The following is a 440,146-nucleotide window of genomic DNA, read 5'->3' as shown; positions in this document are numbered from 1 at the left end:
GTGGTGGGTGATGACGGGATCGAACCGCCGACCCCCTCCTTGTAAGGGAGGTGCTCTCCCAGCTGAGCTAATCACCCGATACTACGCTGGATATTACTGACTAACCGAAGTTAGTGGTGGGTCGTGCAGGATGACTCGGCTTCGCCTCGCCCTACGGGCCGTTGCTGACGCAACGTTATCCTTCACGTTTTATTCTCGTTTCCACCGAACGATTGGTGGGTCGTGCAGGATTCGAACCTGCGACCAATTGATTAAAAGTCAACTGCTCTACCAACTGAGCTAACGACCCACTTTTGCGTTGCTTTCGAGTTGTTTAATATCCCGTGGCAACGGCGGCATATATTACTGATTTCAGATTTGAGCGCAACAAAAATTTCGACGCAGGGGGCTCAACTGCTTAGGAATCGCACGACGCGACCAGAAAAAAGGCGTTTTCTGGTCGCATGGTACGCATTACATCGCGTTAAGACGCTTCTGCGCCTGTTTCGCGCCATCAGTGCCAGGATATTTGTTAATCACCTGCTGATAAACCGCTTTCGCTTTTGCCGTATCACCTTTGTCCTGCATGATAACGCCAACTTTGTACATCGCGTCCGCAGCCTTCGGCGACTTAGGATAGTTTTTTACTACCGAGGCGAAATAATAGGCGGCATCATCTTTTTTACCCTTGTTGTAATTCAACTGGCCCAGCCAATAATTGGCGTTCGGCTGATAAGTAGAATCAGGGTATTTCTTGATGAAGTTCTGAAACGCCACAATCGCATCATCCTGGCGAGACTTATCCTGCACCAGCGCAATTGCCGCATTGTAATCGGTATTCGCATCGCCACTTTGTACCGGCGCCCCTGAGGTTGCCGTACCGGCATCCGGAGCGGAGGTCGCAGCGGTTGCCGCCCCGCTCTGGTCACCAGCCGCTGGCTGCGCTGCGCCGCCATTATTTAAACTCCCCAGCTGCAGCATAATTTGCTTCTGGCGCTCCATCACCTGATTCAGTTGATACTGATTTTCCTGGATTTGGCCGCGCAAAGAATCGATATCAGACTGATTATCGGAGAGCTGCTGCTGAAGTTGGGTTAAAAGCTGGCTGTGAGCGTTAGAGATACGCTCAAGTTGAGTGACGCGGTCTTCGACCGAGCCTGAGCCGACACTACTGATTGGCGCCTGAGCAAAAGCGGCCCAGGGGGCCGCTATGCCAACCAGTAACGACAGACTCAACAGGTGATGTCTGAAGTTACTGCTCATGCAATTCTCTTAGTAAACCAGTACAGCGCGACGGTTCTTAGCGTAAGCCGCTTCGTCGTGGCCCAGTACGGCAGGTTTTTCTTTACCGTAAGAAACGATGGAGATCTGGTCAGCGGAAACGCCTTTACCCTGCAGGTACATTTTAACGGCGTTAGCACGACGTTCGCCCAGGGAGATGTTGTACTCAGGCGTACCACGTTCGTCCGCGTGACCTTCTACGGTGACTTTGTAAGACGGGTTGCTACGCAGGAAGTTAGCATGCGCATCCAGCATTGCCGCGAAGTCAGAACGGATATCGTACTTGTCGAGGTCGAAGTAAACGATGTTGTTCTGCTGCAGCTGCTGCATCTGCAGACGCGCTTGCTCTTCAGATGACATGTTGCCGTTGCCGTTAGCGTCCATACCAGTGCCGGCGCCGTTCAGCATGCCGCCTTCGCTACCGTCATTGCTGGCGTTCTTGTTGGAAGAACATGCCGCGATTGCCATAACAGGCAGGGCAATCATCAGGCCCTTCAGCACTTTGTTCAGTTGCATTTCTTTAATTCCTTTAGTAATCAATTAATTATTATCACAGATACGGCGACCAGGCAGGCGATTTCACCTGACCATCAGTTGCCGGAAGACGCGCTTTGAAACGCCCATCTGTAGAAACCAAATTCAGCACAGATCCCATCCCCTGAGAAGAGCTGTAGATTACCATCGTGCCGTTAGGTGCCAGACTTGGCGTTTCATCCAGGAACGTTGACGACAGAACCTGTACGCCACCCGTCACCAGATCTTGTTTGGCAATGTGCTGCTGCCCGTTATTTGAGCTTACCATTACCATAAATTTACCGTCGCTGCTGACATCCGCATCCTGGTTTTGCGAACCTTCCCAGGTAATACGCTGCGCCGCACCGCCGTTAATGTTCATTTTATACACTTGCGGACGTCCAGCCTGGTCAGAGGTAAAGGCCAGAGTCTGGCTGTCCGGGAACCAAGTCGGCTCCGTATTGTTGCTACGCCCGTCCGTTATCTGACGAATCTGGCCGGAGGCGAGATCCATAACGTATAGGTTCAGACTTCCGGTTTTCGATAACGCGAACGCCAGTTTCGTCCCATCAGGCGAGAAGGCCGGCGCGCCGTTGTGACGCGGGAAGGACGCAACCTGACGCACTGCGCCGTTTGCCAGCGTCTGGATAACCAGAGCGGAGCGACCGCTTTCAAATGTCACGTAAGCCAGTTTTGAGCCGTCCGGAGACCACGCCGGAGACATCAACGGCTGCGGAGAACGGTGCACCACAAACTGATTGTAACCATCGTAATCCGACACACGCAGTTCATACGGGAACTGACCGCCGTTAGTCTGTACCACATAGGCGATACGAGTACGGAACGCGCCCTTAATGCCCGTCAGTTTTTCAAAGACTTCGTCACTGGCGGTATGGCCTGCATAACGCAGCCACTGCTTGTTCACTTTATAAGAGTTTTGCGCCAGTACAGTCCCCGGCGCGCCTCCAGTGTCAACCAGCTGATAAGCAACATTGTAGGAACCGTCCGGATTCGGCGTGACCTGTCCAACGACGACGGCATCAATACCCAGCGCAGACCATGCGGTAGGCTGAACTTCCTGAGCGGTGGCTGGCTGCTGCGGCAGTCGGGACCGGTCTAACGGATTAAATTTACCGCTATTGCGTAAATCTGCCGCCACGATGCCGCCGATATCTTCAGGCGCAGCGCCCGGCCCGGCCCATTTAAAAGGCACAACGCCAATCGGTCGCGCCGAGTCCACCCCCTGGGTGATCTCGATACGGACTTCTGCGTGCAGCACCGCCGCCCACAGCATCAGAAAACCAAATGCTACTCGTAATGCCTGCTTCATCATATCTCCCATACCTGGGCCTGCGACCCACGATAATTTAGCAGAATGTTAACAAACTCAAATACACAAAACCACCAGGACCAGTAACAACTCAACTGCTCCAACTTCCATAAAGAAAAGTATCTACAGTTTAAAGTCTAGTTTGGCATCCTTTATTTTCTCATAAACAGCCTGGCTTGGCGGTTTAGGAATTTTCGCGGTTTTTGCCGCCATTAACGCCGCCTGACAAAGCGCCGGATCGCCGCCCTCAGACGTAATGCTTTTTAATGAGCCATCCGGCGCCAGGCTAATATGCAAGACACATTGTTTGCCCTGATACAGGCTCGCATCATACAGACGGCTCTGAATCGCGACCTGAATCTGTTTCGCGTAGGCGCTGATATCAGCGCCTGTCGCCCCACCGTTAGCGCCCGATGTACCGCTATCTTTCGATGGCTGACCATTCCCTTTCGCGCCACCGCCGGTTTTCGGCGCATTCTTACCCGAGCTGAGATCGCCAAGCAGATCGTCGACGCCTTCTGCGGCGGCCGCTTTTTCGGCAGCCGCTTTCTTCTTAGCGTCCGCCGCCGCTTTCGCCGCCGCGGCATCCGCTTTCTTCTTCGCCTCCGCCGCTGCTTTCGCCGCCTCGGCATCCGCTTTCTTCTTCGCGTCCGCCGCCGCTTTCGCCGCTTCGGCCTCCGCTTTCTTCTTCGCGTCCGCCGCTGCTTTCGCCGCTTCGGCCTCCGCTTTCTTCTTCGCCTCCGCCGCTGCTTTCGCCGCTTCGGCCTCTGCTTTCTTCTTCGCGTCCGCCGCCGCTTTCGCCGCTTCGGCTTCCGCTTTCTTCTTCGCGTCCGCTGCCGCTTTTACCGCCTCGGCCTCTGCTTTCTTCTTCGCGTCCGCCGCCGCTTTCGCCGCTTCGGCCTCCGCTTTTTTCTTCGCGTCCGCCGCCGCTTTCGCCGCCTCTTCGGCCTGTTGCTGCTGCTGTTGCGCCAGTTTTGCCGCTTCTTCAGCCTGCTTTTGCTGCTCCTGAGCCGCTAAACGTTCTTTCTCAAGTTGTTTCAACCGCTCCTGTTCGGCAGCCTGCTTCTGCTGCAGCTCCTCTGCTTGCTGCTGTTGCAGCTTTTTACGCTCTTCTTCCGCGCGTCTGGCGCTGGCCTGTTGATCCTGCTGACGGTTGTACTGCTGCACAACGGCGCCAGGATCGACCATCACCGCGTCGATAGCGGAACCACCGCCGCCGCCGGCAGAAGCCTCTATATGCTCATCAAACGAACTCCAGATCAGCACTGCAAATAAGATGATATGCAGCACGGCTGAAATAATTATCGCCCGTTTGAGCTTGTCGTTTTGTTCGGTTGCCTTTGACACTCTCGGTTCCCAAAAAACTGTTCGCCTGTTACTCGCCGTCTTTCAAGCCAACGGGACGCAGACTTCAGATTGGCTGCGTCATTAAGCCAACCGATTTTACGCCCGCGCTGTGTAACAAGTTCAGCGCTTTAATTATTTCATCGTACGGCACCTCTTTCGCGCCGCCGATTAAAAAGACTGTTTTCGGATTAGCCTGCAGATGACGCTTTACTTCTGCGATCACCTGTTCAGACGGCAGTTGATCCATTCGATCTTTATCAACCACTACGCTGTATTGCCCTACTCCGGAAACCTCAATAATGACCGGTGGATCGTCGTTACTACTGACCGCTTGCGACTGATTCGCCTCCGGCAAGTCGACCTCCACGCTCTGGGTAATGATCGGCGCGGTTGCCATAAAGATCAGCAGCAGCACCAACAGTACGTCGAGCAGCGGTACAATATTGATTTCGGACTTAAGTTCGCGACGACCTCGTCCACGCGTTCTGGCCATGGCTTACCCCTTGTTGCTTTCGCTTACGGTAAACGCCTGGCGGTGCAGAATCGCGGTGAACTCTTCCATAAAGTTGTCGTAATTCAGTTCCAGCTTGTTCACGCGCTGATTCAGTCGGTTGTAAGCCATAACCGCAGGGATGGCGGCAAACAGACCAATCGCCGTGGCAATCAATGCTTCGGCAATACCCGGCGCAACCATTTGCAGAGTCGCCTGTTTCACCGCGCCCAGGGCGATAAACGCATGCATAATCCCCCATACGGTGCCAAACAGACCGATATAAGGACTGATAGAGCCTACCGTGCCAAGAAACGGGATATGCGTTTCCAGCGTTTCCAGCTCTCGGTTCATGGAGATGCGCATCGCACGCGACGCCCCCTCTACCACGGCCTCCGGTGCATGGCTGTTGGCGCGATGGAGCCGGACAAACTCTTTGAACCCGCTATAAAAGATTTGTTCCGAGCCCGACAGACTATCGCGTCTCCCCTGGCTTTCCTGGTACAGACGCGATAGTTCGATTCCGGACCAGAATTTATCTTCAAACGCTTCCGCCTCACGCGCAGCGGCGTTCAGGATACGCGTTCGCTGGATAATGATGGCCCAGGATGCTATTGAAAAACCAATCAAAATCAACATGATAAGTTTAACCAGAAGGCTTGCCTTCAGGAACAAATCAAGGATATTCATGTCAGTCACTGCTTAAACTCCGCGACAATAGACTTAGGAAGCGCACGAGGCTTCATTTTGAGTGGATCAACGCAAACAATCAGAACCTCTGCTTCATTTAGCAGCGTGTTCTCTGCGTTGACAATGCGTTGCGTGAAAACCAAAGCGGTGCCACGCATTGACGTAATTTCTGTTTGAACTTCAAGCATATCGTCGAGCCGCGCAGGCGCATAGTATTCCAGCGTCATCTTGCGCACCACAAAGGCGACCCGCTCCGCCAGCAGCACCTGTTGGCTGAAGTGATGGTGACGCAGCATCTCCGTGCGCGCTCTTTCATAAAAAGCGACATAGCTGGCGTGATAAACCACACCGCCGGCGTCCGTGTCTTCGTAATAAACTCGAATTGGCCATCGAAACATATACTTATTCATCCCTGCAGCCTCTTTGTTGGCGTCATCCGCTTGCCGCCGTAATGCCTCAAGAATGCCGTTGTATATCGCCTTGTATTCACTTTACATCCCGGTAATGCAACAAAAGTAGAGCTTTTAAACGTTGCTACTATACGCGTGGGAATGAGGCTTGGGAATGGGGGGAAGTTAAGGGAGAGTAAAAATATATGGGCTTATGCAAGCCCCTATATTTTTAAGGAGGTTTCTTATTCACAAGAAGAAGAAAATCAGGCCGACGATAAGGACAATATCCGCAAGGAGCGGACAAAAAATCCCTTGCCAGTGTACGGATTCAAGGCGAAAACCCACGCCGTGGATTATGCCTGCGCAAACCGCCCACATCAGCAGTAATCCGTGCCAGATTTCAAGCGTGCTGGTCCTGGCGGCAAACCGTGACGGGTCCCAGAACATACATCCTGCCAGCACTATCGCCATCACGAAGGAAAGCGCCCTTAAGGGGCGCTTGTCCATTACCGCATAAATATACTTCATCCTCTAAGCTGCCTCTTTGTTGGCTGCGGCTGTTAGTCGGCCCATCCCTGGGCCTCCCCCTTACAGGGCCGCTGCAAGCAGCGTTCAAATCTGTTCCTGACAGATTTGTTACCCCAGTCACTTACTAATGTAAGCTCCTGGGGATTCGCAGCCTTGCCGCCGCGATGCAACTTAAATGATTTTGTATATTGCATAGCGACAATATGAATCATTAGCTTTCTTCTTGACCGGTTTTACCCGCTTCAACGTGCTCAAGCGCCAGGGCGGTAATGATCCCGAATGCACAGGCAAGAAGCGTTCCCAGAATCCATGCGAAATACCACATTTTAAGCTCCTTACTTAGTACAGAGAGTGGGTGTTGCTTTCAATATGTTCTTTAGTGATACGACCGAACATTTTCCAGTAACACCAGCTGGTGTAGATCAGAATGATCGGTACGAACACCGCCGCAACCCAGGTCATCAGGTTCAGCGTCATCTGGCTGGATGTCGCATCCCACATGGTCAGGCTGGCATTCATCATCGTGCTGGACGGCATCACAAACGGGAACATAGCGATACCCGCCGTCAGAATAATGCAGGCCAGGGTCAGCGAAGAGAACAGGAATGCCCACGCGCCTTTCTCCATACGGGAAGTCAGGATAGTCAGCAGCGGCAGAACCACGCCCAGAGCCGGAACCAACCACAGGATCGGAGCATTATTAAAGTTCACCAGCCAGGCGCCAGCTTCACGCGCCACTTCTTTAGTCAGCGGGTTAGAGGCGGCATGATGATCAATCGCGGATGTCACGACATAACCATCAATACCATACATTACCCAAACGCCCGCCAGCGCAAAGCACACTAATGTCACCAGCGCCGCAATCTGCGAGGTGGCGCGCGCGCGCAGGTGCAGTTCGCCAACGGTACGCATTTGCAGGTAAGTCGCCCCCTGCGTGATGATCATCCCTACGCTTACGATGCCCGCCAGCAAACCAAACGGGTTCAGCAACTGGAAGAAGTTACCGGTGTAGTACAGACGCAGATACTCATCCACGTGGAACGGTACGCCCTGCAACAGGTTGCCAAAGGCCACGCCAATCACCAGCGGCGGCACAAAGCTACCGATGAACACGCCCCAGTCCCACATGTTGCGCCAGCGCGGGTCTTCAATCTTAGAACGGTAATCAAAACCGACCGGACGGAAGAACAAAGACGCCAGCACCAGGATCATCGCCACATAGAAACCGGAGAACGCCGCAGCGTAAACCATCGGCCAGGCAGCAAACAACGCGCCGCCCGCGGTGATCAACCACACCTGGTTACCGTCCCAGTGCGGGGCGATAGAGTTAATCATAATTCGACGTTCGGTGTCGTTACGACCGAGGAAACGGGTGAGCATCCCCACCCCCATGTCGAACCCATCGGTGACAGCGAAACCAATTAGCAAAATGCCAACCAGCAGCCACCAGATAAAACGTAGTACTTCATAATCGATCATTTGACGACTCCTGTCTTAGCGTGCCGGCTGAGAAGTCACGGTGGACTGCTCAAAGTGATAGCGACCGGTTTTCAGGCTGCTTGGGCCAAGGCGTGCAAATTTGAACATCAAGAACAATTCTGCCACCAGGAACAGGGTATACAGGCCGCAAATCAGGAACATGGAGAACAGCAGATCGCCTACGGTCAGCGATGAGTTCGCCACGGCTGTCGGCAACACTTCGCCGATCGCCCACGGCTGACGACCATACTCGGCGACGAACCAACCTGCTTCAACCGCAATCCACGGCAGTGGAATACCGTACAGCGCCGCGCGCAACAGCCATTTTTTCTCACCGATGCGGTTACGAATCACGCTCCAGAAGGAAAGTGCGATGATCGCCAGCAGCAGGAAGCCGCACGCCACCATGATACGGAAAGCGAAGTACAGCGGCGCAACGCGAGGAATGGAATCTTTCGTCGCTTGCTGGATCTGCGCTTCGGTCGCGTCAGTCACATTAGGCGTATAGCGTTTCAGCAGCAGGCCGTAACCGAGATCTTTCTTCATGCTGTTGAACTGGTCGCGAACGGCCTGGTCGGTAGAACCGGCGCGCAGCTGTTCCAGCAGTTCATAGGCTTTCATCCCGTTACGGATACGCTCTTCATGCTGAACCATGAGATCTTTCAGGCCAATAACCGGCGTGTCCACGGAACGCGTAGCGATAATACCGAGCGCATAAGGGATCTGAATCGCCAGATGGTTTTCCTGTTTGTCCTGGTCAGGAATACCGAACAGGGTAAAGGAGGCCGGAGCAGGTTGCGTTTCCCATTCGGCTTCAATCGCAGCGAGCTTGGTTTTCTGCACGTCGCCCATTTCGTAACCGGATTCGTCGCCGAGTACGATAACGGACAGTACGGCAGCCATACCGAAGCTGGCGGCAATAGCAAAGGAGCGTTTAGCAAAGGCGAAGTCACGACCTTTCAGCATGTAGTAAGCGCTGATACCGAGGATGAACATCGCGCCGGTGACATAGCCGGACGCCACAGTGTGAACAAATTTCACCTGTGCTACCGGGTTCAGCACCAGTTCAGAGAAGCTCACCATTTCCATACGCATGGTTTCGAAATTGAAATCCGCAGCGATTGGGTTTTGCATCCAGCCGTTCGCTACCAGAATCCACAACGCGGAGAGGTTGGACCCCAGAGCCACCAGCCAGGTGACGCACATGTGCTGAACTTTACTCAGACGATCCCAGCCGAAGAAGAACAGACCTACAAAGGTGGATTCGAGGAAGAAGGCCATCAAACCTTCGATGGCCAGCGGCGCACCGAAGATGTCCCCAACATAGTGGGAGTAGTACGACCAGTTTGTCCCGAACTGGAACTCCATGGTCAAACCGGTAGCCACACCCAGAGCAAAGTTGATACCAAACAACTTGCCCCAGAACTTGGTCATATCTTTATAAATCTGTTTGCCGGAAAGGACGTATACCGTTTCCATAATGGCCAGCAGGAACGCCATACCGAGCGTTAGCGGCACAAACAGGAAGTGGTACATCGCGGTCAAGGCAAACTGTAAGCGCGACAGTTCGACTATATCTAACATCATGACTCCTTGCTCATCGCATGAAGACTCCGAGAGTGAACCCCGTTAGAAAGGGTCACACGCATGCCCCAATACAAATTTATTTGCGGCCTTCCATCGTACTATCCCCTCGGGAAGGAAACAGTAATGATGAAAAGTTACAAACATGTTAATAAAAAACCCAAATTGATCCCGCAAATATATTACGCCGTAAAACCCTTACAATAAACAGGTTTTTAGTGGGTCAGATTTGCTTTTTTCGACAGCGATCAATTTATGGCTAATCTATCGCTTTTCAGGGAATTTGATCACGGACAATTTAACCAGTTTTGATGCTCTTTTCCAACATTTAAATATTGATTAAAATCAATTTTTGAAGTTAATGTTAATAATGTTTATTCATTGAATGCATGGTGAATTTTTTGTTAACTTTTTGTTTTTGCAAAGAGTAATTTCAAACCCCTTGTAAAAAGAGGCTTATTCGATAAGGCTAAACATTTTGTGCGTTTTTTACTGCCCCGCATCCAGTAAAAAACATTCCACATTGATGTTCAATTATTGCTAAATAGCTCACAGATTTTTTCTGTAGGTTATCAACACTTATTATTTTATACATTTAGTCTATTTTTATTTTACTTATAATTAACACCGCAAAGAAACTATCTCATTGCACACGCGCCATCATCCCACCGGGATTACCCTGCCCCAACTTCCCTTTCCCGACGACTAACGGCCAGGATCATCTTGCCAGGTTATCGCCTTAATTATCGCTAATAAGCTTTCCAGATAGCCAGAAACAAACATTTTATTCGCTACTTTTTCTTTATTTCAATAACACCGTATTTGCCTCTCTATAATTATTATAGTGAAGATTCTGTTATCACCTTCACAGATTTACCCTCAATTTCTACGTCACTCATAGTGATAATTCTGTTTATTCGCAGCCATAAACACCCTTTAAACATGATTAATCACGAACGAATAGTGTCAATAAGTTCTTAATAATTTTTAAAGTTAACCTCTTTTAACCAGCAAAAGTTCATATAATTTATTAAACGATATCTTTAATACTTCAGGGAAATAATGCCGGTACTCTTATGATTAAAATAGCTGTTTTATTCTGCCATTAAACAAGCAGTCTGTGTAAGCGCGATACATCTGAGGAGACATGTAGTTCGCGCTCAGGCAAACATGCGCGGCCACAGAGTCAAGCATCAATTTACTATAGAGGTTAGCGTCAACATAGTGTAATGCTGCGATGCGTTTTTTTCATGGCGGAAAGCGCATAATCCGTCTCCAGTGAGGTCGGCAGGTCTTTCACTAAGACAGCATCTGTATTTGCTGCAAAAGAGTTAACCGGCAAACTGAGTAAATTTACTGCCGCTGCCAGACGGTTATTATCAATTATTTTTAGACTCCACCATGTTTTTTTAATGAGGCATCATTTTCCTATAGTTCAATATTTACAAAGCCAATAATTTTATATCCCGGATGCTTCACCCGTACTTTGCCACAAACAATAAAGCCATAAAAAAGGCCACCGTAAAGGTGGCCAACCATGTCGAAAACGGACATTTATCTGTTCCCGCAGGAACAGCGAGTTTTATTTTATAATTGCTTTCAGCGCTTCGCCGATATCGGCCAGGCTGCGAACGGTTTTCACGCCCGCGGCTTCCAGCGCGGCGAATTTTTCATCCGCAGTGCCTTTACCACCGGCAATGATGGCGCCAGCGTGGCCCATACGCTTGCCTTTCGGCGCGGTAACACCCGCGATATAGCCAACAACCGGCTTGGTCACGTGGTCTTTAATATAAGCCGCCGCTTCTTCTTCTGCGCTACCGCCGATCTCGCCGATCATCACGATCGCTTCAGTCTGCGGATCTTCCTGGAACAGCTTCAGGATGTCGATGAAGTTAGAGCCCGGAATCGGGTCGCCGCCGATACCCACGCAGGTGGACTGGCCGAAACCGTAGTCGGTGGTCTGCTTAACCGCTTCATAGGTCAGCGTGCCGGAACGGGAAACGATACCCACTTTACCCGGCTTATGAATGTGACCCGGCATGATGCCGATTTTGCATTCGCCCGGGGTGATCACACCTGGGCAGTTCGGGCCGATCATGCGTACGCCCGCTTCGTCCAGCTTCACTTTCACGGTCAGCATATCCAGCGTCGGAATACCTTCGGTGATGGTGATAATCAGTTTGATGCCTGCGTCGATCGCTTCCAGAATGGAGTCTTTGCAGAACGGCGCCGGGACGTAGATAACGGATGCGGTCGCACCGGTAGCTTCTACTGCTTCGCGCACGGTGTTGAACACCGGCAGACCCAGATGCGTGGTGCCGCCTTTGCCCGGCGTTACGCCGCCGACCATTTGCGTACCGTAAGCAATCGCCTGTTCGGAGTGGAAAGTCCCCTGGCTACCGGTGAAGCCCTGGCAGATAACCTTGGTATCTTTATTAATTAAAACGGACATTATTTCCCCTCCACTGCGGCAACAACCTGCTGAGCTGCATCCGTCAGACTTTTCGCTGCAATAATATTCAGGCCACTGTCAGCCAGTTTCTTCGCGCCGAGTTCGGCGTTGTTGCCTTCCAGACGCACCACCACCGGAACGTTCACGCCCACTTCTTCCACCGCGCCGATGATACCGTCGGCAATCAGGTCACAACGGACGATACCGCCGAAGATGTTAACCAGAACCGCTTTCACGTTGTCATCCGAGAGGATGATTTTAAACGCTTCGGTGACGCGCTCTTTGGTTGCGCCGCCGCCCACGTCAAGGAAGTTAGCCGGTTCGCCACCATGCAGCTTAACGATGTCCATGGTGCCCATCGCCAGGCCCGCGCCGTTCACCATGCAACCGATGTTGCCGTCCAGCGCGACGTAGTTCAGTTCCCACTGCGCCGCCTGCGCTTCACGCGGGTCTTCCTGAGACTGGTCACGCATTTCACGCAGATCCGGCTGGCGGAACAGCGCGTTGCCGTCAGCGCCCAGCTTGCCGTCGAGGCAAATCAGATCGCCCTGCTTAGTGATCACCAGCGGATTAATTTCGATTAGCGCCAGGTCGCGCTCAAGGAAAATGGTCGCCAGGCCCATAAAGATTTTGGTGAACTGCTGCACCAGTTTACCTTCCAGACCCAATTTGAACGCCAGTTCCCGTCCCTGATACGGCATCGGGCCGGTCAGCGGATCGAGCGCGACTTTATGGATCAGATGCGGGGTTTCCTCCGCAACTTTTTCGATCTCTACGCCACCTTCGGTAGACGCCATAAAGACCACGCGACGAGAACTACGGTCAACTACCGCGCCGAGGTACAGTTCTTTGCCGATGTCGGTCGCCGCTTCAACCAGAATCTGGTTTACCGGTTGGCCATTAGCGTCTGTTTGATAGGTCACCAGACGTTTGCCCAGCCAGTTTTCCGCGAAGGCGCGAATCTCTTCTTTGCTTTTTACTACCTTCACACCGCCCGCTTTGCCGCGGCCGCCAGCGTGAACCTGACATTTCACTACCCACGGGCCGGCACCGATTTTAGACGCGGCTTCTTCGGCTTCACGCGGAGTAGTACAGGCATAACCCACCGGCGCCGGTAAGCCATAGCGGGCAAAAAGTTGTTTTGCCTGATATTCATGTAAGTTCATGTGTTCTGTCCATCCTTCAGGTAATCGTTATCTTTAGACCTGTAGGCCTGAAAGCTGCGCGCCATCAGGCATTACACCATCGCCGGATGGCGGCGTGAACGCCTTGTCCGGCCTACAGGTAGCAGGTGATGCTCTTGCTGACTACACGTCCAACAGCAGACGGGTCGGATCTTCCAGCAACTCTTTGATGGTGACCAGGAAGCCCACGGATTCGCGACCATCGATCAGGCGATGATCGTAAGAGAGCGCCAGGTACATCATCGGCAGGATTTCTACCTTGCCATCCACCGCCATCGGCCTGTCTTTAATAGCATGCATTCCCAGAATCGCGCTCTGCGGCGGGTTGATGATCGGGGTAGACATCAGCGAACCGAATACGCCGCCGTTGGTAATGGTAAAGTTACCACCGGTCAGGTCCTCTACGGTCAGCTTGCCGTCGCGGCCTTTGACAGCCAGTTCTTTAATTTTTTTCTCAATGTCAGCCATGCCCAGCGTATCCACGTCACGCAGGACCGGCGTGACCAGGCCGCGCGGCGTAGACACCGCCATGCTCACATCAAAGTAGTTGTGATACACCACGTCATCGCCGTCGATAGAGGCGTTCACTTCCGGATAACGCTTCAGCGCTTCTACTACCGCTTTCACGTAGAAGGACATAAAGCCCAGGCGGATACCATGACGTTTTTCAAACACTTCGCCATACTGCTTACGCAAATCCATAATCGGCTTCATGTTGACTTCATTGAAGGTCGTCAGCATGGCGGTGGAATTTTTCGCTTCCAGCAGACGCTCGGCCACGCGCTTACGCAGGCGGGTCATTGGCACGCGTTTTTCGCCGCGCGCGCCCAGAGCGGGTTGTGCTGCAGGTTCAACAGCGGGTGCTTTAGACTCGCCTTTCGCCAGATGTTTTTCCACATCTTCACGGGTCAGACGCCCACCCACACCAGTGCCTTTAATGGCGCTGGCTTCCAGATTGTGTTCAGCCAGCAGGCGACGGATCGCCGGGCTGAGCGCATCGTTGTTTTGTTCTTCCAGCGACGCCTGCTGGCGCTGTGCCGGCGTAGACGCTTTCTCTTCAGATTTGGCGCTGGTCTCTTTACCCGCGCTGTTGCCTTCACGCAGGCGACCCAGGATCTGGCGAGAGATGACAGTCGTCCCCTCCTCTTCCAGAACCGCATCCAGAATGCCGTCCGCTGATGCCGGTACTTCCAGTACCACTTTGTCAGTTTCGATTTCTACCAGCACTTCGTCACGAACAACCGCATCGCCCGGTTTTTTATGCCAGGTGGCGACGGTCGCGTCCGCTACGGACTCAGGCAGGTCGGGAACAAGAATATCTACGCTACTCATTATTTATCCTTTATTTAATCGACGTTCAGCGCGTCATTAACCAGATCTTGTTGCTGTTTCTGGTGAACGGACATATACCCTACCGCCGGAGAGGCGGAGGCCGGGCGACCTGCATAACGCAGAGCGGCCCCAAACGGAATCACTTCACGGAAATGATGCTGACTGCAGTACCATGCGCCCTGGTTGAGCGGCTCTTCCTGGCACCAGACAAAATCATGGACGTGAGCGTATGGTTGCAGCGCTTCCTGCACCGCTTTATGCGGGAACGGATAGAGCTGTTCGATGCGCACGATAGCGACATCTTTCTGGTCGTTTTTACGCCGTTGTTCCAGCAGGTCGTAATAAACCTTACCAGAACACATTACCACGCGTTTTACGGCTTTAGGGTCCAGCTCGTCAATTTCGCCAATGGCCGGCTGGAAGGAACCGTTCGCCAGTTCATCAAGCGTGGAAACCGCCAGCGGGTGACGCAGCAGCGATTTCGGCGACATCACCACCAGCGGACGACGCATCCCGCGCAGCGCCTGACGGCGCAGCATATGGTAGACCTGCGCCGGGGTGGACGGCACGCAAACCTGCATATTCTGCTCGGCGCAAAGTTGCAGATAACGTTCCAGACGCGCGGAGGAGTGCTCCGGCCCCTGCCCTTCATAGCCGTGCGGCAACAGCATCACCAGACCGCACATCCGGCCCCATTTCTGCTCTCCGGAGGAGATGAACTGGTCAATCACCACCTGCGCGCCGTTGGCAAAATCGCCAAACTGCGCTTCCCAGATAGTCAGGGTACGTGGTTCCGCCGTGGCATAACCGTATTCAAAAGCCAGCACCGCTTCTTCAGACAGCACGGAGTCCCAGACTTTAAACTGTCCCTGACCGCTGTGAATATGCTGCAACGGCGTATACGTTGAGCCGTTCGTCTGGTTGTGGATCACCGCATGACGATGGAAGAAGGTGCCGCGACCAGAGTCTTCCCCGGACAGGCGCACCGGAATGCCTTCATCGACCAGCGTGGCGTAAGCCAGATTTTCCGCGCCGCCCCAGTCAAACAATTTCTCGCCTGCCGCCATTGCCTGACGGTCGCCATAAATTTTCGCCACGCGAGACTGCATTTCAATGGCTTCCGGCACGGTGCTGATACGTTTTGCCAGCTCCTGCAGGCGCTTCATTTCTACCTTGTTCGGGTATGCTTCATCCCATTCGTGGTTTAGATACGGCGACCAGGTGAACGAGTGCATATTCATCGGACGCCACTCTTTCACCACGCATTCGCCTGCATCCAGCGCATCGCGATAGAGGTTGACCATTTCGGTGGCATCTTCCAGCGTTGCGACCTTATCAGCTTCCAGTTTGTCGGCGTAGATTTTACGCGGCGTCGGATGCTTTTTGATTTTCTGGTACATCAGCGGCTGGGTTGCGCTTGGCTCGTCGGCTTCGTTGTGGCCGTGACGGCGGTAGCACACCAGATCGATGAACACATCGCGTTTAAAGGTATTACGGAAGTCCAGCGCCAGACGGGTCACAAAAGCGACGGCTTCCGGATCGTCCGCGTTGACGTGGAAAATCGGCGCCTGGACCATTTTACCGATATCGGTGCAGTAAGGCGTTGAACGCGCATCCAGTGGGTTAGAGGTGGTGAAGCCCACCTGGTTGTTGATAACGATACGTACCGTACCGCCCACTTCGTAACCGCGCGCTTTCGACATGTTCAGAGTTTCCTGAACCACGCCCTGGCCGGTCACCGCGGCGTCGCCGTGAATAGTGATCGGCAACACTTTGTTGCTGCTCGGTTCGTCCAGTCGGTCCAGACGGGCACGCACGGAGCCCATCACCACCGGGCTCACAATTTCCAGATGCGATGGGTTAAACGCCAGCGCCAGGTGAACCAGACCGCCTTCGGTTTCGATATCTGACGAGAAGCCCATGTGATACTTCACGTCGCCGGTACCCAGATGCTCTTTATGCTTACCGGCAAATTCGTCGAACAGATCCTGCGGTTTTTTACCCAGTACGTTGATCAGCACGTTCAGGCGACCGCGGTGCGCCATCCCCAGCACCACTTCGCGAGTGCCGCTGTTACCCGCATGGCGAACCATCTCTTTCAGCATGGGTATCAGCGCATCTCCCCCCTCGAGCGAGAAACGTTTCGCACCCGGGAATTTGGCGCCCAGATAACGTTCCAGCCCTTCAGCGGCGGTCAGTTCGTTCAGGAAGCGTTTTTTCTCGTCAGCGCTAAAGGCCGCACGACCGGATTCGATGCGCTGTTGGATCCAGCGTTTCTCTTCGGTGCTGGTGATGTGCATATACTCAGCGCCAATCGGGCCGCAGTAGGTCTGTTTGAGCGCGTCGAGCAGCTCGCCCAGCTTCATTGTCTCTTTGCCGCTGGCAAAGGAGCCGACATTGAAGGTTTCCTGGAAATCGGCCTCGGTCAAATCATGGAAAGAAGGATCCAGATCCGCCACGCGTTCTTGTTTCCACAGTCCCAGCGGATCGAGGTTTGCATGCTGATGGCCACGGAAACGATAAGCGTTGATAAGCTGCAGGACTTTAACCTGCTTCACATTGGTGTCAGGGTCGGAAATCGTAGAAGAGTGACGTGAGCCAGCCAACGCCTGCCGCCGGAAATATTCACGTGTTTTTGAATGGAGTTGATCCGGTTTGACTCCGGTACCAGGTAACTGCTGGAACGTCAAACGCCAGTTAGCGTCTACCGAGTCAGGATCGGTTAAGAAGTCTTCATAGAGCTGTTCTATCCAGCTCTGATTCGAACCAGAGAGGTAAGAAGAGTCCAACCAGGCTTTCAAAGCGCTGTTCTGCATCGTGATCCCTTAAGCATCTTTTCTGCTTATTTAATACTCTAAATAGGTCACGTTTCAGGAAGGCGGCAAGCTTGCGAATCCCTGGGAGCTTACATCCAGTAAGTGACCGGGGTGAGCAAGTGCAGCCAACGCACATGCAACGTGAACTATGACGAGTATTTCGCCGTGGATACTAACCACGCATACGCTGTATGCGTGCCGGGGTTCACTTGTTGCGGACTGTCGTGTCATCTGCGTCCGCTAAGGAACCTTTAAAAACTGTCTAATAATCTTCGCTGTTCAGGCTACGACTGCGTTGCGGCCTTCGCTCACTCCGGTCACATAGTTAACTATGCTCCCGAAGATTCGTTCAGACCGCGCCTTGTCTCGCTCTGAACATCTCGATTATTACTAATCATATGGCAGTTTTTAGAGGTTTCCTGCACTTCTATTGCCCGATGGCGCCTGGCTTATCAGGCCTACAGAATACGTAACCCGTAGGCCGGATAAGACGGTACGTCGCCATCCGGCAACCACTACAACTACTTACGCACTACGCTGCAACAGCATCGACTTAATATGGCCGATAGCGCGCGTCGGGTTCAGTCCCTTAGGACATACACTGACGCAGTTCATAATGCTGTGACAGCGGAATACGCTGAATGCATCGCTCATCCCTTCCAGACGACTATCGGTCTCGGTATCACGACTATCGATCAGGAATCGATACGCCGCGAGCAGACCCGCCGGACCGATAAACTTATCCGGGTTCCACCAGAATGACGGGCAGGATGTTGAGCAACAGGCGCAAAGAATACATTCATACAGCCCATCGAGTTTTTCACGCTGCTCTGGCATCTGCAGATGCTCACGAGCCGGTGGATTTTGCCCATTATTCAATAAGTAAGGCTTAATCTTCTCATATTGTGCGTAGAATTGCCCCATGTCTACCACCAAATCGCGGATCACCGGCAAACCGGGCAGCGGGCGAATCACAATCTTCTTACCCGGCTGAGTCAGCGCCGAAATAGGGGTAATACAGGCCAGACCATTCTTACCGTTCATATTCAAACCATCAGAACCACACACACCTTCGCGGCAGGAACGGCGGAAAGAAAGGCTGGGATCTTTTTCTTTAAGCTGGATTAACGCATCCAGCAGCATCATGTCACGCCCTTCTTCGCCTTCCAGGGTGTAGTCCTGCATACGCGGAGCGTTATCGACATCCGGGTTATAACGATAAATCGAAAATTCGAGTTTCATCATCCTGTCTCCGCAATTAATAAGTACGAATCTTCGGCGGGAACGCCGGACGCAGTTTCGGTTCCATATTGACGCTTCGGCGCGTCATGGATTCCGTTTGCGGTTGATACAGGGTATGACACAACCAGTTGGCATCATCTCGCTCCGGGAAATCGAAGCGGCTATGCGCGCCGCGGCTTTCCGTTCGGAAGTTGGCTGATACAGCAGTGGCGTAGGCAGTTTCCATCAGGTTATCCAGCTCCAGACACTCAACACGCTGGGTATTAAACTCGCTGGACGTGTCATCCAGACGGGCGTTTTTCAGACGCTCGCGGATCACTTTCAACTGCTCAAGCCCTTTCGCCATCGCGTCGCCTTCACGGAATACGGAGAAGTTATGCTGCATACACTCCTGCAACGCTTTGCGGATAGCCACCGGATCTTCGCCATTGCGGTTATTGTTCCAGCGATTCAGGCGCTCCAGAGAACCTTCAACGTCAGACTCGCTGGCGTCGCGCAACACGCCCTGCTCGGCGATGGATTCCTGTAAATGCAGCCCCGCCGCGCGGCCAAAGACCACCAGATCCAGCAGTGAGTTACCGCCCAGACGGTTGGCGCCGTGAACCGATACACAGGCGATTTCGCCTACCGCAAACAGCCCCGGAATCACCACGTCTTCGCCCTGCTCGTTCACGGTCAGCGCCTGACCGGTCACTTTAGTCGGAATACCGCCCATCATGTAGTGGCAGGTCGGGATAACCGGAATCGGCTCTTTCACCGGGTCAACGTGGGCGAAAGTGCGGGACAGCTCCAGGATACCCGGCAGGCGAGATTCCAGCACCTCTTTACCCAGGTGATCCAGTTTCAGTTTAGCGTGCGGCCCCCACGGACCGTCGCAGCCGCGGCCTTCACGGATTTCGATCATGATGGAACGCGCCACCACGTCACGACCCGCCAGGTCTTTGGCGTTCGGCGCATAACGCTCCATAAAGCGCTCGCCGTGTTTGTTCAGCAGGTAACCGCCTTCGCCGCGGCAGCCTTCTGTCACCAGCACGCCCGCCCCGGCGATACCGGTCGGGTGGAACTGCCACATTTCCATGTCCTGCACCGGGATACCGGCACGCAGCGCCATACCGACACCATCACCAGTATTGATATGAGCGTTGGTGGTGGACTGGTAGATACGGCCTGCGCCGCCGGTCGCCAGCACCGTCGCGCGGGCTTTGAAGTACACCACTTCACCGGTTTCGATGCACAGTGCGGTACACCCCACCACCGCGCCATCCTGGTTTTTCACCAGATCCAGCGCATACCATTCGGAGAAAATCGTGGTGTGGTTTTTCAAATTCTGTTGATACAGCGTGTGCAGCAAGGCGTGACCGGTACGGTCAGCCGCTGCCGCGGTACGTGCCGCCTGCTCGCCGCCAAAGTTTTTCGACTGGCCGCCGAACGGGCGCTGATAGATACGTCCATCATCAAGACGGGAGAACGGTAGCCCCATGTGCTCCAGTTCCAGAATCGCTTCCGGTCCGGTCTTACACATATATTCGATGGCATCCTGGTCACCAATGTAGTCCGACCCTTTTACGGTGTCGTACATGTGCCATTCCCAGTTATCTTCATGGGTATTGCCGAGCGCCACGGTGATACCGCCCTGCGCGGAAACGGTATGGGAACGGGTCGGGAAGACTTTCGAGAGCAGCGCACAGGTTTGGCCGCTTTGGGAAATTTGCAGCGCCGCGCGCATACCTGCGCCACCGGCACCAATCACAACAGCATCAAATTCTCTGACTGGCAGTTTCATTACACACCCCACACCACAACAAATCCATAGATGACGTAAACCACCAGCGCAACAACAATAACGAGTTGCAGTATCAGACGCACTGCCAGTGGTTTAACGTAGTCGGTTAACACCTGCCACATGCCGATCCAGGCATGAATCAAGATGGAAAAAAGCGCCAGCAGGGTGAAGACTTTGGTGAAGGCCGATGAGAAGAAACCGGTCCAGGCTTCAAAGGTCAGTTCGCCGCTCGTGGCGAAAAAACCCACCATGTAGATGATGTATAACGTCAGAACGATAGCGGTAGCACGGACCAGGATGAAGTCATGTACGCCATTGCGTCCTAATGCGGAGGCGTTGCTTACCATACGAGGACTCCTGCGAGAAGTGAAAGCACGACAGTGATAACAAAAGAGATTTTGGCAGAGCGTTGACCCGCTTCGAATGTTTCTTCCAGATAGCCAAAATCCATTAACATGTGACGAATTCCCACGATGACGTGATACGCCAGCGCGGTAAGGATGCCCCACATGATAAATTTAACGATGAAGCCGTCCATGATATCGGCGGCCTGCTGGAATCCTTCCGGAGAAGAGAGGCTGGTGCCCAGTAGCCACAGTAGTATGCCGACGGCGATGAAAGTAATCACACCGGATACGCGATGGAGAATGGACGCTATCGCTGTGATGGGGAACCGAATCGTTTGTAGATCCAGATTGACAGGTCTTTGTTTTTTCACATTTCTTATCATGAATAACGCCCACATGCTGTTCTTATTATTCCCTTAAGACTTCGGTTACAGAGGTGAATCTACCTGTAGCCAGAAAGACGACGGGATTTCCTTCCTCCGGTCTGCGTGCGGGTCAGACAGCGTCCTTTCTATAACTGCGCGTCATGTAAAACACTGCTTCCAGTAGCTAAAACGACACGTTACAACGCTGGGTGGCTCGGGATTGCAGGGTATTCCGGAGACCTGGCGGCAGTATAGGACGTTCACAAAATCATTACAATTAACCTACATATAGTTTGTCAGGTTTTATCCTGAACAGTGACACAGGTCACGATAACAACATTTTTTTAATTTTCAATCATCTGATTTGACAAACATTAAACAAAATTGTTACAAACAACACCAGAAAAAGCATATAATGCGTAAAAGTTATGGGGTCACTCTTTCACCTGTTAATAAGTTATGCAACAGTACAATGATATTGACCCATTCTTTCAGGACAGTTATTAGTGATAGACAGGTTACATTACTCGGATTGCTACGTTCCTGATTTGCTGCTAATTCGAAATTAATCAATCCGTTACCTGCAAGCGCCCATTGCTCTGTACCCAGGTCATCCCCTCTTTCACAGAGCGGCGAGCCAAATAACAAACTGGTAACGGTTGATTGATGCATACACAGAATCTTCCCTGCACTAACGACAGGGAAGGTGACGTGGAGAAGGCAAGTCTGAGTTCCGGCAGTCTTAAGCAATAAGGCGCTAAGGAGACCGTAAATGGCTGATACAAAGGCAAAAATCACCCTTACTGGTGACGCTGCTATTGAACTGGATGTGCTAAAAGGTACACTCGGTCAAGATGTTATTGATATTCGTAGTCTCGGTTCAAAAGGAGTTTTTACTTTTGACCCTGGTTTCACCTCTACCGCATCCTGCGAATCTAAAATCACCTTCATCGACGGCGACGAAGGCATTTTGTTGCATCGCGGTTTCCCGATTGACCAGCTTGCTACCGATTCCAACTATCTGGAAGTCTGTTACATCCTGCTGTACGGCGAAAAACCGACGCAGGAAGAGTATGACGAGTTCAGAACGACAGTCACCCGCCATACGATGATCCATGAGCAAATCACTCGCCTGTTCCATGCTTTCCGTCGCGACTCACATCCGATGGCGGTAATGTGCGGGATCACTGGCGCGCTGGCGGCGTTCTACCACGACTCGCTGGATGTGAACAATCCGCGCCACCGTGAAATCGCGGCGTTCCGCCTGCTGTCCAAAATGCCGACCATGGCGGCGATGTGTTACAAATACTCAATCGGTCAGCCGTTTGTTTATCCGCGCAACGACCTTTCCTACGCCGGTAACTTCCTGAACATGATGTTCTCCACGCCGTGTGAAACCTATGAAGTGAATCCGGTACTGGAGCGCGCGATGGATCGTATTCTGATCCTGCACGCTGACCATGAGCAGAACGCCTCTACGTCAACGGTACGTACCGCAGGTTCAAGCGGCGCCAACCCGTTCGCCTGCATTGCCGCCGGGATCGCCTCCCTGTGGGGACCCGCGCACGGCGGCGCAAACGAAGCCGCGCTGAAAATGCTGGAAGAAATCAGCTCTGTTAAACACATTCCGGAATTTGTTCGTCGTGCGAAAGACAAGAATGATTCTTTCCGCCTGATGGGCTTCGGTCACCGTGTTTACAAAAACTACGATCCGCGCGCCACCGTGATGCGTGAAACCTGCCACGAAGTGCTGAAAGAGCTGGGCACCAAAGACGATCTGCTGGAAGTGGCGATGGAGCTTGAGCACATTGCGCTCAACGACCCGTACTTCATCGAGAAGAAACTGTACCCGAACGTAGACTTCTACTCCGGCATCATTCTGAAAGCGATGGGCATTCCGTCCTCCATGTTCACCGTGATCTTCGCCATGGCGCGTACCGTTGGCTGGATTGCACACTGGAATGAAATGCACACTGACGGCATGAAAATCGCCCGTCCTCGTCAGCTGTATACCGGCTACGATAAACGCGATTTTAAATCGGCGCTGAAGCGTTAATTGACAACCGGATGGCGACGCAACCCTCGCCATCCGGTACATTTTCCCTTTTTCTTATCCTCATTATTTTATTCTTATCCCGTTACTCTCTATGATTAATTAAGGTTTCGCTAAATATCATTCAGGGAGCATGGAATGCCGATTCTGCAGTGGTTTTTGTTATTCCTGTTATCGCTGCTCATTTCCCTTATTTTTCTCTGGCTGCACCTTCCGGCGGCAATGCTGCTCGGTCCAATGATTGCGGGTATCGTGTTGAGTTTGCGAGGTAGTACGCTACAACTTCCGCGCGGTATTTTTCTCGCCGCGCAGGCGATTCTCGGCTGTATGATCGCCCAAAATCTAACCGGTTCGATATTGACCACCCTCGCCCTCTACTGGCCGGTCGTGCTTTTAGTGTTGCTGGTAACGCTGCTTTCCAGCGCGATAGTCGGCTGGCTGCTGGTACGTTACAGCTCGCTGCCCGGCAACACCGGCGCATGGGGGGCTTCGCCGGGCGGCGCGGCGGCAATGGTAGCGATGGCGCAAGATTACGGGGCGGATATCCGCCTGGTGGCGTTTATGCAGTATCTACGGGTACTGTTTGTGGCTGGCGCGGCGGTTCTGGTGACACGCCTGATACTCGGCGACAGCGCGGCAGCGGTCAGCCAACAGGTGGTCTGGTTTCCGCCGCTTAGCGGTAATGTATTGACGACGCTGCTATTAGCGATCGTGGCGGGCATTGCCGGTCGCCTGATGCGTATCCCTTCCGGCACGATGCTGCTCCCCATGTTGGCGGGCGCGCTTCTCCATTCGCAAGGCATCATTGAGATTGAAATACCCGAATGGCTGCTGGCCGTGGCGTATATGGCGATAGGCTGGCGTATTGGGCTGGGTTTTGACAGACAGGTGTTTTTTATGGCGCTGCGGCCATTGCCGCAAATCTTATTGTCAATTTTCGCGCTGATGGCGATTTGCGCCGCGATGGCGTGGGGAATGGCTTACTACATGCAGATTGATTTTATGACGGCTTATCTCGCCACCAGTCCCGGTGGTCTGGATACGGTTGCCGCGATCGCGGCAGGAAGCAGTGCCGATATGGCGCTCATCATGGCAATGCAAACCCTACGGCTGTTCAGCATTCTGTTAACTGGGCCAGCAGTGGCCCGTTTTATATCAACCTATGCGCCCAAACAACCTTTGTAGGGCTGATAAGCGTCGCGCCATCAGGCAATAACCGCTCGCCGATGGCGGTTCCGGCTATTTCTGGCAATGCGGGCACCAGTAAAACGGGCGTGAGGACAGTGTTGTCTTTTCAATAATGCCGCCACACCGCTCGCACGCTTCGCCGTCACGGTGGAAAACCTTAAAGCGAAACAGTGCGCCATGATGCTTGTTTTCATCCGCCTGACCGCGAGTAGTGTAGGACAGGCGCGGAATATCCAACAGCGTGTGAGAAAGCGCATTCAGTTGCGCCTCGTTGAGATCTTTCGCTTTATGCTGTCCGGTTAACCCTACCTGCCAGAGGATTTCAACGCGCAGATAATTCCCCAATCCCGCCAGAAAGGCCTGATCCAGCAACAGTCCGGAAAATTGTCGGTTGCGAAAACGCGGCGACAGCAATCGAGCTTTAACCTCTTCCGGAGTGAGACGCACGTCCAGCACATCCGGGCCGACTCGCTGTAAAAAAGGGTGCGTCGTGAGCTGGTCTGCTGTCAGCATTTCGATATCAGACGCGCTATAAAGCAGAATAGTTTTATCCGCCGTTTGTAGCCTGACGCGCAATATACGCGTGGTCTGCGGTATTTCACCAGTATCGATCACCCGCCATACGCCATAGAGTTGGTTGTGGCTGTAGAGCGTCAGGCCATTTGAAAAGTGGGTCAATAACGCTTTTCCCCGCGTCTCTATCCGGGTAACAATTTGACCGGTAAGCTGCGATTCATACGGTTTTAACTGTGCAAAGGCAAACCAGACATCGGTTAAGGGTTTGCCTTTGATTGCCGCCTCCAGATTATCCGCCGCACGACGAATTTCCGGGCCTTCAGGCATGATAATATCCTTTGTTAACAGTTGATTAATGGACTACACCGCCTCTGACTATCTGGAATGCACATCGAACGCCATAATGAACATCCACAGCGGATGGACAAACAGGCGGTGGTATCCAGTGATAATAACATTATCGCAGCACGAGACCACTTCCCCGTCAGGGTTAACGTGATCGCGCCAGGGCATAATCGACTCAGCCCTTGTCGGGCAAGCGCCCAATAATGATTGTCTGCCTACCGGAATTAAATGACGCTTAGTTATATTTTGCCCAAAATTTTTTTCTGTTGATCCTTTTAAAGCCTTCTTTCCAATAACTGGCATTCAACTCTTTGATATAATTTTCTCCGGGAAAAAGTTTATCCTTTAAAGGCAGTTTTTTGGCTAGCACGATTCTTTCTGCGTTAGATCCCGCGGACTCTGAATGTGTGAGGGAAGATAAGGCATCCAGTTGAGCGCTTGAGGGTCTGGCTATCAATTCAAAAAAAGGTTCTGACAATACAACACTACTAAGTGCTGCATAATTTCCTTTTTGTATGAGCGGTTTGACGTACTCAAAAAAAGAAATAATCCCTGATTGCAATCTTGCCGCTTTTTTTAAATACTCAATTTCAGAACCACTGCTATCTTCACGTACAGGAATTATTCCATTATCCGTTTTTTTATAGCCAATTGTTGACCCAGTATTATCAGCCATAGCGAACTCCATTATTTCCACCCCTCCTGATAAGAAAAGATCACACTTATCGTGGGGATGGCCATAGTTGGTTAGCCAACCAAACATCTTATTATAAATAGATCGGTTATCATTGGCGCCAGCAAAAGTTGCCAAATAAAACCCATGTATTTGTTTTTCTGCCCATTGCGCACCTAAAGAACGAGCAAATACTGATTGAATATTACCCATCCATCCTACATCGATAAGTGCTATATTTTTATAACCTTCACAGGCCGTTTTAAAGTAATCAGCGTAAACTTCCCTGTGCTGAGTATTTTTTAATAAAATATATGGAAATAATTTATTTATAAGCCAGTGAACCTTATGTTCCTCTCCTGAAACAGGAATATACTCCTCGTCAGGAAATCCAACATGATGTATATCTGAAATATGCTCACTCGCATCTAACCCCGCGATAGCAAGTATCTTTTTAATACTTTTCTTATTCTTACCACCAAAAAGATGCCAAATCCTGTGCATCGGCCAATCAGTCATCCCCACCATATAAGCTGATGCGCGGGATATATATAAATATTCACATTTTACATGTTCTTCTGAAAAATATTCATTATAAATTTTATAGATTAAGTGAGCATCGCGTGCTAAAAAAAGCGCTTTATCAATTTTATGAATCTTTAACTGATTCGCTAACCAGGATACATAACCTAATAATAACGGACCAAATACTTTAAATCCTATCTCATTTAAAGGATCATTTTGATGGAAAGCAGAAACTTGTTTAAGTAATAAAGTCTTACAAATAGATTCACCAATAATATCTTTAGTTTTCCAATGATTAGATACCCCATGATTATACTCTGACCAATCAGCATGGAGAGTATTTATGCCGAGTTTTTTAGCATTCAGAATATCAGCATGAACATTGTCGCCAACATGCATCCATGATGCAATATCTACATTTTCATTTTTCTTGACTATTGAAAATAATTTACCACTATTTTTAGAGTACCGCTCTTTGCCAGATGAATAAACTGGAATGTTACTGATATCATAGCCACATGATGTTAACAACTCCTTTAATATTGCTGATGGAAGGTACATATCACTAATTAAAATGACTTTGCAACCATCACTAATAGCCTTTTCAAACAAACAGCTTCCACGCGCATTTTTATATAAAACAATCTTCTCCATTTGTATTTCCAGATCGATTATCTTTTTTACTGTCGCTGGTGAAAGCTGCGGATGCTTTTTTAAAATTTCATCGTATATTTCAGATATGAGTATTTCCGGCTCGCCGCCAAAACGCCTGACCCTATTCTCTCTGGCACTTACTTCCGCCTGAACTCTTATCTCTGGGAAATTATCAATAATACCAATCTCGTACGCTGATATAAAAAAGTTCTCAGTTGCTAAAGTTGATTGCATTAATGAAAACAAATCTCTGGGACGATAAATCCTCCGGCTAACCAATGTATCAAAGATATCAAAGCTTACGGTCTTGTATTTTTTAAAGTTCATATCCATATTTTATTTAATCTTATTTTCAATATAAGAGATTTTATGAAAAAGACTATTGTTAGCAATATTTGAAAGTAACACATTGAGCAATGATGAGTCATCAACACTTCTCATCATTTTATTTTCTGCAATTTTGCATTCTATATCAAATAACTCATTGTTAATTACGGTATAATTTCCAAATTCAAAGTCATCATTTTCTCTGAAATGATAAAATGCCAGTGCTTCAGGTAAAATCCAAACATCATTTTCTGCCAGGTAATGAATAAAAAAAGGCCAGAAAAATGCAGGAGAGGATAATTTATGACTTTCAATCACATCGATAACAGAATTTTTATCGAATAAACACGAGGACAGTGGAATTGAATTCCTGTAATAAATAACATCAAAACTAACAGGGCCAGCATTTAAATAGTGGTTCCATGGTTGCGTTGAATTTATAATTATTCTATTATTTTCCGCAATCTCAGCAACTTTATTTGTATGGCATGCTATTGCATTTACAGATGAATACGTTGACTGTATATTCGCCAAAACACTGAGTAGCCTTGACACATATTCAGGGGCCCAGGAGTCGTCATCATCCATAAAGCATAAATAATTAGATTCAGACATCTTAATAGCATTAAAGATACAGCTTTCGTCGTAGATAACACTATATATATTTGACAGTTCTTTCAGATAAAAATCATCCACATTGTGACATTTCAATTCTTCCTCCATGCAGAAAATGATGATATTTATTTTTTTGAACGTCTGGTCATTAATGGATTGCAAGGCCCGCATTAATAGACGAGTACGCCCAGGTTTATGTCGGACAATAACTAAAAGACTCTTTTCCATATTCTGATTTCGCGTTTTACGGTATATATAAAATTAACACCCTATGAATGAATGCTGACATTGGGTAAGGATTATAATATTTTATTAGACTGACACCAGATAAGGTGTAGCAACAGAACCATACCTAAGATTATCATAGTCATATAATTAAAAAATCGGTATAATTCTCATCAACACCACTTACATCATGTTTAATATTTATCTTCAGATTTTTTTATTGAATTTTTTATACCAAAAGAGCTTTGAGGTAAGATAGGGCAAACTATTTTTCATCTCTTTTTTTGCAGATTTAAACCGATAAAAATTTTTGACTGCCGTAAACAAACCATTAATAATAACTTTAAAAAACTCCATTTTTGAGTGGGTAAGTTTTAATAATTTGCCATTTTCTATATTTAAATGATAGATAGTAATTCTCCGGAATGAAAACTTAGTAGGGTGATAATGACGATAATCAACCACGATTGGTTTTTTAATTAAAAAGAAAGCTGGAATTAAGTGTCCATTAAGGGTTATGCATCTAAAAAATTTGTAGATAGCTTTTTCTTTACCAGAACATGGGTAATCAACACAACCATTAACAATATCAATACCTTCTACATTGAATTTTTCATTATGAGTTATTGCATTAATTCTTTTTCTTATCTCCAGAAGATCTACATTATCTTCCCAAAACTTCCGCCCAGAAAGACAATCGTTATATGACATAATCATTGCTCTGGCAAGTTCATAACGGCATGAAAAACTCGCAAGAAAGACTTCCCGCACAAAGAAAACACTTAACAGTAGTGCAGCAAACTTTCTTTTACTAATTAATGCAGGTACAGCAACAGTCCTGAAGTTCAAATAGCTATTTAGAACCGATATTTTTCTTTCAAAATCCATTTGCCAAGAAGCCACACCATTAAGTGTGACAATATTATGTTTTTTATGCATATATCCAAATAGCAGGTCATCTCCACGAACAAAGAAAGGAAATGAGTAATATTCAATAGCGTTAATATTAAAGGCAAAAAACCACCATCCACCGTAGCCTATTTTTCTTTCATTATCAAAATTATCTAAAGAATCTATTTCCCGAGCATCCAGATAATGTTTATCCGGGTAATGTAAAAAATCTCTATGCCATATGGCACCAGATTCATGTATGATTGCCGGGTTATCCTCAAAAAGCATACAGCCAGTAACAACTGTATTTTTGTCTTTAGCCATCAGTAAAAAAGCATGAGTTCGACAAATCGATTCAATTTCACATGAGCCGTCGTCATCCATAAATATGACATGTTTGACATCGTTGATTTTCCCTGTCTCTATCAAACCTCTCATAAACCCGCCTGATCCACCGAGGTTTTCATTATTGATAACCATAATGCCGTTTCCTGACGGGTGATTAATCGCCTCGCCATTATTAACGACAATCAATTTAAAACGATCTTTAAATTCGCTCTGGGTTAAGAGTGTTTTATTAATTCTATTGATTGTTTTAGTAACAGCTTCTTTTCTATTATAAGTTGTTATAACTAAAGCCATAGATGATTTACTAACATGATCTTTAGTCAGAAATTCAAATCCATTTAAAACAGAGTCTTCGTCTGATTGCCACTCCACATAGACATATCCGAAATTTATTTTTGATATATCAATCTCAATCTCATCACTAATATTGCATGACGATTTAAAATCAATTTGCTTTAATACTCTAATGACACCATTCTCTTTGTGCCTTACGTTTATAGTTCCGCGACCAATTATATTAACCCGCAAAAAAAGTGATGTTAAGGTTGTATATTTTTTCCATTTCTTAACTGAGAATGCATTAAAAAAAGTATCAAAACATGCAACCTTATGACGCGGAACAAGTAAGTTACGTGAGGTATAGTTATACTTCCCGCCCTGAGTTCTGAAATAAAGCTGCTCTTCCGTGCATAGATCAATGTTTGGTAAAATTACTTTTTGAAGTAAAAAATACATAACGAACCTATAAATTTATATTATCCGGGGTAACGCTATTATAAAATAGTAAATTACTCACCGCGTAGTGATATAAATACTGCAATAAGAATATTAAAATCCGCCTTTGCTAACTATCTCACCGTGCTCAAGCCTGATGAACTTATTACATACAGATTTAGCCAGTTCATCATCGTGAGTGGCCATTACCATAATGCCCGCTTTAGAGATAAAGCTATTTAATCTCATCTCTGCTTTTCTTTTAAAATCACTATCACCCACGCTCATCCATTCATCCATCAGTAAAATTTCAGGATTGATTGCAGTGGAAATAGAAAAACCAAGCCTCAGAACCATACCACTAGAATACGTTCTAACGGGGACTTTAATAAAATCACCTAACTCGCTGAACTCGATGACATCTTCTGTAATATTTTTTATTTCATTTTTTGACAGACCGAGAAATAGTCCTCTCAGCTTTATATTTTCCAGGCCGGTAAGCTCACCATCCATTCCCATCATGGGATCAATGAGGCTGGTGACTCGACCGATACATTCATACTTCCCTGAAGTTGGTTTATAGGCCCCTGCAAGTACTCTCAGAAGAGTTGTTTTGCCCGAACCATTGTGTCCAATAAGCGCAAGACGGTTACCTTCGGTAAGCGTAAAATCAATTTTTTTTAATGCCTCTACTTCAATAATCCCGGTATTCGATGAACCAATTCGTCCACCTGAAGCAGCCTGTAGAAAAGTTTTTTTAAATGAACGGTGGCTGGAGTTAAATATGGGGAGTATTACGCCAACGTTTTTGCAAGAGATTTTCATTAATTATAACCAGTATACGATTCTTGAGCGATATTTAGTCAACACTAAGGTTGAGACCATCAACATAATAATAGAGGTTATTATTGTGTAAAACCATATAGTTACATCTGGTACAGTTCCCATTAATGGTTTCCTGAGCATCTCCATAAAGTAGTAAAAAATATTATAATCAACAAATTCCTTTCTTCCCTTTGGTAATTGTTCCGATGTCCAGATGATGGGAGTTATAAAAAAACACAACGTTACTACACTTTGAACAACCGGTCCCATATCACGATATCTTGTGCAAAAAACGGCGAGAATCATACCTGTAGAAATTAATGAGATGGATGTTATTATAATTGCAGGTATAAAAAGGAGAATATCAAGATTTACCGATGTATTGGTAAAAAAAATCACGAAAGGTATAATGATAAAATTATGCAACATAATCATAAACTGCCGATAGAAAACACGTAATATATATAAATATAGCGGAAGGTCAGATTGTTTAATAATTGATGCGGACTCATTAAATATTCCGCATGACTCATTAATAGTTGCTGATAGAAAGGCCCAAAAGATCATACCTAAAGTAAGATGCATGATAAAATTTTCGGAACCTGAACTGAACAGCGAACCGTAAAGAGGTCCCATCGCTGATATGGTGACCCCCATCGAAATCGTTATCCAAAAAGGCCCTAACACCGAACGCCGGTATCGCCCCAGGACATCATTCCAACCTAGCGAAATCCAAAGTTGGTGCCTGGCCAGAGCTTCTTTCAAATCATTCATTGTTTCCGTGTCACCTTTACCTGAAGAACTTATTCTTTAACGATATGAAAATATAACTTATTTATTTTCTATATATTTACATACTATTTATCTAAACACTGACCTACTTCATAAGCACTTTATGGTGTTAGCAACCAATAGTGTCTTTATAAATTTGCAATGTCTTATTAATGACTAATATGCTGGAAAACAATTCCTTTACACGTTTTCTTCCATTCGCCCCCATCTCTAAGCGAATCTGTGGATTTTTTAACAAATACTCTAATTCTACCGCTAACTCCTGAGCTGAATTACTTTTTACGATCAACCCATTATAGTTATGAATAATTAAGCTATCACATCCGCCGGTATCATAAGCAATACATGCGCGTCCTACAGATGATGCCTCTAATAAAAGCCGTGGTACTCCTTCCGGATAAACAGATGGTAATGCAACGATATTCGATTTCTGAATAAGCTCATATACATTCGAAGAGCGTCCCAGCCAGTTAATTAGTCCTTCATTATGCCAGTGATGAATGAGCTCCAAAGGGATAGCATCTTTATCATCCTCGGCCAATATACCTGCAACATTTAAAACAAAATGAATATTTTTTTGTCTGAGGATCTTTTTTGCTTCAATGAGATCGCCAAGACCTTTACTCCATAACATTCGGCTTGCAAAAAGGACTATCGGTATCTCATGTTTTTTCTCTATAGAGAATTTATAAATATCCGGGTTAATTCCAGCACCTTCGATAACGATAGTTTTATGATAATCAATACCTACTAAACGCGATATTTTTCGTCGATCTTTATCATGTTCAAAAATAAAAACACCACGCTTATTACCGGCAATATATTTGTAAACCAAAACGGTTAACGCACGCAATATTCTCATTGGCACGGTATTATATAAAAAGATTCGACCAAGTCCGACAAAGCTGATAACAACTGGACTATTACTTCTCCTGGCGCTAACCCCACCAATCAGGCAAGGTTTGAGCGTAATACAATGCAATAAGTCAGGATTAATCTCTTTAATAATTTTCCGAGCGTTAAGGAATGCTCTAAAAAAAACAAACATATTAAATGACTGAGCAACAAGAGACACATTGTGACAAATAAAACCAAGCGTTTTGAATTTTTTTATAATCTCTTCACCAATAAAATGACTTATGATATGAATTTCATAACCCGCATCCCTTGCCGCTATCGCACGTTCTGTCCAATGTAAATCAAAGTACCAGTCTGAATTTACAAAATAACATAACCTTTTCATCTCTTCGTCCTGCTAATGATATTTCCCACTAATACCTTTAAGTCCATGAAGTATTCCCTGCCAGATAAAATATAGATAACGAAATTTCTTACGCTGCCATGGTAAAATGGCGAGATATTTAGAGAGGCGTAATACTATAGAAAGAACACTGAATATCCTGGGAACGGGTAAAAGTTTTCTCAGCAGCAACAAATTTCTACAAAGATAATATACTTTCCATTCGGGGCAGATACACCTTCCATGAATAGAGATATCATGAATAAATTTAATTTCTGGGGAGTAACGAATTTTCTGCCCGGACAATACTAGCTTATAACCAAAGAAAAAATCATCATAATAAAGGAAAAGTTCATCATGGATATCGTTAAGATGGTTATTCAATACCTTTCGATCAATAATCATACCAACGAATGACACAGTTTGAACATCAGTAACCTGAGTTCTTACTGGAGAAAACCTCTCTGGGCGTATCACATAATAAATAGTCTCAAACACCGTAGATGGAACCCTGATGAAAGGCAAATTCATCCGACAAGACCGTCCATAGGTGTCCTGAACTCGCGACGCAAATATACGGTATATTGAGGTATCTAATAACGAGAAATGTTTTAAAATATTAATTTCCGGGTAAGCATCATCATCATAGAAAAATACCCAATCGGCATTACTATATGAGCATATATATTGACTACCTACTTTAAATCCGCCAGCACCACCAAGATTATCTTTAAGATTAAGTATCGTGATGCCAGGTTCACTTAATGAAGAAAGCCATTCCCTTGTACCGTCGCTTGAGCCATTATTAACGATAACAATAGAGGAAAAACCCGCCTTAACAGTCTCTCGCACACTTTTTTTTAATTTTTCAAGACGGTTAAAAGTTACGATTAGCGCTGTACACTTCATCAAACAGTAACTGTAAAAGCTGGCATTTCTTTTTGTTCATATAGCGACGTTAAGTATACGTCCGCCGTCTGTAATGCTTCAGCTATCGTGATGTCCATATCGAGATAACGATAAGTGCCAAGACGACCAATGAAAGTAATATTTTTTTCTTTTTTAGCCCGCGACAGATATTTATTCAGTAAATCCATTTTATCTGCCCTGCGAACAGGATAATAGGGTATATCACCAGCTTCACATTCCCGACTATATTCTTGATAACATATTGAAGCTTCATGTCTCTCCCACGGAGAAAAATATTTGTGTTCAGTAATCCGAGTATAAGGAGTATCTATTGAACAATAATTCATTACTGCACATCCTTGATAATCACTCTGGCAAATTATTTTTTTAAAGTCTAATGTACGATATTCCAGTCGGCCATATTGACAGGAGTAAAAGGCATCCAGCGCGCCACTGAAAAAAACATGATCATAATCTGTCCGCATTTCCTGAGTGAAGGAGCGGCATAGTTCAACAGCGATATTTTCGTGTTCGACAATGGACTTGACCATTTGTGTATAACCAAATTTTGGTATTCCCTGAAACTTATGATTGAAATAGTTATCATCATAATTAAAGCGAACAGGGATACGTTTCAATACAGAAGCGGGTAATGCGGAAGGATGAAGCCCCCATTGTTTAATGGTATAACCTTTAAAAAAGGCTTCATATAACTCTTCACCAATGAAACGCAAGGCCTGTTGCTCAAAATTTTGTGGTTCCAGAATGGTGCTATCACATTTTTGAAGCAGTAATTTCCTGGCGTCATCAGGTGAGCAGGCGACACCAAAAAATTGATTGATGGTATGAAGATTGATAGGTAGAGAAAATACCTGACCATTTACTGTGGCCTTAACCTTATTGATATAAGGCATCATCTCAGCGTATTTATTTACATAATTCCATACAGTTTCATTATCAGTATGAAAAATATGAGGACCATAAACGTGCACCATAATACCCGTGTGCTCATCTCGGGCATCATAAGCGTTACCACCGATATGCGAACGTTGATCAATAATATTGACTACATGTCCCTGTTCGGCTAACTGGCGTGCTATTACTGCGCCTGAAAGGCCCGCACCTACAATTAGTATCTTTTTACGTTGCATTATTTTTGTCACTCTGTTCGCAGACACAGATAATATTAGATAGTTTATCCAGAATCATTGTCATTTATATCAGTAGGGTAAAATGAAATTTACTCAACGCATTCAGATAATTCCACGCTACCGCCACAGCGCGTAAACCCTCGCACTGATTACAGATTCATTAATGTCACACGTTATGCGGTATTTCTGGACAACGATGATTGCCATATTTATTTTGCGAAGATAACTCATTCAGAACGCAACATAATGGGTCTGAATACCGCGCGGCATGATGTAAATATGCTGTCAGCATAAATCCGGTGCGTTATCGGCCCCAGTTTTTACCAACGCACTCTGTTGACTGATGTCCGGGCCGACGTCCGGTATCCTTATTCTTACCGCATCAGATAGCGGTACTCCTGTCGGGATATCCCAGCGTTGTTTCAGCGTCTGCTCCGCGAGCCAGACCTGCCTCACGCCGGTTCCCAGCATACGGGCCGTCATTTCCGGGCTACAGCCTGACAATAGTAATCCCAGCACCCGCCGTCCCTGTTTTGGCAGACGCTCTGACAGTAACCTGACCAGCGTGCGGCTATTTATCTCCATCACCAGCTCCGGTACGCTCAACGCGTTTTTCATCTCCTCCTCGTAAGGCGATGTCTGTAGTGATGACCATATGGCAAGCTCAGCCATTCTGGCCAGAACCCTTACCGACATGGCGCGTTTAATCAACCTCAGATGGCGGAAATAACCTTCCACGCTGACGTCAACCGGTAAAAACGCGTTACTGCTACAAAAAACCACTGTCCGCGGATAACGCTGAAAAACCTGTTGCCACAGCAGAAGCTGGGTTGATGGCCGTCCGGCGGATATCACCATCGCGCCGGGCCACCGACGCAACCGATCCAGCAGCCCTTCTGGTGTCCTGAGACGAACGCAGTCCTCCACGCAAAGGCCACCGGTATCCGGAAACTGCGCAGGATTTTCGCCTGACTGACAAAACATAATCAGCCGGAGAGGCGGCAGTACTCTGGTTAACGTCTGCATATCAGTACGTCAGAACCTGGTACAGGCTGAACAACGCTGCGACGGTGGAGACCGACAGCAGGAGCAAAAATATTTTCGCGCCCATACTGTACCGACACTTACTGGTGCCCCCCCTTCCGGTGGACATTTCCGCATATTCTTGCGTCATCAGATTGTTCTCCTCTGGCCATTGCCGACCCGGCACTGCGCCAGCAACGGCAGCTTCGTGTTGTGGAAACAACATGTCCGCACCCTTTCGTGGACCGGGAGCCATTCCATGTCTGTATGAAAAATGACGTCTGGCCCTATCTAAACACAGCACTCTGACACCCTGTCCGGTTCTGCTTTTCGGCTGCACAGGCCGTCAGTCCCCCTGGTAGTAAATGCTCCTGCCGCAGGGTAATTCTGCCCTGTGCGGAGTACAAAATGACAAATAAAAAACACAGTAATTCATTGATTTATATGTTGATTATGTAAATCAGCTTTCCCTGAACAGACTTCTCTGTGATTTAACAATATGATTCAAAAAGTAAAATAAAGGATTTAATTCTTTGACATGATAATTAATCAGCACTAAATATTATTTAATACGTTTTTTTAACACTTAAAATTAACATTTTGTGCAGGCAGGACAAAAATGGATACAGCATAGTGCTGGTTGGACCAGGTAAATTTTCCCTTAGTTTTTTTATTGTTATAGGGATAACTCCTTAATAAGCAACAGATTACGATTGCATGACTCTTGTGTGGAAGGGGTAAATCTGAGAGGATGATGAAAGCGCGAAGCGGACTTAACTTTTTGAATCAGAACGTACGGTTATACTCGACGTTTTTTTCGCCATATTCCATGAAAACGCCCGGCGTTACTTGCGGTGTATCTTACGGTGTGCTGGATATTCCTGTGCCCCAGATAGTCCTGTATGAGCCGTGTATCAATCCCTTTATCAGCAAGGGCGTAGCCGCAGGCATGTCGCAGCATATGAGGATGTGGTGCTATCGTTAATTCGGCCAACCGCCCTGCCTCTCGAAGTATGTAAAAAAATTGTTGCCTGCTGAGCGGATGCCGGCGCAGCGACAGGAACAGCCAGTCTCCGTCAGCCCCTTTCTCAAGATACTTCCTGGCCCTGAGCCAGCTTTTCAGTACGTTATACTCATCGGGAAGGAGGGGGTGACACGTTGAAAAGCCATTTTTGAGGCGCCGGATATAAAGCTGTCTTCCTGCAAGATCAATATCCGACAAGCGCAGCCCCAGCAGCTCACTGGCCCGGAAGCCGTGAATAAACGCCATCAGGATTAAGCAGCGGTTTCTTTCCGGGAAGGGCATTCTGTCGGTCGCTGACAGCAGTTTTTCAATCTCTTCTTGCGTAAGATATTTTCTTTTCACAAAACAAATCCATCATAACAAAATGAGTAATATACTAAAAAATCACTGATCAGATGAGTTTAATTTTCGCTAAAAAAGTTGCTATGCGTAAACAGCTTAAAATCCATATAGCTGACAATCTGGCACGCTATCCATGACGTGATAGTGAAACAGCGAATCAATCTGGCTTCAATCTCCTGATAAGTCGTCATGACGAGGAATATAAATGCTAAAAATGAGGCTATCGTGAGGTAAATCAATCAGAAAGGGGTAATAAAGAGTCAGGTAGTTTACCCGCCCCGGAGGTTTGATTAGATGGCGATAGCTAACAATATCATAGTGATTTTCAAAAATTCTGCTGCTAACAGCAATAAGCTCATCATACTGGCTATTACAGCATCACTTGGTTATTTTTAAAATAATATATTATAAGGGGATTTATATAGTATTGAATAAATCCCTCTTCCTGACATTAAGAGAACAGAACACGATAATTTTTAGCAGCCGTAATATAATAGCTTCAATCGTCGGGCTCTCAGGCAATAACGTGTATATTACGCGCATTAAACGCGGCGCGTAACCTGCGTGCGAATGCAAGCGCATACTCGCCGTCGCCATGAATGCACACCGTTTGCGCCGTGACAGTCGTCCACACACCAGTAACGCTTTTCACTCTCCCGGCTTGCACCATATCCAGCGTTTGCGCCAGCGCCTGCTCTTCGTCGTGAATCAGCGCGCCAGGTTGCGTGCGCGGCACCAGGCTACCGTCGGCCTGATAGCCGCGATCGGCAAACACCTCCTGCCGCGTCACCAGGCGATGGCGTTCACCGGCCCGGATCAGCTCACTTCCCGCCAGTCCAACCAGTATCAGTGACGGATCATAGTCGTGTACCGCTTTCGCAATCGCCTGTGCCAGATGGGGATCTTTCGCCGCCTGGTTATAGAGCATACCGTGCGGTTTGACATGGCGCATTACGCCGCCTTGCGCCTGAACAATCGCCCCCAGCGCGCCGATTTGGTACAGCGTCTGGGCGTATACCGTTTCCGGCGGCAAAACCATTGCCGTCCGCCCAAAATTATCCCGATCCGGAAAGCTGGGATGCGCGCCGATCGCCACGCCGTTTTTCAGCGCCTCGCGCACGCAGGTCAGCATGGTTTGCGCATCACCGGCGTGAAAACCACAGGCGATATTGGCGGAGGAGACCAGCGTTAATAATTCGCTGTCGCTGGCGCAACCTTCGCCCAAATCCGCATTTAAATCAATGTTCATGCTGAAGTCGCCAGGTAAGCTGCTCCAGATAGCGCTGACGCTCGCGGCGCGCGTTGAGCGCCTCTTCCAGCGAACATTGCACAAAATGGATCGGTTGCCCTAGCGGGATCTGCGCCAGATGGTACATATCTGCCTCGATGATGCAGGCAATACGCGGATAGCCGCCAGTTGTCTGGGCATCATTCATTAGCACAATAGGTTGACCGTTGTAAGGCACCTGTACGACACCGGGCAGCAAACCGTGCGACAGCAGTTCGCGATCCGTTGTCCGCGTTAACGATTGTCCCTGCAAACGATAGCCCATGCGATTACTTTGCGGACTGAGCTGCCACGGCGAACGCCAGAACGCTTCTTGCGAGGCGCGATCGAACTCACGGTATTCCGGCCCCGGTAGCGCACGGATGCGATTCCCCCACAGTAACTGCTTCACGCCCTGCGGCCCGCTAAACTGTCGCGATGGTTTACCCGTCGCCAGCCGATCGCCATCTTTTAGCAGCCGCCCTTCCAGCCCACCGATACCGGACTTCAGATCGGTACTACACGATCCCATCACCTCCGGCACAGCAATACCGCCCGCTACCGCCAGATAGCTACGCATCCCGTGAAGCGGTCGATGCAGCGTAAGACGCTGACCCGCTTTTACCGGCAATCGCCAGCCGGTCCAGACCGGTTGATCATCCAACTGCGCCTCGCAGCCTGCGCCGGTAAGAGCGAACCAGGTCTCATTTTCAAATTCGACAACCAGTTGACCGAGAGTGATTTCCAGCGCCGGGGCATTCGCATCGTTCCCGACCAGGAGATTAGCGGTCTGAAAGGCGGGTTTATCCAGCGCACCGCAGTGACTCAGCCCCGACTGACGAAAGCCGTGACGCCCGCTATCCTGCACGGAGGTATAAATCCCCGCGCGAATAATATTCAGCATATTCCCTCCTTTTGCGGCACAAAGCGTACGCTATCGCCAGGGCGTAGCAAAACCGGAGGCTCCCGCATCGGATCGAATAACTTCAACGGCGTGAGGCCGATCAGCTGCCAGCCGCCCGGCGTGGATAATGGATAAATACCCGTCTGCGCGCCGCCGATGCCGACAGAACCGGCCGGAACCTGCAGGCGCGGCTCCGCGCGTCTGGGCATATGGAGCGGTTCTGGTAAATTCCCAAGATAGGGAAAGCCAGGCTGAAAGCCTAAAAACCAGACGACATACTCAACGGAGGCATGTAGCTCCACGACCTGCTTTTCACTCAAACCGCTGTGCCGTGCCACCGCCGCCAGATCCGGCCCGCCTGCGCCGCCATAGATCACCGGGATCTCAACCGAACGCGAGTCCGGCTCCAGCGCCTCGCTCTCTTCCCACCAGCGCTGCAGACGCTCAATCGCATCCAGCGCCAGGGTTTGCGGTTCCCGCAAGATCACGGTGATATTGTTCATCCCGGGAATGGCTTCCACCACGTTCGGCATATCGACCAGACGCTGCGTCAGACGCCAGATGCGTTTCTGGCTCGCCAGCGTAATCGGCGGTTCAAGTTCCAGGACGACCGCCGTTTCGCCTAACAGATAACAACGCGCTCGCTGCACTTTATTACCTCTCAGTTATGCCGGGTTAGGGATATCAATAAACGTCACATCCAACGCCGTGTTTTCGTTCAACCATTCGCTCAGGGCGCGAATACCTCCGCGTTCAGTGGCATGGTGCCCGGCGGCATAAAAATGCAGCCCCTGTTCGCGCGCGGAATGAATGGTCTGTTCAGACACCTCGCCGGTAATAAAAGCATCCACGCCGAAGCGGGCGGCGCTATCAATAAAACTTTGTCCGCCGCCGGTACACCAGGCGACACGCTGCACATTCTCTGGCCCGGTATCGCCGCACCATAGCGGTTTACGCCCCAGACGCGCTTCAATCCATGAGGCCAGTTCCAGCCCCGGCACCGGCATTGAGAGCTCTCCCCACGGCACCAGCGGCTCAATTTCTCCTTTCACGGTAATGCCCAATAGCGCCGCCAACTGCGCATTGTTGCCCAGCTCAGGGTGCGCATCCAGCGGCAGATGCCAACCGTAAAGGTTAATATCATTTGCCAGTAACGTTTTTAAGCGACGGCGTTTCATGCCGCGAATAACCGGAGACTCGCCTTTCCAGAAGTAACCATGATGAACAATGACCGCATCGGCCTGCAAACGCACCGCCTCATCGAGCAGCGCCTGACTTGCGGTCACGCCGGTAACGATTTTCTGTACCGTCTCTTTTCCTTCGACCTGTAAACCATTCGGCGCATAATCGCTTATTGCCGCACTGTTCAGCTTGTCGTTAATCAGTTGTTCCAGCTCGGTGTTTTTCATCATCGCTCCCTTTAACCCACGTTCTACTTTCCCGTTACGGGTTCAGTCTCCGTTAACATAGCCTTCCGTTAGCCGTTCGTCGATAAACATTTGTTTGACACATCAAGAAACAATCACCCCCGGGTTTGGCGCAAATTACTTAGCAAAACACGATCGGTTTCATGTATATTTATGCAATCAGAACGCATATTGCAGAAAAAATCAGTTCTGTATCATGTTGGTAACTTTAAGGAAACACGGCGATACGGCAGGCTTAATAAGCCCACAAAGAAAGGCATTATCAAAGAATGCCGCTTTCTTGCCGCAGCGCCTCTATCCCGGAAATACGATGAATAAACAAGCATCTCAACCCCGCGCTATTTACTACGTTGTCGCCCTGCAAATTTGGGAGTACTTCAGCTTTTATGGTATGCGCGCCCTACTGATTCTTTATCTCACCAATCAGCTAAAATACGACGATAACCACGCCTATGAGTTATTCAGCGCTTATTGTTCGCTGGTCTACGTAACGCCAATTCTCGGCGGCTATCTGGCGGATAAGGTGCTTGGCAACCGAATGGCAGTCATGCTGGGCGCATTTTTAATGGCTATAGGTCATTTAGTGCTGGGCGCCAGTGAGATCGCGCCGACATTCCTTTATCTGTCGCTGGCGATCATTGTCTGCGGCTACGGCCTGTTTAAATCGAATATTAGCTGCCTGCTGGGCGAACTGTACCAGCCGGAAGATCCGCGCCGCGACGGCGGGTTCTCGCTGCTTTACGCAGCGGGTAATATTGGTTCGATCGTGGCGCCTATCGCCTGCGGCTATGTGCAAGAGGAGTACAGTTGGGCGATGGGCTTTGCGCTCGCCGCCATTGGTATGCTGGCGGGACTGGTGATCTTCTTGTGTGGAAATCGTCATTTCACCCACACCACCGGCGTTAATAAAGCCGTGTTGTGCGCCAGAAACTACCTGCTGCCGAACTGGGGCTGGCTGTTAATTCTGCTGGTAGCGGCGCCGTTGCTGATTACCGTTCTGTTCTGGAAAGAATGGTCTGTCTATGCCTTAATCGTGGCGACCGCGATCGGCCTGGTCGTGCTGGCAAAAATTTATCGTCAGGCGCAAACGGCCAAACAGCGCAAAGAACTGGGGCTGATTGTCACCCTGACCCTGTTCAGTATGCTGTTCTGGGCGTTTGCCCAGCAGGGCGGTAGCTCTATCAGCCTGTATATCGACCGCTTTGTGAACCGCGATATTCTGGGCTATTCCGTTCCTACCGCCATGTTCCAGTCGGTGAACGCCTTTGCCGTGATGCTGTGTGGGGTCGTCCTGGCCTGGCTGGTTAAAGAGAGCGTAAGCGGTAATCGCACCGTGCGTATCTGGGGCAAATTCGCGCTGGGTCTCGGTCTGATGAGCGCCGGATTCTGTATTTTGACCCTGAGCGCACGCTGGTCCGCCGCTTACGGACACTCTTCAATGCCGCTAATGGTGCTGGGACTGGCGGTGATGGGCTTTGCCGAGCTGTTTATCGACCCGGTCGCCATGTCGCAAATTACGCGCATTGATATCCCCGGCGTCACCGGCGTATTAACCGGAATTTATATGCTGCTGTCCGGCGCGATAGCTAACTATCTGGCAGGCGTCATCGCTGACCAGACCTCGCAAAGCGCCTTCGACGCCAGCGGCGCGGTTAATTACGCCATCAACGCCTATGTGGATGTTTTTGAACAGATCACCTGGGGCGCGTTAGCCTGCGTAGGGGTTGTCCTGCTGATTTGGCTGTATCAGTCCTTCAAATTCAAAAGCCGCGCGCTGGCCGTCGAATCCTGATAGCAGAATGCCCGGTAGTTTGCGCTATCGGGCCTGTATCACACCCCTTTTCTCGCCGCCTCATAGGCGGAAAGCGTCGCTATTCTCGCCTGTTTGTGCTCCACAATAGGCCGAGGATAATCAAGCACGACTCCCGCTTTTTCCGCCCACCGCCACGGCTCGTGAATCGCTTTTCCAGGGATATCGCGTAATGCCGGTAGCCACTGGCGGATAAATTCGCCGTCGCGATCGAACCTCTCTCCCTGAGTCGTGGGATTAAAAATACGAAAATAAGGCGCGGCGTCAGTACCGGTTGAGGCGGCCCACTGCCAGCCGCCATTATTGGCGGCAAGATCGCCGTCAATAAGCTGCGACATGAAATAGCGCTCCCCCAACCGCCAGTCAATCAACAGATCTTTTACCAGAAAGCTGGCGGTAATCATGCGTAAACGGTTATGCATCCAGCCCGTCGCGTTAAGCTGGCGCATCGCCGCATCGACAATGGGATAACCGGTTTCGCCTTTCTGCCATGCCTGAAAATAGTGCGGGTTCTCCTGCCACGCGACGCGTTTTGTCCAGCGGATAAACGGCTGGTGTTTGCATAATGCCGGATACCAGGTCATTAAATGACGGTAAAATTCCCGCCAGATGAGCTCATTCAACCAGACGCTTCCCGGTCCGCCGTCCAGCGCCTGCGGCTGCTCCGCCAGTAATCGGTGCAGGCACTGTCGCGGCGACAGGCCGCCCGTCGCCAGGCTGGCGGAAAGCCGACTGGTGCCTTCAACCGCAGGGAAATCCCGCTGTGACTCATACCCGTCTGCGCCCTGCGCGCAAAACTGACGTAGCTGCGCGATGACCGCGTTTTCTTCCACCGGGAAAAGCGCGGCGTCAAACGCCTGTTGCGGGTAGTTAAGCGAGACTGGCGTTAAGGGTGTAGAAAGCGCGCCGCTCACCCGGATCTTCGGGGCCGGAACGCACGGCGGGATATCCTCTTTTAACCGTTTCAACCAGGCGTTTTTAAACGGCGTAAAAACTTTATACATTTCATGATTGCCGGTCATCACCGCGCCGGGCGCCAGAATCACGCTATCGTCAAAGCCTTCGCAGATGACAGAGGGCAGCGTTTTTTCCACCGCCGCATCACGCTGACGCTCGTTAAACTCATACTGATAGTTATAAAACAGATGGCTGACGTCATGCTGTCGGCAAACGTTTTTGACCGTTTTAATACTGGCGTTAAAATCCGCCACTTCATGAAACAGCAGCGGAATGCCTTTCTCTGCAAGGGCCGTCTGTAGCGCATTGAGCTGCGCGCTGATGAATGCCGCCTGCCGCGGCGCCATATCATGGGCCTGCCACTGCGCGGGGGTGGAAATATAAAGCGCCAGCACCCGCGCGGATGCATCGCGGCAGGCGGCGGCCAGCGCAAGGTTATCCTGTAAACGCAGATCGCGCCTGAACCAGACTAAATGGGTGGGCATACAACTCCTGAAAGATGAAACGTCACGGCGAATAGCGTTAAACAGTGTAGACCCTGGCGCATAAAAAAACCGCCAGCGTGGCGGCTGACGGTTTTTCAGGCTGGTCGCGATTAATAAAAGTCGCAGGTGGCTTTTTCAGCCTGCGCCATCCATACCGGTTTATCACTGGTTTTCGACCAGACACGGTGCAGATAACTATAAAAACGCGCGCGGTCTTTCCAGAAGAGCATCACTGGCAGCGCCAGCACGCCTGCGATCACCGCGAAAGCACGACGGGCAAAAATGACATGCGCCGGATAGTCTTTATAGTGTTCCATACGTTTCCCCCCTTTATACCGAGGCTACCCGCCCCGGTATAGATTGAATCGGTGAATAGCACCGAAAAATTGAACCTCGTTACCTGATTAAAATAGTACCGCTTTCGGTGTAATTTTACTACTCATCCGACCACTTATTTTCACGCTTTTCCAGCAGATTTACATTCAAAGCGTAAATTAGTTACAAAAAGGTTAAATTAATACTAATCATTAGTTAAATAATGGTCTTTGCCATTTTTATACTTTTTTTACACTCCGCCCGCCAATTTTTGCGAAATCTTTGCAGCCAAAAAATTACCTTTCTCAGGAGTAAAACAATGCCACTGGAGGTGCTCTGTGAGTGCAGGCGTGATAACCGGCATCGTGCTGGTTTTCTTACTTTTAGGTTATCTGGTCTATGCCCTGATTAATGCGGAGGCGTTCTGATGGCCGCGCAAGGATTTTTACTGATCGCCAGTTTTTTACTGATTTTATTGGTACTGGCGAAACCGTTGGGTTCGGGCCTGGCAAGGCTCATCGCCGCCGTTCCGTTGCCGGGCGTGGCTGGCGTTGAGCGTATCCTCTGGCGGACTCTTGGCATTACCGACCACGAAATGAACTGGCGTCAGTATTTACTGGCGCTACTGACGCTCAATCTGCTGGGACTGGGCATCCTGTTTTGCCTGCTATTCTGGCAGGAGTGGTTGCCCTTAAATCCGCAGCGGCTACCGGGTCTGTCCTGGGATCTGGCGCTGAATACCGCCGTCAGCTTTGTCACCAATACCAACTGGCAAGCCTACAGCGGCGAAAGCACGCTGAGCTACTTTAGCCAGATGGCCGGGCTGACGGTGCAAAATTTCCTGTCGGCGGCGACCGGGATTGCGGTGGTTTTTGCACTTATCCGCGCCTTTACGCGCCAGAATGTGCACACGCTGGGTAATGCCTGGCAAGATCTGGTACGCATTACGCTATGGATATTATTTCCTGTCGCGTTAATTATCGCGCTGTTTTTTATCCAACAGGGCGTACCGCAAAACCTGTCGGCTTATCAGCCCATCACCACTCTTGAAGGCGCTAAACAACTCTTGCCGATGGGTCCGGTTGCTTCGCAGGAGGCGATCAAAATGCTTGGCACCAACGGCGGCGGTTTCTTTAACGCCAACTCTTCGCATCCGTTCGAAAACCCCACCGCGCTCACTAATCTGGCGCAGATGCTGGCGATATTTTTGATTCCAGCCGCGCTCTGTTTCGCCTTTGGCGAAGCGGCGGGCGATCGCCGTCAGGGACGCGCGCTACTGTGGGCAATGTCATTCATTTTTGTGGTCTGCGTAGCGGTAGTGATGTGGGCGGAAGTTCAGGGAAATCCACATCTGTTGGCGGCAGGCGCGGACAGTAGCGTCAACATGGAGGGTAAAGAGACACGCTTTGGCGTGCTGGCCAGCAGCCTGTTTGCCGTCGTCACGACCGCGGCGTCCTGCGGGGCGGTAAATGCCATGCACGACTCGTTTACCGCTCTGGGCGGTATGGTGCCGATGTGGCTGATGCAAATTGGCGAAGTGGTCTTTGGCGGCGTCGGTTCAGGCCTGTACGGCATGTTGCTGTTTGTCCTGCTGGCGGTGTTCATCGCGGGGCTGATGATCGGTCGCACGCCGGAGTATCTGGGGAAAAAAATCGACGTGCGCGAAATGAAAATGACCGCGCTGGCGATTCTGGTCACGCCGATGCTGGTCTTGTTGGGTTCGGCGCTGGCGATGATGACGGATGCCGGACGCAGCGCAATGCTAAACCCTGGCCCGCACGGTTTTAGCGAAGTGCTATATGCCGTCTCCTCTGCCGCCAACAATAACGGTAGCGCCTTTGCGGGTCTGAGCGCTAACTCGCCTTTCTGGAACTGTTTGCTGGCGTTCTGCATGTTCGTCGGACGTTTCGGCGTGATTATTCCTGTCATGGCCATCGCCGGATCGCTGGTCAGTAAAAAAGTACAGCCGGCCAGTCAGGGAACGCTGGCGACCCACGGCGCGCTATTTATTGGACTGCTCATCGGCACGGTACTGCTGGTCGGCGCGCTGACGTTTATTCCTGCCCTGGCGCTTGGCCCGGTAGCGGAACATTTCTCTTTACCTTGAGCGATGCGGAGTACATTGATATGAGTCGCAAGCAACTGGCGCTGTTTGAACCTGTTTTACTCGTACAGGCGCTAACGGATGCCGTAAAAAAATTAAGCCCACGCGCCCAGTGGCGTAACCCGGTGATGTTTGTGGTCTGGGCCGGCAGCGTGCTAACCACTCTGTTAACGCTCGCTATGGTAACAGGACAAATAACGGGAAGCGCCTTGTTTACAGGGGTGATCAGTCTGTGGTTATGGTTCACCGTACTGTTCGCCAATTTTGCCGAAGCGCTGGCGGAAGGCCGCAGTAAAGCCCAGGCAAACAGTCTGAAAGGGGTGAAAAAGACCGCGTTCGCTCGCCGTCTGCGCGCCCCGCGCCATGATGCGCAGGCCGATAACGTGCCCGCCGCTGAACTGCGGAAAGGCGACATTGTCCTGGTCAAAGCGGGCGATATTATTCCCTGCGACGGCGAGGTCATCGAAGGCGGCGCCTCGGTGGATGAAAGTGCGATTACCGGCGAATCCGCGCCCGTGATCCGCGAGTCCGGCGGCGATTTCGCCTCTGTCACCGGCGGCACGCGAATTCTTTCCGACTGGCTGGTGATTACCTGTAGCGTCAATCCTGGCGAAACCTTTCTTGACCGGATGATCGCGATGGTGGAAGGCGCGCAGCGGCGGAAAACGCCTAACGAGATTGCCCTGACGATTTTGCTCATCGCCCTGACCATTGTCTTTTTGCTGGCGACCGCCACCCTGTGGCCCTTCTCCGCCTGGGGCGGTAACGCGGTCAGCGTCACCGTGTTGGTGGCGTTGCTGGTGTGCCTGATCCCCACTACCATCGGCGGGCTACTCTCCGCCATTGGCGTAGCCGGAATGAGCCGAATGTTGGGCGCGAACGTCATCGCCACCAGCGGCCGCGCCGTAGAAGCCGCGGGCGATGTCGACGTGTTACTGCTGGATAAAACCGGCACTATCACGCTCGGCAATCGCCAGGCGTCCGATTTTATTCCCGCCCGAGGGGTGGACGAACGCACGCTGGCTGACGCCGCGCAGCTCGCTTCGCTGGCCGACGAAACGCCGGAAGGCCGCAGCATTGTGATCCTCGCCAAACAGCGCTTTAACCTGCGTGAACGCGATGTGCAGTCGCTTCATGCCACCTTTGTTCCGTTTACCGCGCAAAGCCGCATGAGCGGGATTAATATCGATAACCGGATGATCCGTAAAGGCTCGGTGGACGCGATTCGGCGTCATGTCGAGAGCAATGGCGGCCATTTTCCCGCCGATGTCGAGCAAAATGTCGAGAACGTAGCGCGTCTGGGCGCGACGCCGCTGGTGGTCGTGGAAGGCGCGCGCGTACTGGGTGTTATCGCCCTCAAGGATATCGTTAAAGGCGGCATTAAAGAACGTTTCGCCCAGCTACGAAAGATGGGTATTAAAACGGTGATGATCACTGGCGATAACCGCCTGACGGCGGCAGCGATTGCCGCCGAAGCCGGTGTGGACGATTTTCTTGCCGAAGCCACGCCGGAAGCCAAGCTGGCGCTGATCCGTCAATATCAGGCGGAAGGACGGCTGGTCGCCATGACCGGCGACGGCACTAACGATGCCCCGGCGCTGGCGCAGGCTGACGTCGCGGTGGCGATGAACTCCGGCACCCAGGCGGCAAAAGAAGCCGGTAATATGGTGGATCTGGACTCTAACCCGACCAAGTTGATTGAAGTGGTGCATATCGGTAAGCAGATGCTGATGACGCGCGGCTCGCTCACCACTTTCAGTATCGCGAATGATGTAGCGAAATATTTCGCCATTATTCCCGCCGCGTTTGCCGCTACCTATCCGCAGCTAAACGCGCTCAACGTGATGGGGCTGCATTCGCCGAACTCCGCCATTCTGAGCGCGGTGATCTTTAACGCCCTGATTATCATATTTCTGATCCCGCTGGCATTAAAAGGTGTGAGTTATAAGCCGCTTTCCGCATCGGCCATGCTGCGCCGTAATTTATGGATCTATGGTCTGGGTGGTCTGGTGGTGCCGTTTATTGGTATCAAAGTGATTGATGTGCTGCTGACCCTGCTGGGTCTGGCGTGAGGTGTATGATGATCGGTTTACGTCCTGCTTTTTCGACAATGTTATTTCTGCTGTTATTGACCGGTGGCGTGTATCCGCTTCTGACCACGGCGTTGGGGCAGTGGTGGTTTCCCTGGCAGGCTAATGGCTCGCTGATTCATAAAGACAATGTGATACGCGGCTCAGCGCTTATCGGACAATCGTTTACCGCCGCGGGTTATTTTCATGGCCGGCCCTCCGCCACCGCCGATACGCCTTATAATCCATTGGCGTCGGGCGGAAGCAACCTGGCCGCCAGCAATCCCGAACTGGATGCGCAAATACAGGCCCGCGTCGCCGCGCTACGCGCCGCTAACCCCCAGGCGAGTTCCGCGGTTCCGGTTGAGCTGGCGACGGCCTCGGCTAGCGGGCTGGATAATAATCTGACGCCCGGCGCCGCGGCATGGCAAATCCCCCGCGTGGCGGCGGCTCGCCAGCTTCCCGTTGAACAGGTCGCGCAACTGGTTGCAGAATATACGCACAGGCCGCTGGCGCGCTTTCTTGGGCAACCGGTGGTGAATATTGTTGAGCTTAATCTGGCGCTGGATGCGCTACAGGGACACAGAGCGAAATGAACGACGAACCCTTGCGTCCTGATCCGGATCGCTTGTTGGAACAAACGCCCCCGCCCCACCGGGGGAAGTTGAAAATTTTCTTCGGCGCCTGCGCAGGCGTCGGAAAAACCTGGGCGATGCTGGCGCAAGCGCAGCGGCTGCGAGCGCAGGGGCTGGATGTGGTGATCGGCGTGGTAGAGACGCATGGCCGTAAAGAGACCGCCGCGCTACTTGACGGGCTGACCATTCTGCCGCCAAAACGTCACTCGCACCGGGGGCGGCAAATCCGCGAATTTGACCTGGATGCCGCCCTCGCCCGACGTCCGGCGCTGATTTTAATGGATGAGCTGGCGCACAGTAACGCGCCTGGCTCACGCCATCCTAAGCGCTGGCAGGATATTGAAGAGCTGCTGGAAGCGGGAATCGACGTTTTCACCACCGTGAACGTACAACATCTGGAAAGTCTGAATGATGTGGTGAGCGGCGTCACGGGGATTCAGGTGCGCGAAACCGTCCCCGATCCCTTTTTTGATGCCGCTGATGAAGTCGTACTGGTCGATCTGCCGCCCGACGATCTGCGCCAACGGCTCAACGAAGGTAAAGTGTATATCGCCGGTCAGGCGGAACGCGCTATTGAACATTTTTTCCGCAAGGGCAATCTGATCGCCCTCCGCGAGCTGGCGCTACGCCGGACAGCCGATCGCGTGGACGATCAGATGCGCGCCTGGCGCGCGCATCCGGGCGAAGAAAAAGTATGGCATACCCGCGATGCGATTTTACTGTGTATCGGGCATAACACCGGCAGCGAAAAACTGGTGCGTACCGCGGCGCGTCTGGCCTCCCGGCTCGGCAGCGTCTGGCACGCCGTCTATGTCGAAACGCCAACGTTACACCGCTTACCGGAAAAACAACGGCGGGCTATTTTAAGCGCGCTGCGCCTGGCGCAGGAGCTTGGCGCGGAAACCGCCACCCTGTCCGATCCCGCCGAAGAGAAAGCGGTCGTGCGCTATGCCCGCGAACATAATCTGGGGAAAATCGTCATGGGCCGCCCGGCGTCGCGACGCTGGTGGCGACGTGACGCTTTCGCCGATCGTCTTGCCAGACTCGCGCCGGATCTCGATCAGGTGATCGTCGCGCTGGAAGAACCGCCTGCCCGCGCGTTGGCGCAAACGCCTGATAACCGACCTTTTAAAGAGAAATGGCGTGGGCAGATTCAGGGCTGTCTGGTCGCCGTGGCGCTTTGCGCCATCACCACGCTTATCGCTATGCAGTGGCTTGTCACCTTCGACGCCGCCAATCTGGTGATGCTCTATTTGCTGGGCGTAGTGGTGATTGCGCTGCTTTACGGACGCTGGCCGTCGGTGGTGGCGACGGTGATTAACGTGGCGAGTTTCGATCTCTTTTTTATCGCGCCACGCGGTACGCTCGCCGTTTCGGACGTGCAATATTTGCTGACCTTTGCCGTGATGCTGACGGTTGGTCTGGTGATTGGCAATCTTACTGCCGGGGTGCGCTATCAGGCGCGCGTCGCCCGTTATCGGGAACAGCGTACCCGCCATTTATATGAAATGTCTAAAGCGCTGGCCGTCGGGCGTAGCGAACATGATATCGCCGCGACCAGCGAGCGGTTTATCGCCTCGACGTTCCAGGCGCGCAGCCAAATTTTATTACCTGATGCTAACGGTAAGTTGCTGCCTCTCACCCACCAGCAAGGCATGACGCCGTGGGACGACGCGATTGCGCGCTGGAGTTTTGATAAAGGCCAGCCTGCCGGCGCAGGCACCGATACCCTCCCTGGCGTGCCTTATCAAATCCTGCCGCTGAAAAGCGCCGATAAAACGTACGGTCTGGCTATCGTCGAACCGGGTAATTTGCGTCAGTTAATGGTGCCGGAGCAGCAACGCCTGCTGGAAACATTCACTCTGCTTGTCGCCAACGCGCTGGAACGACTGACGCTGACCGCCAGCGAAGAACAGGCGCGTCTCGCCAGCGAGCGCGAAAGTATTCGCAACGCTCTGCTGGCGGCGCTGTCGCATGATTTACGCACGCCGCTGACGGTATTGTTCGGCCAGGCGGAAATTTTGACGCTGGATTTAGCCAGCGCAGGATCGCCCCACGCGCGTCAGGCCAGTGAAATCCGCCAGCATATTCTCAACACCACCCGGCTGGTGAATAATTTGCTGGATATGGCGCGTATTCAGTCCGGCGGGTTTAATCTTAAAAAAGAGTGGCTGACGCTGGAAGAGGTCGTCGGTAGCGCGTTACAGATGTTAGAGCCGGGTTTATTGCATCCGATTACATTGTCGCTGCCGCAACAGTTAACGCTTATCCATGTCGATGGCCCCTTATTTGAGCGTGTCCTGATCAACTTGCTGGAAAACGCCGTTAAGTACGCCGGGCCGCAGGCCAGTATCGGCATTGATGCTGCGGTTAAGGACGATCGTTTACAACTGGATGTCTGGGATAACGGGCCGGGTATTCCTGCGGGGCAAGAACAGAAGATTTTCGATAAGTTCGCCCGCGGCAACAAAGAGTCCGCCGTCCCCGGCGTGGGGCTGGGGCTGGCGATTTGCCATGCTATCGTAGAGGTACACGGCGGCACGCTTACCGCCTATAATCGACCGCAGGGCGGCGCCTGTTTCCGTGTGACGCTGCCGCAAGGAAAGCCACCTGAACTTGATGATTTTCATGAGGATATGTGACAAACGTTCTGATTGTTGAAGATGAACAGGCCATCCGCCGCTTTCTGCGCGCCGCGCTGGAAGGCGACGGTCTGCGCGTGTATGAAGCTGAAACATTACAACGTGGTTTACTGGAAGCCGCCACGCGAAAGCCCGATCTGATTATTCTCGATCTCGGCCTGCCGGACGGCGACGGAATCGATTTTATTCGCGACCTGCGTCAGTGGAGCGCAATACCGGTGATTGTCCTTTCCGCCCGCAGCGAAGAAAGCGATAAGATTGCCGCGCTTGACGCTGGAGCTGATGATTACCTGAGCAAGCCATTCGGCATTGGCGAGCTGCAGGCGCGTTTGCGCGTCGCGCTGCGACGGCACGCCGCCAGCCCTTGCGCCGATCCGATCGTCCGCTTTTCCGGCGTGACGGTCAATCTCGCCGCACGGTTGATCCACCGTGGCGACGAAGAAATCCATCTGACGCCGATTGAGTTCCGCCTGCTGGCGGTATTACTCAATAATGCCGGCAAGGTATTAACCCAACGGCAGTTATTAAACCAGGTCTGGGGCCCTAACGCCGTGGAGCATAGCCACTATTTGCGCATCTATATGGGACATTTACGCCAGAAACTGGAACAAGATCCCACCCGCCCACGCCATTTTATTACCGAAACCGGAATTGGCTATCGCTTTATGCCGTGAATAGCCATTCATTATTTTTAAATAACTTCTAATTTTTATGTCATTTATTTTCGGCGTCGCGAATAATTATTTTCGCGGCGATATTATATTTTATGAAGGATATAAAAAACATATAATTAACATTTAAGAAACAATCCGTTATTTCACAGCACGATATGCATAATCGCCGACTAATTATTTTTCAAATGATCGTTTTTTGTTGATCTGGTTCACAGATCGCTGGCGCTCCCTGGATAAAATATCCATGCTTTCAATAAATCAATGAAAGGACCTCAAAATGGAAAATAATAATCGTTTTATGCCCCATATAAGGCGGACAACGCATATTATGATGTTTGCCCACCGTAATAGTTTCGATTTTCATTTCTTTAATGCCCGGTAGTTTTTCTGCTACGGGTACTTCAGCATACAGGTCTTTCCGACCCTTATGTCATTCAGGTCTATTGCCTAAATAACTCGAATTGTTAAAAGCGACAGTACGGTAATTCCTTTACGTCCAGCCAGCTAACCATCTGGTTTGATAGAAGAAATTCCGACTCAGCGCAATTTTAGTTATCACGGTTTCTGCCTGTATATCGTAGTACTCAACTCCTTAAATCCTGAATTTCCTGCAACCGGACGGGTTGGGATTTATTACATCTAAAATAAAGCTAATTTACTGATTTTTTTATCAGCGGGATAGCTTTGATTTTTTCCGGAAGAATCAGTTTCTCATGCGAGAAATTGAGGGCCTGCTATTACCTGAAATAAAGAGATGAAAAAATGTCAGAATTAAAAATTGCCGTTAGCCGTCATTGCCCGGATTGTTTTTCTACACACCGTAATATTGTAAATGTTGATGAGAGTCGTTTCATCGACGTGGCTGCCATCGTGTTATCCATCGACGACATTGAACACGGAAAACTCGATGAAATCGACGCAACGGGTTACGGTATTCCCGTGTTTGTCGCGACTCATGACGAAGGGCGCGTACCGCCTGAGTATTTGCCGCGTATCTCTGGTGTATTCGAATATAATGAATCCCGTACTGCCTTCTATGGTCGCCAGTTGGAAACCGCAGCAAGCCACTACGAAACGCAGTTACGTCCGCCGTTTTTCCGCGCGCTGGTGGATTATGTCAACCAGGGCAACAGCGCATTTGACTGCCCGGGGCATCAGGGCGGCGAATTCTTCCGCCGTCATCCTGCCGGTAATCAGTTCGTGGAATACTTTGGCGAAACGCTCTTCCGCTCCGACCTATGCAACGCGGACGTGGCGATGGGCGATCTGCTGATTCACGAAGGCGCACCTTGCATTGCGCAGCAACATGCGGCGAAAGTCTTTAACGCCGATAAGACCTACTTTGTGCTGAACGGGACCTCCTCCTCTAACAAAGTCGTACTCAACGCGCTGTTAACGCCGGGCGATCTGGTACTGTTTGACCGTAACAACCACAAATCTAACCACCACGGCGCATTATTGCAGGCGGGCGCAACGCCAGTTTATCTGGAAACCGCGCGTAACCCGTATGGTTTTATCGGCGGGATCGACGCTCACTGCTTCGAAGAAGATTACCTGCGCGAGCTGATTAGCGAAGTCGCGCCGCAGCGTGCCCGCGAAGCACGTCCATTCCGTCTGGCCGTCATCCAGTTAGGCACCTACGACGGTACCATTTATAACGCCCGTCAGGTCGTCGATAAAATTGGTCATCTGTGCGACTACATCCTGTTTGACTCCGCCTGGGTCGGCTATGAACAATTTATTCCGATGATGGCCGATTGTTCACCGCTGCTGCTGGAACTGAACGAAAACGACCCGGGTATTCTGGTGACGCAGTCCGTTCACAAACAACAAGCCGGTTTCTCCCAGACCTCGCAGATCCATAAAAAAGATAGCCATATCAAAGGGCAATCGCGCTACGTTCCGCATAAGCGCATGAACAACGCCTTTATGATGCACGCCTCCACCAGCCCGTTCTATCCGCTGTTCGCCGCGCTGGACGTTAACGCCAAAATGCACGAAGGCGTCAGCGGTCGCAATATGTGGATGGATTGCGTAGTTAACGGCATCGATGCCCGTAAATTGATCCTCGAAAACTGTCATCACATCCGTCCGTTCGTACCGGAACTGATTGATGGTAAGCCGTGGCAATCATACCCGACGTCAGAGATCGCCAGCGATCTGCGCTTCTTCCACTTCGTTCCGGGAGAACACTGGCATGCGTTTGAAGGCTATGCCGAACATCAGTACTTTGTCGACCCTTGCAAACTGCTGCTCACCACACCGGGCATTAATGCAGCGAGCGGCGAATATGAAGACTTTGGCGTTCCTGCCACGATCCTCGCCAACTTCCTGCGCGAGAACGGCGTTGTGCCGGAAAAATGCGACCTCAACTCCATTCTGTTCCTGCTGACGCCGGCAGAAGACATGGCGAAGTTACAACAGCTTGTCGCCCTGCTGGCTCGTTTCGAAAAACTGCTGGAAGCTGATGCGCCGTTAGCGGAAGTATTACCGTCCATCTACAAACAGCATGAAGCGCGTTATGCCGGCTACACCCTGCGTCAGCTTTGCCAGGAGATGCACGATCTCTATGCGCGGCACAACGTGAAACAGCTGCAAAAAGAGATGTTCCGTAAATCGCATTTCCCGAAAGTCAGTATGAATCCGCAAGAGGCCAACTATGCCTATCTGCGCGGCGAGGTCGAACTGGTTCGCCTGCCGGAAGCGGAAGGTCGTATCGCGGCTGAAGGCGCTCTGCCTTACCCGCCGGGAGTGCTGTGTGTAGTTCCGGGTGAAATCTGGGGCGGTTCTGTCCTGCGTTACTTCAGCGCCCTGGAAGAAGGGATCAACCTGCTGCCGGGCTTTGCGCCTGAACTGCAGGGCGTTTATATCGAAGAACACGACGGCCGTAAGCAGGTCTGGTGCTACGTCATTAAACCTCGTGACGCGCAGCGCTCCCTGCTGAAGGAGGAAAAATTATGAGTAAACCTAAATCCAATAAAATGGGTGTCGTGCAGCTCACAATTCTGACTATGGTCAACATGATGGGCTCCGGGATCATCATGCTACCGACCAAACTGTCTGAAGTCGGCACGATATCCATTATCTCCTGGCTGGTCACCGCCGTCGGCTCGATGGCGCTGGCCTGGGCGTTTGCGAAATGCGGTATGTTTAGCCGTAAATCCGGCGGCATGGGCGGTTACGCCGAATATGCCTTCGGTAAATCCGGCAACTTTATGGCGAACTATACCTACGGCGTCTCGCTGCTGATCGCCAACGTGGCTATCGCCATTTCCGCTGTCGGCTATGGCACCGAGCTGTTCGGCGCCGCGCTGACGCCGCTCCAGATCGGCCTGGCGACTATCGCCGTATTGTGGGTTTGTACCATCGCAAACTTTGGCGGCGCGCGTATTACCGGACAGATCAGTAGCGTTACCGTTTGGGGCGTCATCATTCCGGTTGTCGGCCTGTGCATCATTGGCTGGTTCTGGTTTAGCCCCAGCATGTACGTAGCGTCATGGAACCCGCACCATGTTCCGTTCTTTAGCGCGGTCGGTTCTTCCATCGCCATGACGTTGTGGGCATTTCTTGGACTGGAATCCGCCTGCGCCAACGCAGACGTGGTCGAGAATCCGGAAAAGAACGTCCCCATTGCGGTACTGGGCGGTACGCTGGGCGCGGCGGTCATCTATATCGTTTCGACTAACGTGATTGCCGGGATTGTGCCGAACATGGATCTGGCGAACTCCACGGCACCGTTTGGTCTGGCGTTTGCACAGATGTTCACGCCTGCGGTAGGTAAAGTGATCATGGCGCTGATGGTAATGTCCTGCTGCGGCTCGCTGCTGGGCTGGCAGTTCACTATCGCCCAGGTCTTTAAATCCTCCGCTGACGAAGGTTATTTCCCGAAAGTCTTCTCTCGTGTAACGAAAGTCGACGCGCCGGTACAGGGGATGCTGATTATTGTGATTATTCAGACTGGCCTGTCGCTAATGACCATTAGCCCGTCGCTGAATAGTCAGTTTAACGTCCTGGTTAACCTGGCGGTGGTGACGAACATTATTCCGTATATTCTGTCGATGGCCGCGCTGGTTATCATTCAGAAAATGGCGAATGTGCCGTCATCAAAAGCGAAAGTCGCTAACTTCGTGGCCTTCGTTGGCGCCATGTATAGCTTCTACGCGCTATATTCCTCCGGTGAAGAAGCCATGCTGTACGGCTCAATTGTGACCTTCCTCGGCTGGACGTTATACGGCCTGGTCTCACCGCGTTTTGAATTGAAAAATAAACACGGCTGATGGCATGCCCGGGCTGCGGTAACGGTAGTCCGGGCATTTTCACTCTTTGAATAAGATAATAGAAATGAGTAATCCAGAACGGGAAGTCACTGATATAGCAGAAATACTGGCTATTCTCAGTAAACACGAAGTGTGTCGAATAGGGTTTAACGACAATCTCTGTCCGTATGTTGTCCCCGTAAATTTTGGCTACGAGTATCAGAACGGACGCTGGATATTTTATTTTCACGGCGCACGCACCGGGAAAAAGATGCGTCTGTTACGTAAGAACCCGGCAGTATGCATTGAAATGGACGGCGACCATGCATTACTACGTGCCGATGACCCCTGTGATTATAGCTACGCCTACACCAGCGTTTTCGCCACCGGGCTGGCATCGATATTGCAAACACGCGAGGAGATGCGCTACGGCCTGGACGTCATTATGCGCCAGACCGATCCGGGAAAAACCTTCAGTTATCGGGAAGATATGATGAAAGCGGTTTGCGTGGTGCGTATCGAATGCGACGCCCTCACCTGCCGCCGACATCTGGCGACTCAGAGCGAATAAGTCAGATATCACACGCGCCTTATCCGACCTGGAGGCGATTTACAGGCCTGATAAGCGCAGCGCCGTTAATACAAAAAAGGAGCCTTACGGCTCCTTTTTCTTCCATATCGCCCATCAGGCGTTTTTCAATACTTCGCTAACGATTTCAACGGCTTCTTTCTCAATCTGCTTGCGATGTTCTTCCCCCAGGAAGCTTTCGCAATAGATCTTGTAAGCGTCTTCCGTACCGGATGGACGCGCGGCGAACCAGCCGTTGTCGGTCATTACCTTCAGGCCGCCAATCGATGCGCCATTACCCGGCGCTGCGGTAAGACGCGCGGTGATCGGGTCGCCTGCCAGCGTGCTGGCGCTGACCATTTCCGGAGACAGTTTAGACAATGCCGCTTTCTGGGCCGAGGTCGCTGCCGCCTGCAGACGGTTATAGCTCGGCGCGCCAAAACGCGCTGCCAGTTCATTGTAATGCTCTTGCGGGTTTTTCCCGGTAACGGCGGTGATTTCCGCCGCCAGCAGGCACATGATGATACCGTCTTTATCGGTAGACCACGGCGTACCGTCGAAACGCAGGAACGAAGCGCCCGCGCTCTCTTCTCCACCGAAACCAAAGCTGCCGTCGAACAAACCGTCAACAAACCATTTGAAGCCAACCGGCACTTCTACCAGCTTGCGTCCCAAATCATTCACCACGCGGTCAATCATCGCGGAAGAGACCAGCGTTTTACCGACAGCCACGTCTTTGCCCCACAGCGGACGATGCTGGAACAGATAGTTAATGGCGACCGCCAGATAATGGTTCGGGTTCATCAGCCCTGCAGGCGTCACGATGCCATGACGGTCGTAGTCCGGGTCGTTGGCGAAGGCCAGGTCAAACTTGTCACGCAGCGCCAGCAAACCCGCCATCGCACATTCGGAGGAGCAATCCATACGGATCGCGCCATCTTTATCAAGGTGCATAAAGCGGAAGGTTTGATCAACCTGATCGTTGACTAACGTCAGGTTAAGTTTGTAATGCTCAGCGATACGTTTCCAGTATTCAATACCGGAGCCGCCCAGCGGATCGACACCCAGCGTCAGACCGGCTTTCTGAATCGCCGCCATATCAACGATATCCGCCAGCCCTTCGACAAATGGCTGTACCAGATCTACCGCTTTAACGTGGCCCGAGGCCATTGCCGCATCCAGAGAGATGCGCTTAACGCCTTGCAGGCCATCCGCCAGCAGCGCATTGGCGCGATCTTCTACCACTTTAGTGACGTTGGTGTCCGCCGGGCCACCATTGGGCGGATTATATTTAATACCGCCATCTTCCGGCGGGTTGTGCGACGGCGTAATGACAATACCATCAGCCAGCGGGCCGCCTTTTTTGTTATGGACCAGGATAGCATTTGACACGGCAGGCGTTGGCGTGAAGCCATTATTTTCCTGCACGATAACGTCTACGCCGTTTGCCGCCAGCACTTCCAGCACGGAAATGAAGGCCGGTTCCGAGAGCGCATGGGTGTCTTTCCCCACATAGCAGGGGCCGGTAATGCCATTCTTCGCCCGCTCTTCAGCAATCGCCTGGGCGATCGCCAGAATATGCGGTTCGTTGAAACTGTGACGACCTGCGCTGCCGCGATGGCCGGAAGTGCCAAATTTCACGGCATGTTCTGCATTCCCTGCCTCCGGTTTCAGTACATAATACTGCGCCGTCAGTTGGGCGACGTTAATCAAATCACTCTGTTGCGCGGGTTGTCCTGCGCGGTTGTGGATTGCCATTGCCTGGTCCTTCTAATGCAAGGATTAAATTGTTCCGCAAACCTTTTCAATCAATTCCGCCGGGAATTGCATTGACTGCATGATGTGTTCGATCATGCTGCATTTACGGCCGGTGTTGGTGTTGGTGATCACCCAGTACGGCGTGCCGGGAACGTGCTTAGGTTTAGTTTGATTCCCATTTTTCAGCAGCGTTTGTTCATCCGCCGCAAAATAGACGCGCGTGCGGCCATGCAACGACTCCGTCGCCTCCGCAAACGCGTGGTGATCCAGTGAATAGAGTGTAGTCAGAATCAGCATAAAGCGGTTGACCGCTTTTTTCTGCTCGGCATATTCGTCAGACAACAACAGCTCACGCATCGCGCGAACTTTGTCTTTTACCGGGTTAACCGGTTTCGCTTCGGCAACGGGTTGCGCCGCAGGCGTCCCCTTCACCGCTGAAGCCGTTGGCTGTGTCGTGGCGGAAAACTTCAACATACGCCGTAAAATGTCGGATGCGCTCTCGCCGATATGCTTGGTGTGGCTGGCAATATAGCTATAGAGTTCATCATCAACTTCAATCGTTTTCATCTTAATCCAGTGCGATGTCTTTGCTGAATACAAGTCATTGGGATTATAGGAACAAATCCCAACAGCGGATAGCGTTAAGCCCGGCTGACAAAAAAACTCGGAGTAAACCTTAGAGGTTGCAGCCCAGTGGCAGAATGGTCAACATAATACCCTAACCCGACAGAGCGAAAAAAAGAACTTTGCCATGAAATTAAACATCCGAGCGCAATCTGCACAAAACCTGCACAATAATTCCCCCATCGTTCTCGTTCATGGCCTGTTTGGCAGCCTGGACAACCTCGGCGTACTGGCGCGCGATCTGGTGACCGATCACGACATTATTCAGGTCGATATGCGCAATCATGGTTTATCGCCGCGCGATCCGGTCATGGATTATCCGGCAATGGCCCAGGATCTTCTGGATACGCTTGACGCGCAGCAGATTGAAAAAGCGACGTTTATTGGTCATTCCATGGGCGGAAAAGCGGTAATGGCGCTGACGGCGCTGGCGCCCGATCGCATCGATCGTCTGGTCGCGATTGATATCGCCCCCGTGGATTATCACGTTCGCCGCCACGATCGCATTTTCGCGGCCATTAACGCCGTCAGCGAATCCGATGCGACATCCCGCCAACAGGCGGCAGGGATTATGCGCCAGCACCTCAACGAAGAAGGCGTGATCCAGTTTCTGTTAAAATCCTGGGCTGAAGGCGAATGGCGTTTTAATGTTCCGGTATTATGGGAGCAGTATCCGCATATCGTCGGCTGGGAAACCATTCCGCCCTGGGAACATCCGGCGCTGTTTATTCCAGGCGGTAACTCGCCCTACGTGACCGAAGCGTACCGCGACGCGCTGCTGGCGCAATTCCCTTTGGCGCGCGCACATGTGATCGCCGGCGCGGGCCACTGGGTACATGCCGAAAAACCAGAGGCGGTTCTGCGCGCCATCCGCCGTTATCTGCACGATAAACGCTAACTGATTAAAAACTCATCGCCTGTGCGCGATTACGCGCGCGGGCGTTGGCGTCGCTTCCTCGCTGATGTATGATGGCGCGCTATCCATCCGGGCATAAGCCTGGCTGATTGTTTCCCCCGAAGTCACCAAAATCATGGCCAAAGAACAAACGGACCGTACGACATTAGATCTGTTCGCGCACGAGCGTCGCCCGGGACGACCTAAAACGAATCCGCTTTCGCGCGATGAACAGTTACGCATCAACAAGCGCAACCAGTTAAAACGCGACAAAGTTCGTGGCCTCAAGCGTGTCGAATTAAAACTCAACGCACAAGCGGTTGACGCGCTGAATGAGCTGGCCGAAGCGCGCAACATTAGCCGCAGCGAGCTCATTGAAGAAATATTAATGAAGCAGCTTATGGCGCTGCGCGGCCAGGGTTTAGTCTGAAAATAAGTTTTGTTTCATATTTCGTGTAGCAGAGCGTGCAGTCCCGCGTGATTGCTGTTTCCGCATATCTGCCTGTTCTGCTATGATTGCCCTTATCCGTGGGCAATTCGCCACCACCATTTCAATAAGTTTCAAGAGGTTATTTTACTCATGGCAATCACTGGCATCTTTTTCGGCAGCGACACCGGTAATACCGAAAATATCGCAAAAATGATTCAAAAACAGCTTGGTAAAGACGTTGCCGATGTGCATGACATTGCAAAAAGCAGTAAAGAAGACCTGGAAGGGTATGACATTCTGCTGCTGGGCATCCCAACCTGGTACTATGGCGAAGCGCAATGTGACTGGGATGACTTCTTCCCGACTCTCGAAGAGATTGACTTTAACGGTAAGCTGGTGGCGCTGTTTGGCTGTGGCGATCAGGAAGACTACGCGGAATACTTCTGTGATGCGCTGGGCACGATTCGCGACATTATTGAGCCGCGCGGCGCCACGATTGTGGGTCACTGGCCAACCGCAGGCTATCATTTTGAAGCCTCTAAAGGTCTGGCTGACGACGATCATTTTGTCGGCCTGGCGATTGACGAAGACCGTCAGCCTGAGCTGACCGCCGAGCGTGTTGAAAAATGGGTTAAGCAAGTTTCAGCTGAATTGCACCTCGACGACATCCTCAACGCCTAATCTTATGCGGCGCAGCGTTATATCTGCGCCGCATCAATAGACAAGACCAATCAAAATAATTGCTACAAATTTGTAACTTTCGCACCCATCCCTGTACAATGTCCGGGTGTAATCAGGTGGCGCCAAAATTTGCAGGCAAAACCACAGTTTTATTAACATCTGCGAGAGACTTGCGGTTTTCATTTCGGCATGGCAGTCCTATAATGATACGCATTATCTTGAGTGCAATTTCTGTCACTTCTCTAATGAAGTGAATCGTTTAGCAACAGGACAGATTCCGCATGACTGACAACAATACCGCATTAAAGAAGGCTGGCCTGAAAGTAACGCTTCCTCGTTTAAAAATTCTGGAAGTTCTTCAGGAACCAGATAACCATCACGTCAGTGCGGAAGATTTATACAAACGCCTGATCGACATGGGTGAAGAAATCGGTCTGGCAACCGTATACCGTGTGCTGAACCAGTTTGACGATGCCGGTATCGTGACCCGCCATAATTTTGAAGGCGGTAAATCCGTTTTTGAACTGACGCAACAGCATCATCACGACCATCTTATCTGCCTTGACTGCGGAAAAGTGATTGAATTTAGTGATGACTCTATTGAAGCGCGCCAGCGTGAAATTGCGGCGAAACACGGTATTCGTTTAACTAATCACAGCCTCTATCTTTACGGCCACTGCGCTGAAGGAGACTGCCGCGAAGACGAGCACGCGCACGATGACGCGACTAAATAAGTGTAAATCTTTCGAAGAGCCAACCGCCCGGTTGGCTTTTTTATATCCTCCTCTTTCCTGCCGCTTGATGTTGATTTAATGTAAAAAACGCTATCGCATCTCAGGAGAGCAGGAATGGAGCTTCGCCAGTTACGCTATTTCGTGCGTATTATTGAAACCGGCAGTATGGGCAGCGCCGCGCAGGATCTTGATATTGGCGTTTCAGCATTAAGTCAACAGATGTCCCGTCTGGAAAACGAGCTTGCCATCCGTCTGCTGCAGCGCACTTCGCGCGGCGTAACGCCAACCAACGCCGGGCTGGCCTTTTATTCGCAGGCGCAACTCGCCCTGCGTCATGCCGACGACGCGATTCTCGCCGCCAGAGAAGCGCGCCTTTCCGGTCATGTGAGCGTAGGAATGGCCCCCAGTACCGCCTCCATACTGGGTATACCGTTTATCCATGCCATGCAGGAAAACTATGCCGATGTCCGACTGCATGTGGTGGAAAGCTTGTCCGGTAATCTGGAAAGAATGATCAATACCCGCCAGATTGATTTAGCCGTTGTTTTTCAAAAAGATAAAATCCTGCGCTGGAGCGCCAGACCGATCCTTGAAGAACAGCTTTTTCTGATTGGCTCCCATGCCCTGCTGGCGGCGCTTCCTGATAACCCGATCACACCTGAACAACTGGCAGGCATTCCGCTCATTATGCCAAGCCAGGGACACGGGCTGCGCGGCAGGCTGGACGCTGTCTGCCAGGAACATGCGCTTAACGTTGAAATCGTCGCGGAAATTGACGGCCTGGCGTTGTTGATGCGCGCCGTGCGCGACGGTCTTGGCGCCACGTTGCAGCCCGGCGCGGCGATTTCTCATCTGGATAACGACGCGCTACGCGTGATCGGCGTCCATAATCCGGTACTCAGCCGCCCCAATTTTTTAGTCAGCCTGTCGGATGATGAACTGACGCCCGCCGGCCTTGCCGCCAGAGTAGTCCTTACCAAAGTTATGCGTCAGTTAGTCGACGCTGGTGAATGGCCAGGCGCAACCCTTTACGCTTACTAAACCCCTGTTTAGCGCTACCTGATAGCGCGCCGCTTATTTATCCGTATACATTTCAATTACAAATTTAACAAATAGTTAAATGGTACGGGAGTATAAGATGGTTGATGTACTGGTGATAGGCGGAGGCAATGCCGCATTATGCGCCGCCCTGACCGCACGGGAAGCGGGCGCATCGGTTCTGCTGCTGGAGGCTGCCCCGCGAGAATGGCGCGGCGGAAATTCTCAGCACACACGAAACCTGCGCTGTATGCATGATGCGCCGCAGGATGTGCTGGTAGAAAGCTATCCTGAAGAGGAATTCTGGCAGGATCTGTGGCGAGTCACCGACGGCAACACCAACGAGGCGCTGGCGCGGCTGGTCATTCGCACCTCTTCGCAATGCCGCGACTGGATGCGCAAACATGGCGTTAACTTTCAACCGCCGCTATCTGGGGCGCTCCACGTTGCGCGCACCAATGCGTTTTTTATGGGCGGAGGGAAAGCGCTCGTCAATGCCTATTACCGTAGCGCCGAACGGCTGGGCGTACAGATTCGCTATAACACGCCGGTTCACGCGCTTGAACTTCATGACGGCGAATTCGTGGCAGCGCTGGCGGGTAGCGAACGTATTACCGCCAAAGCCTGCGTATTAGCGGCTGGCGGTTTCGAATCAAACCGTGAATGGCTGCGGGAGGCCTGGGGAGAAAACGCCCGCGGCGAATGGCCCGCGGATAATTTCCTGATTCGCGGCACGCGTTTTAACCAGGGCGTATTACTCAAATTTATGATGGATGCCGGCGCGGATATCATTGGCGATCCGTCCCAGTCGCACTGCGTAGCGATTGATGCCAGGGCGCCGCTGTACGACGGCGGTATTTGTACTCGCGTGGATTGCGTATCGCTGGGTATTGTCGTGAATCGCGACGCCGAACGTTTTTATGATGAAGGCGAAGATTTCTGGCCGAAGCGTTACGCCATTTGGGGGCGGCTGGTGGCTCAACAGCCAGGACAAATTGGCTATTCGATTATCGACAGCAAAGCCATCGGCCACTTTATGCCGCCGGTTTTTCCTGGCGCGCAGGCCAATACGCTGGCTGAGCTGGCCTGCCAGTTGGGGCTGGACGCGGAAAAATTTACCCATACCGTCACGCAGTATAACCAGGCCTGCCAACCCGGTCATTTTGATCATACCTTGCTTGATGACTGCGCCACCAAAAACCTGACGCCGGCGAAAACCCACTGGGCGCGCCCGCTTGATACGCCGCCCTACTACGGTTATGCGCTGCGACCCGGCATCACGTTTACCTACCTGGGCCTGAAAGTTAACGAACGTGCCGCGGTGCATTTTGCCGGTCATCCAAGCCGCAACCTATTTGTTGCTGGCGAGATGATGGCAGGAAATGTTCTGGGCAAGGGGTATACCGCAGGCGTCGGCATGTCTATCGGCACAACCTTTGGCCGCATTGCGGGAATAGAAGCCGCTCGCGCGGCGCACAAGGAGGCGCAGCATGAAACAGCTTGAAAAATTAATCATTGAGGCCACCGTGCTTACCGAACCGGAAGCCGAGGTCGAACGCGTCATGCAAGTGTGTAACGCATGTCGCTACTGTGAAGGTTTTTGCGCGGTATTTCCGGCGATGACCCAGCGGCTCGAATTCGGTAAAGCCGATATTCATTATCTGGCAAATTTATGTCATAACTGCGGTGCCTGCCTGCACGCGTGCCAGTACGCGCCACCCCATGAATTTGCCATTAACGTGCCGAAAGCGATGGCGCAAGCCCGCCTGGAGACGTATCAACAGTATGCCCAGCCCGCCGCTTTTGGCGCGTTATACCGTCGGGCGGGGATCACCGTCGCGCTGGCGCTGATAGTCGGTCTGACGCTCTTTTTATTACTGACGATGGCGCTGAAAGGGTCGCTGATTCATCCGCCGCTGGCCGGTGACTTCTATCAAATTTTTCCGCATAGCCTGCTGGCATGGATGTTTGGCTCAGTTTTTGTGTTGGCAATCGGTTTGCTTATGGCGGGCGTAATCCGCTTCTGGCGTGAGATCTCGCCGGGGGTACCGCGTTCGGCGGAGATTGCGGAAGCGTCGCACAATGCGTTAACGCTGAAATATCTCGACGGCGGTCACGGCAAAGGCTGTAACGAAGCGGACGATGCGTTCACGCTGCTGCGCCGTCGTTTTCATCACTTTACCTTCTACGGTTTTATGCTCTGTTTTGCCGCCACGGTCGTGGCGACGGGCTATCACTACGTCGCCGGTTGGGAAGCGCCCTACCCGTTCTTTAGCCTGCCGGTCATGCTCGGCACGCTGGGCGGTATCGGTCTGCTTATCGGCCCGGCCGGGCTACTGTGGCTCAATCTGCGGCGGTCGCCGTTACATGGCGATGCGCGCCAGAAACCCATGGATCGCGGCTTTATTCTGCTGCTGTTCTTAACCAGTCTTACCGGGCTGGCGCTGCTGGCAGGCAGAGACACCAGCGGAATGGGCATACTGCTGGCGCTCCATTTAGGCGTGGTGATGGCGCTCTTTCTCACCCTTCCCTACGGAAAATTCGCCCACGGATTTTTCCGCTGCGCGGCCTTACTCAAATGGGCAGTTGAGAAGCGACGCGGAAAACATGCGGGGGATACAGGCAACTGACCCGCAACATCTTACCCATAAAACAATAAAGACAGTGGAGAGCAAACCCTATGGCACAACACACACCTGCAACATCGCGCGCCGGCACGTTCGGCGCAATACTGCGCGTGACAAGCGGCAATTTTCTTGAACAGTTTGATTTTTTCTTGTTCGGATTTTACGCCACCTATATCGCCAAAACGTTTTTTCCGGCGGAAAGCGAATTTGCCTCATTAATGTTGACCTTTGCCGTCTTTGGCTCCGGTTTTTTAATGCGCCCCGTCGGCGCGATTGTGCTTGGCGCCTATATTGATAGAATCGGACGTCGTAAAGGGCTGATGGTGACGCTGGCGATTATGGGCTGCGGTACGTTGCTCATCGCCCTCGTCCCCGGCTACCAAACGATCGGCCTGGCAGCGCCTGCGTTGGTGCTGTTGGGCCGGTTATTACAAGGATTTTCTGCGGGCGTTGAGTTAGGCGGCGTCTCAGTCTATCTGTCCGAAATCGCAACGCCAGGCAATAAAGGGTTTTATACCAGCTGGCAATCTGCCAGTCAGCAGGTCGCGATCGTTGTCGCCGCGTTGATTGGTTATAGCCTGAATATCACGCTGGGACACGACGCGATATCGGAGTGGGGCTGGCGAATTCCGTTCTTTATCGGCTGTATGATCATTCCGCTGATTTTTGTTTTACGTCGTTCATTACAAGAAACAGAAGCGTTTTTACAACGCAAGCATCGCCCCGACACCAGGGAAATTTTTGCAACTATCGCCAAAAACTGGCGCATTATTACGGCCGGAACGCTGCTGGTGGCGATGACCACCACAACGTTTTATTTTATCACCGTTTATACGCCGACCTATGGCAGAACCGTGCTTAATCTCAGCGCGCGGGACAGTTTGATCGTCACCATGTTAGTGGGGGTGTCCAATTTTATCTGGTTACCCATTGGCGGCGCGATTTCCGACCGGATTGGCCGTCGCGCCGTGTTAATGGGCATTACGTTGCTGGCGCTGATCACCACCTGGCCCGTCATGCAGTGGCTGACCGCCGCGCCCGACTTTACCCGCATGACGCTGGTACTGCTGTGGTTCTCTTTCTTTTTTGGCATGTATAACGGCGCAATGGTCGCGGCGTTAACCGAAGTGATGCCAGTCTATGTGCGTACCGTTGGTTTCTCGCTGGCCTTTAGCCTGGCGACGGCAATTTTTGGCGGCCTGACGCCGGCCATCTCTACCGCGCTGGTAAAGTTAACCGGCGATAAAAGCTCGCCCGGCTGGTGGCTGATGTGCGCAGCGTTATGTGGACTTGCCGCGACGGCGATGCTGTTTGTACGTCTGAGTCGCGGCTATATCGCGGCAGAAAATAAAGCCTGAAAAAACCACGGGCGGAAAACATTCGCCCGTGGGTGGCAAGGCAGGGTTTTATTGCACGTTATTATGACTGCGAATTTCCTGCCAGACCTTATCGCAGTCAGCCTTGACCGCCTGATCGTTACCCGTGCGCGTCGCCTGAATGCACTGCTGATAGTCCAGTACCCGCACGCTTTCTTCGTTAGCAAATTGCTGATGTTTGCGCTCTTTTTTAAGGACATTCAGCACGCTTTGGCAGGCCTCTATCTTCTCAGGCGAGCCCTGTGCGGTATTGATACAGGCGCTGTACGCCTCTTTCAGCCGACTATCTTCTTCCGGCGCGGGTGATGACGCGCAGGCCGTCAAACCGGCGGTCATGCTGGCGATGAGTAAAATTTTTTTCATAGGTCGTTCCTCAACAGCGCGGCAGACCGGCAGCCTGCCGCATCTGACATCAGAAAATAGTGAATGGCGCAATAACGATAAATTTCACGTCACGCTCATCCTGGAAGATGTTGCCGTAACCACCGCCCCAGCTTGGAATATTGGAGTGGTTGTCATATTCGGTGAAGTGCAGTTTGAACATGGTGCCTTTGGCACGCCCCTCCTGCAGGGTATAGACCGCATCCAGACTGTATGAGGACTCTTCGATAGTGCGGTTTTTGTCGTAGTAAGCATCCGGGTTACTTTGCCAGGTTGCCGGTTTAGCATCCCAGGCGTAAACATAAGACGCGCCCACAGCCCAGCCCGGCAGATTCCAGTTTTTCAGGTCATACATCGCGCCGAAGAAAACCGCCTTTTCACCGTTAGCGTTAAAGTCGGAGCGGTTATCCCACCAGATATCCAGACGACCGTTTGAAGAGGCGTAGGTTGGCGTCATACGTTGCAGAAAATAGCCCTGCTGACCGTCCGCTTTCACCCAGGTGCCTTCCAGACGCAGGTCAACCACTTCCGCGATTTTGTAGCCGAAGGTCAACGCCTGCAACCAGGCCGTACCGTCGTAAATATCATTCACGCTGCGATCGTCTACTTTGTCGCGCGCGCCGTAGAACTGGTAACTGGTGGTGAACGGATTGCCGCCTAAATCAAATTTATAGCTGGCCTTTGCGAAATATTGATCGACATAGCCTTCGGACTGACCAAACGCCGCTTCCAGTACCAGATCATTTTTAAAGTCGTACTTCGCGCCGATAGAGTGGAGATAATCCACATTGGTTTTTTTATCCGCCTGATAAAACTTATCCATTTCGGTATGCCACGGCGCTTTATATTCGTTAGTCCACATGTAGGAAAAACTTAACGCGCCCGCATCGCCATAGTCAAAACTGGCGCCGGCTTCCGCACCCTGATAGGTACCCGGCATAAAACTCCAGTGCGGCGCTAACAGCGTCTGACCGGTAGGCTGAATATAACCGGCGCGCGCCCAGACCGGGCCATATTTAAATTTCGCTGCGGCTTTATAAAGACTGATACCGCTCTTATCGCCGGAATAGTCTTCGTCGTAGCCTTTATTCTTTTTCGAGAAGGCAATTTCGTTTGGATGACCGCTGTCGCCGTTTTCTGCCATTTCAATCGCGGTAAACGCCGCGATATCCAGACCGAACATATCCGCGGCGTAACCAGACTGAAAATCCAGGTTAGCGTTCCAGGTCGCATGAGAAAGGTTAGTTTTATATTTGTCGCCGTCGGTCACATCTTTGCGATCGCGTTCACGCTGCCAATAATAGATGCCGCCCGTTAACGTGGAGTCGTCGAAAAAGCCGGAGGCTTGCGCCTGCGGAACAACGATCCACCCCGACATTGCTGTGATACCGGCGATAGCCAGAGCCAGCGTACTACGTTTGCCACTAAACGTACGCATAAGTTAATCCTCTTTGACGTATAAATTGCTGCCGACAAAAGCGAACAGCGAAAAAATAAAAATAAAAAGTAGCGCTGAGAAACCTCATTTACTACGTTAAATAGACTATTTTTCGCGATGCGAATTATCAATCTCTTTCTGTAACCAGTATGTAATAATATGAGCAACCGCACATATTTAATTGCTTTCTGTTACATTCGACTGCTGGTGGGGGAAGCAGACCGCCAGAAAGAAAATTGACTTGTTTTCCATAGGCATGAAAATAATTGTCTCCTGTTGACCTGACGCTTATAACATTTAGATTAATAATCATTTATCAGATCAATAATTTTCAGAGAATAATTAATTCGCCTCGCAAAAAAGAGAATCGACTTAGAGCCTATCCCACCAGGCGTTATTGGCGCAGCCAGTTTGGACACGGACAGCGCGCAAAAACCGGAGCGTACACGTAGTACGTGAGGATTTTGAGCACTGCCCAGGTCCAAAATGGCAAGTAAAATAGCCCTAATGGGATAGGCTCTTGGAAATGCAGAGAAAAAACGCCGCAAAACGCGGCGTTGACAAGGTATTTTTACAGCATTCGCCTGTTGGCGCAGTGCTTATTCGCCCGCTTTCGCCCAGGTATCACGCAGGCCCACAGTGCGGTTAAAGACCAGCTTATCGGCCGTTGCATAGCGGCTGTCGAGGCAGAAGTAGCCTTCACGTTCAAACTGGAAAGCTTTCCCTGCTACCGCCGCTTTCAGCGACGGCTCACCATAACCCTGCTTAATCACTAATGATTCGGGGTTGATAACGGACAGGAAGTCCTCCGCGGCGCCCGGGTTCGGCACGCTGAACAGACGGTCGTAGAGACGAATTTCAATCGGCAGCGCATGTGCTGCGCTAACCCAGTGGATTACGCCTTTCACTTTACGCCCGTCAGCCGGATCTTTACTCAGCGTATCGGCATCATAGGTACAGAAGATGGTGGTGATATTCCCTTCGGCATCCTTCTCTACGCGCTCCGCTTTAATGACGTAGGCATTACGCAGACGCACTTCTTTGCCCATCACCAGACGCTTGTACTGCTTGTTCGCTTCTTCGCGGAAATCTGCGCGATCGATCCAGATCTCACCGCTAAACGGCACTTCACGGCTGCCCATCTCCGGTTTATTCGGATGGTTAGGCATGGTAACCATTTCGCTCTCACCCTGCGGGTAGTTTTCGATAACCAGTTTTACCGGATCGATTACCGCCATCGCGCGCGGCGCGTTTTCGTTCAGATCTTCGCGAATGCAGGATTCCAGCGACGCCATCTCAATGGTGTTGTCCTGCTTGGTGACGCCGATGCGTTTGCAGAACTCACGAATAGAAGCCGCGGTATAGCCGCGACGGCGCAGACCGGAAATAGTCGGCATACGCGGATCATCCCAGCCTTCAACGTGTTTGTCGGTCACCAGCAGGTTCAGCTTACGCTTGGACATCACGGTATATTCCAGATTCAGCCGCGAGAATTCGTACTGGCGCGGGTGAACCGGAATGGTGATGTTGTCCAGTACCCAGTCGTACAGACGACGGTTGTCCTGGAACTCCAGCGTACACAGAGAATGAGTAATACCTTCCAGCGCATCGCTGATGCAGTGAGTAAAGTCGTACATCGGGTAGATGCACCACTTGTTGCCGGTCTGATGATGCTCGGCGAATTTAATGCGATACAGCACCGGATCGCGCATCACGATAAACGGCGACGCCATGTCGATTTTAGCGCGCAGACAGGCTTTACCCTCTTCAAAACCGCCGGTACGCATTTTTTCAAATAGCGCGAGGTTCTCTTCGACGCTGCGATCGCGGAACGGGCTGTTTTTACCCGGCGCGGTCAGCGTACCGCGGTATTCGCGGATCTGCTCCGGCGTCAGCTCATCAACGTAGGCCAGGCCTTTATTGATTAGCTCGACCGCATAGGCGTGCAGTTGGTCAAAGTAATCGGAGGAGTAGCGAATATCGCCAGACCAGTGAAAGCCTAACCACTCGACGTCGTTTTTAATCGAATCAACGTACTCGATATCTTCTTTTACCGGGTTGGTGTCATCGAAACGCAGGTTGCACTGGCCCTGATAATCTTGCGCGATGCCAAAGTTCAGGCAGATAGATTTCGCGTGGCCGATGTGCAGATAGCCATTCGGCTCCGGCGGAAAACGGGTATGGACAGTGGTATGTTTACCACTCGCCAGATCTTCATCAATAATCTGACGAATAAAGTTAGTCGGGCGGGCTTCAGCCTCACTCATCGTGGATTCCTCAAAGCGTAAACAACGTATAACGGCATATGATCTTATAAGCCGGACAGACTGACAACCTTTAGTTACTTAAAAAGTGGCTTTGCAGAAAATATTGGGGCTAATTGCGGTAAAAAAAAGCGGCGAAGGTTTCCCTCTGCCGCTTATGTTTTCTGTGATATCGCCGGATGACGTCTTACGCCTTATCCGGCCAGGAAGCGATTATTTGCTCTTGATCTCGTACAGCGGCGTTTGACCCGCTACCACGTGACCATCCGCTTTGATGACCAGAGCGCTGAAGTCATCGCTGTTGCTGCAAACAACCGGGCTTATCATGGAACGCGCATTGGCATTCAGGAAGTCCAGATCCAGTTCCAGAACCGGCTGACCCGCCGTGACTTCCGCACCCTCTTCTACCAGACGCTTGAAGCCCTGACCGTTCAGCGCGACAGTATCGATACCCATATGGACAACGATCTCCGCGCCTTTTTCGGTTTCCAGACAGAACGCGTGGTTAGTGTTGAAGATTTTCACAATAGTACCCGCCGCCGGAGAAACCACGGTTTTATCGGTGGGTTTCACCGCTACGCCGTCGCCGACCGCTTTGCTGGCGAAAGCTTCATCCGGTACCTGATCCAGCGCCACTACCTCACCGGTAATCGGAGAGACCAGTTCAGCGATAGTCACCGCATTCGGCACCGCCTGGGGTTTGGCCGCCGGAGCAGGTGTTGCAACGTGAGCCGCATCAGCAGACGCTGCCGCGACCGGTCCCCGCGCCACCACTTTCTTCATTTCATCGCCAATCGATTCCGCTTTCGCGCCGACAATAACCTGAATGGTCTGTTTGTTCAGTTTCACCACGCCGGAAGCGCCGAGGCGTTTGCAGGCCGCATCGTTGACACGAGCAGAGTCATTCACGGTCAGGCGCAGACGGGTAATACACGCATCGATCGCTTTCAGGTTGTCCGTACCGCCAACCGCAGCAATATAGCTGGTCGCCAGTTGCGTTAACCCTTCTTCGGTGTTGCTGTTGGCTTCTTCCGTTACCATCTCATCAACTTTATCTTCGCGGCCCGGCGTTTTCAGGTTAAACATACGAATAACCGCGCTGAACAGCAGGAAGTAGATGATAAAGAATACAACGCCCATCACCAGCAACATCCAGACGTTATTGCTGGCCGCTGGCAGGTTATACATCAGAACATAGTCGATCGCGCCTGCCGAGAAAGAGAAGCCTGCATGGATACCCAGCAGCGTCGCGACGAACAGGCTGATACCGGTCAAAATGGCGTGCAGGAGGTACAGCAGCGGCGCCAGGAACATAAACAGGAATTCCAGCGGCTCGGTTACGCCGGTCAGAAACGCGGTAATCGCGACAGACAGCAGCATACCGCCCACCATCGGACGACGTTCTTTCGGCGCGGCGAAATACATCGCCAGAGCGGCGCCCGGCAGACCAAACATCATGATCGGGAAGAAGCCGGACATAAACATCCCCGCCGTGCCGTCGCCAGCATAGAAGCGGTTGATGTCGCCGTGGAATACAGTGCCTGCGGCATTGGTGAATTCGCCAATCTGGAACCAGGCGATGGTGTTCAGTACCTGATGCAGACCGGTTGGGATCAGCAGACGGTTGATGAAGCCAAAGATACCGGAACCCAGCGCGCCTGCGGAAACGATCCATTCACCGCCCGCATGGATGCCATGCTGTACCGGCGGCCAGACGTAACCGAAAATAGCGGCCAGCACCAGACAGAAAAAGCCCGTTGCGATCGGCACAAAACGTTTTCCACCGAAGAAACTGAGAAAATCAGGCAGTTTGATACCAGACCAGCGATTATAAACCGCGCCGCCGACCAGACCGGTAATAATCCCCGCCAGCACGCCCATGTTGATTTCCGGGTTAATCGTCACCATCGCTTTGGTCATGACGAAGTAACCCACGGCTCCCGCCAGCGCTGCCGCGCCCGCGCTATCTTTAGACCAACTGGATGCCACGCCGATAGCGAAAACCAGCGCCAGGTTATCGAAAATAGACCCGCCCGCTTGCGCGATAAACGGCATATTCAGCAAATCTGGTTGGCCGAATCGCAGCAACAACGCTGCCACCGGCAACACGGCGATAGGGAGCTGCAACGCCCTACCCAGCCGCTGGAAAAAACCTAAAATATTCATCTTATTCCCCCTACGAGACGCCGATATGGCTTCTTTGAAGCCGTTTTTTATTGTGCTGCAAACGTTAAAAACGTGATGTTCTGTAATCGAACGGTGAGATCATCTTCTGCAGAGTGTGTGGAAAATTAATTCGCCTCGCAAATTAAACGGGTGTTTTTTGTGATTATAATCACTAAATATCGTAATTACCCCCACCATCCACTGGCTAACACGGAAAACTTATTTTATGATTCAAAAAATCAGGACGGATTGAACACGAACCCTGGATATCCAGGTTACGCTTAATACGATCCGCCAAATTTTGACATTGATTATTGAGGTGAAGAATGAGACTGATCCCCCTGAGTACCGCAGAACAGGTTGGCAAATGGGCCGCTCGCCATATCGTTAACCGTATTAATGCGTTCAAACCGACCGCCGATCGTCCGTTTGTCCTTGGACTGCCTACCGGCGGCACGCCGCTAACGGCGTACAAAGCGCTGGTTGAGATGCACAAAGCGGGCGAGGTCAGCTTTAAGCATGTAGTCACCTTTAATATGGACGAATATGTTGGCCTGCCGAAAGAGCACCCGGAAAGCTACCACAGCTTTATGCATCGTAACTTTTTCGATCACGTTGATATTCCAGCAGAAAACATCAATCTTCTCAACGGTAACGCACCAGATATCGATGCAGAATGCCGTCAATATGAAGAAAAAATTCGTTCTTACGGTAAAATCCATCTGTTTATGGGCGGCGTCGGCAACGACGGTCACATCGCCTTTAACGAACCGGCGTCTTCCCTGGCTTCCCGTACCCGTATCAAAACGTTAACCCATGATACTCGCGTAGCGAACTCCCGCTTCTTTGACGGCGACGTAAACCAGGTGCCGAAATACGCGCTGACGGTAGGCGTGGGCACGCTGCTGGATGCGGAAGAAGTGATGATTCTGGTGCTGGGCCATCAGAAAGCCCAGGCGCTGCAGGCGGCGGTTGAAGGCAACGTCAACCACATGTGGACTATTAGCTGCCTGCAGCTCCATCCGAAAGCGGTTGTGGTATGCGATGAGCCGTCCACAATGGAACTTAAAGTTAAAACATTGAAATATTTCAATGAATTAGAAGCAGAAAATATTAAAGGTCTGTAATGTTGTCTCCGCCCCGCCAGTCAATGCGGGGCGGTAAATTTTTGATATCGGGGGTCAGAATGTATGCTTTAACCCAGGGCCGGATCTTTACCGGTCACGAAATTCTTGATGACCATGCGCTTGTTGTCGCTAATGGCCTGATTGACCGCGTTTGTCCGATGGCCGAACTGCCGCCGGGAATAGAACAACGCTCATTGAATGGGGCCATTCTCTCCCCCGGTTTTATTGATGTGCAGCTAAACGGCTGCGGCGGCGTGCAGTTTAACGATACCGCAGAAGCCGTCAGCGTTGAAACGCTGGAAATTATGCAGAAAGCCAATGAAAAATCGGGCTGTACTAACTTTCTGCCAACGCTTATCACTACCAGCGATGAATTGATGAAACAGGGCATTCGCGTCATGCGCGAATACCTGGAAAAACATCCGCACCAGGCGCTGGGTCTCCACCTGGAAGGCCCCTGGCTTAATCTGGTAAAAAAAGGCACCCATAATCCTGATTTCGTGCGTAAACCAGACGCTGCGCTGGTCGATTTCTTGTGCGATAATGCCGACGTCATCACCAAAGTTACACTCGCGCCGGAAATGGTGCCTGCCGACGTAATCGCTAAACTGGCGAATGCGGGCATTGTGGTTTCCGCAGGCCACTCCAACGCGACGTTAAAAGAGGCAAAAGCGGGCTTCCGCGCCGGGATTACCTTTGCGACTCATCTGTTTAACGCGATGCCGTACATTACAGGGCGTGAGCCGGGCCTTGCTGGCGCTGTTCTGGACGAAGCGGATATTTATTGCGGCGTTATCGCCGATGGTCTGCATGTCGACTACGCCAACATTCGCAATGCCAAACGCCTTAAAGGCGACAAACTTTGTCTGGTGACAGACGCCACCGCACCGGCGGGGGCCAATATTGAGCAGTTCATTTTCGCAGGTAAAACAATATACTACCGCAATGGACTGTGTGTGGATGAAAACGGTACGTTGAGCGGTTCGTCCTTAACCATGATTGAAGGCGTACGCAACCTGGTCGCGCATTGCGGCATCGCGCTGGATGAAGTGCTGCGCATGGCAACGCTCTATCCGGCTCGCGCTATCGGCGTTGATAAGCATCTCGGTAGCATTGCGCCGGGTAAAGTCGCCAACCTGACCGCGTTCACCCACGATTTTAAAATTATCAAGACCATCGTTAATGGTGACGAGGTCGTTGACTTGAGTAAGTGAGAATATGACACCAGGCGGACAAGCTCAGATAGGTAACGTTGATCTCGTAAAACAGCTTAACAGCGCGGCCGTTTACCGCCTGATTGACCAGCATGGTCCTATCTCGCGCATACAAATTGCCGAGCAAAGCCAGCTTGCTCCCGCCAGCGTAACGAAAATTACGCGTCAACTCATTGAACGCGGGCTGATCAAAGAAGTCGATCAGCAGGCCTCTACCGGAGGCCGCCGCGCTATCTCTATCGTCACGGAAACCCGTAACTTCCATGCCATTGGCGTTCGCCTGGGCCGTCATGACACCACTTTAACGCTCTACGATCTGAGCAGTAAAGTGGTCGCTGAGGAGCATTATCCGCTACCGGAGCGCACCCAGGAGACGCTGGAACATGCGCTGCTCAACACCATCGCCGTCTTTATTGATAGCTGTCAGCGTAAAATTCGTGAATTGATCGCTATCTCGGTGATCCTGCCAGGGCTTGTCGATCCGGAAAGCGGCGTGATTCGTTACATGCCGCACATTCAGGTTGAAAACTGGGGACTGGTCGAAGCGCTGGAAAAACGGTTTCACGTTACCTGTTTCGTGGGACACGATATCCGTAGCCTGGCGCTGGCGGAACACTACTTCGGCGCCAGTCAGGATTGCGAGGACTCGATTCTGGTGCGCGTTCATCGTGGTACAGGCGCCGGGATTATCTCCAACGGACGCATCTTCATTGGCCGTAACGGCAACGTCGGCGAAATTGGGCATATTCAGGTGGAGCCGTTGGGCGAGCGCTGCCACTGCGGTAATTTCGGCTGTCTGGAAACCATTGCCGCCAATGTGGCGATTGAACAACGGGTGCTGAATTTGCTTAAACAAGGGTATCAAAGCCGTGTTCCGCTTGACGACTGCACGATTAAAACCATTTGTAAGGCGGCAAACCGGGGCGACAGCCTGGCCTCGGAAGTCATTGAGCATGTTGGTCGCCATTTGGGCAAAACGATCGCCATTGCTATCAACCTGTTTAATCCGCAAAAAATCGTCATTGCCGGCGAGATCATTGAAGCCGATAAAGTCCTGTTGCCCGCTATCGAAAGCTGTATCAATACGCAGGCGTTAAAGGCATTTCGCAAAAATTTGCCGGTGGTACGCTCCACGCTGGATCACCGTTCTGCCATCGGCGCTTTTGCCTTAGTTAAACGCGCCATGCTCAACGGAACATTGCTGCAACGTTTGCTGGAAAGTTGATGCGCTCTTATAGTATCGGATTATTCACAAATTCCCTGGGTAGTTCATGACCATCAAGAATGTAATCTGCGATATCGACGGCGTGCTGATGCACGACAACGTAGCCGTACCCGGTGCGGCGGAATTTCTGACGGGGATTCTGGAAAAAGGTCTGCCGCTGGTGCTGCTGACCAATTACCCGTCGCAAACCGGCCAGGATCTGGCGAACCGTTTTGCTACCGCTGGCGTTAACGTGCCGGACAGCGTGTTTTATACTTCAGCAATGGCGACAGCCGATTTTCTGCGCCGTCAGGAAGGTAAAAAAGCGTATGTCGTGGGCGAAGGCGCGCTTATTCACGAGCTCTATAAAGCAGGTTTTACCATTACCGATGTGAACCCTGATTTTGTCATCGTTGGAGAGACCCGCTCCTACAACTGGGACATGATGCATAAAGCAGCATTTTTCGTCGCCAATGGCGCGCGCTTTATCGCTACCAACCCGGATACTCACGGTCGCGGCTTTTATCCGGCCTGCGGCGCGCTGTGCGCAGGCATTGAAAAAATTTCCGGCCGGAAGCCGTTTTATGTCGGCAAACCCAGCCCGTGGATCATCCGCGCGGCGTTAAACAAAATGCAGGCGCACTCGGAAGAGACCGTTATTGTCGGCGACAACCTGCGCACCGACATTCTGGCGGGGTTCCAGGCCGGTCTGGAGACCATTCTGGTACTTTCTGGCGTATCAACGATCAATGATATTGACAGTATGCCGTTCCGCCCAAGCTGGATTTACCCTTCCGTCGCCGAGATCGACGTTATCTAAACCTGTCCCCTACCTGATGACGCATAGCTTTCAGGCCTACGGTTCGAACAGCATTGTAGGTCTGATAAGCGAAACGCCATCAGGAAAAACATAATTCAATTAAACCACGATAAAACTGAAGATCCATCAATAAATCCGCGCAATACGTAATCATTTTTCACTAATCAACAATGACGATTGCATTTTTCATTTTTCAGACCGTAATCCCCTTGCGCCTTCCACGCCTTTGCGGCATTTTTTAGTCAAGCAAACACAAAAAGTACGACGCAACAGATTAACGGAGAAGGCTATGTGTTCTATTTTCGGCATATTCGATATCAAAACAGATGCAGCGGAACTGCGTAAAAAAGCCCTTGAACTGTCACGCCTGATGCGCCATCGCGGCCCGGACTGGTCCGGCATCTACGCTTGCGATAACGCGATTCTCGCACATGAACGTTTATCGATTGTTGATGTTAACGCCGGCGCCCAGCCCCTGTATAACGCCAGAAAAACCCACGTGCTGGCGGTGAACGGTGAAATTTATAACCATCAGACATTACGCGCGGAGTATGGCGATCGTTACGCGTTCCAGACAGGCTCCGACTGCGAAGTTATCCTCGCGCTATATCAGGAAAAAGGGCCGGATTTCCTTGACGATTTACAGGGGATGTTCGCCTTCGCCCTGTATGACAGCGAAAAAGACGCTTATCTGATTGGTCGTGACCATATCGGTATTATTCCGCTCTATATGGGCTATGACGAATTCGGCAACTTCTACGTAGCGTCAGAAATGAAAGCGCTGACCCCGGTCTGCCGCACCATTAAAGAGTTCCCGGCGGGCAGCTACCTGTGGAGCAAAGACGGCGAAATTCGTCAGTACTATCAGCGCGACTGGTTCGATTACGATGCGGTAAAAGACAACGTTACCGACAAAAATGAGCTGCGCCAGGCGCTGGAAGAATCCGTGAAAAGCCACCTGATGTCCGACGTCCCTTACGGCGTGCTGCTCTCCGGCGGTCTGGACTCGTCGATTATCTCGGCTATCACCAAAAAATTCGCCGCCCGTCGCGTCGAAGATCAGGAGCGCTCCGAAGCCTGGTGGCCACAGCTGCACTCTTTTGCGGTCGGTCTGGAAGGTTCGCCTGACCTGAAGGCGGCCCAGGAAGTGGCTAACCACCTCGGCACCGTGCATCATGAAATTCACTTCACCGTGCAGGAAGGCCTTGATGCCATTCGTGATGTTATCTATCACATTGAAACCTATGACGTGACCACTATCCGCGCCTCAACGCCAATGTATCTGATGTCGCGTAAGATCAAAGCGATGGGCATCAAAATGGTGCTCTCCGGCGAAGGTTCCGATGAGGTGTTTGGCGGCTACCTGTACTTCCATAAAGCGCCGAACGCCAAAGAGTTACATGAAGAGACGGTCCGTAAGCTACAGGCGCTGCATATGTATGACTGCGCCCGCGCCAACAAAGCGATGTCCGCCTGGGGCGTGGAAGCGCGCGTACCGTTCCTGGATAAAAAATTCCTCGACGTGGCGATGCGTATCAACCCACAGGATAAGATGTGCGGTAACGGCAAGATGGAAAAACACGTGCTGCGCGAGTGCTTCGAGTCTTATCTGCCAGCAAGCGTCGCGTGGCGTCAGAAAGAGCAGTTCTCTGACGGCGTAGGCTACAGCTGGATCGATACGCTAAAAGAGGTGGCGGCGAAACAGATTTCCGATCAACAACTGGAAACCGCCCGCTTCCGCTTTCCATACAACACGCCGTCGTCTAAAGAGGCGTACTTGTACCGCGAAATTTTTGAAGAGCTGTTCCCGGTGCCGAGCGCCGCGGAATGCGTACCCGGCGGCCCGTCCGTGGCCTGTTCTTCCGCCAAAGCCATTGAGTGGGATGAAGCATTCAAAACGATGGATGACCCGTCAGGCCGCGCGGTCGGCGTGCATCAGTCGGCGTACCAGTAAATTAACGATGACGAAAGAGCCCTTAGGGGCTCTTTTTTTATAGCAAACCACTTTCGGAAAAACGATTAATAACCAATAATTGCCGAATATTGCGCCACGCTGTTCGCAACCTAACCAAACAGACACTTTCCGACGTTTTTCGATGAAAAAGAGGTTGACGCTTCAAGGCTCAATACGCATAATGCGCCCCGCAACGCCGATAAGGTAACGCGAAAAAAGATGGCTACGTAGCTCAGTTGGTTAGAGCACATCACTCATAATGATGGGGTCACAGGTTCGAATCCCGTCGTAGCCACCATCTTTTTTGCGGGAGTGGCGAAATTGGTAGACGCACCAGATTTAGGTTCTGGCGCCGCAAGGTGTGCGAGTTCAAGTCTCGCCTCCCGCACCATTCACCGATAAGCGTTGTACGGATGGGGTATCGCCAAGCGGTAAGGCACCGGTTTTTGATACCGGCATTCCCTGGTTCGAATCCAGGTACCCCAGCCATATTTCTTCGAGTTTGCGGTTCACCGCGACGGTATTGGGGTATCGCCAAGCGGTAAGGCACCGGTTTTTGATACCGGCATTCCCTGGTTCGAATCCAGGTACCCCAGCCATCGAAGAAATCATCTGGCTACGTAGCTCAGTTGGTTAGAGCACATCACTCATAATGATGGGGTCACAGGTTCGAATCCCGTCGTAGCCACCATATTCAGAACGCGTCGAGGTATTCGACCGGTTCGAAAATAATTTGTTGGGGTATCGCCAAGCGGTAAGGCACCGGATTCTGATTCCGGCATTCCGAGGTTCGAATCCTCGTACCCCAGCCAGTTTTAAAGACGCTCTGCTAATGAGCGCAAGAAGTACGACAATTGGGGTATCGCCAAGCGGTAAGGCACCGGATTCTGATTCCGGCATTCCGAGGTTCGAATCCTCGTACCCCAGCCACCTTTAAAAAGCTCGCTTCGGCGAGCTTTTTGCTTTTCTGCGTTTATAAATTCCGAAAGAGGTTTCCCCTTAATGCCCTGCTATCAGTAAAACGCTATGATAAAGCCTTACAGGGATCGTTCGGTAACCTCACAATGAATTACCAGTTTTGTTGGTATCTCTTTTTGCGGCCATTAACATTTTTTATGGTCGTCTTGCTCTGCGCTTTCACCTTCATTGATATCACGGCCAGCGCCGCCTGGTTGATTATTTTGGGTCTGGTTTACCCCGTGGCAGTGTCAATGAGGCTACATATACTGCACCAGAAAAAGGCCGTCATGTTGCGCCAGAATAGTGCGGAATGGATAGTGTATCTGCCAGGGATCCCTGTGCAAGAAAAACAAAGCGCGCTGATTAATGTCGCGTTTTCCTCGAAAACGGCGCTGCGTGGATTCTATATTCGCGCTCTGTCCAGCAAAGTCATTCTTCACATCATCACTTTTTATATTCTGTGGTTTGATGTCCAACATGCAACACTGACGTGGTATCGGATTCTCGCCGCATTAATCACTCTGGCGATTCTTGTAAAATCAATGAGTTCCACATTACTGATGCTACATAAAGTAGTACGTTGTCAATACAACGTATGCATAATTGAAATGGCATCACCTTGGTATGAAATTGATTTTAAAGGGAGATTAGGTTTATGTGCTTTATTTGCAGTAAAGTAAGATGTCAATACGCTTACCCGACCTGCAATTGAGCGTTTTTACAAACCGGGTAAGGCATTCAGCGGGTTACAACCCCAACGCATACTTCAGCGCCTGACGTTTTAGCACGCCTGCGCGCTGCGCCGCCATCAACCCCATATTGCGTAAAATACGCAGCGGCGGCAATTCATTGCTGAACCCGGCATAAAACAGATCCATTCCACTTTGCATCATAAAATTATCTGCCATGCGCCGCGTCTGATAGCGTTTCAACACCGAATGGCTGGCCCAGGACTCGCCATAGCTACGGGCACTCGCCAGCACATCAATCAACGCATCAACATCCCGATACCCCAGGTTGACGCCCTGCCCGGCCAGCGGATGAATGGTATGCGCCGCGTCGCCTACCAGCGCCAGCCCCGGTTGTACATACTGCAACGCGTGACGACGGGTTAGCGGAAACGCGCCCGCCGCGACAGGCATCACCGCCCCCAGACGCGCCGGAAAGTGCTGGTTAATTTCCACCTGCAATTGCGTCATCGATAAACTTTGTAGCTGGCGAATACGTGCCGGAGCGTCATACCACACCAGCGACGCCCAATCGTCGAACAGCGGCAAAAAGGCGCGCGGCCCCGTCGGCGTAAACTGCTGCCAGGTGCTGTCGCCTGACGCATTTTCACACTTGACGGTGATAAGCATACACGACTGCGCATATTGCCAGGCATGAATGCCAATTCCCGCCATTTGCCGAACCTGCGAATTCGCGCCGTCGGCGCCAATCACTAACTTCGGCGTTACCCATTCGCCGTCGGCCAGTTCCAGCGCATAACCATCGTGGCGGCGGTGCAATGCCGCCAGTGAAGCCGGAACGCGCAGCGTCACGCCGGGGTGCGCTTCCAGCGCCTGCCATAGCGCCTGTTGCAGGACGTTGTTCTCTACCATATAGCCTAACAGCGGCAGCTTGAGTTCAGCGGCGTCGAACACCACATGGGCGTTTTCCCACTCCCAGGTCTCCAGTCGCCGATAAGGATGGCTACGCATCCCCTGCACCGCCTCCCAAACGCCCAGCCCCTTAAGCAGCGCCACGGATGCCGCGCTAATGGCCGAAATCCGCACGTCAGGCTGGCTGTCAGCCACAAACGGCGCAGGCGCGGCATGTTCTATTACCATAACCGTAAATCCTTGCTGCGCCAGACCCAGCGCCAGCGCGCCGCCGACCATTCCCCCGCCGACAATGGCAATTTCCGTTGGTTGATTTGTCATGGTCATTCATCCTGTTACGTTTTAGACAAGTTTACAGGATTTTTTACCCATTAGGGCTGACGTCAGTCATACTGGTCACAACCGCGCCAAAGCATTACACTATGCGCCCTGCTTTTCAGCCACTATTTCGCAAGAGCAAGTCGATGACTAAAAAACTCCATATTAAAACCTGGGGCTGTCAGATGAACGAGTACGATTCATCGAAGATGGCCGATCTGCTGGACGCCACCCACGGCTATCAACTGACCGACGTGGCGGAAGAGGCGGATGTGCTGCTGTTGAATACCTGCTCAATCCGCGAGAAGGCTCAGGAAAAAGTCTTCCATCAATTAGGTCGCTGGAGACTGTTAAAAGAGAAAAATCCCGATCTGATTATCGGCGTCGGCGGCTGCGTGGCTTCCCAGGAAGGCGAGCACATTCGTCAACGCGCCCATTACGTCGACATTATTTTTGGCCCGCAAACCTTACACCGCCTGCCGGAGATGATTAACTCCGTGCGTGGCGACCGCAGCCCGGTGGTCGATATCAGCTTCCCGGAAATCGAGAAGTTCGACCGTTTGCCGGAACCGCGCGCAGAAGGCCCGACCGCGTTTGTTTCTATCATGGAAGGCTGCAATAAATATTGTACTTACTGCGTGGTACCGTATACCCGCGGTGAAGAAGTCAGCCGTCCCTCAGACGATATCCTGTTCGAAATCGCCCAGTTAGCGGCGCAGGGTGTGCGTGAGGTCAACCTGCTGGGCCAGAACGTTAACGCCTGGCGCGGAGAAAACTACGACGGCACCACTGGCACCTTTGCCGATCTGCTGCGTCTGGTTGCCGCCATCGACGGCATTGACCGTATTCGCTTTACCACCAGCCATCCGATTGAGTTCACCGACGATATTATCGAGGTGTACCGCGATACGCCGGAACTGGTCAGTTTCCTGCATCTGCCGGTACAGAGCGGGTCCGATCGCGTGTTGAATCTGATGGGGCGCACCCACACTGCGCTGGAATATAAAGCAATCATCCGTAAACTGCGCGCGGCGCGGCCGGACATTCAGATAAGCTCTGACTTTATCGTCGGTTTCCCTGGCGAAACTACCGATGATTTCGAAAAAACCATGAAGCTTATCGCTGACGTCAACTTTGATATGAGCTACAGCTTTATCTTCTCTGCGCGTCCGGGAACGCCGGCTGCCGATATGGTTGATGACGTACCGGAAGAAGAGAAAAAGCAGCGTCTGTATATTCTGCAAGAGCGTATCAATCAGCAGGCGATGGCATGGAGCCGCCGTATGCTCGGCACGACACAGCGCATTCTGGTGGAAGGCACGTCACGTAAAAACATTATGGAACTGTCTGGCCGTACCGAAAACAATCGGGTGGTGAACTTTGAAGGCACGCCGGAGATGATTGGTAAGTTTGTCGATGTGGAAATTACTGACGTCTATCCGAACTCCCTGCGCGGAAAAGTGGTGCGTACCGAAGATGAAATGGGTCTGCGCGTCGCCGAAACGCCGGAGTCCGTCATTGCCCGTACCCGTAAAGAAAATGAGCTGGGCGTAGGATTCTACCAGCCTTAATCCTGCAGGAAAGGCAATAATGCCCGATGGCGCTACGCCTGTCGGGCTTCCTGGTCATGGCCTGTCGCCCGACGGGCCTTGCAATTTTCTCTCTTCATCCCCATCTTCATTGCAATGCTTGCGCCTTTTCCCTATGGCGTGAATAATTTCCTTAGATGCCGGTAAATGTTCAGCGTCCGGCGATACAGACACAAGAGGAACAGTTTGAATATAGACACTCGCGAAATTACCCTTGAGCCCGCAGACAACGCCCGTCTGTTGAGCCTTTGCGGGCCGTTTGATGACAATATTAAACAGCTCGAACGTCGTCTCGGTATTGAAATCAACCGCCGTGACAATCACTTTAAACTGACCGGTCGTCCGATTTGCGTGACCGCGGCGACAGATATTTTGCGAAGTCTGTATGTCGATACCGCACCGATGCGCGGCCAGACTCAGGATATCGAACCTGAACAAATTCATCTGGCGATCAAAGAAGCGCGGGTGCTGGAACAGAGCGCGGAAAGCGTGCCTGACTATGGCAAAGCGATTAATATCAAAACTAAGCGCGGCGTGATTAAACCGCGTACCCCGAACCAGGCGCAGTACATCGCCAATATTCTCGATCACGATATTACCTTTGGCGTCGGCCCGGCGGGTACCGGTAAAACTTATCTTGCGGTCGCCGCTGCGGTAGACGCCCTGGAGCGCCAGGAGATTCGCCGTATTCTGCTGACCCGTCCGGCGGTGGAAGCGGGCGAAAAACTGGGCTTCCTGCCAGGCGATTTAAGTCAGAAAGTGGACCCGTACCTGCGTCCGCTGTATGACGCGCTGTTCGAAATGCTCGGCTTTGAAAAAGTCGAGAAGCTGATTGAACGCAATGTGATTGAAGTCGCGCCGCTGGCCTATATGCGCGGACGCACATTAAACGACGCCTTTATCATTCTGGATGAAAGCCAGAACACCACTATCGAACAGATGAAGATGTTCCTGACGCGTATCGGCTTTAACTCGAAAGCGGTGATCACCGGTGACGTGACGCAGATTGACCTGCCACGCAACACCAAATCCGGCTTGCGTCATGCCATTGAAGTGCTGGCGGAAGTCGATGAAATCAGCTTTAACTTCTTCCACAGCGAAGACGTGGTGCGCCATCCGGTCGTTGCCCGCATTGTTAACGCCTATGAAGCCTGGGAAGAGGCAGAACAAAAACGCAAAGCGGCGTTGGCGGCAGAGCGTAAGCGTGAAGCCCAGGAGCAGGAGCAGAAATGAGCCAGGTGATCCTCGATTTACAGTTGGCCTGTGAAAACCACGCGGGCCTACCGGATGAAGCTCAGTTTCAACGCTGGCTGGACGGCGTTATTCCGCAGTTTCAGGAAGAGGCGGAAGTCACAATCCGTCTGGTGGATGAGGCCGAAAGCCACGACCTTAATTTAACGTACCGCGGGAAAGATAAACCCACTAATGTTCTCTCCTTCCCGTTTGAAGCGCCCCCCGGCATTGAAATGCCGCTACTGGGCGATCTGATTATTTGCCGTCAGGTCGTGGAGCAGGAAGCGCAGGAACAGAGCAAGCCGCTGGAGGCACACTGGGCGCACATGGTCGTGCACGGTAGCCTGCATTTGCTGGGTTACGATCATATCGACGATGACGAAGCGGAAGAGATGGAGTCTCTCGAAACGGAGATTATGCTTGCTATGGGCTATGAGGATCCGTACATTGCCGAGAAGATTGCAGAATAGTAGCTTGCCGGATGGCGGCGCTTGCGCCTTATCCGGCCTACATTCATGCCTTTTGTAGGCCTGATAAGCGTAGCGCCATCAGGCAAAACATGCCGTCACAGCTGAGTATACGCATGACGAGCTTTGTATTAACTAACATGAGAACCCATACGACGCCATGAGCGACGACAATTCACACAGTAGTGACACAGTAAACAGTAAAAAGGGATTTTTTTCCCTGCTACTCAGCCAGCTTTTCCACGGTGAACCTAAAAACCGCGATGAGTTGCTGGCGCTGATCCGTGATTCCGGGCAGAACGAGCTTATCGATGAAGATACGCGCGATATGCTCGAAGGCGTAATGGACATCGCCGACCAGCGCGTTCGCGATATTATGATCCCGCGCTCCCAGATGATTACCCTGAAACGCAACCAGACGCTGGACGAATGTCTCGATGTTATCATCGAGTCCGCCCACTCGCGTTTTCCGGTGATCAGCGAAGATAAAGATCACATTGAAGGGATTCTGATGGCCAAAGATTTGCTGCCGTTTATGCGCAGCGATGCCGAAGCCTTCAGCATGGACAAAGTGTTACGCCCCGCGGTTGTCGTACCGGAGAGCAAACGGGTTGACCGTATGCTCAAGGAATTCCGCTCCCAGCGCTACCATATGGCCATCGTTATCGATGAGTTTGGCGGCGTTTCCGGCCTGGTGACTATCGAAGACATCCTCGAACTGATTGTCGGTGAAATTGAAGATGAGTATGACGAAGAAGACGATATCGACTTCCGTCAGCTTAGCCGCCATACCTGGACGATTCGCGCGCTGGCGTCGATTGAAGACTTCAATGACGCTTTCGGCACCCACTTCAGCGATGAAGAGGTCGATACCATCGGCGGGCTGGTGATGCAGGCGTTCGGCCATTTACCGGCCCGCGGCGAAACCATTGACATTGATGGTTACCAGTTCAAAGTGGCGATGGCCGATAGTCGTCGTATTATTCAGGTGCATGTCAGGATCCCGGATGACTCGCCCCAGCCAAAACTGGACGAATAACAGCAATAGTGGACTAAAAATGGCATTTGCCTCGTTAATTGAACGCCAGCGTATTCGCCTGCTGCTGGCGTTATTATTCGGCGCCTGCGGAACACTGGCTTTCTCTCCGTATGACGTCTGGCCCGCAGCGATAGTGTCGCTTATCGGGCTGCAGGCCTTAACGTTCAATCGCCGCCCGCTCCAGTCTGCCGCCATCGGCTATTGCTGGGGACTCGGACTTTTCGGTAGCGGGATTAACTGGGTTTATGTCAGTATCGCGCAGTTTGGCGGCATGCCGGGCCCGGTTAACGTTTTTCTGGTGGTGCTGCTTGCAGCTTATCTCTCGCTGTATACCGGACTGTTTGCCGGGATTTTGTCGCGCCTGTGGCCAAAAACCAACTGGCTGCGCGTCGCTATCGCCGCGCCTGCAATATGGCAAATCACCGAATTTTTACGCGGCTGGGTGCTGACCGGCTTCCCCTGGCTGCAATTTGGCTATAGTCAGGTCGACGGCCCGCTAAAAGGCCTGGCGCCGGTAATGGGCGTCGAAGCGATCAACTTCCTGCTGATGATGGTCAGCGGCCTGTTAGCGCTGGCACTGGCGACGCGGAACTGGCGTCCGCTGGCTGTCGCCGTGATTCTGTTTGCTTTGCCCTTTCCGCTACGTTATATCCAGTGGTTTACGCTGGAACCGACCAAAGCGACCCAAGTATCGCTGGTGCAGGGCGATATCCCGCAGTCGCTGAAGTGGGACGAAAACCAGCTACTGAATACGCTAAAAATTTATCTCAACGAAACCCGCCCAGAGTTAGGCAAATCACAGATTATTATCTGGCCTGAGTCGGCGATTCCGGATCTCGAAATCAATCAGCAGCCCTTCCTTCGTTCGCTGGACGAAATGTTACGCGAAAAAAATAGCACGCTGATCACCGGTATTGTCGATGCACGTCTCAATAAACAGAATCGATACGACACCTACAATACGATTATTACGTTGGGCAAAGATAATCCATACAGTTATGACTCGCCCAATCGCTACAATAAAAATCACCTTGTGCCCTTTGGCGAGTTCGTTCCGCTGGAGTCTATCCTGCGTCCGCTGGCGCCGTTCTTCGATCTGCCCATGTCCTCCTTTAGTCGCGGCCCTTATATCCAGCCGCAGTTACATGCGCACGACTATAAGCTGACGGCGGCAATCTGTTATGAAATTATTCTTGGCGAACAGGTGCGGGATAACTTCCGCCCGGACACCGACTATCTGCTGACGATTTCTAACGACGCCTGGTTTGGTAAGTCCATTGGCCCGTGGCAACATTTCCAGATGGCGCGGATGCGTTCGCTGGAGCTGGCGCGTCCGTTGCTGCGCAGTACTAATAACGGTATTACGGCGGTGATTGGCCCGCAGGGCGAAATTCAGGCGATGATCCCGCAGTTCACACGCCAGGTACTGACCACCCACGTCACGCCAACCACGGGGTTAACTCCCTATGCCCGTACCGGCAACTGGCCGCTATGGGTACTGACCGCGCTGTTTACTTTTGGCGCGGTAGTGATGAGTCTGCGACAACGACGGAAATAATCTCTCCCCAGGCCGGATAGCGCTTCATTTATCCGGCCTGAAAATCCTCCTTTTCCCCCATTCTGGCACGTCTATTGCTTTGTTAAACATGGCAAACCTGTTCTGGCTGCTTGTGCAACCTGGTCGCACCAAAATCGATCATCGGTAGCACCTGAACGGTGCAATGTAGGATTTTTGCCTCTGAACGGTGCGGCGCACTTCGCAAAAATAAACAATATCGCAGCAAAATATTTACAACAAGCCACACTAAATGTTAACAAACATACATAACACTGCACGCGCAAGTTGCAGGCAATAACAACATCACAATAGCTATCAATGCGTCGACGGCGCAGATGATAAAGGAGTTGGATATGCAATTACGTAAGCTAACCACAGCAATGCTGGTCATGGGACTGTCTGCGGGCCTTGCGCACGCAGAAGATGGCGCGCCTGCCGCTGGTAGCACCCTGGACAAGATCGCTAAAAATGGCGTGATCGTCGTCGGGCATCGCGAATCTTCTGTGCCCTTTTCTTATTACGACAACCAGCAGAAAGTGGTCGGCTATTCCCAGGACTACTCCAACGCCATTGTGGAAGCGGTAAAAAAGAAACTTAACAAGCCCGATCTGCAGGTGAAGCTGATCCCGATCACCTCGCAAAACCGTATTCCGCTGTTGCAAAACGGAACCTTCGATTTTGAATGTGGTTCAACGACTAACAATCTTGAGCGCCAGAAACAGGCCGCCTTCTCCGATACGATTTTCGTCGTCGGGACGCGACTGCTGACTAAAAAAGGCGGCGATATTAAAGATTTCCCGGATCTGAAAGGCAAAGCGGTCGTCGTCACCTCCGGGACGACCTCTGAAATTCTGCTGCATAAGCTTAACGAAGAGCAAAAGATGGGGATGCGTATTATTAGCGCGAAAGACCACGGTGACTCGTTCCGCACCCTGGAAAGCGGCCGCGCCGTCGCCTTTATGATGGATGACGCGCTGTTGGCCGGCGAGCGCGCCAAAGCCAAGAAACCGGATAACTGGGAGATTGTCGGTAAACCGCAGTCCCAGGAAGCCTACGGCTGTATGCTGCGTAAAAACGACCCTGAGTTTAAAAAGCTGATGGACGATACCATCGCCCAGGCGCAAACCTCCGGCGAAGCGGAAAAGTGGTTTGATAAGTGGTTTAAAAATCCGATCCCACCGAAAAACCTGAACATGAATTTCGAGTTGTCTGACGAGATGAAAGCCCTGTTCAAAGCACCGAATGATAAAGCGCTTAACTAACTAAAACTAAATGGGACGGGACTCCTGTCCTCTCGATTGTCGCTCAGCACGGACAGACTATAAGCCTGATGGTCGTTCCCCCTCGGGCCTGAAACCGCAAATCGCCGGGCAACAATCTTCGAGGGTAGCGCTGCTACCCTTTTTTTTCGGAGTAGATGTATGTCAATAGACTGGAACTGGGGTATTTTTTTACAGGAAGCCCCCTTCGGCAATACCACCTATCTCGGCTGGCTATGGAGTGGTTTTCAGGTCACCGTAGCCCTTTCGATTACCGCCTGGATTATCGCTTTCCTGGTAGGATCTATTTTCGGCATTTTACGTACCGTTCCCAACCGTTTCCTCTCCGGACTGGGCACATTGTACGTAGAACTGTTCCGTAACGTGCCGCTGATCGTGCAATTCTTCACCTGGTACCTGGTGGTGCCTGAACTGTTGCCGGAAGATCTTGGCATGTGGTTTAAGGCGGAACTCGATCCCAATATTCAGTTTTTCCTCTCCTCAATGATCTGTCTGGGACTGTTTACCGCCGCCCGCGTTTGCGAACAGGTGCGCGCCGCGATTCAGTCTCTGCCTCGCGGACAGAAGAACGCGGCGCTGGCGATGGGGCTAACGCTGCCGCAGGCTTATCGCTATGTCCTGCTGCCGAATGCCTATCGCGTTATCGTGCCGCCAATGACGTCAGAGATGATGAACCTGGTGAAAAACTCGGCTATTGCCTCAACCATCGGCCTGGTGGATATGGCGGCGCAGGCAGGCAAACTGTTGGATTACTCAGCGCACGCCTGGGAATCCTTCACCGCCATTACGCTGGCCTATGTGCTGATTAACGCCGTTATCATGCTGGTCATGAGCCTGGTTGAACGCAAAGTCCGCCTGCCGGGCAACGTGGGGAGCAAATAATGTACGAATTTGACTGGAGTTCGATTATCCCCTCACTGCCTTACCTGCTGGCCGGGCTGGTCATCACGCTGAAGATTACCGTCACCGCCGTTGTCGTGGGGATAGTCTGGGGAACCATTCTGGCCGTCATGCGCCTCTCAAGCTTTACCCCTATCGCCTGGTTTGCTAAAGCGTATGTTAACGTTTTCCGTTCCATCCCGTTGGTCATGGTCTTGCTGTGGTTTTATCTGATTGTACCCGGCTTTCTGCAAAACGTGCTGGGACTATCGCCGAAAACCGATATCCGCCTGATCTCCGCGATGGTGGCATTCTCTATGTTTGAAGCGGCCTACTATTCCGAGATTATTCGCGCCGGTATTCAAAGTATTTCCCGCGGGCAGTCCAGCGCCGCGCTGGCGCTGGGGATGACCCACTGGCAGTCGATGAAGCTCATTATTCTGCCGCAGGCGTTTCGGGCGATGGTGCCGCTGTTGCTTACACAGGGCATCGTGCTATTTCAGGACACCTCTTTAGTTTATGTACTCAGCCTGGCGGACTTCTTCCGCACCGCGTCGACTATCGGCGAGCGTGACGGTACTCAGGTCGAAATGATTCTGTTCGCCGGCGCCGTTTATTTTGTTATCAGCCTGAGCGCGTCGTTGCTGGTCAGCTATTTGAAGAAAAGGACAGTTTAATGATTACCCTGAAAAATGTTTCAAAATGGTATGGTCACTTTCAGGTGCTGACCGATTGTTCAACAGAAGTGAAAAAAGGTGAAGTGGTGGTAGTCTGCGGGCCATCGGGTTCCGGTAAATCCACGCTAATTAAGACCGTCAACGGTCTGGAACCGGTGCAAAAAGGCGAAATTACCGTTAACGGCATTATTGTGAACGACAAAAAAACCGATCTGGCGAAACTGCGTTCCCGCGTGGGCATGGTATTCCAGCACTTCGAGCTATTTCCCCACCTGTCGATCATCGAAAACCTGACGCTGGCGCAGGTGAAAGTACTGAAACGCGATAAGGCCGCCGCCCGCGATAAAGGCCTGAAGCTGCTGGAGCGCGTTGGCCTGTCTGCGCATGCCAACAAGTTCCCGGCGCAGCTTTCCGGCGGTCAGCAGCAGCGCGTCGCGATCGCCCGCGCGCTATGTATGGACCCCATTGCCATGTTATTCGATGAACCGACTTCCGCGCTCGATCCGGAAATGATCAACGAGGTGCTGGACGTGATGGTCGAACTGGCGAACGAAGGGATGACCATGATGGTGGTGACGCACGAAATGGGCTTTGCCCGTAAAGTGGCTAACCGGGTGATCTTTATGGATGAAGGTAAAATCGTCGAAGATTCGCCAAAAGAGGAGTTCTTCGCTAACCCCAGTTCCGATCGCGCAAAAGACTTCCTTGCAAAAATCCTGCACTAATCTTCCCGGCGCGCACGTCAGAGTGCGCGCTATCTCACGCTTTACCGCTTCGCTTCTCGAAACGTATCCAGCCGGGCGTTAACCTTGTCACAAAGTACCGCTTACAAGGAGCCACAATGGCACTGCCCATTATTATTGATTGCGATCCGGGTCATGATGACGCGATCGCCCTCGTTCTCGCCCTCGCCTCCCCTGAACTGGAAGTGAAAGCGATCACCTCTTCCGCCGGCAACCAGACGCCGGAGAAGACGCTGCGCAACGTGCTGCGGATGCTGACGCTGCTCAAACGCCCGAATATTCCGGTGGCGGGCGGCGCGGTGAAACCTCTCATGCGCGAACTGATTATCGCCGATAACGTTCACGGCGAAAGTGGCCTCGACGGCCCGGCGCTGCCCGAGCCGTCATTCGCCCCGCAAAGCGGCACTGCCGTTGAGCTGATGGCAAAAACACTGCGCGAGAGCTCACAGCCAGTCACCATCGTCTCCACTGGCCCACAGACTAACGTGGCGCTGCTGCTGAATAGCCATCCGGAACTGCATACGAAAATCGCCCGCATTGTGATCATGGGCGGCGCGATGGCGCTGGGTAACTGGACGCCCGCCGCGGAATTTAATATTTACGTCGACCCGGAAGCGGCAGAAATTGTCTTCCAGTCAGGCATTCCGGTGGTGATGGCCGGGCTGGACGTTACCCATAAGGCGCAGATTCACGCTGCCGATATCGAACGCTTTCGCGCCATTGGCAACCCGATTTCCACCATCGTCGCCGAACTGCTGGACTTCTTTATGGAGTACCACAAAGACGAAAAATGGGGATTTGTCGGCGCGCCGCTGCATGACCCATGTACCATCGCCTGGCTGCTGAAACCCGAGATTTTCACCACCGTTGAGCGTTGGGTTGGCGTGGAAACCCAGGGGAAATACACCCAGGGGATGACGGTGGTGGATTATTATTTCCTGACGGGGAATAAGCCGAATGCGACGGTGATGGTCGATGTAGACCGCCAGGGATTTGTCGATTTACTAGCGGAACGGCTGAAGTTTTACGCGTAATATTTGCCGGATGGCAGCTTCGCCATATCCGGCCTACGTGAACGATTTTTGGTAGGCCGGATAAGACGCACCAGCGCTCTTCCACTCACGGCTCAAACGGTCTTCTCTGAAACTGGTCATGACCACACTTCGGGCAGCGCGGCAACACATCCGGCGTGTAAACCGCCAGATGATAGTGGCACTTCTCGCACACCAGATTCCCCAATCCCACCACTTCGCCACTGTGATACACGCCGTGGTGATTCAAATCCTGGAAGACTTCACGCCATTCCAGCTGGGTTTTATCGGTAATGTCCGCCAGTTCCTGCCAGAGACTCTCTTTAATCACCCGCAAGAAGACGCTATCTTCCTGGCTCTCTTCGTAGCTCATGGCGAACTCTTCCAGATCGCGTCTGACAGCGCGCGTCAGTTCGTCCACCTCGGTTCGCGTTAACTCCCCTGTTTGCATCACGCGCTGGCGCGCCTGCTCCACCAGCGCATCAATGTCGCGCTCGCCATTGCGTAAACGCTCGCTTAATGAGGCCACCAGTTCACGGTAATATTGAGCAACCTTGTTCATCACTTCACCTCTTGGATCGTTAACTGCCTATAATAATAGACGTTATTTGCGTTACGCTTTGCAAGGCTGCCCACAGAGTCTGTAAATTCTTGTCAGGCCGACTCACGTATCCAGCGCGTCAGCGAGGTACGATCGACATTTAACCGTTTCGCCACTAACGATTTATTATCCCTTTCCGCCTCTAATAATTTTCTCAAAATACGCAGGCGAATCGTTTTATAATCGCCAGCCAGCATCTGGCAGTCGTGGCAGGTACTTGGCTCGCGTCGGTTCCCCTCTTCCAGATCGTCCAGCAAGAGGCGGCCCTCATCCAGCGTTGCCGGGGAGTGATCAATAGAGAGCACCAGCCGTTCGATAATATTGCTTAACTGCCTGACGTTTCCGGGCCAGGCGAAGCGCTGAAGCTCTTGCCACAGCGCCGGGGTTAACGTTAGTGCCGGGCGTTTATAATGCTGGCTGAAACTAGTAAGCAGCGACAGGCCGATGGCTTTGATATCCTCCGGACGTTTGCGTAGCGGGATGGTGGTCACTTTTAATACGTTAAGCCGATAGTAAAGATCTTCGCGAAATGTCCCATCCGCAATGAGCTTCGTTAACGTCTGATTGGTCGCCGCAATCACGCGAATATCAACAGGTATCATCTGGTCTGAGCCCAGCCGCATAATCTGCCGCTCCTGCAACACCCGTAATAAGCGCGTCTGTAGCGGTTTATCCAGCTCGCTAATCTCATCCAGAAAAATGGTACCGTGGTGCGCTAATTCAAACAGGCCTATTTTGCCTTTCGGCGACGCGCCGGTAAATGCGCCAGCGACATAGCCAAAGAGTTCGCTCTCCAGAATCTGAGGGGCCATCGCGCCGCAGTTAATGGCGACAAACGGGCCGTTGACGCGTTGGCTGGCATTATGAATACTTTGCGCCAGCACCTCTTTTCCCGTCCCGCTTTCGCCATTAATTAAGATAGTCGCGTCCGTACCGGCATAATTTTTAATGATCGCCAGACGACGCAGCATTTCCGGGTTTTCGGTAAGCAGATCGTCGAAATGATAGCGGGCGCTCAAGCCGCGGCGAGACAGTTCCTGGCGGCGAACATGATGTTCCGCCCCCTGTAAACTGGAGACGGTTTGCATCGTCAACACCACCCGGCTTAACTGTCTGGCCGCAAATACCGGATACAGATTAACCACCATCGCGCCTTGCGGCGTATCGACGACTTTCGCGCTGACGGTTTTTCCCTCACGTAATGTATGCCGCTCCTGGTGCAATACCTGTTTCAGGAAAGATGCGTCATAAATCTCACCGGAGGCGTTAATTTTAAAAAGTTGGCTCGCATATTTATTGTAATGCAGTAACGTGCCGGTATCATCAAGCGTGATAACAGCTTTATCAAACTGATCGAGAATCAGCTGCAGATGATGTCGCTCGAGTAATTGGCTGCGAAAAGCCAGATATAATGAGCGGGCTTCTTCCAGAGCTTCGGTTATTGAGGCGGGGCTGGAATCAAGTAAACGGAATTGCGAGCCCAGCGGTGAAAAATAATCCTGACAAACGGTATCGCCAACAATGCAATCTAATGGCGTGGACGCTAATTGCCGCTTCAGGCAAGAAATCGTTTCTTTATCATTTCCCTGTAAGGTAAAAATTTTATAGTTAATATTTAACTGTTCCGCTACGCGCGCGCATCCTTTGATCACACTGGAAAAGCCGACAATACCGACAGTGCCTTTTTGTCCTTTAAAAGGGATAAGCGCATCAAGAATGTCGTAGCCGGACATTTTAATTTCGACTACCGGTAATTTACTGTGCTTTTTTAATATTTCCGCACAGCCGCCACGACTAATCAGTACCTGGTGCCCACGGGACTCTAATAAAGGTAGCTCATCCAGGATACGATTAAGCGTCGTTTGATGAATAGTGACGGCGTAATCCAACTGCGCGACCAGCGCCTCGGCAGCCTTTGCCAGTTGAGGGTAAGGAGAGACAAAACAGAGAGGAGATGCGGCTATATCTTTCGTCTTATTCATCACTCACCATCCTGTTGGTTTATGAACGGGCGAGACCGCCCGTCGTGATTTATTTTCCGCCGAAACGCTAACCGCCTGCGGCGGCTGGGTTCAGTTTACGATCGTAGCGTTTTTTTATCCATACGGTCAGGAAGGGGGCGCACAGAGCGGTAATAATCGTCGAGGCCGCCACCTGCGCCGCCGCCGTCGACGCCAGGTCAGTAAAATGCGGATCGAGCAGCGCGATTGCCGCTGGCGTCGCGACGGCGTTGCCAGAGGTGGTGGATACCGCCGCGCCTGCCACGCCGCTGCCTCCCGTCACACGATCGGCGAAAATATTAAAAAATCCGCCAATCGCCACCGTCATGAGTCCCAGTAAAATGCCTGAAGAACCTGCCGTGATAAGTCTTGCGAAATCAATACCGTATCCTAACCCAAAGGCAAAAAAGGGAATAGTTACCACGCTGCCCTGTTTAAGAAACTTGCGCATGTCCTCATCCAGATTGCCCAAAATCATGCCAATGATAATGGGAATAATAACCGCCACCAGATTCATAAAGGGTATCGACACCATGCCTGCCGACCCTAACGCCAGCATGGTGAAAAAGGGACCATCGTTCAACGATATTACCGCAATCGCGCCGCCGTCAGTTTCATCGCCGTACTCCCCAACCAACGCGGCATATAACCCACTGTTCGAGTTGGTCATCGCCGAAATAATCGCTAAAGCCGACAGACCTAATAACCCATCCGGGCCGCAAAATTTTCCGACCAGAATGCCAATAATCACGCCGCTGGCAAATTTCGCAAAGGTGATCGCAGCGCCTTTTTTCAGCGCTTTCGGCGCGGCTTTAAACTGGATATCCGCGCCCATACAGACTAAAAACATGCCTAAAATCGCCATTGCGCCATGCGAAATAGAGGTGACAAAACCGCCTATTTCCAGCGCCTCCGGCGCAAAAGTTTTAAACAATGCGCCGATGATTAGCGGTACAACCATCATACCACCAGGAAAACGTTCCAGTGTTTTTTTAATTTTCATAGCTTATTCCCAAGAGATAACCGGACAGCTGGTGCTGCCCGATTTGGTATCAGAACGTCGGCGCGATCTTATAAATAGAGAATTCGTTATGACCTAAATCTTCTGATTTAGTCGTTTTCCCATTCGCGACGCGTAAAATTTCCTGATAAATTTCCTCGCCCATTTGCGTAATAGAAGCCTCGCCAGACATAATGGCGGACACATCAATATCAATATTGTCCTGCATCATTTCCCACGTTGCTTTATTACCCGTAATTTTTATTACCGGCGCTATTGGGTTACCGGCAGGCGTTCCGCGACCGGTAGTAAAAATAACGATCTGTGCTCCACCCGCCACCATGCCGGAAATAGATTCAATATCCTGCCCCGGGGTATCCATAATCCACAGGCCCGGATGCGTTGGTCTATCGGCATATTCCAGTACGCCCTGTAGCGGCGCATGACCCGCTTTATGCATACAGCCTAACGATTTTTCTTCAATGGTAGTCAACCCGCCTTTAATATTGCCCGGCGTCGGCTGTCCCCCGCGAATATCCTCGCCCAGCGCTTTTGCTCGCACCTCGCAGCCGACCACTAAATCAATGAGCTGTTGACCAACCTCCGGCGTCACCGCGCGTTTCGCCATCACATGCTCGGCGCCAATAAATTCCGTCGTTTCAGAAAGAATTGAGCTTCCGCCGCAGCGTATCAGCTTATCCGAGGCGACCCCACAGGAAGGGTTAGACGCCAGCCCCGATGTCGTATCTGACCCGCCGCACTCCATCGCCAGCAGCAGCTCGCTAACCGGTGCTTGCTGCGGTTTTTGCATGGAGAGTTGTTGCGCATAGTCGCGGGCCAGCGAAATCCCCCTGGCCTGACATTTAAGCGTGCCGCCCTCTTCCTGAATGGTGATGCAGGAGGTCGGTTTGCCAAATGCGGTAATCTCCTCTGCGATGCGTAGCGGCTCCGCGCCTTCACAGCCTAAGCCCACAACCACAATAGCGCCGACGTTGGGATTATTCGCCACATTAATCAATGTTTTTTCCGTCAGACGCGCATCGCCTGCCACCTGGCAGCAGCCAAAATCGTTATTCACCCATGTCGCGCCTTTTACCTGCCGGGCAATATCCTGGGCGACTTTATTCGCACAAACGCTGGTAGGTAAAATCAGTACATAATTACGGATGCCAAAACGGCCGTCAGGGCGGCGGAAACCCAAAAAAGTCTCATTGCTCATAATCATTTTCCCTTGTTTTATATTATTTCCAGTCACCACGTCCGCGTTCGCTTTCCACATTGTGGACGTGCACATAGTCGCCACTTTTTATTTCCTGAGTGGCGCGGCCAATGGATTCGCCATATTTATAAACTTCGCCATGAAAAGGCACATCGCAGATGGCGAATTTGTGGCCAAATGGCACATCCTGATGTAACACAACGCTTATCTCGCGTTCGCCAATGAACATTGTGGCGGTTTCGCCGGCCTTGAGCGCCGTAATAGCCGTCGCGACGCAATCCTGAGGGTGAATCACCACTGCATTTTTTTTCACGATTAACTCCTTTGCTTTAGTCCTGTCTTCCCTAATCAAAAGGCGTGCCATTTTTTAACTGCATGGTTTATATGACTTTATTTTTACAGGCCGATCTGGCGGTGACAGGAACTGCGGTAATTTGCCTCAGTCGTGTCGCATTTTGCGTCACCTCCTCACGGACGCCTGGCGCGACAAATGTTCTACCCCCTGTTTTGACGTGCGTGTTTGGGCTATGCTATGCGGATCTAAACACCACCTCTAAAGCTACATTTGTAGCTGTATCGAAAACAGGACTACTGGCTGCCATGCAAGAGCAATACCGCCCGGAAGAGATAGAATCCAAAGTACAGCTTCACTGGGATGAGAAGCGCACATTTGAAGTGACCGAAGACGAGAGCAAAGAGAAGTATTACTGCCTGTCGATGCTTCCCTATCCTTCTGGCCGACTACACATGGGCCACGTACGTAACTACACCATCGGCGACGTGGTTGCCCGCTACCAGCGTATGCTGGGCAAAAACGTGCTGCAGCCAATCGGCTGGGACGCCTTCGGCCTGCCGGCGGAAGGCGCGGCGGTGAAGAACAACACCGCGCCGGCGCCGTGGACGTACGACAACATCGCGTACATGAAAAACCAGCTCAAAACGCTGGGTTTTGGCTATGACTGGAGCCGTGAAATCGCGACCTGCACCCCGGAATACTACCGCTGGGAACAGAAATTCTTCACCGAGCTGTATAAAAAAGGCCTGGTGTACAAGAAGACTTCTGCCGTTAACTGGTGCCCGAACGATCAGACCGTTCTCGCCAACGAACAGGTGATCGACGGCTGCTGCTGGCGCTGCGACACCAAAGTTGAGCGTAAAGAGATCCCACAGTGGTTTATCAAAATCACCGCTTACGCAGACGAGCTGTTGCGCGATCTGGATAAGCTGGACCACTGGCCTGATACCGTAAAAACGATGCAGCGCAACTGGATTGGCCGCTCTGAAGGCGTGGAAATCACCTTCGATGTGAAGGGTTACGATAACACCCTGACCGTCTATACCACCCGTCCGGATACCTTTATGGGCGCCACCTACCTGGCAGTGGCCGCCGGTCATCCGCTGGCGCAAAAAGCGGCGGCGAACAACGCCGAGCTGGCGGCGTTCATCGACGAATGCCGTAACACCAAAGTGGCCGAAGCCGAAATGGCGACCATGGAGAAAAAAGGCGTCGACACCGGCTATAAAGCGATTCATCCGTTAACTGGCGAAGAGATCCCGGTCTGGGCGGCAAACTTTGTCCTGATGGAGTACGGCACTGGCGCGGTGATGGCCGTTCCGGGTCACGATCAGCGCGACTACGAATTTGCCTCCAAATACGGTTTGACCATCAAGCCGGTGATTCTGGCCGCCGACGGTTCCGAGCCGGATCTTTCCGAACAGGCGCTGACCGAAAAAGGCGTGCTGTTTAACTCCGGTGAGTTCGACGGCCTGGCCTTTGAAGCGGCGTTTAACGCCATTGCCGATAAACTGGCCGAAAAAGGCGTCGGCGAACGTAAAGTGAACTACCGTCTGCGTGACTGGGGCGTTTCCCGTCAGCGTTACTGGGGCGCGCCGATCCCGATGGTCACCCTGGAAGACGGCACCGTGCTGCCGACGCCGGAAGATCAACTGCCGGTTATTTTGCCGGAAGATGTCGTCATGGACGGCATCACCAGCCCGATCAAGGCCGATCCTGAGTGGGCGAAAACCACCGTTAACGGTATGCCGGCGCTGCGTGAAACCGACACCTTCGACACCTTTATGGAATCGTCATGGTACTACGCGCGTTACACCTGCCCGCAGTATCAGGAAGGAATGCTGGATTCGAAAGCGGCAAACTACTGGCTGCCAGTCGATATCTACATCGGCGGTATTGAACATGCCATCATGCACCTGCTCTACTTCCGCTTCTTTCATAAGCTGATGCGCGATGCGGGCATGGTCACCTCTGACGAGCCGGCTAAACAGTTGCTGTGCCAGGGCATGGTACTGGCGGATGCGTTCTATTATGTCGGCGAGAACGGCGAACGTAACTGGGTTTCGCCAGTTGACGCTATCGTCGAGCGCGATGAAAAAGGCCGCATCGTCAAAGCAAAAGACGCAGCGGGTCATGAGCTGGTCTACACTGGCATGAGTAAAATGTCCAAGTCGAAAAATAACGGTATCGACCCGCAGGTAATGGTTGAACGTTATGGCGCGGACACGGTACGCCTGTTTATGATGTTCGCTTCTCCGGCGGATATGACTCTGGAATGGCAGGAGTCCGGCGTAGAAGGCGCAAACCGCTTTATTAAACGCGTCTGGAAGCTGGTTTACGAACACACCGCTAAAGGTCCTGTCGCGGCGCTGAACGTCGATGCGCTGAGCGAAGATCAAAAAGCGCTGCGTCGCGATGTGCATAAAACCATTGCCAAAGTGACCGATGATATCGGCCGCCGTCAGACGTTCAACACCGCCATTGCGGCGATCATGGAGTTGATGAACAAACTGGCGAAAGCCCCGCAGGAAGGCGAACAAGACCGCGCACTGCTTCAGGAAGCGCTGCAGGCCGTCGTGCGTATGCTTAACCCGTTCACCCCGCACGTCTGCTTTACCTTGTGGCAGGAACTGGGCGGCGAAGGCGATATCGACAACGCGCCGTGGCCGGTTGCCGACGAGCAGGCAATGGTGGAAAACACCACGCTGGTTGTCGTGCAGGTTAACGGTAAAGTTCGCGGTAAGATCACCGTTGCGGTGGATGCCACCGAAGAACAGGTGCGTGAACGTGCAGGCCAGGAACATCTGGTGGCAAAATATCTTGATGGCGTTACCGTGCGTAAAGTGATTTACGTTCCGGGTAAACTCCTCAATCTGGTTGTTGGCTAAGCGCGGGAGGAAGCGTGCGATATCTGGTAACACTGTTGTTATCTCTGGCGGTGCTGGTCACCGCCGGATGCGGCTGGCATCTGCGTAGCACTACGCAGGTTCCGGCTTCAATGAAAACGATGATCCTCGATTCCGGCGATCCGAACGGTCCGCTAAGTCGTGCGGTACGTAATCAGTTACGGCTGAATAACGTAAACCTGCTTGATAAAGACACAACGCGCAAAGACGTTCCGTCTCTGCGGCTTGGAACGGTAACTATTTCGCAGGATACGGCGTCAGTGTTCCAGGACGGCCAGACGGCGGAATATCAGATGGTAATGACCGTCAATGCCTCGGTATTGATTCCGGGCCATGACATCTATCCTATCAGCACGAAAGTGTACCGTTCGTTCTTCGATAACCCGCAGATGGCGTTGGCGAAGGATAACGAGCAGGCCATGATCGTTCAGGAGATGTATGACAAAGCCGCTGAACAGCTGATTCGTAAGCTGACCAGCGTCCGCGCGGCGGATATTCAGGCGACGAAAGAGGAGGCTACCGCCGACAATGAGACGGCGGCGCCCGCCTCTACGCCAGCACGCGTCTCCACTACGCTGAGTAACTAATGATCAGGTTGTATCCTGAACAACTCCGCGCGCAGCTCAACGAAGGGCTGCGTGCGGCATATTTATTATTGGGCAACGATCCGCTGCTGCTGCAGGAAAGTCAGGACGCTATTCGTCTGGCGGCTGCGTCGCAAGGCTTCGAAGAGCACCACGCTTTTACTCTCGATCCCAGTACCGACTGGGGATCGCTTTTCTCACTCTGCCAGGCGATGAGTCTGTTCGCCAGTCGTCAAACGCTGGTGCTGCAACTGCCGGAAAACGGGCCTAACGCGGCAATGAATGAGCAACTCGCCACGCTGAGCGAGCTGCTGCATGACGACCTGTTATTAATAGTACGCGGAAACAAGCTCACCAAAGCGCAGGAAAACGCCGCCTGGTATACCGCGCTGGCAGACCGTAGCGTTCAGGTCAGTTGTCAGACGCCGGAGCAGGCGCAGCTTCCCCGCTGGGTGGCCGCCAGAGCGAAAGCACAGAATTTGCAACTGGATGACGCCGCGAACCAACTGCTGTGCTATTGCTATGAGGGCAATCTGTTGGCGCTGGCGCAGGCGCTGGAACGGCTGTCGCTGCTTTGGCCTGACGGTAAGTTAACGCTTCCTCGCGTGGAGCAGGCCGTCAATGACGCCGCCCACTTTACCCCTTTCCACTGGGTGGATGCGTTACTGATGGGGAAAAGCAAACGCGCGCTGCATATTCTGCAACAGCTACGCCTTGAAGGCAGCGAACCGGTCATTCTGCTGCGGACCCTCCAGCGAGAGCTGCTGCTACTGGTCAATCTCAAACGTCAGTCCGCGCATACGTCGTTACGCGCGCTGTTTGATAAACACCGGGTCTGGCAAAACCGTCGCCCCATGATCGGCGACGCGTTGCAGCGTCTCCATCCTGCACAGCTTCGCCAGGCCGTGCAGTTACTGACGCGTACAGAAATTACGCTCAAACAGGATTATGGTCAGTCGGTATGGGCAGATCTTGAAGGGCTGTCGCTCCTGCTCTGCCATAAGGCGCTGGCAGACGTATTTATTGATGGGTGATATGAAATCGTTACAGGCTTTATTCGGCGGCACCTTTGATCCGGTGCATTATGGACATCTTAAACCTGTTGAAACGCTGGCGAATCTGATCGGCTTATCGCGGGTGATTATTATGCCTAACAATGTGCCGCCGCATCGCCCCCAGCCGGAAGCCTCCAGCGCGCAGCGTAAATATATGCTGGAGCTGGCTATCGCCGATAAGCCGCTTTTTACGCTGGATGAACGCGAGCTACAGCGAAACGCGCCCTCTTACACTGCGCAAACGTTGAAAGCATGGCGCGAAGAACAGGGTCCCGAAGCGCCGCTGGCGTTTATTATCGGCCAGGACTCTCTGCTTAACTTCCCCACCTGGCATGATTACGACACCATCCTTGATAACACTCACCTGATCGTTTGTCGTCGTCCGGGCTATCCCCTTGAAATGACGCAGGCGCAACACCAGCAGTGGCTGGAACAGCATCTGACCCATACGCCGGACGATCTACACCAGTTGCCAGCCGGTAAAATTTACCTGGCGGAAACGCCCTGGCTTAATATCTCCGCAACCCTCATCCGCGAACGGCTGGAAAAAGGCGAGTCCTGCGACGATCTGTTGCCGGAAAACGTGCTGAACTACATCAATCAGCAGGGGTTATACCGGTAAGCACATTGCGCAGCGCCGACAGCAGACGCTCGTTTTGCGCAGCGCTGCGTATCGCCACACGATAATAGCGGCTGTCCAGCCCCGGGTAGTTAGCGCAGCTACGAATTAAAATCCGCTGCGTCAGCAACCGTCGCTGCAGGTCAATATCCTCTCGCTCACAGCGTAACAACAGATAGTTTGCCCGCCCGGGATAAACCGTCAGCAGGGGGAGCTGACAAAGCGCCTGATAAAACCGGGCGCCCTCCTCCCGTAACCAATGCCAGGTCGCCTGTTGCCAGGCGCTATCCTGTAACGCTACCTCACCGGCAAGCGCCGCCAGCGCGTTAACCGACCACGGCATTTGTTGGCGACGCATCCGCGCCACCGCCGCGTCATCGCTGTTGACGAGATATCCCAACCGCAGGCCGGGAATAGCATAAAATTTGGTCAGCGAACGCAGCACCCAGATATGCGGATTATCTTTAAGAGCAGGAATAAAGCCCGTCTCATGCGGAATAAAATCGATAAACGCTTCATCCAGGATCAGGTTAATGTTCAGCGATTTGCAGCGTACGGCAATGGCCTGTAATAACTGCCGCTCCGGCAGCAGGCCGGTAGGATTATTGGGCGTACACAGAAACAGGCAGTCCAGATCGGGCGTCAACGCCTCAAGAATGGCATCGGTAAGCTGCCAGCCATCCGCTTCGCGTAGAGACCAGCGACGAATTTCACAGCCACTTTGCGCCAGCGCCCGGCCATACTCCGCGAAACCTGGCGTGACAATCATTGCACGACGCGGTTTAAGACCGCTCGCCACGGTAAAGATTGACTCCGTCTCGCCATTTCCCGCCAGTATCCACGATGCCGGCACCTGATGATGACGCGCCAGCGCCTGGTGCAAATGAAAATAATCGGCGTCCGGGTAGCGCTCAATGCAGTCCAGATTGTCGATAAGCGCGCGTTTCACGCTGACAGGCATACCCAGCGGATTAATGTTTGCGCTAAAATCCAGTAACTGGTCAGGCGAGATGCCCAACACCGTCGCGGCTTCCCGAATATTACCGCCATGCGCGCTGTTGAATAACGCCATTATGCCTCCGGCCAAAAAACGCTATTTTAGTGAAAAAACGTTGCGCAATCAGGGGCATTATCATGTTTTGCGCATTTAACCTCATGAGGAATACCATGCGATTGTGGCTGGTGCGTCATGGCGAAACTGAGGCCAATGTCGCCGGGTTGTATAGCGGACATGCTCCCACGCCGTTAACGGAAAAAGGGATTGGCCAGGCGAAAACGCTACATACTTTATTGCGCCACGCGCCATTTGACCGGGTGTTATGCAGCGAGCTGGAGCGCGCGCGCCATACCGCCCGGCTCGTACTGGAGGGCCGGGATGTGCCGCAACACATCTTACCTGAGCTTAATGAGATGTACTTTGGCGACTGGGAAATGCGCCATCACCGCGACCTCACCCATGAAGATGCCGAAAGCTATGCCGCCTGGTGTACGGACTGGCAGAATGCGGTTCCGACCAATGGCGAGGGTTTTCAGGCTTTTACCCGGCGCGTAGAGCGCTTTATCTCGCGACTCGACGCGTTTAGCGATTGCCAGAACCTGCTGATCGTCAGCCATCAGGGCGTACTCAGCCTGTTGATTGCCCGTCTGCTCGCAATGCCCGCCGCCTCGCTATGGCATTTCCGGGTAGAACAGGGATGCTGGAGCGCAATCGACATATGCGAAGGGTTCGCCACCCTGAAAGTATTAAATAGTCGTGCCGTCTGGCGGCCTGAGTGATGAATTTTCCGTTTTTTCTCGCCGCAGCGGTTTCGCCCATTGACAGCCCCCGACAGGCTGTTATTCTCCGCAGCCAGGCTTTTTTCACCTTGCAGAGCTTTGCAGAAATTGTTTTACAAAAATGGCGATGCTTTCTGTGACGTGGGATGGGATGATAATCTGGTTTTAAACGCCGATCCGGCGACATAAGTCCCGGTATCGCCGCTGATTCAGGTATACTACACGGCGTCCCGCCGGAAGGTTAGCGTTAACTCGCAACGCCTTACCGGTCCAGCCTGTTGGCCTTTTTCTATCGTTATAACGCAATTATTCACCCAGGGGGAAAACTTGCAGGGTAAAGCACTCCAGGATTTTGTTATCGACAAAATTGATGACCTGAAAGGTCAGGACATCATCGCCTTAGATGTTCAGGGTAAATCCAGTATCACCGACTGTATGATTATTTGTACCGGCACCTCCAGCCGTCACGTTATGTCTATTGCCGACCACGTGGTGCAGTCGTCGCGCGCGGCCGGTATGCTGCCATTGGGCGTCGAAGGCGAAAATGCGGCTGACTGGATTGTCGTCGATCTGGGCGATGTGATTGTGCATGTCATGCAGGAAGAAAGTCGCCGCCTGTATGAACTGGAAAAACTCTGGAGTTAATGCGTGAAGCTGCAACTTGTCGCTGTCGGCACGAAGATGCCCGACTGGGTTCAAACGGGATTTACGGAATATCTGCGTCGTTTTCCGAAAGATATGCCCTTTGAGCTGATCGAAATCCCTGCGGGCAAACGCGGCAAGAACGCGGATATCAAACGCATTCTCGACAAAGAGGGCGAGCAGATGCTGGCCGCCGCCGGTAAGAATCGCATTGTTACCCTGGATATTCCAGGCAAGCCGTGGGATACGCCGCAGTTAGCCAATGAGCTGGAGCGCTGGAAACAGGACGGGCGCGACGTCAGTTTGCTGATTGGCGGCCCGGAAGGATTATCTCCCGCCTGCAAAGCGGCAGCGGAACAGAGCTGGTCGCTCTCGGCGTTAACGCTCCCTCACCCGCTGGTTCGGGTTCTGGTCGCGGAGAGTTTGTACCGGGCGTGGAGCATCACAACCAACCACCCTTATCACCGTGAGTGATCGTGAAGTCTTGAGAAGATTAAGCAGCGGATGAAACGACAAAATTCTTTTCGTGACTATACGGCTGAGTCCGCACTGTTTGTGCGTCGGGCGCTGGTCGCCTTTTTGGGTATTTTGCTGCTGACCGGCGTACTGATCGCCAATTTGTATAATCTGCAAATCCTTCGTTTTACCGATTACCAGACCCGCTCGAACGAAAACCGTATCAAGCTGGTGCCAATTGCGCCAAGCCGCGGGATAATCTACGACCGCAACGGCATTCCCCTTGCGCTGAACCGCACTATCTATCAGATTGAAATGATGCCGGAAAAGGTGGATAACGTTCAGCAAACGCTGGATGCGCTACGCAGTGTGGTCGATTTAAACGACGACGATATCGCCGCCTTTAAAAAAGAGCGCGCCCGATCCCATCGCTTTACTTCTATTCCGGTGAAAACAAACCTGACGGAAGTTCAGGTCGCGCGCTTTGCTGTCAACCAGTACCGTTTTCCGGGCGTCGAAGTCAAAGGCTATAAACGCCGCTATTATCCATACGGATCGGCGCTGACCCACGTTATCGGCTACGTATCGAAAATCAATGATAAAGACGTCGAGCGTCTCGACAGAGAAAACAAACTGGCGAACTACGCCGCCACCCATGACATCGGCAAGCTGGGCATTGAGCGCTACTATGAAGATATTCTGCATGGGCAAACCGGTTATGAAGAGGTTGAAGTCAACAACCGCGGTCGCGTTATTCGCCAGCTTAAAGAGGTGCCGCCGCAGGCCGGACACGATATCCACCTGACGCTGGATCTCAAGCTCCAGCAGTATATTGAAACGCTGCTGGCAGGCAGTCGCGCGGCGGTGATTGTCACCGATCCGCGTACCGGCGGCGTGCTATCGCTGGTCTCCATGCCAAGTTACGACCCTAACCTTTTCGTGGATGGCATCTCCAGCAAAGATTACTCCGGGCTGCTTAACGACCCGAACACGCCATTAGTGAACCGCGCGACTCAGGGTGTCTACCCACCCGCTTCTACCGTTAAGCCTTACGTCGCCGTATCGGCGTTAAGCGCTGGCGTCATCACCCGTAACACCAGTCTTTTCGACCCTGGCTGGTGGCAGTTGCCGGGGTCTGAGAAACGCTACCGCGACTGGAAAAAATGGGGCCACGGGCATCTGAATATCACCAAATCCCTTGAAGAGTCGGCAGATACCTTCTTCTATCAGGTGGCCTATGACATGGGGATCGATCGCCTGTCAGAATGGATGGGTAAGTTCGGCTATGGTCACTATACGGGAATTGATCTCGCAGAAGAGCGCTCTGGTAATATGCCGACCCGCGAGTGGAAACAGAAACGCTTTAAAAAACCGTGGTATCAGGGCGATACGATTCCGGTGGGCATCGGCCAGGGCTACTGGACGGCAACGCCGATTCAGATGAGTAAGGCGCTGATGATCCTTATTAACGACGGTGTAGTTAAAGTCCCGCATCTGTTAATGAGCACCGCGGAAAACGGTAAACAGGTGCCGTGGGTACAGCCGCATGAGCCGCCGGTGGGCGATATTCACTCCGGCTACTGGGAAATTGCGAAAGATGGCATGTATGGCGTCGCCAACCGCCCTAACGGCACGGCGCATAAATATTTTGCCAGCGCGCCCTATAAAATCGCGGCGAAGTCGGGCACCGCGCAGGTCTTTGGCCTGAAGGCCAACGAAACGTACAATGCGCATAAAATCGCCGAGCGCCTGCGCGACCATAAATTGATGACCGCCTTTGCGCCGTATAACAATCCCCAGGTCGCCGTCGCGATCATCCTTGAAAACGGCGGCGCAGGCCCGGCAGTAGGCACGATCATGCGCCAAATCCTTGATCACATCATGCTGGGCGACAACAACACCCATTTGCCTGCGGAAAACCCGGTGGTTGCAGCGGCGGAGGACCAATAATCATGACGGATAATCCGAACAAAAAAACCTTCTGGGATAAAATTCATATCGATCCCACGATGCTACTCATTCTGCTGGCGTTACTGGTTTACAGCGCATTGGTCATCTGGAGCGCCAGCGGCCAGGACATCGGCATGATGGAGCGTAAAATCGGTCAGATTGCGATGGGGCTGGTGGTTATGGTGGTGATGGCGCAGATCCCGCCGCGCGTATATGAAGGCTGGGCGCCCTATCTCTATATCATTTGTATCATTTTGCTGGTCGCCGTTGATGCCTTCGGCGCAATATCCAAAGGCGCGCAGCGCTGGCTCGATCTGGGAATCGTTCGCTTTCAGCCTTCGGAAATAGCCAAAATCGCCGTGCCGCTGATGGTCGCCCGCTTTATTAACCGTGACGTCTGTCCGCCCTCGCTGAAAAATACCGCCATCGCCCTGGTATTAATCTTTATGCCTACCCTGCTGGTTGCCGCCCAGCCGGACCTGGGGACGTCTATTCTGGTCGCCCTTTCCGGTCTCTTTGTCCTATTTTTGTCTGGTCTGAGCTGGCGCTTAATTGGGGTCGCCATTGTATTGATCGCTGCATTTATTCCTATTTTGTGGTTTTTCCTGATGCACGATTACCAACGCCAGCGCGTCATGATGCTCCTTGATCCGGAGACCGATCCGCTGGGCGCGGGCTATCATATTATTCAGTCTAAAATCGCCATTGGCTCAGGCGGCCTGCGCGGTAAAGGCTGGCTCCACGGCACCCAGTCGCAGCTGGAGTTTTTACCCGAACGCCATACCGACTTTATCTTCGCGGTACTGGCGGAAGAGCTCGGTCTGGTGGGCATCCTGATTCTACTCGCGCTCTATATTTTGCTAATAATGCGCGGCTTGTGGATTGCCGCCAGAGCGCAAACTACATTTGGTCGCGTGATGGCTGGCGGATTAATGTTAATATTATTCGTTTATGTCTTCGTAAATATTGGTATGGTGAGCGGTATTCTGCCTGTGGTTGGAGTACCTTTACCCCTGGTCAGCTACGGGGGCTCCGCACTGATTGTGCTGATGGCCGGGTTCGGGATTGTGATGTCGATCCACACCCACAGAAAAATGTTGTCGAAAAGCGTATAAGGGGTGCGCAATGCGTAAGCAGTTGCCTGTAATCTGCGTCGCGGCAGGGATAGTACTACTCGCGGCATGTACTAATGACGGCGGTCAGCAGCAAACCACCGTCGCGCCGCAACCTGCGGTATGTAATGGTCCGACTGTGGAAATCAGCGGAGCGGAACCGCGTTATGAACCTCTGAATCCGACCGCAAACCAGGATTATCAGCGTGACGGTAAAAGTTATAAAATCGTTCAGGACCCGTCCCGCTTTAGCCAGGCTGGCCTGGCCGCTATTTATGATGCGGAACCCGGCAGTAATTTAACCGCCTCCGGGGAGATGTTCGATCCGATGCAGCTTACCGCCGCCCATCCGACACTGCCTATCCCCAGCTATGCGCGAATCACCAACCTGGCCAACGGTCGCATGATCGTCGTGCGTATTAACGATCGCGGCCCCTATGGCACCGATCGGGTCATCTCCCTGTCCCGCGCGGCGGCGGATCGTCTGAATACCTCGAATAATACTAAAGTACGGATTGACCCCATTATCGTGGCGCCGGATGGTTCGCTCTCCGGCCCGGGGATGGCCTGTACGACGGTGGCGAAACAGACCTACGCTCTGCCCCCTCGCCCTGATTTAAGCGGCGGCATGGGAAGCGCCTCTTCAGCGCCTGCGCAACCGCAAGGCGACGTTCTTCCGGTCAGTAATTCCACGTTGAAAAGTGATGATACCACCGGCGCGCCGGTGAGCAGCAGCGGCTTCCTCGGCGCGCCGACCACGCTAGCGCCTGGCGTGCTGGAGAGTAATGAACCGACGCCGGCGCCACAGCCAGCGCCGGTTTCCGCACCGGTGGCGGCTCCAGCGACTGCGACGCCGGTGAGCGCGCCTGCCGCCGCAGCCCCGGTGAGCGCGCCAGCCGCCGCGGCGAGCGGTCGTTTCGTCGTCCAGGTCGGCGCCGTCAGCGATCAAACGCGTGCGCAGCAGTACCAACAGCGTTTAAGCCAGCAGTTCAGCGTACCAGGACGCGTAATACAAAACGGCGCGGTCTGGCGTATTCAACTGGGGCCTTTTGCCAGTAAAGCCGAAGCCAGCGCGTTACAGCAACGTTTGCAAACAGAAGCACAATTACAGTCCTTTATCGCCAGCGCGCAGTAACCGATCGCAGGTATCTGTACTGTCAATTTCTGTAAATGACATTAACAAAGTCACGCGGAAAGTCAGATGCCTGCCAGTTATGCTTTTGCTATAGTAGGGCTCTTTTTTTAATTTCATCACGGACGTCGTAGTTCAGACCATGAAGACCACTTTTTCCGCTCGTTTTATGCAGCGCATGGCGCTCACCACGGCGCTTTGTGCCGCGTTTATCTCAACCGCACATGCCGATGACCTGAATATCAAAACTATGATCCCGGGTGTTCCGCAGATCGATGCGGAATCCTACATCCTGATCGACTACAACTCCGGTAAAGTTCTGGCGGAACAAAACGCCGACGAACGTCGCGACCCGGCGAGTCTGACGAAGATGATGACCAGTTACGTCATCGGACAGGCAATGAAAGCGGGTAAATTTAAAGAAACCGACCTGGTTACCGTCGGTAATGACGCCTGGGCCACCGGCAATCCGGTATTTAAAGGCTCCTCGCTGATGTTCCTCAAGCCGGGAATGCAGGTACCGGTCTCTCAGTTGATACGCGGCATCAATCTGCAATCCGGCAATGACGCCTGTGTGGCAATGGCTGATTTCGCCGCCGGTAGCCAGGATGCTTTCGTCGGGCTGATGAATAGCTATGTGAACGCGTTGGGGCTGAAAAATACCCACTTCCAGACCGTACACGGCCTGGACGCCGACGGACAATACAGTTCAGCTCGCGATATGGCGCTGATTGGTCAGGCGTTAATTCGCGATGTGCCTAACGAATATGCCGTTTATAAAGAAAAAGAGTTCACCTTTAACGGCATTCGCCAGTTAAACCGTAACGGTCTGCTGTGGGATAACAGCCTGAATGTGGACGGCATCAAAACCGGCCATACCAGCAAAGCGGGCTATAATCTGGTCGCTTCCGCAACCGAAGGCCAGATGCGATTGATTTCCGCCGTGATGGGCGGACGGACCTATAAAGGCCGTGAAACAGAAAGCAAAAAACTGCTGACGTGGGGCTTCCGTTTCTTTGAAACCGTTAATCCGCTGAAGGCTGGTAAAGAGTTCGCCTCTGAACCCGCCTGGTTTGGTAATACCGATCGCGCCTCGCTGGGCGTCGATAAAGACGTTTACCTGACGATCCCTCGCGGCCGCATGAAAGATTTGAAAGCGAGCTATGTACTGAATACCGCAGAACTGCACGCGCCGCTGCAGAAAAACCAGGTGGTCGGCACCATCAACTTCCAGCTGGACGGTAAAACCATCGAGCAGCGTCCGCTGGTCGTACTGCAAGAGATCCCGGAAGGGAACTTCTTCGGTAAAATCATTGATTACATTAAATTAATGTTCCATCACTGGTTTGGATAAAAATTGAACGCTTGAAAGTGTGATTTTCGTCCCCATATACTATGCATCAGTAAAACTCCCGCCCTGTGGCGGGAGTTGTTATTTTTTTACGTAATGCCGGAGCTGACATGAAAACCAAACTTAACGAACTGCTTGAATTCCCTACGCCATTTACTTACAAAGTAATGGGGCAGGCGTTACCTGAGCTGGTTGATCAGGTGGTTGAAGTGGTACAGCGCCATGCGCCTGGTGATTACTCTCCGACGGTAAAACCGAGCAGCAAAGGCAACTACCACTCGGTCTCTATCACCATTAATGCCACCCATATTGAACAGGTTGAAACGCTGTACGAAGAACTGGGCAATATTGATATCGTGCGAATGGTATTGTAATACATCCAGACGGTTACCCGGTCTTATCCGGGTAACTCCCCGCCTCCCCCGCTGTGATATACTTTCCTCTCTTTTTTCATTCTCTACGGAGATGCCGTTTTGTATCAGGATAAAATCCTTGTCCGCCAGCTCGGCCTTCAGCCCTATGAAGCTATCTCTCAGGCCATGCATAACTTTACCGATATGCGCGATGAAAACAGCCATGATGAAATCTGGTTGGTTGAGCATTACCCGGTGTTTACCCAGGGCCAGGCCGGTAAAGCGGAACATATATTGATGCCTGGCGATATTCCCGTTGTGCAGAGCGATCGTGGAGGACAGGTGACCTATCATGGTCCGGGCCAACAGGTAATGTACGTTTTACTTAACCTGAAACGACGTAAACTGGGCGTGCGTGATTTAGTCACCCTACTTGAACAGACCGTGGTGAATACGCTGGCTGAAATTGGTATTGAGGCGCATCCGCGCGCCGATGCGCCGGGCGTCTATGTGGGTGAAAAGAAAATCTGCTCGCTGGGTTTACGTATCCGTCGCGGCTGCTCATTCCACGGTTTAGCGCTAAACGTTAACATGGATCTTTCTCCTTTCCTACGTATCAACCCGTGTGGTTATGCCGGCATGGAAATGGCTAAAATAACGCAGTGGAAGAAAGACGCTACCACAGATAATATTGCGCCCCGCTTGCTGGCGAATATTTTAGCTCTGCTAAATAATCCACCGTATGAATATATTGCTGCTTAATGCGTAAAATATAATGGCCCAAGAAATTTATGGGTCATTAATCATATATGATTTGAATGCTTTACTTCTCCCCCCGCTTTCTATATTTTCGTTATATCCCTGCTGTAGCCGCCAGGCGGCATGGCCTCTTCAGTCCTCATGATGAGGAATTTTCCGTGAACAAAATCCCGGCCTTGCTGTTACTTATCTTATTGAAATGACTTAAAATACATTCATAAGAGTAATTTTAAAACCAACTCATAAATGCAAAATATACTATTTCATCTATTATTCATAATACGAATGAATTCGGAGCCAGAGCGTGAGTGATAATAATCAGGCAGAAAGACAACCGGCCGATCAACATCTACAAGACAAACCGCAAATTTTCAGAACACTGAGAAATATTGACCTCAATCTGTTGACGATTTTCGAGGCCGTATATGTCCATAAAGGGATCGTCAATGCCGCGAAAATTCTTAACCTGACGCCGTCAGCCATCAGCCAGTCCATTCAAAAATTACGGACTATATTTCCCGATCCGCTGTTTATTCGCAAAGGCCAGGGCGTAACGCCCACGACGTATGCTACGCATCTGCACGAATACATCAGCCAGGGGCTGGAATCTATTCTTGGCGCCCTGGATCTTACGGGCAGCTATGATAAGCAGCGTACCATTACAATTGGCACGACGCCTTCGGTCGGCGCGCTAGTGATGCCGATTATTTACCAGGCCATCAGGCCGCGTTATCCTCAGCTTTTGCTGCGCAATATTCCGGTAGACGATGCCGAAAGCCAGCTTAGTCAGTTTCAGACCGATCTCATTATCAATACCCATAGCTATAACAACCGGAGCATCCAGCATCACGTCCTGTTTAGCGATACGCTTGAGATTGTCTGCCGCCAGCATCACCCGTGTCTGGCGAACGCCATTACTGAAGAGAGACTGAACAGCGCGGATCACACCTTTCTGATGCTGGAGGGACAACATCTTTCCCTACTGCGCCAGCGACTGCAGGAGACATTTCCCGATCAGCAAATCAGTTTTAGCAGCTACAATATTTTTACCATTGCCTCGCTGATCGCCAGCAGCGATCTGCTGGGACTGATGCCCACCCGCTTCTACGACTTATTTAGCCGCTGCTGGCCGCTTGAACGCCTTCCCTACGCGCCGGTGAATAGTGAACAGGTCGAGTTCTCGCTGCATTACAATAAACTGAGTCTGCGCGATCCGGTGCTGGAGAACGTCATTGATATCATTCGTGAGGCGTTCTGACAAAAATGTTGCATTCAGGTCACGGAAGATATGGGCAAACAGCACAAAACAACAACTATTTTACATTTTGCCGGGCTGTCAGGCTGCTTTATGGCCCTTATCAATGATATACTGCGTGTCACAAATTCAAAAATAGTTGATAAATACAACTTTCCCTTGAATTGAAACGCTTTCCTTCGTTATTCGCAACTGGAACACGCACGCTATGAGTAAACCCATTGTGATGGAACGCGGTGTAAAATACCGCGATGCCGATAAGATGGCTCTTATCCCGGTTAAAAATGTGGTCACAGAGCGCGACGCTCTACTACGTAAACCGGAATGGATGAAAATAAAACTTCCGGCGGATTCTACCCGTATCCAGGGCATCAAAGCCGCAATGCGCAAAAATGGCCTGCATTCTGTCTGCGAGGAAGCGTCTTGCCCAAACCTGGCTGAATGTTTCAACCACGGTACCGCTACGTTTATGATCCTTGGCGCCATTTGCACTCGCCGCTGTCCGTTCTGTGATGTCGCCCATGGCCGCCCCGTTGCGCCGGATGCGGAAGAGCCGCAGAAACTGGCGCAAACGATCGCCGACATGGCGCTACGCTATGTGGTCATCACCTCTGTCGACCGTGACGATCTGCGTGACGGCGGCGCCCAGCATTTTGCTGACTGCATCACCGCTATCCGTGCCAAAAGCCCGGAGATAAAAATAGAAACCCTGGTGCCAGACTTCCGTGGACGTATGGATCGCGCGCTGGATATTCTTAACGCGACGCCGCCGGATGTGTTTAACCACAACCTGGAAAACGTGCCGCGTATTTACCGCCAGGTTCGTCCGGGCGCCGATTACAACTGGTCGCTGAAATTACTGGAACGCTTCAAAGAAGCGCACCCGGAAATTCCGACAAAATCGGGTCTGATGGTGGGCTTAGGCGAAACCAATGCGGAAATCATTGAGGTTATGCGCGACTTACGCCGTCATGGCGTCACCATGCTGACGCTTGGTCAGTATCTACAGCCAAGCCGCCATCACCTGCCGGTACAGCGTTATGTCAGCCCGGAAGAGTTTGACGAGATGAAAGCGGAAGCCCTGGCGATGGGCTTTACCCATGCCGCCTGTGGCCCCTTTGTACGTTCTTCGTACCATGCTGATCTCCAGGCCAAAGGCATGGAAGTGAAATGATCGTGTAATAGACGCTTACATTTCAGGCAAAAAAAACCGGCAAGTTGCCGGTTTTTTTACTCTGCGGAGCAAGCGCATCGCGCTATTACTCTTTGTGCGAGAGTTTTTCAGCCTGAACGCTACCGTCGACGTCTTTCTTAACGCCCGCGTCTTCATCGTTCATTGCTTTCTTGAATCCTTTAATCGCCGTGCCCAGGTCTCCGCCCAGCGTACGTAACTTCTTGGTACCAAACAGCAGAACAACCAGTGCGGCAACCACCAGCAGTTTGGTAATACTAATCTCACCCATAGATACCTTCTTCACTAAAAACAGGCTGCGTAACGCGCCGGATTAACCTGAGAATATTAACGGTCTTTCGACGCGCGCACACAATAGCAATCTGTAACAAGGTGAATCAAGCTTTGCGTAAAAAAACATCATAATAATTGCGGTGGCGCAAATCGTCGTTGCTGCAAAAGAGGAAGTTGCTCCCGCACCTGGTCTATTCGTTCTCTGAATATTTCCGCGACGATCAGCGCCGGACGATCGGCTGCCGCGGCTATCGTTACCCCCAACGGATCGATAATACGACTTTGACCAATATTACGATTACCACACTCCCCGGCCGCAATCATATAGCAGGTGGTATCCAGCGCTCTCGCCGCCAGCAGCGTCGACCACTGCTGCTCTTTCAACGGGCCGCGAACCCAGCCCGTCGGCAGCGCCAATACGTCAGCCCCCTGTAAAGCCAGCGCTAACGCCATGTCAGGAAAGCGCAGGTCATAACAGGTCATAAGCCCCACCTTAACCCCCTCCACGTCCAGCACAGGCGCGATAACGGTTCCGGCATCAATACTTTGGGATTCTTGCATCGAAAACGCATCATAGAGATGCAGCTTCGCGTAACGCGCGACAATGTGACCTGCCCGTAGTGCCACCAGCATATTAACCGCCCGTCCAGGCGTTGACGGGACAAGGATAGTGAATATCGTCGTCATATTATTATGAGCGCTTTCTTCCTGAAGCCGCGTCATAAACGCGCCATCCAGCGGCTGCGCGGCGCGAATCGGCAGGTCAAGGTCGATGTCATCTCGCGCTAATATCCCCTCAGGCAGCACCAGAAGCGATACGCCGCGGTCCGCCGCCTGAGCCATTAACGAAACGCAAACTTGCGCATTCTTTTCCCATACAGAACTCACCACAAACTGCCCGGCTGCAACGAACATATCCCCTCCCACACCTCTGTCAGGACTCGCCAATTATGCGTGTTCGGCGTTACACTCCTCCTGTATAGCAATTAAATAAAGGATTCGGCAGTGTTACAGCTTCTTTTAGCAGTTTTTATTGGCGGTGGAACGGGGAGCGTAGCCCGGTGGATGCTAAGTATGCGTTTTAATCCGCTTCATCAGGCGATTCCCATCGGTACGCTAACAGCAAATTTGCTTGGCGCGTTTATTATCGGCATGGGGTTCGCCTGGTTTAACCGCATGACACATATCGATCCGATGTGGAAAGTGCTCATCACAACCGGCTTTTGCGGCGGCCTGACGACCTTTTCTACTTTTTCTGCTGAAGTGGTATTCTTGCTGCAAGAGGGGCGCTTTGGCTGGGCGCTGCTGAATGTGCTGATTAACCTGTTGGGTTCGTTTGCCATGACGGCGCTGGCATTCTGGCTATTTTCCGCCGCAGCGGCGCGTTAAGCGCAAAAAAAAACCCGCCGAAAGGGCGGGTTTTGAAATCTTGCTGTCAGACGTATGCTTACAGAGCAGTTACGTTTGCAGCGGAAGGGCCTTTGGCACCGTTAGTGATTTCGAACTCTACGCGCTGACCTTCAGCCAGAGTTTTAAAACCATTGGTCTGGATTGCAGAGAAGTGTACGAACACGTCTTTGCTGCCATCTTCCGGAGTAATGAAACCGAATCCTTTGGATTCATTAAACCACTTAACGTTACCTTTAATCTTAGACATCAAAATTACCTTTACATGAAAAATAGACACAAATGCTGTGTCGGATACCAGTACAACAATTGTGATGCATTTTGTCCAGTCGAACTTTGCGAAAAAGTGATAAATATCGCGTTAATTTTTAGCTAACCCTGTCTACTTATTGTTTTTTAAGACTTTTTAATTCACAACAGAACAATGCCCTTCCCCGTCAAAACTGGAAACGCATCCAGGCGAAATAGACGTTTCCGTTGTTATACGAACCCGGAATGTAGGTCATCTGAAAGGTAGCGGGACCATAGCCTATAGACGCTAAAGGCAACAGCACAGGGATGGGAATATAATTCCAGTTGTCGCGCGCGGTAACGCCCGCGGTAAAGCCCAGTCCCAGACGAAAATTATCGTCTTCCAGCGGTCGCCAGGTTTTTTCCCAGCCATAACCGCCTATGGGTTCCCATTTGTTAAATGAATCTTTAAAGGCCATCATATAGAGGCCATGCCAGTTGCCTTTGTCGTCCCAGCGCGACTGGCCAAAACCAACGCCCCACGGCCGCTCGTTATAGCGATCCGTTTTCTCTTTATCGTAGGCAAAGCGCGCATGCCAGGTAATGGCGGGGACATACAAATCATAATGCTCAGGCTGTCGCCACGTTTCTGCGACGTTATCGGTAAACGTGTTGAACCACCCTTTATCCGCAGCAGAGACCGGAGGAATAGCCAACCATGGCATAACAAGGAGAGCGATAATAAAAAAATGCTTTCTGATGATCATCACAACATACATACCGTTCAAAAATTCGACCGTGATAATAACAACATTAACCTGAATAAAATCTTAACAAAGTGCGAGCAAAATAACCTGAGAGATTATCGGGTTAACGGCGTTTGATTTAACACTCAGAACCGTCGCGCGCTCCTTACTAAGTTTTCACAAAAAACACAAAACAAAGCACAACAAACAAAACAATAAAATAACAATAAATTAATACTTATAGCGCTACAGAAAATTCGTATAAGCATATTTCATCTTTAGTGATGACATAAAAAAATAACCGCGCCGTGATTTTAATCAGTAAGGCGCCATCCTTTATTCGGTACATTTTTATACCACTTTTGTGGCTCTTATTTTTACTCTGGGTGTCGATAAGACAGGGGAAACAATGCTAACAGTTATAGAGCTCCTTATCGGAGTCGTCGTTATTGTGGGTGTAGCGCGCTACATCATTAAGGGATATTCCGCCACTGGCGTTTTATTTGTCGGCGGTCTGGTTCTGCTTATTATCAGCGCACTGATGGGGCATAAGGTATTACCTGCCAGCGAAACCAGTACCGGCTATACCGCAACAGATATTGTTGAATACATCAAAATTTTGCTCATGAGTCGCGGCGGCGATCTTGGCATGATGATCATGATGCTGTGCGGCTTTGCCGCTTATATGACGCATATCGGCGCGAATGATATGGTCGTGAAGCTGGCGTCGAAACCTTTACAGTATATAAACTCGCCCTACCTGTTGATGATTGCCGCCTATTTTGTCGCCTGCCTGATGTCGCTGGCCGTCTCTTCCGCGACGGGGCTTGGCGTACTGCTCATGGCTACTCTCTTCCCTGTGATGGTCAACGTCGGCATTAGCCGCGGCGCGGCGGCGGCTATTTGCGCCTCTCCGGCCGCCATCATCCTCTCGCCAACATCTGGCGATGTGGTTTTAGCCGCAAAAGCGGCGGAGATGCCGTTAATCGATTTCGCGTTCAAAACCACGCTGCCGATTTCCATCGCCGCAATTATCGGTATGGCGATTGCGCACTTTTTCTGGCAACGCTATCTGGATAAAAAAGAGAACATTTCACATGAGATGCTGGACGTGGCGGAGATTACCACCACGGCCCCGGCGTTTTATGCCCTTTTGCCGTTCACGCCCATTATCGGCGTACTGATTTTTGACGGTAAATGGGGGCCGCAGTTGCACATTATTACCATCCTGGTGATCTGTATGCTGCTGGCCGCCGTGCTGGAATTCGTGCGCGGCTTCAACACGCAAAATGTGTTTTCCGGCCTGGAAGTGGCTTATCGCGGCATGGCGGATGCGTTTGCCGGCGTCGTGATGCTGCTGGTCGCGGCGGGCGTTTTCGCCCAGGGGCTGAGCACCATTGGCTTTATCCAAAGCCTGATCTCGATTGCCACTTCTTTTGGCTCCGCCAGCATTATTCTGATGCTGGTCTTAGTGATTTTAACCATGCTGGCTGCGATGACCACCGGTTCAGGCAATGCGCCTTTTTACGCCTTTGTTGAGATGATCCCTAAACTGGCGCACTCCTCCGGCATCAACCCAGCCTATTTATCCATCCCAATGCTGCAAGCCTCAAACCTGGGGCGCACGATTTCGCCGGTCTCCGGCGTCGTGGTCGCTGTCGCCGGGATGGCTAAAATATCACCGTTTGAAGTGGTGAAGCGCACGTCCGTTCCGGTCATCGTCGGTCTGTTGATCGTCATTATCGCCACGGAAATTATGGTGCCAGGCGCCTCTTCCGCCGTTACCGGCGGCTGATAGCCGGTAAGCCGGGGCGAGGGAAAACATCGCCCCGGCATCTTAAACCAGGCTTAGCCGCCGTGGTAAATACGCTGCGGCCTGCCCACTTTGCCATGAATAATCTCTGCGACAATCAGGTGCTGACTCGCGCAATATTCCAGGTAGCGTCGGGATGTGGTGCGGCTTATTGTTAAGGCCTGCGCGACCGTTTCAGCCGTGTGGCGTACGGTTGGATCGGCAAACAGCTTCATCACCGCATTAAGGGTTAAGGCATCAATACCGGTCGGCAAATCCCCTTTCGGTTCGCCGCGCGCATAGGCGTTGAACATTTCATCTATCTGCTTCTGGCTTGCGCTATCCGCGCTCGCCAGCATACGTCTGCGCTGTTGATAGCGGGTCAGCGTCTGTCCCAAACGTTCATAAGCAATAGGTTTGACCAGATAATCAAACGCGCCGCTACGTACCGCTTCCGCTACCGTCTCCATGTCACTGGCGGCGGTCGTAAACACGACGCCGCCGGGATAGCGCGACTGCATTAATTCATGCAGCAGCGTAATCCCCTTCCCATCCGGCAGATAATTATCCAACAGAATTAATCCAGGTTTGAACCGGTCAATCATCATTCTCGCCTGCGCCAGATTGCCCGCCAGCCATATCTGCTTAAAGCCAGGAATATGGCGGATATATTCTGCGTGCATCTCCGCCAGCAGCGTTTCATCCTCAACGATCAATAGGGTTAATGGTTCTGTCATCGTTTTTTTTCACTTTCGGAAGGAATAAAGAAAATAAGGTGCCACAAGGATCATTGTCTTCCAGCGTAATGACCCCGCCACAGCGCCCCACATAACTTGCAATCAGATATAACCCGATACCATGCTCACCGGGTTCGTCGGTTCGGGTACTTACGCCCTGCTCAAAAATTTTTTCCCGCAGCGCTTCAGGAACGCCGCAGCCCTGGTCGGCGACCTCTATCACCACCTCGTCGCCCTCGTCGCTCAGGAAAAGTTCGATGGTATTGTCGCCTTCCTGTGTACGCAAACTCGCTTCAAACGCGTTATCCAGCAGATTCCCGACGATGGCGGCGAACTCCGTGCTATCCAGCCCCTCCGGCAGTTGATGTAGCTGGCTTCCGGGAACAATCACCATCTTGAGCCCCAGTTCACGCGCGCGCTGAACTTTGCCAAACAGCAAACCGGCCACCTGACGATCGGCGAAGGCGCCGCGTAAACTATCAATAAGTTGCTGCTGCGCCTGCGACTCACCCTGCACCATCTCTCTGACCCGATCATACTCCTTCATTTGCAGCAGGCCGTTCAGAGTCGACATCCAGTTCAGGTGCTCATGGCGTAGCGTGCGCAGGCTCTCAACATACTGTTTAATCTGGGTTAGCTGCGCGTTCAACGTCGCGATTTCATCTTTGCTGCGAAAACTAATAATAGCGCCCAGCAACTCCTCGCCGGAACGGATAGCTTCACGATTGGCGATGACGCTCAGGCCATTGAAGTTGGCCATCACGTCCTGGCGTCTTTCTGCGATCTGGCAGGTAAAAAAGTCTGCCGGATTGACGACTTCCGCTATCAGCTTGCCCAGCCACTGACGCCCCGGCGACGGCAGCCCCAACATTTTTCTCGCATTGCGATTAATCGCGGTGATATGTCCCTCCGGATCAACGGCGATCAGCCCTTCATAAACCGAGCTAAACAACGCCTCCTGCTGGCGTACCACGCGCGCAATCTGTTTCGGCTCCATGCCCAGCATTTGTCGGCGGATATGCGCGGCGAAAAACCAGGAAAGCAGCATTAATACCAACAGCAACAGGACAAAAACCCCCGCCATCGGTAATAAGAAGTCCAGCCGCCAGGAGTCGATTTTACTGACCAGATAGCCAATTGAAACAACGCCGATCACGTTGCCTTCGTTGTCAAAGATAGGCGTTTTGGCGCGCATCGCCATCCCTATTGAGCCCTTACCGGTAATGAAATAACTTTCTCCTCTTTCCAGCGCGCCGGGTTTCGTAAACTGCATGGGATAGCCGATTTTTTCCGGATTCGGATGGTAAAGCCGGATCGAGTGGCGATCGCCTATCACCACATAGTCAAAATCCGTCCCGCGCTGCAGTTTATTCGCAATTATCGCCAGGCGTTTATAGTCCCGGTTTTTTACGGCGGCGATAATGCTGTCGTTAGAAGCAATAATTTTTGCCTGATTCATCGCCATATCACGAACATGGGACGCCAGATAATCTTCGAAACTGGCAGACAAATATTGTGCTAACGCTGCCACGATGAAAACAGAAACCACCAGAATGAGCAGAAAAATACGTAACGGAAACGCGAGTTGCCGAAAAAAAGGAAACAGCTTTTTATTTTTCTGATAGGACATTAAGGTTCCTTATGGGTATTTCTCTGCAGATTTATCGCAAATGTAATAAAAATGTTTTGAGCATCTTGAAGCCTATAAAAACCAATCGTTACAGATTCCCCACATTAAATCAATTAAACAACTAAAACCCATCGCCGGAATGGCGATTAAATTAATTAAAAAACTTAAAACCATAAAACACTTAAAAACCATCTAACGCTTTGTGAAATAAATCAAAATTTACCACCAAAATACTCCTTACGATGTATACGTCAGTGAGAAAAATAAATAACTCGTCATAAAAATACTCCTACTCTGACTGAAAAGAAAAAGTTATCAAGTTGCAACACAGCGCAACATATACAGAAAAGTGGCAACAAGCATATCACCAGGATATTTCTTACTATGTTTGGCAATAATGTATTCACTCGGGTAAAACGCTCTGAAAATAAAAAAATGGCGGAGATCGCTCACTTTCTCAAAGAGAATGATTTAAGCGTCGATACCACTGTAGAGGTGTTTATTACCGTCAGCCGTGATGACCGTCTTATTGCCTGCGGCGGTATTGCCGGAAATATCATTAAATGCGTGGCCATTAGCGAATCAGTACGCGGCGAAGGCTTAGCGTTAACGCTGGCGACGGAATTGATTAATCTCGCCTGGGAACGGCACTGCACCCATCTTTTTATTTATACCAAAACGGAATACGAAGCGCTGTTTAAACAGTGCAGCTTTTCGACGATAGCCAGCGTCCCCGGCGTGATGGTCTTAATGGAAAATAGCGCGACCCGGTTGAAACGGTATGCGGAATCGCTGGCGACATTGCGTCATGAGGGAAAGAAAATTGGCTGTATTGTGATGAACGCCAATCCTTTCACGAACGGCCATCGCTATCTGATCCAACAGGCGGCGGCACAGTGCGACTGGCTGCATCTGTTCCTGGTCAAAGAAGATACATCACGCTTTCCCTATGAAGACCGACTCGATCTGGTCCTTAAAGGGACCACCGATATCCCGCGCTTAACCGTTCACCGCGGCTCCGAATACATTATCTCTCGGGCGACGTTCCCCTGCTATTTCATTAAAGAGCAGAGCGTCATTAATCACTGTTATACCGAAATCGACCTGAAGATTTTCCGCCAGTATCTGGCGCCCGCGCTTGGCATCACACACCGCTTTGTCGGTACGGAGCCGTTTTGCACCGTTACCGCCCAGTACAACCTTGATATGCGTTTCTGGCTGGAGACGCCAACGCTTCCCGCCCCACCCATTACGCTGGTGGAAATAGAGCGGCTTTGCTTCCAGGAGACGCCGATATCCGCCTCCTGGGTTCGCAAGCTGCTGGTTAAACACGATCTCACGGCTATCGCGCCGCTGGTTCCCGACGCCACCCTGCGCTATTTGCAGGGCATGGTCGAACGCCATCCGGGCAGCGCGGCAGCCCGTCAAAAGTCCCCCGTATTAGCAACAGGTGAAAAATGAAAATAAACCAGCTAGCCGTCGCAGGCACGCTTGAGTCCGGCGATGTGATGATACGCATTGCGCCGCTCGATACGCAGGATATTGACCTGCAAATCAGCAGTAGCGTTGAAAAACAGTTTGGCGAGGCCATTCGCGCCACCATCCTGGAGGTGCTTTCTCGCTACGACGTGCGCGGCGTACAACTGAACGTTGATGATAAAGGCGCTCTGGACTGCATTTTGCGCGCCCGACTGGAAACGCTATTGGCGCGCGCCAGCGGTATTGCCGCTCTGCCCTGGGAGGATCGCCAATGATTTCCGCCTCTCTGCAACAACGTAAAACCCGCACCCGCCGCAGTATGTTATTCGTACCGGGCGCCAACGCGGCGATGGTGAGCAATTCGTTTATCTACCCGGCCGACGCGCTGATGTTCGATCTGGAAGACTCCGTTGCATTACGCGAAAAAGACGCGGCGCGCCGTCTGGTATATCACGCGCTGCAACACCCGCTTTACCGTGACGTCGAAACCATCGTCCGCGTGAATGCGCTGGATTCCGAATGGGGCGTCAACGATCTGGAAGCGGTCGTGCGCGGCGGCGCGGACGTGGTGCGTTTACCGAAAACCGACACCGCGCAGGACGTCATTGATATCGAAAACGAAATTCTGCGCATTGAAAACGCCTGCGGTCGCGAACCGGGCAGTACCGGCCTGTTAGCCGCCGTGGAATCGCCGCTGGGTATTACCCGCGCGGTAGAAATCGCCCACGCCTCTGAACGGTTGATCGGGATTGCGCTGGGCGCGGAAGACTATGTTCGCAACCTGCGCACCGAACGCTCTCCGGAAGGCACCGAACTGCTGTTCGCCCGCTGCGCCATTTTGCAGGCTGCGCGTTCCGCCGGCATTCAGGCCTTCGATACCGTCTATTCCGACGCCAACAACGAAGCCGGTTTCCTGCAAGAAGCCGCCCACATTAAACAGTTGGGCTTTGACGGTAAGTCCCTGATCAACCCCCGCCAGATCGAACTGCTGCACAACCTTTATGCGCCAACGCGTAAAGAGGTCGCCCATGCGCGTCTGGTCGTTGAAGCCGCAGAAGCCGCCGCCCGCGAAGGACTCGGCGTCGTTTCCCTTAACGGCAAGATGGTCGACAGCCCGGTGATTGAACGCGCCCGTCTGGTGCTCTCCCGTGCAGAACTTTCCGGTATTCGCGAAGAATAAGGCAAAAAAATGACGCAGAAAAATGAATCTCAACGCCAGGATCGCGTAGCAGCCTGGAGCCGTCACGCTGAAAGCGAACTAAGCGCTTACCAAAGTGCGGCAAAATTGGATCTACAAGCGCAAAAACCGCGCGACCACAAACTGTGCGCCAGCCTGGAAGAGGCCATCCGCCGTTCCGGTTTACGCGACGGCATGACACTCTCTTTTCACCACGCGTTTCGCGGCGGCGATCTGACGATTAACCTGGTGATGGAAACCATCGCGAAGATGGGCTTCAAAAACCTGACCCTGGCCTCCAGCTCGCTGAGCGACTGCCACGCGCCGCTGGTTGAACACATTCGTAACGGGGTGGTCAGCCGCATCTACACGTCAGGCCTGCGCGGCCCGCTGGCGGAAGAAATTTCTCGCGGCCTGCTGGCTGAGCCGGTTCAGATTCACTCCCACGGCGGTCGTGTGCATCTGGTACAAAGCGGCGAACTCAATATTGATGTTGCGTTTCTTGGCGTGCCCTCCTGCGATGAATTCGGTAATGCTAACGGTTATACCGGCAAAGCCTGTTGCGGTTCACTGGGCTACGCGATGGTGGATGCCGACAGCGCGAAGCAGGTCGTGATGCTGACGGAGCAACTGCTGCCGTATCCGCATAACCCAGCAAGCATCGCTCAGGATCAGGTTGATCTGATCGTGCAAATCGAAGAAGTCGGTGATGCAAACAAAATCGGCGCTGGCGCGACCCGCATGACCACTAATCCGCGTGAACTGCTGATCGCCCGCAGCGCGGCGGAAGTCATTGCTCACTCCGGCTACTTCAACGAAGGTTTCTCCCTGCAAACCGGCACTGGCGGCGCATCGCTGGCGGTCACCCGCTTCCTGGAAGACAAAATGCGTAGCCGCAACATTGTGGCTAATTTCGCGCTGGGCGGTATCACCGCCACCATGGTCGACCTGCATGAAAAGGGCTTAATCCGCAAACTGCTTGACGTGCAGAGCTTCGATCGTAACGCTGCGCAATCTTTGGCCCGCAACCCGAACCATATCGAAATCAGCGCTAACCAGTACGCCAACTGGGGCTCTAAAGGCGCTTCCGTCGACCGTCTGGACGTGGTGGTGCTGAGCGCGCTGGAAGTAGACACCCACTTCAATGTTAACGTGCTGACCGGCTCCGACGGCGTTCTACGCGGCGCGTCCGGCGGCCACTGCGATACCGCCGTCGCGGCGGCGCTGTCCATCATCGTCGCGCCGCTGGTGCGCGGTCGCATCCCAACGCTGGTTGATAACGTCACCACCTGCGTCACACCGGGCTCCAGCGTTGACATTCTGGTCACCGATCACGGTATCGCCGTCAATCCGGCGCGTCCGGAGCTGGCTGAACGCCTGAAAGCAGCGGGAATGAAAGTGGTATCGATTGAGTGGCTGCGCGAACGCGCGCAACTGCTTACCGGTCAGCCCCGCCCTATCGAATTCACCGACCGCGTGATTGCTGTCGTGCGTTATCGCGACGGTTCAGTGATCGATGTGGTGCATCAGGTGAAGGAATAAGCCATGCGCCTGTTTCCTGAACTCGCCACCTGTCACGACGTTTCTATTCCTGAGCTGCTCGCCAGCCGGGATGAGAGACAAGCAAGACAGCGCGCCTGGCTAACGCGCCACGCCACTCCGCTGGTCTCCTTTACCGTGGTGGCGCCAGGCCCGATAAAAGACAGCGCGTTAACCCGCCGGATCTTTAATCACGGCGTGACTGCCCTGCACACGCTGGCAGAAGAGTATGGCTGGACCATCCGGGAGCAGGCTGCACTGGCTTCCGCCAGCGGGCCGGAAGGGCTGCTGGCGATTGACGCGCCCGCTCAGGCGCTCAAACAGGCGACCATCGCGCTGGAACAGCGTTATCCACTGGGGCGCCTGTGGGATATCGATGTCCTGACGGCGGAAGGCGAAATACTCTCCCGCCGCCATTTCGCGCTTCCCGCTCGCCGCTGTCTGCTGTGCGGGCAAAGCGCGGCTGAATGCGCGCGGGGTAAAACCCACGCGCTGACTGATTTACTGATTCATATGGAGGCGCTGCTGCATGATGCCGATTCCCGCCAACCCGACTAACGCCTCCATTCAGCCTCAGTCGCTGTACGACGCCTGGGCCGATTTGGCCTGGCGCGCCATGCTGACCGAGGTAAATTTATCGCCAAAACCCGGTCTGGTAGACCGACTAAACTGCGGCGCGCACAAAGATATGGCGCTGGCGGATTTTCACCGCAGCGCGGAGGCGATTCGACACTGGCTGCCGCGCTTTATGGAATATGGCGCCAGCTGCACGCGCCTGCCGCCAGAGTCGGTTCTGGCGGGCCTGCGTCCATTGGGGATGGCCTGTGAAGCAGCGATGTTTCGCGCAACGGCGGGCGTCAATACCCATAAAGGCAGCATTTTCTCGCTGGGGTTACTGTGCGCCGCCATTGGCCGCCTGTATCAGCTACGCCAGCCGATCGCCGCAGAAACACTCTGCGCTACCGCCGCCGATTTTTGCCGCGGCCTGACAACGCGCGAACTGCGCCAGAACAACCTACAGCTTACCGCAGGTCAGCGGCTGTATCAGCAACTGGGATTAACCGGCGCGCGCGGTGAAGCGGAAGCGGGCTATCCGCTGGTCATCCGCCACGCGTTGCCGCACTACCGCGCATTGCTGGCGCAGGGGCGCGATCCGGAACTGGCGCTGCTTGATACCTTACTGCTGCTGATGTCGCTTAACGGCGATACCAACGTCGCGTCGCGCGGCGGGGCGGACGGTCTGCGCTGGTTACAGCAGCAGGCAGCGTTCTTATTACAGCAGGGCGGCATACGGACGCCTGACGATCTCGTTTATCTCCACCGGTTCGATCAGCAATGCATTGAACGCAATCTCAGCCCAGGCGGTAGCGCCGATCTGCTGATCGTGACCTGGTTTTTAGCGCAAATTTCGCAAGTTAATCATTAACACAATTATAGAAAATATCCTTTCCGGAGAGTCATTTATGTCTTTATCCAAAGATAATATATGGAAGTTGTTGGCCCCATTAGTGGTGATGGGCGTCATGTTGCTAATTCCTGTTCCAGATGGTATGCCGCCACAGGCCTGGCACTATTTTGCGGTTTTTGTCGCGATGATTGTCGGTATGATCCTGGAGCCGATCCCGGCGACAGCGATCAGTTTTATCGCCGTAACCATTTGCGTTATCGGCAGCAATTACCTGCTATTTGACGCTTCGGAACTGGCCGATCCGGCGTTTAACGCCAGTAAACAGGCACTGAAATGGGGGCTTGCCGGTTTCTCCAGCACCACGGTCTGGCTGGTTTTCGGCGCGTTTATTTTCGCGCTGGGCTATGAAGTGACCGGGCTGGGGCGCCGCATTGCGCTGTTTTTGGTAAAATTCATGGGTAAACGCACGCTGACGCTCGGCTATGCGATTGTCATTATCGATATTTTGCTGGCGCCGTTTACTCCCTCCAATACGGCTCGTACCGGCGGTACTGTCTTCCCGGTCATCAAGAACCTGCCGCCGCTGTTTAAATCGTTTCCAAACGATCCTTCCGCACGCCGCATCGGCGGTTATTTGATGTGGATGATGGTGATCAGTACCAGCCTGAGCTCTTCGATGTTTGTCACTGGCGCGGCGCCAAACGTGTTAGGTCTGGAGTTCGTCAGCAAGATCGCCGGCGTCCAGATTAGCTGGCTGCAGTGGTTTCTCAGCTTTCTGCCGGTAGGGATTATTTTACTGATCGTTGCGCCGTGGCTCTCCTATGTGCTTTATAAACCTGAAGTGACCCACAGTGCAGAAGTCGCGGCCTGGGCTGGCGGCGAGTTAAAAAACATGGGGCGTCTGTCCCGCAAAGAGTGGACGCTGATTGGCCTGGTGCTGCTTAGCTTAGGATTGTGGGTTTTTGGTGGAAAAATCATCAACGCCACTGCCGTGGGTCTGCTGGCCGTCTCGCTGATGCTGGCGCTGCATGTTGTGCCGTGGAAAGACATTACGCGCTACAACAGCGCCTGGAACACCCTGGTGAACCTCGCTACGCTGGTGGTCATGGCCAATGGCTTAACCCGCTCCGGCTTTATTGACTGGTTCGCCAATACCATGAGTACGCATCTGGAAGGTTTCTCGCCGGATGCAACCGTCATTGTACTGGTACTGGTGTTCTATTTCGCGCACTACCTGTTCGCCAGCCTTTCCGCTCACACCGCGACCATGCTGCCGGTCATTCTGGCGGTGGGTAAAGGCATTCCGGGCGTTCCGATGGAACAACTTTGTATTCTGCTGGTGCTGTCTATCGGTATCATGGGCTGTCTGACGCCGTATGCCACCGGCCCTGGTGTGATTATCTACGGCTGCGGTTACGTGAAATCCAAAGACTACTGGCGGCTTGGCGCAATCTTTGGCGTTATCTATATCGCAATGCTGTTGCTGGTGGGCTGGCCGATTCTGGCAATGTGGAATTAAACATTACGCCAACGTAGGTTAAAAATGATGCCGTTCAGGTTCACCTGAGCGGCATTTTTTATGATTAAATGGGTAACATTCATAATGTGTATAAATTATCGAATTCACCATGAACACAATATGGCATTACAGCCCGCTGCTGGCTGCCCTCTTAACCCCGATTTTTGCCGCCAACGCCGACGAACTTCAGGCGCAACAGTACGGTGATTTCACTGACTATGTGCTGGCGCTTTCCTGGCAAACCGGTTTTTGTCAAAGCCAGCATGAACGCCGCCATCGGGAGCCCGATGAGTGCCGTCTGCAAAAAGAGCCAGCCAACAAAGCAGACTTTCTGACCGTCCACGGCCTATGGCCTGGATTACCCAAATCTATCGCCGCACGCGGTGTTGACCAGCGACGCTGGCAGCGCTTTGGTTGTGCGACGCGGCCAATCCCGAATCTGCCTGAAGTCAAGGCCAGCCGGAAATGCTCCGCCCCCGCCCCCGGACTTTCGCCTGACATCGCGGCAGCGCTTAAGGAAGTGATGCCCGGCGCGGGGGGGAATTCCTGTCTGGAGCGCTACGAATATGCCAAACATGGCGCCTGTTTCGGGTTTGATCCCAATGCCTATTTCGGCACCATGATACGGCTGGATAAGGCGATAAAAGACAGCGCGCTGGGGCAGTTTCTGGCGGATAATTACGGCAAGACCGTTAGCCGCGCTGAGTTTGATAGCGTCGTCGCACAAATGTGGGGCCAGGATAATGTCAAAGCCGTTAAAGTAAACTGCCATGGCAATCCCGCCTATTTAACAGAGATTCAGTTTTCACTAAAGGCGTCGATGATTAACGCCCCGCTCTCCTCTGCCTCATTTCAGCCGCAGCCGCATCCCGGCAACTGCGGGAAACAGTTTATTATCGATAAAGCCGGTTATTGACGAAGCAGAGGTTTAAAACCGTAGCCACATTTGAGAACACGCCCGAATGTAGACTAAAATTCACTCAAGGCTATGACGTTTGAGGATTTACCCGAATGTGAACTAAATCACTTCAAAGACGGGGGAAGTCTCAGTATCATCATGAGAGTTAAACCCTCGCCGCCAGACGGTGAGGGTTTTCTTTTGGGACCATTTACCTGCACTACTCGCAGTATCGATGACATGGAGTAAGAAATGTCCAGACCCACTATTATCATTAACGACCTTGACGCCGAACGTATTGATCGTCTTCTGGAACAACCTGCGTATGCGGATCTGCCGATTGCCGACGCGCTCAACGCCGAACTGGATCGCGCGCAAATGTGTTCGCCACAAGAGATGCCGAACGATGTCGTCACCATGAATAGCCGCGTTAAATTCCGCAATTTGAGCGATGGTGAAACACGCGTGCGGACGCTGGTGTACCCCGCCAATATGACGGACAGCAGTACCCAGCTTTCGGTAATGGCGCCCGTCGGCGCGGCGTTGCTGGGACTGCGCGTCGGCGACACTATTCACTGGGAACTGCCGGGCGGCGCCTCCACCCATCTCGAAGTGCTGGAACTCGAATATCAGCCTGAAGCCGCGGGCGACTTCCTGCGTTAAACCCCATCTGCATAAGCGTTAATGCGTTTACACAGAGGATGCCTACGCATCCTCTTTCCGTTAGCCCTTTCATTTCTGCCTGTTTCAGACAACGCCGCCTGGCATCGGGTTGATTACTCCCGTCGCCTGTTTCTGCGCCGCTTGTGCCGACGTCGCTCCCGGCACCAGGATAACCTTTCGGCACTCTTCTTCGCGTTTTTCGAAAATTTCGTAGCCGCGCGCCGCCTCTTCAAACGGCATATAGTGCGTGACAATCTCCTCCGGCTTCAGCAACCCTTTTTCAATAAGCGGTAATAACTCCCCCAGCCACGCGTGAACATGGGTTTGACCCATTTTAAAAGTTAGCCCCTTATCAAAGGCGTCGCCGAATAAAAAGCCGTGAATAAAACCGGCATACACGCCGGGTACGCTGACCACGCCGCCGCGTCTGACCGCCGCGATACATTGTCGCAGCGCTTTGCCGCTACTGCCTTCCAGTTTAAGGTTCGTCAGCACCGTCTCCGTCAAACTGCCTTTCGCTTCAAAGCCTACGGCATCAATTACCGCGTCCACGCCGCGGTGTCCTGCCGTCTGCTCGATGATTTTTTCCGCCGGATCGTTCTCATCATCGAAGTTGATCGGTATCGCGCCATAACGTTCTTCGGCGAAACGCAAGCGCCAGGCGTGGTGATCAACGACGAAGATCTGCTCCGCGCCCAGCAGGCGCGCACAGGCGACAGTCAGTAATCCTACCGGCCCTGCGCCAAAAACCGCCACGCTGGAACCTTGCTGAATCTGGGCATTTTTTGCCGCCTGCCAGGCGGTAGGCAAAATATCAGAAAGAAACAGCGCTTTATCGTCAGATAACAGCGGCGGCACCTTAAATGGACCAACATTACCTTTTGGCACGCGAACATATTCGGCCTGTCCGCCGGGAACGCCGCCATACAGATGGCTATACCCAAACAGCGCCGCCGGTGGCGGGATCTGTTTTTTATTCATCGCCGCGCCGTGTCCGTCGTTAGTGTTTTCACACGCTGAATATTGCTGTAGCCGACAGAAAAAGCAGTCACCACAGGCAATGACAAACGGGATAACGACCCGATCCCCTTTCCGAATATTCTTTACATCATGTCCGGTTTCCACCACCTCGCCCATAAACTCATGGCCGAAAATATCGCCATGTTTTACCTGTGGGATCTTGCCGCGATAGAGATGCAAATCAGATCCGCAAATCGCGGTGGCGGTAACACGCAAAATGATATCGTCAGGCTGCTCAATGCCGGGATCGGGTACGTTTTCAACCTTTACGTGATGTGGACCGTGATACGTCAATGCTTTCATGCAGCCTCCGGGGTAACGGTGAATGTTGCGTTCGACTATAAAAGGGTAGCTATCCCGGAGAGACTGCCGGCAAAACAGGCGGCTTTAGGATTTTTCCTGGAAAATACACGGCTTTTTTAGCACCAGGTTGCCGCAATATTTAAAATTGCCAGACAAATAGCAGAAAGAAACATTATTATATGCTTGAATAAATTCAGTATTGATTAACAGGGAGTAACGGGTATGTATAAGACAATCATTATGCCGGTTGATGTTTTTGAAATGGAACTTAGCGATAAAGCTATTCGCCACGCTGAGTTTCTGGCGCAACAGGATGGCGTCATTCATCTGTTGCATGTACTGCCTGGGTCCGCGAGCATGAGTCTGCACCGCTTTGCCGCCGACGTGCGTCGCTTTGAAGAACATTTACAGCATGAGGCGGAAACGCGTCTGCAAACGATGGTGGGACACTTCAGTATCGATCCTTCACGAATTAAAACGCACGTTCGCTTTGGTAGCGTGCGCGATGTCGTCAATGAGATGGGCGAAGAACTGGATGCGGATGTCGTGGTAATCGGTTCGCGTAATCCGTCCATCACGACACACCTGTTGGGGTCTAACGCCTCAAGCGTGGTGCGCCATGCGACGCTGCCAGTATTGGTTGTGCGTTAACCCTGGTGGCTAAAAACTGACACGCCCTGCCAGGTCACGCCTGGCAGGGCTTTTTACTGCATCATCGTTAGTACAAATGCCCGATATTCACAATAGTACTCACCGTGTCGCCAAAAAAGACCAGCCGACTCAGAAATACGCCAACGAATAACAAGACGAACAGGCGTTTCGGGCGCGAATCACCGTGACGGCTGGCGACAAAAGCGAGCGCAAGGCAGACCAGGCTTGCCAGATAAAACGGTGAAGCCAGCCATGAATGCGCCGTCATCTGCATTATCGTTCCCCCGCTTAACCACACCAGCGGCGCCGCGATAAGTACCGCGATACACACCACAATTCCCTGGCGCAACGCAGGAACAGCAGGCCTGAGTTTTAACAGCGGAATCGCCGCGCAACCCATGACCCATACCGTAATAAAAAATAACAGCATGGTAAACCCATTAGCGATAGCTACCATCGCTGGCGCGGCGTAGGTCATCCCCTGCACCGCCACCAGTAACACGCCGAACACGGAGGCGATAAGAGCCATCGCTTTATGTCCCTTTGCCAGGAACGTTACGCCGACCGCTGCGCCAAACAACGTGGCGCCAAGGATTTCCCGGCTTAACCAGGCATGTCGCAGGTTAATCAGCGCATTATAAGCGCGATCGGGATGCGCCAGATGCAGAATCGCGGCAATAGACGCCAGTGCCAGCACCAGCCCAGTGACCAACCAATAGAAACGCTGGCCTTCCACTTCACCACGCAGCGTACGCCATGTCAGTACCAAAGCCATCCCGACAGACATCTGGCTTAATACCGTAAAAAACACCAGCGGCAGTTCATATTTTTCCATTACTTGTCCTCCGGCTGCTTAGGCTGGCGCGCCAGAATAAAGCGCGTTCCTGGATTGAGCTGTGGCATATGCGGGAACCCTGGCGGATACTGCACCGCATTATCGGGCACAGGATCGGCATCCAAATCGATAATCGACAAGGCGCCCACCGGACAGGCGTTTACACACGCCGGATTCATACCGATATCAAGACGCTCGTAGCACATACTGCATTTTTCCGCTTTACGCGTCTCTTCATTAAAACGCGGCGCGCCATAAGGACAGTTACGAATACAGTTTTTACAGCCGATGCAGCGCTCAGGGTTATGCACCACCACCCCATCTTCACGTTTGGTATAGGCTTCGACCGGACAGGCGGCGACGCAGGCCGGACGTTCGCAGTGGTTACAAGCCAGCGAGTAAAACGCCCGCTCTTCATGTGGATAGATGTCTTTATCCAACGGATAAACGTAGCGCCAGAAGCGATCCGGCTCCAGTTGGTTAAAGCTTTTACACGCCATAGCACAGCCGCGGCAGCCGATGCACTTATCGCTATTCACTAAAAACGCACGTCTCATGCTACGGATTCCCCTTTACCGATCAATACAACGTCAGCAAACTGACTGTGGATAGCGGCGCCCGGCGCGCCAGTTTTCATCAGCCCCATATCAGCAGGCGTATCGGCCACGACGTTTTGCACGTTGTACTGCCGTTTCGGGAACCACGCTTCATACATCACCAGAAAATCTTCCGGCACGTTGGTGGTGACTTTTGCCCGCAGCTCAACTTCACCGGTGCCATTGAAAACTTTGACCAGATCGTTCTCGCTGATGCCTTTTTTCTGTGCGGAAGAAGGATGGATATAAACGAACGGTTCCGGGTAGAACACCTGCATCCAGTCCAGGTTGATAAACTGCGAGTGCAGGCCAAACTGCACGTGCGGCGTAAACAGATGGAAAGGCAGTTTGCTCTCGGCTTCCGGTTTGTATTCCGGCAGCGCGGTGTGGCCGTTTTTCTCCGCCAGTTCAGATTTAAATTCATACTTGCCTGACGGCGTTTTGAACTTGCGATCGTACCAGGCGGCTGAACTTGGCAGAATCGCTTTTTTCGGCCCGTCCAGCAGATCGTCCCAGGAAGAGATGCCGAACATTTTCGCCATACCGTCGTTGAACTCCTGATCCAGCCAGCGCTTGTGATCGAACTCTTGCGGGAAGGTACAGGAACCCGGCGCCATCTTATTAATGGTGCGCGACAGCATGGTCGCGATTTCAAGGTCGCATTTTGCTTCATACATCGGCTTAATCGCCGGCTGATTAATGGAAAGCCAGTAGTGCCAGTAAGAAGCATCCACGTTCCACTCTTCAAACGCGGTGGTAACGGGCAGCACGATATCAGCGTGTTGCACCGTTTCGTTGAAGAACTGATCGGCGCAGACCACCATTTCCAGTTTTTCAAACGCTTTTTTCATCTTGCTGCGATCGAAATCCTGGGCAAACGGGTTTTTACAGGCGACCCACAGCATACGAACCGGCGGATCGTTGGCCTCCAGAATCCCCTGCGCCGTCTGGTTAATATTCAGGGAGCGATCGGAGTACTGCACGGCGTCGCTGCCAGCGGCAGCCCCGAATTCACTGGTGGTGCCCGCCGCTCCCGGTATACCAATAGCGCCCACCGGCGGCTTCTGCAGCATGGCGTTATAGTTAAAGCCCCAGGTATGCAGATGACCATAACGCGCGCCGCCGCCTTCGACACCGATGTTGCCGGACATAGCGACAAAGGCATCGATAGCGCGAACGTTGGCGCCGCCGTTGACATGACGCTGCATCCCGTAACCAATCCAGACCGTGGCCGGCTTAACCGCCGTAAACTCTTCCGCCAGCTGGCGAATGACATCCGCAGACAGGCCGCAGATTTCTGCCGCCCATTCCACGGTGACGTTATTGCGCAGATAGGCTTCAAATTCCGGATAGCCGTGAGCATCGTTGTTGACAAAATCCTGATCCACCAGGCCTTTATCCACCAGATGACGCGCCATCCCCAGCGCCAGCGCGCCGTCTGAGCCAGGCCGTACGCGCAGGTAGAGATCGGCTTTGGCGGCAGTCTGCGACAGCAGCGGGTCGATAACCACGACCTTCGCCCCTTTCTCGCGCGCCTGATAGATGTACTTCATGCTGTGCATTGAGCACCAGGCCGGGTTGGCGCCCCAGATAATGATGTATTTCGCTTTCACCATATCTTCCGGGTCGTTACACCACATGTCGCCCATGTCGTAGTTTTGCGCGTCGATGCCGGCAGGCCAGCACGGCGTACCGGCAAAACGGGTGGTGTAGCCAAGCGAGGACATCATCCCTTCAACGGCATAGTTCAGCACGCCAAACTTACCGGAATATTTGGTCAGCGCCAGACCGAGCATAGAACCGTCTTTTTTCTTAATCTCCAGCATTTTGGCGGCAATGCGCTGCATCGCCTCTTCCCATGAGATGCGACGCCAGTTGCCGCTACCGCGAACGTCCTGCGCCATGGGATATTTAATACGATCGGGGCTATAAACCCGGCGCGGATAGCTTAACCCTTTGACGCAAGGCGTACCGTGAGTAAATGTTGATTCCGGCGCGCCTTCCACGAAAGTAATGACCCCGTCCTTTACCCATGTCTTGAGGCTACAGGTGTCATAGCAGTTACGCGGACACGCGTTACGATAAATTTTGTACGTTTTAGGGTTAAAGGGAACAGGCGGCTGCGCAAGCGCGCATCGGGAGGTCAGTAATCCTCCGGGTAAAGCCGCAACGGCGCCCAGTGCCACTATCCCCTTTAAAAAAGAACGTCTGTTCAGATGTCCTGTCTCATTACTCATATTGATACTCTCGTTTTAATTCATCAAGCCAATAAAATAAGATGTCCGCCACCGTATATAACGTGGTCGTTTGTGCATGAGTTTTTATTTTTTCGATATATAATGGCACCCACTTTGTTAAATAGTTATTGATATATTGAGTGAGAGTAGAGCGGTATTGTGACGTTTGCCGAGTGTTAGCCAGTAATAGTGTGGTCAATTCCAGCACGCAGGAAATATGATCGTCAGGGATATTGCTCTCCTGATTAACCGATAATCCCAACGCTGCCATAAAATCCCGTATCTCCAGCGTCGCCTTTCCCATCACCAGCGCATCATCTTCCAGATACACTGAAGCGAAAGGCGCAGCCAGCAGCTTGCCAGGACCGACGAATAGCGCATTAAAGTCATACTCCGCCTCCAGCCACGCCCGATCGGTAAGGTTTACCGCAGCAGTGGGATTTAATCTCACGTAGGCAGATTTCAGTGAACGACTATCATGAGAATTAAAAAAATCACGCAATGTAAGCCCTGTTCTTTCTAATTCCGTCAGTGATTCATAGATTGAATCCATGAATAAATAACCTCACATACAAATGCAATATAAATCAAGAAAAAAGAATGGGCATGTTAACGGAAGCGCTTAATCTTTCTTTGATAAAAAAACAGAAAAATTCCCGTTAAATCCGTAGAAGAGGTTTTTATTGTTTCAAAGTTTAAAAACAGAAGACCGCTGAAATAAAAAACCGTCTGTTATTAACAGATGGTTTCAGAGTATTGATAATGAAGAATGTGTTTTACCCGGCGGCATTCCCCAGGCATAAACACCGCAGGCCCGAATAGCTTACACTATCGGGCCATTTACGATGGCCAGTTAACTGACCTTGCAGGTGTGCTTACTTCTTTTTATGAGATTTTGGTGCGAATCAGATAATCAAAGGCGCTCAACGAGGCTTTCGCCCCTTCGCCTGTGGCGATGATAATCTGTTTGTAAGGAACGGTGGTACAATCGCCTGCGGCGAAGATGCCCTTAACACTGGTTTCACATTTGGCGTCAATAATGATCTCGCCCATGCGGTTACGCTCAAGCGCACCTTCCAGCCAGTGGGTATTCGGCAACAGACCAATCTGCACAAAAATGCCTGCCAGCGCGACGCTATGAATATCGCCGCTGACACGGTCACGATACTCCAGCCCCACCACTTTCGAACCGTCGCCCTTCACTTCTGTCGTTTGCGCATTCAAAATGATATCGACATTTTTCAGGCTACGCACTTTGTCCTGTAGCACCTGATCCGCCTTCATCTCCGGCGCGAACTCCAGCAACGTAACGTGTTCTACAATACCTGCCAGATCGATAGCCGCTTCAACGCCGGAGTTGCCGCCGCCGATGACCGCCACACGCTTCCCTTTAAATAATGGACCGTCGCAGTGCGGACAATAGGTGACGCCTTTGGTGCGATACTGATCCTCGCCCGGCACATTCATATTGCGCCATTTCGCGCCGGTGGCGATGATGATACTGCGCGCTTTCAATACTGCGCCGGACGCCGTTTCAATCTGATGCAGGCCGCCTTCTGTTGCGGCCGGAACCAGTTTACTTGCGCTCTGGCTGTCGATAACGTCAACGTCGTAATCACTGACATGCGCTTTCAGCGCGCCCGCCAGTTTCTGGCCTTCGGTTTTCGGCACCGAGATATAGTTTTCGATATCTACGGTATCCAGCACCTGACCGCCGAAGCGCTCGCCCATCAGACCGGTACGGATGCCTTTGCGCGCCGAGTAAACAGCCGCCGCCGCGCCCGCCGGGCCGGAGCCGACAATCAGCACGTCATACGCATCGCGTTTGTTCAGCGCTTCCGCCGCACGTTTTTCTGCGCCAGTATCCACTTTAGCGACAATCTCGGTCAGAGTCATACGTCCCTGGCCGAACTCTTTACCGTTGACAAACACCGCCGGAACGCCCATCACGTTACGTTCGGTGATTTCGTTCTGGAAGGTGCCGCCATCAATTGCCGTATGTTTAATACGCGGGTTCAGCACCGCCATCAGGTTCAGCGCCTGCACTACGTCCGGGCAGTTATGGCAGGAGAGTGAATAATAAGTTTCGAATTCAAAATCGCCGTCAATATCGCGAATCTGCTCCAGCAGCGACTGCGCTTCTTTTGACGGATGACCGCCGGTCCACAGCAGCGCCAAAACCAGCGAGGTAAATTCGTGGCCCAGCGGAGAACCGGCAAAGCGCGGCCCCTGCTGAGAACCTGGATTCGTAATCAGGAAAGACGGCTTGCGCACCGGCAGAGTATTGTCTTCTTTAAATGTGACTTTGTCGGACAGCTCGGCGATTTCAGCCAGCAGTTCCTTGATTTCCGCCGATTTAGCGCTGTCATCCAGCGTGGCAATCAGCTCAACAGGTTTGGTCAGTTTCTCAAGGTAAGCCCTGAGCTGGGTTTTCATATTTGTGTCGAGCATTCTTCTTCCCTCTCTGAAAACATCATCATGCAAGCCGACTTCGCGGGACTGCATTAATGCAACTTGCGTCATGGTGCTGAAATGAAATGGGCGCGGGTGCGCCCATGACTGAAACAATTTCCAAAGTATTTCACGTCAGAGTAAGGCGGCTAGCCTGAGAATCCCCGGGAGCTTACTGAAGTAAGTGACCGGGGTGAGCAGGCGACGCCAACGCAGCTATGGCGTGAAAGACGACGGAAATTTAGATTTTACCGACCAGGTCTAAGGATGGAGCCAGAGTCGCTTCACCTTCTTTCCATTTCGCCGGGCATACTTCGCCTGGGTGAGCGGCAACGTACTGTGCTGCTTTAATTTTACGCAGCAGGTCAGACGCGTCACGGCCGATACCTTCAGCGGTAACTTCGATCGCCTGGATGATACCCTGCGGGTCAACAACAAAGGTCGCACGGTCTGCCAGACCTTCATCTTCACGCATGTTGTCGAAGTTACGGGTCAGGGCGCCAGTCGGGTCGCCGATCATGGCATATTTGATTTTTGCGATAGTTTCAGAGCTGCTGTGCCATGCTTTGTGCGTGAAGTGAGTATCGGTTGAGACGGAATAAACGTCTACGCCCAGCTTCTGCAGTTCTTCGTAATGGTCGGCAACATCACCCAGTTCAGTCGGGCAAACAAAGGTAAAATCGGCCGGGTAGAAGAAGAAGACGCTCCAACGGCCTTCGGTATCTTTCTCGGTGACTTCAATGAATTCACCGTTTTTGAACGCCTGGTTTTTGAAAGGTTTGATTTTGGTGTTAATTAAGGACATCTATACTTCCTCCGTGTTTTCGTTGAGGAGTAAGTTAACGAAATTTTGCTGATTCGGCTAATGCGTTTCCATTATCAAATCAATAAGCGTTAACTAACAACCCGATTCGGGCGACATTGTGAACACTGCGCCCTGTCAGCCATCTAAAGTAAAAAGGCCGCCTGACAGGCGGCCCCATTACCTGAACTACCCGCAGGTAACTTCAGAGCCAGTACGACTCGTCTTGCAAATTACAGACGTATTGTCTGCAACTTGAAATCCGTAGCGTATATGCTGGCTAAGTGTTGCGCTCTACATTACCTTAACAAAGGCTGTAACAGCGAAAAGGATTACATCACCCCAGCATAGAAAGGGCAATCCCGGCACGCCAGCTCTTACCTATGTCTGTGATAGGCATCATCATTAATACTCTTTTCGCTTTGATCTTAAAAGGAAAAAATATGATTAAACGTACATTGCTGCTTGCTATGCTGCCCATTCTCGCCCACGCGGAAGAACTACCTGCGCCGGTTAAAGCCATTGAAAAACAGGGTATAACTATCCTGAAATCCTTCGAGGCGCCGGGGGGCATGAAGGGCTATCTCGGAAAGTATCAGGATATGGGCGTCACGATTTACCTGACGCCGGACGGTAAACACGCCATTTCCGGCTATATGTATAATGAAAAAGGTGAAAATCTTAGCAACGCCCTGATAGAAAAAGAGATCTATGCGCCGGCCGGACGAGAAATGTGGCAGAAAATGGAAAAGGCGTCATGGATACTCGACGGTAAAGAAGACGCGCCGGTGGTGCTGTATGTCTTCGCCGACCCTTTCTGCCCCTATTGTAAGCAGTTTTGGCAGCAAGCTCGCCCGTGGGTCGAATCCGGCAAGGTACAATTACGTACGTTACTGGTCGGGGTGATTAAACCGGAAAGCCCGGCCACAGCCGCAGCGATTTTAGCCGCGAAAGACCCGACGAAAACCTGGCATGACTATGAAGCCTCCGCAGGAAAGATGAAGCTGGAGGTTCCGGCGTCCATCCCCCCGGCGCAGATGAAAGTCATTAATCAGAATGAGCAGTTAATGGACGATCTTGGTGCTAACGCGACGCCAGCAATTTATTACATGAATAAAGATAAGACGTTGCAACAGGTTGTGGGTTTACCGGAAAAAGCGCAACTGGACGCCATGATGGGGCAGCCTTAACGCATATATTAGCAAGGCAGGAGCTTAACCGTACCACGCCCGATAGCGCTGTGTTTGTCGGGCCAACCTCCTCCTGGCATTAACGCGACGCCAGACCAGCATGTCATCCGGCACAGCCTTTTAGACTAACGGCGTGATTATATAAGTGTCAGTTATGACAGCCTTTACTGTAATTATTTACTCGCTAAAATATTCATAACTGTGGTATTTTAGTTTAAATAAACTCTACATTAAGTTTAATAAACATAATTCTGGTAAATTATTGAGATTAAGTCATAATCATGGAAGATACCATGATTATGCCGGGAAGATACTATGGCTAACCTTTACGACCTTAAAAAATTTGACCTTAACTTGTTGGTTATATTTGAATGTATTTATCAACATTTAAGCATTAGCAAAGCAGCAGAAACACTCTATATTACACCTTCTGCCGTAAGCCAGTCATTGCAACGCCTGCGCACGCAATTCAATGATCCTTTATTTATTCGCTCAGGCAAAGGAATTACGCCTACCGTAACAGGCATTAATTTACATTATCATTTAGAAAATAACCTTAACAGCCTGGAACAAACTATTAATATAATGAATCAGTCCAGTCTGAAGAAAAAGTTTATTATCTATAGCCCACAGCTGTTGATCACCCAATATGTGATGAAATTAGTTGAATATATCCGCAAAGATTCACAAGTTGAAATTGAACATCACGATATTTTGACCACTGACGAACAGCCTGAAGATCTTCTTGCCTACCGCAAAGCAGATATTGTGGTTTCAATGGCCCCACTCAATAATCGTTCTATTGTTTGTACTCACTTTAATAAGGTAGAATGTATCCTGGCTTGCAGTGAAAACCATCCCCGGCTAGGTGAAACCGCAACTATCGACGAAATTCTACAAGAATCATTTACGCAATTCATCGCCCGGGAAAACGATATAAAAGAGCATCATTCAGTTATCCATAATGTACTGGGGGAAAGAATAATTGGTTTCAGAAGCAAATCGCTGATAACCATCGCCAACGCCATCAGCGCCACGGAGCTTATTGGTTTTTTACCACAATCACTTGTTGACTATTACTCATCTACTATCAAACTTAAAAAAATCACCATACCTTTTACCATTGCTCCCATACAACTCTATCTTATGTATAATAGAGCTTCGATGAATAATAGCGGATTTACTGAGCTCATTGAGCAAATAACAAAAAAACATTGATAAGAAGGCCAAATAACGGATATTAACATAAATTTAATGTATATATTTATGGAATATATTTATTTGGCAAATATAATAAATCATTGCAAGTTCATCTAATCCGCTTATCCTTTATGTTAATTATTTCGAATATACTGTAGTTAACACATTGGAGACTATCCAGAGATGTCGGTTTATAAAGTTCCGCTTGAGCAAAATGTTCTGGAAGCGGCTCAAGAGCGTATAATGTGGACCCTGGAAACCTTACCCCGGGTCTGCGTCTCATTTTCTGGTGGTAAAGATTCAGGGCTTATGCTGCACCTGACGGCAACGTTGGCGCGCAAAATGAATAAAAAGATCCACGTTCTCTTCATTGACTGGGAAGCGCAATTCTCCTGTACCATCGCCTATATTGAATCATTACGTGAATACTACGCGGACGTTATTGAGCGTTTTTATTGGGTCGCATTACCCTTAACCACACAAAATTCCCTTTCACAATACCAGCCGGAGTGGCAGTGTTGGCAGCCGGGTGCCGACTGGGTACGACAACCGCCAGAAGATGCGATTACCGATCCGGCCTTTTTTTCCTTTTATCAACACGGCATGACCTTTGAACAGTTCGTTCGCGATTTTGCCGACTGGTTTTCAGAAAAGCGTCCTGCCGCTATGCTGGTCGGTATTCGTTCCGATGAATCCTATAACCGGTTTGTCGCTATCGCTAACTCGCATAAGCTGCGCTTTGCCGACGATAAGCCCTGGACCACGTTAGCCCCCAAGGGGCACACCTGGTATATCTACCCCATCTATGACTGGAAAACCGCAGATATCTGGACCTGGTTCGCCAAAACAGGTAAACCCTGTAACCCTTTGTATAATTTGATGTATCAGGCTGGCGTACCGGCCCGTTACATGCGTATTTGTGAACCGTTCGGCCCGGAACAACGGCAGGGGTTATGGCTGTATCATGTTATCGAACCTGAGCGCTGGGCGGCCATGTGCGCCAGAGTCAGCGGCGTGCTCAGCGGAGGAATATACGCCGGGCAGGACAGCCATTTTTACGGCCACCGGAAAATTTTAAAACCCGATCACCTTAACTGGGAAGAGTATGCGCTGCTCCTGCTACACAGTATGCCTGAAGTCACTGCTGAACATTACCGTAATAAAATCGCCGTTTATTTGCAGTGGTATAAGAAAAAAGGCATGAACACCATCCCACAGACGCAGCAGGGCGATATTGGATCGCGGGATATTCCGTCGTGGCGACGGATCTGCAAAGTTTTACTGAACAATGATTACTGGTGCCGGGCGCTGTCATTCAGTCCGACAAAACCTAAGAATTACCAGCGTTATAACGAACGTATGAAAGCTAAACGCCAGGAATGGGGGATCTTATGCAACACCGACTCACAGCCGAAATAACTCACTTTCTCTCTGAACTGTCTGAAGAGGAGAGGATCGCCGCCATTAATGAATTTAGAATGGCGATACATAGCGTTAGTCCTTTTCGCGATGAGCCTGTCGATTGTGTCCTGTGGGTGAAAAACAATCATATTTCGCCTAATGACTACAACCCGAATAACGTTGCGCCGCCCGAGAAAAAACTGCTGCTTAAATCGATTGAACAAGATGGGTTTACTCAGCCGATCGTGGTGGTAAAGGCCGATGCCGAGGAGTACGAGATTGTGGACGGTTTTCACCGTCATGAGCTGGGCAAAGGAAAAGCGGCCCTGAAAAGGCGTCTGAAAGGCTACCTGCCGATAACGTGTCTGGACAGAGAACGTCACGAACGCATGGCGGCAACCATTCGGCATAACCGCGCGCGCGGGCGTCACCAGATCCACGCCATGTCAGAAATCGTGCGCGAACTTTCTCTGCTAGGCTGGGACGAGAGCAAAATCGGCCAGGAGTTAGGTATGGACGCCGATGAAGTCCTGCGCCTGAAACAGATCAACGGCCTGCAGGAGCTTTTTGCAGACCGTCGATTCTCCAGAGCGTGGACGGTTAAATAACTACAGTTTACACAGGCGCTCTGCGGCGGCCAGCAGCGTTGATTCCTGTTTAGCGAAACATAAACGTATAAGCTGATGTGGGAAAGGGGCAGCGCAAAAGACAGAGAGCGGAATAGCGGCGACACCGACTTCTTCGGTTAGCCACTGACAAAACTCAACGTCATTTAGCGTCGACACTGCGCTGTAATCGATTAACAGAAAATAGGTACCTTCACAGGGCAGCACTTTTAATCGACTTTGCGCCAGCGCGTTAACCAGCACATCGCGTTTTTTCCGGTAAAAATCGGGTAACGCGCGATAGTGTTCCGGCGCGGCGCGCAGCATATCCGCCAGCGCCAGTTGCGCCGGCGTATTGACGCAAAACGTCAGGTACTGATGAACTTTGCGTATTTCGGCGCTAATGGCCGCAGGCGCAACGCAGTAACCAATCTTCCATCCTGTCATATGAAAGGTTTTACCAAACGATGAAACGGCAACCGCCCGCTCTCGTAACTGAGGGTGCGCCAATACGCTGGCATGGCCTTCGACGGCAAAACAAATATGCTCGTACACTTCATCGCTTAATACATAAATTTCCCGCTCGCCGATAGCCTGCCACAGCGCCTCGATATCCTCCTGACGCCAGACGGTAGCGGTGGGATTATGCGGCGTATTGAGGATCACCAGCCGCGTGCGCTCGCTAAGCAACGCCGAAAACGCCTGCCAGTCGACGCGAAAATGCGGCGGCGTAAGCGCTATGCGTTTTAACACGCCGCCGGAAAGCGCCACGGCTGGGGCATAGCTGTCGTAACTGGGCTCGAAACAGATAACTTCATCCCCTGCCCGCACCAGCGCGGTAATCGCCGCGTACAACGCTTCTGTCGCGCCCGCCGTGACGGTGATATCACTGACGTCATCGGGTCGATAACCATATATTTCCGCCGTTTTATCGGCTATGGCCTCCCTCAGCGCCTGCGCGCCCGTCATCGGCGCATATTGATTCGCGCCCTGCGCGACATGATAAGCCAACCGCTCGTGCAAATAAGAAGGACCATCAAAATCAGGGAAGCCTTGCGATAAATTTATTGCCTGATGTTTCTGCGCCAGCGCGCTCATTTGCGTAAAAATCGTGGTGCCAAGATTGGGCAATTTGCTTTTTGGAATCAGTGGGTTATTTCTCATTATCTTCATACCCGCCAGTGATGTGGTTATTGACACACTATCACAGGGTGTTAGTATTTGGCAATCAAGACGTTTAGATGTCTAAATATAATAACAGCGGTGAGAAGACCCTAAGGACAACACAACATGAACCACACTGAAATCCGCGTCGTTACCGGCCCGGCGAATTATTTTTCCCATGCCGGAAGCCTCGGAAGACTGACAGACTTTTTCACGCCGGAACAGCTTTCCCACGCCGTTTGGGTGTACGGCGAACGCGCGATTGCCGCCGCCCGGCCTTACCTGCCGGAAGCGTTTGAACGTGCTGGCGCAAAACATCTGCAGTTTACCGGCCATTGTAGCGAACGCCATGTTGCCCAACTGGCGCACGCCTGCAACGACGATCGTCAGGTGGTGATAGGCGTCGGCGGCGGCGCGCTGCTCGATACCGCCAAAGCGCTCGCCCGCCGTCTGGCGCTGCCGTTTGTCGCTATCCCGACCATCGCGGCGACCTGCGCCGCCTGGACGCCGCTTTCCGTCTGGTATAACGACGCGGGACAGGCGTTACAGTTCGAAATTTTTGATGATGCCAATTTTCTGGTGCTGGTCGAACCGCGCATTATTCTGCAGGCGCCCGATGACTATCTGTTAGCTGGCATTGGCGATACGCTGGCGAAATGGTATGAAGCCGTTGTGCTTGCGCCGCAGCCTGAAACGTTGCCATTGACCGTAAGACTGGGCATTAACAGCGCGTGCGCTATTCGCGATCTCCTGCTGACCAGCAGCGAACAAGCATTAGCGGATAAACAGCAGCGTCGGCTGACCCAGGCATTTTGCGACGTGGTTGATGCGATTATCGCTGGCGGCGGTATGGTCGGCGGCCTAGGGGAACGCTATACCCGTGTCGCCGCCGCCCATGCGGTACACAACGGTCTGACCGTCCTGCCGCAAACGGAAAAATTCCTGCACGGAACGAAAGTGGCTTATGGCATTCTGGTGCAAAGCGCGCTACTGGGACAAGATGACGTGCTGGCGCAATTGATTGCAGCGTACCGGCGATTTCATCTGCCGGCCCGGCTTAGCGAACTGGACGTGGATATTCATAACACCGCCGAGATCGATAGGGTAATCGCGCATACCCTGCGCCCGGTCGAATCCATCCACTATTTACCGGTGACGTTAACGCCAGACACCCTGCGTGCGGCGTTTGACAAAGTTGAATTTTTCAGAATATAGCCTGGTGACGTTGCGTTTATCAGGCCTGGCAACCCTCAGCAGCAACGCGCGCCGCCTTTTCCACCATAGCGCGCATCTTGCCGCTCGCGGAAAAATTCTTCATAGGTCATCGGCGTCTGATCCGGATGCGTTATGCGCATATGCTCAACATAGTTGTCGTAGTCTGGCATGCCAATCATCATTTTTGCGGCCTGTCCCAGATATTTTCCGGCTTTTGAAAGCGTATCGAACATCGTTGTCACCTGTCATTCAAATGCCCTCTCCTTATTCTGGAGAGGGCTATTGATGAAAAAAGATTAGTGCGCGCCTTTCGCCTGCGTCACGATCTCATCCACATTTTCCGGCATCGGCTCATACGGCGTTTCATTCGCCGTCGGTTTATCAATCTTCAGAGCGGCCAGCGCCGTCTTAATAGAGAAGACCGCCAGCACCACGACCACCACCATAAAGAAGATGGTTAGCCCGGCATCCAGACGGTTATTGAATACCAACTGCGCGAGCTGCGATTCGGTGTACTGCGGCGGAATATTGCCGCTGTCGATCATCGCCTGGAACTTATTGGCAATGGCCAGGAAGCCGATTTTCGCATCCGGACTAAACGCTTTCTGCCAGCCCGCCGTCAGCGTACAAATCAGCAGCCAGGCCGTTGGCACCAGCGCGACCCACGCATAACGCTGACGCTTCATTTTGAACAGTACCACGGCGCAAAGCATCAGCGCCATCCCCGCCAGCATCTGGTTAGCGATGCCAAACAGCGGCCACAGGGTGTTAATACCGCCCAACGGATCGACCACGCCCTGATGGAGGAAATACCCCCACGCCAGCACGCACAATGCCGTAGCAAGCAGGTTCGCTGGCAGCGAATCGGTACGTTTCAGCCCTGGCGACACTACGCCCAACAAATCCTGCAACATAAAGCGCGCCGCACGGGTACCCGCATCCACCGCCGTCAGAATAAACAGCGCTTCAAACAGAATGGCAAAGTGATACCAGAACGCCACATCCATCATGCCGCCCAACGCGCCATGTAAAATGTAGGCCATCCCTACCGCCAGAGTTGGCGCACCGCCTGCGCGGGAGATAATGGATTGTTCGCCGACTTCATTGGCAATCTGGTGTAACGTATCCGGCGTGATAGCGAAACCCCAACTGCTGACCACCTGCGCAGCAGAAGCAACGACATCCGCAGTCCCCGCTGGCGCCAGTACCGCCATCGGGCTATTCATCGCAAAGTAAACGCCCGGATCGATAATACAGGCCGAGACCAGCGCCATAATGGCGACGAAAGATTCCATTAACATCCCGCCGTAGCCGATAAAGCAGGCCTGGCCTTCGTTGGCCAACATCTTCGGCGTCGTGCCGGAGGAGATGAGCGCATGGAAACCGGAGACCGCGCCGCAGGCGATGGTAATAAACAGGAACGGGAACAGGTTGCCCGTCCAGACCGGTCCGGTACCATCAACAAATTTGGTCAGCGCCGGCATAGTCAGCGTCGGACGCATGATCAGAATCCCGACCGCCAGACCGACAATCGTACCAATTTTCAGGAAGGTAGAGAGGTAATCACGCGGCGCGAGCAGCAGCCAGACCGGCAGTACCGCCGCGACAAAACCATAACCCACCAGCATCCAGGTAAGCTGCACGCCAGTAAAATCAAAGTACGGCGCCCAGGTTGGGCTTGCCGCCACCCATCCGCCGGAAATAATAGCGAAAATAAGAAATACCAGCCCAATGACCGACACCTCGCCGATGCGCCCCGGACGCAGATAACGCAGGTAGATGCCCATAAAAATCGCCAGTGGAATGGTGAACGCAACAGTGTACGTTCCCCACGGGCTATGGGTCAGCGCTTTCACCACGATCATCGCCAGGACGGCCAGAATGATCACCATGATCATAAAGCAGGCCACCAGCGCGATCACCCCTGCCGTCGCGCCCATCTCCTCTTTAACCAGCTCGCCAAGCGAACGCCCATCGCGCCGGGTCGAGACGAACAGCACCATAAAGTCCTGCACCGCTCCCGCCAGCACGACGCCCGCCAGCAGCCAGATCATCCCCGGCAGATAGCCCATCTGCGCCGCCAGTACCGGCCCGACCAGCGGACCTGCGCCAGCAATGGCCGCAAAATGGTGACCAAAAAGCACTTTTTTATCGGTCGGGACATAATCCAGACCATCATTATGACGTACCGCGGGCGTCATACGCGTTGGGTCAACCGCCAGCACTTTTTTGGCGATATAGAGCCCATAAAAACGATACGCAATAAGATAGACACAGACCGACGCCACCACGATCCATAGCGCGTTGATCTGTTCCCCACGATTTAACGCAATATAGCCCAGGGCAAACGCACCCAATACTGAGAGCGCTGTCCAGACGAGGTATTTCCCTGATTTATTCATAGTTGTTGTCCGTTTGGGTGTTCCAGAGAGATGTTACATTTTGTTTCTATAACACCTTTACCGTAATTAACAACACAACAACATGATAAAACCGGATCGTTACCCATTTTTTACATTACAGTGTTAACCAGATCACTTCCTTTCTTCATTAACGCTGCAATTGCATTTTACTTTGCCAGAACTATCCCATTACCGCCGTTCCCAGGCGACAGGTACAGCAGCGCCTCCCCTGCTCGTCAAAGAGCGTAATTTCCCAGCTTTGATTCTGCCGCCCCAGATGCAGCGGCAGGCAAACGCCGCGTACTTTCCCCTGCGAGACGGCGCGGTGGTGAGTGGCGTTTAACTCGGTCCCGACCACGCACTGCCCGTCGCGGGTCATCAGATAACCCGCCATTGATCCTAACGTCTCCGCCAGCGCTGCCGATGCGCCGCCGTGTAGCAGACCAAACGGTTGATGAGTGCGGGCATCGACGGGCATTTCCGCCTCCAGCACGTCATCGCCCAGACGGGTGTAAACAATGCCCAGATGCGCCACCAGCGTGTTCTGACTGGTAGCGTTCAATTCATCCAGCGTTAAATGCCGTTTCCAGATCATCGTCAGGCTCCCAATGTTGAACCACCGTCCACCACGATATCCTGCAAGGTAATGTGGCTGGCCAGATCGGAGGCAAGAAACAAAATGGTATTGGCTATCTCCTGCGGACGGGCGATTTTACCGAGCGGTATGCCGAGCTTAAACTGTTCGCCAAAACCGCGAATGCGCTGCTGTTCGGCATCTTCACTCACCCATAAAGTGCGCTGCATATCGGTGTCAGTCGAACCAGGCGACACCACATTACAGCGCACCCCACAGCCCGCCAGCTCCAGCCCTACGGTTAGCGCCAGGCTTTTCAGCGCCGCTTTAGAGGCGCCGTAGGCGCTCATACCGATGCGCGGCGTATGCGCCGCATCTGAGGCTACGGTGACAATCGCCCCTCCCTGCTGACGGCGAAACTGCGCCATCGTCTGCGAAAACAGGTTAAATGCCCCGCCCACATTGACCGCAAACGTCTGCTGCCAGTCGTCGACGCTAAGCACATCGGTCGCTCCCATACGCAAAATACCGGCGGCGTTGACCAGCACATCCAGCCGCGGCGTTTTTTGCAACACACGCTGGCACACCTGAGCAACCTGTGCGGCATCCGCCACATCCATGACTTCGGTAGCAAAGGGATAATTCTCTTGCGTAAATTCGCGATCGAAGCCGATCACCCGCGCCCCGGCGTCAACAAACGCCAGCGCCGTCACGTAACCGATCCCTTTCCCCGCCCCGGTCACCCATACCGTTTTGTCTGAAAAATCAATACAGGCCATTACCCTACCTCGCGAGAAAGCAGCGCCCACCAGGCGTCAATGGTCGGGTTTTTCGCCAACATCACGAAGTCGATATCGCCGTGTACTTTACGCCAGCGCGCCGCCAGCCCCATCATGCGTACTGAATCCAGGCCATAATCAATCAGGTTTTCATCGTCCAGCGGCTCGTCGGTCTCATCCAGCAACGGCAGAATCAACGCCCGCAGCGCCGCTTTACTGGCAGGAACCGGCGTCGGTAGCAACGACTCGGTCATGACGACGCGACCGGAACGCCCCGCCACATAGTTCAGCGCCATCAGATGCTCTTCCCGGCTGAAATCCGCCAGCGCATCCGCCACCATAAACGGCTTAATGTCGCGCATAAACGCATCGGTAGCGGTGGTCATACAGCCAATATGCGCATACACGCCGGTAATGATGAGCTGATTGCGTCCGGTATCTTTTAACATCTGTTCCAGCGGCGAGCGGTGAAACGCGCTATAACGCCACTTCACCAGCACCGTATCCGCCTCATCCGGCGTTAAGGCTTCTACCACCTTCTGCTGTTCCGGAGAGCGCGTCAGTCCCGGTCCCCACATATCATTGAGTAACGCGCGATCTTCATCGCTTTGCTCTTTCGGCTGAGCGGTGTAATAAACCGGGATATGATGTTCCTTACAGTACTGGCGCAGAGCGGCGATATTGGCAATTACCTGGTCCATCATTGGGCAGTTGCGGCCCCAAAAGCTGACAAAGTAATCCTGCATATCGTGGATGAGCAGCGCCGCGCGCTCCGGCTCAAATGCCCAGTTCACTTTGTTGGTCGGGATATCCAGTGCGGTGGGCAGCGCGTAAGACTGTAGTTTTGGAATGGCCATCTCTCTTTCTCCTTCAGAGCGGTGAACGTGACGCCAACCGCTGGCGTAATTGTTTTTTATCGACTTTACCAACCGGCGTCAGCGGCAGTGACGCAACGCACTCCACGCGATCCGGTAATTTAAATTCCGCCACGCCCTGCTCTCGCAGGAAACGGCGTACCTGTACCGCTCGCAGCGGCTCTTTTACCACCAGATATGCGCAACTTTTTTCTCCCAGCAGTTCATCTTCCATGCTGACCAGCGCCGCATGGATCACCGCCGGGTGGCGCAGTAACAGGTTTTCTATCTCTTCGGCGGCTATCTTCTCGCCGCCCCGATTGATCTGATCTTTTTCACGCCCGTGAACGGTGATGTAACCGTCTTGATCAATGGAGATCAGATCGCCGGAGCAGTAAAAACCGTTGGCGTCAAAGGCGCTGGCATTGTGTTGCGGACTGTTGAAATAGCCGCGAAAAGTATAGGGACCGCGCGTCATCAGACGACCAATCTCGCCCGGCGGCAGTGGATTCCCGTCGGCATCCGCCACCCACACTTCGTCGTCCGGACACATGGGTCTTCCCTGGGTATTGATAATCCGTTCCGGACTATCGTCCAGCCGGGTATAGTTCACTAACCCTTCCGCCATGCCGAAGACCTGCTGCAACTGACAGCCAATTTCAGCCGGAATACGGGCGGCCAGCGTCGCAGAAAGCCGCGCGCCGCCAACCTGCAATAACCTTAATGACGCCAGCGGCGCATTGCCGCCCCACTCCTGGATAGCCTGTAGCCATAGACTGACCGCGGGCGGCACCAGCGCCGTGGCATTAATCTGGTGTTTTTCGATCAGCGGAAAACAGAGCGTGGCGCTGGGATCGGTCGCCAGCACTACCGTTCCTTTGGCGAGAAAAACGCCCAGCGCGCCCGGCGAACTCATGGCGTAGTTATGCGCGGCGGGAATCGCGCACAGAAAACGCGTCTCCTCGTTGAAACCGCAAATCTCATTGCTGCGGCGCACGCTGTAGTAATAGTCGTTATGGGTACGGGGAATAAGCTTTGGCGTGCCGGTAGTACCGCCGGAAAGCTGAAAGTAGGCCACTTCGTCAGCAGGTGATGGCGTGGCGGTGAAATCTTCCGCCGCCTGCCGCATCGCCGCGTCCAGGCTGTGATCGCCGTCGTCGTTGCGCAATAACACCACCCGCACAGAGCGGTGTTCAGCCACAAACGTGTTGAGAAAGTCCTCCCCGGCGAACAGCGTATGTTGGCGATCGGCAATCACCAGCGTCGGCGCGATCTGCATCGCATAGGCGTTAAGTTCGGTACGTTGATGGCTAAACAGCGCCAGAACGGGCGCTACACCAAGCTTCAACAGGGCGAAAAAGGTGATATACAGTTCCGGTACATTCCCCAGTTGCACCAGAGCGGTTTCGCCAGGTTTGATGCCCTGACGGCGTAAACTGCAGGCCAGATTATCCACGGCCTGGTTGAGCTGGCGATAGCTGAATGCGCGCTCGCCTTCAATGACCGCCGTCTTATCGCTGTCAGCGTGGCGGGTCAGAATATCGGTCAACGGCACGTCTTGCCAGTAGCCTTTTTCACGATAACGGCGGGCAAATTCATCCGGCCAACGGGTGAAAGGTATACGCATCATCGTTCCTTAATGCAGTCCAAAAACGTTCAACATCGTAGAGAGCTTGACGCCGGTTTCCCGCCACTCGCCGACTGGCGAAGAGGCAGGGACAATCCCGGCGCCGGCGAACAGGCGCACCTGATTACCTTGCAATTTCGCACAACGAATCGTCACTACCCACTCGCCGTTTCCTTCGGCGTCGCACCAGCCGACAATGCCGCCAAACAGTTCACGATCGAACGGTTCCAGTTCAGCAATCAGCTTTTTCGCGACCTGATGGGGGAAACCGCTTAACGCAGGGGTCGGATGCAGCAGACAGGCCAGCGTCAGCGCGTTTTCTCCGGCGTTGGCCTTGCCCTCAAACGGCGTACCGAGATGCCATAGCGTCGGCGTGGTGATCAACTGCGGAGAGGAAGGTAATTGCAGTTCCGTGCTGCGATCGCGCAGGATCTGCTTCATCGCCTGCGTCACCAGCTCATGTTCATGGCGATCTTTTTGTGAAGCCAGCAGTCGGTTTCCCGCCTCGCGATCCAGAACGTCATCCGGCTGTCGGCGTGCCGAGCCTGCTAACGGCAGCGAACTAAACCGCTCGCCCTCTTTGCGTAGCAACAATTCGGGGCTGGCGCCCAGCAGAACGCCGCCATCCGCCAGTGGCACATGGAAGTTGTAACTAACAGGATTCTGCGCAACCAGCCGCTCCAGCAATGCTCCGCTATCCACCGCCACATCAGTGGTGATATCTATTAGCCGGGAAAGCACCACTTTATCGACATCTGGCGTAGCGGTCAGCATAGCCGCGCGTGCGACCATCGCTTCAAAAGCATCCTGCTCCGGAATCGCCTTTCGCGCCGTCACCGTCAGCGATTGATGGTCGGTAAAATAACGCGCCGTGCGCTGCTTTTGCTGGCGGGAAAAGGACTGCCACGCCATCGGGATAAATAGCGCCGACGGCTGGCGGGTATCAAAGGGGATCGCCCCCACCAGGATAGGGTTGGCGATGCCCTGCGATTTGGCCTCGGCAAACTGCTGGCGCAATTTCTGCTGGAAAGGGCTATCCGGCGAATCGCCGGCAACCGCAGGCTCGGTATAACGGGCGAAGCACCCGGAAGTGGTAAAACTGCGATACGGCGACATGAAGAAAAAGCGATCGGGAGCAAGCGTTGCCATTGTCTCCTGAGCGTCCTCAGCCAGTGACATATCCATATCATCCTCCAATGATAAAGGCTTATATACACTTCATCTTTCAAGCTGCCTCTTTGTTGGCTGCGCTCAGAAACCCCGGTCACACAGTTATCTATGCTCGCGGGGATTTCTTCCCTTGCCGTTGCGATGCTTCTTGAATGATTTTGTGTATAATAATGATTATTATTTCTATTTTTAGTGCGCTAACCTAAGAGTAAAACGTCGCTCTGTCAACTCTGGTCATGAGTTAAATGGCACTAAGGCTTGCATCTCGCTGCCGCTGACATGAAAATGAGAAGCATTAACTTTATTAATAACAGGACGCTATTGTGAGACTCCCCGCCTTTTATCGTTGGCTGCTTTTAGTGGTTGGTTTATCAATTTCAGGAATATCCTTAGCCCAGGACGCCGGTTGGCCCCGGCAAATTCAGGACAGCCGCGGCGTTCATACTCTGGACCACAAGCCCGCGCGTATCGTCTCTACCAGCGTGACGTTAACAGGCTCGCTGCTGGCGATTGATGCGCCCGTCGTCGCCAGCGGGGCCACTACGCCGAATAACCGCTTTGCCGACGATCAAGGGTTTATGCGCCAGTGGAGCGACGTAGCAAAGGCTCGCCATGTCGCCCAGCTGTACATCGGCGAACCGAATGCCGAAACGGTCGCCGCGCAAATGCCGGATCTCATTTTGATTAGCGCCACCGGCGGCGACTCCGCGCTGGCGCTTTATGATCAGCTCTCCGCTATCGCGCCGACGCTCGTCATCAATTATGACGATAAAAGCTGGCAGAGTTTGCTCACGCAGCTTGGCGAGATCACCGGCCAGGAGAAACAGGCCGCCGCGCGAATAGCGGAATTTGAGGCACAACTGACGACGGTTAAACAGCGAATCGCCCTGCCGCCGCAGCCGGTTAGCGCGCTGGTGTATACCCCTGCCGCGCATAGCGCCAATCTGTGGACGCCAGAATCAGCACAAGGCAAGCTATTGACGCAGTTAGGCTTTACGCTGGCGACATTGCCCCGAGGGCTGCAAACCAGCAAAAGCCAGGGTAAGCGCCACGATATCATTCAGCTTGGCGGTGAAAATCTGGCCGCCGGGTTAAACGGCGAATCTCTTTTCCTGTTTGCCGGCGACAACAAAGATGTCGCGGCCCTTTACGCCAATCCGCTGCTGGCGCACCTGCCAGCGGTGCAAAATAAGCGCGTCTATGCCCTGGGCACGGAGACGTTCCGTCTGGATTATTACAGCGCAACATTGTTGCTTAACCGGCTGGCCGCCCTGTTTTAGCCTTATCGGAGTCTTATCCGACTGACCAGACAGATTTTGTCAGTCGGATAAACGCCTCTTCATCAGCCAGCATTGCTAACCGGCGGCGTCTGGCGAAAACGACGTAGCTCGCCCAGCACTAACAACAGCAGCAAACCGATAATCACCAGCCCGAATCCACTCACGCTCGCGGAAGCGACCGGCGTCATCATTGCGCCAAGACCGCCTAACAGCGCCGCGCCGATAGCGTCTCCCGTGACGTTTTGCGCGGTCCACAGGCCATTCATTCGCCCCAGCATATTTTCCGGCGTCTGGGTTTGCAGCAGGGTGTATTGTAATAACGAACTGATGGCGCTAAGCCAGCCAAACAGCGCCAGACAGATAACACCTGCGATCCAGACCGGCATGATGGCGAACAGTCCCACCGCCAGAAAAGAACCGACTGTCGAAACCAGCATAATGAGCCCCGGACGAACGCTATGCGCCAGTTGTCCGCTGGTCAGCGCTCCAATGGCCGCCCCCAGCGGAATTGCCGCATACAGCAAACCGATTTGCGCCGCCGACATCTGCCAGCTCATCGCCAGCGCCGGATAGAGGACGCGTACCGCGCTTGCCATCGTCACCAGACCGCCAAGCAGCGCAATACCGCCGATAAGCGGACTGGCGAGCAAAAAACGAAATGCCGCTAGTAATGCGATAAATGGATTTTCCCGCGGCTGCGGAGGAACAGGCAGTCGCGGCAGCGTCAGTAACGGCAATAGCGTAATAAACGTCCCGGCGGCCGCCAGCCCATAGTTCCAGGCTACACCGCCGCTGGCAAGCAATATGCCCCCCAACATCGGGGAAATAACCGATCCCAGACGTACCGTCAGCATGGTAATCGCGCCGGCCTGCATCAGATTTTCTCTTCCGACCAGCGCTGGCGTCGCCGCCAGTAACGCGGTCACGCCCAGAGACGCGAAAAAGCCGTCCCACAGGCCAAGGAGATATATCGCCAGCAATGACGGTTCCGGCAGCAACGCGTTCACGCACAGGCCAATAAAGCCAATACCGCAAGTACCGCGCGCCAGCAGAATCACCTTTTTACGTTCGTAGCGATCGGCCAGTACGCCGCCCACCATTAAGCCAATAAACATGGCGCCGCCGGTTAACGTTACCGACAGCCCTACCTGCCAGGTGGAGTGCGTCATCATTTGGATCTGTACCGGAACCGCCACGCCAAGCAGCCCCAGCGAGACAATAGAGATAAAACGGGCCAGAAATACTGCGCGAAATGCAGGGTGCGTCTTCAACAGGCTGAGATTGAGCAGCCAGGATTGTCGATTCATTACAACGCCTTAATGCGAGTTTTTTTAAATATCCATTCAATGGCTGCACATGCTAACATAACCAAATAAGATAGATAACGATAATTACTATCATTATCAGGGAAGTTACTATGTCATGCTCGTTTTCCGTGACGCGCGCGTTTGCCGTGCCCGGATTGTTGTTATTACTGAGTCTCGCCGCGGTTTTAAGCCTGGTCATTGGCGCGAAACCGCTGCCCGCCGCCGCCGTGCTGGAGGCGTTCACCGGCGTTTGCCAAAGCGCCGATTGCACCATCGTCCTGGATGCGCGTTTGCCGCGTACGCTGGCCGGATTACTGGCAGGCGGCGCGTTGGGTCTCGCCGGGGCGCTCATGCAAACACTTACTCGCAACCCGCTCGCCGACCCGGGGATTCTGGGCGTTAACAACGGCGCCAGCTTCGCCATTGTACTGGGCGCGGCGCTGTTTGGTTTCTCCACGCCGCTGGAACAGCTTTTCATGGCATTTAGCGGCGCACTTATCGCATCGCTGATTGTCGCCTTCACCGGTAGTCAGGGCGGCGGCCAGTTAAGCCCGGTCCGCCTGACACTGGCGGGCGTGGCGCTTGGCGCGGTACTGGAAGGATTGACCAGCGGCATCGCGCTGTTAAATCCAGAGGTCTATGATCAGCTTCGCTTCTGGCAGGCAGGATCGCTGGACATTCGCAGCCTGCAAACGTTGAAAGTCGCGCTTGCGCCCGTGGTTATCGCTGGGATCGTGGCGCTATTTCTGAGCCGTGCGCTGAACAGCCTGAGCCTCGGCAGCGATACCGCGACGGCGCTGGGGAGTAAAGTGGCGCGCACCCAACTTATCGGTTTACTGGCGATTACCGTCTTGTGCGGCAGCGCAACGGCGCTGGTCGGCCCTATCGCCTTTATTGGTCTGATGATGCCGCATATGGCGCGTTGGCTGGTGGGCGCAGACCACCGCTGGTCGCTGCCAGTGACGCTACTGGCAACCCCTGCTCTGCTGCTTTTTGCCGATATTATTGGTCGTCTGTTGGTGCCGGGCGAACTCCGCGTATCGGTTGTCAGTGCGTTTATCGGCGCGCCGGTACTTATCTTTCTGGTACGCCGTAAATCGAACGGAGGCGGCCTGTGATGTTTCTTTCTCGTCGGCTTATCGTAAGTTGCCTGCTTCTGGCGGCTGGCTGCTTCGCCATTGGCTTATGGAGCCTGCAAAGCGGCGTCGTGCCTCTTGAGACCGGGCAGATTATTGCCGCGCTGCTGGGCGACGCGCCGCGTAACATCACCCTTGTCGTAACCGAATGGCGACTACCGCGCGTATTAATGGCGCTGCTGATTGGCGCTGCGCTTGGCGTCAGTGGCGCGATTTTTCAGTCGTTGATGCGTAACCCGCTAGGCAGCCCTGATGTGATGGGCTTTAATACTGGCGCCTGGAGCGGCGTACTGGTCGCAATGGTCCTGTTTGGCCAGCATCTTACCGCGATCGCGCTGGCGGCAATGGCGGGCGGTATCGTCACGTCATTGATTGTCTGGCTGCTCGCCTGGCGTAACGGGATTGAAACTTTCCGGCTGATTATCATCGGTATCGGCATCCGCGCGATGTTAGTCGCCTTTAATACCTGGCTTCTGTTGCAGGCGTCGCTGGAAACGGCGCTCACCGCCGGCTTATGGAACGCCGGGTCGCTCAACGGTCTGACATGGGCAAAAACCTGGCCTTCGGCGCCGCTGATTATTGTGATGCTGACAGGCGCCGCGCTACTGGTGCGTCGTATGCGGCTGCTGGAGATGGGCGATGACAGCGCCTGCGCGCTGGGTGTTAGCGTGGAGCGGTCACGCCTGATGCTGATGCTGGTGGCGGTGTCGCTCACCGCTGCGGCAACGGCACTGGCTGGCCCCATCTCATTTATTGCCCTTGTCGCGCCGCACATCGCCCGCCGTCTTAGCGGCACAGCGCGCTGGGGATTAACCCAGTCGGCGCTGTGCGGCGCGTTATTACTACTGGCCGCCGATGCATGCGCGCAGCAACTGTTTATGCCTTATCAGCTTCCAGTGGGCGTGGTCACCGTCAGCCTCGGCGGTATTTACCTTATCGTCTTGTTAATTCAGGAGTCCCGCAAGAAATGACCGAATCCGTAGCCCGTTTGCGCGGCGACCAGTTAACGCTGGGTTATGGCAGCTATACCGTCGCAAAAAACCTTAATGTTTCGATTCCGGACGGCCATTTTACCGCCATCATCGGCCCTAACGGCTGCGGCAAGTCGACGTTGCTACGCACGCTAAGCCGTCTGATGACGCCTGTTGACGGCCATGTCTGGCTGGATGGCGAACAAATACAGCGTTACGCCAGTAAAGAGGTGGCGCGGCGCATCGGATTGCTGGCGCAAAACGCCACTACGCCGGGCGATATCACCGTACAAGAGCTGGTCGCCAGAGGGCGTTATCCGCATCAGCCGTTATTTACCCGCTGGCGCAAGGAAGATGCCGACGCCGTCGCCAGTGCCATGCGTGCAACAGGTATCACCTCACTGGCGACGCAAAGCGTAGATACTCTGTCCGGCGGCCAACGTCAGCGGGCGTGGATAGCCATGGTGCTGGCGCAGGAAACGTCCATCATGCTGCTGGATGAGCCGACAACGTGGCTGGATATTAGCCATCAAATTGATTTGCTGGAGTTGTTAAGCGATCTCAACCGCGAAAAAGGTTATACGCTCGCCGCCGTCCTGCACGACCTGAATCAGGCCTGCCGATACGCCACGCATTTGATTGCATTACGCGAAGGTAACATTGTCGCGCAGGGCGCGCCGAAAGAGATTGTTACCGCAGATCTTATCGAAAAAATCTATGGGCTGCGCTGTATGATTATCGACGATCCGGTTGCCGGTACGCCGCTGGTGGTACCGCTGGGGCGGCGATAGTCGTTCACACTGATGACAAAGCCGGATAATCGCTATCCGGCTTTTCGTTTAAATCAGACTAACCGTTCATCTATCGCCAGCGCGTTTTCCATTTTACGCGAGACCATCGCGTGACGCAGTAATACGCCGCCGCAGGCCATCATACCGCCAATCAACGCCGCCAGGATAATAATGACCGCTTTACCCGGGCCATCTTTTTTCACTGGCAGAGACGGCGACAGTTGATATTTAAACGGGGTAAACTTCACGTCGCTCACATTCATTGCCGCCAGTTGTTCAACATGGTATTGACGGTTACGCAAATCACCGTTGATCTCGGCCACGTCCGTTACCCCTTTTTCAATTTCCAGTTTGCGGGAAATACCATCCGCGCCGAGAGAAATAGAAAAATCCGGATCATCTTTTACCGCCTGACCATTACTGTAAACCGGTCTCTTAATGCCGGCGGCGTTGGCGATTTCCAGCGAATAATGGAGACGTTGAATATTGGCATCAAGCTGGTTTTTGAGACGCACCCGATCCATCGCCAGCTTTTCCTGCTCATAGCGGGTTTTGATTTCCAGCTGGTTACGAATATTTTCCAGCGTCTCTTTCACGACGATATCAGAGATGTACTGAATATAGCCAGCCAGCACTTTTTGCGCTTCTTCCCGCGTCGGCGCGGTAAAACTCAACGTCCACGACGTGAATAATGATGTTTCATTTTTCTTGCCGGCATTACTGTCCACTGCTTTCATTTTTTCGCTCAGCACGACAATCGCCCGGTGAAGATCTTGCTCGTCTATTTGCGCGCCTTTTAATTGATCCATGACATACGGAGAAGAACGAAGATATTCTTCCAGCAGCGAGGGCGAGCTAAACTTTTTAATAAACAGATTAAAGACGCTGGCCCGATCAACGCTTACCTCCATATCCAACACGCGCAGCGCGGTCAACGTTCTCTCCAGTCCCTGCCACTGTACCGGCTCCGCCGGTGTGACAATCGCCTGGCTGGTCCATTTTTGCGGCAGCAGAAAGGACAGAAGTAACCCCACGCACGCAAAGGCGAAAACGGTAGCAAGAATACGACGTTTCGCCTGCCATAACACCTCTATAAGGCTAAACAAATCGATTTCATGACTGTTGGCGGGCGGCAGTGAGTAACCTGCAAGTGACTGATGTTTTTCTTGTTTTACATTAAGAGATGGCATGCCGTATGACCTGAAAACTTTATCCAATGAAAGAACACATTCCTGTCAGAGATTCTAACAGCAAGTCAGAATTATCCGAAACACTCTTTGCGCGCCAGTGCCCGAAAAGCTAAATATTCGGAATTAAACTTGCCTGTAGCATGTATCACTTATGTTAAAAGAATTAATCGTTGCAATAAAAAACCCATAATAATTAGTAATTATTATGGGTTTCAGGATTTAATTTGTTAAAGGCAGAAACAACGCCCGTTATTTATTAATGAGCTCGCTGATGATGGGCCCGATAGTTTCAAAAGCGGAGGGAGAAATAATATCTACATGCGCGCACGGCTGGCGATAAATAGCCAAAGACGCTATCCACGGCGACCAGCTCTGTTCAGGCGATACGCCTTCCGGCACCGTTTTATCCGCCACAAAGAGCGTAGCATGTCCATCAAACGGTACACTATGCGCCGTCGTCAGCAAACGGACGGCATCCGCATAATTGCCTTCAATGGCGGTAAATAAGGCTTCGGAGGCATTTCCCTGCTGCGCGGCGACAAACGCAGCGCGTTCACGTTCAATTTCCGCCAATACGTCCGGATTGAGGCCATTCGCCTCTTTTTCTCGCCAGTTTTGCGTTTCCGGCGGCCAGGTGTCCAGTAACCCCAAAAACGCCACCGTTTCGCCGCGTGCGCGCAACTGGGCGGCGATCCCTTGCGCCAGCGTCCCGCCCAGCGAATAGCCTAATAAATAATAAGGGCCATGCGGCTGCCGCGCGAGCAAAGTCGCCAGATGATGTTCACATACCTCATCAAGGATGGTTGCGGTTTGCATAGGGCCAGCGGGGCGCGGCGACTGAATCCCCATAATCGACCACGACGGGCTGAGATAGCGTGATAATACGCTAAATTGCCAGGCGAACCCCGACGCCGGATGGAAACAAAATAACGTTGGACCATCGCTTTCACGCAGCGGCAACAGCGGCCCGAACCCCAGATTGCGCGAGCGTTCGTCATCGTCAGTATCGAGCAGCTTACTCAACTGCGCCACGTCAGACGCCACCATCACCTGACCCGGCGTCACCTGACGGTTAAACGTCTGGCTTAGCTGCGCGGCCAGTTTCATCGCCAGCAGCGAGTGTCCGCCCAGCGCAAAGAAATCACTTTCAACGTCGTTAATCTCACAGCCCAGCAGGCGGGAAAACGCCGCGGCGACAGCAATCTCCGTTGCGGACTGCGGCGCACGCCCTTTCACGCGTGGCGTCAGGTCCGGCAGCGGCAGGGCTTTGCGATCCAGCTTGCCATTAGCGCTAAGCGGCAAGCTGGCAAGTTGCAACAGCACAACTGGCACCATATGCGCGGGAAGTTTTTGGCGTAATTTTTCCTGCAGCGCTGGTAAATCCAGCGGCAAACCGGAGTGCGACACCAGATAGCCGACCAGTTGCCGGGCATCCCCGCCCGTCGCCGCCGCCTGATTAAAGACGCAGGCATGTGCTACCGCCTGTTCAACATCCGGCAGCGTTTGCATGACGCGGTCAATCTCGCCCAGTTCAATACGTTGACCCCGAATTTTGAGCTGATCGTCGCTGCGCCCCAGGTATTCTACCGCGCCGGAATCCAGCCAGCGCGCCACATCTCCGGTACGGTACATCCGTTCGCCTGGCGCAAAAGGATCGGCGATAAAACGGCTGGCGGTAAGATCCGGACGCCCCAGATAGCCCTGCGCCAGTTGGATACCGGTAAGATAGAGATCGCCAGCCACGCCCGGCGGCACCGGCTGCATATGCGCATCGAGAATACGTAAACCGGTATTCCAGACGGGATAACCAATCGGGATGCTGTTGCCGTCAACAGCCGCCAGCTCATCGCCACAGGCCGGATACCAGCTCACATCCACCGCGGCCTCCGTTGGCCCGTACAGATTGTGTAGCGGCGCGTTGGTTAACGTCTCCCATTCGCGGCACAGCGCCGTCGGCAGGGCCTCGCCACTACAGAAAACGCGCTTTAAGGAAGCGCAGCTTTTCCCAGCCGAGGCTGGCGTGAGCGAGGCAATAAAGGCCGCCAGCATCGACGGCACAAAATGGGTGGTCGTAACACCGTATTGCGCAAAGAACCGCTGCATCGCGAGCGGGTCGCGGTGCGCTTCCGGTTCAGCCATCACCAGTTTCGCCCCGGCGATAAACGGCCAGAAAAACTCCCATACTGAGACGTCAAAACTGCACGGCGTTTTTTGCGCTACTACATCATCCGCCGTCAACGGATAGTGATCCTGCATCCACAGCAGCCGGTTGACTATCGCCGTTTGTCCCACCATCACCCCTTTCGGCCTGCCCGTCGAGCCAGAGGTGAAAATGATGTAAGCGGTATGATGCGGTAATGACAGCCCCAGCGGAGTGTCGTCACTGACCGGTAGTGGTTGGCTATAACACAAATATTCCATCCCCGGAATATCGTGAAAGCGCGCCAGCTGCGCCTGAGTCGTAATTAACAGTTTCGGCTGCGCATCTTCCAGCATCATTCGCAGCCGATCGTCAGGATAACCGGTATCCAGCGGCAGCCAGGCGGCGCCCGCCTCGACAATGCCATGCAGCGCTAAGGTCAGGAAAACCGACCGCGGCAACGCCACCGCCACGCTATCGCCAGGCTGAACGCCGCGTTCCCGCAGCGCGTACGCCAGCGCCACAACCTGTTCGCGCATTTCACGGTAGGTAAAGTGATAATGCGCATCTGCCAACGCGAAAGCCTCTGGCGTTTTTTGCGCCTGCTGCGCCACCAAATCGCTAAGCGTGGCGGCGGGAATCGTTACCGCCGTATTATTAAGGTGTGTTAATTGCGTTTGTTCTTCCGCCAGCAGCATTTGCGCATCGCCGCAGCGCAGCGCCGGGTTATCCGCAAACTGCGTGATAAGCGCCATCAATCGTAAGGCATGGCGGGAGAGCGTGGCATCATCGTAACGCTGTGCATTCGCCAGCAATTCAATATCCAGACCGCCGTTTTCATCCGGAAAAAGCGCCAGTTCAAGATCGTTAACCGGCCCCGTCGCCAGGGTATGGGTTTGCGCCTGTATGCCAGGAAGATCCAGATGATAATCAAATACTTTTATGTTGAGCACCGGGCCAAATAGCGGCGTCTCCCCTGCGGCTCGCCCGCTATCGCGTACAATCTGTTCGGCGTCGTAACGCTGGTGGCGGCGCATCTTCTTTAACTGCGCCGCAAATCGCTTCGCCAGCGTTGGCAGATCTTCCGTCGCATGAAGGTTAACCGCCAGCGGCAACACGTTAAGGACAGGCCCGGTCGCCGTTAACGCCGCCGATCCCATCCGCCGCATAAAGATAAATCCGGCGGCATAATCCATTCGCCCGCATAATCGTCCCAGCCACAACGTCACCAGCGCCAGGGCAAGATCCGCTCGCGGTATCTCAGGCATGTGCGCCGCCAGTTGGCGAAACGCCCCCTCCGGCGCGCTCAATTTCATACGCAGAATATCCGCGCTCGCCGACCGCCCCGGCAACGGCGCGGCAGACATTGACGCCGGCGGCGGCAGCTCGCGGCGCTGCTGCGCCCAGAAGGCGCCGTCACGCTGCCAGGCCTCGCTCTGGCGATAGCGCTGATATTCCTCGACCACATCCGCAAAGGGGGTAAAAGGCGACTCCGGCGTAGAGGCGTCGCTCTGCCAGGCGCGATAAATCGCCGCAATCTGGCGGGTTATCGCCGGGAAACTAAAGCCATCCACCAGCAAATGGTGATAGCGCTGATACCAATACCAGCGGGTATCATCAATGCGGACTAACTGGTGAAACGCCAGCGGCTTACCGCTATCTGCGCGCAGGTTTTGCCGTAAATCCGCCTGCATTAACGCCAGTGCCGCGTGATGCGGATCGGGCTGGTCGCGTAAATCGGCAATCGGGGGCTCGCCGAAGGTGTGCTCAGGATCTATCCATTGCCAGACCTCGCCGTTCTCTTCGGTAAAACGCATCCGTAGCGTATCCGCCTGTTGCATCCCTACCGCTACCGCTTTTGCCAGCAAGGGGGCATCCAGCTCGCCATTCAGTTCCACGTAGTGCGCCACGCTCCAGGCGGAGGGTAAATCAGAGAGTTTTTCCGCCATCCAGATCCCCGGCTGAGCGGCGACTAACGGTAAACGCTGCGTCATTTCGCCTCCTGCTTATCGGCATAATGCGCCGGATTCAGTGTTGTCCAGCGCGTATTAAGCCACTGCTGGCACGCGTCCTGCGATTGCGGTTCGCATACCACGTCCCAGCCTGCGGGAAGCGCACATGCCGCTGGCCAAAGGCTGAATTGACGCTGCGCATTTTGCAGGATGTAAAACTGTCCCTGCGGATTATCGAAGGGATTACTGAATTCCATACTCAACTCCTGTCATGGACATGTGCCCGGTTAAAGCGTGTCGATAAGCGGCTGCCAAAGCAGCATCAGCCCTTGCGTTAGCCCGCCGCGCCAGCAAAGCGCATCGTGTCCGCCGTCAACCTGACGCCAGAAAATGGACTGCTGCGAGGTATTCAGTTGGGCATAAAGCGCCTGATTCGCCTGAAACACGATCGGCTCACGCACGCCGGCTTCCAGTACGATACGCAGTCCGCGCGCGCATAATGCGCCGGTTTTCAGCCGGGTAATGACTTCCCCCTCCGGCGGGGTGATGCGATGGGGCCACCAGAACGATCCTGACTGGCTTAGTACACAGCCAAAACGCGTCGGCCAGTTCAGGCCGGCATACAGCGCCGACAGGCCGCCAAAACTCTGTCCGGCGACCACCGTTCGCCCGGCATCATCGCTAAAAGGCGTCACGGCTCTGACTTGCGGCAACAGTTCCTGCTGCACCGCCAGCCAGAAATCGGCATTGCAGGGCAACTCCTGGCTGCGGTGTTGAGTATCAATCGCGTCAATCAGCAGATAGACGGCACCGGGAAGCAGGCGTTGATGAGTCAGCGAGGCGAGAGCGGGCCAGACGGGCATATTTTCCGCCCAGAATTGACCGTCCAGCAGAATAGCCAACGGTCTTTCCTCCGGCGCCTCGTCTCCGGTCGTCAATATCCATACGCGGCGGGAGTTACCCAGACGTTCGCTATGCCACTGCATCATCAAAGGCGGCGAGTACGGCGTTTCAGGACGATCCCATCCCGGCTGAAGGGGCGCATCCGGCATTTCCAGCGCTGAAACCGCATGACCACGTCCTCCCCGCCAGCTTTGCGAATTAAGCGGGTCGGCAATCGCCTGCGGTAATAGCTGTCGCCAGCCTTCACGCAGTACGTTCCGATCGGGCGTTTCGCCCGGCGCAAAAGCGGCAAAAACGTCATCGCGCTCGGTAGGAATAAAACAGTAGCTGCCGCGCCAGTTAGCGCTAAGCGCCGTGCTCCAGCGCCAGACATCCGTTCCGGCAATACGCGCCATCGTCTGAGGCTGCGCGTTTTGATGATGATCGGTTACGCCAGTGATATAGACCCAGACACGCCGTATCGGGGAGTGTGTTTCGTTTCCCTGCGGGTCGCGCCACCAAAAAGTGACCCGATAATTTCCGTCTTTTTCCCGTATCCATTCCGGCCCGGTTTTCGTCCTCCACCAGGCCTCACTTCCCGTTGCCAGCGCCTCTTTCATTATAACCCTGTGTTTATTATGAATTTTGTATATAAAAGGTGAAATATATTGATAATATTATTGATAACTATTTGCATTTGCAATAGCGTATTGTCGCGCTATGGGACGCGCGAACACAATTTCACCACCCGGCCAATGCCTTTGACGGGCGCTTTGGCTTATGTGGCTAAAGAAAAGCAGGATATACAATGAACAAGAAGATTCATTCCCTGACCTTACTGGTCAATTTAGGGATTTACGGGGCCGCTCTGCCCGTGATGGCGGAAGAAAAAACCGATAGCACTGCGCTCACCAATGAAGACACCATCGTGGTGACCGCTGCCCAGCAAAACCTACAGGCGCCAGGCGTATCCACCATCACCGCCGATGAGATCCGCAAAAATCCGCCCGCGCGCGACGTGTCAGAAATCATCCGCACCATGCCGGGCGTAAACCTGACCGGCAACTCCACCAGCGGTCAGCGCGGGAATAACCGCCAAATCGATATTCGCGGCATGGGGCCGGAAAACACCCTTATCCTGATTGATGGTAAACCCGTCACCAGCCGTAACTCGGTGCGCCTGGGCTGGCGCGGCGAACGCGATACCCGCGGCGATACCGCGTGGGTGCCACCGGAGATGATCGAACGCATTGAAGTGCTGCGTGGCCCTGCCGCCGCACGCTACGGCAACGGCGCGGCGGGTGGCGTGGTCAATATCATTACCAAAAAAGGCGGTAGCGAGTGGCACGGCTCCTGGAATACCTATTTCAACGCGCCGGAACATAAAGACGAAGGCGCGACCAAACGCACTAACTTTAGCCTGAACGGCCCGCTGGGCGGGGATTTCAGCTTCCGTCTGTATGGCAACCTCGACAAAACGCAGGCGGATGCGCGTAATATTAACCAGGGGCATCAGTCTGAACGTACCGGGAGTTACGCCGACACGCTACCGGCAGGACGCGAGGGGGTCATTAACAAAGATATCAACGGTGTGGTTCGTTGGGATTTTGCTCCGCTTCAGTCTCTGGAGCTGGAGGCCGGTTACAGTCGCCAGGGCAACCTCTATGCCGGTGATACTCAGAACACCAATACGAACCAACTGGTGAAAGATAATTACGGAAAAGAGACGAACCGCCTCTATCGGCAGAACTACTCTCTGACCTGGAACGGCGGCTGGGATAATGGCGTAACCACCAGTAACTGGGTGCAATACGAACATACCCGTAACTCCCGGATGCCGGAAGGCTTGGCAGGCGGCACAGAAGGAATTTTCGATCCCAAAGCATCGCAAAAATATGCCGATGCCGATTTGAATGACGTCACCCTACACAGCGAAGTGAGCCTTCCTTTCGATCTGCTGGTCAATCAAAACCTGACGCTGGGTACCGAATGGGCCCAACAGCGTATGAAAGACGAGCTCTCCAACTCGCAAACCTTTATGGGGGGAAATATCCCGGGTTACAGCAGTACCAATCGTAGCCCCTATTCAAAAGCGGAAATTTTCTCTCTGTTTGCTGAAAACAACATGGAACTGACCGACAGCACCATGCTGACGCCGGGGCTACGTTTCGATCATCACAGTATTGTGGGGGATAACTGGAGCCCATCGCTGAACCTGTCGCAAGGTCTGGGGGATGACTTTACCCTGAAAATGGGGATCGCCCGCGCTTATAAAGCCCCGAGTCTGTACCAGACTAACCCAAACTATATTTTGTATAGCAAAGGTCAGGGTTGCTACGCGACTGGCGCGGGTACCGGCATCGGCTGCTATATGATGGGTAACGATGATCTGAAAGCCGAAACCAGCATCAATAAAGAGATCGGTCTGGAATTTAAACGCGATGGCTGGCTGGCCGGCATCACCTGGTTCCGCAATGATTACCGCAATAAGATTGAAGCGGGTACGGTGCCGTTGCAGCGTATCAACAACGGCAAAACGGATGTCTATCAGTGGGAGAACGTACCGAAAGCGGTCGTTGAAGGTCTGGAAGGCACGTTAAACGTACCGGTTAGCGACACCGTCAACTGGACGAATAACGTTACGTATATGCTGCAGAGCAAAAACAAAGAGACCGGCGAACGCCTGTCGATTATTCCACAGTACACGCTTAACTCAACCCTGAGCTGGCAGGTACGTCAGGACGTTTCTCTGCAATCGACCTTCACCTGGTACGGCAAACAAGAGCCGAAGAAATATGATTATCAGGGTAACCCCGTTACCGGAACAGATAAGCAAGCGGTCAGCCCATACAGTATTGTTGGCCTGAGCGCGACCTGGGACGTGACCAAAAATGTCAGCCTGACCGGTGGCGTGGATAACCTCTTTGACAAACGTCTGTGGCGTGAAGGTAACGCGCAAACCGTCAGGGATACTCAAACTGGCGCTTATATGGCGGGCGCTGGCGCGTACACCTATAACGAACCGGGACGTACGTGGTATATGAGCATTAATACCCATTTCTGATGGCAACCTTCCCTCCCTCATTCGGGGAGGGAATTAGCAAAAAACGATGCGGACATCTCATTTTCCCCTCCCCTTTGCCGGACACAGGCTGCATATCGTCGACTTTGATGCGAGCAGCTTTCACGAGCACGACCTGTTATGGCTGCCTCATCACGATCGGCTACAGTCTGCCGGACGCAAGCGTAAAGCTGAACATCTGGCAGGCCGCATCGCCGCCGTTCATGCGCTACGCGAGGTGGGCGTCAGGACAGTGCCCGGTATTGGCGACAAGCGACAGCCGCTATGGCCGGACGGCCTATTTGGCAGCATCAGCCACTGTGCGTCAACGGCGCTGGCCGTCATATCCCGACAGCGTATCGGCATTGATATAGAAAAAATCATGAGTCAGCACACGGCGACAGAGCTGGCGCCGTCCATTATCGATAGCGATGAGCGCCAAATTCTCCAGGCGAGCTCGCTCCCTTTTCCGCTTGCCCTGACGCTGGCTTTCTCCGCCAAAGAGAGCGTTTATAAAGCCTTTTCAGACCGCGTCACGCTCCCGGGATTCGATAGCGCAAAAGTTACCTCGCTTACCGCCACGCACATCTCATTACATCTGCTGCCAGCCTTTGCCGCCACGATGGCTGAACGTACCGTCCGTACAGAATGGTTTCAACGTGGCAATAGCGTTATTACTCTTGTTTCTGCAATAACGCGCTTTCCCCACGACAGGAGCGCTCCCGCTTCTATACTTAGCGCAATACACCGATAAATGAGATCGCTATGGCGCTGAATGATTTTCACGTTTCTGAACCTTATACGCTTGGTATTGAGCTGGAGATGCAGGTGATCAATCCACCTGGCTACGATTTAAGTCAGGACTCTTCTACGCTGATCGACGCCGTTAAGCCCCAACTTACTGCGGGAGAAATTAAGCACGATATCACCGAAAGTATGCTGGAGATGGCCACGGGCGTCTGCCGCGATATTGACCAGGCGGCGGCCCAACTTTCTGCCATGCAGCACGTTATTTTACAGGCGGCGTCGGAACACCATCTCGGCATTTGCGGCGGCGGTACGCACCCTTTTCAAAAATGGCAGCGTCAGGAGGTCTGTGATAATGAGCGCTATCAACGCACGCTGGAAAATTTCGGCTACTTAATTCAACAGGCGACGGTTTTCGGCCAGCATGTCCACGTCGGCTGCGCGAATGGCGACGATGCGATTTATCTTTTACACGGGCTGTCGCATTTTGTGCCGCACTTTATTGCGCTCTCCGCCGCGTCCCCCTATATGCAAGGATCTGACACCCGTTTTGCCTGCGCGCGCCTGAATATTTTTTCCGCTTTTCCCGATAACGGTCCCATGCCATGGGTCAATAACTGGCAAGAGTTTGCCGGACTATTTCGTCGTCTGTCTTACACCACGATGATCGACAGCATCAAAGATTTGCACTGGGATATCCGCCCCAGCCCGGCCTTTGGCACGGTAGAAGTTCGGGTGATGGATACGCCGCTCACTCTTGATCATGCCATCAATATGGCAGGGTTGATTCAGGCGACCGCGCACTGGCTGCTGACCGAGCGTCCCTTTAAACCGCAGGAACAAGACTATCTGTTATATAAATTCAACCGTTTTCAGGCTTGCCGCTATGGTCTGGAGGGCGTGCTAACCGATGTCTATACCGGCGACCGCCGTCGCCTGGCAGATGATACGCTGCGTCTGCTGGACAACGTTACCCCCTCGGCGCGCAAGCTGGGCGCCGACAGCGCCATTGACGCGCTACGTCTGCAGGTGAAAAAAGGCGGTAACGAAGCGCAATATATGCGGGAGTTTATTGCCGACGGCGGATCGCTGATAGGTCTGGTACAAAAACATTGTGAAATCTGGGCGGGACAATAGACAGCATATTTGCCTTACCAGGCGATATCCCGGACAATGGCGTTTTAACTTACGTTTAACAAAGCCATGAAACACCCGCTTGAATCATTGATGACCGCTGCCGGTATTTTGCTGATGGCGTTGCTCTCCAGCCTGCTGCTGCCCGCCCCTTCGCTCGGCCTTGCGCTGGCGCAAAAACTGGTCGGGATCTTTCATCTTATGGATCTCAACCAGCTTTATACTTTGTTGTTTTGTTTATGGTTTCTGTTGCTCGGCGCGCTGGAATATTATGTTATTCGCTTTATCTGGCGGCGCTGGTTTTCGCTGGCCGATTAAACATTTCAATGCGTACGGCCATGCTTTTCTTTACGATAAGCGCCTGGCGGCAGGTTGAACGTGCGGGTAAAAATGCGCGTAAAGGTTTGCTGCGAATCAAAACCATACTTGAGACAAATATCATACACCTTCTGGTCGGTGTCGCGCAGGTCGCGCGCCGCCAGTTTTAGCTTCCGTTCACGCACGTAGCGCCCCAGACTCTCCCCTTTGTACTGCATAAAAAGGCGCTGCAGGTGCCACTTGGAATACCCCGCATGACGGGCAATATCATCAATACGTAACGGCTGATTCAAATTATCATCAATCCACTCGACAATCGTGTCGATAACCTGAGCGGAAATGGTCATCGTGCTCTCCCCTCTATCAAACTCGTCAGCGGCTCCCGCACCGCACATTTACGGCAACAGCAATAAGCATAGTAATAACCACACAAATTGTGAGACAGCTTATCGCATGGCCTGCAATATGCTTTTCTACCACTTCATGCGGCAGCCCTTGATTATGAGTGAGTAAGCACTCATTATAGAAAGCAAAGATACGCCGTCAAGGTACTTTTCAAAGGTTGACATTCACCGTTGCGACGCGACAACGGGCATGATTCAATCATGTTTTTACAGACATAAGGGTAACGTGTAGTGGCTCGTCCGAAGAGTGAAGACAAAAAACAAGCATTACTGGAAGCGGCAACCCAGGCGATAGCGCAATCCGGTATCGCCGCCTCAACGGCGGTGATTGCGCGTAACGCAGGTGTTGCAGAAGGAACATTGTTTCGCTATTTCGCGACCAAAGATGAGCTGATTAACACGTTGTATTTGCATTTAAAGCAGGATCTCTGCCAGTCAATGATAATGGAGCTGGATCGATCCATTACCGATGCCAAAATGATGACTCGTTTTATCTGGAACAGTTACATCAGTTGGGGTCTGAACCATCCCGCGCGCCATCGGGCGATCCGTCAACTGGCCGTCAGCGAAAAGCTCACCAAAGAGACGGAACAACGGGCCGACGATATGTTCCCCGAATTGCGCGATTTATGTCATCGTTCCGTTTTGATGGTGTTTATGTCGGATGAGTACCGCGCCTTCGGCGACGGCCTTTTTCTGGCGCTGGCTGAAACAACAATGGATTTCGCCGCGCGCGATCCCGCTCGCGCTGGCGAATATATTGCGCTGGGATTCGAAGCCATGTGGCGCGCGCTGACTCGCGAGGAGCAATAATGGACGGTCAAATACTGCACGCCTGTGCAAAACGCTTTGCGCTGGAACTGCCTTTTACCGAACACTGCTGGCCTTTCGGCCCACAGTACGATGTGTTTAAAGTCGGCGGCAAAATATTCATGCTTTTCACTGAACATCACTGCCGTCCAGTGGTGAACCTGAAGTCGGATCCCCAAAAATCCCTGGTAAATCAACAAATTTACCCCAGCATTGCGCCTGGCTATCACATGAATAAGAAACACTGGATTTCAGTCTATGCGGGTGAGGATATCACCGTCTCGCTACTCAACGATTTGATAAATGACTCATGGAATCTGGTCGTAGACGGGCTGCCTAAAAGAGAGCAACTGCGCCTGCGGCCGCGCTGATGTAATAACCGTTTCCGCATTTTCCTCCCTTATCTTTTTACCGATAACCCGGTACCCTGCTGATACAAAAGGGTACTAAACCAACCAGGAGCATTTATGGATATCGTTTCTGTCGCCTTAAAGCGCTACTCCACTAAGGCGTTCGATCCCAGCAAAAAACTGACCGCCGAAGAAGCGGATAAAATAAAAACACTACTACAGTACAGCCCCTCCAGCACCAATTCCCAGCCGTGGCACTTTATTGTCGCCAGTACGGAAGAGGGCAAAGCGCGTGTCGCAAAATCCGCCGCCGCCAATTATGTGTTTAACGAACGTAAAATGTTAGACGCCTCCCATGTGGTGGTCTTCTGCGCAAAAACCGCAATGGATGACGCATGGCTTGAGCGCGTCGTCGATCAGGAAGAAGCCGATGGCCGTTTCGCTACGCCGGAAGCTAAAGCGGCAAATGATAAAGGTCGCCGCTTTTTCGCCGATATGCACCGCGTCTCGCTAAAAGATGATCACCAGTGGATGGCGAAACAGGTCTATCTGAACGTCGGCAACTTTCTGCTGGGCGTCGCCGCGATGGGTCTCGACGCCGTCCCCATTGAAGGTTTCGACGCCGAGGTGCTCGACGCTGAATTTGGTCTGAAAGAAAAAGGCTATACCAGTCTGGTCGTGGTGCCAGTCGGCCATCATAGCGTCGAGGACTTCAACGCCGGGCTGCCGAAATCACGTCTGCCGCTTGAAACCACACTGACGGAAGTTTAATCCCCTGCCTAAGCCGGACGCCCGTCCGGCTTTTTTCACCTTTCTGCCAGGTTCCTCAATGATCAATGGCGCGAAGTGCCAGGTTTTACATCGCCAGTGTTAACTTCCTCTCTCAACCCATTGAAAATAAATAACATTTAAAACTGGCACGCCGTTTGCCATATCTGGATACCCCCTATCTGGATGAAGGAGAAAACGGGTGAGACATGTTTATGTAGCCAGCCATGGCCCTTTTGCCCGCGGACTTATTAACAGTCTATCGCTGCTGATTGGCGACGAACACGGCGTGACACCGGTTTGCGCCTACGATGGCGATATCGTCACCACGGAGCAGCTTGAACAAACCCTCGAAAATCTGATCGCGCAGGCCAACGGCGAAGAAGTGGTGGTGTTTACCGATCTGCTCGGAGGCAGCATCAACAATAGCGCCGCGAAAGTGCTGATGCGTCACCGTCACGTTTTTGTGGTGGCTGGCGTCAACATGACCCTGCTGCTGGAGTTTTTACTCTGTGAAGAAGAAAGCACAGACGCGGCCATTACCTACGCCACCAATGCGGCGCGTGAATCCATTGTCTTTATCAACACGCTAATAACACAACCATCCGCTGACCTACAGGGAGAATCCCATGATCAAATTAGTGCGCATTGATTACCGCCTGCTGCACGGCCAGGTGGTCTTCGCCTGGACCCGGGCGCTGGATATCGACCATATCATCGTCGCTAACGCTAACGCCGCCGGCGACGCGTTTGTCTCTATGTCATTAAGTCTGGCAAAACCCGCTGGCGTGTCGCTGGACATTATCACGGTGGAACAGGCGGCGGAAAAACTCGCCAGCGGCAAGCTGGATCACAAAAAAGTGATGGTGGTGCTGGGAAATACCGCCGAAACCCTCGCCTTCGCCGAGAAAGTGCCAGGGATTAGCGTTATCAACTACGGTGGTATCGCGCAAAAAGAGGGCGCGCAGCAGTTCGGCAAAGCCATATACCTGACCGAGCAGGAGATTGCCGATAGCCAGGCGCTAAAAGCCAAAGGCATCCGTCTGGAAATGCGCCAGGTTCCGGCTCATTCCGCCGAATTGCTTAACGATAAACTCTGAACCCGGAGGTCACTATGTTGCTCACCGCAACGCTGCTCGGCCTGATTGCCGCACTAGGTATTCTTGACGGGCGTTTACTCGGCGTGTCGATGATTGACCGTCCGCTGGTGATGTGCGCCCTCACCGGTCTGGTCTGCGGCAATTTACACGAAGGCATTCTGATCGGCGCGACGCTGGAACTGATCTTTTTAGGTAACGTCGCTATCGGCGCCGCGGTACCGCCTGATGTCGTCACCGGTTCGGTACTGGCGACCGCGTTTTCTATTATGTCCGGGCGCGGGCCCGAAGCGGCGCTGACCATCGCGATTCCTATCTCTATGCTCGCGCAGACCCTCGGCGTCCTGGTGCGCGTGGTTAACGCCCGCTTTGGCCACATGGCCGATCGTTATGCGGCGCAGGGTAATACCCGGATGGTTGCCGTTATGCACCTGGGGGGCCCAACGCTGCTCTATTTTCTAAGCGGTTTTCTGCCGGTCTTTTTCGCCATTTTGCTCGGTTCTGCCGCCGTCACCTGGTTCCTCGACGCCATTCCCGCCTTTATTACCAATGGCCTGGTTGTCGCCAGTAAGATTTTGCCGGCGCTGGGTTTCGCGTTGCTGATCAGCATGATGCTTAGCAGCAAATTAATGCCTTACCTTGGGCTGGGCTTTCTGATCGCCGCATATACCAAACTGGACATCATCGCCATCGCGCTGTTTGCCGTGGTGCTGGCTTTCATTATCAGCCAGTTTCTTAACACATCCCAACAGGAGGGCTAATCATGAGTGAAGTGACGCAGACCCTGATCGACGACGCACAGGCTCACTCGCAAAGCGAAAGCCGCATCACCGCCCGCGATTTACGCAGCGTTTTCTGGCGCTCCTTTACGTTGCAAGGATCGTGGAACTATGAACGCCAGCAGCATATGGGCTATGCCTTCGCTATGTCGCCAGCGCTAAAGCGTATCTACCAGGACCCCGCCGAACTGGGGCGCGCCTTACAGCGCCATCTGGTGCTGTTTAATACCACGCCGCATCTGTCAACGTTTGTCTTTGGCCTGTCGATTGCGATGGAGGAGGAAAATCAACGCAACCCGGACTTTAACGAAGAGTCGATCAATGCCGTTAAAACCAGCCTGATGGGGCCGCTAGCCGGGATCGGCGATTCCATCTTTTGGGGATCGCTGAAAGTTATCGCCGCCGGGATGGGGATCTACTTTGCCCAGCAGGGCAGCATTCTGGGGCCGATTCTCGCCCTACTGGTCTATAACATTCCGCACATCCTCTGCCGCTGGTACGCCCTCAAACTGGGCTACCGGGCGGGGACCACCTGGCTGATGCGCCTCTGGCAAAGCGGGCTGATGGACAGGGTGACTTATATCGCGTCAATCGTCGGGTTGATGGTCGTCGGCGCCATGACCGCCAGCATGATCGACATTACAACCCCGCTGAGCTTTACCGCCGGGCAGACTACCATGAAAGTACAGGATTTTATTGACAAAATCCTCCCTTCCCTGCTGCCGCTGCTCTTCACGCTCGGCATGTACAAACTTATCCGTAAGGGCGTGAACATTAACTGGATCCTGTTAGGCACCGTCGCGTTTGGGCTTCTTGCCAGCGCGCTGGGCCTGCTTTGACGAGAGGTAACACTATGCAAGTAGAAGACTATATGAACGAGACGCCCCTTCGCCTGCTGGAGATGCTGACGCAGACGCGGGAAGATCTCTGGCGCGCGTCGCAGGCGCTAACGGAACGCGACGTCACCCGCATTATTCTGACAGGCTCCGGCACGTCATACCACGGCGCGTTGACCGCTCGCGCGTTTATGCAGCGCTGGTGCGCATTGCCGGTGGATGTCTGCTGGCCGTTTATGCTTGACGACGAGACGCTTGCACGCAGCGGCAAGGCGCTGGTTGTCGGCATCTCCCAGGGCGGCGGCAGCCTCTCAACGCTGGCGGCGATGGAGCGCGCCCGCAATGTTGGTCATATCACCGCCTCAATGGCTGGCGTGGCGCCTGCGACTATCGACCGGGCGGCGGATTATATCCTTACCGTTCCCTGCGGCGAAGAAACCGCTGGCGCGAAAACAAAAGGCTATCACTGCACGGTTCTCAATTTGATGCTGCTGGCGCTCGCCGTCGCCGGGCAGCAACAGCGGCTGGACGGCGAACAGCGCCGGTCACTGCTGCTGCGGATGGAAAAGACCTTTAACCACCTGCCCGCGCTGATTACCGCCTCGCAGGCGTGGGCGCAAACCAATGCGCTGGCGCTGCGCGATAGCGCAGATATTCGTCTGACCGGCCCGGCAACGCTGTTCGGTACGGTGCAGGAGGGTGCGCTCAAGATGCTGGAGACGTTGCGCTGCCCGGTGTCGGGCTACGAATTCGAGGAGTTTATTCACGGTATTTACAATGCCTTTAATGCGCAATCCGCACTCATTATGCTCGACCCGCAGCCTGACGCGCGTCAGGATCGGCTGGCGCAAATACTCGGTGAGTGGACGCCGTCTATTTACCGCATCGGCCCGCAGGTAGAAAATAATGGTCTGAATCTGAATTTCCCGTTTGTCAATGATGAGGACTTTGCCGTCTTTGAATATATCATTCCGCTACAAATGCTATGCGCGATATTACCCCCGCAAAAAGGCATTAATCCGGCGATACCCAAAGATCCGCAATTCCATCAAAAAATGAAAAGTAAGCAAGAAATTTAATTTTTATTAATGCTCGTTATTATCCGCGCTGTTGCGGAGGACGCGCTACACGCTAAGGAGATAAATATGTCTATTGCTCATGAAAATGCCCGCCGTATTATTAGCGATATTTTAGGTAAACAAAACATTGAACGTGTCTGGTTTGTCGGCTGCGGCGGTTCATTAACCGGCTTCTGGCCAGGGAAATACTTTCTGGACTGTGAAGCGTCAAAACTGGCTGTCGGTTATATCACCAGTAATGAATTTGTCCACGCCACACCAAAAGCATTAGGAAAAAATAGCGTCGTTATTCTTGCCTCGCAGCAGGGCAATACGGCGGAAACCGTCGCAGCCGCCCGCGTGGCGCGTGAAAAAGGAGCGGCGACCATCGGTCTGGTTTACCAACCTGACACGCCGTTGTGCGAATACAGCGACTACATCATTGAATATCAGTGGGCGCGTTATCCGGAAACGGTCGACCCTGCACAACAAAAAGCCGCATACAGCCTGTGGCTGGCGCTGGAAATTCTCGCCCAAACAGAGGTCTATGCGCAATACGATGAGTTAGTCAGCGCGTTTGGGCGCTTTAGCGACGTTGTTCACGGCGCCCAACGGCAGGTACAAGAAGATGCTCAGCGTTTCGCCGCCGAATGGAAGGATGAGAAGGTGGTCTATATGATGGGCAGCGGCCCCTCTTTCGGCGCCGCGCATCAGGAGTCTGTCTGTATTCTGCTGGAAATGCAGTGGATCAACTCCGCCAGCATACATAGCGGAGAGTATTTCCACGGACCGTTCGAAATCACCGAGCCGGGCACGCCGTTTATATTGCTGCAAAGCAGTGGTCGCACTCGCCCGCTGGACGATCGTGCGATTCGCTTTATTGAACGCTATCAGGGAAAACTGCAGTTGATCGATGCGGATAAACTCGGCATTCAGGATCTGCCCACCGACGTTGGCGAATACTTCTGCGGTCTGTTGCACAACTGTGTGCTGGACGTTTATAACCTCGCTCTGGCGACAGCCCGTAACCACCCACTGACCACCCGCCGGTATATGTGGAAAGTTGAATATTAATAGTTATGCCGGATGGCGGCTTCGCTTTATCCAGCCTACAAAGCAATCTGTAGGCCTGATAAGCGTAGCGCCATCAGGCCTTTCTTCTGCGGGGCGCTAGCGCCCCTTTTTTCCTGAACTACCGCGGCTACCAGCGAAAATCCTCTATCCGTAATTCGAAAATATCGTGGATATAGCCAATTTCCGCTACCGGCAGCGCCACGTTATAAAGAATTTTCAATCGCTGAAACGAATGATTTACCATCGCGATAAATTCACCATGCCGCTCGTTAAATTCCGTCATGTTTTTATAGTGGGTAATTTCATTGCGCATGACCAGTCGCTCAATCATACAGCTCAAATGAACATATAAACTAATAATCAAATTATTATTAAAGCTGAAGCCCAGCGTATTTTGCCATTCGGCAATAATCGTTTCGATATGCCCTATCGTCTTATTGGCATTGAGAATGGTCAGCGAATTAACCACATTATGCAACGAAAATTCGCGAACCATATTTTTATTAATTAACGCAATCTGTTTATCGTTAAGATAACCGCTTAATAACTGACTTAAATGCGCATACCCCTGCTCGCCAAGCAGCTCTTCAATCCCCACCCAGGGAACGCCCGCCAGCTGCGGGTCAATGGTGCCGACAACCGCAATCACTTCATACTGATTCAGCAACGAGGCCGCCATCCGGCTGTTTTTCAGGCGGGTATATTCACAGGCGATGATATTAATATCAAAGTCGGTCAACTGACTTTTTTCCATCAAATTTTTAAATTTAAACGCCGTCCCGATGCCGGTAATACAGGTCACCAGCAGCGCGCGCGCTTTTTTCTGCGCGGGCCAGAAGACATCCCAGCGCGACTGATTTAACGGGACGATCTCTTCGGCGATCTGTTCGATGTTTTTTTGCAGCGCGATCTCGCTGGCCACGTTCAGCGCCAGACGCGTCGTAACGTTATCGACCACCACCAGCGGGCCATGAATTACGCTCAAAAGCGCATCGGCGATCTCTTTGGTGTATCCCATATCGATCAGCACCATGACGCCTGCGCGGGTATCCGTATGCTGGAGATAATCGACAATGGCCCGGCTGACATCGCTAAACGCGACCTCCATCGGCATATCCATCGCATGATAAATCTTTTCGCCAATCAGACGGTTCGCCACGCCTGCAATGCTGCTGGCGGTCGAATAACCATGCGCGATGATCAGCGCTTTTACCTTACCGCCGCTAGTGGCGTCAATGGCATTACTGACGATGGCCGCCACGACCAGTCTGTCGAGCGTGTCGATTAACAAATCATATTTATTATTTACCACGTCCAGCAGTTTTTGCGCCACACGCTGCGCCAGCCCCGGCGCATCCTCCAGCCAGCGCAGCATCACATGGCGAACCGATGGCGACGCCTCCACCGGCGTTAACGGCAGGCTGGTAAGGTAACGTCCGGTGAGATAAGCGAATTCCTCATTCAGTTCGAGATCGTAATGTGCAGCGATCGCTTTCCCGACATCTTCGATAAAACGCAGCCGCTTGTCCTGACGAGCGCGAGGGCTCTCTTTATTCATTAAGGCATCGAGATATAACGTAAGGTTTTGATAGACCAGCTTGTCAAACGTCCGTGCGGAAATATTCTCCTGCGCCAGCTCTTCGCACAGGCCGCAAATGTTTTCCGTCAACCGTAAATATTCCTGATGCTGACCGGAAACTCGCGGAAAAACGCCACCTTCGCGATAAATCATGATGCGTTCCGCCGTCTGCGGAACGGTAAAGGGCACCTCCATCAGCAGACGATCCGGCAGTTGCCCGGCTTTTACTTCCAGTACCCCATCGTCACGCTGGCCGAAAGTCCAGGCGCTGGCGCAAATATTACGAATGAGATTTTCCAGGCCGCCGACATTCCCTTCCAGGGTCTCCTGCATCAGTTGGCTGATAATTTCACTATCCAGCGACAAATCGTGATGAAGACGCTGCGCCTCGCGACGGAAAAAATGGTGAATAAACGCCAGCCGCTCATACTGTCCGCGTTCGGCGATAGGCAGAATTTTGACAATGACCGGTATCCGGCGAATAAATGTCGCCAGAAAGTGCTTTTCCAGATCTTCGGTAGAGGCGAATATCAGACGTACCGTGGCGCTGCGTTCATCGCTGCTTTCGCCTAAGCGACGCCAGGTGCCGTTATCCATAAAATGGAACAGTTTTTCCTGCCCTTCCGGCGGTAAACGGTGCACTTCATCGATAAACAATACGCCGCCATTACTGGTCTCAATTAACCCGGATACCGCTCTGTCTGCGCCGGTAAACGCACCTTTGGCATGACCAAATAATTTTGACGTCAGCAATTCCGGGTTATTAGCGTATTCGGCGCAGTTAAACACGGTAAAGGGCGCTTCCGGGGGCAAAATGCCCTGTTCAATGGCGTACTGCCAAAGCTGACGCGCCAAAAAACTTTTTCCTGTCCCCGTCGGGCCGCGCAGCAGCAAAGGCAAGCCCGCGCCGGGATAACTGATCGCCGCCTTACACTGACGCAGGGACTCCTGCAAGCTGCCCTGCGCGCCAATGAGCAGCTCCAGACTGTCCTGCCGCTCCGCGCACAGCGCCTGAATGGACGCGTAATCCCCCTGTCGAACCGCCAGCCGGTGGTGACGACGTAGCGCCTCGACGGGCAGGAACAGCACCGGGCGGCTATTCACTTTGACCACCCGCTGCTCACGATGCAAGTTATTAAGATGGTGACTAATAATGCTGCGTTTTTGCCTGAGACTGTCGGCAATCGCCATTGCGCTAAACCCGCTTAACGCGTCGGCTGTTAGTGAACATCCGGCCAGCCGTAGCTCCAACTGACGAAATATGGACTCTTTATTCATACCTGCGCCCCGCCAAAAACGTAAACTCCGCTTATACGATAATTTACAAACGACGTCACAGGCTTCACCCACATTTTTGAAAATACTTACTTTTTATAAAACTTACCGTTGCGCTTTCGGCTCATCGTGTCACGAACGAACGGGGTTGGCCCTCCCTGGCGTGTCATCAAAATCGGGCGCTAAACCCAACGTTATAACGGGTTTGATTGCCATCGTTTAACCCTGCCGTTTGCGTCAGCCCGGCGAAGGCGGACACCGTTGCCGACAGCGGAAAATCTGCGCCAATCGCGATATCAACCCAGTTTTTATCCTGCGCTTTTCCGTCGCGGCTGAACGTCAGCGCGGTCGATTTAAGGCCGCCGTTCGCCACATACGTATCATCGCCAAACTGACGGCGATAATTAATCTGCGCCCAGGAGTGAATGATGCTGTGGCGAAGATCCAGACGCCAGCCAGCGCTACCCACCTGCGAATGGGCGTTTTGGTCGCCAAAACGCATTGATGTACTGGTATTGAGCTTCTCGCTATAGCCATTAACGTGGCTGTAATCCCATGCATATTGCAGCATCGGTCCGGTCGTTAACCACGGCATCATGACAAAATCATAACCACTGGTTAACCTCGCGCCCCACAGCCGACCGTTGGTTTCGCCCTCTTCCACCCGTCTTAGCGCACCGAGCGTGATACTGCGCTGAATGTTACTGAATTTAGCGGACAGGTAGTGTAAATCGCTATCCAGCCACGCCTGACCGGCGCGTAAATGGCTGAATACGGCGGCCTGAAAACCGCGGGCGTCATAACGATAATTATCGTCAGGATGTTGCTTATCCAGAGAACCGGCTATCAGCCCTCCCAGCAGTACCTGCTCGTTAAGCTGATAATCGACGCCAACCGTCAGATTATTATGATTACCGCTCCCGTCGGCCTCATTATTATCATAACGTTGATATCCCCCGCTGTATCCACCGAACATGCCCAGTGAACCAACAGGATTTTCCCCCTGGCGAAGCTGCTGATAACGGCTGTCAAGCGTGGTACGACTGCCTTGCGCCATCGACTGAACGCTTTGGTTCAGGTATGTCGCCTGTACCGGCGCGGCAATGATCGACTGGATATATTGCGCAATAATGGTATGGACCTGCGGACCGGGATGTAAATGATCGGCAAACAGATAGTCCTGCGACGCATTAAATCCAGGCATCGCCGAGGAGCACGCCGAAGCGGATACGCCTGGCGGGCAGGCCATACCTACGGTATTTGTCAGACCAAACGCCTGCGGGTTGGCAAGAATTTCCTTAAAGAGGCCGTTGATATCGGCACGGGCTATATTGCCGCCGTGTTGCTCCAGCCCCTTCTCTTCCATCTGATTATAATAATCGGTCAGAGCTGACGCCTGCCCTGCCGCCGCTTCATAGCCCGCCAGCAGTTGTTCAACGAGCAATTGCTGAATAAATGGATTGCTGCTTACCGTTGCAGCCGCCGCCAGCAGCGCCTTGCGGATCGCCTGTTGCCGACTGGCGAAATCGGGCGTAGCTCCCTCCGCCAGCGCATCTAACGCCGCTTTTAGCGCCGGGGGCGCCGCTGCGCCCAGCCCGGCGGTGATTACCGCCTCCAGAAGCATTGGCGTCGCACTAATATCCGGTACGTTTGGCACCACGACCAGCCCGGCGCCGGCATCCAGTAACAGTCCTACCTGCGCCGCCGCGCTAGTGGCGCTATTACCGGCTATTTGCTGTGCCATGGTTGGTTGCGCGATGGCCGCCGCCAGATCGTTTCCGCCGACCCAGTGAATATACAAACCGTTGTGGTCGGCTTTTCCCCCCGTTTTGGCAAGCCACTGCCGTACCTGATCCGCGGTATTATCCTGCGGGTTTAATTCCGGGGTCGCCGTCGCGCCGCCGGCGGCATAATTAGAACCGCCATTGTTGGAAGGGCTTAATGCCAGCCCAAATCGTTCGGCCAACTGTTCGTCGTAGAGCTTATTTTGACCACTATCCCAGGTCCAGCGACCGTTATTCCCGGTATCGCTAAGGCTATCGCCAAATACCGTAAGAGAGTCAAACGCACAGGCAGATAATGGCGCGGCCAGCGCCAGCGAGAGTATGCCGTATTTTAGCAGGGTACGCTTTTGGGTCATCCGATGTTCCTTAATGTTATTGTTGAGAGGTACGACGGTGCTAATCATCATCCGACAGAAACATTGCAATCGTTTTAAGCATTCTGGTTAAAATGTTTTCATCCATTGTTGACGAACTGGCGCCTGTTCAAAAAAATGGGGTGGCGTAAAATAACGACGTTTATGGGGCGCTGGATAAAATATAGCGTATGGATAACCCCAGAGGCGCTTTTACCCGTCTGTTGCTGATTATGCCTGAAGCGCGAGCGTCCTGATTTGCATAAATGCCATTCAGCAGTCATCATAGGCTGCTGTTTATAAAGGAGAGATTATGCAGGAATTGATATCCCAGGTAGAAGATTTAGCGGGAATTGAAATGAATCACACCACGTCGCTGGTGGTGATATTTGGTATTATTTTTCTGACGGCAGTTGTCGTGCATATTATTTTGCACTGGATAGTACTGCGCGCTTTCGAAAAACGTGCCAGCGCCAGTTCCCGCCTGTGGCTGCAAATTATTACCCAGAATAAATTATTCCATCGTCTGGCTTTTACGCTGCAAGGCATCATTGTCAATATTCAGGCCGCGCTCTGGCTACAAAAAGGCAGTGAGGCTGCGGATATCCTGACGACCTGCGCGCAGTTATGGATTATGACCTACGCCCTGCTGTCGTTATTTTCTCTGCTGGACGTGATTTTCAATCTATCGCAAAAATGGCCTGCCGCCTCTCAGTTGCCGCTAAAAGGAATATTTCAGGGCATTAAGCTCATCGGCGCAATTATCGTCGGCATTCTGATGATCTCACTACTGATTGGCCAGTCACCAGCAATTTTAATCAGCGGGCTGGGCGCGATGGCCGCGGTATTAATGCTGGTCTTTAAAGACCCGATTCTTGGCCTGGTTGCCGGTATACAGCTTTCCGCCAACGATATGCTCAAACTGGGCGACTGGCTGGAAATGCCGAAATATGGCGCAGATGGCGCGGTCATTGATATTGGCTTAACCACGGTAAAAGTACGCAACTGGGATAATACCATCACCACCATTCCCACCTGGTCGCTGGTTTCCGACTCGTTCAAAAACTGGAGCGGCATGTCTGCGTCCGGCGGACGGCGGATTAAACGCAGCATTAATATTGACGCGACCAGTATCCATTTTCTGGATGATGATGAAAAACAGCGGCTGTTAACCGCGCAACTGTTAAAGCCGTACCTTACCAATCGTCATCAGGAAATCGATGAATGGAATAAACAACTGGATGCGCCGGAATCAGCCTTAAATCACCGCCGAATGACCAATATCGGGACATTTCGCGCCTATCTGAACGAATATTTACGCCACCATCCGCGCATCCGTAAAGACATGACGCTGATGGTACGCCAACTGGCGCCTGACGATCATGGTTTGCCGATAGAGATCTACGCCTTTACCAATACCGTCGTGTGGCTGGAATATGAGAGCATTCAGGCCGATATTTTCGACCATATTTTTGCCGTGGTGGAAGAGTTCGGCTTGCGTATTCATCAGACGCCGACCGGCAGCGATATTCGCGCGCTGTCGGGGACATTGCGGCATTAATGGATTGCCCGATCGCATGAGCATGGGATCGGGCAAAAAAGTTAATGAGCCTTACGGCGCAAAACTGTAAACGCGATAAACAGAAATACAATCCATACCGGCAGCAAAATCGCCGACAATCGCATATCGTCCATCGTACACATTAACACCAGAATCAGCGCCAGAAACGCAATGCACAAATAGTTTCCGGCGGGATAGAACAGCGCCTTAAATTGCGTCTCGCGCCCTTTACGACGCATCGCCGCGCGAAAACGTAAATGCGCGAGACAGATCATTATCCAGTTTAGCAATAGCGTCGCGACAACCAGTGCCATCAACAGGCTAAACGCTTTTTGCGGCAACAGATAGTTGATCAGCACCACCAGCGAGGTAATCGCTCCGGAAAGTATCAGCGAGTTCACCGGCACGCCGCGATGGCTGACGCGAGTTAAAAATTTCGGCGCATTGCCTTGTACGGACAGGCCGAACAGCATTCGGCTGTTCGAATAAACGCCGCTGTTATACACCGAAAGCGACGCGACCAGAATAACGAAATTCAGCGCCGACGCCACCACATTACTGTCCAGGTTATGGAAGATCATCACAAAAGGGCTGCTATTGGATTTCACCTCTACCCACGGATAGAGCGCCAGCAACACCACCAGCGAACCGATGTAGAACAGCAAAATACGGTATACCACCTGATTCACCGCTTTCGGGATGCTTTTTTGCGGATCGCGCGCTTCCGCCGCAGTAATGCCGATCAGCTCCAGTCCGCCAAAAGAAAACATAATCACCGCCAGCGACAGAAGCAAACCATGCCAACCGGTTGCGAAGAAACCGTTATAACGCCAGAGGTTATCAATGCTGGCATGTTCGCCGCCGTGGCCGGAGAACAGCAGCCACAGACCAAAACCTATCATGCCGATAATCGCCAGCACTTTAATCAGCGCGAACCAGAATTCCGTTTCGCCATACAGACGAACGTTCACCAGATTTACGGCATTAATGATAATAAAAAACGCCGCCGCCCATATCCATGTTGGTACATCAGGCAGCCAGTACTGCATATAGATGCCCGCCGCGGTCAGCTCCGCCATCCCGACCAGCACAAACATGACCCAATAGTTCCAGCCCGACAAAAAGCCCGCAAACGGCCCCCAATATTTCCAGGCGAAGTGGGCAAACGATCCGGAAACCGGCTCTTCCACGACCATTTCACCCAACTGGCGCATAATGAGAAAAGCGATAATCCCGGCAACGCCATAGCCCAACAAAACAGCCGGCCCCGCCATTTGAATCGCCGGGCCGATGCCCAAAAACAGTCCGGTGCCAATGGCGCCGCCCAGCGCGATTAGCTGAATATGGCGGTTTTGCAACCCCCGTTGAAGCGTCGGTTCATTATTCGACGCGGCATCCGACACGCTGGCGCCGGATGCAGTTGACGCGTTTTTCACGTCCTACCCCTGTATCGTTTTTATTGAGGGCACCTTTTAACATTTCGCTCTCGCTGCCGCAAGGCGCAATCGTTTGTCAAGGCTCAACTCCGGACGTTAACGTTATCTTGTAAAAAAAGATGTCGCGGGGAGTAAAAAGAAAAGAGTGCGCGCCGATATAGAACGTTACGGGTGACAGACGCCGAGTATAAAATATGTGAATAACTCTGGACGAAAAGTACGACACCCTACAGAATACATTTAGTATTTTTTCAGTATTTTCAAAAAGGTGAATCAGACCTGGTATCTGTTATCCGTTTTTGAGCCACGCCAGGCATCAACGTCATGAATAAGATCATCAAACGTTTAGAGATCATCAAAAGCGCCATTGAACTTGAGGACGAAGAGATTATCCGTCAGCAGCTCATCTACCTGAAAAATGAGCCGCAGGATGCCGTAATCAGCGCGATTGCCCAGGCGATTGAAGCTCGTCGATTCAGTGACGCCATGCAAGAGATCGCCGCCTGGCTACAGGCTCAACGGGCGCTCTCGACGTGGCAAGATCCCTCTATTGCCGCCAGTAAACTGGAGCTGAAAGCGCTTGAAGCCCAGCTTCGCGATCTGATTGACAAACGAAATGCGCGGGTACAAATCCTCGACGATTTCAACGACCTCTATCATCTGCGCCTCGGGCCGTTGATGAGCCGTATTCTGGAGTTGCGTAAACAGCTCGCGGTGAGTATGCAGCGTAAGCAAGAAGCCGAAATAAAACGCCGGGAAAAGGATTATCAATCCTGCCTGCAATTTATTTCCCAGGCCGTGGATCAACTGGCAACGCTAAAACAGCAGTGGACAGGATTGAATGCCGCCTCGCGCGAAGCGGTGGGAATCCGTCAGCGAATCCAGCAGCAGACGGAATTAATTACCGCGTTGCTGGCGGAAATTCGCGAGCTGGAAGCGGATTTTTCCCATCAGGACGACAGCGCATTCCGCCAGGCGCAGGAAAATGCGGAACAGGACTATCACCAGTACCGGGAGCAGCAGCAGGAAGCGCAATTCCGCTACGCCCGCGATCAACGTTTGTCGGCTGACGAACGCAGTGAATTAAAACGTTTGTGGCGTCAGGCCAGCCGCCTGTGTCACCCGGATGTGGTCGCCGATGAATTGAAAGAAAAAGCGCACCAGATGATGGTACAGCTTAATCAGGCGCGGCAGAATGCCGATCTGGCGGCAATTCGCGCGTTATTGACGCAGCTGCAAAGCGGCCTGGAACCGATGATGGCAAGCGACAGGCTAAATAATCTGGAACATCTGCGCCATAAAATACGCCAGCTCCGCACGCAAATCGACGCGCTGTTGAAAGAGATAACGCAACTGGAAACGGAAAACGCCTGGCGGCTCGCCTCTTCCGTTGCGGATAAGGAAGCCTATTTCTCCGAGCAGGAACGGGCGCTAACCGAAATTCGCAATACGCTGGAGGCGCAGGTTCAACAGGTGGAACAGGAACTTCTGTCAGGGTAGTCCATCATTCATCAATAAATTGTCGGATGGCGCAAGCGCCACCCGACGAATCGCGGCATAAAGAGGGTAAGAGGGTCGCTACTGTCGCTGTAAAAGTAACGAACGGGCGGAGTCCGCCATGATCATCACCGCACCTGCCAGCATTAACGTATCTTTTAATACCAGCCGTCCGGCGCCCGATAAATACGGAAAACCATAATGCGCATCGCCCAGCGGCATAACCCAGGCCTCCGGCGTGGTGATTAAAAACGACAGCGTGACAAATGGCGTCAGGAATGCCAGCACGCCGCCTGCCAGCCCTAACCAGCGGCTAACAGGGTTAGCCAGTACCAGCGCCGCGATAATCAATTCCACCACGCCCAGACCATCCGAAAACGCATACGTATTATTGGCCGTTTGCCAGGCGCGTTCCTCCGGTTTTAGTTCGCCCTCATGAGTCAGATGCTGACGATATTCTTCCGGATGTTCATAGAAAAAAGACATAAAGGGGCTGTTCGCCACAAACGGGGTAATACTGTCTGCCTCATAGGGCACAAATTTTAGTAGTCCAATCCAGATAAAAACGATGGCGATACTCAGGCGAATTAATGTTAATCCCAGCCGATCCCCCTGACTTAACAGACGAAGATATTTATCCATCTCAGGCTCTCCTTATTTATATAATATCGCAGTGGCGTAACCCGTATTATCAATACGCATGGACGTAATTTTCCATGACGACGCCTGTTTACTTTGCGCCAGTCTGGCAATAGCGTCTTCAAGCATTGACGGCGTTGCTGACACCGCAGAAACGCTGATATATTCAACGTCAGTTAGCGGCTGGGCGGAGGCGGAAAACGCCAGCGGCGCAGCCAATAATGAAGCAATAAGTGTGGTAACTTTTAACATCGAGATTTCCAGTCGTGGGTTATTTCAATGGTGTTATAATACGTTATGCCTGACTAAAGCCTTTTCTTTCAGACGCCAGCATATTTGTCCTGGCGTATTTTTATAGCCTGACAGGCAAAAAAAAGCCCTGATTAACAGGGCTACGTTATTTATGTTTTACTTAATGAGAGAGAAGAGATCGTTTAAAGACTCACTCATTGTAGGATGGGTAAATATCTGGTCGCGTAACACCGTATAAGGTAAATCTGCATCCATAACGGTTTTAACGATATTAATCATTTCATGAGAATCGACGCATAACAATGACACCCCTACAATACGCTGCGTATTCACGTCCACTACCGCTTTTAGTACGCCACGGGTATCGTTCATAACACGGGCGCGAGGGATCGCCGCCACCGGTAATGTCACCACCTGCACCGTTGCGCCGCTTGCCCGCGCTTGTTCTTCCGTCAGCCCGACACGAGAGAGCGGCGGCGTCATAAAGACGGAATATGGAACGTTCTGGCGATCGCGGGTACTGCGTTTGCCATCTCCCAATAACCCGTCGCGTACAATACGAAAATCATCCAGTGAAATATAGGTAAACTGCAACCCACCGGTAACGTCGCCCATCGCCCAGATATTGTCCGCCGTGGTACGCAGGTAATCATCCACGATGATCCCGCCGCGTTCGTTCACCGCCACGCCGGCGTTCTGCAACTGTAAGCCAGCCGTCGCCGGTTTTCGCCCCGACGCCACCAGCAGGGCATCCACAAGATGCGCGCCTTCTGACGTTTCAACTTGTACCGCGCCCTCCTTTGAGGATACGGCCTGTACGTTGGCGTTTAAAATCAGCTCGACGCCCTTTTCCTGTAAAATACGGGTAATTGCCTGCGCGATATCCCGATCTTCACGAGGCAGGAATTGCGGCGCTGCTTCAAAGATAGTGACCTTCGTACCGAAGTTGGCGAACATTGAGGCAAATTCAAGGCCAATATAACCGCCGCCTAAAATCCCCAGGCGCGCCGGACGCTGGCTCAGGCTGAGTAGCCCGGTGCTATCGAACACCCCTGCCGTCGTTGTTAAGCCCGTAATAGCCGGGATCACCGACTCTGCGCCAGTATTAATGAAGATCTTTTCTCCCCGTAACACCCGCTCGCCGTCCGCCTGAAATACCCGTAAGGTATGGTTATCAATAAACTCCGCCCTTCCCTCAATCACATCGACATTGTCCAGGTCGGCAAGATTATGAAAATTTTTGTCGCGTAAAAAATTTACGACCGCCGCTTTACGTTGCATGGCGACAAAAAAATCGCCCTCACGTTCCGCATCATGCACCAGCGTTTTCGTTGGAATACAGCCAATGTTGATGCAGGTTCCGCCGAACATACTGGCGGACTGTTCGATAATCGCCACGCGCCATCCCGTCTTCGCCAGAGTTGCCGCCAACGTTTTTCCTGCCTTGCCAAAACCAATAATGAGCGCCTGATACTGTGTCATCTTCTTTCTCCGCCAAATCACCATCTGTTTGTCAGGACAAGTATAAATAACGTCAAAAAAGACAGGGTTATCCGTAACGCGCCAATTTTTGTCTTATCGTCTAAATTAGCGGTTAGCAAAAACAAGAGTAGAAATGACATTGAGTCCGAAATATAGTGAACAGAGACAAAAATGGTTATCCCTATTTTTGAAAAAGAATCTGTTCTGGAGTCTATATGGATGCGCTTAGTCGGCTATTGACGCTTAACGCCCCTCAGGGCTCAATCGACAAGAATTGCCCGTTAGGCGGCGACTGGCAGTTGCCGCACGCCGCTGGCGAGCTATCGGTGATTCGCTGGCATACCGTTACGCAGGGCGAAGCGCAACTGGAAATGCCTACCGGCGACGCCATGACGCTTACGCCGGGAAAGGTGGTGATTCTGCCGCAAAACTCCGCCCACCGTTTGCGCCAGTCTGGCGAAGCACCGACACATATCGTGTGCGGTAGTCTACGTCTGCACGCGACGTCACGTTATTTCCTTACCGCGTTGCCGGAAGTGTTATGTCTTGCCCCGCCGCCGCATAGCCCCGCCAGTATCTGGCTTAACGCCGCCATTTTGCTGTTACAGCAGGAGTCAGAACGCCATTTACCTGGCGCTGATGTCTTATACAGTCAGCAGTGCGCCACGCTGTTTACCCTCGCCGTTCGCGACTGGCTATCGCAGGCTGGCACGGCGAAAAGCGTGCTCAATTTATTGCTGCATCCCCGGCTGGGCCGCGTGATCCTTCACATGCTGGAAACACCGGCGCATCCCTGGACGGTCGAAACGCTGGCGCAACGGGTACACATGTCGCGGGCGAGCTTCGCCCAGCTATTTCGCGACGTGTCCGCTACAACGCCCTTAGCCGTGTTAACAACGCTGCGCCTGCAAATCGCCGCCCAGACCCTGTCGCGTGAAGCGCTGCCGGTGATGGTGATTGCCGAGTCGGTAGGTTATGCGAGCGAATCTTCTTTTCACAAAGCGTTTGTCCGTGAATTCGGTTGTACACCAGGCGAGTACCGCAAACGGGTCAGCGCGCTCGGACGATAAACGTAGGCTGAACCCGCCTACAGTTTGACGCCGCAGGCGGGCGACACACGTTATGCCGCAAGGCGACGATGCCTGCGCAGCCACATCAGCTTGTAGGCTACCGGAATGATAAACAGCGACAGCAGCGGCGCGGTAATCATGCCGCCGACCAGCGCAAAGGGAACGCTGGTAATGATCAATAAAGCTTCCCTTACGTCGACTCTGCAACCTGCCCCGTGGCGGTTTCAACGCTAATAGATGCTCTACGTAGGCGATAATCCCGCAAACTACAGCGGTTGACAGACTAAGCAGCAAGACGGAATTAAAATGACCCGACTCCTTTTTAGGGAAGCACAAAGTTTTATTGTATTACAAACATTTCAGCATTGGATTTAAGAGTTTTATTTGAGGGAAATTAAACAGCACCCGTAACGACACCTGTTGCGAGATTATTGATAATTAAAAACGTAAGGTAACTGTTTGATTTATCAATGGCGCGCCCTGCAGGATTCGAACCTGCGACCCACGGCTTAGAAGTTCCTAGAACCACCTTTTAAGTCAACAACATACCGCGTCATCCCTGCGCTCACACGTCCCATGATGCGAAAAGTTAGCAATCCATGACAATCGTTAAAAAAGGATGACTGTCCCGAATCCGTCCCACCTGCTCACCCCACAAAATGGCGTTAAGCCGATCCCCGGTGAAACCTATCCTCCCCTCATAACTCAGAACAACTAAAAGTTACAGAACAGACGCAATAGAGATGCAGATGGCGCATGTAAGCGGGGGACACGTTTTGTGTACAACCACGCAGCTTATCTTGATACACTCCGGGAGATGATGCAGTGGTGGGCAGACTGGCTTGATGATAACGCTTAGTGGTACATCTTGAAAACTAAGACTATTATTGAATGTGCGGTCTTTAGCTATAATTGTTGTACGATATTCATTTACCTGCAATAATGTTAAAAATTTTGCATACGTTATATATGATATACGTGGTATTTATGAAAGAACGGAATTTAAATGTAGATGCTTTAAGAATTTTATCCTGTATTTTTGTCATAGGAATACATGCAAAATATAATTTCAATCCAAATGGACTAATGGATTTCAATAATTATGCAGGTTTATTTCTACACTCAATATTCAGGGCTGGATTGCCAATATTTTTATAAGATTACAACACTAATTAAACATGAAGATAATAAATATGAACACTCGCACTCTATGGATCGATTCATTAAAAGCAATTGCTATATTCTGGATTTATCTAGGACATTTTGGAGATAATGGAAAGCAACTATATCAATTAGCCTTTTCATTTCACATTCCTTTATTCTTTTTTATATCTGGTATATTCTACAAGAGATGTGAATCGTTATCAGACCTGTTATCAATAATAAGGAATGGTTTTACAAAATTAATGATTCCTTATTTTGCATTTTCTATAATATCATTAGCATTCTTTTCTTTATATAATAATTCGACTTTCGATCAGTTCAAAGAAATGTCATTGCAAATATTGCCAGCGATTCGCAATCAAATATTTGCCGGTTCGTTATGGTTTCTTCCATGCCTGTATGTGATGATAGTGATATATTCACTCATCTTGTTAACAATAAGAAACAAACATATTATATTTATTATATGTTTCATTATTTTTGTTATATCAACAAAATTGAAAATAGGATTTGTACCAGCTTTATTTTTAAATATTGATAGCGCCTTGTTGTATATAATATATTACGCACTAGGAGCTTACTTTTCAAAATATATAAGAACCACAGATTTAAATACACAATGTGTGTATAGTAAAGTTGTGTTATATTCAGTAACAGCAGTTTCATTTATAGTATTTATATATTCTTATTTCTTTGGCGCTGGAAGCATTTATAGCAGCATACAAAGCGAGTCAATGCGAATACTTCTATCTTTTGTTGTTACTGTACTGTTATTTGTTCCAAATATAGTGCTCTCTAAGTATATGACATTAACACCTATACTGGAGATCGGACGTTATACATTAGTCCTTTGCGGAACAGAGCAATTAATAAAGACTTTGATTTACTCAACATTTAATATGTTTGGGATGTCAATATATTTGCACAACCCAGTGGATACAATAGTATATACACTAATATGCTTGCTAATATCTTATTTTACAACAATTAAGGCATACAAATATTTATACAATAAGAAACAAGCCCTTTGAGGGCTTGTTTCTATATTTACAAAAAGTCAATGATAGAAGGTGTTTTTATTACCCCATTAGCACCTTTTATAATATTTCTGTTTGTTGATATTATAATCGCGGGCATTATTAACACCGAGTCTTCTACATATGCAAGCTTACCATACGTGGAACCGCTGTCATCTAAGCTATTAATTATTAAATTCCCACTCTTCACTTCTATTAGCGCATCTTGCGTTCCGCCATCAACATGTAAACTTGAAAGGCTGAGGGTTGAGTACGATGAGTAACTTAACATTGCTGGCAGAGAACTATTGCTTAAACTTAATATCACATTCAGTCTAGATTGTGGGTTTGTTATATTAATAACAGAAAATTCAGAACCGATAGAACCATATACCCCACTGATAACGAAGTTTAAGTATAGTGTTTTCCCAGTACTTCCAGCGCTTCCCGTGCCAATATCATCTATTAACCCATAGTTGGTATTAACTGCGATCCCAGAAATAGAACCATGCACCCCTCCGGATTTAGATATACCAATAGCTTGATATGTTACAGTTGATAAAGATGCTTCTGCTCTTCCATCTATAAGTAGTCCGGTAATAACTACATTGTTCTCATTAGTTCCAAAGAATAATGGGGTTGCGCCGCATGCTTTACTTTCTAGACCACTGATAGAGATTATATTAGATGTTGTCTGTTCGCTTACCGGAGGCCATTCAGGAATGAAATTACCAAAAGCAAAATCAGAAATGGTATTAGAAAATCCTTTAATGTTTACCCCAGTACTTATGCAGGAACTAAAGGCGATCCCATTGATACAGTGCTCAATAAGCAGGTTACAGAATGAATGGTCAACTAATGATTCAAATTGTATTCCGACTCCTCCTCGCCTTGTGCCATCAGGATCATTTCGAATATATTTAGCTCCAGAAGCCCATATCTCATTTGTTATCAATGAGTCTGTTGACCCGAATAGCATTATCGCCCCTACCCTCGCGTAATATGGATCATCCTCTAATGGATTGTAAGCTGTGCATTTGAAGCCAGTTAGTTCATGCATTTCCCATGATCCATATGAAAAGTCAAAAAAAGAATTCCCTTCATATTGAAGAGCAGTGTAAACAAGAATAGAATTTCCCATTCCTTTTCCTGTATACCCACCTCCATCAATCTTATAGAATATACCATTTTTGTAGAATCCATGTGTAGTTGGCTTATCCATCCTATAATGACCATTTGATAGCTCTATTTTCTTACATATAAATTCTGACCTGTAACTCGTAGAATTAATAGGCTTGAAATCACCTGTTGTAGCCCTAAATACCTTTCTGAACGCAGAAGAAGAATCTGCAATATTAAGTATTGCATTAACATCACTGATTGTTGTTGCTCCAAACCACTCTGGACGGACATTAACTCCTGTTATCTTTATAGATGTTTTTGCTTCAGGCTCTGCATAAAAATCATCCTCTGTGTCGAATATTTTATAGCATCCAGCTCTTATCTCTGAATTGAACGTTAGTTGAGCACCGTTTCGTGGCTTAATGATTGCACCGGGCTGAAACGTTACCGGTATATCTATTGTAATGTCATCGTTTACCAGATAAATACCTGGAACTAAAAGAAGTTCACGATTCTCATCTACCAGTACAGGCAGAAACGCATTGATGCCCACAGCGTCATTATTAACACCATCAGCAATAATATTTTCCCCTTCCTTTGCGGTGATAATGTCCGAAAGCCAGTCATGCACGGTTCGATCTTTCGCATTCGAGACAGGCTGTTTTACTGCTACAAGGTTATCACCTTTTCCATCCTCTGAACTTGCTAATTGCTGTCTTAATTGGTCAGGGTCATACTTCAGCACATTAGGATAATAGAACTGCTGTGCGCCATACGCGTCATACACAGCCATGCTGTGACCCTGCACTGTGACAAACTTAGCGATCTGTCCGTTGTATACCGGATACCCAGCGGAATTGATAACAATCGGCTGTGACACAGAAACGTGAGAACCATCTTCATTTTCAACATAAACCTGAATCTGGTTTGCTGGGTTGGTTGGGTCTGTATCAATCTGGCCGATATAAATTTTTCCATTGGTTACGGCTTTGAAAGAACGAGCCATAGTGAAGAGTTGCGAAGGCATTCCAATTACAACATTGGCTGTAATGTCTGTCATTTAATGTGCTCCAGATGCAAGGAATTGCCGCAGCGTAGCTACGGCAATGCGTCATTAATACCACTGTGGTCTTATTGTGGATATAACCAGTAGATCAAATGATGCCGATCCACTTACAAAAGTGAGGCATCAGAAATGGGAAGAGATGACCCGCAATTTAATCTGCGGCTACCTTATGAATTAAAGGAAAAGCTGAAACAGCGAGCTAAATCGAATGGCCGCTCACTGAATGCTGAATTAGTTCAGATAGTTACCGAAGCTATATCTAAGCCATATCCAGTATCAGGCTGAGTTGCCACGGATAATCTAGACACTTTCGAGTCGTCGGTAATATCGGTTTTCATATTCTGTCGGTGGCATCTTATCGCTCGAACCATGCCGACGCTTACTGTTATAAAACATTTCGATGTAATCAAAAATATCGCTGCGGGCTTCTTCCCGCGTTCCGTAGATCTTTTTCTTTATCCGTTCACGTTTTAGTAGCTGAAAAAAGCTTTCTGCGACCACATTATCGTGGCAGTTACCACGACGACTCATACTGCCTTCCAGGCCGTGTGATTTCAAAAACGACTGCCATTCATAGCTTGTATATTGACTGCCCTGGTCAGCGTGAACCAGCACCGCCTTTTGCGGATTACGCCGCCACAAGGCCATCAAAAGCGCATTCAGGACGATCTCTTTGGTCATCCGGGGCTGCATTGACCAGCCGATAACTTTCCGGGAGAACAGATCAACAACCACGGCCAGATACAGCCAGCCTTCGTGGGTTCGGATGTAGGTTATGTCCGTTACCCAACGTTCATCGGGAGCATCCGGATTAAACTGCCGCTGGAGTCGGTCAGGCGCCACGATACTGTCTTCACCTTTGCGTGCCCGCGGGCTCCGGTATCCGACCTGAGCCTTTATGCCGGCCCGCTTCATCAGCCGCCAGACACGGTTCACCCCACACTGCTGCCCGGTGTCACGCAGATCGAGGTGGATCTTGCGATAACCATAGACGCAGCCTGACTCAAGCCAGAACTGTTTGATCTGCCCGGTCAGCATCTGGTTCGCCTGCTCTCGCTGTGAATGCGGCTGCTGAAGCCAGGCGTAAAAGCCACTGGGATGAACATCCAGCACCCGACAGAGCAGGCGAACAGGCCAGCAACGGGTGTTGTCACGGATAAAGGCGTACCTCAGTCGGACAGCTTTGCGAAGTACGCCGCGGCTTTTTTAATATGTCCCGTTCGTCGGTAACCCGCTTCAGCTCCTTCTGGAGACGGAGGATCTCAGCCTGAGCATCTGACTGTTCTTTATTAGTGGAAGAATCCGGACCGTACTTTTTTATCCAGGCGTAAAGGCTGTGGGTGGTGATATCAAGACGTGTTGCAACGCTGGAAACAGAATAACCACGATCAACAACCTGTTTGACCGCTTCAATTTTAAACTCTTCGGGATAACGCTTACCGCTCATGGGCACCTCTCTTTAAGTCATCTTAAATGACTCTGAGGTGTCTGTTAAACCTGTGGCGATTCAACCTGATGATAGCGGCCTGCTTCCATGCCCATTCTGCGGATCACCGGCTGAACACTACCCTGATGGTGATATGGAAGGTTACATCATCATGTGCGGTAACAAAAATGGAGACTGTAACCTCCAGGCATTTGGGTTCACCACTCCGGAGGAGGCAGAGAAGGCGTGGAACACTCGCGCCGCCATGCTTCAGGGTGCTGAACCTGTAAGCCAAACTTACAAGTTGCCAGAATTAATCGAAGGCATAGAGGTGTCCATTGATGTCAGCACCTGCGATGCTGATGCCGGGAATCGCTATTTCGGCACCGTAACCGAGGTATCAGAACTGGACACAGCAAAGAATGGCTATATCCTTCTGGTTCAGGACGCAAAGCCAAATTTCGATGTGAATGGCAACTCTCCGGTAAGTCCGGGTGGTTGGATAAGCTGTAGTGAGCGAATGCCAGATGATGGTCAGCACGTAATTATTTTATGTGATGGCGCATTCGTTCTTTATGCGCAATATCGAGACGGTGAGTTTTTTGATGTCGTCCGCAATGGTGAGGAGTTCTTCGAAACGCATAGCCGCAATGTAACCGACTGGATGCCGCTGCCGGAACCACCGCAGCAATAACAATCCTCGCACTCGCGGGGATTTCTTTTATCTGAACTCGCTACGGTGGGTTTTGTTTTATGGAGCGAATGATGGTTCTTGTTATCAGTGCCACCTATCTTTGTCGCCGCGGGGATATTGATGGCGCGGTTTACGCAGGTATAGCAATTTTCGGATTTATTGAGCTTCTTGTAGAGATTGCTCTTCTCGCTTCAGTATTAGGAAAGTAACTATGGAATCACAAAGTCTCACACTCGATGAGGCCTGTGCATTTCTCAAAATATCCAGACCTACCGCCACCAACTGGATTCGCACAGGCCGACTACAGGCAACACGTAAAGACCCCACCAAACCGAAATCCCCTTACCTAACCACTAGACAAGCATGCATTGCGGCACTCAATTCACCGCTGCATACTGTCGACGTGAGCGCGGGTGATGCATTTAAAGAGGGAAATAAATGTCAATCTTCCGTAGAGGTGAAATATGGTACGCCTCGTACTCGCTCCCGGGCGGGAAGCGAATTAAGGAATCTCTAGGGACAGCGGACAAGCGGCAAGCTCAGGAGTTGCACGACAAAAGAAAGGCTGAACTCTGGCGAGTAGACAGGCTCGGCGACTTTCCTGAAGTGACTTTTGAAGAAGCATGCCTCCGCTGGCTGGAAGAGAAAGCAGACAAGAAATCGCTCGATACCGATAAAGGCCGGATGGGATTCTGGCTTGAGCATTTTGAAGGAGTAAGGATAAAGGATATCACTGAGGCGAAGATTTACGCCGCGGTGAGCAGGATGCAAAACAGGAAGATAAAGGAGATATGGCAGCAGAAAGTTGAATCTGCCAAGAGAAAGGGTAAAGAAGCGCCAGTATTTGAGCCAAAGCCGGTCACTACATCGACAAAGGCAAAGCACCTCGCACTGATGAAGGCCATTCTCCGGGCGGCAGAACGTGACTGGAAATGGCTGATCAAGATACCGTCAGTGAGAAATAAGCGCGTTCGGTGGCTTGAGCATGAAGAGGCGAAAAGGCTGATTGATGAATGTCCGGAGCCGCTGAGGTCGGTCGTTAAGTTTGCGCTGGCAACCGGCCTCAGAAGGTCGAACATCATCAATCTGGAATGGCAGCAAATCGACATGCAGCGTCGGGTTGCCTGGGTTAACCCTGAGGATAGCAAATCAAACCGCGCTATTGGCGTAGCGCTGAATGACACGGCCTGTAAGGTTCTGCGTGACCAGATTGGTAAGCATCATAAATGGGTGTTCGTGCATACGAAAGAAGGCATCCGTCCCGATGGCTCAAAGACGCCGACTATCAGAAAGATGCGCGTCGATGACCAGCGAGCATGGAATGCAGCTTGCCGCCGGGCTGGAATTGAGGATTTCCGTTTCCACGATCTGAGGCACACGTGGGCCAGTTGGCTAATTCAGTCCGGAGTACCGCTTTCTGTTCTGCAGGAAATGGGAGGATGGGAGAGCATCGAGATGGTGCGCCGATATGCTCACCTTGCGCCGAACCATTTAACGGAACACGCGAAGCAAATTGACTCGATTTTCAGTGATGATGTCCCAAATATGTCCCATATGGAAAATAAGGAGGGAATAAAGAAGCGTAACGCGTTGATTTTTAGATGGCGCGCCCTGCAGGATTCGAACCTGCGACCCACGGCTTAGAAGGCCGTTGCTCTATCCAACTGAGCTAAGGGCGCCTTGTGAAGTGAAGACTTCGTGTAGACGAAACGCGAGAATTATACGGTCAGGCACTCCTGAGTCAATGGCTTTTGTTCTGGTTGCTGACTAAGTGTACGAATATCGTCTTTTCTGGCGCAATGCCAGGTTCCAGGAAATCGCCTGGACACATCTCAGCACGCATAAAGTGGGAATTAAGGCCGCCAGTATTTAGATAATCAATCAGTTTCTTTAATATTTCACCATGATTCACCTGCCGTGTAGGATATTTTTTATGCTGAGTATCGCTATTAAGGAACAAAACAGTCACTTTGAGCATGGGTTGAAAATCATCATGACGCGTCTGGCGAATCAATGGCAGCAGAAAATTGACTTTCTGCCGCCAGAAGAGATAGATAATGCCGATATCGCTTTTCTGGCCCTGGATGATGATTGGTTCAGCGCAGGTTGTTACCAGATACCTATGCATACCCAACATCAGCTACGGGTGATTATTTGTAATAAATGCGATAAAGAAAAGCTCATGTTCAGACCATGTCTGTATATGCTGCCGCATATTTATCGGGAAGATGATGTTGAAGAAATTACCCGGAAAATGATATTGATCTTACATAAGCGAGCGCTTCGACATAGCGTCCCTTCTGGCATTTGCCACTACTGCACGACTCGTCATTTTTCAGTAACAGAACGTCACCTGTTAAAACTGATCGCCAGCGGTTATCATTTAAGCGAAACGGCTGCTTTACTTTCACTTTCTGAAGAGCAGACAAAGTCACTCCGCCGGAGCATTATGCGCAAATTACATGTTAAAACGGAGCAGCAGTTTTTAAAGTATATTAGAGTCAACCTTCATTTCTTACTCAGTAAGTAAACTCACTTAACTTTTTACAAGGCTTACGAAATATCTCACCAATAATTAAGTAACGATACCTACAGGCATTTTTTTAACGCTGCCACAATGATGCCCATAATATCCTGATAGATTCAGGGGTCAAAAATATATGGCTGCATCATAAATGCCTGGAGGAGTGTTTGGTGGCACAGGGTACTTTATTAAAGGAAAGGATAAATCCCCCACACCTGGCGTCTTCGCCAACACGTCATTTATATCTCAACAGCGGATTGTTAAAATCTGAGCCAATCGTTCATCTCTCAACTGCGCAATTAATCGGCTATGAGGTTCTGACGCAACTTCCGTCAGAACATGATAGCGAAGTTTTTTTTCAGCAGTTAATGCTGATGGAAGGCATTGAAACATCAGAGCAACGAAGCATTGCTTTTTACGCTGGTGCAACGATGGGACAAGGTTATTTATGGCCAGCCATATTACCAGATATATATTAGAGCAATGGAAAAAGCAGGATGCGCAGCGTACCACGCAGGGAAAGACACCGCCGTTTAAGAAATGCCAAAGACTGCGCCTGCCGTTATCACTCTCCAACGCCGCAGATATTTGATCGCCTTGAGTTACTGAACCAACAGCTTAATTATGCCTTGCCGGTTGGTATCATTTCTCAGGCAATAATTACAACTGACAACTACCTCGGCTATTCGCTGAGTCATTACTTATTTTCCGGAAAACGTACCGCTGCATTCCGCTCATTAGATGACATTTCTTTGTGGATTGAAAAGGGGTCGCTCAGACAACTGATTGTAGATATGGAGACGCTACCTGTCTCCTGTATTGAGGCGCTTAACCAGCTACGCGCGCTCAGTTGGCAACAAAGCGATATCCAGATTTACCTGCTGGTATCAGATAAAACCCCCGCTATAGCTCAGTTTATCCGTATGGCTGGGCGTTTTTTTGTCCTGTCGCGACGACAAAATCTGGCCTCTGTACGCGAAGCCTTGTTATCAGCCGCCGAACCTCGCTTATCGGAAAGCTTTAGCCGTACTGACTGGTTGATGATTGAAACTTTAGCGCAAGGCGCCTCTTTAAAAGAAATAGCACGGCAGCAAAGCGTACCTTATCATCGTGTGGTTTACCGGATTAAACAACTTATCACCCTCCTTAACCTTCCCCACAGGCAAAGCTTTCTTCGGCTGATCCAGCAGCTAAACGTTACTTTCCACGACATTTTTTAACGAAGTAACGTTTTGGTGAATAAGATTTTTTAAGAAATTACTTATTTTCACTTCCATTAAATGTAAATATTTCACATAAAATTAATATTTACAACTCGTCCTGGTAAGCGATAAAAATTTTTTTCTTACACCGTCCCCTGTTCCTCCTCGTTTTTTGAGGTCTCCAGCGTAAACATGTTTCTGTTATTACATAACAAATACTAAACAATTAGTCTTTCATATTATTTTTATACTTAAAAACAACAGTTTAAACTACTCAATGTCAACTCTAAAGAAAATAGCTCTACCACGAACAAATTTTCTATAACGCCACAGAACATCCTACCCGCTATCCATAATTCGCATTTCGCAAGACTTTTCCGAGAAATCAGACCAGGTATAATCCATATTGTTTTTACTTAATCAGAAATTTCTTTTTTGTTGGTGCGAAATGGATATTCCACATATTTATTACTCTTACGCAAAATAGCCAGTCAACAGGGAGGTCTCATTCTTTATTATTGCTCCACTGTGTGGTGTGTAGATCTGGCTATTTCACAATCTTTAAGGTGTCTGACGCTTATTCTAAAACGAAGGACGCATAACAGTCTGAGGCATACAACAATGAAACCTGCATCTGTTATCATTATGGACGAACACCCTATTGTAAGAATGTCGATCGAAGTTTTACTCGGTAAAAATAGCAATATCCAGGTTGTCCTGAAAACGGATGATAGCCGAACAGCGATAGAGTATCTGCGCACTTATCCTGTTGACCTTGTCATTCTGGATATTGAATTACCGGGCACCGACGGCTTTACCTTACTTAAACGAATCAAATCTATCCAGGAACATACCCGGATACTTTTTTTATCGTCAAAATCAGAGGCTTTTTATGCCGGAAGAGCAATAAGAGCGGGCGCAAACGGATTTGTAAGTAAACGCAAAGACCTCAATGATATTTATAATGCGGTAAAAATGATTTTATCCGGCTATTCTTTTTTCCCATCTGAGACGCTTAATTTCATCAGTAATACCCGTCCCCCCAAAGGCGGGCACCATGATATGCCACTATCTAACCGCGAAGTTACCGTGCTGCGCTATCTGGCCAATGGAATGTCTAACAAAGAAATTGCCGAGCAACTTTTATTGAGTAACAAGACTATCAGCGCGCATAAGGCCAATATATTTTCTAAACTTGGCCTTCACTCTATCGTTGAGCTTATCGATTACGCCAAATCACACGAATTATTGTAAAGGTACTCCCGACGAATTATCGTTCGGGAGCCACAATAACGGACACTAATTGTAATTGATCAGGAAGGTCGCATCCGCGTTAGCAAGTCCGGGCTGCACGCCATCGGCTAAGGCGATATAGTTCGCATAGAATTTCAGGGTAGCATTGCCGTTGTTGTCAATATCAACGGCCTTGCTGGCCTGTTCAAGTGGCAATCGACGTTGATCGCCATCGCGAATTTCAATCGCCAGTTTTTGCGCCATTGCCGTATCAGCAAGCGCCAGTAATGCCGTGCCGGGCGCTGGCGTCCCGGAAAACGTTATAGACGCCGACCCCGGCGGGCAGCCTTCAAGCTTTAGGCTAAAGGCTACTGGTTGTGTAGCGTCCCCGGCGGCGTGAAGCTGTTTTGTCGGCCAGGTGCCGAGGTTAACCGATTTGTTACTGTCGCCCGCCACCACGGCGCAGGTAAAATCCACCACGTTACCGCGCAGTTCAATATTCACTTCGCCCAGAGATGAGTTGGCCTGACTCAGCGGGCTGAACAAAACACAACCAATAGTGATGAAAACGCGCCGAAGGATCATTATACCTCCTTAATCATAATCGACTCGTAGATAGCCGCGCGCAGTAAACGGCCCTTCCACCGGTTTATTCCCCGTCACGCTGATCGGCCAGGCGCGAACACCTACGCGAGCGGCGGCGTTATCATCAAGATGAAACGGAATTTTACTCGACAAATTATTGGGTGTGAGCGGCGTACCGTTGCTATTAGCAACTACAAAACCTAAATCCGGATTATCGGACACCATCGCCTGCCCTGAGGCCTTTTCGGCTTCAAGCCGCATCGATAAATAGGCCTGCGCCGCGACGTTGGTACATTTGATAGCAATGGTTTTCGTTTGCGGCGTGACGCCTTGCGGACGATTACCCGCCCCCGCCTGACTAAATAACGACGCGCCGATATCGCCGAAATCAAACTCCACGACCTGTCCGGCATTCACTTCACAGTTTTGCGGTACTTCCACTTTGCCGCTGTAGCTAATGGTATACACCGGCGTGCTCAACGCGTCGCCGGTAGAGGTCGTCACATAGACGGTAAACATTGTCTGGCGAGGGATCGTCACCATATTAATAAAAGGCCGTATCACTTTTAATTTAAAAACCAGCTTTGAGTCCTGCACGCCAAACGGCATTTGCTGCGACACGTTAGAATCGACGCCCATGCGAATATAGTTACGGGGCGGATAAAATACGCCAGCGACACTATCGGTGATGCTCATCGCGCCCAGAAGGTAGTCATTCAGTTTGAGGTATTTAAAATTTCCTTCGGTGCTTCGTACCGGTAATTCTGATACATAGCTTCGGTAGGTATAATTTACCATTGTCCCCTCCGGGCACGTCGCGTTTACGCCGACCCAACCTGATTTTTCCGGCAACGTCACCACCTGTCCCGGCTGATTATTGCCGCTGGTGAAAACATCTGACAGGTCGTAAAAGATATCGGTCGCCGTCCCGTTTGAATTGCGGCAAACTGTCGCCAGCGCGGGATGGGTGAAAAAGAGCGCGGTCCCCGCCAGCAATAGCGCTGAGTATATTTTCATCTCTATTTTTCCTTTTATGACGCCGGACGGATACAGGTCGCGCTGGCTATCGTAATCGCCTGCTTCAGACTATCCTCCGCCAGGGCGTAAGGGGCGATACAACGTGCGTTTTTCCCCTCTCCCCACTGGATGAACAATTCACCTTTTAGCGGCAAGCCGCTCAGATAAATTTGCCCGTCATCGCCGACCATACTGGTAATGCCGCTGGCGGTTTCTCGTACTATCGCGCCAAACGGTAACGGACGTCCGCCAAGCCTCGCGGTAATGATTGCCCTTACGCCTATCCGCGTATCAAAAGCAGCCCGCACCAGCGCGCCCTCTGTCGGCACTACGCTGCTAACGTTATTTTCGACATCGGTATGGTTGTCCATCGTGTTGGTATCTAACGCGACGCGGTTATAGCGATATACCGTGGCGTAGGGCATTACCGCATAGCCCCGCCAGTCCGTTTTCACGCCGGTCTGGTTTTCGATGCGCACGCCTTTCGCTCCCGGCGCTTTAATCAAGACATTGGTATCGCCCAACGGTTGGCTAAACGTAATACCATCCGCATGACCGACCACGCCGCCGGAAAGTTGCCAGTTATAGTCATGCTGATCGCGATCGTAGTTATATCCCACGCCCAGCGTGCCATACGTCGCCTGCCAGCTAGCGCTGGCGCTGCCGCTATAACCATTGGTACTGCTACGCCCCTGCGTCACGCTGTAGCTCAGATTACGTCCTTCCAGAAGCGTGCCGCCCACGCCGGTCTGCCAGCTATTGTCGCCGTCGCGGTTGCGGTTGGCGTTAAACGTGGCATAAGTACGATCAAGAATAGTGTCGCGCGCATAGCGCCGTCCGGTCAGAACGCTAAACGGAACGGACATATTGAATGCCAGAATGCGGTCGGCGCCTGAGATCCCCACCGACTCGCTCCACGACCATGACAGCGAATAACTTATGCCTTGCCATCCACTGGCGTATCCCAGTTGATACCAGGTATTGGTATCCGCCGTATTCCAGTAATTTTGTTGACTGCCGGAAAGATACAGTGACCCGTAATCCCCCAGGTTTTGCGAAATATTGACCTGAAAGCGGCCTTTTTTGCTGTAACGGAGATTGTGGTAGCTCTGCGCCACCGGCACTTTATGGCGGCGTCCGTCGCTATCGTATTCGTAGTCGTACCCTTCCATACTGCGATATGCCACATCATCCAGGGTGTAAAATCCGCGTGTGGAATAGCGGTAACCCAGCAATTGAAAATTCGTCCCGTAATTATTCAGCGATTTGGCGTACAGAAAACGCAACGATTGCCCCTGATGGGTGCTGTCATCTGCCAGTTGGCTACGCGCATGTGTGACATCGACCGACACGGCTCCCCAGTCGCCCAAATTTCGCCCCGCCCCGACCACCACGGCACGGTAACGATCGGCAAGTTGCGTACCGCCGTAAGCCGTCAGCCCCGCAGGCAGGCCGGCAATCACCGTTCCCTGGAAAAAGAATGGCGAAGACTGCTGACTATTGCCGCTGCGAAAATCCCCGGCCACCAGGTCATACTTCACCCTGCCCTCACGCTGCAATAGCGGAACGGTAGAGTAAGGCACCGTGTAACGTTGTTGGCTACCGTCTTTTTCATCTACCGTCACCTCAAGGTCGCCGCTGGAAGAGGTAGGATTAAGATCGGTAATCGCAAACGCGCCCGGCGACACATAGCTTTGGTAGATAACATACCCGTTCTGTCGTATCGTCAGCTTTGCCGCCGTCCGGGCGATCCCTCTGACCGTGGGGGCGTAGCCCTGCAGGCTATCGGGATACATATTGTCAGAAGAGTACAGCCGCGCTCCGCGAAAGCCGACGCTGTCGAAAACATCGTTCCCGGTATTGCTGTCCCCCATGACCAGTTCGCTTTTTAGCGCAATGATGGCGCGCTGTACCCAGGTGCCAATGTTGTTCCAGCGTTGCGAATGATAGCCGTCCCCTTTCGAATAGTTCCAGGCTCCGTTATTACGCAGCCGCCAGGGGCCATAGTTCAACCCGCTCAGCAGACTCAAAAAATAGCTATCGCTGTCTGTTCCGCGGCTACCGGTAAAACTGTAATTGATGAGTGCGGCAGGTATCCCTTCATCCCACTCTTCCGGCGGGATATAGCCACGCGCGCTGTTGAGCAATGACGCCTGCGGCAAGCTAATATTTAAGCGCATCAACGCAAAATCAAACGCGACCTCCGCGCCCGGGATTTTCTCAGGAAGGTGAATACACGTGGTATCGACGCCTTTATCTGAGACAGGGAACGCCGCGGTATTCACGCCCAGCCGTTTAATCCACTCCGGTGTAAAACAAGGCATCAGGCCGCCGGATTTATCGCCGGCGCCCACGGCGCCCGCCTCAAAACGAATATCCTGCGTCGCTACGAATTCGTCGTTACGCCAGATATCCACCCGGTAAATACCGGGCGGCTGATGATTACCTTTTTCAAAGCGAGATAAATCCGCCACGGACGCGGTATCCGCCGACAAAAACGCAGGGTTGAAATAACTTTCGCCGCGGCTCGTCAGCGGACACAGCGCCGCCAACACCGACAGCGCCACGCCGCTTAACGGTGATACATAGCCGGGAAATCGCCCTGCAAACCAGGTTGTCTTCTTCATCGTGTTCTCGTGTGGCTTCACGCTCTCTGCTTAACCGAGACTGGCCGTTGTCGCCGACGTCAATGCGCCGTAATCATTGACGGTCTGAAATGTCACGCTGCCCTGCGCGCCAGTCGGTAAGGGAATTTGCATGTCGCTTTTTGGCGCGATCATCACGTTATCAATCTTTTTCGCGCCCACGCTGATATTGACCAGCGTGAGGTAATAAGCAGATGGGTTGGTTATCTTGAGATGGTTGCCGACACGGGAAAATTTCAGCAAGGTCGGCGCGTCTTCCGGCGTCTGCGGCAAATTCGCCGGACGCACGAACAGTTTGATGCGCGACAGAATCGCCAGTTGCAGAACGTTTTTTCCTTCAATATGACTTTTATCGACCGACGGGATGGCTTTCACGTTCATCCAGAATAACGACTCCCGATCCCCGGGTAGCGGTTGCCCGGCGTAGATAATACGCAGCGTGTTTTCGCTTTTGGGTTCGCTGACGAATAAAGGCGGCGTAACGATAAACGTTTTTTCTTTCTGCCCGGCGCTATTTTCGATCCATGAATTGACGAGGTAACGTTCTTGAGTATCGCTATTACTGATTGCCAGAGAAGTCTGTTTCGCCGCCGAGGGATAAATAACACGCGTGGCGCCTAATGCAATCCCCCCCGCCGCCTGTACGTTCAGCGAAGTAAATAACGTGAGAAGAACAATAAAGCCTAATTTTATACTATTCAGCATGGTAAAAAATACCTTTTGCATTGAGTCACGTCGGCAAGAAAATTCATGGGTAAACCAGCGTAAACCACACTTCTGAATGAATTCGTCCCGGCGTCATATTTTCTGAAATTGCCCGATAGCGGGCAGTAAAATGCAAAGTCATTTCTGACGTTAAAATGGGCGTGTAATGAAGCGGTAACGTGTTAGGTATGATTTGCCGCTGCTGGTCATCAAATAATGCCAGGCCGATTCCGGCATTACCGATACCCTCGCCGCTGGCCAGAAAAACATGGGGATCTTCCGCAGGCGTAACGCCGGCAAACGCAATGCCGACATGACGCCAGACCTCCGCGCTACAGGAGATTAACCGTAACGAAAATGGAACGCTGACGGGAGCGAAGCTGCCAGGACCGGTAAACGCATTCGTGCGGTACTGTCCCATCAGTACGCGCAAATCCTGGCTTTCTGTGGCGACAGCGCAGCCGCCATTGACCAGTTGTCCGCGCAGGTGAATACGCCCGCTCTCCACCATTACCGGCTGCGCAATAACGGGCGACATCAAAACAAGCCCCACTAGCGCCGCGCCTTTCCTTATCATCTGCTATGTTCTCTTTTATCCCCGATAGCCTCTTCCGTTGAGGCGCCTCCCTTCCCTGGCGTTCCCAGACGGGATTATTCGTATTTCATGATAAAGGTGGCGTCGGCATTAGCCTGGCCTGGCGTCGTGGCGGTGGCGGTTGCCTTATAGCGTGCGGTAAAACGCAGCGTATTGGTGCCTTCAACCAGCGCCTGCTTCGCCGAGAAGGTCGCGCCGTCCGGTTTCAACGGTGAGGAGGTGTTATCAAGAATCTCAATCCCGACGCCGGTTGCGGTGGTGCTATTGTCCGCAGAGGAGACAGCCAGCAAATTAGGGTTGGTGTTATCTGCCTGACCAGAGAAAGCCACGGCAGCGGTAGCCGCCACTTTCGGATCGCAGTCATTCAGGACGATGGAGAAAGGCACCTGCGCGGTCGTATCATCAATCGCCGTAAAGCTGGCGGTACGGTATTGACCCAGCGTCACCGTTTGATCGGCGGATTTAGTGCTAACGGCACAGGCTGCATTAACCAGTTTACCTTCGAAATGAATAGTACCGCCACTCACGCTCACCGGAGTAGGATCAGCCGCAACCGCTGCGCCAGCGACAAACATCAGACTCGCAATAGTAGAGGTCATTAATTTATGTTTCATGGATTTCCCTTGAATTACACACACCCGGTTTCGGCATCCTGTCGGCTCCGTTTGAATTATTATCGACATAGCATGTCAGAAAAGTTATCTCTGCATCCTGTAAAGATAGATATCGCAGATTAATTAGTTTTCTGTTTCTCCCCTGAGTATCAGACGCAGTAATTAATCTTTGCGAATATGACATTTCGTCACGGTAATAAATTAAACATTTCGCTAAATAAAAAATAGCCGCAAACTCTTTTAATGACCTAAGCTAATTCTTATTGGGATATAAGAAGGGTCTAATCTTATTTTGTATAAAATGTCGCATTATGCCGCCCGATGCTATTAACGGCGAGGGATTACGGTAACCATAACCAGGGTGATGAATTGTTTCTTTTTGGTTAATCATGGCTCGCTTACGGGTCACGTCTCAGTATCGTCAACAGACGGGGGAGACGTCGCGTTTGCATCGGAAACACAAACGTTAACTGACAGCGAGGCCCGCTTCTGACAAAATAGCGTCATCCCCTTTGACTTGAAGTAACAGATGGAATCTTCTCTCTGATGGCAGCAAAGATTATTGACGGTAAAACGATTGCGCAGCAGGTGCGATCTGAGGTTGCTCAAAAAGTTCAGGCACGCGTCGCAGCAGGACTTCGCGCTCCCGGCCTGGCTGTGGTGTTGGTCGGCAGCAATCCGGCCTCACAGATTTATGTCGCAAGCAAACGTAAAGCGTGCGACGAAGTGGGGTTCGTCTCCCGCTCCTATGACCTGCCAGAAACCACCAGCGAAGCCGAACTGCTGGCGCTTATCGATACTCTGAATGCAGATAACACGATTGACGGTATTCTGGTGCAGTTGCCTTTACCGGCAGGCATCGACAACGTTAAAGTGCTGGAGCGTATCGCGCCAGATAAAGACGTAGACGGTTTTCATCCTTATAATGTCGGTCGTCTGTGCCAGCGTGCGCCGCGCCTGCGTCCCTGTACGCCCCGCGGTATTGTGACCCTGCTTGAGCGTTACAATATTGATACCTACGGCCTGAATGCGGTGGTCATTGGCGCGTCCAATATCGTTGGACGCCCGATGAGCATGGAGCTGCTGCTGGCTGGCTGTACGACTACCGTTACGCACCGCTTTACCAAAGATCTGCGTCACCATGTCGAGCATGCTGATTTGCTCATTGTCGCCGTAGGTAAACCGGGCTTTATTCCCGGCGAATGGATTAAAGAAGGCGCAATTGTGATTGATGTCGGTATTAACCGTCTGGAAAATGGCAAGGTCGTTGGCGACGTCGTGTTTGACGAAGCCGCGGCGCGCGCGTCATACATCACGCCAGTACCGGGCGGCGTCGGCCCGATGACGGTCGCTACGCTTATCGAAAACACGCTGCAGGCGTGCATTGAATATCACGATCCACAAGGAAAATAACATGGCGACATTCTCTTTAGGCAAGCACCCGCACGTCGAGCTGTGCGATCTGCTCAAGCTGGAAGGCTGGAGCGAAAGCGGCGCACAGGCGAAAATCGCCATTGCCGACGGGTTGGTGAAGGTTGATGGCGCGGTTGAAACGCGTAAACGCTGCAAAATTGTCGCCGGGCAAACCGTTAGCTTTGAAGGCCAAAGTGTGAACGTCGTGGCCTGATACAGAGTGCCGGATAGCGACGCAAAGCGTCTTATCCGGCCTGATTACGCTGTCTTTTCAGATAATCATCCACTTAATCCTCTGCGTTCCAACTGCTAGCATGGCTATTTCCCTGTGAACCATCGCTATGCCTACCGTTATCACCCACGCCGCCGTTCCCCTGTGTTTTGGCGCAGGCTTAGGCCTGAAAGTTATCCCTCCTCGCCTGCTGTTTGCCGGTGTTGTGCTGGCGATGCTCCCCGATGCCGACGTGCTGGCCTTTAAATTTGGCATCGCCTACGGCAACGTTTTCGGCCATCGCGGATTTACCCACTCTTTACTTTTCGCATTCGTCCTCCCCCTGTTGTGCGTACTCGCGGGACGACGATGGTTTCGAGCGGGGCAGGTGCGCTGCTGGCTGTTTTTAACCGTTTCATTGTTGTCGCACAGCCTGCTGGATTCGATAACCACGGGTGGTAAAGGCGTCGGCTGGCTGTGGCCGTGGTCAGATGAACGTTTCTTTGCCCCATGGCAGGTGATTAAAGTCGCGCCGTTCGCGCTTTCAAGCTACATCACGCCGTATGGACATCAGGTCATTCTCTCAGAATTGCTGTGGGTGTGGTTGCCGGGAAGTATTTTAGTGTTATTTCTATGGGTACTTAAAACGCATATTAAAAGGAATCAATATGAATAAAATGACATTCGCCGCCGCGGTCGTCTGTTTCTCATTTTCCCACGCCAGCTATAGCGAAGAAATGTCTGCCACTGGCTGGTATGCGGCATCGTCTGCGGTTGTCAGCGTGGGCAGTTCCGCACTGGTTAGCGGAATTATACTCTCCCCCGTACTGCTGCCGCTCAACCTGATCATTGGATCTGTTGTCGAAAATAAAAAGCAAAAAACCGCGCTGATAACCACTAAGTCTCCCGATAACAAAGACATTAAAATGCAAGTTCCGCTAAATGTCGTCAAAGAAGGCAACCTCAAAGCAGGTGATAAAGTCACTCTGGAAAAAACGCAGGAAGGCACCGGCGCTTATTTGAAAAAAGAGGGCAAAGTCCTTGCCCATATGGTAAATCAGGACGACGCAGGACTTTCCAGCAACCAGACGGTACCGGCCAAATGAAGCGATTCGCGTTTGCCCTCTGGCTCAGCGCAATCTCGCTCAACGCTTATGCAGACAGTGCTAACTGTCACCAAAAAGCAAACACGCCGGAGAGCATCGCAGCGACAATGGATCAGGCGCTACAGCTCAAACAACAGCTTAACAGTCAACCCGATCCGGTCGTCATTCTGGTTCGCCAGGGGCAAGATATGTCGAGCCGACATTTAACCTGGTCACATGCTGGCTATGCCATGCGCGAGCCAAACGGAGACTGGCGGGTTTACCATAATCTGAATACTTGCGGAACCGCTGAATCAGCGCTCTATATACAAGGTCTGTATGAGTTTCTGGCTGATGACCTGGTGAATCAGAGCATTGCCGTTTTGCGCCCGCGTTCAGATATCGCGACGGCATTACAAACGCTCTTACATAGCGCTATCAAACTCAATCTCTTCCACAGTCCCCGCTATAACCTGATTGCGTGGCCTTTTTCCGGCCCTTATCAGAATTCGAATGGCTGGCTTCTCGAAGTGTTTGCGCGAGCAAACGATGCGCAGGTTTGGTCACGTAATGATGCCCGCCGCTGGTTGCAGCTTCAGGGTTATCAACCCTCTATCGTTAGTGCTGGCACTTTTGAACGATTAGGCGCAAAACTGTTCACCCCTAACGTTTTCACCGACGATCAGCCAGCAGAATTGCTGCGAAAAGGAAATGTGGGGCTAAACAGCGGCGACAGCGTCATCCGCTTTATTGCCCATTACAGCCGGGCAATGCCCGGGTGTGAACATCAGAATCTGGGGGAGTCGGTGTGTGTTTATCTTTCGCCCGGCGCGAAAAAATAAAAAACAGGCCGTTCTATGCAAATAGAGCGGCCTGTAAAAGCGCTTACTTACGTCGCCAGGTGGTGCCCTGCGGGCCATCTTCCAGAATAATACCCATTTCAGTGAGACGATCGCGCGCCGCGTCCGCCGCCGCCCAGTCTTTCGCTTTACGGGCATCCAGACGCTGTTGAATCAAGGCTTCAATTTCCGCAACTTCACCGTCATCCGCCTGCGCGCCGCTTTGCAGGAAAACATCCGGCTCCTGTTCCAGCAGTCCCAGCACGCCGGAAATCTTCCGCAGATGAGACGCCATCGCATTCGCGGCGGTCATATCTTCGCCCTTCAGACGGTTGACTTCACGCGCCATATCAAACAGGACGGAGTAGGCTTCCGGCGTATTGAAATCGTCATTCATCGCCTCGACGAAACGCGCTTCAAACGCCTCGCCGCCCGCCGGGGCCGCTGATTTATCCGTTCCACGCAATGCAGTGTATAGCCGCTCCAGCGAGGCGCGCGCCTGCTTGAGGTTCTCTTCGCTGTAGTTCAGTTGGCTACGGTAATGCCCGGACATCAGGAAGTAGCGCACGGTTTCCGCATCGTAGTATTTCAGCACGTCGCGCACGGTAAAGAAGTTGCCCAGCGATTTGGACATCTTCTCGCGATCCACCATCACCATACCGGAGTGCATCCAGTAGTTGACGTATTCGCCGTCATGCGCGCAGGTAGACTGGGCAATCTCGTTTTCATGGTGCGGGAACATCAGATCAGAACCGCCGCCGTGAATATCAAAATGGTTGCCCAACTGCTTGCAGTTCATCGCCGAACATTCAATGTGCCAGCCCGGACGCCCTTCGCCCCACGGCGACGGCCAGCTCGGCTCGCCCTCTTTCGACATTTTCCACAGCACGAAGTCCATCGGGTTACGCTTCACGTCAACGACATCTACGCGCGCGCCCGCCTGAAGCTGCTCAAGATCCTGACGGGAAAGCTGCCCATAAGTCGGATCGGTCGGTACATCGAACATCACATCGCCGTTATCCGCCACATAGGCGTGCCCTTTCTCGATTAAGGTGCGGGTGAGCTCGATAATTTCCTGAATATGGTGCGTCGCACGCGGCTCGCTGTCCGGACGCAGAATATTCAGCGCGTCGAAGTCCTGATGCATTTCCGCAATCATTCTGTCGACCAGCGCGACAAAACTTTCGCCGTTTTCATTGGCGCGTTTAATAATTTTATCGTCGATATCGGTAATGTTACGCACATACTTCAGCTTATAACCGAGAAAACGCAAATAGCGCGCGACAACGTCAAAAGCGACAAACGTGCGTCCGTGGCCAATGTGGCAGAGATCGTAAACGGTGATACCACACACGTACATGCCGACTTCCCCGGCATGAATGGGTTTGAATTCCTCTTTTTGGCGCGTCAGTGTATTAAAAATTTTTAACATCGAAGATTCCGTATAGACGTGTGTGGGTAATAATCTCCGTATGATACATATTATTCGTAATCGAAGCAGCACACTTTGCAAGGTGATCGCAGCTTACGGTTATGCTATAACAAGCCCCTATATGTGCCCCATTGCGGGCTAAAGCACCACTCTCTTGGAACAGGATGCAAAAATGGTTACTTTCCACACTAATCACGGCGATATCGTAATCAAGACCTTTGATGATAAAGCGCCTGAAACAGTTAAAAACTTCCTGGACTATTGCCGCGAAGGTTTTTACAACAACACCATTTTCCACCGTGTGATTAACGGTTTTATGATTCAGGGCGGCGGCTTTGAGCCGGGCATGAAACAGAAAGCCACCAAAGAGGCGATCAAAAACGAAGCCAACAATGGTCTGAAAAATACCCGTGGTACGCTGGCAATGGCGCGTACTCAGGCACCACACTCGGCTACCGCGCAATTCTTCATCAACGTGGCAGACAACGACTTCCTGAACTTCTCCGGCGAAAGTCTGCAAGGCTGGGGCTACTGCGTCTTTGCGGAAGTCGTAGAAGGTATGGACGTGGTAGATAAAATCAAAGGCGTCGCCACTGGCCGTAGCGGTATGCATCAGGACGTACCAAAAGAAGACGTCATCATTGAAAACGTGACCGTCAGCGAGTAATCGTGGCGACACTGTTTATTGCAGACTTGCATCTGCAAACGGAAGAACCGGCGATCGTCGCCGGTTTTCTGCGTTTTTTAGCCGTAGAAGCCCGTCAGGCCGACGCGCTGTATATTCTTGGCGATCTCTTCGAGGCCTGGATTGGCGACGACGACCCCAACCCGCTACATCGTGAAATGGCCGTTGCCATTAAATCGCTGGTTGATTCCGGCGTCCCCTGCTTCTTTATTCATGGTAATCGCGACTTCCTGATTGGCAAACGCTTTGCCCGCGAAAGCGGCATGATTCTACTGCCGCAGGAAAAGGTGCTCGACCTGTATGGCCGCAACGTGTTGATTATGCACGGCGATACGCTTTGTACCGATGATGCCGGTTATCAGGCGTTTCGCGCCAAAGTCCATAATCCGTGGATTCAACGACTGTTCCTTACCCTGCCGCTGTTTATCCGCCGCCGTATCGCCGCCAGAATGCGCGCCGGCAGTAAAGCCGCCAACAGCAGCAAATCGCTGGATATTATGGACGTCAATGCGCAGACCGTCGTCGCCGAAATGGAAAAACACCGCGTACAGTGGCTGATTCACGGTCACACCCACCGCCCGGCAGTGCATGAACTTTCCGCCAACGACCAGCCCGCATTCCGCGTGGTGTTAGGCGCATGGCATCATGAAGGTTCAATGGTAAAAGTCACGCCGGACAACGTTGAGTTAATCGCCTTCCCCCTGTAAATGTTCGTCGAATCGTCCGTTACGGCGTACACGCAACCGTTTTCCTTGCCTGATTATCATGCTATTCTCTGACACCTCAAAAGCAGCGTGTCCCGCACCACAGGAGTTTTAAGACGCATGTCTTCCCGCAATAATCCGGCGCGTGTCGCCATCGTGATGGGGTCCAAAAGCGACTGGGCTACCATGCAATTCGCCGCCGAAATTTTTGAAATTCTGGATGTCCCGCACCATGTAGAAGTGGTTTCCGCCCATCGCACCCCCGATAAGCTGTTCAGCTTCGCCGAAACGGCGGAAGAGAACGGATATCAAGTGATTATTGCCGGCGCGGGCGGCGCGGCACACCTGCCGGGAATGATTGCGGCAAAAACGCTAGTCCCGGTACTCGGCGTGCCGGTACAAAGCGCTGCGCTAAGCGGCGTGGATAGCCTCTACTCCATTGTGCAGATGCCGCGCGGCATTCCGGTGGGTACGCTGGCGATCGGTAAAGCCGGTGCCGCTAACGCCGCCCTGCTCGCCGCGCAGATTCTGGCGCAACACGACGCGGAACTGCATCAGCGCATCGCCGACTGGCGCAAAGCGCAAACCGATGAAGTTCTGGAAAATCCCGATCCGCGGGGGACGCTATGAAGCAAGTTTGCGTTCTCGGCAACGGGCAACTGGGCCGAATGCTGCGCCAGGCGGGCGAACCGCTGGGTATCGCCGTCTGGCCGGTTGGTCTGGATGCAGAGCCTACCGCCGTGCCGGTACAGCAGAGCGTCATTACCGCAGAGATTGAGCGCTGGCCGGAAACCGCGCTTACCCGCGAGCTGGCGCGCCACCCGGCCTTCGTCAATCGTGATGTATTTCCGATCATCGCCGACCGTCTGACACAAAAACAACTTTTCGATAAACTGGGACTCGCGACCGCGCCGTGGCAGCTGCTGACCAGCGCCGACGAGTGGTCCGGCATCTTTGACCGTCTGGGCGAACTGGCGATTATTAAGCGTCGCGTTGGCGGCTACGACGGTCGCGGGCAGTGGCGTCTACGCGCGGACGAAACCGGGCAACTGCCGGATGACTGCTATGGCGAATGTATTGTTGAGCGCGGCATCCATTTTTCCGGCGAAGTGTCGTTAGTCGGTGCGCGCGCTCATGACGGCAGTACCGTGTTTTACCCGCTGACGCACAATTTGCATCAGGACGGCATCTTGCGGACCAGCGTCGCGTTCCCACAGGCGAACGCCGAACAGCAGGAGCAGGCGGAATCGATGCTGTCAGCAATTATGCAGGCGCTGAACTACGTCGGCGTAATGGCGATGGAATGTTTTATCACGCCGGAAGGCCTGTTAATCAATGAACTGGCGCCGCGCGTGCATAACAGCGGACACTGGACGCAAAATGGCGCCAGCATCAGTCAGTTTGAATTGCATTTGCGCGCGATTACCGGCCTGCCGTTGCCCGCGCCAGTGATTAACGCCCCGTCGGTGATGATCAACCTGATCGGCAGCGAGCTGAATTACGACTGGCTGAAGCTGCCGCTGGTACATCTGCACTGGTATGATAAAGCGGTACGTCCAGGGCGAAAAGTCGGCCATCTGAATCTGACCGACAGCGATACGTCACGTCTTAGCGCCACCCTGGAAGCGCTCTCTCCGCTCCTGCCAGGCGAATACGCCAGCGGCATTATCTGGGCGCAAAGTAAGCTTAAATAAACAGCGTGGGCGGCGCATTCTCTGTCGCCGCCCGTCGCGATCACAGACAGATGCAGGTTCCCGCCCTGCCCGCCAGGGTATCGTCAATACGCGACAGCGCGCCAATCCATGCCGGCTTTCCGCACCGCTTCACATACCCGCTTACCGCGGTCACCTTCGGTCCCATCGCGCCATCGGCTTTGGCAAACGGCGCCAGCTCATCGGGCGAAGCCTGGCGAATAGCGCGCTGCTGCGGCGTTCCCCAATGTTCATACACCGCATCCGCATCCGTCAAAATGATCAAACCATCAGCCGCTATCTGCTCCGCCAGCAATGCCGCCGCCAGGTCTTTATCTATCACCGCCTCGACCCCTTCGCCCTCACCGGCAACAGGAACTCCGCCACCGCCGCTGCAAATCACCACATGGCCCTCTTTTAGCAATAACTCAATAGCGGCGCTTTCGATAATCTGACGCGGCGCCGGGGAAGCGACGACACGGCGCAGATATTTTCCATCACGTTTCATATGCCAGCCATAAGTCGCTTCCAGCGACATTTGCTCTTCTGGCGAATAAACGGGACCGATAAACTTTTCCGGTTCAAGAAAAGCAGGATCGTCCGCCGATACCTTTATTCGCGTTAATACCGCAGTCACCGGCGGCATATCGGGTTCAAGCGCCAGACGCTGCGCCAGCATATAGCCGATCATTCCCTGACTTTCCGCTACCAGCACATCCAGCGGATAAGGCTCAACGGCTTTCCAGGCAAGGTTCTGTAAAGCCAACAGGCCGACCTGGGGGCCGTTGCCATGTACTATCGCCAGCCGATACGAGCGGGCAAGTCGCGCCAGCGCAGGCACCGCGTCGGCAATATTGCGATATTGATTCTCTGCCGTTAGCGCTTCTCCGCGCTGCAATAATGCGTTGCCGCCAAGAGCAACTACCAACGTTTTCATTCCCTATCCTTTTACTATTTGTTGTCCAAGCCAGAACCCCAGCAGCGTATCCGCGCCCGAGGTGTGCCCCAGCGCCAGCAGTCCGTCAATCGCCGTTTCTGTGCGAACATCTCGTCGCAGCGCATGAATAAAGTGGAGTAAAGGCGACGCGAAATAACCCATAGCCGCATAGCGTAAATAGCTAACGCTCACGAGCGTCGTCGCCCGATCAAGGCTGCCGGATTGGGCAAAAAAATTACGCCCGGCGCGTTCATCTATGGCGCCAAAATACCAGGCCGCCAGCAACATTCCCGTCAGCGTGTCGTCATGACTGGGCGTTAAGCCCGGCCCTTTACCCAGCCATAGCCGCCAGTCAGTCGCAGCACCTGCAAGCGCCGACTGAAAGCAGTGACAAAACTGGCGAAGTTCCGGACATAGAGGCTGGGCTGCGGCGACGGTTAACGGCCCAAACAGCCCCGTCTCCTCACTACGCTGCATGTACGTCGCGTTAAGACGCGGCGACGCAAGATAGCGCGGAACCCGCAGCGAACAGCGCCTCTCCGGCTCGCATAAAAGAAACTCGCCAATCTGAATACCGGCAGCGGTTGACTGCGGTTTTTCGCCATCGGTGAGCACATCGCGCAATGCGTCAAAATCGCCGCCGCGCAGTATCCACCCTCCCGGACTGAAGCCGCTCCCCCGACGGTGAAGCGTTAATAACTCACCGCTTTTCGCCACAAAATTAATAGAGCGACGCCATACCCCTGACATCTGCCAGGGTTGCCGATAATCCGCCGATTGTCGGCTTGCCATAAGAGGATGGATACGTTTCATGAGGCGCTCTCTTAACTTACGCCCATGCTTTCCGCCAGCGCTTCCAGCGCCTGCTCGAAACAGGCCAGCGGCGCACGGACGGTTCCCGCGCCAATCTGTCCAATCCCCGCCTCTTTATGCGCGATACCCGTGTTAATCAGCGGCGTAATTCCGGTCTCGACCACGCGGCGGATATCCAGTCCCAGACAGGCCCCCTGAAAATCCCAGCCGGGGATTTGTAGCTGCATGTTGCGTTCGAGATAAATTTCAGCCATCTCTTCAGAAACAGATTTCGCCGCTTCCATTCCCCCGGCACCGACAAAACGCGTTACGCCAGGCGCGGCAATCATCGCTGCGCCGCCAATACCAAACGTTTCAGTAATGGCGCTGTCGCCCATGTCCGGGTTGGCCTGATCCTGCGAAAAACCGGTAAAAAATAGCCCCTGCGGCGTATTAACAGGCGCGGTGAACCAACGGTCGCCCAGACCGCTAACCCGAATGCCAAACATATCGCCATTACGGGTCATCGCCGTCACAATACTGCCGGCGCGAATCTGCGCGCCCGCGTCCATGGCGGCTTTACAGTAGGCCATCGCCAGATTAAGGAAGAATTGATCGGTGACGCTCAGAAAATCCATCACTTCCGCTATCTGCTGCTTATCGTGTTCCAGACGGGCGATATGCGGCGCCAACGTGCGCATCAGCAATGCGGAAGAAGCGATATTGCGCTGGTGGAATTCATCTCCCATCGTAATGCCCTGCGCCATCATTGCGGTCAGGTCGAGGCCCCGCTCCAGACGTCCCAGCGCCGCGCTTAATACCGGCATCAGCACATCGCGCATCCAGCGCAAACGTTGCTGAACATCCTCGCCATAGGCGCCGAAACGCATCACCTTGCCGATCCCTTCGTTGAGATTGCAGTACGCGCGATTGCCGTCGGTGATATTTTCCACGACCAGCATCGGCATACTGGCTGAGGTAATACCGCCCATCGGCCCCACAGCGTTAACGTGATGGCAGGGAATAAAGTTGACCTTTCCCTGCTCTAACAGCGCGAGCGCGCTCATTTCATCTTTGGCCCATCCTTCAAACAGGCATGCGCCGATACAGGCGCCTTTCATCGGGCCGGTCATCTCTTGCCAGCGCATCGGCGGCCCGGCATGAAGAAGCGTTTTCCCCTGATTGAGCACGCTAATTAATGAAGAAGCTGGCTTCACATCCAGCCAGTGCGGACGTGCGCGACGAATTTGTTCGATGACTGCAGCGTTGGCTTGCGCCACTGATGTAAACATGGGAACCCCTTATTGCAAACGTTCTAACAGACGAGCCAGTTTTTTATTACCGCCAGCGACAGGCGCCCACTGGTAGTGCACCACGGGCATACCGGCAGCCTGTAAATCCAGCGCGAAGCTACGTAACCCGGCATTAATCACCGCTACCGCTTCCAGTAACCGGGGAGCTGATGGATGAGTGGAAGAGAGAGTGGGTCGAATCAGTTCCGCGGCCAACAGAGTGGCTTCGGGAAGAGAATCCACTACCGTGATGCCGGCATCTTCGAGCGCGGCGATTTGTTGCGAGCGGCACTGAGGATCGCGTTCCGTTCCGGTGACGGTTGCGATGGCGAACAGCGGCTGGTCGCTGGCGCGTGCGGCACATGCCTTCTGCCAGGCCTGAATCAGCGATGCGGCGGGATCGGCGGTCGCGCCAAAACCAATAACGACGTCCACTAATAACACGCGTACCTGCGGCTGTGCGCCAAGTCCGGCGATAAGCTGATTACGTAACGCCGGGTCGATCATCGGATGTGGTCGCCCAACGGTATAAAAGTCATCGCCCAGATCGATAATCTGGTGGCCGTCAGCGTCAAGCATCATGCCATGGTGATGTTCCGTATCCGCCGCGACGCCCAGGTAGCCGGCCAGCAGCCCCGCCGCTTCCGCCGCCAGCGTTCCGCCGGTATAGAGACCACGAATCACGCCGCCTGTTGAAACCATGTCTTTACGTTGCGACGTCACGCGAGACAATAAACATGCCAGCCGGGCGGCTTCATCCAGCGTCGAGGCAAACCAGACGTTTTCCTCACGCGCAACGGGGGAGGAAAACCCTAAGAACAGCGCTACAACGGGTTTGCCGGTGGCTTTCATCGCCGCGATAATATGCTGACGAACCGCATCGGCAGGCGGTTTGGAGACAAAGGCCAGCACCTGGCTCTTTTCATCCGCGCTGAGTATGTCCAGTGCCGTTAGCGCGCTGATCCCGCCGACCTCGGCGCTCAAATCGCGTCCGCCAAGCCCGATGGCATGGGTAATCCCTTCCCCCGCCAGCGCAATCTGTGAACAGAGCTCCTGAATACCGGTGCCGGAAGCGCCAATCACCCCGATGTTGCCCTCTGGCATGACGTTAGCGAAAGCCAGCGGCGTATTGGCGATCATAGCGGTGCCGCAATCCGGCCCCATGACCAGCAGTCCTTTATCACGCGCCCGGCGTTTTAGTCTGATTTCATCGTCCAGCGTGACATTATCGGAGAAGATCATCACGTTCAACGAACGATCCAGCGCCTGCTCTGCCAGTTCCGCCGCATATTCGCCGGCCACCGATACCAGCGCCAGATTCGCCTCTGGCAGTTTCTGACAGGCGCTTTCCCAGCGTCTGACCTGGATTAACGACTGGCTGCCGCTGCTTCCCTGCGCCAACTGCTGCAATGCTTCTTCGAGCTGTTGCACAATCACCTGCGTAATGCCGTCATCTACCGCTTCGGTACGAATCGCCACGCAAATGTCATTGGGCGTAGCGCCATGAAAATCGTCATGCCAGAAACCGGTAGTTTCCAGCAGCGACTTATTCGCAGGCGTTCCCATCATTACCGATACATCATCAACATTTTCGGACTCACTCAGCTTTCGAGAAATAATCATTAAGCTGACAGAGTCCTGAAAACACCCTTTTTTAATAAAGGCGTGGATCATAACAACTCCTTAATAATTGCACCCATTGCAATTGCACGAGCAGTGTTAATGTGCGCTTCACGGTATATATCCGGGAGGGTAAATAGAGTGATTAACGTCACATCAAATTTATTAACAAAAGAATTCAAACAACGGCTAAAGGATTAGTTATGATTTTCTAAAGAAGCGTTTTATTTAAGCAAAAAGATAAAACCCGCCTGATTATCAAATAAATTCTAATTATATTTTTTTGCCTGTCTGGATCACATAATCATTTTATTTTCCCGGTATGTTAATCGCAGTCATGCTTCACACCGTCGTTAAAAAGGAAGACAGATGAAAATCAGTCGGGAAACACTCCATCAGCTTATCGAAAATAAGCTTTATAAAGCCGGACTAAAACGTGAGCACGCCGCCATCGTCGCCGACGTACTGGTTTATGCAGATGCCAGAGGTATTCACTCACATGGCGCCGTACGCGTTGAATATTATGCCGAACGAATTTCAAAAGGCGGCACCAACCGGGAGCCGACGTTCCGCATTGAGAATACCGGTCCCTGTACGGCGATACTGCATGCCGATAATGCTGCCGGACAGGTCGCAGCCAAAATGGGAATGGAGCATGCTATTGAAATAGCCAAAAAAAATGGCGTCGCGGTTGTCGGCATTAGCAGAATGGGCCATAGCGGCGCCATCTCTTATTTCGTCCGCCAGGCTGCTCGCGAAGGCCTGATTGGTCTGTCTATCTGTCAGTCCGATCCTATGGTCGTGCCGTTTGGCGGGGCGGATATTTACTATGGCACTAATCCGCTGGCCTTTGCCGCGCCGGGCGAAGGCGATGACATCATTACCTTTGATATGGCCACCACCGTGCAGGCCTGGGGAAAAGTCCTCGATGCACGGTCCCGCAATGAGTCCATTCCGGAGAGTTGGGCCGTCGATAAAAATGGCGCGCCGACACATGATCCTTTTGCCGTCAATGCGTTATTACCCGCCGCAGGCCCGAAAGGTTACGGCCTGATGATGATGATCGATATTCTGTCCGGTATTCTGCTGGGGCTGCCGTTTGGCCGCCAGGTCAGTTCGATGTATGAAGATTTACACGCCGGACGCAATTTAGGACAACTTCATCTGGTCATTAATCCGGCGTTCTTCTCTTCCTGTGAATTATTCCGCAAACATATTAGTCAGACCATGCAGGAACTCAATTCCGTGAAGCCCGCCCCCGGTTTTAAACAGGTTTATTATCCTGGACAGGATCAGGATATTAAACAGAAAAATGCCGATATGAATGGTATCGATATTGTTGATGATATTTATCAATATCTGATTTCCGATGCCCTCTATCTCAAGTCATACGAAACAAAAAATCCCTTTGCCCAATAATTATTGAAACAGGAATTTTCTATGATAAAGCATTTTCGCCACGCGATAGAAGAAACATTGCCCTGGCTCTCTTCCATTGGAGCCGATCCTACGGGTGGAATGACGCGTTTACTTTATTCGCCTGAGTGGCTGGAAACACAGCAGCAGTTTAAAAAGCGAATGGCAGAAAGCGGTCTGGAAACACGCTTTGATGACGTCGGAAATTTATATGGCCGCCTTTGCGGCACACAGTTTCCGGAACAGGTGATTTTAAGCGGTTCGCATATTGATACGGTCGTCAACGGCGGCAATCTGGACGGGCAATTCGGCGCGCTTGCCGCCTGGCTGGCGCTCGACTGGCTAAAAGCGACCTACGGCGCGCCGCTGCGCACCGTCGAGGTAGTATCAATGGCTGAGGAAGAAGGCAGCCGTTTCCCTTACGTTTTTTGGGGCAGCAAGAACATTTTTGGCCTGGCGAATCCTGAAGAGGTACGCCATATCCAGGACGCCAAAGGCACAGGCTTTGTCGACGCTATGCAGGCGTGCGGATTTACCCTTCCCGCCGCGCCGCTCGCTGCACGAACCGATATCCGCGCCTTTGTTGAATTGCATATTGAGCAAGGCTGCGTTCTGGAGAGCAACGGACAGTCGATTGGCGTCGTCAACGCCATCGTCGGGCAACGTCGCTACACGGTGACGCTCAACGGTGAGTCCAACCATGCAGGCACAACGCCAATGGGCTATCGTCGCGATACGGTGCATGCCTTCAGTCGTATTTGCAGTCAGTCCATTGAAAAAGCCAAACAGCATGGCGATCCCCTGGTATTAACGTTCGGCAAAGTTGAGCCGCAGCCGAATACGGTCAATGTTGTCCCTGGAAAAACCACATTTACAATCGATTGCCGGCATACGGACGCCGCGGTACTTCGCGAATTTACCGAACAGTTGGAAAACGATATGCGCGCCATCTGCGATGAAATGGATATCAGCATCGATATCGATTTGTGGATGGACGAAGCGCCGGTGCCGATGAACGCCGAACTGGTCGCGGCCCTCACCAGGCTGTGTGAAACCGAACAACTGAACTATCGCATAATGCATAGCGGCGCAGGTCATGACGCGCAAATTTTCGCGCCGCGCGTCCCTACCTGTATGATTTTCGTCCCCAGCATTAATGGTATCAGCCATAACCCGGCGGAACGTACCAACATTAATGACCTTGCTGAAGGGGTCAAAACTCTGGCATTAATGCTGCATCAACTTGCCTGGCAAAAATAAGGAGCCATCAATGGGATATCTGAATAACGTCACGGGTTACCGCGATGATTTACTGGCGAACCGCGCCATTGTGAAACACGGTAACTATGCGCTCTTAACGCCGGACGGTCTGGTGAAAAATATTATTCCCGGCTTTGAAAACTGTGACGTCACCATCCTTTCGACGCCGAAGCTGGGTGCTTCTTTCGTCGATTATCTGGTTACCTTACATCAGAATGGCGGCAACCAGCAGGGCTTTGGCGGCGAGGGGATTGAAACTTTTCTCTATGTCATTACGGGAAATATTGAAGCTAAAGCAGAAGGAAAAACATTCTCTTTAACTCAGGGCGGATACCTCTATTGTCCACCGGGCGAGATGATGACCTTTAGCAACGCTCAAACGGAAGACAGCCAGCTATTTTTATATAAACGCCGCTATACTCCTGTCGAGGGGCATGCCCCGTGGTTGGTTTCCGGCAATGCCAGCCAGCTGGAGCGTATTCATTATGAAGGCATGGAAGATGTTATTCTGCTGGATTTCCTGCCTAAAGAGCTGGGCTTCGATATGAATATGCATATTCTGTCGTTCGAACCGGGCGCCAGCCACGGCTATATTGAAACCCACGTCCAGGAACATGGCGCTTATATCCTTTCCGGCCGGGGGGTTTATAACCTCGACAACAACTGGGTGCCGGTGAAAAAAGGCGACTACATCTTCATGGGCGCTTATTCCCTGCAGGCCGGATACGGTGTAGGTCGTGGCGAAGCATTCAGCTACATCTACTCCAAAGACTGTAACCGCGACGTTATGATTTAACGGCGGACAGCCCTCCTGATTATTTTTAATTTAGCTATGTTGGATTTTGCCACGGTGAGAACCGTGGCTTTTTTTATGCTTAACGAGTCCCGATATCCTGGCCAAGTTTGATGACGCGGGCAATATTACAGGCGCTGTGGTAGAGATTTTGTTCACCGTTCGCCAGAACTTCCGGCAAAGGCGCCAGCCGCGGCAAAATACTGAATACCGCATCAATACCGTGGCGATGAACCACTTCCACGCCGTCTCCCAGTACGCCGGCAATGCCGATAACCGGGACGTGATGCCGTTTCGCCACTGACGCGACGCCTATCGGCGCTTTTCCTCCCGCCGTTTGCGAATCGATTCGCCCTTCTCCGGTAATCACCAGCGAAGCCTCTTTTACCGCCTCCTCCAGCTTCACCGCCTGCATAACAATCTCAATACCGGGCTTCATTTCCGCTTCCAGGAAGACGATAGCGGCAATCCCCATTCCTCCGGCCGCTCCACCGCCCGGTATTTGAGACATGTCGCGTCCGGTCAGGGCATGTAAGACACGGGCATAATTACGCAATCCATTTTCCAGCGTCTCGACCATTTCAGGCGTCGCCCCTTTCTGCGGACCGAATACCGCCGCCGCGCCGCGTGGCCCCACCAACGGGTTATCAACATCACAGGCGACCTCAATACGACACTCTGAAATTCGCGGATCGCACCCCTGCAGGTCAATGCTCGCCAGGCGCGATAAATTGCCCCCTCCGGCGCCAAGCGGCGTTCCCTGCGCGTCCAGAAAACGCACACCGAGCGCCTGCGCTACTCCCATTCCGCCATCCACCGTGGCGCTGCCGCCGATACCCAGAATAATATGGCGAATCCCCGCGTCCAGGGCATGACGAATCAATTCGCCGGTGCCGAAACTGGATGCCAGCAGCGGATTACGCGCCTCTGGCGCCACCAGCATCAATCCGCTCGCCGCCGCCATTTCAATAATCGCCGTTTTGCCGTCGCCGGTCAGGCCATAAAATCCGTTTACTTTTTCCCCCATCGGCCCGCTAACGTCCACATAAACCCGTTTCCCGCCGGTCGCTGCCACCATCGCGTCCACGGTTCCTTCTCCACCATCGGCGATCGGTAAACAGACATAGCGCGCATCAGGAAATACGGTTGAAAATCCCGCTTTAATAGCCTGACAGCATTTATCAGCGCTTAAGCTCTCTTTAAATGAATCTGGCGCAATTACAATCTTCATCATGTCTCCTTGTTTTCTCATGTTATTTAATGCGTTCCCACGGAATAAGATTTTCCATAAGCACTGCCAGTAAGATTCCCACCAGTAATCCGTTGCTAAGCAAAGGACGAATCATCAGTGGAAGATCCTGTAAATAGACCGGAGGAAGCCCCATCAAAAAAATGCCGACAAAAAGCGGTAATGCCAGGCGATAAATATTCCGCGCGGTAAACGTAATTTGCTGGCTAAAAACCAAACCGGAATAAAGTAAAGGTAAATAAGAGACCAGCATAACGGCGCTGCTGATCGCCAGTGGAATAGCGCAAAATAAGCGGGTTAACGGCGTTATAATGGCAACCAGCAGACACAGCGCGCTACCGCAGATAAAGGATTTGCGAGAACTGTCGCCGGTTTGCGTTAATAAACCAATGGAAGATACAAAAGGCGAAAAAGGCACGACCGCGAAAGGCACCGTCACTAACGTCATCAGTCCGGAAATCATAAAGCTTCGGCGATAACGAGAACTGCCCGACCCTTGATGCAGATAAAAGATATCGGTACCGCGGATGGCGCCGTAAGTGTTGCTGATGTTGACTAACCCCGTCATCACCGCCGTCACAATAATACCCGGCATCAGCGTGCCGTGGCTGCCCAGCGGAAACCATCGCCAGCTTAATTCACCCGGCGGTAAGTGTGATGAAGGAAAGCATAACCGCCATAGCCCCCACCCGACCACGGTCCCTACCAGTAACGCGTAACGGGAGATACGCTGCTGCAGGAAAATAATCATCGCGAGGATAAAACACATCACCGCGACCGCCAGCCCAAAGGGGGCCAATTTGATTCTGGCGCTGGTATCGGCAATGCCAAAAGGCAGCCCCAGCATGCCTTTAAAAAATATTGAGGTCAGCTGCGCGCCCAAAAGCAGCATGAAAAAAACCATTACCGCTGGCGTAAACAGGCGAGCCAGACGGTGTCCTAAGCCGCTAATGCCGATAAATATCGTCACCATCGCGGAGATCGCAATCCCGACCGACAGGCTGGAGGCGATATCGTTCAGCGGCGTGCCGCGAGACGCCTCGCCAAGCGTAATCGTAAGAATAGCGCCCCACCACAGCCCTGTCGGCCCTTCCATAATGGCGCGGCGATGGCCGCAAAATGCCTGAACCAGGCAGGCCAACGCGGTGGTCAAAAAAGCGTATTGTGTGAGCATTAACAGGTTATCAGCGGGAAGATGAAAAGCGGACAGCAAGGTAGGGGGAACCACAACCGTGTTACAGAAAATAAAGAAAAACCACTGAAAGCCGGACAATACACTTTCGCGGTTAATAACAGGGAACATATCCACACCTTAAAATAGAGAATGCCCGTCGTGACGACGGGCATTAAATCACACCGGATTACTGCTGATGTTTAAGGATAAACTGACCTTTTGGCGGCACAGGGAAGCCATGCTCGATGTCATAAATAACATCGCCGCGCAAAATCGTTTTGGTAATACGCGCGCCAATAGTACGGCCAACATACGGACTGACTTTATGGCGATATTCCAGATCTTCATTTTTCAGAACATAGCTGCTGTCAGGCTGAATAAAGACCAGGTCAGCATCTTTGCCGGGGGCAATACGTCCTTTATGTTTCAGACCAAAAATATCGGCGGCGTTGGTCGCCATTAATTTGCCAAACATCGGCAACGACATACCGCGTTTTTGCACCGCTTCATCAAACATGACGTCCATGCAGTTTTGCAGTCCGGCAATTCCGCCCCATGCTTGCATGATATTGCCTGCTTTCATTTCCGGAGGGCATGGAGAGTGGTCGGATACCAGGCAGTCGATTTCGCCGTTAAACAGTTTTTCCCACATCCCTTTCTGGTTTTCCTGGTCGCGAATTGGCGGAGAACATTTTGCCAGGGTGCCAATCTCTTCGAACTGATCGGTATCGAGGACAAAATAGTGCGGGCACGATTCACAGGTGACATCCTGGCCTTCCTGACGCGCGCGCGTTACTTCCTCTACCCCTTCCGGGCTGCTGATATGGCAAACGTGCAGACGGCAACCTGCCGCTTTCGCCAGATACAGCACGCGACGAATGGCTTCCACTTCAGTAAATACCGGACGTGAGGCGACATAATCATGCGCCGTTACACGACCTTCGCGTTTAGCTTCCTCGCCCAGCTCATCGCAAATCAGAGCATTTTCGCAATGTACCAGTACCGTCTGGTCCATCTCCCCCAGTTTCTGCGCGCCTTTGTAAAACTGCCAGTCATTAACGTCGCGAAAATCATTATCGATGCCACGATCGCCGCAGGTGGCGACAAAGCACTTGAAGCCGACAACGCCCACTTCGTCCAGCTCATGAAGCCGATCCAGGTTATAAGAAACCAAACCGCCCAACTGCGCGGCGTCGATGGTCAATTTACCTTTTGCCGCGTCAAACTTGAGTTCAATCGTCTCACGATCGACCGTCGCCGGCAGCTGATTGAGCGGCATCTCAATCATCGTGGTAATACCGCCTTTCGCCGCCGCGCGCGTACCGGTTTCATAGCCTTCCCAGTGGGTACGGCCCGGTTCAGAAATGTGGGTATGCGCGTCAACCATGCCCGGCGAAACGATCAATCCCGTCGCATCCAGCACATTTTTCGCTTCCCCCAGGTTCTCGCCAATCGCAGCGATTTTTCCGCCCTGGACGGCGATATCGATAACTCTCGCTTCGTTTTCTAAGATGACAGTACCGTTCTTAATAATTAAATCAAAAGACATAACAAACTCCTTGTATGGATACAGATAGTTTTTAAATAGCGCACACTTCATTAAATACGCTTAATGCTTTTTCAATATTTAACCTGCGAGTTTTTTCTCTCCTGTATTTTCAAAACCCGTGCGTTTCTTCAATAGCGCATAAGCAACGAACGCAACTATTACGCCTACAAACCAGGACACGCGGGATAAAGGCTCCATAAATGGTATAAACTTGCCGCCTAATGACAGAATGACTGCGACCAGGGTGACTGAAAATGCAGTCAGGTTAAATCCATTATCATAATATTTGTAATCACCGCTGGCGGTGTACAGCTCATCAAGATTAATTTTTCCACGCATTACCACAAAATAATGAGCTAACATTACGCCGATTACCGGGCCAAGCATACCGCCGATAATATCGAGGAACAGATAAATACTGTCCTGATTCTCCATTAATTTCCATGGGCAAATCAGTAAACTGATAATACTGGCAATCATTACGCCATTTTTATAGTTAAGCTTTGTCGGGGCAAGTGCCGCAATTTGATACCCCGCAGGTATAATATTACCGGTGGCGTTGGTTGAAATTGTCGTCATCAGAATCACCAGCACCGCAAAGAATGAAGCAAACAGGCTGTCCCAGCGCTGCACAATATCCAGCACGTTCCAGGTATCCATACCATAATGAATACTGGCTCCGGCAATAATGCACACGCTGGCTACGGCGAATAATATATACGCTACGATAAGCCCCAATGTTTGTCCCAATGCCTGAGCGCGAAATGAATGCGCGTTTTGCGTGAAATCGGACGCGCTCACAGCTGGCGCAGCCCAGACGGCGACTACGGCGTTAATCACCACCAGGAACAGAAAGCCGCTGTGCTCTGCTTTTTGCACGCCTGAAGGCAGATAGTCCAGAATCGGGCCAATGCCAACCAGCGATATTGCCCAAATAGCCATGCCGCCAAAGACAATGTAAATACATGGATTGAGAATAGCGGTAAATTTATTTAATACTTTACCACCGCCAAAACCGATGCCAACGTTAATAATCCAAAAAATTAGAAAAGTAATTAGTCCTGGCAGTGAAAGACCCAGCAGCTTGAAATCTCCGCCTAATGTCAGAAATCCTGGCCAGATCTTCCCAATCAAAATAAGAAATGCCAGCGATCCCGCGTAACACTGCAAGCCGAACCACATGATTGCCGCGATCCCCCCTCGCAATAATCCAGGGAATAGCGCGCCGCGGACGCCGTAAGAACCTCGCAATATCATAGCAAAAGGAACGCCATATTTGCTGCCTGCCGCGCCATTCATTACCATCGCCGCCGCAATAAATAATGCGCTGATAATAATGGCCAACATGATATTAAATGTTGATAGCCCCAGTATAAAAAAACCGCCGACCATAACGTAATTTGGCACGTTATGTACAGATCCCATCCATAAGGTGAAATAGTTAAATGCTTTCCAGTTTCGTTGGGTTTCTGTTTTAGGTAATAAGTCTTCGCTATAACCGCGTTGCTGATATAGCTCTCTTTGATGTTCCATAAATCCCTCTTTTCACGCATCGGATAACGTTGTTATGGGTTTAGCTATGAGGAACAAATAAATATAAAATAAAGAAATAGTAGATATAATTATTTTTAAGCTGAAGCAATACGTTGCGTTGCTTTCTTTTTATATAATGTGACAGCAGCAAAGATCAGCGTTCCGGTAACCACTAAACATGCTGAAATCACAAAACTGATCTCCTTCGACCCCGTTACATCCGAAATAAACCCGGTCAACGTTGGGGCGACAACCGCCGAGCTCATGCCAAAGAAATTAAAAAGGCTGAAAGCTCTTCCCAGACTTTTTGCCGAAGCCTGTTCAGATACAAAGGAGATCAGGATCGGGTCTACTGCCATTTTCCCCAGCAAGCCGTATAGCGTCAGACTGACCATCAGCATCGTGGTATTCGGGGACAAAACCGTAAACGCCAACATTGCTGCCGCCACAATTTCCAGACCGAGAATAACCTTAACTTTACTGTTACGGAATTTATCTGACAGATGGCTAAAAAATAACGCCCCCGGTACGCCAACCACCGCCACCAGCGCTGATGCCAGCCCGATAGCTCCGCCATCAAATCCTCTTTCAGTCTGTAGATAAGAGGGCAGCCAGGTCACTATCAAATAATAACCGTAGCAGGTACAGAAATAGAGGAAGTAAACGCTACACAATAAACCAGAGAATAAAGGCGCGCGTTTCTCATCTTCCGTGACGGTTTGGGTTTGCTTTTCCGCTTGCGCAGAGTCGCTTTTGGCTTTACCGCGAATGATCAGCGTAAAGACGCACAGCATGATTACTAATATCGCGGCCACGATATACAGTACATTCTGCCAGGCCATGCTCATGTTTTTTACTAATATGCTGGAACCGATTAAGCCAATCCCCATCCCTATAGCCGACCCGCTGTTGATAATCGCGTTGGCTAATGCCCGACGGGCCTGCGGCACGTTTGCCGAAGAGAGTGAATAAGCCGAGCTAAAGAAAGAAGCGCATCCGCCGCCTGCCATTAGCGACCCTATATAGATCATGGTCAGGCCATTGGCTTTCGCGATACAGAGTGTACCAATAATAAAAAGCGTAAATCCGGCCATCAGCATGATTTTTTGACCGAATTTATCGACCAATATTCCGCAAGGAATTTGCATACTGCAGTAAGCAAAAAAGTAAAAACTTGCAATGGCGCCTATTTCTGCATTACTTACATTGTCTAAAGATGCCTGAATTTCTGGATAAATTGGTGTAAGCACGGTGCGATAGATCCAAATCGCTACCCAGCCCAGACTCATTACGACAACAATTTGTTTCCAGTAATCAATCCCGGATTTTTTAGTTTCACTCATGTTCTTCACCTTTACAGAGTGTTCCTTGTGAACAGGTATCGCTGCAGCCGCAGCGATACACATAATTAGGACAATTTATGATTGGCCATTAATTCCAGCGCCTGTACCATTGCCGAATGATCAAGCTGGCTCCCGCCATTTGCCGCACAGGTATTGAATAATTCCTGGCAGGTCGCCGTATTCGGTAAATTCAGCGCCAGCGCTTTTGCGCTTTGCAATGCAAGATTAAGGTCTTTCTGATGAAGCGCGATTTTGAAACCAGGCTCGAACGTCCGGTTGATCATCCGCTCGCCGTGAACTTCCAGAATGCGTGAAGAGGCGAACCCGCCCATTAACGCCTGGCGCACGCGTACCGGATCGGCACCTGCTTTTGAAGCAAACACTAAGGCTTCAGAAACCGCTTCAATATTCAGCGCAACAATAATTTGGTTAGCCACCTTACAGGTTTGCCCATCCCCATTGCCGCCCACCAGGGTGATATTTTTTCCCAGGATGTCAAAGAGCGGTTTAACGCGGTCAAAGACTTTCTGCTCGCCGCCGACCATAATCGACAGAGTGCCTTCACGCGCCCCGATTTCGCCCCCGGAAACCGGGGCATCCAGGTAATCAGCGCCCATTTCATTAACGCGCTGGGCAAAACGTTTGGTTTCGATAGGAGAAATAGAACTCATATCGACGATGGTTTTTCCCTGAAGCGATGTTTTAGCGCAACCGTGTTCGCCAAATAACACCTCTTCAACCTGCGGCGTATCCGGCACCATTATGAAGATGATGTCTGCAAATTCAGTTACCTGACGTGCAGTCTCAACATTTACCGCCCCCAGCGAGAGCAGTTCGTCCGCGACCGGACCAATAGTCGTAACGTGTAATTGATGACCGGCGCGTGCCAAATTGATAGCCATTGGCGAGCCCATAATTCCCAGGCCAATAAATCCCAGTTTCATATACAACCTCTTTTATTGCTTTCGGTGTTTCCAGATTCAGGCAACACAATCCCCTTCCAACACAGTGGAAAAAAAAGCGCTGCCTGAATTATTCTGCGTTTTAACGGTACTGATTAATCCACGATAATCCCGCTTCCGTGGTAGTCAGTGGTTTATATTCACAGCCAACCCAGCCATCATAACCAGACTGTTTAATGACATTAAAAATAAAGTCATAATTAATTTCCCCAGTCCCCGGCTCGCCGCGACGCGGGTTATCAGCAATCTGTAAATGGCCTATTTTATCGGCCCATGCCGTCATGGTTTGCGTTAATTCCCCTTCCATACGTTGCATGTGATAAATATCATACTGAATTTTGATATTATCGCTGCCGATATCCTTAATTAAGGCTAACGCCTGTTGAGTGCCGGTGAGATGGAATCCCGGCATATCAAAGTGATTAATAGGTTCGATAAGTAATAAAATGTCTTCTTTCGCCAGCATATTTGCCGCATAGCGCAGGTTTTCGACCAACGTGTCGTGGATCTCCGTTGCGGAGAATCCTGACGGCGTTTTACCCACCAGACAATTTATTTTCTTATTACCTAACGCACGTGCATAGCGGATTGCGGCCGCTACGCCATCGCGAAACTCTTCTTCGCGCCCAGGAATACAGGCAATTCCACGTTCGCCAGCCGCCCAGTCGCCAGCCGGTAAATTATGTAACGTATGTTCCAGATTATTATCCCTGAGCTTACGTTTTAACACTTCGATATCGTTATCGTAGGGAAACATGAATTCCACGCCGCGAAATCCCGACAACGCCGCTTTATCAAAGCGTTCCAGGAAATCATATTCCGTAAACAGCATAGAAAGATTGGCAGAGAAACGTAACATCGATTACCTCCCTTACTCATATTTCATAAAACAGGTTTCTGTTGGCGCATCTTTCGCACTATCCGCAACCTCTTCAAACTCGGTTACGTTATCCAGTTCGCTGCCCATGGAAATATTGGTTACGCGTTCCAGAATGACTTCCACCACCACCGGAACGCGATATTGCGCCATTAGTGCTTTGGCTTGTTCAAATGCAGGCGCAATATCTTCCGGTTTAAAGACACGAATTGCTTTACAGCCTAACCCTTCCGCCACTTTTACATGGTCAACGCCATAGCCATTCACTTCGCTGGAGTTGATATTTTCAAAGGCGAGCTGCACGCAGTAGTCCATGTCAAATGCGCGTTGCGACTGGCGAATCAGGCCAAGATAAGCGTTGTTAACCAGCACATGGATATACGGAATGTTAAACTGCGCGCCGACGGCTAACTCTTCAATCAGGAACTGGAAGTCGAAATCGCCGGAAATCGCCACCACATTGCGTTGCGGATCGGCAGCACAAACCCCTAATGCCGCCGGGATTGTCCAGCCAAGAGGCCCCGCCTGGCCGCAGTTGATCCAGTGTCTATCTTTAAACACATGCAGCATCTGCGCTGCCGCGATTTGCGACAATCCAATGGTGGTGACATAGCACACATCGCGACCAAAGGCTTTGTTCATCTCTTCATAGACGCGCTGCGGCTTCACTGGCACGTTGTCAAAGTGGGTTTTACGCAGCAAAGTCCGTTTACGCTGCTGGCATTCGCCCACCCAGGTCTTCCGGCATGGCAAACGCCCCGCTTTTTGCATCTCCTGCGCGACATCGATCAGCAACGTTAGCGCTGCTTTGGCGTCAGAAACGATGCCCAGATCCGGGCACAACACGCGGCCAATTTGCGTTGGTTCAATATCGATATGGATGATTTTTCGCCCCTGAGTATATTTCTCAACGGACCCCGTATGACGGTTGGCGAAACGGTTACCGATGCCAAAAACCATATCAGATGCCAGCAGAGTGGCGTTGCCGTAGCGGTGCGCCGTTTGCAGGCCGACCATCCCCGCCATTAAGGGGTGATCGTCCGGGATACAACCCCAGCCCATCAGAGTAGGGATCACCGGTACGCTGGTCAGTTCGGCAAACTGCTGCAGCAGTGGCGCGGCGTCGGCGTTAATAACCCCGCCGCCCGCGACAATTACCGGACGCTCGGACTGAATCAGCATCTCCAGCGCCTTTTCAATCTGTACGCGGCTGGCGGCTGGCTTATATACCGGCAGCGGCTCATACATATCCGGATCGAATTCGATCTCCGCAACCTGGACATCAAACGGTAAATCAACCAGCACAGGACCTGGGCGGCCTGAGCGCATCAGATGAAAAGCCTGTTGTAATACGCGCGGTACCAGCGCCGCCTCACGAACCGTCACTGCCATCTTGCTGACTGGTTTTGCAATCGCTTCAATATCGACTGCCTGGAAATCTTCCTTGTGCAGACGCGCTCGTGGCGCCTGACCGGTAATGCATAAAATCGGGATAGAGTCGGCAGAAGCGGAATAGAGCGCGGTGATCATGTCGGTTCCCGCCGGGCCGGAAGTGCCCAGGCAGACCCCAATATTACCTGCCGCCGCACGTGTGTAGCCCTCAGCCATATGCGAAGCGCCTTCCACATGACGCGCCAGTATATGGCGAATGCCTCCATGCTTACGCATTGCAGAATAGAAGGGGTTGATTGCAGCCCCAGGAACGCCGAATGCTGTGGTGATACCTTCTTTTTCCAGCACATACATTGCCGCATCCACGGCTCTCATTTTTGCCATTTTATTGCTACCTCTTTTTATTGGAAAAAGTTTCCAACTTTTAAAAATTTTAAAAAAGTCCCGCTCCAGCGAGCGGGATGCGGCTCAGGCTACAGGGGGTTTTAGCCCAAGCGCCGTACTGATGTCTTTCGCGGTATCCCGTACCAGTTCACCCTGGCTGATAAAGCGATCTTCCGTCAGCCGGGAAGCCGGTCCCGATATCGAGATAGCGGCGACCACGCTGCCCGCATCGTCATAGATAGCGGAGGCGATACAATTCAGCCCGACAACATGTTCTTCCTGGTCGACGGTATAGCCCTGTTCACGCGCCTGCTCCAGATTTTTAAGCAGGATAGGTAAATCCACCAGAGTGGTCGGCGTAAACCGCCGCAAACCGGTATTGACGACGATCCCCACCAGCTCTTCTTCGGTGAGCGGGTAAAGCAGCGCTTTTCCGGCGCCGGAAGCATGTAACGGCAGACGACTCCCTAAGGGCGCGCACATTCTGACCATCGATTTGCACTCCTTTTGACCGATTAACACCGCTTCATTACCGTTGCGAATCGCTACGTTGACCGTCTCGCCAGAAAGCAGCATAAGTCGGTGCATAAAGGGGCCGGCCACCGAGAGGACATCGCGATTGTGAATATACGCAGAGCCCACATTAAATACGCCTAAACCAATATGCCACCAGCCAAGCTGGCTATCCTGGTACACAAAATCAGCCGCTTGCAGTACCTTTAACAGGCGAAACGTCGTAGAAAGCGGTAAATCCAGGCTGCCGGAAATATCGCTAACTGATGAACTGCCGCCGCTTCTTTCGAGATATTGCAATATCGCTATGCCCCTCTCCAGCGCCTGAGCGCCTTTCTGCGCAGTCGGCTCTGCCTGTCCTGGCCTGCCGCGTCGTCTTACTTCCGTCATATTTACGTTAACTCCGGCCCAAAATATGAGCATAAACAATGAACAATATGTTCATCTTATGCAAGAAGGCCAATAGCGTCACGCAAAACAGAGTTCATGTGTCGGGATACTTTCAACATCACAGTTATCGCTGCCACCGCGATCCACCGTCAGAAAATCGGTAACCGTCTGCCACGCAAACAGCGGGTGATGCCATACATTACGGTGATAATTGACGCCCTGCCGTCCATTGCTAATAAACGCCCGCAGCGTGGAGAGATCGGGTTTATCATCGCCGAGCGCGACAATAACGACAAAAGCCTCGCCGTTCATCGGCACAAACGCCTGCGTACCTAAAGGATGACGTTCCAGTTCATGTACCACAATAGGCATCGCGGCCGGTTGCGCCCTGTTAATACTGATCAGCGTGCGATCCTGCTCCAGAACTTCAACCTTCGCCAGGTCGTGATATCGCTCAACTAACCCGTTGTTTATATGAAAAAAGTCACGTTCCTGCGTCTCAATAACATCGCCATAAGCGCTGAACGCCTTCTGATCTAACGGTAATACCTCAAGTTTCATTATTTTTCCCTTGTAGCTCGATTCCGTTTAACCGCGGTTTGGACTCTGTCCGGTTTCAATACCATGCAATCTAAAACCTTCGGGATTTAACATCAACATAAAAGTTGGAATGTTTTTCCAAAAGTAGATTTAGACCACAAATCAAACATGGCTATTATGTAAAACTACTTAAAAATCATAGGAAAACAATTCTGGTTTTATCAGGATCGTAAGGAGGCGTCTGACGATGTTTGACCCGGAAACACTGCGTACCTTTATCAGCGTTGCCGAAACGGGGAGTTTCTCCAAAGCGGCGGAGCGCCTGTGTAAAACCACGGCAACCATTAGCTACCGCATCAAACTGTTGGAGGAAAATACCGGCGTAGGGCTGTTCTTTCGCACAACGCGAAGCGTCTCGTTGACGGCGGCGGGCTCTCACCTTCTCTCTCAGGCAAAAGACTGGCTTGCGTGGCTGGACAGCATGCCTGACGAGCTACGCCAGGTTAACGACGGCGTAGAGCGTCAGGTCAATATTGTGGTGAATAACCTGCTCTATAGCCCGCAAGCGGTCGCCAGTCTCTTATCGTGGCTTAATGCGCGTTACCCTTTCACTCAGTTTCACTTTTCCCGGCAAATTTATATGGGCGTCTGGGATTCGCTCCTGTATGAAGGTTTTTCGCTGGCGATTGGCGTAACTGGCACCGAGCCGTTGGCTAATACCTTTATGCTCGACCCTTTAGGTTCCGTACAATGGCGTTTTGTGATGTCCGCGGATCATCCTTTAGCTCACGTCAGCGAGCCTCTAACAGAAGCGCAGTTGCGCCGTTTCCCGGCAATTAATATCGAAGACAGCGCGCGTACGCTGACCAAGCGGGTAGCCTGGCGCCTTCCGGGGCAGAAGGAAATTATCGTGCCTGATATGGAAACCAAAATCGCCGCTCATCTGGCAGGCGTCGGTATCGGTTTTGTCCCGCAGCCGCTCTGTCAAACGCTGATCGACAAAAACGAACTGGTAAGCTGTACCATCCCTACGATGCGTCCGCCCTCACCGTTAAGCCTCGCCTGGCATAAATTTGGCGGAGGCAAAGCGGTAGAAGACATTGTGAAATTATTTACCCAACGACAACCCGAAATAGCCGGTTTTTTATCCATTTTCAACACGGTACGCTGTTAAAAATCAAGCCACTTTGCGAATTGGCGCGTAAAATAGCGCAAAGGATGATTTAAGGTTACGTTTTACGTTATGCAAGACAGACAAAAAGCACAGGACTATCGCGCGCTCCTCCTTGCCGATACGCCTTTAATTGATGTACGCGCGCCGATTGAGTTTGAACAGGGCGCCATGCCGGGCGCTATCAACCTGCCATTGATGATGGATGACGAGCGAGCCGCCGTCGGCACCTGCTACAAACGTCAGGGCGCGGATGCGGCGTTAGCGTTGGGGCATCGGCTGGTTTGCGGCGACATTCGCCAGCAGCGGCTTGAGGCCTGGAAAGCCGCGTATCAACGTTTCCCCAACGGGTATCTGTGCTGCGCGCGCGGCGGTCAGCGGTCACATATCGTACAACGTTGGCTGCAAGAAACAGGGATTGACTGCCCGCTTATTGAAGGCGGCTATAAAGCGCTGCGCCAGACAGCAATTCAGGCGACCTGGCAACTGGCGCAAAAACCGATACTTTTAATTGGCGGCTGTACGGGCAGCGGCAAAACGCAACTGGTGCGACAACAGCCCAACGGTGTGGATCTGGAAGGTCTCGCGCGTCATCGCGGCTCCTCTTTTGGCCGCACGCTGAACCCCCAGCTCAGCCAGGCCAGTTTTGAAAACAAACTTGCCGTTGAATTGCTGAAAATTAACGCGCGTCAGACGCTAAAAAGGTGGGTACTGGAAGATGAAGGGCGAACGATCGGCGCCAACCATCTGCCTGAGTGTTTACGCGAAAGAATGGCGCAGGCCCCCATTGCGGTAGTGGAAGATCCGTTTGCGCTTCGTCTGGAACGACTGCGTGAAGAGTATTTCATCCGTATGCATCACGACTTCACCCACGCCTACGGCGATGAAGCCGGTTGGCAGGCGTATAGTGAATATCTTCATCATGGACTGTTCGCTATTCGCCGCCGTCTGGGGTTGCAACGCTTTGCCGAACTGACGGACACGCTGGATAGGGCGCTGGCGGAGCAATTATCCAGCGGCAGCACCGACGGCCATATGGCATGGCTGGTTCCGCTACTTAACGAATATTACGACCCGATGTATCGCTATCAACTGGAGAAAAAGGCCGCGAATATCGTTTTTCGCGGCACATGGCAAGACGTTGCCAACTGGCTAAAAGCGCAATAGCTTATTTTTATTGCCGGCTGACGCTACATTGAGCTGGCTTAGTGTCTGTCGCGCTTGTCGGCACGTTTTGCCAGCCAGTCGCCCAGCATCTGAACGACCTGAACCAGCACAATCAGCGCCACTACGGTAACAACCATCACTTCGGTTTCGTAACGGTAGTAGCCATAGCGAATCGCCAGGTCGCCTACCCCGCCGCCGCCGACAATCCCGGCCATCGCCGAGTAGCCGATTAAGCTTACCAATGTAATCGTCAGGCCGCGCAGCAGCCCTGCGCAGGCTTCCGGCAACAGTACGGTACAGATAATACGCATCGGACTAGCGCCGAATGCCAGCGCCGCCTCAATAATCCCTTTATCGACTTCACGGAGCGCGCTATCTACCAGGCGTGCATAAAACGCGATTGCGGCCACCGATAGCGGGACGGAGGCCGCAATCGGGCCTATCGTATTGCCCAGCAAAAGCTGCGTTAGCGGTAGTAACAGCACCAGTAAAATAACAAATGGCACCGAGCGGATAATATTCACCAGAACCGAGGCGACGAGATAAATAAAACGGTTCTGCCAGAACAGATGACGATCGGTGACAAAAATCAGAAAACCGAGCGGTAGACCGCCAAGAATCGCCAGCACCGTTGAAATACTCAACATCTGGAAAGTTTCATTGAACGCCAGCGTTAAATCCGGCAATAAATCATCCACGGATCACCTCCACCTGTGCGGTACGTTGACGGATATGCTCCACGGCGGCGGCCACCGCCGTTGGATTATGCGGCGCGGTTAATTGCACCACCAGAATGCCCAACGCGCGTTCGCCGATATATTCAATCTTGCCATGCAGGATATTGACCGCGACGCCAAACTTGATCGCCACCTCTGACAGTACCGGCTGCTCCGCCGAATCGCCGATAAACAAAATTTTCAGCAACTGCCCGGGCAAGTGTTCCCGTAAACGTTCCGGCAGGGTCAAATTAAGGGTATGAGACACCAGTTGCTGTGTGAAAGCGTGTTGCGGGTGGGCAAACACATCAAACACCTCGCCCGATTCCACAACCTTACCGCCCGACATCACCGCCACGCGATCGCAAATAGATTTGCTCACGTTCATTTCATGGGTGATCAGCACAATAGTAATCCCGAGCTGTGCGTTGATCTTTCTGAGCAGGGCCAGAATCGTGGCGGAAGTTTCCAGATCCAGAGCGGAAGTCGGTTCGTCACATAGCAACACATCCGGATGGTTAGCGATGGCGCGGGCTATCCCCACCCGCTGTTTTTGCCCGCCGCTGAGCTGTACCGGAAAACGGTTCGCTTTATCGGCAAGGCCCACCAGCGTTAAAATTTCCGCCACCCGCGGCGCGATTTTGCTGCGTTCCCAGCCAGCCGCTTTCAGGCTAAACGCAACGTTTTGCGCCACTGTCCGGGTATGCATTAAGTTAAAATGCTGGAAAATCATACCAATACGCTGCCGCGCCTGGCGTAACGCTTTTCCGTCCAGCGCCGAAATTTCCACGCCGTTGACGTTGACGCGCCCCTGGCTGGGACGCGTTAAGGCGTTCAGGGTACGCAGCAGAGTGCTTTTTCCTGCGCCGCTGGTACCGACAATGCCAAAAATCTCGCCCGCAGCGATATGCAGGCTCACATCATCCACCGCGCGCGTGGAGGTACCGCGACCGGCGGTAAAATCGACGCAGACTTTTTCTATTTCAATCATATTCACCTCAGAAATTGGGGATGGCTACCGCTGCGATCAGGGTGTCGCGGTCATCCATTCCGGTTTCTGGAAGGCGCTATAAATATTCTTTGGATCGTCGATGACCGCGCGATAAGCCGGCGATTTCACCGCCTCGACAATATCTTTGGCAAACGGCTTATCGGCATCTTCACTGCGTACCGCAATGATATTTTTCAGGTTCTCATCCAGGTGTTCCTGCTTAATCGCGCTGGAGAGATCGAGTCCTGCCGCCACCGCAAAGTTCCCGTTAACCAGCGCGCCGGTCACGCCATCCAGCGTGCGCGGTAGCTGTGCGGCTTCCAGTGGTTTGAAAACCAGTCCTTTTGGATTGCTGGCAATATCTCGTTCAGAGGCTTTGGTCGGATCGATATTGTCCTTAATCGTGATAAGCCCCAACGATTGCAGGAAGCGAAGGCCGCGCGCCAGGTTGGTCGGATCGTTGGAGAGGGTAATAATGTCCCCTTTTTTAAGCGCATCCAGACTGTTGATTTTACGTGAATAGAAGCCCATCCCGGCGGTCGGTACCACAATAAGTTTGCTGAGCTTCAGCCCTTTGTCAGCGGTGAATTTGTCAAAATAGAGGCTATGTTGAAAGAGGTTGGCGTCGATGCTGCCGTTAGCTAACGCCATATTAGGCTGGACATAGTCGCTAAACTCGCGCACCACGACCTTATACCCTTTTTCTTTTAATGTCGGCGCAATCGCCTGCTTCACCATGTCGCCATACGGCCCTGGCGCGACGCCAAATACGATCGTTTGCGGGGAACCATCGGCATGGGCAAACTGTAATCCGCAGGCCAGTAATAGCGTGCTGGCCGCAATGCGTAAACTCTGACGCAATCCCATAATTTCTCCATTTTAAATAGTGTGATGCTGTGCCGGATGCCGTTCATGCGGCATCGTCTGTTTTGGCCCAAACGAAAGGCTATTTCTTAACATGACACAGATCACAGCCTGCTGTCCTTGAAATTATTTCATGATGTTTCCTGGTGTGTCGTTAAATGTACGAGGCAGGCGCTCAGGCGTGTGTCAGGCGGGAATGGCGTAAAGGGAAATGCCGGATAAGAGGTCTTAACGCCAACATCCGGCAGAGGAAAACGCTTTAGAAATCGTAACGCAGACGCACCAGGTTCATATCGCCCAGATTGTCAGTGCTGGAGGTGAAAACATGTTCATAATCAACGCGGAAACCATAATCCAGTTGGAAGGTGATCCCCACGCCGTTATCGGTGCGCAGATAGTCGCGGCCATTCACATATTCAATGCGGTCGCCCATAAAGTACGGTTGAATAGCTTTCACGGCATACTGACCAATCGGGAAAGCGTAACCGACAAAATATTCCAGACCCCACGCATCGCCGGCAAAGTAATCATTCACAGACACTTTTTTGGTCGTCATAAAGTTCTGATACCAACCGCCGCCTGCGGCAATAGTCCAGTTTTCTGGCGTCCAGCTTAACGCGGTACCGACAATATTTTGATCGTAAGTTTTATTGCCGTTGCCGCGCATCTCCGCACGGGTATAGTTCCATGCCGTCCCCCAGGTCAGATCGTCGGTGAGATGGTAATCCGCGCCTAAAGAACCGCCGCCTTTACGTTTGTAATTCAGACCGTTATTGGCATTATAATCGTCGCTGAACAGATAAGACGCGTAGAGATCGACACTGCCAATGCTTTTCTTATACTTCAATGACTTACGCGTGCGATAAGAACCATCGTAGTCGCCGTTAATCCCGTTGCCCGGCGCCTGACCTATCATGTCGTAATCCCAGATATCGGTTTTTACGCCCACCACATCGTAATAAATGCTGTTCTGTTGACCGAAGGTCAGCGTTCCCCACGTCGCGCTCTTGAAGCCGGTATACAGCATACGGCGAGTGGTATCAGTCGCGCCCTTCGCATAATGGTTATCCCAGTCAAATACCGCAGGGATATTGACGCCCAGCTCGTAATAGCTAATCCAACTGATATCATCAAACAGATAATAATCCGCGGCGAAGCGGAAACGCGTCCCGCCATCAAAACCATTACGTTTATAACCGTTCGCGCCGTCATTGCCGGTCATATTCTGGAACTGCGGACGTATACTCCCGCCGACGGTGAAATTGAGTCGGCTGAGTGGATTACCCGCCTGGGGATCTTGTTTTAAAACGGTGATTTCCGCCTGAGTGGCGAAAGGCATGAAAGCCACTGCCGCGCCGATCGATGCCGCCAACGCTGTTATTTTAATTGTCATTATATTTTCCTTGATAGATAGCCAATCCAAATCATTTAGCAGGCAAATAATAACTGTTATAAAACCTTACGTGTTGTGTATTTTTTAATGATTTGTGCTACTAAAAATCAAGGAGTTAGCAATTTGTGCGACTAAATAAAGTACGCGCCGTTTTAAAAACCGGCGCGAAATTATTCACATCATGAATCATCCGTTAAACTGTCGGAATAGCGCTTTGCCTTTCAGCAAACGAACGCCAAGCCAGCCGCCGCATACGGAAAGCAGCAGCGCGCCGCAAAACGGCAGTGCGCCCCATAAACGCCAGTCCGGCTCCCAGGGGAAATCAAACACGTTGATTTGTAAGATCGCCAGCGCCGTTTCCGCGCCAATCGCGGCGACCAACCCGGCAACTAATCCCAGCATGGCGAATTCGCACCAGAGTGTGGTACGCAACAGTTTCTTTCCGGCTCCTAACGTGCGCCACACCACCAGCTCCTGATGGCGCTGACGCATCCCGACCTGTACCTGGGCCAGTAATAGCAACATGCCGCAGAGGGTGACTAGCACAACCATCACCTCCAGCGCCCGACTGACCTGCTCCAGCACCTGTCCCACCTGTTTCAGGATCGCCCCGATATCTAACAGGCTGACGGTAGGAAACTCGCGGTTAAGCTGCGTTAACATGCCGTTGCCATTCTCCCAGCGAAAACTGGTCAACCAGCTTTGTGGTTGCCCGTCCAGCGCCCCGGAAGGAAAAATGAAGAAAAAGTTGGGCCGCAGGCTTTCCCAGTCCACTTGACGCAGGCTGGTGACTTTAGCGCTAAATGCCTGGGTATCGCCCATAAAGGTTACGCTATCGCCGAGTTTGACGTTCAGCCGCTTCGCCAGCCCCTCTTCCATAGAGACTTCGCCCGGTTTTGGCGGCCAGTGACCGGCGACCAGCGGATTATGCGCCGGGCGCGTATCCTGCCAGGTCAAATTCAGTTCACGGTTGAGCGACTCATCCTGCTGACCTTCCGTCGGATTACCGTTTATCCTGGTTAACCGCGCCCGCACAATCGGATAAAACGTCTGCGGAATCACCTGATGTTCTGCCAAAAAGGCTTTCAGCGGCGCAACCTGTTCTGAAGCAATATTGATAAGGAAATAGTTCGGACTTTCCGGCGGGAGCTGCTGTTGCCAGCGATCAAGGAGGTCGCCGCGCAGCACCAGCAAGAGCGCCAGCAGCATAAACGAAAGCGAAAACGCCGAAAGCTGACTCAACGTTGACCACGGCTGACGCAGAAGTCGGCTGACGGCCAGACGCAGCGGTAGCGACGTCAACGTCATGCCGCGCAACACGTTAAGCAGCATCCAGCCCACCAGACCGCACAGCAGCGCCAGTATCACGGCGCCCGCCAGAACCGCCCACAACAGCATGCTTCCGCCCATCAATCCGGCGAGCAGCGCCACCACGACGGCGCAGGCGACAGGCAAATAAATTTTTAACGGCCAGACGCGAGCGACAACGTCGCGGCGCAGCACCCGTAGCGGCTGGGTCGCCAGCAACAATCGATAAGGCCGTAAACCGACCAGCAGAGAGATGACCGTCATCGCGCCCAGCGCCCACAGCCAGGGCCACAGGCTGGCGGGCGGCAAATCGGCGGGTAGTACCGGTTTTAGCAGCACCAGCAATATGTTTTCAAACAGTAACCCAATCGCGCCTCCCGTGACGGCGGAAAGCCCCAGCACCATCAACCACTGTCCGATAATAAGTTTACGCAACTGGGCCCGGCCCGCGCCCAACGTTTTTAAAATCGCCACCAGATCGTAGCGGCTACGGCAGTAATGGCTCATCGCCACCGCGACGGCAGCTACCGCCAGCAGTAGCGTTAATAACGCCGAAAGCAGCAAAAACTGCTGCGAACGTTCGAGCGATTTCCCCAATGCCCCGTCATCCTGCTCCAGTCCGTACCAGCGATGTTCCGGTTTAAGCTGCGGTAACAGCCAGCTTTCATAGCCAGCAAGCTGTTGCGGCGTTCCGCCGAATTTATACCGCCACATCACGCGGCTCCCCGGCTGTATCGCACCGGTTTTTGCCACATCGGCCATATTCATCATCAGACGCGGCGCCATCTGAAAAGGGTTAAACCCGGAATCCGGCTCCTGCACCACTTCACCGGCAATACGCAAGGTCACGTCGCCGACATCAATAGTATCGCCCGTTTTCAAATTAAGCAGCGCCATCAGACGCGGCGCCAGCAGTACGCTACCCGGCTGCGGTTTCACTCCGTCAGGACGGGTTTGCAATTCGCCGTACATCGGATAAACGCTATCTACCGCCTTCACGCTGGCCAGTTGCGGCGTATCGCCGGCAAACGTCATGGTCGCAAAGGTTAACTGCTCGCCCACGTTAAGGCCGCGTTTACGCGCCTCTTCAATCCAGTCCTTCGGTACCTCCCGCGAACTTTGCAGCGTCCGATCGCCTGCCATAAACTCGCGGCTTTGCTGACTTAACCCTTTTTCCATCCGGTCGCTGATACTGCCGAGCGCCAGTACGCAGGCCACCGCCAGACTCAACGCCAGCCAGACAATAATCAGCGACGGCGAGCGCCATTCGCGCCAGAACCAGCGAGCTATCATGCCTCCTCCTGTAACTGACCGTTGACCAACCGCAGCCGCCGGTCGCAGCGCGCCGCCAGCGCCGGGTCGTGCGTCACCAGAATCAGCGTGGTGCCGTGCTCGCGGTTAAGCGAAAATAGCAGGTCGGCGATTTTATCTCCGGTCTGACGGTCAAGGTTGCCCGTCGGCTCATCGGCAAACAGCACATCAGGACGCCCGTTAAACGCGCGCGCCAGCGCTACGCGCTGCTGTTCGCCGCCGGAAAGCTGTGCCGGAAGGTGGTCAAGCCGTTTTCCCAGTCCCAGTTGTTCGAGCAGCGCTTTCGCCCCCGCCTTACTCTGACCGCTGTTTTCACCGCGTAGCAGGGCCGGTAGCTCAACGTTTTCCAGCGCGTTAAGCGTAGGAATAAGCATGAAGGATTGAAAAACAAAACCGACATGCTGAGCGCGAAGCTGCGCCCGCGCCTCTTCGTCCATCTGGTGAAGCGGTTTCCCGACCAGACTGACCTCTCCGCTACTGCCGTCATCCAGTCCGGCGAGAATCGCCAGCAGCGTAGATTTTCCCGATCCTGATTCGCCAATCAGCGCAATGGTTTCACCGCGTTTGACAACCAGTTCAACTCCGGTAAGGATGGAAAGCTCATGCTCACCCTGACCGACGGACTTCCTGAGACGATGAACTTCAACACTGTTTTCCGCTGGCATTTGCCCTTCCTGTTTTTGATCCTGTTAACTTTCCGTGCCGCCGCCGCAGACACCTTATTAATTCTGGGCGATAGCCTCAGCGCCGGTTACCGTATGGCCGCCAGCGCGGCATGGCCGTCGCTCCTTAATGATAAATGGCAAAACAAAACGTCGGTCGTTAATGCCAGTATAAGCGGAGATACCTCGCAGCAGGGACTGGCGCGTTTGCCGGCGCTGTTGCAACAGCATCACCCGCGCTGGGTAGTGGTGGAACTTGGCGGCAACGATGGACTACGCGGTTTTGCACCTGCGCAAACCGAACAGACGCTACGTAAAATCATTCAGACGGTGAAAGCCGCCGATGCCCAACCGTTACTGATGCAAATTCATCTGCCCGCTAACTACGGTCGCCGTTATAATGAATCCTTTAGCGCCATTTATCCTAAGCTCGCCAAAGAGTTCGATATTCCTCTGTTACCGTTTTTTATGGAAGAGGTATATCTGAAACCGCAGTGGATGCAGGATGACGGCATTCATCCCAACCGCGACGCCCAGCCGTTTATTGCCGACTGGATGGCGAAGCAGTTGACCCCTTTTCTCTCCTGAATAATTCGAGTTGCATGAAGGCGGCACGTAAGAGAATGTCCAGGAGCATAGATACCTATGTGACTGGAGTAAACGAACGCACAGGCAACTTGAAGTATGACGGATATAGTTAACCACGACTCTTAAATCAACGGAGATCCTGACAGGTAAAGTTATGCAAAAATCGGTCTTAATAACAGGATGTTCCAGCGGAATCGGTCTGGACAGCGCGCTTGAACTTAAACGCCAGGGCTTTCAAATCCTGGCGGGCTGCCGCAAACCTGATGATGTCGCCCGGATGAACAGTATGGGATTTACCGGCGTGTTGATCGATCTCGACTCCCCTGAAAGCGTGGATCGTGCCGCCGATGAAGTGATCGCCCTGACCGATAATCGTCTGTATGGGATCTTTAACAATGCCGGCTACGGCGTGTATGGCCCCCTTTCCACCATCAGCCGTGAGCAGATGGAGCAACAGTTTTCCAGTAATTTCTTCGGCGCGCATCAGCTTACTATGCGCTTACTTCCCGCCATGTTGCCGCATGGCGAAGGACGCATTGTGATGACCTCATCGGTGATGGGGCTGATTTCCACCCCAGGGCGCGGCGCTTACGCTGCCAGCAAATATGCGCTCGAAGCCTGGTCTGACGCGCTACGTATGGAGCTACGGTACACAGGCATTAAAGTGAGTCTGATAGAACCGGGACCAATTCGTACCCGTTTTACGGATAACGTTAACCAGACGCAGCGTGATAAACCGGTAGAAAATCCCGGCATCGCCGCACGTTTCACCCGCGATCCTGACGCGGTAGTAGCGAAAGTGCGTCATGCTTTTGCAAGCGATAAACCCAGGCTGCGCTATCCCGTTACGCTGGTCACCTGGGCGGTGATGGCGCTGAAACGCCTATTGCCGGGCCGGATGCTGGATAAAATTTTACAAAGCTGAGTTGAAGCGCGCCCGTCAGCCCCCATGTAAACGTGACACAGACAAAAGAGAGCGACGCCATGTCCGTACAGAACATTGTCAATATTAATGAATCCAACCTGCAGCAGACCTTAGAGCAGTCCATGACCACGCCGGTACTGTTCTATTTCTGGTCTGAACGCAGCCAACACTGTCTGCAATTAACGCCAGTGCTGGAAAGTCTGGCTGCCCAGTACCACGGTCAGTTTATTCTGGCAAAGCTGGACTGCGACGCCGAACAGATGATCGCCGCTCAGTTTGGTCTGCGCGCCATCCCGACAGTCTATCTGTTCCAGAATGGCCAACCGGTCGATGGTTTCCAGGGACCGCAGCCGGAAGAGGCGATCCGCGCTCTGCTGGATAAAGTACTGCCGCGTGAAGAAGAGCTAAAAGCGCAACAAGCGATGCAGTTAATGCAGGAGGGCAACTATGTTGACGCGCTGCCGTTGCTCAAAGACGCCTGGCAGCTCTCTTCGCAGAACAGTGAGATTGGCCTGTTACTGGCGGAAGCGCAAATTGCGCTGAACCGCTCTGAAGAGGCCGAAGCGGTGTTAAAAACTATCCCGCTACAGGATCAGGATACCCGTTATCAGGGGCTGGTCGCGCAGATCGAACTGCTTAAACAGGCGGCGGATACGCCGGAAATTCAGCAACTTCAGCAGCAAGTCGCGGAGAATCCGCAGGATGCGGCTTTGGCAACGCAACTGGCGTTGCAGTTGCACCAGGTCGGACGTAATGAAGAAGCGCTGGAATTGCTGTTCAGCCATCTGAGAAAAGATCTTGCCGCCGCCGAGGGACAGACGCGCAAAACCTTTCAGGAGATCCTTGCCGCGCTCGGCACCGGCGACGCGCTGGCGTCGAAATACCGCCGCCAGTTGTACGCGCTACTGTATTAATCCTCTCTTGCCTGATGGCGCGCTTATCTGGCCTACCTGTCGTCCTCAGGCCGGATAAGGCGCTTGCGCCATCATCCGGCAACTATCATGATTTCTTGAGCGGCATCACTACCAACTGATGACGCGAATTATAGAACTTCCGGTAGGTTAAATAGCAGGCAATGATGGTAGACAGGCTGGCTGTCGACAACAGCATAAACGTTACCATAATTTGATATTTAATCGCTTTTACCGGATCGATCCCGGCAAAAATCAGCCCGGACATCATCCCCGGCAGGCTCACCAGCCCAACGGTCTTTGCCGAGTCGATCGTCGGGATAAGCGATGCGCGGATGCTATCGCGGATAAGCCCGGCGGAGGCCATTTTCGGCGTTGCGCCCAAACTTAACTTTTCCTGTATTTGCTGCTGCTCGCTATGAAAACGTAGCCCCAGTTGGTTGTAGCACAGCCCTACCGCTACCATCGCATTACCGGCGACCATGCCAGCGATGGGAATCACCTGCATCGGCGCAAATTCAATCGAACCGGTAAGCACCAGTACCGTCAGCGTTAGTCCGGCGCCGACGGTGATGGCGATAAACGAGGAGAGAAATGCCTTATCGATATATTTACTGCGCTTTTGCGCGTTCCAGGCGGCGTTAAAACAGATAAACAGCACCATCAGCAGCGTCAGGGCGGCATGATTAACGCCAAAGATGTATTTCAGTACATAGCCGACAATAATGAGCTGTATCACCGCCCGGCATACGCTCCACAGAATATCTTTTTCCAGCGCCAGCTTTTCCTTGTGACTGATGAGCATCGCGACCACCACCAGCAGCATCGATAACGCCAGCGAGGTATTGGTAATATTATGCTCGTTCATAACGCGCCTCCTGCATCTCTCCGGCAGATGGCGTTAACGTTATCACCTTATCCGCGTGTTGAATTTCATCTTTATCATGCGTTACCCACAAGACAGCGACCTGCTTATCGCGAACATAGCGATGAATAATATCATTCACATTCCGTTTGTTATGTTCATCCAGCGCGCTGGTTATTTCGTCGAGTAACAGTATTTTCGGCAGAAACTGTAGATTACGAATTAGAGCAATACGCTGTTTTTCCCCGCCGGAAAGTGCGGCAATCGGTTTTTGCAGAATCGTCTCCGGCAGTTCAAAACGCGCCAAATCGTCTGCGAAGGCTGCCGGCTGCGGGCGCTGATGGCGAATTTGCCAGGGAAAAATCAGGTTATCGTAAACCGTATCACCAAATAGCGCTGGCGTCTGAGCGCAATAAGAAACCTGCTGGCGATAGGCTTCCGGACTCAGAGTAGTAATATCCTGCCCCTCAAAAAGAATCATGCCGATATCAGGGCTTATTAACGAGGCCACCATTTTCAACAACGTACTTTTTCCGCAGCCAGAAGGACCGGTAATTAACTTAAATTCGCCGCGTTGCAGCGTAAAACTGATGTTATTCACTATTTTTGTCGTCGCAGTCCGGTAACCGACCTGCTTTAACTCAAGCAACATGCTACGTTCTGTCATTTATTGCGCATCCATTGTTCATATTTTTATAGCGATAGTGTATCCCTGTAATTAATAAGGGGGGAACATGCTTTACTGAATCAGGTATAATTCGCTTAATTCGTCAGCAAAATCGGTTTATGGACAACGCAACAGGAGGTTTAGCTATGCTCATTCTTATCCCTATTCTCATTTTCGTCGCGCTGGTGATCGTCGGCGCGGGCGTCAAAATCGTTCCGCAGGGATACCAGTGGACGGTGGAGCGCTTTGGACGTTACACCAAAACCCTGCAGCCGGGATTAAGCCTTGTTGTACCGTTTATGGACAGAATTGGCCGCAAGATCAATATGATGGAGCAGGTGCTGGATATTCCGTCGCAGGAGGTGATCTCAAAAGATAACGCCAACGTCACTATCGATGCGGTCTGTTTTATTCAGGTTATCGATGCGCCGCGCGCCGCCTATGAAGTCAGTAACCTGGAACTGGCGATCATTAACCTGACCATGACCAATATCCGTACGGTGCTCGGTTCGATGGAGCTGGATGAAATGCTCTCCCAGCGCGACAGCATCAACACGCGGCTGCTGCATATTGTCGATGAAGCCACCAACCCGTGGGGAATTAAAGTTACCCGTATCGAAATTCGCGATGTCCGCCCGCCCGCGGAATTGATCTCCTCTATGAATGCCCAGATGAAAGCGGAACGTACCAAACGCGCCTATATCCTTGAGGCCGAAGGGGTACGTCAGGCGGAAATACTGAAAGCCGAGGGGGAAAAACAGTCGCAGATTCTGAAAGCCGAAGGCGAACGTCAGTCCGCTTTCCTGCAGGCGGAAGCCCGCGAACGTTCCGCCGAAGCGGAAGCCCGCGCTACGCAGATGGTGTCTGAAGCCATCGCCGCCGGGGATATTCAGGCGATAAACTACTTCGTGGCGCAGAAATACACCGAAGCGTTACAGCAAATCGGCTCGGCGAATAACAGCAAAGTGGTCATGATGCCGCTGGATGCCAGCAGTCTGATGGGCGCTATCGCCGGGATCAGCGAGCTGGTTAAGGACAGCGCCAGCGAACGGAAAAAAGCATGATAGCGATGATTCTGGTACATCCGCATATCTTCTGGCTTAGCCTCGGCGGCCTGTTGTTGGCTGCGGAAATGCTCGGCGGTAACGGCTATTTGCTGTGGAGCGGCGTGGCGGCAGTGATTACCGGCTTAACCGTCTGGCTCTTACCGCTCGGCTGGGAATGGCAGGGCGTGCTGTTTGCGGCCTTAACGTTACTGGCGGCCTGGCTTTGGTGGCGCTGGCTGGCGCGTCGCGTGCGGGAACAAAAGCCGACCGACAGCCGCCTTAACCAACGCGGACAACAACTGGTAGGCCGTCGGTTTATACTTGATGCCGCGTTAGTGAACGGACGGGGTCATATGCGTGTCGGCGACAGCTCGTGGCCGGTATGCGCTGACGAAGACCTGCGCGCAGGTACGCATGTCGAAGTGATCGCCGTGGAAGGCATCACCCTACGCATTCGCGCCGTTTAATCAACGTGGCTTTTGCGCCTTGTGATGACAGCAGCCGGAAAGATTATCAATAATCGGGCAGTCGGCGCTGTCATCGCCGGGACAACTCTCCGCCAGCGCCAGCAGTTGATCGCGCATTGATTGCAGCTCGCTGATATGGCGCTCGATCTCCGCGACCTTTTCCAGCGTCCGCTTTTTCACATCTGAGCTATGGCGTCGCGGATCGTTAAACAGATTGACCAGTTCGCCACACTCTTCCAGATTAAACCCCACCTGCCTCGCCTGTCGCAGCAACGTCAGCTCGTTTAAATGCTTCTGCGTGTAGGTGCGATAACCATTTTCGCTACGTAATGGCGGCGTCACCAGCCCTTTCTCTTCATAAAACCGAATGGCTTTGCTGGTTAAACCGGTTTTTTTCGCCACATCGCTAATATTCATATTTCCCCCTTGACCTTAACCTTGCTGGAAGGTTTAACCTTTATCACAGTGAGTCACTACGATTACTAAGGTCAATGAATTGATGACCAATCATAAAGGAGTTTTTACTATGTCTCAAACTATCGACCTGACCCTGGACGGTTTGTCCTGCGGTCATTGCGTTAAACGCGTGAAAGAAAGCCTTGAACAACGTCCGGATGTTGAGCTGGCGGACGTTACCGTAACCGAAGCGCACGTTACCGGTACCGCCAGTGCGGACGCGTTAATTGAAACCATCAAACAAGCCGGGTATGGCGCGACATTAAGCCACCCAAAGGCTAAACCGCTGACGGAGTCATCAATCCCGTCGGAAGCACTGGCAGCGGTTCCTCATGAGCTTCCGGTAGCGACGGCCGATGAAGAAAGCCAACAGTTGCTGTTAAGCGGCATGAGCTGCGCCAGTTGTGTCACCCGCGTACAACATGCGCTACAAAGCGTACCGGGCGTCACGCAGGCACGGGTAAACCTGGCGGAACGCACTGCGCTGGTGATGGGCAGCGCGTCCGCCGCTGATTTAGTGCAGGCGGTGGAAAAAGCCGGCTACGGCGCAGAGGCGATTGAAGATGACATCAAACGCCGCGAGCGCCAGCAGGAAACCGCCATCGCCACCATGAAACGTTTTCGCTGGCAGGCAATCGTCGCCCTGGCGGTCGGTATACCGGTCATGGTCTGGGGGATGATCGGCGATAACATGATGGTGACCGGCGACAACCGCAGCCTGTGGCTGGCTATTGGCCTGATCACGCTTGCGGTGATGGTCTTTGCGGGCGGTCACTTTTACCGTAACGCGTGGAAAAGCCTGCTGAACGGCACGGCGACGATGGATACGCTGGTGGCGCTCGGCACCGGGGTCGCCTGGCTCTACTCCATGAGCGTCAACCTGTGGCCGCAGTGGTTCCCGATGGAAGCGCGGCACCTCTATTACGAAGCCAGCGCGATGATTATCGGTCTGATTAATCTCGGACACATGCTGGAAGCGCGCGCCCGTCAGCGTTCCTCAAAAGCGCTGGAAAAATTACTCGATCTCACCCCGCCCACCGCACGCGTCGTGACAGAAGACGGCGAAAAAAGCGTCCCGCTGGCGGACGTTCAGCCAGGGATGCTACTGCGGCTCACTACCGGCGATCGCGTGCCGGTGGATGGCGAAATTACCCAGGGCGAAGCGTGGCTTGATGAAGCCATGCTGACCGGCGAACCCATTCCGCAGCAAAAAGGCGAAGGCGACAGCGTTCATGCCGGCACCGTCGTCCAGGACGGCAGCGTCCTGTTCCGCGCCAGCGCGGTGGGCAGTCATACCACGCTGTCACGCATTATTCGCATGGTACGCCAGGCGCAAAGCAGTAAACCGGAAATTGGCCAACTGGCCGATAAAATCTCCGCGGTATTCGTTCCCGTCGTCGTGGCCATTGCGCTGTTCAGCGCCGCTATCTGGTATTTCTTCGGGCCGGCGCCGCAAATTGTTTATACGCTGGTCATCGCCACCACCGTACTGATTATCGCCTGCCCTTGCGCATTAGGCCTGGCGACGCCAATGTCGATTATTTCCGGCGTAGGCCGCGCTGCCGAATTCGGCGTGCTGGTACGCGACGCCGATGCCCTGCAACGCGCCAGTACGTTGGATACCCTCGTTTTTGATAAAACCGGGACGCTGACGGAAGGCAAGCCGCAAGTGGTGGCGGTAAAAACCTTTAACAGCGTTGAGGAAGCTCAGGCATTACGTCTGGCAGCCGCGCTCGAACAAGGCTCCAGCCACCCGCTGGCCCATGCGATTCTGGAAAAAGCCGGCGACGATAAACTGCCGCAGGTGAACGGTTTCAGAACGCTGCGCGGACTGGGCGTCAGCGGTGAAGCGGAAGGTCATCAACTGCTTCTGGGGAACCAGGCGTTGCTGAACGAACAGCACGTCGCCACGGATGATATGACGGCGGAAATCACCGCGCAGGCCTCGCAAGGCTCTACTCCGGTCCTGCTGGCGATTGACGGTAAAGCGGCGGCGTTACTGGCGGTACGCGATCCATTGCGCAGCGATAGTATTGCCGCGCTTGAACGCCTGCACAACGCCGGATACCGTCTGGTAATGCTCACCGGGGATAACCCAACGACGGCTAACGCGATTGCCAAAGAAGCGGGCATTGATGAAGTCATTGCGGGCGTTCTGCCGGATGGCAAAGCTGATGCGATTAAACGTCTGCAAAGCCAGGGGCGTCAGGTCGCGATGGTCGGCGATGGTATCAACGATGCGCCCGCGCTGGCGCAGGCGGACGTCGGTATCGCGATGGGCGGCGGCAGTGATGTGGCGATTGAAACCGCGGCGATTACGCTGATGCGCCATAGTCTGATGGGCGTGGCGGATGCGCTGGCCATTTCGCGCGCGACGTTGCGCAATATGAAGCAAAACCTGCTTGGCGCATTTATCTACAACAGCATTGGTATCCCGGTGGCCGCCGGTATTCTGTGGCCGTTTACCGGTACCTTGTTAAACCCGGTAGTAGCGGGCGCGGCAATGGCGCTGTCTTCCATTACCGTCGTCAGCAATGCCAACCGGCTATTGCGCTTTAAACCGAAAGCGTAAAAAGTCCTGTCAGGCAGCATCAGCTGCCTGATATATTATTAAGCCATCAGTAATTTACCGTATCAATATATAAAAATTTAACCGCACATCCTATAGAAAAATAAAAAACAACATTTTATAATATTTTTTTGAATCATAAGGATGTGTTATTTATGTTTAGAAAAGCAGTTGCGCTTCTTTTCCTGCTTTCTCCCGCAGTTAGTTATGCAGGATTATTTGATTCCAGTCCAGAGTTAAAATGCGGCAACGATAATGCAGTCACGGCGGCAAAAGAGTGGATTTACAATGAAGCATTAGGTCGTTTACAGCAAAGCTATATTAAAGCGCCCTCCACGCTTTTCTTCGATATCCCCCAGACTCAGTACGAGCAGCAACTCCGGGCTATTCCTATTCAATTCAGTGATGTAATAACGCAGAACCCTCAACCAGAAAATGCCAACCTACGAACTTGCTCGGCTACCGTCACCATAGGTATTCCTCAGCCATTTTTTAAATTAATGAAAGACTTACCAGATACTCTATCCTATATTTCACAAGAAAACAGCCAGGTAATAAATAATACGATGACCTGGAAAGAGGTTAACTACAATATCCAGCTTGCTGACAACAACAAAGATATTGTCGTCACCCCTGTGAAAAAAATTTATAAATTGACGTGGTCTATTTATGTAATGGCAAGAATGACGGTATCTGGTGATAAACTCATAAAGAAAAAAAATAGCTCACTGATTGAAATCGCAGCAAAGAAATTTGAGAGTAGAGATCGCGAGCTTAATCAGGTCTGGAATTCACTCCCCGCCTCTGCCCGAACGGCATTAAAACAAGAGCAGCGAGTCTGGGTGACCAAAAAAGAGCAGCAATGCGGCAAACTTAGCGATGCAAAATCCGAGGCCATACCTGCTGAGAAGCGCATCAGTATTTATACATGCCAGCTTGAAATGACCATCGCCAGAACGGCCTATCTCGACGGTAGCGAATAACCCGACCGATCGTTGACGTCCCGTCAGGGCGCATTGCGCCATTTTCTCCAACGCGCTAGCATGAGCTTTTCAAAGGGAGCGCGTATGGAGCTATTAAATCAACTTAAACGTTTATGGCGCGCGCTGCGTGGTACCCCAAATAGTTGGCCTGCTATCGATCTCTCCCTGCCCGGCGGTCGTCATCTGCATCTGGTTGGCAGTATTCATATGGGGACACGCGATATGGCTCCTCTTCCAGCAAAGCTGGTGAAAAAGCTACGCCAGGCCGATGCGCTGGTCGTTGAAGCGGATATTTCTGGTAACGAAACGCCATTCAGCAATCTCCCCAAATGCCCGCCGTTGGTCGAACGTCTCAGCGCCGGGCAGCTAAGCGTACTGGAAAAACGGGTCAGCGAGTTGGGTATGCCGCTGATCCATTTTGATAATCAACCTTTATGGCAGATAGCTATGGTGCTACAGGCCACGCAGGCGCAACGGCTGGGATTGCGCCCGGACTATGGCATTGATTATCAGCTATTACAGGCTGCCCGCGAAATGTCGCTGCCGGTGCAAGAGCTGGAAGGGGCGAAACACCAGCTCGAACTACTCTGCGATCTGCCCGATGGCGGGATGGCGCTGCTCGACGACACGCTGACGCACTGGCACACCAACGCACGGCTTTTGCAAGTGATGATCGGCTGGTGGCTTGAACAGCCGCCGACCAGCGTCGGCGCTTCGCTTCCCAGAACGTTTAGCCAACCGCTGTATGATGTACTGATGGTAAAACGCAATGAAGCCTGGCGCGACGCGCTGCTGGCACTGCCGCCGGGACGCTACGTGGTAGCCGTAGGGGCGCTACATCTGTACGGCGAAGGCAACCTACCGCAAATATTGAAATAAAAAAATGGCCAATATCGCTATTGGCCCGTCAAAGAGGAATTTCATCGTTATTATTATCCCGACGCTTTCGCTTCGGATCTTCAGATTGTCGCTCAAAGTTGCCGCAACTGCCAAGACCTAATGCACAAGATTATACTATTTTTTAGTCCGCTTTCGGGCGTATGCTGATGGCAAATCACGTCTGTAGTAAGAAGGAACGTTATGACACCCGCAGTTAAGTTACTCGAAAAGAATAAGATTCCGTTTAACATTCACACCTACGATCACGATCCGAATGAAACTAACTTTGGCGATGAAGTGGTGCGTAAGCTCGGGCTAAACGCCGATCAGGTGTATAAAACGCTTTTGGTTGCCGTGAATGGCGATATGAAGCAACTGGCCGTCGCCGTGACGCCTGTAGCCGGGCAGCTGGATTTGAAAAAAGTCGCCAAAGCTCTGGGCGCGAAAAAGGTCGATATGGCCGACCCGATGGTGGCGCAACGCACCACGGGATATCTGGTCGGCGGGATCAGTCCGCTGGGACAGAAGAAACGGCTGCCTACGCTGATTGACGCGCCAGCCCGCACGTTTGCCACTATTTATGTTTCCGGTGGTAAACGCGGGCTGGATATTGAACTGGCGGCTGACGATTTGGCCGCCATACTGGGTGCTAAATTCGCTGATATCGCGCGTCGGGATTAAGCCTGCGTAAAATACATTGCCGGATAGCGGCGCAAACGCCTTATCCGGCCTACAGCATACATAATCCGTAGGCCTTAAGGCTGCGCGCCATCAGGCAGTGATGGCTATCCGTACCGCTACAGCCAGCTCACCTCGCCTTTTGGCGTAAACGCCGCCGCATCCAGCGGTGAATTTTGCTGAATAAACTCTTTCAGCACTTCCGCGTCAATAAACCCGGTATTCACGTATCCCGGTTTGTTATCGATGCGCGGATAACCATCGCCGCCCGTGGCGTTGAAACTCAGCGTCGCCATGCGGTAGGTTTTGGCCGGATCAACAGGCTCGCCTTTGATTTTCAGATCGGTGAGCTTGCCTTCTTTGGCGACAAAGCTCACATTGGCGAACTGTGGATAGGCGCCGGAGTCCGGTTTCATCTGCGCTACGGCGGTGAGATAATCAACCACCTCTTTGCCGCTCATATCGGCATACACCACAATGTTGCCGAACGGCTGTACCTTGAGCACGCTTTTATAGGTAATATCTCCCGCCTCAATCGAGTCGCGAATACCGCCGCCGCTCATCACGCCAAAATCGGCGCCGGTGCGCGCGATCTGCGCAGCCAGAATCACCCGTCCCATATTGGTCTGGACAAATCTGACCTTACTGCGATCGCCTTCAAGAAGGCCATTCACGCTACCAATTTTCACCTCCAGTTGCGCTTTACCTTTATTCTGGAACGGCGTTAATAACGAGAGCATTTGCGGATTTTCGGCGATTTCTGGCGTGTAAAGTACACGCTCGCTTTTCCCGTTATCCCAGGTCACTTTTTTCTTGAGATTTACCGGAATAAGCTGGTAGTTAACCATTTTCATCTCGCCGTTACGGAATTCGAAATCCGCACGGCCCACATATTTACCCCACTCATGCGCCTGCACGATCCAGATGCCATTTTGCTTATCCGGCGCGCAGGGCGTTCCCGGTACGTAATTCACCTGTTTTTTATTTTCCGACGCCATGCATACCGGGTCTTGTGAGTGACCGCCCACAATCATCGCCAGCGAACCGGCAGGCAGGCTACGCGCCATCTCAACGTCGCCCGGCGCGTTCGAACCGTGATCGCCGTTGTCATAATGTCCCATATGCGTGGTCGCGATAATCACGTCCGGTTTTTCATTCATATTAAGTTCCTGAATCACCACCTTTGCTTCTTCAGCAGGTTTACGAAACTCAATATCGGTGAAATATTCCGGGTTGCCTATTTTCGCCGTGTCATCGGTGGTTAAGCCAATTACCGCGATTTTTATATCCTGGCGTGTAAAAATAGCCCACGGCTTAAACAGACGCTCGCCGGTACTTTTTTGATAAATATTGGCGGAAAGAAAGGGAAACTTCGCCCACTTTTCCTGCTGGCGCAATACGGTGAGCGGGTTATCAAACTCATGATTACCGACGGCCATAGCGTCGTAGCCAATCAGATTCATCCCGCGGAAATCGGGCTCCGCATCCTGGAGATCGGATTCCGGCACCCCGGTATTAATGTCGCCGCCGGATAACAACAGGACGCTTCCCCCCTCTTGCGCCACCTCTTTACGGATACTGTCCACCAGCGTTTTTTGCGCCGCCAGACCATATTCGCCATATTCGCTGCGCCAGAAGTGACCGTGGTGATCGTTGGTATGCAGGATAGTAATTTTATAGGTTTTATCTTTTTCGTAAGCCTGTGCAGGCTGAGTCGTCAGCGCGAACGCCGCCAGTAACGCCAGCGCCACACCCCGTTTCAAAAATTTCATCTTTCTCTCCCTGACTCAATATCAACCGCAGAAATTACCTTTCCTTGCAATAATAGACAAATATGTTTTCAGAATTGAGACTTCCTTCAAACACATTTCACAGGTATGTTAGGCAAGTAATAATTACACATCCTACTATCTCCAACATCGCATAAAATTTAAGTGACTTTCTATGGCCATGAGTGAACCAACCCAGCCGTTAGCCGGCGCGCCCGCAGCGGCCGCTAAAGCACGTACTTCGTTTGGTATTTTGGGCGCGATCAGTCTTTCCCATCTGCTGAACGATATGATCCAGTCGCTAATCTTAGCCATTTATCCCCTGTTGCAGGCGGAGTTCTCGCTGACCTTCGTCCAGATAGGTTTGATCACCCTGACGTTCCAGCTCGCCTCATCGCTACTGCAACCGGTCGTCGGCTACTGGACGGATAAGTATCCCATGCCGTGGTCGCTGCCTGTCGGCATGTGTTTTACCCTGAGCGGGTTGGTACTGCTGGCAATGGCGGGAAGTTTTGGCGGCGTATTGCTCGCTGCGGCGCTGGTGGGTACCGGCTCGTCCGTTTTTCACCCGGAATCGTCCCGCGTGGCGCGCATGGCCTCCGGCGGACGTCATGGTCTGGCGCAGTCTATCTTCCAGGTCGGCGGAAACTTCGGCAGTTCATTGGGCCCGCTGCTGGCCGCCGTGATTATCGCGCCCTATGGCAAAGGGAATGTCGCCTGGTTTGTGCTGGCCGCGCTGCTGGCGATCGTGGTGCTGGCGCAGATCAGCCGCTGGTATGCCGCCCAGCACCGGATAGCGAAAGGCAAGCCAAAAGCGATAATCGCTAACCCGCTGCCGCGCAATAAAGTCGTGCTGGCGGTCAGCGTATTATTGCTACTCATTTTCTCGAAATATTTCTATATGGCGAGCATCAGTAGCTATTACACCTTTTATCTGATGCAAAAATTCGGATTATCAATACAAAACGCGCAGCTCCATCTGTTTGCCTTCCTGTTTGCGGTGGCTGCCGGGACGGTAATCGGCGGGCCGGTGGGCGATAAAATCGGCAGGAAATATGTGATTTGGGGCTCTATTCTCGGCGTCGCGCCGTTTACCCTTGTTTTACCCTACGCCACGCTGTACTGGACGGGGATTTTAACGGTGATTATCGGCTTTATTCTCGCGTCGGCGTTTTCCGCCATTCTGGTGTATGCCCAGGAGCTGCTGCCAGGACGCATCGGTATGGTTTCCGGCCTGTTTTTCGGGTTTGCCTTCGGAATGGGAGGCCTGGGCGCAGCGGTGTTGGGGCTGATTGCCGACCATACCAGTATCTATTTAGTTTATAAAATCTGTGCTTTCCTGCCGCTTCTGGGGATACTGACCATATTCTTACCTGATAATCGACATAAAGCATGATTTTATGGCGGTTAAAGGTACGCTTTAACCGCCTGTACATCCTGATGCCATCTTGCTTTGTCCATCCCATACTTATCACTTTTACGTTCCGTGCTCTTTTTGCCTTCAGATCGTATCTTTTTATAAAACACAACCATTTTTTATAAACATCCTGATTGAAATTGTCATAAACTATTACCCGGAGTTTTGGAGTCCAGCAACCAAAGGAGACGGAATGCATCACGCTACCCCGCTTATCACCACCATTGTCGGCGGCCTTGTGCTCGCTTTTATTCTCGGCATGATTGCCAACAAATTGCGTATTTCTCCACTGGTGGGATATCTGTTAGCGGGCGTTCTGGCGGGACCTTTTACCCCAGGTTTTGTTGCGGATACCAAACTGGCGCCGGAGCTGGCGGAGCTCGGCGTGATTCTATTGATGTTCGGCGTCGGGCTGCATTTTTCGCTGAAGGATTTGATGGCGGTAAAGTCTATCGCCATCCCCGGCGCTGTCGCTCAGATAGCGGTGGCGACGCTGCTGGGTATGGCGCTTTCCGCCGTGCTGGGATGGTCATTAATGACCGGCATCGTTTTTGGTCTCTGTCTGTCTACCGCCAGTACCGTCGTCCTGCTGCGCGCGCTTGAGGAGCGGCAACTCCTTGATAGCCAGCGCGGACAAATCGCCATCGGCTGGCTGATTGTCGAAGATCTGGTGATGGTGCTGACGCTGGTCTTGCTGCCCGCCGTTGCCGGCATGGTGGAAAAAGGCGATGTCGGCATAGCCTCGCTGGCAGTCGATATGGGGATAACCATTGGTAAAGTGGTGGCGTTTATCGCCATCATGATGCTGGTCGGACGCCGCCTGGTGCCGTGGATTATGGCCCGCAGCGCCGCCACCGGCTCGCGCGAATTATTTACCCTTTCCGTACTGGCGCTGGCGTTAGGCATTGCGTTTGGCGCGGTAGAACTGTTTGACGTCTCTTTTGCGCTGGGCGCGTTCTTCGCTGGAATGGTGCTTAATGAGTCGGAACTGAGTCACCGGGCGGCGCACGATACGTTGCCGCTGCGCGACGCCTTTGCCGTCCTGTTTTTTGTTTCCGTCGGCATGTTGTTCGATCCGTTAGTCTTGATCCAACAGCCGCTGGCGGTGCTGGCGACGCTTGCCATTATCGTCTTTGGCAAATCGATCGCTGCGTTTTTCCTGGTGCGTATGTTCGGCCACTCGCCGCGAACCGCGCTGACCATTGCCGCCAGCCTGGCGCAAATCGGCGAGTTCGCCTTTATTCTCGCCGGACTCGGCATGGCGCTCAATCTGCTGCCGCAAGCGGGACAGAACCTGGTGCTGGCAGGCGCTATTTTGTCGATTATGCTTAATCCCGTACTGTTTACCCTGCTGGAGAAGTATCTGGCGAAAACCGAAACGCTGGAAGAACAAACTCTGGAAGAGGCTATCGAAGAAGAGAAGCAAATTCCGGTGGATATCTGTAATCATGCCCTGCTGGTGGGTTTTGGCCGCGTAGGCAGTCTGCTGGGAGAAAAACTACTGGCGGCGGGGATTCCGCTGGTGGTTATCGAAACGTCCCGTACCCGCGTGGATGAACTGCGCGAACGCGGGATTCGCGCCGTGCTGGGCAACGCCGCTAACGAAGAAATCATGAATCTGGCGCATCTGGACTGCGCCCGCTGGCTGTTGTTGACCATCCCCAACGGTTACGAAGCCGGTGAGATTGTCGCCTCAGCGCGGGAAAAAAGTCCTGATATCGAGATAATCGCCCGCGCGCACTATGATGATGAAGTGAAATATATTACCGAGCGGGGAGCTAATCAGGTAGTGATGGGCGAGCGAGAAATTGCCCGGGCGATGCTGGAACTGCTTGAAACGCCGCCCGCGGGTGAAGTCGTCGCCAGTTAAGGGTTTGCCGGACGGCCCGATGCGCGCAGCGCCATCGGGCAAGCCAGATTAGCGATCCCAGTATGACTCTTCCAGGCTGTCCTCACGCTCCGGCAGCCCGCGTGTCAGACGCGGAGAGTGCTGGTTCAGTACCTGATAACTGACACGGTTAGCATATTTACACACCTGCGCCAGCGACGAATAGGTCAGCCAGGTGAATTTGTGCTTACTGGAGTTCGGTACGTTGCTACGATGGTAACTGTTCGCCGTAATATCGTGCAGCAGCGCCGCCAGCGCGCCATCGCCCGCGCCGTTGGTGTTCATGATTTTTTCCGGCCCGCCCATATACGGCGCAATATGCGAATAAACGCGCAGCGGATTAATACAATCTTTATGGCGCATTGCCCGGCTAAATTCATACTGGTTAAATTCAGCAATAGCCCCCGGCAGCAGCGGATGCTGGGTTTTACGTTTTGCTTCCTCTTCGGTGAAGCCTGCCATATATAACCCTATCGGCCCGGCGGTGCATAACACCAGGTCGACCCAGTCCAGCGCCTTATCCGCCGCCAGCAGCGGGTCGTTTTCGCCGGTCAGCGCTTCCGCTTCTTCTTCGTTCATTGCCAGAATCGAGACATTCTCTTTGAGAAACGCCTGCCACCACTGCGGATTATCAGCGATCACAAATTTGGTGCCCAGCGTCATGACAACCGGCACGTTATGCTTTTTCGCGTATTCGATCGCTTTCATCGTCGCGTCAGGCATCGGTTCGCCAGGCTTACAGCGCACCAGATATGAGGTCAACACCAGCGCGGAAGCGCCAGCGATCACCGCTTCCGGAATACTTTCCGCCCGTAGCTGATTCATATGGCCGGGGCTGATAGCGAAGGTACGCTCGCCGGATTCGCCAATCAGCGTGAAACAGCGGCCAATCGGACCATCTACCGCTTGCAGATAATTCAGGTCAGTACGGCTGGAAGTATTACACAAGTAACGATAAGCGTAGCTGCCAATCTCAATGTTGCTGCACATCACGCCCAGTAACACCGAACGGTCATCCGCCAGTACCGAGTAATTATGCATCGTATTGCCTATGGTGCCGCCAGCAAACTGATGGGTGATCAGATTTTCCCGCGTCAGTTCCTGATACAGCTTCTCCGCCACCTCGTCTTCTATCACCAGAGAATGCCCGGCGCTTAATCCATAGCGTGTAATAAAATCGTCATCCACTTTCGCCTCAATATCCACCAACGTCTGGTCGATACCGACGACCCAGGAGGCGTTGGTTTCCTGTTCTGGCTGAATTTGTTGCAACAACGGGTCACGCGCATTGACGGGAAAATAGTGTTTGGATTTACGTTTACCGGGAAATTTCATGATTGTGCTTACGGATGAATAACGGAGCGCTGCATGGTAGCACATTCCCCCTGCTGCGCGCGACGGACGATGGCGTTTCAATATCGGACGACGAGATCGCAGTTTCTCCAGCCGCGTTTTTTACAATGGTTCACTTTCACAAGGAGCGTTTTATGAAGCCGGAAAATAAAATTCCCGTACTCACCCGACTGTCTGACGAAATGACAGCCGTCGTAAACTTCCAGCAACCAGGCCTTCCCCCCTGGCCTGCCGATGGCGATATTGAGACCCAGCGTCAGTATTATCTTCTTGAGCGCCGTTTCTGGAATGCCGACGCGCCGTCCATGACCACCCGCACCTGCGCCGTCCCTACGCCTTATGGCGATGTAACAACCCGGCTCTACTCGCCGCAGCCGACCAGTCAGGCCACCTTATACTATCTGCACGGCGGCGGATTTATCCTCGGTAATCTGGATACGCATGACCGGATAATGCGTCTGCTGGCGCGTTATACCGGCTGCACCGTGATCGGTATTGATTATTCGCTGTCGCCGCAAGCGCGTTATCCGCAGGCCATTGAAGAAACCGTCGCGGTATGCAGCTACTTCTCTCAACATGCCGATGAATACTCGCTCAACGTAGAGAAAATCGGTTTCGCCGGGGATTCCGCAGGCGCCATGCTGGCGCTTGCCAGCGCGCTCTGGCTACGTGATAAGCACATTCGCTGCGGTAACGTTATCGCGATTCTATTGTGGTATGGGCTGTATGGGTTGCAGGACTCGGTAAGCCGCCGTCTGTTCGGCGGCGCGTGGGACGGCCTGACGCGTGAAGATCTGGACACGTACGAAAAGGCCTATCTGCGTAACGATGAAGATCGGGAATCGCCCTGGTATTGTCTGTTTAATAACGATCTCACGCACGATGTGCCGCCCTGCTTTATTGCCAGCGCGGAGTTTGATCCGCTCATTGATGACAGCCGCTTGCTGCACCAGACATTACAGGCGCACCAGCAACCCTGCGAATACAAAATGTATCCCGGCACACTGCACGCCTTTCTGCACTATTCGCGAATGATGACAATCGCCGACGATGCCTTGCAGGACGGCGCACGCTTCTTTATAGCGAGGATGAAAACGCCGCGTTAGCGGTACGGCGCCGTGAGTTTCAGCATCATATCAATATGTTCCGGCGTCGCGTTCAGCGCCGGAATGTACGCATATTTTTTACCGCCCGCTTCAAGGAAAATCTCGCGGTTCTGTTCCGCTATCTCTTCCAGCGTCTCCAGACAATCCGCGGCAAATCCCGGACACATAACCTGAATATGACCAGTCCCCTTTTCACCCAACATTTTTAGCGTTTCATCGGTGTACGGCGTCAGCCACGGTTCACGGCCAAAGCGCGACTGGAACGTCATCATTACCTTTTCCGGCGGCAGTCCCAATGCGGAAACCAGTTCGCGCGTGGTATCGCGACATCGCTGCGGGTAGTCATCGCCTTCATCCGCATAACGTTGTGGAATGCCGTGATAGGAGAGCAGAAGCACATCCGGCTCGCCGTGTCTGGCGAACGACTCACGCGCGCTTTTCGCCAGCGCATCGATATAAGCGCCGTCATCCGCGTAATCGCGAATAAATGAGATACCGGGAATACGACGTTTACGCGCCAGTATCCGCCCCAGTTCGTCCCAGACTGCGCCCACCGTTGAGCAAGAGTATTGCGGGTACAACGGCAGCACGACGATATGGTCGACGTCGCTTGCTAACAGTTCATCGACAGCGCTTTCCAGCGAGGGCGAACCGTAGCTCATCCCCAGCGCGACGGGCGTGTCTGGCAACCGCGCGGCCAGCGCCTGTTGCTGTTCGCGGCTATATACCATGAGCGGCGAACCGCCATCCATCCAGATAGATTGATAGAGTTTCGCGACGCGCGGCGAACGCAGCGGTAAAATAACGCCACGCAGCAGCGGCCACCACAGCAGACGAGGAGTATCCACCACGCGTCTGTCGCTTAAAAATTGTTTCAGGTAGCGCTTTACCGCTTCGGGAGTTGGGGCATCTGGCGTGCCAAGGTTAGCCAGCAGGATACCGGTTTTCGTCTGACGCATTGCCGCCTCTTATCTATTCAAATTGTTGATAATTGTAGCGGAAAAGTGATAAAGAAGAACTAATTGCTGCGAGAGGTAAGACGAGAATTTGCCGAATGGCGCTAACGATGCCAGTAGGCCAGATAAGGCGTTCAGGCCTGCGGGATAATGGCAGGCCTGATAAGAGGTTCACTACGCGAAAAAATTAACCGAGGATTTTTTCCAGCGCTGCGCGCACGTCGGCAACGGCCTGCGTACCGTCAACTTTAGCGTATTTGGTGTTGCCCGCTTCCGCTTCTTTCTGGTAGTAGCCAATCAGCGGCGCGGTCATCTGATGATATTCCACCAGACGTTTGCGAACGGTCTCTTCTTGATCGTCTTTACGGGTGGTCAGATCTTCGCCGGTGACGTCATCTTTGCCTTCCACTTTCGGCGGATTAAACTTTACGTGGTAAACGCGGCCAGAGGCGGCGTGTACGCGACGACCCACAATACGGTCAACGATCAGTTCGTCCGGTACGTCGAATTCCAGCACGTAATCCACGACAATACCCGCTTCTTTCATCGCGTCAGCCTGCGGGATCGTGCGCGGGAAACCGTCCAGCAGAAAACCGTTACGGCAGTCTTCCTGGGCGATACGCTCTTTAACCAGCGCGATCACCAGCTCATCGGTCACCAGTTTACCGGCGTCCATGATATCTTTCGCCTGTTTGCCCAACTCGGAGCCTGATTTCACTGCGGCGCGCAGCATATCGCCAGTGGAGATTTGCGGAATACCATATTTCTCCATGATGAACTGAGCCTGAGTTCCTTTACCCGCGCCCGGAGCGCCAAGCAGAATAATACGCATTACGAAAATCCCCTCAAAGGTTGTCGATATTTTTTAAAAAGCGCTAAACGATACCACCATCACGCATTTCGCTCAAGGAAGCCGCCTGATGCTGAAACGGTTAACGAAGAGAAATCCAGAAAAGAGAAGGTATTATAAAAAATGCCGGATGGCGCTGGCGCTTATCCGGCCTACAAACAGTACTCGTCCGTAGGCCGGATAAGACGCTTCGCGTCGCCATCCGGCAGTCACAAAACAGTACCCGCCGTAGGCCGGATAAGACGCTTCGCGTCGCCATCCGGCAATCAGATGAGCGTTATCAGGACACCAGCAACTGGTTCATACGGCGGATAAACTGGTTCGGATCTTCCAGCGTACCGCGTTCAGCGAACAGCGCCTGATCCAGCAGCAGCTCGACCCACTCTTTAAACTGCGCTTCATCCTCGGTATCGGCAGTGCGTTTAACCAGCACATGATCCGGGTTGAGCTCAAAGATATATTTCACTTCCGGCACGGACTGACCGGCCGCGGCGAACAGTTTCGCCATCTGGGTGCTCATTTCATCCGCATCGGTGGTGACAATCGCCGGCGTGTCGGTTAAACGATGCGTCAGACGCACCTCTTTCACGCGATCGCCCAGCAGGGTTTTGACACGCTCCACGAATGGCTCAAGCGCCTTTTCCGCTTCTTTCGCGTTTTCGTCGACTTCATCCGCCAGTTTTTCGATGGACTCATCGGCTTTAGCGACCGACTGGAATGCTTTACCGTCAAACTCGGTCAGGTAGTTCATCATCCACTCGTCGATGCGATCGGAGAGCAGCAGCACTTCGATGCCTTTCTTACGCAGCAGCTCCAGGTGTGGGCTGTTTTTCGCCGCCGCATAGCTGTCTGCGGTGATGTAGTAGATTTTTTCCTGCCCTTCTTTCATCCGGGAGACGTAATCTTCCAGCGACACGGTCTGGGCGGAAGAGTCGGTATGGGTGGAGGCAAAGCGCAACAGTTTAGCGATCGCTTCCTGGTTGGCGTGATCTTCCGCCGGGCCTTCTTTCAACACCAGACCGAACTGTTTCCAGAAGGTTTGGTATTTTTCCGCGTCGTCTTTCGCCAGTTTTTCCAGCATTTGCAGGACGCGTTTGGTCAGAGCGCTACGCAGATTACGCGTTACCGTGCTGTCCTGCAGGATTTCACGGGAGACGTTCAACGGCAGGTCATTAGAATCAATCAGGCCGCGCACGAAACGCAGATAGTTCGGCATGAACTGCTCGGCATCGTCCATAATGAACACGCGCTGTACGTACAGCTTCAGACCATGTTTGTGATCGCGGTTCCACAGATCCCACGGTGCCTGCGACGGGATATACAGCAGGCTGGTGTACTCCTGCTTACCTTCCACGCGGTTGTGGCTCCAGGTCAGCGGATCGGTGAAATCATGCGCGATGTGCTTGTAAAACTCGTTGTACTCGTCGTCTTTAATTTCCGACTTGTTGCGGGTCCACAACGCCTGAGCCTTGTTGATTTTCTCCCAGGAAATCACGGTTTCGCCGTCTTTTTCTTCCCGTTTTTCAATCTCTACCGGCAATGCGATGTGATCGGAATATTTACTGATAATCGAGCGTACGCGCCAGTCATCGAGGAATTCATCTTCGCCTTCACGCAGGTGTAAGGTGATTTCCGTACCACGGTCATTTTTGGTGATATCGGCAACGGTGTATTCGCCTTCGCCTGCCGATTCCCAGAACACGCCATTTTCCGGCTTGTCGCCTGCCGCACGGGTACGTACGGTCACTTTATCGGCCACAATAAACGCGGAGTAGAAGCCTACGCCAAACTGACCGATGAGCTGGCTATCTTTCGCCTGATCGGACCCCATTGATTCGAGGAAAGATTTGGTGCCGGACTTGGCAATGGTGCCTAAGTGGTCAATCACCTCATCACGATTCATCCCCACGCCGTTATCGGCAATGGTCAACGTACGCTTATCTTTATCGAAAGAGACGCGCACACGCAGCTCGCCATCTCCTTCATACAGGTCCGGGTTTGACAGAGCGCGGAAACGCAGCTTGTCCGCCGCATCTGAGGCGTTAGAGATGAGTTCACGCAGGAAGATTTCTTTATTGGAATAAAGAGAATGGATCATCAGGTGCAGAAGCTGTTTAACTTCTGACTGAAAACCACGCGTTTCTTGTCCTTTCATGTGGATAGACCTCAACAATGCCATTTTTAATGGTAAAAATACGTTGAGGGTGAGATGGGGACAAGCGGGTGTGATTTCAAGCGGAGGCCGCGAATGCCGCCTCCGTTTGTTCAGAAAATAATCTTATGGCGTCCCGCCAGCGAGTGGGACAGCGTCGTACCGTCGACCATCTCCAGTTCGCCGCCAACCGGCACGCCGTGGGCGATACGACTGGCTTCGACGCCGGCCTCCGCGCACAGCTCGGCAATATAGTTCGCGGTAGCCTCTCCTTCAACCGTCGGGTTGGTCGCGAGGATCAGCTCACTGATTTTTTCTGACGCCAGCCGCTGTTCCAGACGATCGAGACCGATATCATCCGGCCCGATGCCGTCCAGCGGCGACAGGTGGCCCATCAGCACGAAATACCGCCCGGAAAATTGCCCGGTTTGCTCAATGGCGTAGATATCCGCAGGACTCTCCACCACGCAAATCTGGCCGTTTTCCTGACGCCGCGGGTTCGAACAGATATTACAAACATCCTGCTCGGTAAAGGTGCGGCAGTCGGCGCAGTGGCCGATTTCCGACATCGCCCGGGTCAGCGCCTGCGCCAGGCGCATTCCGCCGCTGCGATCGCGCTGCAACAGGGTAAACGCCATCCGCTGCGCCGACTTAGGGCCGACGCCCGGAAGGCAGCGCAACGCTTCCATAAGCTGAGTTAACAGCGGACTGGTTTGCATCAGAATGGCATCTTAAAGCCTGGCGGCAGTTGCATACCGGAAGAGACGGAAGCCATCTTCTCTTTTTGCGTCTCTTCAATGCGGCGCGCCGCATCGTTGAAGGCCGCAGCGACCAGATCTTCCAGCATCTCTTTGTCATCTTCCAGCAGGCTTGGGTCAATTTCCACGCGGCGGCAGTTATGCGCGCCGTTGATGGTAACCTTCACCAGACCCGCGCCGGATTCGCCGGTCACTTCCAGCTGCGCAATCTCTTCCTGCATTTTCTGCATTTTTTCCTGCATCTGCTGGGCCTGTTTCATCAGATTGCCCAGACCGCCTTTTCCAAACATAAGCTCTCTCTCTTGATGGTTCACAATCGCAAGCCAGGCTTACGATCAAATGGGGCGGATACTCTCTTCATCCAGCTCGGCGTCGAAGAATCGACGCAGCGTCTGAATGTTATTATCCGCGATAATTGACTCACGCGCTTGCGCGAGTTTCTCTTCATAAATAGCCTGACGCCATTCCAGCGGCGTACGCACCGCGGGATTATCATCTTCAACGATGGTCAGTTCAACCGTCTCTCCCGTCAGATCGCTGAGCGCTTGCGCCAGCTTTTGCTGCGCGCCGCTGGAATTGAGGTGCCGCTGCGTCGAGCGCAGATGCAGACAAACCGCGTTGCCGTTCTGCTCCTTCCAGGCATTGAGCGCCACCTGCTCCACCAGCTTAGGCAAAGAAAGCTGGCTTACCTGCGCCGCCCACGGATCGCGCTCAATCGCTTCCGCCGCCAGTTTAGCCGCCAGCTCCGGCGTTTTTTCATGCTCCAGAGCTTTCTTAAGCGCTTTTGGCGTAGCCACCACTTCTTTGGTTTGTATTACCGGCGTGGTGGCCTTCCAGCGATAAGCCTCTTTCTTTACTGGCGCCGTTTCCAGCGCAGACGGCGCCGGGCGCGCCTGTACGCGCTCCGAAACCGAGGCCAGCCGCTCCAGCGCAGAGTTATTCACCGGCCGCGCGCGGGATGCGGCTGCCGGTTCACTCTTTTTTGTTTTGGTTACTCCCTGCGCGCGCTGTAGCTGATTGCGCGCCGCCAGCACCTGACTGGTAGACGCCGGCAGCGGCGCTGGCGATGTCTGCGGCGCGGGCGCCGACTGCTGCTGCACCTGCGGCGGCGTCATTACCGCCGTCGGGGCCACGGGCGCAAAAGACTGCCGCGGCGTTTCAGGCTCCGGCAATGGCATACGCGGGTGAAACGCCAGCGCACGCAGTAACGTCATTTCAACGCCCATCCGCCGGTCCGGCGCCCAGGGCAATTCTTTGCGACCAATCAACAACGTCTGATAGTAGAGCTGAAGATCGCCGGGAGGCACCGTCCGGGCAAGTTCGCGCATCCGTTGCTCGATAGCCGCCATATCGCTGCCTAACGCGGCAGGCGAAAGTTGCACCATCGCAATACGGTGCAGCAGGCTAAGCATTTCGACCAGCAGCGCTTCCCATTCAATACCGCGCGCCGCCGCCTCGTTGATAAGCGACATGACGCGTTCGCCGTTAGCGTCAACCACCGCCTCGACTAATGACAAAGCCTGGTCGTCGTCCAGCGTACCGAGCATGGCGCTTACCGCCTGCGTCGAAACCTGCCCGTCGCCGCTGGCGATCGCCTGGTCAGTCAGACTTAATGCATCGCGCAGGCTGCCGTCAGCCGCCCGTGATAACAACTGCAACGCGCGGGGTTCGTGAGCGATATGTTCCTCATTGAGAATATGCTCAAGCTGATGGCGAATCTGTTCAACATCCAGCGCTTTGAGATGAAACTGTAGGCAGCGCGACAAAATGGTCACCGGCAGCTTCTGCGGATCGGTGGTCGCCAGTAAAAATTTCACATGCGCTGGCGGCTCTTCAAGCGTTTTAAGTAGCGCATTAAAGCTGTGGCGCGACAGCATGTGGACTTCATCGATCAGATAGACTTTAAAGCGACCGCGCGCAGGCGCGTACTGGACGTTATCCAGCAGGTCGCGGGTGTCTTCGACTTTGGTACGCGATGCGGCGTCAATCTCAATGAGATCGACAAAACGCCCCTGCTCAATTTCCCGACAGTTATCGCAAACGCCGCACGGCGTCGCGGTAATGCCGGTTTCGCAGTTCAGCCCCTTCGCCAGCAGTCGGGCGATAGAGGTTTTACCGACGCCGCGCGTGCCGGAAAAAAGATATGCGTGATGAATGCGCCCTAACGACAAGCCGTTCGCCAGTGCGGTCAGCACATGTTCCTGGCCGACGACGTCAGCAAAGGTTTGTGGGCGCCATTTTCTGGCTAAGACCTGATAACTCATTGGCAGGCTCTGAAACGCTGGAAGGTGGATTCATAGAAGGGTAATGCTAACACAACCTCGCCGATACAGCGAGGTTGTCTCTCTGGCTAAAATAGCAGTGCGAATAGCCTGAATCAATGCCCTGGAAACGGCACCAGGCTATAACAGGTAATCCCCTGCTTTTCCAGACGCTGCTCGCCGCCCAGATCGAACAAATTAATGATGAACGCCGCATCGGTGACTTTCCCGCCCAGACGACGGATCAGCTTCACGGTCGCCTCAATGGTGCCGCCAGTCGCCAGCAGATCGTCCACGACCAGCACGTTGTCGCCAGGTTTAATCGCGTCGACATGGATTTCCAGCTGATCGGTGCCGTACTCTAATTCATAGGTCTCGGCAATAGTTTCACGCGGTAATTTGCGCGGTTTACGTACCGGAACAAAACCAACGCCCAGCCCAAGCGCAACCGGCGCGCCAAACAGGAAGCCACGCGCTTCGGTGCCGACCACTTTGGTGATACCCGCATTTTTATAACGCTCAACCAACAGTTCAATACTGAGCGCGTAGGCTTTCGGGTCTTCCAGTAAGCTGGTGACATCACGGAAAAGAATGCCCGGTTTCGGGTAATCCTGAATGCTTTTGATGCTGTTTTTGAGAAACTCAAGCTGCTGTGCAGTCGCGGTCATGGATATATGCCTGCTAAGTACGGTGTTACTCACGGCGCAATACTTTTCAGTCAGGGGTAACGCTCGGTTACTCTTTGACCGCCTGCGCCTGTGCTCGAAAACGGTCGAATTTACTGGCTGTGAACGACAATTGCAACAGCGATTCGTGTGCTTCAGCGCTTTTGTTGCTTTTCATCAATCACCGGTATCCGCCACATAAAAATCAGCAGGCAGGCCAAAATAACCAATAGCAGCACCCGCACCCACATCATATTCACCAGCCACAGCGAGATACCAAAGGTCAGCAATATCAACGCGATCGCTCGCGGTTTCGCTCCCGGCGGCATGGCCCGATAGCGCTGCCAGTGGCGCAGATAACCGCCAAACCATGAGCGGTATAACAACCAGGCATGGAAACGCGGCGACGAGCGGGCGAAACACCAGGCCGCCAGTAAAATGAACGGCGTTGTCGGCAACAGGGGCAAAACCACGCCCAGTGTCCCTAATACTACCGCCAGCCAGCCAATGATGATTAAAATAGTACGTTGCATAATGCGAATCGTTATCAAACAGAAGGCTACTGTAGCACAGCCTGTCTTATTTTCATCGGGGTGTTGAATTGAAAACCGCTATGCTGTTACAGACGCTGGAAGAGAGGCTGGCGACGCTACGCCAACGCTGCGCGCCGCTGGCGCAACATGCGACGTTAAGCGCGCGCTTTGACCGACACCTTTTCCGTACCCGCAGTACTCTGTTGCAGGGATATCTGGAAGAGGCAGACGCCAATCTCGCCGCGTTGCGTCAGGCGGTAAAACATGAGCAACTGCCGCAAGTCGCCTGGCTGGCGGAACATCTGGCTTCGCAACTGGAGGCGATATCGCGTGAAACCGCCGCCTGGTCGCTGCGCCAGTGGGACACCGCCGCGCCAGGACTTGGCCGTTGGCAGCGCAGACGAATACAGCATCAGGAGTTTGAACGTCGACTACTGGCGATGACACAGGAGCGCAAAATTCGTCTGGCGCAGGCGACCGGCCTTGTCGAACAACAAACGCTGCAAAAGGAAGTCGAGATCTATGAAGGAAGGCTGGCGCGCTGCCGACATGCGCTGGAGAAAATAGAAAACGTACTGGCGCGTTTAACCCGTTAACCCTGGAGAAAGTATGTCGCTTGAAAATGCCCCTGATGAAGTCAAACTGGCCGTGGATTTAATTGTGCTGCTTGAAGAGAATCGCTTACCGGCACGAACGGTGCTACGCGCGCTGGAAATAGTTATGCGTGATTATGAAAACAAGTTAAAAAGTACGGAAGACGACTCGCAAACAGAGTAATTGCCCTCTGGTTTGTCCTCGTTGTCGCTGACAGAGTGGTCGCTACAGTCAGGCAACAAGGGATGGGTCATGGAACGTCTACCCACCACGCCGCACGATGCGGTATTTCGACAAATGCTGATGCAAAAAGAGGTCGCCCGCGACTTTCTGGCTCTCCACATGCCAGAAGACTTTCTTGCAATCTGCGATCTGGATTCACTGAAGCTGGAGTCGGGGAGTTTTGTTGAAGACAATTTACGCAGCCGCTATTCAGATATTCTCTACTCTCTGCATACCCAACACGGCCCCGGATATGTTTACGCGCTCATTGAACATCAGAGTAAATCAGACCGGCTGATGGCTTTTCGCCTGATGCGTTACGCCATTGCCGCCATGCAGCGTCATCTGGATGCCGGTCATGACACCTTGCCGCTGGTGGTGCCAATCCTCTTTTATCACGGTCCGGAAAGCCCGTGGCCCTATAGCCTTAACTGGCATAATATGTTTGTGAAACCGGATATGGCGAAGGCCTTATACAGCCGCGAATTTGCGCTGGTCGACCTGACGACAATGCCGGATAATCAGCTTTTGCAGCATCGGCGGATAGCGATGTTAGAGCTCCTGCAAAAACATATTCGTCAACGCGATTTAAGCGAACTGCTCGACCCCCTTATCACGCTTTTAACGCAGGATCATTTGACGGACGCGCAGCTCAGTGTGCTGATCAACTATATGTTGAAAGCAGGAAACGCCGCAGAACCCGGGGCGCTAATTCGTCAACTGGCGCAGGGCGCGCCGCAGTATAAGGAACAACTGATGACAATAGCGGAATGGCTGGAAGAAAAAGGCCGAACGGAAGGGTTGCAAAAGGGCCTGCAAAAAGGCCTTGAGCAAGGGTTAGCACAAGGCCGAGAGGCCGAAGCGCGCGCTATTGCCCGCAAAATGCTTGCCAACGGGCTGGAACCCGGGCTCATCGCCAGCGTCACCGGCATTACGCCGGAAGAGCTTTCTACGCTTTCGCATTAGCGGCGCCGCGCGCACTCATAAAGCGCGCGGCCCACCGCCTTTTAGCTTGCCGCCGGCGCCAGATCGCCGCCGTTGAGATCGCGCTTCACTTCAGTGACTTCGTCACCCTTCGCGTTATGCAGATGCACCTCAAGCTGGTTAAAGGCGATATTGATATCATTTTCACGGCATAGTCGATCGATCGCGCGGTTCAGTTCATCCACCGTATGGCTACGATCGCGCAATTCACGCACGTACAGACGCAGTTCATGATCCAGAGTGCTGGCGCCAAAGGTAGTGAAGAATACGGCAGGTTCCGGATCGTGCATCACCTTCGGATGCTCCATCGCCGCCTGTAGCAGGACTCTTTTCACTTTCTCCAGATCCGAGCCATAGGCCACGCCAAGCCGGATCACCAGACGAGTCGTGGTATCGGACAGGGACCAGTTAATCAGCCGCTCCGTTACGAACGCTTTGTTCGGAATGATCACTTCTTTACGATCAAAATCGGTAATAGTGGTGGCGCGAATACGAATCTTACTGACCGTGCCGGAGTAGGTGCCGATCGTTACCGTATCGCCAATGCGTACCGGACGTTCGAAGAGGATGATTAAACCCGAGACAAAGTTACCGAAGATCTCTTGTAGCCCAAAGCCGAGCCCCACCGACAACGCCGCCGCCAGCCACTGGAGTTTATCCCACGAGACGCCGAGCGATCCGAATACTGTCATCGCGCCAACAGCGATAATGACGTAGTTAAGGATCGTGGTGATCGCATACGAAGCCCCCTGGCGCATATTCAGACGTGAAAGTACCAGCACTTCCAACAGGCCGGGTAAGTTGCGGATGAGCGCCCAGGCCACCATCGCGGCAATAATGGCGAATAGCAAGCTGCCCATCGTCACGCTTTTCACCACCGCAGCTCCAGCTTCTGTGCCGTTGTAGTGCCACAGCGTGATGCTATCAAGGTAGCTGAATACGGTGATCAAATCGGACCAAATCGCCCAGAACATAACGCCGAACAGGGCAAGCATTAGCAGCATCGTGATACGTAATGTTTGCTGGTTAATCTGCTCCAGCGCGATGGCGGGTTCTTCCTGTGGCTCTGCGCCTTCCGCTCCCTCTTTTACCAGGTTCTGACGACGAGCCAGCGCGCGTCGCCAGGCAATCCGGCGCGCCGCTACGCTTAATCCGCGCAGCACCGTTTGATAAAGCAGGTTCCAGATAATGACCAGATAGACGGTTTCAATCCAGCGTCCCGCCAGGCGCAGCGTGGTATAGAAATAGCCGGTCGCCGTTAATACCATTAACGCCACCGGAATGATGGAAAGAATCGTCACGGTCACCAGTCGAATGCCGTGAGATTCTTTATCGCGCCAGCTTTCCCGGCACAGTGGCCATACCAGTAATGTTATGACCAGCAGATTGAGGAAAATAACCGCCTGCCCCAGCACGTCATCCATCAGATTCAGCGGCGACAACTCCGCCACCACAGACCAAAAGTGCAGCGGCAGCAATGCGAGGCTAATGCGTACAATCTGGCGACGCCAGTGGCTGGTCAACTGCGCCGGCATACCAAAATGGCGTATCGCCACGCCCTCTTTTTCCAGCACCTTCCAGCACAGCCCAAAGACCAGCCAGAACATCGCGAGCTTTTTACTAAAGGCCCAGAGCAGATCGCTGATATTTAGCTGCATGGTCAGCAGGATCAGTCCAAGCGCGAGGATAATCAGGCACACCGGCAGCGCGCGGATCAGATCGATCAGAATAGCTTTTGGCGTATTGAGCTGACTATCGTTACGCAACGATCCCACGGCGGCGGCCAGCTTCTGTTGATACGCTTTTAACCATTTCAGACGCCAGCGGATTAAACCGGCGATGAGCAAGAGCGGCAACCCGGCCAAAAAAGCAATAAATACCGCGGGCCAGGCTTTTTGCCAGTTCACCGTGATTTTCATGGCGCTGAATTGCTCTTTTAACGTTTGGGGGAACGCTTTAAGCCAGTCCCAGTCCATAGGGCGGTTACTGTTCACCCAAAAAATCTGCTGCGTCAGAATGGCTTTCAGATTTTTCGAGACGCTCATCAACTGCTGCTGGTTAACTTGCAGGTTAATCGCCATCATCAGCTGGTTACCCAACTGTTTATTTAGCTGATCCAATAGCTCACGGCGCATCTCCACCACCTGAAGCAACGCATCATGAACTTCATCATTCACCTCGCTGGTATGCCCCTCCTCCAGCTTGTCGACAAAGGCATCGCTTTGGAATAAGGCATCACGCTGCTGGTTGATTTCAAACTGCTCCAGACGCAAATCCGCAATGCGGTTGGTCATATCTTCGAGTTCGTCGGCGGAGGGCAAGGTTTGCTGCTGTTGATAAAGAATACGCGACAGCAACAGGCTGCCTTTTAAGACGGCAATCTGTTCTTTGATATTTCTTTCCGACTGCAGCGCGCGATCGAGCCAGTTTTTCACTTTAATGTTTTGCTGCATCAACATATTGCCGTTTTCGGTCGCGACAATCAGACGCTGGCTGAGTTGATGGTTAATATCCAGTTCCTGTTTTACCAGCGGGTTCGCCTGGATACGCGCCGTTTCGTCCGGCGAAATGGCCTCCTGGGCCGTTTTTTCCGTTAGCGTAAGTCGTTTGCTGTTGACCGCCTCCTGTAAAAGTTGAAGCTGATGTTCAAGGCGATTACTGTTGGCCGTCACGTAATCGCGCTGTTTTTGTAGGGTGTCCTGCAAAACGGTATTTCCTTCAAGACTCTTACGTTGCTGGTCGATCTGTGCATTAAGCAGCGCCTGTTGTGCCTGTAATAACACCTGTTGGCTGGGGCGAAGCGCGGCTTCCCCGACGTTATTGCCGTCCAGACGGTTACGGATTTGCTGTATTTGCTGCGAGGCGGTATACATGGCGTTTTGCACGCGCTCAGGCTGGGTCTGTAGCGAAACAAGCTGGCTGTTATAAGCTGCAAGATCGTTTTGCGAATTTTGCAAATCATCCAGTACCTGCGCCACACGCAGCTCAAGCTGACGTAACGAAAGCGCACTCAGCGTTTTTCGCATTTCATCATCATTATCGACATCGCTCAGCGCATTCAACGCAGCCGTCGCCTGGCGCATTTTTTCAGGCGCCTGCGCCACCTTCTGCCGTAGCTGTACGGTCTCCTCTTTCACCCGCTCGATTTTCTCCAGCGTAGCTAACGTATCAATAAGGTCCTGCTGGACGAGCTTATCCTGGGCGGAGAGATCTTTTTGCTTATTCAGCGTATCCAGCTGGTTTTGCACATCCGCTTTTGACGGCAGGTCGCCATTCGTTTGTCCCCGGGCAAACGCCAGAGACTGACAGGACAGCAGGATAATAAGGACGCTAATTGTAATAAAAACAAAATGCTGTGAACGTTTATAAAGCTGCAACATAGTCATGAGAATGAAGTGTCTGAACCGGCAAGCAGACCGGAAATAATTGAGTCGCAAGAATATCACGCCTGTAACAAACAGAATAGCGACACAGAAAATGTCCAGGAGTTTTCCTGGAATATTATCAGGGGGAGCCGTTGACCGTCGACGCGCGCAGCGTCGGACACAATTGATACATCTCCAGCAGGATCGTGACGTAGGCGCGAGCTTCTTTTTTTAAATCAAACGATTGCGGAGCAAATAACCAGTTTTCCATGAGCCCTGAAATAAAGCTGCGCATCAGTATCGCCGCACGACGGGTCAGCAGATTTTCAGGCAGCATTTTAGCATTAATACAATGTTTTAACGTTTGTTCAATCCGATCGTAACTTTCCAGACAAAGGCTACGCTGCGCCTGTTGAACCACAACCATTTCTCCGACAAACTCACATTTATGGAATATAATCTCCATCAATAAGCGGCGTCGTTCTTCTGTTACAGTAGCTTCAAGAATATGAACTAAAATTTCTCTTAATACAGATAGTGGATCGTCGGGGAATTTTGCCTGATACTCAATCTCAAGCTCACCAATATTGGATTCTGATAGCTCCCAGATCTCACTGAATAAATCCGACTTATTTTTGAAATGCCAATAGATTGCGCCGCGCGTCACGCCAGCAGCGTTCGCAATCTCCGCCAGCGAGGTTGCCGATACGCCTTGCTGCGAGAACAAACGCAGGGCCACATCCAGGATGTGTTGTCGTGTCTCCAGCGCTTGTTGTTTGGTTTTTCGTGCCATATGTCGGTGAATTTACAGGCGTTAGATTTACATACATTTATGGATGTATGTACCATAGCACGACGATAATATAAACGCAGCAATGGGTTTAAGGACCTTTGACCATTGACCAATTTGAAATCGGACACTCGAGGTTTACATATGAACAAAAACAGAGGGTTAACGCCTCTGGCGGTCGTTCTGATGCTCTCAGGCAGCTTAGCGCTAACAGGATGTGACGACAAACAGGACCAGCAAGGCGGCCAGCAGATGCCAGAAGTTGGGGTTGTCACACTAAAAACGGAACCACTGCAAATCACAACTGAACTTCCGGGTCGTACCGTTGCTTACCGTATCGCCGAAGTTCGCCCGCAGGTAAGCGGCATTATCCTGAAGCGTAATTTCGTTGAGGGAAGTGATATCGAAGCGGGAGTCTCTCTCTATCAGATTGATCCTGCGACCTACCAGGCGACTTACGACAGCGCTAAGGGCGATCTGGCAAAAGCGCAGGCCGCCGCGAATATCGCTGAACTGACGGTGAAGCGTTATCAAAAGCTGCTGGGTACGCAGTACATCAGTAAGCAGGAATACGATCAGGCGCTGGCTGACGCGCAACAAGCGACTGCCGCCGTTGTCGCAGCAAAAGCCGCCGTTGAAACCGCACGTATCAACCTGGCGTATACCAAAGTCACCTCACCGATTAGCGGTCGTATTGGTAAGTCATCCGTAACGGAAGGCGCGCTGGTACAGAACGGTCAGGCGTCGGCGCTGGCGACAGTGCAGCAGCTGGACCCTATTTATGTCGATGTGACCCAGTCCAGCAATGACTTCCTGCGCCTGAAGCAGGAGCTGGCAAATGGTTCGCTGAAGCAGGAAAACGGCAAAGCGAAGGTCGATCTGGTGACCAGCGACGGTATCAAATTCCCGCAGTCCGGTACGCTTGAGTTCTCCGACGTGACCGTTGACCAAACCACCGGATCTATTACTTTGCGCGCCATCTTCCCTAACCCGGATCACACCTTATTGCCAGGAATGTTCGTTCGCGCACGTCTGCAGGAAGGGACAAAACCGACGGCATTACTGGTTCCACAACAGGGCGTTACCCGTACTCCACGCGGCGATGCCACGGTGCTGGTGGTTGGCGCTGATAACAAAGTGGAAACCCGCCAAATCGTCGCAAGCCAGGCGATCGGCGATAAGTGGCTGGTGACTGACGGGTTGAAAGCGGGCGACCGCGTAGTTGTCAGCGGGCTGCAAAAAGTACGTCCTGGCGCACAGGTTAAAGTGCAGGAAATTACCGCGGATAACAAACAGCAAGCCGCAAGCGGTGATCAACCTGCTCAGCCCAGGTCTTAACTTAAACAGGAGCCGTTAAGACATGCCTAATTTCTTTATCGATCGCCCTATATTTGCGTGGGTGATCGCCATCATCATCATGTTGGCAGGGGGGCTCGCGATCCTCAAATTGCCGGTAGCGCAATATCCGACGATTGCGCCACCAGCAGTGACGATCTCCGCAACCTACCCTGGCGCTGATGCGAAAACGGTACAGGATACCGTCACGCAGGTTATCGAACAGAATATGAACGGTATCGATAACCTGATGTATATGTCCTCCAACAGTGACTCCACGGGGACCGTGCAGATCACGCTGACCTTTGAATCCGGTACCGATGCGGACATCGCGCAGGTTCAGGTTCAGAACAAGTTGCAACTGGCAATGCCGTTACTTCCCCAGGAAGTACAGCAACAGGGCGTGAGCGTTGAGAAGTCCTCAAGTAGCTTCCTGATGGTAGTGGGCGTCATTAACACCGACGGCACCATGACCCAGGAGGATATTTCGGATTACGTTGCCGCCAATATGAAAGATCCGATCAGCCGTACCTCTGGGGTGGGCGACGTCCAGCTGTTTGGTTCGCAATATGCGATGCGTATCTGGATGAATCCGACAGAGCTGACCAAATACCAACTGACGCCGGTCGACGTGATTAACGCGATCAAAGCGCAGAACGCCCAGGTCGCAGCAGGTCAGCTCGGTGGTACGCCGCCGGTAAAAGGCCAGCAGCTTAACGCATCGATTATTGCCCAAACGCGTCTGACCTCAACGGATGAGTTTGGCAAAATCCTGCTGAAGGTGAATCAGGATGGCTCTCAGGTTCGTCTGCGGGATGTAGCGAAAATTGAGCTTGGCGGCGAAAACTACGACGTCATCGCGAAATTTAACGGTCAGCCAGCGTCAGGTCTTGGCATCAAACTGGCTACCGGCGCCAACGCGCTGGATACCGCTACCGCTATTCGCGCCGAACTGAAAAAAATGGAACCGTTCTTCCCGCCAGGGATGAAAATCGTCTACCCGTATGACACCACGCCGTTCGTGAAGATCTCTATTCATGAAGTGGTAAAAACGCTGGTCGAAGCGATTATCCTCGTGTTCCTGGTGATGTACCTGTTCCTGCAGAACTTCCGCGCGACGTTGATTCCGACTATTGCGGTTCCGGTGGTGTTGTTGGGAACCTTTGCCGTGCTTGCGGCATTCGGTTTCTCGATAAACACGCTGACGATGTTCGGGATGGTGCTCGCCATCGGCTTGCTGGTGGATGACGCCATCGTGGTGGTCGAGAACGTCGAACGTGTTATGACGGAAGAAGGCCTTCCGCCGAAGGAAGCGACGCGCAAATCCATGGGCCAGATTCAGGGCGCATTGGTGGGTATCGCGATGGTACTGTCGGCGGTATTTATTCCGATGGCCTTCTTTGGCGGCTCAACCGGGGCAATTTATCGTCAGTTCTCTATCACCATCGTATCGGCGATGGCGCTGTCGGTGCTGGTCGCGCTGATCCTGACGCCCGCGCTGTGCGCGACGATGCTCAAACCCGTCGCCAAAGGCGATCATGGCGAAGGGAAAAAAGGCTTTTTCGGCTGGTTTAACCGCCTGTTTGATAAGAGCACGCATCACTACACCGATAGCGTAGGGAATATTCTGCGCAGCACCGGGCGTTACCTGCTGCTCTATCTCATTATCGTCGTCGGTATGGCTTATCTGTTCGTTCGTCTGCCAAGCTCTTTCTTGCCGGATGAAGACCAGGGCGTATTCCTGACAATGGTCCAGCTCCCCGCCGGCGCGACGCAAGAGCGCACGCAAAAAGTGCTGGATGAGGTCACGGATTACTATCTGAACAAAGAGAAAGCCAACGTTGAATCGGTATTCGCCGTCAACGGCTTCGGTTTTGCAGGGCGCGGTCAGAATACCGGTATTGCATTCGTGTCGTTGAAAGACTGGGCCGATCGTCCAGGCGAAAAAAATAAGGTTGAAGCGATTACCCAGCGGGCAACCGCAGCGTTTTCACAAATTAAAGATGCGATGGTCTTCGCCTTTAACCTACCGGCGATTGTTGAACTGGGCACCGCAACCGGGTTTGACTTCGAGTTGATTGACCAGGCGGGACTTGGTCATGAAAAACTGACCCAGGCGCGTAATCAGTTGTTCGGCGAGGTGGCGAAATATCCTGATCTGCTGGTAGGCGTTCGACCTAACGGCCTGGAAGATACGCCGCAGTTTAAAATCGATATCGACCAGGAAAAAGCTCAGGCGCTGGGCGTGTCTATTAGCGACATCAATACCACGCTGGGCGCAGCATGGGGCGGCAGCTATGTAAACGACTTTATCGATCGCGGTCGTGTGAAGAAAGTTTACGTAATGTCCGAAGCGAAATACCGCATGTTGCCGGATGATATTAACGACTGGTACGTTCGTGGTAGCGATGGTCAGATGGTGCCGTTCTCCGCATTCTCCTCTTCCCGCTGGGAATATGGTTCGCCGCGTCTGGAACGCTATAACGGTCTGCCTTCGATGGAAATTCTGGGTCAGGCGGCGCCAGGCAAGAGTACTGGTGAAGCGATGGCGATGATGGAAGAACTGGCCAGCAAGCTGCCGTCAGGCATTGGGTATGACTGGACCGGGATGTCCTACCAGGAACGGTTGTCCGGCAACCAGGCCCCTGCCCTGTATGCTATCTCGCTGATCGTCGTCTTCCTGTGTCTGGCGGCATTGTATGAGAGCTGGTCTATCCCGTTCTCCGTAATGCTGGTTGTTCCGCTTGGGGTTATCGGCGCGCTGCTGGCTGCGACCTTCCGCGGACTGACTAACGACGTTTACTTCCAGGTGGGCCTGCTCACAACCATTGGGTTGTCGGCGAAGAACGCGATACTTATCGTCGAATTCGCCAAAGACTTAATGGATAAAGAAGGGAAAGGTCTGGTAGAAGCGACGCTGGAGGCCGTCCGGATGCGTTTGCGCCCGATTCTGATGACCTCGTTAGCGTTCATGCTGGGGGTTATGCCGCTGGTTATCAGTTCCGGCGCGGGTTCCGGCGCGCAGAATGCGGTAGGTACTGGCGTACTGGGCGGGATGGTAACGGCAACCGTACTGGCTATTTTCTTCGTACCGGTCTTCTTTGTGGTGGTACGCCGCCGCTTTAGCCGTAAAAGCGAAGATATTGAGCATAGTCATTCGACAGAACATCGCTGATTTGCTCACTGTTGATAAGGCCGCGCAAGCGGCCTTTTTTACGCAAAAATCATAAAATACGCTTATTGTTAGATTGATTATTTTTTGCCATATTAATAAAAGGTATAATCCTTACTGCGTTAAAGGCTTTTCTTAGGAAAGTTGGCCATTTCTTAATTCAGCCATTAATTAAGAAATATTAAGAATATTCCTGGCTATTTTCTCCTGTCAGAGTCTATTGTTTTAGCCTGAAAAGCTAAAAAACGTTAACCCAATGATTACACAAACAATAAAACTGGTTCCTTTTTAGGCGACCGACGATCACTGTTAAAATTCGAAAAAGTATGGCAACACGCGGCTTTCACGCAATTGTAATTTTTCGTAATATGACGATGAAAAGTTTTTTAGAGTAGATTATAGTTAAATCATAAGGTGATGTGGGAAGTACCAGGTTAGTTAGTTGTATCCATCCCGAAGGTGTTCGGTTAGTTTAAGCCACTAAAAAGGGGATGCATTATGGACGAATACTCACCCAAAAGACATGATATAGCACAGCTTAAATTTCTTTGCGAAACCCTGTATCATGACTGTCTTGCAAACCTTGAAGAAAGCAACCATGGCTGGGTTAATGACCCGACCTCAGCAGTCAACCTGCAGCTCAATGAGCTGATAGAACATATTGCAACTTTCGCGCTTAATTATAAAATTAAGTACAATGAAGACAATAAATTGATTGCGCAGATAGATGAATACCTGGACGACACCTTTATGTTGTTCAGCAGCTATGGTATTAATACGCAGGATTTGCAAAAATGGCGTAAATCGGGCAACCGCCTGTTCCGTTGTTTCGTCAACGCCACCAGGGCTAATCCTGTTAGTTTGTCTTGTTAAAAATTATTACAATCATAGGTAGAATTTATGTCTGATAAACCATTAACTAAAACTGATTATTTGATGCGTTTACGGCGCTGTCAGACAATTGACACTCTGGAGCGCGTCATTGAGAAAAATAAATATGAATTGTCCGACAATGAGCTGGCTGTATTTTACTCAGCTGCGGATCACCGTCTTGCAGAATTGACAATGAACAAACTCTACGACAAGATCCCCTCTTCAGTATGGAAATTCATTCGTTAATCACGCTACATTACTTTTTAGAGAACACGCAGGTGTTATCTGCCTCCTCGTTCTGGCTAATAACACAACGGGCTATTATAGAACAGTGATATAGATCACATACCAATAACAGGGAACGTTCCCTCTAATACTTTATTATTGCTTCTATTGCGATAATATCCACCAAGGGGAGCGCGCGATGAGTGACGAAAAACAAAAAATGATCGCTGGGGCACTGTATTGCCCGACCGATGAAACTTTATGCCAGGATCGACTGCGGGCGCGTCAACTCATCCATCAATACAATTATACTACGCCTGATGAAATAAATAAGCGTCAGGCGATTTTACGCGACCTGTTGGGTCGATGCGAAGACGCCTATATTGAACCTTCCTTTCGTTGCGACTACGGCTATAATATTTTTCTTGGTCACTCCTTTTACGCTAACTTCGACTGCGTCATGCTTGATGTTTGCCCAATTCATATTGGCGATAATTGTATGCTCGCGCCAGGGGTACATATCTATACCGCCACGCACCCGCTGAACGCCGTCGAACGCAACAGCGGCAGAGAATTCGGTAAACCCGTCACTATTGGAAATAACGTCTGGATAGGCGGACGAGCCGTCGTTAATCCTGGCGTAACCATCGGCGATAACGTCGTCGTCGCTTCAGGCGCTGTGGTGATAAAAAACGTACCGTCAGACGTCGTGGTAGGCGGAAATCCGGCGCGAATCATTAAAAAATTGTAGTCAAAATGATAACTGTTATGCTTATTCGTGGTTAATCTGTTACTTTTTTCACGTTACACCTCCCTTTAAAATGGGCTGTTATTACCCCCTATGTCGCAGAAATCATGAAGGCAAAAGATGACAGAGATACAGCGCCTGCTTAGCGAAACTATTGATGACTTAAACGTCCGTGAAAAACGCGATAACAGGCCGCGTTTTAGTATCAGTTTTATCCGCAAGCATCCTGGGTTATTTATCGCGATGTATGCAGCCTGGTTTGCGACGCTGGCGGTCATGCTGCAATCAGAAACGCTGGTGGGGTCAGTGTGGCTGTTAGTGGTGTTATTTATCGCATTTAATGGCTTCTTCTTTTTCGACATCGCCCCGCGTTATCACTATAACGACATCGATGTGCTGGACCTCCGGGTCTGTTACAACGGTGAATGGTACAACACCCGCTTTGTTCCCCCCACGCTCATTGAGACGATTCTTCAGTCTCCACAGGTGGATAATGAACATAAAGTCCAGCTGCAAAAAATGGTTGCCCGTAAGGGCGAACTTTCCTTCTACGATATTTTTACGCTGGCCCGCGCAGAAGCCAGCCGGTAATAAAAAAGTGCGCACCCTCCCTGGTACGCACTGCTTTCCCTGAACTGTTGGTTTTTTTAACGTCTTTTTTTACGCCCCTGAACCGCCTTAAAACGCGGATTTGTTTTACAAATCACGTATAAGCGTCCTTTGCGTTTGACTATCTGGCAATCCGGATGCCGTTGTTTTGCATTGCGAAGTGAGTTTAACACCTGCATTTCATTTACCCCTTTTAGCGCCGATAAAATGACCGAAACGTTTCTGGAAGCGTGCGGCGCTACTTTCGCTATCAAACGTTTTCTGTCTACCGGTATAAAAAGGATGCGATTTTGATGACACATCAATAGTGACATACGGATATGTCACGCCGTCCAGTTCGATTTCACGTTCAGTTTTGATAGTTGATCCCACTTTCACATATTCATTTACGCTGGTGTCATGAAATACGACGGTGCGGTATACAGGATGAATATCAGGTTTCATTGCGCCCTCTCAATTATGTTATAACATAACAATAAAATACGCTATCAACGTTCCTTTTTCAACCGGTAAACATTCACGATCTCTTCCTGGCGGCAAAAGCAATGTGGCGTAACGCGTTAGTCTGGCGCCTGAATCTGTAAAATCGATAAAATAGCTTTATCATTCGAGGGCGCGATTTACGATCGGATATACTTTCTCTACGCTGTGTTTATAAGGACATCACTGTGACAACACGACATCTGGTCAGCCTGGTAACGGGAGTGCTTATCCTGTCTGTCCTTTTCCCGATAGGATTGAGCCTGTGGCTGGCGCACCGTCAAGTTGAAAAAAGGTTTAACGAAGAGCTGGATATCTTCTCGTCCCGGGTGGCGCTACGTACAGAAAGGGTCAGTGACCAGGCAAAAGCCGCGTTAACGCATATTGCCTCCTTTAAAGGCGAGCCCTGCAGCAGCGCCCATTTACTCGCCATGCGCCGCGTGTCTTATAGCTTTCGGTATGTCCAGGAAGTTCTGTATCTTAAAAATTCGATTCCCGTTTGCTCCTCACTTGAAAAAGAGAGCCATATTCCCGCTTTCCCTCCGCCTATGAAAATCACTCGCGACGGTTATCGCGCCTGGTTTACGGCGCAAAACGATCTGGGTATAAAACGCTATATGGCGGCACTCGGGAGCGACAGCTATATCGTGATGATCGACCCGGCGTCCTTTATCGATGTGATTCCGTTTGGCGCATGGCCGATTGACGTCGCTATTATTGGCCGGGAACGCAATACTGTGGTTGCCAGCAGTGGTAACCTTGACCCCGCTATTCTTCCGCTCATTCACCATGAGACGCCCCTGCGGCTGGAAAACCGAGGCATTCAGTATGCTATTCACCCCTTTCCGGAAATGGGCATTACTATCGTAAGCTGGGCACCGACCGCTCCGCTGGAAAGGAGCTGGTATCGACAGGCATTTATCTGGCTACCGGCGGGCATCGTAACGGGTCTGCTGGCTGCGGCCTTTATTCTGCGTATTTTGCGTCGGCTACAGTCGCCCCGCCACCGTCTCCAGGATGCGATAGATAATCGCGAATTTAACGTACACTATCAGCCTATTGTCTCCCTGAGCAGCGGAAAAATTGTCGGTGCCGAAGCCTTAGCTCGCTGGCAACAGGCGGACGGCACCTTCCTTTCGCCGGAAATTTTTATCGCGCTGGCTGAACAAACCGGGCTCACGGAGCCGCTAACCCGGCTAATCATCGAAACCGTTTTTGAAGACATGGGGAGTTGGTTAAAGTCCCATCCCGAACAACATATTTCAATCAATCTTGAGGCATCCGATCTGGCGTCGGAAACGTTGCCGACGCTGTTAAGCACGCTGCTGAACCGTAGCCAAATTTCTCCGTCGCAAATCGCGCTTGAATTAACGGAGCGCGAGTTCGCCGATCCGAAAACCAGCGCGCCAATTGTCGCCAGATACCGTAACGCGGGACATTCAATTTATATTGATGACTTTGGCACCGGCTATTCCAGCCTCAGCTACTTACAAAATCTGGATGTGGATGTCCTTAAAATTGATAAATCTTTTGTCGATGCGCTGGAATATAAAAACGTCACGCCGCATATTATTGAAATGGCGAAAACGCTCAAACTTAAGATGGTCGCAGAAGGCATCGAAACAACCAGGCAAGAACAGTGGCTACGCCAGCATGGCGTACATTATGGTCAGGGCTGGTTATACAGTAAACCCCTACCCGCTACGGCATTTATTCTTTGGGCGGAACAGCGGCTATAACGTCGCACAGCAGAAAAGAACAGTGTGGAGAGGCACAAATGGGTGGGGGCCCTGCCAGCTACATCCCGGCACACGCGTCATCTGCCTTGGCTGCTTCCTTCCGGACCTGACCTGGTAAACAGAGTAGCGTTGCGGGAGAACCAACAGAGCCCCCATTGAGAGCGTTGTGAACCAACGCGCAGGCGCATTATCACTGCTATATCGTGCAATTGCAACCCATCAGGCATCGGATGCTGGTTTCTTGCGCATCCGGGCTTTCCTCCCCCCCTTATTCCAGATTATCCTGAAGCATTAACGCAGGATTCTATTATGGATATTCAGGACACATTTCCTCAACGCGTCTGGCAAATCGTCGCTTCGATCCCGGAAGGATTTGTCACGACCTACGGCGATGTCGCCCGGCTTGCCGGTTCGCCTCGGGCGGCGCGTCAGGTCGGCGGAGTTTTAAAACATCTGCCGGAAGGCAGCACTTTACCATGGCATCGGGTGGTGAACCGCCACGGCGCAATATCACTTACCGGGCCGGATCTACAGCGGCAACGTCAGGCATTACTGGCGGAAGGCGTGGTGGTGTCGGGAAGCGGACAAATCGATTTACAACGCTATCGCTGGGTGTATTAACCCTCTCCGTAACGGAGAGGGTTGGCGCAGGATTAATACTGGGTAGGCGCAGGAACGGCAGAAGACGGATTGACCTGGGTCGGCGAAGTCGATGGAACCGTCGTCGTCGCACCACCGCTGGCCTGCACAGGCACCGCCGTTTGCTGTACCGGTACCAGCGTCAGATCCGCTTTAGTGCCGCCATTGTTAATCACCGGTTTCACGCTATCGGTAATAAATACCAGCTTATTATCAACGGTGATGGCCGCGCTCAGGAGAATGCGCGCGTTAGGTTGAATATCTGATGGGTTAAACGGCAACACAAAACTGAAAGGCGCCTGTTTACCTTCGGTACGTACCGCTTTTTGCGACAGCACCTTAGACGGCGCATCAGCCAGCGAAGCATCTGAAAGCGTCACGGTCAGCACCGCATCTGGCGGCAGAGCGACCTTCTGGCGGATCCAGACGGTACCGGAAACATTGGGTTGCTGAATAGTAGACTGGTTAGCTGTAATCGACATGTTAGGGTTTGGCGCAGGCGTCTGGATATCAGCGCTTTTATCAGCGCAGGCCGCCAGAGATATCGCAACCGCTAAACCACTTACGATGTGCACGAGTTTCATTCAATTCTCCTTATCATCAATGCACCAGCAGGCCTTTCCCCCCGCCGGAAGAGTGGTTAACAGAAACATAACGTGATTAAGTGTGGCACATGTCACTCATTTTTGCCTGGAATTGGTCTGTTATTCAGACTTTTGTACCCATCGGACCACTTGCAAAATTGCGTTATACTCTGCCCTACCTCGCTTCGGCATCGTTGTCACCTGGAGAGTATGTATGAGTCAGACACTGAATAATTTGCTGACATTATTGAATCTGGAAAAAATTGAAGAAGGACTCTTTCGGGGCCAAAGTGAAGACTTAGGGCTGCGCCAGGTATTTGGCGGTCAGGTGGTGGGCCAGGCGCTCTATGCCGCCAAAGAAACGGTGCCGGAAGCGCGACTGGTGCATTCATTCCACAGTTATTTTCTGCGGCCAGGCGACAGCCAAAAACCCATTATCTATGACGTAGAAGTGCTGCGCGATGGGAATAGCTTCAGCGCCCGCCGCGTTGCCGCTATTCAGAACGGGAAACCCATCTTTTACATGACCGCCTCATTCCAGGCACCGGAACCGGGTTTTGAACATCAAAAAACCATGCCGACGGCAGTCGGGCCGGAAGGACTACCGTCAGAAACGGAAATCGCGCAATCGCTGGCGCATTTACTGCCGCCGATTCTGAAAGAAAAGTTTCTCTGCGATCGCCCGCTGGAAATTCGTCCCGTCGAATTTCACAATCCGTTGAAAGGTCACGTCGCCGCGCCTGTGCGTCAGGTATGGATTCGCGCCAATGGCATCGTTCCGGATGACATTCGCGTCCATCAATATTTACTGGGATATGCCTCGGATCTGAATTTCCTTCCCGTCGCGCTTCAGCCTCACGGCATCGGTTTTCTGGAAAAGGGTATTCAGATCGCCACTATCGATCACTCTATGTGGTTCCATCGTCCGTTCAATTTTAATGAATGGCTACTTTATAGCGTGGAGAGCACTTCCGCCTCCAGCGCCCGGGGCTTTGTTCGCGGCGAGTTTTATACTCAGGATGGCGCGCTGGTCGCTTCAACCGTGCAGGAAGGGGTAATGCGTAATCACAATTAAAAAACATGCCGCTATGCGGCGTTAATGGCCTGATGACGCTGCGCTTATCCGGCCTACGGTAAACTGGATAAGCGCAGCGCCATCAGGCATGTTGCGCAATCACGCGTTATACGCATTCTCGCCGTGACTGTTCACATCCAGCCCCTCGCGCTCCTGCTCTTCCGGTACACGCAGTCCAACAAGGATATCCGCCAGTTTGTAACCAACAAACGCGACAATACCGGACCAGACGACCGTAATAGCAATACTTTCCAGCTGTACCATCACCTGATGTCCCATCGTAACGCCGTCGACAAAGCCAACGCCGCCCAGCGAACTGGCGGCAAAAACGCCGGTCAGGATACAGCCGATTATTCCGCAAACGCCGTGAACGCCAAATACGTCGCACGGATCATCTACCCGTAACAGACGTTTAAGCATGGTGACTCCCCACAATCCCGCCAGCCCCGCAATAACGCCGATAACCAACGCGCCGCCAACGCCAACATAGCCACAGGCTGGCGTCACGCCGACCAGACCGGCAATCGCGCCGGAACACGCTCCCAGCAGGGAAGGCTTACCGCGTAGCGTCCACTCGCCGATAATCCACCCCAGAATCGCGGCGGCGGTCGCCACCACGGTGTTCACAAAGGCCAGCGCTGCTATCTCGTTTGCGCTCCCCGCAGAACCCGCGTTAAATCCAAACCAGCCGATATACAGAATCGCAGTACCGGTAAAGACCATCGGCAGGTTATGGGGTTTAAATGCTTCTTTCCCAAAGCCGACGCGTTTGCCAATTAAATAAGCCCCCACCAACCCGGCGATAGCGGCGTTAATATGCACCACCGTACCACCGGCAAAATCCAGCGCGCCGTGAGCAGCCAGCAGGCCGCCGCCCCACACCATGTGCGCAATCGGAATATAAGAGAGCGTGAACCACACCACGACAAAAATCAGTACCGCCGAAAAACGAATACGCTCCGCCAACGCGCCGACAATCAGCCCGACGGTAATACAGGCGAAAGATCCCTGAAACGCGACATGAATATACTGATAAATCGTACCCGTTACCGCCGTCAACGCGATATTCTTCAACATCGCCCCATCGACATTACCGAAGAAATGATTCCCTTCGCCAAAAGCCAGCGAATAGCCGTACACCACCCATAAAATACAGACCAGCGCAAAGGTGACGGTCACTTGCGTTAACATTGACAGCACGTTCTTGGCGCGAATTAATCCGCCGTAAAACAGCGCGATACCCGGTATCGTCATGAACAGCACCAGCGCGGTGCAAATCATCATAAAAGCACTATCCGCTTTATCGGCAACCGCCGGCGCGGCTATCGTTAGCCCAGGCAGCAGCGCCAGTGAAGCCAGTGTGGTTTTTATCATCGCTATCTTCATTTTTTCATTTCCTGTTGCTGTGTGGCGGGTCTTACAGCGCTGCTTCGTCAGCTTCGCCGGTACGAATCCGAATAACGCGCATGAGCTCCGCGACGAAAATTTTGCCGTCGCCAATTTTTCCGGTGTAAGCCGCTTTACTGATGATATCGATCACCTCTTCCAGTTGGTCGTCGGCGATAGCCACATCAATTTTGACCTTCGGCAGGAAATTCACGCTGTACTCCGCGCCGCGATACAGTTCGGCGTGTCCTTTCTGACGGCCAAACCCTTTCACTTCGGTGACGGTCAGTCCCTGAATGCCAATGGAAGAAAGCGCCTCCCGCACGTCCTCCAGCTTGAACGGTTTGATAATCACGGTAACCAGCTTCATAGAACCCTCCAGTCAGAATTAGGTAACGGCTGCCGCCGCGCATGGACTCTTCAGAATGGATATTGCAAAGGATGTGCCAGAAGCTGGCGAGCGAGGAAAAGCGCGGTTAGCGGCGCGTCTTTATATTGACGCGCCCCAAAATCGAAGCAGGGAAAGAAAAACGCACCACGACGGTGCATAATGGGCGAGGCTTTGCCCTGTGGCGCCAAACCTTACGCCGCAGGGCCGGGTTCTTCGTGTACGCTGGCGGCTAACTCCTCGCCAACTAACTGTAATTGATACATTTGCCAGTAGCGCCCTTGCGCCGCCAGCAATTGTTGATGCGTCCCGCGCTCCACCGCCTGGCCGCGATGGAGAACCAGAATGGTATCCGCCTCCACGATTGTCGATAGCCGATGGGCAATAACCACCAGCGTGGTGCGCTCGCGAATCGCCGCCAGCGCCTGCTGTATCGCCTGCTCAGTGCCGGAATCGATGCTGGCCGTCGCTTCATCAAGAATTAATATTTGCGGGGCGTCAACCAGCACGCGCGCCAGCGCCAATAGCTGTTTTTGCCCGACGGACAGCGTATTTCCCTGCTCGCCGAGATGCGTATGCAGCCCGTCGCTCAGGCCGCGCGCCAGGTCTGCCAGTTGTACTGTTTCCAGCGCCTGCCACACCTGCGCCTCGGAGACATCGCGCCCCAGCGTCACATTAGCCAGAAAGGTATCCGCCATCACTACCGGGTCCTGTTGAACCATCGCCACGCCCTGGCGTAAAACGCGATGATTAAGAGAGGCGATTTCTCGCCCATCCAGCCGAATTTCGCCTTGTGTCAGGGGGTAATACCCCATTAATAAGCTGGCGAGCGTACTCTTCCCGCTGCCGGTGTGCCCCACCAGCGCCACAAAGCTACGGGACGGTACTGATAGCGTAATGTCCTGTAAAACAAGATTATCGTCGCGGTAAGCAAACGACAGATGATCAATATCAATCGCCCCGCTTTGCAACGGCCTGTCGTCGCTGCCATAGCGCTGGCGCGGGCGATCCATCAGTTCAAAAACACGCTCTCCCGCCACAACTGCCTGCTGTAGCATGGATTGCTGGGTGGTCAGTTCAATGAGCGGCTCGTTCAGACGTGACAAATAGCTAATGAACGCATACAGCACCCCGACCTCAATCGTGCCGGCAGACGTAAAGCTGAAAAGCATTAACAAACCGCACAAAATGAGCGCAGAAAAGAGGCTAAGCAGCGGGCGCAACAAAAAGCCGTCCAAGCGCAACGTCTGCATTCGCGCCATATAGTGCGAGCGGCTGGCCTCGCCCATGCGTTCGCCGAAGCGCGCCTGCTGGCGAAACTGCTGAATTACGCTCATCCCGTTGATGATTTCGTTAAAGCCGTCGTTAATATCCGCCAGATATGCCCGCACGCGGCGTACAATCGGCGTGCTGTAGCGCTGATAAATGATCATCACGGTCAATACCGCCGGAAAAATCAAAATCGCCACCAGCGCCATCCGCCAGTCAAGGCTGAACATGGCGACCAGCATGGCGCCGATCAACGCCGCGCTACGTAATACCGTTGCGACGACCGTGACGTACAGATCGCGGATGACTTCCGTATCGTTGGTCACGCGTGAAATTAATTGTCCGACAGGCTGCGTGTCGAAGGCGCTTAGCGGCTGGCGCAAGGCGGCATCCATGACGTCCGTGCGCAAGGACTGAACTACGCCAACGGCCGCCCGGTTAAATAATAAAGACTGGGCGTAATGCAGACCCGCCGCCAGAAATTGTAGCCCCACATAGGCGGCCGCCAGCCCCGCGACCTTGCCCAACGGTAAATGGTGGCGGGCCACCATGTTATCAATGAAATAGCTGATCAACAGCGGACCGCTAACCTCCGCCGCCGCCGCAATCCACAGCATCATCACCGCGACAGAGAGCGGTTTTCTCCATGGCGAGCCATACGCCAGTAACCGTTTCAGCGTCGGCCATAGCTGTCCAAAACTACGCATTCACCGCCTCCTCGCCGCGTTCCGGCGCGTCATCCAGCGCGGCCTCCAGTTGCTGATAGCGATACATATCGCGATACCAGCCAATCTGCTGCGCCAGTTGATCGTGATCGCCGCGCTGAACAACATGACCATGTTGCATAACGATAATTTCATTGGCGTCGGTCAGCGCGGATAAACGATGCGCGCTGATGATGACCGTACGCCCTTCGCCCCACTGGCGCAAATTATGCAAAATCTGATGCTCCGTGCGGCCATCTACTGCTGAGAGCGCATCATCAAGAAGCAGAATTTCCGCATTCAACAGTAGCGCTCTGGCAATCGAGATACGCTGTTTTTGCCCACCCGATAACATGACGCCACGTTCACCTACCTGCGTGTCGTAGCCCTGAGGCAAACGGAGAATATCCTCATGTACGCTGGCTAAACGCGCCACCTGTTCAATCTCCTCCTGAGTCGCCTCCGGGCGTCCGAGCGCAATATTATTGGCAATAGAGTCCGAGAACAAAAACGGCGTCTGGCTGACGACCGCCAGTCGGCTACGCCAGCTATCCAGTTGCAGATGCGTCAACGGCATGTCATGGAATCGGATTTCTCCCTGCGTCACATCAAAATGGCGCTGGATAAGCGACAAGATTGTGCTTTTCCCCGCGCCGGTCGGACCGCATATCCCCAGCATCTGACCCGGTTTAAGACGAAAGTTCACATTCTCCAGCGCCGGATGCGTCGTTTGCGGATAGCAAAACTCACGAATGGCCGCCGTCAGTTCGCCGCGCCCCGCCGGGACCGGCTCTTCGCCATCCTTAACTACCGGCGCTTCCGCCAGCATGGCGCGGATGCGGCTGTAAGCGGCGCTACCCCGCTCCACGATATTAAACATCCAGGCCAGCGCCAGCATCGGCCAAATCATCAACCCCAGATACATCATAAAGCTGGTGAGTTCGCCCAGCGTCAGGCTGCCGTTAACCACCATCCAGCTTCCGCCGCTAATCGCGAGCAGGTTCGCCATGCCAATGGCGATGTAAATGGTTGGATCAAAACGCGCGTCAATACGCGCCACGCGCATATTTTTCTTGCCGGTATCTTCGGCATCCGCCGCAAACAGCGAAGACTGGCGGTCCTCCAGACCAAACGCTTTGATCATGCGGATGCTGGTCAGACTCTCCTGCGTGCGGTCGTTCAGGCTGGAGAAGGCGGCCTGCGCCAGTTTGAAATAATCATGCAACCGATCGCCGTAACGTTTGATCATCAGCGCCATAATCGGCATCGGCAACAGCGCTAATAGCGTTAGCTGCCAGCTAATTTGCGTCGACATGACAATCAGTACCGCGCAGCCCATTACCAGCGAGTCAACCAGCGTCAGAACGCCCTCGCCCGCCGCAAATACGACGCGATCCACATCATTCGTCGCACGCGCGATAAGATCGCCCGTCCGATGGCGCTGATAAAATTCAGGATGCTGACGACTCAGCTGGCGATAATAATCTTCACGCAGTTCGACGGCTAATTGATAAGAAGCGCCAAATAGCAGCACGCGCCAGACATAGCGCAACAAATAAACCACTACGGCGATCAGGGCAATGGTGCCAATCCACATCGCTATTCGGCCTGGAGTAAAATGCTGTGCGGTTACGCCATCCACGACAATCCCCACCACTTTGGGCGGGATCAGCTGAAGCATCGCAATAAGCATAAGCAGGGCCACTGCGCCAAGATAGCGACGCCATTCCCGGCGAAAGTACCAGCTTAATTGAGCAAATAATCGCACGCGTTATTTCCTGATATGATTTCCGGCAATGCCGGGAGAATTATTCAATGGGCAGAGAGGTGGTGTACTTAATCTGTTCCATCGCAAAACTGGAGGTGACGTCTGACAGTCCTGGGACGCTATTGACCAGACGTTTATAGAAGTCGTCATACCGCTTCATGTCGGCCACCTGAACTCGCATCAGATAGTCGTATTCCCCCGCCATCCGCCAGAAGCCAAGCACTTCCGGCATCTCAGAGACGACGGTCACGAACCGACAGTACCATTCACTGCTGTGGTGCTGCGTTTTTATCAACACAAAAGCGGTTAACCCCAGCCCCAGTTTTTCCGGGTCCAGCAGCGCGACCCTGCCAAGCAGGATACCGTCATCTTCCAGGCGTTTAAGCCGCTTCCAGCAAGGCGTTGTCGTCAGATTAACGGCATCCGCCAGCGCCTGCAAAGAGAGGGTACAGTCCTGCTGCAATAAGCAAAGCAGTTTACGGTCAATTTTATCTAACATACCCACTCCATAGAGAATATTTTTCTCCTTACATTGTAATTTAAAGGCCAAATAGCAACAATTTTTTCCGTACTTTTCGCTACTCTTGGCACCAAATGATAAATGGATATTAATGATGAGTAGCAATTGGGTTAAAAATGCCATTAATGAAATTAACGCTGACCACCAGCGCTCGGCGGATACGCATCTTATTCGTTTGCCCCTGTCGGCATTTCCAGGTATCCAGCTTTACCTGAAAGACGAAAGCACGCATCCCACCGGTAGCCTCAAGCATCGTCTGGCGCGCTCGCTGTTCCTTTATGGGCTGTGCAATGGCTGGATTAAAGAAGGCACTCCGATTATTGAAGCGTCATCAGGCTCAACGGCGATTTCCGAAGCCTGGTTCGCGCGTTTACTGGGACTGCCGTTCATCGCCGTCATGCCCGCCTGTACCGCAAAACGTAAAATCGAACAGATTCAATTTTACGGCGGCCACTGTCATTTTGTGGAGAGCGCCTGCGAAATTTATGCCGCCTCCGAGCGGCTGGCGCATGAACTGAACGGTCACTATATGGACCAGTTTACCTACGCAGAACGAGCTACCGACTGGCGGGGCAACAATAATATTGCCGACAGTATTTTCCGCCAGATGCGCAACGAACCCCATCCGGTACCGCGATTTATCGTCATGAGCGCCGGAACGGGCGGAACCTCTGCGACGATTGGGCGCTATATTCGCTGCCAGGGCTATGATACTCAGCTCATGGTGGTGGATCCGGAAAATTCCGTCTTTTTACCTTACTGGCAGGATCGCGACGCTTCATTACGCAGCCCGGTGGGCAGTAAAATTGAAGGAATTGGTCGTCCGCGAGTAGAGCCTTCTTTTATTCCGGATGTCGTGGATGAGATGCTGCGCGTGCCGGACGCCGCCAGCGTTGCCACCGCACACTGGCTGGAAACGCAGCTGGGCCGTAAAGTCGGCGCCTCTACCGGCACGAATATGTGGGGAGCGCTGCAGCTTGCGGCCCGGATGCGCGAGGCTGGAGAAACCGGCGCTATCGTGACGTTATTGTGCGATAGCGGCGATCGCTATCTGGATACCTATTACCATCCGTCCTGGGTTAGCGACCATATCGGCGATTTGACGCCGTGGTCAGCGGCCATCGAAAAATTACTTACCGGCGACTAGAAACAAAAAAAAGCCAGACTGAATGTCTGGCTTGCTGGAAGAGATCTCTCATTCGGGGGAATAAGGTAGATGCGGATTGTCCAGCCAATGCGTCAAAAAGTGTGATACCGCTTGATTACCACAATGTCCGATAACCGAAAGGTGTGGCAGCGCGGCGATAAGCTGCGGCATGGCATTGCCCATAATGAGCCCCCGCCCGACGCTGCCCAGCATTTCCCGATCGTTCATCGCGTCGCCAAACGCCATGCAATCTGCCAGTGAAAGCCCTAAATGGTTGCTCAATACCGCCAGCGCCGATCCTTTATTGCACCCCAGCGGTAGCACTTCCAGGCAGTCGACGGCAGAGAAACAGAGATGAGCGCGTTCTTCCAGCGCCTCATTGAGCTGAATGCGCAAACGGATCAGATCGTCATGATCGCCGCAAAAACAGATCTTCGTCACCTGATGGGCCGGAATGCTTTTTATATCGATAACCTGATAACGAAAGCCGCTGTAGACGTGCGCCTGGAGTAGCGCGGGGATCTCCTGGCCTGTAAACCAGCCGTTGTCATTAAACACATGCATACTGGCTCGGGTATCCCAGGCATGGTGCATCACCGTATCGGCAACCTGAGGATCGAGATCCTGACGATGCAGCACGTCGCCTTCCAGCGAGTGAATTCGCGTCCCGTTACCGGTAATAAGATAAGCATCCAGTGAAAGCGTCCCCAGAATATGCCGCATCTCCAGCACATGACGACCCGTAGCGAATGTCAGGGTGATATCGCGTTCGCGCAGACGCGCCAGCGTGGCGATCGTTTCTCTACCCAAATGGTGATCGGGCATTAATAACGTGCCATCCATATCAAATGCTGCCAGACGGGCCATCTCTTTCTCCACACTGTGACGCGGTTAACTTGTTGTTCAGTATTACCTGAGATATACGGAAGTAATAGTGAACAGATAAAAGGAAGTGTTCCGGGTTTCTATGAGGCTACTGAATCGGCTTAATCAATATCAACGCCTCTGGCAGCCTTCCGCCGGGGAAACGCAACATGTCACCGTTAGCGAACTGGCCGAACGCTGTTTTTGTAGCGAGCGCCATCTGCGAACGCTGCTGCGTCAGGCCCAGCAGGCAGGTTGGCTAAGATGGGAGGCGCAGTCCGGGCGCGGGAAACGTGGACGGCTCCAGTTTCTGGTCACGCCGGAATCGCTCCGCACCGCCATGATGGAACAGGCGTTGGAAAAAGGGCAGCAGCTCAACGTACTGGAACTGGCGCAGCTGGCGCCGGGCGAGTTACGGGCGATGCTCCAGCCTTTTATGGGCGGCCAATGGCAAAACGATACGCCGACATTGCGTATTCCCTACTATCGTCCGCTTGATCCGCTGCAGCCGGGTTTTCTGCCAGGACGCGCGGAACAGCATCTCGCAGGGCAAGTTTTTTCCGGGTTAACGCGCTTCGACCGCGACAGTCAATATCCTTGCGGGGATTTGGCGCATCACTGGGAGGTTTCCGCCGACGGTTTACGCTGGGATTTTTATATTCGCTCCACGCTGCACTGGCATAATGGCGATGCGGTGGATACCGCGCAGCTACACGAACGCCTGGAAAGGCTGCTTACCCTACCGGCGCTAAGCAAATTGTTTATTAGCGTCGCACGGATCGAAGTAACGCATCCTCAGTGCCTGACCTTTCTCCTTCACCGACCTGATTACTGGCTGGCGCATCGTCTGGCGAGCTATTGTAGCGGTCTGGCGCATCCTGACCTGCCGCTTATCGGCACCGGTCCTTTTCGCCTGGCGTTGTTCACGCCGGAACTGGTGCGTCTGGAAAGTCATGACCATTATCACCTCAGCCATCCGCTGCTGAAAGCGATTGAATTCTGGATCACCCCGCAACTGTTTGCCCAGGATCTGGGCACCAGTTGCCGCCATCCGGTGCAGATTGCCATCGGCAAACCGGAAGAGCTGGCGACGCTGAGTCAGGTAAGTAGTGGTATCAGTCTTGGCTTTTGTTATTTAACCCTCAAAAAGGGCTCACGGCTCAACGTACAGCAGGCGCGGCGTCTGATACATATTATCCATCATACTTCGCTGCTGAAAACCTTACCGGTAGATGAGAACTTGATTATGCCAAGTCAGGGGCTGCTACCCGGCTGGACAATCCCGCAATGGCAGGACGTTGATGAAACCCCATTGCCGAAAAAACTTACCCTGGCGTATCACCTTCCCGTAGAGCTGCATACGATGGCGGAACAGCTTCGACATTACCTGGCAACGCTCGGCTGTGAGTTAACGTTGATTTTTCATAATGCCAAAAACTGGGATAACTGCCCTGCGTTGGCGCAAGCGGATCTGATGATGGGCGACAGGCTGATCGGCGAAGCGCCGGAATATACGCTGGAGCAGTGGCTACGTTGCGATCAGATCTGGTCACATGTCCTGGACGCGCCTGCGTTTTCCCATCTGCAGGCTACGCTTGACGCTCTGCAAATTCAGCCCAATGAAAAAGATCGCCGCGCCGCGCTACAACAAGTTTTTGCCAACCTGATGGATGACGCCACACTTACGCCGCTGTTTAATTATCACTATCGCATCAGCGCCCCACCGGGCGTTAACGGCGTTCGACTCACCCCTCGCGGCTGGTTTGAATTTAGCGAAGCCTGGCTTCCGCCGCCTTCGCCGTGAAGAAGCTGGTCGGGATTATCCGTACGCGTTACCATATTGGCTTTCGTCATTGATCAGGATAACTATGAAACGCGCCGTTGTTGTATTTAGTGGAGGTCAGGACTCCACCACTTGTCTGGCGCAAGCGCGGCATCAGTATGATGAAGTGCATTGTGTCACGTTTGATTATGGTCAGCGCCACCGCGCAGAGATTGATGTCGCGCGCGCACTGGCGTTAAAACTTGGCGCACGCGCGCATAAAGTGCTGGATGTCACTTTGCTGAACGAACTGGCGGTCAGCAGCCTGACGCGGGATAGCATTCCGGTGCCGGACTATGAACCGAACGCTGACGGTATCCCCAATACTTTCGTACCGGGACGCAATATTCTCTTTCTGACGCTGGCGGCGATTTACGCTTATCAGGTCAAAGCCGAAGCGGTGATCACCGGCGTTTGCGAGACCGATTTTTCCGGCTATCCAGACTGTCGCGATGAGTTCGTCAAAGCGCTGAATCACGCGGTGAATCTGGGCATGGCGAAAGATATCCGTTTCGAAACGCCCTTAATGTGGATTGATAAAGCTGAAACCTGGGCGCTGGCCGATTATTGGGGCCAACTGGATTTGGTTCGCGAAGAGACGCTGACCTGCTATAACGGCATTAAAGGCGATGGCTGTGGTCATTGCGCGGCCTGTAATCTGCGCGCTAACGGCCTGAATCATTATCTGTCGAATAAAGCGGCGGTGATGGCGGCAATGAAGCAAAAAACCGGGTTAAGGTGATTGTTTTGCCGGATGGCGGCGCACGCGCCTTATCCGGCCTGGCGATATGCACCATGGTCAATATCGCCAGGCCGGACAAGTTCAACGCCATCAGACAGCGAGGCGTTATTGCACCATCTGTTCCAGCTTTTCACGCAATTCGCCTTCCAGCGGCAGCGCTTTTTGCGTTTTTAAATCAATACAAACAAACGTGATGAGCGCATCGGCCACCACCTGCCCTTCTGGCTCCAGCGTAATCGTCTGGCTTAATACGCCGCTTTTACCGTTAAGCTGTTGTACCTGGCTGGTCACGGTCAGTAGATCGCTCAATACCGCCGGACGACGGTAATTTATATTGATGTTTACCACCACAAAGGCAATATTGCGGGCCGTCATCCACTGAAAGCTGTCGCTGTTTTCCAGCCCATCCCAACGGGCCTCTTCCAGAAACTCCAGATAGCGGGCATTATTAACATGTTGATAAACATCAAGATGATATCCACGAACTTTGATTTGTGTTTGCATAGCGCAATAACCTTACGTTGTTGTTATAAGTAAACGACAAGTACAGAGGTCATAACTGGTATGACCTCTACAGTCTGGCAAATTTTGGCCACTGTGCAAGTGATTACAATGTTAAAACTGCCAGATTACGCTCCACCAGCGCGCTTCCCATTCCCGGCACCTGCTTTAAATCATCCACCGTTTTAAAAGGACCATACTCCTCCCGATAGCTCACAATAGCCTGCGCTTTTTTCAGCCCAACGCCGTTCATCACCCGCGCCAGATCCTCCGCAGACGCGGTATTAATGCTCACCCTGGTACCTTCATCATCGCTGGCTTTAGCAGGTAATGCCGCTTTGGCGGAGGATGAAGAAGGCGTATCCGCTTTTGTTTCCACCGCTGCATTTTTTGCGACAGGCGTCGCCGCCAGCGCGCTATGGGCCATGCCCGCGCAGGTTAAAGAAAGTGTAATAAGCAGTGCTTTAATTCCGTGTTTCATACTGTTTTCTCCTTGTTTGTTAACAGTGCAGCCACGATAGCGGGGCGGAGAAAAACGAACAAACGGCAATTCTCAGAAATGGAAAAGGCCGCGAAAGCGGCCTTTGTGGGATACAACGTTTTGCAATTTTTTGCGAAGCGCCTCGACGATTACTGCTGTTCCAGAGCGTCGCCGATTTTGATTTTCGCCTCTTTACGCAGATTGCTCATCAGCGCCTCAAAGACAATTTGCGCATTGTTCTGCGTGATGCCCTGCACCATCGCTTTTTTCTGCGCTTCCGGCATGGCGCCCGCTTTCACCTCGTCAAACGCCAGCAGAACGACGTTACCCTGCATATCGTTCGCCACGCCATAAACTGGCTTATCTTTCGTCGGAAGGCTTAACGCAAAGGCCGCCTGACTCACCGGATCCTGACTGGTACGACTTAACGTTTTAGGCTCGCCAAAACTCAGACCCGCCGCTTTCATCGCTTCCGCGCCTTTGCCCGCTTTCAGCTCGACCAGCAGTTTTTCCGCATCCAGCTTCGCCTGTTGTTCCGCTTTGTTATGCTTCACCAGGGCAGTGACCTGTTCTTTCACTTCTGCCAACGGCTTCACGGCTTCAGGTTTATGTTCGCTCACGCGCACGACAAAAGCCCGGTCGCCATCCACGGTGATAATGTCTGAATTCGGCCCCGGCGTACCGTTTTCGCCCACCAGACCGCCATTAAAGATAGCATCGGCTACCGGTTTGAAGTTCAGCTCTTCCGGTAAGGTGTCACGGCTAAACCAGCCGGTTTCAACCGCTTTTACGCCAGCGACCTGTTCAGCGCCTGCTAACGACTCATTGTCGTTGCTTGCCGCATCGCTCACCTTCTGCTGCAACGCATAGTAAGCATCCAGCGCTTTTTCTTGTTTCACTTTCGCGGCAATGTCGTCGCGAACCTCGCTTAACGGTTTCACTTTGGCAGGCTGAATATCATCCAGACGCGCCACCAGAAAACCGACAGACGACTTAATCACGCCAGATATCTGACCTTTTTCTTTTAATCCGGCGTTTTTCAGTTCCGGCACCGTGGCAGACTCTTCCAGCCAGCCCATATCGCCGCCATTACGCGCAGAGATGATATCGGTGGATTTCTCTTTCGCCAGCGTGGCGAAATCTTCGCCCTTGTTCAGCGCATCCAGTACCGCTTTCGCATCATCTTCCGTTTTGGTCTGAATAATGCTGTAACGAATGCGCTCCGGCTGAGTAAACTGATCTACATGCTGGTCATAATAGGCCTGAATATCCGCATCGCTGACCGGTGCCTGCATCGTCGCGGCATCCAGCTTGATATAGCTTACGCGGAACTGTTCCGGCGTCATAAAGCGGGCTTTATTCTGATCGTAGTAGCTGGACACTTCCTGATCGGTCACCTGCTGCTTCGCCGCCAGCGCGTTGACATCAATAACGGCTTCACGCACCACGCGCTGTTGAGAGACTAATGCCGCCAGTTCGTCGGTTTCCCCTTTCAGCATAAAATCAGTACCGGCCACGCCGTTGATCAGTTGCTGAGTGGTAAGCTGGTTACGCAGCGCCTGAGCGTACTGATCGGCGGTCATTCCCATCTGATTCACAATCGCGTTATAGCGGTTGTTGTCAAACTTACCGTCCACCTGAAAAGCGGGAGTGGCGAAAATCGCCTGCTTTACCTGCTCATCGCTGATGCCCAGTTTCAGTTCGCGGGAATATTGATCCAACAGCGCTTCGTCTATCAGACGATTCAGCACCTGCTGGCGCAGGCTTTTCATATAACCTTCGTTGGCCGCCAGTTCAGAATACCTGTCGCCCAACTGCTGCTGCATACGGTTACGTTCGTTATTAAACGCATTCTCAAACTGTGCCCGGCTGATTTCCTGGCCATTCACTTTTGCGGCGTAGTTATTGCTTCCGCCAATCAGGTAACCACTAACGCCGGTCAAAATGAACGACACGATAATGATAACGAAAATAATCTTGAGCACGAGACTGTTTGCAGCCGTGCGTAAGCTGTCCATCATGGTGTAACCACACTCCGCTGTAGGTGACTTTACACTTTATCTTTCAGGCGGCTTCTCTGCTGGCTACCGAGTGATTCGCTCAGTTGCCGCGTCGACGCAACCTGAATGATTTGCGTATATAGACTTCACGCGCATCGCATTTTCTGAACGCGGCGCGCAAAAGCCTATTGTGACAAGAAACGAGGGCAATTGTCAGCCCGCAACGCGCAGAAAGTCCCGAATCGTCAATAAAAAAGGCACATCAGTTGATGCGCCCTTGTACTTTGTCACATCCCCCGAGGGGATCACGCTTAGTTTACCGCGTCTTTCAGCGCTTTACCTGCACGGAAACTAGGCACTTTGGCAGCGGCGATGGTGATCTCTTTACCTGTTTGCGGGTTGCGACCAGTACGGGCAGCACGCTCTTTAACAGCAAAAGTACCAAAGCCTACCAGTGCAACGTCATCCCCTTCTTTCAGAGATTCGGTAACAGAAGCAATAATCGCATCTAACGCACGTCCAGCCGCAGCCTTAGAGATATCAGCCCCTGCAGCAATTTTTTCGATCAGTTGAGATTTATTCACTCTTCTCTTCCTCTTTATAATTTATATCGCACCTGAATCCTTCGAAGTACGACCGCGCAGCAGTTATATCAGGCCTGCCACGCCCTTACAACACCCGTTAATGGTGGCAGACCCAATCAACCATCTAAATTAGCTATACAAAAAAAGGCTGGCAAGTCCGAAATAGCCTGCCAGCCCTGTTTTTATTAGCGCTATTTGCGCGAGGTCACTATTTTGCGGTTACAACCTGCATTCCAGACGGTTCGTTTTGCAGAGCAAGCGTCAGAACTTCCTCAATGCGCTTCACAGGATGAATATCCAGATCGGCAATCACGTTGTCCGGAATTTCCTCCAGGTCACGTTTATTTTCGAATGGAATTAAGACCGTTTTAATCCCGCCGCGATGCGCCGCCAACAGTTTTTCTTTCAGGCCGCCGATCGGCAACACCTGACCGCGCAGGGTGATCTCACCGGTCATTGCCACATCTGCGCGCACCGGATTACCGGTCAGGCAGGAAACCAGCGCGGTACACATCGCGATACCGGCACTTGGACCGTCTTTCGGCGTTGCGCCTTCCGGCACGTGAACGTGGATATCGCGTTTTTCGTAAAAGTCCGGATTAATACCCAGTTTTTCCGCGCGCGCGCGCACCACGGTCAGCGCCGCCTGAATAGATTCCTGCATCACTTCACCGAGCGAACCGGTGTAGGTCAACTTGCCTTTGCCCGGTACGCAGGCGGTTTCGATGGTCAACAGATCGCCGCCCACTTCCGTCCACGCCAGGCCCGTCACCTGACCTACGCGGTTTTCGCTATCCGCGCGGCCATAATCAAAGCGCTGCACACCGAGGTAGTCGTGCAGATTATCGCCGTTAATTTCGATATGTTTTAACGATTTATCTAGCAACAGTTGTTTAACCGCTTTGCGGCACAGTTTGGAGATTTCACGCTCCAGACTACGCACGCCCGCTTCACGCGTGTAATAGCGGATAATACCGATAATCGCGCTATCGTCGACCGTCAGTTCTCCTTTCTTCAGCGCGTTACGCTCGATCTGCTTCGGCAGCAGGTGACGTTTAGCAATATTCAGCTTCTCATCTTCGGTATAACCGGACAGACGGATCACTTCCATACGATCCAGCAGCGGCGCCGGAATGTTCATGGAGTTGGAGGTGGCGACGAACATCACATCGCTGAGATCGTAATCCACTTCCAGGTAATGATCGCTGAACGCCACGTTCTGCTCCGGATCCAGCACTTCCAGCAGTGCGGAAGCCGGATCGCCGCGCATGTCAGAAGACATTTTGTCGATCTCATCGAGCAGGAACAGTGGGTTTTTAACCCCCACTTTGGCCATTTTTTGGATCAGTTTACCCGGCATAGAGCCAATGTAAGTCCGGCGATGACCGCGGATTTCCGCTTCATCACGCACGCCGCCCAGCGCCATACGGATGTATTTACGCCCTGTTGCTTTAGCGATGGACTGGCCCAACGAGGTTTTACCTACCCCCGGCGGCCCCACCAGACACAGGATCGGCCCCTTGATTTTATTTACACGGCTTTGAACCGCGAGATACTCAAGGATGCGGTCTTTCACGCGCTCCAGACCATAATGGTCAGTATCGAGGATTTCCTGCGCCTGACGCAGGTCTTTTTTGACCTTGCTACGCGCATTCCACGGCACCTGCACCATCCAGTCGATGTAGCCGCGCACCACGGTCGCTTCCGCCGACATCGGAGACATCATTTTCAGCTTCTGCAGTTCCGCTTCCGCTTTCTCTTTCGCCTCTTTCGGCATTTTCGCCGCGTCGATTTTACGCTTCAGCGCTTCGTTTTCGTCCGGCGCGTCGTCCATCTCGCCAAGTTCTTTCTGAATCGCTTTCATTTGCTCGTTCAGATAGTACTCGCGCTGGGATTTCTCCATCTGCTTTTTCACGCGGTTGCGAATGCGTTTCTCAACCTGCAGCAGATCGATTTCAGATTCCATCATCGCCATCAGATATTCCAAACGTTCGTTAACGTCGGACATCTCCAGTACGGACTGTTTATCCGCCAGTTTCAGCGGCATATGCGCGGCAATGGTGTCAGCCAGACGTGCAGGGTCGTCAATGCTATTGAGTGACGTCAGCACTTCCGGCGGAATTTTTTTGTTCAGCTTGATGTAGCCTTCGAACTGGCTGATAGCGGTACGCACCAGCACTTCTTGTTCTCGCTCATCAATGGCTGGCGAATCAAGGTACTCCGCCTTCGCGGAGAAATGTTCGCCGTTGTCAGACAGCGCGGAAATACGCGCGCGCTGTAACCCCTCGACCAGCACTTTTACGGTGCCGTCAGGCAGTTTCAACATCTGCAAAATAGAGGCCACGGTCCCGACGGTGAAAAGATCGTTTACACCCGGCTCATCCGTTGATGCTTCCTTCTGGGCGACCAGCATGATTTTTTTATCATGGTCCATAGCCGCTTCCAGACAACGGATAGATTTTTCCCGCCCTACAAATAAGGGTATGACCATGTGCGGATAAACCACCACATCGCGCAAGGGCAATACGGGGATTTCAATGCGTTCAGAACGCTCAGGATTCATAGAGCTCTCTCTTAGTTTAGTGTCCGCCAGGTAATCAGATAGTATAGCTGTGCTCCATACCACCTATAACATGTACGTCAGTATATGGGGATGTTTCCCACACATTCAACGGCGTGTTTACAGGAAAAACGAAAGGGGAGATAAAATCCCCCCTTTTTTGGCTAACTGATTGTATGAATGTTTAATTATTCGCCAGAAGCCTGCGCTTCCGGTTTGCCGTAAATCAGCAACGGCTTACTCTGACCGGCAATAACGGACTCGTCGATCACCACTTTTTCGACGTCTTCCATAGATGGCAAATCGTACATGGTATCCAGCAGCGCCGCTTCGACGATAGAACGCAGACCACGGGCACCGGTTTTACGCGCCATTGCTTTCCTGGCGATAGCGTCCAGCGCTTCGTCACGGAATTCCAGATCGACGCCTTCCAGGTTAAACAGCGCCTGATACTGCTTGGTCAGCGCATTTTTCGGCTCTTTCAGGATTTGAATCAGCGCTTCTTCGCTGAGTTCGTTCAGCGTCGCTACCACTGGCAGACGACCGATAAACTCAGGAATCAGACCAAATTTGATCAAATCTTCCGGTTCAACCTGCGACAACAGCTCGCCTTCGCTGGCTTTGTCGGACTTCGCTTTCACCGTCGCGCCAAAACCAATGCCGGAGCCGGTTTCAACACGGTTAGCGATCACTTTATCCAGACCGGCAAACGCGCCGCCGCAGATAAACAGAATCTTAGAGGTATCTACCTGTAAGAACTCCTGCTGCGGATGTTTGCGACCGCCCTGCGGTGGAACCGCGGCGACAGTGCCTTCGATCAGTTTCAGCAACGCCTGCTGTACGCCTTCGCCGGAAACATCGCGGGTAATGGACGGATTGTCTGATTTACGCGAAATCTTATCGATTTCATCAATGTAGACAATCCCACGCTGCGCTTTTTGCACGTCGTAGTCGCATTTCTGCAACAGTTTCTGAATGATATTCTCGACGTCTTCACCCACGTAACCCGCTTCGGTCAGCGTGGTCGCATCCGCCATAGTGAACGGCACATCCAGCAAGCGCGCCAGCGTTTCCGCCAGCAGCGTTTTACCGGAACCGGTCGGTCCAATCAGCAGAATGTTGCTTTTGCCTAACTCGACGCCATTGCTGGTATCGCCGTTACGCAGACGCTTGTAGTGGTTATAGACCGCCACCGCCAGCACTTTTTTCGCCTGCTCCTGGCCGATAACGTAATCGTCCAGGTGAGTACGAATTTCATGCGGCGTCGGCAGCGCACTACGTTCACGGTGCGGAGCAACTTCTTTAATTTCTTCGCGAATAATGTCGTTACATAAATCGACGCATTCGTCGCAGATATACACGGATGGACCGGCAATCAGCTTGCGCACTTCATGCTGGCTTTTGCCGCAAAAAGAGCAGTACAACAATTTGCCCGAGCCATCTTTGCGTTTATCTGTCATGAGTCAAAACCTCTTCTTTGTTCTTTGTGCCGCACACGACGACGCAAATGCCATTCTCAGGCGCAAGCCGCTAATCAGCGTTGTGCCGCCCTTCATTAGTATATACACAAAATCATTCGAGCTACATCAAGGCGGCAACTCAGCGACTCCGCAGCGCTTACATAAGTAAGTCACCGGGAGGCGCGCTGGCAGCCAACACCGAGGTAGCGTGAAGGATGAAGTGTATAGCGGCACACTTGCGTCCAGGGCATCAATTACGATGGGTCAAAATTGAGTCAACCAAACCGTACTCTACCGCTTCAGGCGCGGAGAGGAAGCGATCGCGCTCAGTATCACGTTCAATCTGCTCAAGAGATTGACCCGTATGATGCGCCATAAGTTCATTCATGCGCCCTTTTACTTTCAAAATTTCGCGGGCGTGAATTTCAATATCCGTCGCCTGGCCCTGGCAGCCGCCCAGCGGCTGGTGGATCATGACGCGAGAGTTCGGCAAGCAGAAACGTTTGCCTTTCGCCCCGGCAGTCAGCAAAAACGCCCCCATAGAGGCCGCCTGTCCCATACAAATGGTGCTGACGTCTGGCTTAATAAACTGCATGGTGTCATAGATAGACATCCCCGCAGTAATTACGCCGCCAGGAGAATTAATGTACAGATAGATATCTTTTTCCGGGTTTTCCGCTTCCAGGAACAGCATCTGCGCCACGATCAAGTTAGCCATATGGTCTTCGACCTGGCCGGTCAGAAATATGACGCGTTCCTTAAGTAGACGAGAATAGATATCAAAAGAGCGCTCACCGCGTGAGGTCTGTTCAATGACCATCGGCACCAGCGCCATATGAGGGGCCAAATTATCTCGTTCTCCGCTGTATGACATTTCCGTCTCCTGGATAAAAATTGAAAAAATCTGCTGTACTGATTGTAACCTGATGGACGGATTATCAGCCAGTCCCTCTGTAATGGGTACGGCATCGCCATAATTCAAGCATAACAATCTTTTGCTCTAACGCTAACACTGAAACGCAGTTTTCGCACCCTTACCATGCAAAATGCGTGACAAAAAAAACCCGTCACTGAAAGGTGACGGGTTTTTGTGCAAATTTCGTGCTTTTAATGCGAAAAATTACGCTTGCTGGTTCATCAGCTCATTGAAGGAAGTGGCTTTTTCAGACACTTTCGCTTTTGCCAGAACAGCTTCAACAGCCTGTTCTTCCAGAGCGACGTTACGCATATTGTCCATCAGCTCTTTATTTTTGCTGTAGAACTCAATCACTTCTTTCGGATCTTCGTAAGCAGACGCCATCTCTTCGATCAGGCCTTTAACGCGTTCTTCGTCCGCTTTCAGCTCGTTGGTACGAATGACTTCGCCGAGCAGCAGACCGACAACTACACGACGCTTAGCCTGTTCTTCGAACAGTTCGCGCGGCAGCTCCAGAGCCTGTTTCTCGTTACCACCAAAACGCTGCGCAGCCTGACGACGCAGAACGTCGATTTCGCTGTCGATCAGCGCAGCCGGTACGTCGATGTCGTTAGCTTTTACCAGACCTTCGATCGCCTGAGACTTAACGCGGTTACGCACCGCGCCTTTCAGCTCGCGCTCCATGTTTTTACGTACTTCAGCGCGCAGACCGGCTACGGAACCATCTTCAACGCCGAAACGTTTGATGAATTCTTCGGTCAGTTCCGGCAGTTCGCGTTCTTCAACTTTCTTCAGGTTGATAACGAACTTAGCCGCTTTACCTTTCAGGTTTTCAGCGTGGTACTCTTCCGGGAAGGTCACATCGATAGTGAACTCTTCGCCAGCTTTGTGGCCTTTAACGCCGTCTTCAAAGCCCGGAATCATACGACCCTGGCCCATCGCCAGAACGAAATCGGTCGCTTTGCCGCCTTCGAACTCTTCGCCGTCTACAGAGCCGGTGAAGTCGATGGTCACGCGGTCTTCCGCATCAGCAGCGCCGTCTTTTTCTTTCCAGGTCGCCTGCTGCTTACGCAGGGTGTCCAGCATCACATCAACGTCAGCGTCGGTGACTTCAACAACCGGTTTTTCAACTTCGATGGACTCGAGGCCAGTCAGCTCAACTTCCGGATAGACTTCAAACTCGACGGAGTAAGTGAAGTCTTCACCCACTTTGTATTCGCCCGGAACATAGTTCGGCGCGCCTGCCGGGTTAATTTTTTCTTTGATGATCGCGTCAACGAAGTTGCGGCTCATCAGATCGCCCAGCACGTCCTGGCGAACAGAAGCGCCATAACGCTGAGCGACGATATTCATCGGTACTTTGCCTTTACGGAAGCCGTCAATACGTACTTTTTTCGCTACGTTGACCAGCTCGCTTTTTACAGCGGTCTCGATGCTGTCAGCAGCGATTGTAATCGTTACACGGCGGCCAAGGCCCTGAGTGGTTTCAACTGAAACTTGCATCTTGTTACCTCAAAAAATCACAGTGCTCGGTCAACTCTACTCCGCAAGCACGTGCTATTTGCTTCGCGGAACCGGGATGTTCTCATAATCAATCACATTCCCTGTCGTCAGAATCATCCCGAAGACGTTCATATATAAGACGGCGCATTATAGCGGCATCACTTTTGTGAGTCGAGAACGGTGATTGTGCGATGCTGCGGCGGTTTTCACAATTCTCGGCTAATTTTTGTCTGAATACTGTACGATACGCTCAAAATTCAGACAAAACAAAACGGCCCGCAGGCCGTTTTCACATAATTCTGTAGCAACATACTGGAAAAGCGGAGGTAGTTGCAAATCCGTTTTGCTACGCGATGCTTCCCGCGCCGCGACAAGGAGGCGACGCGAAGATAGTATCCTGCAACCCTTCCCACTCTTTGAGGGTATAAGTATGCAGTGCCAGCGCATGTACGGTTGTGGAGAGTTCCGCCGTTAACGTACCGTAAATCATCCGATGACGATTAAGAAAACGTTCGCCTGTAAAGCGATCGCTCACCAGCACGACCTTAAAATGGCTTTCCGATCCTGCAGGAACATTGTGACGATAGCTTTCATCCACAACTTCGAGAAACACGGGGTCGAACGCTGTCCTTAATTTTTCTTCTATTTGCTCACGTATCATCATGAAAATCTCCTCCGACAACGCTGTGATGTCACCCATCCCTTTAAATACTAGCCGCTTTTACCGTTTCCATTACAGCATGACAACAAAAATTTAGCTTTCGTCTGATTATTTCAGCCAAACGTATGAAGTTTACTGCCTTAATCATTCTTTTAGCGCTCAAAATCCCCGCTCGCGCTGTTATCAATACCAAATCGGACATTACGACGAATTTACCTGCGTTGACCACTTCCCCTCGCCGTTAGCGGTGTTATGATGGCGGGAATTTTTACCTATCACGTTTTAAGCGTCATTGAGAGCCTGAATATGTTAAAAAAACTTCTCTTTCCGTTAGTCGCTCTGTTTATGCTGGCAGGATGCGCCACACCGCCGACAACCATTGACGTCGCGCCGAAGATCACCTTGCCACAGCAGGACCCGAGCCTGATGGGCGTCACCGTTAGCATTACCGGCGCGGACCAGCGCCAGGATCAGGCGTTAGCGAAAGTCACGCGTAACAACCAGCTGGTAACGTTAACCGCCTCCCGCGATTTACGCTTCCTGTTACAAGAAGTCCTGGAAAAACAGATGACGGCGCGGGGCTATATGATCGGGCCTAACGGCGCGGTTAATCTGCAGATAATTGTTAACCAACTGTATGCTGATGTTTCTCAGGGCAGCGTGCGCTACAACATCGCGACCAAAGCGGATATCGCGATTATTGCGACCGCGGCAAATGGCAACAAGATGACCAAAAACTATCGCGCCAACTACTCTATTGAAGGGGCATTCCAGGCCTCTAACCAGAATATTGCCGACGCGGTGAACAGTGTTCTGACCGATACTATCGCTGATATGTCTCAGGACACCAGTATTCACGATTTTATCAAGCAAAATGCCCGTTAATAGCAACAACAAGACCCGGCAAAAGCCGGGTCTGTAGATGCCTATGTCAAGTCAATATTTACGTATTTTCCAGCAACCGCGTTCAGCCATTCTGCTGATATTGGGTTTTGCCTCTGGCCTCCCGCTGGCGCTCACCTCCGGTACGCTACAGGCGTGGATGACCGTCGAGAATATCGATCTTAAAACGATTGGCTTCTTCTCGCTGGTTGGTCAGGCCTATGTGTTTAAGTTTCTCTGGTCCCCGCTGATGGACCGCTACACGCCGCCTTTTTTAGGTCGTCGTCGCGGTTGGTTACTCGCCACCCAACTGTTGTTACTGGTGGCGATTGCGGCGATGGGCTTTCTTGAACCCGGCACGCAGCTACGCTGGATGGCGGCGCTGGCGGTGGTGATTGCTTTTTGCTCCGCCTCGCAGGATATCGTGTTCGACGCCTGGAAAACCGATGTTTTACCCGCAGAAGAACGCGGCGCTGGCGCGGCAATCAGCGTGCTTGGCTACCGGTTGGGGATGCTGGTTTCCGGCGGACTGGCGCTATGGCTGGCCGATCGCTGGCTCGGCTGGCAGGGCATGTACTGGCTGATGGCGGCATTGCTGATCCCCTGCATTATCGCCACCTTACTGGCGCCGGAACCGACCGATAGTATCCCGTCCCCGAAATCGCTGGAACAGGCCGTCGTCGCGCCACTACGCGATTTCTTTGGCCGTAATAACGCCTGGCTGATTTTACTGCTCATTGTGCTTTATAAACTGGGTGACGCCTTCGCCATGAGCCTGACCACCACCTTTTTGATTCGCGGCGTCGGCTTTGACGCCGGCGAAGTCGGCGTGGTCAATAAAACGCTGGGTCTGTTGGCGACAATCGTCGGCGCGTTATACGGCGGCATATTAATGCAGCGTCTTTCGCTGTTTCGCGCGCTGCTGATTTTCGGCATTTTGCAAGGCGCGTCCAACGCCGGTTACTGGTTGCTCTCCATTACCGATAAAAACATGTTCAGCATGGGCGCGGCGGTCTTTTTCGAAAATCTGTGCGGCGGGATGGGTACTGCCGCCTTTGTCGCCTTATTAATGACGCTATGTAATAAGTCGTTTTCCGCAACACAGTTTGCCCTACTGTCGGCCCTCTCCGCAGTAGGCCGCGTTTATGTTGGTCCCGTAGCGGGCTGGTTCGTTGAAGCACACGGCTGGCCGACATTCTACCTCTTCTCGGTTGTCGCCGCCGTTCCCGGGCTGTTACTGTTGCTGGTCTGTCGGCAAACGCTGGAATATAGCTGGCAGAGCGAGCGTTTCATTCCCCGCACGCAATACCGTGGCGCCTACAATTTCGCGCTTTCAATCCTGCTCGCGGGCGTCGCTTTGCTGGCGGTCTGGGTACTCCTGCTGACCATGAACGCGGTGGATTACACTAACTTCTCATTCCTGTCCGGATTGCTTGAGACTGCGGTAGCGGTTGCCGTGTGCGGCATTGTCTTTGGCGGGTTACTGGATTACCTGGCGCTACGAAAAACACGCCTGCTCTAAAACATTATTTGCCGTTGTAATAACGACCCGGAATTATAACGGCTAAATAACCATCAATTGATAAAAAATATATTTGTCTTTTTGTGCGCAACAGAATTTTGGAAATTATTGGTAATTTCTACGCTACCTATTTTCTTTACACGATTCAGCCGATTAAATTTAAATTCCCGCCGTTGATTGTCCTTTTATTGATAATAAATTGTTAAGTAATTGTTTTATTTTTACATTGGTTATACCAATTATCCCTCAACATCCCACTTACAGACCTCATCCGTTATAACGCAAAGTTTCAACAGTGTCTTAAAGTTATTTCGACATACTTGGCAACATATGTGACATGCGCGGCAGAACTTGGTAACACAGAACCAATCATGTTTACAGTAATGTAACCTTACCGTAAAATGCCCCTACACTTTAAACGCCACCAGGTCCCGTGGAATTGAGGTCGTTAAATGAGACTCAGGAAATACAATAAAAGTTTGGGATGGTTGTCATTAATTGCAGGCACTGCATTACTCAGTGGCTGTAATTCTGCGCTGCTGGATCCCAAAGGACAGATTGGACTGGAGCAACGTTCGCTGATACTGACGGCATTTGGCCTGATGTTGATCGTCGTTATTCCCGCCATCTTGATGGCTGTTGGTTTCGCCTGGAAGTATCGTGCGAGTAATAAGGATGCGAAGTATAGCCCGAACTGGTCACACTCCAATAAAGTGGAAGCCGTGGTCTGGACGGTGCCTATCTTGATCATCATTTTCCTTGCCGTACTGACCTGGAAAACCACGCACGCGCTTGAACCAAGCAAGCCGCTGGCGCATGACGAAAAACCGATCACCATCGAAGTGGTTTCCATGGACTGGAAATGGTTCTTCATCTATCCGGAGCAGGGTATCGCCACCGTCAACGAGATCGCCTTCCCGGCGAACACGCCGGTTTATTTCAAAGTGACCTCCAACTCCGTGATGAACTCCTTCTTTATCCCGCGTCTGGGTAGCCAGATTTATGCCATGGCCGGTATGCAAACACGTTTGCATCTGATCGCCAACGAACCCGGAACCTACGATGGCATCTCCGCCAGCTATAGCGGCCCGGGCTTCTCTGGTATGAAGTTTAAAGCTATCGCCACCAAAGACCGCGCAGAATTCGACCAATGGGTCGCAAAAGCGAAGCAGTCTCCGAACACCATGAATGATATGGCGGCGTTCGAGAAAGTGGCTATGCCAAGCGAGTACAACAAGGTGGAATATTTCTCCAGCGTGAAACCAGATTTGTTCAAGGACGTTATTAACAAATTCATGGACCACGGTAAGAGCATGGACATGACCCAACCTGAAGGTGGGCACAGCTCGCATGAAGGAATGGAAGGTATGGACATGAGCCACGCGGAATCCGCCAACTCCAAGGGTTGAGGAAGATAAGATGTTCGGAAAATTATCACTGGATGCAGTACCGTTCCATGAACCTATCGTCATGGTAACGATCGCTGCAATTATCGTCGGGGGACTGGCGATACTGGCAGCGATTACTTACTTCGGTAAGTGGACCTACCTATGGAAAGAGTGGTTAACGTCGGTTGACCATAAACGCCTCGGCATCATGTATATCATCGTCGCAATTGTGATGCTGTTACGTGGTTTCGCCGATGCCATCATGATGCGTAGCCAGCAGGCGCTTGCCTCCGCAGGCGAAGCGGGTTTTCTACCGCCGCACCACTACGATCAGATCTTTACCGCTCACGGCGTAATCATGATCTTCTTCGTGGCGATGCCCTTCGTTATCGGTCTGATGAACCTGGTGGTTCCGCTGCAGATCGGCGCGCGCGACGTTGCGTTCCCTTTCCTGAACAACCTGAGCTTCTGGTTCACCGTTGTCGGCGTTATCCTGGTTAACCTCTCGCTGGGCGTGGGTGAATTCGCTCAGACCGGCTGGCTGGCTTATCCGCCGCTATCGGGAATAGAGTACAGTCCCAGCGTCGGGGTCGATTACTGGATATGGGCGTTACAACTCTCGGGTATTGGTACGACGTTAACCGGTATCAACTTCTTCGTGACGATCCTGAAGATGCGTGCGCCGGGTATGACAATGTTCAAGATGCCGGTCTTTACCTGGGCCTCTTTGTGCGCCAACGTACTGATCATCGCCTCTTTCCCGATTCTGACGGTTACCGTCGCGTTGCTGACCCTGGATCGCTATCTGGGCACCCATTTCTTTACCAACGATATGGGCGGCAACATGATGATGTACATCAACCTGATTTGGGCCTGGGGCCATCCGGAAGTGTACATTCTGATTCTGCCGGTCTTCGGGGTATTCTCCGAAATCGCAGCGACCTTCTCGCGTAAACGTCTGTTCGGCTATACCTCGCTGGTTTGGGCGACCGTCTGTATTACCGTACTGTCGTTTATCGTTTGGCTGCACCACTTCTTCACGATGGGTGCGGGCGCGAACGTTAACGCCTTCTTCGGTATCACCACCATGATTATCGCCATCCCGACCGGGGTGAAGATCTTCAACTGGTTGTTCACCATGTATCAGGGCCGTATCGTCTTCCATTCCGCAATGATGTGGACCATCGGCTTTATCGTGACCTTCTCGGTCGGCGGTATGACCGGCGTGCTGCTGGCGGTACCGGGCGCGGACTTCGTCCTGCACAACAGTCTGTTCCTGATTGCGCACTTCCATAACGTGATCATCGGCGGCGTGGTGTTTGGCTGCTTCGCGGGTATGACCTACTGGTGGCCGAAGGCGTTTGGCTTCAAGCTGAACGAAACCTGGGGTAAACGCGCCTTCTGGTTCTGGATTATCGGTTTCTTTGTAGCCTTTATGCCGCTGTACGTACTGGGCTTCATGGGCATGACCCGTCGCCTCAGCCAGCAAATTGATCCGCAGTTCCATACGATGCTGATGGTTGCCGCCGCCGGTGCCGCGCTGATTGCGCTGGGTATCCTGTGCCAACTGATTCAGATCTTCGTTTCTATTCGCGACCGCGATCAGAACCGCGATCTGACCGGCGACCCATGGGGTGGCCGTACGCTGGAGTGGTCAACCTCGTCTCCGCCGCCGTTCTATAACTTTGCCGTTGTGCCGCACGTTCACGAACGTGACGCCTTCTGGGAAATGAAAGAAAAAGGCGAAGCGTACCAACAGCCTGGACAGTATGAAGAGATTCATATGCCGAAAAATAGTGGTGCCGGTATTGTTATCGCCGCCTTCGCGACGGTATTTGGCTTCGCCATGATCTGGCATATCTGGTGGCTGGCGATAGTGGGTTTCGCAGGCATGATCATCAGCTGGATTGTAAAAAGCTTTGATGAAGATGTGGATTACTACGTGCCGGTCCCGGAAGTCGAAAAACTGGAAAACCAGCATTTCGATGAGATTACTAAGGCAGGGCTGAAAAATGGCAACTGATACTTTAACGCACGCGACTGCCCACGCGCACGAACACGGGCACCATGACGCAGGCCAGAACAAAATCTTCGGATTTTGGGTCTACCTGATGAGCGACTGCATTCTGTTCTCTATTCTGTTTGCTACCTATGCCGTTCTGGTGAACGGCACCGCTGGCGGCCCGACAGGTAAGGACATTTTCGAACTGCCGTTCGTTCTGGTTGAAACCTTCCTGCTGTTATTTAGCTCCATTACCTACGGCATGGCGGCGATCGCCATGCACAAGAACAACAAGAGCCAGGTTATCTCCTGGCTGGCGTTGACCTTCTTGTTTGGCGCCGGATTCATCGGGATGGAACTCTATGAATTCCATCACCTGATTGTTAACGGTATGGGCCCGGATCGCAGCGGCTTCCTGTCTGCGTTCTTCGCGCTGGTCGGCACGCACGGTCTGCACGTCACTTCCGGTTTGATCTGGATGGCGGTGCTGATGGTGCAAGTTGCCCGTCGCGGTCTGACCAGCACTAACCGTACCCGCATCATGTGCCTGAGCCTGTTCTGGCACTTCCTGGATGTGATTTGGATTTGCGTATTCACTGTTGTTTATCTGATGGGGGCGATGTAATGAGTCATTCTACCGAGAGCGGCGGCGCATCCCACGGCAGCGTAAAAACGTACATGACCGGCTTTATCCTGTCGGTCATCCTGACGGTTATTCCATTCTGGATGGTGATGACCGGCGCTGCCTCTCCGGCCGTTATTCTGGGATCTATCCTGGCAATGGCAGTGGTGCAGATTTTGGTGCATCTGGTGTGTTTCCTGCACATGAACACCAAATCTGATGAAGGCTGGAACATGACGGCCTTCATCTTTACCGTGCTGATCATCGCCATCCTGGTTGTGGGCTCCATCTGGATTATGTGGAACCTCAACTACAACATGATGATGCACTAAGAGCGGCGAGTATGATGTTTAAGCAATACCTGCAAGTAACGAAACCAGGCATCATCTTTGGCAACCTGATCTCGGTGATCGGGGGATTTCTGCTGGCCTCAAAGGGCAGCATTGACTATCCCCTGTTCATTTATACGCTGGTCGGGGTGTCACTGGTTGTGGCGTCGGGTTGTGTATTTAACAACTACATCGACAGGGATATCGACAGGAAGATGGAAAGGACCAAGAATCGGGTGCTGGTCAAAGGCCTGATTTCTCCTGGCGTCTCGCTGGTATACGCCACCCTGCTGGGTATTGCTGGCTTTATGCTGCTGTGGTTTGGCGCCAATCCTCTGGCCTGCTGGCTGGGAGTGATGGGCTTCGTGGTCTATGTTGGCGTGTACAGCTTGTACATGAAGCGTCACTCCGTCTACGGAACGCTGATTGGTTCTCTCTCCGGCGCAGCGCCGCCGGTGATTGGCTACTGTGCCGTAACGGGCGACTTTGACAGCGGCGCGGCGATCCTGTTGGCTATTTTCAGCCTCTGGCAGATGCCGCACTCTTACGCCATCGCCATTTTCCGCTTTAAGGACTATCAGGCGGCCAATATCCCGGTTCTGCCGGTGGTAAAAGGAATCTCAGTCGCTAAAAACCACATCACGCTGTACATCATTGCGTTTGCCGTTGCAACGCTAATGCTAACGTTGGGCGGTTATGCCGGTTACAAATACCTGGTGGTCGCCGCGGCGGTCAGCGTTTGGTGGCTCGGCATGGCGCTACGCGGTTACAAAGTGGAAGATGATAAGGTCTGGGCGCGCAAGCTGTTCGGCTTCTCTATCATTGCGATTACCGCGCTGAGTATCATGATGTCCGTTGATTTTATGGTGCCGAATTCGCAGAATCTGCTGACTTACGTCTGGTAAGTTCATCGTCACCTCTTCTATGCCGGATGGCGGCTTATGCCTTATCCGGCCTACAAAAGCACGTTACCTGTAGGCCGGATAAGCGACGTGAGTATCGCCATCCGGCATTTTTCGTCTCTCGTGGCCTACCCTCACCACCACAACATTTGTTAATAAAGCGCATATTTACCCAACCAACCTGGCGCTTTACACTAGGTGCGAATTTCATACAGAGGTGGCAATGAACGATTATAAAATGACGCCAGGGGAGCTGCGTGCCACATGGGGTTTAGGGACCGTCTTTTCGTTGCGTATGCTGGGCATGTTTATGGTTCTACCAGTACTGACCACATACGGTATGGCGCTACAGGGCGCCAGCGAAGCATTAATCGGCATTGCGATCGGCATTTACGGGCTGGCGCAGGCTATCTTTCAAATTCCCTTTGGGCTGCTGTCCGACCGCATTGGCCGTAAACCGCTGATTGTCGGCGGACTGGTGGTATTTGTCGCGGGTAGCGTCATTGCCGCGCTCTCCCACTCAATCTGGGGCATTATTCTGGGGCGAGCACTACAGGGGTCCGGCGCTATTGCCGCCGCCGTCATGGCGCTCCTGTCTGATCTCACCCGAGAGCAAAACCGTACCAAAGCGATGGCGTTTATCGGCGTCAGCTTTGGTATCACCTTCGCGATTGCAATGGTATTAGGGCCGATCGTTACCCATAGTCTGGGATTGAACGCGTTGTTCTGGATGATCGCCGCCCTCGCCACCCTGGGCATTATTTTGACGATCTGGGTGGTTCCCAACAGTACCAACCATGTGCTGAATCGCGAATCCGGGATGGTCAAAGGCAGCTTCAGTAAAGTGCTGGCGGAGCCGAGGCTGCTCAAGCTCAATTTCGGCATTATGTGTCTACATATTTTATTGATGTCCACCTTTGTCGCCCTGCCCGGCCAGCTTGCCGATGCCGGTTTCCCTGCCGCCGAACACTGGAAGGTGTATCTGGCAACCATGGTGATCGCCTTTGCCGCCGTCGTGCCTTTTATTATCTATGCTGAAGTCAAACGGCGGATGAAGCAGGTATTCCTGTTCTGCGTGGGGCTCATTGTCGTCGCAGAAATCGTGTTGTGGGGAGCGGGCCAGCATTTCTGGGAGCTGGTGATTGGCGTACAACTCTTTTTCCTCGCCTTTAATCTGATGGAGGCGCTGCTGCCTTCGCTTATTAGCAAAGAGTCGCCCGCGGGGTATAAAGGAACGGCGATGGGCGTCTATTCTACCAGCCAGTTTCTTGGCGTGGCGCTTGGCGGCTCGCTGGGCGGCTGGATAGACGGCACGTTTGATGGGCAAACCGTTTTCCTTGCCGGGGCCGTACTGGCGATGGTATGGCTGGCGGTGGCAAGTACCATGAAAGAGCCGCCCTATGTCAGCAGCCTGCGCGTGGAAATTCCTGCGGATATTGTTGCTGACGACAGGCTAAAACAGCGACTGTTGGCAATGAAAGGCGTAAGCGAAGCGCTGATCGTGGCGGAAGAGCATTCCGCTTACGTCAAAATCGACAGCAAAGTGACCAATCGCTTTGAAGTTGAACAGCTTATCAGCAAAGGATGAATGCTGTATTGCCGGATGGCGGCAAGGCTCTATCCGGCATAACAACTTAATCGCGGAAGTTTTTGAACTGGAACGGCTGGCCCAAATCGCCGCCGCGAACCAGCGCCATTACCGATTGCAGATCGTCACGTGATTTGCCCGTCACGCGAATCTCTTCCCCCTGAATTTGCGCCTGCACCTTCAGTTTGCTGTCTTTAATCAGCTTGACGATTTTCTTCTGCACGGCGCTTTCAATGCCCTGCTTCAGCTTCGCTTCCACATACCAGGTTTTACCGCTATGCACGAACTCGTCCGGTACATCCAGCGAAGCGCCTTCAATACCGCGTTTAAGCAGCTTGGCGCGCAGAATATCGAGCAACTGATTGACCTGGAAATCGGACTCGCTCAGCACCTTGATGGTTTTATTGGCATCGTTCAGTTCAATAGTCGCCTCTACGCCACGAAAGTCAAAACGAGACTCAACCTCGCGAACCGCGTTATCCACGCCGTTACGCGCTTCCTGCAGATCAACTTCAGAAACAATATCGAAAGATGGCATCTTTTCTTCTCCCTTCATTTTCGTTGCGTTGCATAATACCTGCAACGAGGCTTAACGAGAAGCTTAGCTGATGACGCTATAATTAGCGCCATAACACCTGGCGCTGTTGCAGGTGAGGAGGAACAATGAAAATTACTGTACTGGGATGCGGAGCCTTAGGACAACTTTGGCTTTCGGCACTGTGCAAACACGGACATGACGTACAGGGCTGGCTACGGGTGCCACAACCTTATTGCAGCGTAAATCTGATCGATACCGATGGTTCCTTTTTCAACGAATCACTGACGGCAAACGATCCGGATTTTTTGGCGAAGAGCGAACTGTTGTTAGTCACGCTGAAAGCGTGGCAGGTTTCCGACGCAGTACGAACCCTGGCGTCAACCCTACCGGTGACATCGCCTATCCTGCTCATTCATAATGGAATGGGAACCATAGAAGAGCTGCAAAATATCCAACAGCCGATGTTGATGGGGACTATCACCCATGCTGCGCGCCGCGACGGTAATATCATTATTCATGTCGCTAACGGTACTACGCATATTGGCCCGGCGCGCGAGCAAGACGGCGATTACAGTTATCTCGCCGATATCCTGCAGGGGGTACTGCCCGATGTCGCCTGGCATAACAATATCCGCGCAGAGATGTGGCGCAAACTGGCGGTCAACTGTGTTATCAACCCGCTCACCGCGCTTTGGAACTGCCCGAACGGCGAGCTGCGCCATCATACTGATGAAATCAACGCGATTTGCGAAGAGGTCGCCGCCGTGATTGAACGTGAAGGCTACCACACATCGGCAGACGATTTACGCTATTATGTTGAGCAAGTGATTGACAGTACGGCAGAAAACATCTCATCCATGTTGCAGGACGTGCGTGCCATGCGCCATACCGAAATTGACTACATTACCGGTTATTTACTCAAGCGCGCCCGCGTGCACGGTCTCGCCGTTCCGGAAAATAGCCGCCTGTTTGAAATGGTAAAGCGAAAGGAGAGTGAGTATGAGCGCTCAGGCACTGGTATGCCTCGCCCCTGGTAGTGAAGAGACCGAAGCGGTCACCACTATCGATCTGCTGGTTCGCGGCGGAATCCACGTCACTACCGCCAGCGTCGCCAGCGATGGCAACCTGACGATTGTCTGCTCGCGCGGTGTAAAGCTACTGGCGGATGCGCCGCTGGTTGAAGTTGCCGACGGCGATTATGACATCATCGTGTTGCCCGGCGGAATTAAAGGCGCCGAGTGCTTTCGCGACAGCCCGCTGCTGGTCGAAACCGTAAAACAGTTTCACCGCTCCGGGCGCATTGTCGCAGCCATTTGCGCCGCAGCCGCCACAGTGCTCGTGCCGCACGATATCTTCCCTATCGGCAATATGACCGGTTTTCCGGCGCTGAAAGATAAGATCCCCGCCGAACAGTGGCAGGATAAGCGTGTGGTGTGGGATGCGCGGGTAAAATTATTAACCAGCCAGGGACCGGGTACCGCTATCGATTTTGGCTTGAAAATCATCGACCTGTTGGCTGGTCGTGAAAAAGCGCATGAAGTGGCTTCGCAACTGGTGATGGCGGCGGGGATTTATAACTACTACGAATAAGAATGATTGCCGGATGGCGGCGTAAACACCTTATCCGGCCTACAAAACGGTACAGTCTGTAGGCCGAATAAGCGGCAGCGCCATCCGGCAGTTATTTTACGGGCGTTCGCCCTGCGCCAGACGCGCATTAATATGCGCAATCACCCCAGGTAAATCCGCCAGTGAATCCACCACGTAATGCGCCCCGGCGGCGTACAGCTTGCTGGCCGCGTGCTCGCGGCGGACCGCAACGTCCTCTTTCGACATAGTCTGATAGGCGTCCCATGTTGCGCCGAATTCGTTACCCGATACCGCCAGCCCCACCGTCCACATACCCGCGTTAAGCCCCTCGCTAATGCCCGGCGCGGCATCATCTACCTTCACACAGTGCGCGACCGCATCAATGCCCAGCGCAATTACGTTTTGCAGCGCCATCCACGGCCCCGGGCGACCACCCGCGGCCAGGTCGTCCGTTGCCACCCAATGATCCGGACGATAACCATGCTCAGCGGCGGCGGGGACCAGGCGCTCCATCACCGCTCGTGGGTAACCGGAGCAGGAGCCTATCTTAATGCCCTCGGCTCTTAGCGCCGCGATCGTGTCGATAACTCCGGCAATAGGAGAAGAAAAATCGACAACTTTAGCAATCTGTAACGGCATGAAGGCGGCATAGATGGCATCAATATCTGCTGCACTCATGGAGCGGCCAAACTTTGCCTGCCAGCGCGCGTCAACAGCAGGTAATTTTCCCAGCGCTTCAATGTGTTGCCATTTACCCAGCCCCATTGGCACGCGTGCTTCGGCGAGGGTGATCTCCACATCAAATGCCTGACGGAACGCCTCGACGAAAATTTGCGTCGGCGCGAAGGAGCCAAAATCGACGGTGGTGCCCGCCCAGTCGAGAATAACAGCGTGAATACGGTTCATCATGGTTCCTTATTTCGTCCAGTACATGGCGGTACGAATGGCGGTCAGCAGGGCAGTGATATCGGCGGCATATACTTCGCCAATGTTGCCGATGCGAAAGCAGTCGCTTTGCGACACTTTGCCTGGATAGATAACAAAGCCCTGCTCTTTGAGGCGGCGATAAAATTCGCTAAAGCGATACTGCGGGTCTTCCGGTGAATAAAAGGCGGTGATAATGGGCGAATGAAGTTCGTCATCCAGCAGCGTGTTAAAGCCCAGCGCCCGCATTCCGGCCACCAGGCTGCGCTGATTTTGCTGATAGCGTTGATGACGTGCCGCCACGCCACCTTCTTCCGCCAGCTCTTTCAACGCCTGGGCAAACGCCAGGACGGTATGAGTGGGCGAAGTAAAACGCCATTTGCCGTGGTTATCCTCCATGCAGCGCCACTGGGCGTAGAGATCTAACGACAGCGAGCGGGAACGCCCTTTGCACGCGGCCAGTTTTTGCTCGCGGGCAATCACGAAGGCAAAACCCGGCACGCCCTGAATGCATTTATTAGCGGAGCTGATCAGATAGTCGATGTGTAATGTTGCAATATCCATGGGGATGCCGCCGAAGCTGCTCATGGCGTCAACGATGTAGGTTTTGCCATAGCGATGCGCCAGAGCGCCCACCTCATCAATGGGGTTGAGCATCCCGGTGGTCGTTTCGCTATGCACCATGGCGATATGGCTGATCGTCGGGTCGGCGTTGAGGATCGCGTCGATCGCCTGCACGTCCGGGCGCGCAACTTCGCCGCAGTCGTAAGCGTGATGGGCGATACCCATAAGGCCGGCCATCTCGACCATTCGTGCGCCGTATGCACCGTTGCTGACGATCAGCACCTTATCCTGCGGCCCCAATGCGCTGCCCAGTACGGCTTCCACAGCATAGCTGCCGCTGCCTTGCAGCAGTACGGAGGTGTAGCCTTCGGAGGCCGTTGCCAGTGCGGTCAGCTGCTGGCGGATCTGTTCCACCACGCCGATATTGTAATCATCATCCCAGGTACAGCTATCGAACAACATCGCTTCTTTCACGGTACGAGAGGTGGTGAGCGGGCCAGGAGTCAGCAGCAGATAGTTACGCGAAGTCATGTTATTTACCTTTGGTCTATACCAGATTGCATTTATCATGACGATCTTTGCCGCGACGGGTCAAAGAGAAAATCGCGCTGCAACAAAAAATTCATCTCTGCTTGTATAATGGCGGCAGGCAAAACGGAAGCGAGTAAACATGAAATCTATCCCGGGCGATATCCCGCAGTACCTGTTGATCAAGGCGCAGCTTCAGGCGCGTATTCAGAGCGGTGCGTTGAAAAGCGGTGATAAACTGCCGTCTGAACGCGAACTGTGCGCGATCTTCAACACCACGCGCATTACTATTCGCGAAAGCCTGGCGCAGCTGGAGTCCAGTGGGCTTATCTGGCGCGCCGATCGTCGCGGTTGGTTCGTTACGCCGGAACGCCTGTGGCTGGATCCGACCCAGAACACCAACTTCCATAAGCTTTGCCGCGAGCAGGGGCGGGAGCCAAAAACCGCGCTACTGAGCGGCGTGTTAACCACCGTGCCTGTCGAGGTCATGAAGCCCCTCCAGCTCCAGCCGTTTGATCAAATCTATCTGCTGACCCGTCTGCGTTACGCCGATGGCCGCGCCGTGTGCTACTGCGAAAACCATTGTTTGCCCGCCCGCGTGCCTGAGCTGCTGCAGTACGATCTCAACGGCAGCCTGACCGAGATATACGAGTCGCACTACAACCTCATCTATACCAGCATGCATCTGTCGTTCTACCCCACCGCCATGCCTGCGCAGGCCGCACAGGCGCTGGGAGTTATGGAAGGGCGCCCGGCGCTGTTGCTGCGCCGTCTGAACTACGATCAACACGGGCGAGTGCTGGATCTGGATATCGAATACTGGCGTCACGACAGCCTGCGCATTGAGGTAGATACCCACTAGCGGGTGCGCCGGATGTTGGCTGCGGGCCTTATCCGGCCTACCAATCGTATCGTCTCACGGCTATCCGGATAAGCGCAGCATCATCCGGCGTGGACTGATTTATTTCTCTTTCATCGTTTTGTCATATAAGCCGTTTAGCGTAAAAAGCAAACCTGGTATAGGCCAGAAAATGCAACGTACGCTATGAGGCTATTACGATGAAACTTTCCCGACTTGCTCTGCTGTCTGTCTTCGCTCTCGCCAGCGCCCCGTCATGGGCGGAATCAGTGGTCACGGTGTACTCCATCGACGGGCTGCACGATGGCGATAACAGCTGGTACCAGGTGCAGTTTGACGCATTCACTAAAGCGACCGGCATTACCGTACGCTATGTTGAAGGCGGTGGTGGCGTGGTAGTGGAACGTCTGGCAAAAGAGCGTACGAATCCGCAAGCCGACGTGCTGGTAACCGCGCCGCCATTCATCCAGCGCGCCGCCGCCGAAAAGCTGCTGGCGAACTTTAACACCGACGCCGCATCGGCTATCCCCGATGCCAACAACCTTTATTCGCCGCTGGTAAAGAATTATCTGAGCTTTATCTACAACAGCAAGCTGCTGAAAACTGCCCCGGCGAGCTGGCAGGATCTGCTTGACGGTAAATTCAAAAATAAACTCCAGTATTCCACGCCAGGCCAGGCCGCTGACGGCACGGCGGTAATGCTGCAGGCTTTCCACAGCTTCGGCAGTAAAGATGCCGGTTTTGCGTATCTCGGCAAGCTGCAGGCCAATAACGTCGGGCCATCTGCCTCTACCGGCAAGCTAACCGCGCTGGTTAATAAAGGTGAAATCTACGTCGCTAACGGCGACCTGCAAATGAACCTCGCGCAGATGGAACGTAACCCGAACGTGAAAATCTTCTGGCCGGCCAACGACAAAGGCGAGCGCAGCGCGCTGGCCATCCCTTATGCCATTGGCCTGGTCCAGGGGGCGCCGCAGAGTGAAAATGGTAAAAAGCTGATTAACTTCTTGCTGAGTAAAGAAGCGCAGACTCGCGTCAGCGAACTCTCCTGGGGAATGCCGGTACGCAGCGACGTGACGCCGAGCGACGAACATTACAAGGCCGCCACTGCCGCGTTAGAAGGCGTGCAGAGCTGGCAGCCAAATTGGGATGACGTAGCCGTTTCGCTGTCGGCAGATATTAGCCGTTGGCACAAAGTGACCGAAAGCGAGTAAGCCTGATGCTGATGAAAACGACCGCCGTTCACGCCCCTGCATCGCAGGGGACATCGGGGATAGTCCTCGACTCGCTGCGCGTTGCGTATCACGGCAACGTGGTGCTTAAACCGCTCTCTTTGACGATTGAACCTGGCGAAGTGCTGGCGCTGATTGGCCCATCAGGATCTGGAAAAACGACGGTGCTGCGTGCGGTTGCGGGCTTTGTGCAACCTGCAGGCGGTCGTATTCTGATTGGCGATACGGACGTCACCCATCTGCCACCCTATAAACGCGGGTTGGCGATGGTGGTGCAGAACTACGCCTTGTTCCCGCATCTGAAAGTGGAAGACAACGTCGCTTTTGGCCTGCGTGCGCAGAAGCAGCCAAAGGCGCTAATTAATGAGCGTGTAACGCAGGCGCTGAAAACGGTTGGCATGAGTGATTACGCCGCCCGTTATCCGCATCAACTTTCCGGCGGCCAGCAGCAACGCGTGGCCATCGCCCGCGCGATTGCCGTGCGCCCGCGCGTGCTGTTGCTGGATGAACCACTGTCAGCGCTGGACGCACAGATTCGTCATAATATGGTGGAAGAAATCGCCCGTCTTCACCGTGAGCTGCCGGAACTCACTATTCTCTACGTCACCCACGATCAAACGGAAGCGCTCACCCTGGCCGATAAAATCGGCATTATGAAGGATGGTTCGCTGATTGCTCACGGCGAAACCCGCGCGCTATATCAGCATCCGCCCAATCGTTTTGCCGCCGAATTCTTAGGCCGCGCCAATATTCTCTCCGCCATCGCGCTGGGGATAACGGAGGCTCCGGGGCTGGTGGACGTCAGCTGCGGCGGTGCGGTGATTCGCGCGTTCAGCCGGGGCAGCCACCACGGTTACAACAAACTGCTGTGCATTCGTCCTCAGCACCTCAGCCTGACGCCGCGTTCGGCCTACAGCAACCGCTTCAACGCCACACTGCAATCGGTGCACTGGCAGGGCGATTTAACCCATCTGTTGTGTGACGTTGCTGGCGAAACGGTGCGGATGGTGTTGACGCATGTCAATCCGCTGCCGCGCGTGGGCGACAAGCTGGCGCTGTGGTTCGAACCGGATGATGCGGTCCTGATTGAGGTATAACCATGTCACTCATTTTACCTCTGGAAAAACCGGCGCTTAACCTACGCCCGCTGCTGTGGCTGCTGCTCCCGTTGCTGGTGCTGGCGACGCTGTTTTTCTGGCCCCTGTCGCTCATCGTTGAACAGGCGCTACGCGGTGCCAATGGCGAGATCGGGCTCGAGACCTTCCGCCAGGTGGTCGACTCGAAACGCTTTGTCGGCGCGTTGCTGAACACGTTGCAAATCGCCTTTTTCGCCACCGCCGGTTGCCTGCTGCTGGGCAGTGTGATGTCGCTGATTCTGGTGTTTATTCCTTTCCCCGGCAGCGAGTTGATTGGTCGGGTCGTCGATACTTTTATTGCGCTGCCGACCTTCCTGATTACGCTGGCGTTCACCTTTATTTATGGGTCAGCGGGTCTGCTCAACGGTACGCTGATGAGCCTGTTTGCCTTTGAGCTACCGCCGGTAGATTTTCTCTACTCGATGCAGGGCGTCATTCTGGCGGAGATCACGGTGTTCACTCCGCTGGTGATGCGGCCACTGATGGCCGCGCTGCGGCAAATTGATAAAAGCCAGCTAGAGGCAGCCAGCATTCTGGGGGCGCACCCGTTACGGGTGATTGGGCAGGTGATTTTCCCGGCGGCGCTACCGGCGCTGATGGCTGGTGGCAGCCTGTGCCTGCTGTTGACCACTAACGAGTTTGGCATCGTACTGTTTATTGGCGCGAAAGGAGTTAACACCCTGCCGATGATGGTTTACAGCAAAGCGATTCTGGAGTCTGACTATACTGTCGCCTGCATGATTGCGTTGATTAACATTGTCTTGTCGCTGGGGCTGTTCTCCCTCTATCGCCTGGCGGCATCACGTACCGGCGTAAGGAGCTAGCCATGCTAATTTGGTCACCTAAAGGACGCGCAGCGGCGGGCGTTGTGGCTAGCGCACTGTTTATCGTGTTCTTTTTCCTGCCGCTGGCGGTGATTCTGATGTCCAGCCTTAGCCAGCAGTGGAACGGTATTCTGCCGAGTGGCTTCACGCTGAACCACTTTGTTAACGCTCTGCACGGTGCGGCATGGGATGCCCTACTTGCCAGCCTCACGATTGGCTTTTGCGCCAGCCTGTTTGCGCTGCTTTGCGGCGTTTGGGCGGCGCTGGCGCTGCGTCAATATGGGGTGAAAACGCAGAAATGGTTAAGTATGGTGTTCTATCTGCCGAGTGCGATTCCGTCAGTGTCCATGGGCCTGGGCATTCTGGTTGCTTTCAGCCAGGGGCCATTGCAAATGAACGGCACCCTATGGATTGTGCTGACAGCGCACTTTGTGCTGATTTCCGCCTTTACCTTCAGTAACGTGTCGACCGGACTGGCGCGAATTTCCGCCGATATTGAAAACGTCGCGTCGAGTCTGGGGGCATCGCCCTGGTATCGTCTGCGTCACGTGACGTTGCCGTTATTGATGCCGTGGATGATGTCAGCGCTGGCGCTGAGTTTATCGCTCTCCATGGGGGAGTTGGGCGCGACGATGATGATTTATCCGCCGGGCTGGACGACGCTGCCGGTGGCTATCTTTAGCCTGACCGACCGTGGAAATATCGCCGACGGCGCGGCGCTGACCATTGTGCTGGTGGCCATTACGCTGCTGCTGATGATGAAGCTGGAGCGCATTGCAAAACGGTTGGGGCAGAAATAAAACGATAGGCCGGGTAGGACATAGCCGCCACCCGGCAAAGGAATTACGGGCGATACACCTTCACATTGGCAAACCCCTGCTCGCGTAGATAGAGCGCCTGCAGGCGACTCATTACGCCGCGTTCGCACCATAGCAGCCAGGTTTTGCTCTGATCGAGGTCGCCAAATTTAGTGCTCAGCTTGTAGAAAGGCAGCGAAACGACGTCGACGCCTTCCACTTTCAGCGGCTTGTCATCCTGCTCATCGACAGAACGGATATCCAGAATCACATCGTTGGCGCCAAAACCGCTCACGGTTTCTACTTCCACCACCTCCTGCTGGGTCTGCTGGGCGATTTCACGAATATCGACGTTGTTCGCTTCTTCTACCACCTTATCGAGAATACTGAAGTCGAAATTTTCTTCTTCGGCTTCAATTTTCGCTTTAATGGCTTTCACCGTCGGACTTTTTGAAATCACGCCACAGTATTCCGGCATGGTACGGGCAAAATCTTCCGTACCAATCTGGCGCGCCAGGTTGATAATGTGCTCTTTATCGTAAGAGATCAGCGGGCGCAGGATCAGCGTGTCAGACACGTTATCGATCAAGCGCAAGTTGGTTAGCGTCTGGCTGGACACCTGGCCCAGCGCTTCGCCGGTCACCAGCGCCTGTACGCCGTAACGTTCCGCCACTTTCGACGCCGCGCGTACCATCATACGTTTGAGCACCACGCCCATCTGGCCGTCGTCAACTTTCTCCAGAATCTCGCCGACCACCGGTTCGAAGTTAATCGCTACAAAACGCACGCGATGGGAGCTGCCAAAGCGGTTCCACAGGTAATGCGCCACCTGGCGAACGCCGATTTCATGCGCCGCGCCGCCGAGGTTAAAGAAGCAGTAGTGTACGCGGCAGCCGCGACGCATCAGCATATAGCTGGAGACGCCGGAGTCAAAACCGCCGGAGATCAGCGACAGCACGTCTTCCTGGGTGCCAATCGGGAAACCGCCAATACCTTCATAACGCCCTTTGATCAGCAGCAGGCGATCATCTTCCACTTCCAGATGCACCGTCACATCCGGGTTAGTGAGCTTCACGCGCGCCGATTCAATATGCTGATTTAATCCGCCGCCAACATAGCGCTCCACTTCAATGGAGCTAAACTCATGCTTACCGCGACGTTTTACGCGCACGCAGAAGGTTTTGCCTTCAAGCTGCTCGCGATACTGCGCCAACGCTTTCTCGAAAATGTCGTGCATATCGGTGAACGGCACATCTTCGACTTCAAGAATATGGTGAATCCCCGGAATGCGGGTCAGCGCGTCGCGAATCGCCAGACGCTGGTTTTCATCTTTGGCGCGAACTTCAATGTTATCCCAGTGACGGACAACCGCGAGGGTCTCATCGTAGTGCTTTAAAACGTTACGGATGTTCCCGGTTAAAATTTTTATAAAGCGCAAACGCACAGATTGGCTTTTGATAGTGATTTCCGGGAACAATTTAATGATAAACTTCATGGCGGCAATGGTTCTTTAGCAAGCTATCTAAGGCTTGTCGTGGAGAAATAGTACAGCAGCCCATACCTACGGCTGCATCCAGGCGCGGAAGTATATCACCATCACGGACATCTTGCGCATTTCCCCTTACCATTGCGCGTTATTTGCTTATCAGTGTGAGTCCGTTACCATAGACTTGTGCTGCCATTACAGAGAGTCAAACAGTCATCATGCCGAAGAAAAATGAGGCGCCCGCCAGCTTTGAAACTGCGCTGAGCGAGCTGGAACATATTGTTACCCGCCTGGAAAGCGGCGATTTGCCGCTGGAAGACGCGCTGAATGAATTCGAGCGCGGCGTACAGCTGGCGCGTCAGGGGCAGGCAAAACTGCAGCAGGCGGAACAGCGCGTGCAAATTTTGCTGTCTGATAATGAAGAGGCTTCACCTGAGCCTTTTATCGCGGATAATGAGTAAATGGACTTTACGCAGCAGCTACAGGCTTGCGTAACGCAAGCGAATCAGGCGCTGAGCCGTTTTATCGCGCCACTTCCCTTTCAGAACACTCCCGTGGTCGAAGCCATGCAGTATGGCGCATTATTAGGCGGTAAACGCCTGCGGCCATTTCTGGTTTACGCCACCGGTCAAATGTTTGGCGTCAGTACGGCAACGCTGGATGCGCCAGCTGCGGCGGTCGAATGCATTCATGCCTATTCGCTGATCCATGACGACCTGCCAGCAATGGACGATGACGATTTGCGTCGCGGCCTGCCGACTTGCCATATTAAATTTGGCGAAGCCAACGCAATCCTGGCGGGAGACGCGTTGCAGACGCTGGCGTTTGCCATTATCAGCGACGCGCCGATGCCGGAAGTCGCCGATCATGATCGTATCGCGATGATCGCCGAACTGGCGAACGCCAGCGGTATCGCCGGTATGTGCGGCGGTCAGGCATTGGATCTGGCGGCAGAAGGCCAGCGGATCACTCTGGACGCGCTGGAACGCATTCATCGCCATAAGACCGGCGCGCTCATTCGCGCCGCCGTTAGACTTGGCGCATTGAGCGCGGGCGATAAAGGACGGAATACTCTGCCGATACTTGACCGCTATGCAGAGAGTATCGGCCTTGCCTTCCAGGTTCAGGATGACATTCTGGATGTGGTGGGCGATACTGCAACGTTAGGTAAACGTCAGGGCGCAGACCAGCAGCTTGGCAAAAGTACCTACCCTGCACTTCTGGGTCTTGAGCAAGCCCGGAATAAAGCCCGGGACCTGATAGAGGACGCCCGTCAGTCGTTACATCAGCTGGCCGCGCAATCACTGGACACCTCGGCACTGGAAGCGCTAGCGAACTACATAATCCAGCGTGATAAATAAACCCCATATCCAATGAGCTTGCGATGAGTTTTGATATAGCCAAATACCCTACCCTGGCATTGGTCGACTCCACCCAGGAGTTACGACTGTTACCGAAAGAGAGTCTGCCGAAACTCTGCGACGAGCTACGCCGCTACTTACTCGACAGCGTAAGCCGTTCCAGCGGGCACTTCGCTTCCGGGCTGGGCACGGTAGAACTTACCGTGGCGCTGCATTATGTCTACAACACCCCGTTTGACCAGCTAATCTGGGATGTTGGACACCAGGCTTATCCACATAAAATCCTTACCGGTCGTCGCGACAAAATCGGCACCATTCGCCAGAAAGGCGGTCTGCATCCGTTCCCGTGGCGCGGAGAAAGCGAATACGATGTGCTGAGCGTTGGGCATTCCTCCACCTCCATCAGCGCCGGTATCGGTATTGCCGTAGCGGCGGAGAAAGAAGGCAAAGATCGCCGCACCGTCTGTGTGATTGGCGACGGCGCCATCACCGCCGGTATGGCGTTTGAAGCAATGAATCACGCAGGCGATATCCGGCCCGACATGCTGGTCATTCTGAACGACAATGAAATGTCGATTTCGGAAAACGTCGGCGCGCTCAACAACCATCTGGCGCAGCTACTTTCCGGTAAGCTTTACTCTTCTCTGCGCGAAGGCGGAAAAAAGGTCTTCTCCGGCGTACCGCCAATTAAAGAACTGCTCAAGCGTACCGAAGAACATATTAAAGGCATGGTTGTGCCGGGAACACTGTTCGAAGAGCTGGGCTTTAACTACATCGGGCCGGTCGATGGTCACGATGTCATGGGGCTTATCAGCACATTGAAGAACATGCGCGACCTGAAAGGCCCGCAGTTCCTGCATATCATGACCAAGAAAGGCCGCGGCTATGAGCCCGCGGAAAAAGATCCGATCACTTTCCATGCGGTGCCTAAATTTGATCCTTCCAGCGGATGTTTGCCGAAAAGCAGCGGCGGTCTGCCAGGTTATTCAAAAATCTTCGGTGACTGGCTGTGTGAAACCGCCGCCAAAGACAGCAAGCTGATGGCGATCACCCCGGCAATGCGCGAAGGTTCCGGCATGGTGGAATTTTCACGTAAATTCCCGGATCGCTATTTCGACGTCGCCATCGCCGAGCAGCATGCCGTCACCTTCGCCGCAGGTCTGGCGATTGGCGGCTATAAGCCCGTCGTGGCAATCTACTCTACTTTCCTGCAACGCGCCTACGATCAGGTCATCCATGACGTCGCTATCCAGAAACTGCCGGTCATGTTCGCCATCGATCGCGCCGGTATCGTTGGCGCGGATGGACAAACACACCAGGGCGCGTTCGATCTCTCCTATCTGCGCTGCATCCCGGATATGGTGATCATGACGCCAAGCGACGAAAACGAATGTCGCCAGATGTTATTTACCGGGTATCACTATAACGACGGCCCGACGGCAGTACGTTATCCACGCGGTAATGCGCAGGGCGTGGCGCTAACCCCGCTGGAAAAACTGCCTATTGGTAAAGGCCTTGTGAAGCGTCATGGCGAAAAACTGGCGATTCTGAACTTTGGCACCTTAATGCCTGAGGCGGCGAAAGTTGCCGAAGCGCTGAACGCCACGCTGGTCGACATGCGCTTTGTTAAGCCGCTGGACGACACGTTAATTCTGGAGATGGCCGCGCAGCATGACGCGCTGGTGACGCTGGAAGAAAACGCCATTATGGGCGGCGCTGGCAGCGGCGTAAACGAAGTGCTAATGGCCCATCGTAAACCTGTACCTGTGCTGAATATCGGTCTTCCGGATTTCTTTATCCCGCAAGGAACGCAGGAAGAAGCCCGCGCGGAACTGGGGCTCGACGCCGCAGGCATTGAAGCCAAAATCAAGGCCTGGCTGGCATAATCCCCTCTTTGCTCCTGCTATGCTTGAAGAGTGACGGGTATAACAGGAGCGGAGTCATGCAATACAACACGTTAGGAAATACAGATCTTCGGGTATCCCGCCTTTGTCTGGGCTGCATGACATTCGGCGAGCCGAGTCGCGGCAATCACGCCTGGACGCTTCCCGAAGAGAGCAGCCGTCCCATCATCAAGCGCGCCCTTGAGGGCGGCATTAACTTTTTTGATACCGCCAACAGCTACTCCGACGGCAGCAGCGAAGAGATTGTCGGCCGCGCGCTGCGTGATTTCGCCCGGCGCGACGAGGTGGTGGTAGCGACGAAAGTCTTCCATCGCGTCGGCGATCTGCCGGAAGGATTGTCCCGCGCGCAAATCCTGCGCTCTATTGACGATAGCCTCACCCGTCTGGGAATGGAGTATGTCGATATCCTGCAAATCCACCGCTGGGATTACACCACACCGATAGAAGAAACTCTGGAAGCGCTAAACGACGTGGTGAAGGCGGGTAAAGCCCGCTATATCGGCGCTTCCTCAATGCACGCCTCACAATTTGCCCAGGCGCTGGCGCTACAAAAACAACACGGCTGGGCGCCGTTTGTCACCATGCAGGATCACTATAACCTGATCTACCGCGAGGAAGAGCGTGAGATGCTACCGCTGTGCTGGCAGGAAGGCGTCGCCGTGATTCCGTGGAGTCCGCTGGCGCGCGGGCGCTTAACTCGCCCCTGGGGAGAAACCACGGCCCGGCTGGTCTCGGATGACGTGGGTAAAAATTTATACGCTGAAAGCGATAAAAATGATGCGCAAATAGCGGAACGGCTGGCTGGCGTCAGCGAGGCGCTTGGCGCAACGCGAGCGCAGGTTGCGATGGCCTGGCTACTCAGTAAACGAGGCGTCGCCGCGCCGATTATCGGCACTTCGCGTGAAGAGCAGTTAGATGAGTTGCTGAATGCCGTTGATTTAACGCTCAAACCGGAGCAGATTGCCGAACTCGAAACGCCGTACAAACAGCATCCGGTGGTGGGATTTAAATAATCTGCCATTGCCCGATGGCGCGGCGCTTATCGGGCCTGCGAAATCGACATATTGTTCGGGGGTAGGCCGGATAAGGCATTTACGCCGCCATCCGGCAAACCCTTTAAATAATACCGAGCGGCCAGTGATGACCGATAAAATACAGTATGCCGGCGGATATCACCCCGGCGACGATATCATCGATCATAATCCCCATGCCGCCGTGCACGTTGCGATCAAACCAACGGATCGGCCAGGGTTTCCACATATCCAGAATGCGGAAAATAACGAACCCGGCAGCCACCCACTGCCAGTCCGTCGTCGGCAACGCCATCAGCGTTATCCACATACCGATAAATTCATCCCAGACAATACTGCCGTGGTCGTGTACGCCCATATCTTTCGCCGTCTGATGGCAAAGATAAACGCCAATGCAGATCCCAAACATCACGACCAGCGAATAAAGCTGCCACGGCAGAAACGTCATCAAATACCAGAAGGGGATCGCCGCCAGCGAGCCCATCGTGCCCGGCACCACGGGGCTCAGCCCGCTGCCAAAGCCGGTAGCGAGCAGGTGCCACGGATTGCGCAAATTCAGGCGGCTTTTCGCAACATCTTTATGGCGTGGCAAAATGGTCATATCCTTTCCAGTCAAAGGTGACAGGCATTCCGTCACGTACAAAATTCAGCCCTTCAATATCTGCGCTCATTTGACCTATGCAGGTAAAGGGAACACCCAGTTGACCAATGGCGACATCCAGCGCGCCACGGTTCAGTTCCGGCACCGTAAAGCACAGCTCATAGTCTTCGCCGCCGGAAAGCGCCCAACGCAGCGCCTGCCCGTCATCAACATGGCGCATCATCGCATCGGATTTTGGCAGCGCATCAACATCTACTCTTGCCCCACAGCCGCTGGCCTTGACGATATGCCCCAGATCGGAAATCAAACCATCGGAAAGATCGATAGCCGCGCTGGCGATATCACGCAGCGCCTGGCCGTGTAAAATACGCGGCGTCGGGCGTAAATGCCGTTGAATTAAATAGTGAGCGTCTGTCTCCTCCGACACCTGTAGCCGGTTTTGCAAAACCGCCAGCCCGGCAGCGCTGTCGCCCGGCGTACCGGTGACATAAATCCAGTCGCCCGGCTTCGCGCCAGATCGCTTGAGCGCGCGCCCTGCCGGGATATAACCGTGGATACCCAGCGTCATCGACAGCGGTCCACGCGTGGTGTCGCCGCCAATGAGCTGCATATCGTAGTAATTCAATAGCGCAAACAGACTGTCGCTAAAAGCCTCCAACCACGCCTCATCCACTTCCGGCAACGTTAACGCCAGCGTTAACCAGGCCGGATCGGCGCCCATCGCGGCCAGATCGCTTAAATTCACCGCCAACGCTTTATAAGCCAGATCGGCAGGATCGATATTGGGGAGGAAGTGGTTGCCCGCCACCAGCGTATCGGTACTGATCGCCAGGGTCTGCTTTTCAGGAATATTCAGGAGCGCGCAATCGTCGCCAATACCGGTTTCAACATCAAGACGAGAGCTTCTTACACGGTCAAAATAACGGGCAATCAGGGAAAACTCGCCACATGCCATACGTTATGCCTCAGCAGAAAAAAAGAAAAGGCCGGAGACGGCGGGTATCGATCGCCCGCTATCTTTCCGGCCTGTGAATCACTTTTTGTTGGGACGAATCACCGGAGCTGCTTTATCCAGTACGCCGTTGACGAATTTGTGGCTGTCTTCAGCGCCAAAGGTTTTCGCCAGTTCAATCGCTTCGTTGATGGCCACTTTATAAGGCACATCGCTGCGTTTTGACAGCTCAAACAACGCAATACGCAGCACGGCTTTTTCAACCTGTCCCAGCTCTTCAAGCAGGCGGGACAGATACGGTTTCATTAAACCATCCAGGTACGCGCTGTTAGTCGCCACCCCGGATAGCAGTTCACGGAAATAGAGAACGTCGACGTCTTTTACGTCCTGTTCCGCCAGGAACTGGTATTCAACATCAGCGATGTCGTTCTGGGACAACTGCCAGGAGTAAAGCGCCTGGACGGCACACTCACGGGCGCGGCGACGAGCAGCAGGTTTCACGGAATTCCCCTTACAAAAAATCAGGCCTTAATGGCTTTCAATACATTAATCATTTCAAGCGCGGTCAGCGCAGCTTCTGCGCCTTTATTACCGGCTTTTGTACCAGCACGTTCGATGGCTTGTTCAATACTCTCGGTGGTCAGAACACCAAAGGCTACCGGCACGCCACTGTCCTGGGCAACGCTTGCCAGGCCATTGCTGGCGCCGCCTGCCACATATTCAAAGTGCGCAGTCCCCCCGCGAATCACGGTTCCCAGCGCAACCACGGCGTCATATTTACCGCTTTTCGCCAGCGCTTCGGTCGCCAGCGGCAGTTCATAGGCGCCAGGCACCCACACTACGGTAATATTATCATCTTTTACCTGACCAATACGCGTCAGGGCATCAACCGCGCCATCCAGCAGGCTGTCGTTGATAAACTGATTGAAACGCGCAATAGTGATGGCGACACGAGCGTCAGGGGCTGCAACGTTAGCTTTAATAATGTTCATATTCTCTCTTCCAGGGTTCATTTGGCCCCGCAGGGGGGCGGATTTTATCATAATAATTTGAGCGCTGCTCCCCTTTCGACGGGAGAACTCATGCGCTCACCATATGCAGGCAAACATCCGGGCCGACATGACGTATTTCGCTGAAGGTAAATTGCGGCGCGTCGGCGAGCTTCTCAAGCCCCGGCAATTCGCATAATCCCCGCGCCTGGGTTCCCAACAATTTAGGCGCGACATAGACAATCAGTTCATCCACCAGCCCGGCTTGCAGCAACGCGCCCGCCAGTCCCGGTCCGGCTTCAACCCATATGCTATTAATCTGCTGCCTGCCTAACTGCATCATCAGCACAACCAGATCCAAATGTCCGTTGTGCGCCGGCACGCTGATAGTACGAACCGAATCGGGCCACGCGCGGCTATCTTCTTGGGTACGCGCGATCCACGTTTCGCCAGGCTGCTGCACAATACGATGCGCAGGCGTTACCCGGTTTTGGCTGTCGATAACAATTCGCACCGGCTGGCGCAGATTTTCCTGCGGGTAAGACGCCTGCGTAGAGGCATCTAACTCCGCCCAACGCACCGTCAAGGCCGGATCGTCAGCCAATACCGTCGCGCTACTGGTTAAGATAGCGTGACTTTGCGCACGCAAGCGCTGAACGTCGCGCCGGGCCTGCGGCGAGGTGATCCACTGGCTTTCGCCGCTGGCCATCGCCGTCCGTCCATCCACGGAGGCGCCCAGTTTAAGCTGAAGATAAGGGAATCCGGTACGCATCCGCTTGAGGAAGCCTTTATTGAGCGCCTCCGCTTCACTCATCATTAACCCGTGGCTGACCGCAATACCCGCCTGTTGCAGGCGATACAGCCCGCGCCCGGCGACCTGTGGATTTGGGTCCTGCATCGCGGCGACCACGCGCGCGACGCCGGCCGCAATCAGCGCATCGCAACATGGCGGCGTTCGCCCATGATGGCTACAGGGTTCAAGCGTGACATAGGCGGTTGCGCCTTTGGCTTTTGCGCCCGCCATCCGCAGCGCATGGACCTCGGCGTGCGGCTCTCCGGCGCGCTGGTGATAACCTTCGCCGACGATGTCGCCATTGTTAACAATGACACAGCCGACATTAGGGTTCGGGTGAGTGGTGAAACGCCCACGCTGCGCCAGTTTTAGCGCTCGCGCCATGTAAAATTCATCCTGCATGGCTTAGTCCTGTAGGCGAGCGATTTCTTCGCCAAAGTCTTTGATATCTTCGAAACTGCGATAGACGGAGGCAAAGCGAATATACGCGACTTTATCGAGTTTTTTCAGCTGCTCCATGACCAGGTTGCCAATCATCTTGCTGGGAACTTCACGCTCCCCAGTGGCACGTAATTGTGACTTAATATGGTTCAATGCCATTTCAACATCATCTGCGCTGACGGGTCTTTTTTCCAGCGCTCTCAACATGCCGCTACGCAGCTTATCCTCATTAAAGGGTTCGCGCACATCGTTGCTTTTTATCACGCGCGGCATGACCAGTTCAGCCACTTCAAAGGTCGTAAAGCGTTCATTACACACCAGACACTGCCGACGGCGGCGCACGGACGAGCCCTCGCCTACAAGACGAGAGTCAATGACTTTGGTATCTACGGCGAAACAAAATGGGCAATGCATACGGCGTCCTGACCAGATGATTTAGAAAACGCTATTTTACCCTGAACTGGCGCGACAACAAAGGCGGAGCGCTTTTGAGATAAAGGATCGGTGCCTTTGTGCGTATAGCGCACTACCATTACGCTATCGGACCACGAAGGAAATGATCGACATGACAAGACGTTACCTAAGAATTCTCCTGGTGGGAAGTCTCTTGAGCCTGACCGCCTGCGCGCCGCAGAGCGAAGTTCGCCAGATGCATCAAAGCATTAGCACCCTGAATAAAGAGATGACCCAACTGAATCAGGAAACGGTAAAAATTACCCAACAAAATAAGCTGAATGCGGAGTCAACCCGCGGCGTCTATTTGTTGCCTGGCGCCAATACGCCTGCCCGGCTGGAGAGTCAGATCGGTACGCTACGTATGACATTGCTGGAGATTACGCCTGACGCAGACGGCGCTCACGCAACGTTACGCATTCAGGGCGAGTCCCGCGATCCGCTGCCGGCATTCAGCGCTACCGTAGAGTACGGGCAAATTCAGGGCACTACGGAGAACTATCAGGAGGTGAATGCACAGAGCCTTCTGGTAAATGCCCCTGCCAGCTTGCTGGCGCCCAGTGATGTCAATATTTCGTTACCGTTGAAGGGGATCACTCCGGCGCAGTTAGGCTTCATTCGCATCCATGATATTCAGCCTGTTAATCAATAAACGTTCTGGCGGAGCGTTTTGTGCGTTCCGCAACATCCCCCGCGCGACTTTTGTTGCCCTACTGACATTTTCGTCATTTATGACATAGATTGGTAATATTCATGAAAGACAGTACTGTCGCCGCACCTAAAATGCGCAAACGTGAACGCAATCGATTACGTAAATGATAGATATGTGAAACAAGACATATTTTTGTGAGCAATGATTTTTATAATAGGCTCCGCAGAAACACGAAATATTTAGAAACGCAAATTGCGTTCTTTTCACTCCCGTAAGGGATTTCAAACAGTGGCATACATATGAAAAAAACTTTACTCGCAGTCAGCGCAGCGCTGGCGCTCACCTCATCTTTTACTGCTAACGCAGCAGAAAATGATCAGCCGCAGTATTTGTCCGACTGGTGGCACCAGAGCGTAAACGTGGTAGGCAGCTACCATACCCGTTTCTCGCCGAAATTGAACAACGACGTCTATCTGGAATATGAAGCATTTGCCAAAAAAGACTGGTTTGATTTCTACGGCTATATCGATATTCCCAAAACCTTTGATTGGGGTAACGGCAACGATAAAGGTATCTGGTCCGACGGTTCTCCGCTGTTCATGGAAATAGAACCGCGTTTCTCGATTGATAAGCTGACCGGCGCAGACCTGAGCTTCGGCCCGTTTAAAGAGTGGTATTTCGCCAACAACTACATCTACGATATGGGCGATAACAAAGCCAGCCGCCAGAGCACGTGGTATATGGGTCTGGGGACCGATATCGACACCGGCCTGCCGATGGGCCTGTCGCTGAACGTGTATGCGAAATATCAGTGGCAAAACTACGGCGCGTCCAATGAAAACGAATGGGACGGCTACCGTTTCAAAGTGAAATACTTCGTCCCCATCACCGATCTGTGGGGCGGTAAACTGAGCTATATCGGCTTTACCAACTTTGACTGGGGATCTGATTTAGGCGACGATCCGAACCGTACCAGCAACTCCATCGCTTCCAGCCATATCCTGGCGCTGAACTACGATCACTGGCACTACTCGGTCGTTGCGCGTTACTTCCATAACGGCGGACAGTGGCAGAATGGCGCAAAACTGAACTGGGGCGACGGCGATTTCAGCGCGAAATCTACCGGCTGGGGCGGCTACCTGGTCGTGGGTTACAACTTCTAAACCTGCAAAAAAGGCCAGAGGTCGCCCTCTGGCCCGTTTCGGGCGCATGCTGCCATGCGGCGGCGAGTCGCGCCCACTTCACATTACTTCCGGCGATGCCACCAGCCTAAAAACAGACCTGTCGCAATCCCGACCAGCGTTGGTGCCGCCAGATCGTGCCAGATAGTAATGCTCAACTCTGTGAGCGTCATATTGCCGCCTTTGTTGCAATGGCAACGGTTCGCGGCTATCCTCAACTTGTCTAGGGTCAAGTTAGCCCCCGTAATGTTGCCGGTGAATACCGAACAATGTGCGGGGGTTTTCTCTTTCCAGCGACAAGGCCACCGGGGATCAAGCCCCCGCAACATTGCGCCTCACCGGGTTGCCCCGGCTTACCGCTGATTCTACTCTGCTCGCCAGTATCGGCAGGACTTAAAAACAAAAAAATCCCAACCTTGCGATCGGGATTCCAGTGACAATGTATGCGTTACAGGACGTTTGGGGGCTGGCGACAAACTCCGGGGCTGAAAAAATGTCGGATTGCATCCGATCTACGAAAACCAATAGTTCATTTATATTGCGGATTCCGTTGGGTGGAGCGAAGCGTAACCTAACATTCAACAGCACCAACAACTTTGTCAGCAGCCTGCTTATTTCTTTTTGTTCATCATCGCTTTCAGATCGGCAAACGGGTTATAAGTCGCCTCGCCGACATCTTTTTGCGCATCTTCCCCGGCAATGACCGTCGAACCGTACTGATCGGCTTCGGTATATTTGGAATGCTCGTGATCGTGGCAGTAGAGGCACAATAGCTCCCAGTTGCTGCCGTCTTCCGGATTATTGGTGTGGTCATGATCGATATGATGCACCGTCAGCTCACGCAGATTTGAATACACAAACTCACGGGAACAACGTCCGCACACCCACGGAAACAGCTTCAGCGCTTTTTCACGATAGCCGCTTTCCAGGCGCGCGTAGTTTTTTGGGATGATAGCCATGATAGTTCCTCATGCAATCGAGTTTATTCTGGATAATAAAAAGCCGCAGCACCCTGCGATGTTGCGGCTTTTTTCAGTCATGTTAACGCCAGCTTACGGCAGAATGGACGGCTGATCCGCCCCTTCTTTTTCGACTTTCTGCTGCAGCATATGCTCGCGCTTCATACCGAGTTTCAGCGCCAGCGCCGATGCGACATAGATAGAAGATGCCGTACCAATAGAGACACCGATCAGCATCGTCAGCGAGAAGCCTTCCAGTACCGGACCGCCGAAGAGGTACAGCATCAGAATTACCACTAACGTCGTACCGGAGGTAATCAACGTACGGTGTAGCGTCTGGGTCAGCGACACGTTAAAGATTTCGTAAGGCGTCCCGCGACGGATTTTGCGGAAGTTTTCACGAATACGGTCGGAGACCACGATACTGTCGTTCAGCGAGTAACCGATCACCGACATCAACGATGCCACAATGGTCAGGTCAATCTCGATATGGAAAAGCGACAGTATCCCCAGCGTAATGATCACGTCGTGCGCCAGCGCGATGACCACCCCTGCCGCCAGTCGCCACTCAAAGCGGAAACCGACATAAACGAGGATAGAGATCAACGCCACCAGCAGCGCCATAGCGCCGGTTTGCGCCAGATCGGCGCCCACGCTTGGCCCCACGAATTCAATACGCTTCACGGCCGCATTCTGGTTGGTGGCTTCATTAATGATCGTCACCACTTTGCTACCCAGCACCTGACCACCGGTTTCGCCTTCGGTTGGCGGCATACGCACCATAATGTCGTGACTGCTGCCAAAGTTCTGCAACTGCGGCTCTTCATAGCCCGCTTTTTGCAGCGCTTCGCGCATCACGTCCATTTCAGCCGGTTTTTCCAGCGTGATTTCAATTACCGTGCCACCGGTGAAATCCAGCCCCCAGTTAAACCCGCGTACGCCCATAATGACAATGGCCGCGATCAGCAACAGCCCGGAGATGCCGAATGCCCAGAAGTCCCAGCGCATAAAGTCATAGACTTTACGGCCGTGGTTTAGTTGTTCAACAGTGTATTCCTGTGCCACATCGCACTCCTCAGATTGACAGCTTAGTGACGCGCTTGCCGCCATATAGCAGGTTTACGATAGCACGCGTACCGATAATCGCGGTAAACATCGACGTCGCCACACCGATACCGGTCGTAATCGCGAACCCTTTAATTGCCCCGGTACCGACAGCATACAGAATGATGACTTTAATCAGCGTCGTGATGTTCGCATCGAAGATGGAACTGAACGCACCGGCATAGCCTTCGTTTATCGCCTGCTGTACCGTGCGGCCATTACTCAACTCTTCTTTGATACGTTCGTTAATCAGAACGTTGGCGTCGACCGCCACCGCAAGGGTTAACACGATACCCGCAATCCCCGGCATACTGAGCGTTGCCCCCGGCAACAGCGACATGATACCGACAATCAACACCAGGTTAGCCACTAACGCGCTGGTCGCAATCAGACCAAACTTCTTATAGAAGAAGATCATGAACAGGATGGAGACCACCAGACCGGCCAGACAGGCTTCCAGGCCCTGCTTGATGTTCTGCATACCCAGAGTCGGGCCAATGGTGCGCTCTTCAACGATCTGAATCGGCGCAATCAGGGCGCCCGCACGCAGCAGCAACGAGAGCTGACGCGCTTCGTTCGGGTTGCTGATACCAGTAATACGGAAGCTGTTACCCAGCCGAGACTGGATGTTGGCAATGTTAATCACCTCTTCCTGTTTCACCAGTACGGCGCGACCGTTAGCGTCTTTCTTACCGCTGTCTTTATACTCCACAAACAGGGTCGCCATCGGTTTGCCGATATTGTCCTTAGTGAAGTTAGACATGATATTGCCGCCTGCGCTATCCAGCGAGATGTTAACCTGCGGTTGGTTATATTCATCCTGGCTGGACGTCGAGTCGGTGATATGGTCGCCGGTGAGGATCACGCGTTTGTACAATACCACCGGCTGACCTTCGCGGGTCTGTTTCACTTCGGAATCGCCCGGTACACGCCCGGCAGCAGCAGCGGCCTGGTCAACGTTGGTATTCACCAGACGGAATTCCAGCGTCGCGGTCGCGCCGAGAATTTCTTTCGCGCGAGCGGTATCCTGGATACCCGGCAGCTCAACCACAATACGGTCTGCGCCCTGACGCTGTACGACTGGCTCCGCGACGCCCAGTTGGTTAACACGGTTACGCAGAATATTAATGTTCTGCTGAACGGCGTATTCGCGCGCTTCGCTCAGGCGCGCATCGGTCATTACCGCGCGAAGTTGATTGCCGCTCTGGCTGGAAATCACCAGGTCACGATGACGCGGCGTCAGATAGGCGATCGCCTCATCACGCGCTTTGCTGTCACGGAACGTGATGCTCAGCCCATAATTATTTTCTTTACGAACGGTGGTATAAGGAATGCCTTTTTCACGCAGATCGCTGCGCAGGCTATCGATATTTTGTTCCTGGAGTTTACCTAACGCGGTATCCATATCCACTTCCATCAGGAAGTGAACGCCGCCGCGCAGATCAAGACCGAGCTTCATCGGATCGGCGTGAATAGCCGCCAACCAGCGCGGCGTAGCCGGCGCAAGGTTAAGCGCCACGACATATTTATCCCCCAGCACGCTCATCAGCGCTTCACGGGCGCGTAGCTGGGTATCGGTGGTGTCGAAGCGCGCAAGAATAGCGCCCTCTTCCAGTGCCACAGACTTAGCGGGAATTTTTTCTTCTTGTAACGTTTTCTGGACCTGGATCAGCGTTTGCTCACTGGCGGCGACGCCGCGCACGCCAGTGATTTGAACAGCCGGATCCTCACCATACAGGTTGGGAAGTGCGTAAAGCAGGCCGACGATAATCACGACGACCAGCATGATGTACTTCCACAAAGGATAACGGTTTAACACGGCAGTTCCCTTTGGGAAAACGAAATATTACAGCGCCTTCATGGTGCCTTTCGGCAGAACGGCAGCTACGAAGTCACGTTTGATAACCACTTCCGTGGTGTCATTCAGCGCGATGGCAATGTAGCCGGCTTCCGCTACTTTGGTCACTCGACCGACCAGACCGCCATTCGTCAGAACTTCATCACCTTTCGCAATGGAGTCCATCAGCTTTTTGTGCTCTTTGGTGCGCTTCTGCTGCGGGCGCAGGATCATGAAATAGAAAATCAGACCAAACACCACCAGCATTAAAATCAGAGACATCGGGCTGCCCTGCGCTGGAGCACCTGTTGCCGCTACCGCATCAGAAATAAAAAAGCTCATTCAAATTCCCTCATTATTAAAATTAATCAACGTTCAAAGGTGGAACGGGTCGCCCCTGACGTTGGTAAAACTCGGTTACGAAGCTCTCTAATTTACCCTCTTCAATAGCCTTGCGTAAACCCGCCATCAAACGCTGGTAGTAACGCAAGTTATGAATGGTATTGAGACGCGCACCTAATATTTCGTTGCAACGGTCGAGATGATGCAAGTAAGCGCGTGAATAATTGCGACAGGTGTAGCAATCGCACTCGGCGTCAAGCGGGCTGGTGTCGCTTTTATGCTTTGCATTACGAATCTTCACCACGCCGTCGGTCACAAACAGATGACCATTACGGGCATTTCGCGTTGGCATGACACAGTCAAACATATCAATACCGCGACGCACCCCTTCCACCAGATCTTCCGGTTTACCCACGCCCATCAGGTAACGCGGTTTGTCAGCCGGGATCTGCGGGCAAACGTGCTCCAGAATGCGGTGCATATCTGCTTTCGGCTCACCGACAGCCAAACCGCCGACAGCGTAGCCATCAAAGCCAATCTCTACCAGACCTTTCACCGAGATATCGCGTAAATCTTCGTAAACGCTGCCCTGAATGATGCCAAAAAGCGCATTCTTATTGCCAAGGCTATCAAAACGGTCGCGGCTACGCTTCGCCCAACGCAACGACATCTCCATCGAGCGTTTAGCATAGTCCCAGTCTGCCGGATACGGCGTACATTCATCAAAGATCATCACGATATCGGAACCGAGATCGTACTGGATCTCCATCGACTTTTCCGGATCGAGGAAAATCGGATCGCCGTTGATCGGGTTACGGAAGTGCACGCCTTGCTCGGTAATCTTACGAATATCGCCGAGGCTGAAGACCTGGAAGCCGCCGGAATCGGTGAGAATCGGCCCTTTCCACTGCATAAAATCGTGCAGATCGCCATGCAGCTTCATGATTTCCTGACCCGGGCGCAGCCACAGGTGGAAAGTGTTGCCGAGAATAATCTGCGCGCCGGTCGCTTCCACTTCTTCCGGCGTCATGCCTTTCACGGTACCGTAAGTACCCACAGGCATAAAGGCTGGCGTTTCCACTACGCCACGATCAAACACCAGACGACCGCGACGCGCGCGACCATCGGTGGTATCTAACTCAAATTTCATTATCACTCCTGCGTCAGAAAAACAGTCCGACGTTTAACGACTCGCTACGGAATGATTCCATAGCTAATAAATTCCCGAAGGCGTCATCGGCGCAGCCAGTTTGGGGTCGACCAGCGCACAACCACCGGAGCGTACACGCAGTACGTGAGGATGGCGAGCACTGCCCGGCGTCAAAATGGCAAGTGAGATAGCCTTCTTACGGACGCTCAGAAATAGCCTGCGGATTGTACGTGATAAACATCGCGTCCCCGTAGCTAAAAAAGCGATATTTTTGTTCTACCGCAGTCTTATAGGCATTCATGGTGTGTTGATAACCGGCAAATGCGGAAACCAGCATAATCAACGTCGATTCCGGCAGATGGAAGTTGGTGATCAGCGCATCAATCACTTTGTATTGATAACCTGGATAAATAAAGATTTGCGTATCGCCGAAGAATGGCTCTATCAAATCGCTTTTTGCCGCCTGCGCCGCGCTCTCAAGTGAGCGTACCGAGGTCGTGCCGACGGCGATAACCCGGTTGCCGCGCGCTTTCGCCGCCAGCACCGCGTCGACCACCTCTTGCGGCACCTCAGCATATTCGGAGTGCATGATGTGATCTTCAATGGTATCGACACGCACTGGCTGGAAAGTGCCCGCGCCTACGTGTAGCGTAACAAACGCCATTTCGACACCTTTCTCACGAAGCGCCGCCAGCAGCGGCTCATCAAAGTGCAGCCCCGCGGTCGGCGCGGCGACGGCGCCCGGTTTTTCACTGTAGACCGTCTGGTACAGTTCGCGGTCGGCGTCCTCGTCCGGACGGTCGATGTACGGCGGCAACGGCATATGGCCGATGGCGTTGAGAATATCCAGCACCGGACGCGGGTCATTAAACTCAACTTCAAACAGAGCGCCGTGACGCGCGGTCATGGTCGCGTGAATACTTTCGTCGTCGCCCAGTAGCAGTTCCGTGCCCGGTTTTGGCGCTTTAGAAGCGCGAATATGCGCCAGGATGCGTTTATCATCGAGCATACGTTCGACCAGCACTTCTATCTTGCCGCCGCTGGCTTTACGGCCAAAGAGCCGCGCCGGGATCACGCGGGTATTATTGAAGACCAGCAAATCGCCAGGGTTGAGCTTATCGAGCAGATCGGTGAAAGTACCGTGCGTCAGCGCGCCCGTCGGCCCCTCTAATGACAGCAAACGGCAGCGACTGCGTTCCGGCTGTGGGTAGTGGGCAATCAGGGATTCGGGTAGTTCAAAGGAAAAATCGGTAACGCGCATGACTCTGACTCAGACTAAAATAAGAGGCGGGTAGTCTAGTGCCGGGGCGTTCCCGCTGCAACCGTTACCCGCTTTTTGGACAGAGAATCAATAATGAATTTTCTTGCTCACCTGCATCTGGCGCACCTTGCCGACAGCTCGCTTTCCGGCAATCTGCTGGCCGATTTTGTCCGCGGTAACCCGGCAACACATTATCCTCCTGACGTGGTAGAGGGTATTTATATGCATCGGCGTATTGACGTCATGACCGACAACCTGCCGGAAGTTCGTGAGGCGCGAGAGTGGTTCCGCCATGAAACGCGGCGCGTGGCGCCCATTACGCTGGACGTCATGTGGGATCATTTTTTATCGCGCCACTGGACGCAAATCTCTCCTGATTTTCCACTTCAGGCGTTTGTCGGCTACGCCCATGCGCAGGTCGCGACGATTCTGCCCGACTCCCCGCCACGCTTTGTCAACCTGAATGATTATCTTTGGTCAGAAAAATGGTTAGAGCGGTATCGCGATATGGATTTCATTCAAAACGTGCTGAATGGCATGGCGAATCGCCGTCCCCGGCTGGATGCCTTGCGTGATTCCTGGTACGATCTGGACGCGCACTACGACGCGTTAGAAGAGCGCTTCTGGCATTTTTATCCGCGTATGATGGCACAGGCCGCCCGCAAAGCGCTGTGACGGCCTGATAGCGAGGGCGTGCGTCAGATCCGCCGTTGGCAGAAAGATGGTTCGCTGTCATAAAGGGGTCATCATTACGATTTATAATGACCCGATCGATAGGCAAAAGCTGTCTCATTGATTGTCAAGACCGCATTGTTTTGTCGCTTCGCCCTCCCTATACTGCCCGCGTTGCGTTCTAAAACCCTTAATATTGCAGGAGAATTATTATGGTACTGGTTACTCGTCAGGCCCCGGATTTCACCGCTGCGGCGGTACTGGGTAGCGGTGAGATTGTTGATAAATTCAACTTCAAACAGCACACCAATGGTAAAACAACCGTTCTGTTCTTCTGGCCGATGGACTTCACTTTTGTTTGCCCGTCTGAGCTGATCGCCTTCGATAAACGTTATGAAGAATTCCAGAAGCGCGGCGTTGAAGTGGTCGGCGTTTCTTTCGACTCTGAGTTCGTCCACAACGCATGGCGTAACACCCCTGTCGATAAAGGCGGCATTGGCCCGGTGAAATACGCAATGGTTGCTGACGTGAAGCGTGAAATTCAGAAAGCTTACGGTATCGAACATCCGGACGAAGGCGTTGCGCTGCGCGGCTCTTTCCTGATTGACGCAAACGGTATTGTTCGCCACCAGGTCGTGAACGATCTGCCGCTGGGTCGTAACATCGACGAAATGCTGCGTATGGTCGACGCGCTGCAGTTCCACGAAGAGCACGGCGATGTCTGCCCGGCGCAGTGGGAAAAAGGCAAAGAAGGCATGAACGCCTCTCCGGACGGCGTGGCTAAATACCTGGCTGAGAACATTTCCAGCCTGTAAGTCAGTGCATTGATAAAAGGCTCGCGAATGCGAGCCTTTTTTATGCGTGAGGTGTTACGAACCACCTCGCCTCAACGATTCATCCATACCGTCGCGGAAATCGCGGGTAAACGAAGTCTTCCCTCGCGGATGTTACCGCTTCCCGTTTTACATTGCCATCCGGCCACGTTCAGCAACGGCAACGCTTCCAGCGCCACTTCACAGGCCTCGCCCCGGTTAATCGCCACCAGCGCCCGCTGCTGCTGATAAACCCGCACGAATACCACTACGTCACCTTCGGCATACAGCGCCTGGCATCCGCCACGACGCAGCGCCAGGCTGCGCTGACGCAGTTTCGCCATACGCTGGTACAGCGCCAGCAAGTTGCCGTCCTGCTTGCGTTCATCCCACGGGAACGGTTTGCGGCACATGGGGTCATTTGCGCCGTCCACGCCGACTTCATCGCCGTAATAAATACATGGCACGCCGGGCCATGTAAACAGCCAGACCACCGCCAGCGGCAGGCGCGCCGCGTCTTTACCGAGCAAGGTTTTAAAGCGCGCAGTATCATGGCTGTCGAGTTGATTAAACATGCGTAGTTGTTGCTGATGTGACAGCCCGGCGCGGTAGTTATCCATCCACGCGATACAGGTCCGGGCATTGATATGCTGTGGTTCGTAAGCGATATCAGTATTGGCGAGAAATCCCCACAGCGGGAAGGTGAAGCCGCGATAATTCATGGCGGCATCTTCCGCATCGGCCTGTAGCCACTGCCGCGCATCGCCGAAATGTTCCCCCACAATATAGGCTTCAGGCTGCGCCTCTTTTGCCGCCCGGGTAATGCCGGCGACGTGCTGCAAATTGTGGCGCGCCCCGCCCGCCTCGCCCAGCATATGTACGACATCCAGCCGCCAGCCGTCCATATTCCACGGTGCCTTTAGCCAGTGACGAACGATACTGTCCTCACCGCGATAGATCTCATCCACCAGCGTTTCTGATTGATAATCGAGTTTCGGCAGGCTCGGATAACCCAGCCAGTCCAGCGCCACGCCTTGTGGTGAAAAGGAGTACCAGTCGCGCCACGGCGAATCCGGGTGATGGCACGCGCCGCCAGTGCTGCGGTTATGCCTGTCAAACCACGCATGCGAGTCGCCGCTATGATTAAACACGCCATCCAGCACCAGCCTCATGCCCTGCGCCTGGGTTTCACGCCGCAGGCGTAGCAGCGCCCGATCGCCGCCAAATTGCGGATCGACATGGCGATAATCTTCCGTGTCGTACTTATGGACGCTCGGCGCGGTAAATACCGGATTCAGATATAGCGCTGTGACGCCCAGTTTTTTCAGATACGGCAGCTTCTCACAAATGCCATTCAGACAGCCGCCGTAAAAGGTGGAACCGCCCGCCTGGGGGGTTAAAGGATCGTCCCAGTCGCGCAGCACAATCTCCTGACCCGCGGCATGATGGTAGTACACCCGGTCCTGATCGGCTTCACGCTTCGCGCTGCGGGCAAAACGATCCGGGAAGATCTGATAAAAAATTTGATCGGCGACCCACTGCGGGCCGCTATCCGGCGCATCAACCGCAAATTGTTCCAGACGCGCAGGCGGAAAACGGCTAAATCCCTGTGGCGTAAACCAAAGCTGGCGGTCGTGCCAAAGCAATTTAAAGCTGTAACGGCGACGTGGCTGCCCTAACGCGATATTGAGCGTCGCTCGCCACGCCGTCACGCCCGGCTGCGGCTGGCGGCGCTGTTTGCGCATCGCCAGTGAGATTTCTTCATTATCGAATTCTGAGCGCAACGTCACGCGAGACGGCGGATTTTCTCCGCTCAGCCACAGCGTAATGGTTAATTTATCGTTATGTTGCTTCACAAATGGGGCAACCGGTAAGTGCCAGGCATTCAACATCTCGTATCCCCTCTACTGAAAATGGGGCCACCTTGCCATAGAGATTTACAGGATAACTCATCATCCAGGGGTTTATTAGGGGAGGAGACTCCAGGAGGAGAAGCGGCTCCGCTTATCCGGCCTGCCGTTGCCTGCAGACCGGATAAGGCAGAGAAAAACGACTACGCCTGCGCCAATTGACGGTCGCGACGGCGTTTAAATATCCAGCCAATCAACAGCAGAACTATCCAGGCGAAGCCCACATACAGTGAGATGCGGGTATCCGGATGGTAGCCGATAAGCGCAATAATGAAGACCAGGAAAATCAGCCCCGCTATCGTCGTTACGACGCCGCCCGGCACCTTAAACTTCAGCGCTTTTACCTCTTCCGGCGGTAAACGACGGCGGAAGGCGATTTGCGACAGCAGGATCATAATCCATACCCATACCGTCGCAAACGTCGCCAGCGAGGCAATCACCAGGAAAACGTTTTCCGGCATGATGTAGTTCAGGTAAACCGCAAACAGCAGCGCAATCGTCATCACCAGCACAGTGACCCACGGAATACCACGGCGTGACGTTTTGGCAAAGACTTTCGGCGCGCTCCCCTGCTCCGCCATACCATGCAGCATACGGCCTACGCCAAACACATCGGAGTTGATAGCGGAAAGCGAGGCGGTCAATACCACAAAGTTCAGAATGCTGGCGGCGAAGGTAATCCCCATATGCTGGAACGTCAGCACAAATGGACTGCCGTTTGTGCCGACCTGATTCCACGGATAGATAGACATAATGACGAACAGCGTGCCGACATAAAATACCAGGATACGCATCGGTACTGAGTTAATAGCGCGCGGAATGGATTTCTCCGGGTCTTTCGCTTCCCCGGCGGTGATACCGATAATTTCAATCCCGCCGTAAGCGAACATCACCATTTGCAGCGACATGATCATTCCCAGCCAGCCATTGCTGAAGAAGCCGCCGTTGCTCCACAGGTTATGAATGCCGGTCGGCTGCCCGCCGTTGCCAATTCCCCACACAATGATGCCGATACCCGCGACAATCATGATAATAATGGTGGCGACTTTGAAGAAGGAGAACCAAAACTCCAGCTCGCCGAACACCTTGACGCTCATCAGGTTGATGGCGCAAATGATCAGCACCACGCTAAGCACCCAAATCCAGTGCGGCACGGCGGGGAACCAGACCCCCATATAAATGCCGAACGCAGTCACGTCGGCAATGGCGACGATCAGGATCTCAAAACAGTAGGTCCAGCCGGTAATATAGCCCGCAAGCGGGCCGAGGTTTTCCTGCGCATAGCGCGAAAATGAGCTGGCGGCAGGGTTGTGAACGGACATTTCCCCCAATGCGCGCATAATGATATATGCTGCGACCCCGCCAATAATATAGGCCAACAGCACGCTCGGCCCCGCCATTTTGATGGCGTCCGCCGAGCCGTAAAACAGGCCGGTGCCGATTGCCGAACCTAATGCCATAAAGCGAATGTGCCGGGTGCTCAGCCCACGCTTTAGCTTATTATTGCTTTCCATCAATTTCTGACCTATCAACACAATAAAAAACCACGGGGCGTTAAGCCCCGTGGTGTACACATATGTCAGCGATTTTAGTGAGCGCTGGAGGTCACCTGCCGACCCGCCGCGCGATCCCAGATAATCGCCAGGATCACCATCACCACCGTTGGCATCAACCACGCCAGTCCCTGTTCCGCCAGCGGCAAACGCTGACTCCAGGCTGGCAGCATATCGCCAAAGGCAGATGCTTTGATGCCGTCAAGGATACCAAAAAGCAGACTGATAAACATGGCCGGCGCGATGATGCGGGTGGAATTATGCCACCATGAGCGGGTAAAACTTAATACAACCAGTGCGATACACGGCGGATAGATAGCCGTCAGCACCGGAATGGAGATTTGAATCAGATGGCTCAGTCCAAGGTTTGACACCACCATAGAGAAGCCGCCGAGAATAAAGACCAGCGTGCGGTAAGACAGCGGAATATACTGCGCGAAAAACTCAGCGCAGGCGCAGGTCAGCCCCACCGCCGTCACCAGACACGCGATAAAGATCAGCGCCGCCAGCAGGAAGCTTCCCGCGCCGCCAAAGGTATGCTGAACGTAGGCATGAAGAATCGCCGCGCCGTTCGCTGACTGATCGACCAGCGTCGCGCTGTCAGAACCTAAGCGGAACAAGGCAAGATAAAGCAGCGTCAGCCCCACGCCCGCCATCAGGCCGGCCCAGACCGTGTAACGCGTCAACAGGCGCGCTTCGGTCACGCCGCGAGAACGCGCCGCGTTCACAATAACGATACCAAACACCATCGCGCCCAGCGTATCCATCGTCAGATAGCCGTTCACAAATCCGTTAGAAAAGGCCGCATTCTGATAAGCGTCCAGGGCGTTGCTGATTGGACCGGCAGGCCAAACGATAGCCGCGACGGAAAGGATGACCAGCGCAATAATTTTCAACGGCGCCAGGAAATTCCCCACCGTATCCAGCAGCTTACCCGGATAGAGGGAAACCAGAATAACGATAGCGAAATAGACCACGCTGTAAATCAGCAACGGCATTGCAGAATCGCCGGTCAACGGAGCGATACCGACCTCAAACGACACCGTCGCAGTACGCGGCGTCGCAAATAACGGCCCGACGGCCAGATAGCAAACGGTCGCCAGCAGGAGTCCCGCCACTTTACCAATCGGCGTACTGAGGCTGTCTACGCCGCCGCCGACTTTCGCCAGCGCCACAACAGTAAGAACCGGTAGCCCTACGGCGGTAATCAGAAAGCCAATAGCGGCTGTCCAGACGTGTTCACCCGCCTGCAAACCGACCATAGGAGGAAAGATAATATTGCCTGCGCCAACGAACAGCGCAAATGTCATAAAGCCCAGGGCGATGATATCGCGCGATTTTAACTGATGGGTCATAAAGTCTTACTGCCTGTGGATGGTGATGTTGTAAACATTAAAATTTTTGCCTTTCCCGGAGGATTATAAAGCGGCGTTTTTTATCAATTTCAGCGGGAAAAGCTCCCGGACCGATGCGGCGAAGAATTGTTTTTCGATTTACCGCGCAAATGCAGTCGTAATGACAGCACCTGAAGCGCAATTTAAACGCTTATAACGTTTTAAAGCAAGGTGGGATCTAAAAACCAGATGAATATAGCGATATGAAATTTACAACCAGAATAAAACACCATTCTCATGAAAAAGTTATGGCTAATCATGCGAACAAAAAATCACCAAACGTTGAATGTTTCAACGACCCCGTCTTAACTGCAAAGAAAATAAGCCAGCATCCGCTGGCTTATGGAAAGTTATACTTACGAAAGGCAATTAATCGCTATTTTTGGCAATTAAACGTTCCGGCAGCACAAAGCTAAATCGCGTTCCTTTGCCAGGCGAACTGTCGATTTCAAGGCGGCTTTCATGGTGATTCAACGCATGTTTCACAATCGCCAATCCCAGGCCGCTACCGCCCGTTTGCCGCGAACGCGCTTTATCGACACGGTAGAAGCGTTCGGTCAGACGAGGAATATGCTCGGCAGCAATCCCCGGACCGTTATCTTGAATGCAAAATTCAGCGCCATGCGCGGCACGTCGCCAGTTCACCGTAATATGCGTTCCCGCCGGCGTATGGTTTACCGCGTTATACACCAGGTTTGAGATCGCGCTACGTAGCTGCTCTTCATTGCCCAGAACGCTAAGACTATCGTCGACCTCAAACGTAAAGGTATGTTTCTGCTGGCTGAGCGTCTGCGCTTCACGCTCCACGACCCGCAGCATCATCGGTACATCCACTTTTTCATTTAATAACAGCGCCGGGGCCGCCTCAATTTTAGACAGCGTAAGCAGTTGTTTTACCAGCCCTTCCATACGATACGTTTGCTCGCGCATCGTATGCAGCGCTTTCTCTCGCGTCGTCCCCTCCAGCGCCTGTTCCTGCATCATTTCCAGATAGCCTTGCAATACCGTCAGGGGCGTACGCAACTCATGGCTAACGTTGGCGAAAAAGTTACGTCTGGCGCCTTCAAGCTGATGCATTTGCGTCACATCGCGCGCCACCATCAGGAGTTGTTTATCGGTATAAGGCATGACGCGGATCTCCAGATGCCGCCCAGTATTGAGCACCAAATGAAGCGGACGGGTGAAATCACGCGTTTTTAAATACTGGGTAAACTCCGGATAACGCAGTAGATTGAGAATATTCTGCCCGTTGTCATCCGGCCAGCGTAGCCCCAGTATCTGTTGCGCCAAACCGTTACACCAAAAAATGCCGCCCTCTTCTGTGGTCAGTACCACGGCATCAGGCAGCGACTCCGCGCCGCTGCGAAAACGTTTAATCAGGTTCCCCAGCTCGCGGCGACGCTTCTTATTTCGCAACTGCATCTGGTGTAAACCGTATAACAGCGGTTCCCAACTTCCCCGTCCCGGCGGCGGCGTCATACTTCTGTCGACCCAAAGCCACCAGGAGAGGCGTAATAAATTCCAGAAATGCCAGACAAGCAGTCCCGTCACCGCCGCCAGTAAAAACCACGGCAGATAACCAAAAAAAGCGCTAAGGATAAGCGCGGGGATGCAACAGAGCACCAGCTCCAGCACCAGCCTTTTCCATGACAGCCGTTCCAGCACGCGTCATACTCCCTCAAGAATGGAAAGCCTTCTCCGCCAGAAACCTGTGTTCTACTGGCGGAAAAGGCATTAAAAGCGGGTCGAAAAACGATACCCTGTCCCGCGTACCGTTTGCACCATCCGGTCGTGGCCGCTGTGCTCCAGCGCCTTACGCAAACGGCGAATATGCACGTCGACCGTCCGGTCTTCAACGTACACATTGGTGCCCCAGACATGATTGAGTAGCTGTTCGCGGCTGTAAACCCGTTCCGGGTGCGTCATAAAGAAATGGAGTAATTTAAATTCGGTCGGCCCCATATCCAGCGGGCTGTCGCCGGTCATCACGCGGTGAGAGCCAGGATCAAGGCTCAGTCCCTGCATCTCGATCACCTCTTCGACCGCCATCGGCGAGATGCGCCGCATAACGGCTTTAATGCGCGCCACCAACTCCTTGGGGGAAAACGGCTTGGTAATGTAATCGTCAGCGCCGGTTTCCAGCCCGCGCACACGATCTTCTTCCTCACCTCTTGCGGTCAGCATAACCACAGGAATATCCCGGGTCAGGGCTTCACGTTTGAGATGTTTAATAAACTGTAACCCTGACCCGCCGGGCAACATCCAGTCAAGAAGGATGAGATCCGGCCAGGGTTCATTAAGTTTATTCACCGCACTGTCATAATCTTCGGCTTCTACGGGCTGAAAGCCATTTTGTTCGAGCACGAAGCACACCATTTCACGGATCGGCGCCTCATCTTCTACGACCAGAATACGTCTCGCCATAATTTGCCCTGTTAGTCGTTAGTTATCAATGCCGCGCCATTATGCGTCAGATTTATGACAGATTTATGAAAAAAAAAGGCGACATTGACAGCATGTTGATGATTTATGACACCGGTGAAACCGTGCATTACCGTGTACCGGCGGTAAATTGCGCCCAAAAATGGAAGGGATGACGTGTATAATCCCGTTCACGCTTTTTTTGCATGGAACTATTATGCGCATCCTCCACACCTCTGACTGGCATCTGGGACAAAATTTCTACAGTAAAAGCCGCGCCGCGGAGCATCAGGCTTTTCTGGACTGGCTGCTGGAGACCGCGCAGGCCCATCAGGTGGATGCCATTATTGTCGCTGGCGATATTTTTGATACCGGTTCGCCGCCAAGCTATGCCCGAGAACTTTATAACCGTTTCGTCGTTAATTTACAGCAAACGGGCTGTCATCTGGTGGTGCTGGCCGGTAATCATGATTCCGTCGCCACGCTAAACGAGTCACGCGACATTCTGGCGTTTCTCAATACAACCGTGATCGCCAGCGCGGGCTATGCGCCGCGGCTACTTCATCGTCGCGACGGTTCTCCGGGCGCCGTACTGTGCCCCATTCCCTTTTTGCGCCCGCGCGACATTATTACCAGTCAGGCGGGATTATCCGGCAGCGAGAAACAGCAGCAACTTCTTCATGCGATTGCCGATTATTATCAACAGCAGTATCAGGAAGCGTGCCAGCTACGCGGCGAACGAAAGCTGCCGGTTATCGCGACGGGACATTTAACCACCGTCGGCGCCAGCAAAAGCGATGCGGTTCGCGACATTTATATCGGTACGCTGGATGCCTTTCCGGCGCAGCATTTCCCGCCAGCGGATTATATCGCATTGGGACACATTCACCGCGCGCAATGTGTCGGCGGCACGGAGCATATCCGCTATTGCGGCTCGCCCATCGCCCTCAGCTTTGATGAGTGCGGCAAAAGCAAATGCGTGCATCTGGTGACCTTCGAGCAGGGGAAATGGCAAAGTACCGAAAGTCTGGCTGTCCCCGTGACTCAACCGTTGGCGGTTTTAAAAGGCGACCTGGCGTCAATTACCGAACAGCTTGAGCAGTGGCGCGGCGTTGAGCAATCGCCCCCCGTCTGGCTGGATATTGAAATCACAACCGATGACTATCTGCACGATATCCAACGCAGAATACAGACATTAACGGAGTCACTCCCCGTAGAGGTATTACTGGTGCGCCGTAGCCGCGAACAGCGTGAGCGCTCGCTGGCGAACGAGCGGCGGGAAACATTAAGCGAGCTTAGCGTGGAAGAGGTTTTTACGCGGCGTCTGGCGCTGGAAGCGTTAGATCACCCGCAGCGCGAGCGCCTGAATCAGCTCTTTTCCAGCACGCTCTACGCGTTGAATGAGGAGCATGAGGCATGAAAATTCTCAGTTTGCGTCTGAAAAACCTGAACTCGCTGAAAGGAGAATGGAAGGTCGACTTTACCGCCGAACCGTTTGCCAGTAACGGGTTATTCGCCATTACCGGCCCGACCGGCGCGGGAAAAACCACCTTGCTTGACGCCATCTGCCTGGCGCTGTACCACGAAACGCCGCGCCTGAATACGGTATCGCAGTCGCAAAACGATTTGATGACGCGCGATACGGCGGAATGTCTGGCCGAAGTGGAGTTCGAGGTAAAAGGCGAAGCCTGGCGCGCGTTCTGGAGCCAGAACCGAGCCCGAAATCAGCCTGACGGCAATCTCCAGGCCCCACGCGTAGAGCTGGCGCGGTGTTCAGACGGAAAGATCTTTGCCGATAAGGTAAAGGATAAACTGGAGATGATCGCCACGTTGACCGGGCTGGACTACGAGCGCTTCACCCGTTCGATGTTGTTATCACAGGGGCAGTTCGCCGCCTTTCTTAACGCCAAAGCGAAAGAGCGCGCAGAGCTTCTGGAGGAGCTCACCGGCACTGAGATTTACGGGCAGATCTCCGCACAGGTATTTGAAAAACATAAATCAGCCCGTCTCGAACTGGAAAAGTTACAAGCGCAGGCCAGCGGCGTCGCCCTATTGGCGGACGAACAGTTACAGCAACTGGAAGCCAGTTTGCAGGCGCTTACTGACGAAGAGAAACGCCTGCTGGCCAGCCAGCAGGGACAGCAGCAGCACCTTCACTGGCTGACCCGAAAAAACGAGCTCCACACTGAATTACACGCCCGACAGCAGGCGCTGTACGCAGCACAAGAGGCGCGAGAAAAAGCGCAGCCGCAGCTCGCGGCGCTGACGCTGGCGCAACCTGCTCGCCAGTTGCGCCCACATTGGGAGCGCATTCAGGAACAAACCCGCGCCGTTGAGCGTGTTCGCCAGCACAGTGATGAAGTGAATGCTCGCTTACAAAGCGCTTATCGCCTGCGCCAGCGTATCCGCGCCTGCGCGCATCGACAATTCACGCAACTGAACGCCACAGGGCAGCGGTTGAAGACATGGCTGGCGGAACACGACAGCATCCGCGTCTGGCGCAGCGAACTGGCGGGGTGGCGAGCATTATTAACACAACAATCCCACGACCGGGCGCAACTGAGCCAATGGCAACAGCAGTTGCTGAGCGATACGCGTCAGCGTGATGCGCTACCGCCGCTCACGCTCGACCTCACGCCACAGGCGCTGGCGGAAGCCAGAGCATTGCATACCCGGCAGCGTCCGCTACGCCATCGTCTCGCCGCGCTTCAGGGGCAAATTGTCCCGAAACAAAAGCGTCAGGCGCAGCTACAGGCAGCTATCGCGCGTCATCATCAGGAGCAGGCGCAATACACCCAACGTCTGGCGGATAAGCGCCTGAGTTATAAGACTAAAGCGCAGGAGCTTGCGGACGTTCGCACTATTTGCGAGCAGGAGGCGCGCATCAAAGATCTGGAAAGCCAGCGGGCGCACTTACAGTCCGGCCAGCCGTGTCCGCTTTGCGGCTCGACGACACACCCCGCCATCGCCGCCTATCAGGCGCTGGAGCTGAGCGCGAATCAAACCCGCCGCGACGCGCTGGAAAAAGAGGTCAAAGCACTGGCGGAAGAAGGCGCGGCGCTGCGAGGACAGTTAGATGCCTTAACGCAACAATTACAGCGGGATGAAAGCGAGGCGCAGTCGTTGTTGCAGGAGGAGCAAGCGCTTACTGAGGAATGGCAAACGCTGTGCGCTACGCTGGGCGTTCAGCTCCAGCCGCAAGAAGACCTCGCGGGCTGGTTGACCGCCGCGGAAGAGCATGAGCAACAGTTGGATCAGCTCAGCCAGCGTCATGCTCTACAAACGCAAATCGCGGCGCATACTGAACAAGTAGCGCGCTTTACCGCGCAGATTGCGCAGCGTCAGGCCTCGCTGACGGCTGATTTGGCGCAGTATACGCTTTCCCTTCCTGCGCCAGAAAACGAGGCTTCGTGGCTGAATGAGCGCGCCGACGAAGCGAAAATATGGCAACAGCGTCAGACAGAGTTCGCGGATTTGCAAACGCAGATCGACAGGCTTGCCCCGTTGCTGGAGACGCTACCGCAAACGGATACCGCGGATTCCGACGACGACGTGCCGCTGGATAACTGGCGGCAGGCGCATGATGAGTGCGTGTCATTACAAAGCCAGTTGCAAACCCTGCAGGAACAGACGACGCAGGAACAGCAGCGCGCCGCCGAGGCGATAGCGCACTTTGATGCGGCGTTAAAAAATAGCCCGTTTGACAGCCAGGCAACGTTCCTGGCGGCGTTGTTGGATGAAGAGACCGTGACCCGTCTGGAAAAACAACAACAAACGCTGGAAAGTCAGCTACAACAAGCGAAGGCGTTAAGCGCGCAGTCCGCGCAGGCGCTGGCTGACCATCAGCAACAGCCGCCCGCCGGTCTGGACCCAACGTGTACGGCAGAGCAGCTCGCGCAGCGGCTGGCGCAGTTGGCGCAACAACTGCGCGAGAACACGACACGCCAGGGGGAAATCCGCCAGCAAATTAAACAGGATGCAGATAATCGGCAGCGCCAACGCGCGCTGATGGCGGAAATGAAGCAAGCCTCTCAGCAAGTGGAAGACTGGGGCTATCTCAATGCGCTGATCGGCTCTAAAGAAGGTGATAAGTTCCGCAAATTCGCCCAGGGACTGACGCTGGATAATCTGGTCTGGCTGGCGAATCATCAGCTCACCCGCCTGCATGGTCGCTATTTATTGCAGCGCAAAGCCAGCGACGCGCTGGAACTGGAGGTTGTCGATACCTGGCAGGCCGACGCCGTGCGCGATACGCGAACGTTATCAGGCGGCGAAAGTTTCCTGGTCAGCCTGGCGCTGGCGCTGGCGTTATCAGATTTGGTCAGCCATAAAACGCGCATTGATTCTTTGTTCCTCGACGAAGGCTTCGGCACGCTTGATAGCGAAACGCTGGACGCCGCGCTGGATGCGCTCGACGCGCTGAATGCCAGCGGGAAGACCATCGGTGTGATTAGCCACGTGGAAGCCATGAAAGAACGTATCCCCGTGCAGATAAAAGTGAAAAAAATCAATGGGCTTGGTTATAGCAAACTGGACAAAGCGTTTGCCGTGGAGTAACGCGAGTGTCATCCTGGGCACAACATACCGTCATGACATAGCACAATAATGAATACACAAAAACGGATAAGGAATGGTATTACCTCGCGCTTATCTGCAAGCTATATGTTGATTGGCTGTGACAATTCACAGCACAGCGCGCAACATGCGCCTTTATTTTCGGCAGGTGGTATGAAAAAAGTTATTTTTTCTTTGGCGCTGGGTACGTTCGGCCTGGGGATGGCCGAGTTTGGCATTATGGGCGTGCTGACGGAGCTGGCACGCGATGTCGGAATAACGATTCCCGCCGCCGGGCATATGATCTCGTTTTACGCCTTCGGCGTCGTGCTGGGCGCTCCCATTATGGCGCTCTTTTCCAGCCGCTTTTCGCTTAAACATATATTGCTGTTTCTGGTCATGCTGTGCGTGATGGGCAATGCCATATTTACCTTTTCCTCGTCATATCTGATGCTCGCCGTCGGCAGACTGGTTTCCGGCTTTCCGCACGGCGCCTTTTTTGGCGTCGGCGCCATTGTCTTGTCAAAGATTACCCGCCCCGGGAAGGTCACCGCCGCCGTCGCGGGTATGGTTTCAGGGATGACGGTGGCGAATCTGGTGGGCATTCCGGTCGGCACTTACCTGAGCCAGGAATTTAGCTGGCGCTACACCTTTTTATTGATCGCGGTTTTCAACATCGCTGTGCTCACCGCAATTTTCTTCTGGGTGCCGGATATCCGTGACAAAGCCCAAGGCAGCCTGCGCGAGCAGTTCCACTTCTTGCGTAGTCCTACGCCGTGGCTCATTTTCGCCGCCACGATGTTCGGCAATGCGGGCGTTTTTGCCTGGTTCAGCTATATCAAGCCATTTATGATGTACATCTCCGGTTTTTCGGAGACGAGCATGACGTTTATTATGATGCTGGTCGGGCTGGGGATGGTGTTAGGCAATCTGTTAAGCGGCAAACTCTCCGGCAGATATACGCCGCTGCGCATCGCGGTAGTGACTGACCTCGTTATCGTGCTCTCTCTCATGGCGCTCTTTTTCTTCAGCGGATACAAAACGGCATCGCTGACTTTCGCGTTTATCTGCTGCGCTGGTCTGTTTGCGCTCTCTGCGCCGCTGCAAATCCTGCTACTGCAAAACGCCAAAGGCGGCGAACTGCTGGGCGCGGCGGGAGGGCAAATCGCGTTTAATCTCGGTAGCGCGATTGGCGCCTGGTGCGGCGGGCTGATGCTGACGCTAGGTTTTACGTACCACTACGTGGCGCTTCCCGCCGCCCTGCTCTCGTTTTCCGCCATGTCGTCGTTGCTGGTATACGGACGTCTAAAACACAAGCAGCCATCGGTCACGCCGGTTGCCGGATGACGTCATCCGGCTAGAAACGTTACGCCAGCGGCCACAGCCAGGCCGCGCCGCGCACGCCGCTCGAATCGCCATGCCGCGCCTTACGTACCGGCGTCTCGCACTCGCCGCCAAAAACAAACGATTTCATCAGCGACGGAACCGTCTTGTACAGGCGCTCAACATTGCTCATACCGCCGCCCAGCACAATGACATCCGGATCCAGAATATTCACGACATGAGATAATGCTTTCGCCAGCCGCAGCTCATAACGGCTTAACGCCAGTTCCGCCACGGCGTCCTGCGCGTCGACCAGACGAATAATCTCATCGCCTTTTAGCGCGTTACCGCTCAAACGCTGGTAATCCGTAGCAAATCCCGTACCGGAAATAAAGGTTTCGATACAGCCTTGTTTACCGCAATAACAGGGAATTTCTTCGCGGTAACGCAACTCATCGTCATCCATCCACGGCAACGGATTGTGGCCCCATTCACCTGCCGTACCGTTGCCGCCGATGTGCGCCCGGCCATTTAGCGCTACGCCCGCGCCGCACCCGGTACCGATAATCACCGCAAATACCGTTTGCGCCCCCGCTGCCGCGCCATCTACCGCCTCTGATACCGCCAGGCAATTGGCATCGTTGGCTAACCGCACTTCACGCTTCAGACGACGGCTCACATCGCTATCGAACGGCTGGCCGTTAAGCCACGTAGAGTTAGCGTTTTTTACCACGCCGGTGTAAGGCGAGAGAGAACCGGGAATGCCAATGCCAACGCTACCGGTCTGGCCGGTCGCCTGTTCCGCCATGTCGACCAGCGTAGCGACGGTTTCTATCGTTTGCTGATAATCCTCCCGCGGCGTAGGCAGACGATGGCGAAACCGCTGCTCTCCTGCATCATCAAGCGCAATGACTTCCATTTTTGTGCCGCCTAAATCGATACCAATACGCACATACCGCTCCTCATTTTTTGGGAATATCAACAGGGTAGAATTCACCGTTCTGATTGGCAATGCAAGCCTGCCGACAATTCGTTACTATACCGCCTGGATTTAACGACAAGGCCGTGGAAATTATCATGCTGTGGTTCAAAAATTTAATGGTTTACCGTCTTAGCCGCGATATCACATTACGCGCCGAAGAGATGGAGAAACAGCTCGCCTCAATGACGTTTACCCCATGCGGTAGCCAGGATATGGCCAAAATGGGCTGGGTTCCGCCGATGGGCTCTCACAGCGATGCGTTAACGCACACCGCCAATGGCCAAATTATTATTTGCGCGCGCAAAGAAGAGAAAATCCTGCCATCGCCAGTGATCAAACAGGCTCTGGAGGCGAAAATCCAGAAACTGGAAGCCGATCAGGGACGCAAGCTGAAGAAGACGGAAAAAGATTCCCTGAAGGATGAAGTGTTGCATTCGTTGCTGCCGCGCGCGTTTAGCCGCTTCAGTCAGACAATGATGTGGATTGATACCGTTAACGGCCTGATTATGGTTGACTGCGCCAGCGCGAAAAAAGCGGAAGATACTTTGGCGCTACTGCGTAAAAGTCTTGGCTCGCTGCCGGTCGTCCCGCTGGCGCTGGAAAATCCAATTGAGCTGACGCTCACCGAGTGGGTGCGCTCCGGTACGGTCGCTCAGGGTTTCCAGTTGCTGGACGAAGCCGAATTGAAAGCGATGCTGGAAGATGGCGGCGTGATCCGCGCGAAAAAGCAGGATCTGGTCAGCGACGAGATCGCCGTTCATATTGAAGCGGGTAAAGTGGTCACGAAGCTGGCGCTCGACTGGCAGCAGCGTATTCAATTCGTCATGTGCGACGACGGCTCCATTAAGCGTCTGAAATTCTGCGACGAGCTGCGCGATCAGAACGAAGATATCGACCGGGAAGATTTTGCCCAACGTTTTGACGCGGACTTTATCCTGATGACCGGCGAGCTGGCGGCGCTGATTCAAAGCCTGGTGGAAGGATTAGGCGGCGAAGCGCAGCGCTAACCAGAGGGTCCCTCTCCGCCGGAGAGGGGACTCACCGTTACAAATAGCGGCACAGATACGAGGTGGGCTCAGCAACCTGTAGATGAAACTCGCTGTGGCCAGGCACGTTAAACACCTCACCGGCTGTATACACTTTCCATTCGACGGTTCCCGGCAACAGTACCTTCAACGCGCCGCTCACAACCGTCATCTCTTCGGGTTCGGCGGTGCCAAAGGTATACTCCCCTTCCGCCATCACACCAACGCTGGCCCGGCCGGTGCTACTGCTGGTAAATCCAATAGACTTCACTTTCCCGGAAAAGTATTCATTGCTTTGTAGCATAATCAGGCCCCGTCTCATTATTAAATTAACACCCAATATAGAGTCCTGACGTTCGGCCTGTCACGTAAAATTAGACAAGCAGTTCTGAAGCTAACCGCGCAATCAAAACATTAGAGAGTAAAACCGGCACATCCAGCGCCTGCTGTAAAATATCCCGATGACGCTGATGAAAACCCAGACAATCCAGCATAATGACGTCCGCGCCTTGATCCAATAGCGCCTGCCCGGCATCAATTAACTGTTGCTCAGAACCGTGAACCGGATTCGCCAGCGAATACACCGGCGGCATTTGCAATACCTGCCATTTTTTCTCCTGGGCCGCCAGAAGTTCTGCAACAGGCACAATCACGCCCACCTGATGCCCATCCACAATAGAGGCGACAAGCGGTGGAATAATACGCAGCGGTTCAAGCAAAATAGAATTACGGGCTGCCATACTTTTAATCGCCGCGGTGCTCATCAGTATAATGACGTCATAACCCTGGTTATCCAGCACCTCGACAACGCTCTGTAAATCTCGCTCCACTTTCTGGCGGGAAACATGGGCTATCTGGTTATCATTCAGCAACGTCAAAAGCGGATCGTCGCCAGGCTCTACAGCGTAATCCGCCATAACGTCTTCCCGGCTCATTTTTCCCAGCAGGCTATGATGGGTGATGTGTTGTTCGTCGATGTATTCCGTCAGAAGCGGTAACACTTCGCTCATTGGCACAACGCCGATTGTGAGGATTGCCAACGACGCACTCATTTTTATTCCACCTTATTACTTCGTCGTAATTCCCGGGCAAATATTCACACGCTCACCGCGCTACCTGCCCTACAAATCTCAGAAAGCGTAGCAGCAGATGAGCAACGTATTGTGTAAAGATTCCAAATAACTCCAATATTGTATTGTTATCGCTTAATTTACGGTTTTAGTTGCCAGTATAAATGTTTCAAGAATGTGATGGAGATACAATTTAGGGGTACCCGGAATCCCTTCCGAGTGGTTCATGCGTCTATGATTTATCCGGATCTTCGTAACGTTTTTTCGCATCCATCGCTTCTTCTGCGGTCGGATGCTCGCTGATGAGCGAATCAGGTTTCGGATGGTCAGCCCGTAGCTGATACCACGTCACCGTCTGGCCCGGCGTGCCTTTTTCAATGGTGACGATATAAGCTTCCCGCGGATAAGGTGGTCTGGTTGGCATAGCGTTTCCTTTATTCTGGGTGAGCGTTAAGTATAGACATCTCCCTGTAACCGTTGCGTCGACGGCGGCAGCGCCGCAATAATTTCAGAAACGACCTGGGCCGGCGCTTTCGTCGCGTCAATGATGTAATGCGCCGTTTCGCGATACAACGCGTCACGCTGCTCAAGCACTTCCCGAACCTCTTCGCTCAACGGCTTGCCGGTGAGGGTCGGGCGCAGATCCGCTTCAGGTTCAGCCTCAAGCCGGTTAACCAGCGTGGATACCGGCGCGCACAGATAAATCACTACGCCAACACGGTGCATATAACGTCGGTTATACTCCGTGAGAATAATACCGCCTCCCGTCGCCACGACAGTCGAAGGCGCGCTTACCGCCTCCAGGGCCGCGGTTTCCCGGGCGCGGAACCCTCCCCAGCCTTCTTTTTCAACGATATCAGCGACGCTCATCTGCACGTGCGATTGCAGCCAGCGGTCGGTATCTGCAAACCGGAAACCGGTTGCCTGCGCCAGCGCCATACCGATGGTGGTTTTCCCACAGCCCCGCGGGCCAACAAGATAAAGAGGTTGCATCATAGCAGGCGTTCCCCCAGGAACTGCGCATACGCAGGATTTGATATCAGCAATGTTATAATCATATCATCTAACTAGTACAACGCATAAATGTAAATAATAATTTACACAAAGGTACTAAAGTCACAATATTAGTACTATAGCAAGAATCAGAAATGAATAAACTGTAAATTTTTCATTACACGATTTATTTTTTACGCTGGCTTTCCAGCCACCACTTATCCAGCTCGGCGGCAAAATGCTGACGATCGCGCGGCGAGAGAGTGTTTGGTCCCCCCGTTTGTACGCCGCTGGCGCGTAGCGTGTCCATAAAGTCACGCATCGTCAGACGTTCGCGAATCGTGGCGTCGCTATAGCGTTCTCCCCGGGGATTAAGAGCCGCAGCGCCTTTTTCCAGCACTTCAGCCGCCAGCGGAATATCTGCGGTAATCACCAGATCGCCCGCTTCGCATTGACGCACAATTTCATTGTCCGCCACGTCAAACCCGGCGGCCACGCGGAGCGTGCGGATAAAACGCGAAGGCGGCACGCGCAAGGCCTGATTGGCAACCAGAATAAGCGGCAACTGCATCCGCTCGGCGGCGCGGTACAAAATTTCTTTAATGACATTCGGACACGCATCCGCATCCACCCAGATGGTCATAATGTCTCCCGTACGGTATACAATCTTTTATTGTCTCGCGCTTTTGCCTTTCATCAAAGTGCTGTTTCTCCTTCTGCCCGTTTTCAATCCGCGTTAAGCTAACCATTCCCCATAACACACAAACATAGGGAGTGACGAGATGGAGAAGAAAATCGGTTTTATTGGCTGCGGTAATATGGGCAAGGCTATTCTTGGCGGACTGATTGCCAGCGGTCAGGTACTTCCCGGTCAGATCTGGGTCTACACCCCCTCCCCCGATAAAGTTGCCGCCCTGCATGACCAGTACGGCATTAATGCGGCGCAAAGCGCGCAGGAGGTCGCTCAGGTCGCGGATATCGTTTTCGGCGCGGTAAAACCGGGCATTATGGTGAAAGTGCTCAGTGAAATCTCCTCCAGCCTGAACAAAGACTCGCTGGTGGTCTCTATCGCCACAGGCGTAACGCTTGATCAGCTTGCGCGCGCGCTGGGACACGACCGTAAAATCATTCGCGCTATGCCGAATACGCCGTCGCTGGTCAACGCAGGAATGACCTCCGTCACGCCAAACGCGCTGGTCACACCGGAAGATACGGCTGATGTGCTGAATATTTTCCGCTGCTTTGGCGAGGCGGAAGTGATTGCTGAGCCGATGATCCATCCGGTGGTTGGCGTGAGCGGATCTTCGCCGGCCTATGTCTTTATGTTTATCGAGGCGATGGCGGACGCAGCCGTTCTGGGCGGTATGCCTCGCGCTCAGGCTTATAAATTCGCCGCGCAGGCCGTCATGGGATCGGCGAAAATGGTACTCGAAACCGGAAAGCATCCCGGCGAACTGAAAGATATGGTGTGCTCGCCTGGCGGAACGACGATTGAAGCCGTACGCGTTCTGGAAGAACGTGGCTTCCGCGCTGCGGTAATAGAAGCGATGACGAAGTGTATGGAAAAATCAGAGGCGCTCAGTAAATCCTGAGGCCCGGCTGGACGTCATGCCGCCACTTCGGTGCGGTTACGTCCGGCATTCTTTGCTTTATAAAGCGCCATATCCGCAGACTTTAGCCATTCCCGATAATGACCGATTTGTGGCGTTAACGGCGCCACGCCCACGCTGATACGTAACATGACCTGCGGCGCGCCCGGCAAGCGTAAGGTATTTAGCCGTTCATGCACTCGCGACATGGCGGTAATCGCGCTGTCTGCCGGCGTTCCGCACATAATCACCGCGAATTCGTCGCCGCCAAAGCGCCCGATAATATCACTCCCGCGTAGCGTTATCTGTAATTGACGCGTCAGGGCGATAATAGCCTCATCCCCAACATCATGCCCCCAGGTGTCGTTAATGCTCTTAAAATGATCGATGTCGATAATCAACAATGTCGCCTCCCGATGGTGGCGTCGGCTGTGATCGAATTCATTACGTAATAAAATTTCCCAGTGGCGTCGGTTATAGACGCCGGTCATGCCATCCCGCGAGCTCATCGCCTGCAAGCGTCGCTTATGTTCCGCTAATTTAATGGCCGTTTGATAACTTACCCAGGCGAACAGAAGCGGATACAACATAATGACGGGCAAAGAGAGCGTAACTTCCAGCGACGAGCTTCGCATAGCGACGGGTAGCCCGGTAAGCTGCAACGTCACCAGACATGACGCCAGCAAAAGCCCCATTCCGGCAGTGAATAGCCGCCGCCCGCCAGCCCCCATCAGATTCATGCTCATCATCATAAACAGCGCGGCGGCAGGCAACATATTGACGCCCATCAGCGCGATCCACATGCCGGAGAGGATCGCATCCACTTTCAGGTTGTAAATTTCCTGACGTAGCGGATCAAGGGCTTTCGCCGACCACTGCCACGCCAGATGCGGCCAGACAAAAGACCAGCCGACCAGCAACAGCCACCAGCCGCCAAAGACAGGTTGCGTCACTAACACGGCGGCCACCGGTAAAAACATCCCCCCTAACCCCACCGCGCGCGGTAGCCTGATGCGCCGGGCGAAGCGCAACCCGGAGCGCTGACGATCATCAGGAGGGTCAGGCGGCGCTACCGCCTGTTCAACTGCTTTTCGGTAAAAATTTTCATCATTCATTATTTTTGGGAACATTTAGAAACAATTTTCCCAAATTATAGAAACAGAGCGCATGGAGGGAGTATGAAATTTCGGGTGAGTGTTTTTCAGGGCTCACCCGATAGCACTACGCCGCTTTTTTCAGGCAGGCGCTCATAAACTTGCTACGGTCATCGCCTTTCAGGGATTGTTCCGTCGCCTGAACATTGCATTCACGCATTTTCTGCTGTTGCGGCGTCAGGCTTTTCTCGCCAGGGGCCGACTTACTGTTTTTCAGGCAGTCGCTAAGGTAGGTTTTACGCGCATCGCCTTTCAACGCTTGCGCTGTCGCCTGCTGATTACAGGTCGTCATGCGCTGCTGTTGCGGCGTTAACGGTTTCTCGGTTGCGCCGACGGCGGTTAAAAAGACCAGGCCAAAAAGTAAAGTCACCAGTAATGTTATTTTCATAGCACCATCCTTTTGTCAGTGTACACATTACACGTTGTCCCTTTGGGAAATATCCCAGGGACTTTATATAAGTCTGGCTGTTACTGGCAAAAATACCACCCGGCTGTAAAAGTATTACTTACCGTTAGCAATAGATGTTTTATTGATTGACAAACCGTAGGCTAATGTGCAATTCGATTATCCACAGTCACACTGGCAGGATGCAGAAGAACAGCGCATAGCGTTACACTGTTATTACCATAGCCGCTTCGTTTTTATTTTCTTCTGGTTAATACAGAGCAAAATAAAAACGAAGCGGCTATGTTATTTCATAAAAGTAACGTTATAACACCTGTGTTGTTTTAAATACGATTAGTGCCGGGGGTGTCTCAGCAACTTTTTTACATATTGGCGCAGCAATTCCGTATCGTGATCAGGAACGCTGGCATCCGGCTTTACGCCTTCAAGTGCCCCCTCTACCTGACGTATCAACATCTCCTGCTCGTTTTGCGCCATGTTACGTAACATTGCTGTGACGATAATCTCTAACGCTTCTACCTGAGCAACCAGTTCTTTCGACTCTTCTTCTTTTTGGGCTAGCTTAAGCAACAACTCTGCTATGAGATTTTTCATGACCATATTTCCTTATTAGTTCCAGGGTGACGTTATCACTATGAAGAACCACTGCCTAGAGGCTGAAAGTACTATTTTTATGATACAGGAAGAACTTTACACAAATAATTATCACTGTCGCCGCAGCGAAACGTTTCTCAGACCGAAAACGAGACGATAATAAACCATCAAAAAACAATAATCACGCTATATCATAATTTAAGGTTATGCCATCTATAGAAAAACTTCACGGATAAAGAATATATCTTTTAATTTAAACCATATCGTAACGGCAGAAGCGCCGTTACGATGCACCGCTATTGGCCTTTCGCTTTTTGCGCGTTACGCCGACGACGTAACGCCAGGGTCAGTTGCCCAATATTGATTAACACGATCGCCGCCGTAGCGATAAAAACCCAGCGGAAACCGGCCATCGCCGATACCGTCGCGCCCATCAACGGCCCAACCACGTTGCCCAGGTACATAAATGACTGGTTGTAGCCAAAAATACGTCCGGTAATTTGGTCGCTGGAGTATTTCACCAATAACGTTTGTACGGCGGGTAACATCGCGCCATCGGCAAAGCCCAACAAGAAACGCAACAGTCCCAACTGGAACGGCGTGGTGACCCAGGACATCGCGAAGAAAAGCAGCACTGCGCAGATAAGCGTGGCCATCAGAATTCTTTCCGTGCCGATTCTGTCGCCAAGTTTTCCCAGGCGAGGCGCGGAGATAAGCGCGGAGATACCGGGCACCGAGGCAATTAACCCGCTAAGAAAGGCGATGTTATTACTGTCCGGCATCATTGATTTGATAAACAGCGCCAGGATTGGACTGATGGAACCATTACAGAGTTGAATGACCATCGTGGTAAAAAACAAGCTGATCACCAGCGCAGGATAAGGTAACGACGCAAAAACGGCTTTACCGCTCAGGCGTTCGCTTTTCCTGATGACCGGACGCACGCCTTCTTTAATTAAAAATAGCGTGACCAGAAAGCTCACCACCAACAGCATGGCGGTAATCAGAAATACCGCCCGCAGCCCGATATGATCCGCGACAAAGCCGCCCATTAACGGCCCGCCGATAACGCCGCTGATCTGCGCGGTAGAAAGCGTACTGAGCGCCCAGCCGCTACGTTCGCGCGGTACCTGAGAGGCTACCAGCGCCATGGCATTGGGGATATAGCCTGACGTTAACCCCATGATTCCGCGCAGCAGGAAAAGTTGCCAGACATGGGTCGCAAATGCCTGCAGTAGAATAGCTATCGCCATCCCGAGCGACGCGCGCAATAGCATCAGTTTACGCCCTTTACGATCGGCGAGACTGCCCCACATCGGCGACACAATGGCGGAAATAAGAAACGTGATGCTAAACGTTAACCCGGACCACATTGATAACGCTTCATGGGAAGAGACGCCAAGCTGGGAAATATAAAGGGGTAAGAATGGCAGGATTTGGCTGATTGCCAGCCCGGTAAAAAAACATCCAAACCAAACGGAAATTAGATTAACTTTCCAGGATTCCATAAGACTCGTAACGGTAAGTAGCTGAAAATACGCGTTAGCTTAGCAAGTTCTCTTTTTCCTGGTGGTTCCAGAGGTGCGATACGTCACACTTTGCTATTTTGTCTCCCCGTTCATCATTTTTGTGAAACATGTCACATTATATAGCCGCGCAAGGCAGACGTTTATGCTTTAACGACACACGCCGTAGCCCCGCATTCCAAGATGAAAATGGTTAGCATGAGCAGCGTTATAGTCAGGCCCGAGCCCATTGCCATAATAATGGCAACTGGCGTTTAACATAGCGCGTAACCAGGGCCCCGTCTCATCGAGCTCCCAGCCGCGCAGGATAGTGATTTTTCGGCCATCCGATAGCTGAAACCCGCTGACATCCAGCGCTTCTGCGCTGGCATGTTCACTGCGACGCGCATCCGGGCGGTGATAAATATTACGGCAGGCATAGCTGCCCAGATGTTCGATGCGGGTCAGGCGGCGCTTCATCCACGTTTCTGTTAAAGGTTTTACCTGCTGTTCGACAAACAGCGCGGAGCGCAGCGCCAGCGGGCAGGAGGCTAAAAAACTGCTGCTCAGTTTGACCTGGCCAAAATCTCTGACGCGCACAACATGGGACAAGGGACATTCACCAGCGCTATCCGCAACAGGTTGTGATGAAATTAATCCCTGTTGATTGGCCGCCGTCAAAAGCTCCCGGCACTGCGACGGCGTAAGGCGCTGTAGTTTGAAGGTCGTGATCCAGCCTGGCGGATCGGCAAGTTGTAGCGGAGCAAAAGGATTATAATAAGAGGGAAGATAACGATAACCCAGCCCGCCAATGCCGCCCAACAGCACAATAATCAGAAAACCCTTACCTCTCACGCGGCCTCCGTTCTCACATCCCATAAACATTATGGCAGAAGCCCGCGAAACCCGCGTTTTGTCGTGGTAATGTATACGCTTTGCATTCGATGGAATGGGTTTTTAAGATGGCGAAATTGCGGGTAGGAATAGTATTTGGCGGTAAGTCGGCGGAACATGAAGTGTCTTTGCAATCAGCGAAAAATATCGTTGATGCGATCGATAAAACCCGCTTCGACGTGGTGCTGTTAGGGATAGATAAGGCAGGACAATGGCATGTTAACGATGCGGAAAATTATTTGCAGAATGCAGACGATCCGGCACATATCGCGCTACGTCCTTCGGCAATCAGTCTGGCCCAGGTGCCTGGCAAACATCAACACCAATTGATTAACGCCCAGAACGGGCAGCCGCTACCGACGGTAGATGTTATTTTTCCTATCGTCCACGGTACGCTGGGCGAAGACGGCTCATTGCAGGGGATGCTGCGCGTCGCAAACTTACCGTTTGTCGGTTCAGACGTGCTGAGCTCCGCAGCCTGCATGGATAAAGACGTCGCCAAACGACTGCTACGCGATGCAGGACTGAATATCGCCCCGTTTATTACACTCACCCGAACGAATCGTCACGCGTTTAGTTTTGCCGAGGTTGAATCCCGTCTGGGACTGCCGCTGTTCGTTAAGCCCGCCAATCAGGGCTCTTCGGTCGGCGTTAGTAAAGTCGCTAACGAAGCGCAATATCAGCAGGCGGTCGCGCTGGCTTTCGAATTCGATCATAAAGTGGTGGTGGAGCAAGGGATCAAAGGGCGCGAGATCGAATGCGCCGTATTAGGTAACGATAACCCACAGGCCAGTACCTGCGGCGAAATCGTACTGAATAGCGAATTTTACGCCTACGATACTAAGTATATTGATGATAACGGCGCACAAGTTGTCGTGCCTGCGCAGATCCCTTCCGAGGTGAATGACAAGATCCGCGCGATCGCGATCCAGGCTTATCAGACGCTGGGGTGCGCGGGTATGGCGCGTGTCGATGTCTTCTTAACGGCAGACAATGAGGTCGTGATTAACGAGATTAATACGCTGCCAGGTTTTACCAATATCAGTATGTATCCAAAACTCTGGCAGGCGAGCGGATTGGGCTATACCGATTTGATCAGCCGCCTGATTGAGCTGGCGCTGGAACGCCATACGGCGAATAACGCCTTAAAAACCACGATGTAATAGCGCACGCCCGATAGCGCAACGTTTATCGGGCGTCTTTTACCTCATCATCTTCGCGCCGGCGAATGATGAACCCCGCCAGCCAGAAGCTGATAATCCACGTTACCAGCCCAACGCCATAGGTTTGCCATCCTTTCGCCTCAAAACCCAGCAATCCTACGACACCATTCAAAATAAAGATAAGGCCAATAGAGAAGGCATAGTAGTGCCAGTCACGACGAATTTTTACAGGCAAACGCATAACGACTCCGACGTATTAACAGCAACAAAAACGTATTTTTGCATACTTCTTGCGAGCGAGTCTGTGGGGGATACGGAATTTCTTAAATGTTAATTGATTTTGATAAAAGTGATCGTTTTGTGACAACTAACAAAAATTTACGCGATGGATACATTCCGTATGTGAAATTACCATGATTCTGATATTGACAAACACAATGACCTGTCAGACTTCACAGTAAGCCGATGGCATAACGCCAGATCGTAGCCGATCATCCTGGAGGTCTTTATGGCTGATTTCACTCTCTCAAAATCGCTGTTCAGCGGGAAGCATCGAGAAACCTCCTCTACGCCCGGAAATATTGCTTACGCCATATTTGTACTGTTTTGCTTCTGGGCCGGAGCGCAACTCTTAAACCTGCTGGTTCATGCGCCGGGCATCTATGAGCATCTGATGCAGGTACAGGATACAGGTCGACCGCGGGTAGAGATTGGGCTGGGCGTCGGGACGATTTTTGGCCTGGTGCCCTTCCTCACGGGCTGCCTCATTTTCGCCGTTATCGCCGCGTTTTTACGCTGGCGTCACCGTCACCAATAAACCTTAGCGCGCTGGAGAAAATATCCCAGCGCGAAATTTATCGCCCCATACACCGCGCCCGCCGCTCATCAACTCGTTTAGCAAACCAGGCGGTCGTCAGCTTACGCGTGATCTTCGGACTTTCCAGTTGAATACCGGGCAACATTTCCCGCGCAAGCGTCTTACCCGTTTTGGCCTCGGCCAGTTTATAGACTTTCTTGTAGAGCGCCGTTTTTTCAAACGCCAGGCTATCGCCTTTCTCCAGTTGGCTGCGAATTTCACGCTCACTCATTCCCAACTGCCCTGCCAGTTTGCGCACCGCTAACTCTGTTTTGCCCGCTTCCTTGCTGTTATAACGAATCAGATCGCCATCCAGCGCCAGTTTTACCCCACTGGCTTTACTGACGGCATTCTGGAACGCAGCGTTACGGCTGGCGTACCATCCCGCGTTGAAGTCGGCGAAGCGGAAAACAGGCGCGCTGTAGTTCGCCGGGTAATTCAGCAAATGGTAGGTTCCAAACCACAATCCGCCACGGCGCGTAAAGACCTCCTGACGTACCGTACCCGTCATCTTCCACGGATAGCCTTTCGCGTGCTGTTCGGCAAAGGCAATGCTGACCTGCATCGGGCCGCCCGTATGCACCGGGTTATATGAGCCAAATAGCGTCTGCCCCATAGGGACCATATTGATAAAGTCGTCAAAAATAGCGCTAAGCTGTTTTTCGGTTTTTACCGTGTCCAGGCGTTCGCTATAGCTCTTGCCGTTGGGGGAGTTAATTTTCAGCGCGGTGTGCACCAGAAACAGCGGAATGTGTAGTCGTTCAGCACGACGATCAATCTCCTGCCAGGCTATTTTACTTAGCCCCGGCACGACAGGATCCGCCTGATAACCGGACTCCTGCTGGGCGACAGCCAGCACCGAACAGATATTTTCTACCGTCGGCGCCAGCCCCTGGCTCTTAAACGTTGTCGCGATATCTTTCGCCCAGGCCTCTCTGTCTTTGACACTGGCCGGCATTTTCTGACGAACTACGCTTGCCACGTCGACAGGCTTCTCGCCCTTGCTCACCGGCTGCCCGGATTGACTACTACAGCCAGCCAATATGGCGACCGCCAGAAAAGGCAGAGGATAAAGACGGGACGCCGCCGACATAACGTTTCCTTCTGTTAGCTAAAAGAGTGGGTCACTTCCTGAACTGGCTGATCATCTAACTGGCGTTCAAAGCTACGTAAACGTTTATAAATAGACATCAGCTCCACCAGAGTCGTCCAGGAGTTAATCAAATACTGGAACGAACCGCGCACCTGGCCAAACACGTTGGTGATTTGTGTCATCAGCCCCAGCGTAATCGTACCGGCAACAATGGAAGGAAACAGCAGGAACAAACCGAAAACGTTATCGACCTGCAAATAGAGAATGCGCGCGATGTTAAAATACATATAGTGAAAGTAGAGACGGAAGTAGTTATGGCGCACCGCGCTAAACAGTTCACGCACGGTGGGCGGCGTGGCGCGGCTGGCGTCATCTTCACCGTAGACCAGCTCCTTACGATAAGCTGCTTCCACTCGCTGATTTTTAAATTCCAGCCCCGGCAATTTGATCCCGACGACTGCCAGCAGGCCCGTCCCCATTAATGACCAGACTATGGCGGCAATGACCAGGCCGTAAGGGATATGCCCTACGATGGGTAAATCCGGCACATGCGCTGACAGGGTGACCAACACCGGCAGAAAGGCGATGAGCGTCATGATGGCATTGATAAAACTCACGCCCATATTCTCCAGTGTAGAGGCAAAACGCATGGTATCTTCCTGCACACGCTGGGCGGCCCCTTCGATATGGCGCAGGTACTGCCAGTGCGCCATATAGTGCTCATTCATTGCGGTACGCCAGCGAAATACATAGTGGCTGACAAAGAAGTTGTTCAGCACGCCGATCACCACGGCGATAAGCGCAATACCGAGAAACACCCCCACTTCATGATAAAATTGACCAAGAGTGACCTTGTGCGGCGAGCTGAGCGCCGTTTGAATCAAATCATAGAACGGCGCGTACCAGGCGTTAACCGCGACGCCAACCTCCACCAAAAACCAGGTGACAAAAATAATGAGCGAGGTGCCAAGTATCGACCAGTACTGCCAGCGGTGCGGGCTATAGATGAACCAGAACGTTGCAAATAATCCCACGCAAATCAGGTAATAAGCATAAAAAATCAGATAGTCCAGCGACCAGAAGCGCGCTGCGCTGATAGGCACTTCATCGGATGCCCCTACAAGTCGCGCCACCCAATCTCCTCCTCCCGCCTGCCAGAAAATGACGGCGATAAGCGCCCAAACAAACGCCGACATGAAAAACGGCCCTGGCTTTGGGAAAAAAGATTTAAACATCATGCTCTCCTGCTAACTTCTTCTCTTTATTACGGCTGCTGTAACGGCGGCAATATCACGCCATGCCCACGCAAATGAAAGGGCTAAACCAGGCATTGTGACCTACGTTGTGACGCTTAGTTCGCACTTCTGCTCAACAGAATTGTTTCGACGAGTTTCATTCTAAGCAGGCAGGCTGGCGCTATCAGGTTATCACAAGCGCTTTATCACAAAAGTAAACATTCTCCATCACGAAAACCCGCCGTTACGTTTTTTCACCCACTTTTTTCTCTTTAACGTTTTGCAATGTGCCGCCGGGTAGTATAAATACGCATAACCACCGTTATTTCACTTATGGACATCACCGTTGAAACGTAGTCTGCTTTTTACTGCCATGCTGTTTGCGGCATCACTTACTTCTGTCCAGGCGGCTCAGCCGATTGCCGATCCGGTTTTTGCCTCTGATATCGTTGATCGTTATGCCGAGCATATCTTTTATGGTAGCGGCGCCACGGGCATGGCGCTGGTGGTGATCGACGGCAATCAACGCGTGTTTCGTAGTTTCGGTGACACCAGACCGGGCAATAATGTTCGTCCACAGCTTGATTCGGTCATTCGTATCGCTTCTCTCACCAAGCTAATGACCAGTGAAATGTTGGTAAAATTGCTCGATCAGGGAACGGTAAAATTAAACGATCCGCTCAGCAAATATGCGCCTCCCGGCGCGCATGTCCCGACGTATCAAGGCACGCCGATTACGTTGGTCAACTTAGCGACCCATACCAGCGCGCTTCCGCGAGAACAGCCCGGCGGCGCGGCGCATCGTCCGGTATTTGTCTGGCCAACCCGCGAACAACGCTGGAGCTGGCTCTCCACAGCAACGTTAAAAGTCGCGCCAGGCTCGCAGGCGGCCTATTCCAATCTGGCGTTCGACCTGTTAGCCGACGCGCTGGCGACCGCCTCCGGCAAACCTTATACACAACTGTTTGAAGAAAAGATTACCCGCCCGCTGGGAATGAAAGACACCACGTTTACCCCCTCTCCCGATCAGTGTAAGCGTCTGATGGTGGCAGAGAAAGGCGCAAGCCCCTGTAATAATACGCTGGCAGCCATTGGCAGCGGCGGGGTCTATTCTACGCCAGGAGATATGATGCGCTGGATGCAACAGTATCTGTCGTCAGATTTCTATCACCGTAGTCATCAGGCCGATCGTATGCAAACGTTGATTTATCAGCGCACACAGTTAAAGAAAATCATCGGGATGGACGTACCAGGTAAAGCCGACGCGCTCGGTCTGGGCTGGGTCTATATGGCACCAAAAGACGGACGTCCTGGCATTATCCAGAAAACAGGCGGCGGCGGCGGTTTTATTACCTATATGGCGATGATCCCACAATATAATATTGGCGCTTTTGTGGTCGTAACCCGTTCCCCCCTCACGCGTTTTACCAATATGAGCGACGGGATTAACGATTTGGTTACTGAGTTAAGCGGCAATAAACCGATTGCTATTCCTGCATCCTGAGTCGTCGCGCCTCGCGCTATATCAGACGAGGCACAACATTTTTGTTAATATTCGGAGGGCAAACGGTTAATACTAATCAGTTTGCCTTTATTCATTTCAATGTAATTACCCTTACGCAGGGCCGCGAGAACTTCCGCCACCACCGATCGCGATACGCGCGTTCGTTGATGAATATAATTCATAACACCAATACGTGAGCGAAGTTCTTCATCCCACTCAATCATTGTCATTAACGTCGCACGAATCTGGTCGTAAGAATTATTACCAATGAGCTGCTTGTCACGAAGTTCCAGTACCTGGCTTTTCCATACTAACCAACAGAAGGCCTCACGCCACAGTTGGTTCTGCTCAATGATGGCGAGAGTTTGTGATGATGAGAGGCGATAACCGATGCAACCGCTCTCCGCAATTAATTTATATTGTGCCTCTTTTTTCGCCACACCATCGGCTAAGCCGAAAATAAAGGGGGCCTGCACAATACCAATAAGAACTTTATCACCCCGAACTAACGAAACAACCCCCTCTAAAATAACAAAGGTATGGGTATTACTTTCATCAGGTGAACAGATAATCTCTTTATCGTTAACAAACTCGAAACGCGTACCATGCTTAGAAAGGCATTTATCGAGTCTGTTGAATTCCTGTAGTGGCTTGCTTAAAGATAACATATGCATTCCTTGCAATAATGCCCGTCAAGTCCTTGACGGGCATTTTTCAGTTTAAATTACCTTTATTTCTCCTGAGAGAAAATGATTACCAGGTATATTTAACACCAACGTTTGCAGACCAGTCTTGATCAACATCACCGCCGCCGAGGTAGTTAGCATCGGTGTAGGCGCTGAAGTTCTTCGTGAAGCTGAACTGAGTACCCAGACCAACACGTACCGCAGAACCTTCTACGCCGTTGTCGATAGAGTCGCCGTTTACGTCAGCATCGTTGTTTGAGTCGTCGTAAACGTAAGCCAGTTTGAAGTACGGCGTCAGCGCCTGATCTTCGCTGTAAGTGAAGGTATAACCTGCATCTACACCGATTTCATAACGCATGCTGTCGTAGGACTGACCGTCAACTTTCATGTCGTTGCTCAGCTGGTAGTCGTCGCCAGACTGGAACAGACCGGATACGCTGCCGTAAGGCGTTACGTAGCCTGCATCACCCAGCTTCAGATCATAACCCAGTTTCAAGCCAAAGCCCCAGGCGTCAGAAGAGGTGTTGCCGTCAACGTAAGTACCGTCGCTCATGTTAGCAGACAAATCGTTGTTGAAGTGAGAGTAGCTCAAGTTACCATCAACAAAGATGTTGTTTGCGAAACGAGCGGAAGAGTAGATGTAGGCAGACTGGCTGTCCTGATCCACCTGACCGGTACGATCGCTCAGATCGCCTTTCGCGAAGCCTGCTGCCGCACCAACGATCCACTTAGCGTTGTTACCGTCAACTTTGGTATCAACACCGACCATGATGCCATTAACATCCTGATCGTAGTTAATGGTGCCGTTGTCGCCGTTGAAGTTACCGCCGAAGTAGCTTACCCATGCGCCGCCGTTATCCGCCAGGCCATGACGAGCGTTGGTCAGACGAGTACCAACGGTGTCTTGTTCCAGGTTCCAGATATTGGTGTTCGCAGAAGGAATGCTCAGCGCCATGTTAGCGTAGTCGGTCAGTTCCATCTGTTCCAGCACGACAGTGTTGCCTTCCTGCTTAGCCTGATAGGTGTAAGCACCCAGGTCAGCTTTGTTTGCTGCAGAGAAGGTCGCATCGGTGTTTACGTCATTGACATAAATCAGCTCGTTGCCTTTGTAATCCGCAACAGAACCGGCACCAGTAGCGTTGTCGATGCGAACTTTATAGTTACCAGTGGCCGCTACAACATTATCAACAGAGCTGTTATCCAGTTCGTCGCCGTTGTTGATATCGCCATTACCGTTGATGGTCAGGTGACCGTCAGAGTTCATCGCGATAGTACCGTAACCATAGTTAGCCTGAGTGGTATCCCAGGTACGGTCGTTCACCAGGTCAGCATTCAGAACATAATCACTGCTATGGATATTGAACACACCAGAAACAACATTACCGTTGTGATCAGCAGTATTGCCGCTGGTCAGTTCCAGTTTATCAGTGCTGAATACTTCGGTATCAAACTGACCAACATTCACATCCAACACACCACCGTTAGTTACGGTGATGGTATTGGCATACAGATTGGAATAAGTGCTCCATCCAGTAGATTCGGTCAAACCAACAGTACTATAGGAGTCAATTGTCAGGTGATCGGTGTCAACATAACCATCTTCACCAATGTTCAGTGAAGAACCATTAGTCAAATTAATGGTGTCTGATGTTAAATCAGAATTAGAAACATTAACCTGAGAACCATTGTTTACAGCCAGAGTATCAACAGTCGAGTCCCCAACGGTGTCCCATTCAGAACCATTGTTCAGCGTCACGTTAAACACGCCGCTCTGGAAAACTTCATTACCAACGATACGATTCCAGGCATTATCTTCCAATGTTGCGCCTGGAGTAAGGCTGTTCGTTTCAACATCATACATACGGGACGTTGTATCAACAGTATAAGTCGCCTGACCAACCCACTTACTGCCATTATCAAGTGTAAGGTTCAGTTCGTCGACGTTGAGGCCGTCATCAGCCCAGCCATGGTTGGTATCAGGAACACCATCACCGTTAGTATCATCACCATCCGCATCGAAATTGGCGTTCCAGTTACTGGTAAATTTGACATCACCCATCAGCGTAGAATTACTGAAGTACACATTGTTCTTCATTGCATAGTCTGAAGCACCATTGTCATCAGTGAAAGATAATGCAACGTCGCCAGCACCAGTATAATCGCTCGGCTCATCGGAATTGCCAAAGTGACCTGTGCCAAAAGTACCAGTGTCAGTAGTATAAGCACTATCCAGGATATAATCTGAACCGGAAGTTACAGTAGAGTCAAATACATTAATATTGTTATCCCAGTTATGGGATTCCGTCGTGTAAGTGTTGTTGTAAGTATTTCCCTGAGACAAGGCAATACCTGCAACACGGGAATTGTTGGAAATATTGATGTTGCTTTCTACATCAAGATTCACCGCCACGCCTTCGCTGACATCGAATGTTTCATTTGTGTACTTAGTTACATCACCATCCTTATAGGAATCAGTGAAGTAAAACGCTTCATAATCATCATCAATGGTGGAATTAGCGATGTTCAGCGTGAACACATCACCGTCATACCAGTTTCCGTCAACAGTATCAGTACCGTTGTTGAACCGATAATATTCAGAAAACCCATCGTTATCCAACGTATCAAAACGATCGTAATAACCAATCGGCAGCATGGAAGTAATCGAGCCATGAATAACTGAATTACTAATATTCAGCTCATTACTGGTTGCGTCATTATAATCATGGTTCAGATAATAGGTAGAAATCGTACCGTTAACAGTGTCACCGTTGAACGTCTGATCGAAATCACCATTGGCATTGTTGTAGTAAACGAAACCGCTATAGTTTACATAGTTACCATCAACAGTGCCTGCGGCATCCATATTATTCCAATCAAGCGCGGTGGTAGGATTGTCGTAATAAGTCCAGGTATCGTAAGTAGTAGCATTCGCCTGAGAAGTGATTGCCAGAGTGCAAGCCAATGCTAATTGTGAGACTACAAGTTTCTTTTTCCAGGAGTGCATTTGTCATCCCTCCTCAGGGACGTAATATAGTTGATCCATCAATTATCAATGCATAAAAACATATAGATGTTTAGCAAGGAGGATTATGCGGCGTCATTGCTAAAAGGTTCAATTATTCTTTATCCTCAGTCCGGATTCGGACATGAATTAAAAAGACGTAATAAAAGGAAAATAGATAATTAAAAATCATTCTTTTTCATGAGGTTACAAGAAAATAAAAAAATAAAATACATATGAGATAAATATGGATTAAAGAAAAATAAAATAAATATGAATAATGTTAAAACCCACATTTACTTAAATGACGATGAAATAAAACTAAAAACAACGTAAAACTAATTCTTATTTAAAATGATATAGTGCCTGAGGTATTAATCTCCGGTATATAAAAGAAGCGCCATGTTCTGCCGCCGCCGGGGCTGCGCCTGCTACGTTAAGGACCGTTTTCGTAAAACATCTGCCTACAGATTCAGGTATACTGGGCCTTCGATTCCACAAACATCAGGCAGACCATGACAGACCTTATCCATCGCCCTCGCCGCCTGCGCAAATCCGCTGCGCTGCGCGCTATGTTTGAAGAGACAACACTTAGCCTGAACGACCTGGTGTTGCCGATCTTTGTTGAAGAAGAACTCGACGATTACAAAGCTATTGATGCCATGCCCGGCGTAATGCGTATCCCGGAAAAGCAGCTGGCGCGAGAGATTGAACGTATCGCAAATGCTGGTATTCGTTCCGTTATGACCTTCGGCATTTCTCACCATACTGATGACACCGGCAGCGATACCTGGAAAGAAGACGGCCTGGTGGCAAGAATGTCCCGCATCTGTAAGCAAACCGTGCCGGAGATGATCGTCATGTCCGACACCTGCTTCTGCGAATACACCTCGCACGGCCACTGCGGCGTGTTGTGCGAACACGGTGTGGATAACGATGCGACGCTGGCCAACCTCGGCAAGCAGGCCGTTATCGCGGCGGCGGCTGGAGCAGATTTTATTGCGCCCTCCGCGGCCATGGATGGACAAGTCCAGGCTATCCGCCAGGCGCTGGATGCCGCCGGTTTTACCGATACGGCAATAATGTCCTACTCCACCAAGTTCGCCTCTTCTTTCTACGGCCCCTTCCGTGAAGCTGCGGGTACCGCGTTAAAAGGCGACCGCAAGACGTATCAAATGAATCCGATGAACCGCCGTGAAGCGATTCGCGAATCACTGCTCGACGAAGCCCAGGGCGCGGATTGCTTAATGGTGAAACCGGCCGGCGCGTATCTGGACGTGCTGCGTGAAATCCGCGAACGCACAGAGTTGCCGCTTGGCGCTTACCAGGTGAGCGGTGAATACGCCATGATTAAATTTGCTGCTATGGCTGGCGCCATTGATGAAGAAAAGGTCGTGCTGGAAAGTCTGGGCTCGATTAAACGCGCCGGCGCCGATTTGATTTTCAGTTACTTCGCGCTGGATCTGGCTGAGAAAAATATTCTGCGTTAATTCTGTTACAGGGCGGCGCGCTGCCGCCCTTTCCCAACTTTACACCCCACTATTCAGTCGCTGACGCTAACCCGTTGCCGGACGCGGCTTATCCGGCTTACGGCTATTCCTCGATCGCCTGGCGAATTTGCTGCAACGACGCGGGATCGTCAATAGTTGTCAGATCGCCCGGATCGCGGCCTTCACAGATCGCCTGGATCGTGCGGCGAAGCATCTTTCCGGAACGCGTTTTGGGGAGCTGCGAGACAAACCAGACATGCGCCGGACGACCAAAGTGACCGATCTGGTTGTCCACCAGCGCCATAATCGCTTTTTCCTCGTCGCGCGCCGCCTCGCGATCCGCCAGCGTATCGCTCTGCTTCGGAATGACAAACGCCACCGCCACCTGCCCTTTCAGAGCGTCCTTTATCCCCACCACCGCCACTTCCGCTACGTTCGGGTAACCGGAGATACTTTCTTCTATTTCTCGCGTCCCCAGCCGATGGCCCGCAATATTAATCACATCATCGGTACGGCCCAGAATAAAGTAATACCCCTCGGCGTCGCGGATTCCCCAGTCGAAGGTGGCATAAACCTGACGGCTAAACAGCGACCAGTAAGTCTTCACAAAACGCGCATCGTCGCCCCAAATAGTCTGAATACAGCCCGGCGGCAGCGGCCCTTCAATCACCAGCATGCCTTTTTCATTTATGCCGCAGGGGTCGCCGGTGACTTCATTGAGTAGCTGGACGTTATAACCGTACATCGGCACGCCGGGACTTCCCAGACGCGACGGCCTGTCGTCCAGCGCGCGGGCCAGCGCCATGATCGGCCAGCCGGACTCCGTCTGCCAATAATTGTCGATAACCGGTACGCCCAGCGTCTCCGTTACCCAACTGGCCGTCGGCTCGTCCAGCGGCTCACCGGCCAGATAAAGCGCCTCCAGCGAGGAGAGATCGTGATTACGGATTTGCGCCGTCGGGAATTTTTTCAGCACGCGAATCGCGGTCGGGGCGGAAAACATCCGGTTAACCTGGTATTTCTCGACAATTTTCCACCAGACCCCGCAGTCCGGGTACGTCGGCAGTCCTTCGTAAACAATAGTCGCCATGCCTGCCAGCAACGGCGCGTAAACGATATAGGAGTGGCCGACGACCCAGCCGATATCCGATGCGCAAAAGAATACGCCGCCCGCCTTGCCGCCAAAAATGGTGTCCATCGAGGTTGCCAGCGCCACCGCATAACCGCCGACGTCGCGCTGGACGCCTTTCGGTTTGCCGGTAGTGCCGGAGGTGTAAAGAATGCATGAGGTTTCATTGGATTCCAGCCACGCCACCGGCACGCTCGCACCGAGATGCTGCTGGCGCAACGTGGCAAAATCCAGATCGCGCCCATCCACCCACGCCATTTTCGCCAGCCCTCTGTCCACCAGCAGAACGTGTTTCGGCTGATGCTGCGCCTGCGCAATAGCGTCATCGAGCAGCTTTTTATATGGCAGGATTTTACCGCCCCGCGCTCCGGCATCCGCCGACACAATCAGCGCCGGTCTGGCATCGTCAATGCGCGCCGCCACGCTGTGCGAGGCAAAACCGCCAAAGACCACCGAATGGATCGCACCAATGCGCGCGCAGGCCAGCAGGGTTATCTGCGCTTCGGCAATCATCGGCATATAGACCAATACGCGATCGCCACGCTGCACGCCCAGCGACAGCAACATGGCGGCCACAGCGTTGACTTCATCATGCAACTGGCTGAAGGTAAATGTGCGCTCTTCATCGGTCTCTGATGAGACGGCAATCAGCGCCAGCGCCTCCGGCTGTTTATCCAGCCAGCGGTCAACGGCGTTATGACATAAGTTAGTGGTGCCGCCGCAAAACCAGCGGGCAAACGGTGGACGGCTATGATCCAGCGTCTGCGTAAACGGCTGTCGCCAGTCGATACGCCGGGCCTGCTCGGCCCAGAACGCCTCCGGTTCGTTAATGGAACGCTGATAAAATTCGCTAAAAGACATCACGCTCTCCTGTTGAACTTACGCCTTACTGCTGGCTGGCTCAGATGACATATAAATCGAGGTATTCGTTAACCGGCATCTGCTCCAGGCGGGCTCTGTCCAGGGAGACATCCAGAATGCGTTGCTGCTGGCGAGTCGGGAACTGACGCGCCAGGTTTATTTTAAATTTTTCGATAAGCTTCGGAATACCGTCGGCGCGGCGACGCGCATGACCAATCGGATACTCCACGACAACCTCGCCAAAGCGTGAGCCATCAGTAAACTCCACGGTGATCGCATTGCCGATAGCACGTTTTTCCGGGTCGTGATAGTCGGCGGTAAAAGCCGGGTCCTCATAACACACGATTTTCTCGCGCAGGGCGTCAACACGCTTGTCCTGCGCCACCTCGTCTTCATAATCCGCCGCGGTTAACCGTCCGAACAGCAACGGCACGGCGACCATATACTGGATACAGTGATCGCGGTCCGCCGGGTTATTGAGCGGGCCTTTTTTATCGATAATGCGGAGACAGGCTTCGTGGGTGCGGATGGTCACTTTCTCGATATCCGCTGCCGTTTTACCCGCGGCCTGCATCTGCTCATACAGCGTCATCGCCGCTTCGACGGCGGTTTGCGAGTGGAACTCTGCCGGGAAAGAAATTTTGAATAGCACGTTTTCCATCACGTAGGAGCCGTAAGGGCGCTGGAAACGGAACGTTTCACCTTTGAATGAAACGTCGTAGAAGCCCCAGGTTTTGGCGGTGAGCGCCGAGGGATAGCCCATCTCGCCGGTTTTCGCCATCAGCGCCAGACGTACCGCGCGCGAAGTCGCATCGCCCGCCGCCCAGGATTTGCGCGTACCGGTATTCGGCGCATGACGATAAGTGCGCAACGACTGCCCATCCACCCACGCCAGCGATACCGCGTTGAGGATCTCATCGCGCGTCAGCCCCAGCATTTCAGCGACCACCGCAGTCGAGGCCACTTTCACCAGCAACACATGGTCAAGTCCGACACGGTTGAAGGCGTTTTCCAGCGCGATGCAGCCCTGAATTTCGTGGGCTTTGATCATCCCGTTCAATACCTGTTTCATGGTCAGCGGCGCTTTGCCGGCGGCGACGGCGTTGCGTGACAGCCAGTCAGCCGTCGCCAGAATACCGCCGAGGTTATCAGAAGGATGGCCCCACTCGGCGGCAAGCCAGGTATCGTTAAAATCGAGCCAGCGGATCATCGCGCCAATGTTAAAAGCTGCCTGTACCGGATCGAGCTGGAACTGGGTGCCCGGCACGCGTGCGCCGTTGGGCACCACCGTGCCTGGCACGATCGGCCCAAGCAATTTTTTACAGGCCGGGTATTCCAGCGCTTCCAGACCACAACCGAGCGTGTCGAGCAGGCAATAATGCGCGGTGTCGTACGCCACCTTTGAGGTGATGTCGTAGTTCATCACGTAATCCACGATATCGACGATTTCGCGGTCAAATTCCGGGCGGATGTTCAGTTCTTGGGTAGACATAGGGTACGTTTCCTGCGTTTTATTTTTAATAAGAGTGAGTTAGCAACGATCGTCTATCGAGACAAACGGACGATCTTCCGGCCCGGTATAGTTGGCAGAGGGGCGAATAATTTTGTTGTCCTGACGCTGTTCAATAATGTGCGCCGCCCAGCCGGTAACGCGGGCGATGACAAACAGCGGGGTGAACATTTCGGTAGGGACGCCCATCATGTTGTAAGAGACCGCCGAAAACCAGTCGAGATTCGGGAACATCTTTTTGGTCTCCCACATCACCGTTTCCAGACGGTCGGCGATGTGGTACATCTTCAGCGAGCCGCCTTCTTCTGAAAGCTGTTTCGCCACCCGTTTAATCACCTGATGGCGCGGGTCGGCGATGGTGTAAACCGGATGTCCAAAGCCAATCACCACCTCTTTGTTTTCCACGCGTTTACGGATATCCGCCTCTGCCTCGTCCGGCGTTTCATAACGCTGTTGAATTTCCAGCGACACCTCATTCGCCCCGCCGTGTTTCGGGCCGCGCAGCGCGCCAATCGCGCCGATAATCGCGGAGTAGACATCCGAGCCGGTCCCGGCAATCACCCGGCTGGTAAACGTCGAGGCGTTGAACTCATGCTCGGCATACAGCACCAGCGAAATATGCATCGCCTTTTCCCAGCTTTGGGTTGGCTTTTCACCATGCAGCAGATGCAGAAAATGGCCGCCGATGGAATCATCGTCGGTTTCCGGCTGAATACGTTCGCCGTTGTGGCTGTAGTGATACCAGTAAAGAAGGATAGAGCTGAGCGAGGCCAACAGCTTATCGGCAATATCGCGCGCGCCGGAGACGGTATGTCCCTCTTTTTCCGGCAGGGTGCAGCCCAGCGCGGAAACGCCGGTACGTATCACGTCCATCGGGTGCGAGGCCGCCGGTAACGCTTCCAGAACGGTACGGACATTGGCGGGTAATCCGCGCAGCGCTTTTAACTTGCTTTTATACGCGTTCAGCTCGTCGCGGGTCGGTAATTTTCCGTGGATCAGTAAATGCGCGACTTCTTCAAATTCGCAATGCTCCGCCAGATCGAGAATGTCGTAACCGCGATAGTGCAGATCGTTACCGCTTTTTCCCACGGTACACAGAGCGGTATTTCCGGCAGGTACGCCGGAAAGCGCGACGGATTTTTTGGGCTTAATGACATGGTTATTATTTTGCAGGATCGTGGTGTCGCTCATAGTGTCCTCGTCATTTTTTTAATGTGTAGGATATTGAGGCGTGTAGGCCGGATAAACGTAGTGCCATCCGGCATTGCCTGATGGCGGCTTCGCCTTATCAGGCCTACAGGCTACGATTTTTTATTCCTGTACAGCGCGTCCAGCTTCTCTTCGAACTGGTAGTAATTGATGCTTTCGTACAGCTCGTTGCGGGTCTGCATGATGTCGATCACGTTCTTTTGCGTCCCTTCCTGGCGCAGCACGGTATAGACTTTTTCTGCGGCGCGGTTCATGGCGCGAAACGCCGACAGCGGATAGAGCGCCATCGCCACGTTTGCGCTGCGCAACTCGTCGGTCGTAAACAGCGGCGTCGCGCCAAACTCAGTGATGTTGGCGAGGATCGGCACCTGCGCCACGTCGGCGAACTGGCGGTACATCGACAGTTCGGTGATCGCCTCCGGGAACAGCATGTCAGCCCCCGCGTCCACGTAAGCCTGCGCGCGATCGAGAGCCGCCTCCAGCCCTTCCACCGCCAGCGCATCGGTACGCGCCATGATCACAAAGTTCGGATCGGTGCGCGCATCCACTGCCGCCCGAATTCTGTCTACCATCTCCTCTTTCGAGACGATCGCTTTGTTTGGACGGTGTCCACAGCGCTTAGCGCCAACCTGGTCTTCAATATGCAGCGCGGCGGCGCCCGCTTTGGCTATGGACTTTACCGTCCGCGCGACATTAAACGCGGAGGAACCAAAGCCAATATCCGCATCCACCAACAGCGGCAGCGGGCAAACATCCGTGATGCGCCGGATATCGGTTAACACATCATCCAGCGTAGAAATCCCCAGATCCGGCAGTCCGAGCGAGCCCGCCGCTACGCCGCCACCAGAAAGATAGATAGCCTGATACCCGGCCCGTTGGGCCAACAGAGCATGGTTAGCATTGATCGCGCCGACAATTTGTAATGGATTCTCTTTAGCGAGCGCGGCGCGGAATGCCTGCCCCGGCGAATGTAAAGACATAATTCGTCCTCATGTTAGTAAATTGTTATTCAAGATGTATTCACCAAAGCAAAGGCTATGCCAGGCAAAGAGGCAGCGAGAAAATTAAATACAATGAGATTTAAAAACAGGTAATTACAGTCATTCTTGTTATGAATAAGCGCGATTAAGGGAAAAGAAAAACGTGTCAGCTAACGTTTCATGAAACGAATCGCTCTGTTTCATTGCAACATTTATGAAACACGTTTAAAACAAAAAATCGCCCCTTAAAGATGAACCTACTGCGATGACGACTGCCCACAGCGCTCCGCGCGATAATAGCGATAAACCGGTGATCTGGACGGTCTCCGTAACGCGTCTGTTCGAACTGTTTCGGGATATCAGCCTGGAATTCGATCATCTGGCGACCATCACGCCTATTCAACTCGGCTTTGAAAAGGCGGTGACCTACATTCGCAAAAAACTGGCGACCGAGCGCTGCGACGCGATTATCGCGGCGGGTTCGAATGGGGCCTATTTAAAAAGTCGCCTGTCAATACCGGTGATCCTCATCAAGCCCAGCGGATTCGATGTATTACAGGCACTGGCGAAAGCAGGAAAGCTCACCTCGTCTATCGGTATCGTGACCTATCAGGAGACCATTCCGGCTTTACTTGCCTTTCAGAAAACGTTTCACCTCCGTCTTGAACAGCGAAGCTATGTAACCGAAGAGGACGCGCGCGGGCAAATTAACGAACTTAAGGCCAACGGTATTGAGGCCGTCGTCGGCGCGGGATTAATTACCGATCTGGCGGAAGAAGCGGGAATGACCGCCATCTTTATTTATTCCGCGGCGACCGTTCGTCAGGCTTTCCATGATGCGCTGGATATGACCCGTCTGACACGGCGCCAGCGCGTGGATTACCCATCCGGCAAGGGATTACAAACCCGGTATGAACTGGGCGATATACGCGGCCAGTCGCCGCAAATGGAGCAGCTCCGCCAGACGATTACGCTCTATGCCCGCTCCCGTGCGGCAGTGCTGATTCAGGGGGAAACAGGGACCGGAAAAGAGCTGGCGGCGCAGGCGATTCACCAGACGTTTTTTCACCGCCAGCCTCACCGTCAGAATAAGCCATCCCCTCCCTTTGTCGCCGTCAATTGCGGCGCGATTACCGAGTCGTTGCTGGAAGCGGAATTGTTTGGTTATGAAGAGGGCGCGTTTACCGGTTCACGACGAGGAGGCCGGGCGGGGCTGTTTGAAATCGCACACGGCGGCACGCTGTTTCTGGATGAAATCGGCGAAATGCCCTTGCCGTTACAAACCCGACTCTTGCGCGTACTGGAGGAAAAAGCCGTCACTCGCGTCGGCGGACACCAGCCGGTCCCGGTGGATGTCCGGGTGATCAGCGCTACGCATTGCGATCTGGATCGGGAGATAATGCAAGGACGTTTTCGCTCCGATCTCTTTTATCGCCTGAGTATTCTGCGTCTGACGCTTCCTCCTTTACGCAAGCGGCAGGCTGATATTTTGCCGCTGGCGGAAAGCTTTTTAAAACAGTCGCTGGCGGCGATGGAAATTCCGTTTACCGAATCGATACGTCATGGATTGATACAGTGTCAGCCGCTTTTGCTGACCTGGCGCTGGCCCGGTAATATTCGCGAACTGCGTAATATGATGGAGCGCCTGGCGCTTTTTTTAAGCGTCGATCCCGCGCCAACGCTGGACAGGCAATTTATGCGGCAGTTATTACCTGAGCTTATGGTGAACACAGCAGAGCTGACGCCTTCAACCGTGGATGCGCACACGTTACAGGATGTACTGGCGCGCTTTAAGGGCGATAAGAGCGCGGCGGCGCGTTATCTGGGGATTAGCCGCACCACTCTGTGGCGTCGTTTAAAAGCTGGTGCCAAAGACCAGTCGGATAATTAAGACAAATGACCGCGTCCTGAATGCCTGATGGCGCTACGTTTACTGCAGGCCGTCATCCGGCAAAACGGATGCCGGTTGCCAGGAATAAAAATACCCGCCGGAAACCCAGGCGGGTATTTTTATGATGCAACGCTTTTATTTCTTTTTATAAATATCAGCCGTACCATGAATTTTATTTTCTGTCTGCCCGGACGTCAGCACCACCACATCCGCCCCTTTTTCATCCGCCTTTTTGATTAAATCTTCTCTGGCGTCCAGCGGCGACATTTCCCCAGTGGTGGAAATCGTGCCAATTTTCGTGTATTCGGAGGCGACTTTATCAAAGTCCGTTTTTTTCATGATTTCTGCGGCATAAACGTTTGTCACGACAAACGCTAATGCGCCAAACATAACCTTGTAGCCAGTTTTCATAGCAAAACCCTCGTTTTATTATTACGCCATCATCGCTTTATCAGAACAAAAAGGCCGTTCGGACTGATTAAATAAGTAGTGTAGATTGCTGGAAAAATCCAGTCAGCCCCCGTTCTGTCGGCGTAACAACGCGGATTAAAACGCCCCTGCTTTGTGATCTCACTCGCAATCATCTGGTTTGACTATTAATAAGATGAACGTTATTTCTTGAGGCTAAGAGAAGAGTTGCCTATGGAGCCGTTTCATGCCGTTGTGCTTACCGTCAGTCTGTTTGTGTTAACCTTTTTTAATCCCGGCGCGAATCTGTTTGTGGTGGTGCAAACCAGCCTCGCATCAGGACGCCGGGCGGGAGTCATCACCGGCCTGGGCGTCGCCACGGGAGACGCCTTTTATTCCGGGCTGGGGCTTTTCGGTCTGGCGACGCTCATTACGCAATGCGAAGCGGTATTTTCTCTTATCAAAATTGTCGGCGGCGCCTATTTATTATGGTTCGCCTGGAACAGTATTCGCCACCAGGCGACGCCGCAAATGAGCACGCTCCAGACGCCGATTGCCGCCCCGTGGACAATTTTCTTTCGCCGGGGATTAATGACCGATTTATCCAATCCGCAAACCGTACTGTTTTTTATCAGTATTTTTTCCGTAACGCTTAGCGCAGAAACGCCCACATGGGCAAGGTTAATGGCCTGGGCCGGAATTGTGCTGTCATCCGTTATCTGGCGTATTTTTCTCAGCCAGGCCTTTTCGCTCCCCGCAGTCCGCCGCGCTTATGGACGAATACAGCGCATTGCCAGCCGTGTTATCGGCGCCATTATCGGGATGTTTGCGCTCAGACTTCTCTATGAAGGCGTGACGCACCGCTAATGTTTGCCCGGTAGCCTTTGCTACCGGACGATAAGCGTTATCAAAACGCCCATGAAACGCTGCCTACAATGCTACGCTCGGCACCAAAATAACAATAAGAGAGCGAATTACAGGCAGCGACATAGCGTTTGTCCGTCAGGTTATTTACGTTGAGCTGGGCGCTCAAGCCATTTAACCCAATGCTGGATAAATCATACCCAACCACCATATCGACCAGTGTATAGGACGGCAAGGTGTGGGTATTCAGGCGATCGCTGGTCACGCCGTTGACGTACCGGATGCCGGAGCCCAAAGTCAGCCCCTCTAACAGACCGCTTTTCACATCGTAGCTTAGCCAGGCGCTGGCCTGGTTCCGTGGAGCATAAACCGCGCGCTTACCCTGCTCTTGCGGGCTACTTTTCTTATAACGGATATCAGTATAGGTATACGCCGCCTGCAAACGGACGCTATCCGACAAATGGCTAATAGCCTCCAGTTCAACCCCTTTAGACTCAATTTCACCAATCGAGCGGTACGGATCGGTAGGTTCTTCTTTGGTCGCGATATTTGTCTGGTTAATACGATACACGGCGGCGCTAAACTGGCTATTCCCCCCCAGCGGTTCGTATTTTACCCCCGCCTCCCACTGCTTGCCTTTCATCGGTTCCAGCACATTGCCGTTTTCGTCGGCGAAGCTGGTCGGCGTAAACGCGGTAGAATAACTGAGATAGGGGGCGACGCCATTGTCGAACAGATAAAGCAACGCAGCACGGGTGCTGACGTTGTTTTTATCGAGATCGCTGCGTGAATCATGAAGTTTGTCGATGTTAGACACGCTGACCCGATCGTAACGACCGCCCAACGTAAAGCGCCAGCGATCCCATGACATCTGATCCTGTAAATAGTATCCGGTCTGCCGCAGCTTATGTTTTTCACGGCTATACAACGTAATGTAATCCGGCTGAGCGCCATAAACAGGGTTGAAAGCGTCAATCGGCGGAAACGCGCCATAATAGCCAGTAGTATGATTACTGCGATCCTGATAATCGATCCCCACCAGCAGACGATGATTAATCGCCCCGGTATCCACGCTGCCGTCGAGCTGATTATCCAGCGCGATAGCCGACATTTTCTCCCCGGAGCCGGAATAGCCGCGATTCAGCGCCGTTTCATTCAACCAACCTGCGGCATAGACCTGATTCAACGTCACTTTGGTATGCAAATAACGCAATTTTTGCCGTACCGACCAGCCGTTATCGAACAGATGCTCAATGTTATAACCCACCATATTTTCACGGCGATCGTATTTGTCGTAGTCATCTTCACCTTCAAAGAAAGTGTTAGAAATTTTTCCGCCGTTATAAGGTACAACCGTGCCTTGATAAGGCAGTCCGGAGTGGCTACCGCCTTCCGGATCACGGTGCAGATAGGCCATAAGATCAAGACGCGTCCGATCGGTAATTCGCCAGGTCAGGCTCGGCATCAGCGCATAACGTTCCTCTTTCAAGGGGGTAAACTGCGAATCGGCGTAACGTGTCATGCCGCTAAGACGCGCCGCCACACGTTCATTGTCATCCAGTGGGCCGGTCACATCAAAAGCCGCCCCGCGCTGGTTGTGATTGCCGGCAAACAGCTTCACCTCTCCCCCGGCATCAAACGCCGGTTTTCGCGACGTCAGCGCGACAATGCCGCCTGGCGATGAACGTCCATACAGAACGGACGCCGGGCCGCGTACCACCTCGATATCTTCCAGAAACCAGGGGTCAACCACCAACGAACTGTGCGAATTGGTGTCGCCCATCATTTTTAACCCGTCGAGATAGACGTTATCCAGACTACCGTCCGAAAAACCACGCAATACGATGTAATCAAAGCGGTTAGAGGCGCCTATCTGATTACTGTATACGCCTGGGGTGTAGCTGACCGCCTGACGCACGCTGGTTGCGCCCTGCTCTTCAAACTGCTGGCGGGTAATAATGGATACCGACTGCGGCGTTTCAATATCTGGCGTCGCCAGCTTAGTCGCGCCACTCTGAACGGGCGAGGTGACAATGACCGTATCATTTTTTGTGGTTTCCTGGGCAAAAAGAGGAAAAGTCGCGCCGCCGATAGCTCCGCCTATCAATAGCGCCATACGCGTTGTCGCAAACATGAACATCTCCAAAGGCATCTTTATTGTAAATAAGAATTATTACCTTTTAGAGATGACGGACCACTATGCGTAACGCCAGATTGCCTATGCGCAATGATAAAAAATCACCCAAAACGGCAGAAAACCGGGTTAGTAGCGGATATTACCGCTCTGGCGGAGCGCGTTACGCACAGTGTCGGGACGCCGTCAGAGACGCGTCACGCAGCTCGCCGGGCGAGCAGCCATAACGCCGACGAAATGCCGTCGCAAAGTTAGTGGCATGTTGATAGCCTGACATCCAGGCGGCCTGCTGCACGCTGTATCCCTCCATCAGATAACGACGCGCGCGCGCCAGGCGGCAATCGCGCAGATAATCAAACACGGTACACCCATAGGCATGGCGAAACTTGCACCGCAGGCTACTTGGACTCATTGCCGCCCGACGCGCCAGTTCGTTCAGCGTGTAGGCTTTTTCCGGCGTCTGCTCCAGTAAACGCCGAATGAGCTCCAGCCGCTGGTATTCACCGGTGACGGGAAGCCCGCGTTTTTGCGTTGCGGGCTGACATAGATTTAGCGCATAGCCCAGCAATTGCAGCATGATGCCTTCCAGCATTAACTGGCGTGACGCCGCATGAGGTCCGGGCTGCTGCGCATAGCGTAGCCCTGAAAGCAGAAACTCCGGCACCTGCCAGACCCTCGCCGAGGCTGCGCTATTTTCCCACTCGTCTGCCAGCGAGACAGGCAAACGCTCCCGCCATCCGCCGTCCGGGTACATTCCCAGCGACAAGGTGCGCAATTTACTGTCTGCGCCGTGATGGGCGCGTATCGTCTGCTGCTCACTCAGTTGCGAGCAAAACGCCATCCCCGCGCTCAACAAAAAGGTCTGCTCATTGACAGCCAGCGCGACGTTACCTTCCAGCACCACCAGCATATACAGCGGGCTGCTATGGCGAGAGGTGGTTTCATAAGGTTGTAACACGTGAACATCCGAGCGTGTAATGCAAATCCCGCCGGGAAGCGCTATCTCTTCGATATCGCCATGAAGTACGGGACTACTCTGCGTATACTGCGGTAACGCAGGGAAGCGGTAATCAATGCCATAACGCTCGCCAAACGCGATGAAATCGCTGACGGAAAAGATCTTTTTCATCGCCGGGGCGGCGGAAGAGTGACAGGAGATCGGAGACATTATCAATACCGTTTATCTGCGTTATACCAGAGCGTTAGCCACTGTGTAACCATATCACTGCGGCCCGGGAACGACAATAAAGATGAGAATAATTATCAACCGCTATTGAGGGGAGAGATAAGGCGAGCAAAGGTGATCGATAAACGCCGATCTGTCGATAAAAACGCGCTTTCGCGAGAGACGAAAGCGCGTCCGGGGGGTATCAGTCAGGAGCGAAATCCTGCGGAGGTCATGAGCAGTCTGAATAACATTCCGACGCCCGCCAGCAGAAGCACGCTGGCGCACCATATCGCAACCATCCATACGACTCGCCGCGACCATTTTTTCACTTTAACCATCAGTGATATCCCTCTCCATGTCGCACTTTTCCACGGAAGACGTAGTAGCTCCAGAAGGTATAAGCCAGAATAATCGGGATGATTATCAGCGCCCCAACCAGCATAAAGCTTTGACTTTGCGGCGGCGCGGCGGCGGCATACAGCGAAATATCCGGTGGAATAATATTCGGCCAAATACTGATGCCTAACCCGCTGAACCCCAGAAAAATCAACCCTAGCGTGAGAATAAATGGACGCGCATGGGATTCTGGTTTTTTCACGCTGCGCCATAGCCAGACGCTAAAAGCCAACACCAGCACAGGCACCGGCAGGAAGTAGTATAAATTGGGCAGCGTGAACCAGCGCTCGGCGATGTCGTCGTGGGTGAGCGGCGTCCACACGCTGACGCCTCCCATCACCAACAACAAGACGATCAACAACGGGCGCGACAGCGCGCACATCCGGCTATGCAGTGGATCTTCGCTTTTCATAATCAGCCAGGTAGCGCCCAGCAGCGCATAGGTGACGACCAGACCGACGCCGCAGAACAGGTTAAACGGTGTCAGCCAGTCAAGCTGCGAACCGCTAAAGGTTCGCCCTTCCACCTGAAAACCGCTCACCACCGCGCCCACCACAACCCCCTGGGCAAAGGTCGCCAGGATTGACCCGACGATAAAGGATTTATCCCAGAACGCGCGATGCGACTCGGTGGCTTTAAAACGGAATTCAAAAGCGACGCCGCGAAAGATAAGACCAAGCAGCATAACCACCAGCGGGATAGTCAGCGCGTCGCTGATGACGGCGTAAGCCAACGGGAACGCGCCAAAAAGCCCGGCCCCGCCCAACACCAGCCAGGTTTCGTTCCCGTCCCATACCGGCGCGACCGAGTTCACCATAACATCGCGATCGTGTTTATCACGAATAAACGGAAACAGGATACCGACGCCCAGATCGAAACCATCCATTACGATATACATCAGCGTGGCGAACACGATAATAGCAAACCAGATAACCGGAAGATCGATGGTCATTCGCGTTTCTCCTGCTCAAGCGATTCTCCCACGGCAGAGATAGGACGCGCGGGTCTGCCATCGGTTTCAGCGGTCGGTGTCTCCGCCGGCTGCGGCCCTTTCTGGATAAGGCGAATCATATAAATATAGCCAACCCCAAAGACCAGGGAATAGACCACAAAGAAGGCCAGCAAACTGATGCTCATCTGCAAGGTGCTGTGCGCGGAAACCGCATCACGCGTTCGCAGCAGGCCATAGACCACCCACGGCTGACGTCCTACTTCAGTCGTCACCCATCCGGCAAGGATGGCGATAAGCCCGGACGGCCCCATCCACAGCGCAAAGTGCATAAAGGGCCGCGAATGATACAGTCGGCGTCGGTAGCGTAGCCACAGGCTGGCCAGCCCCAGGAAGATCATCAGTACGCCCATGCCCACCATCAGACGGAAAGACCAGAACACCACGGTAGAGTTGGGGCGATCCTCTTTGGGATAATCTTTTAGCGCAGGCACCTGTTTGTCCAGGCTATGCGTCAGGATCAGACTGCCCAACGCCGGGATCTCAAGCGCATAGCGGGTCCGTTCCGCCTCCATATCCGGCCAGCCTACCAGCGTAAGCGGCGTTGGCTCGCCGGGCGTATTTTCCCAGTGCCCCTCAATCGCGGCAATTTTGACCGGCTGATGCTTCAGGGTATTAAGGCCGTGCATATCGCCAATCAATGCCTGAACGGGCGCCACTACGACCGCCATCCATAACGCCATTGAGAACATACGGCGGATAGCCGGCGTATCGTTACCTTTCAGTAAATGCCAGGCAGCGGACGCGCCGACAAACATCGCGCTACTTAAAAACGCCGCAACGGACATATGCAACAGGCGATACGGGAACGACGGGTTGAAAATCACCGCGAACCAGTCCACCGGGACCACCTGACCGTTGTGAATTTCAAATCCCTGCGGGGTATGCATCCAGCTGTTAGACGCCAGAATCCAGAACGTCGACATTAACGTGCCCAACGCCACCATACAGGTAGACAAGAAATGCAGGCCCGGCCCGACTTTGTTCCAGCCAAAAAGCATCACGCCTAAGAATCCCGCTTCCAGGAAGAATGCGGTGAGCACTTCATAGGTTAATAAAGGCCCGGTGATACTGCCGGCGAACTGGGAGAAACCGCTCCAGTTCGTTCCGAACTGGTAAGCCATGACCAGACCGGAGACCACGCCCATCCCGAAGTTGACGGCAAAAATTTTGAGCCAGAACTGATAGAGCGAGCGCCAGACAGGATTACGCGTTTTTAGCCATAAACCTTCCAGTACCACCAGGTAACTGGCTAAGCCAATCGTAATCGCGGGGAAAATAATATGAAAAGAGACGGTAAAGGCAAACTGGAGTCTCGCTAAAAAGAAGGCATCAAACTCCATGTTCCCTCCCGTTTATATATAGTCACTTCGTGTAAAATATTCACTGTTCGCAACCAGGTTGAAACGAAACGGTTATTTTCCCCAAACGTAAAAACGTCGGGGAATATCCAGATAAATTACGATTTTTTTTGCGGCTGGCTGTCAGGCTTATCGCCCGACTCTGGCGCTTCGGAGGGGTCGTCTTTTTCGACTGCGAAACGGTAGTATCTATTTAGCATAACATGTCTCCCTTAGTTACATTCACTTGGCAATATCTACCTGGCCGTTATAAAAATAACGGCAAAACAAAAAAACAGCGTCTTCAAGACTATTTGCAATTTCAGCAAAATACGCTTAGCTGAAAGTTAAGAATAGACGTAAAACGATAACCTTCAAGTCAACGCGGTTTACGGGACGGGGGATTAGTACAGGGAGAATGACCGCAACGCTCGCTGCGCGGCGGCCATTTTATATGGTCTATCAAAAAGATAACCGTTAAGGTCCATTCAAACCCGTTAGTTTGCCTTCCCCTCAATCAAGCCATTGATCGTAGAAAATACCGCCGGCGCGCTGGTCGCTTCCGCAAACTCGACATTGATATTTTGCCGACGCAGCATATCGAAGAATTTACGTTGCGCATCAAGAATAACCTGATCGCCTACGCGCATATTTTCTGCTTTAGTTTCAACCAGTAAATAAACACTGTCGGCGTCCTGACGCTCAATACGGTACACAAAATCCGGCGTAGTAGAGCCCCCCGTATATTTGGGGATCTGAATGGCCCGCTTAGGCAGTTTGCCAAACACAGAAACCTGTTGCGGATAATCGTATTTTAATAGCGGCAATTCTGGATCGACGCTGTCATAACGCAACGGCGGTATTTGATAGAGAGAACGAGGATCGTCTATCGCATTCTCATCCACATTTTTCCCCACAATTTCAGCGCTAATCTCCTCTCTGAACTGCCGTGCCGTGGAATCAAATACCGACGTTGAAGCCTGGAAGTCGAGAGGCAGATAATCGTGGCGCTGCGCAAAATGCGCATTAATCCGCGTCTGTAATGCGCGGGTCATATTGTCCAACGAGATCTCGCTTAAATAGCGTGAATCTCCGTGCAAAACATCACGCAGCATCGCCATTAACACCGGGTGCAGGACGTTAACCGGCAGACTGGTGCGTAACGCCAGTTGCTTAAGAAAATGGCCATATTTCATGCCCGCCATAAATTCGCTGGCGGCTAATTCGCCTTCCCGCTGCGCCACTTCAAAACGGCCATTATCTTCATTCGATACCAGCCGTTGTTGCACCTGGCTTGGCTTCTGGCGTATATACAGCGACGGATCGCGCAGCACCTCGGCAGCAATCTGTTCCAGAGAAGCGCCGCTACGCTCGAATTGCAGCATATAACGGCGGGAAAACTGCTCCCAGATACTGCTAAGTTGTTCCCAATTCTCTTTGCGTAACCTGACTCGCAGTCGGGAGGCGGGCTTATTGTCACGAATGCGATCCGCTCGCACCCGCGCCTGCGTCAGCTCAGGGTAGAACTCCAGTAGCCACGCAAAACCACTTTTGGTTTCCCCGTTAAGCGTGACGCTGGGTTTAAACTCATTACTCCGGTTGATCAGTTTTTTATCATCCAGATCTTCCAGCAAACGAAGCTCCGTAAACGCAGGATCGACTTTTTGCCGCTCGGTGACGATGAGTGTGATCATCGCCTCATCCAGTTTCTGCTCGTTAAGCTGAACTTTGCTGTCGCGATTAATCTCATCAACCAGCATACTGGCAAACGTTTTTTCATCATAGCCAATCAGAAACGACAGCCGGGACGGCCACTCTTCCTGATGAACGCGATGGCCGTTTTCATCTACCGGTAGCCGCAGGCCGCGCCCCACTTCCTGAATTTTGCTCGACTCGCTACCGGAAGAACGTAATTTAGCAATGACAAAAACATTCGGGTTATCCCAGCCTTCGCGAAGCGTCCATTTTGAAAACAGAAAGCGGCGCGTTTCCCAGTTGCCGTGATGGTCTGAAAAACTGAGCAACTTCTCTTTATTTTTCAGAATATCATCTACCTCAGCCTGGATCGCCTCATCGCCGCTTCCGCGGTCTTCGCCAAAGTAACCAGCGTGGACGTTTTGGTTATCCGAGTGCAGGCTGGCGAGCGTGGCCTGCAGAAACGACAGATACTCCACTTCTCGCGGCAGGGTCTTGCGCTGATAATCGTCAATCAGTTGCGTCAGTTTCTTTTTCAGCAAACGCTCAAAAGTGACTTTCAACCAGCCTTCGTCATCACGATAGCTTTTAATACTGTCAATAAAGAAAAGGCTTAAGGTCTTAATACGCGGGGCATTATTTTCTGGCTCATTGCTGCGTAAGAAATTTGCCTGCTCGGTATCAAAATGCTTATCAATGGCGTCCTGAATAATCAGTTCCTGGTAGCTCGCGCCAAAGGTTCCTGGCACCAGCGCCATCCCTGCCTCCAGCTCCAGATCGTTCGACAACATTTTACTGCCGGCATATTCGATACTGCCCTCAAATCCTGCATCGACATCGGCGAGATTTTCGCCCACGCCAACCTCGGCAATTTTGCTCCCCCGTCGGAGGATTAATTTCTTTGCCGTGACGCTGTCAACGATATAACGATTGTTGGCCTGTTCTTCGGGGAGATTCGGGTAATAAATATCAATACCTTTCACCAAACCATCGTTAAAACTGTCCACCGCGTTGAGATCAAACTGCGGTTGCCGGCGATAGTAATCTTTACGTACACATTTATTTTTACCCTTACCTTCGACAATATCCGGGAAGGTAGCGCCAAAGCGGACGATCATTTGCGGCTGAATAGCCTGAATCGCTCGATAAAATTTGTTATCTCGCGCAAAACGATGCGGTTCATCAATAATGACCACCGGTCGCGTCATTTGCAGCCCTTTAACAGGCGACGTCAGCCCACCCAGGAGCGTTTGATCGTAATCGTCTCGCGTCATACTGGCGGAATTGAGCATTTGCGCATTGATCAGCAAAACCTGAATCGTATGGCTATCACGACGGCTGGCATCAGTAAAACTTAATAACTGGGCCGGAAAATTTTTACGCCCCGACTTTACTTTAAAATCACCGGCGTTAATGGTGCAAAGTTCCATCCGCGTATTTTCGTAGAACTGTGAAAAATGCTGTCTGGCGTAATCGCTGATGATAAAGTTCCGCGCGCCTTCTTTAATGGCTGGCGTCGGCACCACCAGCACAAATTTGAAGAGGCCGTAGTTCTGATGCAGTTCATACATCAACCGGGTATAGACATAGGTTTTACCCGTCCCGGTCTCCATTTTAACGTCAATATTGGCCTTATCGTCGTAACGTCCCTTAATCAGCGGATTAGCATAGTGATTATGATCGGCCTGCGCGTGATCGATACCGGTGAAACTCGCCAGAATCGCCGCTAACGCCTGTTCCTGATGGGGAAGTTCTTCCAGTAAAATATTCATCATCATCCCCTCTTAATAACGCTTCACCAGGTTCACTTTTTGATCAAGCTGTTTTAAGCCGATTTCCAGTTCACGAATGGATTCAAGGTCGAAAGAGTAGCCGTAAATGACAATGGTCTGAACCGGAAGCTGGTGCGTACCAATGTGGTTGAGAAGATCGCGGGTCTGCTCGGTTCCCCATCGTTCATCAATCAGATACAGGCGCGTATTATCAACATACCTGGCGCAATAGCCGGAAAAATCAACGGTCTGTACGTCAATATCCATTTTATAACCATCGGCGACCAGCCATGTCGTTAATAAGGTCTCTTCGCCGCTTGCGCCGCCCGGCACGCCCAATCCTCTGGCGGAAAAAGGATTGATCATGTCGGTAAATCCTGACTCGGTAAAAGCGGCCAGTTGACCGCTGGTATTGATAAAATGGCCGGTAGCAATATCGAAGCTATCCAGATCGTCCAGCGTCTGCTGTGTCGGAGTGGCAAAACGATAATGTTTAAAACCGAGATCGCTATTGGTCGCGGGATTGTTGGCGCGGATCTTCGCCGCAACGCGTGTAATTCGCTCGCGGCTGATTTCATCAATAGTGCTATAACCTGCTTTTTTCGCGATAGTGTTATTGCTTAATGCCTGATCGATAGTACACAGAATAAACGTGCGCTGCCCCCCATCTTCTTCATTCAGCGCCATCACCGCATGGGCCGTGGTGCCGGAACCGGCAAAAAAGTCCAGAACGACGCCGTCTTTATCGATAGCGAGCTTGATAATTTTCTTCAATAATGCGGTCGGTTTCGGCGTATCAAAAACGTTGTCGCCGAAGAGATCCAGAATCTCCTTTTTCCCCTCTTTATTCGACGCTACGTTATCCCAGTAATTGGTCGTTGGCTGCCCTTTACTGTGGTGCGCGTACATGACTCGCTGGGGAATACCGCCGTTATCTTTGCCAAAATAGACCAGATTATCGGCCACCAGTTTTTGGTAACTGGCTTCAGGATAAGCCCATAGTCTTTCGTGTACCGTACCGTTCGGCGTGGTAATTTTATAGGTATAGCCGCCGCCGCTCAGCCCTTTTGACACCGTTAACGGCACCGGCCGCCATTTCCCTTCTGGAAACTGTTCGGTCGGTTCTTTATAGGATTTCTGAATATACTCTTTAGAAAGCGGTTCTAAACGTAAAGCGCCCTGACCGGTTTTGGCGTAAACAAGAATGTATTCCCCCTGGATGGAAACGTTATCAGAGTCGTTAGAAATCTCTTTTTTGCGCTTCCACATCACATTGGTGACAAATCCGCCTTCGCCAAAAATCTCATCCATCATTAATTTAAGATTGGCGTACTCATTATCGTCGATAGAGATAAAAATAAATCCGGTATCTTTCAGGAGCTTCCTGGCCAGGAAAAGACGCGGATACATGAAAGATAACCACGCGGAGTGCGTCGATTTACCCTGAATGGATTTTAAACGTGCCAGTTCAGTATCATTAAGACCAAACATATCCTGCAACGCCCGATCGCTATATTCAAAATGATCGGGATAGACAAACCCGTCCGACCCGGTGTTATAAGGGGGATCGATATAGATCATATCGACGGTATCGGCGTAATTATTTTGCAGATGGCGTAACACATCCAGATTATCTCCGGTCAGAAAAAGATTATGGCTGTTTTTATTTTCTGCCAGAGTATTGTGTTCCACGTCAGGAACGATAACGGTAACGGATTTTTCACCCGCCTGTTTTTTTGCGTAATCTTTGCCAATAAAATCAATCTGATAACCGCTAGTCAGCTCATCAATATTACGCGCTTTCAACGCGCGCTCAAATCTGGCGAGATCAAATCCGCCTTTCGCGATCAGTTCGCCCTGCTCGTTATAGCGATCGGCGGTAAAAAATTCCGGTAATGCACGTTGTAACTCAGACAGAAAGGCGCTATTCGGGGCAACAGACTCGTTGTGTTTTTGGTTATCTTTCAACATGATATCTTCGCTCCGTTGATAATTTTAAGGTCCAACAATCAATTTCTTATAAAGAAAAAAGTAAGCGATGATTGTAATGGTCACGAAAGGCAGATGCCATCATTAACCTTTGTTGTTCGTTGAAAGGGCGTGAAAACGACGGGGGGAAGGCGTGCTCCCGGCGACAGTATGCGCCAGGAGCGTAGTGTTTACGTGCGATGACTGATGGCCGACTCCGGGAGTGCGTCGCTATCTGTACCGGAGATGACGACTCCCCGGGTCTCGCGACCAAATGCCACAAATACACAGATTAAAATAGCCACCGCGCCAGCCACGATCGCCATTGCCAACCCGTAATTGCCACCATGCGTTTCCGCGATGCGGGCCTGTAACGTCGCATTAACCGACGCCAGTAAATTACCGAGTTGGTAAACAAACCCTGGCAGCACGGCGCGCGCATTCGCCGGAACCAGCTCGTTCAGCCAGGTCGGCACGACCCCCCAGGCGCCCTGCACCATAAACTGCATCAGGAACGCGCCCAGGCCAATCGTGAATGATCCGCTGGAAAATGCCCATAGCGGGAGTACCGGAAGCGCAAGAAAGGCGGCGATCATGATCGCTTTTTTACGCCCAATACGTTCCGATAGCGTACCGTAGAAAATACCGCCGAGCATCGCGGCAATGTTATAAAAAATCGCAATGATACTGATCAGATGCGGATCAAAACCATGCTGCATCTTCAGGAAGGTAGGATAGAGATCCTGCGTGCCGTGACTGAAAAAGTTAAAGAACGCCATGACCAGCACCAGATACAGACACAACTTCCACTGTTTGCGCAGAACAGGAAGCAGCGCGGTATTCTCTTTACGCGCTCTGGCCGCCAGCCAGACGGGGGATTCCGGCACTTTAAACCAGATATAAGGCAGCAAGACAACAGGCAGGGCGCCAATCAGGAACATGCCGCGCCAGCCTACCATACTGTAGAAGAGGCCAAAAATAACCGAGGCGAACAGATAGCCGCAGGGATAGCCCGCCTGAAAAATGCCCGACATCAGGCCACGCGAACGATCGGGAATGGTTTCCATCGCCAGTGATGACGCGACGCCCCATATCCCGCCCATCGCCACGCCGTACATGACCCGAAAAATCAGAAATGCCATGAAGGTGGGCGACCAGGCGGAAAGCAGTTCAAACACCGTAAAGAACAGAATATTGAGCATCAGTATCGGTCGACGTCCGTACTTTTCCGCCATTCGACCAAATAGCAGCGCGCCAATGGGACGTACCGCCAGGGTCAGCATAATCGCAATGGAAACGTCCGATACGGAAGCGTGAAACCATTCGGCGAGATCGCTAAGTACAAAGACAAGGATAAAGAAATCAAACGCATCCAGCATCCAACTGGTAAAGCTGGCAAACGCCACATGTCGTTGTGTCGTCGTCCAGTTCAGGGGGGTGTACATAGGTAGTGTCCTGCATCAAAAATAACATCAAGCTTTGAAGCGGCGAAACGCTGGAGCGCTCCCGTCGTCAAAGCGACGTAACAAGGTAGCGTTGCGCTACTTATTTGTTATCTTTTTGTATATAGCAGGTAAAATGTTAGCAAAAATAGACAAATCATTACATATTATTAACAAAGCTTACTGGCACATGATTTGTCACATTTTTTATGGGGATTATCTCATGCAAAGGAAAGCGAAGCGTGGCTAGCGTATCGCGACCGGCCTGTCGCCAGACCGATCGCCATTGACGATTACCTTTCGCGCGGCGGGAAACCGGCCTTTTGCAGGGCGGCGGCAATCTGCTCCGCGGATAGCGACGTTTCAACGTCAACCAGACGCGTCGCCGGGTCGGTTCTCACCGTCGCATTAGCATCGAGAGTCAGAATCTTCTTTTTTACCGTACTGGCGCAGCCGCCGCAGGTCATGTCATCAATATGGAACTGCATAGTGAACTCCTTTTGTGTGGGAACTGTTGCCAGTCTGGGCTTTGCCAGTGTTGGAAGGTCAAGCGTAATCTCAGGACTTACAGACGCTTTGCCAGTCCATGGCGACGAGGACGGCGCAATACCGCTCCGGTACGCGCCTCCGGCTCGCTATCGTCAGGTTGTCCAAGTGTATGCAGAATGGGGCAATCTGGCAGCGCGTCGCCGGCGCAGCAGTGAATCAGCGCTTTGAGGGTTTGCGCCATGTGCTGCATGTTCTGGATACGTCTGTCCAGTTCATCAATGTGCGTCTGCGCCAGGCGTTTGACGTCAGCGCTTTGCCGCGACTGGTTATTCCAAAGATTCAGTAAGTCGCTGATTTCAGCAACTGAAAAGCCGAGGTCGCGCGCGCGGCGTATAAAATGCAATTGATTAACATCAGCCTGGGTATAGGCCCGATAGCCGGAATCCGTCCGACTTGCCGCGGGAATCAGACCAATCTGTTCATAGTAGCGAATCATTTTGGCCGAGACTTTCGATGCTTTAGCTGCTTTACCGATGTTCATGACGCTCCTCCTCAGGTCGTGGATGTGTCGGATGGGGTTGCCATCGGCGCCCGGAAACGGCGCAGCCGCAAAGCGTTGCCCAGCACGAACACGCTCGACATCGCCATCGCCCCTGCGGCGAATACCGGGGACAATAATATGCCCCAGACCGGAAATAGCGCGCCTGCCGCGACAGGAATCAGCGCCGTATTGTAAGCAAAGGCCCAGAACAGATTCTGGTGGATATTGCGGATGGTCGCTTTAGACAGCGCGATAGCATTCGGCACGCCTTGCAGGTTGCCGGACATTAGTACAACGTCGGCGGATTCCACCGCCACATCGGTGCCGGTGCCAATCGCCAGCCCCACGTCGGACTCCGCCAGCGCTGGCGCATCGTTGATGCCATCGCCGACAAACGCCACCTGCCCATACGCCGCTTTCAGGCGCCGTATCGCCTCGACTTTCCCTTCTGGCAACACCTCGGCGACCACGTCATCAATCCCTAACTGTCTGGCGATAGCCTGTGCCGTGCGGGCATTATCGCCAGTGATCATGGCGACCTTAATGCCGAGCTGATGTAAAGCGTTAATTGCGGCGGGCGTACTGGGTTTGATCGGATCGGCCACGGCGATAATCGCCGCCAGTTGACCGTCAATAGCCGCATAGAGCGGCGATTTCCCTTCCTGTCCTAACCGTTCGGCGGTGGTGGCGAAGCCGCTAATATCCACGCCAATTTCGCGCATATAGCGATCGGCCCCCACGTCAACACGCGTACCGTCAACGGTAGCGTATACGCCCATCCCGGTCACCGATTCGAAGCCGCTCATGCCTGGTAGCGCGATCCCTTCCTCTTCTGCCGACACGGCAATCGCACGGGCAATCGGATGCTCTGAACGCGATTCTACCGCCGCGACTTTCGCCAGCACCTCACGGCGTTCAAAGCCGCTGGCCACGTCGAGATCGGTCAGTACCGGGCGGCCTTCGGTAAGCGTCCCGGTTTTGTCTACGGCCACCACCTTAGCGTCTTTGAGTAGCTGTAACGCCTCCCCCTTACGGAACAGCACGCCCATTTCCGCCCCACGACCGGTTCCCACCATAATGGAGGTCGGCGTCGCCAGGCCCATCGCGCAAGGACAGGCGATAATCAGAACCGCAACGCCATTGATCAGAGCGAAAGTCAGCGCTGGCGACGGCCCAAACGCCAGCCATACCACAAAGGTCAGCGCAGCAATAAGCATCACCATCGGGACAAACCACAGCGTCACTTTATCCACGACGGCCTGAATCGGCAGTTTTGAACCCTGCGCCTGTTCCACCAGACGAATGATTTGCGCCAGCATGGTCTGTCCGCCGACGGCGGTCGCCCGCAGCGTGAGCGCGCCTTTTTGGTTTACGGTACCGCCCACCACCGCGCTTCCTGCGGATTTCTCAACCGGTATCGGTTCGCCGGTAATCATCGACTCGTCAACGAAGCTGCGGCCTTCGGTCACTTCGCCGTCAACCGGTATCCGCTCGCCTGGCCGAACCTCCACACAGTCTCCCAGCACAACCTCGTCGACAGGGATATCCACGATGCGGCCCTCGCGTAACACATGCGCGACCCGCGCCTGTAGCCCCACCAGACGTTTAATCGCTTCGGAAGTCCGCCCCTTCGCCCTTGCCTCCAGAAAGCGCCCCAGCAGAATAAGCGCGACAATCACTGCGGCGGCCTCGTAATAGACGTTTACCGTCCCTTCAGGCAACAGGTCGGGCGTAAAGGTCGCCACCAGCGAGTAGCCGAATGCCGCTGCGGTTCCCACGGCGACCAGCGAGTTCATGTCCGGCGCCAGACGCGCCAGCGCCGGGAACCCTTTAAGGTAAAAACGGCGACCGGGGATCGTCAGCACCAACAGGGTCAGTGCAAATTGCCAGTACCAGCTTTGTTGCAGGCCAATCGTTTTTATCACCCACTCGTGCATACCAGGAATAAGGTGCGAACCCATTTCAAGCACAAAAACGGGGAGCGCCAGCACGCTGGCGAGAATCAGATCGCGCTTCAGCCTGACGCGCTCGGCCTCTTTTTTCTCTTCAGAGTCGTCTTCGCCCTGCCCCGCCGTCTCTACCGGTCGCGCCTCATACCCCGTTTTTTCAATCGCCGCGATCACCGCCTCCGCCGACGCCGTCCCGCGGACGGTGGCGCGCTCCGTCGCCAGATTCACCGTAGCGTCCGTTACGCCAAGCACAGCCTTAATACCTTTTTCAACGCGAGCGACACACGACGCGCAGGTCATACCTTCAATAAGTAAGCTTATCGTGTCGTGACGATTTTCTGACTGACTCATGACGACTTCCCCATCCTGACTATTCGGTATCAGAAAGCCTAAAGCTTGCCATTGTGGGAAGGTCAAGCGTATTCAGGCTGCACGGTTCGGCGAGAATGTGAGATGGCTCATAAAAGAGGATGATGCGAGACATTTACGCCACGATGCCGACCCACGCCCCGAAAAAACCCGTCAGGAACGCTTGACCTTTCCTTCGTTGTAACGCCTAGCCTTTGTCAAAAATTCTGCGGCAGCGTTGCGGAATGGCCGACACGCTGCGGTAAAGAGGGAAACGACATGCGTAGAACATTCAAAATTATGTTGATAGCCGGCGTCATCGCCGCCATCGGGGGCGTGATTTACATGGCCGGCGAAGCACTATGGGATAAAGGCGACGCCGTCGGCCCCCCGGCCAGCGCGCCGCCTCCACCGTCGGTACCGGTTGCTAAAGCCCTTAGCCGCACACTCGCGCCTACGGCGGAATTCACCGGTTTTCTGGCCGCGCCGGAGACCGTGGAGCTGCGTTCGCGCGTGGGAGGAACCCTTGACGCCGTCAGCGTTCCGGAAGGACGTCTGGTAAGCCGCGGACAACTGCTGTTCCAGATCGATCCGCGCCCGTTCGAGGTCGCCCTCGACACCGCCGTCGCGCAATTACGTCAGGCTGAAGTACTGGCCCGCCAGGCGCAGGCGGATTTCGATCGCATTCAACGACTGGTCGCCAGCGGCGCCGTATCACGTAAAAACGCTGACGATGTCACCGCCACGCGTAATGCGCGACAGGCGCAGATGCAATCGGCCAAAGCCGCCGTCGCCGCAGCGCGCCTTGAACTCTCCTGGACCCGTATTACCGCGCCCATTGCCGGACGCGTTGACCGCATACTGGTGACCCGGGGCAATCTGGTCAGCGGCGGCGTAGCGGGTAACGCCACGCTTCTGACGACTATCGTGTCTCACAATCCCATGTATGTGTATTTCGATATTGACGAAGCCACCTGGCTGAAGGCGTTACGGCATACCCGCTCCGACAAAAATCCACCGGTAGTCAACATGGGGTTAACCACCGATAACGGGCTGCCTTATCAGGGCGTACTCGACTTTATGGGCAATCAGATGAACCGCAGCACCGGCACTATCCGGGCGCGCGCCGTGATTCCTGACCCCGACGGAATGCTTTCTCCCGGCCTGTTTGCCCGAATCAGTTTGCCCATCGGCGAGCCGCGGGAAACCGTGCTGATTGACGATCTGGCGGTGAGCGCCGATCAGGGCAAAAACTATGTGCTGATCGTCGGCAAGGAGAATCAGGTGGAGTATCGTCCGGTTGAGCTGGGACAAATGGTCGATGGACTCCGCGTCGTTACACAGGGAGTACAGCCGGGAGAAAAAATCATCCTCAAGGGGCTGGTGCGTCCTGGCATGACCGTTGCGCCGCGTCTGGTGCCGATGCGGCAGAATATGCCCGATAAACAGACCGCGACATTGACTAAAGCGGACGGCGACAGTGCGCCGAAGGCGGTGCGCCAATGAAATTTACCCACTTTTTCATCGCACGCCCCATCTTCGCCATCGTCCTGTCGCTGTTAATGCTGCTGGCTGGCGCTATCGCCTTTTTAAAACTGCCGCTGAGTGAATATCCGGCCGTTACGCCGCCCACGGTACAGGTTAGCGCCAGCTACCCCGGCGCTAACCCGCAAGTGATTGCCGATACGGTAGCCGCGCCGCTGGAACAGGTGATCAACGGCGTTGACGGCATGTTGTATATGAATACCCAGATGGCCATTGATGGTCGCATGGTTATCTCTATCGCCTTCGAACAGGGAACCGATCCTGATATGGCGCAAATTCAGGTGCAAAACCGGGTATCCCGCGCGCTGCCCCGCCTGCCCGAAGAAGTCCAGCGAATTGGCGTTGTAACGGAGAAAACGTCCCCCGATATGTTGATGGTGGTCCATCTTGTCTCGCCGCAAAAACGCTATGACTCGCTTTACCTGTCTAACTTCGCCATCCGGCAGGTTCGCGACGAGCTGGCCCGTTTACCCGGCGTCGGCGATGTTCTCGTCTGGGGCGCGGGCGAGTACGCCATGCGCATCTGGCTGGACCCGGCGAAAATCGCCAACCGCGGTCTTACCGCCAGTGATATCGTTACGGCGTTGCGGGAACAAAACGTACAGGTCGCCGCCGGTTCCGTCGGGCAACAGCCGGAGGCCTCCGCCGCTTTTCAGATGACGGTGAACACGCTGGGCCGCCTGACCAGCGAAGAACAGTTCGGCGAGATTGTGGTAAAAATCGGCGCTGACGGCGAGGTGACGCGTCTGCGTGATGTCGCCCGCGTCACGCTGGGCGCAGATGCCTATACGCTGCGCAGTTTACTGAATGGCGAAGCGGCGCCAGCGTTACAGATTATTCAAAGTCCGGGCGCCAATGCGATTGACGTTTCTAACGCGATTCGCGGCAAAATGGATGAGTTGCAGCGAAACTTCCCGCAGGATATCGAATACCGGATTGCCTATGATCCTACGGTCTTCGTGCGCGCATCGCTACAATCGGTGGCGATTACGTTGCTGGAAGCCCTCGTGCTGGTCGTCCTTGTCGTGGTGCTGTTCCTGCAAACCTGGCGGGCGTCCATTATTCCTCTGGTGGCGGTTCCCGTTTCGCTGGTCGGCACCTTTGCCTTGATGCACCTGTTTGGCTTTTCGCTGAATACGCTTTCGCTGTTTGGTTTGGTCCTGTCGATAGGTATCGTTGTCGATGACGCCATCGTTGTGGTCGAAAACGTGGAACGGCATATCTCGCAGGGCAAAAGCCCCGGAGAGGCGGCAAAGAAGGCGATGGATGAAGTCACTGGTCCCATTCTTTCTATTACCTCGGTGCTGACGGCGGTCTTTATCCCTTCCGCATTCCTGGCGGGCCTGCAGGGTGAGTTTTATCGTCAGTTCGCGTTGACCATCGCTATTTCGACCATCCTTTCGGCCATTAACTCGCTGACGCTCTCCCCTGCGCTGGCTGCCATTTTGCTAAGACCGCACCACGATACTGCGAAGGCTGACTGGCTAACGCGGTTGATGGGCACGGTCACTGGCGGTTTTTTCCATCGCTTTAACCGTTTCTTCGACAGCGCGTCGAACCGCTATGTTAGCGCCGTCCGTCGGGCCGTGCGCGGCAGCGTCATTGTGATGGTGCTCTATGCTGGCTTTGTGGGGCTGACCTGGCTTGGCTTCCATCAGGTGCCGAACGGGTTTGTGCCTGCGCAGGATAAATACTATCTCGTCGGCATCGCCCAGCTCCCAAGCGGCGCATCGTTGGATCGCACAGAGGCGGTCGTAAAACAGATGTCCGCTATCGCACTGGCGGAACCCGGCGTCGAAAGCGTCGTCGTCTTCCCCGGCCTGTCGGTTAACGGCCCGGTAAATGTGCCAAATTCGGCGCTAATGTTCGCCATGCTAAAACCCTTTGACGAGCGTGAAGATCCTTCGCTTTCCGCTAACGCTATCGCCGGAAAGCTAATGCACAAATTTAGCCACATTCCCGACGGGTTTATTGGCATCTTCCCACCGCCGCCGGTTCCAGGGCTTGGCGCGACGGGCGGCTTTAAATTGCAGATTGAAGATCGTGCGGAACTGGGATTTGAAGCGATGACAAAGGTGCAAAGCGAGATTATGTCTAAGGCGATGCAGACGCCCGAACTGGCCAATATGCTGGCCAGTTTCCAGACGAACGCCCCGCAATTACAGGTGGATATCGACCGGGTAAAGGCGAAATCAATGGGGGTATCGCTCACCGACATCTTTGAAACGTTGCAAATTAACCTCGGCTCGCTTTACGTCAACGATTTCAACCGATTTGGCCGTACCTGGCGGGTGATGGCGCAGGCCGATGCGCCATTCCGTATGCAGCAAGAGGATATCGGCCTGCTTAAAGTCCGCAATGCGAAGGGCGAGATGATCCCGATTAGCGCTTTCGTCACGATTATGCGCCAGTCGGGGCCGGACAGAATCATCCATTACAACGGCTTCCCCTCGGTAGATATTAGCGGTGGACCGGCTCCGGGCTTCTCCTCCGGACAGGCGACGGACGCGATTGAAAAGATCGTGCGTGAAACGTTGCCGGAAGGGATGGTCTTCGAATGGACCGATCTGGTTTATCAGGAAAAACAGGCCGGCAACTCCGCGCTTGCTATCTTTGCGCTGGCGGTGCTGCTGGCCTTCCTGATCCTGGCGGCGCAGTACAACAGTTGGTCGCTGCCCTTCGCCGTCCTGCTTATTGCGCCTATGTCATTACTCTCAGCCATTGTCGGCGTGTGGGTATCTGGCGGAGATAACAATATCTTTACGCAGATTGGTTTCGTGGTGCTGGTTGGCCTGGCGGCCAAGAACGCCATTTTGATTGTCGAGTTTGCCCGCGCTAAAGAACACGACGGCGCAGACCCGCTGACCGCCGTGCTGGAAGCGTCCCGCCTGCGTCTACGTCCTATCCTGATGACCTCATTCGCCTTTATCGCTGGCGTAGTACCGCTGGTACTCGCGACGGGTGCCGGCGCGGAAATGCGACATGCGATGGGCATCGCCGTGTTTGCCGGAATGTTGGGCGTCACGCTCTTCGGCCTGTTATTGACGCCTGTATTTTACGTGGTGGTTCGCAGGATGGCATTAAAGCGTGAGAACCGCGTTGATTCGCATGATCAGCAAGCATAATGATGGGAATGGCATAATGAAGATCACTTTTACAGGCTATCGGCAGACCGCCACGCTGGCGACGCTTGCTTTCGTCACCACGCTTGCTGGCTGTACGATGGCGCCGAAACACGAACGCCCCGCATCGCCGACTGCGATGGTCTATCCCTACGCAACGTCAACCGTTTCTGGCACGCCGGATGCCGCTGACATTGGCTGGCGTGATTTCTTCCACGATCCGCTTCTACAGGAACTGATCGCGATCGCGTTACGCAATAATCGGGATTTACGCAAGGCAGGGCTCAATGTTGAAGCCGCCCGGGCGTTATACCGCATTCAGCGCGCGGAGATGCTGCCGACGCTCGGCATCGCCACCGCCATGGACGCCGGTCGCACTCCCGCCGATCTCAGCGTCACGGACGAGCCTGAGATTAACCGACGCTACGAGGCGGCTGGGGCGACGACGGCCTGGGAACTGGATCTCTGGGGGCGAGTGCGAAGCCTTAGCGACCAGGCATTAGCCGCCTATATGGCGCTTGATGAGACGTACATTGCGGCGCGAATGAGCCTGGTTTCCGAAGTCGCCAGCGCCTGGCTGACGCTACGGGCTGACCGGGAGCTGCTGCGCTTAACCGAAAATACGCTGGCCGCACAAAAAAGTTCATACACATTGACAACCCAGCTTGCCCGGACAGGCAACGCCACACAGCTCGATCTGCGTATGGCGGAGATCGCGCTGCGTTCTGCCGAAATCAATCGCGCGGCGTATACGCGACAGTTGGCGCGGGATCGTAACGCGCTGGAATTGCTGTTGGGCCAGCCGCTCACGCCTGAACTGTCGCGTCGACTAAACGAGGCGGTCACGCTTACGGAAGGCGCGATCCCGACCACTCTGCCAGGCGGATTACCGTCAGATCTGCTGGTACGCCGCCCGGATATTCGCGCCGCCGAGTACAGGCTGCGCGGCGCAAACGCCCGGATAGGCGCAGCGCGCGCCGCCTTCTTCCCGACAATCAGCCTGACAGGCACGGCGGGAACGGCCAGCGCGTCTCTTAGCGGGCTCTTTGAACCGGGATCGGGAAGCTGGCGTTTTCTACCGCAAATCACCTTGCCTCTCTTTCACGGCGGCGCATTACGCGCTGACCTGGACAGGGCGCATGTCCAAAAACAGATTGAAATCGCCAGGTATGAAAACGTTATTCAGCAAGCCTTTCGCGACGTGGCGGATGGTCTGGCGGGACAGCGTACGCTGAATGACCAGGTGCAATCAGAACAACGCGCGGTTGAAGCCAGTCAAATCGCCTATGAGCTGGCCGGACTCCGTTTTCAGGAAGGCATCGATGACTACCTTACGCTGCTTGATACCCATCGTATGCTTTATGGCGCGCAGCAGCGCCTGGTACGCACACGGCTCATGCAACAGCTGAATATCATTAATCTGTATAAAGCATTAGGCGGCGGTTGGCGGGAATACAGCGAGAAAAAGCAAGGTTAGCCCAAATAGCGCCCGCGTCGCCAGTGCGGCGCGCGCGCTAAACAGGCATATATTGCCTGCAAAATAAGGTTAACGAGGGCAACGATAAACGTTCCCGCTTAACGTGACATTGGTTTGTTTGCTTGAGCCCGAACCGTGCCATGAACTTCCTGTCTGGCCTGCACGCTGGGTTAACAGGACTACCGTATTTCCGCCCATTTTATAAGCTTTGTTTTTCAGATCGTTACGGGCACCCGTTTCCAGGTTACTGTTGGAAGTCCAGCCACCGGTAAAGAAATTCCCCTGGCTGCCCGTGATATCCCCTAAGTAACTGCATTCCTTACCTGGCTCGCTGGTCATCACCCGTACCTGTTCAGCGCCATAATTCAACGAATTAGCACTACATGCGGTTAAAGCCAAGCCGACGAAACATACTAAGATCTTTTTCATACTAATACCTGGTCTATTAATCATTAAATAATAACGCGTTCTTGCTTCTGAACGCCGTCAAGGAACTATATTTAAGATGTAACGAATGTCTTTCATTTGCTGAAGAAAAGTCTCTGTCATGATGCTATCATGTATGCTTGAGGCTATTTCTTGTTCAGTTTTTTCAATATGCTCTCTGAGCCTTATTTTTGTTTTTTCGTCAAGCGCCGAGATAAGTATCTTAATGGCAAGCAGCAAAGTAGGATTGATGCTTTCACACTCTCTCATCGTTAACTTTTTCATCTTGTTTGCTTCAAGCCTGATCGGCGTTTTTGTCTACACGGCAAATTTTAGATGCGAAGATATGGCGACTTCTTTGGTAAATAAATAGCAAATGGAAAAAGCGTTTGAAGCCATATTTACGACAGATACGCAATCTATGAATGTACAAAGTCTTACGACTCATGCCATAGCTACTGGCGATCTGACTCATCGACTTTTTATATAAAAAGTGCCATAACAACTCCTCCTCCTTTTTTGTCAACGGCGCAAGTTCACCGACCGCTACATCGTTTGCACAAGCGTATTTAATGAAATGCTCAATAAAAACAGGCTTTGCCAAATCGGGATCGATATCAGGATCTCTATCGCAGCCATGTGGATAAAGTTTTCCAATATCTCTGCGCGTGAGCCAGATTCGACGAGCATGTGGATAATGCTGCATGAGCGCCTTAAAACCTTTCCAGACCCCCTGAATCAAAACTCGTCCATCAATAATAATTATGATATCTTCGCTAGCTGATATCTGACACGAATTATATTCTCCATTGAGTGGGAACATAAAGCACTTCCCATCCTCAAAGAGTGAAGCGATGCCTAAATAAGTATAATAATCATCCGTTAAAACTATACCTATCGTTTTTAACGGAAGTTGTTCCGATAGTGAATTTATCATAATTTCATCAATAGAATAACGCTACGGTGAGTGTTTTATCTTCCTCTTAAGATTACCTGAGCGCTCATAACCATCCCTATTCTGTAGCAGCGCCATATTATTTTTAATTCCTTGCCATAAACGTAACGCTTATACTTTTAATATCAGAAGCGATAACCTACGCTGACACCAAATGTATTGGTATCCACAGCGAAGAAACGACTGGCTTCCCATGATGCATCGATAGATATACTCTTAACTGGATTAAATATTACGCCAGCGCCGTAGGCAAAGGAGTCTTCTTTTGAGTGTTTATTAAATTTCATCGTCGCTATACCCGCATTGCCGTACAGGCTCACATAGTCATTAAAACGATATGTTGGTCCAAACATCAAAGAACCATAGTCTACAGAATCGGAACCATTTTTATGCAATTTCCCCTCTTTCCAGGTGTAGTTCTCCATTTCATTGCGCGTCGCGGTGAATGAGCCTAACATCCCCCAGGTCTCATTGAACTCGTAACGATATTTAAAATTAAAGCCTCGCAGATCTTTGCTATCGCTATTTTTCAATGAACTGAGATGAGTTTGTGCATAACCAAACGATACGGTGTGCTGATCGTTAGCCAAAGCTAAAGGTGACGCTAATAATAAACCTAAAAAAACAAGGAACGAAGACCGTCTTTTCATTAAAACCACTCCATTTTTGATATATAATTAAGGCGGTACCGGAACTTATGGCACACAAATAGCATTTAGATTAAGAGCACCTAATGCGCTTATTACCAGTCATGCCAACTGCGGAGGTAATATAACCTGATATATTCGATAATGGATATGAAATCAGTCTTACAGAGTTCTTACTTTTTTATTAATAGCGGATTCATAGTTGCTTCAGACCCGATCCTGGCATCGCATCCATCAGGCGGACTGCGAGAGGTTATCAGCGAGTATCAGTTACCTCCCTGACGAGTAAAAAACTCATAACTCATTGTTTTGAATGTATTTTAATTGATTATTGAGTTAACCTTTACCCTTACGGAGGGCAGTTTCGCAACTCGCTTTCTGACACATTCAGACAACATTCAGATCTACTGCGCGGTACAAACGTTATAAAGCTGCCGATTAAGAGAATAGAAAAAGGTTTTCTCACCCACTTTAGATATTCGAATCTCATTAGCCGCTTCCGGATGCAAAACCCGTAAATGTGATAACAGATCGCCAGCCGTATCCGTGGCAAAGACTTTTACCTGGGATACTTCGAACGTATAAACACCAGGCGCTGTTCGATGTAAATTTTTCATATACACGTCCCGGTATAATATTTTTACACCGTTATCTTTTGTTTTTATTTCATATTGAAGCGTAATTCTCTTCATCTTAAAATCAAGAACAAGACTGCCATCGGCATGGATATCTTTAGGCTGTATCGTCGTTACCGTTCTTGTCGTACATAAAAATTCATTAGTATTAATAGAACTATGGTTACTGTTTCGTACCCAAACTACCATCAGTACGACTGAAACAGCCAACATACCAAGTGTCGCCACGCTTAATAACGTTCTTTTATGGAAATGCATTTCGGCTCCGCTATATCAAGTTGGTTAAGACACTGGACAAAAATATTTGTATTAGGAACGCGAATGTAATAAATGATTTTTCCGTTTTGTTTATGTATTTCATTACTCATCTCAGAGTACGCTTCAACGATATCCGTCAGATGGGTTTTATCATGCCCGACACTATAAAAAGTGTATCCATCATACGAACCCTGGAGGGTAAAGTAATCAATATTTTCACCCTTAACTTTATACATCATAAAAAACATCAGAAGCGCGGCCAGGCAAAAGTAGAGCCAATCTTTTTTATTCACAGCGCCCGGTATTGGGGGAATAATAGTGTCATCGCGCCGCACTTCAACCGTCGATAATTCTGTTTCAGCAACAGCAGGCAACGGCGTATTTTGCGCCTCATCACTCAACGGTTCAATGGAAACTGAGAGTAAAACACCCACGCGAGGACGAGTCACAACAGACGCCCCCTTAAGACCAATTTTATCAAATGATCCTCGTAGCTGGTTAATCAGTTTGTAATAACTGGCATCAGAGACCACGACACCTTTGCGCCCCCAGACATAGTTAATTAAATCATCTTTTTTAAAAAGGCCTTCATGAAAAGCGATAAGCAAACTGCGTTCCGATTCAGATATCGTTATCGACTCTCCGGCGCAGGAAAGCGTCATTCGTTCACAATCAAGAATAACTCTTTTGTCAATCAGATAATTGTTCTGACTCATAAAAATATCCGCCCCAGTGCTATCACGTTTCTTCACGGCATAAACATATTACCAGGATATATCGCGCTATTGAATTTTTTTCCGTAGCGAGCTCCTGTATTATTCAGCCACCAGGCCACTCGCAGATTCGTTTTCCCCCTTGAGCAGACCATTTTGCCTCTGGGCTGACTTGCCAAGCCAGCTCATAAAGTCATTAGCCTCCATCGGCCTGGCATAAAGAAATCCCTGAACGAATCCTACCCCGTGGCTTAAGATATAACGCAATTGGTGCTGGGTACTGACCCCTTCGGCAACCACATTAAGCCCCAGTCGCTGACTCAGCGTGATGATAGTATCCAGGACAGGAACATCATTGCTGCTGGTATCAATGGTATCGATAAACGTTCTGTCTATTTTAAGAGAGTCTACAGGTAATTGCTGGAGATAGGAGAGTGAGCAATAGCCGGTCCCAAAATCATCAATCGCTATTAACACGCTTTTTTCACGGAGCGTTGAAAGTTTTTCTGCGACCTGTGAAGGTTCTACAATCAGGCTACGTTCGGTGAGCTCCAACATAAGCGTTATCGTTCCCAAACGAGTCCTGAGCGCCTCTATATCTTGTATAAAACCGTCATCCATAAGATGCGCAGGCGATATATTTACGCTGATATAGAAATCATCCGGTACAGTCCAGTTTATCACGTCATGAGCAATCAGTTCGAACAGATGACGAGAGAGTGGAATAATCATGCCTTCATTTTCTGCGGCGGTAATAAAAATATCCGGGGTTATAAAACGGCCATCCGGTTGCGGCCAACGCATTAGCGCCTCCACGCCGCCGCAACTACCGTGTTTAACGTTAAAAACAGGTTGATAATGTACCGTAAACTCATTGTGCGTTATCCCCCTGGCAATCTCCCGGGCCAGAGATAAACGTTTTAAATACCAGCGCCTGTAAAACAACATCATCCCTACAGAAAGACACAATGACAGCGGAATAAAAATAAAAAGGTTTTGTAACCAGTATGCCGATAACGTTGAGAAAGGGGTTCGCACCATCAGCTGGATAGTGTGATCGGTTGAGGTGAACCGCTGCGTTAAAAACGCCTTACCGCGCAACGTCGCAGCGCTGGTAATCGCCTCCCCTGCGCCGAATGTCAGGCTAAAGGCTGATGCTCTCTCTGCAGCCAATATCTCCATGAGCTCCTGGACATACTGCGAATCCACAATGACGAAAGCCGCTTTATTCGCTGCTACTTTTTTCACATAAACCACAACAAGGCGATCGGGTCCTTCGGCCATACTACCGATAGATCGCAACCACCGTTCCGGATAAGAAGCAGGTAAAGAAAGCCCTGCCAGCCGGGAAAAATGATAGCGTTCGGTTCCTGTGACAAAGGAGCAAGTGATATCACCATTTTCCAGAAACCCAATGTCACGGACATAAGGAGTGAAGGCCCGCGTTCTGGACAGTTCTTTCAGCGTATCAGTACAGGAACTCTCAGCCAGTCTGGCGGCTTTTCCGGCGACTTGCCAGGAGGCGGCTGATATATCCGCGCTAAACCGCAGCAGCGTATTGGCGCTGACGGCGATATCTCGTTTTAGCTGGAAGATACCCGCGAGTAACCCCACCAATATCATTACGATCAGTGGAACGGCAATAAACAACATCAGAAATAGCTTTCTTACTTTCAAATCATTGCCCTCTTACCGGCCTTCCTTTTGCCACTGTACGCTTTTATAGGATAACTAAAGTAACATTAATATAGAAAAGCAATATTGAGAGATAGGTTATACGTTCTTAATGATAGCAAGATGGCACTCCCTGTGCCGAAAATAGACAAGAAAATATCAATACCCAACAAGTGCAGGATACTATCGTTAAAATAAGCGATAGCAGATATCTAAATTCAATATGTTAGCCTGATACCAGGTTCGCTGCCTGATGAGGCATAACCATCACGCAACGAATTCCCATCAATACAGGGATTATTAGCTACAACTCAACGTTACTACTGGTGGTACACACATTATACAAATGTCGATTAAGCGAAAACATGTAGGTATTTTTCCCAATTTTGACCATCTTTAACTCATTAATCGTACCAGGCTGTAACAGTCTCAACCAGGAAAACAAATCGCCAGCAGTATCAGACTCAAAAGTCTTAACTGAATTGACTTTAAAAGTAAATGTTTTCATACCCGTTCTGCGCAGTTTGCTGATGCAGATATCACGAAAAAAAAGCCGTTTCTCTTTCGTATCGGTAGTAACATCGTAGTGTAGGGTAATCCTGCCGGATTTAAGATCCAGCACAATCCCACCATCCATGTACAATTTTCGTGGTTCAATATACGCTTCTGATTTTGTCGTGCATATAAGATTATTGGTTCTATAAGAGTCACGATTTACCCACTCAAGCGCTATTATCGATCCGATTGCGGCAATGACGATAAATATTACAAATATAATCAGTAACGTTCTTTTACTGTAATACATTTTGGCACCGCCATTTCAACAGGATTTAAGCATTGCAGAAAAATATTCATATTAGGCTCCCTGATATAATAAAGATGGCGTCCATTTTGCCGGTAAATTTTAATTTTCAGAGAGTTAAAAGCAAAAACTACTTCACTTAATGTGACCTTATCCTCTTTTGTTTTATAGATTGCATAATCGTTATATTCACCAAGATATGTAAAAAAACTATCAGGGCTGTTACGAACAGGCGCTTTATATATAGTAAATACACCATAGAACAATGCCAGAAGAATGGCTCCTGTTAATACCACAAATACGCTGTGACGTTTAATTTTGTAAAATATGTTCTCCCGAGTCGGGGTGCCTTTAACGTTTTCATCACTCACCTTTAGGGAGGTGATTTTTTTTATAGGTTCAATGGCAACAGACAGCGACACCCCCACCCGAGGACGAGTTACGATGTCAGATGACTGTAGACCGATGCTACTAAAATCATTTCTCATTTGATTAATGAGTTTATAGTAACTTGATTCTGAGACGCAGCCTCCACGATTTTCCCAAACAAAATGAATAATATCTTCTTTTTTGTAAAGACCATGCCAAAAAGCAAGAAGCAGATGGGTCTCAGCTTCTGATATTCTGATTATCTCATTACCATGCGATAAGGTCATCTTCGTACTATCAAATACAACACGCTTATCAAGTAAAAATATGCTTTCATTCATGACAATCCTAAAGGTAACTGCATCCATCATTCAGACGACATATTATCATGCTCAAAAAAGAATTCAGCCCCCTAATTAACCTGAGTTTAACTTATAAGTCTCACTTATAGTAAACAATAATTGACACAAGTATTACCTGCACATTACAAATCAAACAGTTATAGGTAAATCTGAACACTTTTCTTTACCTTAACGCAAACTCAGGAAACTTCTGAAAGGCCAAAAGTAAGAAAAAAGTAAGACTAATTATACTGTTTCAGAAGCACATTTCAGAAAATTTACCTTAATCTCACCATCGTATTATCCATCGGGAGGTTTAACTGATGCGGATTTTACATAGCAAAAATGAGCAGGTTTGTATTGCAACATAGTCTATCTATTCAGACGCGGAGAGAATTGTTATCGGATTACACTCAATCAAATGATAACACTATCAGTTGTACTAATGAGATGTATGGGCGAAAGCGCTTATCGCTCTATTTCATGATAAGAGAAATAAGTCTGTTTGTTTTATATCGCATTATCAATAGTCAGGAGGGTATAGCTCACATCCAAAAATAGAGTTAATGATCGTTATTTTTACCACTCCTCCATAAGCACGAAACATTCGGGCGAATTGCACTCGTCCTGAAAAAGTAAAGATTAATACAGGAACATTATCATATGTCTATGAAAAAATATTTAGCAATGATCACAGGCTCACTTCTTGTCTCCAGCAGTGCGATGGCTGTTTCTGATAACACCATCACCTTTCAAGGGGAAGTCTCTGATGAAACATGCTCTGTCGTGATTAATGGTAATCAGGCTAAACCCGTCGTGTTATTACCAACAGTAAGTACTAAAGATTTATCAGAACAAGGGAAAACCGCGGGGCCAATAACGTTTGATATTGGACTGTCCGGGTGTACCGGCTCTCAGGACAAAACAACAAAAATTTCCACTGTCTTTGTCGGTAATCAGGTCACCAGTAACGGTAACCTGGGTAATACTGGCAGCGCGAAAAATGTTGAAGTCCAATTACTCGACACTTCAGGGGAGCCAATCAATCTGACCGGCGGCTTTACTGGCGACGGCGACCTACAGCTGGAACCAAATGCTTCTGAAGCGAGCGCGACTTATACCGCGCGGTATTACTCTACCGGGAAAGCAGAGGCTGGGACAGTCGCTGCCACCCTACAATACGCCGTTTCGTATAAATAATTGTCGCTACGGTCTGGCGTTGAAACGCCAGACCATTTTCAATTGCCAGGGAGTTGTTGAGATGAAAATGGATACCCGACATTCCGCATTATATTACTTAATAGTTTTTCTATTGCTGGCCCTACCCGCCACAGCATCGTGGGCGAGCGTTACTATTTTGGGTAGCCGAATAATTTACCCATCAACAGCCTCCTCCGTAGATGTGCAGTTAAAAAATAATGATGCAATACCTTATATCGTACAAACCTGGTTTGACGATGGCGATATGAATACCAGCCCGGAAAATAGCAGCGCGATGCCGTTCATTGCCACGCCGCCGGTATTTCGTATTCAACCCAAAGCAGGCCAGGTTGTACGCGTAATTTATAACAACACGAAAAAATTGCCGCAGGATCGTGAGTCAGTATTCTGGTTTAACGTATTACAGGTACCACCAACGAATATTGGCAGCGACAGTGGGCAAAATAAAATGTTGGTGATGCTGCGCTCAAGAATAAAACTTTTCTATCGTCCTGACGGGCTAGGTAAACCTGATAATCTGGCGAAAAAACTACAGATTAAAACGGTAAATAAGGGTTCCGGAAAAAGCGGTATTGTTATTGTTAATCCGCAGCCCTGGTTTGCCTCTTTAAGTAACCTGAATGTAAAAGTGAACGGCGCTTCGTATAACCTGGATGCTGACATGATTGCCCCTTTCTCCAGTCAAACCTGGTGGCTGCCGGGCAAACGGTCACTCAAATCCTTCTCCGGTACAGTCACCGTTACTTTGGTTAACGACCTAGGCGCAAGGATAAGCGAGAGCTACGATGTCCCCCACCATTAATTTGAACCGCAAAAGCCTTGCGCTATTGATCGCCATAGTTTGCTCAGGCTCCGCGCAAGGAGAAGAGTATTATTTTGATCCTGCGCTACTTCAGGGGGCCACTTACGGACAAAATATTGCCCGTTTTAATGAACGGCAAACGCCTTCCGGAGACTATCTTGCCGACGTTTACGTTAATGGCACGCTGGTAGCCTCGAGCACTAATATTCGATTTAATGCTGTAAAAGAGGGTCAACAGGCTGAACCCTGCCTGCCCTTATCGGTGATGAAAGCAGCACAGATAAAATCACTCCCCGCGACCGACGCTGCGACCGAGTGTCGCCCGCTCAGGGAGTGGGTACCTCATGCCGGCTGGCAATTTGATAGCGCCACGCTTCGCCTGTTGCTGACGATTCCAATGACCGAACTTACGCACAAACCGCGCGGTTATATCTCCCCTTCAGAGTGGGATAGCGGCGCGCTGGCGCTGTTTTTACGCCATAACACAAACTGGACCCACACCGAAAATACCGACAGCCATTATCGCTACCAATACTTATGGAGCGGTTTAAACATGGGCGTTAACCTCGGACTTTGGCAGGTCCGTCATCAAAGTAATCTGCGCTATGCCAATAGCAACCAGAGCGGAAGCGCCTGGCGCTATAATAGCGTTCGAACCTGGGTGCAAAGACCTGTCTCGTCTATTAACAGTATCCTGTCGCTGGGCGATAGCTATACGGACTCCAGCTTATTCGGCAGTCTGTCTTTTAACGGGGCTAAGCTTGTCACCGACGAGCGGATGCGCCCGCAGGGCAAACGCGGTTATGCGCCGGAAGTTCGGGGCGTAGCGGCCAGTAGCGCGCACGTGGTAGTAAAACAACTGGGGAAAGTGATTTATGAAACCAACGTTCCGCCGGGCCCATTTTATATTGACGATCTGTACAACACCCGTTATCAAGGCGATCTGGAGGTAGAGGTTATCGAGGCCAGCGGTAAAACCTCACGTTTCACCGTGCCTTATTCTTCCGTGCCGGATTCGGTACGTCCCGGTAACTGGCACTATTCGCTGGCCTTCGGCAGGGTCCGTCAGTACTACGATATTGAAAATCGTTTCTTTGAGGGAACGTTCCAGCACGGCGTTAATAACACCATTACCCTCAACCTCGGTTCACGAATTGCGCAGCGTTACCAGGCATGGCTGGCGGGCGGCGTCTGGGCCACCGGTATGGGCGCGTTCGGCCTTAACGCCACCTGGTCGAATGCGCGCGCAGAGCATAACGATCGCCAGCAAGGCTGGCGCGCGGAACTCAGTTACAGCAAAACGTTTACCACCGGCACTAACCTGGTGCTGGCGGCTTATCGTTATTCAACCAACGGCTTTCGCGATCTTCAGGACGTGCTCGGCGTACGCCGGGAAGCAAAAACGGGGATTGATTACTACTCCGACACGCTGCATCAGCGCAATCGCCTGTCCGCGACGGTAAGCCAGCCGTTAGGACGGCTTGGCACGCTTAACCTCAGCGCCAGCACCGCAGACTACTACAATAACCAATCGCGTATAACACAGCTACAAATGGGGTATAGCAACCAGTGGCGGAATATAAGCTACGGGGTGAATATCGCACGACAGCGCACCACCTGGGATTACGATCGCTTTTATCACGGCGTTAACGAACCACTGGACGTGAGTAGCCGACAAAAATATACCGAAACCACAATGTCGTTTAATGTCTCTATACCGCTGGATTGGGGCGAAAACAGAACGTCTGTCGCCATGAATTATAACCAGTCCAGTCAAAGCCGTTCCTCAACCGTATCCATGACCGGCAGTAGCGGTGAAAACAGCGACCTGTCATGGTCGGTTTATGGCGGCTACGAGCGTTATCGCAATAGTAATAGCGATAGCAGCGCGCCAACGACGTTTGGCGGTAATCTACAACAAAACACCCGGTTTGGCGCACTTCGCGCCAACTATGACCAGGGTGATAACTATCGTCAGGAAGGACTGGGCGCGTCCGGCACCCTGGTACTCCACCCTGGCGGTCTGACGGCTGGACCCTATACCAGCGATACCTTTGCGCTTATTCATGCCGATGGCGCGCAGGGCGCGATCGTACAAAATGGCCAGGGCGCTGTGGTTGATCACTTTGGTTACGCCATTCTGCCTTCGTTATCTCCTTACCGCGTCAATAACGTTACGCTCGATACCCGTAAGATGCGCAGCGATGCCGAACTGACGGGAGGAAGTCAGCAGATTGTGCCCTATGCCGGCGCCATCGCGCGTGTCAATTTCGCCACTATCAGCGGCAAAGCGGTGCTGATCTCCGTGAAGATGCCGGATGGCGGCATACCGCCAATGGGCGCTGATGTTTTCAACGGTGAAGGCACAAACATCGGCATGGTCGGCCAGAGTGGGCAGATTTATGCCCGTATCGCCCATCCGTCGGGTTCTCTACTGGTGCGCTGGGGAACAGGGGCAAACCAGCGTTGCCGGGTTGCCTACCAACTCGATCTTCACACCAAAGAACCGTTTCTCTATCTGAACAAAATCTGCGAGAAGGAATAGCACAATGCTTTTTAATTTCCGAACGCTCTTGTTTATCACCAGCCTGTTCGTCAGCGCCGGAACATGGTCGTCATGTATCAAAGTCACCGATAAGAGCGCGCTCTCTGACGCGGCGATAAAAGCGGGCTACACGGCGCAAAACTGGATCGGCGCAACTGATACGAATACCGGTAATATCGGTTTGCCAACGGTGATTAGCATCAGTAATAGTGAAACATTTCAACCCTCCGGCACACTATTGGCCAGTGGGATCGGTAACTTCCTGACGGCCGCCACCGGAACGCCCTATTCCAGTAAACAGGTACTTTACCGCTGCGATACCGCCGATGCCGGGAAGCTCTATGAGATGTATTCGACAAATGGCGATAGCGCTTTTGCAGGGGCATTTTTTACTCCCGAAGTAGAAGGCGCCTATTATGATGTGGAGCGTAATGTTGCTGTCCGTATGACAAACCTCAGTACCGGCGAATATTACAGCCGTTTCTGGAAAGAACGCCAACTTACCGCAGATAGTTGGTTTCAGGATGACAAATATATTTATATTCCTGCCAGCGCGTTTAGCAACGTGTTATATGAGATGTTTAAAATTGACTCAAGAAAATATTTTGCCTACCAGAATCCAATGGACCGAGATACCTGGACGCAGCCTCGGGGTTATATCGCGTTTAAAGGCCCAGGCTTGATTACCGAGCGGATCCAAGCGGGACTGGATCATGCCAGCGATTATTATGGCTGGCCCGGCTATTGGCCCGGGGCATGGAGTACATATAATAGCGTCACCTATGTTCGCGGCGCGTTATGTAAAATCACAGATTATCCTGCGATCGTCAAAATTCCCCCTGTCGCCGTCGGCATATTAGCCGCCGGAGGCAATAGCCAGGCACCTTTCCATGTCAGCCTAGAATGTGAGTCCGGCGCCGTGTCCAGTGCCCTCCCGTCCACCAGCGCCGCTAATGTCGCAATGGGGTTTGTCGTTAATCAACCCACCGCCGTGGCGGCGGCGCGTCGCCTGGGGCTAACCACATCCGCAGGCGGTCTGTCGTGGCTACTGGACACCCATTATGGCGAACCTGGCGTAGCTTCCGGAGTGGGTATCCGCATCTATAACGATGCCGGTACGCCGATTAACCTGTTACCCGATCGGATCAAGACAGGCACTGGCAACGCCCGAGGCTGGTATGGCTATAAAGATTTAACCACACGGGTATCATCCGGTTCAGTAGAAACCTACAGCGGTGATTTTACTGCCTCGCTTGAGGCGATCGGCGGACAAACAGTAACGGCAGGAAGCGTGAATGCGCAATTACAGGCAGTGGTTAGTTTTCAGTAAAGTCATATTAACGCTACTTGGGTTGACGGGATGGTATAGCCCGGCACAAGCTGCCGTTAATATTGACAGAACCCGAATTATTTTTGCTTCAGATGAGGTCGCTCAATCGTTGACATTATCCAACGATAATACAACGCCGATGCTGTTACAGGTATGGACCGACGCCGGAAACATTGACGCCTCTCCGGATAACAGCAAAACGCCGCTGGTGGCGCTGCCGCCGGTATTTAAAATGCAGCCAGGAGAACTGAGAACGCTTCGCCTGCTCCTGAGTTCCCGCCAGCAGCTGGCAACGGACCGGGAGAGTCTCTTCTGGCTAAACATTTATCAGATACCGCCAGTCACCCAGGACATTAAAAACCACCCGCGAAAACTGGTGTTACCGCTTCGTTTGCGGCTAAAAATTTTAATTCGCCCGACCGGATTAAAAGCGCCAACGGAAGCGGAGGAGAAAAAATTACGCTTTATTGCTAAAGAAAATACTATACGGATAGTTAACCCCACCTCGTGGTATATGAGTTTAACGTTAACGATGGATAACAAGAAAAGTATCGGCGATATCATGGTTGCGCCGAAAACAGCACTTGATGTGCCGCTAACACGCTCGCCAACGCCAGGAGCATCGATAAATTATGCAGTAATCAATGACTCCGGGAACTGGCGACAATATACCGCCATACTGGAAAAATATATTAGTGAGAGTGATTTTATTTCTGAGTTTTGATGGGAAATATTCAGGGATACGATCGTATCCCTGAGACAAGCCAGAATTCAGCATGTACCATTGTCAAAAATAGCATTAAGCTGATATTTTACTTTTTGCACAGCATCTTTGTTCTGTTGAGCTCCCCTCTCCTCAACAGACATATCCCATACGTTTTCATTATCTGATTCAATTAATGTGTAGAACGTATTATTATTACGCATCATATAACCACGAAAATTATTTTCGATGCCCGTTGTCACAGGCTTAGCAGCCCCTGAAATAACAGACTCCGTCTCTTTATTGAAAAGCTGATATTGAATATTTGCGCAGTTTAAATCACAGGGAGAACATTTAAGATTTAAAACAAGTAGTATCGTGTTATTTTCAAAAACAAGGGCATAATGATTGCTGGCAGATGAACATAACGGGAATAGCGCGAGAAGAAGAATTATTATCAATTTCATATACTTATATAGACTCCATCAAAGAAAACTTTCATTTCACGCCCCTGAGAATAGCGAAAGGCATACCATGCAGAACGAATGCTTTCCGGACTGACGTCCTCATAGACATCTATACCATGCAAAACAAGTACGCGAGAAAGAAAATGAGAAGATTGTTATGAAAGAAAAGTTTGTAACTACTTGATTGAGATGGTGCCGATAATAGGAGTCGAACCTACGACCTTCGCATTACGAATGCGCTGCTCTACCAACTGAGCTATATCGGCCCTGAGAAGGGTGTGTTCACGCGGGTGAATCACGGGGTAGAAGGTTAAAACTAACCGGGCGGTGCGTCAATAGCCTTGCTACTCAACCGGCTATTTTTGCACCGCTCGACATTAATTACGCACGAATCGTACCATCGCCAAAGCCGATCCACTTATAGGTGGTAAGCGCTTCAAGCCCCATCGGACCGCGGGCATGTAATTTCTGCGTGCTGACCGCCACTTCTGCGCCAAGCCCAAACTGCCCGCCGTCGGTAAAACGGGTAGAGGCGTTGACATAAACCGCAGCGGAATCCACTTCGTTCACAAAACGCGCAGCATTATGCATATCACACGTCAAAATCGCATCGGAGTGCTGAGTGCCATGTTCGCGAATGTGGCCGATAGCGCCATCCATATTTTCGACCACCACAACGTTCAGATCCAGAGACAGAAACTCGTTATCCAGCTCTTCCGGTTTCAGCGGCACCAGTTTGGCAGGGCCATGCAGTGCCTGCATGACGGTTTCATCCCCATGCAACGTTACGCCGCTCTCCGCCATCTGCTTGCTCAGCGCAGGCAAAAAGCGTTCTGCGATGTCCTGATGCACCAGCAAGGTTTCCACCGTGTTACAGGTGCTCGGGCGCTGGGTTTTGGCGTTGACGATAATCTTCAGCGCCGGGGCGATGTCTGCGCTGCTATCGACAAAAATATGGCACACGCCAATCCCGCCGGTAATCACCGGAATGGTGGATTGCTCACGACACAGTTTATGCAAGCCTGCGCCACCGCGCGGGATCAGCATATCGATGTACTTATCCATACGCAGCATTTCATTGACCAGCGAACGATCCGGATTATCAATCGCCTGAACCGCTGCCTCCGGTAAACCGCAAGCTTTCAGCGCCTTCTGAATGACACGAACGGTTGCGGCATTCGTGCGATGCGTCTCTTTCCCACCGCGTAGAATCACCGCATTACCGGTTTTCAGGCACAAAGAAGCCACATCAACGGTAACGTTCGGACGCGCCTCATAGATAACGCCAACCACGCCCAACGGCACGCGGCGGCGCTCCAGACGTAGCCCGCTGTCCAGCAGACCGCCGTCGATCACCTGCCCGACCGGGTCGGCGAGATTACAGACCTGGCGCACATCGTCAGCAATCGCTTTCAGACGCGCAGGGGTCAGCGCCAGGCGGTCCAGCATCGCTTCGCTCAGGCCGTTGGCTCGCGCCTGCTCAACATCTTGTACGTTCGCGCTGAGGATACTTTCCATTTGCGCTTCCAGTTCATCGGCTATTTTTTCCAGCACGCGATTTTTTTCGCCGCTGGAGAGCAGCGCCAGCTTATACGACGCCGCTTTAGCAGCAATGCCCATTTGTTCCAGCATATGCCTGTTCCTTATCGAGTAATCATGTCATCACGATGAACAGCGACCGGGCCATATTCATAGCCCAGAATCGCATCGATTTGTTGAGAGTGGTGACCGGCTATACGCCGCAGAGCATCACTGTTATAACGGCTGACGCCATGAGCGATATCACGCCCTTGCAGGTTACAAATTCTGATGACCTCCCCCCGCGAGAAATTGCCCGTCACGCTTTTGATGCCTTTTGGCAGAAGTGAACTGCCACGTTCCAGCATTGCCGCGGTTGCGCCTTCATCAACCGTAATTTCGCCTGCCGGCGGCGCGCCGAAGATCCAACGTTTGCGGTTCTCCAGCGGCGAGGCTTGCGCATGAAAACGGGTGCCGACGGAAATCCCCTCCATCACATCGCCGATCACGCCCGGTTTACTGCCTGAGGCAATAATCGTATCAATACCCGCGCGACAGGCCACGTCTGCCGCCTGAAGCTTAGTGCTCATACCACCGGTCCCCAGTCCGGAAACGCTGTCTCCCGCGATAGAGCGCAGCGCATCGTCAACGCCATATACATCTTTGATAAGCTCCGCCTGCGGATTGCTACGCGGATCGGCGGTGAATAATCCTTGCTGATCGGTCAGCAGCAGCAGTTTATCCGCGCCTGCCAGGATCGCCGCCAGCGCGGAGAGGTTATCGTTATCGCCCACTTTAATTTCCGCTGTCGCAACGGCATCATTTTCATTGATAACCGGCACAATATGGTTATCCAGTAATGCACGTAGCGTATCGCGGGCGTTCAGAAAGCGCTCTCTGTCTTCCATATCCGCACGCGTCAACAGCATCTGCCCGATATGGATACCGTAAATTGAAAACAACTGCTCCCACAGTTGAATCAGGCGGCTTTGCCCTACCGCCGCCAGAAGCTGTTTAGAGGCGATCGTTGCCGGCAGTTCCGGGTAGCCGAGATGTTCACGTCCGGCGGCAATCGCGCCAGAGGTAACAATAACAATACGATGTCCCGCGGCGTGTAGCTGCGCGCACTGGCGGACAAGTTCTACGATATGGGCACGGTTCAGGCGGCGCGATCCGCCTGTTAGCACGCTGGTGCCGAGTTTTACGACCAGCGTCTGGCTGTCACTCATGATTCTCTGCCGTTCAAAATAAGAAATAAAGACCAAATGAACGTTTTAGCAGGACTGGCTCCGGTTGCCAACAACCTGTACGCGTAGCGTGAAATTTTGTTGCGTAGGATCAGCAAGCGTAGCGGCAGAATTTGACCATTTTATTACCGCAACAATTAAACATATTTTTTTAAAAAAATTCTCACTTTGTCATAAATCTTTCATTACCGAACGTTAAAAACCTTCCTGTTTTTTACCGGGTTTCCCGACAAATCATAGCGCGTAATTAAAACAGGAATGGAAATGAATAAGAGCACTCTGGCAATAGTGGTGAGTATCATCGCATCAGCATCTGTTCACGCCGCCGAGGTTTACAATAAAAACGGTAATAAGCTTGATGTGTATGGAAAAGTTAAAGCCATGCACTATATGAGCGATTATGACAGCAAAGATGGCGATCAAAGCTACGTTCGTTTTGGTTTTAAAGGCGAAACGCAAATTAACGATCAATTGACCGGCTACGGGCGCTGGGAAGCTGAGTTTGCCGCTAATAAAGCCGAAAGTGATTCGTCCCAGCAAAAAACCCGCCTGGCCTTTGCTGGCCTGAAATTAAAAGATATCGGTTCTTTTGACTATGGACGTAACCTGGGCGCGCTGTACGATGTTGAGGCCTGGACGGATATGTTTCCCGAATTCGGCGGCGACTCTTCCGCCCAGACCGATAATTTTATGACTAAACGCGCCAGCGGGCTGGCGACTTACCGCAATACCGATTTCTTCGGCATCGTTGATGGACTGGATCTTACCTTACAGTATCAGGGGAAAAATGAAGATCGCGATGTGAAAAAGCAAAACGGCGACGGCTTCGGGACCTCAGTAAGCTATGATTTCGGCGGCAGCGATTTTGCCGTCAGCGGCGCTTATACTCTCTCCGATCGCACCAGGGAGCAAAATCTGCAGCGCCGCGGTACGGGCGATAAAGCCGAAGCCTGGGCTACGGGTGTAAAGTATGACGCGAATGATATTTATATTGCGACCTTCTATTCAGAAACCCGCAACATGACGCCAGTTTCCGGCGGATTTGCCAATAAAACCCAAAACTTCGAAGCGGTTATCCAGTATCAGTTTGATTTTGGTCTGCGTCCGTCATTAGGCTATGTGCTGTCAAAAGGCAAAGATATTGAGGGCGTCGGCAGTGAGGATTTGGTGAATTACATTGACGTTGGCGCAACCTATTACTTCAACAAAAATATGTCCGCGTTTGTAGATTACAAAATCAATCAGCTTAATAGCGATAACACGTTAGGCATTAATGACGATGATATTGTGGCAATAGGGTTGACCTACCAGTTCTGATAAGTCGCATTGTGCCTGATGGCGCAACGCCATCAGGCATGGCAGCAGGGTTATGCCGACAGTTTTACCGGCTCGTCGTTGAAATCGTCAGACGGCTCCAGCGCCAGCTCCATAGAAATCAGCAGGTCGCGTAGCTTTTCATGAAACTCGCGTAGCGTGTATTCCAGTCGCTCCACCACTTCGGTTTCGTTAATCGGCACTGCGGTCCAGTTGCCCTCTTTATCAAACAAACCAAACTGATAACGATAAGTGAAGCGTTTCTCTTGTGCTTCCAGCTCCATCCACCAGCCCCAAAATTCACGCTTCTCTGGCGCGGGCTTCACGTTGACGCAAACTGCCAGGCAATCGAAAAAAAAACGATTGTCTTCACACTGCCCTTCCCGGATATAGGGGCCAAGCGCGGTAAATTTCTTGATCAATCTACTTTTCGGGTGTCCACTCGGTAACGTCATTGCGATCTCCTTTAATGAAGCAACTGTTTTACCAAATCAATAGAATTTATCAATCTATTAACACAATCTATGATTAATCCAGTCGGTAATTTCTTGCAGCGCGTGGTCAAAATTGCGGTACACCGGGTTAAAAGGGATCTCTATCAGCTTACCGTCTGAAGATGATGTTGTAATTAAGCGAGACTCTTCTTCCGGGCTGAAGGGATCGTTTTTCCAGAAGCCGGAAAGCATTGGCGTAGGACAACGTCTGCCCAGTAGCCCCTGTACTTTCAACGAATAGCGATTGAGCTCCACACGCAGCGCCTCATCCGAAGCATCATGCATACCCAGACGGCTGGCCAGCACATCCAGATACATCTCCGGCACCGTGCTCTGTCGTTGCGGATCGCTAAGTAGCGCATGGACCACCGGCCCCAGGCAAGCCACCGCTTTCAAACGCGGCGCTTCCAGATAGGCCAGACGCACCGCAACATTGGCGCCAAAACGGAAACCAAACGCCGCAACACGGGTATGATCCACCCAGGGGACATTAGGAAGCGCTTTTAACACATGCTGGTGGAGCAAGCTGGAATCCTGGGTTAATTTCCACTTTGATGAAAATCCAACCGAAGGCATATCAAGCGTTAACATCGCAATACCGCGCGGCGCGAAATAGCGTTCATACAGGGTGTAATAGTCGGTTTGCATGGCGTCCAGGCCGCCGCACATGAGCACCGTCGGAAACGGACCATCCCCTTTCGGCATATGTAAAAACGCGGTGACAGGCGAACCGCCAGGAACGGCAAATTCCATTTCGCGTAACGAGCCTGGCAACCGCTGCGCAGCCTCTTCATAGGCGCGATTCGCCAGCGCCTGCGCCTGCTCCGCCAGCTCATCGCCCTTCAAATGCGGGTAGGCGGCAATGTTATAGAGCGTTGAGGCATGAAGCCAGTAGCGTCCGCTGCGCATGGCGTCCTGTTCCTGACAGGCTTTCTGCTGCCAGTCCATCGCCTGCTTTGCCCACTCATAAATCCAGTTGCCGCCGCGGTAACCGATGACCGTATCGTATAAATCATCATCCGTTCGCTCTGCGTCGCTCATCACAATACGCGCCTGCACATCAAGGATTTCTCGTGGATCAACGCCGCGCCAAATCCACATCAGGCGGTTTATCATGCGATACCAATGCGGGACGTTCTTACCGTCCAGCGCGGATTGCATGGGCGGCTGCGACCCACGATTGAACCGACGGACAAGGGTAGACGTTTCAGTATGTTTAAAGCGGGGTTTGAACAGGGTTTCGCTGAGGTTAGCCTGTGTCATTCGTGCAGCCTCCTTGGATACTCATAGAGGCTTATTGTAACCAATAAAACAGCGCCCGGCATTGCCGGGCGCTCTGAAAAGCTGCTGATTAACGACCTGAAATCGGCGGTACAAATACCACACCCATATCCCAGGGCTGCTCAATCCAGGTGTTCTGAGGAATATCAATAACATAATCATCAACCAGCGGACGGCCCGCCGGTTTAGCGAAAATCGTGACGAAATGCGCTTTAGGGTACATTTCGCGAATCGCGACGGCGGTACCGCCGGTATCGACCAGATCGTCGATGACGATAAAGCCTTCGCCGTCGCCTTCTGCACGTTTCAGCACTTTCAGTTCGCGCTGGTTATCGTGATCGTAGCTGGAGATGCATACGGTATCGACATGACGAATGCCCAATTCACGCGCCAGTAGTGCGCCCGGTACAAGGCCGCCACGACTTACGGCAATAATGCCTTTCCATTGTTCTGAAGGCATGAGGCGGCTCGCCAGTTTGCGTGCGTGAATCTGCAACATGTCCCAGGTGACGACGTATTTTTCGCTCATGTGAAGTGTCCCAGCCTGTTTATCTACGGCTTAAAAAGTGTTCGAGGGGGAAATAGTTGCGCGAGATTATAGAGACCTGACGCGCTAAAAACCAGTGTTTAGCGGAATCCACGCCTCTTTTTGTATGCTTTATACTACCCGCAGGCGGAGAAAGTGGTATTCTCAGTCGCATCTCGTAAGAGTTATCAATTCCGCTAACCCTGTGGCCTGTAAGAACGTTTTTCAGACCACCGCCAAGGAGACTTATCGTGTCTGAACTGTCTCAGTTATCACCACAACCTTTGTGGGATATTTTTGCCAAAATCTGTTCTATTCCTCACCCGTCCTATCACGAAGAGCAACTCGCGGAACATATTGTGAGTTGGGCCAAAGAGAAAGGCCTTTACGTGGATCGCGACCAGGTCGGTAATATTCTGATCCGTAAGCCCGCCACTGCAGGTATGGAAAATCGCAAGCCGGTCGTTTTACAGGCGCATCTGGATATGGTGCCGCAAAAAAATAGCGACACCGTTCACGACTTCACTACAGATCCTATCCAGCCTTATATTGATGGCGAATGGGTTAAAGCGCGCGGTACTACGCTCGGCGCCGACAATGGTATTGGAATGGCTTCTGCGTTAGCGGTACTGGCTGACGATAATGTCGTCCACGGCCCGCTGGAAGTGCTGCTGACCATGACCGAAGAAGCCGGCATGGATGGCGCGTTCGGCCTTCAGTCCGGCTGGTTGCAGGCCGACATCCTGATCAACACCGACTCTGAAGAAGAAGGTGAGATCTATATGGGCTGCGCAGGCGGCATCGATTTTACCTCTAATCTGCCGTTGACCCGTGAAGCTGTACCCGCAGGATTTGCATGCTTTAAGCTAACCCTGAAAGGCCTGAAAGGCGGCCACTCCGGTGGTGAAATTCACCTCGGCCTTGGCAATGCCAACAAATTGCTGGCGCGTTTCCTGGCCGGGCACGCAGAAGAGCTGGATCTGCGTCTGATCGATTTCAACGGCGGTACGCTGCGTAACGCGATTCCGCGCGAAGCGTTCGCTACCCTCGCCGTTGCCGCAGACAACGTAGGCACTCTGAAAACATTAGTGAATGCTTACCAGGATATTCTGAAAAACGAACTGGCGGAAAAAGAGAAAAACCTGACGCTGCAACTCAATGAGGTTGCTAGTGATAAAGCCGCATTGACCGCGCCGTCACGCGATACCTTTGTGCGCCTGCTGAACGCAACGCCGAACGGCGTGATCCGCAATTCAGACGTGGCGAAAGGCGTAGTGGAAACATCGCTGAACGTTGGCGTGGTCACAATGTCTGATGCGAATGTCGAAATTCACTGCCTGATTCGCTCTCTTATCGACAGCGGTAAAGATTATGTGGTGAGTATGCTGGATTCGCTGGGCAAGCTGGCTGGCGCGAAAACCGAAGCAAAAGGCAGCTATCCTGGCTGGCAGCCCGATGCGAACTCGCCGGTCATGCACCTGGTGCGGGAAACCTATCAGCGTCTGTTCAACAAGACACCGAACATCCAGATTATCCACGCCGGCCTGGAATGCGGTCTGTTTAAGAAACCCTATCCGGATATGGACATGGTTTCTATTGGGCCTACCATTACCGGACCTCACTCTCCGGATGAGCAGGTACATATCGAAAGCGTCGGCCACTACTGGACTCTGCTGACCGAATTGCTGAAAGCGATTCCTGCGAAGTAAGAAAGCGCTAAAATGCCCGTCCCATTTCTGGAACGGGCTATCAATATGGAATATCGGGTATCCATTGCCAGATAAGCTCTCCTGGATGCGCTGAATAGCGCTGCGGCTACACGCGAATAGCCGGACAGCCCTATAACAGCGCCGGTAACACCGAATTATTGTGGCGTAAACGCCATTCCTTTAAATATCCGCAGCGGATTGCCGCGCTCAATCTGATGATGGAACAGACGCCTTTCAGACTTCAACGCCGCACACTCATTTTGCCGTTGCTGTTCCAGCCGCCAGGCAATCAGCAGCCGGGCCAGACGCTTATTCGCATGTTGACTGCGCTCCGACTGAACCTTCACGCTAATCCCGCTCGCCAGGTGCGTGGCCCGCACTGCCGAGTCGGTTTTATTAACGTGCTGCCCACCCGGGCCGGAAGAGCGCAAAGTCTCGAAACGAATCTCATCAGACTGTATGTGCTCGTCGGCGGAAAAGCGCCCAATGCCGACGTACCAGTTTTTTCGCCCATGGTGCGGACGATACGGGCTGGTACAAATCCACAGTAACGTGCCGCACCAACGTTCACTGAAAGCCATAGCTTTTTCGCCGTCCAGCGAGACCAGCGCAGAACGCAGCGTGTCTGGTAATCGTCCCGGCTCTGTTTCAAGTCGCGTCAACGATACCTTTTCTCTGGCAGCTTCTTTCGTCAGACAATCCAGCGCTTTTTTTACCGCCAGACAACACTCGTCCGGTCCCTGCGCAGAAGAAAGTTGCAGTAAGATCATGCGCTTTTCTCCCCTGAGGTTTTCAGCGTCAGCACCGGACGCAGGCAGGCAACTGGCGTAATCAGTCCGGCGTCTGCCAGACAATCCACAACGCTCTCGATGGATTTATACGCCTGCGGCGCTTCCTCATAAATGAGCTGGCGATCGCGGCAAATCACCCGGCTACCCATCCCGGTACGGCAGAGCTGTCGCGGGGTAAATTTTGCCGATAACCGGTCTTTACACTCAGTACGCATCCATTTGCGTCCCGCGCCATGCGCCAGGGAGAAGAGGCTCTCCTCGCTGACGACGGGTTTCACCAGCCAGCTATAATCGCCGCGCGAGCCGGGGATAATCACCAGTCCCTGCCCATCTGGCGTAGCGCCTTTACGATGCAGCCACCCCGCCTCACCCGCGACAGTACAGGGTTCAACGAAGTTATGCGCCACATCCAGCCGCGGTTCGCCCTCAGCCCTGAGCTGTTGCAGTATCCGGCGGGCAATCAGCGCGCGATTACTGCGGGCAAATGCCAGCGCATCGTCATGTTCTGCAAGGTAGCGGCGCGCATCGTCGCTATCTTCCGGCAAACCGTTATGCGAAAACGCCTCCACATGACGACGCAGGATAGCTTGCCCCAGACCGCGTGAACCACTGTGTACCAGCAGTAATAACTGCGCTTTTTGCAACCCCGACAAAGCGAACGAATCAGCATCGACGATGCGATCGACCTGCTGCAGCTCGGCAAAATGATTGCCGCCGCCAATGGAACCCAGCGCAGAGCGCCACGAATGATGCTGCATTGCGGCGGGGACATTCTCCTCCAGCCACTGCGCGTCCGCCACGTCAGTCAGCGACGCCAGCCGCTTCTCCAGTTTATCGGCGTTACATTTACGCCCTAAAATATCTGTTTGCCATAACGCCATGCCGCAGCCGATATCGTTGCCGACCAGCGCCGGATAAAAGCGTCCACGCGAGAAAAAGGCTGCGCCAATAGGGTAGCCGCGCCCCGGATGCAGATCTGGCATCCCGATAACGCGTCTCATACCGGTTAACTTAGCCGTCGTATATAATTGTTGGATCGCGGAATCTTCGATCCACAGGTTATCTGATGCGATAGAAAATACCACATCTGATAAAGGACGAATATAATTGCCCATATACCATTCCATATATGAATTAAAAAATCAGGAAATGGCAGACTAATCCAGAGCAATAAGAGAAGATTAATCCTGGAAATGTCTGCAAAGTGCGTTCAGAGAATAAAGTGTCATGA

The 440,146-nt window shown here is 52.4% G+C and carries 399 protein-coding genes, 11 tRNA genes, 1 other RNA gene, 12 pseudogenes and 1 other annotated feature; of the genes and pseudogenes, 196 read left to right on the top strand and 227 right to left on the bottom strand.

Going from position 1 to position 440,146, the window contains the following annotated elements; all coding sequences use genetic code 11:
• Nucleotide 1: 1 nt before the first annotated feature.
• From NAZ64_RS09350 to sdhC, 21 genes are all read right to left on the bottom strand, one after another.
• Nucleotides 2-77 (bottom strand) — tRNA-Val (locus NAZ64_RS09350).
• 136 nt (nt 78-213) lie between these two features.
• Nucleotides 214-289, bottom strand: a tRNA-Lys gene (locus NAZ64_RS09345).
• Between the two features lie 164 nt (nt 290-453).
• Entirely contained in the window at nt 454-1,242 is a 789-nt protein-coding gene (cpoB, locus tag NAZ64_RS09340) for a cell division protein CpoB (protein WP_000097551.1), read from the bottom strand.
• A 9-nt stretch (nt 1,243-1,251) separates the two neighbouring features.
• Entirely contained in the window at nt 1,252-1,776 is a 525-nt protein-coding gene (pal, locus tag NAZ64_RS09335) for a peptidoglycan-associated lipoprotein Pal (protein ID WP_001176621.1), read from the bottom strand.
• Between the two features lie 34 nt (nt 1,777-1,810).
• Nucleotides 1,811-3,103, bottom strand: a complete 1,293-nt coding sequence (gene tolB / locus NAZ64_RS09330; protein ID WP_001562341.1) for a Tol-Pal system beta propeller repeat protein TolB — start codon at nt 3,101-3,103, stop codon at nt 1,811-1,813.
• A gap of 123 nt (nt 3,104-3,226) precedes the next feature.
• Nucleotides 3,227-4,450 (bottom strand): cell envelope integrity protein TolA, encoded by a 1,224-nt coding sequence (tolA, locus tag NAZ64_RS09325; protein ID WP_220569338.1) that lies wholly within the window; start codon nt 4,448-4,450, stop codon nt 3,227-3,229.
• A 64-nt stretch (nt 4,451-4,514) separates the two neighbouring features.
• Nucleotides 4,515-4,943 (bottom strand): colicin uptake protein TolR, encoded by a 429-nt coding sequence (gene tolR, locus NAZ64_RS09320; RefSeq protein WP_000124676.1) that lies wholly within the window; start codon nt 4,941-4,943, stop codon nt 4,515-4,517.
• Nucleotides 4,944-4,946: 3 nt separating this feature from the next.
• The gene (tolQ, locus tag NAZ64_RS09315) at nt 4,947-5,639 is read right to left on the bottom strand and encodes a Tol-Pal system protein TolQ (protein ID WP_000131318.1); all 693 of its coding nucleotides are present in this window, start codon (nt 5,637-5,639) and stop codon (nt 4,947-4,949) included.
• Nucleotides 5,636-6,040: a tol-pal system-associated acyl-CoA thioesterase gene (gene ybgC, locus NAZ64_RS09310; RefSeq protein WP_001046240.1), complete on the bottom strand. Its 405-nt coding sequence runs from the start codon at nt 6,038-6,040 to the stop codon at nt 5,636-5,638. Before ybgC ends, tolQ begins: the two co-directional genes overlap by 4 nt.
• 228 nt (nt 6,041-6,268) lie before the next feature.
• Nucleotides 6,269-6,550, bottom strand: a complete 282-nt coding sequence (gene ybgE, locus NAZ64_RS09305; RefSeq protein ID WP_080250858.1) for a cyd operon protein YbgE — start codon at nt 6,548-6,550, stop codon at nt 6,269-6,271.
• A 211-nt stretch (nt 6,551-6,761) separates the two neighbouring features.
• Complete coding sequence (cydX, locus tag NAZ64_RS09300; RefSeq protein ID WP_000270278.1) at nt 6,762-6,875, bottom strand: cytochrome bd-I oxidase subunit CydX; 114 nt, start codon at nt 6,873-6,875, stop codon at nt 6,762-6,764.
• 14 nt (nt 6,876-6,889) lie between these two features.
• The gene (gene cydB / locus NAZ64_RS09295) at nt 6,890-8,029 is read right to left on the bottom strand and encodes a cytochrome d ubiquinol oxidase subunit II (protein ID WP_000568258.1); all 1,140 of its coding nucleotides are present in this window, start codon (nt 8,027-8,029) and stop codon (nt 6,890-6,892) included.
• A 15-nt stretch (nt 8,030-8,044) separates the two neighbouring features.
• The gene (gene cydA, locus NAZ64_RS09290; RefSeq protein WP_000884369.1) at nt 8,045-9,613 is read right to left on the bottom strand and encodes a cytochrome ubiquinol oxidase subunit I; all 1,569 of its coding nucleotides are present in this window, start codon (nt 9,611-9,613) and stop codon (nt 8,045-8,047) included.
• A gap of 1,582 nt (nt 9,614-11,195) precedes the next feature.
• Nucleotides 11,196-12,065, bottom strand: a complete 870-nt coding sequence (gene sucD, locus NAZ64_RS09285; protein WP_000114631.1) for a succinate--CoA ligase subunit alpha — start codon at nt 12,063-12,065, stop codon at nt 11,196-11,198.
• Nucleotides 12,065-13,231, bottom strand: a complete 1,167-nt coding sequence (gene sucC, locus NAZ64_RS09280; RefSeq protein WP_001048590.1) for an ADP-forming succinate--CoA ligase subunit beta — start codon at nt 13,229-13,231, stop codon at nt 12,065-12,067. The genes sucD and sucC overlap by 1 nt, the downstream gene beginning before the upstream one ends.
• A 141-nt stretch (nt 13,232-13,372) precedes the next feature.
• Complete coding sequence (gene odhB, locus NAZ64_RS09275; RefSeq protein ID WP_220569339.1) at nt 13,373-14,581, bottom strand: 2-oxoglutarate dehydrogenase complex dihydrolipoyllysine-residue succinyltransferase; 1,209 nt, start codon at nt 14,579-14,581, stop codon at nt 13,373-13,375.
• A 14-nt stretch (nt 14,582-14,595) separates the two neighbouring features.
• Nucleotides 14,596-17,397 (bottom strand): 2-oxoglutarate dehydrogenase E1 component, encoded by a 2,802-nt coding sequence (sucA, locus tag NAZ64_RS09270; protein ID WP_001181500.1) that lies wholly within the window; start codon nt 17,395-17,397, stop codon nt 14,596-14,598.
• Between the two features lie 525 nt (nt 17,398-17,922).
• The gene (gene sdhB, locus NAZ64_RS09265) at nt 17,923-18,639 is read right to left on the bottom strand and encodes a succinate dehydrogenase iron-sulfur subunit SdhB (RefSeq protein ID WP_001537859.1); all 717 of its coding nucleotides are present in this window, start codon (nt 18,637-18,639) and stop codon (nt 17,923-17,925) included.
• A gap of 16 nt (nt 18,640-18,655) precedes the next feature.
• Nucleotides 18,656-20,422, bottom strand: coding sequence for a succinate dehydrogenase flavoprotein subunit (sdhA, locus tag NAZ64_RS09260; protein ID WP_220569340.1), 1,767 nt, complete (start codon nt 20,420-20,422; stop codon nt 18,656-18,658).
• The gene (gene sdhD, locus NAZ64_RS09255; RefSeq protein ID WP_000254356.1) at nt 20,422-20,769 is read right to left on the bottom strand and encodes a succinate dehydrogenase membrane anchor subunit; all 348 of its coding nucleotides are present in this window, start codon (nt 20,767-20,769) and stop codon (nt 20,422-20,424) included. Before sdhD ends, sdhA begins: the two co-directional genes overlap by 1 nt.
• Nucleotides 20,763-21,167: a succinate dehydrogenase cytochrome b556 subunit gene (sdhC, locus tag NAZ64_RS09250; RefSeq protein ID WP_000263340.1), complete on the bottom strand. Its 405-nt coding sequence runs from the start codon at nt 21,165-21,167 to the stop codon at nt 20,763-20,765. The genes sdhD and sdhC overlap by 7 nt, the downstream gene beginning before the upstream one ends.
• A 382-nt stretch (nt 21,168-21,549) precedes the next feature.
• Here sdhC and NAZ64_RS09245 point away from each other — a divergent pair, with 382 nt between their 5' ends.
• The 3 genes from NAZ64_RS09245 to NAZ64_RS09235 all read left to right on the top strand — a co-directional run bounded on the left by NAZ64_RS09245 (nt 21,550) and on the right by NAZ64_RS09235 (nt 24,372).
• On the top strand, nt 21,550-21,681 hold the full coding sequence (locus NAZ64_RS09245; protein ID WP_418142699.1) for a hypothetical protein: 132 nt from the start codon (nt 21,550-21,552) through the stop codon (nt 21,679-21,681).
• Nucleotides 21,682-21,906: 225 nt separating this feature from the next.
• Nucleotides 21,907-23,190, top strand: a complete 1,284-nt coding sequence (locus NAZ64_RS09240) for a citrate synthase (RefSeq protein WP_023203106.1) — start codon at nt 21,907-21,909, stop codon at nt 23,188-23,190.
• A 135-nt stretch (nt 23,191-23,325) separates the two neighbouring features.
• Nucleotides 23,326-24,372, top strand: a complete 1,047-nt coding sequence (locus NAZ64_RS09235) for an AbrB family transcriptional regulator (protein ID WP_220569341.1) — start codon at nt 23,326-23,328, stop codon at nt 24,370-24,372.
• A 54-nt stretch (nt 24,373-24,426) separates the two neighbouring features.
• Here the strand turns inward: NAZ64_RS09235 and nei are convergent, their stop codons facing one another.
• The 18 genes and pseudogenes from nei to ybgI all read right to left on the bottom strand — a co-directional run bounded on the left by nei (nt 24,427) and on the right by ybgI (nt 41,094).
• Nucleotides 24,427-25,218 carry an endonuclease VIII gene (gene nei, locus NAZ64_RS09230; protein WP_220569342.1) on the bottom strand — a complete coding sequence of 264 codons (792 nt, stop codon included), beginning with the start codon at nt 25,216-25,218 and terminating at the stop codon, nt 24,427-24,429.
• A 48-nt stretch (nt 25,219-25,266) separates the two neighbouring features.
• The gene (locus NAZ64_RS09225; RefSeq protein WP_001145917.1) at nt 25,267-25,404 is read right to left on the bottom strand and encodes a hypothetical protein; all 138 of its coding nucleotides are present in this window, start codon (nt 25,402-25,404) and stop codon (nt 25,267-25,269) included.
• A 67-nt stretch (nt 25,405-25,471) separates the two neighbouring features.
• A complete protein-coding gene (locus tag NAZ64_RS09220) occupies nt 25,472-27,367 on the bottom strand; it encodes an HAD family hydrolase (RefSeq protein ID WP_483640917.1) in 1,896 nt (631 codons plus the stop codon).
• Nucleotides 27,368-27,424: 57 nt separating this feature from the next.
• Nucleotides 27,425-28,258 (bottom strand): glycosyltransferase family A protein, encoded by an 834-nt coding sequence (locus NAZ64_RS09215; protein WP_220569343.1) that lies wholly within the window; start codon nt 28,256-28,258, stop codon nt 27,425-27,427.
• A 191-nt stretch (nt 28,259-28,449) separates the two neighbouring features.
• Nucleotides 28,450-30,229: pseudogene (locus tag NAZ64_RS09210) on the bottom strand (glycosyltransferase).
• Between the two features lie 93 nt (nt 30,230-30,322).
• Nucleotides 30,323-31,033 carry an ABC transporter ATP-binding protein gene (locus NAZ64_RS09205; protein WP_001528845.1) on the bottom strand — a complete coding sequence of 237 codons (711 nt, stop codon included), beginning with the start codon at nt 31,031-31,033 and terminating at the stop codon, nt 30,323-30,325.
• 3 nt (nt 31,034-31,036) lie between these two features.
• Nucleotides 31,037-31,807 carry an ABC transporter permease gene (locus NAZ64_RS09200; protein ID WP_079981571.1) on the bottom strand — a complete coding sequence of 257 codons (771 nt, stop codon included), beginning with the start codon at nt 31,805-31,807 and terminating at the stop codon, nt 31,037-31,039.
• A 127-nt stretch (nt 31,808-31,934) separates the two neighbouring features.
• Nucleotides 31,935-33,068, bottom strand: coding sequence for a glycosyltransferase family 4 protein (locus tag NAZ64_RS09195; protein WP_076935458.1), 1,134 nt, complete (start codon nt 33,066-33,068; stop codon nt 31,935-31,937).
• A gap of 12 nt (nt 33,069-33,080) precedes the next feature.
• A complete protein-coding gene (locus tag NAZ64_RS09190) occupies nt 33,081-33,977 on the bottom strand; it encodes a glycosyltransferase (protein WP_220569344.1) in 897 nt (298 codons plus the stop codon).
• Nucleotides 33,974-35,125 carry a UDP-galactopyranose mutase gene (gene glf / locus NAZ64_RS09185; RefSeq protein WP_001521816.1) on the bottom strand — a complete coding sequence of 384 codons (1,152 nt, stop codon included), beginning with the start codon at nt 35,123-35,125 and terminating at the stop codon, nt 33,974-33,976. Before glf ends, NAZ64_RS09190 begins: the two co-directional genes overlap by 4 nt.
• Nucleotides 35,126-35,410: 285 nt before the next feature.
• Entirely contained in the window at nt 35,411-36,151 is a 741-nt protein-coding gene (locus NAZ64_RS09180) for a hypothetical protein (RefSeq protein WP_058215093.1), read from the bottom strand.
• 1 nt (nt 36,152) lies between these two features.
• Nucleotides 36,153-36,488 carry a hypothetical protein gene (locus tag NAZ64_RS09175; protein ID WP_077906418.1) on the bottom strand — a complete coding sequence of 112 codons (336 nt, stop codon included), beginning with the start codon at nt 36,486-36,488 and terminating at the stop codon, nt 36,153-36,155.
• Nucleotides 36,489-36,947: 459 nt separating this feature from the next.
• Nucleotides 36,948-37,514: a tyrosine-type DNA invertase gene (locus tag NAZ64_RS09170; RefSeq protein ID WP_000824704.1), complete on the bottom strand. Its 567-nt coding sequence runs from the start codon at nt 37,512-37,514 to the stop codon at nt 36,948-36,950.
• 59 nt (nt 37,515-37,573) lie between these two features.
• Nucleotides 37,574-37,705 (bottom strand): hypothetical protein, encoded by a 132-nt coding sequence (locus NAZ64_RS09165; protein ID WP_078057602.1) that lies wholly within the window; start codon nt 37,703-37,705, stop codon nt 37,574-37,576.
• Between the two features lie 323 nt (nt 37,706-38,028).
• The gene (gene pxpA, locus NAZ64_RS09160; RefSeq protein ID WP_001017911.1) at nt 38,029-38,763 is read right to left on the bottom strand and encodes a 5-oxoprolinase subunit PxpA; all 735 of its coding nucleotides are present in this window, start codon (nt 38,761-38,763) and stop codon (nt 38,029-38,031) included.
• Nucleotides 38,753-39,685 carry a 5-oxoprolinase subunit PxpC gene (gene pxpC, locus NAZ64_RS09155; RefSeq protein ID WP_000932044.1) on the bottom strand — a complete coding sequence of 311 codons (933 nt, stop codon included), beginning with the start codon at nt 39,683-39,685 and terminating at the stop codon, nt 38,753-38,755. The genes pxpA and pxpC overlap by 11 nt, the downstream gene beginning before the upstream one ends.
• Nucleotides 39,679-40,335, bottom strand: a complete 657-nt coding sequence (gene pxpB, locus NAZ64_RS09150) for a 5-oxoprolinase subunit PxpB (RefSeq protein ID WP_001188371.1) — start codon at nt 40,333-40,335, stop codon at nt 39,679-39,681. Before pxpB ends, pxpC begins: the two co-directional genes overlap by 7 nt.
• A gap of 15 nt (nt 40,336-40,350) precedes the next feature.
• The gene (ybgI, locus tag NAZ64_RS09145) at nt 40,351-41,094 is read right to left on the bottom strand and encodes a radiation resistance protein YbgI (protein ID WP_000798844.1); all 744 of its coding nucleotides are present in this window, start codon (nt 41,092-41,094) and stop codon (nt 40,351-40,353) included.
• 328 nt (nt 41,095-41,422) lie between these two features.
• On the opposite strand from ybgI, the gene NAZ64_RS09140 reads away from it, so the two are divergent.
• Nucleotides 41,423-42,904: an MFS transporter gene (locus NAZ64_RS09140; RefSeq protein WP_001041123.1), complete on the top strand. Its 1,482-nt coding sequence runs from the start codon at nt 41,423-41,425 to the stop codon at nt 42,902-42,904.
• 38 nt (nt 42,905-42,942) lie between these two features.
• On the opposite strand, the gene phrB is transcribed toward NAZ64_RS09140, so the two are convergent.
• Together phrB and NAZ64_RS09130 are read right to left on the bottom strand one after the other, a co-directional pair.
• Nucleotides 42,943-44,364 (bottom strand): deoxyribodipyrimidine photo-lyase, encoded by a 1,422-nt coding sequence (phrB, locus tag NAZ64_RS09135; protein ID WP_220569345.1) that lies wholly within the window; start codon nt 44,362-44,364, stop codon nt 42,943-42,945.
• A 110-nt stretch (nt 44,365-44,474) separates the two neighbouring features.
• Nucleotides 44,475-44,681, bottom strand: a complete 207-nt coding sequence (locus NAZ64_RS09130) for a YbfA family protein (protein WP_000401433.1) — start codon at nt 44,679-44,681, stop codon at nt 44,475-44,477.
• Nucleotides 44,682-45,017: 336 nt separating this feature from the next.
• On the opposite strand from NAZ64_RS09130, the gene kdpF reads away from it, so the two are divergent.
• The 10 genes from kdpF (at nt 45,018) to NAZ64_RS09080 (ending at nt 57,630) form a co-directional block, all read left to right on the top strand.
• Nucleotides 45,018-45,107: a K(+)-transporting ATPase subunit F gene (gene kdpF, locus NAZ64_RS09125; protein WP_001670793.1), complete on the top strand. Its 90-nt coding sequence runs from the start codon at nt 45,018-45,020 to the stop codon at nt 45,105-45,107.
• Nucleotides 45,107-46,786 carry a potassium-transporting ATPase subunit KdpA gene (gene kdpA, locus NAZ64_RS09120; protein ID WP_000730078.1) on the top strand — a complete coding sequence of 560 codons (1,680 nt, stop codon included), beginning with the start codon at nt 45,107-45,109 and terminating at the stop codon, nt 46,784-46,786. The genes kdpF and kdpA overlap by 1 nt, the downstream gene beginning before the upstream one ends.
• A gap of 20 nt (nt 46,787-46,806) precedes the next feature.
• On the top strand, nt 46,807-48,855 hold the full coding sequence (kdpB, locus tag NAZ64_RS09115; protein ID WP_076935464.1) for a potassium-transporting ATPase subunit KdpB: 2,049 nt from the start codon (nt 46,807-46,809) through the stop codon (nt 48,853-48,855).
• Nucleotides 48,856-48,863: 8 nt separating this feature from the next.
• Nucleotides 48,864-49,448 (top strand): potassium-transporting ATPase subunit KdpC, encoded by a 585-nt coding sequence (kdpC, locus tag NAZ64_RS09110; protein ID WP_000579804.1) that lies wholly within the window; start codon nt 48,864-48,866, stop codon nt 49,446-49,448.
• Entirely contained in the window at nt 49,445-52,129 is a 2,685-nt protein-coding gene (kdpD, locus tag NAZ64_RS09105) for a two-component system sensor histidine kinase KdpD (RefSeq protein WP_076935465.1), read from the top strand. The genes kdpC and kdpD overlap by 4 nt, the downstream gene beginning before the upstream one ends.
• The gene (kdpE, locus tag NAZ64_RS09100; protein WP_220569346.1) at nt 52,126-52,803 is read left to right on the top strand and encodes a two-component system response regulator KdpE; all 678 of its coding nucleotides are present in this window, start codon (nt 52,126-52,128) and stop codon (nt 52,801-52,803) included. Before kdpD ends, kdpE begins: the two co-directional genes overlap by 4 nt.
• 277 nt (nt 52,804-53,080) lie before the next feature.
• Nucleotides 53,081-53,185, top strand: coding sequence for a leader peptide SpeFL (speFL, locus tag NAZ64_RS09095; protein ID WP_015632840.1), 105 nt, complete (start codon nt 53,081-53,083; stop codon nt 53,183-53,185).
• Nucleotides 53,186-53,565: 380 nt separating this feature from the next.
• The gene (gene speF / locus NAZ64_RS09090) at nt 53,566-55,764 is read left to right on the top strand and encodes an ornithine decarboxylase SpeF (protein WP_001292402.1); all 2,199 of its coding nucleotides are present in this window, start codon (nt 53,566-53,568) and stop codon (nt 55,762-55,764) included.
• Entirely contained in the window at nt 55,761-57,080 is a 1,320-nt protein-coding gene (potE, locus tag NAZ64_RS09085; RefSeq protein WP_000042658.1) for a putrescine-ornithine antiporter, read from the top strand. Before speF ends, potE begins: the two co-directional genes overlap by 4 nt.
• A gap of 64 nt (nt 57,081-57,144) precedes the next feature.
• Nucleotides 57,145-57,630 (top strand): pyridoxamine 5'-phosphate oxidase family protein, encoded by a 486-nt coding sequence (locus NAZ64_RS09080; protein WP_000070056.1) that lies wholly within the window; start codon nt 57,145-57,147, stop codon nt 57,628-57,630.
• A gap of 114 nt (nt 57,631-57,744) precedes the next feature.
• Here the strand turns inward: NAZ64_RS09080 and pgm are convergent, their stop codons facing one another.
• Nucleotides 57,745-59,385 carry a phosphoglucomutase (alpha-D-glucose-1,6-bisphosphate-dependent) gene (gene pgm, locus NAZ64_RS09075; RefSeq protein WP_000974372.1) on the bottom strand — a complete coding sequence of 547 codons (1,641 nt, stop codon included), beginning with the start codon at nt 59,383-59,385 and terminating at the stop codon, nt 57,745-57,747.
• Between the two features lie 24 nt (nt 59,386-59,409).
• Nucleotides 59,410-59,952 (bottom strand): replication initiation negative regulator SeqA, encoded by a 543-nt coding sequence (gene seqA, locus NAZ64_RS09070; RefSeq protein ID WP_000848395.1) that lies wholly within the window; start codon nt 59,950-59,952, stop codon nt 59,410-59,412.
• A gap of 184 nt (nt 59,953-60,136) precedes the next feature.
• On the opposite strand from seqA, the gene ybfF reads away from it, so the two are divergent.
• From ybfF to tcuC, 9 genes and pseudogenes are all read left to right on the top strand, one after another.
• Nucleotides 60,137-60,907: an esterase gene (gene ybfF, locus NAZ64_RS09065; RefSeq protein ID WP_000773245.1), complete on the top strand. Its 771-nt coding sequence runs from the start codon at nt 60,137-60,139 to the stop codon at nt 60,905-60,907.
• Between the two features lie 133 nt (nt 60,908-61,040).
• A complete protein-coding gene (gene ybfE, locus NAZ64_RS09060; protein WP_001040939.1) occupies nt 61,041-61,334 on the top strand; it encodes a LexA regulated protein in 294 nt (97 codons plus the stop codon).
• A 150-nt stretch (nt 61,335-61,484) separates the two neighbouring features.
• Complete coding sequence (gene fldA, locus NAZ64_RS09055) at nt 61,485-62,015, top strand: flavodoxin FldA (protein WP_001018621.1); 531 nt, start codon at nt 61,485-61,487, stop codon at nt 62,013-62,015.
• Between the two features lie 203 nt (nt 62,016-62,218).
• Nucleotides 62,219-62,304, top strand: a pseudogene (locus tag NAZ64_RS09050) (fur leader peptide).
• Nucleotides 62,297-62,749 carry a ferric iron uptake transcriptional regulator gene (gene fur, locus NAZ64_RS09045; RefSeq protein ID WP_000131699.1) on the top strand — a complete coding sequence of 151 codons (453 nt, stop codon included), beginning with the start codon at nt 62,297-62,299 and terminating at the stop codon, nt 62,747-62,749. The pseudogene NAZ64_RS09050 and the gene fur overlap by 8 nt, the downstream one beginning before the upstream one ends.
• Before the next feature lie 114 nt (nt 62,750-62,863).
• Nucleotides 62,864-63,790, top strand: a complete 927-nt coding sequence (gene tcuR, locus NAZ64_RS09040) for a tricarballylate utilization LysR family transcriptional regulator TcuR (protein WP_000423371.1) — start codon at nt 62,864-62,866, stop codon at nt 63,788-63,790.
• 97 nt (nt 63,791-63,887) lie between these two features.
• The gene (gene tcuA / locus NAZ64_RS09035) at nt 63,888-65,291 is read left to right on the top strand and encodes an FAD-dependent tricarballylate dehydrogenase TcuA (protein WP_483640916.1); all 1,404 of its coding nucleotides are present in this window, start codon (nt 63,888-63,890) and stop codon (nt 65,289-65,291) included.
• Entirely contained in the window at nt 65,278-66,417 is a 1,140-nt protein-coding gene (tcuB, locus tag NAZ64_RS09030; protein ID WP_000811146.1) for a tricarballylate utilization protein TcuB, read from the top strand. Before tcuA ends, tcuB begins: the two co-directional genes overlap by 14 nt.
• Before the next feature lie 50 nt (nt 66,418-66,467).
• A complete protein-coding gene (gene tcuC / locus NAZ64_RS09025) occupies nt 66,468-67,772 on the top strand; it encodes a tricarballylate/proton symporter TcuC (RefSeq protein WP_000057011.1) in 1,305 nt (434 codons plus the stop codon).
• Between the two features lie 48 nt (nt 67,773-67,820).
• Here the strand turns inward: tcuC and NAZ64_RS09020 are convergent, their stop codons facing one another.
• The 4 genes from NAZ64_RS09020 to nagE all read right to left on the bottom strand — a co-directional run bounded on the left by NAZ64_RS09020 (nt 67,821) and on the right by nagE (nt 74,039).
• The gene (locus NAZ64_RS09020) at nt 67,821-68,153 is read right to left on the bottom strand and encodes a ChiQ/YbfN family lipoprotein (RefSeq protein ID WP_000722260.1); all 333 of its coding nucleotides are present in this window, start codon (nt 68,151-68,153) and stop codon (nt 67,821-67,823) included.
• A 49-nt stretch (nt 68,154-68,202) separates the two neighbouring features.
• Nucleotides 68,203-69,609, bottom strand: coding sequence for a chitoporin ChiP (gene chiP / locus NAZ64_RS09015; RefSeq protein WP_024798324.1), 1,407 nt, complete (start codon nt 69,607-69,609; stop codon nt 68,203-68,205).
• A 599-nt stretch (nt 69,610-70,208) separates the two neighbouring features.
• Nucleotides 70,209-71,876 (bottom strand): glutamine--tRNA ligase, encoded by a 1,668-nt coding sequence (gene glnS / locus NAZ64_RS09010; protein ID WP_001287181.1) that lies wholly within the window; start codon nt 71,874-71,876, stop codon nt 70,209-70,211.
• A 210-nt stretch (nt 71,877-72,086) separates the two neighbouring features.
• Nucleotides 72,087-74,039: a PTS N-acetyl glucosamine transporter subunit IIABC gene (gene nagE / locus NAZ64_RS09005; protein WP_001023069.1), complete on the bottom strand. Its 1,953-nt coding sequence runs from the start codon at nt 74,037-74,039 to the stop codon at nt 72,087-72,089.
• A 326-nt stretch (nt 74,040-74,365) separates the two neighbouring features.
• Between nagE and nagB the strand changes: the two genes are divergently transcribed.
• The 13 genes from nagB (at nt 74,366) to NAZ64_RS08940 (ending at nt 81,998) form a co-directional block, all read left to right on the top strand.
• Complete coding sequence (gene nagB / locus NAZ64_RS09000) at nt 74,366-75,166, top strand: glucosamine-6-phosphate deaminase (protein ID WP_001237059.1); 801 nt, start codon at nt 74,366-74,368, stop codon at nt 75,164-75,166.
• A gap of 59 nt (nt 75,167-75,225) precedes the next feature.
• Nucleotides 75,226-76,380: an N-acetylglucosamine-6-phosphate deacetylase gene (nagA, locus tag NAZ64_RS08995; RefSeq protein WP_000271186.1), complete on the top strand. Its 1,155-nt coding sequence runs from the start codon at nt 75,226-75,228 to the stop codon at nt 76,378-76,380.
• A 4-nt stretch (nt 76,381-76,384) separates the two neighbouring features.
• The gene (gene nagC, locus NAZ64_RS08990) at nt 76,385-77,605 is read left to right on the top strand and encodes a DNA-binding transcriptional regulator NagC (RefSeq protein ID WP_000187579.1); all 1,221 of its coding nucleotides are present in this window, start codon (nt 76,385-76,387) and stop codon (nt 77,603-77,605) included.
• Nucleotides 77,606-77,651: 46 nt separating this feature from the next.
• Nucleotides 77,652-78,404, top strand: a complete 753-nt coding sequence (gene nagD, locus NAZ64_RS08985) for a ribonucleotide monophosphatase NagD (RefSeq protein ID WP_000153143.1) — start codon at nt 77,652-77,654, stop codon at nt 78,402-78,404.
• A gap of 289 nt (nt 78,405-78,693) precedes the next feature.
• Complete coding sequence (gene asnB, locus NAZ64_RS08980) at nt 78,694-80,358, top strand: asparagine synthase B (RefSeq protein WP_024798322.1); 1,665 nt, start codon at nt 78,694-78,696, stop codon at nt 80,356-80,358.
• A gap of 221 nt (nt 80,359-80,579) precedes the next feature.
• Nucleotides 80,580-80,656, top strand: a tRNA-Met gene (locus NAZ64_RS08975).
• Nucleotides 80,657-80,664: 8 nt separating this feature from the next.
• Nucleotides 80,665-80,749: transfer RNA gene (locus NAZ64_RS08970), tRNA-Leu, on the top strand.
• Between the two features lie 23 nt (nt 80,750-80,772).
• Nucleotides 80,773-80,847: transfer RNA gene (locus NAZ64_RS08965), tRNA-Gln, on the top strand.
• A 35-nt stretch (nt 80,848-80,882) separates the two neighbouring features.
• Nucleotides 80,883-80,957 (top strand) — tRNA-Gln (locus NAZ64_RS08960).
• A gap of 15 nt (nt 80,958-80,972) precedes the next feature.
• Nucleotides 80,973-81,049: transfer RNA gene (locus NAZ64_RS08955), tRNA-Met, on the top strand.
• 46 nt (nt 81,050-81,095) lie between these two features.
• Nucleotides 81,096-81,170 (top strand) — tRNA-Gln (locus tag NAZ64_RS08950).
• A 43-nt stretch (nt 81,171-81,213) separates the two neighbouring features.
• A tRNA-Gln gene (locus NAZ64_RS08945) sits at nt 81,214-81,288 on the top strand.
• A gap of 134 nt (nt 81,289-81,422) precedes the next feature.
• Complete coding sequence (locus NAZ64_RS08940; protein WP_017441670.1) at nt 81,423-81,998, top strand: hypothetical protein; 576 nt, start codon at nt 81,423-81,425, stop codon at nt 81,996-81,998.
• A gap of 66 nt (nt 81,999-82,064) precedes the next feature.
• On the opposite strand, the gene ubiF is transcribed toward NAZ64_RS08940, so the two are convergent.
• The gene (gene ubiF / locus NAZ64_RS08935) at nt 82,065-83,240 is read right to left on the bottom strand and encodes a 3-demethoxyubiquinol 3-hydroxylase (protein ID WP_023251571.1); all 1,176 of its coding nucleotides are present in this window, start codon (nt 83,238-83,240) and stop codon (nt 82,065-82,067) included.
• Nucleotides 83,241-83,383: 143 nt separating this feature from the next.
• Here ubiF and miaB point away from each other — a divergent pair, with 143 nt between their 5' ends.
• The 10 genes from miaB to rihA all read left to right on the top strand — a co-directional run bounded on the left by miaB (nt 83,384) and on the right by rihA (nt 93,736).
• Nucleotides 83,384-84,808 carry a tRNA (N6-isopentenyl adenosine(37)-C2)-methylthiotransferase MiaB gene (gene miaB, locus NAZ64_RS08930; protein ID WP_001519200.1) on the top strand — a complete coding sequence of 475 codons (1,425 nt, stop codon included), beginning with the start codon at nt 83,384-83,386 and terminating at the stop codon, nt 84,806-84,808.
• 204 nt (nt 84,809-85,012) lie between these two features.
• On the top strand, nt 85,013-86,059 hold the full coding sequence (locus tag NAZ64_RS08925; protein WP_001018045.1) for a PhoH family protein: 1,047 nt from the start codon (nt 85,013-85,015) through the stop codon (nt 86,057-86,059).
• Entirely contained in the window at nt 86,056-86,529 is a 474-nt protein-coding gene (gene ybeY / locus NAZ64_RS08920; protein ID WP_000084477.1) for an rRNA maturation RNase YbeY, read from the top strand. The genes NAZ64_RS08925 and ybeY overlap by 4 nt, the downstream gene beginning before the upstream one ends.
• Nucleotides 86,530-86,686: 157 nt before the next feature.
• A complete protein-coding gene (gene corC, locus NAZ64_RS08915) occupies nt 86,687-87,565 on the top strand; it encodes a CNNM family magnesium/cobalt transport protein CorC (protein ID WP_001278612.1) in 879 nt (292 codons plus the stop codon).
• Nucleotides 87,566-87,584: 19 nt separating this feature from the next.
• Complete coding sequence (lnt, locus tag NAZ64_RS08910; RefSeq protein ID WP_220569917.1) at nt 87,585-89,123, top strand: apolipoprotein N-acyltransferase; 1,539 nt, start codon at nt 87,585-87,587, stop codon at nt 89,121-89,123.
• Nucleotides 89,124-89,476: 353 nt separating this feature from the next.
• A complete protein-coding gene (locus NAZ64_RS08905; protein ID WP_001518176.1) occupies nt 89,477-90,385 on the top strand; it encodes an amino acid ABC transporter substrate-binding protein in 909 nt (302 codons plus the stop codon).
• Between the two features lie 159 nt (nt 90,386-90,544).
• On the top strand, nt 90,545-91,285 hold the full coding sequence (gene gltJ / locus NAZ64_RS08900) for a glutamate/aspartate ABC transporter permease GltJ (protein ID WP_000020930.1): 741 nt from the start codon (nt 90,545-90,547) through the stop codon (nt 91,283-91,285).
• Nucleotides 91,285-91,959, top strand: a complete 675-nt coding sequence (gene gltK / locus NAZ64_RS08895) for a glutamate/aspartate ABC transporter permease GltK (protein WP_000272802.1) — start codon at nt 91,285-91,287, stop codon at nt 91,957-91,959. Before gltJ ends, gltK begins: the two co-directional genes overlap by 1 nt.
• Entirely contained in the window at nt 91,959-92,684 is a 726-nt protein-coding gene (gene gltL / locus NAZ64_RS08890) for a glutamate/aspartate ABC transporter ATP-binding protein GltL (RefSeq protein ID WP_000631369.1), read from the top strand. The genes gltK and gltL overlap by 1 nt, the downstream gene beginning before the upstream one ends.
• A 116-nt stretch (nt 92,685-92,800) precedes the next feature.
• Entirely contained in the window at nt 92,801-93,736 is a 936-nt protein-coding gene (gene rihA, locus NAZ64_RS08885) for a pyrimidine-specific ribonucleoside hydrolase RihA (protein ID WP_076935468.1), read from the top strand.
• An 85-nt stretch (nt 93,737-93,821) separates the two neighbouring features.
• Here the strand turns inward: rihA and NAZ64_RS08880 are convergent, their stop codons facing one another.
• The 5 genes from NAZ64_RS08880 to NAZ64_RS08860 form a co-directional block, all read right to left on the bottom strand.
• Entirely contained in the window at nt 93,822-94,295 is a 474-nt protein-coding gene (locus tag NAZ64_RS08880) for a zinc ribbon-containing protein (RefSeq protein WP_001044886.1), read from the bottom strand.
• A gap of 92 nt (nt 94,296-94,387) precedes the next feature.
• On the bottom strand, nt 94,388-96,316 hold the full coding sequence (locus tag NAZ64_RS08875; RefSeq protein ID WP_483640915.1) for a sigma 54-interacting transcriptional regulator: 1,929 nt from the start codon (nt 96,314-96,316) through the stop codon (nt 94,388-94,390).
• Nucleotides 96,317-96,383: 67 nt separating this feature from the next.
• The gene (locus NAZ64_RS08870) at nt 96,384-97,337 is read right to left on the bottom strand and encodes a 2-keto-3-deoxygluconate permease (RefSeq protein ID WP_000694480.1); all 954 of its coding nucleotides are present in this window, start codon (nt 97,335-97,337) and stop codon (nt 96,384-96,386) included.
• A 49-nt stretch (nt 97,338-97,386) separates the two neighbouring features.
• Entirely contained in the window at nt 97,387-98,559 is a 1,173-nt protein-coding gene (locus NAZ64_RS08865; protein ID WP_001562318.1) for a UxaA family hydrolase, read from the bottom strand.
• Between the two features lie 16 nt (nt 98,560-98,575).
• The gene (locus tag NAZ64_RS08860; protein WP_001574029.1) at nt 98,576-98,917 is read right to left on the bottom strand and encodes a UxaA family hydrolase; all 342 of its coding nucleotides are present in this window, start codon (nt 98,915-98,917) and stop codon (nt 98,576-98,578) included.
• A gap of 236 nt (nt 98,918-99,153) precedes the next feature.
• Between NAZ64_RS08860 and leuS the strand changes: the two genes are divergently transcribed.
• Genes leuS through nadD form a run of 4 tightly spaced genes read left to right on the top strand, consistent with a single transcriptional unit; the run spans nt 99,154 to nt 104,015 of the window.
• Nucleotides 99,154-101,736 carry a leucine--tRNA ligase gene (leuS, locus tag NAZ64_RS08855; protein WP_001157916.1) on the top strand — a complete coding sequence of 861 codons (2,583 nt, stop codon included), beginning with the start codon at nt 99,154-99,156 and terminating at the stop codon, nt 101,734-101,736.
• Between the two features lie 14 nt (nt 101,737-101,750).
• On the top strand, nt 101,751-102,341 hold the full coding sequence (gene lptE, locus NAZ64_RS08850; protein WP_001269950.1) for an LPS assembly lipoprotein LptE: 591 nt from the start codon (nt 101,751-101,753) through the stop codon (nt 102,339-102,341).
• The gene (holA, locus tag NAZ64_RS08845) at nt 102,341-103,372 is read left to right on the top strand and encodes a DNA polymerase III subunit delta (protein WP_024798330.1); all 1,032 of its coding nucleotides are present in this window, start codon (nt 102,341-102,343) and stop codon (nt 103,370-103,372) included. Before lptE ends, holA begins: the two co-directional genes overlap by 1 nt.
• Nucleotide 103,373: 1 nt before the next feature.
• The gene (gene nadD, locus NAZ64_RS08840) at nt 103,374-104,015 is read left to right on the top strand and encodes a nicotinate-nucleotide adenylyltransferase (protein ID WP_001518902.1); all 642 of its coding nucleotides are present in this window, start codon (nt 103,374-103,376) and stop codon (nt 104,013-104,015) included.
• On the opposite strand, the gene cobD is transcribed toward nadD, so the two are convergent.
• The gene (gene cobD / locus NAZ64_RS08835) at nt 103,990-105,084 is read right to left on the bottom strand and encodes a threonine-phosphate decarboxylase CobD (protein ID WP_061378691.1); all 1,095 of its coding nucleotides are present in this window, start codon (nt 105,082-105,084) and stop codon (nt 103,990-103,992) included. The two genes, nadD and cobD, sit on opposite strands and share 26 nt — an antisense overlap.
• Nucleotides 105,085-105,179: 95 nt before the next feature.
• Between cobD and NAZ64_RS08830 the strand changes: the two genes are divergently transcribed.
• From NAZ64_RS08830 to lipA, 11 genes are all read left to right on the top strand, one after another.
• Nucleotides 105,180-105,788, top strand: coding sequence for an adenosylcobalamin/alpha-ribazole phosphatase (locus NAZ64_RS08830; protein ID WP_001241922.1), 609 nt, complete (start codon nt 105,180-105,182; stop codon nt 105,786-105,788).
• 327 nt (nt 105,789-106,115) lie between these two features.
• Entirely contained in the window at nt 106,116-106,433 is a 318-nt protein-coding gene (gene rsfS, locus NAZ64_RS08825) for a ribosome silencing factor (RefSeq protein ID WP_001161670.1), read from the top strand.
• 3 nt (nt 106,434-106,436) lie between these two features.
• Entirely contained in the window at nt 106,437-106,904 is a 468-nt protein-coding gene (rlmH, locus tag NAZ64_RS08820; RefSeq protein WP_000776107.1) for a 23S rRNA (pseudouridine(1915)-N(3))-methyltransferase RlmH, read from the top strand.
• Between the two features lie 30 nt (nt 106,905-106,934).
• Nucleotides 106,935-108,836 carry a peptidoglycan DD-transpeptidase MrdA gene (mrdA, locus tag NAZ64_RS08815; RefSeq protein WP_220569349.1) on the top strand — a complete coding sequence of 634 codons (1,902 nt, stop codon included), beginning with the start codon at nt 106,935-106,937 and terminating at the stop codon, nt 108,834-108,836.
• A 2-nt stretch (nt 108,837-108,838) separates the two neighbouring features.
• Nucleotides 108,839-109,951 (top strand): peptidoglycan glycosyltransferase MrdB, encoded by a 1,113-nt coding sequence (gene mrdB, locus NAZ64_RS08810; protein WP_000131713.1) that lies wholly within the window; start codon nt 108,839-108,841, stop codon nt 109,949-109,951.
• A gap of 10 nt (nt 109,952-109,961) precedes the next feature.
• Nucleotides 109,962-111,083 carry an endolytic peptidoglycan transglycosylase RlpA gene (rlpA, locus tag NAZ64_RS08805; RefSeq protein WP_483640914.1) on the top strand — a complete coding sequence of 374 codons (1,122 nt, stop codon included), beginning with the start codon at nt 109,962-109,964 and terminating at the stop codon, nt 111,081-111,083.
• A gap of 139 nt (nt 111,084-111,222) precedes the next feature.
• A complete protein-coding gene (gene dacA / locus NAZ64_RS08800) occupies nt 111,223-112,434 on the top strand; it encodes a D-alanyl-D-alanine carboxypeptidase DacA (RefSeq protein ID WP_000858711.1) in 1,212 nt (403 codons plus the stop codon).
• A 107-nt stretch (nt 112,435-112,541) separates the two neighbouring features.
• Nucleotides 112,542-112,805: a DUF493 family protein YbeD gene (gene ybeD / locus NAZ64_RS08795; protein ID WP_000850547.1), complete on the top strand. Its 264-nt coding sequence runs from the start codon at nt 112,542-112,544 to the stop codon at nt 112,803-112,805.
• Nucleotides 112,806-112,904: 99 nt separating this feature from the next.
• The gene (gene lipB, locus NAZ64_RS08790) at nt 112,905-113,546 is read left to right on the top strand and encodes a lipoyl(octanoyl) transferase LipB (protein WP_000284012.1); all 642 of its coding nucleotides are present in this window, start codon (nt 112,905-112,907) and stop codon (nt 113,544-113,546) included.
• Between the two features lie 301 nt (nt 113,547-113,847).
• A complete protein-coding gene (locus NAZ64_RS08785; RefSeq protein ID WP_001282817.1) occupies nt 113,848-114,801 on the top strand; it encodes a YbeF family transcriptional regulator in 954 nt (317 codons plus the stop codon).
• A 205-nt stretch (nt 114,802-115,006) separates the two neighbouring features.
• A complete protein-coding gene (gene lipA, locus NAZ64_RS08780) occupies nt 115,007-115,972 on the top strand; it encodes a lipoyl synthase (protein WP_000042640.1) in 966 nt (321 codons plus the stop codon).
• Nucleotides 115,973-116,057: 85 nt separating this feature from the next.
• On the opposite strand, the gene tatE is transcribed toward lipA, so the two are convergent.
• Both tatE and NAZ64_RS08770 read right to left on the bottom strand, forming a co-directional pair.
• A complete protein-coding gene (gene tatE / locus NAZ64_RS08775; protein WP_000503938.1) occupies nt 116,058-116,261 on the bottom strand; it encodes a twin-arginine translocase subunit TatE in 204 nt (67 codons plus the stop codon).
• Between the two features lie 128 nt (nt 116,262-116,389).
• Nucleotides 116,390-117,178: a deaminated glutathione amidase gene (locus NAZ64_RS08770; protein ID WP_000495789.1), complete on the bottom strand. Its 789-nt coding sequence runs from the start codon at nt 117,176-117,178 to the stop codon at nt 116,390-116,392.
• 90 nt (nt 117,179-117,268) lie between these two features.
• On the opposite strand from NAZ64_RS08770, the gene crcB reads away from it, so the two are divergent.
• The gene (gene crcB / locus NAZ64_RS08765; protein ID WP_000939753.1) at nt 117,269-117,652 is read left to right on the top strand and encodes a fluoride efflux transporter CrcB; all 384 of its coding nucleotides are present in this window, start codon (nt 117,269-117,271) and stop codon (nt 117,650-117,652) included.
• A 58-nt stretch (nt 117,653-117,710) separates the two neighbouring features.
• On the opposite strand, the gene cspE is transcribed toward crcB, so the two are convergent.
• Both cspE and pagP read right to left on the bottom strand, forming a co-directional pair.
• Entirely contained in the window at nt 117,711-117,920 is a 210-nt protein-coding gene (gene cspE, locus NAZ64_RS08760) for a transcription antiterminator/RNA stability regulator CspE (RefSeq protein ID WP_000034826.1), read from the bottom strand.
• A gap of 187 nt (nt 117,921-118,107) precedes the next feature.
• The gene (gene pagP / locus NAZ64_RS08755; RefSeq protein ID WP_077912237.1) at nt 118,108-118,680 is read right to left on the bottom strand and encodes a lipid IV(A) palmitoyltransferase PagP; all 573 of its coding nucleotides are present in this window, start codon (nt 118,678-118,680) and stop codon (nt 118,108-118,110) included.
• A gap of 376 nt (nt 118,681-119,056) precedes the next feature.
• On the opposite strand from pagP, the gene dcuC reads away from it, so the two are divergent.
• Nucleotides 119,057-120,442, top strand: coding sequence for an anaerobic C4-dicarboxylate transporter DcuC (gene dcuC, locus NAZ64_RS08750; protein WP_000958619.1), 1,386 nt, complete (start codon nt 119,057-119,059; stop codon nt 120,440-120,442).
• A gap of 53 nt (nt 120,443-120,495) precedes the next feature.
• Here the strand turns inward: dcuC and dpiA are convergent, their stop codons facing one another.
• Both dpiA and dpiB read right to left on the bottom strand, forming a co-directional pair.
• Complete coding sequence (gene dpiA / locus NAZ64_RS08745) at nt 120,496-121,176, bottom strand: two-component response regulator DpiA (protein WP_000138778.1); 681 nt, start codon at nt 121,174-121,176, stop codon at nt 120,496-120,498.
• Nucleotides 121,145-122,806 (bottom strand): sensor histidine kinase DpiB, encoded by a 1,662-nt coding sequence (dpiB, locus tag NAZ64_RS08740; protein WP_000121807.1) that lies wholly within the window; start codon nt 122,804-122,806, stop codon nt 121,145-121,147. The genes dpiA and dpiB overlap by 32 nt, the downstream gene beginning before the upstream one ends.
• Before the next feature lie 384 nt (nt 122,807-123,190).
• Between dpiB and citC the strand changes: the two genes are divergently transcribed.
• From citC to rnk, 9 genes are all read left to right on the top strand, one after another.
• Nucleotides 123,191-124,267 carry a [citrate (pro-3S)-lyase] ligase gene (gene citC / locus NAZ64_RS08735; protein WP_000467874.1) on the top strand — a complete coding sequence of 359 codons (1,077 nt, stop codon included), beginning with the start codon at nt 123,191-123,193 and terminating at the stop codon, nt 124,265-124,267.
• Nucleotides 124,264-124,560, top strand: a complete 297-nt coding sequence (gene citD, locus NAZ64_RS08730) for a citrate lyase acyl carrier protein (protein WP_000700685.1) — start codon at nt 124,264-124,266, stop codon at nt 124,558-124,560. Before citC ends, citD begins: the two co-directional genes overlap by 4 nt.
• Nucleotides 124,557-125,465, top strand: coding sequence for a citrate (pro-3S)-lyase subunit beta (gene citE / locus NAZ64_RS08725; RefSeq protein WP_000622342.1), 909 nt, complete (start codon nt 124,557-124,559; stop codon nt 125,463-125,465). Before citD ends, citE begins: the two co-directional genes overlap by 4 nt.
• Before the next feature lie 9 nt (nt 125,466-125,474).
• Complete coding sequence (citF, locus tag NAZ64_RS08720) at nt 125,475-127,004, top strand: citrate lyase subunit alpha (protein ID WP_000192323.1); 1,530 nt, start codon at nt 125,475-125,477, stop codon at nt 127,002-127,004.
• 3 nt (nt 127,005-127,007) lie between these two features.
• Nucleotides 127,008-127,559, top strand: a complete 552-nt coding sequence (gene citX / locus NAZ64_RS08715; RefSeq protein ID WP_001236063.1) for a citrate lyase holo-[acyl-carrier protein] synthase — start codon at nt 127,008-127,010, stop codon at nt 127,557-127,559.
• Nucleotides 127,531-128,427, top strand: a complete 897-nt coding sequence (citG, locus tag NAZ64_RS08710; RefSeq protein WP_000982653.1) for a triphosphoribosyl-dephospho-CoA synthase CitG — start codon at nt 127,531-127,533, stop codon at nt 128,425-128,427. Before citX ends, citG begins: the two co-directional genes overlap by 29 nt.
• 37 nt (nt 128,428-128,464) lie before the next feature.
• Nucleotides 128,465-129,928: a citrate/succinate antiporter CitT gene (citT, locus tag NAZ64_RS08705; RefSeq protein ID WP_000059039.1), complete on the top strand. Its 1,464-nt coding sequence runs from the start codon at nt 128,465-128,467 to the stop codon at nt 129,926-129,928.
• Between the two features lie 109 nt (nt 129,929-130,037).
• A complete protein-coding gene (gene rna / locus NAZ64_RS08700; protein WP_001529051.1) occupies nt 130,038-130,844 on the top strand; it encodes a ribonuclease I in 807 nt (268 codons plus the stop codon).
• 234 nt (nt 130,845-131,078) lie between these two features.
• A complete protein-coding gene (gene rnk / locus NAZ64_RS08695; RefSeq protein WP_000089748.1) occupies nt 131,079-131,489 on the top strand; it encodes a nucleoside diphosphate kinase regulator in 411 nt (136 codons plus the stop codon).
• Between the two features lie 84 nt (nt 131,490-131,573).
• Here the strand turns inward: rnk and NAZ64_RS08690 are convergent, their stop codons facing one another.
• Nucleotides 131,574-132,812, bottom strand: coding sequence for a zinc-dependent alcohol dehydrogenase (locus NAZ64_RS08690; RefSeq protein WP_220569351.1), 1,239 nt, complete (start codon nt 132,810-132,812; stop codon nt 131,574-131,576).
• A gap of 222 nt (nt 132,813-133,034) precedes the next feature.
• Here NAZ64_RS08690 and uspG point away from each other — a divergent pair, with 222 nt between their 5' ends.
• Nucleotides 133,035-133,463, top strand: a complete 429-nt coding sequence (gene uspG / locus NAZ64_RS08685; RefSeq protein ID WP_000278499.1) for a universal stress protein UspG — start codon at nt 133,035-133,037, stop codon at nt 133,461-133,463.
• Between the two features lie 67 nt (nt 133,464-133,530).
• Here uspG and NAZ64_RS08680 read toward each other — a convergent pair whose 3' ends face one another.
• The 6 genes from NAZ64_RS08680 to ahpC form a co-directional block, all read right to left on the bottom strand.
• Complete coding sequence (locus tag NAZ64_RS08680; RefSeq protein ID WP_024797982.1) at nt 133,531-134,298, bottom strand: dimethyl sulfoxide reductase anchor subunit family protein; 768 nt, start codon at nt 134,296-134,298, stop codon at nt 133,531-133,533.
• Entirely contained in the window at nt 134,298-134,855 is a 558-nt protein-coding gene (locus NAZ64_RS08675; protein ID WP_045901041.1) for a 4Fe-4S dicluster domain-containing protein, read from the bottom strand. Before NAZ64_RS08675 ends, NAZ64_RS08680 begins: the two co-directional genes overlap by 1 nt.
• Complete coding sequence (locus tag NAZ64_RS08670; RefSeq protein WP_000064319.1) at nt 134,852-137,131, bottom strand: molybdopterin-dependent oxidoreductase; 2,280 nt, start codon at nt 137,129-137,131, stop codon at nt 134,852-134,854. The genes NAZ64_RS08675 and NAZ64_RS08670 overlap by 4 nt, the downstream gene beginning before the upstream one ends.
• Nucleotides 137,124-137,684: a TorD/DmsD family molecular chaperone gene (locus tag NAZ64_RS08665; protein WP_115286211.1), complete on the bottom strand. Its 561-nt coding sequence runs from the start codon at nt 137,682-137,684 to the stop codon at nt 137,124-137,126. The genes NAZ64_RS08670 and NAZ64_RS08665 overlap by 8 nt, the downstream gene beginning before the upstream one ends.
• Nucleotides 137,685-138,016: 332 nt before the next feature.
• Nucleotides 138,017-139,582, bottom strand: coding sequence for an alkyl hydroperoxide reductase subunit F (gene ahpF, locus NAZ64_RS08660; RefSeq protein ID WP_220569352.1), 1,566 nt, complete (start codon nt 139,580-139,582; stop codon nt 138,017-138,019).
• Between the two features lie 241 nt (nt 139,583-139,823).
• Nucleotides 139,824-140,387, bottom strand: coding sequence for an alkyl hydroperoxide reductase subunit C (gene ahpC / locus NAZ64_RS08655; RefSeq protein WP_000052802.1), 564 nt, complete (start codon nt 140,385-140,387; stop codon nt 139,824-139,826).
• Between the two features lie 440 nt (nt 140,388-140,827).
• Between ahpC and dsbG the strand changes: the two genes are divergently transcribed.
• From dsbG to NAZ64_RS08635, 4 genes are all read left to right on the top strand, one after another.
• Entirely contained in the window at nt 140,828-141,574 is a 747-nt protein-coding gene (gene dsbG / locus NAZ64_RS08650) for a thiol:disulfide interchange protein DsbG (RefSeq protein WP_220569353.1), read from the top strand.
• Nucleotides 141,575-141,889: 315 nt separating this feature from the next.
• On the top strand, nt 141,890-142,792 hold the full coding sequence (gene citR, locus NAZ64_RS08645) for a DNA-binding transcriptional repressor CitR (RefSeq protein ID WP_115286212.1): 903 nt from the start codon (nt 141,890-141,892) through the stop codon (nt 142,790-142,792).
• A gap of 165 nt (nt 142,793-142,957) precedes the next feature.
• Nucleotides 142,958-144,193 (top strand): phosphoadenosine phosphosulfate reductase, encoded by a 1,236-nt coding sequence (locus NAZ64_RS08640; protein ID WP_076935482.1) that lies wholly within the window; start codon nt 142,958-142,960, stop codon nt 144,191-144,193.
• Nucleotides 144,166-144,783: an IbrB-like domain-containing protein gene (locus NAZ64_RS08635; RefSeq protein WP_076935483.1), complete on the top strand. Its 618-nt coding sequence runs from the start codon at nt 144,166-144,168 to the stop codon at nt 144,781-144,783. Before NAZ64_RS08640 ends, NAZ64_RS08635 begins: the two co-directional genes overlap by 28 nt.
• Here the strand turns inward: NAZ64_RS08635 and NAZ64_RS08630 are convergent, their stop codons facing one another.
• A complete protein-coding gene (locus tag NAZ64_RS08630; protein ID WP_483640913.1) occupies nt 144,784-145,944 on the bottom strand; it encodes a pyridoxal phosphate-dependent aminotransferase in 1,161 nt (386 codons plus the stop codon).
• Nucleotides 145,945-146,070: 126 nt separating this feature from the next.
• On the opposite strand from NAZ64_RS08630, the gene NAZ64_RS08625 reads away from it, so the two are divergent.
• Nucleotides 146,071-147,159 carry an oxidoreductase gene (locus tag NAZ64_RS08625; RefSeq protein WP_220569355.1) on the top strand — a complete coding sequence of 363 codons (1,089 nt, stop codon included), beginning with the start codon at nt 146,071-146,073 and terminating at the stop codon, nt 147,157-147,159.
• Between the two features lie 35 nt (nt 147,160-147,194).
• Here NAZ64_RS08625 and NAZ64_RS08620 read toward each other — a convergent pair whose 3' ends face one another.
• From NAZ64_RS08620 to entC, 7 genes are all read right to left on the bottom strand, one after another.
• Complete coding sequence (locus NAZ64_RS08620) at nt 147,195-147,392, bottom strand: YbdD/YjiX family protein (RefSeq protein WP_220569356.1); 198 nt, start codon at nt 147,390-147,392, stop codon at nt 147,195-147,197.
• Between the two features lie 63 nt (nt 147,393-147,455).
• Nucleotides 147,456-149,561, bottom strand: a complete 2,106-nt coding sequence (gene cstA, locus NAZ64_RS08615) for a pyruvate/proton symporter CstA (protein WP_001043110.1) — start codon at nt 149,559-149,561, stop codon at nt 147,456-147,458.
• 181 nt (nt 149,562-149,742) lie between these two features.
• Nucleotides 149,743-150,156, bottom strand: a complete 414-nt coding sequence (gene entH / locus NAZ64_RS08610; RefSeq protein WP_000637966.1) for a proofreading thioesterase EntH — start codon at nt 150,154-150,156, stop codon at nt 149,743-149,745.
• Between the two features lie 2 nt (nt 150,157-150,158).
• Complete coding sequence (gene entA / locus NAZ64_RS08605; RefSeq protein ID WP_076935485.1) at nt 150,159-150,914, bottom strand: 2,3-dihydro-2,3-dihydroxybenzoate dehydrogenase EntA; 756 nt, start codon at nt 150,912-150,914, stop codon at nt 150,159-150,161.
• Nucleotides 150,914-151,771: an isochorismatase gene (locus NAZ64_RS08600; RefSeq protein WP_001577997.1), complete on the bottom strand. Its 858-nt coding sequence runs from the start codon at nt 151,769-151,771 to the stop codon at nt 150,914-150,916. The genes entA and NAZ64_RS08600 overlap by 1 nt, the downstream gene beginning before the upstream one ends.
• A 13-nt stretch (nt 151,772-151,784) precedes the next feature.
• Nucleotides 151,785-153,395 (bottom strand): (2,3-dihydroxybenzoyl)adenylate synthase EntE, encoded by a 1,611-nt coding sequence (entE, locus tag NAZ64_RS08595; protein WP_001222460.1) that lies wholly within the window; start codon nt 153,393-153,395, stop codon nt 151,785-151,787.
• 9 nt (nt 153,396-153,404) lie between these two features.
• Nucleotides 153,405-154,580 carry an isochorismate synthase EntC gene (gene entC, locus NAZ64_RS08590; protein WP_220569357.1) on the bottom strand — a complete coding sequence of 392 codons (1,176 nt, stop codon included), beginning with the start codon at nt 154,578-154,580 and terminating at the stop codon, nt 153,405-153,407.
• Nucleotides 154,581-154,888: 308 nt separating this feature from the next.
• On the opposite strand from entC, the gene fepB reads away from it, so the two are divergent.
• The gene (fepB, locus tag NAZ64_RS08585; protein ID WP_115286215.1) at nt 154,889-155,845 is read left to right on the top strand and encodes a Fe2+-enterobactin ABC transporter substrate-binding protein; all 957 of its coding nucleotides are present in this window, start codon (nt 154,889-154,891) and stop codon (nt 155,843-155,845) included.
• 62 nt (nt 155,846-155,907) lie between these two features.
• Here fepB and entS read toward each other — a convergent pair whose 3' ends face one another.
• The gene (entS, locus tag NAZ64_RS08580) at nt 155,908-157,152 is read right to left on the bottom strand and encodes an enterobactin transporter EntS (RefSeq protein ID WP_076935487.1); all 1,245 of its coding nucleotides are present in this window, start codon (nt 157,150-157,152) and stop codon (nt 155,908-155,910) included.
• Between the two features lie 110 nt (nt 157,153-157,262).
• On the opposite strand from entS, the gene fepD reads away from it, so the two are divergent.
• From fepD to fepC, 3 genes are read left to right on the top strand one after another with little or no spacing between them, the layout of a single operon-like run.
• On the top strand, nt 157,263-158,270 hold the full coding sequence (fepD, locus tag NAZ64_RS08575; protein ID WP_001277869.1) for a Fe(3+)-siderophore ABC transporter permease: 1,008 nt from the start codon (nt 157,263-157,265) through the stop codon (nt 158,268-158,270).
• Nucleotides 158,270-159,259: an iron-enterobactin ABC transporter permease gene (gene fepG, locus NAZ64_RS08570; RefSeq protein WP_077917664.1), complete on the top strand. Its 990-nt coding sequence runs from the start codon at nt 158,270-158,272 to the stop codon at nt 159,257-159,259. The genes fepD and fepG overlap by 1 nt, the downstream gene beginning before the upstream one ends.
• The gene (fepC, locus tag NAZ64_RS08565; RefSeq protein WP_076935488.1) at nt 159,256-160,050 is read left to right on the top strand and encodes an iron-enterobactin ABC transporter ATP-binding protein; all 795 of its coding nucleotides are present in this window, start codon (nt 159,256-159,258) and stop codon (nt 160,048-160,050) included. The genes fepG and fepC overlap by 4 nt, the downstream gene beginning before the upstream one ends.
• A gap of 53 nt (nt 160,051-160,103) precedes the next feature.
• Here the strand turns inward: fepC and wzz(fepE) are convergent, their stop codons facing one another.
• From wzz(fepE) to fes, 4 genes are all read right to left on the bottom strand, one after another.
• Nucleotides 160,104-161,240, bottom strand: a complete 1,137-nt coding sequence (gene wzz(fepE), locus NAZ64_RS08560) for an LPS O-antigen length regulator Wzz(fepE) (RefSeq protein ID WP_483640912.1) — start codon at nt 161,238-161,240, stop codon at nt 160,104-160,106.
• A 249-nt stretch (nt 161,241-161,489) separates the two neighbouring features.
• On the bottom strand, nt 161,490-165,374 hold the full coding sequence (entF, locus tag NAZ64_RS08555) for an enterobactin non-ribosomal peptide synthetase EntF (protein ID WP_483640911.1): 3,885 nt from the start codon (nt 165,372-165,374) through the stop codon (nt 161,490-161,492).
• A complete protein-coding gene (locus NAZ64_RS08550) occupies nt 165,371-165,589 on the bottom strand; it encodes an MbtH family protein (RefSeq protein WP_000396006.1) in 219 nt (72 codons plus the stop codon). Before NAZ64_RS08550 ends, entF begins: the two co-directional genes overlap by 4 nt.
• 30 nt (nt 165,590-165,619) lie before the next feature.
• Complete coding sequence (gene fes, locus NAZ64_RS08545; protein ID WP_000656600.1) at nt 165,620-166,834, bottom strand: enterochelin esterase; 1,215 nt, start codon at nt 166,832-166,834, stop codon at nt 165,620-165,622.
• Between the two features lie 188 nt (nt 166,835-167,022).
• On the opposite strand from fes, the gene NAZ64_RS08540 reads away from it, so the two are divergent.
• The 4 genes from NAZ64_RS08540 to NAZ64_RS08525 all read left to right on the top strand — a co-directional run bounded on the left by NAZ64_RS08540 (nt 167,023) and on the right by NAZ64_RS08525 (nt 171,474).
• The gene (locus NAZ64_RS08540; protein WP_023206874.1) at nt 167,023-169,278 is read left to right on the top strand and encodes a TonB-dependent siderophore receptor; all 2,256 of its coding nucleotides are present in this window, start codon (nt 167,023-167,025) and stop codon (nt 169,276-169,278) included.
• A 46-nt stretch (nt 169,279-169,324) separates the two neighbouring features.
• On the top strand, nt 169,325-170,029 hold the full coding sequence (entD, locus tag NAZ64_RS08535; protein ID WP_483640910.1) for an enterobactin synthase subunit EntD: 705 nt from the start codon (nt 169,325-169,327) through the stop codon (nt 170,027-170,029).
• A gap of 11 nt (nt 170,030-170,040) precedes the next feature.
• Nucleotides 170,041-171,159 carry a YbdK family carboxylate-amine ligase gene (locus NAZ64_RS08530; protein ID WP_115286219.1) on the top strand — a complete coding sequence of 373 codons (1,119 nt, stop codon included), beginning with the start codon at nt 170,041-170,043 and terminating at the stop codon, nt 171,157-171,159.
• Between the two features lie 66 nt (nt 171,160-171,225).
• Nucleotides 171,226-171,474 (top strand): DUF1158 family protein, encoded by a 249-nt coding sequence (locus NAZ64_RS08525; RefSeq protein ID WP_000682497.1) that lies wholly within the window; start codon nt 171,226-171,228, stop codon nt 171,472-171,474.
• A gap of 5 nt (nt 171,475-171,479) precedes the next feature.
• Here NAZ64_RS08525 and NAZ64_RS08520 read toward each other — a convergent pair whose 3' ends face one another.
• Entirely contained in the window at nt 171,480-171,821 is a 342-nt protein-coding gene (locus NAZ64_RS08520) for a RamA family antibiotic efflux transcriptional regulator (protein ID WP_000155633.1), read from the bottom strand.
• A 288-nt stretch (nt 171,822-172,109) separates the two neighbouring features.
• On the opposite strand from NAZ64_RS08520, the gene NAZ64_RS08515 reads away from it, so the two are divergent.
• The 9 genes from NAZ64_RS08515 (at nt 172,110) to NAZ64_RS08475 (ending at nt 178,650) form a co-directional block, all read left to right on the top strand.
• Nucleotides 172,110-172,691 carry a TetR/AcrR family transcriptional regulator gene (locus NAZ64_RS08515; RefSeq protein ID WP_000113609.1) on the top strand — a complete coding sequence of 194 codons (582 nt, stop codon included), beginning with the start codon at nt 172,110-172,112 and terminating at the stop codon, nt 172,689-172,691.
• Nucleotides 172,691-173,059: an MmcQ/YjbR family DNA-binding protein gene (locus NAZ64_RS08510; RefSeq protein ID WP_064043829.1), complete on the top strand. Its 369-nt coding sequence runs from the start codon at nt 172,691-172,693 to the stop codon at nt 173,057-173,059. Before NAZ64_RS08515 ends, NAZ64_RS08510 begins: the two co-directional genes overlap by 1 nt.
• A 96-nt stretch (nt 173,060-173,155) precedes the next feature.
• Nucleotides 173,156-173,809, top strand: a complete 654-nt coding sequence (gene nfsB / locus NAZ64_RS08505; RefSeq protein ID WP_000355868.1) for an oxygen-insensitive NAD(P)H nitroreductase — start codon at nt 173,156-173,158, stop codon at nt 173,807-173,809.
• A gap of 199 nt (nt 173,810-174,008) precedes the next feature.
• Nucleotides 174,009-174,458 carry a PTS sugar transporter subunit IIA gene (locus NAZ64_RS08500; RefSeq protein ID WP_001216659.1) on the top strand — a complete coding sequence of 150 codons (450 nt, stop codon included), beginning with the start codon at nt 174,009-174,011 and terminating at the stop codon, nt 174,456-174,458.
• On the top strand, nt 174,436-174,906 hold the full coding sequence (locus NAZ64_RS08495) for a PTS sugar transporter subunit IIB (protein WP_000594175.1): 471 nt from the start codon (nt 174,436-174,438) through the stop codon (nt 174,904-174,906). The genes NAZ64_RS08500 and NAZ64_RS08495 overlap by 23 nt, the downstream gene beginning before the upstream one ends.
• Nucleotides 174,907-174,920: 14 nt before the next feature.
• Nucleotides 174,921-175,664 carry a PTS mannose/fructose/sorbose/N-acetylgalactosamine transporter subunit IIC gene (locus NAZ64_RS08490; protein WP_000927523.1) on the top strand — a complete coding sequence of 248 codons (744 nt, stop codon included), beginning with the start codon at nt 174,921-174,923 and terminating at the stop codon, nt 175,662-175,664.
• 2 nt (nt 175,665-175,666) lie between these two features.
• Entirely contained in the window at nt 175,667-176,521 is an 855-nt protein-coding gene (locus NAZ64_RS08485; protein WP_000005802.1) for a PTS system mannose/fructose/sorbose family transporter subunit IID, read from the top strand.
• 32 nt (nt 176,522-176,553) lie between these two features.
• On the top strand, nt 176,554-177,597 hold the full coding sequence (locus NAZ64_RS08480) for a glutamine--fructose-6-phosphate aminotransferase (protein ID WP_220569918.1): 1,044 nt from the start codon (nt 176,554-176,556) through the stop codon (nt 177,595-177,597).
• 66 nt (nt 177,598-177,663) lie between these two features.
• Entirely contained in the window at nt 177,664-178,650 is a 987-nt protein-coding gene (locus NAZ64_RS08475) for an SIS domain-containing protein (RefSeq protein WP_220569360.1), read from the top strand.
• Nucleotides 178,651-178,777: 127 nt separating this feature from the next.
• On the opposite strand, the gene NAZ64_RS08470 is transcribed toward NAZ64_RS08475, so the two are convergent.
• Together NAZ64_RS08470 and NAZ64_RS08465 are read right to left on the bottom strand one after the other, a co-directional pair.
• The gene (locus NAZ64_RS08470) at nt 178,778-181,507 is read right to left on the bottom strand and encodes a sigma-54-dependent transcriptional regulator (RefSeq protein ID WP_483640909.1); all 2,730 of its coding nucleotides are present in this window, start codon (nt 181,505-181,507) and stop codon (nt 178,778-178,780) included.
• Between the two features lie 166 nt (nt 181,508-181,673).
• Complete coding sequence (locus NAZ64_RS08465) at nt 181,674-183,644, bottom strand: autotransporter outer membrane beta-barrel domain-containing protein (protein ID WP_220569361.1); 1,971 nt, start codon at nt 183,642-183,644, stop codon at nt 181,674-181,676.
• A gap of 310 nt (nt 183,645-183,954) precedes the next feature.
• On the opposite strand from NAZ64_RS08465, the gene NAZ64_RS08460 reads away from it, so the two are divergent.
• Nucleotides 183,955-185,202, top strand: coding sequence for a mechanosensitive ion channel family protein (locus tag NAZ64_RS08460; protein ID WP_218207548.1), 1,248 nt, complete (start codon nt 183,955-183,957; stop codon nt 185,200-185,202).
• Between the two features lie 41 nt (nt 185,203-185,243).
• Here the strand turns inward: NAZ64_RS08460 and pheP are convergent, their stop codons facing one another.
• A complete protein-coding gene (gene pheP, locus NAZ64_RS08455; RefSeq protein ID WP_024798507.1) occupies nt 185,244-186,638 on the bottom strand; it encodes a phenylalanine transporter in 1,395 nt (464 codons plus the stop codon).
• A gap of 324 nt (nt 186,639-186,962) precedes the next feature.
• Here pheP and NAZ64_RS08450 point away from each other — a divergent pair, with 324 nt between their 5' ends.
• Nucleotides 186,963-188,138 (top strand): coiled-coil domain-containing protein, encoded by a 1,176-nt coding sequence (locus NAZ64_RS08450; RefSeq protein WP_001033457.1) that lies wholly within the window; start codon nt 186,963-186,965, stop codon nt 188,136-188,138.
• A gap of 78 nt (nt 188,139-188,216) precedes the next feature.
• On the opposite strand, the gene rclC is transcribed toward NAZ64_RS08450, so the two are convergent.
• The 3 genes from rclC to rclA form a co-directional block, all read right to left on the bottom strand.
• Nucleotides 188,217-188,777: a reactive chlorine resistance membrane protein RclC gene (gene rclC, locus NAZ64_RS08445; protein ID WP_000362177.1), complete on the bottom strand. Its 561-nt coding sequence runs from the start codon at nt 188,775-188,777 to the stop codon at nt 188,217-188,219.
• A gap of 12 nt (nt 188,778-188,789) precedes the next feature.
• Nucleotides 188,790-189,026 carry a reactive chlorine resistance periplasmic protein RclB gene (rclB, locus tag NAZ64_RS08440; protein ID WP_000922170.1) on the bottom strand — a complete coding sequence of 79 codons (237 nt, stop codon included), beginning with the start codon at nt 189,024-189,026 and terminating at the stop codon, nt 188,790-188,792.
• Between the two features lie 156 nt (nt 189,027-189,182).
• Entirely contained in the window at nt 189,183-190,508 is a 1,326-nt protein-coding gene (rclA, locus tag NAZ64_RS08435) for a reactive chlorine resistance oxidoreductase RclA (protein ID WP_483640908.1), read from the bottom strand.
• Nucleotides 190,509-190,723: 215 nt separating this feature from the next.
• Between rclA and rclR the strand changes: the two genes are divergently transcribed.
• Nucleotides 190,724-191,578: a reactive chlorine-specific transcriptional regulator RclR gene (gene rclR, locus NAZ64_RS08430; protein ID WP_076935496.1), complete on the top strand. Its 855-nt coding sequence runs from the start codon at nt 190,724-190,726 to the stop codon at nt 191,576-191,578.
• 50 nt (nt 191,579-191,628) lie between these two features.
• Here the strand turns inward: rclR and NAZ64_RS08425 are convergent.
• Nucleotides 191,629-191,727, bottom strand: a pseudogene (locus NAZ64_RS08425) (cation transporter); the annotation flags it as partial.
• A gap of 364 nt (nt 191,728-192,091) precedes the next feature.
• On the opposite strand from NAZ64_RS08425, the pseudogene NAZ64_RS08420 reads away from it, so the two are divergent.
• From NAZ64_RS08420 to NAZ64_RS08410, 3 genes and pseudogenes are all read left to right on the top strand, one after another.
• Nucleotides 192,092-192,181, top strand: a pseudogene (locus NAZ64_RS08420) (SOS response-associated peptidase); the annotation flags it as partial.
• Between the two features lie 128 nt (nt 192,182-192,309).
• A pseudogene (locus tag NAZ64_RS08415) lies at nt 192,310-192,437 on the top strand (integrase); the annotation flags it as partial.
• A 319-nt stretch (nt 192,438-192,756) separates the two neighbouring features.
• Nucleotides 192,757-193,773 (top strand): acyltransferase family protein, encoded by a 1,017-nt coding sequence (locus tag NAZ64_RS08410; protein WP_134944947.1) that lies wholly within the window; start codon nt 192,757-192,759, stop codon nt 193,771-193,773.
• Nucleotides 193,774-193,789: 16 nt separating this feature from the next.
• Here the strand turns inward: NAZ64_RS08410 and NAZ64_RS08405 are convergent, their stop codons facing one another.
• Entirely contained in the window at nt 193,790-195,940 is a 2,151-nt protein-coding gene (locus NAZ64_RS08405; protein WP_134944948.1) for a phage head-binding domain-containing protein, read from the bottom strand.
• Nucleotides 195,941-196,075: 135 nt separating this feature from the next.
• On the opposite strand from NAZ64_RS08405, the pseudogene NAZ64_RS08400 reads away from it, so the two are divergent.
• A pseudogene (locus NAZ64_RS08400) lies at nt 196,076-196,228 on the top strand (Arc family DNA-binding protein); the annotation flags it as partial.
• Nucleotides 196,229-196,246: 18 nt separating this feature from the next.
• Here the strand turns inward: NAZ64_RS08400 and NAZ64_RS08395 are convergent.
• Nucleotides 196,247-197,393 (bottom strand): IS3 family transposase gene (locus NAZ64_RS08395; protein ID WP_220569362.1). Its coding sequence is split into 2 segments (ribosomal slippage): nt 196,247-197,147 and nt 197,146-197,393, totalling 1,149 coding nucleotides; the frame shifts between segments, so codons are not numbered across the junction.
• A gap of 37 nt (nt 197,394-197,430) precedes the next feature.
• On the opposite strand from NAZ64_RS08395, the gene NAZ64_RS08390 reads away from it, so the two are divergent.
• The 4 genes and pseudogenes from NAZ64_RS08390 to NAZ64_RS08375 form a co-directional block, all read left to right on the top strand.
• Complete coding sequence (locus tag NAZ64_RS08390; protein WP_220569363.1) at nt 197,431-198,066, top strand: DUF551 domain-containing protein; 636 nt, start codon at nt 197,431-197,433, stop codon at nt 198,064-198,066.
• Between the two features lie 68 nt (nt 198,067-198,134).
• Nucleotides 198,135-198,275 carry a hypothetical protein gene (locus NAZ64_RS08385; protein WP_153266261.1) on the top strand — a complete coding sequence of 47 codons (141 nt, stop codon included), beginning with the start codon at nt 198,135-198,137 and terminating at the stop codon, nt 198,273-198,275.
• A 2-nt stretch (nt 198,276-198,277) separates the two neighbouring features.
• Complete coding sequence (locus NAZ64_RS08380) at nt 198,278-198,583, top strand: helix-turn-helix domain-containing protein (RefSeq protein ID WP_134944950.1); 306 nt, start codon at nt 198,278-198,280, stop codon at nt 198,581-198,583.
• Nucleotides 198,505-199,647 (top strand): annotated as a pseudogene (locus tag NAZ64_RS08375) (tyrosine-type recombinase/integrase); the annotation flags it as partial. The gene NAZ64_RS08380 and the pseudogene NAZ64_RS08375, both read left to right, overlap by 79 nt.
• Nucleotides 199,648-199,668: 21 nt before the next feature.
• Here NAZ64_RS08375 and NAZ64_RS08370 read toward each other — a convergent pair.
• A tRNA-Arg gene (locus NAZ64_RS08370) sits at nt 199,669-199,745 on the bottom strand.
• A 254-nt stretch (nt 199,746-199,999) separates the two neighbouring features.
• Between NAZ64_RS08370 and fimW the strand changes: the two genes are divergently transcribed.
• The 4 genes from fimW to fimZ all read left to right on the top strand — a co-directional run bounded on the left by fimW (nt 200,000) and on the right by fimZ (nt 203,046).
• Complete coding sequence (fimW, locus tag NAZ64_RS08365) at nt 200,000-200,596, top strand: fimbria biosynthesis transcriptional regulator FimW (RefSeq protein WP_000948629.1); 597 nt, start codon at nt 200,000-200,002, stop codon at nt 200,594-200,596.
• A 161-nt stretch (nt 200,597-200,757) separates the two neighbouring features.
• On the top strand, nt 200,758-201,069 hold the full coding sequence (locus tag NAZ64_RS08360; RefSeq protein WP_000226491.1) for a hypothetical protein: 312 nt from the start codon (nt 200,758-200,760) through the stop codon (nt 201,067-201,069).
• Between the two features lie 18 nt (nt 201,070-201,087).
• Nucleotides 201,088-201,810 (top strand): fimbria biosynthesis regulator FimY, encoded by a 723-nt coding sequence (gene fimY / locus NAZ64_RS08355; protein WP_024797972.1) that lies wholly within the window; start codon nt 201,088-201,090, stop codon nt 201,808-201,810.
• A gap of 603 nt (nt 201,811-202,413) precedes the next feature.
• A complete protein-coding gene (gene fimZ, locus NAZ64_RS08350) occupies nt 202,414-203,046 on the top strand; it encodes a fimbria biosynthesis transcriptional regulator FimZ (protein ID WP_000801272.1) in 633 nt (210 codons plus the stop codon).
• Between the two features lie 45 nt (nt 203,047-203,091).
• On the opposite strand, the gene sfmF is transcribed toward fimZ, so the two are convergent.
• The 6 genes from sfmF to fimA form a co-directional block, all read right to left on the bottom strand.
• Nucleotides 203,092-203,610, bottom strand: coding sequence for a fimbria assembly protein (sfmF, locus tag NAZ64_RS08345; RefSeq protein ID WP_000603410.1), 519 nt, complete (start codon nt 203,608-203,610; stop codon nt 203,092-203,094).
• 9 nt (nt 203,611-203,619) lie between these two features.
• Nucleotides 203,620-204,627: a type 1 fimbria D-mannose specific adhesin FimH gene (fimH, locus tag NAZ64_RS08340; protein ID WP_220569364.1), complete on the bottom strand. Its 1,008-nt coding sequence runs from the start codon at nt 204,625-204,627 to the stop codon at nt 203,620-203,622.
• 14 nt (nt 204,628-204,641) lie between these two features.
• On the bottom strand, nt 204,642-207,254 hold the full coding sequence (locus NAZ64_RS08335; protein WP_000754217.1) for a fimbrial biogenesis usher protein: 2,613 nt from the start codon (nt 207,252-207,254) through the stop codon (nt 204,642-204,644).
• A 30-nt stretch (nt 207,255-207,284) separates the two neighbouring features.
• The gene (gene fimC / locus NAZ64_RS08330; RefSeq protein ID WP_001519112.1) at nt 207,285-207,977 is read right to left on the bottom strand and encodes a type 1 fimbria chaperone FimC; all 693 of its coding nucleotides are present in this window, start codon (nt 207,975-207,977) and stop codon (nt 207,285-207,287) included.
• A gap of 43 nt (nt 207,978-208,020) precedes the next feature.
• Nucleotides 208,021-208,554 (bottom strand): type 1 fimbrial protein subunit FimI, encoded by a 534-nt coding sequence (fimI, locus tag NAZ64_RS08325; RefSeq protein ID WP_000619614.1) that lies wholly within the window; start codon nt 208,552-208,554, stop codon nt 208,021-208,023.
• A gap of 74 nt (nt 208,555-208,628) precedes the next feature.
• On the bottom strand, nt 208,629-209,186 hold the full coding sequence (fimA, locus tag NAZ64_RS08320) for a type 1 fimbrial protein subunit FimA (RefSeq protein WP_000681026.1): 558 nt from the start codon (nt 209,184-209,186) through the stop codon (nt 208,629-208,631).
• A gap of 546 nt (nt 209,187-209,732) precedes the next feature.
• Between fimA and folD the strand changes: the two genes are divergently transcribed.
• The 5 genes from folD (at nt 209,733) to NAZ64_RS08295 (ending at nt 212,737) form a co-directional block, all read left to right on the top strand.
• On the top strand, nt 209,733-210,599 hold the full coding sequence (folD, locus tag NAZ64_RS08315; RefSeq protein WP_000729165.1) for a bifunctional methylenetetrahydrofolate dehydrogenase/methenyltetrahydrofolate cyclohydrolase FolD: 867 nt from the start codon (nt 209,733-209,735) through the stop codon (nt 210,597-210,599).
• 1 nt (nt 210,600) lies between these two features.
• Complete coding sequence (gene ybcJ, locus NAZ64_RS08310; protein ID WP_000190278.1) at nt 210,601-210,813, top strand: ribosome-associated protein YbcJ; 213 nt, start codon at nt 210,601-210,603, stop codon at nt 210,811-210,813.
• Between the two features lie 127 nt (nt 210,814-210,940).
• Nucleotides 210,941-211,486 carry a metal-dependent hydrolase gene (locus tag NAZ64_RS08305; RefSeq protein WP_001143505.1) on the top strand — a complete coding sequence of 182 codons (546 nt, stop codon included), beginning with the start codon at nt 210,941-210,943 and terminating at the stop codon, nt 211,484-211,486.
• The gene (locus NAZ64_RS08300; RefSeq protein WP_001038577.1) at nt 211,479-211,916 is read left to right on the top strand and encodes an STM0539 family protein; all 438 of its coding nucleotides are present in this window, start codon (nt 211,479-211,481) and stop codon (nt 211,914-211,916) included. The genes NAZ64_RS08305 and NAZ64_RS08300 overlap by 8 nt, the downstream gene beginning before the upstream one ends.
• A complete protein-coding gene (locus NAZ64_RS08295; protein ID WP_001529075.1) occupies nt 211,913-212,737 on the top strand; it encodes a DUF2145 domain-containing protein in 825 nt (274 codons plus the stop codon). Before NAZ64_RS08300 ends, NAZ64_RS08295 begins: the two co-directional genes overlap by 4 nt.
• A gap of 43 nt (nt 212,738-212,780) precedes the next feature.
• Here NAZ64_RS08295 and cysS read toward each other — a convergent pair whose 3' ends face one another.
• A complete protein-coding gene (gene cysS, locus NAZ64_RS08290; protein WP_000912377.1) occupies nt 212,781-214,166 on the bottom strand; it encodes a cysteine--tRNA ligase in 1,386 nt (461 codons plus the stop codon).
• A gap of 172 nt (nt 214,167-214,338) precedes the next feature.
• On the opposite strand from cysS, the gene ppiB reads away from it, so the two are divergent.
• The 4 genes from ppiB to purK all read left to right on the top strand — a co-directional run bounded on the left by ppiB (nt 214,339) and on the right by purK (nt 217,249).
• The gene (gene ppiB, locus NAZ64_RS08285) at nt 214,339-214,833 is read left to right on the top strand and encodes a peptidylprolyl isomerase B (RefSeq protein WP_000255991.1); all 495 of its coding nucleotides are present in this window, start codon (nt 214,339-214,341) and stop codon (nt 214,831-214,833) included.
• Between the two features lie 2 nt (nt 214,834-214,835).
• Entirely contained in the window at nt 214,836-215,558 is a 723-nt protein-coding gene (lpxH, locus tag NAZ64_RS08280) for a UDP-2,3-diacylglucosamine diphosphatase (RefSeq protein WP_000212281.1), read from the top strand.
• 117 nt (nt 215,559-215,675) lie between these two features.
• Nucleotides 215,676-216,185 (top strand): 5-(carboxyamino)imidazole ribonucleotide mutase, encoded by a 510-nt coding sequence (purE, locus tag NAZ64_RS08275; protein WP_000098736.1) that lies wholly within the window; start codon nt 215,676-215,678, stop codon nt 216,183-216,185.
• Nucleotides 216,182-217,249, top strand: coding sequence for a 5-(carboxyamino)imidazole ribonucleotide synthase (purK, locus tag NAZ64_RS08270; protein WP_000815601.1), 1,068 nt, complete (start codon nt 216,182-216,184; stop codon nt 217,247-217,249). The genes purE and purK overlap by 4 nt, the downstream gene beginning before the upstream one ends.
• 40 nt (nt 217,250-217,289) lie before the next feature.
• Here the strand turns inward: purK and NAZ64_RS08265 are convergent, their stop codons facing one another.
• Genes NAZ64_RS08265 through NAZ64_RS08250 form a run of 4 tightly spaced genes read right to left on the bottom strand, consistent with a single transcriptional unit; the run spans nt 217,290 to nt 221,941 of the window.
• Nucleotides 217,290-218,183, bottom strand: coding sequence for a carbamate kinase (locus NAZ64_RS08265; RefSeq protein ID WP_000855342.1), 894 nt, complete (start codon nt 218,181-218,183; stop codon nt 217,290-217,292).
• 3 nt (nt 218,184-218,186) lie between these two features.
• On the bottom strand, nt 218,187-218,996 hold the full coding sequence (locus tag NAZ64_RS08260; protein ID WP_000821192.1) for an oxamate carbamoyltransferase subunit AllH family protein: 810 nt from the start codon (nt 218,994-218,996) through the stop codon (nt 218,187-218,189).
• A gap of 11 nt (nt 218,997-219,007) precedes the next feature.
• A complete protein-coding gene (locus NAZ64_RS08255) occupies nt 219,008-220,267 on the bottom strand; it encodes a YlbE family protein (protein WP_000495330.1) in 1,260 nt (419 codons plus the stop codon).
• Between the two features lie 9 nt (nt 220,268-220,276).
• Nucleotides 220,277-221,941 (bottom strand): acyl-CoA synthetase FdrA, encoded by a 1,665-nt coding sequence (locus tag NAZ64_RS08250; protein ID WP_024797966.1) that lies wholly within the window; start codon nt 221,939-221,941, stop codon nt 220,277-220,279.
• 315 nt (nt 221,942-222,256) lie between these two features.
• Between NAZ64_RS08250 and allD the strand changes: the two genes are divergently transcribed.
• The 3 genes from allD to allE are packed head-to-tail and all read left to right on the top strand — an operon-like array spanning nt 222,257 to nt 225,359.
• The gene (gene allD, locus NAZ64_RS08245) at nt 222,257-223,306 is read left to right on the top strand and encodes an ureidoglycolate dehydrogenase AllD (RefSeq protein WP_000703936.1); all 1,050 of its coding nucleotides are present in this window, start codon (nt 222,257-222,259) and stop codon (nt 223,304-223,306) included.
• A gap of 21 nt (nt 223,307-223,327) precedes the next feature.
• Complete coding sequence (allC, locus tag NAZ64_RS08240; RefSeq protein ID WP_000589769.1) at nt 223,328-224,563, top strand: allantoate deiminase; 1,236 nt, start codon at nt 223,328-223,330, stop codon at nt 224,561-224,563.
• Between the two features lie 10 nt (nt 224,564-224,573).
• Nucleotides 224,574-225,359: a (S)-ureidoglycine aminohydrolase gene (gene allE, locus NAZ64_RS08235; protein ID WP_024797965.1), complete on the top strand. Its 786-nt coding sequence runs from the start codon at nt 224,574-224,576 to the stop codon at nt 225,357-225,359.
• A gap of 79 nt (nt 225,360-225,438) precedes the next feature.
• Here the strand turns inward: allE and glxK are convergent, their stop codons facing one another.
• The 10 genes from glxK to allA all read right to left on the bottom strand — a co-directional run bounded on the left by glxK (nt 225,439) and on the right by allA (nt 237,283).
• Nucleotides 225,439-226,587, bottom strand: a complete 1,149-nt coding sequence (gene glxK / locus NAZ64_RS08230; RefSeq protein WP_024797964.1) for a glycerate 3-kinase — start codon at nt 226,585-226,587, stop codon at nt 225,439-225,441.
• Nucleotides 226,588-226,609: 22 nt separating this feature from the next.
• Nucleotides 226,610-227,908 (bottom strand): uracil/xanthine transporter, encoded by a 1,299-nt coding sequence (locus NAZ64_RS08225; protein ID WP_000484505.1) that lies wholly within the window; start codon nt 227,906-227,908, stop codon nt 226,610-226,612.
• Nucleotides 227,909-227,966: 58 nt separating this feature from the next.
• Nucleotides 227,967-229,328 carry an allantoinase AllB gene (gene allB / locus NAZ64_RS08220; RefSeq protein WP_000006865.1) on the bottom strand — a complete coding sequence of 454 codons (1,362 nt, stop codon included), beginning with the start codon at nt 229,326-229,328 and terminating at the stop codon, nt 227,967-227,969.
• A gap of 78 nt (nt 229,329-229,406) precedes the next feature.
• Nucleotides 229,407-230,861 carry an allantoin transporter gene (locus NAZ64_RS08215; RefSeq protein ID WP_000401063.1) on the bottom strand — a complete coding sequence of 485 codons (1,455 nt, stop codon included), beginning with the start codon at nt 230,859-230,861 and terminating at the stop codon, nt 229,407-229,409.
• Nucleotides 230,862-230,956: 95 nt separating this feature from the next.
• On the bottom strand, nt 230,957-232,204 hold the full coding sequence (locus NAZ64_RS08210; protein ID WP_024797962.1) for an MFS transporter: 1,248 nt from the start codon (nt 232,202-232,204) through the stop codon (nt 230,957-230,959).
• A 65-nt stretch (nt 232,205-232,269) separates the two neighbouring features.
• Nucleotides 232,270-233,148 (bottom strand): 2-hydroxy-3-oxopropionate reductase, encoded by an 879-nt coding sequence (gene glxR / locus NAZ64_RS08205; protein ID WP_000765815.1) that lies wholly within the window; start codon nt 233,146-233,148, stop codon nt 232,270-232,272.
• A 100-nt stretch (nt 233,149-233,248) separates the two neighbouring features.
• Nucleotides 233,249-234,025, bottom strand: coding sequence for a hydroxypyruvate isomerase Gip (gene gip / locus NAZ64_RS08200; RefSeq protein ID WP_000943591.1), 777 nt, complete (start codon nt 234,023-234,025; stop codon nt 233,249-233,251).
• A gap of 12 nt (nt 234,026-234,037) precedes the next feature.
• The gene (gcl, locus tag NAZ64_RS08195; RefSeq protein ID WP_079945074.1) at nt 234,038-235,819 is read right to left on the bottom strand and encodes a glyoxylate carboligase; all 1,782 of its coding nucleotides are present in this window, start codon (nt 235,817-235,819) and stop codon (nt 234,038-234,040) included.
• An 84-nt stretch (nt 235,820-235,903) separates the two neighbouring features.
• Nucleotides 235,904-236,722 (bottom strand): HTH-type transcriptional repressor AllR, encoded by an 819-nt coding sequence (gene allR / locus NAZ64_RS08190; protein WP_000141265.1) that lies wholly within the window; start codon nt 236,720-236,722, stop codon nt 235,904-235,906.
• A gap of 78 nt (nt 236,723-236,800) precedes the next feature.
• Entirely contained in the window at nt 236,801-237,283 is a 483-nt protein-coding gene (allA, locus tag NAZ64_RS08185) for an ureidoglycolate lyase (protein ID WP_183058351.1), read from the bottom strand.
• A 226-nt stretch (nt 237,284-237,509) separates the two neighbouring features.
• Between allA and allS the strand changes: the two genes are divergently transcribed.
• Both allS and mnmH read left to right on the top strand, forming a co-directional pair.
• The gene (allS, locus tag NAZ64_RS08180) at nt 237,510-238,436 is read left to right on the top strand and encodes an HTH-type transcriptional activator AllS (RefSeq protein ID WP_079846088.1); all 927 of its coding nucleotides are present in this window, start codon (nt 237,510-237,512) and stop codon (nt 238,434-238,436) included.
• Nucleotides 238,437-238,505: 69 nt separating this feature from the next.
• Complete coding sequence (gene mnmH / locus NAZ64_RS08175; protein ID WP_001154078.1) at nt 238,506-239,600, top strand: tRNA 2-selenouridine(34) synthase MnmH; 1,095 nt, start codon at nt 238,506-238,508, stop codon at nt 239,598-239,600.
• Between the two features lie 38 nt (nt 239,601-239,638).
• Here the strand turns inward: mnmH and NAZ64_RS08170 are convergent, their stop codons facing one another.
• The 6 genes from NAZ64_RS08170 to ybbA form a co-directional block, all read right to left on the bottom strand.
• Nucleotides 239,639-240,298, bottom strand: coding sequence for a methionine ABC transporter permease (locus tag NAZ64_RS08170; RefSeq protein WP_483640907.1), 660 nt, complete (start codon nt 240,296-240,298; stop codon nt 239,639-239,641).
• Nucleotides 240,291-241,307, bottom strand: coding sequence for a virulence-associated ABC transporter ATP-binding protein SfbB (sfbB, locus tag NAZ64_RS08165; protein ID WP_483640906.1), 1,017 nt, complete (start codon nt 241,305-241,307; stop codon nt 240,291-240,293). The genes NAZ64_RS08170 and sfbB overlap by 8 nt, the downstream gene beginning before the upstream one ends.
• Before the next feature lie 36 nt (nt 241,308-241,343).
• Nucleotides 241,344-242,174, bottom strand: coding sequence for a MetQ/NlpA family ABC transporter substrate-binding protein (locus NAZ64_RS08160; RefSeq protein ID WP_000524307.1), 831 nt, complete (start codon nt 242,172-242,174; stop codon nt 241,344-241,346).
• 256 nt (nt 242,175-242,430) lie between these two features.
• Nucleotides 242,431-243,564, bottom strand: a complete 1,134-nt coding sequence (locus NAZ64_RS08155; protein ID WP_024156782.1) for a porin — start codon at nt 243,562-243,564, stop codon at nt 242,431-242,433.
• A gap of 186 nt (nt 243,565-243,750) precedes the next feature.
• Nucleotides 243,751-246,165, bottom strand: a complete 2,415-nt coding sequence (ybbP, locus tag NAZ64_RS08150) for a putative ABC transporter permease subunit YbbP (RefSeq protein ID WP_220569369.1) — start codon at nt 246,163-246,165, stop codon at nt 243,751-243,753.
• On the bottom strand, nt 246,162-246,848 hold the full coding sequence (ybbA, locus tag NAZ64_RS08145) for a putative ABC transporter ATP-binding protein YbbA (RefSeq protein ID WP_001110598.1): 687 nt from the start codon (nt 246,846-246,848) through the stop codon (nt 246,162-246,164). Before ybbA ends, ybbP begins: the two co-directional genes overlap by 4 nt.
• Here ybbA and tesA point away from each other — a divergent pair.
• The 3 genes from tesA (at nt 246,819) to cnoX (ending at nt 249,272) form a co-directional block, all read left to right on the top strand.
• The gene (tesA, locus tag NAZ64_RS08140; RefSeq protein ID WP_001010574.1) at nt 246,819-247,433 is read left to right on the top strand and encodes a multifunctional acyl-CoA thioesterase I/protease I/lysophospholipase L1; all 615 of its coding nucleotides are present in this window, start codon (nt 246,819-246,821) and stop codon (nt 247,431-247,433) included. The two genes, ybbA and tesA, sit on opposite strands and share 30 nt — an antisense overlap.
• A 154-nt stretch (nt 247,434-247,587) precedes the next feature.
• On the top strand, nt 247,588-248,358 hold the full coding sequence (locus NAZ64_RS08135) for an SDR family oxidoreductase (protein WP_483640905.1): 771 nt from the start codon (nt 247,588-247,590) through the stop codon (nt 248,356-248,358).
• Between the two features lie 59 nt (nt 248,359-248,417).
• Nucleotides 248,418-249,272, top strand: a complete 855-nt coding sequence (cnoX, locus tag NAZ64_RS08130; RefSeq protein WP_000116066.1) for a chaperedoxin — start codon at nt 248,418-248,420, stop codon at nt 249,270-249,272.
• Nucleotides 249,273-249,357: 85 nt separating this feature from the next.
• On the opposite strand, the gene fetB is transcribed toward cnoX, so the two are convergent.
• Nucleotides 249,358-250,137 (bottom strand): iron efflux ABC transporter permease subunit FetB, encoded by a 780-nt coding sequence (fetB, locus tag NAZ64_RS08125; protein ID WP_001002130.1) that lies wholly within the window; start codon nt 250,135-250,137, stop codon nt 249,358-249,360.
• Nucleotides 250,124-250,801 (bottom strand): iron efflux ABC transporter ATP-binding subunit FetA, encoded by a 678-nt coding sequence (gene fetA / locus NAZ64_RS08120; protein ID WP_079981483.1) that lies wholly within the window; start codon nt 250,799-250,801, stop codon nt 250,124-250,126. Before fetA ends, fetB begins: the two co-directional genes overlap by 14 nt.
• Before the next feature lie 146 nt (nt 250,802-250,947).
• On the opposite strand from fetA, the gene NAZ64_RS08115 reads away from it, so the two are divergent.
• Nucleotides 250,948-251,865 (top strand): SPFH domain-containing protein, encoded by a 918-nt coding sequence (locus tag NAZ64_RS08115; protein ID WP_000906146.1) that lies wholly within the window; start codon nt 250,948-250,950, stop codon nt 251,863-251,865.
• Nucleotides 251,862-252,314: an NfeD family protein gene (locus NAZ64_RS08110; protein ID WP_220569370.1), complete on the top strand. Its 453-nt coding sequence runs from the start codon at nt 251,862-251,864 to the stop codon at nt 252,312-252,314. Before NAZ64_RS08115 ends, NAZ64_RS08110 begins: the two co-directional genes overlap by 4 nt.
• On the opposite strand, the gene cueR is transcribed toward NAZ64_RS08110, so the two are convergent.
• Nucleotides 252,315-252,731, bottom strand: coding sequence for a Cu(I)-responsive transcriptional regulator (cueR, locus tag NAZ64_RS08105; protein ID WP_001632294.1), 417 nt, complete (start codon nt 252,729-252,731; stop codon nt 252,315-252,317).
• A gap of 109 nt (nt 252,732-252,840) precedes the next feature.
• On the opposite strand from cueR, the gene copA reads away from it, so the two are divergent.
• From copA to ybaK, 4 genes are all read left to right on the top strand, one after another.
• Entirely contained in the window at nt 252,841-255,342 is a 2,502-nt protein-coding gene (gene copA / locus NAZ64_RS08100; RefSeq protein ID WP_483640904.1) for a copper-exporting P-type ATPase CopA, read from the top strand.
• Nucleotides 255,343-255,494: 152 nt separating this feature from the next.
• The gene (locus NAZ64_RS08095) at nt 255,495-256,322 is read left to right on the top strand and encodes a lysozyme inhibitor LprI family protein (RefSeq protein ID WP_076935512.1); all 828 of its coding nucleotides are present in this window, start codon (nt 255,495-255,497) and stop codon (nt 256,320-256,322) included.
• Nucleotides 256,323-256,406: 84 nt separating this feature from the next.
• A complete protein-coding gene (locus tag NAZ64_RS08090; RefSeq protein ID WP_134944966.1) occupies nt 256,407-257,201 on the top strand; it encodes a TraB/GumN family protein in 795 nt (264 codons plus the stop codon).
• A 201-nt stretch (nt 257,202-257,402) separates the two neighbouring features.
• On the top strand, nt 257,403-257,882 hold the full coding sequence (ybaK, locus tag NAZ64_RS08085; RefSeq protein ID WP_000186618.1) for a Cys-tRNA(Pro)/Cys-tRNA(Cys) deacylase YbaK: 480 nt from the start codon (nt 257,403-257,405) through the stop codon (nt 257,880-257,882).
• A 116-nt stretch (nt 257,883-257,998) separates the two neighbouring features.
• Here the strand turns inward: ybaK and ushA are convergent, their stop codons facing one another.
• Nucleotides 257,999-259,651, bottom strand: coding sequence for a bifunctional UDP-sugar hydrolase/5'-nucleotidase UshA (gene ushA / locus NAZ64_RS08080; RefSeq protein ID WP_000670398.1), 1,653 nt, complete (start codon nt 259,649-259,651; stop codon nt 257,999-258,001).
• 172 nt (nt 259,652-259,823) lie between these two features.
• Here ushA and NAZ64_RS08075 point away from each other — a divergent pair, with 172 nt between their 5' ends.
• Nucleotides 259,824-261,044, top strand: coding sequence for an MFS transporter (locus NAZ64_RS08075; protein ID WP_001251593.1), 1,221 nt, complete (start codon nt 259,824-259,826; stop codon nt 261,042-261,044).
• A 214-nt stretch (nt 261,045-261,258) separates the two neighbouring features.
• Nucleotides 261,259-262,935 (top strand): YbaL family putative K(+) efflux transporter, encoded by a 1,677-nt coding sequence (gene ybaL, locus NAZ64_RS08070; protein WP_000546202.1) that lies wholly within the window; start codon nt 261,259-261,261, stop codon nt 262,933-262,935.
• Between the two features lie 48 nt (nt 262,936-262,983).
• Here the strand turns inward: ybaL and gsk are convergent, their stop codons facing one another.
• On the bottom strand, nt 262,984-264,288 hold the full coding sequence (gsk, locus tag NAZ64_RS08065) for an inosine/guanosine kinase (protein WP_000671592.1): 1,305 nt from the start codon (nt 264,286-264,288) through the stop codon (nt 262,984-262,986).
• Between the two features lie 152 nt (nt 264,289-264,440).
• Between gsk and aes the strand changes: the two genes are divergently transcribed.
• Nucleotides 264,441-265,412: an acetyl esterase gene (aes, locus tag NAZ64_RS08060; RefSeq protein ID WP_220569372.1), complete on the top strand. Its 972-nt coding sequence runs from the start codon at nt 264,441-264,443 to the stop codon at nt 265,410-265,412.
• On the opposite strand, the gene hemH is transcribed toward aes, so the two are convergent.
• From hemH to NAZ64_RS08020, 8 genes are all read right to left on the bottom strand, one after another.
• Complete coding sequence (gene hemH / locus NAZ64_RS08055) at nt 265,409-266,371, bottom strand: ferrochelatase (RefSeq protein ID WP_001250078.1); 963 nt, start codon at nt 266,369-266,371, stop codon at nt 265,409-265,411. The two genes, aes and hemH, sit on opposite strands and share 4 nt — an antisense overlap.
• Nucleotides 266,372-266,555: 184 nt before the next feature.
• Nucleotides 266,556-267,200, bottom strand: a complete 645-nt coding sequence (gene adk, locus NAZ64_RS08050) for an adenylate kinase (protein WP_001220237.1) — start codon at nt 267,198-267,200, stop codon at nt 266,556-266,558.
• A gap of 298 nt (nt 267,201-267,498) precedes the next feature.
• Complete coding sequence (gene htpG, locus NAZ64_RS08045; protein WP_001523272.1) at nt 267,499-269,373, bottom strand: molecular chaperone HtpG; 1,875 nt, start codon at nt 269,371-269,373, stop codon at nt 267,499-267,501.
• Nucleotides 269,374-269,483: 110 nt separating this feature from the next.
• The gene (gene recR, locus NAZ64_RS08040) at nt 269,484-270,089 is read right to left on the bottom strand and encodes a recombination mediator RecR (RefSeq protein WP_001195023.1); all 606 of its coding nucleotides are present in this window, start codon (nt 270,087-270,089) and stop codon (nt 269,484-269,486) included.
• Nucleotides 270,089-270,418, bottom strand: coding sequence for a YbaB/EbfC family nucleoid-associated protein (locus NAZ64_RS08035; protein ID WP_000467098.1), 330 nt, complete (start codon nt 270,416-270,418; stop codon nt 270,089-270,091). The genes recR and NAZ64_RS08035 overlap by 1 nt, the downstream gene beginning before the upstream one ends.
• 45 nt (nt 270,419-270,463) lie before the next feature.
• A complete protein-coding gene (gene dnaX / locus NAZ64_RS08030; protein WP_220569373.1) occupies nt 270,464-272,392 on the bottom strand; it encodes a DNA polymerase III subunit gamma/tau in 1,929 nt (642 codons plus the stop codon).
• Nucleotides 271,067-271,131: a sequence feature (DnaX frameshifting element), on the bottom strand. (Overlaps the previous gene by 65 nt.)
• A 113-nt stretch (nt 272,393-272,505) precedes the next feature.
• On the bottom strand, nt 272,506-273,057 hold the full coding sequence (gene apt, locus NAZ64_RS08025) for an adenine phosphoribosyltransferase (RefSeq protein WP_000127350.1): 552 nt from the start codon (nt 273,055-273,057) through the stop codon (nt 272,506-272,508).
• A 152-nt stretch (nt 273,058-273,209) separates the two neighbouring features.
• Nucleotides 273,210-273,587 carry a DUF454 family protein gene (locus NAZ64_RS08020; protein ID WP_001189860.1) on the bottom strand — a complete coding sequence of 126 codons (378 nt, stop codon included), beginning with the start codon at nt 273,585-273,587 and terminating at the stop codon, nt 273,210-273,212.
• A gap of 68 nt (nt 273,588-273,655) precedes the next feature.
• Between NAZ64_RS08020 and priC the strand changes: the two genes are divergently transcribed.
• From priC to NAZ64_RS08005, 3 genes are all read left to right on the top strand, one after another.
• Nucleotides 273,656-274,183: a primosomal replication protein N'' gene (priC, locus tag NAZ64_RS08015; RefSeq protein WP_001519637.1), complete on the top strand. Its 528-nt coding sequence runs from the start codon at nt 273,656-273,658 to the stop codon at nt 274,181-274,183.
• Between the two features lie 13 nt (nt 274,184-274,196).
• A complete protein-coding gene (gene rsmS, locus NAZ64_RS08010) occupies nt 274,197-274,364 on the top strand; it encodes a pleiotropic regulatory protein RsmS (protein WP_000051161.1) in 168 nt (55 codons plus the stop codon).
• 69 nt (nt 274,365-274,433) lie between these two features.
• On the top strand, nt 274,434-275,369 hold the full coding sequence (locus NAZ64_RS08005; RefSeq protein WP_076935517.1) for an Rpn family recombination-promoting nuclease/putative transposase: 936 nt from the start codon (nt 274,434-274,436) through the stop codon (nt 275,367-275,369).
• A 41-nt stretch (nt 275,370-275,410) separates the two neighbouring features.
• On the opposite strand, the gene mscK is transcribed toward NAZ64_RS08005, so the two are convergent.
• Nucleotides 275,411-278,773 (bottom strand): mechanosensitive channel MscK, encoded by a 3,363-nt coding sequence (gene mscK / locus NAZ64_RS08000; protein ID WP_220569374.1) that lies wholly within the window; start codon nt 278,771-278,773, stop codon nt 275,411-275,413.
• A gap of 118 nt (nt 278,774-278,891) precedes the next feature.
• On the bottom strand, nt 278,892-279,545 hold the full coding sequence (gene acrR / locus NAZ64_RS07995) for a multidrug efflux transporter transcriptional repressor AcrR (RefSeq protein ID WP_000101755.1): 654 nt from the start codon (nt 279,543-279,545) through the stop codon (nt 278,892-278,894).
• 141 nt (nt 279,546-279,686) lie between these two features.
• On the opposite strand from acrR, the gene acrA reads away from it, so the two are divergent.
• The 6 genes from acrA (at nt 279,687) to NAZ64_RS07965 (ending at nt 286,486) form a co-directional block, all read left to right on the top strand.
• Nucleotides 279,687-280,880: a multidrug efflux RND transporter periplasmic adaptor subunit AcrA gene (gene acrA, locus NAZ64_RS07990; RefSeq protein ID WP_001039202.1), complete on the top strand. Its 1,194-nt coding sequence runs from the start codon at nt 279,687-279,689 to the stop codon at nt 280,878-280,880.
• Nucleotides 280,881-280,902: 22 nt separating this feature from the next.
• On the top strand, nt 280,903-284,052 hold the full coding sequence (acrB, locus tag NAZ64_RS07985) for an efflux RND transporter permease AcrB (RefSeq protein WP_001132508.1): 3,150 nt from the start codon (nt 280,903-280,905) through the stop codon (nt 284,050-284,052).
• 495 nt (nt 284,053-284,547) lie between these two features.
• Nucleotides 284,548-284,922, top strand: coding sequence for an Hha toxicity modulator TomB (gene tomB, locus NAZ64_RS07980; RefSeq protein ID WP_000344807.1), 375 nt, complete (start codon nt 284,548-284,550; stop codon nt 284,920-284,922).
• Nucleotides 284,923-284,949: 27 nt separating this feature from the next.
• Entirely contained in the window at nt 284,950-285,168 is a 219-nt protein-coding gene (locus NAZ64_RS07975) for an HHA domain-containing protein (protein ID WP_001280991.1), read from the top strand.
• A gap of 178 nt (nt 285,169-285,346) precedes the next feature.
• Nucleotides 285,347-285,898, top strand: a complete 552-nt coding sequence (gene maa, locus NAZ64_RS07970) for a maltose O-acetyltransferase (RefSeq protein ID WP_023219729.1) — start codon at nt 285,347-285,349, stop codon at nt 285,896-285,898.
• A 117-nt stretch (nt 285,899-286,015) separates the two neighbouring features.
• On the top strand, nt 286,016-286,486 hold the full coding sequence (locus NAZ64_RS07965; RefSeq protein WP_000136183.1) for a YlaC family protein: 471 nt from the start codon (nt 286,016-286,018) through the stop codon (nt 286,484-286,486).
• Between the two features lie 56 nt (nt 286,487-286,542).
• On the opposite strand, the gene ykgO is transcribed toward NAZ64_RS07965, so the two are convergent.
• Complete coding sequence (ykgO, locus tag NAZ64_RS07960) at nt 286,543-286,683, bottom strand: type B 50S ribosomal protein L36 (protein WP_001197749.1); 141 nt, start codon at nt 286,681-286,683, stop codon at nt 286,543-286,545.
• Between the two features lies 1 nt (nt 286,684).
• A complete protein-coding gene (locus NAZ64_RS07955; protein ID WP_000801422.1) occupies nt 286,685-286,948 on the bottom strand; it encodes a type B 50S ribosomal protein L31 in 264 nt (87 codons plus the stop codon).
• Between the two features lie 224 nt (nt 286,949-287,172).
• On the opposite strand from NAZ64_RS07955, the gene NAZ64_RS07950 reads away from it, so the two are divergent.
• On the top strand, nt 287,173-288,723 hold the full coding sequence (locus NAZ64_RS07950; RefSeq protein WP_024797537.1) for an EAL domain-containing protein: 1,551 nt from the start codon (nt 287,173-287,175) through the stop codon (nt 288,721-288,723).
• Nucleotides 288,724-288,772: 49 nt separating this feature from the next.
• Here NAZ64_RS07950 and ffs read toward each other — a convergent pair.
• An RNA gene (gene ffs / locus NAZ64_RS07945) (signal recognition particle sRNA small type) lies at nt 288,773-288,869 on the bottom strand.
• A gap of 84 nt (nt 288,870-288,953) precedes the next feature.
• On the opposite strand from ffs, the pseudogene NAZ64_RS07940 reads away from it, so the two are divergent.
• Nucleotides 288,954-289,344, top strand: a pseudogene (locus NAZ64_RS07940) (MGMT family protein).
• A 32-nt stretch (nt 289,345-289,376) separates the two neighbouring features.
• On the opposite strand, the gene NAZ64_RS07935 reads toward NAZ64_RS07940, so the two are convergent.
• Complete coding sequence (locus NAZ64_RS07935) at nt 289,377-289,946, bottom strand: YbaY family lipoprotein (protein WP_000779802.1); 570 nt, start codon at nt 289,944-289,946, stop codon at nt 289,377-289,379.
• A 214-nt stretch (nt 289,947-290,160) separates the two neighbouring features.
• Here NAZ64_RS07935 and tesB point away from each other — a divergent pair, with 214 nt between their 5' ends.
• Entirely contained in the window at nt 290,161-291,021 is an 861-nt protein-coding gene (tesB, locus tag NAZ64_RS07930) for an acyl-CoA thioesterase II (RefSeq protein WP_024797536.1), read from the top strand.
• A 99-nt stretch (nt 291,022-291,120) separates the two neighbouring features.
• Here tesB and amtB read toward each other — a convergent pair whose 3' ends face one another.
• The 5 genes from amtB to decR form a co-directional block, all read right to left on the bottom strand.
• Nucleotides 291,121-292,407 (bottom strand): ammonium transporter AmtB, encoded by a 1,287-nt coding sequence (gene amtB / locus NAZ64_RS07925; protein ID WP_024797535.1) that lies wholly within the window; start codon nt 292,405-292,407, stop codon nt 291,121-291,123.
• 31 nt (nt 292,408-292,438) lie between these two features.
• Nucleotides 292,439-292,777 (bottom strand): P-II family nitrogen regulator, encoded by a 339-nt coding sequence (gene glnK / locus NAZ64_RS07920; RefSeq protein WP_000780341.1) that lies wholly within the window; start codon nt 292,775-292,777, stop codon nt 292,439-292,441.
• Between the two features lie 212 nt (nt 292,778-292,989).
• Nucleotides 292,990-294,771, bottom strand: coding sequence for a SmdB family multidrug efflux ABC transporter permease/ATP-binding protein (locus NAZ64_RS07915; RefSeq protein ID WP_001256070.1), 1,782 nt, complete (start codon nt 294,769-294,771; stop codon nt 292,990-292,992).
• The gene (locus NAZ64_RS07910) at nt 294,764-296,536 is read right to left on the bottom strand and encodes a SmdA family multidrug ABC transporter permease/ATP-binding protein (RefSeq protein ID WP_001235560.1); all 1,773 of its coding nucleotides are present in this window, start codon (nt 296,534-296,536) and stop codon (nt 294,764-294,766) included. The genes NAZ64_RS07915 and NAZ64_RS07910 overlap by 8 nt, the downstream gene beginning before the upstream one ends.
• 40 nt (nt 296,537-296,576) lie before the next feature.
• Complete coding sequence (decR, locus tag NAZ64_RS07905) at nt 296,577-297,035, bottom strand: DNA-binding transcriptional regulator DecR (protein WP_000884593.1); 459 nt, start codon at nt 297,033-297,035, stop codon at nt 296,577-296,579.
• 112 nt (nt 297,036-297,147) lie between these two features.
• Here decR and cdsH point away from each other — a divergent pair, with 112 nt between their 5' ends.
• Nucleotides 297,148-298,203, top strand: a complete 1,056-nt coding sequence (cdsH, locus tag NAZ64_RS07900; protein ID WP_000987851.1) for a cysteine desulfhydrase — start codon at nt 297,148-297,150, stop codon at nt 298,201-298,203.
• A gap of 48 nt (nt 298,204-298,251) precedes the next feature.
• Here cdsH and cof read toward each other — a convergent pair whose 3' ends face one another.
• The gene (cof, locus tag NAZ64_RS07895) at nt 298,252-299,070 is read right to left on the bottom strand and encodes an HMP-PP phosphatase (RefSeq protein WP_000113030.1); all 819 of its coding nucleotides are present in this window, start codon (nt 299,068-299,070) and stop codon (nt 298,252-298,254) included.
• A gap of 100 nt (nt 299,071-299,170) precedes the next feature.
• On the opposite strand from cof, the gene NAZ64_RS07890 reads away from it, so the two are divergent.
• Together NAZ64_RS07890 and queC are read left to right on the top strand one after the other, a co-directional pair.
• A complete protein-coding gene (locus NAZ64_RS07890; RefSeq protein ID WP_001238163.1) occupies nt 299,171-300,871 on the top strand; it encodes an SgrR family transcriptional regulator in 1,701 nt (566 codons plus the stop codon).
• Between the two features lie 64 nt (nt 300,872-300,935).
• The gene (gene queC, locus NAZ64_RS07885) at nt 300,936-301,631 is read left to right on the top strand and encodes a 7-cyano-7-deazaguanine synthase QueC (RefSeq protein ID WP_000817201.1); all 696 of its coding nucleotides are present in this window, start codon (nt 300,936-300,938) and stop codon (nt 301,629-301,631) included.
• Nucleotides 301,632-301,736: 105 nt separating this feature from the next.
• Here queC and fadM read toward each other — a convergent pair whose 3' ends face one another.
• The 9 genes from fadM to bolA all read right to left on the bottom strand — a co-directional run bounded on the left by fadM (nt 301,737) and on the right by bolA (nt 312,300).
• Nucleotides 301,737-302,135, bottom strand: coding sequence for a long-chain acyl-CoA thioesterase FadM (fadM, locus tag NAZ64_RS07880; RefSeq protein ID WP_001194543.1), 399 nt, complete (start codon nt 302,133-302,135; stop codon nt 301,737-301,739).
• A 103-nt stretch (nt 302,136-302,238) separates the two neighbouring features.
• Nucleotides 302,239-302,613 (bottom strand): helix-hairpin-helix domain-containing protein, encoded by a 375-nt coding sequence (locus NAZ64_RS07875; RefSeq protein ID WP_000680322.1) that lies wholly within the window; start codon nt 302,611-302,613, stop codon nt 302,239-302,241.
• A 149-nt stretch (nt 302,614-302,762) separates the two neighbouring features.
• A complete protein-coding gene (ppiD, locus tag NAZ64_RS07870; protein WP_000969425.1) occupies nt 302,763-304,634 on the bottom strand; it encodes a peptidylprolyl isomerase in 1,872 nt (623 codons plus the stop codon).
• A 290-nt stretch (nt 304,635-304,924) separates the two neighbouring features.
• Nucleotides 304,925-305,215 (bottom strand): nucleoid-associated protein HU-beta, encoded by a 291-nt coding sequence (gene hupB / locus NAZ64_RS07865; protein WP_254888479.1) that lies wholly within the window; start codon nt 305,213-305,215, stop codon nt 304,925-304,927.
• Between the two features lie 190 nt (nt 305,216-305,405).
• The gene (gene lon, locus NAZ64_RS07860) at nt 305,406-307,760 is read right to left on the bottom strand and encodes an endopeptidase La (protein ID WP_001067723.1); all 2,355 of its coding nucleotides are present in this window, start codon (nt 307,758-307,760) and stop codon (nt 305,406-305,408) included.
• Nucleotides 307,761-307,945: 185 nt separating this feature from the next.
• Nucleotides 307,946-309,217: an ATP-dependent protease ATP-binding subunit ClpX gene (gene clpX, locus NAZ64_RS07855; RefSeq protein WP_000130314.1), complete on the bottom strand. Its 1,272-nt coding sequence runs from the start codon at nt 309,215-309,217 to the stop codon at nt 307,946-307,948.
• A 250-nt stretch (nt 309,218-309,467) separates the two neighbouring features.
• Nucleotides 309,468-310,091 carry an ATP-dependent Clp endopeptidase proteolytic subunit ClpP gene (clpP, locus tag NAZ64_RS07850; protein ID WP_483640903.1) on the bottom strand — a complete coding sequence of 208 codons (624 nt, stop codon included), beginning with the start codon at nt 310,089-310,091 and terminating at the stop codon, nt 309,468-309,470.
• 246 nt (nt 310,092-310,337) lie between these two features.
• Nucleotides 310,338-311,636 carry a trigger factor gene (tig, locus tag NAZ64_RS07845; protein ID WP_001198403.1) on the bottom strand — a complete coding sequence of 433 codons (1,299 nt, stop codon included), beginning with the start codon at nt 311,634-311,636 and terminating at the stop codon, nt 310,338-310,340.
• 346 nt (nt 311,637-311,982) lie between these two features.
• The gene (gene bolA / locus NAZ64_RS07840) at nt 311,983-312,300 is read right to left on the bottom strand and encodes a transcriptional regulator BolA (protein ID WP_000973433.1); all 318 of its coding nucleotides are present in this window, start codon (nt 312,298-312,300) and stop codon (nt 311,983-311,985) included.
• 303 nt (nt 312,301-312,603) lie between these two features.
• Here bolA and NAZ64_RS07835 point away from each other — a divergent pair, with 303 nt between their 5' ends.
• The 8 genes from NAZ64_RS07835 (at nt 312,604) to NAZ64_RS07800 (ending at nt 321,532) form a co-directional block, all read left to right on the top strand.
• A complete protein-coding gene (locus tag NAZ64_RS07835) occupies nt 312,604-313,182 on the top strand; it encodes a lipoprotein (protein WP_001539323.1) in 579 nt (192 codons plus the stop codon).
• A 43-nt stretch (nt 313,183-313,225) separates the two neighbouring features.
• On the top strand, nt 313,226-314,701 hold the full coding sequence (ampG, locus tag NAZ64_RS07830; RefSeq protein WP_220569375.1) for a muropeptide MFS transporter AmpG: 1,476 nt from the start codon (nt 313,226-313,228) through the stop codon (nt 314,699-314,701).
• A gap of 452 nt (nt 314,702-315,153) precedes the next feature.
• Nucleotides 315,154-316,110: a cytochrome o ubiquinol oxidase subunit II gene (gene cyoA / locus NAZ64_RS07825; protein ID WP_023219736.1), complete on the top strand. Its 957-nt coding sequence runs from the start codon at nt 315,154-315,156 to the stop codon at nt 316,108-316,110.
• Nucleotides 316,111-316,120: 10 nt separating this feature from the next.
• The gene (gene cyoB, locus NAZ64_RS07820; RefSeq protein WP_000467158.1) at nt 316,121-318,112 is read left to right on the top strand and encodes a cytochrome o ubiquinol oxidase subunit I; all 1,992 of its coding nucleotides are present in this window, start codon (nt 316,121-316,123) and stop codon (nt 318,110-318,112) included.
• Nucleotides 318,102-318,716, top strand: coding sequence for a cytochrome o ubiquinol oxidase subunit III (locus NAZ64_RS07815; RefSeq protein ID WP_000179833.1), 615 nt, complete (start codon nt 318,102-318,104; stop codon nt 318,714-318,716). The genes cyoB and NAZ64_RS07815 overlap by 11 nt, the downstream gene beginning before the upstream one ends.
• Nucleotides 318,716-319,045 (top strand): cytochrome o ubiquinol oxidase subunit IV, encoded by a 330-nt coding sequence (locus NAZ64_RS07810; protein ID WP_000019878.1) that lies wholly within the window; start codon nt 318,716-318,718, stop codon nt 319,043-319,045. The genes NAZ64_RS07815 and NAZ64_RS07810 overlap by 1 nt, the downstream gene beginning before the upstream one ends.
• A gap of 11 nt (nt 319,046-319,056) precedes the next feature.
• On the top strand, nt 319,057-319,947 hold the full coding sequence (cyoE, locus tag NAZ64_RS07805) for a heme o synthase (RefSeq protein WP_000971352.1): 891 nt from the start codon (nt 319,057-319,059) through the stop codon (nt 319,945-319,947).
• 220 nt (nt 319,948-320,167) lie between these two features.
• On the top strand, nt 320,168-321,532 hold the full coding sequence (locus NAZ64_RS07800; RefSeq protein WP_108638322.1) for an MFS transporter: 1,365 nt from the start codon (nt 320,168-320,170) through the stop codon (nt 321,530-321,532).
• A 46-nt stretch (nt 321,533-321,578) separates the two neighbouring features.
• Here the strand turns inward: NAZ64_RS07800 and NAZ64_RS07795 are convergent, their stop codons facing one another.
• On the bottom strand, nt 321,579-322,070 hold the full coding sequence (locus tag NAZ64_RS07795; protein ID WP_001138913.1) for a YajQ family cyclic di-GMP-binding protein: 492 nt from the start codon (nt 322,068-322,070) through the stop codon (nt 321,579-321,581).
• 125 nt (nt 322,071-322,195) lie between these two features.
• Between NAZ64_RS07795 and panE the strand changes: the two genes are divergently transcribed.
• A complete protein-coding gene (panE, locus tag NAZ64_RS07790; RefSeq protein WP_000705816.1) occupies nt 322,196-323,107 on the top strand; it encodes a 2-dehydropantoate 2-reductase in 912 nt (303 codons plus the stop codon).
• Entirely contained in the window at nt 323,070-323,660 is a 591-nt protein-coding gene (yajL, locus tag NAZ64_RS07785) for a protein deglycase YajL (RefSeq protein ID WP_001275807.1), read from the top strand. Before panE ends, yajL begins: the two co-directional genes overlap by 38 nt.
• An 8-nt stretch (nt 323,661-323,668) precedes the next feature.
• Here the strand turns inward: yajL and NAZ64_RS07780 are convergent.
• The 3 genes and pseudogenes from NAZ64_RS07780 to phnW all read right to left on the bottom strand — a co-directional run.
• Nucleotides 323,669-323,751: pseudogene (locus NAZ64_RS07780) on the bottom strand (hypothetical protein); the annotation flags it as partial.
• Nucleotides 323,752-323,756: 5 nt separating this feature from the next.
• Nucleotides 323,757-324,566 carry a phosphonoacetaldehyde hydrolase gene (gene phnX, locus NAZ64_RS07775; protein WP_001530701.1) on the bottom strand — a complete coding sequence of 270 codons (810 nt, stop codon included), beginning with the start codon at nt 324,564-324,566 and terminating at the stop codon, nt 323,757-323,759.
• 9 nt (nt 324,567-324,575) lie between these two features.
• Complete coding sequence (gene phnW, locus NAZ64_RS07770; protein ID WP_023219739.1) at nt 324,576-325,679, bottom strand: 2-aminoethylphosphonate--pyruvate transaminase; 1,104 nt, start codon at nt 325,677-325,679, stop codon at nt 324,576-324,578.
• A gap of 139 nt (nt 325,680-325,818) precedes the next feature.
• Between phnW and phnR the strand changes: the two genes are divergently transcribed.
• From phnR to phnV, 5 genes are all read left to right on the top strand, one after another.
• Nucleotides 325,819-326,538, top strand: a complete 720-nt coding sequence (gene phnR, locus NAZ64_RS07765; protein ID WP_220569377.1) for a phosphonate utilization transcriptional regulator PhnR — start codon at nt 325,819-325,821, stop codon at nt 326,536-326,538.
• 197 nt (nt 326,539-326,735) lie between these two features.
• Complete coding sequence (gene phnS / locus NAZ64_RS07760) at nt 326,736-327,749, top strand: 2-aminoethylphosphonate ABC transporter substrate-binding protein (RefSeq protein ID WP_001658872.1); 1,014 nt, start codon at nt 326,736-326,738, stop codon at nt 327,747-327,749.
• Nucleotides 327,750-327,754: 5 nt separating this feature from the next.
• A complete protein-coding gene (gene phnT / locus NAZ64_RS07755) occupies nt 327,755-328,864 on the top strand; it encodes a 2-aminoethylphosphonate ABC transport system ATP-binding subunit PhnT (RefSeq protein ID WP_000928787.1) in 1,110 nt (369 codons plus the stop codon).
• A 2-nt stretch (nt 328,865-328,866) separates the two neighbouring features.
• Entirely contained in the window at nt 328,867-329,727 is an 861-nt protein-coding gene (phnU, locus tag NAZ64_RS07750) for a 2-aminoethylphosphonate ABC transporter permease subunit (protein WP_000052716.1), read from the top strand.
• A gap of 2 nt (nt 329,728-329,729) precedes the next feature.
• Nucleotides 329,730-330,527, top strand: a complete 798-nt coding sequence (gene phnV, locus NAZ64_RS07745) for a 2-aminoethylphosphonate ABC transport system, membrane component PhnV (protein ID WP_220569378.1) — start codon at nt 329,730-329,732, stop codon at nt 330,525-330,527.
• A 43-nt stretch (nt 330,528-330,570) separates the two neighbouring features.
• Here phnV and thiI read toward each other — a convergent pair whose 3' ends face one another.
• Nucleotides 330,571-332,019 (bottom strand): tRNA uracil 4-sulfurtransferase ThiI, encoded by a 1,449-nt coding sequence (thiI, locus tag NAZ64_RS07740; RefSeq protein WP_000668648.1) that lies wholly within the window; start codon nt 332,017-332,019, stop codon nt 330,571-330,573.
• A 209-nt stretch (nt 332,020-332,228) separates the two neighbouring features.
• Between thiI and xseB the strand changes: the two genes are divergently transcribed.
• From xseB to NAZ64_RS07715, 5 genes and pseudogenes are all read left to right on the top strand, one after another.
• Nucleotides 332,229-332,471, top strand: a complete 243-nt coding sequence (xseB, locus tag NAZ64_RS07735) for an exodeoxyribonuclease VII small subunit (protein WP_001124944.1) — start codon at nt 332,229-332,231, stop codon at nt 332,469-332,471.
• Nucleotides 332,472-333,371 (top strand): (2E,6E)-farnesyl diphosphate synthase, encoded by a 900-nt coding sequence (gene ispA / locus NAZ64_RS07730; protein WP_001622910.1) that lies wholly within the window; start codon nt 332,472-332,474, stop codon nt 333,369-333,371.
• 23 nt (nt 333,372-333,394) lie between these two features.
• Entirely contained in the window at nt 333,395-335,257 is a 1,863-nt protein-coding gene (gene dxs / locus NAZ64_RS07725) for a 1-deoxy-D-xylulose-5-phosphate synthase (protein ID WP_000006777.1), read from the top strand.
• A 56-nt stretch (nt 335,258-335,313) separates the two neighbouring features.
• A complete protein-coding gene (locus NAZ64_RS07720; protein ID WP_220569379.1) occupies nt 335,314-336,288 on the top strand; it encodes an aldo/keto reductase in 975 nt (324 codons plus the stop codon).
• Nucleotides 336,289-336,295: 7 nt separating this feature from the next.
• Nucleotides 336,296-336,387: pseudogene (locus NAZ64_RS07715) on the top strand (hypothetical protein); the annotation flags it as partial.
• Between the two features lie 4 nt (nt 336,388-336,391).
• Here the strand turns inward: NAZ64_RS07715 and pgpA are convergent.
• The 6 genes from pgpA to nrdR form a co-directional block, all read right to left on the bottom strand.
• Nucleotides 336,392-336,907 (bottom strand): phosphatidylglycerophosphatase A, encoded by a 516-nt coding sequence (gene pgpA, locus NAZ64_RS07710; protein WP_000154063.1) that lies wholly within the window; start codon nt 336,905-336,907, stop codon nt 336,392-336,394.
• Entirely contained in the window at nt 336,885-337,862 is a 978-nt protein-coding gene (gene thiL, locus NAZ64_RS07705; RefSeq protein WP_023207506.1) for a thiamine-phosphate kinase, read from the bottom strand. Before thiL ends, pgpA begins: the two co-directional genes overlap by 23 nt.
• A 78-nt stretch (nt 337,863-337,940) precedes the next feature.
• A complete protein-coding gene (gene nusB / locus NAZ64_RS07700) occupies nt 337,941-338,360 on the bottom strand; it encodes a transcription antitermination factor NusB (protein ID WP_000801129.1) in 420 nt (139 codons plus the stop codon).
• Between the two features lie 20 nt (nt 338,361-338,380).
• Nucleotides 338,381-338,851 (bottom strand): 6,7-dimethyl-8-ribityllumazine synthase, encoded by a 471-nt coding sequence (gene ribH, locus NAZ64_RS07695; RefSeq protein WP_001021372.1) that lies wholly within the window; start codon nt 338,849-338,851, stop codon nt 338,381-338,383.
• 88 nt (nt 338,852-338,939) lie between these two features.
• Nucleotides 338,940-340,043, bottom strand: a complete 1,104-nt coding sequence (gene ribD / locus NAZ64_RS07690) for a bifunctional diaminohydroxyphosphoribosylaminopyrimidine deaminase/5-amino-6-(5-phosphoribosylamino)uracil reductase RibD (RefSeq protein WP_001150229.1) — start codon at nt 340,041-340,043, stop codon at nt 338,940-338,942.
• Nucleotides 340,044-340,046: 3 nt separating this feature from the next.
• Nucleotides 340,047-340,496: a transcriptional regulator NrdR gene (gene nrdR, locus NAZ64_RS07685; RefSeq protein ID WP_000543533.1), complete on the bottom strand. Its 450-nt coding sequence runs from the start codon at nt 340,494-340,496 to the stop codon at nt 340,047-340,049.
• 151 nt (nt 340,497-340,647) lie between these two features.
• Between nrdR and NAZ64_RS07680 the strand changes: the two genes are divergently transcribed.
• On the top strand, nt 340,648-341,187 hold the full coding sequence (locus NAZ64_RS07680) for a SadB/YajI family lipoprotein (RefSeq protein WP_024797527.1): 540 nt from the start codon (nt 340,648-340,650) through the stop codon (nt 341,185-341,187).
• A 299-nt stretch (nt 341,188-341,486) separates the two neighbouring features.
• Nucleotides 341,487-342,350, top strand: a complete 864-nt coding sequence (locus NAZ64_RS07675; protein WP_000752021.1) for a nucleoside-specific channel-forming protein Tsx — start codon at nt 341,487-341,489, stop codon at nt 342,348-342,350.
• A gap of 83 nt (nt 342,351-342,433) precedes the next feature.
• On the opposite strand, the gene NAZ64_RS07670 is transcribed toward NAZ64_RS07675, so the two are convergent.
• The 7 genes from NAZ64_RS07670 to queA all read right to left on the bottom strand — a co-directional run bounded on the left by NAZ64_RS07670 (nt 342,434) and on the right by queA (nt 349,021).
• Nucleotides 342,434-342,541, bottom strand: coding sequence for a type I toxin-antitoxin system toxin Ldr family protein (locus tag NAZ64_RS07670; RefSeq protein WP_000176312.1), 108 nt, complete (start codon nt 342,539-342,541; stop codon nt 342,434-342,436).
• A 438-nt stretch (nt 342,542-342,979) separates the two neighbouring features.
• On the bottom strand, nt 342,980-343,327 hold the full coding sequence (gene yajD / locus NAZ64_RS07665) for an HNH nuclease YajD (RefSeq protein WP_000974818.1): 348 nt from the start codon (nt 343,325-343,327) through the stop codon (nt 342,980-342,982).
• A gap of 93 nt (nt 343,328-343,420) precedes the next feature.
• Nucleotides 343,421-344,392 (bottom strand): protein translocase subunit SecF, encoded by a 972-nt coding sequence (gene secF / locus NAZ64_RS07660; RefSeq protein ID WP_000046629.1) that lies wholly within the window; start codon nt 344,390-344,392, stop codon nt 343,421-343,423.
• A 10-nt stretch (nt 344,393-344,402) separates the two neighbouring features.
• Nucleotides 344,403-346,250, bottom strand: a complete 1,848-nt coding sequence (gene secD / locus NAZ64_RS07655) for a protein translocase subunit SecD (RefSeq protein ID WP_000934811.1) — start codon at nt 346,248-346,250, stop codon at nt 344,403-344,405.
• A gap of 27 nt (nt 346,251-346,277) precedes the next feature.
• Nucleotides 346,278-346,610: a preprotein translocase subunit YajC gene (yajC, locus tag NAZ64_RS07650; RefSeq protein ID WP_000007628.1), complete on the bottom strand. Its 333-nt coding sequence runs from the start codon at nt 346,608-346,610 to the stop codon at nt 346,278-346,280.
• Nucleotides 346,611-346,632: 22 nt separating this feature from the next.
• Nucleotides 346,633-347,760, bottom strand: coding sequence for a tRNA guanosine(34) transglycosylase Tgt (gene tgt, locus NAZ64_RS07645; protein ID WP_000667305.1), 1,128 nt, complete (start codon nt 347,758-347,760; stop codon nt 346,633-346,635).
• 196 nt (nt 347,761-347,956) lie between these two features.
• On the bottom strand, nt 347,957-349,021 hold the full coding sequence (gene queA, locus NAZ64_RS07640) for a tRNA preQ1(34) S-adenosylmethionine ribosyltransferase-isomerase QueA (RefSeq protein WP_001266530.1): 1,065 nt from the start codon (nt 349,019-349,021) through the stop codon (nt 347,957-347,959).
• Between the two features lie 93 nt (nt 349,022-349,114).
• On the opposite strand from queA, the gene acpH reads away from it, so the two are divergent.
• Both acpH and NAZ64_RS07630 read left to right on the top strand, forming a co-directional pair.
• Entirely contained in the window at nt 349,115-349,696 is a 582-nt protein-coding gene (acpH, locus tag NAZ64_RS07635; protein ID WP_001009858.1) for an ACP phosphodiesterase, read from the top strand.
• Between the two features lie 209 nt (nt 349,697-349,905).
• Complete coding sequence (locus tag NAZ64_RS07630; RefSeq protein WP_000244731.1) at nt 349,906-350,508, top strand: peroxiredoxin; 603 nt, start codon at nt 349,906-349,908, stop codon at nt 350,506-350,508.
• A gap of 71 nt (nt 350,509-350,579) precedes the next feature.
• Here NAZ64_RS07630 and malZ read toward each other — a convergent pair whose 3' ends face one another.
• From malZ to phoB, 5 genes are all read right to left on the bottom strand, one after another.
• Nucleotides 350,580-352,397 carry a maltodextrin glucosidase gene (malZ, locus tag NAZ64_RS07625; RefSeq protein WP_483640902.1) on the bottom strand — a complete coding sequence of 606 codons (1,818 nt, stop codon included), beginning with the start codon at nt 352,395-352,397 and terminating at the stop codon, nt 350,580-350,582.
• Between the two features lie 161 nt (nt 352,398-352,558).
• The gene (gene proY, locus NAZ64_RS07620) at nt 352,559-353,929 is read right to left on the bottom strand and encodes a proline-specific permease ProY (protein ID WP_001555879.1); all 1,371 of its coding nucleotides are present in this window, start codon (nt 353,927-353,929) and stop codon (nt 352,559-352,561) included.
• A 74-nt stretch (nt 353,930-354,003) separates the two neighbouring features.
• Nucleotides 354,004-355,323 (bottom strand): branched-chain amino acid transporter carrier protein BrnQ, encoded by a 1,320-nt coding sequence (gene brnQ / locus NAZ64_RS07615; protein WP_000149625.1) that lies wholly within the window; start codon nt 355,321-355,323, stop codon nt 354,004-354,006.
• Nucleotides 355,324-355,731: 408 nt separating this feature from the next.
• Nucleotides 355,732-357,027 carry a phosphate regulon sensor histidine kinase PhoR gene (gene phoR, locus NAZ64_RS07610; RefSeq protein ID WP_220569381.1) on the bottom strand — a complete coding sequence of 432 codons (1,296 nt, stop codon included), beginning with the start codon at nt 357,025-357,027 and terminating at the stop codon, nt 355,732-355,734.
• Nucleotides 357,028-357,096: 69 nt separating this feature from the next.
• A complete protein-coding gene (gene phoB, locus NAZ64_RS07605) occupies nt 357,097-357,786 on the bottom strand; it encodes a phosphate response regulator transcription factor PhoB (protein WP_000113918.1) in 690 nt (229 codons plus the stop codon).
• Between the two features lie 214 nt (nt 357,787-358,000).
• Here phoB and sbcD point away from each other — a divergent pair, with 214 nt between their 5' ends.
• The 3 genes from sbcD to araJ all read left to right on the top strand — a co-directional run bounded on the left by sbcD (nt 358,001) and on the right by araJ (nt 363,684).
• Nucleotides 358,001-359,203 carry an exonuclease subunit SbcD gene (gene sbcD, locus NAZ64_RS07600; protein ID WP_220569382.1) on the top strand — a complete coding sequence of 401 codons (1,203 nt, stop codon included), beginning with the start codon at nt 358,001-358,003 and terminating at the stop codon, nt 359,201-359,203.
• Nucleotides 359,200-362,340 (top strand): exonuclease subunit SbcC, encoded by a 3,141-nt coding sequence (sbcC, locus tag NAZ64_RS07595; protein ID WP_220569383.1) that lies wholly within the window; start codon nt 359,200-359,202, stop codon nt 362,338-362,340. The genes sbcD and sbcC overlap by 4 nt, the downstream gene beginning before the upstream one ends.
• Nucleotides 362,341-362,511: 171 nt before the next feature.
• Complete coding sequence (araJ, locus tag NAZ64_RS07590; RefSeq protein WP_024797523.1) at nt 362,512-363,684, top strand: MFS transporter AraJ; 1,173 nt, start codon at nt 362,512-362,514, stop codon at nt 363,682-363,684.
• A gap of 19 nt (nt 363,685-363,703) precedes the next feature.
• Here araJ and mak read toward each other — a convergent pair whose 3' ends face one another.
• Entirely contained in the window at nt 363,704-364,612 is a 909-nt protein-coding gene (gene mak / locus NAZ64_RS07585; protein ID WP_024797522.1) for a fructokinase, read from the bottom strand.
• A gap of 125 nt (nt 364,613-364,737) precedes the next feature.
• On the opposite strand from mak, the gene rdgC reads away from it, so the two are divergent.
• On the top strand, nt 364,738-365,649 hold the full coding sequence (rdgC, locus tag NAZ64_RS07580; RefSeq protein WP_000964305.1) for a recombination-associated protein RdgC: 912 nt from the start codon (nt 364,738-364,740) through the stop codon (nt 365,647-365,649).
• 37 nt (nt 365,650-365,686) lie between these two features.
• Here rdgC and ppnP read toward each other — a convergent pair whose 3' ends face one another.
• The 5 genes from ppnP to NAZ64_RS07555 all read right to left on the bottom strand — a co-directional run bounded on the left by ppnP (nt 365,687) and on the right by NAZ64_RS07555 (nt 368,373).
• On the bottom strand, nt 365,687-365,971 hold the full coding sequence (gene ppnP, locus NAZ64_RS07575) for a pyrimidine/purine nucleoside phosphorylase (protein ID WP_000941953.1): 285 nt from the start codon (nt 365,969-365,971) through the stop codon (nt 365,687-365,689).
• 70 nt (nt 365,972-366,041) lie between these two features.
• Nucleotides 366,042-366,719, bottom strand: coding sequence for an AroM family protein (locus tag NAZ64_RS07570; RefSeq protein ID WP_001276437.1), 678 nt, complete (start codon nt 366,717-366,719; stop codon nt 366,042-366,044).
• A gap of 250 nt (nt 366,720-366,969) precedes the next feature.
• Nucleotides 366,970-367,161, bottom strand: coding sequence for a protein YaiA (yaiA, locus tag NAZ64_RS07565; RefSeq protein WP_001143161.1), 192 nt, complete (start codon nt 367,159-367,161; stop codon nt 366,970-366,972).
• Between the two features lie 26 nt (nt 367,162-367,187).
• Nucleotides 367,188-367,733, bottom strand: coding sequence for a shikimate kinase AroL (gene aroL, locus NAZ64_RS07560; protein WP_000983569.1), 546 nt, complete (start codon nt 367,731-367,733; stop codon nt 367,188-367,190).
• A 184-nt stretch (nt 367,734-367,917) separates the two neighbouring features.
• The gene (locus NAZ64_RS07555) at nt 367,918-368,373 is read right to left on the bottom strand and encodes a YaiI/YqxD family protein (RefSeq protein WP_000158137.1); all 456 of its coding nucleotides are present in this window, start codon (nt 368,371-368,373) and stop codon (nt 367,918-367,920) included.
• Between the two features lie 139 nt (nt 368,374-368,512).
• On the opposite strand from NAZ64_RS07555, the gene proC reads away from it, so the two are divergent.
• Nucleotides 368,513-369,322 (top strand): pyrroline-5-carboxylate reductase, encoded by an 810-nt coding sequence (proC, locus tag NAZ64_RS07550; RefSeq protein ID WP_483640901.1) that lies wholly within the window; start codon nt 368,513-368,515, stop codon nt 369,320-369,322.
• A 14-nt stretch (nt 369,323-369,336) separates the two neighbouring features.
• On the opposite strand, the gene adrA is transcribed toward proC, so the two are convergent.
• The 5 genes from adrA to NAZ64_RS07525 form a co-directional block, all read right to left on the bottom strand.
• Nucleotides 369,337-370,449, bottom strand: a complete 1,113-nt coding sequence (gene adrA / locus NAZ64_RS07545; protein ID WP_000484093.1) for a diguanylate cyclase AdrA — start codon at nt 370,447-370,449, stop codon at nt 369,337-369,339.
• Between the two features lie 91 nt (nt 370,450-370,540).
• Complete coding sequence (psiF, locus tag NAZ64_RS07540) at nt 370,541-370,861, bottom strand: phosphate starvation-inducible protein PsiF (protein WP_000705162.1); 321 nt, start codon at nt 370,859-370,861, stop codon at nt 370,541-370,543.
• 351 nt (nt 370,862-371,212) lie between these two features.
• Entirely contained in the window at nt 371,213-371,473 is a 261-nt protein-coding gene (gene iraP / locus NAZ64_RS07535) for an anti-adapter protein IraP (RefSeq protein WP_001518423.1), read from the bottom strand.
• Between the two features lie 296 nt (nt 371,474-371,769).
• Nucleotides 371,770-372,981, bottom strand: a complete 1,212-nt coding sequence (locus NAZ64_RS07530) for a multidrug efflux MFS transporter (RefSeq protein WP_000446772.1) — start codon at nt 372,979-372,981, stop codon at nt 371,770-371,772.
• Between the two features lie 168 nt (nt 372,982-373,149).
• Nucleotides 373,150-373,863, bottom strand: a complete 714-nt coding sequence (locus tag NAZ64_RS07525) for an extensin-like domain-containing protein (protein ID WP_483640900.1) — start codon at nt 373,861-373,863, stop codon at nt 373,150-373,152.
• 77 nt (nt 373,864-373,940) lie between these two features.
• Between NAZ64_RS07525 and ddlA the strand changes: the two genes are divergently transcribed.
• Entirely contained in the window at nt 373,941-375,035 is a 1,095-nt protein-coding gene (gene ddlA, locus NAZ64_RS07520; RefSeq protein ID WP_001096588.1) for a D-alanine--D-alanine ligase, read from the top strand.
• A gap of 25 nt (nt 375,036-375,060) precedes the next feature.
• Here the strand turns inward: ddlA and NAZ64_RS07515 are convergent, their stop codons facing one another.
• A complete protein-coding gene (locus tag NAZ64_RS07515) occupies nt 375,061-375,276 on the bottom strand; it encodes a DUF2754 family protein (RefSeq protein ID WP_001239240.1) in 216 nt (71 codons plus the stop codon).
• 267 nt (nt 375,277-375,543) lie between these two features.
• Between NAZ64_RS07515 and NAZ64_RS07510 the strand changes: the two genes are divergently transcribed.
• Nucleotides 375,544-375,852, top strand: coding sequence for a YaiY family protein (locus NAZ64_RS07510; RefSeq protein WP_000763139.1), 309 nt, complete (start codon nt 375,544-375,546; stop codon nt 375,850-375,852).
• A gap of 37 nt (nt 375,853-375,889) precedes the next feature.
• Here the strand turns inward: NAZ64_RS07510 and yaiW are convergent, their stop codons facing one another.
• Nucleotides 375,890-376,984 (bottom strand): surface-exposed outer membrane lipoprotein YaiW, encoded by a 1,095-nt coding sequence (gene yaiW / locus NAZ64_RS07505; RefSeq protein ID WP_076726142.1) that lies wholly within the window; start codon nt 376,982-376,984, stop codon nt 375,890-375,892.
• A 14-nt stretch (nt 376,985-376,998) separates the two neighbouring features.
• Nucleotides 376,999-378,219: a peptide antibiotic transporter SbmA gene (gene sbmA, locus NAZ64_RS07500; RefSeq protein ID WP_080095259.1), complete on the bottom strand. Its 1,221-nt coding sequence runs from the start codon at nt 378,217-378,219 to the stop codon at nt 376,999-377,001.
• 346 nt (nt 378,220-378,565) lie between these two features.
• On the opposite strand from sbmA, the gene ampH reads away from it, so the two are divergent.
• Nucleotides 378,566-379,723 carry a D-alanyl-D-alanine-carboxypeptidase/endopeptidase AmpH gene (ampH, locus tag NAZ64_RS07495; protein WP_000830780.1) on the top strand — a complete coding sequence of 386 codons (1,158 nt, stop codon included), beginning with the start codon at nt 378,566-378,568 and terminating at the stop codon, nt 379,721-379,723.
• A 44-nt stretch (nt 379,724-379,767) separates the two neighbouring features.
• Here ampH and iprA read toward each other — a convergent pair whose 3' ends face one another.
• Both iprA and NAZ64_RS07485 read right to left on the bottom strand, forming a co-directional pair.
• Nucleotides 379,768-380,391, bottom strand: coding sequence for a hydrogen peroxide resistance inhibitor IprA (gene iprA / locus NAZ64_RS07490; RefSeq protein WP_000950236.1), 624 nt, complete (start codon nt 380,389-380,391; stop codon nt 379,768-379,770).
• Between the two features lie 85 nt (nt 380,392-380,476).
• On the bottom strand, nt 380,477-383,413 hold the full coding sequence (locus tag NAZ64_RS07485; protein ID WP_220569384.1) for an autotransporter outer membrane beta-barrel domain-containing protein: 2,937 nt from the start codon (nt 383,411-383,413) through the stop codon (nt 380,477-380,479).
• Between the two features lie 512 nt (nt 383,414-383,925).
• Between NAZ64_RS07485 and hemB the strand changes: the two genes are divergently transcribed.
• Complete coding sequence (hemB, locus tag NAZ64_RS07480) at nt 383,926-384,900, top strand: porphobilinogen synthase (protein WP_000130724.1); 975 nt, start codon at nt 383,926-383,928, stop codon at nt 384,898-384,900.
• A gap of 103 nt (nt 384,901-385,003) precedes the next feature.
• Here hemB and prpE read toward each other — a convergent pair whose 3' ends face one another.
• The 4 genes from prpE to prpB form a co-directional block, all read right to left on the bottom strand.
• Entirely contained in the window at nt 385,004-386,890 is a 1,887-nt protein-coding gene (gene prpE, locus NAZ64_RS07475) for a propionate--CoA ligase (protein ID WP_001632564.1), read from the bottom strand.
• Nucleotides 386,891-386,930: 40 nt separating this feature from the next.
• Nucleotides 386,931-388,382 (bottom strand): bifunctional 2-methylcitrate dehydratase/aconitate hydratase, encoded by a 1,452-nt coding sequence (locus NAZ64_RS07470; RefSeq protein WP_024798450.1) that lies wholly within the window; start codon nt 388,380-388,382, stop codon nt 386,931-386,933.
• A 39-nt stretch (nt 388,383-388,421) separates the two neighbouring features.
• Nucleotides 388,422-389,591, bottom strand: coding sequence for a bifunctional 2-methylcitrate synthase/citrate synthase (gene prpC / locus NAZ64_RS07465; protein ID WP_220569385.1), 1,170 nt, complete (start codon nt 389,589-389,591; stop codon nt 388,422-388,424).
• A gap of 110 nt (nt 389,592-389,701) precedes the next feature.
• Nucleotides 389,702-390,589 (bottom strand): methylisocitrate lyase, encoded by an 888-nt coding sequence (gene prpB / locus NAZ64_RS07460; RefSeq protein WP_000052223.1) that lies wholly within the window; start codon nt 390,587-390,589, stop codon nt 389,702-389,704.
• A 265-nt stretch (nt 390,590-390,854) separates the two neighbouring features.
• Here prpB and prpR point away from each other — a divergent pair, with 265 nt between their 5' ends.
• Complete coding sequence (prpR, locus tag NAZ64_RS07455; RefSeq protein WP_024798451.1) at nt 390,855-392,480, top strand: propionate catabolism operon regulatory protein PrpR; 1,626 nt, start codon at nt 390,855-390,857, stop codon at nt 392,478-392,480.
• Between the two features lie 135 nt (nt 392,481-392,615).
• Here prpR and yahO read toward each other — a convergent pair whose 3' ends face one another.
• The gene (gene yahO / locus NAZ64_RS07450) at nt 392,616-392,891 is read right to left on the bottom strand and encodes a DUF1471 family periplasmic protein YahO (RefSeq protein WP_024798169.1); all 276 of its coding nucleotides are present in this window, start codon (nt 392,889-392,891) and stop codon (nt 392,616-392,618) included.
• Nucleotides 392,892-393,122: 231 nt separating this feature from the next.
• On the opposite strand from yahO, the gene NAZ64_RS07445 reads away from it, so the two are divergent.
• Nucleotides 393,123-393,755: a LysE family transporter gene (locus NAZ64_RS07445; RefSeq protein ID WP_000433131.1), complete on the top strand. Its 633-nt coding sequence runs from the start codon at nt 393,123-393,125 to the stop codon at nt 393,753-393,755.
• Between the two features lie 40 nt (nt 393,756-393,795).
• Here the strand turns inward: NAZ64_RS07445 and foxA are convergent, their stop codons facing one another.
• The 13 genes and pseudogenes from foxA to golT form a co-directional block, all read right to left on the bottom strand.
• Nucleotides 393,796-395,904 (bottom strand): ferrioxamine B receptor FoxA, encoded by a 2,109-nt coding sequence (gene foxA / locus NAZ64_RS07440; protein ID WP_001127717.1) that lies wholly within the window; start codon nt 395,902-395,904, stop codon nt 393,796-393,798.
• A 145-nt stretch (nt 395,905-396,049) separates the two neighbouring features.
• Nucleotides 396,050-397,054 (bottom strand): ferrioxamine uptake transcriptional regulator FoxR, encoded by a 1,005-nt coding sequence (foxR, locus tag NAZ64_RS07435; protein ID WP_000074601.1) that lies wholly within the window; start codon nt 397,052-397,054, stop codon nt 396,050-396,052.
• A 95-nt stretch (nt 397,055-397,149) separates the two neighbouring features.
• Nucleotides 397,150-397,342 (bottom strand): annotated as a pseudogene (locus NAZ64_RS07430) (hypothetical protein).
• Nucleotides 397,261-397,446 carry a DUF2474 domain-containing protein gene (locus NAZ64_RS07425; protein WP_305954967.1) on the bottom strand — a complete coding sequence of 62 codons (186 nt, stop codon included), beginning with the start codon at nt 397,444-397,446 and terminating at the stop codon, nt 397,261-397,263. The pseudogene NAZ64_RS07430 and the gene NAZ64_RS07425 overlap by 82 nt, the downstream one beginning before the upstream one ends.
• Complete coding sequence (gene cydB, locus NAZ64_RS07420) at nt 397,392-398,402, bottom strand: cytochrome d ubiquinol oxidase subunit II (RefSeq protein WP_000151038.1); 1,011 nt, start codon at nt 398,400-398,402, stop codon at nt 397,392-397,394. Before cydB (NAZ64_RS07420) ends, NAZ64_RS07425 begins: the two co-directional genes overlap by 55 nt.
• Nucleotides 398,399-399,802 carry a cytochrome ubiquinol oxidase subunit I gene (locus NAZ64_RS07415; RefSeq protein WP_000393711.1) on the bottom strand — a complete coding sequence of 468 codons (1,404 nt, stop codon included), beginning with the start codon at nt 399,800-399,802 and terminating at the stop codon, nt 398,399-398,401. The genes cydB (NAZ64_RS07420) and NAZ64_RS07415 overlap by 4 nt, the downstream gene beginning before the upstream one ends.
• A 116-nt stretch (nt 399,803-399,918) precedes the next feature.
• Complete coding sequence (gene ssaA, locus NAZ64_RS07410; protein ID WP_000934834.1) at nt 399,919-400,020, bottom strand: small effector SsaA; 102 nt, start codon at nt 400,018-400,020, stop codon at nt 399,919-399,921.
• Between the two features lie 276 nt (nt 400,021-400,296).
• Nucleotides 400,297-403,269, bottom strand: coding sequence for a type III restriction-modification system endonuclease (locus NAZ64_RS07405; RefSeq protein ID WP_115286292.1), 2,973 nt, complete (start codon nt 403,267-403,269; stop codon nt 400,297-400,299).
• 9 nt (nt 403,270-403,278) lie between these two features.
• Nucleotides 403,279-405,237 carry a site-specific DNA-methyltransferase gene (locus NAZ64_RS07400; RefSeq protein ID WP_076934836.1) on the bottom strand — a complete coding sequence of 653 codons (1,959 nt, stop codon included), beginning with the start codon at nt 405,235-405,237 and terminating at the stop codon, nt 403,279-403,281.
• Between the two features lie 188 nt (nt 405,238-405,425).
• Complete coding sequence (locus NAZ64_RS07395; protein WP_000288503.1) at nt 405,426-406,679, bottom strand: MFS transporter; 1,254 nt, start codon at nt 406,677-406,679, stop codon at nt 405,426-405,428.
• Between the two features lie 290 nt (nt 406,680-406,969).
• Nucleotides 406,970-407,164, bottom strand: a complete 195-nt coding sequence (golB, locus tag NAZ64_RS07390) for a gold resistance metallochaperone GolB (protein ID WP_483640899.1) — start codon at nt 407,162-407,164, stop codon at nt 406,970-406,972.
• A gap of 77 nt (nt 407,165-407,241) precedes the next feature.
• Nucleotides 407,242-407,706 (bottom strand): Au(I) sensor transcriptional regulator GolS, encoded by a 465-nt coding sequence (golS, locus tag NAZ64_RS07385; RefSeq protein ID WP_001020583.1) that lies wholly within the window; start codon nt 407,704-407,706, stop codon nt 407,242-407,244.
• Between the two features lie 11 nt (nt 407,707-407,717).
• A complete protein-coding gene (gene golT, locus NAZ64_RS07380) occupies nt 407,718-410,006 on the bottom strand; it encodes a gold/copper-translocating P-type ATPase GolT (protein WP_483640898.1) in 2,289 nt (762 codons plus the stop codon).
• A gap of 276 nt (nt 410,007-410,282) precedes the next feature.
• Here golT and mdsA point away from each other — a divergent pair, with 276 nt between their 5' ends.
• From mdsA to mdsC, 3 genes are read left to right on the top strand one after another with little or no spacing between them, the layout of a single operon-like run.
• Nucleotides 410,283-411,509, top strand: a complete 1,227-nt coding sequence (mdsA, locus tag NAZ64_RS07375) for a multidrug efflux RND transporter periplasmic adaptor subunit MdsA (protein ID WP_483640897.1) — start codon at nt 410,283-410,285, stop codon at nt 411,507-411,509.
• Nucleotides 411,506-414,673, top strand: coding sequence for a multidrug efflux RND transporter permease subunit MdsB (gene mdsB / locus NAZ64_RS07370; RefSeq protein ID WP_371065029.1), 3,168 nt, complete (start codon nt 411,506-411,508; stop codon nt 414,671-414,673). The genes mdsA and mdsB overlap by 4 nt, the downstream gene beginning before the upstream one ends.
• Nucleotides 414,674-414,689: 16 nt before the next feature.
• Entirely contained in the window at nt 414,690-416,147 is a 1,458-nt protein-coding gene (gene mdsC / locus NAZ64_RS07365; protein WP_371065028.1) for a multidrug efflux transporter outer membrane subunit MdsC, read from the top strand.
• 69 nt (nt 416,148-416,216) lie between these two features.
• Here mdsC and NAZ64_RS07360 read toward each other — a convergent pair whose 3' ends face one another.
• The 9 genes and pseudogenes from NAZ64_RS07360 to NAZ64_RS07320 form a co-directional block, all read right to left on the bottom strand.
• Nucleotides 416,217-416,576 (bottom strand): DUF4156 domain-containing protein, encoded by a 360-nt coding sequence (locus NAZ64_RS07360; protein ID WP_000722978.1) that lies wholly within the window; start codon nt 416,574-416,576, stop codon nt 416,217-416,219.
• 57 nt (nt 416,577-416,633) lie between these two features.
• On the bottom strand, nt 416,634-416,858 hold the full coding sequence (locus NAZ64_RS07355) for a membrane protein (RefSeq protein ID WP_000737124.1): 225 nt from the start codon (nt 416,856-416,858) through the stop codon (nt 416,634-416,636).
• Nucleotides 416,859-416,868: 10 nt separating this feature from the next.
• Entirely contained in the window at nt 416,869-417,510 is a 642-nt protein-coding gene (locus NAZ64_RS07350; protein ID WP_000610824.1) for a helix-turn-helix transcriptional regulator, read from the bottom strand.
• A gap of 143 nt (nt 417,511-417,653) precedes the next feature.
• Nucleotides 417,654-418,178, bottom strand: a complete 525-nt coding sequence (locus tag NAZ64_RS07345) for an Ail/Lom family outer membrane beta-barrel protein (protein WP_000830237.1) — start codon at nt 418,176-418,178, stop codon at nt 417,654-417,656.
• Nucleotides 418,179-418,579: 401 nt separating this feature from the next.
• The gene (locus NAZ64_RS07340; RefSeq protein WP_000545418.1) at nt 418,580-419,068 is read right to left on the bottom strand and encodes a hypothetical protein; all 489 of its coding nucleotides are present in this window, start codon (nt 419,066-419,068) and stop codon (nt 418,580-418,582) included.
• Nucleotides 419,041-419,784, bottom strand: a complete 744-nt coding sequence (locus NAZ64_RS07335) for a transcriptional regulator (RefSeq protein WP_000081365.1) — start codon at nt 419,782-419,784, stop codon at nt 419,041-419,043. The genes NAZ64_RS07340 and NAZ64_RS07335 overlap by 28 nt, the downstream gene beginning before the upstream one ends.
• A gap of 99 nt (nt 419,785-419,883) precedes the next feature.
• Entirely contained in the window at nt 419,884-421,458 is a 1,575-nt protein-coding gene (locus NAZ64_RS07330; RefSeq protein ID WP_371065027.1) for an EAL domain-containing protein, read from the bottom strand.
• Nucleotides 421,459-421,959: 501 nt separating this feature from the next.
• Nucleotides 421,960-422,260 (bottom strand): annotated as a pseudogene (locus NAZ64_RS07325) (hypothetical protein).
• Nucleotides 422,233-422,967 carry a winged helix-turn-helix domain-containing protein gene (locus tag NAZ64_RS07320; RefSeq protein ID WP_139775868.1) on the bottom strand — a complete coding sequence of 245 codons (735 nt, stop codon included), beginning with the start codon at nt 422,965-422,967 and terminating at the stop codon, nt 422,233-422,235. Before NAZ64_RS07320 ends, NAZ64_RS07325 begins: the two are co-directional and overlap by 28 nt.
• Before the next feature lie 663 nt (nt 422,968-423,630).
• Between NAZ64_RS07320 and NAZ64_RS07315 the strand changes: the two genes are divergently transcribed.
• From NAZ64_RS07315 to stbE, 5 genes are all read left to right on the top strand, one after another.
• Nucleotides 423,631-424,167, top strand: a complete 537-nt coding sequence (locus tag NAZ64_RS07315) for a fimbrial protein (protein WP_000062035.1) — start codon at nt 423,631-423,633, stop codon at nt 424,165-424,167.
• A 61-nt stretch (nt 424,168-424,228) separates the two neighbouring features.
• On the top strand, nt 424,229-424,990 hold the full coding sequence (stbB, locus tag NAZ64_RS07310) for a fimbrial biogenesis chaperone StbB (RefSeq protein ID WP_000781492.1): 762 nt from the start codon (nt 424,229-424,231) through the stop codon (nt 424,988-424,990).
• Entirely contained in the window at nt 424,974-427,535 is a 2,562-nt protein-coding gene (locus tag NAZ64_RS07305) for a fimbrial outer membrane usher protein (protein WP_115286297.1), read from the top strand. The genes stbB and NAZ64_RS07305 overlap by 17 nt, the downstream gene beginning before the upstream one ends.
• 4 nt (nt 427,536-427,539) lie before the next feature.
• The gene (gene stbD, locus NAZ64_RS07300; RefSeq protein WP_076934824.1) at nt 427,540-428,865 is read left to right on the top strand and encodes a fimbrial usher protein StbD; all 1,326 of its coding nucleotides are present in this window, start codon (nt 427,540-427,542) and stop codon (nt 428,863-428,865) included.
• Nucleotides 428,831-429,589 carry a fimbrial biogenesis chaperone StbE gene (gene stbE, locus NAZ64_RS07295; RefSeq protein ID WP_115286298.1) on the top strand — a complete coding sequence of 253 codons (759 nt, stop codon included), beginning with the start codon at nt 428,831-428,833 and terminating at the stop codon, nt 429,587-429,589. Before stbD ends, stbE begins: the two co-directional genes overlap by 35 nt.
• 47 nt (nt 429,590-429,636) lie before the next feature.
• Here stbE and NAZ64_RS07290 read toward each other — a convergent pair whose 3' ends face one another.
• From NAZ64_RS07290 to proB, 4 genes are all read right to left on the bottom strand, one after another.
• Nucleotides 429,637-430,035: a hypothetical protein gene (locus NAZ64_RS07290; RefSeq protein ID WP_342688894.1), complete on the bottom strand. Its 399-nt coding sequence runs from the start codon at nt 430,033-430,035 to the stop codon at nt 429,637-429,639.
• A 190-nt stretch (nt 430,036-430,225) separates the two neighbouring features.
• A tRNA-Thr gene (locus tag NAZ64_RS07285) sits at nt 430,226-430,301 on the bottom strand.
• A gap of 115 nt (nt 430,302-430,416) precedes the next feature.
• Nucleotides 430,417-431,667, bottom strand: coding sequence for a glutamate-5-semialdehyde dehydrogenase (gene proA, locus NAZ64_RS07280; RefSeq protein ID WP_023202202.1), 1,251 nt, complete (start codon nt 431,665-431,667; stop codon nt 430,417-430,419).
• Between the two features lie 11 nt (nt 431,668-431,678).
• Nucleotides 431,679-432,782, bottom strand: coding sequence for a glutamate 5-kinase (gene proB / locus NAZ64_RS07275; RefSeq protein WP_001285275.1), 1,104 nt, complete (start codon nt 432,780-432,782; stop codon nt 431,679-431,681).
• A 282-nt stretch (nt 432,783-433,064) separates the two neighbouring features.
• Between proB and phoE the strand changes: the two genes are divergently transcribed.
• A complete protein-coding gene (phoE, locus tag NAZ64_RS07270; protein ID WP_080220827.1) occupies nt 433,065-434,117 on the top strand; it encodes a phosphoporin PhoE in 1,053 nt (350 codons plus the stop codon).
• A 50-nt stretch (nt 434,118-434,167) separates the two neighbouring features.
• Here phoE and crl read toward each other — a convergent pair whose 3' ends face one another.
• From crl to gpt, 3 genes are all read right to left on the bottom strand, one after another.
• On the bottom strand, nt 434,168-434,569 hold the full coding sequence (gene crl, locus NAZ64_RS07265; protein WP_000174693.1) for a sigma factor-binding protein Crl: 402 nt from the start codon (nt 434,567-434,569) through the stop codon (nt 434,168-434,170).
• A 57-nt stretch (nt 434,570-434,626) separates the two neighbouring features.
• Nucleotides 434,627-435,871 carry an esterase FrsA gene (gene frsA / locus NAZ64_RS07260; protein ID WP_000189586.1) on the bottom strand — a complete coding sequence of 415 codons (1,245 nt, stop codon included), beginning with the start codon at nt 435,869-435,871 and terminating at the stop codon, nt 434,627-434,629.
• An 88-nt stretch (nt 435,872-435,959) separates the two neighbouring features.
• Nucleotides 435,960-436,418: a xanthine phosphoribosyltransferase gene (gpt, locus tag NAZ64_RS07255; RefSeq protein ID WP_001292018.1), complete on the bottom strand. Its 459-nt coding sequence runs from the start codon at nt 436,416-436,418 to the stop codon at nt 435,960-435,962.
• 248 nt (nt 436,419-436,666) lie between these two features.
• Here gpt and pepD point away from each other — a divergent pair, with 248 nt between their 5' ends.
• Complete coding sequence (gene pepD, locus NAZ64_RS07250) at nt 436,667-438,124, top strand: cytosol nonspecific dipeptidase (RefSeq protein WP_001292978.1); 1,458 nt, start codon at nt 436,667-436,669, stop codon at nt 438,122-438,124.
• Nucleotides 438,125-438,279: 155 nt separating this feature from the next.
• On the opposite strand, the gene prfH is transcribed toward pepD, so the two are convergent.
• Both prfH and NAZ64_RS07240 read right to left on the bottom strand, forming a co-directional pair.
• On the bottom strand, nt 438,280-438,894 hold the full coding sequence (gene prfH / locus NAZ64_RS07245; RefSeq protein ID WP_000602086.1) for a peptide chain release factor H: 615 nt from the start codon (nt 438,892-438,894) through the stop codon (nt 438,280-438,282).
• The gene (locus tag NAZ64_RS07240; protein WP_115286300.1) at nt 438,891-440,030 is read right to left on the bottom strand and encodes an RNA ligase RtcB family protein; all 1,140 of its coding nucleotides are present in this window, start codon (nt 440,028-440,030) and stop codon (nt 438,891-438,893) included. Before NAZ64_RS07240 ends, prfH begins: the two co-directional genes overlap by 4 nt.
• Between the last annotated feature and the right edge of the window lie 116 nt (nt 440,031-440,146).

It is taken from the genome of Salmonella sp. A1325, assembly GCF_056991255.1.
The sequence above is the reverse complement of the archived record's forward strand: the minus strand, read 5'-3'. Positions and strand labels throughout refer to the sequence as shown.

Bases quoted from the DNA above. Each gene is read 5' to 3' on its own strand.
- cpoB (WP_000097551.1), bottom strand. From the start codon at position 1,242: ATGAGCAGTAACTTCAGACATCACCTGTTGAGTCTGTCGTTACTGGTT.
- pal (WP_001176621.1), bottom strand. From the start codon at position 1,776: ATGCAACTGAACAAAGTGCTGAAGGGCCTGATGATTGCCCTGCCTGTT.
- tolB (WP_001562341.1), bottom strand. From the start codon at position 3,103: ATGAAGCAGGCATTACGAGTAGCATTTGGTTTTCTGATGCTGTGGGCG.
- tolR (WP_000124676.1), bottom strand. From the start codon at position 4,943: ATGGCCAGAACGCGTGGACGAGGTCGTCGCGAACTTAAGTCCGAAATC.
- ybgC (WP_001046240.1), bottom strand. From the start codon at position 6,040: ATGAATAAGTATATGTTTCGATGGCCAATTCGAGTTTATTACGAAGAC.
- ybgE (WP_080250858.1), bottom strand. From the start codon at position 6,550: ATGAAGTATATTTATGCGGTAATGGACAAGCGCCCCTTAAGGGCGCTT.
- cydX (WP_000270278.1), bottom strand. From the start codon at position 6,875: ATGTGGTATTTCGCATGGATTCTGGGAACGCTTCTTGCCTGTGCATTC.
- cydB (WP_000568258.1), bottom strand. From the start codon at position 8,029: ATGATCGATTATGAAGTACTACGTTTTATCTGGTGGCTGCTGGTTGGC.
- cydA (WP_000884369.1), bottom strand. From the start codon at position 9,613: ATGTTAGATATAGTCGAACTGTCGCGCTTACAGTTTGCCTTGACCGCG.
- sucD (WP_000114631.1), bottom strand. From the start codon at position 12,065: ATGTCCGTTTTAATTAATAAAGATACCAAGGTTATCTGCCAGGGCTTC.
- sucC (WP_001048590.1), bottom strand. From the start codon at position 13,231: ATGAACTTACATGAATATCAGGCAAAACAACTTTTTGCCCGCTATGGC.
- odhB (WP_220569339.1), bottom strand. From the start codon at position 14,581: ATGAGTAGCGTAGATATTCTTGTTCCCGACCTGCCTGAGTCCGTAGCG.
- sucA (WP_001181500.1), bottom strand. From the start codon at position 17,397: ATGCAGAACAGCGCTTTGAAAGCCTGGTTGGACTCTTCTTACCTCTCT.
- sdhB (WP_001537859.1), bottom strand. From the start codon at position 18,639: ATGAAACTCGAATTTTCGATTTATCGTTATAACCCGGATGTCGATAAC.
- sdhA (WP_220569340.1), bottom strand. From the start codon at position 20,422: ATGAAACTGCCAGTCAGAGAATTTGATGCTGTTGTGATTGGTGCCGGT.
- sdhD (WP_000254356.1), bottom strand. From the start codon at position 20,769: ATGGTAAGCAACGCCTCCGCATTAGGACGCAATGGCGTACATGACTTC.
- sdhC (WP_000263340.1), bottom strand. From the start codon at position 21,167: ATGTGGGCGTTATTCATGATAAGAAATGTGAAAAAACAAAGACCTGTC.
- NAZ64_RS09245 (WP_418142699.1), top strand. From the start codon at position 21,550: ATGCGTAAAAGTTATGGGGTCACTCTTTCACCTGTTAATAAGTTATGC.
- NAZ64_RS09240 (WP_023203106.1), top strand. From the start codon at position 21,907: ATGGCTGATACAAAGGCAAAAATCACCCTTACTGGTGACGCTGCTATT.
- NAZ64_RS09235 (WP_220569341.1), top strand. From the start codon at position 23,326: ATGCCGATTCTGCAGTGGTTTTTGTTATTCCTGTTATCGCTGCTCATT.
- nei (WP_220569342.1), bottom strand. From the start codon at position 25,218: ATGCCTGAAGGCCCGGAAATTCGTCGTGCGGCGGATAATCTGGAGGCG.
- NAZ64_RS09225 (WP_001145917.1), bottom strand. From the start codon at position 25,404: ATGCCCTGGCGCGATCACGTTAACCCTGACGGGGAAGTGGTCTCGTGC.
- NAZ64_RS09215 (WP_220569343.1), bottom strand. From the start codon at position 28,258: ATGGAAAAGAGTCTTTTAGTTATTGTCCGACATAAACCTGGGCGTACT.
- NAZ64_RS09205 (WP_001528845.1), bottom strand. From the start codon at position 31,033: ATGAAAATCTCTTGCAAAAACGTTGGCGTAATACTCCCCATATTTAAC.
- NAZ64_RS09200 (WP_079981571.1), bottom strand. From the start codon at position 31,807: ATGAATGATTTGAAAGAAGCTCTGGCCAGGCACCAACTTTGGATTTCG.
- NAZ64_RS09195 (WP_076935458.1), bottom strand. From the start codon at position 33,068: ATGAAAAGGTTATGTTATTTTGTAAATTCAGACTGGTACTTTGATTTA.
- glf (WP_001521816.1), bottom strand. From the start codon at position 35,125: ATGCAACGTAAAAAGATACTAATTGTAGGTGCGGGCCTTTCAGGCGCA.
- NAZ64_RS09180 (WP_058215093.1), bottom strand. From the start codon at position 36,151: ATGCAGACGTTAACCAGAGTACTGCCGCCTCTCCGGCTGATTATGTTT.
- NAZ64_RS09165 (WP_078057602.1), bottom strand. From the start codon at position 37,705: ATGACGACTTATCAGGAGATTGAAGCCAGATTGATTCGCTGTTTCACT.
- pxpA (WP_001017911.1), bottom strand. From the start codon at position 38,763: ATGAACATTGATTTAAATGCGGATTTGGGCGAAGGTTGCGCCAGCGAC.
- pxpC (WP_000932044.1), bottom strand. From the start codon at position 39,685: ATGCTGAATATTATTCGCGCGGGGATTTATACCTCCGTGCAGGATAGC.
- ybgI (WP_000798844.1), bottom strand. From the start codon at position 41,094: ATGAAAAACACCGAGCTGGAACAACTGATTAACGACAAGCTGAACAGT.
- NAZ64_RS09140 (WP_001041123.1), top strand. From the start codon at position 41,423: ATGAATAAACAAGCATCTCAACCCCGCGCTATTTACTACGTTGTCGCC.
- phrB (WP_220569345.1), bottom strand. From the start codon at position 44,364: ATGCCCACCCATTTAGTCTGGTTCAGGCGCGATCTGCGTTTACAGGAT.
- NAZ64_RS09130 (WP_000401433.1), bottom strand. From the start codon at position 44,681: ATGGAACACTATAAAGACTATCCGGCGCATGTCATTTTTGCCCGTCGT.
- kdpA (WP_000730078.1), top strand. From the start codon at position 45,107: ATGGCCGCGCAAGGATTTTTACTGATCGCCAGTTTTTTACTGATTTTA.
- kdpB (WP_076935464.1), top strand. From the start codon at position 46,807: ATGAGTCGCAAGCAACTGGCGCTGTTTGAACCTGTTTTACTCGTACAG.
- kdpC (WP_000579804.1), top strand. From the start codon at position 48,864: ATGATCGGTTTACGTCCTGCTTTTTCGACAATGTTATTTCTGCTGTTA.
- kdpD (WP_076935465.1), top strand. From the start codon at position 49,445: ATGAACGACGAACCCTTGCGTCCTGATCCGGATCGCTTGTTGGAACAA.
- speFL (WP_015632840.1), top strand. From the start codon at position 53,081: ATGGAAAATAATAATCGTTTTATGCCCCATATAAGGCGGACAACGCAT.
- speF (WP_001292402.1), top strand. From the start codon at position 53,566: ATGTCAGAATTAAAAATTGCCGTTAGCCGTCATTGCCCGGATTGTTTT.
- potE (WP_000042658.1), top strand. From the start codon at position 55,761: ATGAGTAAACCTAAATCCAATAAAATGGGTGTCGTGCAGCTCACAATT.
- NAZ64_RS09080 (WP_000070056.1), top strand. From the start codon at position 57,145: ATGAGTAATCCAGAACGGGAAGTCACTGATATAGCAGAAATACTGGCT.
- pgm (WP_000974372.1), bottom strand. From the start codon at position 59,385: ATGGCAATCCACAACCGCGCAGGACAACCCGCGCAACAGAGTGATTTG.
- seqA (WP_000848395.1), bottom strand. From the start codon at position 59,952: ATGAAAACGATTGAAGTTGATGATGAACTCTATAGCTATATTGCCAGC.
- ybfF (WP_000773245.1), top strand. From the start codon at position 60,137: ATGAAATTAAACATCCGAGCGCAATCTGCACAAAACCTGCACAATAAT.
- ybfE (WP_001040939.1), top strand. From the start codon at position 61,041: ATGGCCAAAGAACAAACGGACCGTACGACATTAGATCTGTTCGCGCAC.
- fldA (WP_001018621.1), top strand. From the start codon at position 61,485: ATGGCAATCACTGGCATCTTTTTCGGCAGCGACACCGGTAATACCGAA.
- fur (WP_000131699.1), top strand. From the start codon at position 62,297: ATGACTGACAACAATACCGCATTAAAGAAGGCTGGCCTGAAAGTAACG.
- tcuR (WP_000423371.1), top strand. From the start codon at position 62,864: ATGGAGCTTCGCCAGTTACGCTATTTCGTGCGTATTATTGAAACCGGC.
- tcuA (WP_483640916.1), top strand. From the start codon at position 63,888: ATGGTTGATGTACTGGTGATAGGCGGAGGCAATGCCGCATTATGCGCC.
- tcuB (WP_000811146.1), top strand. From the start codon at position 65,278: ATGAAACAGCTTGAAAAATTAATCATTGAGGCCACCGTGCTTACCGAA.
- tcuC (WP_000057011.1), top strand. From the start codon at position 66,468: ATGGCACAACACACACCTGCAACATCGCGCGCCGGCACGTTCGGCGCA.
- NAZ64_RS09020 (WP_000722260.1), bottom strand. From the start codon at position 68,153: ATGAAAAAAATTTTACTCATCGCCAGCATGACCGCCGGTTTGACGGCC.
- chiP (WP_024798324.1), bottom strand. From the start codon at position 69,609: ATGCGTACGTTTAGTGGCAAACGTAGTACGCTGGCTCTGGCTATCGCC.
- glnS (WP_001287181.1), bottom strand. From the start codon at position 71,876: ATGAGTGAGGCTGAAGCCCGCCCGACTAACTTTATTCGTCAGATTATT.
- nagE (WP_001023069.1), bottom strand. From the start codon at position 74,039: ATGAATATTTTAGGTTTTTTCCAGCGGCTGGGTAGGGCGTTGCAGCTC.
- nagB (WP_001237059.1), top strand. From the start codon at position 74,366: ATGAGACTGATCCCCCTGAGTACCGCAGAACAGGTTGGCAAATGGGCC.
- nagA (WP_000271186.1), top strand. From the start codon at position 75,226: ATGTATGCTTTAACCCAGGGCCGGATCTTTACCGGTCACGAAATTCTT.
- nagC (WP_000187579.1), top strand. From the start codon at position 76,385: ATGACACCAGGCGGACAAGCTCAGATAGGTAACGTTGATCTCGTAAAA.
- nagD (WP_000153143.1), top strand. From the start codon at position 77,652: ATGACCATCAAGAATGTAATCTGCGATATCGACGGCGTGCTGATGCAC.
- asnB (WP_024798322.1), top strand. From the start codon at position 78,694: ATGTGTTCTATTTTCGGCATATTCGATATCAAAACAGATGCAGCGGAA.
- NAZ64_RS08940 (WP_017441670.1), top strand. From the start codon at position 81,423: ATGAATTACCAGTTTTGTTGGTATCTCTTTTTGCGGCCATTAACATTT.
- ubiF (WP_023251571.1), bottom strand. From the start codon at position 83,240: ATGACAAATCAACCAACGGAAATTGCCATTGTCGGCGGGGGAATGGTC.
- miaB (WP_001519200.1), top strand. From the start codon at position 83,384: ATGACTAAAAAACTCCATATTAAAACCTGGGGCTGTCAGATGAACGAG.
- ybeY (WP_000084477.1), top strand. From the start codon at position 86,056: ATGAGCCAGGTGATCCTCGATTTACAGTTGGCCTGTGAAAACCACGCG.
- corC (WP_001278612.1), top strand. From the start codon at position 86,687: ATGAGCGACGACAATTCACACAGTAGTGACACAGTAAACAGTAAAAAG.
- lnt (WP_220569917.1), top strand. From the start codon at position 87,585: ATGGCATTTGCCTCGTTAATTGAACGCCAGCGTATTCGCCTGCTGCTG.
- NAZ64_RS08905 (WP_001518176.1), top strand. From the start codon at position 89,477: ATGCAATTACGTAAGCTAACCACAGCAATGCTGGTCATGGGACTGTCT.
- gltJ (WP_000020930.1), top strand. From the start codon at position 90,545: ATGTCAATAGACTGGAACTGGGGTATTTTTTTACAGGAAGCCCCCTTC.
- gltK (WP_000272802.1), top strand. From the start codon at position 91,285: ATGTACGAATTTGACTGGAGTTCGATTATCCCCTCACTGCCTTACCTG.
- gltL (WP_000631369.1), top strand. From the start codon at position 91,959: ATGATTACCCTGAAAAATGTTTCAAAATGGTATGGTCACTTTCAGGTG.
- rihA (WP_076935468.1), top strand. From the start codon at position 92,801: ATGGCACTGCCCATTATTATTGATTGCGATCCGGGTCATGATGACGCG.
- NAZ64_RS08880 (WP_001044886.1), bottom strand. From the start codon at position 94,295: ATGAACAAGGTTGCTCAATATTACCGTGAACTGGTGGCCTCATTAAGC.
- NAZ64_RS08875 (WP_483640915.1), bottom strand. From the start codon at position 96,316: ATGAATAAGACGAAAGATATAGCCGCATCTCCTCTCTGTTTTGTCTCT.
- NAZ64_RS08870 (WP_000694480.1), bottom strand. From the start codon at position 97,337: ATGAAAATTAAAAAAACACTGGAACGTTTTCCTGGTGGTATGATGGTT.
- NAZ64_RS08865 (WP_001562318.1), bottom strand. From the start codon at position 98,559: ATGATTATGAGCAATGAGACTTTTTTGGGTTTCCGCCGCCCTGACGGC.
- NAZ64_RS08860 (WP_001574029.1), bottom strand. From the start codon at position 98,917: ATGGCACGCCTTTTGATTAGGGAAGACAGGACTAAAGCAAAGGAGTTA.
- leuS (WP_001157916.1), top strand. From the start codon at position 99,154: ATGCAAGAGCAATACCGCCCGGAAGAGATAGAATCCAAAGTACAGCTT.
- holA (WP_024798330.1), top strand. From the start codon at position 102,341: ATGATCAGGTTGTATCCTGAACAACTCCGCGCGCAGCTCAACGAAGGG.
- nadD (WP_001518902.1), top strand. From the start codon at position 103,374: ATGAAATCGTTACAGGCTTTATTCGGCGGCACCTTTGATCCGGTGCAT.
- cobD (WP_061378691.1), bottom strand. From the start codon at position 105,084: ATGGCGTTATTCAACAGCGCGCATGGCGGTAATATTCGGGAAGCCGCG.
- NAZ64_RS08830 (WP_001241922.1), top strand. From the start codon at position 105,180: ATGCGATTGTGGCTGGTGCGTCATGGCGAAACTGAGGCCAATGTCGCC.
- mrdA (WP_220569349.1), top strand. From the start codon at position 106,935: ATGAAACGACAAAATTCTTTTCGTGACTATACGGCTGAGTCCGCACTG.
- mrdB (WP_000131713.1), top strand. From the start codon at position 108,839: ATGACGGATAATCCGAACAAAAAAACCTTCTGGGATAAAATTCATATC.
- rlpA (WP_483640914.1), top strand. From the start codon at position 109,962: ATGCGTAAGCAGTTGCCTGTAATCTGCGTCGCGGCAGGGATAGTACTA.
- dacA (WP_000858711.1), top strand. From the start codon at position 111,223: ATGAAGACCACTTTTTCCGCTCGTTTTATGCAGCGCATGGCGCTCACC.
- ybeD (WP_000850547.1), top strand. From the start codon at position 112,542: ATGAAAACCAAACTTAACGAACTGCTTGAATTCCCTACGCCATTTACT.
- lipA (WP_000042640.1), top strand. From the start codon at position 115,007: ATGAGTAAACCCATTGTGATGGAACGCGGTGTAAAATACCGCGATGCC.
- tatE (WP_000503938.1), bottom strand. From the start codon at position 116,261: ATGGGTGAGATTAGTATTACCAAACTGCTGGTGGTTGCCGCACTGGTT.
- NAZ64_RS08770 (WP_000495789.1), bottom strand. From the start codon at position 117,178: ATGTTCGTTGCAGCCGGGCAGTTTGTGGTGAGTTCTGTATGGGAAAAG.
- cspE (WP_000034826.1), bottom strand. From the start codon at position 117,920: ATGTCTAAGATTAAAGGTAACGTTAAGTGGTTTAATGAATCCAAAGGA.
- pagP (WP_077912237.1), bottom strand. From the start codon at position 118,680: ATGTATGTTGTGATGATCATCAGAAAGCATTTTTTTATTATCGCTCTC.
- dcuC (WP_000958619.1), top strand. From the start codon at position 119,057: ATGCTAACAGTTATAGAGCTCCTTATCGGAGTCGTCGTTATTGTGGGT.
- dpiA (WP_000138778.1), bottom strand. From the start codon at position 121,176: ATGACAGAACCATTAACCCTATTGATCGTTGAGGATGAAACGCTGCTG.
- dpiB (WP_000121807.1), bottom strand. From the start codon at position 122,806: ATGTCCTATCAGAAAAATAAAAAGCTGTTTCCTTTTTTTCGGCAACTC.
- citC (WP_000467874.1), top strand. From the start codon at position 123,191: ATGTTTGGCAATAATGTATTCACTCGGGTAAAACGCTCTGAAAATAAA.
- citD (WP_000700685.1), top strand. From the start codon at position 124,264: ATGAAAATAAACCAGCTAGCCGTCGCAGGCACGCTTGAGTCCGGCGAT.
- citE (WP_000622342.1), top strand. From the start codon at position 124,557: ATGATTTCCGCCTCTCTGCAACAACGTAAAACCCGCACCCGCCGCAGT.
- citF (WP_000192323.1), top strand. From the start codon at position 125,475: ATGACGCAGAAAAATGAATCTCAACGCCAGGATCGCGTAGCAGCCTGG.
- citX (WP_001236063.1), top strand. From the start codon at position 127,008: ATGCGCCTGTTTCCTGAACTCGCCACCTGTCACGACGTTTCTATTCCT.
- citG (WP_000982653.1), top strand. From the start codon at position 127,531: ATGATGCCGATTCCCGCCAACCCGACTAACGCCTCCATTCAGCCTCAG.
- citT (WP_000059039.1), top strand. From the start codon at position 128,465: ATGTCTTTATCCAAAGATAATATATGGAAGTTGTTGGCCCCATTAGTG.
- rna (WP_001529051.1), top strand. From the start codon at position 130,038: ATGAACACAATATGGCATTACAGCCCGCTGCTGGCTGCCCTCTTAACC.
- rnk (WP_000089748.1), top strand. From the start codon at position 131,079: ATGTCCAGACCCACTATTATCATTAACGACCTTGACGCCGAACGTATT.
- NAZ64_RS08690 (WP_220569351.1), bottom strand. From the start codon at position 132,812: ATGAAAGCATTGACGTATCACGGTCCACATCACGTAAAGGTTGAAAAC.
- uspG (WP_000278499.1), top strand. From the start codon at position 133,035: ATGTATAAGACAATCATTATGCCGGTTGATGTTTTTGAAATGGAACTT.
- NAZ64_RS08680 (WP_024797982.1), bottom strand. From the start codon at position 134,298: ATGGAAAAATATGAACTGCCGCTGGTGTTTTTTACGGTATTAAGCCAG.
- NAZ64_RS08675 (WP_045901041.1), bottom strand. From the start codon at position 134,855: ATGAGACGTGCGTTTTTAGTGAATAGCGATAAGTGCATCGGCTGCCGC.
- NAZ64_RS08670 (WP_000064319.1), bottom strand. From the start codon at position 137,131: ATGAGTAATGAGACAGGACATCTGAACAGACGTTCTTTTTTAAAGGGG.
- NAZ64_RS08665 (WP_115286211.1), bottom strand. From the start codon at position 137,684: ATGGATTCAATCTATGAATCACTGACGGAATTAGAAAGAACAGGGCTT.
- ahpF (WP_220569352.1), bottom strand. From the start codon at position 139,582: ATGCTCGACACAAATATGAAAACCCAGCTCAGGGCTTACCTTGAGAAA.
- ahpC (WP_000052802.1), bottom strand. From the start codon at position 140,387: ATGTCCTTAATTAACACCAAAATCAAACCTTTCAAAAACCAGGCGTTC.
- dsbG (WP_220569353.1), top strand. From the start codon at position 140,828: ATGATTAAACGTACATTGCTGCTTGCTATGCTGCCCATTCTCGCCCAC.
- citR (WP_115286212.1), top strand. From the start codon at position 141,890: ATGGCTAACCTTTACGACCTTAAAAAATTTGACCTTAACTTGTTGGTT.
- NAZ64_RS08640 (WP_076935482.1), top strand. From the start codon at position 142,958: ATGTCGGTTTATAAAGTTCCGCTTGAGCAAAATGTTCTGGAAGCGGCT.
- NAZ64_RS08635 (WP_076935483.1), top strand. From the start codon at position 144,166: ATGCAACACCGACTCACAGCCGAAATAACTCACTTTCTCTCTGAACTG.
- NAZ64_RS08630 (WP_483640913.1), bottom strand. From the start codon at position 145,944: ATGAGAAATAACCCACTGATTCCAAAAAGCAAATTGCCCAATCTTGGC.
- NAZ64_RS08625 (WP_220569355.1), top strand. From the start codon at position 146,071: ATGAACCACACTGAAATCCGCGTCGTTACCGGCCCGGCGAATTATTTT.
- NAZ64_RS08620 (WP_220569356.1), bottom strand. From the start codon at position 147,392: ATGTTCGATACGCTTTCAAAAGCCGGAAAATATCTGGGACAGGCCGCA.
- cstA (WP_001043110.1), bottom strand. From the start codon at position 149,561: ATGAATAAATCAGGGAAATACCTCGTCTGGACAGCGCTCTCAGTATTG.
- entH (WP_000637966.1), bottom strand. From the start codon at position 150,156: ATGATCTGGAAACGGCATTTAACGCTGGATGAATTGAACGCTACCAGT.
- entA (WP_076935485.1), bottom strand. From the start codon at position 150,914: ATGGCCTGTATTGATTTTTCAGACAAAACGGTATGGGTGACCGGGGCG.
- NAZ64_RS08600 (WP_001577997.1), bottom strand. From the start codon at position 151,771: ATGGCCATTCCAAAACTACAGTCTTACGCGCTGCCCACCGCACTGGAT.
- entE (WP_001222460.1), bottom strand. From the start codon at position 153,395: ATGCGTATACCTTTCACCCGTTGGCCGGATGAATTTGCCCGCCGTTAT.
- entC (WP_220569357.1), bottom strand. From the start codon at position 154,580: ATGGATATGTCACTGGCTGAGGACGCTCAGGAGACAATGGCAACGCTT.
- entS (WP_076935487.1), bottom strand. From the start codon at position 157,152: ATGAATCGACAATCCTGGCTGCTCAATCTCAGCCTGTTGAAGACGCAC.
- fepD (WP_001277869.1), top strand. From the start codon at position 157,263: ATGTCATGCTCGTTTTCCGTGACGCGCGCGTTTGCCGTGCCCGGATTG.
- fepG (WP_077917664.1), top strand. From the start codon at position 158,270: ATGTTTCTTTCTCGTCGGCTTATCGTAAGTTGCCTGCTTCTGGCGGCT.
- fepC (WP_076935488.1), top strand. From the start codon at position 159,256: ATGACCGAATCCGTAGCCCGTTTGCGCGGCGACCAGTTAACGCTGGGT.
- entF (WP_483640911.1), bottom strand. From the start codon at position 165,374: ATGACGCAGCGTTTACCGTTAGTCGCCGCTCAGCCGGGGATCTGGATG.
- NAZ64_RS08550 (WP_000396006.1), bottom strand. From the start codon at position 165,589: ATGGAATTCAGTAATCCCTTCGATAATCCGCAGGGACAGTTTTACATC.
- fes (WP_000656600.1), bottom strand. From the start codon at position 166,834: ATGAAAGAGGCGCTGGCAACGGGAAGTGAGGCCTGGTGGAGGACGAAA.
- NAZ64_RS08540 (WP_023206874.1), top strand. From the start codon at position 167,023: ATGAACAAGAAGATTCATTCCCTGACCTTACTGGTCAATTTAGGGATT.
- entD (WP_483640910.1), top strand. From the start codon at position 169,325: ATGCGGACATCTCATTTTCCCCTCCCCTTTGCCGGACACAGGCTGCAT.
- NAZ64_RS08530 (WP_115286219.1), top strand. From the start codon at position 170,041: ATGGCGCTGAATGATTTTCACGTTTCTGAACCTTATACGCTTGGTATT.
- NAZ64_RS08525 (WP_000682497.1), top strand. From the start codon at position 171,226: ATGAAACACCCGCTTGAATCATTGATGACCGCTGCCGGTATTTTGCTG.
- NAZ64_RS08520 (WP_000155633.1), bottom strand. From the start codon at position 171,821: ATGACCATTTCCGCTCAGGTTATCGACACGATTGTCGAGTGGATTGAT.
- NAZ64_RS08510 (WP_064043829.1), top strand. From the start codon at position 172,691: ATGGACGGTCAAATACTGCACGCCTGTGCAAAACGCTTTGCGCTGGAA.
- nfsB (WP_000355868.1), top strand. From the start codon at position 173,156: ATGGATATCGTTTCTGTCGCCTTAAAGCGCTACTCCACTAAGGCGTTC.
- NAZ64_RS08495 (WP_000594175.1), top strand. From the start codon at position 174,436: ATGATCAAATTAGTGCGCATTGATTACCGCCTGCTGCACGGCCAGGTG.
- NAZ64_RS08490 (WP_000927523.1), top strand. From the start codon at position 174,921: ATGTTGCTCACCGCAACGCTGCTCGGCCTGATTGCCGCACTAGGTATT.
- NAZ64_RS08485 (WP_000005802.1), top strand. From the start codon at position 175,667: ATGAGTGAAGTGACGCAGACCCTGATCGACGACGCACAGGCTCACTCG.
- NAZ64_RS08480 (WP_220569918.1), top strand. From the start codon at position 176,554: ATGAACGAGACGCCCCTTCGCCTGCTGGAGATGCTGACGCAGACGCGG.
- NAZ64_RS08475 (WP_220569360.1), top strand. From the start codon at position 177,664: ATGTCTATTGCTCATGAAAATGCCCGCCGTATTATTAGCGATATTTTA.
- NAZ64_RS08470 (WP_483640909.1), bottom strand. From the start codon at position 181,507: ATGAATAAAGAGTCCATATTTCGTCAGTTGGAGCTACGGCTGGCCGGA.
- NAZ64_RS08465 (WP_220569361.1), bottom strand. From the start codon at position 183,644: ATGACCCAAAAGCGTACCCTGCTAAAATACGGCATACTCTCGCTGGCG.
- NAZ64_RS08460 (WP_218207548.1), top strand. From the start codon at position 183,955: ATGCAGGAATTGATATCCCAGGTAGAAGATTTAGCGGGAATTGAAATG.
- NAZ64_RS08450 (WP_001033457.1), top strand. From the start codon at position 186,963: ATGAATAAGATCATCAAACGTTTAGAGATCATCAAAAGCGCCATTGAA.
- rclC (WP_000362177.1), bottom strand. From the start codon at position 188,777: ATGGATAAATATCTTCGTCTGTTAAGTCAGGGGGATCGGCTGGGATTA.
- rclB (WP_000922170.1), bottom strand. From the start codon at position 189,026: ATGTTAAAAGTTACCACACTTATTGCTTCATTATTGGCTGCGCCGCTG.
- rclA (WP_483640908.1), bottom strand. From the start codon at position 190,508: ATGACACAGTATCAGGCGCTCATTATTGGTTTTGGCAAGGCAGGAAAA.
- rclR (WP_076935496.1), top strand. From the start codon at position 190,724: ATGGATGCGCTTAGTCGGCTATTGACGCTTAACGCCCCTCAGGGCTCA.
- NAZ64_RS08410 (WP_134944947.1), top strand. From the start codon at position 192,757: ATGAAGATAATAAATATGAACACTCGCACTCTATGGATCGATTCATTA.
- NAZ64_RS08405 (WP_134944948.1), bottom strand. From the start codon at position 195,940: ATGACAGACATTACAGCCAATGTTGTAATTGGAATGCCTTCGCAACTC.
- NAZ64_RS08385 (WP_153266261.1), top strand. From the start codon at position 198,135: ATGATGGTTCTTGTTATCAGTGCCACCTATCTTTGTCGCCGCGGGGAT.
- NAZ64_RS08380 (WP_134944950.1), top strand. From the start codon at position 198,278: ATGGAATCACAAAGTCTCACACTCGATGAGGCCTGTGCATTTCTCAAA.
- fimW (WP_000948629.1), top strand. From the start codon at position 200,000: ATGCTGAGTATCGCTATTAAGGAACAAAACAGTCACTTTGAGCATGGG.
- fimY (WP_024797972.1), top strand. From the start codon at position 201,088: ATGCGCAGCGTACCACGCAGGGAAAGACACCGCCGTTTAAGAAATGCC.
- fimZ (WP_000801272.1), top strand. From the start codon at position 202,414: ATGAAACCTGCATCTGTTATCATTATGGACGAACACCCTATTGTAAGA.
- sfmF (WP_000603410.1), bottom strand. From the start codon at position 203,610: ATGATCCTTCGGCGCGTTTTCATCACTATTGGTTGTGTTTTGTTCAGC.
- fimH (WP_220569364.1), bottom strand. From the start codon at position 204,627: ATGAAAATATACTCAGCGCTATTGCTGGCGGGGACCGCGCTCTTTTTC.
- NAZ64_RS08335 (WP_000754217.1), bottom strand. From the start codon at position 207,254: ATGAAGAAGACAACCTGGTTTGCAGGGCGATTTCCCGGCTATGTATCA.
- fimC (WP_001519112.1), bottom strand. From the start codon at position 207,977: ATGCTGAATAGTATAAAATTAGGCTTTATTGTTCTTCTCACGTTATTT.
- fimI (WP_000619614.1), bottom strand. From the start codon at position 208,554: ATGATAAGGAAAGGCGCGGCGCTAGTGGGGCTTGTTTTGATGTCGCCC.
- fimA (WP_000681026.1), bottom strand. From the start codon at position 209,186: ATGAAACATAAATTAATGACCTCTACTATTGCGAGTCTGATGTTTGTC.
- folD (WP_000729165.1), top strand. From the start codon at position 209,733: ATGGCAGCAAAGATTATTGACGGTAAAACGATTGCGCAGCAGGTGCGA.
- ybcJ (WP_000190278.1), top strand. From the start codon at position 210,601: ATGGCGACATTCTCTTTAGGCAAGCACCCGCACGTCGAGCTGTGCGAT.
- NAZ64_RS08305 (WP_001143505.1), top strand. From the start codon at position 210,941: ATGCCTACCGTTATCACCCACGCCGCCGTTCCCCTGTGTTTTGGCGCA.
- NAZ64_RS08300 (WP_001038577.1), top strand. From the start codon at position 211,479: ATGAATAAAATGACATTCGCCGCCGCGGTCGTCTGTTTCTCATTTTCC.
- NAZ64_RS08295 (WP_001529075.1), top strand. From the start codon at position 211,913: ATGAAGCGATTCGCGTTTGCCCTCTGGCTCAGCGCAATCTCGCTCAAC.
- cysS (WP_000912377.1), bottom strand. From the start codon at position 214,166: ATGTTAAAAATTTTTAATACACTGACGCGCCAAAAAGAGGAATTCAAA.
- ppiB (WP_000255991.1), top strand. From the start codon at position 214,339: ATGGTTACTTTCCACACTAATCACGGCGATATCGTAATCAAGACCTTT.
- purE (WP_000098736.1), top strand. From the start codon at position 215,676: ATGTCTTCCCGCAATAATCCGGCGCGTGTCGCCATCGTGATGGGGTCC.
- purK (WP_000815601.1), top strand. From the start codon at position 216,182: ATGAAGCAAGTTTGCGTTCTCGGCAACGGGCAACTGGGCCGAATGCTG.
- NAZ64_RS08265 (WP_000855342.1), bottom strand. From the start codon at position 218,183: ATGAAAACGTTGGTAGTTGCTCTTGGCGGCAACGCATTATTGCAGCGC.
- NAZ64_RS08260 (WP_000821192.1), bottom strand. From the start codon at position 218,996: ATGAAACGTATCCATCCTCTTATGGCAAGCCGACAATCGGCGGATTAT.
- NAZ64_RS08255 (WP_000495330.1), bottom strand. From the start codon at position 220,267: ATGTTTACATCAGTGGCGCAAGCCAACGCTGCAGTCATCGAACAAATT.
- NAZ64_RS08250 (WP_024797966.1), bottom strand. From the start codon at position 221,941: ATGATCCACGCCTTTATTAAAAAAGGGTGTTTTCAGGACTCTGTCAGC.
- allD (WP_000703936.1), top strand. From the start codon at position 222,257: ATGAAAATCAGTCGGGAAACACTCCATCAGCTTATCGAAAATAAGCTT.
- allC (WP_000589769.1), top strand. From the start codon at position 223,328: ATGATAAAGCATTTTCGCCACGCGATAGAAGAAACATTGCCCTGGCTC.
- allE (WP_024797965.1), top strand. From the start codon at position 224,574: ATGGGATATCTGAATAACGTCACGGGTTACCGCGATGATTTACTGGCG.
- glxK (WP_024797964.1), bottom strand. From the start codon at position 226,587: ATGAAGATTGTAATTGCGCCAGATTCATTTAAAGAGAGCTTAAGCGCT.
- NAZ64_RS08225 (WP_000484505.1), bottom strand. From the start codon at position 227,908: ATGTTCCCTGTTATTAACCGCGAAAGTGTATTGTCCGGCTTTCAGTGG.
- allB (WP_000006865.1), bottom strand. From the start codon at position 229,328: ATGTCTTTTGATTTAATTATTAAGAACGGTACTGTCATCTTAGAAAAC.
- NAZ64_RS08215 (WP_000401063.1), bottom strand. From the start codon at position 230,861: ATGGAACATCAAAGAGAGCTATATCAGCAACGCGGTTATAGCGAAGAC.
- NAZ64_RS08210 (WP_024797962.1), bottom strand. From the start codon at position 232,204: ATGAGTGAAACTAAAAAATCCGGGATTGATTACTGGAAACAAATTGTT.
- glxR (WP_000765815.1), bottom strand. From the start codon at position 233,148: ATGAAACTGGGATTTATTGGCCTGGGAATTATGGGCTCGCCAATGGCT.
- gip (WP_000943591.1), bottom strand. From the start codon at position 234,025: ATGTTACGTTTCTCTGCCAATCTTTCTATGCTGTTTACGGAATATGAT.
- gcl (WP_079945074.1), bottom strand. From the start codon at position 235,819: ATGGCAAAAATGAGAGCCGTGGATGCGGCAATGTATGTGCTGGAAAAA.
- allR (WP_000141265.1), bottom strand. From the start codon at position 236,722: ATGACGGAAGTAAGACGACGCGGCAGGCCAGGACAGGCAGAGCCGACT.
- allA (WP_183058351.1), bottom strand. From the start codon at position 237,283: ATGAAACTTGAGGTATTACCGTTAGATCAGAAGGCGTTCAGCGCTTAT.
- allS (WP_079846088.1), top strand. From the start codon at position 237,510: ATGTTTGACCCGGAAACACTGCGTACCTTTATCAGCGTTGCCGAAACG.
- mnmH (WP_001154078.1), top strand. From the start codon at position 238,506: ATGCAAGACAGACAAAAAGCACAGGACTATCGCGCGCTCCTCCTTGCC.
- sfbB (WP_483640906.1), bottom strand. From the start codon at position 241,307: ATGATTGAAATAGAAAAAGTCTGCGTCGATTTTACCGCCGGTCGCGGT.
- NAZ64_RS08160 (WP_000524307.1), bottom strand. From the start codon at position 242,174: ATGGGATTGCGTCAGAGTTTACGCATTGCGGCCAGCACGCTATTACTG.
- NAZ64_RS08155 (WP_024156782.1), bottom strand. From the start codon at position 243,564: ATGACAATTAAAATAACAGCGTTGGCGGCATCGATCGGCGCGGCAGTG.
- ybbP (WP_220569369.1), bottom strand. From the start codon at position 246,165: ATGATAGCTCGCTGGTTCTGGCGCGAATGGCGCTCGCCGTCGCTGATT.
- tesA (WP_001010574.1), top strand. From the start codon at position 246,819: ATGAACTTCAACACTGTTTTCCGCTGGCATTTGCCCTTCCTGTTTTTG.
- ybbA (WP_001110598.1), bottom strand. From the start codon at position 246,848: ATGCCAGCGGAAAACAGTGTTGAAGTTCATCGTCTCAGGAAGTCCGTC.
- NAZ64_RS08135 (WP_483640905.1), top strand. From the start codon at position 247,588: ATGCAAAAATCGGTCTTAATAACAGGATGTTCCAGCGGAATCGGTCTG.
- cnoX (WP_000116066.1), top strand. From the start codon at position 248,418: ATGTCCGTACAGAACATTGTCAATATTAATGAATCCAACCTGCAGCAG.
- fetB (WP_001002130.1), bottom strand. From the start codon at position 250,137: ATGAACGAGCATAATATTACCAATACCTCGCTGGCGTTATCGATGCTG.
- fetA (WP_079981483.1), bottom strand. From the start codon at position 250,801: ATGACAGAACGTAGCATGTTGCTTGAGTTAAAGCAGGTCGGTTACCGG.
- NAZ64_RS08115 (WP_000906146.1), top strand. From the start codon at position 250,948: ATGCTCATTCTTATCCCTATTCTCATTTTCGTCGCGCTGGTGATCGTC.
- NAZ64_RS08110 (WP_220569370.1), top strand. From the start codon at position 251,862: ATGATAGCGATGATTCTGGTACATCCGCATATCTTCTGGCTTAGCCTC.
- cueR (WP_001632294.1), bottom strand. From the start codon at position 252,731: ATGAATATTAGCGATGTGGCGAAAAAAACCGGTTTAACCAGCAAAGCC.
- copA (WP_483640904.1), top strand. From the start codon at position 252,841: ATGTCTCAAACTATCGACCTGACCCTGGACGGTTTGTCCTGCGGTCAT.
- NAZ64_RS08095 (WP_076935512.1), top strand. From the start codon at position 255,495: ATGTTTAGAAAAGCAGTTGCGCTTCTTTTCCTGCTTTCTCCCGCAGTT.
- NAZ64_RS08090 (WP_134944966.1), top strand. From the start codon at position 256,407: ATGGAGCTATTAAATCAACTTAAACGTTTATGGCGCGCGCTGCGTGGT.
- ybaK (WP_000186618.1), top strand. From the start codon at position 257,403: ATGACACCCGCAGTTAAGTTACTCGAAAAGAATAAGATTCCGTTTAAC.
- ushA (WP_000670398.1), bottom strand. From the start codon at position 259,651: ATGAAATTTTTGAAACGGGGTGTGGCGCTGGCGTTACTGGCGGCGTTC.
- NAZ64_RS08075 (WP_001251593.1), top strand. From the start codon at position 259,824: ATGGCCATGAGTGAACCAACCCAGCCGTTAGCCGGCGCGCCCGCAGCG.
- ybaL (WP_000546202.1), top strand. From the start codon at position 261,259: ATGCATCACGCTACCCCGCTTATCACCACCATTGTCGGCGGCCTTGTG.
- gsk (WP_000671592.1), bottom strand. From the start codon at position 264,288: ATGAAATTTCCCGGTAAACGTAAATCCAAACACTATTTTCCCGTCAAT.
- aes (WP_220569372.1), top strand. From the start codon at position 264,441: ATGAAGCCGGAAAATAAAATTCCCGTACTCACCCGACTGTCTGACGAA.
- hemH (WP_001250078.1), bottom strand. From the start codon at position 266,371: ATGCGTCAGACGAAAACCGGTATCCTGCTGGCTAACCTTGGCACGCCA.
- adk (WP_001220237.1), bottom strand. From the start codon at position 267,200: ATGCGTATTATTCTGCTTGGCGCTCCGGGCGCGGGTAAAGGAACTCAG.
- htpG (WP_001523272.1), bottom strand. From the start codon at position 269,373: ATGAAAGGACAAGAAACGCGTGGTTTTCAGTCAGAAGTTAAACAGCTT.
- recR (WP_001195023.1), bottom strand. From the start codon at position 270,089: ATGCAAACCAGTCCGCTGTTAACTCAGCTTATGGAAGCGTTGCGCTGC.
- NAZ64_RS08035 (WP_000467098.1), bottom strand. From the start codon at position 270,418: ATGTTTGGAAAAGGCGGTCTGGGCAATCTGATGAAACAGGCCCAGCAG.
- dnaX (WP_220569373.1), bottom strand. From the start codon at position 272,392: ATGAGTTATCAGGTCTTAGCCAGAAAATGGCGCCCACAAACCTTTGCT.
- apt (WP_000127350.1), bottom strand. From the start codon at position 273,057: ATGACCGCGACTGCACAGCAGCTTGAGTTTCTCAAAAACAGCATCAAA.
- NAZ64_RS08020 (WP_001189860.1), bottom strand. From the start codon at position 273,587: ATGCAACGTACTATTTTAATCATCATTGGCTGGCTGGCGGTAGTATTA.
- rsmS (WP_000051161.1), top strand. From the start codon at position 274,197: ATGTCGCTTGAAAATGCCCCTGATGAAGTCAAACTGGCCGTGGATTTA.
- NAZ64_RS08005 (WP_076935517.1), top strand. From the start codon at position 274,434: ATGGAACGTCTACCCACCACGCCGCACGATGCGGTATTTCGACAAATG.
- mscK (WP_220569374.1), bottom strand. From the start codon at position 278,773: ATGACTATGTTGCAGCTTTATAAACGTTCACAGCATTTTGTTTTTATT.
- acrR (WP_000101755.1), bottom strand. From the start codon at position 279,545: ATGGCACGAAAAACCAAACAACAAGCGCTGGAGACACGACAACACATC.
- acrA (WP_001039202.1), top strand. From the start codon at position 279,687: ATGAACAAAAACAGAGGGTTAACGCCTCTGGCGGTCGTTCTGATGCTC.
- acrB (WP_001132508.1), top strand. From the start codon at position 280,903: ATGCCTAATTTCTTTATCGATCGCCCTATATTTGCGTGGGTGATCGCC.
- tomB (WP_000344807.1), top strand. From the start codon at position 284,548: ATGGACGAATACTCACCCAAAAGACATGATATAGCACAGCTTAAATTT.
- NAZ64_RS07975 (WP_001280991.1), top strand. From the start codon at position 284,950: ATGTCTGATAAACCATTAACTAAAACTGATTATTTGATGCGTTTACGG.
- maa (WP_023219729.1), top strand. From the start codon at position 285,347: ATGAGTGACGAAAAACAAAAAATGATCGCTGGGGCACTGTATTGCCCG.
- NAZ64_RS07965 (WP_000136183.1), top strand. From the start codon at position 286,016: ATGACAGAGATACAGCGCCTGCTTAGCGAAACTATTGATGACTTAAAC.
- ykgO (WP_001197749.1), bottom strand. From the start codon at position 286,683: ATGCAGGTGTTAAACTCACTTCGCAATGCAAAACAACGGCATCCGGAT.
- NAZ64_RS07955 (WP_000801422.1), bottom strand. From the start codon at position 286,948: ATGAAACCTGATATTCATCCTGTATACCGCACCGTCGTATTTCATGAC.
- NAZ64_RS07935 (WP_000779802.1), bottom strand. From the start codon at position 289,946: ATGAAACTCGTGCACATCGTAAGTGGTTTAGCGGTTGCGATATCTCTG.
- tesB (WP_024797536.1), top strand. From the start codon at position 290,161: ATGAGTCAGACACTGAATAATTTGCTGACATTATTGAATCTGGAAAAA.
- amtB (WP_024797535.1), bottom strand. From the start codon at position 292,407: ATGAAGATAGCGATGATAAAAACCACACTGGCTTCACTGGCGCTGCTG.
- glnK (WP_000780341.1), bottom strand. From the start codon at position 292,777: ATGAAGCTGGTTACCGTGATTATCAAACCGTTCAAGCTGGAGGACGTG.
- NAZ64_RS07915 (WP_001256070.1), bottom strand. From the start codon at position 294,771: ATGCGTAGTTTTGGACAGCTATGGCCGACGCTGAAACGGTTACTGGCG.
- decR (WP_000884593.1), bottom strand. From the start codon at position 297,035: ATGTTAGATAAAATTGACCGTAAACTGCTTTGCTTATTGCAGCAGGAC.
- cdsH (WP_000987851.1), top strand. From the start codon at position 297,148: ATGATGAGTAGCAATTGGGTTAAAAATGCCATTAATGAAATTAACGCT.
- cof (WP_000113030.1), bottom strand. From the start codon at position 299,070: ATGGCCCGTCTGGCAGCATTTGATATGGATGGCACGTTATTAATGCCC.
- NAZ64_RS07890 (WP_001238163.1), top strand. From the start codon at position 299,171: ATGAGGCTACTGAATCGGCTTAATCAATATCAACGCCTCTGGCAGCCT.
- queC (WP_000817201.1), top strand. From the start codon at position 300,936: ATGAAACGCGCCGTTGTTGTATTTAGTGGAGGTCAGGACTCCACCACT.
- fadM (WP_001194543.1), bottom strand. From the start codon at position 302,135: ATGCAAACACAAATCAAAGTTCGTGGATATCATCTTGATGTTTATCAA.
- NAZ64_RS07875 (WP_000680322.1), bottom strand. From the start codon at position 302,613: ATGAAACACGGAATTAAAGCACTGCTTATTACACTTTCTTTAACCTGC.
- ppiD (WP_000969425.1), bottom strand. From the start codon at position 304,634: ATGATGGACAGCTTACGCACGGCTGCAAACAGTCTCGTGCTCAAGATT.
- lon (WP_001067723.1), bottom strand. From the start codon at position 307,760: ATGAATCCTGAGCGTTCTGAACGCATTGAAATCCCCGTATTGCCCTTG.
- clpX (WP_000130314.1), bottom strand. From the start codon at position 309,217: ATGACAGATAAACGCAAAGATGGCTCGGGCAAATTGTTGTACTGCTCT.
- clpP (WP_483640903.1), bottom strand. From the start codon at position 310,091: ATGTCATACAGCGGAGAACGAGATAATTTGGCCCCTCATATGGCGCTG.
- tig (WP_001198403.1), bottom strand. From the start codon at position 311,636: ATGCAAGTTTCAGTTGAAACCACTCAGGGCCTTGGCCGCCGTGTAACG.
- bolA (WP_000973433.1), bottom strand. From the start codon at position 312,300: ATGATGATACGTGAGCAAATAGAAGAAAAATTAAGGACAGCGTTCGAC.
- NAZ64_RS07835 (WP_001539323.1), top strand. From the start codon at position 312,604: ATGTTAAAAAAACTTCTCTTTCCGTTAGTCGCTCTGTTTATGCTGGCA.
- ampG (WP_220569375.1), top strand. From the start codon at position 313,226: ATGTCAAGTCAATATTTACGTATTTTCCAGCAACCGCGTTCAGCCATT.
- cyoA (WP_023219736.1), top strand. From the start codon at position 315,154: ATGAGACTCAGGAAATACAATAAAAGTTTGGGATGGTTGTCATTAATT.
- cyoB (WP_000467158.1), top strand. From the start codon at position 316,121: ATGTTCGGAAAATTATCACTGGATGCAGTACCGTTCCATGAACCTATC.
- NAZ64_RS07815 (WP_000179833.1), top strand. From the start codon at position 318,102: ATGGCAACTGATACTTTAACGCACGCGACTGCCCACGCGCACGAACAC.
- NAZ64_RS07810 (WP_000019878.1), top strand. From the start codon at position 318,716: ATGAGTCATTCTACCGAGAGCGGCGGCGCATCCCACGGCAGCGTAAAA.
- cyoE (WP_000971352.1), top strand. From the start codon at position 319,057: ATGATGTTTAAGCAATACCTGCAAGTAACGAAACCAGGCATCATCTTT.
- NAZ64_RS07800 (WP_108638322.1), top strand. From the start codon at position 320,168: ATGAACGATTATAAAATGACGCCAGGGGAGCTGCGTGCCACATGGGGT.
- NAZ64_RS07795 (WP_001138913.1), bottom strand. From the start codon at position 322,070: ATGCCATCTTTCGATATTGTTTCTGAAGTTGATCTGCAGGAAGCGCGT.
- panE (WP_000705816.1), top strand. From the start codon at position 322,196: ATGAAAATTACTGTACTGGGATGCGGAGCCTTAGGACAACTTTGGCTT.
- yajL (WP_001275807.1), top strand. From the start codon at position 323,070: ATGAGCGCTCAGGCACTGGTATGCCTCGCCCCTGGTAGTGAAGAGACC.
- phnX (WP_001530701.1), bottom strand. From the start codon at position 324,566: ATGAACCGTATTCACGCTGTTATTCTCGACTGGGCGGGCACCACCGTC.
- phnW (WP_023219739.1), bottom strand. From the start codon at position 325,679: ATGACTTCGCGTAACTATCTGCTGCTGACTCCTGGCCCGCTCACCACC.
- phnR (WP_220569377.1), top strand. From the start codon at position 325,819: ATGAAATCTATCCCGGGCGATATCCCGCAGTACCTGTTGATCAAGGCG.
- phnS (WP_001658872.1), top strand. From the start codon at position 326,736: ATGAAACTTTCCCGACTTGCTCTGCTGTCTGTCTTCGCTCTCGCCAGC.
- phnT (WP_000928787.1), top strand. From the start codon at position 327,755: ATGCTGATGAAAACGACCGCCGTTCACGCCCCTGCATCGCAGGGGACA.
- phnU (WP_000052716.1), top strand. From the start codon at position 328,867: ATGTCACTCATTTTACCTCTGGAAAAACCGGCGCTTAACCTACGCCCG.
- phnV (WP_220569378.1), top strand. From the start codon at position 329,730: ATGCTAATTTGGTCACCTAAAGGACGCGCAGCGGCGGGCGTTGTGGCT.
- thiI (WP_000668648.1), bottom strand. From the start codon at position 332,019: ATGAAGTTTATCATTAAATTGTTCCCGGAAATCACTATCAAAAGCCAA.
- xseB (WP_001124944.1), top strand. From the start codon at position 332,229: ATGCCGAAGAAAAATGAGGCGCCCGCCAGCTTTGAAACTGCGCTGAGC.
- ispA (WP_001622910.1), top strand. From the start codon at position 332,472: ATGGACTTTACGCAGCAGCTACAGGCTTGCGTAACGCAAGCGAATCAG.
- dxs (WP_000006777.1), top strand. From the start codon at position 333,395: ATGAGTTTTGATATAGCCAAATACCCTACCCTGGCATTGGTCGACTCC.
- NAZ64_RS07720 (WP_220569379.1), top strand. From the start codon at position 335,314: ATGCAATACAACACGTTAGGAAATACAGATCTTCGGGTATCCCGCCTT.
- pgpA (WP_000154063.1), bottom strand. From the start codon at position 336,907: ATGACCATTTTGCCACGCCATAAAGATGTTGCGAAAAGCCGCCTGAAT.
- thiL (WP_023207506.1), bottom strand. From the start codon at position 337,862: ATGGCATGTGGCGAGTTTTCCCTGATTGCCCGTTATTTTGACCGTGTA.
- ribH (WP_001021372.1), bottom strand. From the start codon at position 338,851: ATGAACATTATTAAAGCTAACGTTGCAGCCCCTGACGCTCGTGTCGCC.
- ribD (WP_001150229.1), bottom strand. From the start codon at position 340,043: ATGCAGGATGAATTTTACATGGCGCGAGCGCTAAAACTGGCGCAGCGT.
- nrdR (WP_000543533.1), bottom strand. From the start codon at position 340,496: ATGCATTGCCCATTTTGTTTCGCCGTAGATACCAAAGTCATTGACTCT.
- NAZ64_RS07680 (WP_024797527.1), top strand. From the start codon at position 340,648: ATGACAAGACGTTACCTAAGAATTCTCCTGGTGGGAAGTCTCTTGAGC.
- NAZ64_RS07675 (WP_000752021.1), top strand. From the start codon at position 341,487: ATGAAAAAAACTTTACTCGCAGTCAGCGCAGCGCTGGCGCTCACCTCA.
- NAZ64_RS07670 (WP_000176312.1), bottom strand. From the start codon at position 342,541: ATGACGCTCACAGAGTTGAGCATTACTATCTGGCACGATCTGGCGGCA.
- yajD (WP_000974818.1), bottom strand. From the start codon at position 343,327: ATGGCTATCATCCCAAAAAACTACGCGCGCCTGGAAAGCGGCTATCGT.
- yajC (WP_000007628.1), bottom strand. From the start codon at position 346,610: ATGAGCTTTTTTATTTCTGATGCGGTAGCGGCAACAGGTGCTCCAGCG.
- tgt (WP_000667305.1), bottom strand. From the start codon at position 347,760: ATGAAATTTGAGTTAGATACCACCGATGGTCGCGCGCGTCGCGGTCGT.
- queA (WP_001266530.1), bottom strand. From the start codon at position 349,021: ATGCGCGTTACCGATTTTTCCTTTGAACTACCCGAATCCCTGATTGCC.
- acpH (WP_001009858.1), top strand. From the start codon at position 349,115: ATGAATTTTCTTGCTCACCTGCATCTGGCGCACCTTGCCGACAGCTCG.
- NAZ64_RS07630 (WP_000244731.1), top strand. From the start codon at position 349,906: ATGGTACTGGTTACTCGTCAGGCCCCGGATTTCACCGCTGCGGCGGTA.
- malZ (WP_483640902.1), bottom strand. From the start codon at position 352,397: ATGTTGAATGCCTGGCACTTACCGGTTGCCCCATTTGTGAAGCAACAT.
- proY (WP_001555879.1), bottom strand. From the start codon at position 353,929: ATGGAAAGCAATAATAAGCTAAAGCGTGGGCTGAGCACCCGGCACATT.
- brnQ (WP_000149625.1), bottom strand. From the start codon at position 355,323: ATGACCCATCAGTTAAAATCGCGCGATATCATCGCCCTGGGCTTTATG.
- phoB (WP_000113918.1), bottom strand. From the start codon at position 357,786: ATGGCGAGACGTATTCTGGTCGTAGAAGATGAGGCGCCGATCCGTGAA.
- sbcD (WP_220569382.1), top strand. From the start codon at position 358,001: ATGCGCATCCTCCACACCTCTGACTGGCATCTGGGACAAAATTTCTAC.
- sbcC (WP_220569383.1), top strand. From the start codon at position 359,200: ATGAAAATTCTCAGTTTGCGTCTGAAAAACCTGAACTCGCTGAAAGGA.
- araJ (WP_024797523.1), top strand. From the start codon at position 362,512: ATGAAAAAAGTTATTTTTTCTTTGGCGCTGGGTACGTTCGGCCTGGGG.
- rdgC (WP_000964305.1), top strand. From the start codon at position 364,738: ATGCTGTGGTTCAAAAATTTAATGGTTTACCGTCTTAGCCGCGATATC.
- ppnP (WP_000941953.1), bottom strand. From the start codon at position 365,971: ATGCTACAAAGCAATGAATACTTTTCCGGGAAAGTGAAGTCTATTGGA.
- NAZ64_RS07570 (WP_001276437.1), bottom strand. From the start codon at position 366,719: ATGAGTGCGTCGTTGGCAATCCTCACAATCGGCGTTGTGCCAATGAGC.
- yaiA (WP_001143161.1), bottom strand. From the start codon at position 367,161: ATGCCAACCAGACCACCTTATCCGCGGGAAGCTTATATCGTCACCATT.
- aroL (WP_000983569.1), bottom strand. From the start codon at position 367,733: ATGATGCAACCTCTTTATCTTGTTGGCCCGCGGGGCTGTGGGAAAACC.
- NAZ64_RS07555 (WP_000158137.1), bottom strand. From the start codon at position 368,373: ATGACCATCTGGGTGGATGCGGATGCGTGTCCGAATGTCATTAAAGAA.
- proC (WP_483640901.1), top strand. From the start codon at position 368,513: ATGGAGAAGAAAATCGGTTTTATTGGCTGCGGTAATATGGGCAAGGCT.
- adrA (WP_000484093.1), bottom strand. From the start codon at position 370,449: ATGTTCCCAAAAATAATGAATGATGAAAATTTTTACCGAAAAGCAGTT.
- psiF (WP_000705162.1), bottom strand. From the start codon at position 370,861: ATGAAAATAACATTACTGGTGACTTTACTTTTTGGCCTGGTCTTTTTA.
- iraP (WP_001518423.1), bottom strand. From the start codon at position 371,473: ATGAAAAATCTCATAGCAGAGTTGTTGCTTAAGCTAGCCCAAAAAGAA.
- NAZ64_RS07530 (WP_000446772.1), bottom strand. From the start codon at position 372,981: ATGGAATCCTGGAAAGTTAATCTAATTTCCGTTTGGTTTGGATGTTTT.
- NAZ64_RS07525 (WP_483640900.1), bottom strand. From the start codon at position 373,863: ATGTTTATGGGATGTGAGAACGGAGGCCGCGTGAGAGGTAAGGGTTTT.
- ddlA (WP_001096588.1), top strand. From the start codon at position 373,941: ATGGCGAAATTGCGGGTAGGAATAGTATTTGGCGGTAAGTCGGCGGAA.
- NAZ64_RS07515 (WP_001239240.1), bottom strand. From the start codon at position 375,276: ATGCGTTTGCCTGTAAAAATTCGTCGTGACTGGCACTACTATGCCTTC.
- NAZ64_RS07510 (WP_000763139.1), top strand. From the start codon at position 375,544: ATGGCTGATTTCACTCTCTCAAAATCGCTGTTCAGCGGGAAGCATCGA.
- yaiW (WP_076726142.1), bottom strand. From the start codon at position 376,984: ATGTCGGCGGCGTCCCGTCTTTATCCTCTGCCTTTTCTGGCGGTCGCC.
- sbmA (WP_080095259.1), bottom strand. From the start codon at position 378,219: ATGTTTAAATCTTTTTTCCCAAAGCCAGGGCCGTTTTTCATGTCGGCG.
- iprA (WP_000950236.1), bottom strand. From the start codon at position 380,391: ATGTTATCTTTAAGCAAGCCACTACAGGAATTCAACAGACTCGATAAA.
- NAZ64_RS07485 (WP_220569384.1), bottom strand. From the start codon at position 383,413: ATGCACTCCTGGAAAAAGAAACTTGTAGTCTCACAATTAGCATTGGCT.
- hemB (WP_000130724.1), top strand. From the start codon at position 383,926: ATGACAGACCTTATCCATCGCCCTCGCCGCCTGCGCAAATCCGCTGCG.
- prpE (WP_001632564.1), bottom strand. From the start codon at position 386,890: ATGTCTTTTAGCGAATTTTATCAGCGTTCCATTAACGAACCGGAGGCG.
- NAZ64_RS07470 (WP_024798450.1), bottom strand. From the start codon at position 388,382: ATGTCTACCCAAGAACTGAACATCCGCCCGGAATTTGACCGCGAAATC.
- prpC (WP_220569385.1), bottom strand. From the start codon at position 389,591: ATGAGCGACACCACGATCCTGCAAAATAATAACCATGTCATTAAGCCC.
- prpB (WP_000052223.1), bottom strand. From the start codon at position 390,589: ATGTCTTTACATTCGCCGGGGCAGGCATTCCGCGCCGCGCTCGCTAAA.
- prpR (WP_024798451.1), top strand. From the start codon at position 390,855: ATGACGACTGCCCACAGCGCTCCGCGCGATAATAGCGATAAACCGGTG.
- yahO (WP_024798169.1), bottom strand. From the start codon at position 392,891: ATGAAAACTGGCTACAAGGTTATGTTTGGCGCATTAGCGTTTGTCGTG.
- NAZ64_RS07445 (WP_000433131.1), top strand. From the start codon at position 393,123: ATGGAGCCGTTTCATGCCGTTGTGCTTACCGTCAGTCTGTTTGTGTTA.
- foxA (WP_001127717.1), bottom strand. From the start codon at position 395,904: ATGCCTTTGGAGATGTTCATGTTTGCGACAACGCGTATGGCGCTATTG.
- foxR (WP_000074601.1), bottom strand. From the start codon at position 397,054: ATGTCTCCGATCTCCTGTCACTCTTCCGCCGCCCCGGCGATGAAAAAG.
- cydB (WP_000151038.1), bottom strand. From the start codon at position 398,402: ATGACCATCGATCTTCCGGTTATCTGGTTTGCTATTATCGTGTTCGCC.
- NAZ64_RS07415 (WP_000393711.1), bottom strand. From the start codon at position 399,802: ATGGAGTTTGATGCCTTCTTTTTAGCGAGACTCCAGTTTGCCTTTACC.
- ssaA (WP_000934834.1), bottom strand. From the start codon at position 400,020: ATGCTAAATAGATACTACCGTTTCGCAGTCGAAAAAGACGACCCCTCC.
- NAZ64_RS07405 (WP_115286292.1), bottom strand. From the start codon at position 403,269: ATGATGAATATTTTACTGGAAGAACTTCCCCATCAGGAACAGGCGTTA.
- NAZ64_RS07400 (WP_076934836.1), bottom strand. From the start codon at position 405,237: ATGTTGAAAGATAACCAAAAACACAACGAGTCTGTTGCCCCGAATAGC.
- NAZ64_RS07395 (WP_000288503.1), bottom strand. From the start codon at position 406,679: ATGTACACCCCCCTGAACTGGACGACGACACAACGACATGTGGCGTTT.
- golB (WP_483640899.1), bottom strand. From the start codon at position 407,164: ATGCAGTTCCATATTGATGACATGACCTGCGGCGGCTGCGCCAGTACG.
- golS (WP_001020583.1), bottom strand. From the start codon at position 407,706: ATGAACATCGGTAAAGCAGCTAAAGCATCGAAAGTCTCGGCCAAAATG.
- golT (WP_483640898.1), bottom strand. From the start codon at position 410,006: ATGAGTCAGTCAGAAAATCGTCACGACACGATAAGCTTACTTATTGAA.
- mdsA (WP_483640897.1), top strand. From the start codon at position 410,283: ATGCGTAGAACATTCAAAATTATGTTGATAGCCGGCGTCATCGCCGCC.
- mdsB (WP_371065029.1), top strand. From the start codon at position 411,506: ATGAAATTTACCCACTTTTTCATCGCACGCCCCATCTTCGCCATCGTC.
- mdsC (WP_371065028.1), top strand. From the start codon at position 414,690: ATGAAGATCACTTTTACAGGCTATCGGCAGACCGCCACGCTGGCGACG.
- NAZ64_RS07360 (WP_000722978.1), bottom strand. From the start codon at position 416,576: ATGAAAAAGATCTTAGTATGTTTCGTCGGCTTGGCTTTAACCGCATGT.
- NAZ64_RS07355 (WP_000737124.1), bottom strand. From the start codon at position 416,858: ATGAAAAAGTTAACGATGAGAGAGTGTGAAAGCATCAATCCTACTTTG.
- NAZ64_RS07350 (WP_000610824.1), bottom strand. From the start codon at position 417,510: ATGATAAATTCACTATCGGAACAACTTCCGTTAAAAACGATAGGTATA.
- NAZ64_RS07345 (WP_000830237.1), bottom strand. From the start codon at position 418,178: ATGAAAAGACGGTCTTCGTTCCTTGTTTTTTTAGGTTTATTATTAGCG.
- NAZ64_RS07340 (WP_000545418.1), bottom strand. From the start codon at position 419,068: ATGCATTTCCATAAAAGAACGTTATTAAGCGTGGCGACACTTGGTATG.
- NAZ64_RS07335 (WP_000081365.1), bottom strand. From the start codon at position 419,784: ATGAGTCAGAACAATTATCTGATTGACAAAAGAGTTATTCTTGATTGT.
- NAZ64_RS07320 (WP_139775868.1), bottom strand. From the start codon at position 422,967: ATGAATGAAAGCATATTTTTACTTGATAAGCGTGTTGTATTTGATAGT.
- NAZ64_RS07315 (WP_000062035.1), top strand. From the start codon at position 423,631: ATGTCTATGAAAAAATATTTAGCAATGATCACAGGCTCACTTCTTGTC.
- stbB (WP_000781492.1), top strand. From the start codon at position 424,229: ATGAAAATGGATACCCGACATTCCGCATTATATTACTTAATAGTTTTT.
- NAZ64_RS07305 (WP_115286297.1), top strand. From the start codon at position 424,974: ATGTCCCCCACCATTAATTTGAACCGCAAAAGCCTTGCGCTATTGATC.
- stbD (WP_076934824.1), top strand. From the start codon at position 427,540: ATGCTTTTTAATTTCCGAACGCTCTTGTTTATCACCAGCCTGTTCGTC.
- stbE (WP_115286298.1), top strand. From the start codon at position 428,831: ATGCGCAATTACAGGCAGTGGTTAGTTTTCAGTAAAGTCATATTAACG.
- NAZ64_RS07290 (WP_342688894.1), bottom strand. From the start codon at position 430,035: ATGAAATTGATAATAATTCTTCTTCTCGCGCTATTCCCGTTATGTTCA.
- proA (WP_023202202.1), bottom strand. From the start codon at position 431,667: ATGCTGGAACAAATGGGCATTGCTGCTAAAGCGGCGTCGTATAAGCTG.
- proB (WP_001285275.1), bottom strand. From the start codon at position 432,782: ATGAGTGACAGCCAGACGCTGGTCGTAAAACTCGGCACCAGCGTGCTA.
- phoE (WP_080220827.1), top strand. From the start codon at position 433,065: ATGAATAAGAGCACTCTGGCAATAGTGGTGAGTATCATCGCATCAGCA.
- crl (WP_000174693.1), bottom strand. From the start codon at position 434,569: ATGACGTTACCGAGTGGACACCCGAAAAGTAGATTGATCAAGAAATTT.
- frsA (WP_000189586.1), bottom strand. From the start codon at position 435,871: ATGACACAGGCTAACCTCAGCGAAACCCTGTTCAAACCCCGCTTTAAA.
- gpt (WP_001292018.1), bottom strand. From the start codon at position 436,418: ATGAGCGAAAAATACGTCGTCACCTGGGACATGTTGCAGATTCACGCA.
- prfH (WP_000602086.1), bottom strand. From the start codon at position 438,894: ATGATCTTACTGCAACTTTCTTCTGCGCAGGGACCGGACGAGTGTTGT.
- NAZ64_RS07240 (WP_115286300.1), bottom strand. From the start codon at position 440,030: ATGGGCAATTATATTCGTCCTTTATCAGATGTGGTATTTTCTATCGCA.